The 412,902-nt window shown below is 72.9% G+C and carries 367 protein-coding genes, 1 tRNA gene, 1 other RNA gene, 3 pseudogenes and 4 riboswitches (1 of these 376 running past the window's edge); of the genes and pseudogenes, 202 read left to right on the forward strand and 170 right to left on the reverse strand.

The features are described from left to right. A protein-coding gene (locus AB0O11_RS03830) for an FtsX-like permease family protein (protein ID WP_363381425.1) crosses the window boundary here: on the forward strand, positions 1 to 418 show its 3' portion. 2,192 nt of this gene lie to the left of the window's left edge; the window shows 418 of its 2,610 coding nt (coding positions 2,193-2,610); its start codon lies off the left edge, out of view; the stop codon is at positions 416 to 418. A gap of 83 nt (positions 419 to 501) precedes the next feature. Here the strand turns inward: AB0O11_RS03830 and AB0O11_RS03835 are convergent, their stop codons facing one another. The 3 genes from AB0O11_RS03835 to AB0O11_RS03845 all read right to left on the reverse strand — a co-directional run bounded on the left by AB0O11_RS03835 (position 502) and on the right by AB0O11_RS03845 (position 2,200). Continuing rightward, positions 502 to 1,386 (reverse strand): metallophosphoesterase, encoded by an 885-nt coding sequence (locus AB0O11_RS03835; RefSeq protein WP_363381427.1) that lies wholly within the window; start codon positions 1,384 to 1,386, stop codon positions 502 to 504. A 262-nt stretch (positions 1,387 to 1,648) separates the two neighbouring features. Next, on the reverse strand, positions 1,649 to 1,987 hold the full coding sequence (locus tag AB0O11_RS03840; protein ID WP_363381428.1) for a DUF4190 domain-containing protein: 339 nt from the start codon (positions 1,985 to 1,987) through the stop codon (positions 1,649 to 1,651). 57 nt (positions 1,988 to 2,044) lie between these two features. Further along, entirely contained in the window at positions 2,045 to 2,200 is a 156-nt protein-coding gene (locus tag AB0O11_RS03845) for a hypothetical protein (protein ID WP_363381430.1), read from the reverse strand. A 120-nt stretch (positions 2,201 to 2,320) separates the two neighbouring features. Here AB0O11_RS03845 and AB0O11_RS03850 point away from each other — a divergent pair, with 120 nt between their 5' ends. From AB0O11_RS03850 to AB0O11_RS03875, 6 genes are all read left to right on the forward strand, one after another. Next, positions 2,321 to 2,950 (forward strand): TetR family transcriptional regulator, encoded by a 630-nt coding sequence (locus tag AB0O11_RS03850; protein WP_363381432.1) that lies wholly within the window; start codon positions 2,321 to 2,323, stop codon positions 2,948 to 2,950. 291 nt (positions 2,951 to 3,241) lie between these two features. After that, complete coding sequence (locus AB0O11_RS03855; protein WP_363381433.1) at positions 3,242 to 4,096, forward strand: serine protease; 855 nt, start codon at positions 3,242 to 3,244, stop codon at positions 4,094 to 4,096. Positions 4,097 to 4,359: 263 nt separating this feature from the next. Further along, on the forward strand, positions 4,360 to 5,889 hold the full coding sequence (locus AB0O11_RS03860) for a S28 family serine protease (protein ID WP_363381435.1): 1,530 nt from the start codon (positions 4,360 to 4,362) through the stop codon (positions 5,887 to 5,889). 200 nt (positions 5,890 to 6,089) lie between these two features. After that, positions 6,090 to 6,743, forward strand: coding sequence for a TetR/AcrR family transcriptional regulator (locus AB0O11_RS03865; protein ID WP_363381436.1), 654 nt, complete (start codon positions 6,090 to 6,092; stop codon positions 6,741 to 6,743). Beyond that, entirely contained in the window at positions 6,727 to 8,361 is a 1,635-nt protein-coding gene (locus AB0O11_RS03870; RefSeq protein ID WP_363381438.1) for an acyl-CoA dehydrogenase family protein, read from the forward strand. Before AB0O11_RS03865 ends, AB0O11_RS03870 begins: the two co-directional genes overlap by 17 nt. Before the next feature lie 119 nt (positions 8,362 to 8,480). Further along, positions 8,481 to 9,326 carry an amidohydrolase family protein gene (locus tag AB0O11_RS03875; protein ID WP_363381989.1) on the forward strand — a complete coding sequence of 282 codons (846 nt, stop codon included), beginning with the start codon at positions 8,481 to 8,483 and terminating at the stop codon, positions 9,324 to 9,326. 14 nt (positions 9,327 to 9,340) lie between these two features. On the opposite strand, the gene AB0O11_RS03880 is transcribed toward AB0O11_RS03875, so the two are convergent. Continuing rightward, entirely contained in the window at positions 9,341 to 10,144 is an 804-nt protein-coding gene (locus tag AB0O11_RS03880) for an inositol monophosphatase family protein (RefSeq protein ID WP_363381440.1), read from the reverse strand. Positions 10,145 to 10,258: 114 nt separating this feature from the next. Between AB0O11_RS03880 and AB0O11_RS03885 the strand changes: the two genes are divergently transcribed. Both AB0O11_RS03885 and AB0O11_RS03890 read left to right on the forward strand, forming a co-directional pair. Continuing rightward, positions 10,259 to 11,251, forward strand: coding sequence for an Lrp/AsnC family transcriptional regulator (locus AB0O11_RS03885; protein WP_363381441.1), 993 nt, complete (start codon positions 10,259 to 10,261; stop codon positions 11,249 to 11,251). 177 nt (positions 11,252 to 11,428) lie between these two features. Next, positions 11,429 to 11,863 (forward strand): hypothetical protein, encoded by a 435-nt coding sequence (locus AB0O11_RS03890; protein ID WP_363381443.1) that lies wholly within the window; start codon positions 11,429 to 11,431, stop codon positions 11,861 to 11,863. Here the strand turns inward: AB0O11_RS03890 and AB0O11_RS03895 are convergent. The 4 genes from AB0O11_RS03895 to AB0O11_RS03910 all read right to left on the reverse strand — a co-directional run bounded on the left by AB0O11_RS03895 (position 11,860) and on the right by AB0O11_RS03910 (position 14,950). Then, positions 11,860 to 12,708 carry a helix-turn-helix transcriptional regulator gene (locus tag AB0O11_RS03895; protein ID WP_363381445.1) on the reverse strand — a complete coding sequence of 283 codons (849 nt, stop codon included), beginning with the start codon at positions 12,706 to 12,708 and terminating at the stop codon, positions 11,860 to 11,862. The genes AB0O11_RS03890 and AB0O11_RS03895 overlap by 4 nt on opposite strands. Before the next feature lie 108 nt (positions 12,709 to 12,816). After that, positions 12,817 to 13,299, reverse strand: a complete 483-nt coding sequence (locus AB0O11_RS03900) for a hypothetical protein (RefSeq protein WP_363381447.1) — start codon at positions 13,297 to 13,299, stop codon at positions 12,817 to 12,819. 139 nt (positions 13,300 to 13,438) lie between these two features. Continuing rightward, positions 13,439 to 14,146, reverse strand: a complete 708-nt coding sequence (locus AB0O11_RS03905) for a 4'-phosphopantetheinyl transferase superfamily protein (protein ID WP_363381448.1) — start codon at positions 14,144 to 14,146, stop codon at positions 13,439 to 13,441. Positions 14,147 to 14,320: 174 nt separating this feature from the next. Further along, positions 14,321 to 14,950 carry a TetR family transcriptional regulator gene (locus tag AB0O11_RS03910; RefSeq protein WP_363381450.1) on the reverse strand — a complete coding sequence of 210 codons (630 nt, stop codon included), beginning with the start codon at positions 14,948 to 14,950 and terminating at the stop codon, positions 14,321 to 14,323. A gap of 76 nt (positions 14,951 to 15,026) precedes the next feature. Between AB0O11_RS03910 and AB0O11_RS03915 the strand changes: the two genes are divergently transcribed. Continuing rightward, positions 15,027 to 15,962 (forward strand): hypothetical protein, encoded by a 936-nt coding sequence (locus AB0O11_RS03915; RefSeq protein WP_363381451.1) that lies wholly within the window; start codon positions 15,027 to 15,029, stop codon positions 15,960 to 15,962. A 31-nt stretch (positions 15,963 to 15,993) separates the two neighbouring features. Here AB0O11_RS03915 and AB0O11_RS03920 read toward each other — a convergent pair whose 3' ends face one another. The 5 genes from AB0O11_RS03920 to AB0O11_RS03940 all read right to left on the reverse strand — a co-directional run bounded on the left by AB0O11_RS03920 (position 15,994) and on the right by AB0O11_RS03940 (position 20,383). Next, complete coding sequence (locus tag AB0O11_RS03920) at positions 15,994 to 16,491, reverse strand: hypothetical protein (protein WP_363381453.1); 498 nt, start codon at positions 16,489 to 16,491, stop codon at positions 15,994 to 15,996. 209 nt (positions 16,492 to 16,700) lie between these two features. Then, positions 16,701 to 17,465 carry a glucose 1-dehydrogenase gene (locus tag AB0O11_RS03925; protein WP_363381454.1) on the reverse strand — a complete coding sequence of 255 codons (765 nt, stop codon included), beginning with the start codon at positions 17,463 to 17,465 and terminating at the stop codon, positions 16,701 to 16,703. Further along, entirely contained in the window at positions 17,462 to 18,097 is a 636-nt protein-coding gene (locus AB0O11_RS03930; protein ID WP_363381456.1) for a TetR family transcriptional regulator, read from the reverse strand. The genes AB0O11_RS03925 and AB0O11_RS03930 overlap by 4 nt, the downstream gene beginning before the upstream one ends. A gap of 70 nt (positions 18,098 to 18,167) precedes the next feature. After that, a complete protein-coding gene (gene kynU, locus AB0O11_RS03935; RefSeq protein ID WP_363381458.1) occupies positions 18,168 to 19,394 on the reverse strand; it encodes a kynureninase in 1,227 nt (408 codons plus the stop codon). Positions 19,395 to 19,552: 158 nt separating this feature from the next. Beyond that, on the reverse strand, positions 19,553 to 20,383 hold the full coding sequence (locus AB0O11_RS03940; protein ID WP_363381460.1) for a tryptophan 2,3-dioxygenase family protein: 831 nt from the start codon (positions 20,381 to 20,383) through the stop codon (positions 19,553 to 19,555). 189 nt (positions 20,384 to 20,572) lie between these two features. Between AB0O11_RS03940 and AB0O11_RS03945 the strand changes: the two genes are divergently transcribed. Then, a complete protein-coding gene (locus AB0O11_RS03945; RefSeq protein ID WP_363381462.1) occupies positions 20,573 to 21,034 on the forward strand; it encodes an Lrp/AsnC family transcriptional regulator in 462 nt (153 codons plus the stop codon). Positions 21,035 to 21,100: 66 nt separating this feature from the next. Further along, entirely contained in the window at positions 21,101 to 21,640 is a 540-nt protein-coding gene (locus tag AB0O11_RS03950) for an NADPH-dependent FMN reductase (protein ID WP_363381463.1), read from the forward strand. A gap of 19 nt (positions 21,641 to 21,659) precedes the next feature. On the opposite strand, the gene AB0O11_RS03955 is transcribed toward AB0O11_RS03950, so the two are convergent. Beyond that, the gene (locus AB0O11_RS03955) at positions 21,660 to 22,292 is read right to left on the reverse strand and encodes a MarC family protein (protein ID WP_363381465.1); all 633 of its coding nucleotides are present in this window, start codon (positions 22,290 to 22,292) and stop codon (positions 21,660 to 21,662) included. Between the two features lie 212 nt (positions 22,293 to 22,504). On the opposite strand from AB0O11_RS03955, the gene AB0O11_RS03960 reads away from it, so the two are divergent. The 3 genes from AB0O11_RS03960 (at position 22,505) to AB0O11_RS03970 (ending at position 25,974) form a co-directional block, all read left to right on the forward strand. Then, positions 22,505 to 23,065, forward strand: coding sequence for a DoxX family protein (locus AB0O11_RS03960; RefSeq protein WP_363381467.1), 561 nt, complete (start codon positions 22,505 to 22,507; stop codon positions 23,063 to 23,065). 112 nt (positions 23,066 to 23,177) lie between these two features. Next, complete coding sequence (locus tag AB0O11_RS03965; RefSeq protein WP_363381469.1) at positions 23,178 to 23,801, forward strand: FxLYD domain-containing protein; 624 nt, start codon at positions 23,178 to 23,180, stop codon at positions 23,799 to 23,801. 418 nt (positions 23,802 to 24,219) lie between these two features. Further along, positions 24,220 to 25,974 carry a glycosyl hydrolase family 18 protein gene (locus AB0O11_RS03970; RefSeq protein ID WP_363381992.1) on the forward strand — a complete coding sequence of 585 codons (1,755 nt, stop codon included), beginning with the start codon at positions 24,220 to 24,222 and terminating at the stop codon, positions 25,972 to 25,974. Positions 25,975 to 26,106: 132 nt separating this feature from the next. Here AB0O11_RS03970 and AB0O11_RS03975 read toward each other — a convergent pair whose 3' ends face one another. After that, positions 26,107 to 26,688 (reverse strand): MarR family transcriptional regulator, encoded by a 582-nt coding sequence (locus AB0O11_RS03975; RefSeq protein WP_363381471.1) that lies wholly within the window; start codon positions 26,686 to 26,688, stop codon positions 26,107 to 26,109. 143 nt (positions 26,689 to 26,831) lie between these two features. Here AB0O11_RS03975 and AB0O11_RS03980 point away from each other — a divergent pair, with 143 nt between their 5' ends. The 4 genes from AB0O11_RS03980 to AB0O11_RS03995 all read left to right on the forward strand — a co-directional run bounded on the left by AB0O11_RS03980 (position 26,832) and on the right by AB0O11_RS03995 (position 31,697). Beyond that, complete coding sequence (locus tag AB0O11_RS03980; protein WP_363381473.1) at positions 26,832 to 28,136, forward strand: MFS transporter; 1,305 nt, start codon at positions 26,832 to 26,834, stop codon at positions 28,134 to 28,136. A 261-nt stretch (positions 28,137 to 28,397) separates the two neighbouring features. Beyond that, the gene (locus AB0O11_RS03985; protein ID WP_363381995.1) at positions 28,398 to 29,945 is read left to right on the forward strand and encodes a phospholipid carrier-dependent glycosyltransferase; all 1,548 of its coding nucleotides are present in this window, start codon (positions 28,398 to 28,400) and stop codon (positions 29,943 to 29,945) included. 43 nt (positions 29,946 to 29,988) lie between these two features. Next, on the forward strand, positions 29,989 to 30,825 hold the full coding sequence (locus tag AB0O11_RS03990; protein WP_363381475.1) for an ABC transporter permease: 837 nt from the start codon (positions 29,989 to 29,991) through the stop codon (positions 30,823 to 30,825). Between the two features lie 284 nt (positions 30,826 to 31,109). Further along, positions 31,110 to 31,697: a TMEM165/GDT1 family protein gene (locus AB0O11_RS03995; RefSeq protein WP_363381477.1), complete on the forward strand. Its 588-nt coding sequence runs from the start codon at positions 31,110 to 31,112 to the stop codon at positions 31,695 to 31,697. Between the two features lie 56 nt (positions 31,698 to 31,753). Here AB0O11_RS03995 and AB0O11_RS04000 read toward each other — a convergent pair whose 3' ends face one another. Further along, positions 31,754 to 32,917 (reverse strand): peptidoglycan-binding protein, encoded by a 1,164-nt coding sequence (locus AB0O11_RS04000; protein ID WP_363381479.1) that lies wholly within the window; start codon positions 32,915 to 32,917, stop codon positions 31,754 to 31,756. Between the two features lie 440 nt (positions 32,918 to 33,357). On the opposite strand from AB0O11_RS04000, the gene AB0O11_RS04005 reads away from it, so the two are divergent. Beyond that, positions 33,358 to 35,430, forward strand: coding sequence for an MDR family MFS transporter (locus AB0O11_RS04005; RefSeq protein ID WP_363381481.1), 2,073 nt, complete (start codon positions 33,358 to 33,360; stop codon positions 35,428 to 35,430). A 45-nt stretch (positions 35,431 to 35,475) separates the two neighbouring features. Then, complete coding sequence (locus AB0O11_RS04010) at positions 35,476 to 35,955, forward strand: adenylate cyclase (RefSeq protein WP_224278128.1); 480 nt, start codon at positions 35,476 to 35,478, stop codon at positions 35,953 to 35,955. A 22-nt stretch (positions 35,956 to 35,977) separates the two neighbouring features. On the opposite strand, the gene AB0O11_RS04015 is transcribed toward AB0O11_RS04010, so the two are convergent. After that, entirely contained in the window at positions 35,978 to 36,454 is a 477-nt protein-coding gene (locus tag AB0O11_RS04015; RefSeq protein ID WP_363381483.1) for a MarR family winged helix-turn-helix transcriptional regulator, read from the reverse strand. 35 nt (positions 36,455 to 36,489) lie between these two features. Between AB0O11_RS04015 and AB0O11_RS04020 the strand changes: the two genes are divergently transcribed. Continuing rightward, positions 36,490 to 36,927, forward strand: a complete 438-nt coding sequence (locus tag AB0O11_RS04020; protein ID WP_363381485.1) for a cupin domain-containing protein — start codon at positions 36,490 to 36,492, stop codon at positions 36,925 to 36,927. Between the two features lie 73 nt (positions 36,928 to 37,000). Here the strand turns inward: AB0O11_RS04020 and AB0O11_RS04025 are convergent, their stop codons facing one another. Continuing rightward, complete coding sequence (locus AB0O11_RS04025; RefSeq protein ID WP_363381487.1) at positions 37,001 to 37,180, reverse strand: hypothetical protein; 180 nt, start codon at positions 37,178 to 37,180, stop codon at positions 37,001 to 37,003. 205 nt (positions 37,181 to 37,385) lie between these two features. On the opposite strand from AB0O11_RS04025, the gene AB0O11_RS04030 reads away from it, so the two are divergent. Next, positions 37,386 to 37,712, forward strand: a complete 327-nt coding sequence (locus AB0O11_RS04030; protein ID WP_363381488.1) for an antibiotic biosynthesis monooxygenase — start codon at positions 37,386 to 37,388, stop codon at positions 37,710 to 37,712. Positions 37,713 to 37,767: 55 nt separating this feature from the next. Here AB0O11_RS04030 and AB0O11_RS04035 read toward each other — a convergent pair whose 3' ends face one another. Then, entirely contained in the window at positions 37,768 to 38,481 is a 714-nt protein-coding gene (locus tag AB0O11_RS04035; protein ID WP_363381489.1) for a creatininase family protein, read from the reverse strand. A 17-nt stretch (positions 38,482 to 38,498) separates the two neighbouring features. Further along, on the reverse strand, positions 38,499 to 39,782 hold the full coding sequence (locus AB0O11_RS04040) for a tetratricopeptide repeat protein (RefSeq protein WP_363381491.1): 1,284 nt from the start codon (positions 39,780 to 39,782) through the stop codon (positions 38,499 to 38,501). A gap of 131 nt (positions 39,783 to 39,913) precedes the next feature. Here AB0O11_RS04040 and AB0O11_RS04045 point away from each other — a divergent pair, with 131 nt between their 5' ends. The 4 genes from AB0O11_RS04045 to AB0O11_RS04060 all read left to right on the forward strand — a co-directional run bounded on the left by AB0O11_RS04045 (position 39,914) and on the right by AB0O11_RS04060 (position 43,471). Then, positions 39,914 to 40,417 carry an ATP-binding protein gene (locus AB0O11_RS04045; RefSeq protein ID WP_363381493.1) on the forward strand — a complete coding sequence of 168 codons (504 nt, stop codon included), beginning with the start codon at positions 39,914 to 39,916 and terminating at the stop codon, positions 40,415 to 40,417. Positions 40,418 to 40,565: 148 nt separating this feature from the next. Then, positions 40,566 to 40,922 (forward strand): hypothetical protein, encoded by a 357-nt coding sequence (locus AB0O11_RS04050; protein WP_363381495.1) that lies wholly within the window; start codon positions 40,566 to 40,568, stop codon positions 40,920 to 40,922. Continuing rightward, entirely contained in the window at positions 40,919 to 41,206 is a 288-nt protein-coding gene (locus AB0O11_RS04055; RefSeq protein ID WP_363381497.1) for a hypothetical protein, read from the forward strand. The genes AB0O11_RS04050 and AB0O11_RS04055 overlap by 4 nt, the downstream gene beginning before the upstream one ends. A 798-nt stretch (positions 41,207 to 42,004) precedes the next feature. Next, positions 42,005 to 43,471: a hypothetical protein gene (locus AB0O11_RS04060; protein WP_363381499.1), complete on the forward strand. Its 1,467-nt coding sequence runs from the start codon at positions 42,005 to 42,007 to the stop codon at positions 43,469 to 43,471. A gap of 236 nt (positions 43,472 to 43,707) precedes the next feature. Here AB0O11_RS04060 and AB0O11_RS04065 read toward each other — a convergent pair whose 3' ends face one another. After that, positions 43,708 to 44,034 (reverse strand): hypothetical protein, encoded by a 327-nt coding sequence (locus tag AB0O11_RS04065; RefSeq protein WP_363381500.1) that lies wholly within the window; start codon positions 44,032 to 44,034, stop codon positions 43,708 to 43,710. A 19-nt stretch (positions 44,035 to 44,053) separates the two neighbouring features. On the opposite strand from AB0O11_RS04065, the pseudogene AB0O11_RS04070 reads away from it, so the two are divergent. Beyond that, a pseudogene (locus AB0O11_RS04070) lies at positions 44,054 to 44,263 on the forward strand (antibiotic biosynthesis monooxygenase); the annotation flags it as partial. Between the two features lie 107 nt (positions 44,264 to 44,370). On the opposite strand, the gene AB0O11_RS04075 reads toward AB0O11_RS04070, so the two are convergent. The 3 genes from AB0O11_RS04075 to AB0O11_RS04085 form a co-directional block, all read right to left on the reverse strand. Then, entirely contained in the window at positions 44,371 to 45,249 is an 879-nt protein-coding gene (locus AB0O11_RS04075; RefSeq protein ID WP_363381502.1) for a LysR family transcriptional regulator, read from the reverse strand. Between the two features lie 91 nt (positions 45,250 to 45,340). Next, complete coding sequence (locus AB0O11_RS04080) at positions 45,341 to 45,631, reverse strand: hypothetical protein (protein ID WP_363381504.1); 291 nt, start codon at positions 45,629 to 45,631, stop codon at positions 45,341 to 45,343. A gap of 117 nt (positions 45,632 to 45,748) precedes the next feature. Continuing rightward, positions 45,749 to 47,071, reverse strand: coding sequence for a hypothetical protein (locus AB0O11_RS04085; protein WP_363381505.1), 1,323 nt, complete (start codon positions 47,069 to 47,071; stop codon positions 45,749 to 45,751). Positions 47,072 to 47,327: 256 nt separating this feature from the next. Here AB0O11_RS04085 and AB0O11_RS04090 point away from each other — a divergent pair, with 256 nt between their 5' ends. Then, entirely contained in the window at positions 47,328 to 47,810 is a 483-nt protein-coding gene (locus AB0O11_RS04090) for a hypothetical protein (protein WP_363381507.1), read from the forward strand. Between the two features lie 123 nt (positions 47,811 to 47,933). Here AB0O11_RS04090 and AB0O11_RS04095 read toward each other — a convergent pair whose 3' ends face one another. From AB0O11_RS04095 to AB0O11_RS04125, 7 genes are all read right to left on the reverse strand, one after another. Then, complete coding sequence (locus AB0O11_RS04095; protein ID WP_363381509.1) at positions 47,934 to 48,347, reverse strand: NUDIX hydrolase; 414 nt, start codon at positions 48,345 to 48,347, stop codon at positions 47,934 to 47,936. Between the two features lie 104 nt (positions 48,348 to 48,451). Further along, positions 48,452 to 49,102, reverse strand: coding sequence for a M15 family metallopeptidase (locus AB0O11_RS04100; RefSeq protein WP_363381511.1), 651 nt, complete (start codon positions 49,100 to 49,102; stop codon positions 48,452 to 48,454). A gap of 134 nt (positions 49,103 to 49,236) precedes the next feature. Further along, positions 49,237 to 49,926, reverse strand: a complete 690-nt coding sequence (locus AB0O11_RS04105; RefSeq protein ID WP_363381513.1) for a hypothetical protein — start codon at positions 49,924 to 49,926, stop codon at positions 49,237 to 49,239. Next, complete coding sequence (locus AB0O11_RS04110) at positions 49,923 to 50,621, reverse strand: pentapeptide repeat-containing protein (protein WP_363381515.1); 699 nt, start codon at positions 50,619 to 50,621, stop codon at positions 49,923 to 49,925. Before AB0O11_RS04110 ends, AB0O11_RS04105 begins: the two co-directional genes overlap by 4 nt. Before the next feature lie 59 nt (positions 50,622 to 50,680). Next, positions 50,681 to 50,851: a multiple cyclophane-containing RiPP AmcA gene (amcA, locus tag AB0O11_RS04115; RefSeq protein ID WP_363381517.1), complete on the reverse strand. Its 171-nt coding sequence runs from the start codon at positions 50,849 to 50,851 to the stop codon at positions 50,681 to 50,683. After that, complete coding sequence (gene amcB / locus AB0O11_RS04120) at positions 50,848 to 52,077, reverse strand: cyclophane-forming radical SAM peptide maturase AmcB (RefSeq protein WP_363381518.1); 1,230 nt, start codon at positions 52,075 to 52,077, stop codon at positions 50,848 to 50,850. The genes amcA and amcB overlap by 4 nt, the downstream gene beginning before the upstream one ends. After that, positions 52,022 to 52,426 (reverse strand): ATP-binding protein, encoded by a 405-nt coding sequence (locus AB0O11_RS04125; protein WP_363381997.1) that lies wholly within the window; start codon positions 52,424 to 52,426, stop codon positions 52,022 to 52,024. The genes amcB and AB0O11_RS04125 overlap by 56 nt, the downstream gene beginning before the upstream one ends. Before the next feature lie 431 nt (positions 52,427 to 52,857). Here AB0O11_RS04125 and AB0O11_RS04130 point away from each other — a divergent pair, with 431 nt between their 5' ends. Further along, a complete protein-coding gene (locus AB0O11_RS04130; protein WP_363381519.1) occupies positions 52,858 to 54,171 on the forward strand; it encodes an XRE family transcriptional regulator in 1,314 nt (437 codons plus the stop codon). Here AB0O11_RS04130 and AB0O11_RS04135 read toward each other — a convergent pair. Beyond that, positions 54,168 to 54,980: an alpha/beta fold hydrolase gene (locus AB0O11_RS04135; RefSeq protein ID WP_363381520.1), complete on the reverse strand. Its 813-nt coding sequence runs from the start codon at positions 54,978 to 54,980 to the stop codon at positions 54,168 to 54,170. The genes AB0O11_RS04130 and AB0O11_RS04135 overlap by 4 nt on opposite strands. Positions 54,981 to 55,233: 253 nt before the next feature. Between AB0O11_RS04135 and AB0O11_RS04140 the strand changes: the two genes are divergently transcribed. Next, positions 55,234 to 56,028: a helix-turn-helix domain-containing protein gene (locus AB0O11_RS04140; RefSeq protein ID WP_363381521.1), complete on the forward strand. Its 795-nt coding sequence runs from the start codon at positions 55,234 to 55,236 to the stop codon at positions 56,026 to 56,028. Here the strand turns inward: AB0O11_RS04140 and AB0O11_RS04145 are convergent. From AB0O11_RS04145 to AB0O11_RS04170, 6 genes are all read right to left on the reverse strand, one after another. Next, on the reverse strand, positions 56,025 to 56,861 hold the full coding sequence (locus tag AB0O11_RS04145) for an ECF transporter S component (protein ID WP_363381523.1): 837 nt from the start codon (positions 56,859 to 56,861) through the stop codon (positions 56,025 to 56,027). The genes AB0O11_RS04140 and AB0O11_RS04145 overlap by 4 nt on opposite strands. After that, positions 56,858 to 58,459 carry an ATP-binding cassette domain-containing protein gene (locus AB0O11_RS04150; protein ID WP_363381524.1) on the reverse strand — a complete coding sequence of 534 codons (1,602 nt, stop codon included), beginning with the start codon at positions 58,457 to 58,459 and terminating at the stop codon, positions 56,858 to 56,860. The genes AB0O11_RS04145 and AB0O11_RS04150 overlap by 4 nt, the downstream gene beginning before the upstream one ends. Next, on the reverse strand, positions 58,456 to 59,562 hold the full coding sequence (locus tag AB0O11_RS04155; RefSeq protein WP_363381525.1) for a CbiQ family ECF transporter T component: 1,107 nt from the start codon (positions 59,560 to 59,562) through the stop codon (positions 58,456 to 58,458). The genes AB0O11_RS04150 and AB0O11_RS04155 overlap by 4 nt, the downstream gene beginning before the upstream one ends. Before the next feature lie 24 nt (positions 59,563 to 59,586). After that, positions 59,587 to 60,360 carry an SCO2322 family protein gene (locus AB0O11_RS04160; RefSeq protein WP_363381526.1) on the reverse strand — a complete coding sequence of 258 codons (774 nt, stop codon included), beginning with the start codon at positions 60,358 to 60,360 and terminating at the stop codon, positions 59,587 to 59,589. After that, the gene (locus tag AB0O11_RS04165) at positions 60,360 to 61,604 is read right to left on the reverse strand and encodes a prenyltransferase/squalene oxidase repeat-containing protein (protein WP_363381528.1); all 1,245 of its coding nucleotides are present in this window, start codon (positions 61,602 to 61,604) and stop codon (positions 60,360 to 60,362) included. The genes AB0O11_RS04160 and AB0O11_RS04165 overlap by 1 nt, the downstream gene beginning before the upstream one ends. Positions 61,605 to 61,717: 113 nt before the next feature. Continuing rightward, positions 61,718 to 61,788, reverse strand: a riboswitch (cobalamin riboswitch). 131 nt (positions 61,789 to 61,919) lie between these two features. Beyond that, positions 61,920 to 62,516 (reverse strand): TetR family transcriptional regulator, encoded by a 597-nt coding sequence (locus AB0O11_RS04170; protein ID WP_363381999.1) that lies wholly within the window; start codon positions 62,514 to 62,516, stop codon positions 61,920 to 61,922. Between the two features lie 268 nt (positions 62,517 to 62,784). Here AB0O11_RS04170 and AB0O11_RS04175 point away from each other — a divergent pair, with 268 nt between their 5' ends. From AB0O11_RS04175 to AB0O11_RS04185, 3 genes are all read left to right on the forward strand, one after another. Next, entirely contained in the window at positions 62,785 to 64,095 is a 1,311-nt protein-coding gene (locus AB0O11_RS04175; RefSeq protein ID WP_363381530.1) for a glycosyltransferase family 4 protein, read from the forward strand. Between the two features lie 112 nt (positions 64,096 to 64,207). After that, a complete protein-coding gene (locus tag AB0O11_RS04180) occupies positions 64,208 to 64,957 on the forward strand; it encodes a class I SAM-dependent methyltransferase (RefSeq protein WP_224284201.1) in 750 nt (249 codons plus the stop codon). Then, positions 64,954 to 66,015: a prenyltransferase gene (locus AB0O11_RS04185; protein ID WP_363381531.1), complete on the forward strand. Its 1,062-nt coding sequence runs from the start codon at positions 64,954 to 64,956 to the stop codon at positions 66,013 to 66,015. Before AB0O11_RS04180 ends, AB0O11_RS04185 begins: the two co-directional genes overlap by 4 nt. A gap of 106 nt (positions 66,016 to 66,121) precedes the next feature. On the opposite strand, the gene AB0O11_RS04190 is transcribed toward AB0O11_RS04185, so the two are convergent. The 4 genes from AB0O11_RS04190 to AB0O11_RS04205 all read right to left on the reverse strand — a co-directional run bounded on the left by AB0O11_RS04190 (position 66,122) and on the right by AB0O11_RS04205 (position 70,274). Next, positions 66,122 to 67,054: a hypothetical protein gene (locus AB0O11_RS04190; RefSeq protein ID WP_363381532.1), complete on the reverse strand. Its 933-nt coding sequence runs from the start codon at positions 67,052 to 67,054 to the stop codon at positions 66,122 to 66,124. Between the two features lie 196 nt (positions 67,055 to 67,250). Beyond that, entirely contained in the window at positions 67,251 to 68,261 is a 1,011-nt protein-coding gene (locus tag AB0O11_RS04195; protein WP_363381534.1) for an N-acetylmuramoyl-L-alanine amidase, read from the reverse strand. A 7-nt stretch (positions 68,262 to 68,268) separates the two neighbouring features. After that, positions 68,269 to 69,489 (reverse strand): hypothetical protein, encoded by a 1,221-nt coding sequence (locus tag AB0O11_RS04200; protein WP_363381535.1) that lies wholly within the window; start codon positions 69,487 to 69,489, stop codon positions 68,269 to 68,271. Between the two features lie 131 nt (positions 69,490 to 69,620). Further along, positions 69,621 to 70,274, reverse strand: coding sequence for a class I SAM-dependent methyltransferase (locus tag AB0O11_RS04205; protein WP_363381537.1), 654 nt, complete (start codon positions 70,272 to 70,274; stop codon positions 69,621 to 69,623). 316 nt (positions 70,275 to 70,590) lie between these two features. On the opposite strand from AB0O11_RS04205, the gene AB0O11_RS04210 reads away from it, so the two are divergent. Next, the gene (locus AB0O11_RS04210; RefSeq protein ID WP_363381538.1) at positions 70,591 to 71,673 is read left to right on the forward strand and encodes an alcohol dehydrogenase catalytic domain-containing protein; all 1,083 of its coding nucleotides are present in this window, start codon (positions 70,591 to 70,593) and stop codon (positions 71,671 to 71,673) included. 139 nt (positions 71,674 to 71,812) lie between these two features. On the opposite strand, the gene AB0O11_RS04215 is transcribed toward AB0O11_RS04210, so the two are convergent. The 6 genes from AB0O11_RS04215 to lanL all read right to left on the reverse strand — a co-directional run bounded on the left by AB0O11_RS04215 (position 71,813) and on the right by lanL (position 81,329). Continuing rightward, a complete protein-coding gene (locus tag AB0O11_RS04215) occupies positions 71,813 to 71,986 on the reverse strand; it encodes a hypothetical protein (RefSeq protein WP_363381539.1) in 174 nt (57 codons plus the stop codon). Positions 71,987 to 72,152: 166 nt separating this feature from the next. Then, positions 72,153 to 73,943: an ABC transporter ATP-binding protein gene (locus AB0O11_RS04220; RefSeq protein ID WP_363382002.1), complete on the reverse strand. Its 1,791-nt coding sequence runs from the start codon at positions 73,941 to 73,943 to the stop codon at positions 72,153 to 72,155. Between the two features lie 397 nt (positions 73,944 to 74,340). Next, the gene (locus tag AB0O11_RS04225) at positions 74,341 to 75,999 is read right to left on the reverse strand and encodes an ABC transporter ATP-binding protein (RefSeq protein WP_363381541.1); all 1,659 of its coding nucleotides are present in this window, start codon (positions 75,997 to 75,999) and stop codon (positions 74,341 to 74,343) included. Between the two features lie 146 nt (positions 76,000 to 76,145). Continuing rightward, on the reverse strand, positions 76,146 to 76,289 hold the full coding sequence (locus AB0O11_RS04230) for a VenA family class IV lanthipeptide (protein ID WP_350630852.1): 144 nt from the start codon (positions 76,287 to 76,289) through the stop codon (positions 76,146 to 76,148). A 166-nt stretch (positions 76,290 to 76,455) separates the two neighbouring features. After that, positions 76,456 to 78,447 (reverse strand): alpha/beta fold hydrolase, encoded by a 1,992-nt coding sequence (locus tag AB0O11_RS04235; protein WP_363381542.1) that lies wholly within the window; start codon positions 78,445 to 78,447, stop codon positions 76,456 to 76,458. Beyond that, on the reverse strand, positions 78,444 to 81,329 hold the full coding sequence (lanL, locus tag AB0O11_RS04240) for a class IV lanthionine synthetase LanL (RefSeq protein WP_363381543.1): 2,886 nt from the start codon (positions 81,327 to 81,329) through the stop codon (positions 78,444 to 78,446). Before lanL ends, AB0O11_RS04235 begins: the two co-directional genes overlap by 4 nt. Positions 81,330 to 82,021: 692 nt before the next feature. Here lanL and AB0O11_RS04245 point away from each other — a divergent pair. From AB0O11_RS04245 to AB0O11_RS04255, 3 genes are read left to right on the forward strand one after another with little or no spacing between them, the layout of a single operon-like run. Next, a complete protein-coding gene (locus AB0O11_RS04245; protein WP_363381544.1) occupies positions 82,022 to 82,858 on the forward strand; it encodes a Nif3-like dinuclear metal center hexameric protein in 837 nt (278 codons plus the stop codon). Between the two features lie 23 nt (positions 82,859 to 82,881). Continuing rightward, positions 82,882 to 83,625 carry a C4-type zinc ribbon domain-containing protein gene (locus tag AB0O11_RS04250; RefSeq protein ID WP_363381546.1) on the forward strand — a complete coding sequence of 248 codons (744 nt, stop codon included), beginning with the start codon at positions 82,882 to 82,884 and terminating at the stop codon, positions 83,623 to 83,625. Positions 83,626 to 83,629: 4 nt separating this feature from the next. Continuing rightward, positions 83,630 to 84,760 carry a bifunctional RNase H/acid phosphatase gene (locus tag AB0O11_RS04255; RefSeq protein WP_363381547.1) on the forward strand — a complete coding sequence of 377 codons (1,131 nt, stop codon included), beginning with the start codon at positions 83,630 to 83,632 and terminating at the stop codon, positions 84,758 to 84,760. 21 nt (positions 84,761 to 84,781) lie between these two features. Here AB0O11_RS04255 and yaaA read toward each other — a convergent pair whose 3' ends face one another. Then, on the reverse strand, positions 84,782 to 85,567 hold the full coding sequence (gene yaaA / locus AB0O11_RS04260) for a peroxide stress protein YaaA (protein WP_363381548.1): 786 nt from the start codon (positions 85,565 to 85,567) through the stop codon (positions 84,782 to 84,784). Positions 85,568 to 85,610: 43 nt separating this feature from the next. Further along, the gene (locus AB0O11_RS04265; RefSeq protein WP_363381550.1) at positions 85,611 to 86,060 is read right to left on the reverse strand and encodes a DUF3995 domain-containing protein; all 450 of its coding nucleotides are present in this window, start codon (positions 86,058 to 86,060) and stop codon (positions 85,611 to 85,613) included. A gap of 487 nt (positions 86,061 to 86,547) precedes the next feature. On the opposite strand from AB0O11_RS04265, the gene AB0O11_RS04270 reads away from it, so the two are divergent. Together AB0O11_RS04270 and rnpB are read left to right on the forward strand one after the other, a co-directional pair. Further along, positions 86,548 to 87,990, forward strand: coding sequence for an MFS transporter (locus tag AB0O11_RS04270; RefSeq protein ID WP_363382004.1), 1,443 nt, complete (start codon positions 86,548 to 86,550; stop codon positions 87,988 to 87,990). Between the two features lie 13 nt (positions 87,991 to 88,003). Continuing rightward, positions 88,004 to 88,401: RNase P RNA component class A (gene rnpB / locus AB0O11_RS04275), an RNA gene on the forward strand. Between the two features lie 212 nt (positions 88,402 to 88,613). Here rnpB and AB0O11_RS04280 read toward each other — a convergent pair. Further along, on the reverse strand, positions 88,614 to 89,876 hold the full coding sequence (locus AB0O11_RS04280; RefSeq protein WP_363381552.1) for a transcriptional regulator: 1,263 nt from the start codon (positions 89,874 to 89,876) through the stop codon (positions 88,614 to 88,616). A gap of 267 nt (positions 89,877 to 90,143) precedes the next feature. On the opposite strand from AB0O11_RS04280, the gene AB0O11_RS04285 reads away from it, so the two are divergent. From AB0O11_RS04285 to AB0O11_RS04295, 3 genes are all read left to right on the forward strand, one after another. Beyond that, positions 90,144 to 90,545, forward strand: a complete 402-nt coding sequence (locus AB0O11_RS04285; protein ID WP_363381553.1) for an ATP-binding protein — start codon at positions 90,144 to 90,146, stop codon at positions 90,543 to 90,545. Positions 90,546 to 90,623: 78 nt separating this feature from the next. Continuing rightward, positions 90,624 to 91,943, forward strand: coding sequence for a radical SAM protein (locus AB0O11_RS04290; RefSeq protein WP_363381554.1), 1,320 nt, complete (start codon positions 90,624 to 90,626; stop codon positions 91,941 to 91,943). A 96-nt stretch (positions 91,944 to 92,039) separates the two neighbouring features. Then, positions 92,040 to 92,885, forward strand: a complete 846-nt coding sequence (locus AB0O11_RS04295) for a GNAT family N-acetyltransferase (protein ID WP_363381556.1) — start codon at positions 92,040 to 92,042, stop codon at positions 92,883 to 92,885. A 304-nt stretch (positions 92,886 to 93,189) separates the two neighbouring features. Here AB0O11_RS04295 and AB0O11_RS04300 read toward each other — a convergent pair whose 3' ends face one another. Both AB0O11_RS04300 and AB0O11_RS04305 read right to left on the reverse strand, forming a co-directional pair. Continuing rightward, positions 93,190 to 93,447 carry a Prokaryotic metallothionein gene (locus tag AB0O11_RS04300; RefSeq protein ID WP_359896907.1) on the reverse strand — a complete coding sequence of 86 codons (258 nt, stop codon included), beginning with the start codon at positions 93,445 to 93,447 and terminating at the stop codon, positions 93,190 to 93,192. A gap of 140 nt (positions 93,448 to 93,587) precedes the next feature. Next, positions 93,588 to 93,986 (reverse strand): ACT domain-containing protein, encoded by a 399-nt coding sequence (locus AB0O11_RS04305; RefSeq protein ID WP_363381557.1) that lies wholly within the window; start codon positions 93,984 to 93,986, stop codon positions 93,588 to 93,590. A gap of 243 nt (positions 93,987 to 94,229) precedes the next feature. Between AB0O11_RS04305 and AB0O11_RS04310 the strand changes: the two genes are divergently transcribed. After that, entirely contained in the window at positions 94,230 to 94,826 is a 597-nt protein-coding gene (locus AB0O11_RS04310; protein ID WP_363382007.1) for a PadR family transcriptional regulator, read from the forward strand. Between the two features lie 84 nt (positions 94,827 to 94,910). Here AB0O11_RS04310 and AB0O11_RS04315 read toward each other — a convergent pair whose 3' ends face one another. Further along, positions 94,911 to 95,108 (reverse strand): hypothetical protein, encoded by a 198-nt coding sequence (locus AB0O11_RS04315; RefSeq protein WP_363381558.1) that lies wholly within the window; start codon positions 95,106 to 95,108, stop codon positions 94,911 to 94,913. Positions 95,109 to 95,159: 51 nt separating this feature from the next. Then, positions 95,160 to 95,390, reverse strand: a complete 231-nt coding sequence (locus tag AB0O11_RS04320; protein WP_363381560.1) for a hypothetical protein — start codon at positions 95,388 to 95,390, stop codon at positions 95,160 to 95,162. Between the two features lie 501 nt (positions 95,391 to 95,891). Here AB0O11_RS04320 and AB0O11_RS04325 point away from each other — a divergent pair. Further along, positions 95,892 to 96,587, forward strand: coding sequence for a bifunctional DNA primase/polymerase (locus tag AB0O11_RS04325; protein WP_363381561.1), 696 nt, complete (start codon positions 95,892 to 95,894; stop codon positions 96,585 to 96,587). Between the two features lie 29 nt (positions 96,588 to 96,616). Here AB0O11_RS04325 and map read toward each other — a convergent pair whose 3' ends face one another. Beyond that, positions 96,617 to 97,462 (reverse strand): type I methionyl aminopeptidase, encoded by an 846-nt coding sequence (gene map, locus AB0O11_RS04330; protein WP_363381562.1) that lies wholly within the window; start codon positions 97,460 to 97,462, stop codon positions 96,617 to 96,619. A 104-nt stretch (positions 97,463 to 97,566) separates the two neighbouring features. On the opposite strand from map, the gene AB0O11_RS04335 reads away from it, so the two are divergent. Further along, on the forward strand, positions 97,567 to 97,800 hold the full coding sequence (locus AB0O11_RS04335; protein ID WP_363381563.1) for a hypothetical protein: 234 nt from the start codon (positions 97,567 to 97,569) through the stop codon (positions 97,798 to 97,800). Between the two features lie 52 nt (positions 97,801 to 97,852). Here AB0O11_RS04335 and AB0O11_RS04340 read toward each other — a convergent pair whose 3' ends face one another. Both AB0O11_RS04340 and AB0O11_RS04345 read right to left on the reverse strand, forming a co-directional pair. Beyond that, on the reverse strand, positions 97,853 to 99,190 hold the full coding sequence (locus AB0O11_RS04340; RefSeq protein WP_363381564.1) for an MFS transporter: 1,338 nt from the start codon (positions 99,188 to 99,190) through the stop codon (positions 97,853 to 97,855). 93 nt (positions 99,191 to 99,283) lie between these two features. Continuing rightward, positions 99,284 to 99,997 (reverse strand): hypothetical protein, encoded by a 714-nt coding sequence (locus tag AB0O11_RS04345; protein WP_363381566.1) that lies wholly within the window; start codon positions 99,995 to 99,997, stop codon positions 99,284 to 99,286. A gap of 47 nt (positions 99,998 to 100,044) precedes the next feature. Here AB0O11_RS04345 and npdG point away from each other — a divergent pair, with 47 nt between their 5' ends. Continuing rightward, positions 100,045 to 100,737 carry an NADPH-dependent F420 reductase gene (npdG, locus tag AB0O11_RS04350; RefSeq protein ID WP_363381567.1) on the forward strand — a complete coding sequence of 231 codons (693 nt, stop codon included), beginning with the start codon at positions 100,045 to 100,047 and terminating at the stop codon, positions 100,735 to 100,737. Positions 100,738 to 100,849: 112 nt separating this feature from the next. Continuing rightward, entirely contained in the window at positions 100,850 to 101,041 is a 192-nt protein-coding gene (locus AB0O11_RS04355) for a hypothetical protein (RefSeq protein ID WP_363381569.1), read from the forward strand. A gap of 14 nt (positions 101,042 to 101,055) precedes the next feature. Here the strand turns inward: AB0O11_RS04355 and AB0O11_RS04360 are convergent, their stop codons facing one another. Then, positions 101,056 to 101,871 carry a site-2 protease family protein gene (locus AB0O11_RS04360; protein WP_363381570.1) on the reverse strand — a complete coding sequence of 272 codons (816 nt, stop codon included), beginning with the start codon at positions 101,869 to 101,871 and terminating at the stop codon, positions 101,056 to 101,058. 197 nt (positions 101,872 to 102,068) lie between these two features. Between AB0O11_RS04360 and AB0O11_RS04365 the strand changes: the two genes are divergently transcribed. Then, positions 102,069 to 105,446 (forward strand): BTAD domain-containing putative transcriptional regulator, encoded by a 3,378-nt coding sequence (locus AB0O11_RS04365; RefSeq protein WP_363381572.1) that lies wholly within the window; start codon positions 102,069 to 102,071, stop codon positions 105,444 to 105,446. Between the two features lie 144 nt (positions 105,447 to 105,590). Here the strand turns inward: AB0O11_RS04365 and AB0O11_RS04370 are convergent, their stop codons facing one another. The 3 genes from AB0O11_RS04370 to panB form a co-directional block, all read right to left on the reverse strand. After that, a complete protein-coding gene (locus tag AB0O11_RS04370; protein WP_363381573.1) occupies positions 105,591 to 106,424 on the reverse strand; it encodes an ABC transporter permease in 834 nt (277 codons plus the stop codon). Next, positions 106,421 to 107,443, reverse strand: a complete 1,023-nt coding sequence (locus AB0O11_RS04375) for an ATP-binding cassette domain-containing protein (RefSeq protein WP_363381575.1) — start codon at positions 107,441 to 107,443, stop codon at positions 106,421 to 106,423. The genes AB0O11_RS04370 and AB0O11_RS04375 overlap by 4 nt, the downstream gene beginning before the upstream one ends. A gap of 146 nt (positions 107,444 to 107,589) precedes the next feature. Beyond that, on the reverse strand, positions 107,590 to 108,459 hold the full coding sequence (panB, locus tag AB0O11_RS04380; RefSeq protein WP_363381576.1) for a 3-methyl-2-oxobutanoate hydroxymethyltransferase: 870 nt from the start codon (positions 108,457 to 108,459) through the stop codon (positions 107,590 to 107,592). 301 nt (positions 108,460 to 108,760) lie between these two features. On the opposite strand from panB, the gene AB0O11_RS04385 reads away from it, so the two are divergent. From AB0O11_RS04385 to AB0O11_RS04395, 3 genes are all read left to right on the forward strand, one after another. Beyond that, entirely contained in the window at positions 108,761 to 110,368 is a 1,608-nt protein-coding gene (locus AB0O11_RS04385) for an MFS transporter (protein ID WP_363381578.1), read from the forward strand. 164 nt (positions 110,369 to 110,532) lie between these two features. After that, a complete protein-coding gene (locus AB0O11_RS04390; protein ID WP_363381580.1) occupies positions 110,533 to 111,162 on the forward strand; it encodes a TetR/AcrR family transcriptional regulator in 630 nt (209 codons plus the stop codon). A 146-nt stretch (positions 111,163 to 111,308) separates the two neighbouring features. Continuing rightward, on the forward strand, positions 111,309 to 112,370 hold the full coding sequence (locus AB0O11_RS04395; protein WP_363381582.1) for an endonuclease/exonuclease/phosphatase family protein: 1,062 nt from the start codon (positions 111,309 to 111,311) through the stop codon (positions 112,368 to 112,370). A gap of 10 nt (positions 112,371 to 112,380) precedes the next feature. Here the strand turns inward: AB0O11_RS04395 and AB0O11_RS04400 are convergent, their stop codons facing one another. Continuing rightward, a complete protein-coding gene (locus tag AB0O11_RS04400; protein WP_363381584.1) occupies positions 112,381 to 114,162 on the reverse strand; it encodes an NAD+ synthase in 1,782 nt (593 codons plus the stop codon). A gap of 175 nt (positions 114,163 to 114,337) precedes the next feature. Here AB0O11_RS04400 and glnA (AB0O11_RS04405) point away from each other — a divergent pair, with 175 nt between their 5' ends. Both glnA (AB0O11_RS04405) and AB0O11_RS04410 read left to right on the forward strand, forming a co-directional pair. Then, on the forward strand, positions 114,338 to 115,699 hold the full coding sequence (gene glnA, locus AB0O11_RS04405; protein ID WP_224280893.1) for a type I glutamate--ammonia ligase: 1,362 nt from the start codon (positions 114,338 to 114,340) through the stop codon (positions 115,697 to 115,699). A gap of 153 nt (positions 115,700 to 115,852) precedes the next feature. Then, positions 115,853 to 116,980 (forward strand): hypothetical protein, encoded by a 1,128-nt coding sequence (locus AB0O11_RS04410; RefSeq protein WP_363381587.1) that lies wholly within the window; start codon positions 115,853 to 115,855, stop codon positions 116,978 to 116,980. A 116-nt stretch (positions 116,981 to 117,096) separates the two neighbouring features. Here AB0O11_RS04410 and AB0O11_RS04415 read toward each other — a convergent pair whose 3' ends face one another. Then, positions 117,097 to 117,852, reverse strand: a complete 756-nt coding sequence (locus AB0O11_RS04415; protein WP_363381588.1) for a class E sortase — start codon at positions 117,850 to 117,852, stop codon at positions 117,097 to 117,099. Between the two features lie 258 nt (positions 117,853 to 118,110). Between AB0O11_RS04415 and AB0O11_RS04420 the strand changes: the two genes are divergently transcribed. Further along, a complete protein-coding gene (locus AB0O11_RS04420) occupies positions 118,111 to 121,137 on the forward strand; it encodes a bifunctional [glutamine synthetase] adenylyltransferase/[glutamine synthetase]-adenylyl-L-tyrosine phosphorylase (RefSeq protein ID WP_363381589.1) in 3,027 nt (1,008 codons plus the stop codon). 99 nt (positions 121,138 to 121,236) lie between these two features. Here AB0O11_RS04420 and AB0O11_RS04425 read toward each other — a convergent pair whose 3' ends face one another. Next, entirely contained in the window at positions 121,237 to 122,205 is a 969-nt protein-coding gene (locus tag AB0O11_RS04425) for a phosphatase PAP2 family protein (RefSeq protein ID WP_363381591.1), read from the reverse strand. Positions 122,206 to 122,522: 317 nt separating this feature from the next. Between AB0O11_RS04425 and pulA the strand changes: the two genes are divergently transcribed. The 3 genes from pulA (at position 122,523) to AB0O11_RS04440 (ending at position 132,988) form a co-directional block, all read left to right on the forward strand. Continuing rightward, positions 122,523 to 128,081: a pullulanase-type alpha-1,6-glucosidase gene (gene pulA / locus AB0O11_RS04430; protein WP_363381593.1), complete on the forward strand. Its 5,559-nt coding sequence runs from the start codon at positions 122,523 to 122,525 to the stop codon at positions 128,079 to 128,081. Positions 128,082 to 128,632: 551 nt separating this feature from the next. Further along, positions 128,633 to 130,960, forward strand: a complete 2,328-nt coding sequence (locus AB0O11_RS04435; protein WP_363381595.1) for a M4 family metallopeptidase — start codon at positions 128,633 to 128,635, stop codon at positions 130,958 to 130,960. 291 nt (positions 130,961 to 131,251) lie between these two features. After that, positions 131,252 to 132,988 carry a carbohydrate-binding module family 20 domain-containing protein gene (locus tag AB0O11_RS04440; RefSeq protein WP_363381597.1) on the forward strand — a complete coding sequence of 579 codons (1,737 nt, stop codon included), beginning with the start codon at positions 131,252 to 131,254 and terminating at the stop codon, positions 132,986 to 132,988. A 129-nt stretch (positions 132,989 to 133,117) separates the two neighbouring features. Here the strand turns inward: AB0O11_RS04440 and AB0O11_RS04445 are convergent, their stop codons facing one another. Beyond that, positions 133,118 to 133,861 carry an SDR family oxidoreductase gene (locus AB0O11_RS04445; RefSeq protein WP_363381599.1) on the reverse strand — a complete coding sequence of 248 codons (744 nt, stop codon included), beginning with the start codon at positions 133,859 to 133,861 and terminating at the stop codon, positions 133,118 to 133,120. 413 nt (positions 133,862 to 134,274) lie between these two features. Here AB0O11_RS04445 and AB0O11_RS04450 point away from each other — a divergent pair, with 413 nt between their 5' ends. The 3 genes from AB0O11_RS04450 (at position 134,275) to AB0O11_RS04460 (ending at position 137,044) form a co-directional block, all read left to right on the forward strand. Continuing rightward, positions 134,275 to 135,333 (forward strand): alpha/beta hydrolase-fold protein, encoded by a 1,059-nt coding sequence (locus tag AB0O11_RS04450; protein WP_363381600.1) that lies wholly within the window; start codon positions 134,275 to 134,277, stop codon positions 135,331 to 135,333. Positions 135,334 to 135,583: 250 nt separating this feature from the next. Beyond that, positions 135,584 to 136,402, forward strand: coding sequence for a hemerythrin domain-containing protein (locus tag AB0O11_RS04455; RefSeq protein WP_363381602.1), 819 nt, complete (start codon positions 135,584 to 135,586; stop codon positions 136,400 to 136,402). A gap of 240 nt (positions 136,403 to 136,642) precedes the next feature. Continuing rightward, positions 136,643 to 137,044: a hypothetical protein gene (locus AB0O11_RS04460; protein ID WP_363381604.1), complete on the forward strand. Its 402-nt coding sequence runs from the start codon at positions 136,643 to 136,645 to the stop codon at positions 137,042 to 137,044. A gap of 52 nt (positions 137,045 to 137,096) precedes the next feature. On the opposite strand, the gene AB0O11_RS04465 is transcribed toward AB0O11_RS04460, so the two are convergent. Continuing rightward, on the reverse strand, positions 137,097 to 137,690 hold the full coding sequence (locus tag AB0O11_RS04465; protein ID WP_363381606.1) for a hypothetical protein: 594 nt from the start codon (positions 137,688 to 137,690) through the stop codon (positions 137,097 to 137,099). Between the two features lie 207 nt (positions 137,691 to 137,897). Between AB0O11_RS04465 and AB0O11_RS04470 the strand changes: the two genes are divergently transcribed. Beyond that, positions 137,898 to 138,860, forward strand: a complete 963-nt coding sequence (locus AB0O11_RS04470) for a DUF1152 domain-containing protein (RefSeq protein ID WP_363381608.1) — start codon at positions 137,898 to 137,900, stop codon at positions 138,858 to 138,860. A 63-nt stretch (positions 138,861 to 138,923) separates the two neighbouring features. On the opposite strand, the gene AB0O11_RS04475 is transcribed toward AB0O11_RS04470, so the two are convergent. Further along, on the reverse strand, positions 138,924 to 139,487 hold the full coding sequence (locus AB0O11_RS04475) for a DUF1707 and FHA domain-containing protein (protein WP_363381610.1): 564 nt from the start codon (positions 139,485 to 139,487) through the stop codon (positions 138,924 to 138,926). A gap of 181 nt (positions 139,488 to 139,668) precedes the next feature. After that, a complete protein-coding gene (locus tag AB0O11_RS04480) occupies positions 139,669 to 140,217 on the reverse strand; it encodes a DUF1697 domain-containing protein (RefSeq protein WP_363381612.1) in 549 nt (182 codons plus the stop codon). Between the two features lie 136 nt (positions 140,218 to 140,353). On the opposite strand from AB0O11_RS04480, the gene AB0O11_RS04485 reads away from it, so the two are divergent. After that, positions 140,354 to 140,824 carry a pyridoxamine 5'-phosphate oxidase family protein gene (locus tag AB0O11_RS04485; protein WP_363381614.1) on the forward strand — a complete coding sequence of 157 codons (471 nt, stop codon included), beginning with the start codon at positions 140,354 to 140,356 and terminating at the stop codon, positions 140,822 to 140,824. Positions 140,825 to 140,847: 23 nt separating this feature from the next. Here AB0O11_RS04485 and AB0O11_RS04490 read toward each other — a convergent pair whose 3' ends face one another. Beyond that, on the reverse strand, positions 140,848 to 141,204 hold the full coding sequence (locus AB0O11_RS04490; RefSeq protein ID WP_363381616.1) for an arsenate reductase family protein: 357 nt from the start codon (positions 141,202 to 141,204) through the stop codon (positions 140,848 to 140,850). Positions 141,205 to 141,380: 176 nt separating this feature from the next. Here AB0O11_RS04490 and AB0O11_RS04495 point away from each other — a divergent pair, with 176 nt between their 5' ends. Then, positions 141,381 to 142,622, forward strand: a complete 1,242-nt coding sequence (locus tag AB0O11_RS04495) for a cytochrome P450 (RefSeq protein WP_363381618.1) — start codon at positions 141,381 to 141,383, stop codon at positions 142,620 to 142,622. Between the two features lie 156 nt (positions 142,623 to 142,778). Further along, positions 142,779 to 143,876 (forward strand): PP2C family protein-serine/threonine phosphatase, encoded by a 1,098-nt coding sequence (locus AB0O11_RS04500; protein ID WP_363381620.1) that lies wholly within the window; start codon positions 142,779 to 142,781, stop codon positions 143,874 to 143,876. Here the strand turns inward: AB0O11_RS04500 and AB0O11_RS04505 are convergent. Next, complete coding sequence (locus AB0O11_RS04505; RefSeq protein ID WP_363381622.1) at positions 143,857 to 144,480, reverse strand: exonuclease; 624 nt, start codon at positions 144,478 to 144,480, stop codon at positions 143,857 to 143,859. The two genes, AB0O11_RS04500 and AB0O11_RS04505, sit on opposite strands and share 20 nt — an antisense overlap. 608 nt (positions 144,481 to 145,088) lie before the next feature. On the opposite strand from AB0O11_RS04505, the gene AB0O11_RS04510 reads away from it, so the two are divergent. Further along, positions 145,089 to 145,637, forward strand: a complete 549-nt coding sequence (locus AB0O11_RS04510) for a phosphatase PAP2 family protein (RefSeq protein WP_363381624.1) — start codon at positions 145,089 to 145,091, stop codon at positions 145,635 to 145,637. A gap of 125 nt (positions 145,638 to 145,762) precedes the next feature. Here AB0O11_RS04510 and glnA (AB0O11_RS04515) read toward each other — a convergent pair whose 3' ends face one another. Further along, complete coding sequence (glnA, locus tag AB0O11_RS04515) at positions 145,763 to 147,175, reverse strand: type I glutamate--ammonia ligase (protein ID WP_363381626.1); 1,413 nt, start codon at positions 147,173 to 147,175, stop codon at positions 145,763 to 145,765. A gap of 275 nt (positions 147,176 to 147,450) precedes the next feature. Between glnA (AB0O11_RS04515) and AB0O11_RS04520 the strand changes: the two genes are divergently transcribed. Then, positions 147,451 to 147,918 carry an RDD family protein gene (locus tag AB0O11_RS04520; protein WP_363381628.1) on the forward strand — a complete coding sequence of 156 codons (468 nt, stop codon included), beginning with the start codon at positions 147,451 to 147,453 and terminating at the stop codon, positions 147,916 to 147,918. Between the two features lie 79 nt (positions 147,919 to 147,997). On the opposite strand, the gene AB0O11_RS04525 is transcribed toward AB0O11_RS04520, so the two are convergent. From AB0O11_RS04525 to AB0O11_RS04555, 7 genes are all read right to left on the reverse strand, one after another. Continuing rightward, positions 147,998 to 148,687: a DUF4191 domain-containing protein gene (locus tag AB0O11_RS04525; protein ID WP_097238199.1), complete on the reverse strand. Its 690-nt coding sequence runs from the start codon at positions 148,685 to 148,687 to the stop codon at positions 147,998 to 148,000. A 173-nt stretch (positions 148,688 to 148,860) separates the two neighbouring features. After that, entirely contained in the window at positions 148,861 to 149,064 is a 204-nt protein-coding gene (locus AB0O11_RS04530; protein ID WP_363381630.1) for a hypothetical protein, read from the reverse strand. A 174-nt stretch (positions 149,065 to 149,238) separates the two neighbouring features. Next, positions 149,239 to 150,192 carry a lipoyl synthase gene (gene lipA, locus AB0O11_RS04535; RefSeq protein ID WP_360349931.1) on the reverse strand — a complete coding sequence of 318 codons (954 nt, stop codon included), beginning with the start codon at positions 150,190 to 150,192 and terminating at the stop codon, positions 149,239 to 149,241. Between the two features lie 169 nt (positions 150,193 to 150,361). Next, positions 150,362 to 151,159, reverse strand: a complete 798-nt coding sequence (gene lipB, locus AB0O11_RS04540) for a lipoyl(octanoyl) transferase LipB (RefSeq protein WP_363381632.1) — start codon at positions 151,157 to 151,159, stop codon at positions 150,362 to 150,364. A 144-nt stretch (positions 151,160 to 151,303) separates the two neighbouring features. Then, positions 151,304 to 153,214: a helix-turn-helix domain-containing protein gene (locus AB0O11_RS04545; protein WP_363381633.1), complete on the reverse strand. Its 1,911-nt coding sequence runs from the start codon at positions 153,212 to 153,214 to the stop codon at positions 151,304 to 151,306. 67 nt (positions 153,215 to 153,281) lie between these two features. Next, entirely contained in the window at positions 153,282 to 154,664 is a 1,383-nt protein-coding gene (locus AB0O11_RS04550) for an MFS transporter (protein ID WP_363381635.1), read from the reverse strand. 152 nt (positions 154,665 to 154,816) lie between these two features. Further along, positions 154,817 to 155,578: a 3-hydroxybutyrate dehydrogenase gene (locus tag AB0O11_RS04555; protein ID WP_363381637.1), complete on the reverse strand. Its 762-nt coding sequence runs from the start codon at positions 155,576 to 155,578 to the stop codon at positions 154,817 to 154,819. 368 nt (positions 155,579 to 155,946) lie between these two features. On the opposite strand from AB0O11_RS04555, the gene AB0O11_RS04560 reads away from it, so the two are divergent. After that, complete coding sequence (locus AB0O11_RS04560; protein ID WP_363381639.1) at positions 155,947 to 157,803, forward strand: regulator; 1,857 nt, start codon at positions 155,947 to 155,949, stop codon at positions 157,801 to 157,803. A 369-nt stretch (positions 157,804 to 158,172) separates the two neighbouring features. Here the strand turns inward: AB0O11_RS04560 and AB0O11_RS04565 are convergent, their stop codons facing one another. Both AB0O11_RS04565 and AB0O11_RS04570 read right to left on the reverse strand, forming a co-directional pair. Further along, positions 158,173 to 159,504, reverse strand: a complete 1,332-nt coding sequence (locus AB0O11_RS04565) for an FAD-dependent oxidoreductase (protein ID WP_363381641.1) — start codon at positions 159,502 to 159,504, stop codon at positions 158,173 to 158,175. 469 nt (positions 159,505 to 159,973) lie between these two features. Continuing rightward, the gene (locus tag AB0O11_RS04570; RefSeq protein WP_363381643.1) at positions 159,974 to 160,879 is read right to left on the reverse strand and encodes a TIGR01777 family oxidoreductase; all 906 of its coding nucleotides are present in this window, start codon (positions 160,877 to 160,879) and stop codon (positions 159,974 to 159,976) included. A gap of 86 nt (positions 160,880 to 160,965) precedes the next feature. Between AB0O11_RS04570 and AB0O11_RS04575 the strand changes: the two genes are divergently transcribed. Both AB0O11_RS04575 and AB0O11_RS04580 read left to right on the forward strand, forming a co-directional pair. After that, positions 160,966 to 161,463, forward strand: coding sequence for a GNAT family N-acetyltransferase (locus AB0O11_RS04575; RefSeq protein WP_363381645.1), 498 nt, complete (start codon positions 160,966 to 160,968; stop codon positions 161,461 to 161,463). A gap of 141 nt (positions 161,464 to 161,604) precedes the next feature. Next, positions 161,605 to 162,675 (forward strand): DUF2510 domain-containing protein, encoded by a 1,071-nt coding sequence (locus AB0O11_RS04580; RefSeq protein ID WP_363381646.1) that lies wholly within the window; start codon positions 161,605 to 161,607, stop codon positions 162,673 to 162,675. A gap of 6 nt (positions 162,676 to 162,681) precedes the next feature. Here AB0O11_RS04580 and AB0O11_RS04585 read toward each other — a convergent pair whose 3' ends face one another. The 7 genes and pseudogenes from AB0O11_RS04585 to cobU all read right to left on the reverse strand — a co-directional run. Then, entirely contained in the window at positions 162,682 to 163,200 is a 519-nt protein-coding gene (locus AB0O11_RS04585) for a DUF4240 domain-containing protein (RefSeq protein ID WP_363381647.1), read from the reverse strand. A gap of 158 nt (positions 163,201 to 163,358) precedes the next feature. Then, positions 163,359 to 165,134, reverse strand: a complete 1,776-nt coding sequence (gene sucB, locus AB0O11_RS04590; protein WP_363381648.1) for a 2-oxoglutarate dehydrogenase, E2 component, dihydrolipoamide succinyltransferase — start codon at positions 165,132 to 165,134, stop codon at positions 163,359 to 163,361. A gap of 82 nt (positions 165,135 to 165,216) precedes the next feature. After that, on the reverse strand, positions 165,217 to 166,623 hold the full coding sequence (lpdA, locus tag AB0O11_RS04595) for a dihydrolipoyl dehydrogenase (protein WP_363381650.1): 1,407 nt from the start codon (positions 166,621 to 166,623) through the stop codon (positions 165,217 to 165,219). A gap of 423 nt (positions 166,624 to 167,046) precedes the next feature. Further along, complete coding sequence (locus AB0O11_RS04600; protein WP_363381651.1) at positions 167,047 to 168,549, reverse strand: leucyl aminopeptidase; 1,503 nt, start codon at positions 168,547 to 168,549, stop codon at positions 167,047 to 167,049. 257 nt (positions 168,550 to 168,806) lie between these two features. Next, the gene (locus tag AB0O11_RS04605) at positions 168,807 to 169,598 is read right to left on the reverse strand and encodes an adenosylcobinamide-GDP ribazoletransferase (protein ID WP_363381653.1); all 792 of its coding nucleotides are present in this window, start codon (positions 169,596 to 169,598) and stop codon (positions 168,807 to 168,809) included. 178 nt (positions 169,599 to 169,776) lie between these two features. After that, positions 169,777 to 170,901, reverse strand: a complete 1,125-nt coding sequence (locus AB0O11_RS04610) for a nicotinate-nucleotide--dimethylbenzimidazole phosphoribosyltransferase (RefSeq protein ID WP_363381655.1) — start codon at positions 170,899 to 170,901, stop codon at positions 169,777 to 169,779. Between the two features lie 151 nt (positions 170,902 to 171,052). Then, positions 171,053 to 171,607, reverse strand: a pseudogene (gene cobU / locus AB0O11_RS04615) (bifunctional adenosylcobinamide kinase/adenosylcobinamide-phosphate guanylyltransferase); the annotation flags it as partial. A gap of 129 nt (positions 171,608 to 171,736) precedes the next feature. Between cobU and AB0O11_RS04620 the strand changes: the two are divergent. Next, positions 171,737 to 171,937 (forward strand): hypothetical protein, encoded by a 201-nt coding sequence (locus AB0O11_RS04620; RefSeq protein WP_363381656.1) that lies wholly within the window; start codon positions 171,737 to 171,739, stop codon positions 171,935 to 171,937. Between the two features lie 30 nt (positions 171,938 to 171,967). Here AB0O11_RS04620 and AB0O11_RS04625 read toward each other — a convergent pair whose 3' ends face one another. Both AB0O11_RS04625 and AB0O11_RS04630 read right to left on the reverse strand, forming a co-directional pair. Next, entirely contained in the window at positions 171,968 to 172,708 is a 741-nt protein-coding gene (locus AB0O11_RS04625) for a methyltransferase domain-containing protein (protein WP_363382010.1), read from the reverse strand. Positions 172,709 to 172,866: 158 nt separating this feature from the next. Continuing rightward, positions 172,867 to 173,466, reverse strand: coding sequence for a DUF3043 domain-containing protein (locus tag AB0O11_RS04630; protein WP_363381658.1), 600 nt, complete (start codon positions 173,464 to 173,466; stop codon positions 172,867 to 172,869). Between the two features lie 301 nt (positions 173,467 to 173,767). Between AB0O11_RS04630 and AB0O11_RS04635 the strand changes: the two genes are divergently transcribed. Both AB0O11_RS04635 and AB0O11_RS04640 read left to right on the forward strand, forming a co-directional pair. Further along, the gene (locus tag AB0O11_RS04635; protein ID WP_224282294.1) at positions 173,768 to 174,574 is read left to right on the forward strand and encodes a PspA/IM30 family protein; all 807 of its coding nucleotides are present in this window, start codon (positions 173,768 to 173,770) and stop codon (positions 174,572 to 174,574) included. 37 nt (positions 174,575 to 174,611) lie between these two features. Then, complete coding sequence (locus AB0O11_RS04640; protein WP_224282293.1) at positions 174,612 to 174,905, forward strand: hypothetical protein; 294 nt, start codon at positions 174,612 to 174,614, stop codon at positions 174,903 to 174,905. A gap of 236 nt (positions 174,906 to 175,141) precedes the next feature. Here AB0O11_RS04640 and nadA read toward each other — a convergent pair whose 3' ends face one another. Beyond that, a complete protein-coding gene (gene nadA / locus AB0O11_RS04645; protein WP_224282292.1) occupies positions 175,142 to 176,326 on the reverse strand; it encodes a quinolinate synthase NadA in 1,185 nt (394 codons plus the stop codon). A 219-nt stretch (positions 176,327 to 176,545) separates the two neighbouring features. On the opposite strand from nadA, the gene AB0O11_RS04650 reads away from it, so the two are divergent. The 3 genes from AB0O11_RS04650 (at position 176,546) to AB0O11_RS04660 (ending at position 179,638) form a co-directional block, all read left to right on the forward strand. Then, positions 176,546 to 177,469: an NADP-dependent oxidoreductase gene (locus AB0O11_RS04650; RefSeq protein WP_363381660.1), complete on the forward strand. Its 924-nt coding sequence runs from the start codon at positions 176,546 to 176,548 to the stop codon at positions 177,467 to 177,469. A gap of 138 nt (positions 177,470 to 177,607) precedes the next feature. Next, positions 177,608 to 178,072 (forward strand): Lrp/AsnC family transcriptional regulator, encoded by a 465-nt coding sequence (locus AB0O11_RS04655; RefSeq protein WP_363381662.1) that lies wholly within the window; start codon positions 177,608 to 177,610, stop codon positions 178,070 to 178,072. 183 nt (positions 178,073 to 178,255) lie between these two features. Further along, positions 178,256 to 179,638, forward strand: a complete 1,383-nt coding sequence (locus tag AB0O11_RS04660; RefSeq protein ID WP_363381664.1) for a pyridoxal-dependent decarboxylase — start codon at positions 178,256 to 178,258, stop codon at positions 179,636 to 179,638. 66 nt (positions 179,639 to 179,704) lie between these two features. Here the strand turns inward: AB0O11_RS04660 and AB0O11_RS04665 are convergent, their stop codons facing one another. Then, positions 179,705 to 180,565: a GNAT family N-acetyltransferase gene (locus AB0O11_RS04665; protein ID WP_363381666.1), complete on the reverse strand. Its 861-nt coding sequence runs from the start codon at positions 180,563 to 180,565 to the stop codon at positions 179,705 to 179,707. 280 nt (positions 180,566 to 180,845) lie between these two features. On the opposite strand from AB0O11_RS04665, the gene erpA reads away from it, so the two are divergent. Further along, positions 180,846 to 181,199 (forward strand): iron-sulfur cluster insertion protein ErpA, encoded by a 354-nt coding sequence (erpA, locus tag AB0O11_RS04670; protein WP_153460426.1) that lies wholly within the window; start codon positions 180,846 to 180,848, stop codon positions 181,197 to 181,199. Between the two features lie 67 nt (positions 181,200 to 181,266). Here erpA and AB0O11_RS04675 read toward each other — a convergent pair whose 3' ends face one another. Together AB0O11_RS04675 and AB0O11_RS04680 are read right to left on the reverse strand one after the other, a co-directional pair. Beyond that, positions 181,267 to 181,950, reverse strand: a complete 684-nt coding sequence (locus AB0O11_RS04675; RefSeq protein ID WP_363381668.1) for a hypothetical protein — start codon at positions 181,948 to 181,950, stop codon at positions 181,267 to 181,269. Positions 181,951 to 182,054: 104 nt separating this feature from the next. Continuing rightward, positions 182,055 to 182,261, reverse strand: coding sequence for a hypothetical protein (locus AB0O11_RS04680; protein WP_363381670.1), 207 nt, complete (start codon positions 182,259 to 182,261; stop codon positions 182,055 to 182,057). Positions 182,262 to 182,564: 303 nt separating this feature from the next. On the opposite strand from AB0O11_RS04680, the gene AB0O11_RS04685 reads away from it, so the two are divergent. Further along, positions 182,565 to 183,542: a carbohydrate kinase family protein gene (locus AB0O11_RS04685; protein WP_363381672.1), complete on the forward strand. Its 978-nt coding sequence runs from the start codon at positions 182,565 to 182,567 to the stop codon at positions 183,540 to 183,542. A 10-nt stretch (positions 183,543 to 183,552) separates the two neighbouring features. Here the strand turns inward: AB0O11_RS04685 and AB0O11_RS04690 are convergent, their stop codons facing one another. Next, entirely contained in the window at positions 183,553 to 184,947 is a 1,395-nt protein-coding gene (locus tag AB0O11_RS04690) for an aminotransferase class V-fold PLP-dependent enzyme (RefSeq protein ID WP_363381673.1), read from the reverse strand. A 369-nt stretch (positions 184,948 to 185,316) separates the two neighbouring features. Here AB0O11_RS04690 and coxB point away from each other — a divergent pair, with 369 nt between their 5' ends. The 4 genes from coxB to AB0O11_RS04710 all read left to right on the forward strand — a co-directional run bounded on the left by coxB (position 185,317) and on the right by AB0O11_RS04710 (position 189,781). Further along, positions 185,317 to 186,171, forward strand: a complete 855-nt coding sequence (gene coxB, locus AB0O11_RS04695; RefSeq protein WP_363381675.1) for a cytochrome c oxidase subunit II — start codon at positions 185,317 to 185,319, stop codon at positions 186,169 to 186,171. Further along, complete coding sequence (gene ctaD / locus AB0O11_RS04700; protein WP_363381677.1) at positions 186,168 to 187,937, forward strand: cytochrome c oxidase subunit I; 1,770 nt, start codon at positions 186,168 to 186,170, stop codon at positions 187,935 to 187,937. The genes coxB and ctaD overlap by 4 nt, the downstream gene beginning before the upstream one ends. Continuing rightward, positions 187,937 to 188,353 carry a cytochrome c oxidase subunit 4 gene (locus AB0O11_RS04705; protein WP_363381679.1) on the forward strand — a complete coding sequence of 139 codons (417 nt, stop codon included), beginning with the start codon at positions 187,937 to 187,939 and terminating at the stop codon, positions 188,351 to 188,353. Before ctaD ends, AB0O11_RS04705 begins: the two co-directional genes overlap by 1 nt. A 171-nt stretch (positions 188,354 to 188,524) precedes the next feature. After that, entirely contained in the window at positions 188,525 to 189,781 is a 1,257-nt protein-coding gene (locus tag AB0O11_RS04710; RefSeq protein ID WP_363381681.1) for an Ig-like domain-containing protein, read from the forward strand. Between the two features lie 199 nt (positions 189,782 to 189,980). Here AB0O11_RS04710 and AB0O11_RS04715 read toward each other — a convergent pair whose 3' ends face one another. From AB0O11_RS04715 to AB0O11_RS04735, 5 genes are all read right to left on the reverse strand, one after another. Beyond that, the gene (locus tag AB0O11_RS04715; RefSeq protein WP_363381683.1) at positions 189,981 to 190,352 is read right to left on the reverse strand and encodes a GntR family transcriptional regulator; all 372 of its coding nucleotides are present in this window, start codon (positions 190,350 to 190,352) and stop codon (positions 189,981 to 189,983) included. A 103-nt stretch (positions 190,353 to 190,455) separates the two neighbouring features. Then, positions 190,456 to 192,117: a ubiquinol-cytochrome c reductase cytochrome b subunit gene (locus AB0O11_RS04720; protein ID WP_363381684.1), complete on the reverse strand. Its 1,662-nt coding sequence runs from the start codon at positions 192,115 to 192,117 to the stop codon at positions 190,456 to 190,458. After that, on the reverse strand, positions 192,114 to 193,166 hold the full coding sequence (locus AB0O11_RS04725; protein WP_363382013.1) for a Rieske 2Fe-2S domain-containing protein: 1,053 nt from the start codon (positions 193,164 to 193,166) through the stop codon (positions 192,114 to 192,116). Before AB0O11_RS04725 ends, AB0O11_RS04720 begins: the two co-directional genes overlap by 4 nt. A gap of 8 nt (positions 193,167 to 193,174) precedes the next feature. Continuing rightward, positions 193,175 to 193,984, reverse strand: a complete 810-nt coding sequence (locus tag AB0O11_RS04730; protein ID WP_363381685.1) for a c-type cytochrome — start codon at positions 193,982 to 193,984, stop codon at positions 193,175 to 193,177. Between the two features lie 187 nt (positions 193,985 to 194,171). Then, positions 194,172 to 194,792, reverse strand: coding sequence for a heme-copper oxidase subunit III (locus AB0O11_RS04735; protein ID WP_049651835.1), 621 nt, complete (start codon positions 194,790 to 194,792; stop codon positions 194,172 to 194,174). Between the two features lie 397 nt (positions 194,793 to 195,189). Here AB0O11_RS04735 and AB0O11_RS04740 point away from each other — a divergent pair, with 397 nt between their 5' ends. The 3 genes from AB0O11_RS04740 to AB0O11_RS04750 all read left to right on the forward strand — a co-directional run bounded on the left by AB0O11_RS04740 (position 195,190) and on the right by AB0O11_RS04750 (position 198,475). Beyond that, entirely contained in the window at positions 195,190 to 195,615 is a 426-nt protein-coding gene (locus AB0O11_RS04740; RefSeq protein ID WP_363381686.1) for a hypothetical protein, read from the forward strand. Positions 195,616 to 195,733: 118 nt separating this feature from the next. Continuing rightward, entirely contained in the window at positions 195,734 to 196,810 is a 1,077-nt protein-coding gene (trpD, locus tag AB0O11_RS04745; protein WP_363381687.1) for an anthranilate phosphoribosyltransferase, read from the forward strand. A gap of 111 nt (positions 196,811 to 196,921) precedes the next feature. After that, positions 196,922 to 197,040: riboswitch (SAM riboswitch) on the forward strand. Positions 197,041 to 197,092: 52 nt separating this feature from the next. Then, entirely contained in the window at positions 197,093 to 198,475 is a 1,383-nt protein-coding gene (locus AB0O11_RS04750) for an aminotransferase class V-fold PLP-dependent enzyme (protein ID WP_363381689.1), read from the forward strand. 3 nt (positions 198,476 to 198,478) lie between these two features. Here the strand turns inward: AB0O11_RS04750 and AB0O11_RS04755 are convergent, their stop codons facing one another. Beyond that, entirely contained in the window at positions 198,479 to 198,760 is a 282-nt protein-coding gene (locus tag AB0O11_RS04755) for an Lrp/AsnC ligand binding domain-containing protein (protein ID WP_224278336.1), read from the reverse strand. Further along, a complete protein-coding gene (locus AB0O11_RS04760) occupies positions 198,757 to 199,587 on the reverse strand; it encodes a rhomboid family intramembrane serine protease (RefSeq protein ID WP_363381691.1) in 831 nt (276 codons plus the stop codon). Before AB0O11_RS04760 ends, AB0O11_RS04755 begins: the two co-directional genes overlap by 4 nt. Positions 199,588 to 199,788: 201 nt before the next feature. Here AB0O11_RS04760 and AB0O11_RS04765 point away from each other — a divergent pair, with 201 nt between their 5' ends. From AB0O11_RS04765 to AB0O11_RS04790, 6 genes are all read left to right on the forward strand, one after another. Continuing rightward, on the forward strand, positions 199,789 to 200,052 hold the full coding sequence (locus AB0O11_RS04765; RefSeq protein ID WP_363381693.1) for a hypothetical protein: 264 nt from the start codon (positions 199,789 to 199,791) through the stop codon (positions 200,050 to 200,052). A 136-nt stretch (positions 200,053 to 200,188) separates the two neighbouring features. Beyond that, positions 200,189 to 201,619, forward strand: coding sequence for an NYN domain-containing protein (locus tag AB0O11_RS04770; protein WP_363381694.1), 1,431 nt, complete (start codon positions 200,189 to 200,191; stop codon positions 201,617 to 201,619). Positions 201,620 to 201,817: 198 nt separating this feature from the next. Next, positions 201,818 to 202,855 carry an NlpC/P60 family protein gene (locus AB0O11_RS04775; RefSeq protein ID WP_363381696.1) on the forward strand — a complete coding sequence of 346 codons (1,038 nt, stop codon included), beginning with the start codon at positions 201,818 to 201,820 and terminating at the stop codon, positions 202,853 to 202,855. 337 nt (positions 202,856 to 203,192) lie between these two features. After that, positions 203,193 to 203,346: riboswitch (cyclic di-AMP (ydaO/yuaA leader) on the forward strand. A gap of 10 nt (positions 203,347 to 203,356) precedes the next feature. Continuing rightward, complete coding sequence (locus AB0O11_RS04780; protein WP_363381697.1) at positions 203,357 to 204,481, forward strand: NlpC/P60 family protein; 1,125 nt, start codon at positions 203,357 to 203,359, stop codon at positions 204,479 to 204,481. Positions 204,482 to 204,709: 228 nt separating this feature from the next. Next, positions 204,710 to 205,756 carry an NlpC/P60 family protein gene (locus tag AB0O11_RS04785; RefSeq protein WP_363381699.1) on the forward strand — a complete coding sequence of 349 codons (1,047 nt, stop codon included), beginning with the start codon at positions 204,710 to 204,712 and terminating at the stop codon, positions 205,754 to 205,756. An 83-nt stretch (positions 205,757 to 205,839) separates the two neighbouring features. Continuing rightward, positions 205,840 to 206,979 (forward strand): hypothetical protein, encoded by a 1,140-nt coding sequence (locus AB0O11_RS04790; protein WP_363381701.1) that lies wholly within the window; start codon positions 205,840 to 205,842, stop codon positions 206,977 to 206,979. A 22-nt stretch (positions 206,980 to 207,001) separates the two neighbouring features. On the opposite strand, the gene AB0O11_RS04795 is transcribed toward AB0O11_RS04790, so the two are convergent. Beyond that, entirely contained in the window at positions 207,002 to 208,372 is a 1,371-nt protein-coding gene (locus AB0O11_RS04795) for a glycosyltransferase 87 family protein (protein WP_363381702.1), read from the reverse strand. Positions 208,373 to 208,585: 213 nt separating this feature from the next. Here AB0O11_RS04795 and AB0O11_RS04800 point away from each other — a divergent pair, with 213 nt between their 5' ends. Further along, positions 208,586 to 209,722 (forward strand): glycosyltransferase family 4 protein, encoded by a 1,137-nt coding sequence (locus tag AB0O11_RS04800; protein WP_363381704.1) that lies wholly within the window; start codon positions 208,586 to 208,588, stop codon positions 209,720 to 209,722. A 64-nt stretch (positions 209,723 to 209,786) separates the two neighbouring features. Here the strand turns inward: AB0O11_RS04800 and AB0O11_RS04805 are convergent, their stop codons facing one another. Then, the gene (locus AB0O11_RS04805; RefSeq protein ID WP_363381706.1) at positions 209,787 to 211,580 is read right to left on the reverse strand and encodes a long-chain fatty acid--CoA ligase; all 1,794 of its coding nucleotides are present in this window, start codon (positions 211,578 to 211,580) and stop codon (positions 209,787 to 209,789) included. A 334-nt stretch (positions 211,581 to 211,914) separates the two neighbouring features. Here AB0O11_RS04805 and AB0O11_RS04810 point away from each other — a divergent pair, with 334 nt between their 5' ends. From AB0O11_RS04810 to AB0O11_RS04830, 5 genes are all read left to right on the forward strand, one after another. Beyond that, complete coding sequence (locus AB0O11_RS04810) at positions 211,915 to 212,349, forward strand: SRPBCC family protein (RefSeq protein ID WP_224284715.1); 435 nt, start codon at positions 211,915 to 211,917, stop codon at positions 212,347 to 212,349. Between the two features lie 26 nt (positions 212,350 to 212,375). After that, a complete protein-coding gene (locus AB0O11_RS04815) occupies positions 212,376 to 213,548 on the forward strand; it encodes an ArsA-related P-loop ATPase (protein ID WP_363381708.1) in 1,173 nt (390 codons plus the stop codon). A gap of 104 nt (positions 213,549 to 213,652) precedes the next feature. Next, positions 213,653 to 214,123, forward strand: a complete 471-nt coding sequence (locus AB0O11_RS04820; RefSeq protein WP_363381709.1) for a DUF5304 family protein — start codon at positions 213,653 to 213,655, stop codon at positions 214,121 to 214,123. Between the two features lie 192 nt (positions 214,124 to 214,315). Continuing rightward, positions 214,316 to 215,260: an ROK family glucokinase gene (locus tag AB0O11_RS04825; RefSeq protein WP_363381711.1), complete on the forward strand. Its 945-nt coding sequence runs from the start codon at positions 214,316 to 214,318 to the stop codon at positions 215,258 to 215,260. A 128-nt stretch (positions 215,261 to 215,388) separates the two neighbouring features. Then, positions 215,389 to 216,198, forward strand: coding sequence for an endonuclease/exonuclease/phosphatase family protein (locus AB0O11_RS04830; protein WP_363381713.1), 810 nt, complete (start codon positions 215,389 to 215,391; stop codon positions 216,196 to 216,198). On the opposite strand, the gene AB0O11_RS04835 is transcribed toward AB0O11_RS04830, so the two are convergent. Together AB0O11_RS04835 and AB0O11_RS04840 are read right to left on the reverse strand one after the other, a co-directional pair. Then, a complete protein-coding gene (locus AB0O11_RS04835) occupies positions 216,195 to 216,932 on the reverse strand; it encodes a hypothetical protein (RefSeq protein ID WP_363381714.1) in 738 nt (245 codons plus the stop codon). The two genes, AB0O11_RS04830 and AB0O11_RS04835, sit on opposite strands and share 4 nt — an antisense overlap. A gap of 10 nt (positions 216,933 to 216,942) precedes the next feature. Beyond that, a complete protein-coding gene (locus tag AB0O11_RS04840; protein WP_363381716.1) occupies positions 216,943 to 217,737 on the reverse strand; it encodes an alpha/beta fold hydrolase in 795 nt (264 codons plus the stop codon). 211 nt (positions 217,738 to 217,948) lie between these two features. On the opposite strand from AB0O11_RS04840, the gene AB0O11_RS04845 reads away from it, so the two are divergent. From AB0O11_RS04845 to AB0O11_RS04855, 3 genes are all read left to right on the forward strand, one after another. Further along, positions 217,949 to 218,764, forward strand: coding sequence for a lysophospholipid acyltransferase family protein (locus tag AB0O11_RS04845; protein ID WP_363382016.1), 816 nt, complete (start codon positions 217,949 to 217,951; stop codon positions 218,762 to 218,764). Positions 218,765 to 218,876: 112 nt separating this feature from the next. Further along, entirely contained in the window at positions 218,877 to 220,043 is a 1,167-nt protein-coding gene (locus tag AB0O11_RS04850; RefSeq protein WP_363382019.1) for a DUF5931 domain-containing protein, read from the forward strand. Further along, positions 220,043 to 220,723: a response regulator transcription factor gene (locus AB0O11_RS04855; protein ID WP_363381718.1), complete on the forward strand. Its 681-nt coding sequence runs from the start codon at positions 220,043 to 220,045 to the stop codon at positions 220,721 to 220,723. The genes AB0O11_RS04850 and AB0O11_RS04855 overlap by 1 nt, the downstream gene beginning before the upstream one ends. 69 nt (positions 220,724 to 220,792) lie before the next feature. On the opposite strand, the gene AB0O11_RS04860 is transcribed toward AB0O11_RS04855, so the two are convergent. Next, entirely contained in the window at positions 220,793 to 222,754 is a 1,962-nt protein-coding gene (locus AB0O11_RS04860) for an anthranilate synthase family protein (RefSeq protein ID WP_363381719.1), read from the reverse strand. Positions 222,755 to 223,058: 304 nt separating this feature from the next. Between AB0O11_RS04860 and AB0O11_RS04865 the strand changes: the two genes are divergently transcribed. After that, positions 223,059 to 224,408 carry a class II 3-deoxy-7-phosphoheptulonate synthase gene (locus AB0O11_RS04865; protein WP_363381721.1) on the forward strand — a complete coding sequence of 450 codons (1,350 nt, stop codon included), beginning with the start codon at positions 223,059 to 223,061 and terminating at the stop codon, positions 224,406 to 224,408. A 160-nt stretch (positions 224,409 to 224,568) separates the two neighbouring features. After that, positions 224,569 to 224,841, forward strand: a complete 273-nt coding sequence (locus AB0O11_RS04870; RefSeq protein ID WP_363381723.1) for a (2Fe-2S)-binding protein — start codon at positions 224,569 to 224,571, stop codon at positions 224,839 to 224,841. Between the two features lie 4 nt (positions 224,842 to 224,845). On the opposite strand, the gene bfr is transcribed toward AB0O11_RS04870, so the two are convergent. After that, complete coding sequence (bfr, locus tag AB0O11_RS04875) at positions 224,846 to 225,325, reverse strand: bacterioferritin (protein ID WP_224281434.1); 480 nt, start codon at positions 225,323 to 225,325, stop codon at positions 224,846 to 224,848. A gap of 265 nt (positions 225,326 to 225,590) precedes the next feature. Here bfr and AB0O11_RS04880 point away from each other — a divergent pair, with 265 nt between their 5' ends. Next, positions 225,591 to 226,220, forward strand: coding sequence for a sulfite oxidase-like oxidoreductase (locus tag AB0O11_RS04880; RefSeq protein ID WP_224281435.1), 630 nt, complete (start codon positions 225,591 to 225,593; stop codon positions 226,218 to 226,220). Positions 226,221 to 226,252: 32 nt separating this feature from the next. Here AB0O11_RS04880 and pknB read toward each other — a convergent pair whose 3' ends face one another. From pknB to thiO, 4 genes are all read right to left on the reverse strand, one after another. Beyond that, positions 226,253 to 228,031, reverse strand: a complete 1,779-nt coding sequence (gene pknB / locus AB0O11_RS04885; protein ID WP_363382022.1) for a Stk1 family PASTA domain-containing Ser/Thr kinase — start codon at positions 228,029 to 228,031, stop codon at positions 226,253 to 226,255. A gap of 146 nt (positions 228,032 to 228,177) precedes the next feature. Then, complete coding sequence (locus AB0O11_RS04890) at positions 228,178 to 228,996, reverse strand: thiazole synthase (protein ID WP_363381725.1); 819 nt, start codon at positions 228,994 to 228,996, stop codon at positions 228,178 to 228,180. A gap of 3 nt (positions 228,997 to 228,999) precedes the next feature. Continuing rightward, a complete protein-coding gene (gene thiS / locus AB0O11_RS04895) occupies positions 229,000 to 229,224 on the reverse strand; it encodes a sulfur carrier protein ThiS (RefSeq protein WP_363381726.1) in 225 nt (74 codons plus the stop codon). Then, complete coding sequence (gene thiO, locus AB0O11_RS04900) at positions 229,221 to 230,396, reverse strand: glycine oxidase ThiO (protein WP_363381727.1); 1,176 nt, start codon at positions 230,394 to 230,396, stop codon at positions 229,221 to 229,223. Before thiO ends, thiS begins: the two co-directional genes overlap by 4 nt. A 3-nt stretch (positions 230,397 to 230,399) precedes the next feature. Beyond that, a riboswitch (TPP riboswitch) is annotated at positions 230,400 to 230,512 on the reverse strand. Between the two features lie 155 nt (positions 230,513 to 230,667). On the opposite strand from thiO, the gene AB0O11_RS04905 reads away from it, so the two are divergent. Genes AB0O11_RS04905 through thiE form a run of 3 tightly spaced genes read left to right on the forward strand, consistent with a single transcriptional unit; the run spans position 230,668 to position 232,928 of the window. Continuing rightward, a complete protein-coding gene (locus tag AB0O11_RS04905) occupies positions 230,668 to 231,873 on the forward strand; it encodes an FAD-dependent oxidoreductase (RefSeq protein ID WP_363381728.1) in 1,206 nt (401 codons plus the stop codon). Positions 231,874 to 231,915: 42 nt separating this feature from the next. Continuing rightward, positions 231,916 to 232,281, forward strand: coding sequence for an Rv2175c family DNA-binding protein (locus tag AB0O11_RS04910; protein ID WP_363381730.1), 366 nt, complete (start codon positions 231,916 to 231,918; stop codon positions 232,279 to 232,281). Further along, positions 232,281 to 232,928: a thiamine phosphate synthase gene (gene thiE / locus AB0O11_RS04915; RefSeq protein WP_363381732.1), complete on the forward strand. Its 648-nt coding sequence runs from the start codon at positions 232,281 to 232,283 to the stop codon at positions 232,926 to 232,928. Before AB0O11_RS04910 ends, thiE begins: the two co-directional genes overlap by 1 nt. 43 nt (positions 232,929 to 232,971) lie before the next feature. On the opposite strand, the gene AB0O11_RS04920 is transcribed toward thiE, so the two are convergent. Next, positions 232,972 to 234,087 (reverse strand): polyprenyl synthetase family protein, encoded by a 1,116-nt coding sequence (locus AB0O11_RS04920; RefSeq protein WP_363381734.1) that lies wholly within the window; start codon positions 234,085 to 234,087, stop codon positions 232,972 to 232,974. 194 nt (positions 234,088 to 234,281) lie between these two features. Between AB0O11_RS04920 and metF the strand changes: the two genes are divergently transcribed. Continuing rightward, the gene (gene metF / locus AB0O11_RS04925; protein ID WP_363381735.1) at positions 234,282 to 235,196 is read left to right on the forward strand and encodes a methylenetetrahydrofolate reductase [NAD(P)H]; all 915 of its coding nucleotides are present in this window, start codon (positions 234,282 to 234,284) and stop codon (positions 235,194 to 235,196) included. Positions 235,197 to 235,401: 205 nt separating this feature from the next. Further along, positions 235,402 to 236,262: a hypothetical protein gene (locus AB0O11_RS04930; protein WP_363381737.1), complete on the forward strand. Its 861-nt coding sequence runs from the start codon at positions 235,402 to 235,404 to the stop codon at positions 236,260 to 236,262. Between the two features lie 29 nt (positions 236,263 to 236,291). On the opposite strand, the gene AB0O11_RS04935 is transcribed toward AB0O11_RS04930, so the two are convergent. Together AB0O11_RS04935 and AB0O11_RS04940 are read right to left on the reverse strand one after the other, a co-directional pair. Beyond that, complete coding sequence (locus AB0O11_RS04935; protein WP_363381739.1) at positions 236,292 to 237,809, reverse strand: FAD-dependent oxidoreductase; 1,518 nt, start codon at positions 237,807 to 237,809, stop codon at positions 236,292 to 236,294. 11 nt (positions 237,810 to 237,820) lie between these two features. Beyond that, a complete protein-coding gene (locus tag AB0O11_RS04940) occupies positions 237,821 to 238,432 on the reverse strand; it encodes a DUF4126 domain-containing protein (protein ID WP_363381741.1) in 612 nt (203 codons plus the stop codon). 578 nt (positions 238,433 to 239,010) lie between these two features. Between AB0O11_RS04940 and AB0O11_RS04945 the strand changes: the two genes are divergently transcribed. The 3 genes from AB0O11_RS04945 to AB0O11_RS04955 all read left to right on the forward strand — a co-directional run bounded on the left by AB0O11_RS04945 (position 239,011) and on the right by AB0O11_RS04955 (position 241,261). Then, positions 239,011 to 239,589: an SAV_6107 family HEPN domain-containing protein gene (locus tag AB0O11_RS04945; protein WP_363381743.1), complete on the forward strand. Its 579-nt coding sequence runs from the start codon at positions 239,011 to 239,013 to the stop codon at positions 239,587 to 239,589. A gap of 45 nt (positions 239,590 to 239,634) precedes the next feature. Further along, entirely contained in the window at positions 239,635 to 240,387 is a 753-nt protein-coding gene (locus tag AB0O11_RS04950) for a methyltransferase domain-containing protein (protein ID WP_363381744.1), read from the forward strand. 484 nt (positions 240,388 to 240,871) lie between these two features. Beyond that, positions 240,872 to 241,261: a DUF3040 domain-containing protein gene (locus AB0O11_RS04955; protein ID WP_363381746.1), complete on the forward strand. Its 390-nt coding sequence runs from the start codon at positions 240,872 to 240,874 to the stop codon at positions 241,259 to 241,261. Positions 241,262 to 241,345: 84 nt separating this feature from the next. On the opposite strand, the gene AB0O11_RS04960 is transcribed toward AB0O11_RS04955, so the two are convergent. The 4 genes from AB0O11_RS04960 to AB0O11_RS04975 form a co-directional block, all read right to left on the reverse strand. Then, positions 241,346 to 243,775, reverse strand: coding sequence for a DUF3488 and transglutaminase-like domain-containing protein (locus AB0O11_RS04960; RefSeq protein WP_363381747.1), 2,430 nt, complete (start codon positions 243,773 to 243,775; stop codon positions 241,346 to 241,348). Then, the gene (locus AB0O11_RS04965; protein ID WP_363381750.1) at positions 243,772 to 245,094 is read right to left on the reverse strand and encodes a DUF58 domain-containing protein; all 1,323 of its coding nucleotides are present in this window, start codon (positions 245,092 to 245,094) and stop codon (positions 243,772 to 243,774) included. The genes AB0O11_RS04960 and AB0O11_RS04965 overlap by 4 nt, the downstream gene beginning before the upstream one ends. Before the next feature lies 1 nt (position 245,095). After that, positions 245,096 to 246,019 carry a MoxR family ATPase gene (locus AB0O11_RS04970; RefSeq protein ID WP_363382024.1) on the reverse strand — a complete coding sequence of 308 codons (924 nt, stop codon included), beginning with the start codon at positions 246,017 to 246,019 and terminating at the stop codon, positions 245,096 to 245,098. 416 nt (positions 246,020 to 246,435) lie between these two features. Then, positions 246,436 to 246,978, reverse strand: coding sequence for a carbonic anhydrase (locus AB0O11_RS04975; protein WP_363381751.1), 543 nt, complete (start codon positions 246,976 to 246,978; stop codon positions 246,436 to 246,438). A 538-nt stretch (positions 246,979 to 247,516) separates the two neighbouring features. On the opposite strand from AB0O11_RS04975, the gene rsmH reads away from it, so the two are divergent. The 16 genes from rsmH to AB0O11_RS05055 all read left to right on the forward strand — a co-directional run bounded on the left by rsmH (position 247,517) and on the right by AB0O11_RS05055 (position 266,088). After that, positions 247,517 to 248,491: a 16S rRNA (cytosine(1402)-N(4))-methyltransferase RsmH gene (gene rsmH / locus AB0O11_RS04980; RefSeq protein WP_363381752.1), complete on the forward strand. Its 975-nt coding sequence runs from the start codon at positions 247,517 to 247,519 to the stop codon at positions 248,489 to 248,491. Positions 248,492 to 248,648: 157 nt separating this feature from the next. Then, positions 248,649 to 249,161, forward strand: coding sequence for a hypothetical protein (locus AB0O11_RS04985; protein ID WP_363381753.1), 513 nt, complete (start codon positions 248,649 to 248,651; stop codon positions 249,159 to 249,161). Continuing rightward, complete coding sequence (locus tag AB0O11_RS04990; RefSeq protein ID WP_363381754.1) at positions 249,158 to 251,356, forward strand: penicillin-binding transpeptidase domain-containing protein; 2,199 nt, start codon at positions 249,158 to 249,160, stop codon at positions 251,354 to 251,356. The genes AB0O11_RS04985 and AB0O11_RS04990 overlap by 4 nt, the downstream gene beginning before the upstream one ends. 93 nt (positions 251,357 to 251,449) lie before the next feature. After that, positions 251,450 to 253,015, forward strand: coding sequence for a UDP-N-acetylmuramoyl-L-alanyl-D-glutamate--2,6-diaminopimelate ligase (locus AB0O11_RS04995; RefSeq protein WP_363381756.1), 1,566 nt, complete (start codon positions 251,450 to 251,452; stop codon positions 253,013 to 253,015). After that, a complete protein-coding gene (murF, locus tag AB0O11_RS05000; protein ID WP_363381757.1) occupies positions 253,012 to 254,415 on the forward strand; it encodes a UDP-N-acetylmuramoyl-tripeptide--D-alanyl-D-alanine ligase in 1,404 nt (467 codons plus the stop codon). The genes AB0O11_RS04995 and murF overlap by 4 nt, the downstream gene beginning before the upstream one ends. Beyond that, complete coding sequence (gene mraY, locus AB0O11_RS05005; protein ID WP_224281570.1) at positions 254,415 to 255,476, forward strand: phospho-N-acetylmuramoyl-pentapeptide-transferase; 1,062 nt, start codon at positions 254,415 to 254,417, stop codon at positions 255,474 to 255,476. The genes murF and mraY overlap by 1 nt, the downstream gene beginning before the upstream one ends. Beyond that, positions 255,473 to 256,921, forward strand: a complete 1,449-nt coding sequence (gene murD, locus AB0O11_RS05010) for a UDP-N-acetylmuramoyl-L-alanine--D-glutamate ligase (protein WP_363381758.1) — start codon at positions 255,473 to 255,475, stop codon at positions 256,919 to 256,921. Before mraY ends, murD begins: the two co-directional genes overlap by 4 nt. Positions 256,922 to 257,022: 101 nt before the next feature. Beyond that, the gene (ftsW, locus tag AB0O11_RS05015; protein WP_363381759.1) at positions 257,023 to 258,336 is read left to right on the forward strand and encodes a putative lipid II flippase FtsW; all 1,314 of its coding nucleotides are present in this window, start codon (positions 257,023 to 257,025) and stop codon (positions 258,334 to 258,336) included. Between the two features lie 6 nt (positions 258,337 to 258,342). Then, on the forward strand, positions 258,343 to 259,449 hold the full coding sequence (gene murG / locus AB0O11_RS05020) for an undecaprenyldiphospho-muramoylpentapeptide beta-N-acetylglucosaminyltransferase (protein WP_363381761.1): 1,107 nt from the start codon (positions 258,343 to 258,345) through the stop codon (positions 259,447 to 259,449). After that, positions 259,442 to 260,218, forward strand: a complete 777-nt coding sequence (locus tag AB0O11_RS05025) for an FtsQ-type POTRA domain-containing protein (protein ID WP_363381762.1) — start codon at positions 259,442 to 259,444, stop codon at positions 260,216 to 260,218. The genes murG and AB0O11_RS05025 overlap by 8 nt, the downstream gene beginning before the upstream one ends. 364 nt (positions 260,219 to 260,582) lie before the next feature. Then, complete coding sequence (ftsZ, locus tag AB0O11_RS05030) at positions 260,583 to 261,815, forward strand: cell division protein FtsZ (RefSeq protein ID WP_363381763.1); 1,233 nt, start codon at positions 260,583 to 260,585, stop codon at positions 261,813 to 261,815. Next, a complete protein-coding gene (pgeF, locus tag AB0O11_RS05035; RefSeq protein WP_363381764.1) occupies positions 261,812 to 262,543 on the forward strand; it encodes a peptidoglycan editing factor PgeF in 732 nt (243 codons plus the stop codon). The genes ftsZ and pgeF overlap by 4 nt, the downstream gene beginning before the upstream one ends. Further along, on the forward strand, positions 262,543 to 263,331 hold the full coding sequence (locus AB0O11_RS05040; RefSeq protein ID WP_363381766.1) for a YggS family pyridoxal phosphate-dependent enzyme: 789 nt from the start codon (positions 262,543 to 262,545) through the stop codon (positions 263,329 to 263,331). The genes pgeF and AB0O11_RS05040 overlap by 1 nt, the downstream gene beginning before the upstream one ends. A 295-nt stretch (positions 263,332 to 263,626) precedes the next feature. Beyond that, positions 263,627 to 264,244, forward strand: a complete 618-nt coding sequence (gene sepF, locus AB0O11_RS05045; protein WP_363381768.1) for a cell division protein SepF — start codon at positions 263,627 to 263,629, stop codon at positions 264,242 to 264,244. A 99-nt stretch (positions 264,245 to 264,343) separates the two neighbouring features. After that, positions 264,344 to 264,625 (forward strand): YggT family protein, encoded by a 282-nt coding sequence (locus tag AB0O11_RS05050; RefSeq protein WP_030060143.1) that lies wholly within the window; start codon positions 264,344 to 264,346, stop codon positions 264,623 to 264,625. 59 nt (positions 264,626 to 264,684) lie between these two features. Then, the gene (locus AB0O11_RS05055; protein WP_363381770.1) at positions 264,685 to 266,088 is read left to right on the forward strand and encodes a DivIVA domain-containing protein; all 1,404 of its coding nucleotides are present in this window, start codon (positions 264,685 to 264,687) and stop codon (positions 266,086 to 266,088) included. Positions 266,089 to 266,371: 283 nt separating this feature from the next. On the opposite strand, the gene ileS is transcribed toward AB0O11_RS05055, so the two are convergent. Continuing rightward, the gene (gene ileS / locus AB0O11_RS05060) at positions 266,372 to 269,503 is read right to left on the reverse strand and encodes an isoleucine--tRNA ligase (protein ID WP_363381772.1); all 3,132 of its coding nucleotides are present in this window, start codon (positions 269,501 to 269,503) and stop codon (positions 266,372 to 266,374) included. A gap of 633 nt (positions 269,504 to 270,136) precedes the next feature. Between ileS and AB0O11_RS05065 the strand changes: the two genes are divergently transcribed. The 4 genes from AB0O11_RS05065 to AB0O11_RS05080 all read left to right on the forward strand — a co-directional run bounded on the left by AB0O11_RS05065 (position 270,137) and on the right by AB0O11_RS05080 (position 272,866). Continuing rightward, positions 270,137 to 270,601 (forward strand): TraR/DksA family transcriptional regulator, encoded by a 465-nt coding sequence (locus AB0O11_RS05065; RefSeq protein ID WP_363381774.1) that lies wholly within the window; start codon positions 270,137 to 270,139, stop codon positions 270,599 to 270,601. Between the two features lie 215 nt (positions 270,602 to 270,816). Further along, complete coding sequence (lspA, locus tag AB0O11_RS05070) at positions 270,817 to 271,407, forward strand: signal peptidase II (RefSeq protein ID WP_363381776.1); 591 nt, start codon at positions 270,817 to 270,819, stop codon at positions 271,405 to 271,407. 54 nt (positions 271,408 to 271,461) lie between these two features. After that, on the forward strand, positions 271,462 to 272,400 hold the full coding sequence (locus AB0O11_RS05075) for an RluA family pseudouridine synthase (protein WP_363381778.1): 939 nt from the start codon (positions 271,462 to 271,464) through the stop codon (positions 272,398 to 272,400). A gap of 1 nt (position 272,401) precedes the next feature. Continuing rightward, entirely contained in the window at positions 272,402 to 272,866 is a 465-nt protein-coding gene (locus AB0O11_RS05080) for a GNAT family N-acetyltransferase (protein ID WP_363381780.1), read from the forward strand. A gap of 148 nt (positions 272,867 to 273,014) precedes the next feature. On the opposite strand, the gene AB0O11_RS05085 is transcribed toward AB0O11_RS05080, so the two are convergent. Then, positions 273,015 to 274,034: a mechanosensitive ion channel domain-containing protein gene (locus AB0O11_RS05085; protein ID WP_363381782.1), complete on the reverse strand. Its 1,020-nt coding sequence runs from the start codon at positions 274,032 to 274,034 to the stop codon at positions 273,015 to 273,017. Positions 274,035 to 274,131: 97 nt separating this feature from the next. Here AB0O11_RS05085 and AB0O11_RS05090 point away from each other — a divergent pair, with 97 nt between their 5' ends. The 5 genes from AB0O11_RS05090 to AB0O11_RS05110 all read left to right on the forward strand — a co-directional run bounded on the left by AB0O11_RS05090 (position 274,132) and on the right by AB0O11_RS05110 (position 280,805). After that, positions 274,132 to 276,903 (forward strand): alpha/beta fold hydrolase, encoded by a 2,772-nt coding sequence (locus AB0O11_RS05090; RefSeq protein ID WP_363381784.1) that lies wholly within the window; start codon positions 274,132 to 274,134, stop codon positions 276,901 to 276,903. 11 nt (positions 276,904 to 276,914) lie between these two features. Further along, positions 276,915 to 277,772 (forward strand): ABC transporter permease subunit, encoded by an 858-nt coding sequence (locus tag AB0O11_RS05095; protein ID WP_363382027.1) that lies wholly within the window; start codon positions 276,915 to 276,917, stop codon positions 277,770 to 277,772. Between the two features lie 80 nt (positions 277,773 to 277,852). Then, a complete protein-coding gene (locus AB0O11_RS05100) occupies positions 277,853 to 278,431 on the forward strand; it encodes a dienelactone hydrolase family protein (protein ID WP_363381785.1) in 579 nt (192 codons plus the stop codon). 190 nt (positions 278,432 to 278,621) lie between these two features. Continuing rightward, the gene (locus AB0O11_RS05105; RefSeq protein ID WP_363381787.1) at positions 278,622 to 279,881 is read left to right on the forward strand and encodes an MFS transporter; all 1,260 of its coding nucleotides are present in this window, start codon (positions 278,622 to 278,624) and stop codon (positions 279,879 to 279,881) included. Positions 279,882 to 279,989: 108 nt separating this feature from the next. Continuing rightward, the gene (locus tag AB0O11_RS05110) at positions 279,990 to 280,805 is read left to right on the forward strand and encodes a class I SAM-dependent methyltransferase (RefSeq protein ID WP_363381789.1); all 816 of its coding nucleotides are present in this window, start codon (positions 279,990 to 279,992) and stop codon (positions 280,803 to 280,805) included. Between the two features lie 75 nt (positions 280,806 to 280,880). On the opposite strand, the gene AB0O11_RS05115 is transcribed toward AB0O11_RS05110, so the two are convergent. The 4 genes from AB0O11_RS05115 to AB0O11_RS05130 form a co-directional block, all read right to left on the reverse strand. Then, complete coding sequence (locus tag AB0O11_RS05115) at positions 280,881 to 281,495, reverse strand: hypothetical protein (RefSeq protein ID WP_363381790.1); 615 nt, start codon at positions 281,493 to 281,495, stop codon at positions 280,881 to 280,883. Between the two features lie 322 nt (positions 281,496 to 281,817). Further along, a complete protein-coding gene (locus tag AB0O11_RS05120; RefSeq protein WP_363381792.1) occupies positions 281,818 to 282,597 on the reverse strand; it encodes a VOC family protein in 780 nt (259 codons plus the stop codon). A gap of 195 nt (positions 282,598 to 282,792) precedes the next feature. Beyond that, positions 282,793 to 283,116: a DUF6191 domain-containing protein gene (locus AB0O11_RS05125; protein WP_363381793.1), complete on the reverse strand. Its 324-nt coding sequence runs from the start codon at positions 283,114 to 283,116 to the stop codon at positions 282,793 to 282,795. Between the two features lie 164 nt (positions 283,117 to 283,280). Further along, a complete protein-coding gene (locus AB0O11_RS05130) occupies positions 283,281 to 283,700 on the reverse strand; it encodes an I66 family serine proteinase inhibitor (protein WP_363381795.1) in 420 nt (139 codons plus the stop codon). 221 nt (positions 283,701 to 283,921) lie between these two features. On the opposite strand from AB0O11_RS05130, the gene AB0O11_RS05135 reads away from it, so the two are divergent. Beyond that, positions 283,922 to 286,255: a hypothetical protein gene (locus AB0O11_RS05135; RefSeq protein ID WP_363381797.1), complete on the forward strand. Its 2,334-nt coding sequence runs from the start codon at positions 283,922 to 283,924 to the stop codon at positions 286,253 to 286,255. 133 nt (positions 286,256 to 286,388) lie between these two features. Beyond that, a complete protein-coding gene (gene dnaE, locus AB0O11_RS05140) occupies positions 286,389 to 289,922 on the forward strand; it encodes a DNA polymerase III subunit alpha (protein WP_363381799.1) in 3,534 nt (1,177 codons plus the stop codon). Positions 289,923 to 290,123: 201 nt separating this feature from the next. Here dnaE and AB0O11_RS05145 read toward each other — a convergent pair whose 3' ends face one another. Further along, positions 290,124 to 291,011, reverse strand: a complete 888-nt coding sequence (locus AB0O11_RS05145) for a LysR family transcriptional regulator (protein ID WP_363381801.1) — start codon at positions 291,009 to 291,011, stop codon at positions 290,124 to 290,126. A gap of 165 nt (positions 291,012 to 291,176) precedes the next feature. On the opposite strand from AB0O11_RS05145, the gene AB0O11_RS05150 reads away from it, so the two are divergent. The 6 genes from AB0O11_RS05150 (at position 291,177) to AB0O11_RS05175 (ending at position 297,566) form a co-directional block, all read left to right on the forward strand. Then, entirely contained in the window at positions 291,177 to 292,064 is an 888-nt protein-coding gene (locus AB0O11_RS05150) for a dihydrodipicolinate synthase family protein (protein ID WP_363381803.1), read from the forward strand. 103 nt (positions 292,065 to 292,167) lie between these two features. Further along, positions 292,168 to 293,196, forward strand: a complete 1,029-nt coding sequence (locus AB0O11_RS05155) for an aspartate-semialdehyde dehydrogenase (protein ID WP_363381804.1) — start codon at positions 292,168 to 292,170, stop codon at positions 293,194 to 293,196. Between the two features lie 302 nt (positions 293,197 to 293,498). Further along, complete coding sequence (locus tag AB0O11_RS05160; protein WP_363381805.1) at positions 293,499 to 294,800, forward strand: NYN domain-containing protein; 1,302 nt, start codon at positions 293,499 to 293,501, stop codon at positions 294,798 to 294,800. 79 nt (positions 294,801 to 294,879) lie between these two features. Then, positions 294,880 to 295,878, forward strand: coding sequence for an ABC transporter ATP-binding protein (locus AB0O11_RS05165; RefSeq protein WP_363381807.1), 999 nt, complete (start codon positions 294,880 to 294,882; stop codon positions 295,876 to 295,878). Beyond that, positions 295,875 to 296,684, forward strand: a complete 810-nt coding sequence (locus AB0O11_RS05170; RefSeq protein WP_363381808.1) for an ABC transporter permease — start codon at positions 295,875 to 295,877, stop codon at positions 296,682 to 296,684. Before AB0O11_RS05165 ends, AB0O11_RS05170 begins: the two co-directional genes overlap by 4 nt. A gap of 132 nt (positions 296,685 to 296,816) precedes the next feature. Then, a complete protein-coding gene (locus AB0O11_RS05175; protein WP_363381809.1) occupies positions 296,817 to 297,566 on the forward strand; it encodes a hypothetical protein in 750 nt (249 codons plus the stop codon). A gap of 78 nt (positions 297,567 to 297,644) precedes the next feature. On the opposite strand, the gene ybaK is transcribed toward AB0O11_RS05175, so the two are convergent. From ybaK to AB0O11_RS05190, 3 genes are read right to left on the reverse strand one after another with little or no spacing between them, the layout of a single operon-like run. After that, complete coding sequence (gene ybaK / locus AB0O11_RS05180) at positions 297,645 to 298,139, reverse strand: Cys-tRNA(Pro) deacylase (protein ID WP_363381811.1); 495 nt, start codon at positions 298,137 to 298,139, stop codon at positions 297,645 to 297,647. A gap of 23 nt (positions 298,140 to 298,162) precedes the next feature. Then, positions 298,163 to 298,891 (reverse strand): LON peptidase substrate-binding domain-containing protein, encoded by a 729-nt coding sequence (locus AB0O11_RS05185; protein ID WP_363381813.1) that lies wholly within the window; start codon positions 298,889 to 298,891, stop codon positions 298,163 to 298,165. Positions 298,892 to 298,940: 49 nt separating this feature from the next. Then, a complete protein-coding gene (locus AB0O11_RS05190) occupies positions 298,941 to 300,521 on the reverse strand; it encodes an oxidoreductase (RefSeq protein WP_363381815.1) in 1,581 nt (526 codons plus the stop codon). Between the two features lie 91 nt (positions 300,522 to 300,612). Between AB0O11_RS05190 and hisD the strand changes: the two genes are divergently transcribed. Genes hisD through hisF form a run of 8 tightly spaced genes read left to right on the forward strand, consistent with a single transcriptional unit; the run spans position 300,613 to position 306,413 of the window. Then, positions 300,613 to 301,947, forward strand: a complete 1,335-nt coding sequence (gene hisD / locus AB0O11_RS05195; protein WP_363381816.1) for a histidinol dehydrogenase — start codon at positions 300,613 to 300,615, stop codon at positions 301,945 to 301,947. Positions 301,948 to 301,952: 5 nt separating this feature from the next. Continuing rightward, the gene (locus AB0O11_RS05200) at positions 301,953 to 303,053 is read left to right on the forward strand and encodes a histidinol-phosphate transaminase (RefSeq protein WP_363382030.1); all 1,101 of its coding nucleotides are present in this window, start codon (positions 301,953 to 301,955) and stop codon (positions 303,051 to 303,053) included. Positions 303,054 to 303,059: 6 nt separating this feature from the next. After that, positions 303,060 to 303,653 carry an imidazoleglycerol-phosphate dehydratase HisB gene (gene hisB, locus AB0O11_RS05205; protein ID WP_049650368.1) on the forward strand — a complete coding sequence of 198 codons (594 nt, stop codon included), beginning with the start codon at positions 303,060 to 303,062 and terminating at the stop codon, positions 303,651 to 303,653. Further along, positions 303,650 to 303,802, forward strand: a complete 153-nt coding sequence (locus AB0O11_RS05210) for a hypothetical protein (protein ID WP_363381818.1) — start codon at positions 303,650 to 303,652, stop codon at positions 303,800 to 303,802. The genes hisB and AB0O11_RS05210 overlap by 4 nt, the downstream gene beginning before the upstream one ends. A gap of 37 nt (positions 303,803 to 303,839) precedes the next feature. Then, positions 303,840 to 304,475 (forward strand): imidazole glycerol phosphate synthase subunit HisH, encoded by a 636-nt coding sequence (gene hisH / locus AB0O11_RS05215; protein ID WP_363381820.1) that lies wholly within the window; start codon positions 303,840 to 303,842, stop codon positions 304,473 to 304,475. 17 nt (positions 304,476 to 304,492) lie between these two features. Then, complete coding sequence (gene priA / locus AB0O11_RS05220; protein ID WP_363382032.1) at positions 304,493 to 305,218, forward strand: bifunctional 1-(5-phosphoribosyl)-5-((5-phosphoribosylamino)methylideneamino)imidazole-4-carboxamide isomerase/phosphoribosylanthranilate isomerase PriA; 726 nt, start codon at positions 304,493 to 304,495, stop codon at positions 305,216 to 305,218. Then, complete coding sequence (locus tag AB0O11_RS05225; RefSeq protein WP_224280627.1) at positions 305,215 to 305,646, forward strand: RidA family protein; 432 nt, start codon at positions 305,215 to 305,217, stop codon at positions 305,644 to 305,646. The genes priA and AB0O11_RS05225 overlap by 4 nt, the downstream gene beginning before the upstream one ends. Continuing rightward, complete coding sequence (gene hisF / locus AB0O11_RS05230) at positions 305,643 to 306,413, forward strand: imidazole glycerol phosphate synthase subunit HisF (RefSeq protein WP_363381822.1); 771 nt, start codon at positions 305,643 to 305,645, stop codon at positions 306,411 to 306,413. Before AB0O11_RS05225 ends, hisF begins: the two co-directional genes overlap by 4 nt. 67 nt (positions 306,414 to 306,480) lie before the next feature. Here hisF and AB0O11_RS05235 read toward each other — a convergent pair whose 3' ends face one another. The 5 genes and pseudogenes from AB0O11_RS05235 to AB0O11_RS05255 all read right to left on the reverse strand — a co-directional run bounded on the left by AB0O11_RS05235 (position 306,481) and on the right by AB0O11_RS05255 (position 312,236). Then, positions 306,481 to 307,260: a VOC family protein gene (locus AB0O11_RS05235; protein WP_363381823.1), complete on the reverse strand. Its 780-nt coding sequence runs from the start codon at positions 307,258 to 307,260 to the stop codon at positions 306,481 to 306,483. A gap of 179 nt (positions 307,261 to 307,439) precedes the next feature. After that, positions 307,440 to 308,084, reverse strand: coding sequence for a TIGR03085 family metal-binding protein (locus AB0O11_RS05240; protein ID WP_363381825.1), 645 nt, complete (start codon positions 308,082 to 308,084; stop codon positions 307,440 to 307,442). Positions 308,085 to 308,146: 62 nt separating this feature from the next. Next, a pseudogene (locus AB0O11_RS05245) lies at positions 308,147 to 309,136 on the reverse strand (WYL domain-containing protein); the annotation flags it as partial. A 35-nt stretch (positions 309,137 to 309,171) separates the two neighbouring features. After that, positions 309,172 to 311,688, reverse strand: coding sequence for an excinuclease ABC subunit UvrA (locus AB0O11_RS05250; protein ID WP_363381827.1), 2,517 nt, complete (start codon positions 311,686 to 311,688; stop codon positions 309,172 to 309,174). Beyond that, positions 311,685 to 312,236, reverse strand: coding sequence for a pyridoxamine 5'-phosphate oxidase family protein (locus AB0O11_RS05255; RefSeq protein WP_363381828.1), 552 nt, complete (start codon positions 312,234 to 312,236; stop codon positions 311,685 to 311,687). The genes AB0O11_RS05250 and AB0O11_RS05255 overlap by 4 nt, the downstream gene beginning before the upstream one ends. A 290-nt stretch (positions 312,237 to 312,526) precedes the next feature. On the opposite strand from AB0O11_RS05255, the gene AB0O11_RS05260 reads away from it, so the two are divergent. The 18 genes from AB0O11_RS05260 (at position 312,527) to AB0O11_RS05345 (ending at position 333,847) form a co-directional block, all read left to right on the forward strand. Then, positions 312,527 to 313,102, forward strand: coding sequence for a hypothetical protein (locus AB0O11_RS05260; RefSeq protein WP_363381829.1), 576 nt, complete (start codon positions 312,527 to 312,529; stop codon positions 313,100 to 313,102). 34 nt (positions 313,103 to 313,136) lie between these two features. Beyond that, entirely contained in the window at positions 313,137 to 313,508 is a 372-nt protein-coding gene (gene hisI / locus AB0O11_RS05265; protein ID WP_363381831.1) for a phosphoribosyl-AMP cyclohydrolase, read from the forward strand. Positions 313,509 to 313,546: 38 nt separating this feature from the next. Next, positions 313,547 to 315,070, forward strand: a complete 1,524-nt coding sequence (locus AB0O11_RS05270; RefSeq protein ID WP_363381833.1) for an anthranilate synthase component I — start codon at positions 313,547 to 313,549, stop codon at positions 315,068 to 315,070. 52 nt (positions 315,071 to 315,122) lie between these two features. Beyond that, positions 315,123 to 315,665, forward strand: coding sequence for a Uma2 family endonuclease (locus AB0O11_RS05275; RefSeq protein ID WP_363381835.1), 543 nt, complete (start codon positions 315,123 to 315,125; stop codon positions 315,663 to 315,665). 53 nt (positions 315,666 to 315,718) lie between these two features. Continuing rightward, the gene (locus AB0O11_RS05280; protein WP_363382035.1) at positions 315,719 to 316,249 is read left to right on the forward strand and encodes a TIGR02234 family membrane protein; all 531 of its coding nucleotides are present in this window, start codon (positions 315,719 to 315,721) and stop codon (positions 316,247 to 316,249) included. Positions 316,250 to 316,385: 136 nt separating this feature from the next. Next, positions 316,386 to 316,649 (forward strand): HGxxPAAW family protein, encoded by a 264-nt coding sequence (locus AB0O11_RS05285; RefSeq protein ID WP_363381836.1) that lies wholly within the window; start codon positions 316,386 to 316,388, stop codon positions 316,647 to 316,649. Between the two features lie 102 nt (positions 316,650 to 316,751). Next, positions 316,752 to 317,192, forward strand: a complete 441-nt coding sequence (locus AB0O11_RS05290; RefSeq protein WP_363381838.1) for a DUF2752 domain-containing protein — start codon at positions 316,752 to 316,754, stop codon at positions 317,190 to 317,192. Between the two features lie 281 nt (positions 317,193 to 317,473). Beyond that, on the forward strand, positions 317,474 to 318,280 hold the full coding sequence (gene trpC / locus AB0O11_RS05295) for an indole-3-glycerol phosphate synthase TrpC (protein ID WP_363381839.1): 807 nt from the start codon (positions 317,474 to 317,476) through the stop codon (positions 318,278 to 318,280). Positions 318,281 to 318,518: 238 nt separating this feature from the next. Then, complete coding sequence (trpB, locus tag AB0O11_RS05300) at positions 318,519 to 319,781, forward strand: tryptophan synthase subunit beta (RefSeq protein ID WP_363381840.1); 1,263 nt, start codon at positions 318,519 to 318,521, stop codon at positions 319,779 to 319,781. A 2-nt stretch (positions 319,782 to 319,783) separates the two neighbouring features. Further along, positions 319,784 to 320,593: a tryptophan synthase subunit alpha gene (trpA, locus tag AB0O11_RS05305; protein WP_363381841.1), complete on the forward strand. Its 810-nt coding sequence runs from the start codon at positions 319,784 to 319,786 to the stop codon at positions 320,591 to 320,593. Positions 320,594 to 321,163: 570 nt separating this feature from the next. After that, complete coding sequence (locus AB0O11_RS05310; protein WP_363381843.1) at positions 321,164 to 321,673, forward strand: MauE/DoxX family redox-associated membrane protein; 510 nt, start codon at positions 321,164 to 321,166, stop codon at positions 321,671 to 321,673. A gap of 51 nt (positions 321,674 to 321,724) precedes the next feature. Beyond that, positions 321,725 to 322,588, forward strand: a complete 864-nt coding sequence (locus tag AB0O11_RS05315; protein WP_363381845.1) for a thioredoxin domain-containing protein — start codon at positions 321,725 to 321,727, stop codon at positions 322,586 to 322,588. Positions 322,589 to 322,709: 121 nt separating this feature from the next. Next, positions 322,710 to 323,681 (forward strand): prolipoprotein diacylglyceryl transferase, encoded by a 972-nt coding sequence (lgt, locus tag AB0O11_RS05320; RefSeq protein ID WP_363381847.1) that lies wholly within the window; start codon positions 322,710 to 322,712, stop codon positions 323,679 to 323,681. A 147-nt stretch (positions 323,682 to 323,828) separates the two neighbouring features. Then, the gene (locus AB0O11_RS05325) at positions 323,829 to 324,566 is read left to right on the forward strand and encodes a VIT1/CCC1 transporter family protein (RefSeq protein ID WP_363381849.1); all 738 of its coding nucleotides are present in this window, start codon (positions 323,829 to 323,831) and stop codon (positions 324,564 to 324,566) included. Positions 324,567 to 324,984: 418 nt separating this feature from the next. Then, entirely contained in the window at positions 324,985 to 329,613 is a 4,629-nt protein-coding gene (gltB, locus tag AB0O11_RS05330; protein ID WP_363382038.1) for a glutamate synthase large subunit, read from the forward strand. After that, the gene (locus AB0O11_RS05335) at positions 329,606 to 331,066 is read left to right on the forward strand and encodes a glutamate synthase subunit beta (protein WP_363381850.1); all 1,461 of its coding nucleotides are present in this window, start codon (positions 329,606 to 329,608) and stop codon (positions 331,064 to 331,066) included. Before gltB ends, AB0O11_RS05335 begins: the two co-directional genes overlap by 8 nt. A 407-nt stretch (positions 331,067 to 331,473) precedes the next feature. Further along, positions 331,474 to 332,340 carry a helix-turn-helix transcriptional regulator gene (locus AB0O11_RS05340; protein ID WP_363381852.1) on the forward strand — a complete coding sequence of 289 codons (867 nt, stop codon included), beginning with the start codon at positions 331,474 to 331,476 and terminating at the stop codon, positions 332,338 to 332,340. Positions 332,341 to 332,389: 49 nt separating this feature from the next. Continuing rightward, positions 332,390 to 333,847, forward strand: a complete 1,458-nt coding sequence (locus AB0O11_RS05345; RefSeq protein ID WP_363382041.1) for an aldehyde dehydrogenase family protein — start codon at positions 332,390 to 332,392, stop codon at positions 333,845 to 333,847. A gap of 239 nt (positions 333,848 to 334,086) precedes the next feature. On the opposite strand, the gene AB0O11_RS05350 is transcribed toward AB0O11_RS05345, so the two are convergent. From AB0O11_RS05350 to AB0O11_RS05365, 4 genes are all read right to left on the reverse strand, one after another. Beyond that, positions 334,087 to 335,919 carry a 5'-nucleotidase C-terminal domain-containing protein gene (locus AB0O11_RS05350; protein WP_363381853.1) on the reverse strand — a complete coding sequence of 611 codons (1,833 nt, stop codon included), beginning with the start codon at positions 335,917 to 335,919 and terminating at the stop codon, positions 334,087 to 334,089. Between the two features lie 229 nt (positions 335,920 to 336,148). Further along, positions 336,149 to 336,700, reverse strand: a complete 552-nt coding sequence (locus AB0O11_RS05355; RefSeq protein ID WP_363381854.1) for a hypothetical protein — start codon at positions 336,698 to 336,700, stop codon at positions 336,149 to 336,151. Further along, a complete protein-coding gene (locus AB0O11_RS05360; RefSeq protein ID WP_363381855.1) occupies positions 336,687 to 338,342 on the reverse strand; it encodes a VWA domain-containing protein in 1,656 nt (551 codons plus the stop codon). Before AB0O11_RS05360 ends, AB0O11_RS05355 begins: the two co-directional genes overlap by 14 nt. Continuing rightward, positions 338,339 to 339,433, reverse strand: coding sequence for a hypothetical protein (locus AB0O11_RS05365; protein WP_363381857.1), 1,095 nt, complete (start codon positions 339,431 to 339,433; stop codon positions 338,339 to 338,341). Before AB0O11_RS05365 ends, AB0O11_RS05360 begins: the two co-directional genes overlap by 4 nt. 313 nt (positions 339,434 to 339,746) lie before the next feature. On the opposite strand from AB0O11_RS05365, the gene pyk reads away from it, so the two are divergent. Further along, entirely contained in the window at positions 339,747 to 341,177 is a 1,431-nt protein-coding gene (gene pyk / locus AB0O11_RS05370; protein WP_363381859.1) for a pyruvate kinase, read from the forward strand. Positions 341,178 to 341,389: 212 nt separating this feature from the next. Here the strand turns inward: pyk and AB0O11_RS05375 are convergent, their stop codons facing one another. The 3 genes from AB0O11_RS05375 to AB0O11_RS05385 form a co-directional block, all read right to left on the reverse strand. Further along, a complete protein-coding gene (locus AB0O11_RS05375) occupies positions 341,390 to 342,163 on the reverse strand; it encodes a transcriptional regulator (RefSeq protein ID WP_363381860.1) in 774 nt (257 codons plus the stop codon). After that, the gene (locus tag AB0O11_RS05380) at positions 342,163 to 342,741 is read right to left on the reverse strand and encodes a hypothetical protein (protein ID WP_363381861.1); all 579 of its coding nucleotides are present in this window, start codon (positions 342,739 to 342,741) and stop codon (positions 342,163 to 342,165) included. The genes AB0O11_RS05375 and AB0O11_RS05380 overlap by 1 nt, the downstream gene beginning before the upstream one ends. Before the next feature lie 109 nt (positions 342,742 to 342,850). Continuing rightward, a tRNA-Leu gene (locus tag AB0O11_RS05385) sits at positions 342,851 to 342,923 on the reverse strand. Positions 342,924 to 343,021: 98 nt separating this feature from the next. Here AB0O11_RS05385 and AB0O11_RS05390 point away from each other — a divergent pair. Continuing rightward, the gene (locus AB0O11_RS05390) at positions 343,022 to 343,678 is read left to right on the forward strand and encodes a response regulator (RefSeq protein WP_363381863.1); all 657 of its coding nucleotides are present in this window, start codon (positions 343,022 to 343,024) and stop codon (positions 343,676 to 343,678) included. 51 nt (positions 343,679 to 343,729) lie between these two features. Here the strand turns inward: AB0O11_RS05390 and AB0O11_RS05395 are convergent, their stop codons facing one another. From AB0O11_RS05395 to AB0O11_RS05420, 6 genes are all read right to left on the reverse strand, one after another. Beyond that, positions 343,730 to 344,446 carry an ABC transporter ATP-binding protein gene (locus tag AB0O11_RS05395; protein ID WP_363381865.1) on the reverse strand — a complete coding sequence of 239 codons (717 nt, stop codon included), beginning with the start codon at positions 344,444 to 344,446 and terminating at the stop codon, positions 343,730 to 343,732. Next, on the reverse strand, positions 344,443 to 345,252 hold the full coding sequence (locus tag AB0O11_RS05400) for an ABC transporter ATP-binding protein (protein WP_363382043.1): 810 nt from the start codon (positions 345,250 to 345,252) through the stop codon (positions 344,443 to 344,445). The genes AB0O11_RS05395 and AB0O11_RS05400 overlap by 4 nt, the downstream gene beginning before the upstream one ends. 8 nt (positions 345,253 to 345,260) lie before the next feature. After that, positions 345,261 to 347,192, reverse strand: a complete 1,932-nt coding sequence (locus tag AB0O11_RS05405; RefSeq protein WP_363382046.1) for a branched-chain amino acid ABC transporter permease — start codon at positions 347,190 to 347,192, stop codon at positions 345,261 to 345,263. 5 nt (positions 347,193 to 347,197) lie between these two features. Further along, complete coding sequence (locus AB0O11_RS05410) at positions 347,198 to 348,127, reverse strand: branched-chain amino acid ABC transporter permease (protein ID WP_359819021.1); 930 nt, start codon at positions 348,125 to 348,127, stop codon at positions 347,198 to 347,200. 131 nt (positions 348,128 to 348,258) lie between these two features. Beyond that, complete coding sequence (locus tag AB0O11_RS05415; RefSeq protein ID WP_363381868.1) at positions 348,259 to 349,482, reverse strand: branched-chain amino acid ABC transporter substrate-binding protein; 1,224 nt, start codon at positions 349,480 to 349,482, stop codon at positions 348,259 to 348,261. Positions 349,483 to 350,079: 597 nt separating this feature from the next. Further along, entirely contained in the window at positions 350,080 to 350,544 is a 465-nt protein-coding gene (locus AB0O11_RS05420) for a hotdog fold thioesterase (protein ID WP_224275458.1), read from the reverse strand. Between the two features lie 224 nt (positions 350,545 to 350,768). Here AB0O11_RS05420 and polA point away from each other — a divergent pair, with 224 nt between their 5' ends. Then, a complete protein-coding gene (gene polA / locus AB0O11_RS05425) occupies positions 350,769 to 353,453 on the forward strand; it encodes a DNA polymerase I (RefSeq protein WP_363382049.1) in 2,685 nt (894 codons plus the stop codon). Between the two features lie 160 nt (positions 353,454 to 353,613). On the opposite strand, the gene AB0O11_RS05430 is transcribed toward polA, so the two are convergent. Beyond that, positions 353,614 to 353,943, reverse strand: coding sequence for a hypothetical protein (locus tag AB0O11_RS05430; protein WP_363381870.1), 330 nt, complete (start codon positions 353,941 to 353,943; stop codon positions 353,614 to 353,616). 58 nt (positions 353,944 to 354,001) lie between these two features. Here AB0O11_RS05430 and AB0O11_RS05435 point away from each other — a divergent pair, with 58 nt between their 5' ends. Together AB0O11_RS05435 and AB0O11_RS05440 are read left to right on the forward strand one after the other, a co-directional pair. After that, positions 354,002 to 354,187 (forward strand): hypothetical protein, encoded by a 186-nt coding sequence (locus AB0O11_RS05435; RefSeq protein ID WP_363381872.1) that lies wholly within the window; start codon positions 354,002 to 354,004, stop codon positions 354,185 to 354,187. Positions 354,188 to 354,497: 310 nt separating this feature from the next. Continuing rightward, positions 354,498 to 355,004 carry a SigE family RNA polymerase sigma factor gene (locus AB0O11_RS05440; protein ID WP_363381874.1) on the forward strand — a complete coding sequence of 169 codons (507 nt, stop codon included), beginning with the start codon at positions 354,498 to 354,500 and terminating at the stop codon, positions 355,002 to 355,004. Between the two features lie 592 nt (positions 355,005 to 355,596). On the opposite strand, the gene AB0O11_RS05445 is transcribed toward AB0O11_RS05440, so the two are convergent. From AB0O11_RS05445 to AB0O11_RS05455, 3 genes are all read right to left on the reverse strand, one after another. After that, on the reverse strand, positions 355,597 to 356,172 hold the full coding sequence (locus tag AB0O11_RS05445) for a GNAT family N-acetyltransferase (protein ID WP_363381876.1): 576 nt from the start codon (positions 356,170 to 356,172) through the stop codon (positions 355,597 to 355,599). Positions 356,173 to 356,512: 340 nt separating this feature from the next. Continuing rightward, the gene (locus AB0O11_RS05450) at positions 356,513 to 357,067 is read right to left on the reverse strand and encodes a hypothetical protein (protein WP_363381878.1); all 555 of its coding nucleotides are present in this window, start codon (positions 357,065 to 357,067) and stop codon (positions 356,513 to 356,515) included. A 14-nt stretch (positions 357,068 to 357,081) separates the two neighbouring features. Next, the gene (locus tag AB0O11_RS05455; RefSeq protein WP_363381880.1) at positions 357,082 to 357,504 is read right to left on the reverse strand and encodes an ATP-binding protein; all 423 of its coding nucleotides are present in this window, start codon (positions 357,502 to 357,504) and stop codon (positions 357,082 to 357,084) included. A gap of 427 nt (positions 357,505 to 357,931) precedes the next feature. Between AB0O11_RS05455 and AB0O11_RS05460 the strand changes: the two genes are divergently transcribed. Further along, on the forward strand, positions 357,932 to 358,783 hold the full coding sequence (locus AB0O11_RS05460) for a helix-turn-helix transcriptional regulator (RefSeq protein ID WP_224283142.1): 852 nt from the start codon (positions 357,932 to 357,934) through the stop codon (positions 358,781 to 358,783). A gap of 14 nt (positions 358,784 to 358,797) precedes the next feature. Then, on the forward strand, positions 358,798 to 359,361 hold the full coding sequence (gene cyaB, locus AB0O11_RS05465) for a class IV adenylate cyclase (RefSeq protein WP_363381882.1): 564 nt from the start codon (positions 358,798 to 358,800) through the stop codon (positions 359,359 to 359,361). A 137-nt stretch (positions 359,362 to 359,498) separates the two neighbouring features. Here the strand turns inward: cyaB and hrpB are convergent, their stop codons facing one another. Continuing rightward, the gene (hrpB, locus tag AB0O11_RS05470; protein ID WP_363381883.1) at positions 359,499 to 362,009 is read right to left on the reverse strand and encodes an ATP-dependent helicase HrpB; all 2,511 of its coding nucleotides are present in this window, start codon (positions 362,007 to 362,009) and stop codon (positions 359,499 to 359,501) included. 8 nt (positions 362,010 to 362,017) lie between these two features. After that, positions 362,018 to 362,893: a class I SAM-dependent methyltransferase gene (locus AB0O11_RS05475; protein ID WP_363381884.1), complete on the reverse strand. Its 876-nt coding sequence runs from the start codon at positions 362,891 to 362,893 to the stop codon at positions 362,018 to 362,020. Positions 362,894 to 363,306: 413 nt separating this feature from the next. On the opposite strand from AB0O11_RS05475, the gene rpsA reads away from it, so the two are divergent. Both rpsA and AB0O11_RS05485 read left to right on the forward strand, forming a co-directional pair. Continuing rightward, positions 363,307 to 364,797 (forward strand): 30S ribosomal protein S1, encoded by a 1,491-nt coding sequence (gene rpsA, locus AB0O11_RS05480; protein ID WP_030061640.1) that lies wholly within the window; start codon positions 363,307 to 363,309, stop codon positions 364,795 to 364,797. Between the two features lie 209 nt (positions 364,798 to 365,006). Continuing rightward, positions 365,007 to 367,280, forward strand: coding sequence for an MMPL family transporter (locus AB0O11_RS05485; protein ID WP_363381887.1), 2,274 nt, complete (start codon positions 365,007 to 365,009; stop codon positions 367,278 to 367,280). On the opposite strand, the gene AB0O11_RS05490 is transcribed toward AB0O11_RS05485, so the two are convergent. After that, positions 367,263 to 367,694 (reverse strand): MarR family transcriptional regulator, encoded by a 432-nt coding sequence (locus AB0O11_RS05490; RefSeq protein ID WP_363381889.1) that lies wholly within the window; start codon positions 367,692 to 367,694, stop codon positions 367,263 to 367,265. The genes AB0O11_RS05485 and AB0O11_RS05490 overlap by 18 nt on opposite strands. A gap of 62 nt (positions 367,695 to 367,756) precedes the next feature. On the opposite strand from AB0O11_RS05490, the gene AB0O11_RS05495 reads away from it, so the two are divergent. Together AB0O11_RS05495 and coaE are read left to right on the forward strand one after the other, a co-directional pair. Beyond that, on the forward strand, positions 367,757 to 368,398 hold the full coding sequence (locus AB0O11_RS05495; RefSeq protein WP_363381891.1) for an MBL fold metallo-hydrolase: 642 nt from the start codon (positions 367,757 to 367,759) through the stop codon (positions 368,396 to 368,398). A gap of 64 nt (positions 368,399 to 368,462) precedes the next feature. Continuing rightward, entirely contained in the window at positions 368,463 to 369,062 is a 600-nt protein-coding gene (gene coaE / locus AB0O11_RS05500; protein ID WP_363381892.1) for a dephospho-CoA kinase, read from the forward strand. A 50-nt stretch (positions 369,063 to 369,112) separates the two neighbouring features. On the opposite strand, the gene AB0O11_RS05505 is transcribed toward coaE, so the two are convergent. Continuing rightward, positions 369,113 to 370,336: a histidine kinase gene (locus AB0O11_RS05505; RefSeq protein WP_363381894.1), complete on the reverse strand. Its 1,224-nt coding sequence runs from the start codon at positions 370,334 to 370,336 to the stop codon at positions 369,113 to 369,115. Between the two features lie 102 nt (positions 370,337 to 370,438). Here AB0O11_RS05505 and AB0O11_RS05510 point away from each other — a divergent pair, with 102 nt between their 5' ends. Further along, positions 370,439 to 370,993, forward strand: a complete 555-nt coding sequence (locus AB0O11_RS05510) for a GNAT family N-acetyltransferase (RefSeq protein ID WP_363381895.1) — start codon at positions 370,439 to 370,441, stop codon at positions 370,991 to 370,993. A gap of 7 nt (positions 370,994 to 371,000) precedes the next feature. Here AB0O11_RS05510 and AB0O11_RS05515 read toward each other — a convergent pair whose 3' ends face one another. Next, positions 371,001 to 371,732, reverse strand: a complete 732-nt coding sequence (locus AB0O11_RS05515) for a hypothetical protein (protein ID WP_363381897.1) — start codon at positions 371,730 to 371,732, stop codon at positions 371,001 to 371,003. A 79-nt stretch (positions 371,733 to 371,811) separates the two neighbouring features. On the opposite strand from AB0O11_RS05515, the gene AB0O11_RS05520 reads away from it, so the two are divergent. The 3 genes from AB0O11_RS05520 (at position 371,812) to AB0O11_RS05530 (ending at position 374,052) form a co-directional block, all read left to right on the forward strand. Then, positions 371,812 to 372,771, forward strand: coding sequence for a LysR family transcriptional regulator (locus AB0O11_RS05520; RefSeq protein ID WP_363382052.1), 960 nt, complete (start codon positions 371,812 to 371,814; stop codon positions 372,769 to 372,771). Beyond that, on the forward strand, positions 372,768 to 373,331 hold the full coding sequence (locus AB0O11_RS05525; protein ID WP_363381899.1) for an N-acetyltransferase: 564 nt from the start codon (positions 372,768 to 372,770) through the stop codon (positions 373,329 to 373,331). The genes AB0O11_RS05520 and AB0O11_RS05525 overlap by 4 nt, the downstream gene beginning before the upstream one ends. Positions 373,332 to 373,494: 163 nt before the next feature. Beyond that, on the forward strand, positions 373,495 to 374,052 hold the full coding sequence (locus tag AB0O11_RS05530) for a hypothetical protein (RefSeq protein WP_363381900.1): 558 nt from the start codon (positions 373,495 to 373,497) through the stop codon (positions 374,050 to 374,052). Positions 374,053 to 374,296: 244 nt separating this feature from the next. On the opposite strand, the gene AB0O11_RS05535 is transcribed toward AB0O11_RS05530, so the two are convergent. The 3 genes from AB0O11_RS05535 to AB0O11_RS05545 all read right to left on the reverse strand — a co-directional run bounded on the left by AB0O11_RS05535 (position 374,297) and on the right by AB0O11_RS05545 (position 377,819). After that, the gene (locus AB0O11_RS05535; RefSeq protein WP_363381902.1) at positions 374,297 to 375,073 is read right to left on the reverse strand and encodes a hypothetical protein; all 777 of its coding nucleotides are present in this window, start codon (positions 375,071 to 375,073) and stop codon (positions 374,297 to 374,299) included. Positions 375,074 to 375,809: 736 nt separating this feature from the next. Then, positions 375,810 to 377,069 (reverse strand): alpha/beta hydrolase-fold protein, encoded by a 1,260-nt coding sequence (locus AB0O11_RS05540; RefSeq protein WP_363381904.1) that lies wholly within the window; start codon positions 377,067 to 377,069, stop codon positions 375,810 to 375,812. Between the two features lie 36 nt (positions 377,070 to 377,105). Beyond that, entirely contained in the window at positions 377,106 to 377,819 is a 714-nt protein-coding gene (locus tag AB0O11_RS05545) for a class I SAM-dependent methyltransferase (RefSeq protein ID WP_363381906.1), read from the reverse strand. A gap of 317 nt (positions 377,820 to 378,136) precedes the next feature. Between AB0O11_RS05545 and AB0O11_RS05550 the strand changes: the two genes are divergently transcribed. The 3 genes from AB0O11_RS05550 to AB0O11_RS05560 all read left to right on the forward strand — a co-directional run bounded on the left by AB0O11_RS05550 (position 378,137) and on the right by AB0O11_RS05560 (position 381,740). Then, positions 378,137 to 380,230 carry an AAA family ATPase gene (locus AB0O11_RS05550; protein WP_363381908.1) on the forward strand — a complete coding sequence of 698 codons (2,094 nt, stop codon included), beginning with the start codon at positions 378,137 to 378,139 and terminating at the stop codon, positions 380,228 to 380,230. Positions 380,231 to 380,482: 252 nt separating this feature from the next. Beyond that, positions 380,483 to 381,103, forward strand: coding sequence for a formylglycine-generating enzyme family protein (locus AB0O11_RS05555; RefSeq protein ID WP_363381910.1), 621 nt, complete (start codon positions 380,483 to 380,485; stop codon positions 381,101 to 381,103). Between the two features lie 115 nt (positions 381,104 to 381,218). Next, complete coding sequence (locus tag AB0O11_RS05560; protein WP_363381911.1) at positions 381,219 to 381,740, forward strand: GNAT family protein; 522 nt, start codon at positions 381,219 to 381,221, stop codon at positions 381,738 to 381,740. A gap of 149 nt (positions 381,741 to 381,889) precedes the next feature. Here the strand turns inward: AB0O11_RS05560 and soxR are convergent, their stop codons facing one another. Then, the gene (gene soxR, locus AB0O11_RS05565; RefSeq protein WP_363381914.1) at positions 381,890 to 382,438 is read right to left on the reverse strand and encodes a redox-sensitive transcriptional activator SoxR; all 549 of its coding nucleotides are present in this window, start codon (positions 382,436 to 382,438) and stop codon (positions 381,890 to 381,892) included. A 57-nt stretch (positions 382,439 to 382,495) separates the two neighbouring features. Between soxR and AB0O11_RS05570 the strand changes: the two genes are divergently transcribed. Beyond that, positions 382,496 to 383,212, forward strand: a complete 717-nt coding sequence (locus AB0O11_RS05570; protein ID WP_363381917.1) for a thiamine pyrophosphate-dependent enzyme — start codon at positions 382,496 to 382,498, stop codon at positions 383,210 to 383,212. Between the two features lie 132 nt (positions 383,213 to 383,344). Further along, entirely contained in the window at positions 383,345 to 384,238 is an 894-nt protein-coding gene (locus AB0O11_RS05575; protein ID WP_363381920.1) for a transketolase C-terminal domain-containing protein, read from the forward strand. A gap of 10 nt (positions 384,239 to 384,248) precedes the next feature. Here AB0O11_RS05575 and treZ read toward each other — a convergent pair whose 3' ends face one another. The 3 genes from treZ to glgX all read right to left on the reverse strand — a co-directional run bounded on the left by treZ (position 384,249) and on the right by glgX (position 390,689). Further along, positions 384,249 to 385,982, reverse strand: a complete 1,734-nt coding sequence (treZ, locus tag AB0O11_RS05580; RefSeq protein WP_363381922.1) for a malto-oligosyltrehalose trehalohydrolase — start codon at positions 385,980 to 385,982, stop codon at positions 384,249 to 384,251. Beyond that, positions 385,982 to 388,417, reverse strand: a complete 2,436-nt coding sequence (gene treY, locus AB0O11_RS05585) for a malto-oligosyltrehalose synthase (RefSeq protein ID WP_363381925.1) — start codon at positions 388,415 to 388,417, stop codon at positions 385,982 to 385,984. Before treY ends, treZ begins: the two co-directional genes overlap by 1 nt. Positions 388,418 to 388,511: 94 nt before the next feature. After that, entirely contained in the window at positions 388,512 to 390,689 is a 2,178-nt protein-coding gene (gene glgX / locus AB0O11_RS05590) for a glycogen debranching protein GlgX (RefSeq protein WP_363381928.1), read from the reverse strand. A 467-nt stretch (positions 390,690 to 391,156) separates the two neighbouring features. On the opposite strand from glgX, the gene AB0O11_RS05595 reads away from it, so the two are divergent. From AB0O11_RS05595 to AB0O11_RS05615, 5 genes are all read left to right on the forward strand, one after another. Beyond that, positions 391,157 to 392,347 carry an SAV2148 family HEPN domain-containing protein gene (locus AB0O11_RS05595; protein WP_363382055.1) on the forward strand — a complete coding sequence of 397 codons (1,191 nt, stop codon included), beginning with the start codon at positions 391,157 to 391,159 and terminating at the stop codon, positions 392,345 to 392,347. A gap of 60 nt (positions 392,348 to 392,407) precedes the next feature. Further along, entirely contained in the window at positions 392,408 to 393,355 is a 948-nt protein-coding gene (locus AB0O11_RS05600; protein WP_363381931.1) for a GNAT family N-acetyltransferase, read from the forward strand. 56 nt (positions 393,356 to 393,411) lie between these two features. After that, positions 393,412 to 394,161 carry an ABC transporter ATP-binding protein gene (locus AB0O11_RS05605; protein ID WP_363381934.1) on the forward strand — a complete coding sequence of 250 codons (750 nt, stop codon included), beginning with the start codon at positions 393,412 to 393,414 and terminating at the stop codon, positions 394,159 to 394,161. Then, a complete protein-coding gene (locus tag AB0O11_RS05610; protein ID WP_363381937.1) occupies positions 394,158 to 396,107 on the forward strand; it encodes an ABC transporter permease in 1,950 nt (649 codons plus the stop codon). Before AB0O11_RS05605 ends, AB0O11_RS05610 begins: the two co-directional genes overlap by 4 nt. A 141-nt stretch (positions 396,108 to 396,248) precedes the next feature. After that, on the forward strand, positions 396,249 to 396,950 hold the full coding sequence (locus AB0O11_RS05615) for an exonuclease domain-containing protein (RefSeq protein ID WP_363381940.1): 702 nt from the start codon (positions 396,249 to 396,251) through the stop codon (positions 396,948 to 396,950). 408 nt (positions 396,951 to 397,358) lie between these two features. Here AB0O11_RS05615 and AB0O11_RS05620 read toward each other — a convergent pair whose 3' ends face one another. From AB0O11_RS05620 to AB0O11_RS05630, 3 genes are all read right to left on the reverse strand, one after another. Further along, the gene (locus AB0O11_RS05620) at positions 397,359 to 398,402 is read right to left on the reverse strand and encodes a polysaccharide deacetylase family protein (protein ID WP_363381943.1); all 1,044 of its coding nucleotides are present in this window, start codon (positions 398,400 to 398,402) and stop codon (positions 397,359 to 397,361) included. A 173-nt stretch (positions 398,403 to 398,575) separates the two neighbouring features. Beyond that, entirely contained in the window at positions 398,576 to 399,469 is an 894-nt protein-coding gene (locus tag AB0O11_RS05625) for an aminoglycoside phosphotransferase family protein (protein WP_363381945.1), read from the reverse strand. 123 nt (positions 399,470 to 399,592) lie between these two features. Continuing rightward, positions 399,593 to 401,827, reverse strand: coding sequence for an MMPL family transporter (locus tag AB0O11_RS05630; RefSeq protein ID WP_363382058.1), 2,235 nt, complete (start codon positions 401,825 to 401,827; stop codon positions 399,593 to 399,595). 564 nt (positions 401,828 to 402,391) lie between these two features. Here AB0O11_RS05630 and AB0O11_RS05635 point away from each other — a divergent pair. From AB0O11_RS05635 to AB0O11_RS05650, 4 genes are all read left to right on the forward strand, one after another. Further along, the gene (locus AB0O11_RS05635; protein ID WP_363381948.1) at positions 402,392 to 404,578 is read left to right on the forward strand and encodes an MMPL family transporter; all 2,187 of its coding nucleotides are present in this window, start codon (positions 402,392 to 402,394) and stop codon (positions 404,576 to 404,578) included. Between the two features lie 294 nt (positions 404,579 to 404,872). Then, complete coding sequence (locus AB0O11_RS05640) at positions 404,873 to 405,079, forward strand: cold-shock protein (RefSeq protein WP_363381951.1); 207 nt, start codon at positions 404,873 to 404,875, stop codon at positions 405,077 to 405,079. Between the two features lie 319 nt (positions 405,080 to 405,398). Continuing rightward, a complete protein-coding gene (locus tag AB0O11_RS05645) occupies positions 405,399 to 406,916 on the forward strand; it encodes a DEAD/DEAH box helicase (protein ID WP_363382061.1) in 1,518 nt (505 codons plus the stop codon). Positions 406,917 to 407,212: 296 nt separating this feature from the next. Beyond that, positions 407,213 to 407,926: a ricin-type beta-trefoil lectin domain protein gene (locus AB0O11_RS05650; protein WP_363381954.1), complete on the forward strand. Its 714-nt coding sequence runs from the start codon at positions 407,213 to 407,215 to the stop codon at positions 407,924 to 407,926. 61 nt (positions 407,927 to 407,987) lie between these two features. Here AB0O11_RS05650 and AB0O11_RS05655 read toward each other — a convergent pair whose 3' ends face one another. Further along, entirely contained in the window at positions 407,988 to 408,869 is an 882-nt protein-coding gene (locus AB0O11_RS05655; protein WP_363381957.1) for a helix-turn-helix transcriptional regulator, read from the reverse strand. Between the two features lie 113 nt (positions 408,870 to 408,982). On the opposite strand from AB0O11_RS05655, the gene AB0O11_RS05660 reads away from it, so the two are divergent. The 3 genes from AB0O11_RS05660 (at position 408,983) to AB0O11_RS05670 (ending at position 410,720) form a co-directional block, all read left to right on the forward strand. Beyond that, entirely contained in the window at positions 408,983 to 409,999 is a 1,017-nt protein-coding gene (locus AB0O11_RS05660) for a hypothetical protein (protein ID WP_363381960.1), read from the forward strand. 124 nt (positions 410,000 to 410,123) lie between these two features. Further along, on the forward strand, positions 410,124 to 410,399 hold the full coding sequence (locus AB0O11_RS05665; protein ID WP_363381962.1) for a hypothetical protein: 276 nt from the start codon (positions 410,124 to 410,126) through the stop codon (positions 410,397 to 410,399). 9 nt (positions 410,400 to 410,408) lie between these two features. Beyond that, the gene (locus tag AB0O11_RS05670) at positions 410,409 to 410,720 is read left to right on the forward strand and encodes a hypothetical protein (RefSeq protein WP_363381965.1); all 312 of its coding nucleotides are present in this window, start codon (positions 410,409 to 410,411) and stop codon (positions 410,718 to 410,720) included. A 44-nt stretch (positions 410,721 to 410,764) separates the two neighbouring features. Here AB0O11_RS05670 and AB0O11_RS05675 read toward each other — a convergent pair whose 3' ends face one another. From AB0O11_RS05675 to AB0O11_RS05685, 3 genes are all read right to left on the reverse strand, one after another. Beyond that, positions 410,765 to 411,493 carry a sirohydrochlorin chelatase gene (locus AB0O11_RS05675; protein ID WP_363381968.1) on the reverse strand — a complete coding sequence of 243 codons (729 nt, stop codon included), beginning with the start codon at positions 411,491 to 411,493 and terminating at the stop codon, positions 410,765 to 410,767. 10 nt (positions 411,494 to 411,503) lie between these two features. Beyond that, entirely contained in the window at positions 411,504 to 412,433 is a 930-nt protein-coding gene (locus tag AB0O11_RS05680) for an ABC transporter permease (RefSeq protein ID WP_363381971.1), read from the reverse strand. Continuing rightward, a partial coding sequence (locus AB0O11_RS05685) for an ATP-binding cassette domain-containing protein (RefSeq protein ID WP_363381974.1) occupies positions 412,420 to 412,902 on the reverse strand: 483 nt, incomplete at its 5' end. The genes AB0O11_RS05680 and AB0O11_RS05685, both read right to left, overlap by 14 nt.

The raw sequence follows: 412,902 nt of genomic DNA on the forward strand, positions 1-412,902 counted from the left end.
CGCGGCCTCCGGCGTCGACATGATGCTCTCGGTGGTCTACGCGCTGCTGGCGCTGGCGGTGCTGATCGCGCTGCTGGGCATCGCGAACACCCTGACGCTGGCGGTGCACGAGCGGACCAGGGAGCTGGGGCTGCTGCGGGCGGTCGGCCAGACCAGTGGTCAGCTGCGGGGCATGGTGCGCTGGGAGTCGGTGCTGGTGGCGGCCTTCGGGACGGTCGGCGGGCTGGGCCTCGGAGCCTTCCTCGGCTGGGCCCTGGTGCGGGCCTCGGACAGCGCGGGGACGGGATCGTTCGCGATACCGCCCGTGCAGCTGGCCGTGGTCCTGGCGGCCGGGCTGCTGGCGGGCGCGGTGGCCGGACTCCGCCCGGCGGGGCGGGCGGCGCGGCTGGACGTCCTGCGGGCGATCGCGGCGGAGTAGGAGGCGATGGAAGGAGGTGGCGGAAGAGGAGGTGGCGGAGCGGGGCAGGAGCGCGGAGCAGGAGGAGCCGGTGAACCGGAGGGTCAGCCCATGGACTGCGGGAAGACCTCCCGCACCAGCGGGTCCGGCAGTCCGCGCTTGCGCCACTCGCGCGGGTAGCCGAGCGAGACCTCGGTGAACGGAACGCCGTCGTAGGTGGTGCGGCGGGGGATGTGGAGGTGGCCGTAGATCATTGCCGCGGTGTTGAACCGGGTGTGCCAGTCGGCGGTCAGCTCGGTTCCGCACCACTGGGCGAACTCGGGGTACCAGAGGATCTCGGTGGGCTGGCGGACCAGCGGGTAGTGGTTGACCAGGACGAGCGGGACGTCCGGGTCGCAGGCCGCCAGCCGCTTCTCGGTCAGCCGGACGCGCTCGCGGCACCAGGAGTCGCGGTCCGGGAACGGGTCCGGGTAGAGCATCCGCTCGTCGGCGCAGACGATGCCGCTCTCGTAGGCGGCCGCCAGGGAGGCTTCCTTGGTGGTCGTGCCCGGCGCACGGAAGGTGTAGTCGTAGAGGAGGAAGAGCGGGGCGATGCGGACCGGTCCGCCGGGGCCCTCCCAGAGCGGGTACGGGTCCTCGGGGGTCACGACGCCGAGCCGGCGGCAGCGTTCCACCAGATGCTCGTAGCGGGCCACTCCGCGCAGCTGGACCGGGTCCTCGGGGTGGGTCCACAGCTCGTGGTTGCCGGGCACCCAGACCACGCGGGCGAAGCGCTCGGCGAGCAGGCCGAGGGCCCACTCGATGCTGGTGGTGAGCTCGGCGACGTCACCGGCGACGAGCAGCCAGTCGCCGGGGTGGGAGGGCTGGAGCTTCTCCACCAGGTCGCGGTTCTCCTGGTAGGAGATGTGAAGGTCGCTCACGGCGAGCAGCCGTCCGCCTGACGGCGTGGGCCGTGCCGGCTGTGCGTCGCTGCGGTTCTCCGTAGTCACTCCTGCCCCCTGAGGTCGCCCGGCCGATGGGGCCCACCCTACGTGGCGGGCCGGGGGAGCGGGGCGGGTTGACGGGATCAGCCGTTCGAACCGCCGTTCCGAGAACCGAGGTCAGCCCGGCGAACCGAGGGCGGAACGGTGCTCAAGGGCGGAACGGTGCTCAAGGGCGGAACGGTGATCCATGGGTGTGATGGTGACTCAGGGGAGGCTCGGAGGGCGGTACAGGAGCAGGAGTCAGGAGTGGAAGGCGAGTTGGGCCGGCTCAGGAGCCGATGTCGATGAGCACCCCGTGGGAGGTGGCGATGGTGACGGCGAGGATCACCAGCGAGGTGATGCCGAGGGTCAGGCCGAGGAGGGCGCGGCCGCGCCGGCTGGTGCCGCGGAGCAGGGCCAGCGTGGCCAGGGTGATGGCGATCGGCCCGAGGACGATGTTGAACAGCAGCAGGCCGGGGAGGCCGAGGAGGAAGGAGGCGACGGCGAGGCCGTCCGCTTCGGCGGTGCCCTGACGGTCGCTCTCCTGGCTGCGGGCCTCCGGGCGGCCGGTGCTCTGGCGGCTGACGCTCCGACGGCCGATGGCCGGATGTTCGGTGACGGTGCTCATGGTGGTGCGGGTCCTCTCTGGGGAGTGGCCGCGGGTGCGGTCCGCGGAGCGGCCGGGTCAGCGGTGCCGGAGGCGGGCGATGCCCTCGCGGGCGCCGAAGGCCAGCAGCCAGGCGGTGATGCCCGCGGAGGCGGCGAGGAAGACCGGGAGCGAGGTGTGGGCGGCGGTGCCGATCAGGATGCCCATGGCGACCAGGGCGGAGAACAGGATCACGGCTGGCTCCTTCGGCTGTGGCTGGGACTGCGCCGATTTCGGTTGACAAGTGTTCACTGACTTCGGCCCCACTGTACGCTCGGCTGGCCAAGTTCAGCAAACGAATGTTTACTGAATGGTGTGAGTCACACCGTTGGGGCCCGACAGGCCCAGAAGCAGCAGAGTCGGCGGGCATTGCTGGACGCCGGGCTGCACCTGTTGGCCGATCAGAACCTGGCGAGCCTGGGCGTCCGTGAGGTCACCCGCGAGGCGGGGCTCTCCCCGGCCGCCTTCTACCGGCACTTCCCGGACCTCGCCGCCCTCGGGGTGGCGCTGGTCGAGGAGTCGCTGGCCAGTCTGCACGTCATGATCCGCTCGGTGCTCGCCGAGGCCGGCGGTGCCGAGGAGCTGATCGACCGTGCGGTGGACGTGATCGAGCGGCACGTCCGCGAGCACCGGGCGCACGTCCGCTTCCTGGCGCGTGAGCGGCACGGCGGAGTGCGGCAGGTGCGTGAGGCGATCGACGCCGAACTCGGCGGCTTCGCCGCCGAGGTGGGAGATGCCCTGGCGCTGCAGCCGGTGTCGCAGGGGTGGAGCGAGCGGGACCTGCGGATGCTCGCCGAGCTGTACGTCGACCACATGGTGTCCACGGCCGCCGCCTTCCTGGAGGCGCTGGAGACGGACCCGGCCCGGGGGCAACGGATCGCCGCGACCGCGCGCCTCCAGCTGCGCCTGATCAGCCTCGGCCGGGAACACTGGCCGGCGGGTTGACCGTCCCTGCACGGGAGTTGACGGCCCCGACGGCGGTGGACGGCCGGCCCGCGATCCGGGCCGCCGATCCGGGACCGTCGATCAGGGACGCGAGCTGAGGCCGCCGATCAGGGCCGCGGGCTGAGGCCGCCGAGTCGGACCACGAGCCCAGCGGTTGATCCGGGCGGCGGCGGTAACCGGCCATTGCGTCTTGGGCGGTTCTTGACGTTGCTTTGACTCTTGACAGTAGGTCATGTCCGGGACAGCTTTGGTGGACCCCCACTCGTGGACCCCCACACCGAGAGGTCTCTCATGAAGAAGCCGCTCATAGGCACGGTAGCCACGCTCCTGGTTGCCGGGGCCAGTGCCCTCGTCGGAGCCGTTCCGGCCCAGGCCGCGGCCCCTGCCGCCGAGTCCACCGCCAAGCCCGTCTCCGCCGTCACCTTCGCCGGGACGGTCGCACTCAGCAACTGCTCCGGCTCGCTGGTGCGGATGCCCGGCTCGGCCGCGAGCGACCCGGCCCTGGTGCTCTCCAACGGCCACTGCCTGGAGACCGGCATGCCCGGTCCGGGCGAGGTGGTCCTCAACCGCTCGTCCAGCCGGACCTTCACCCTGCTCAACTCCAGTGGCGGCAGCGCTGCCACGCTGCGTGCGACCAAGATCGTCTACGGTGCGATGACCGACACCGACGTGTCGATCTACCAGCTGAACACGACCTACGCCTCGATCCAGTCCCGGTACGGGATAGCCCCGTTGACCATCGCCGCCACCCACCCGGTCCAGGGCACCTCGATCCGGGTCGTCTCCGGCTACTGGAAGAAGATCTACTCCTGCTCGGTCGACGGCTTCGCCTACCGGCTGAAGGAAGCCGACTGGACCTTCAAGGACTCGGTCCGCTACACCTCCAGCTGCAACGTGATCGGTGGCACCTCCGGATCGCCGGTGGTCGACGCCTCGACCGGCCAGGTGGTCGCGGTCAACAACACGATCAACGAGAACGGCGAGACCTGCACCCTGGACAACCCCTGCGAGGTGGACCAGAACGGCGCGGTGACGGTCCGCCCGGGCATCGGTTACGCCCAGGAGACCTACGGGATCCCGGCCTGCTTCGCCGCCGGCAACCGTTTCGACCTCACCCTTCCCGGGTGCACCCTGCCCCGCCCGTAGGCGAGTAGCCACCCGGCTCGACGGGGAATGGTCGACCGGACGGAATCCTCAACCGGCAGCAGAGCAGGGAAACCCCACTGGCCAGCACTTCTTCCCCGATGGGCCATCCGTGAACGGCGGGTGGCCCATTCGGCCGTCCATCGGCCGGCCGCCGCACCACCCATGCCGTATTACCCACGCCGCATTACCCCACGCCGCACCACCCATGCCGCACGGCCGTACCGGCAGGCGGCATTCATGTCAGGTGAACAGAGGGAGAGTTGATGACCACCACCGTGAGAAGGCTGCTGGTGTCCGCCTTGCTGATACCGCTGCTCGCGTTCGGCGGCCTGGCGGGCCCGGCATCCGCCGCCGACGGCCAGGGCGTGCAGGGTGCACAGTCGGGGCAGGGCGACCAGGGCGACCAGGGCAACGGGTCCCGCCACGGCCGGAGCCCCGCCGACGACCCGAACGCCGACATCAAGGACCGCCTGGCGGCGATCCCCGGGGTGACCATCACCGAGGAGAAGCCGACCACCACCGGTCACCGGTACTTCATCGCCACCTACACCCAGCCGATCGACCACTTCCGGCCCTGGCTGGGCACCTTCCAGCAGCGCTTCAGCCTGCTGCACCGCGGCTACGACCGCCCGACCGTCTTCTACACCAACGGTTACACCCTGGGCACCAGCCCCTCGCGCACCGAGCCGACCCGGCTGGTGGACGGCAACCAGGTGTCCATCGAGTACCGGTTCTTCACCCCCTCCCGCCCGGACCCGGCGGACTGGTCGAAGGCCGGCATCCGCCAGGGCGCCGCGGACTCGCACCGGCTGGTGACCGCGCTCAAGCGGATCTACCAGGAGGAGTGGCTGTCCACCGGCGGCAGCAAGGGCGGCATGTCCTCCACCTACTTCCGCCGCTTCTACCCGGACGACGTGGCCGGCACGATCGCCTACGTCGCGCCGAACAACACGAACGTCAAAGACTCCGAGGCGTACAGCGAATTCTTCCGCACCGTCGGTACCCCCGAGTGCCGGGCCAGGCTGAACGCCGCCCAGCGCGAGCTGCTGGTGCGCCGCGACCGCCTGGAGGCCCGTTACGTCGCGGACAACAAGGCGGCCGGCTCCACCTTCGACACCCTCGGCACCCCGGACCGCGCGTACGAGGCCGGCGTGCTGGACGTGGTCTGGGCGTTCTGGCAGTACAGCCTGGAGTCCGACTGCGCCAAGGTCCCGGTGGCCGCCACCGCGACCGACGACGAGCTGTACGCCTGGTTCGACTCGCAGTCCGGCATCACCGGCAACAGCGACCAGTCGTTGGCGAAGTACACCGCGTACTACTATCAGGCCGCCACCGAGCTGGGCGCGCCGTTCTTCGACGTCTCGCACCTCAAGGGCGTGCTGCACTACGACTACAAGGAGCTCTACTCGGTCCGCAGCTACGTGCCGAAGGAGATCCCGACCGTCTTCAACCCGAACGCGATGCCCGACATCGACCGCTGGGTGAAGCGCGAGGGTGAGCGGATCATGTACGTCTACGGCGGCAACGACCCGTGGGGCGCCAAGCCGTTCCGTCTCGGCCGGGGCAGCGAGGACAGCTACGTCTACACCGTGCCCGGCGGCAACCACGGCTCCAGGATCGGGCAGCTGCCCGCCGCCCAGTCGGCGGAGGCCACCGCCAAGGTGCTGGAGTGGGCCGGTCTGGGCGAACCGGACGCAGCCCGCTCGCAGGCCAAGTCGCTGCAGCCGATCCCGGACTTCGGCCCGCTGGACGTCGAGGGCCAGCGGCTGGAGCAGGAGCGCCGCCCGCTGTAGTGCGGGCGCAGCAAGCCGCACCACGAAGCACGAGCAGGAGGCCGCCCCGGGTTCCGGGGCGGCCTCCTCGCGTCGTTCCGGGCCTCCTCGTGCATCCCGGAACCGCCGGACCCGGCCCGACCGGAAAGGCCCGGCTGGAAGGTCCGACCGGACCCGGCCACCCCCTCCCCGAAGCAGTGAATCAGTGCTTCAATGCTTCCATGGCCTACCGACGCACGCCCGCCGTACAAGCCCGCCTGGACGCCCAGCGCGAAGCGGTGCTCCAGTCGGCGGTCGGCCTGCTCGCCGAGCGTGGCTACGGCGGCTGCACGATGGCCGCCGTGGCGGACCGCGCCGGGATCGCCACCGGCAGCCTCTACCAGCACTTCGCCGGCAAGGCCGAGCTGTCGGTGGAGCTGTTCCGCCGGGTGGTCACTCACGAGATCGACGCGGTCAACGCCGCCGTCGCCCTCCGGGACACCCCGCGGCAGCGGATCGCCGCCGTGGTCGAGACCTTCGCCGCCCGCGCCCTGCGCGCCCCCCGGCTGGCGTACGCGCTGCTGGTGGAGCCGGCCGACGCGGTCGTGGACGTCGAGCGACTGGTGTTCCGGCGGGCGTTCCGGGACGTGATCGCCACCGAGATCGCCGCGGCCGTGGCGAGCGGCGAACTGCCCGAGCAGGACCCGGTGTTGACCGCCGCCGCCCTGGTCGGCGCGGTCGGCGAGGCCCTGGCCGGCCCGCTCGCCGCCGCACCGGCCGGAGCCGCCGGGCCCGAACACGGCGACAACACCCCGAGCGACAACACCACGGTGGTCCCCGCCCTGGTCTCCTTCACCCTGCGTGCCCTGGGAGGACGCGATGACAGCGACGCATGAGGTCACCAACCAGGTGCCCCTGCCGTACGGACACGACACCGCCGCCGACCCCACCCTGCTCGCCGCCCTCCAGCGGGCCGACGCCGGCTGGGCCGAGCCCGAGCTGCGCGAGCTGGGCCGGCTGGCCGGTTCCGAGCAGGCCGCCGAGTGGGGCCGGCTGGCCAACGAACACCCGCCGGTGCTGCGCACCCACGACCGCTTCGGCCACCGGATCGACGAGGTCGAGTTCCACCCGTCCTGGCACGAGCTGATGCGCACCGCCGTCTCGTACGGCCTGCACGCCGCGCCCTGGCGGGACGACCGGCCCGGCGCCCACTCCGCCCGCGCCGCCGGGTTCTACGTCTGGGGCCAGGTCGAGGCCGGCCACACCTGCCCGATCTCGATGACCTACGCCGCCGTCCCGGCGCTGCGCGCCAACCCCGCCCTCGCCGCCGAGCTGGAGCCGCTGCTGGCTGCGCGGGAGTACGACTTCGGGCTGCGCGAGCCGCGGACCAAGCGCGGGCTGATCGCCGGCATGTCGATGACCGAGAAGCAGGGCGGCTCGGACGTCCGCACCAACACCACCACTGCCGCGCCGCAGCCGGACGGCACCTACCGGCTCACCGGCCACAAGTGGTTCACCTCGGCGCCGATGTCCGACCTCTTCCTGACCCTCGCCCAGGCGCCCGGCGGTCTCAGCTGCTTCGTGCTGCCGCGCGTCCTCCCGGACGGCAGCCGCAACCGGCTGCAGCTGATGCGGCTGAAGGACAAGCTCGGCAACAAGTCCAACGCCTCCGCTGAGCTGGAGTACGACGGGGCGGTCGGCTGGCTGGTCGGCGAGGAGGGCCGGGGTGTCCCGACCATCATCGAGATGGTCAACATGACCCGCCTGGACTGCACCATCGGCGCGGCCTCCGGCATGCGCTACGGCGCCACCAGGGCGGTTCACCACGCCCTGCACCGGCGGGCGTTCGGCAAGGCGCTGGTCGACCAGCCGCTGATGCGCAACGTGCTCGCGGACCTGGTGGTGGAGTCCGAGGCGGCCACGATCGTCGCCATGCGGCTCGCCCAGGCCACCGACCGGACCCTCGCCGGGGACGGGAACGAGGCACTGGTGCGGCGGCTGGGCCTGGCGGTGGCCAAGTACTGGGTGTGCAAGCGCGGCCCGGCGCACTCCGCCGAGGCGCTGGAGTGCCTGGGCGGCAACGGCTACGTGGAGGAGTCCGGGATGCCCCGGCTCTACCGGGAGGCGCCGCTGGTGTCGATCTGGGAGGGCTCCGGCAACGTCGCCGCCCTGGACGCGCTGCGCGCCATGGCCAAGCGCCCGGAGAGCGTCGAGGCCTTCCTCGGCGAACTCGATGCCGCCGCCGGTGCGGACCGCCGGCTGGACGCGGCCGTCGCCGCGCTGCGCAAGGAGCTGACCGACCTGGGCGACCTGGAGTACCGCACCCGCCGGCTGGTCGAGTCGATGGCGCTGGCCTTCCAGGGCTCGCTGCTGGTCCGGTACGGCAGCCCGGCGGTGGCCGACGCGTTCTGCGCGAGCCGGCTGGGCGGCGACCACGGCGCCGCCTTCGGCACCCTGCCGGCCGGGGCCGACACCGGAGCGATCATCGACCGTGCCCGCCCGGTGCCCGCGTGAGCACCGGGGAGAGTGCCCACGAGACGAGCGTCCACGAGGCGAGTGCCCACGAGGCGAGCGTCCACCAGGGGGACGTTCAGGAAGCCGCTGTCGTCAGGCAGTTCTGGCAGGCCCTCGGCCTGCCCGGGCTGATCGACGTGCACACCCACTTCATGCCGAAGAACGTCCTCGACAAGGTGTGGGCGTACTTCGACGCGGCCGGCCCGCTGGTGAACCGCCCCTGGCCGATCACCTACCGCGAGGCCGAGGAGCAACGGGTCCGGCGGCTGCGGGACTTCGGCGTCCGGGCGTTCACGTCCATGCTCTACCCGCACAAGCCGGGCATGGCCGGCTGGCTGAACGCCTGGGCCGCCGACTTCGCCGCCCGCACCCCGGAGTGCCTGCACACCGCGACCTTCTTCCCCGAGCCCGAGGCACCCGGCTACGTGGCGCGGGCGATCGAGGACGGCGCCCGGGTGTTCAAGGCGCACCTCCAGGTCGGCGGCTACGACCCGGCGGACCCGCTGCTGGACGAGGTCTGGGGCCTGCTCGCCGAGACCGGCACCCCGGTGGTCACCCACTGCGGGTCCGGGCCGGTGCCGGGCAAGTTCACCGGCCCCGGCCCGATCGGCGCGGTGCTGGCGCGGCACCCCGGCCTGGTCCTGGTGGTCGCCCACCTCGGGATGCCCGAGTACCGCGACTTCCTCGACCTGGCCGAGCGCCACCCGGCCGTCCGGCTGGACACCACCATGGCGTTCACCGACTTCGCCGAGGGCGACGGCCCGTTCCCGCGCGAGGAACTGTCGCGCCTGCGCGGGCTCCGGGACCGCATCCTGCTCGGCAGCGACTTCCCCAACATCCCCTACCGGTACGTCCACCAGCTGGAGGCGCTGACCGGGCTGGGGCTGGGGGAGGAGTGGCTGCGGGCGGTCTGCCACGACAACGGGGCCGCCCTCTTCGGGCTGTCCGCCGGGACGGCCGGCTGACCGTCCCGGCATCGTCAGGCGACTGCCCGCAGCACCTTGAGCGCCTGCGCGTGCAGCCCGGGCGCGGCGGCGAGGATGCCGCCGGAGCCGGCCGTCCAGGCCGACCCGGTGGTGTCCGTCACCGCCGCGCCCGCCTCGCGCGCGATCAGCGCCCCGGGCAGCAGGTTGGCCGCGTCGAGGCCGTACTCCCAGAACAGCGCCAGGTGCCCGGAGCCGACCTGGGCCACCTGGAGTGCGGTCGGGCCGAGGTTGCGCACTGCCAGGACCGCCCCCGCCATCGCGGACAGCGACTCGCCCGCCCGGCGCAGCGCCACCGGATCGGCGGCCACCCGCGGCGGCTGGCTGGTGGCAGCGACGGTGACCGCCAACTCCCGCTCCAGGGGCGCGATCGGCCGCCCGTCCAGCTCGGCCCCGCCGCCGAGCACCGCCCGGTAGGTGCGCCCGTTCTGCTCCGGGGCGTGCACCACGGCCAGCACCGCCACACCGTCCCGCACCAGCGTGGCGGTCACCGCCCAGTGCGGCTGCCCGAGCAGGTACTGCACCGCGCCGTCGGTCGCGTCGCACAGCCACCACTCGCCCTCGGCGGGCACCGAGCCGTCCGGTTCTCCGGGCACCCAGCCGGCCTGCGGGCGCAGCGCCGTCAGCCGCTCCCGCAGTGCGGCGGCCGCGGGGCCGTCCAGCTCGGCGAAGCGGGCCGCCGCCTCCTCGACGGTCCGTGCCGTGATCGGGTCGGCGGACCGGCGTGCCGCCAGCCCCGTACCGACCTCGCGCACCGCGGCTTCCACGCTCTCCGCCAGCGTCCACAGCTCGTTCGTCACGGTGACTCCTCCTTGCTCCGGGCCGGTCTGCACTCCGGCCGATCGGGACAAGGAGTACCGTCGGGGCTGCCGAACAGGACGCAGAAGTCGCTGATACGACGGAGATCGGACATCATGGACCTCTCCACTGCCGATCCGGACACCGTGCTGGACACGCTCGACCGCCGCCTGGTGTGCGCGCTCCAGGTGGACGGACGGGCCGAACCCGGCCGGATCGCCGAGGTGCTGGGCGTCTCCGCCCGGACGGTCACCCGCCGCCTGGGGCGGATGGGGCAGGCCGGGGTGCTGCGGGTGGTCCGGCTGCCGGACGTCGAGGACGCCGCCGTGGGCGCGCTGCTGCTGCGGGTCCGGGTGCTGAGCGGCCGGGTGGACGCCATCGCGCAGGCCCTCGCCGACCGCCCCGACGTTCCGTTCGTCGACGTGATGCTCGGCGGCCACGAGGTCGGCGCCGTGATGCTCACCGACGCCGGCTCCCGCGACCGGCTGCTGTACGGGCAGCTGCCCGCGACCGGCGCCGTCACCGAGACCACCGTCCACGTCGTGCTGCACGCCTTCGCCGACGCCGGGCAGTGGCGGGCCGGGTACCTGACCGGGGAGGAGGCCGCCGGGCTCGCCCGGAGCGCCGTCCCGCGCCCCGCCGCACCGCCACCGTTGGACGGCCTCGACCGCGCGCTGTTGGAGCGGCTGGGCGAGGACGCCCGGCAGTCCCACGCCGTGCTGGCCGCGGCCGTCGGCGCGCCCGAGTCCACGGTGCGCCGCCGACTGCACCGGCTGGACGGGGCCGGGCTGCTGCGCACCCATGCCACCGTGGACCCGCGGCTGCTCGGCATGGCCGTGGACGCCAACCTCTGGCTGGACGTGCCGCCCGGCCGGCTCGCCGAGGTCGGCGCGGTGCTGGCCCGCCACCCGCAGGTGCACGGGGTGTTCGCCACCAGCGGCCCGGCCAACCTGCTGGCCACGGTGTTCTGCCCGGACCACGGCGAGCTGTACCGCTTCCTCACCGGCACCCTCGGCCCGCTCGGCGTCGCCCGGGCCGAGACCACCATCACCGCCCGGGCGGTGAAGCGGGCGGGCGTTCTGCTCCGGCAGCCGCCCCGGCGGCCGTGAGGCCCTTTGAACGATTCCCGCGGGGGAGTGCGGCGGAGAGCAGGCCGCCGGGGACCCGGCCGGGCGGCCGTTACCTGCGAGGTAATCGACGCCCGCCGCTCCACCGGGCAGGGTGGTGGCACCCGGCGACGCCGCCACGGCCCCGGGCTCTCACCCCCTGACAGGAGGCGATCCGCCATGTCCGCCCACGCGAACACCCTCACGCCCGCCCGGCCCGGTTCCGCCTTCTCGCTCCGGACGGTGCGCGGTGCCCTCGCCCTGGACGCCCTGGTCACCGGCGGCAACGGCCTGGCCTACCTGCTCTTCTCCGGCCCGCTCGGCGAGCTGCTCGGCGCCGGCCGCACCACCCTGGTCGACGTCGGGCTCTTCCTCCTCGGGTACGCGCTCGCGGTCGGTGCGCTGGCCGCCCGCCGACGGCCGCCGGTGTTCGGGGTACGGACCGTGATCGGCCTCAACCTGGCCTGGGTGGTGCTCAGCCTGGTCGCGACGGAGCTGTGGCTGGAGCCGACCACCGCCGGCTTCGTCTGGATCCCGGTGCAGGCCGCGGCGGTGGCCCTGTTCGCCGTCCTCCAGTTCACCGCCCTGCGGCGACAGGCCCGCGAGCAGCTCTAACGCTCCGGCCCGACCACGGACTGCAGGAACCGCACCGTCTGTGCGTCGGCCGGCAGGAAGGTCTCCATGGCCAGCTCGGAGACGGTGACGTCCAGCGGCGTGTTGAAGGTCGAGATGGTGGAGAGGAAGGAGAGCACCCGCCCCTCGTGCCGGATCCGCAGCGGCAGCGCGAACGGGAACCCGTCGGCAGCCGGACCGTCCGCCGGGTCCTCGGCCGGGCCGTCCGCCGGGTCGTGGGCCGGCTCGGGGTAGCCGCGGACCTCCTCGTACAGCCGGCGCAGGGGCTCGGCGCGGACCAGCTCCAGCTGCCGTTCCATCCGCTCCAGCAGGTGCCGCCGCCACTGGCGCAGGTTGACGATGCGCGGTGCCAGCCCGTCCGGGTGCAGGGTGACCCGGATCGCGTTGAACGGCGGCTCCAGCAGGTGCGGGGCGACGCCGTCCACGAGCAGCCCGAGCGAGCGGTTGGCCGCCAGTACCCGGAAGGACCCGTCGACCACGACCGCCGGGTACGGGTCGTGGGCGGCCAGCAGCCGTTCCAGCCCGCCGCGCAGCGCGGCCATCGACGGGTCGTCCAGCGGCGTCTCGGGGTAGTGCGGGGCGTAGCCGGCCGCCAGCAGCAGGGTGTTGCGTTCGCGCACCGGGACGTCCAGCTGCTCGGCCAGCCGTAGCACCAGCTCCCGGCTCGGCCGGGAACGGCCGTTCTCGACGAAGCTGAGGTGGCGGGCCGAGGAGTCCGCCCGCAGCGCCAGTTGCAGCTGGCTGAGCTGCCGTCGTTCCCGCCAGCCGCGCAGCAGCGGGCCGACGCCGGTTCCCGTCGGGCTGCCCATGCCCGCCATGATCGTCATGGCCAAGGACGGTACTCGAACGAGCCCGGTCGGCGGGAGAGGGCGGTCGGAAGGGCGTGGTCGCGGCAGGGTGGTCGCGGCGCGCCGAGCACGAACGGGCTACCGGGCTCAGACGCCGGTGCTCGACCCCGGGCGGATGACCATGAGCACCACGACCACGGCCCACAGCAGGTTGAACACCCCGGCGGTCATCGGCAGCATCTTCAGGCCGCTGACGGCCTTGGTGTGCCGCTCGTCCGACGGGTCGAGATCGAGTGCGTCCACGGCGGCCTGCTGGCCGGGCAGCACGAAGAGCAGCAGTGCGAGCGCGGCGATCGCGGTCAGCACCATCGAGACGATCACCCAGGACTGTCCGAGCACGTCCATCACCTGGGCCAGGCCGATGCCCAGCACCGGCACCGCGACCCCGAGCAGCGCGTAGACCTGGGTGATCCGGTGCAGCACGCGCAGCACGCCGGCGTCGGAGGCCCGGTCCGGCCCGCCGGCCAGCGCGGCCTTCGCCCGGCGCGGGAACATGCTGACGGCCACCGCGACCGGGCCTATGAACAGGACCGACACGAGGACGTGCAGGCTCAGCAGGAACTTGGCCATGGCGGGGCACCCTTTTGAATCCGGTGGGCAGCTGGTCGGTGGGCACGCGTGTTCGGCGCGCCCACGACCAGGCACGCTAACACCGCTTATCCACCGGCCCACCGCGCGGGTGGGCGCCGGGGCCCGCCCCGGCCTGCGGTCAGCCCGCCGCCGTGAGCTCCACGATCCGGGGCGGGGCGGTGCTGACAGCGGCGACGGCGGCCGCGTGCTCCGGGTCGCTCCAGTCGAGCAGGTGCAGGTCCTCGTACCGGCTGCGCAGCGGCGCGCCCGGCGGGACGGACAGCGGCAGGGCGGAGAGGTCGACCCGGCCGAGGGTGTCCAGGGTGGCCCGCCCGATCTTGATCAGCGACTCCTTGCGCACCCAGAGCCGCAGGAACGCCGCTTCCGGCTCCGGGTCGGCCTCGACCAGGGCGAGCTCGGCCTGGGTGAGCACCCGGCGGGCGACCGAGCCCAGCGAGCCGCCCCGGCTGGACAGCTCGACGTCCACCCCGACCGGCTGGAGCCCGGCGCCGGCCGCGACCACGCCCCGGGTGTGCGACAGGCTCACGTGCACCCCGGGGTGGTCCGGCAGGTAGGGCTTGCCGTGGTCGGCGAGCCCGCAGTCCGGGCACTGCTGGGCGAGGACGAGGCCGGCCACCGGCACGCCGAGCAGCCGGGCGGCGCAGAGCCGGACCAGCAGGTGGCCGGCGGTGAAGTCGATCCGCCCGGACTCGTGCCGGAAGCGCGCGGCGCGCTCCCGCTCCCTGGCGGTCAGCAGGTGCTCGCCCGCCTCGGGGTGCCGCAGCACGGCGTCGGCGGACGCGATGGCAACGAGCGGCGCGCTCTGTTCCTGGGCCTCGGTGGTCATGGTTCAAAACTAGGGCCTCGCCGTTCGTCAGCGACTGCCCGGGGGATGGCTGCTCCATATGTCTGAATTTCAGACCAGATCTGAGGATCTGTAAGGTGCGAACAGTCCGTTGGGGCTGGATCGGCCTGCGCCGTTTCCGTCTCCGTCCGCGCGCCGTTCGCCGGCTCCGGCCGCCTACCGCCCGGCGGGGTAGTGGGCGAGGCCCGAGGCGAGCAGGCCGAAGGACCGCTCCACCGCCGCCTCGACCCGGGTGCGCACCGCCTCGGCCGGCTCCCCGGCCACCACGGCCCGACGGACCTCGCCGAGCACCGCCCGGTGGGCCCCCGCGACGGCTCCGGCCACGATCCGGGGGAGCGGGTCCCGGGGCTCGGCCCCCGACTCCTCGGCCAGGGCGGCCGCCAGTGCCGCCTCGGCCCGTTCGCCGAGTTCCAGCAGCCGGGCCCGCAGCGCCGCGCTGTCCTCGACGATCCGCCAGAACGCCGCCATCCCCGGGTTCAGCCCGACCGTCGGCTCCCCGCTCGCGAAGGCCGCCAGCAGGTCGGCCCGGACGGCGTCCACGGCGGAGCCGCCCGCCGGGCGGCGCCGGACCACTTCGGCCAGGTGGGCGACCACCTCCTCCTGCCGGTCGAAGAACAGGTCCTCCTTGGTCGGGAAGTAGTTGAAGACCGTGTTCGGCGAGACCCCGGCGGCCCGGGCCACCTCGACCACCGTGACCCGGTCGAACCCGCGCTCGGCGAACAGGCCCATGGCGGTGTCGGCGAGCAGCTCCCGGGTCTGCTGCTTCTTGAGTTCGCGAAGTCCCATGGCCGGATCCTATCCGCAGATCATGGTGTCACTGCAAACTTGCAGTGACACCAAAAATATCCGCTACGGTGGCGGTATGACCTTCACCTTCGGCATCTACCCCGGCGGACCGGTCGGTGACGACACCGGCGTGATCATGCCCGCCCGCCCTGACGACCCGGCCCGGATCGCCGCCGCCCTGCGCGAACTCCAGGGCGGCGCGGCGGAGTTCCTGGTCCGCGCCTACCGCTCGTACCCGGGCGGCGAGCACACCCCCGAGCGGCCCGGACGGTACGCCGTCGAGGGCCGCCGGCTCGACCTGGTGGTCCAGTACCGGGAGCGCAGCGGGGAGCCGGCGGGCTGGCTGGACTTCGTCCGGCGGACGGTCCGGACCGAGGGGCGCCGCCTCGCCCTGCTCCAGATCTGCGAGGAGCCCAACCTCGACCTCCCGCCCGTGGACGGCAGCATCCCGAACGTCCGCCGGGCGCTGGTCGAGGGTGTGATCGCGGCCAAGGAGGAGGCGCTGGCCCGCGGATTCGACCGTCTGGCCGTCGGCTTCAACGCGGTGCCCTCCTTCGACCCCGCGGACACCTTCTGGTCCGAGCTCGGCCGGCTCGCAGACGAGCGCTTCCACCGTGCCCTGGACTACGTCGGCCTGGACTTCTTTCCGGATGTCTTCCGCCCCGTCCCGCCCGGTCAACTTGCCGACGCGGTACGGGCGGTGCTCACCGGCTTCCGTCGGGACACGCTGCCCCGGGCCGGGATCGGGCCCGGTGTTCCGCTGCGGATCTGCGAGAACGGCTGGCCCACCGGCCCCGGGCGGAGCGAGGCGCGGCAGGCCGAGGTGGTCCGGACGGTGGCCGGGCTCGCCGCCGAACTCAACGTCACCGGTTACGCGTTCTTCGCCCTGCGCGACGCGGACAGCGCGGGCGCCGGGCTGTTCCCGCACTTCGGCCTGCTGCGCGACGATTACACGCCCAAGCCGGCCTTCGCGGTCTACCGCGGACTGGTCGAAGAGCTGACGAAAAGCTGACGAAGCGCGGCGAACTGGCGGCCGGTGCGGGCTAGTTCGCCTCGAAGAAGCGCTCCACCGTGCGGCGCTGTTCGGCGACGGTGTGCACCGGCTCGCCGATCACCCGGCCGGCCAGCGCGACGGCCAGTTCGCCGACGTCCCGGCGCAGCAGGCGGGCCGCCTCGGCCCGGTCGGCGGCGATCCGCGCGCGGCCGGTGGCGAGCAGTTCGTCCCGGTCGCGGATGCCCTCCGCGCGGGCAGCGGCCATCGCCGCCGCGCCGCGCTCGGCGTACTCCTGCCGGATCCGGGCCGCCTCGTGCCGGGCCTCGGCCAGCTCCCGCAGGCGGGCCTCCCAGGTGGCCTCGGCCTCGGCGAGCAGGGCCTCGGCGCGTTCGGCGCGCCCCTCGGTGGCCTCCCAGCGTTCGGACTGCACTCGTTCGATCCGGGGGAGCAGATGGCGGCCGAGCGTCCACAGCAGCAGGAAGAACAGTGCCAGGCCGAGGATCAGCGGGGCCGGTTCGGGCTTGAGCGGGCCGATTTCGAGGTTCACGCACGACCTCCCCAGGGTGTGACGCTCCGTCAGTCCGAAGCTTCCCCAAGGGCGACGGCGATCGAACTCGGCGCGGAGATGAGCTGCGTCACGGTGGCCTCCGGGGCGGTGTCACCGCGCTCCGGAGGCCGCGGGGCGCACGGCGTGGGTCTCACCGGGCGGGTCTCACCGGGTGTGTCCCACTGCGCCGGGCTCGCCGTGTGGGGCTCTCATTGCCCCATGACGTACTTGACGGTCGGGCCGGTGGTCCAGCCGCCGTCCACCGCCAGCTCGGCGCCGGTGACGTAGGAGGAGTCGTCGGAGAGCAGGTAGACCACGGCGCCGGCGATCTCGGGCGCCTCGCCGACCCGGCCCATCGGGGTGTTGGGGTAGTTGCCCTCGCCGCGCCGGATGCCGACCGAGGCTGTCATCGGGGTGTAGGTCATGCCCGGGTGCACCGAGTTGACCCGGATCCGCTCGGTGCCCAGTTCGACTGCGCCGATCTTGCTCAGGCCGCGTACGCCCCACTTGGAGGCGCCGTAGCCGGCGGTCAGCGCCAGGCCCATCAGGCCCGCCGCCGAGGAGATGTTGACGATCGAGCCGCCGCCGGCCGCGCGGAGCGCCGGGACGACCGTCTTCATCCCGATGAACACGCCGGTCAGGTTGATGTCCAGGACCTTGCGGAAGTGCTCGACGCTCTCCTCCACGAGCAGCGTGCCGGTGGAGATCCCGGCGTTGTTGACCAGGCCGTGCACCGCGCCGAACTCCGCCACCGCGAAGTCCACCACGCGCTGCCAGTCCTCCTCCGAGGTCACGTCGTGCCGCACGAACCGTGCCTGCTCGCCGAGTTCGGCGGCGGCGGCCTTGCCGTCCTCCTCCAGGACGTCGGTGATCACCACCTGGGCGCCGGACGCGACGGCGAGCCGGGCGGCCTCGGCGCCCAGGCCGCGGGCTCCGCCAGTGATGATGACGGTCTTGCCGGTGAGGTCGTTCATGACCTGCTCCTTCGGGGGGTGGGGGAGGAGAGCATGGCGGCGGACATCGTCACCAGGTCGGCGAGGAAGGTCTCCTCGTCCGTCAGGGGGGTGGAGCCGGTCAGGTACTGCTGGGCCCGGTCGGCCAGGGCCGCGCCGATCAGGGTGAGGACCAGGTCGATCCGCTCCAGCCGGATCGGCTCCGGCAGGGCGGAGATCCGCTCCTCGACGAGCTCGATCAGCTGCCAGTAGCCGCCGCCGGCCAGCGTCGGGTGCGGGGTCCGGGTGCGGACCCCGCTGTTGTGGCTGACCTGCGCGGAGATCCGCAGGCAGTGCCGGCCCTGCTTGGTGCGCAGCTCGGTGGCCTCGGCCGCGACCAGGGCGCCGAGCAGTGCGGGCAGGTCCGCGTCCGCGAGTGCGGGCAGTCGCGGCGCGAGGGCCCGCTCGGTGCGCTCCTGGCGGCCGGCCATGATCGCGTCGAGCAGGCCCTCGCGGGAGCCGAAGTGGTACTGCACGGCGGACGGGTTGCTCTGTCCGGCCAGCCGGGTGATGTCCCTGGTCAGTGCGGCTTCCACGCCCCGGGCGGCGAAGAGTTCCTCCGCCGCCCGCAGCAGCCTCTCGCGGGTCTCGTGGCCCGCCGACGTCCTTGCCATGCCCGCAAGATTAATGCTGCGCATTATTAATGGCAAAGGGCGGCAACGGACCGAAGGCGCCGGGCCTCGGTTATGTCACCTCGCCCCGGCGGGAGAAGCGCTCCGCCCGCCACTCGCCGCTCTCCAGCACCTCGGCCAGCTGCCGGGCCGCGTCCCACACCTCGGTGTACGACAGGTAGAGCGGGGTGAAGCCGAAGCGCATCAGGTCCGGCGCGCGGAAGTCGCCGATCACCCCGCGCTCGATCAGCGCCTGCACCACCGGGTAGCCGTCGGCGTGCCGCAGCGCGACCTGGCTGCCGCGCCGGGCGTGCGCGCGCGGGGTCACCACTTCGACGCCGTCCAGGCCCTCGGTCAGCGACACGAACAGGTCGGTCAGCGCCAGGCTCTTCGCGCGCACCGCCGCCAGGTCGACCCGCTCCCAGACGTCCAGCGAGGCACCGAGGGCGGCCTGGCCGAGCAGCGAGGGCGAGCTGGTCAGGAACCGGCCGATGCCCGGCTTCGGGTCGTACCCGGACTCGAAGGCGAACGGCCGGGCGTGGCCGAACCAGCCGCTCAGCGGCTGGAGCGGGCCGGCCGCCAGGTGCCGCTCGGCGACGTACAGGAAGGCCGGTGAGCCGGGGCCGCCGTTCAGGTACTTGTAGGTGCAGCCGATCGCGAAGTCCGCGCCGGCGGCGTCGAGTCCGACCGGCAGCGCACCCACCGAGTGGCACACGTCCCAGATCATCAGGGCGCCCGCGGCCTGCACCCGGGCGGTGATCCCGGGCATGTCCAGCAGCTCGCCGGTGCGGTAGTCCACGTGCGAGAGGACGACCGCGGCGAGGTCCCCGTCCAGGTGCCGGTCCAGCTCCTCGGGGCGGATCAGCGCGCTGCGCGCGCCCTCGACCAGGCCGGTCACGCCCTCGGCGATGTACAGGTCGGTCGGGAAGGCCTCGGCGTCGCCGAGCACCGTGCGCCGGCCCGGGCGCAGCCGCAGCGCGGCCGACAGCACCTTGAAGAGGTTGACCGAGGTGGTGTCGCAGACGACCACTTCCTCCGGATCAGCCCCGACCAGAGGCGCGATCCGCCGTCCCAGCCGGTACGGCTGCTCGAACCAGCCGGCGTCGTTCCAGCTGCGGATCAGCTCCCGGCCCCACTCCTCCTCGACCACCTGGCGCACCCGCTCGGGCGTGCGCACCGGCAACGCGCCCAGCGAGTTGCCGTCCAGGTAGATCACCCCGTCCGGCAGGGCGAACTCCTTGCGGAACGCCGCCAGCGGGTCGACGGCGTCCAGCGCCGCGCAGTCCTCGCGCGTGGTCATGCCCATCCCCTCGGTCCCCTCGCTCACAGCCTGCTCCGTTCCTTCCCGCTCTGTTCCTTCCCGTCCCGCCACGGTTCGTCCCGCCACGGTTCGTCCCGCCATGGTCCGTCCGGCCGCGGTTCGTCCCGCCGTGGTCCGTCCCGCCGTGGTCCGTCCCGTCACAGTCCGTCCCGGATCGTCCACAGCTCGGGGAACACGTCCTGCTCGGCGGACCTGCGCAGCCAGGTCAGCCCGCTGGAGCCGCCCGAGCCGGGCTTGCCGCCCATGGTCCGCTTGACCGCGGAGAGGTGGCGCTGGCGCCACCGGGTGACCCGCTCGGCCACGTCCAGCAGGGCCTCGCCGAGCGGCTGGAGCGCGGCGAACTCCGGGTCGGTGTACACCCGCCGCCAGGCCGCCTCGACCTCCGCGGACGGCTGGTAGCGCTGCTCGGAGGGTGCCCGGTGCGGGGCCAGGCCGCGGCGCGCCAGGAGCGCCAGCGCCTCGTCGTACAGGCCGGGGGAGCGCAGCGCCTCGGTCAGTTCGGCCTGCGTGCCGGGCATCCCGTCGTACATCTTCAGCAGCGCGGCGTTCTTGTTGCCGAGCAGGAACTCCAGCCGCAGGAAGGCGGAGGACTGGAACCCGGAGGCCTCGCCGAACAGCGAGCGGAAGGAGTTGAACTCGTGCGGGGTCATGGTGGCCAGCAGGTCCCAGGACTCCACCAGCACGTCCTGCACGTGGGTGCCCCGGCGCAGCGCGGCCAACGCGGCGGTCAGGTCGTCCTCGCGCAGCGCCTGCCGGGCGAGCGTCCACTCGTGCCGCAGCAGGTCGAACAGCAGCTCCATCACCTGGGTGGTGACGATGAACGACAGCTCGGCAGGCTCCTCGCTGCGCGGGTGCTGGAGACCGTGCAGCTCCTCCAGACGCACGTACTGGGCGTACGGGGTGCCCCGGCCCGGCGCTCCGCCCCGACCGAACGACAGGTTGGGTGTCTCCACCGTGTCGTGCCCCATCCCGACTCCTCCTGATCCTTCCGGGCCCCGTCGCCCGGTCCGGTGAACCAGCCGGACTGCGGGGTTCCACCGGGTGCCCATTGTGCGGCGGAGGTGCCGCCCGCTTGAATGGTCGACGGGCATCGCAACCGCCTTTGGAGCTTTTGTTCGCGAGGCGTTCCGCCGGTTCGCTTTACGAATGGAAATCCCATGATCCCGACCACCCGGGAGGTCGCCTTGGACGCCGTCGACCGCCGCCTGCTCGCCGAGCTCCAGGCCGACGCCCGGCTCTCGTACAACGAACTCTCCCGCCGGGTGAGCCTGTCCGCACCCGCGGTGGCCGAACGGGTCCGCAGGCTGGAGTCCGAGGGGGTGATCAGCGGCTACCACGCCCACGTGGACCTCACCCGGGCCGGGCTGCCGATCACCGCGCTGGTCCAGATCCAGTGCTACGGCCCGCGCTGCGTGCTGCGCGACCCGGACGTGCCGACCTGGCCGGAGGTGGTCCAGCTGCACCGGGTCACGGGCGGGGCGTGCTGCGTGCTGCTGGTCGCGGTGTCGACGATGGCCGAGTTCGAGGCGGTGTGCGACCGGCTCGGCGGCTACGGCCAGCCGTCCAGCTCGATGATCCTCTCCAGCCCGGTGCCCTGGCGGCCGGTGGTTCCGCGTTGACCGCGGCGGGCGGCGGGCGGCGGGCGGCTGGCCTTGACGCGGGCGTCAAGCAGTAGGTTGCCCGGCATGCCGAACGAGCGCCACATCCTGCTGCTGCCCGGGAGCCTGCGGGCCGGCTCCACCAACGAGACCGTGCTGCGCACCGCGGCCGCGGTGGCCGCGGCCACCCCGGGCCTGCGGGCCACGTACTACGAGGGACTCGCCGGGCTGCCGCACTTCAACCCGGACCACGACACCGACCCGCTGCCGGAGCCGGTGGCCGCGCTGCGGACCGTGATCGAGGCGGCCGACGCGCTGCTGGTCTGCACCCCCGAGTACGCCGGGACGCTGCCGGGCGCGTTCAAGAACCTGCTGGACTGGACGGTCGGCGGGGTCGAGATCTCGGACAAGCCCACCGCCTGGATCAACGCCGCCGGCCCGGGCCGCGGCCTGGGCGCCGAGGCCACCCTGCGCACCGTGCTCGGCTACACCGGTGCGGCCGTGCTGGACGAGGCCTGCGTCCGGCTTCCGCTGGAGCGCGGCGCGGCCGGCCCGGACGGGCTGGTCGCCGACCCGCTGGTGCGCGAGCGGATCGGCGAGGTGCTGGCCCGACTCGCGGCGGGCTGACCGCCGCCCGGCCCCGGGCTCAGTGCGCCTCCGGCAGGTGCACTCCGAGCCCGGCCAGGCCCTCCAGGAACAGCTCGACGCCGACCGCCGCCAGGAGCAGTCCGAGCAGCCGGGACAGCACCTCCAGCGAGGTGCGGGGGGTGCGTCGCATCAGCGGTGCGAGCACCGCCACGCAGAGGTAGTTGATCACCGCGACGGCCACGTACGCCCCGGCGACGGTGGCCTTCCAGCCCCAGTTGTCCTGGTTGAGCGAGGCGACCAGGACGGCCGTGACGGCGAGCGGGCTGGCGATGTACGGCAGCAGCAGTTCGCGGATGCCGTCCATCAGCGGGTTCGCCAGGTGCTCGTCCTCGTCACCGTCCCTGCCGAGGTGGACGCCGAAGACGAGGGCGACGGCGTAGACGAAGAAGATCGTCCCGCCGGCGAGCTGGAGCGACTGGTCGTTGATGTGGAACAGGGTGGTCAGCTCGTCGGCCCCGAAGCCGAGCACCAGGCCGATCACCGCCGAGACGGCCGTGCTGAGCGCCGCCAGCCGTCGCAGCTCCTGGTTGCTCCTGGTCCCGGCCAGCCGGGCGAAGGACAGCAGGGTCTTCGGCGGGCCGACCACGGCGAAGAAGGTGATGAAGGCGCTGCTCAGGTTGAAGACGAACATGAGCCAAGCATGGCCGCGGGGCCCCGGGCAGCCGGTCCGCCACGCCCCGCGGCCGGGCGTGGCGTGAATCTCCTCGCCGGGCGGTTCATTCCTGGTCGTGGGCGAATTCGCCCGGATGGCGGTCCCGGCTCGAAGGGGCGGGCGCTCTCGGGTGCTATGGAGGCAGGGCTGCCACCGAGCAGGCCACTTTGCCGCGGAAGCGAGGATGCGACATGTGCCTGAACCGTAAGGACCTGGGCCTGCTGGCCCTGCGCAGCGCGGTCGGCGGTGTGCTGATCGCGCACGGCACCCAGAAGCTGTTCGGCTGGTTCGGGGGCGGCGGCCTGGAGGGCACCACCCAGGCCATGGAGCAGATGGGCTTCCGCCCGGCCCGGCAGAGCGCGCTCGCGGCCGGTCTCGGCGAGGCGGGCGGCGGCGCGCTGCTGGTGGCCGGGCTGGCCACCCCGGCGGCCGGCGCGGTGGTGGCCGGGACGATGGCGGGCGCGGTGTCGGTGCACGCGCCGGCCGGTTTCTTCGCGATGTCCGGCGGCTACGAGTACCCGGCCTTCCTCGGTGCGACCGGGCTGGCGATCGGCCTGGCCGGCGCGGGCCGGTACTCGCTGGACCACCTGACCGGCCACGTCTTCGACCGGCCGTGGATCGGCATGGTGTCCTTCGTGGCGAGCGTCGCCGGGGCGTACGGCGTGGTCTCGCGGCGCCGGCACCTGGTGCGGCTGCGCGAGGAGCGGGCCGCGGTGGACGCGGACGAGCAGGAGGGCTCGGGGCTCTCGTAGCAGCCGCTTCACCCGGAGGCAGCAGCCCTGCTGGCGGCGGTCCTCCGGCTCTCGGAGGGTGGACGGGGAGGTGTGCCGGACAGCCCGGCGCCGACCGGAAACGAGGGACCGCATGGACCGTCAGCCACTTGCCCGCACCGGCTCGCCGCGCCCGCCGAGGGCGACCGCACAGGACCTGGGCGCACCGCCGCTGCGCCACCAACGGCGTGCGGTGGCAGGGGCGTTGGCGTCGGTCGTGGTCGGCGTGGCGGTGCTCGGGGGCTGCTCCTCGGGCAAGAGCGCGCAGAGCGTGGCCTCCTCGGCGGCGGCCGCGGTGGAGAAGGGTGCGAGCGCCGCGGCCTCGGCCGCCTCGGCGCTGGCCTCGGTGGCCGGCGGGGCGGGTGCGGCGATCGCCTCGGCACAGGCGCAGGCCTCGGCGGCGGTGTCGGCGGCCTCCTCGGCCGTCGCCGGGATCAAGGGCGGGCTGGACGCCAAGGCGGACGTCACCGTCGGCGCGGTGAGCACCGGTTCGGACGGCAAGCCGCAGGTGTCGCTGACCGTCACCAACCACGGGCAGCAGACCTTCCGGTACGTGATCCAGCTGAACTTCACCGACGAGTCCGGCAAGGTGGTGGACGCGACGGCGGTGACCGTCCAGGACGTGGCCCCGGGGCAGAGCGCCCAGGCCACCGCGCACGCCAACCGGGACCTCTCCGGCACGGTCAAGGCCGAGGTGGCCAACGCCGTCCGCTACTGACCCGGACCCGGGGCCCGTCTTCGAACCCCCGTCCGCAGGGCGATGCCGGGGCCCAGGCGGCCCGGCTCGGCGCGGGGGCGGAACCTTAAGCGGGTCTCAAGGCCCGGCAGCACCTCTTGACGGGCGAGTTGGTCTAGTCCATTTTTATTGCCCAGGTGCAGGGAGCCCCTGAACCGGCGTCAGAAGCCTTGTGCTGCTGGCGCCGGTTCGGCACATCCCGGTAGTCCGTCATGGTCCGACCCGCTCGATTCCCCACCCATGCCTGTCATGTCCCGGTCGTCCGGCCCCACCCCGGACGCGTGCCCCCGGGGCGACGGGAACCCCCACAACCAGGAGTCACGCACCCATGCTGCGCTCACGCATTGAAAGGGCCGGGACCCCGGCTCCGCAGGGCGGCCGCCGACGCCGCCCCAAGAGCATGGCCGCCGTCGCGGCCGGCACCACCGCCTCCCTGCTGCTCGGCGCCGGCCTCGCGCTGTCCGGCGGCGGCGCGGCCAACGCCGCGACCACCAACTCCACCGGTGCGCCCGCCACCAGCGGCGGCATCAAGGTCGCCTACTACGACCAGTGGTCGGTCTACGCGAACGCGTACTACCCCAAGACGATCCAGGCCACCGGCGTCGCCGGGAAGCTGGACTACCTGATCTACGACTTCGCCAACATCCACCCGACCGACCTGGGTTGTTTCGAGGCCACCAAGGCCGCGGACACGAACGACAACAACCCCAACGCGGGTGACGGCGCGGCGGACGCGTTCGCCGACTACCAGAAGAGCTTCGGCGCGGACATCTCGGTCGACGGCGTCGGTGACGTCTGGAACCAGCCGATCGCGGGCAACTTCAACCAGCTGAAGAAGCTGAAGGCGAAGAACCCGAACCTCAAGGTCCTGCTCTCGCTGGGTGGCTGGACCTACTCCAAGTACTTCTCGCCGGCCTCCGCCACGGACGCCTCGCGCAAGCACCTGGTGTCGTCCTGCATCGACATGTTCATCAAGGGCAACCTGCCCTCCGACGCCGGCTTCGGCGGCCCGGGCTCGGCGGCGGGCGTCTTCGACGGCATCGACATCGACTGGGAGTACCCGGGCGGCGGCGGCCACACCGGCAACATCTCCAGCCCGGCCGACAAGCAGAACTTCACCGCGCTGCTGAAGGAGTTCCGCACCCAGCTGGACGCCCAGGGCGCGGCCGACAAGAAGACCTACGCCCTGTCGGCGGCGGTCGGCGCCGGCCAGGACAAGATCATGAACGTCGAGACCGACAAGATCGGTCAGTACCTGACCTTCCTCGACGTCATGACCTACGACATGCACGGCGGCTGGGACGCGCAGGGGCCGACCAACCACCAGGCCGCGCTCTACTCGACCCCGGACGACCCGTCGACCCCGGCCAAGCCGGGCAACGGCAAGTACTCGATCGACAACGCCATCAAGGCGTGGACGGTCGGCGACAAGGAGTACGGCATCCCCGGCGGCTTCCCCGCCAACAAGATCAACATGGGTGTGCCGTTCTACTACCGCGGCTGGACCGGCGTGAAGGACAACGGCAAGCACGGCCTGTTCCAGCCCGCCACCCAGCCGGCGGCCGGCGCGGCGATGTCCGGCAACGTCCCCGGCATCCAGATGTACAAGGAGCTCGCGGGCTTCGTCGACAACCCGTCCAAGACCTTCTGGGACGACGCGGCCCAGGCCACGTACTTCTACGACGGCAACACCTTCTGGAGCGGTGAGGACGCCAAGTCGATCCAGGCCAAGCTCGACTACGCGCACTGCAACGGCCTCGGCGGCTCCTTCGCGTTCTCGCTGTACGACCTGGGCACCAAGACCGCCCTGTTCGACAAGATGGTGAGCGCCACCAACGGCTCCGCGGCCTCCTGCCCGGCCCCGCCGACCGGCACGCCGACCCCGACCCCGACCCCGACCCCGACCCCGACCCCGACCGGTACCCCCACGGGCACGCCGACCGGTACCCCGACCGGTACCCCCACGGGCACCCCGACCGGCACCCCGGCCACCTGCCCGAACGCCCCGAGCTGGGACGCGAACACCACCTACGCGGCCGGCGGCACCAAGGTCTCGTGGAAGGGCCACTACTACACCAACAAGTGGTGGACCAAGGGCGACGACCCGAGCCTGAGCGGCCAGTGGGGCGTCTGGACCGACAACGGTCCCTGCTGACGGCCGATCGGACCGCCGAGGGCCTGACGGACCCTCGCAGCACCTGAAGTGACGAGTCCGGCCCGCCGGGAGGAGCCTCCTCCCGGCGGGCCGGACTCGTCTGCCTTCCCGGGGCCTCCAGGGCCTCCGGGGTCAGGCCGGGTCGGTGGTGCGTCCGGGCGCGTCCGGCCGGCTCTCCTCGATCCGCCGCAGCATCCGGCCCAGCATCGCGGAGAGCGCGGCGCGCTCCTCGCCCGCGATGTCCTGGAGCAGTTCCTCCTCGAACACCGCCGCCATCCGCATCGACTCCAGCCACTTGTCGCGGCCGGTCTCGGTCAGCTCGATGATCACCCGCACCCGGTTGGTCTCGTCCCGTTCCCGGGTGACGAGGCCATCGGCCACCATCCGGTCGATCCGGTGCGTCATCGCCGCCGGGGTGAGCCCGAGCCGCTTGGCCAGCTCGCCCGGCCCCAGCTGGTACGGGCTGCCGGAGACCACCAGGGCCTTGAGCACCTCCCACTCGGCGGAGGTGATTCCGAGCACAGTCAGCTGCCGGTCGTACGCCACGCCCATCCGCCGGGAGACCCGGTTGAGGGTCTGCACGATCGTCTCCACCTGGGGGTCGACGGTGGGGAACTCCCTCTGGTAGAGGGCCACCTGCTCGGCGATGCCGAACTCCAGGGGGGTGGCCGGGGCGGGCTTGCCGGCTGCCGGCCGCGGCTTGTCCGTAGTCATGCGGACAGTGTCGCACGAGCGTGCACCCCTTAAGCCTTTGACTCCGTACTCTTCTGGTGCTAAGACTTTACCTCGTCAAACTTTAGCTCTGAAATCTTCTGGACTTAAGAGTATCCAGTTGAAACCAGGAAGGGATGTGCACGGTGACCGGCACGGTGAAGCAGCAGAGGCAGCAGCGGCGTGGAGCGGGCAGCCCGCTGCGCCGCGTCCAGATCGGCAACGCGCTCAGCGCGTTCGGCAGCGGGTTCACGATGCCGTACATGTTCGTGTACGTGGACCAGGTGCGCGGGCTGGGCTCGCTGGCGGCCGGGATGGTGTTCACCGTCTTCGCGCTGGCGGCCCTCGCCGTCCTCCCGTTCATCGGCCGCGGCATCGACAAGTACGGTCCCCGCCCGGTGCTGCTGGCCGGTGCGGCCCTCGCCGCCACCGGCGCGTTCGCCTTCGGCCACGCCACCGGCACCCCGGCCCTGCTGGTCTCCTCCTTCCTGTTCGGCGCGGGTGTCACCACCTGCCAGCCGGCGCTCGCCACGATGATCGTCCGCTGCTCCACGGTGGCCGCCCGCTCGCACGCCTTCGCGCTCCAGTTCACCCTGGTCAACCTGGGCATGGGCATCGGTGCGCTGGTCGGCGGGCAGATCGTGAACGTGGCCGACCCGGCCAGCCTCACCCGGCTGTTCACCATCGAGGCGGTGACCTTCCTCGGCCTCGCCCTGGTCACCGGCACCGCCCGGATGCCCCAGGCCCAGCTGACCGTCGTCCAGGAGCGGACCGACGGCCCGACCGGGCTGCGCGCGCTGGTCGCCGACAAGGCGATGCTGCGGCTCTGCCTGCTCGCCGGGCTGATCTTCTTCACCTGCTACGGCCAGTTCGAGTCCGGCGTCGCGGCCTTCGCCACCGACACCGTCGGCACCGCGCCCTCCACCCTGGGCTTCGCGATCGGCGCCAACGCGCTGACCATCGTGGTGCTGCAGATGTTCGTCGTGCGGATCACCGCGCGCCGCCGCCGCACCACCGCGATGGCTGCGGCCGGCGTGGTCTGGCTCGGTGCCTGGGCGATGGCCCTGGTGGCCGGCCTGATCCGGACCGAGACCATGGCCGCCACGGTCGCCATCGTCTCGATCTACGCCCTCTTCGGTGTCGGCGAGTCGCTGCTCGCGCCCACCATGGGCCCGATCGTCGCGGACCTCGCCCCGGCCCGGCTGCTCGGCACCTACAACGCCGGGTACGCCCTGGTGAAGCAGATCGCGGTCGCGGTCGGCCCGGCCGTCGGCGTGCTGCTGGTCGGCTCCGGCACCTGGCCGCTCTACCTGGCGGCCATGGCGGGCTCCACGCTGCTGATCGTCGCCCTGGCGCTGCGGCTGCGCCCGCACCTCACGCCGGAGCAGGACAACGCGGCCCCGGTCGTGGTCCGCGCCCTCCCGGTCCGGGAGCTCCAGACCGCCGCGTAGCGGAAAGGCCCGCAAAGGTGTTCGAAACGGGCGTCGGCCAGGTCACCTGGTCGGCGCCCGTCGCGCTTGGCTTCGCGCGCACCGCCACATAGTGTCGGTGGCTGTTGACCGCCCGGCCCGGCCGGAGTGGCAGGACCCGGGCGGAGCCAGGACCCGGGCAGAACAGACAGGCGAATCGGCGAGGCTATGACGCAAGCGGCGCTCACGCACCCACCGGTGGCTCCGGCCCCCGCCGCCCCGGCACCGGCCCCGCGCGGGGGCCTGGTCCGCTGGGCGGCCGACCGCTCCGGGTGGCTCGGTCCGATCGCCGTCGCGCTCTTCGCCGGCCTGCTGCGGTTCTGGAACCTCGGCTACCCCAACGCGTTCGTCTTCGACGAGACGTACTACCCCAAGGACGCCTGGTCGCTGCTCCAGCAGGGCTACGAGGGCACCTGGCCCGACCACGCCAACGCCGACATCCTCTCCGTCCCGCAGTCGATCCCGCTGAGCTCCGCGCCCGAGTTCATCGCGCACCCGCCGCTCGGCAAATGGGTGATGGCGATCGGCGAGCAGCTGTTCGGGCTGAACCCCTTCGGCTGGCGGTTCATGACCGCCCTGCTCGGCACCGTCACCGTGCTGATGCTGGCCCGGATCGGCCGCCGCCTCTTCGGCTCCACCCTGATCGGCTGCACCGCCGCGCTGCTGATGTCGGTGGACGGCCTCCAGCTGGTGATGAGCCGGGTCGGCCTGCTCGACGGCATCCAGATGTTCTTCGTGCTCGCCTCCTTCGGCAGCCTGCTGATCGACCGCGACCACACCCGCGCCCGGCTCGCCGGGGCCGGCGCCGTCGGGAACGCCGACACGGTCCGGCTCGGGTGGCGCCCCTGGCGGATCGCCGCCGGGGTGTTCGTCGGCGCCGCCTGCGCGGTCAAGTGGAACGGCGCCCCGATCCTCGCCGCCTTCGGCATCCTGACCGTCCTGTGGGACCAGTCCGGCCGCCGCGGCGCCGGCGCCCGCCGCCCCTGGCGTTCCATGCTGCGCCGGGACGCCGTTCCCGCTTTCCTCGCCATGGTCGGCTCCGCCGTGGTGGTGTACGTCGGCGCCTGGAGCGGCTGGCTGGCCGCCGGCGGAAACGGCGGGGGCGGTTACGACCGGCACTGGGCCGACGGGCGCGCCGGGCTCTCCCCGGACAGCGTCCTCGGGATCCCGCTGCCGCAGGTCTCGATGAGCTGGGTGCCCGCGCCGCTGCGCAGCCTGTGGCACTACCACTCGCAGATGTACGACTTCAACACCGGTCTGAGCACCCCGCACACCTACCAGTCCAACCCCTTCGCCTGGCTGGTCGACGGCCGCCCGGTCTCGATGTACTGGGAGCAGGTCCCGTACGGGCAGCGCGGCTGCACCTCCTCGGGCGGCTGCGCGGCGCAGATCCTCGGCCTCGGCACGCCGTTCCTGTGGTGGACGGCCTGCTTCGCGCTGGTCTACCTGCTGTGGCGCTGGTTCTTCCGGCGGGACTGGCGCTCGGGCGCGGTGCTGTGCGCAGTGGCCGGGATCTACCTGCCCTGGTTCCAGTACCAGGAGCGGACGATCTTCTCCTTCTACATGGTCGTGCTGGTGCCGTTCCTGTGCCTGGCCGTCGCCCAGATGCTCGGGGCGATGCTCGGCCCGGCCGGGTGCAGCCCCGAGCGCCGCCGGATCGGGGCGATCGGGGCCGGGGCGATCGTGCTCGCGATCGTCGGCTGCTTCGCCTTCTTCTACCCGCTGTACACGGCGGAGGTGATCCCGATGTCGTCCTGGCAGGACCGGATGTGGTTCACCAGCTGGATCTGAAGGGCCGGATCTGATGGTCCCGGCGGACTTGGCCGTCCCAACGATGCCAGCCGACCTGGCGATCCCGGCGATCCCGGCGACCCCCGCGGACCTGGCCGTCCCCGCGGACCTGGCAGCCTCCGGTGGTCAGCTGCTGCCGGTCACCCCGGTGCTCGGGGTGGTCACCGCGGTGCTGCTGCTGGCCGCCGTCGCGGTGGCCGGGCGGGGCCTGCTCGGCCACGGGCACGCGGTGCTGCGGGCCGGTTTGCGTGCGGTGGTGCAGCTGGCGGCCGTTGCCGCGGTGATCACCTGGGTGGTCGGTTCGCTCTGGTGGTCGGCGCTGTTCGTGCTGCTGATGTTCTCGGTCGCGGTGCGCACCGCCGGGCGGCGGATGACCCCGGGCCCGGGCTGGGTCTGGGCGGCCGCCCCGATCGGCGCGGGCGTGCTGCCGATGCTCGCCCTGCTGCTGGGCGTCGGGCTGCTGCCGGCCGAGGGCCTGTCCGTCATCCCGGTCGCGGGCATCCTGATCGGCGGTGCGCTCAGCGCGACCTCGCTGGCGGGGCGGCGGGCCCTGGACGAGCTGCGGTTGCGGCGCGGCGAGGTGGAGGCCGCGCTGGCGCTCGGCTTCGAGGAGCGCGAGGCGCGGCTGGAGATCTGCCGGACGGCGGCGGCGACCTCGCTCGTCCCGGCGCTGGACCAGACCCGGACGGTGGGCCTGGTCACCCTGCCCGGGGCGTTCGTCGGGATGCTGCTGGGCGGGGCCTCGCCGGTCCAGGCGGGGGCGGTGCAGCTGTTCGTCCTGATCGCGTTGCTGGCGGTGGAGTCGGTGGCGATCGTGGTGGTGCTGGAACTGGTCGGGCGCGGGCTGGTCGCGGCCGAACCGGCCGGGGGCGCCCGGTAGGCGGGTCCGTCCCCGGGGCCGGGGCGATGCGGGTCCGGTGGGGCCGCCGACCTCGTCGGACGGGCCGGTCGACGACGTCCGGTAGGCTTGGAGCCGTTGAAGGGGAGTAGCCCTCCACCGGACCGTCGACATACTGGCCCCCAGGGGCCCGGCGCCCGGGGCACCGCTCGAAGAGCGTTGCCGGCGAGACCTTCGGCCGCAGTGCTGTGACCATGACCAGTGCTGTCGGGCCGAGGCGTCCCCTGACGGAGCTGCGGCGGCCAGGCAGCCCGACCGAGGAACCCTTGATGAGTCTGACCGTTGCCGCGTTGACCTTCGGCATCATCTTCCTGGCCGAACTGCCGGACAAGACCGCGCTGGCCAGCCTGGTGCTCGGCACCAAGTACCGTGCGAGCTACGTCTTCGCGGGCATCGCCGCCGCCTTCGCCCTCCAGGTGGGCCTCGCGCTCGCCGCCGGGCACCTGCTCTCGCTGCTGCCGCACCGCTGGGTGGAGGGCGTCACCGGCGTGCTGTTCCTGGTCGGCGCGGGGATGCTGCTGTTCCACGGAGGCGAGGACGGGGACGAGCACGCGGCCAAGGAGCCGTCCTCGAACAGCTTCTGGAAGGTGGCCGGGGCCAGCTTCGTGGTGGTCGCGGTCGCCGAGTTCGGCGACCTGACCCAGATCATGACCGCCAACCTGGCCGCCAAGTACGCCGACCCGCTGGCCGTCGGCCTCGGCTCCTGGCTGGCGCTGTGCGCGGTCGGCGGGATCGCCATCGTGGGCGGGCAGAAGCTGCTCAAGTACGTGCCGATGAAGCTGATCATCCGGGTGGCGGCGACGATCATGGTGGTGCTGGCGGGCATCAGCATCTTCGGCGCGATCACCGGCTGATCTCCGGGCCGACCGCCGGCCGGTCTTCGGGCCGATCGCCGGCCGACGCCCCGCCGTCAGCAGGTGGCGTGCTGCTCCAGGGCGGCGCGGGTGTTGGGCCCGAAGACGCCCCGCTTGTCGCCCTTGACGTTCCACTTCCACTGGACGTAGCCGACGGTGTTCACCGTGATGTCGTCGTACACCCCGGTCACCGGTATGGACGCGAAGCACTCGACGGCGCGGGCGAGTTTCTGCTGGAGGTCGGTGACGTCGGGGCCGCTCATCCCGTACTGCAGGACCCGCGGGGTCGGGGTGGCGGCGGGTGTCGGGACCGGGGCGGGGGGTGCGGGTGCGGTCGGCGTGGGGGCCGGGGCGGGGAGAGCGGCCGGGGCCTCGGCGGTCGGTGTGGCGGCCGGCGCGGAGGTGGCCGTCTTCGTCGGGCTCGGCTTGCGGGTGGGGGTGGGCGTCGGGCTCGGCACCTCGCCGGTCGGTGCCACCGTGCTCGGGGCGGGCGCCGCCAGGGTGGGCGGGTCCACCGGCGCGGGCGCCAGGGTGCTCGTCGGCAGCGGCTGCGCCTGCTTGACAGACGGCTCGCCGGAGGGCGTCACCGCGTACGCGACGCCGATGGTGAGCGCTACCAGGGCGGCGCCGATCCCGGCGAGCAGCCCCTTGCGCCGGGCGAGCGGGTGCCGGTCGGCCTGCTCGGCCGCCCGTCTGGCGGCCCGGCCGCCGCCGGCCTCCGGCCCGGGCGTGTCCGGGGCCTGCCCGAAGGGGAAGAGGCCGATCTCGTTCCCGTAGGGCCCTGTCGTCGGCCCTGTTGCCGGCGCCTGCGGCTGCGCGGCCGCCGGGTACCCGCCCGGCCCGGTGGGCGGCACCGGCGGCAGCACGGCGGTGGCGTAGGCGTCGGCGTCCGGCCCGAGCGGGGCCTGCCCCGGGGCGACGGGCGGCAGGACGGTGGTGGCGTAGGCGTCGGCGTCCGGCCCGAGTGGTGGAGCGGCCGGCGGCCCGGGCTGCCCCGGGGGGACCGGCGGCAGCACCGTGGTCGCGAACGGGTCCACCACCGGCGCGTCCGGGTGGGCCTCGTCGGCCACCTGACCGGCGGCCTGCGGGACGTACGGGCGGACCAGCGGCGGGCCTTCGAGGTGGGGCAGGACGGCGGTCTCGGTGAGGCCCGGGTCCGGGACGCAGCCGCACCCGGTGGAGCGTGCGGTGCCGCACGTCGGGCAGTGCTGGTCCGGCATCGGCCGGTCCTCCTCGGGGTCGCGTCGACTTCGCGGGCGGTCGTTCGGTTGTTCGGTCGTTCGGCGCACGTTCCGGGCGGGCCCGGGCGCACGATCGCGCCTGATTATGCAGGACCGCCCGAAGGGTGGACAGGGGCGTCCGTCCCCGGTCGGGAGTGTTGTGCCGGTTGGTGCCGGTTGGCTCCTCGGGGAACGCCCGGGGCGCGGCGGTTGTCCCCGGCGCTTACGCTCGGCTCAACCCGACGGAACAAATCGGGATGAACAGGCCAGCACTGTGAGCTGGGAGTGATCATCCGCACGGCCCGGCCGACGGGCCGGCCCGCGACCCCACGGAGACGCCATGCCCACGGAGACGTCGTGATGTCGACGGAGACGCCGTGCGTGCCCGTGGAGACGGCGTGCACCCCCGCGAAGACGCCGTGCACTCCCGCGGAGACGCCATGACCGATCCACACGCCGCGTCCGACCGCAGCCGCGCGGGCGAGCCCGGCCCGCCGGCGGTCACCGTCCCCAACCTCTGGGTGCCGATCGGCGCCCTGCTGCTGGCGATGCTGCTCGCCGCCCTCGACCAGACCATCGTCTCCACCGCGCTGCCGACCATCGTCAGCGACCTCGGCGGCCTCGAGCACCTCTCCTGGGTGGTCACCGCCTACCTGCTGGCCTCCACCGCCGCCACCCCGCTGTGGGGCAAGCTCGGCGACATGTACGGCCGGAAGCGCTTCTTCCAGGCCTCCATCGTGATCTTCCTGGTCGGCTCGGTGCTGTGCGGGATCGCCCAGAACATGGGCGAGCTGATCGCCTTCCGGGCGCTCCAGGGCCTGGGCGGCGGCGGGCTGATCGTGCTCTCCCAGGCGATCGTCGGCGACCTCGTCGCGCCCCGGGACCGCGGCCGCTACCAGGGCCTGTTCGGCGCCGTGTTCGGCGTCACGAGCGTGCTCGGGCCGCTGCTCGGCGGGCTGTTCGTCGACCACCTCAGCTGGCGCTGGGTCTTCTACATCAACCTGCCGGTCGGTGTCGTCGCCCTGGTGGTGATCGCGGCGGTGCTGCACGGGCTGGAGGTCCGGCGGGAGCACCGGATCGACTACCTGGGCACCGTCCTGATCGCCGCGGTCGCCACCTGCCTGGTGCTGATGACCTCGCTCGGCGGGACCACCTGGGCCTGGAGTTCCTGGCAGATCGTCGGCCTCGGGGTGCTCGGGCTGGTGCTGCTGCTCGCCTTCGCCCTGGTCGAGCGGACCGCGGTGGAGCCGGTGCTGCCGCTACGGCTGTTCCGCTCGCGGACGTTCAGCCTGGTCGCGGTGATCTCCTTCGTGGTCGGCTTCGCGATGTTCGGCGCGCTGACCTACCTGCCGACCTTCCTCCAGGTGGTCCATCGGGTCTCGCCCACCCTGTCCGGTATCCACATGCTGCCGATGGTGCTCGGCATGCTGCTCACCTCGATCGGTTCCGGCCAGATCGTCGCCCGTACCGGTCACTACCGGATCTTCCCGATCGCCGGCACGGCCGTGACCACCATCGGGCTGCTGCTGCTCTCCCGGCTGGACGAGCACAGCAGCACCGCCGAGATGAGCGTCTACTTCCTGGTCTTCGGTCTCGGACTGGGCCTGGTGATGCAGGTGCTGGTGCTGATCGTGCAGAACTCGGTCGGCTACGAGGACCTCGGCGTGGCCACCGCGGGCGCCACCTTCTTCCGCTCCATCGGGGCGTCCTTCGGCGTTTCCATCTTCGGGACGGTCTTCGCGAGCGGACTGCGCAGCCGGCTCGCCGACGCCCTGGCGGGCGTGCCACTGCCGCCCGGCTTCCGGCCGGAGGCCATCACCTCCGACCCGCGGGTCATCTCCCGGCTGCCGGCCGCCGTCCAGCAGGGGGTCTACCACGCGTACGCAGAGTCGATCACCCGGGTGTTCCTGTACGCGGTGCCGGTCGCGCTGGTCGCCTTCGTACTGTCGCTGTTCCTGCGCGAACAGAAGCTGCGTTCCACCGTCACCGCGCCGGACCTGAGCGAGTCCATCGGGCTCAACCCGGTCGAGCGCACCTCGCTGGACGAGATCGCCCGCGCGCTCTCGGTGCTGAACAGCCGCGAGGCCCGGCGCGACCTCTTCCGGCGGATCACCGAGACCGCCGGACTGGACCTGCTGCCCGCCTCCAGCTGGCTGCTCCTCCAGATGCACCAGCACGGCTCGGTCGAGCCGGCCGAACTGGCAGAGCGGCGGATCATCCCGGTCGCCGTCATCGAGGAGGCCGTCCGGGAGGTGGAGAGCCGGGGGCTCGCGGCGCGGACCGACAACCTGCCGCTGAGGCTCACCGAACCGGGGGAGGAGGTGGCGCTGCGACTGGTCGCCGCCCGGCGCACCCAACTCGCCGAACTCCTGGGGGACTGGGACGAGCAGCGGTACGCCGAGCTCGCCGGGCTGCTGAACCGGCTCAGCTCCTCACTGTGTGCGGGCCTGCGCGACCGGCCGGACTCGTCGGGGCCGGAGCCGCCGTACCGTGGGGAGGGGCGGTCGTTCTGACGGCCTGAAGGACTGCGGGCCCGTGACTGGGAAGGGTGGTGCGGCATGCCGCTCGAAATCGAGCGCAAGTTCCTGCTGGGCTCCTTCGAGCCGCCGGAGACGGCGGTGCGGCAGCACATCGAGCAGGGGTACATCGCCATCAAGGACGACGGGACGGAGGTGCGGCTGCGGCGGATCGGCGGCAGCGGCGTCCTCGGCGTCAAGCGCAAGGCGTCCTCGGCCGGCGCTCCCGTACGGATCGAGGTGGAACGCGCGCTCGGGGAGCAGGAGTTCACCGAGCTCTGGCCGGCCACCGAGGGCGCCCGGCTGGTCAAGGACCGGTACACCTTCGACTCGTCCGGCGTCACGGTCTACGTGGACGTCTACCAGGGGGAGTTGGCCGGGCTGCGCACCGTCGAGGTCGAGTTCGGCTCGGAGGCCGAGGCGGAGGCGTTCTCGGCGCCGGACTGGTTCGGCGCCGAGATCACCGGCGTGAAGGCGTACAAGAACCAGACCCTCGCGACCAGCGGGATGCCCAAGTCCTGACGCACCCAAGGGCGCTGATCGCCTACGGCGCGCCGAACCAGCGCGGGGTGTCGAGGCGGAACGGGTCGCCGGGCGCGAGCAGGCGCAGGCCGTCCTCCAGCTGTCGCAGCTGCTCCTCGCCTAGGGCTGCCGACCACTCCTCGCGCAGCTCGTCGAAGATCCGGGCCGAGCGGAGCAGGCAGTCCATGCCGCGCTCGGTGAGCCGGACCAGCTTGCGCCGGGTGTCGGCCGGGTCGGCGGCGCGCTCGACGTAGCCGAGCTGCTCCAGGTTGTCGATGGTCTTGCCCGCCGCCTGCTTGGTGACGCCGAGCCGACGCCCGAGTTCGGAGGCGGTGGTGCCGTGCGGGCCGATCGCCTGGAAGACGAATCCGTGCATCGGGCGCAGGTCGGGGTGGCCCTCGCGGGCGATGCGCTCGTGCAGTTCGTCGATGATCGTCCGGAAGGCGAGCAGTAGGCGCAGCGGCAGTTCGAAGCCCGGCCGGGGCGGTTCGCTTGACACGATAGACAACCTCATTGACCATATAGACAACTTCATTGTCCATCTTAGGGGGCTCCTTCGCCATGCCCGTCATCCGCCGGACCGACGCCCGCCGCACCGAGACCCCGAACGCCCGCATGACCACCTACGCCTCGCCCACCCAGGGCTCCACCTGGCTCGCCGTCTGGCACGTCGACATGACCGCCGGCGCCCAGGGCCCGCCGCACGCCATGGACACCGAGCAGGTCTGGACCCTGCTCACCGGCACCGCCCGGGTCGACCTGGCGGGGGAGGTCTTCACCCTCGCTGCCGGCGACACCGCCGTCCTCCCCGCCGACGCCGCCCGCCAGATCGCCACCGACACCGGCTTCACCGCCGTGGTCGCCTCCCCGTCCCCCGCCCACGCCTACAATCCCGACGCCTGGACCCCCGACGGTGCCTGTGCCCTTGCCCCGCGCGACGACCAGCGCGTTCTCCCGCCGTGGATCGCCTGAGCCTTACGGGGACGGAGATGGGGATAGGGACGGCCGAGGCTCGCCCGCGGCCGTCCCCGCTCGTCGGGCCTCGTTACTGCTCGTCCTCGAGGTCGTCCCGCAGGTCGTCCAGATTCTGCTGGCCCTGTTGCTGGGCCTGGGCGGCCTTCTGCTGAGCTTCGTCACTCTGTTGCGGTTTCTGCTGACCGAGGCGTTGCTTCGCTTCCTCCTCCGCCTGCTGGGCCTTGTCCCGGAACTTGTCGCCGATACCCATGACCACTGCTCCCCTGTCCGTCGGGTTCTGGGCTCTACCTCCAGGCTGGCACTCCGGCCCCGTCCTCGCACACGGGCGCTTCGCTACCAACCGTAACCATCGTGCCTGTGGACCGCCCGGCCGTGAGGTGTAGGAGACTGCTCCCCGTAGGCAGTCACCGGACCGGCGGCCGCACCAGCGACCCCGGCGGAGCAGAAGGAGCGCCATGTCCGTCGTCAAGATCAACGTCCTGACGGTACCGGCCGAGCAGCGCGAGGTGCTGGAGCAGCGCTTCGCCTCCCGGGCCGGCGCGGTGGAGAACTCGGACGGCTTCGAGTGGTTCGAACTCCTCCGCCCGGTCGAGGGCACCGACCAGTACCTCGTCTACACCCGCTGGCGCGACGAGGAGTCCTTCCAGGCCTGGATGGAGGGCCCCATGAAGGCGGCCCACCAGCACGGCGGTGAGGGCGACGCCCCCAAGCGCCCGGCCGCCTCCGGCTCCACCCTCTGGTCCTTCGAGGTCGTCCAGTCCGCGGGCCCCAAGAACGCCTGAACTGTCCCGCACCTTCGGGCCCTTCCCCTGAACGGGGCAGGGCCCGAAGTGTCTTTCAGCTGCCCGCGATGATCGAGAGGTGCGCGGCGGCAGATGTGGACAGGCTGTCGAGGAGGGCTCGGCCCTTGGCCGCCGTTCCGAGGGAAGGCTGTCCGATGATGCCGTTTTTGGTGTAGCCGGCCATGCCGAGCGTGAGCAGGTGCGGGCGCTCAGGTGCGGAGTGGTCGTCCTGCTCGATGCCCTCGCGGATGAGCTCCGGGGCACCGTGAAGGAGGAGGGACACCTCCAGTTCGCCGCCGTGCATGTCCTCGGCGCCGCTGCTCTCCAGCCCGGCGGCTTCGCGGGCCTGGTGCCAGTCCTCGCGGACGGGGAAGAGGGCGACGCGCGGGCCAGAGGTGTTCGCCTCCTGCACGACGTTGGAGAGGACGTAGTTGCCGCCGTGGCCGTTCACGATGAGCAGTCCGGGGACGCCGGACGCCTGGAGTGACTTCCAGATGTCGTTGACGACGGCGTAGAGCGTGGCGGCGCTGATGCTGACGGTGCCCGGCATGTGGGCGTGCTCGTGCGAGCAGGACACCGTAATGGGAGGTAGGAGGAACAGGTCGTAGTCGGCGGCGATCCGCTGGGCGATCAGGCTGGCGACAACGGTGTCCGTGGTGAGCGGCAGGTGGTCGCCGTGCTGCTCGAAGCTGCCGACTGGCAGCACAGCGACCTTGGCGCCGCGCCGGCGTTCGTCTGCGGAGGTGGCGGCCGTGATCAGTGCGTCCATGGCCCCACCTTCTCTCATCAGCTCGTCGCAGGTCGAGAGGAAGTCGTGCCGCTCATCAGCTTCAAGCGACCGGTGAAGGTGGCGACTTCGGTCACGGTGCTCCACCGCTGGAGGGCCTTGTCGGCGGCGGACAGCTCCGTCATCGTCCGGGCGGACTCGGTGTCGATGGCGATCGACAACGCGCGGTCCGCCGCCGCGGCGGCCTGCTCCGGCTTGCCAGACGCTGCATAGGCGCGTGCCAGTCGTGAGAGGTAAACGCCCTGGTCGTTGCGGTAGATCGGAGGCAGGATTCGAAGTTCGGCCTCGAACATGCCTACGGCCGTTCGCGGATCCCCGAGTTCGATCAGGCAGTTCGCGCGCTGCATCTCGATGTAGGTCGGGGTGCAGTACGCCAGATCAAGGGCGTCGTCCGCATGCGAGTCGTCCGGTTCGGCGGCGAGTTCGTGGGCCTCGTCGAACTTCGTCTCCGCGAAGCGCAGGTTGCCCATGAGAGCGTGGCCCTGTGCCTCCTGCTGGGCAGCGAGAGCACGGATGCGAAGCGTGGCGCCGGCCGACCGCTGGGCAGCGCGGGCAAGGCTGACGGCTTTCTGCGTGTTGCGTTGAGCGGTGGCCTGGTTGCTCTTCCGGAAGAGCACGTAGGCGGCCATGACGTCGTCGCCGGTCTCCTGCGCCCACTCCATGGCGCGGTCCGACCAGTAGAGGGCCTGGTCGAAGTCCCCGAGATCCTGGTTCAACCAGCCCAGGAACTCCGCGGTACGGGCGCCGATGGTGAGGAGTTCATCGCGGGCGCGGCCGCCTACGTTCTGCTGAAGGCGGTCGAGCAACTGGACGTGCCGGGTCACCGCGTCGAGCGCGTGGCGGGAGCCGAGAAGGTTCGCAGCTTTGTAGTGACCAGGCATGAGCCCGCGCAGATGGCTGACGAAGAAGTCGGGGTCGATCGGTGCGCTGAGCCCCTGCCCGCTGATGGAGGGCTCGATCGGTCGCTGCCGGGTCCGGGGGACTGGTACTTCCTGCTCCCATTCCCGAGAAGCCAACCCGAGCATGTGTCCAGGGATGTGCAGCCCGTCCGCGATGCGCTCGATGAGATCGATCTTCTCGATCTTGGGCTTGCCCGCCATGACTTCGCCGACGCGGCTCGGGGTCATGTCACAGGCGCGGGCGATGAGCGAGGGATAGATCCCGGCCAGCTTGAGCAGCCGGAAGACGGTGGCGAAGTCTCGTCTTCGGCAGGCGGTGATCATCTCCGGGTTGGACAGCAGGCCCGCGGGGAGCCGGTCCGGTACGCGCGCCTCGGTCACCACTGCCCCCGCTGTAGATCAGCACTCTCTGCAAGGAAGTTGATTACCTGTGAGTTTACCCACGTCGGGTAACCAGCTTGGGTACGAAGTCCGCATTCCCTCCCGGCACCCTGGCGTCAAAGGCCGGAACGTCCATGTTCGGGCCGCCCTTTGGGCATCGGGAGGCGGTGCACGTGATCAGCTCGGGGAACTCCCACGACGGCTCCGAACCCTACAAGCCGGCCGTCGGAATACCCGCGTTCGAGGCGAACCTCGCGTGGCACAGGCGGTCCGCCGCGGTGGCCAGGAACCACCTGCGCGATTTCCTGCAGAACATCCCGGGCGGTGCGGCCTTCATGGGTGACGGCCAACTGGTGCTCGGTGAACTGGTGGCCAACGCGGTGGTGCACGCGCGGGTGTCGCCCGGACGCGAGATCGCCGTCCGGTTCGAGGTGGTCTGCGACCACCTGCGGATCGAGGTGCACGACGCGAGCAGCGAGAAGCCCGCGATCCGACGCGCCACCGACCCGGACGACCTCTCGGGGCGCGGGATGCACCTGGTGGAAGTCCTCTCCCTGGAATGGGGCTTCGAGCCCCGGCCCGAAGGCATCGGAAAGATCGTTTGGGCCCTGGTGGGCCCGGAAGGCGGTGTGGAATGAGCAGGCAGGCACCTGGGGCGGTGGCGCGGTGCTTCTACTGCGGCGCGGGGCTGCGGAAGGCACTGACCCGGACCATCGTGGTGAACGGTCAGACGGTCGGCGTCCACAGGTGGCACCCGCGTCGCGTGGGGGAGGTGTCAGGGAAGTGATGACGCTTGGAGACCAGAGCGGACCGGGGACGGAACTGGTCCTGGTGGCCGGAGGTTCCGGGCCGGAGGTGGCCTCCCCGTACCCCTTCCCGGTGATCGCGGAGGTCCGAGGCGTCACCGCGTCCGCGCACTTCAGCAAGCTGCCGGACGCCATGGCCGCGCTCCTGAAGACGCTTGACGCGCTTCCGCTCAGCCCGGACCAGCGCGGCTACTTCGCCGAGTTGTTCGGACCGTCGCAGGTGCAGCCGATCGGCCACCGGCTCGCGACGCACGGTGAGGTGCGGGCCCTCGCCTTCCTCGACCTGACCCCGACCGTGGTCCGCCTGTACCCCGCAGGTCCCGAGGTACCCCAGTGAGCCGGCACCTGCGGGCCTGGTGGGACCGGGTCTCGACCTGGTGGCTGCTGCACGGCCAGTTCTCCTGGCCGGTGCGGGCTGTCTCGCCGAGTCGACGGGCTGCGCACCGTGACGCGGTGGCCTGGTATGCCGAGCCTGGATTCGCCGAAGACCAGCGGCTGCTGCTCATGCGGCAGATCTGGCGGGAGATGGCCGGCGTCGATGATCCGCTCCTCGACTTGACCGAGGCGGAGCTGTTCCGGCGGATCTCACGCTGCGAGGAGCCGACTTGGGATCGCACCTGACCTGATCAGGGACAACTGAAGACGTGCCGGACCACCCCGGAACCTTGGTGGGAGGGGGGTGGTCCGGCGGGTCGGAACCCGATGCCGATGGTATCGGGCTCCTCTGAATGTCTGCGTACGGACGGCCAGTCCGGTTCTTGACCACGGGAGTTGAAGGACAGTTGGACGGGGACGACGACCTCGGTGCGGAGTTGGCGGTGAGCCTCGACCTTGACACTTTGGCGTGGAGATCGGGGGTCGATTACGCGGCCAGCTGGAGAACTGCCCGGCGGACAGCGGACGAGCTGAACGGATTGCTTGCCTTGGCGGGGTGGATCCTCGACCCTCCGAGCTATCGCCGACACTGATACTCAGGGCGTACTGGTGGTCCGGCTTGAGGGCATCGCCGTAGGGTGGCTGAGCCTTGAAGAGCTGTTGTGCCTGGCCGCCCACACACCTGATGAGTTGGCTTAGCTGGATAGGGCGCCAACCTGCACCGGCCCCACCCGTTGGCCCCGAAGTAACTCGGACTCCCACCTGGCCCCGGCCGGTAGCTCCGCTGACCTGCCCGAACGGCCCCCGAGCTTACGTGGCTGTCTGCTGGAGTGCGCACCCCCGTTGTAGCTCAGTCAGACACTCAGCCGCTTGCGCAGCCGTCACGGTTGACTGTCTGCTGGTATCTACTGGCCGAGTGTCACCCACCGTGGCCAGACGGTCGAACCGGCCACGTAGGCGCTGATACGCAAACCTGCGGCAAATCGGCCGTGCCGCAGGTACCCTAACTCCGCTGGTCCCAGCTGCGGCCAAGAGTGGAGTGCGATGCTAAGCCTTTCCGAGGTTGAGAACTTTGGAGCCATTGACGCAGATGCAGATGAGCTGCTTCGCGAGTGCTTTCAGGACCACCCGGCGTATCTTGCCGCGAAGCGCAATAAGAAGTTCTTGATCCTCGGGAGGAAGGGTTCCGGAAAGACCGCAATATTTAAGCGGTTCCTGACCGAGCATGACTCCAATGAGTTCTCCTATGGTCATTCATTTGAGGACTATCCGTGGCAGCATCACGACCTCCAGGCGCAGACGGGTGTGCCGGAGGAGCGCAGGTATTTCCATAGCTGGAAGTACCTTATTCTAATCGGACTGGCGAAGATTCTCCTCAATCAGGATCAGAGTCAGCCCTGGAGCGAGGATTCGATGAAATCGCTCCAGGCTCTAGAGGATTTCGTTGTCGATTCTTATGGGTCTCGCGACCCGGATGTTCGGCAGCTTTTCAGCCCGGACAAGGAGCTTCGCCTGAAGGGGACTCTAAAGATCCCTTTCTTTGACGTGTCCGGCGAGCGAATTCGCGTCCGCGAGCTTGCGCCGCACATTCAGGAAGTTAACCGAGCAATCCAAGAGCACGTTTTGCGGTCGCTCAATCCGGAGAATTCATACTTCATTTGTTTTGATCAGCTGGACCTGGGCTTCACTAAGTCCGACCAGGCGTACGGTCAGCGCCTAATCGGCCTGATCCTTGCCGCTCGCGACCTCTTTATCGCCGGACGCGAGCGGGGCAAGAGGCTGAACATCGTCGTGTTCTTGCGTGACGATATCTATCAGGATCTGCAGTTCGAGGATAAGAACAAGATCACTGAGAATTTTTCAGAGCTCGTGGAGTGGAGCGAGACGGGGAGTGGTCTCACGTTGAAGCGCCTCATGGAGAGTCGCTTTAATGCCGTGCTAGAGGTGGAGGAAGACGCCCCAATCTCCTGGGGTGACGTCTTTGATGAGACACGGGAAATGCCGAGTCGGCAGACCAAGTACCGGCACATCTGCGACCGGACATTCCTTCGACCTCGCGATATGATCAAGTTTTGCAATGAGGTTCTTAAGCAGTACAAGTCCGCCCTCTTTGGCGAGCAGTTCGATAACGAGGCCGTCCATGAAGCTCGATCCGGATACTCCGACTATTTGCTGAATGAGCTCGACGACGAAATAGCGAAACATGTGCCGCAGTACAAGGAGTACCTGGAGGTAGTCAAGGAGATTGGCTCGACGCAGTTCTCTTTGTCGGAATTCCAGGAGGCATTTGCAAGGCGGTCAAATCTCTCCGAGGTCGATGCCGCCTCCGCTCTCGGCCAGTTGTTCGAGTTTTCAGTTGTTGGCTATCTGAAGCCTGGTGGGCGTGGTGGCGGCTCAGAATATGTCTGGCGATACCGCGACCCGCGTGCTCGGTTCAACGCGACATCTGAGGTGTTTCGCGTGCATGCCGGCTTCAAGGAGGCGCTTGACCTTACGAGGCAAGCGTCCTAGCGGGGATCCCACTCGATGCGGCCGTATTGGCGATGGGCGGCGGAGCGGTTTTGGCCGGTGTCCTGCTTGGTTTGGGGTCGAGCATGATCGGGGGGCCGTAAGCTGTTGCGACTCGGTCAGGGCTTCTTGGCCTGACCGCAATTTGGCCGAGTGGCCCCCGTTCTTGCTCGAATCGGGTCCCGAGCCTGGGAGGTGGGTAAAACCGTGGAGCCGCCCGACCCCAGCCACGACGGGCTCTAGCCTCGGCTACCCTCCCGGCCACGCGTTCGCGTGCGCGGCCGGCCGCCGCCGACGCGGGGCGAAGATAGGAGCGGTGGCGAGCGGCGTCCGCCGTGGCTCTCGACGAATTGCTGGGCGTCCTTCTCCTGTTCGTCGCGGCCCTTGATGTTCCTGCCCGTGAGGGGGACGAATCTCCGGCCCGGTGCCGCGTTGTCCGAGTCAGATTCCTTGATTGCCGCGGGAGTTGGGCTGGCGTCCACCTCGAAGGAGAGACGGACCAGCCCGGCCCAGTTCTGCCCTGTCAGATCGCCCCAATGGGCGCGAGCCACCAGGTCTTCGGCCATGGGCGCAAAGGTACATCTGATGATGCGTTGCCCGGTCGAGGGCACCGACCAGTACCTCGTCTACACCCGCTGGCGCGACGAGGAGTCCTTCAAGGCCTGGATGGAGGGCCCCATGAAGGCGGCCCACCAGCACGGCGGTGAGGGCGAGGCCCCCAAGCGCCCGGCCGCCTCCGGCTCCACCCTCTGGTCCTTCGAGGTCGTCCAGTCGGCCGGTCCCAAGAACGCCTGAACCGTCCCGCATCCTCGGGCCCTTCCCCTGAACGGGGCAGGGCCCGAAGTGTCTTCGGGGGCGGGCGCCGGCAGTGGCCGGCGGTCCGCGGGGGCCGGACGCGGTGGTCAGGCGGAGGCGGCGTGGAGGAGGGCGCGGAGGCCCGGGAGGGGGTCGCGGGCGGCGCGCCACAGGAGGCGCAGGCGCAGGGGCGGGAGGTCGAGAGACAGGCGGACGAGCGTGCCGGCGGCGAGGTGGTCCTGGACGGCGCAGGCGGGGAGGAGGGCGATGCCGAGGCTCTGTTCGGCGCAGGCGCGGGTGACGGGGAGGGCGCCGGTGCGGAGGCGTTGGACGTGGTGGCCGAGAAGGCGTTCGCCGGCGAGGTGGTAGGAGCAGTCGGGCGTGTCGACGAGGAGGCGGTGGCCGCGGAGGTGGTCGCGGGTGAGGGTGGCGGCGCGGGCGAGCGGGTGGGTGGGGGAGGCGACCAGGGCGAGGGGGACGTCCTGGAGGTCGAGGTGGTCGAGCGGGGCCGGCGGCAGGTAGAAGCCGAGTGCGCCGAGCGGGCCGGGGGAGTCGAGGACGAGGGCCGCTTCCAGGGCTCCGGCCGCGACGCCGCCGAGCAGGCCGTCGCGGGCGGTGTCGGTGTGCAGGGATATCTCCAGGCCGGGCCGGCGGTCGGCGAGGCGCGCGAGGACGGCCGGGAGGTGGCCGGCGGCGATGGCTGCCAGGACGCCGAGGCGGAGTCGGGCCCGGGTGGCGACGACGTCGCGGCGGGCCTGTTCGGCCTGGTCGAGGAGACGCCGGGACCAGGGCAGCAGCCGCTCCCCGGCCGAGGTGAGGGTCATGTCGCGCCTGGCCCGGTCGAACAGTTCGGTGCCGAGGCTGTGTTCGAGGGTGCGGACCTGTTCGGAGACGGAGGACGGGGCGAGGCCGAGCGCCACGGCCGCGCCGGTGACGGTGCGGTGGGCGACGACGGCCTCGAAGACGCGCAACTGACGTAGTTCCACTGGCTCCCCCGAACGCCCTCGTTCCCGGTGCTGCGGGACAGCGTACGGGGGCGGAAGGGGGCGTTCCCGGATTCCGGCCGGTTCGGCGGCTTCAGAGGCTCACTGCCGTCTCCCGTTCCAGGTGGGTCAGCTTCTCCGGGTTGCGCACCGAGTAGATGCCGGTGATCAGCCCGTCGTCGATCCGCATCGTCACCACCAGGTCGATCTCCCCGTCGACCCGCAGGATCAGCGCCGGGTGCCCGTTGACCTGGGCGGGCTCCGTCGTCCCCAGCGGTCCCCACACCGCCACGCCGGCGGCCAGCAGGCGGGCCACCGGCCCGGCGCCGACGGTGGGCCGGGGCATGGCCTGCTTGATGCCGCCGCCGTCGCTCAGCGCGACCACGTCGGGGGCGAGGAGGTCCAGCAGCTGTTGCAGGTCGCCGGTCTCGACGGCCCGGAACTGGCCTCCCGCGGCGGCAAGTTCGGCGCCGGCACGGGCATCGGCGGCTGACTGCCCCGTTCAGCCGGCGAGCGCGTGGGCCTCGTGCAGGGTGGCGGTCGCGTCGGCGTTGTCGCCGTGAACGAGTTGTGCCATCGCCAGGTCGGTGAGTGCCCTGACCAGGCGCCGGGTGCCGTTGGCGGGGTCCGTCGCGTGGAGGCGGCGTTCGATGTCGACGCTCCGCCGCAGCGGGGGGAGCGTGAGGCGGGCGTAGTAGGACGGATGGGCCTCCAGGACGGCCCGGCGCAGGTCGAGCCGCCGGGTGAGGGTGCCGAGGGTGACGAGCAGGTCACGGTCGTGCGGCAGGGGCGGCCGGCCGTCGGTGTGCTCGGGCGGGTCGTCCTCGTCCGGCAGGCGGTCGGTGCACTCGGGAACGCCCGTGATGGCCTCGACGGCCCGCGCGAGGGCGACCAGTCCGTCCTCGAAGGACGCGCGCAGGCTGAAGGACCAGTGGTGGAGGCTCAGACCCAGCACCGGCTGGAGGCGTCGGCTCGGGTCGACACCGAGCGCGAGCGGGTCCGGGGCGTCGGCCGCGGCCTGTTCGTCCCGTACGCCGGAGCGGGCGAACAAGGCGCTCCGCAGGGCTTCGTGGAAGCCGAAGTTGCCGGCGCTGCCGTGGGCGGGCAGACGCTCGCAGGAGCGGGTGGCCTCCGCGAGCAGGTGGTGGGTCTGCCCGGGATCGCCGAGGTCGGCGAACCACAGGGCGGCACCGGCGGTCCGCAGCGCTGTGACGGGGCTGCGGACCGGTTCCGCAGGGTCGTCGCGCAGCCAGGCGAGGGCCTCGTGTTCGACGGCCACGGCTTGCTCGGTGCGGTCCGCGAGGCGGAGCAGCAGCGTGAGGTCGAGCAGCCGCCACGTCAGGTCGCTTCCGCCCTTCTCGGTCACCGCCCGGGAGCGGTCGGCCACCGCGCGGGCGGCGTCCACGGCTTCGTCGAACCGCCCCGCCTCGGCGAGGGCGTGGGCGAGGTCGGCGCGCATGACGGCGGCCCGGCCGAGGTCCGGTACCGGCCGGGCCACTTCGGCACGCCGGGCCAGGTCGGCCGCCTCCTGCCGGGCGACGAGGGCGAGGTCGTCGGCGTGGGCCAGGGAGTGGTGCAGGGCGAGGGAGGACAGGGCGTGGGAGGCGGCGCCCAGGTGTTCGGTGCCGCCGTCGGCGACCAGGGCGCGGTAGATGCCGGCGGACTCCTCCAGGAACGGGACGGCGTCCTCGGGCCGGGGCTCGGGAAGGCCGTAGGCCCGGCCCCGCAGCGCCGCGGCCAGCGCGGGCAGGCCCGAGGCGGGGTCGGTGCGGGCCTGGACCCGGAGCCGGGCGACCGTCTCGTCGGTGACCGGGTCCCGCCTCATCGGTGCGCTCCTCGGGCGGCGCGGTCGGACGTGGCTCCGCAGGTGGTGGTCACACGTTTCCTTCCGGGGCAGGGCGCAGGGGTCTCCAACCCGAACGCCCGTCCGCCCGGGATGAGTTCCGGACATCGGCGACGCCGTTTCGCGGAGCGGCTCGCGAGAGGTTCCGGCAGGCGTGGGCACGGCCGCGGACTCCCGCGGCGGGAAAGCCGGTGGTGGAGCCATTGACGGCCGACGGCCCCGGTGCCACCATCACGCCGTGACCGATGGCTTCACCCTCCCGATCCGCATCCCGCTCAGCCTCTGGCAGCGCGTCGCCATGACCGTGGTCTTCACGGTCGTCCTCCTCGTCGCGGCCGCCGTCACGCAGGACCCCGGGGTCGGCAGGGCCATCGGCGCGGTGATGGGCGTCGTCTCGGCGGTGATGCTCTACCGGATCCTGCGGATGGGGCTGCTCATCGACGACTCCGGGATCACCAGCCGCACGATGGAGTGGACCCACCGGATCGCCTGGTGCGAGATCGCCTCGGTCGACCTGGCCGACGCCGGTTCCGTCGGCGGCCTCTCGAAGGCGCTGGCGCTCAGGACGCACAAGGGCCGAAGGATCGTCCTGCGCAGCCTCGCCGGCTACTCGACCCGGGGTACCGTCTCCCGGCTGGAGCAGACGAAGGCACAGCTCGAAGCGACGCTCGCCGGCCACCGGACGGGCTGCGCGACCTGCGCGCGCAGCGGTCGCGGGTAGCCGCGACCGGCGGGGAAGGCCTGGCGGGGAACGCCCGGCCTCGGCAGCTGCGCGGGGAGCTGCCACTGAGCGGGAAGCCGGACGGGCCGACGTCCCGCGCGGGTTCGTCTGCCGCCCCGCGCCCTACCCGGCGAGCGTGCCGTCCAGGTACTCCTGCACCGGCGGGAACATCGGGAACGGCACGTACTCGGCCAGCTCGGCGTGGGACGCCCACACCACCCGGTCCAGCTCGTCGGAGTCCATCACCATGGCGGTGCCGCCGACCACCTCGCAGGCCGTGTACGCCATCCGCCGCCCGCTCTGCGGATGCACCCGCTCGCCGAGCAGCCTGGCCGCGGCGACGTGGAGGCCGGTCTCCTCGGCGGTCTCGCGAACGGCCGCCGCCTCGGGGGACTCGTCGGGCTCGACCTCCCCGGCCGGGAACTGCCAGGACAGCTCACCCTCGGCGACCCGCCGCCGCACCATCAGCACCCGGCTGTCCTTGACCACGATCGCGACGGCGACGGCGGGGAGTTGCTCGGGGTTCTGCTCGGTCATCGCTCTGCTCCTCGGGCCTGCGCCGGTGTCGACGCCATCTTGGCCCGCGCCCTCGGCCCGGGGCGGGCAGGCCTCCGCCGGCCGCGTGTCGTGGCCGCTGCCGGCTACTGGTGCGCCGGTCCGTAGAGCGCGGACGGCGCGCCGGTGGCCAGCGCCCAGTAGCGGTCCCCGTACGACCAGTGCCACCACTCGGTGGGGTAGTTGACGAGCCCGGCGCCGGTCAGGACGTCGCTGAGCAGCCGCCGGTTGGCGCGGGCCTGCGCGCCGATGCCGTCGGCGTGGGTGTAGCAGGCCCCGGCGCTCTCCTCCGGGCTGGCGTTGACCCTGGTGCCGAGGTCGAGCTCACGGCCGTCGGCGTCGACGAGGGTGAGGTCGACGGCGGCCCCGGCACTGTGCGGCGCGATCTCCGGCGGCGAGACGTAGCGGCTCGTCGCCGCCCTGAGCCGCTCGTCCGGCCAGTCAGGGTTCGCGGTCCGCAACTCGGCGGCGTAGTCGTCGAAGTAGCGGCTCTGGAGGGCGGGGGGCCGGTAGCCCTCGACGAACAGCAGCCGCAGGCCGTCGGGCAACGCCGCCTGCGCGTCGAGCAACCGGTCCAGGACGCCGGTCCGCAGGCGCGCGAAGGCGCCGGTGCCGTCCTGCTTGCGCTCGTCGACGAGGAGCCCGCTACCGGCCCGTACGTCCAGCAGCTGCTCGTCGCGGTGCGCGACGGGGATCGCGGCGACCTTCGGGTCGGACATGAGAATGATCTCGCTCAACACGCCTCCTGGGGAAGGGAATCAACGCTACGGGAGGGGAGCGCCGTGCTCCAGGTAGAGGGTCTCGGTGCGGGCGCGGGGCCGGTCCCGGGCATGCGTCACCGAGCAGGGTCTGGTGATGATGCCGGACAGCGTCAGACCAGCGATCCCATGGCGCCGCATGCCCAACGGCCGAGCCAGAAGGCAGCGGTGGATTCTTGCTGGTCCTCTGTGGAGCCGTCATGGGGAAGGAACTCGGTGGGTGCGATGTAGCCCTCGCCCGGATCGAGGCGAATACGCAAGCACTGGAGGGGGAACCCGAGTGCAACGTAGGACCGGAGGTCATCGGTGTGCGGGTAGCAGGTGGCGTGATCGTCGCGGACCGTCCGGCAGATGGCCTGGATGTCGATGTCACCGAGCAGGATGTAGCGGGTGCCAGGCCCGAGGTTGACGCACAGCCGTCGCCGACCGGTTTGCTTGCGTGCGTAGCTGAGCTTGTCCCAGTTGTCGACGTGCAGGCCGATCAACCGACCATCTTGGTATTCGGGCGTCGTGGTCGGTGACTTGGCGGCACTGAAGGCCTTGCCGAGCATGTGGATTCCAGGACCGTTGAGGTGGTCGGGGCCGATGCTCTCGGCCCCGACCACCTCCACCACGATGTCGTCGGCCGTGGACCGATCGGGCCGGAGCCGGTTGGTCAAGTCGTGATCGAGGGAACGCCAAGGGCCGACGGGAATGACAGCACCTTCCTCGAACCGGGTGTCGCCGCGCACTGGGCCGACACTGGCGACTTGGGCGCGGGCTACGAGGGCGGTACGTGAGGTGTAGGCGATCTTGAGACTCACAGAGGCCTCCAGGAGTCGGGTTCGTCGAGGTCATCTCCGAAAGTGACCCCCAGCTCGGTCATGAGCGCCTGGGTGAGCTCGATCTGCTGGGGGCGGTCGATGATGACCTTCGTGAGGTTGCCGATGCCCCGAAGCGCGGAAAGGTCGTTGCCGCGTAGGTCGGTCGCCCGATAGGTGCCGCGGCCGAACTCGGTGTCTCGTAGCGTGCAGTCGTTGAAGACCGCGGCAGTGAGGTCGCACCCGCTGAAGGTCGACTCGGTGAGCGCACAGCCGGTGAAGGCGAGCGCGCCGGTGGCGCGGAGCTTCTCGAAGGTGGAGTAGTCCAGCTTGCAGTGGTCGAACAGTACGTTGTCGAGGGTGAGGTTGCTGTAATTCCCGCCCAAGATCTTGCAGTTCTTGAAGACGACGCGCGACAGCCTGCTGTCGACCCACTGGAGACTTCCCAGGTCACAGCCGTCGAATTCGACCGAGTCCACGCGTGCGTCGTCCAGGTGTACGCGGTAAGCGCGAAGGTTGGTGATGCGGCCGGTGATGAGGCGGGCATTGGCCAGGTCGAGGTCGCGCAGGTCGGCGTCGGCATAGGCGAACTCCTGGACGATACCCCGGCCGCTCTCCAAGGCCGAGACGTTGGAGAGGGAGCCGTCGGTGAGGTCGGGCAGCGTGATCCTGACACGGCCGAAGGTACGGCTGGGCATGTGAATGCTCGCTTTCAGTCGAGCCGGGCCCGTGCCGACTGGCACGGGCCCGGCGACGCTCACTTCTTGTTCCAGTTGTCCCAGGTCGGACGGTTGTCGAACTTGGGGCCGGCGTTGTCCCAGGTGGGGCGGTTGTCGAACTTTGCCACCGCGGGGCCGGTCATGCTTGGACCCACCAGGTCGTTGATCACGTCGGTCTCGACGGTCTTCAGCAGTTCGAGCCACGTCATGATGCGCTCTCCTCTCGGACGGTATCGGACAGGGCGGTGAGAAGGGCTTGCCGCGACACGCGGCAGTAGTTCGTCTCGGTGGAGTCGAAGCGGCCGTTCTCGAAGAACCTGTTGCCGGCCTGAGCGCCCCGGCAGAAGCCGAAGTACTCGCATTTGGCCTCACAGGCATCCAGGCCGGTCAGGAACTCGTCCACGTAGCGGAGTTGATGGGCGTTTGCCAGCATGTCGCGGATGGAGAGTTGCAGGACGTTCCCGGCCTGGAAGTCGTTGTACTCGGGGGCTTGGGTGCCCGCCAGCTCAGGGGAGAGAAGAACCACGTCCCCAGTCGAAGAGACGGTCGGGATGGGGTCGATCAGAACACCTTGCCAGCCGTCGCCTCCCCGCAAGGAGCGCAGGTAGGCGCCGAGGCGATCGATCTCGCGGACCGTCAGGCCGGAGTTCGCGCGGGTCCAAGCGATCGCTCGTTCCCAGAACTCGGCTGCTGCCTCGAACGTTGGTGCGGGCCGGTGGGTGTTGACCCCTTCGCGTTCTTCGATGTTGAGGCCTACGGTGTGGCAGCCTAGTTCGGCAAAGAAGTCCAGCAGTTCCTCCGGCCGACCGATGCTGCTTGTCGTGACCACGGCGATCACGGAGAAGCCGATCCCGTGTCGGCGAAGATGCGCAATGCCTCGAAGGGTCCGATCGAAGACCGGCCTTCCTCGGCGGTCGACGCGCTCCGCGTTGAACTCGGCGGGACCGTCGATGCTCACCCCTACGCGTACTTCACGCTCCGCGAAGAACTCGCACCAGCGGTCGCTGACCAAGGTGCCATTGGTCTGAACATAGTGATGCAGTCGGCCTTCGTACCGGAGGCTCTCAAACGGGTCGGTCAGCTCGGAGAATCGCGATGCCCCGAGCGTCAGCGGTTCACCCGCATGCCATACGAGATCCATCGGTTCCTCGACGGTTGCGAGCTCATGGATCGACTGGGCAATGGCTTCGGCTACCTCGAGCGTCATCGGCGTCCGACGGTCCTTCCCGGGAAGGTAGCAGTAGCTACACGCCACATTGCAGAAGCCATCCGGTTGCACGACAACCGATCGCGGCCGGCCGGCGATGCGTCGGTGGTATCGCTCGTGGGATGCGAGTGGAGGTGTGAGGGGCACGGTGTTCCTCTCTTGCGCCGGGCGGTCAACCGACGCGAAGGTCGGCGTGTACGGTCTTGCCGCGGGAATCCAGAGCTGCACCCCAGCGTCCGGCGGTGAGCTTGTGGACCAGGCCCAGACCTCGATGGCACTCCTCGTCCTCCCCGGCGCGGAGGAGAACGGGCAAGGCGCGGGAGCCGTCGCGCACCGAGATCCGAACCGTCTCAGCAGTGATCCAGCGGATCTCGACGACTATGGTTGTCGTGCAATCGGTCTTGCACGCGTTGCTGGCCAGTTCCGTGACGATCAGCTGGGCGTCATCCACCAGGTCGTCCAGCCCCCAGTCCTGAAGCTTGCAGCGGACCAGCCTTCGGGCAGTGCCAGCTGATTCGGGCTGGTACTTCAGTGTGGCTGTCGCCAGGCTGGAGATTCCAGTGAGTGATGGGGTCATGGAGGTCACGTAGCCCTCCCACTGAGACACCGGAGATCGTGCACAAGAAGGCGTCGGGCGGTGATGCGGAAGATGCCCGGAAGGTGGCGTATGCCCGGCGTGAATGTCCACGCGCTTGCGGCACTGACGATCTGCTGCTGTCGGATTCGACCACCGCCTGAGCGATGCACGGCAACCTCCTCGGATCTCGGTCTGGCGCAAACAGCTTGCTCGGACTTGTCAGTCGGCGGGCCGCCGCGTTCACCCACCCAGGAGTTCCCCAGCCGACGGCGGTTCCTTTCACAGGGCAGCTGATCATCAGTCAACAGTGCTTCTGCGGCTGAGGCGAGGTCATACTGGAGGACACATCGCCGGACACTTCGATGGGTACGTTGTGTCCTCGGCCGCCGGCCGATGCTCGTGGCTTAGCTCGTTTTCGCGGGGGTGCAGAGATGCCCGGACACACACCGAATGGAACCTTCGTCGCTGCGCGGGTCAAGCGTGGGTGGCGAACTCAGGAGGACTTCACCGAGGCGTACAACGCCATGGCTGCCATGTTGGAGTCGAAGGCCAGGATCTCGGTGCGCCAGGTCAGGCGATGGGAATCGGGACAGACCTTGTGGCCGAACCGGGATGCGCGTCAGGTTTTGACTCGGATGTTCGGTATGCCTCTGGAGCACCTCGGCTTCGTTCCGCCCGTCGGCAAGGCGATGGTGCGGGACGGCGCGGCTGATTATGAATCCGGTATGGAGGATCACGTGCTTCGCCGAACATTCGTAGGCGGTCTGCTTGCCGCGCCCTTGCTCGATCTTGCGGCACTGGATCACCTCGCAGCCGCAGCCCGAGATGCTTACCGACACGCCGACCAGGATCTTGTCGAGCACCTGCGCAACGCGCTGGACGAAACGGCTCAGGTTGATCTGCTCGACGGGCCGCATCGGGCAATGCCCGCTGCGCTTGGAATTCTCTCCGCGATCAACGATGCTGCTCGCGATGCCAAGCCCGGCATTCGTCAACAGTTGCTCGGCGTGGGGTCGCGTGCGGCCGAACTGGCAGCGTGGCTTCACCGGGATGCCGGATCATCTCACCGGACGATCACATACTGGCATAACCAGTCGAAGGAATGGGCCACCTTTACTGGCGACGGTGCCATGCATGCTTACGTTCTCCTGCGCCAGGCGCAGGCCATGGGGCGTCACGACCCGGCTCGGATACTCGCTCTGGCTGATGCGGCAACCAGCGGGCCGTGGGTCCTCCCGCCGCGTCCACGCGCTGAGGCGCTCCAGCAGAAGGCGCGGGGACTGGCGATGACCGGGGCCGCCGAGAAGCAGATCGAACGAGTCCTGGATGAGGCGCATGCCTCGTTGGATCAGGCGGCCGAGCCGTGTGGGACAGCGACCTGCACCGGACCTCTGGGCGATGGCTACACCCGTGATCGGCTGATGGTGCAGTCCGGGATCTGCTGGCGTGAGGCCAAGCGTCCAGACAGAGCCGTAGCGGTGTTTCGAGCGCATCTCTCAGGGAGTGTCTTCGGACCTCGCGACCATGCCCACTACAATGCGTTCCTGGCGGGCGCTCTCGCCGAGGCAGGTGAGCCAGATGAGGCGGCTGATGTGGCGCTCGGCGCCCTGGCTGTGGCCGCGCCTCCGCGTTACGGGCAGGTGATCACCGAACTCCACCGCACGGCGGAGATCCTGTTCCCGCACCGCGACCGTGCGGCGGTGCGGGAACTCCACGAACGCCTGCTGGTGATTGCGTCCGGTTAGGACGAGAGGAACTCCGTTACCTTGGCGATGACCTCGCGCTGCCAGGCCTGGGACTGCGGGTGGGCGTAGGCGGGGTCGTCATGGACGGCGAACCCGTGTTGTGCGCCGTCGAGTTCGTACAGCTCGGCTCCGGCGCCGAACAGTGTCGCGAACCGGCGGGACAGTTCGACGTCGACGAAGGTGTCCTTCGTGCCGTGAACGATGAGCACGGGCGACCGTACCTCGGCGCAGAGCCTTTCGGGGTTGAGGTGGAAGACCTCGTTCAGGAGGCCGCGGCCGGTCTCGAACGGCCGGCGGACGGAGAAGCCCCGCTCGTCCAGCTTCACGGCCCGCTCTGCGGACAGATGGTCCTCGCTCCATCCTGCCGCATCGGTGATGAAGCGGTTCTGGTAGTCCATGCGTGGGTTCAGCAGGACGAGCTTGTCGACCTCGTTGGGTCGGCTACCAGCATGCAGAGCTGCTGCACCGCCGGAGAACGAGGCGGCAATGACATGGACCGGGCCGGGGTGATTCGCGATCTCTGCCAGGTGTCCGGATGCTGCCCTGATGTCGTTGGCGATAGAGGCGATCGTGATGTCGGAGAAGCGCCCGGCGCTCGCGCCGTGGGCTCGCAGGTCGAAGCGAAGGCAGGTGATGCCGGTTGCGGCGAGGCCGGCTGCCAAGCGGCTGAAGAACCCGCCCTCTTCGCGGGTGACGCCGGCACCGTGTGCGAGAACGGCCAGAGCATCTCGGGGAGTTGGTGAGGGGGTGACCGTGCCGGACAGTGCAGTGCCGTCCAGCGACCGGAACGCGGTCTCGTAGTCAGTCATGTGGATCGACGGTAGCAACTCGTTGTTGAGGTGGGAGCGTCCAAGGAGCGGAGGTCTTGAGCGAGCGCTGGACTGCGCGCGCACGCGCCGCCCGAATGGGTGATGTGGGTGGAAGTTTGATGGAGTGTTACAGCACTACGGTGAATATTGCCGTGCCGGGTGCTCCAAGGGGCGCTCGGTGCGTGAGCAAAAAGTGATCCCCGGCGGTGCGCCAACACCCCGGGGTTTGGCACCAGGAGAAGGAAGCTCCACGATGCAGATCCATCGTATCCCCAAGCATGCTCCCGGATACACGATCCTCGACAACGGCCACGTCGTCCGCAAGCACTCGCTGAGTTGGGCCGCGCGCGGGCTCCTGAGCTACCTGCTCAGCCTGCCGGACGGCGCCCGCGAGGACGTCCGTACGCTCGCCGCCAAGAGCGTGGAGGGGCGGACGAGCGTGGCGCGGGCGCTCCGGGAGTTGGAGGCGGCGGGGCACTACGTCCGACGGACACAGCGCGATCCGCTGACCGGGCAGGTGCGGACGGCCGTCTCGGTGCACGAGGTGCCGGTGACGGGCAAAGCGGTGCACGCGGTGCCGCCGCTTCCCGCACCCCCGGCCGCCGGTGTCCCAGCTCCAGGCGTGCCAGGTGTCGGGAGGGCGGGAAGCCCGTCCAAGGAACTGGAAACCAAGGACGTGGAAGAGCCTTCCGTCCGTCCTTCCGAGAAGGTGACGGCGGGCATGGCGCTGCTGCTCGAACTCGGCCGCCGGGAGCCGAGGATGGCTCTGGCGGGGAAGCCGCTGTGCGACCAGGCGGCGCGGGTGGAGGGGCTGTTGGCGGGCGGGTGGACGCGGGAGGCGTTGACGGGGATTCTGTCCGCGCCCCTGCCGGAGAAGGTCACGCACAGCGTCGGGGCGATCGTGGCGGCGCGGATCGGGAGGGTGCCGGTCGTTCCGGTGGCACGGGGTACGGCAGACGGGCCGCGCCGACACGAGTGCCCCGGGCGGGGCGGGATGTGCGGGCGGCCCGTGGCGGCAGCCGGGCAGGTGTGCGGGGTGTGTCGTTAGCGCTCCGGCGGGCGGAAGGTGACCGGGGCGTCGAAGGCGGCGCGGCGGGTCGTCCGGCGCAGGGCGCGCAGGACGGAGGTGCCGAGGGTGAGGCACAGGACGACGGTCAGGGCGGCCCGGGGGAGGTCCCAACCGAGGGAGGTGGTCAGGCAGTAGGCGGCGAAGCGGACCAGGTTGGTGGATAGCGGGTCGCCGGGGACGAAGGAGATGGAGCCGGCCAGGCCGCCGATGTACGGCCAGCCCTGGAGGTTCATGATCGTGCCGTACAGCAGGGACGCGGTGGCCCCGTACCCCGCCAGCAGCACGAGTTCGCGGCGGCCGCGCAGCGTCGCGGCGCCCGGCAGCAGCCCGGCTCCCAGGCAGACCCAGCCCATGGCGAGCATCTGGAACGGCAGCCACGGTCCGACGCCGCCGGTCAGCAGCGCGGAGGCGAACATCGACAGTGAGCCGAGCACGAAGCCGAAGCCGGGGCCGAGCACCCGCCCGGACAGCACCATCAGGAAGAACATCGGCTCCAGCCCCGCCGTCCCCGCGCCGAGCGGCCGCAGCGCCGCGCCCGCCGCGGCCAGCACGCCCACCAGGGCCACGGACTTGGCATCCAGGCCCGGTGCGCCGCCGCCCGCCGAGCGGCCCTCGGAGATCTGGGCGATGACGACGGCGAGGAGAAGGGGCAGAAGGAGGGCGAACAGCCACGGCGCGTCCGTGGAGTGGCCGACCAGCGCCGACTTGGTGGAGGCGAGCAGCGGCCAGCCGAAGGCGGCGACGCCGACGAAGGAGACCGCCAGCAGCGCCGCTGTCGACCGGCGGCCCAGCGGGACGGGACGAGTGCTCATGCGCTCATCGCCTCCGCGACCTGGTGCACAGTGAGCCACGGCCCGGGCGCCAGTATCTTCGCGACCTGCGGGGCGAACGCCGGGGAGGAGACCACCACCTCCGCCGTCGGCCCGTCCGCGACGATCTCGCCCTCGGCCAGGATCACCGTGCGGTGGGCGAGTTCGGCAGCCAGCTCGACGTCGTGGGTGGCGAGCAGCACGGCGTGGTCCTCGGCCGCCAGGCCGCGCAGGATCTCCACCAGCCGGGCCTTGGCGGCGTAGTCGAGGCCGCGGGTCGGCTCGTCCAGGAGCAGCAGCGGGGGCCGGGCGGTGAGCACGACCGCGAGGGCGAGGGTGAGCCGCTGGCCCTCGGAGAGGTCGCGCGGGTGGGCGTCGTCGGCGATGCCGGGCAGCAGGCGCTCGACCAGCGCGCGACACGTACCGGCGGCGGCGCCCGCGTCGGTGTCGGCCGCGGCGCACTCGGCGGCGACCGACTCGCCGTACAGCAGGTCGCGAGGGTCCTGCGGGACGAGGCCGACCTCGCGGATCAGCTCGGCGGGCCGGGTGCGGTGCGGGGTGCGGCCGCCGACCCTGACGCTGCCGGAGGCGGGGGCGTGCAGGCCGACCAGGCTGCCCAGCAGGGTGGACTTGCCGGCGCCGTTGCGGCCCATCAGGGCGGTGATCTCGCCGGGGTGGAGCGCGAGGTCCACGCCGCGCAGCGCCGGGACCGGGCCGCGCCGGACGACGAGGCGGTCGGTGCCGGCGATCGGCTCGGCGGGCCTGGCAACGGCGGCGGACGGCGTCCGGCCGTCCAGTTCGGCGCGCAGCGGGGCGGCCTTGCGGCGCGCGTCGCGGACCGAGAGCGGCAGCGGCCGCCAGCCCGCGAGCCGGCCGAGGCCGACCACCGGCGGGTGCACCGGGGAGTGGGCCATCACCTCGGCGGGCTCGCCGAGGACGGGCGGGGCGTCGGGGGTGAGCAGCAGCACCTGGTCGGCGTACTGGACGACCCGCTCCAGCCGGTGCTCGGCCAGCAGCACGGTGGTGCCGAGGTCGTGCACCAGCCGCTGGAGGACGGCCAGCACCTCCTCGGCCGCGCCCGGGTCGAGCGCCGAGGTGGGCTCGTCCAGGACCAGCACCCGCGGGTGCACGGTGAGGACGGAGCCGATCGCGACGCGCTGCTGCTGGCCGCCGGAGAGGGAGGTCAGCGAACGGTCGCGCAGGTCGGCGAGGCCGAGCAGGTCGAGGGTCTCCTCGACCCGGCGGCGCATCACGTCGCCCGGCAGGCCCAGGGACTCCATGCCGTAGGCGAGTTCGTCCTCGACCGTGTCGGTGACGAAGTGTGCCAGCGGGTCCTGCCCCACCGTGCCGACCAGGTCGGCGAGTTCGCGCGGCCGGTGCTCGCGGGTGTCCCGGCCGCCGACGGTGACCCGGCCGTGCAGCACCCCGCCGGTGAAGTGCGGCACCAGGCCGCTGACCGTCCCCAGCAGGGTGGACTTGCCGGAGCCGGACGGGCCCACCAGCAGGCAGAGTTCGCCCTCGGGGACGGTGAGGTCGACGCCGTTCAGGACGGGCGCGGCGGCGTCCGCGTACCGGACGGAGACCTGCTCGAAGGTGATCACGATGCCCTCCGGGGCGGGGTCGGGGCGGCGAACGCCGGTACCAGGCCGAGCAGGACGGTCAGCACGGCGGCCAGCGGCAGCGCGGGGACGGTCGGCGGGACGACGGTGGGGGCGAAGGCGGCCGGGTCCTGCGCGGCCAGGTAGGTGGTGAGGGCCGCCACGGCCGCCCCGGAACCGGCGGTCAGCCACTCGGGGAGGGCCCAGGGGTCGGGCCGGTAGCGGCTCCTGACGGACCGTCTGTTGCCGAGCAGCAGACCGGCGGAGGCGGCGGCCAGGCCGAGCAGCAGGACGGGCAGCGCCCAGCCCGCGCCGCCGGCCGTCAGCAGTCCGTACGCGGCCAGGCAGACCCCGAGCAGTCCGGCCAGGGTGAGCGCGGCCGTCGCCCGGGCGAGCCGGTGCGGGACGTCGGCGGTGCGGCCGAAGCCCCGGGTGTCCATCGCGGCGGCCAGTGCGATGGACCGCTCCAACGCGCCCTCCAGTACCGGGAGTCCGACACTCAGCACGGCCGCGATGCCCTTGTCGGTGCGGCCGCGCAGGCGCCGTGCGGCGCGCAGCCGGCGGACGTCCGTGACCAGGTTCGGGGCGAAGGTCATCGCCACCACCACCGCCACGCCCGCCTCGTAGAGGGCGCCGGGCAGGGCGCGCAACAGGCGGGCCGGGCTGGCCAGGGAGTTGGCGGTGCCGACGCAGATCAGCAGGGTGGCCAGCCGCAGCCCGTCGTACAGTGCCGCGAGCAGCCCCTCGGCGGTGACCCGGCCGCCGATCCGCACGCCCTGCGCCCAGGCGGGCAGCGGGACTTCGGGCAGGGTGAACAGCACATGGGTGCCGGGGACGGGCGAGCCGAGGAACACCGCGAACACCAGCCGGATGCCGAGCGCCAGCAGGCCCAGCTGCAGGAACGCCCCGTACGAGCGCGACCAGGGCGCATCGCCGCGCCGGGCCGCGACCACGTACCCGGCGACGGCGACGAGCAGCAGCAGGATCGCCGGGTTGGTGGTGCGGGTGGCCGCCGCTCCGAGCCCGAGCGCCCACAACCACCAGGCCCCGGGATGCAGTTGGCGGGGGCCGACGGGCGGCCGGGTGCTACGGGCGGTGCTGCTCACGGTTGGCTGTCCAGGGGTGGGGGATCAGGAGTGACGGCGGCGGCGGGCCTGCCGGACGGCGCCGCCGGCGAGGACGGCGACGAGCGCGCCACCGGCGATCAGCCCGACGTCCGGGCCGCTGCCGTGGTCGTCCGACGCGGCACCGGTGTCCGGCTGGGCGGCGCCGGCCGCGGCGACCTGGTCGCCGCAGCCCGCCTTCGGGTATCCGGCGATGGCGCACAGCAGCCCGTTGGTGTCGTAGCGCAGCGGCGGGACGACGGCGGCCAGCACCTCGGCCGAGGTGGCGCGGGGCGTGACACCGGCACAGACGGTCCGCTGCCCGGGCACCGGGGCGGTGGACGAACCGGCGTCCTCGGCGGTCCCGAAGTCCAGCACGACGGCCACCCGCTTGCGCCCCTCCTGCGCGGGCGTGTCCGCGCAGATCTCGGCGAAGCTTCCGGCCGTCCGGGGCTTCGCGGCGTCCTGCCCGCCGTCCGGGCTCAGCACGAACCGCCACCCGTCCACCGCCCCGTCCGGCGGCACCGCGACGGTGGACCCCTGCTGCTGGTACGTCCAGCTCCCGTCCCCGGCGCCGCGCCAGAACGACCAGTACCGGTACCCGGCGGCCTGCGCCGGCGCGGCGGAGGCGAGTAGCAGCACCGTCCCGAGGAGGGGGAGGAGCAGTGCGGCGACGGCGGTCGAGGGCCGCCGGCCAGGAGGAACGGCGAGGGGCCTGGCGCCCCGGGTCCGGTCGGCCCGGGTGCGGCCGGCCGCGGCGGGGCCCGGGCCGCCGGGGGCGGGGTGGGGTGCGGGGCGCATCAGAGGCGCGCGTTGCGCTTGCGCTGGAAGCTGAGCAGGAGGCCGCCGCCGACGCCGATGAGCAGGCCGACGCCGATGAACCAGTACTGGCTGATGTCGCCGTCCTTCTTCTCCGCCTTCTCCGCCGGGGCGGACGTCTTGGCGGCGGGGGCCTCGGTGGCCTTGGGCGTCGGACCGAGGGCGGTGAGCTGCCCGGTCAGAGCGGCCGTGTCGCGGTGGGCGGCCTGGGAGACCAGCAGGAGGGTGGCGGTGGCGCCGGCGTCGGTGCCGCCCTTGGTCCAGGTGGCGCCCTCCTTGGCGAGCCAGTCGACGGCGCCGGCGGCCTGCTGGGGGTGGCCGCTCTGGGTGAGGGCGAGGGCGGCCCAGGCGGTGGCGGCGTAGTCGGGGGTGGGGGTGGCGCCCGGGGTGGTGAGGCTGAGGTGGTCGCCGCCCGCCGCGAGCTGGGCGGTGAGGTAGGCGCCGACGGCCTCGCCGGAGTCCGCGTGCGAGACCGGGGCCGGGGCGGCCGCGGCGTCGCAGGCGAGGGCCTTGGGCGCGGCGTCGGCGTGCACCGAGGTGGCGACCGGCAGGTGGCCGCCGCCGGCGGCGAGCGCGGCCTGGCCGCCGGCCAGGGCGTTCGGGGTGAGGGCGCCGCCGGCCGGGTCGGCCTGGTAGGCGAAGGCGCCGCGCTGGTCGGCGGGGGCGGCGCAGCCGAGCTGGAACAGGGCGAGCCCGTCGAAGGCGGACTTGCCGGCCTTGGCGACGCCCGCCGGGTCGGTCCTGGTGGCGAACAGCGCGTTGACAGCGAGGCCGGTGGAGTTGGCGTCGCCCGGGTTGCCCGGGTTGTAGGCCCAGCTGCCGTCGGCGTTCTGGTTGGCCTTGAGCCAGGCGACGCCCTTGTCGACGGCCTCCTGGTGCCCGCCGAGGGCGACCAGGGCCTGGATGGCGACGGCGGTGGCGTTGCTGTCCTCGAACGTGGCGTCGCAGGCGGCGCCGGCGGCCCGGTAGGAGGGCCAGCCGCCGTCCTCGCACTGTTGGCCGGTGAGCCAGCCGACCGCGGAGTCGGCCGGGGTGACCTTGCCTGCCGTCAGCGCGGTGAGCGCGAGGGACTGCCGCCAGACGCCGTCGTACGTCGGGTCGCTCTTGCCATACAGGCCGTCCGGGATGGTGGGCGCGGGGACGTCGGCGAGGGCCGGGCCGGCGGCGAGGCCGGTGAGCAGTGCGGCGGACAGGGCGGCGGCGCCCAGGCGGGCGGCGGTCAGCATGGTGCGGGTGTGCCTTTCGGTGAGCGGTGGTGGCCCGGGCGGGGGCCGTTCCGTAGTCCTCGACGGTGCCGGGCGCGTGCGTCCGGACTGGCCGCTCGCCCCTCCCCGGGCGCTCCGACTCGCCCGGCGGCCGGGTGCGGCGCCGGACTCACGGCTGCGGGGTCAGCGCCGGATTCGCACCGGCTTTCCCCGGGGGAGGAACGGGATGGAGTTGTGCTGCCCGTCGACTCTAGCCGTCGGAGCGCGCGGGGCGGCCCGGCCGTGGCAGGAACACGTTCCAGTCGGTGGCGCCCCGGGGCAGGGCGGACGGCCGGTTCACGGCAGGGTGAGCAGCCGGGCCGCGGTGTGCAGGTCGGCCCGGACCTCGGCGATCGAGGCGCGGCCGGAGAGCCAGGCGACGAGCGCCGAGTGCCAGGTGTGCTCGATCACCCGCACGGCCGCGCGCTGGCTCTCGGTGGGCGGTCCGGACTGGCCGATGGCGTCCAGGATGAGCTGTCCGGTGGCCGCGCTGACCTGGTCCACCTCGGCCCCGACCGAACGGTCCGCGAAGGACAGCGCCCGGACCATCGCCTCGGCCAGCAGCGGTTCGCGCTGCAGCGCGTGGAAGGCCCGGGTGAGGGTGTCGGCGACCCGCAGCGCCGGTTCGACGTCGGTCGGCGGGTGCCGCCGGATGTGCTCGTGGAGGCCCTGCAACTGCTCCAGCATCACCGCCACCAGCAGGTGCACCTTGGACGGGAAGTACCGGTAGAGCGTGCCGAGGGCGACCTGCGCGCTCTCCGCGACCTCCCGCATCTGCACCGCCTCGTACCCGCCCCGGGCCGCCAGCGCGGTGGCGGCCCGCAGGATGCGCCGGCGCCGCTCGGCCTGGCGCGCGGTCAGCGGCGGCTCGCCCGGAGGCGGAACCGGCGGCAGGGACGAGGGCGGGGGTGGCGGTGAGGGCGGCGGCAAGGGGGCTCCCGGGCGGGCGAGAGTGGCGGTGTGCTCCACGTGGTCGGCAGGATTCGGCGTGGCGGGAATCACCAGCCCTGGCTCCTGAGGAAAAGCTACGGGCCGGTATCTTCGAGGTCTCTCATTGTTCACGCGTTCGATGACGAGTTCCACAGCCACTGAAACCTGATCTACTTTAGCGACCGGCAGCACGACCGGCAGCACCGAGAGCAGCTAGAGAAGAGGGCCCAGGATGACCGCGCAGCCGCTGCGGATTGCCCTGCTGTCGTACCGCGGGGACCCCTTCTGCGGCGGTCAGGGCGTGTACGTACGACACCTCTCGCGCGAGCTGGCCAGGCTCGGCCACCACGTGGACGTGATCGGCGCCCAGCCCTACCCGGTGCTCGACGAGGTCGACGGCCCCGGTTCGGTGCGCCTGGTCGAGCTGCCCAGCCTGGACCTCTACCGCGCCGACGACCCCTTCCGCACCCCGGCCCGCGGCGAGTTCCGCGGCCCGGTGGACGTGCTGGAGTTCGCCACCATGCGCACCGGCGGCTTCCCCGAGCCGCTCACCTTCTCGCTGCGTGCCCGGCAGTACCTGGCCGCCCACAAGGGCCGCTACGACGTGGTGCACGACAACCAGACCCTCGGCTACGGCCTGCTCGGCCTGGCCCGGCACGGCTTCCCGCTGGTCACCACGATCCACCACCCGATCACCGTGGACCGGCAGCTGGAGCTGGACGCCGCCACCACCCGGGTCAAGCGGCTCTCGCTGCGCCGCTGGTACGCCTTCACCCGGATGCAGCGCCGGGTCGCCGCCCGGCTGGACCACGTGATCACCGTCTCCGGCACCTCGCGGCGCGAGATCGCCGGGCACCTGGGCGTCGCGCAGGGCGCGATCTCGGTGGTGCCGATCGGCGCCGACACCCGGCTCTGGTCGCCCTCGGAGGAGATCGAGCGGGTCCCCGGCCGGATCGTCACCACCTCCAGTGCGGACGTCCCGCTGAAGGGTCTGGTCTTCCTGGTCGAGGCGCTGGCCAAGGTCCGTACCGAGCGGGACGCCCACCTGGTGGTGGTCGGCAAGCCGCAGAAGGAGGACGGGCCGGTGGCCGAGGCGGTGCGCCGCTTCGGGCTGGCCGAGCACATCGAGTTCCGCAGCGGGCTGACCGACCGGGAGCTGGTCGACCTCTACCGCTCGGCCGAGGTGGCCTGCGTGCCCTCGCTGTACGAGGGCTTCTCGCTGCCCGCCGCCGAGGCGATGGCCACCGGCACCCCACTGGTCGCCACCACCGGCGGGGCGATCCCCGAGGTGGCCGGGCCCGACGGGGAGACCTGCCTGGCGGTGCCGCCGGGGGAGGCGGACACGCTGGCCGGCGCGCTCGGCCGGCTGCTGGACGACCCGGAGCTGCGGGCCGGACTCGGCGCGGCCGGACGGGAGCGGGTGCTGGCCCGGTTCACCTGGGAGCGGGCTGCCGAGCTGACCGCCGAGGCCTACCGCGCGGCGATCGCCACCGGCGCCGGCGCCCGGGCCCGCTCGGGGCCGGGCTGGCGGTACGTGGCCTGAGCGGGGCGCGCCTGAGCGGCACGCTCCCGGGCGGAAGCGCCCCGGGCAACGGACTGAGTGGCCTGACGAGGCGTCATGAATGCTTGGCAGCAATAGGAATGGGAGTCCAGCAGTGCTGACCGTCGATTTCTCGCGCTTCCCGCTCGCCCCCGGCGACCGGGTGCTCGACCTGGGCTGCGGCGGGGGCCGGCACGCGTTCGAGTGCTACCGCCGCGGCGCCAACGTGATCGCCCTCGACCAGAACGCCGAGGAGATCGCCGAGGTCGGGAAGTGGTTCGCGGCGATGGAGCAGGCCGGTGAGGCCCCCGAAGGCGCGTCGGCGGTCGCGATGGAGGGCAACGCGCTGGCGCTGCCGTTCGAGGACGAGTACTTCGACAAGATCATCATCTCCGAGGTGATGGAGCACATCCCGGACGACAAGGGCGTGCTCAACGAGATGTTCCGGGTCCTCAAGCCGGGCGGCCTGCTCGCCGTCACCGTGCCCCGGTGGCTGCCGGAGAAGATCTGCTGGGCACTGTCCGACGAGTACCACGAGGTCGAGGGCGGCCACATCCGGATCTACCGGGGCGACGAGCTGCTCGGCAAGCTCAAGGACGCCGGCCTGGAGCCGTACGGCACCCACCACGCGCACGCGCTGCACTCGCCGTACTGGTGGATCAAGTGCGCGGTCGGCGTCGACAACGACAAGGCGCTGCCGGTCAAGGCGTACCACCAGCTGCTGGTCTGGGACATCGTCGGCACCCCGGTGATCAGCCGCCTCACCAAGGCCGCCGAGCGCGCGCTCAACCCGGTGATCGGCAAGAGCTTCGTCGCGTACGCCTCCAAGCCCAACCGCGCCGAGCCGCAGCGGGCGCAGGCATGACCGCCGCCGTCCCCGAGGTGCTGCTGCTCGACGGGGTGCTCGACGCCGAGCAGGCCGCCGACACCGTGCGCAGCATCCTGGCCGAGCAGCGCCCCGACGGCTCCATACCCTGGTTCACCGGCCACCACCTCGACCCCTGGGACCACACCGAGGCCGCGATGGCCCTCGACACGGCCGGCGAGCACGCCGCTGCGGAGGCCGCCTACCGCTGGCTCGCCGCTGCCCAGAACCCGGACGGCTCCTGGTACGCCGGCTACACCGACGGCGTGGTCACCGACCGGGCCAAGGAGAGCAACTTCTGCGCGTACATCGCGGTCGGGGTCTGGCACCACCACCTCAGCACCGGCGACGACGCCTTCCTGGAGTGGATCTGGCCGGTCGCCCGGCGCGCCCTCGACTTCATCGTCGGCCTGCGGCTGCCCGGGGGCCCGATCGCCTGGCGCGTCGACGAGGACGGCACCGCCACCGACGAGGCGCTGCTCACCGGCTCGTCCAGCATCCTGCACGCGCTGCGCTGCGGCCTGGCCATCGCCGAGTACCTGGAGGAGCCGCAGCCCGACTGGGAGCTCGCGGCCGGGCAGCTGGGGCACGCCGTCGCCCACCACCCCGAGCGGTTCCTGGACAAGGACCGCTACTCGATGGACTGGTACTACCCGGTGCTCGGCACCGGCCTGCGCGGCGAGGCGGCGGTGGCCCGGATCGAGCGGGACTGGGAGCGCTTCGTCGTCCCCGGCCTCGGCGTGCGCTGCGTCAGCGACCGCCCGTGGGTGACCGGCGGGGAGAGCGCCGAGCTGGCGCTCGCGCTCTGGGCGATCGGCCAGTCCGACCGCGCGGTGGACATCCTGCGCTGGATCCAGAAGCACCTGCGGCACGAGGACGGCTCCTACTGGACCGGGTACGTCTTCGAGGACGACGCGATCTGGCCGGAGGAGCGCACCACCTGGACGGCCGGGGCGCTGCTGCTCGCGGTGGCCGCGCTCGGCGGGGACCCGGCGACGGTCTCGGTCTTCGGCGGGGAGCAGCTGCCCGCCGGCCTGGTGGTCCAGGACTGCTGCTGAGCGCAGTGCACATGCGGAAGGGGCGGGACCGGAGATCCGGTCCCGCCCCTTCCGCATGTGCGTCCGAGGACGGGTGCGTGCCCGACGTCGGTGTGTTCCGGGGGCGTCAGCCGCGCTGGATGCCCGTGGTGTCGGCCAGCACGCCCTGGTTGCCGTCCGGCAGCTGGGCGACCAGCGCGGTGCCGCGCTGCTCGACGGCCAGGTACCAGGTGCCCGGCACGACCTCGCCGACCGGGGCGCCGGCCGGGTTGTCCTTCGGGGCCAGCTGGCGCGGGGCCGGGACGGCGAACCAGAACGGCTGGAAGTCCGCCGCCGGGGCGGCCGCCTGCGGCTGCGCGGCCGGGGTCGGCTGCGGGGCCGGGGCGGCGTCGTGCGGCTGGGCGGCCGGGGCGGGCTGGCCGGGCTGGGGCTGGCCGGGCTGGGGCTGGCCGGCGCCCGGGTAGCCGTAGCCGCCCTGGCCGCCGAACGCCGGGTCCTGGCCCTGGGCCGGGTAGCCGTACTGACCGGGCTGGCCGGGGGCGCCCGGGTGGCCGGGCTGGCCCGGAACCGGGTAGCCGTACTGGCCGGGGACGGCCGCCGGACGGTCGGAGACCAGCGGGGCCTTCAGCGCGGGCACCAGGGGGCTCGCGGCGGCCGCGCCGGCCAGCACGATCAGCGAGAGGAAGCCGAGCCAGGCACCGAAGCCGTGGCTGACGATGGTGCTGGAGGTGCCGCCGCCGAGCGCCCAGACCGAGGTCCACAGCGCCGAGGCGGCGAAGCCGATGCCCCACTGGTCCAGCCGCAGGCCGAGCACCTGGCGGTTGGCCGCGGCCGCCCCCTGGAAGCGCTGCACCAGGATCAGCACCGCTGCGGCGATGCCGAGGAGGTAGATCGAGGGCAGGATGGGGAACAGGTCCGTGCTCCACGCGTTCTGCGACGAGGGGCAGTACCGGCTGCCGGCGCAGTCCACGGTCCAGTAGGGCAGGAAGGAGGCGATGAAGAGCAGGACGGCCGCGCCTGCGACGGCGGCGTCTCCCCTGGTGAGAGCGCGCAGATTCACTAACGTTCCCCTCGTTGACGTGTCGTGGACGGTGGTTCGTGCGGTCGGGCTGACCGGCCGAAACTCCCGAACGGACCAGAAGCCTAGGCCCAACCGTCCTGCTGGTGCACGGCGGGACCGGGAATGGGGCGAAGTCGTTGCAAACCGCGCGGTCCGGGCGGAGTGTCGTCACCCGCCGGTGCGCGACCCAACTTCCTTACCGCTCTTCGGTCTTCTCTTGGGTCGTCAGGAATGCGGTCAGGGCGTCGGCGATCCCCTGGGCCGCCTGCTGGCGCCACTGAGGGTCCGTCATCCGCTTCGCGTCCGTCGAGTTGCGCATGTTACCGCACTCGATGAACACCTTGGGGACCGTGGAGAGGTTGAGGCCGCCCAGGTCGGAGCGGGTGTCCAGGCCGTCCTTGGCGATGTAGTCCGCGTACGGCTCACCGGTCGCGGCGTGGAACCGCTCGCGCAGCAGCAGGCCGAGACGGTGCGAGGGGGCGACGATCGCGGAGTTGTCCGCCTTCCCGGCCACCACCCGGGCGGGCATGATCACGTGGAATCCGCTGCCGCTCGCCGGGCCGCCGTCCCCGTGCACCGAGACCGCGACGTCGGCGTGCGCGTCGGCGCCCGCGCGGGCGCGTTCGTCGATGCACGGGCCCCACGGGCGGTCGCCGTCCTGCACCAGCACCACCTTGGCGCCCCGGGCGGCCAGGATGGCGCGGGCCCGGCGGGAGACGTCCAGGGTGTACTCGGCCTCGGTGTAGCCGGCGTTGGTCTCGGTCCCGGTGGTGTCGCACTCCTTGCGGGTGTTGCCGATGTCCACCTGACGGTTGATCTCGGCGGTGTGGGCGGAGTTGCCGGGGTTGTGGCCGGGGTCGAGCAGGACGGTGCGGCCGGCCAGGCTGGTGGTGGCAGCGTCGGTGGGCGCAGGTGCGGGCGGGGGCGGTGTCGGGGTTTCGGTCGCAAGGGCGGTGGACGGCGGCTCGACCGGAGGGGTGAGAGGCGTCGCGGCCGCGGTCGCGGTGTCGGCGGGGCTCGGCTGCTCGGGGGCCGGGGCCGTGGTGGCTGCCGTGGCCGGGGCCGCCGTGGCGCCCGCCGGTCCGGAGTGATCGAGGGCCCGCCAGCCGAACCAGCCTGCCGTGCAGAGCGGAACGGCCACGGCCGCGGCCGTGGTGGCGCGCAGCAGGGCGGAGCGGCGGGGCGGGCGGGGGGTGGAACCGGTCACTGGTCGGTCAGATCCTGTCCTGGGTGCGCGGAGTCAGACCGTAGTTCTTCGCGATCGGGTTCCACTTGGTCATGAAGTCCGTCTTCGCCTGGGTGGCCTGCGGGTTGAGCTCGTCCGCGTGCTTCTTGTCCGGGGTGGTCGACGCCCTGCCGGTGCAGCCCTGGGCGGCGACGGCGCGCGCCCAGCTCGCGTACGCCTTGTCGATGTCGGCCGACAGCTGCCAGGCGGACTTCAGCGAGGTCAGCGCGTCCGCGCCGCCCGGCACGTCCGCGACGCTCAGCTGGGAGAGCTTGGTCAGCAGGGCGGCCCGCTGGCTCGCGCCGCTGTCGAAGGTCTGGGCGGCGCTCTCGATGTCGGCCTTCGACGGGCAGCTGGTCACCTTGGCGACGGCGCTGCCGATCGGGGCCTTCGCGTTCTCGCCCTCGCTGAGCAGGCTGTCCAGCGCCTCGGCCTGGGCCTTGGCGCCCGGACCGGGGCCGGTCGCGGTCGGGGACGGCGTGCCGGTGGGCGAGCCGGACGCGCTCGCGGCGGCGCTCGGCGCGCCGTCCGTACCCGTGGGTGCGGGGGCGGGCGGCAGGTTGTCCGAGCCGGTCGCCGGGGCCGAAACCGGGGCGGGCGCGGCCTGGCCGTCCTTGCCGCCGCCGCTCCGGGCGGCGAACAGCAGGCCGCCGCCGATCGCCAGCACCAGGAGCAGCGCGAAGCCGATCAGCAGCGGGGCCTTGCGGTTGGCCGGCCGGTCCTCGTCGTCCCCGCGGCCGGTCGGATAGTCGGGCTGGGTGCCGTACGGGGGCTGCGGGGGCGCGGCGGGCGGCTGCAGGAGGTAGTCGTGGCCGGGAGCCTGCTGCGGTGCCGGCGGCTGCGGGCCCGCGTGGGAGGGGAACGGGGAGGCGGCGGGCGGGGCGGCCGGGGGCGGCGGGGTGACGCCGGGGAACAGCCGGGCGGTCGGCGGGTCGTAGCCGGGCGAGGCGGCCAGGTACGGGCGGGCGCCCAGCGGCGGGCCCTGGTCGCCGACGGCGCCGGGCGCGGGCGGCGGGGCCATCGGGCCGGGGTGGGCGGCGGACTGCGGCGTCGCGGGCGGCTGCGGCGCGGTGGGCGGCTGGGGTGCGGTGGGTGCCACGGGGACGGGCTGCGGATCGGCCGGGCGCTGCGGGCCGCGCACCCAGCCGCCGGCGCCGCCGCGCGCGGTGGGGTCCCAGACCGCCGGAGCGCTGTTCTGCTGGTCCGTCATGTCGCTGCTGGCCCCCACCGTCCGCCGATGCTCTGCCTGGTGCTGCGCGGCCACCGTACCGTTCGAACCCCTGCCCGACAGCCCCGGCATGACGTTAGAGCATCGGCGCGGGGCGGGGGGGAACGAACGGGCTACCGGGCGGCGCGGCGCAGGACGCGCAGGGAGCCGGTCACCGAGACCTCCTCGAAACCCTCGGCCAGCGCCCGCAGGTACACCCGGTACGGGGCCTGGCCGCCGTCCGCCGGGTCCGGGAAGACATCGTGCACCACCAGCAGGCCCTCCGGCGCCAGGTGCGGCACCCAGCCCTCGTAGTCGCCGGTCGCGTGCTCGTCGGTGTGCCCGCCGTCGATGAACACCAGCCCCAGCGGGCGCCCCCACAGCGCGGCGATCCGCGGCGAGCGGCCGACCAGCGCCACCACGTGCTCCTCCAGCCCGGCGGCGTGCAGGGTGCGGCGGAACCGCGGCAGGGTGTCCATCAGCCCGACCTCGGGGTCGACCAGGGTCGGGTCGTGGTACTCCCAACCGGGCTGCTGCTCCTCCGAGCCGCGGTGGTGGTCGACGGTCAGCGCGACCGTCCCGGCCTCCCGGGCCGCCGCCGCGAGCAGGATCGCCGAGCGGCCGCAGTAGGTGCCGATCTCCAGCACCGGCAGCCCGGTGCTCCGCGCCGCCGCCACCGCCGCCGCGTACAGCGCGAGCCCCTCGTCCACCGGCATGAACCCGGTGGCCCCCTCGAACGCCGCCAGCACCTCGGGCGCCGGCTCGGCGCTCAGCAGCAGGTCGGACATGGGGGAGCTCCTCGGGGTCGGGACCGGGCGGACGTGCACGGACCCTACTCGACGGTAGCGGGGGCGATGGCGCCGGGTCGTCCGGTGCGGGCCGGGGTCGTCCGGCGCGGTCCGGGGCATCCGGTACCGCGGGGGTGTCCGTGTGGGGGTCGAGACGGCGGGGATCGCGGCGTGGTCCGGCGGCGGAAGGACAGTGGATTCGTACAGTCCTGCCGACCGACGGTTGCGGAACGCGTTCTCGTCGTGCTGCGCCGCCCGTGCCAGAATCGGCGCGACCGTCGATCCGAGGCACACCAGGCACCCCGGGAGCAGCACCATGCGCGCAGCCGTCCTGCACAAGACCGGCCAGGAGGTCCTCGACGTCCGGGAGGACGTGACGGCCGTGGGCTTCGGGCCGGGCACCGTACGGGTCCGGATGCGCGCCGCCAGCCTCTGCCACTCGGACCTCTCCGCGATGAGCGGCGTGCTGCCGCAGCCCGCGCCGTTCGTCCCCGGGCACGAGGGTGCCGGGGACGTGGTGGAGGTCGGCGAGGGCGTCACCGGCCTCGCCGCCGGCGACCGCGTGGTGCTCTGCTGGATGGCCCCGTGCGGCCGCTGCGACCACTGCCGGCAGGACCGCGGCCACCTGTGCATCGCCAGCCTGCGCAGCCTCGGCACCCCGGGATTCCGGATCGCCGAGGGCGGGCTGAGCGCCTCCGGCTTCTACGGCACCGGGGCCTTCGCCGAGGAGGTCGTGGTCGCGGCGAACGCCGTCATCAAGGTGCCCGCCGACCTCCCGTACGAGGCCGCGGCCCTGATCGGCTGCGGGGTCACCACGGGCATCGGCGCCGCGGTGAACACCGCCCGGGTCGAGCCCGGCGCCCGTGTCGCGGTGATCGGGGCGGGCGGGGTCGGCGTGGCCACCGTGCAGGGCGCCCGGGTCTGCGGCGCCGGCCGGATCACCGTCGTCGACCCGGTGGCCTCGCGCCGCGAGCGCGCCCTGGCCTTCGGCGCCACCGAGGCGATCGCGCCCGAGGACCTGAAGGCGGTGGCCAAGAAGCTGCCCGGCGGCGGCTTCGACTACGTCTTCGAGGCCGTCGGCCGCGCGGCCACCGTCCGGGCCGGCTACGAGGCCGCCCGGCGTGGCGGCGCGGTGGTGGTCATCGGCGCGGGCGCGCAGGACGACCTCGCGCAGTTCACCATGGGCGAGCTGTTCTTCAACGAGAAGCGCCTGCTGCCCTCGCTCTACGGCGGGGCGACCGTGGCGCGCACCATCGGGCTGGTCGTGGACCTCTGGCGGGCCGGGCGGATCGATCTCGACGGCATGCTCACCCACCGGGTGGGGCTCGCGGACGTCAACGAGGCGATCGCGCAGATGCGCAGCGGCGAGGCGCTGCGGACGGTCGTGACGATGGGCTGAGGCCCGGTCATGACGAGGGGCCGAGGGCCGGGCCGGGAGCGGACTGCGGGAAGAAGCGAGGGCCCGCCGGGGGAGTCCGTGCCCTCCCGGCGGGCCCTCGTACGAGGTGCTGCCGCGTGCTGCCCTGATGCTGGTGCGGTCAGCCCAGCGCACCGGCCGCGCGGTGGCGGCCGTGCGGGTCGGTCTCCGGGCTGTCGTCGGCGGCGGAGCCACCGCGGTGGCGGCCGTGCGACACGGTGTCCTTGGCCGTCTTCTCGTCGGCGTCGGTCCCGGTAACCGCGGGTCCGGTGGTGTCGGTGAGGGTGTCGGACATGAGAATCGTCTTTTCCGTGCGGAGGGTGCAGGTCATCGGCGCCCGGCCGGCGCCGGTGGCGCACGGTCGGGTCCCCGATCGGGCGCTCGGTACGCGCCCGTAGCCGGTGATCGCGGCCCGTGCCCCGGCCACCATAACGGCCGGGGCGGACGAGATCCTATCGAGATCACGACGCGAGTCCTGTGCTGGTCCGGGGCCTGGAACCGAGCCAGTGGCCGACCAGCTCGCGGTAGAGAGGGGACAGTACCTGGAGATCGCCGTGCCGGGCCAGCAGCCCGCGCCCGCCGTCCAGCAGCAGCACCCGGTCCGCCCGCAACGCGGAACTGATGCGGTGCGCAACGACCACCAGGGTTCCCGGGCGGGCCGCGAAGGCCCGCTCGACCCCCTCCTCCGCGGCGGCGTCCAGATGGCAGGTCGCCTCGTCCAGCACCACGACCGGGGCGGGGGACAGGTAGGTCCGCACCAAGGCCAACAACTGGCGCTCACCCGCGGAGAGTTCACTCGGATCGCCTAGCACGGCGTCCGGGCCGCCCAGGCGGGCCACCAGCCGCTCCGCGCCCAGCAGGGCCACGGCGCGGGCGAGGCGGGCGTCGGGGGCGTGCCCGGTGGGCCAGGTGAGGTTCTCGCGGACCGTGCCCGGGAACACGTACGCCTCCTGCGGCACCAGCGCCACCGGCCGGGCCCGCCCGGGCGGCGCACCACCGACCGTCACCCGGCCCGCCGTCGGCACCAGCACCCCGGCGAGCAACCCCGCCAGCGTCGACTTCCCCGCCCCGCTGGGCCCCACGACCGCCACGTGCTCCCCGGCCCCGACATCGGCATCAACCCCGTCCAGTACCGGCACGGCACCGCCACCGTGCCCGTACCGGACCCCCACCAGCCGTATCCCGGGGGCGGGGCGGGCGTGATCCGCTCCGCCCCCGGGCAACAGCGGCTCCGGCGTCCGAGGGCTGGGCGGTCGGCCCGCTCCGCCCGCGCCGCCGACTGCTCGGTGTCGGCCGCCCGGGGGCTCTGCGTCCGCGGCTCGGCCGGATGCGCCGCTGCTGTTCGGGGTGTCGGTGCCGGTCCACGTGGCAGGTCGGGTGTGCCCGGTGGTCGTGACCAGGCGGTCGAGGATGACGGCCAGGTTGAGCAGCCAGCCGCCGACCGTACCGGCCAGAGTCCTGACGGCCGGGTCCAACTGCTGGACGAGGTAGGTGGCGACGCCGAGCAGTTCGCCCGGGGTCAGGGCGCGGTGGGCGAGCAGCCAGGGTGCCGCCGCGACGACGGCCAGGACCGGCAGACGCCCGCCGAGCGCCACCACCAGTGCACGCAGGGCCGAGGCACGGCCCAGGGCGCGGGAGGCGGCGGCGCTCGCCCGGGCGGCCTCGGTCAGTGCGCGGGCGACCTCCTCCCCGGTGCCGCCGGCCTGGACGTCGCGCAACCCGTGCAGAGCCCGCCCGGCCTCGGCGGCCAGCCGCTCCTCGGCCAGGACCACCGCCCGCCGGCGGGTCACCATCGGGCGCAGCAGCCGCGCGAACAGCAGCCCGGCGGCCAGCAGCGGCAGCACGACCAGTGGCAGTACGGCGGGTGCGAGCAGCGCCAGCCCGACCAGCGCGGCGACCAGCGTGACCCCCACCCCGCGCAGCGTGCGGAGCAGGGTCGCGGTCAACTGCCGTGCGGACTCCACCTGCTCGGTGAGCCTGGCGACCTCGGCCGGATCAGCCGACGGCCGGGCGAGCGCACTGTGGACCACCCGCTCGGCCAGGGCGTCCCGCAGGGGCTCCACCACCCCCGCCAGGTACGGGAACCCGGCCCGCGTCGCGTACGCCCGGACGGCCATGGCCGCGCCGAACCCGCCCAGCCAGGCCATCCCGACCCCGGGCCGCCCGATCAGGAAGCCCTGGTCGACGGCGGCCGAGACGAGCAGCCCGGACACCAACGGCGGTAGCGCCTCCACTCCGGACCACAGGAGCATCCGCACCAACGGCCGCCGCGTGACCGCCAACTGCCGCAACAGCAACTCCCACCCGGGCGAATCGCCGACCGCGGGAAGTCGGCCGGGCCGACTTCCCGTGCGGGCGTGCAAGGGAGGCCGCGGCGCGGGGCCGTGTGTGCGGTGGCGTCGGTGCGGGGCGGAGGAGGGAGCTGGTGGCGTGAGAAGTCGATGCCGCCGACTTTTCGCGCGGCCGGGTGGGGTGAGGGGGCGGCGTGGTGGTGTGGGCTGCACGGTGGCTTGTCTCTCGGCTGTGGGCGGGCTCGGGCGTTGCGTGAGAAGTCGGGCCCGTCGACTTCTTGTGCGGGCTCACTGTGGGGGGACTCATCTCTCGGCCGCGGCACGAGAAGTCGGGCCGGCCGGCTTCCTGTGCGGGCCGTCACGCGGCGGCCGTCGCCTGGAGGGCGGTGTCCGCGAGGGCGGCGCGGTAGTCGGGGTCGGCGAGCAGGGTGTTGTGCGGGGCGAGGGCGCGGAGGAGCCCGGCGTCCAGCCAGGCGACCAGGTCGGCGCGGGCGGCGATGGTGGCGCGGTGGGCGATCACCAGGCGGGTGCGGCCGTGGGTGGCGTGGTCGAGGGCCTCGGTGACCTGGTACTCGGTGGCGAGGTCCAGACCCGAGGTGGCGTCGTCCAGGACGACCACCCGGGTGGGTCGGGCCAGCAGCCGGGCGAGCCCGAGGCGCTGCAACTCGCCGCCGGAGAGGTGGAGTTCGTCCAGCGGGGTGTCCCAGCCGTGTGGCAGCCGGCGCAGGAAGCCGTCCGCGCGGGCCGCCGCCGCCTCGGCCGGGCCGGCGCCCGCCAGCGCCTCGCGGACCGTACGGCCGACCAGTTCGGGCCGGGCGAAGGCGTAGCCGACCGCGTGCCGCAGTTCGGGCGGTGCCAGAGCGACCACCGGGACGCCGTCGATCAGCACGGCGCCCTCGTCGGCGTCGCGCAGCCGCCCCGGCAGTGCGGCCAGCAGGGACTTTCCGGAGCCGGAGCGGCCGACCAGCGCGACCGTACGGCCGCCGGGGACGGTGAGGTCGAGCGGGCCGAGCAGCACCCGGTCGCCGTCGCGCACCACCACGCCCCGGAACGAGACCTCCCCCGGCCCGCCCGGTGGAAGCCCGGCCGTGCCGCAGGGCGCGGCGGGGAGCGCCAGCAACTCGTCCACCCGGGCCTGCCCGGCGCGCGCGTGGGCGACTCCGACCAGCGCCTCGATCTGCTCGAACAGCCCCGCGCCCAGCGCCGCCCAGCCGGCCGCCGCGGCGAGCGCACCGGGGGCGAGGGCACCGTCCGCGAGCAGCGTGCCGGCGGTGGTGAGCACCGCGACCTCGACCAGGGCGATCAGCAGCGTCGCCTGCCAGGCGGTGCGCCGCTGCGCCGCCCACAGCGCGTGCCCGGCCGCCGACAGCTCCGGAAGCGGCGCCAGCACCCGTGCGGCCTCGCGCTGTTCGGCGCCGGCCGCGTGGATGCTGCGCAGCCCGCCGAGGGCGCCGCTCAGCAGCGCGGCCATCGAGGCCTGGACCTCCTGGTAGCGGGCGAACACCGGCCCGGCCTGCCGCAGGAAGAGGCGGATCAGCAGCACCCCGGGCACCACGCCCGCGAAGAAGGCGAGCGCCAGCCACGGCGACAGCACCGCCAGCCCGACGATCGCGCCCACCGAGGTGAGCAGCGCGGTGGCGGCGCCCAGGACGGCGGGCAGCCGCCCGCCCGCGTCCCCGGCCGAGCCGAGCAGCCGGGCGGCGAGGTCACCGGGCGGCGGTCCGCCGCGCAGCCGGCCGCCGGGCCCGAGGGCGAGCAGGTGGCGGACCAGGCGTCCGCGCAGGGCGGCGGTGGCCTCGGCGGCGCAGGCCGGTCCGGCCGCCGCGGCGGTGGCGTTGGCGGCGGCGGCCGCGCCCAGGAGGAGGGCGAGCAGCAGGAAGGCGCCGGGACCGGAGCGCCGGCCGAGGGCGGCGTCGACGGCCCCGGCGAGTACGCCGGGCAGGGCGAGGGTGGTGGCGGCCTCGACCGGCAGGGCGATGCCCAGCGCGAGGGGCCGGCCGGTGGCGCGGCGGGGCAACTGGAAGCTCCCGTCTGATAGTTCTGATAGTTCCGGTGGTTCCAAGGGCTCAGGAGTCCGGGTGGCCCGGGACGGTGTCCGGGAAGGCCGGTGCCGTCCCTGCCTGTCCGGACAGGCAGGGACGGCATCCGGTGGCTACCGCCTGGTCAGCTGACGGTGAAGAGCAGGCAGGTCAGGATGAGACAGGTGTACTGGCAGCCGTTGCCGTGGCCGGTCAGCTCGACCGACTCGGTCTCCGGCAGGTCCTGGAGCGCCGCGAGGTCGGTCTCGAAGTCCACCATGTTCTCCATGATTGTTTCCTCCCCTTGAGGTACCCGTTGAGGTATCCGCCCGCCGCGATCTGCGTGCGGGCGCCAGGTGTCGCACCCCGGGCGGCCTCCATCCACCGCGCCGGGGCTGATGCCCCGGGCCTCAGCGGGCCCGGGAGTCCGTGAACTGTGAAGTGCGGGCGGCGGATCAGCCCGGACGGCCGGTCCGCAGGAACGCGGCCAGCAGTTCGTGCAGCACGGCGGCGCCCTCGTCGGCGAGCACCTCGTGCCCGGAGCCGGCCGCCTCGACGTACCGGAAGTCCTGGCCCTCGACCCGGCCGATCCGCAGCAGCTCGTGCCGCAGTGACCGGGACTGGCTCACCGGCACGACCTCGTCCCGGTTTCCGTGCACGACCAGCAGTGGCGCGCTCAGCCGGTGCGCCAGTTGCAGCACGTCGCGCGGTCCGCGGGCGTCGGCGACCGGTTCGCCGCCGCCCAGGCGGGTGGTCAACGCCCGTACGGGGGGCGCCGCTTCGGCGAGGAGCCGGGCGCCGGACAGGAACGGCGCGACCACCGCGCAGCGGGCGACCTGCTCGGCCGGCGCGTGTGCGGCCGCCAGCAGCGCCAGGAAGGCGCCGTAGCTGACCCCGAAGAGGGCCGGCGGTTCCAGGCCGAGGGCGGCACGCTGGCCCGCGATGCCGTCCAGCAGGTACAGGACGTCGTCCAGGTCGGGCCCGCCCCAGGCGCCCCGGATGGCCAGTGCGTGCGCCACGCCGTAGCCGGTGGAGCCGCGCTGGTTCGGCGCGACGACGGCAAGGCCCTCGGCGGCCATCCGCTGCAGCGCCGGGTCGAACTCCAGCCGCCAGGCGTCGGCCGGGCCGCCGTGCAGCGCCAGCACCAGGTGCGGACTGCTCAGCCAGGCGTCCCCGCCGTACACCACGGCCTCCAACGGGCCTGCCGGGCCCGCGAGTTCGAGGCTCTGTGCGGGATGCCAGCGGCCACCGTCCCCGGGCGGGGTGCTGCCGTCCAGCTGCCAGCCGGGCGGCGCGGTCTTCACCGGGCGCACCCCGCAGGGCTGCCAGGGCAGTACGGTGTCCCGCCACGGGCCGGGCAGTCCCGAGGCCAGCGGCGCGAGTTGCAGCGGCAGCGGCATCGGGCCGGAGGCGGCCGGGAGGGGGCCGTGCGCCAGCAGTGCGTCCACGTCCAGGGTGGCCAGCGCCGCCGGGTGGTCGGGCGAGGAGTACGGCAGCCGCAGCCCCGCCGCACTCCAGTGCCCGACCGCGCCGAGCCGCCCGGGCGGAACCGGCAGCGGGTCCAGCCGCCCGGCCGAGGGCCGCCACAGCGCGAGCGCCGAACCCGCGCCGTGGTCGATCTGCACCGCGACCCGGGGGCCGTCGGCCGCCACCCGCAGTGCGACCGGCCGCAGGAACATGCCCGCGACGTGCAGGCATTCCGGGAACCGCAGCGGCTCGCCGGTGCCGAGGACGCCCCAGCCGAGCCGGTCGGTGCCGGGCGCGTCGCTGCGCACCATCGCGAACCGGCTGTCCGGGTCGAACAGCACCAGGCGGTCGTTGCTGTGCGGACCGATCTCCAGCAGTGGGGTGGTGCGGCCGTTGCGCAGGTCGAGCACCACGCTGCGGACCACGCCCGCGTTCACCCGGTCCAGCGCGAGCAGCGTGCCCGTGCGGTCCAGCCAGGTGCCGCCGCCGTGCAACCCCGGGATCTCGGCGACCTGTTCGGGCTCGCTGCCGTCCGTGCGCACCAGCCAGACGGTGGTCGCCGGGCGGGTGTCGCTGCCGAGCGCGACCGCCACCGGCGTCCGCGGGCCGGCCCCGGCCTGCGCCGGGAGCGGCAGCACCCGCAGTCCGGCCATCCGCAGTGAGCCCGACTGCTCTTCCAGGGTGCCGCTCTCGCCGAACGAGAGGCGGACGAGGTCGTGCCGATCGCCGTCGTGCCGGCAGGTCAGCACCGAGCCGTCGGGCAGCGCGACCAGCTGTGAGCGCAGGCTCTCCGAGCGGTTGCCGGGCAGCGGCAGCGCGGTCGGCGTGGCCGGCTCGCCGTCCTGCGGCAGTCGCCAGCTCTCCACGTACCAGCCGCTGTCGGCGGAGGATGCGAGGCAGGCGGCGTGGCTGCCGTCGGCGGCGAAGGTGAAGCTCAGCCGGCGCAGGGCCTGGGTGACGGTCCGGGTGGCCACGTTCATGCTCCGCTCACCCCGGTGGTGCCGGAGGGGGCCACGGCATCGGACGGGCCTGCGCTGCCGGACGGGCCCGTGGCGCCGGACGGGAGCCGGCGTACGGTCGGTGGCGCCGGATCCAGCCAGAGCCGGGGCCCGCCGTGGCGCAGCCGCAGCAGGAAGGCCAACGGGCCTGCCGTGCCGGTGCCGTAGCCGGCGGCGCAGCCGGTGCCGGTCTCGTCCGGGAGCACCTGGAGGCCGTCGCGCACGGCCGCCCGGGCGGCGATCAGCTGGGCCAACTCCTCGGCTCCTGTGCGGAATTCTGACTCTCCGGTGGTCTCGGCGAGGTCCAGCAGGTACTCCCCGTCGCCGGCCAGTCCGTGGCAGGCGCTCGCCCCGCCGTGCCAGCGGGCCGCCAGTACGGCGCGTCCGGCGGCGCGGGCGAGGTCGAGCGTGCCGGTGTCGCCGGTGACGCGGGCGAGCCGCAGCAGGAAGCTGCCCGCGCCGGAGGATCCGCTGCACCAGTGGGAGAGCCGAACGTGCTCCGGATCGCTCGCGCTCTGCGGCCACCATGCGGTGTCGCGCTCGCCGCCCCACCGTACGGTGGCGGCGAGCGTCCGCCCGGCCTGGGCGGCCCCGGCGAGCAGGGCCCGGTCGCCGGTCGCCCCGGCGGCGGCGAGGAGGAAGGCGCCCACGCCGGCGGCGCCGTGGGCGAAGCCGAGGTGGGTGATCCCGGCGAGCGCGGAGTCGAAGTCGGCGGGCACCGGCCAGACCGTCCCGTACGGTTCGCGGCGTGCGGCGGCGAGCAGGGTGCGGGCGCACCGGGCGGCCCGGCCGATGAACCCGGGTCCGTCGAACTCATCGACTGCGAAGCGGAGTTGGGTGAAGCCGGAGCCGGCAGCGCCATGGCACACGTCGGGGTTGGGCCACGCGACGGGGATCCGGCGGGCGAGCCCGGCGGCGCGGCCGGCCAGCGCGTCGTCGCCCAGGGCGCGGGCGGCGTCCAGCAGGGCCCAGGCCGTTCCGGACCGTCCGAAGTGCAGTCCGGGCAGCACCACCGGTTCGGCGGCGGCGCGCCGCTCGATCCAGTCCGCGGCGGTCCGGGCCGTCGCCGCGGCCTCCTCCCGTACCCGTTCCGGCAGCCCGTCGGCCGTCACCGCCCGGGCCAGTACGGCCAGCACCCCGGCGGCCCCGTGCTGCACATTGCACGGGTCGGTCCGCTCCCCGGCGGGCACCACCGGCCACAGCCGGTCCCGGCGCCCGGGCGTGGCGGTGACGGTGAGGTGGCGCAGGCCGTCGTGCAGGACGCGGTCGAGGGACGGGGCGGCGCACGAGGCCGCTCCCTGACGGGTGGGGGCGTGCCACAGCGGAGTGACGGCGGTGGTCCCGGCGCCGCCCGTGTCCGGATCGCCCTCGCGCAGTGCCGCCCGTACCCGGGCCGTCCCCCATCGCTGTTGCGGCTCCTCGGCCCGCAGCCCGAGGATCGCCGGCGCCAGCCGTCGCGCCGTCCCGCCGGTGCGGGCCGCGAGGGCGAGCCAGCGGCCGAGGCGGTCGGCGACCGGGCGGGCCTGCGGGAGGTCCTCCGGCAGCAGCGGGTCGTGGCCGGTGGCCAGCAGGAACAGCAGCCCGCCGAGGGCGTACAGGTCGACGGCCGGGTCGGCGACGCTGCTGCGGACGGCGGCGAGTCGGCCGGGCCCGTGCTCGGGGGCACGGTAGCCGGGGGTGCCGGCCGAGCCCGCGAGGCGTCCGGTCCGGGTGGCGAGTTCGAGGTCGACCAGCCGCAGCGTGCCGTCCGGGCGGACCATGACGTTGCCGGGGGAGAGGTCGCGCAGCACCAGCCCCTGGGCGTGCACCCGCTCGACCAGGTCGAGCAGGCCGTGCGCCACCGGCCCGGCCTCGGCCCAGTCGACGTCGGGGCTGCCGTCGCGCCGCAGGCGGGCGGACACCCAGCTGCCCAAGGGCTGCCCGGCGATTCGTTCCTGCACCAGGAAGACGGAGTCCTCCTGCTCGATCAGTTCGATGGCGCGCGGCGCCAGCCCCTGCCCCGCCAGCCGGGCGAGCAGCGCGGCCTCGTGCCGCAGCGCGTCGCGGGCATCGGTGCCGGCCCGGTCCACCTCCATGTGCGCCCGGGCCTGCTTGACCACGACCTCGGCGCCGCTCGACGCCTCCCGGCCGAGGAACACCCCGCCCTTCGCGCCGTGCCGGACGGCGGCCGTCACCGCGTACCGCCCGGCCAGCAGCACCCCGCCCCGGCGCCGGCCCTCAGCCGCACCCGAGCCCGTACCCGCGCCGGCCGAGGGGGTGGGGGCGAACGGGTCCCGCACCCACCCCGGCGCCCGGTACGACCCCCCGCGCACGTCCTCGGCCCGTTCCCCGCCCGGCCCGCGCAGCACCGAGCGGTACTCCCCGTCGTTGCCCAGCTCCGCCGGCAGCGCGAACGCGCCGTACCGGTAGTGCACGCGGCTCCCGGCCCGGTACGGCCGGTCGGAGAGCACCACCGGCCCCGGCAGCCCGGCGGTGGCCCGGTCGAGCTCGGCCGCCAGCCGCTGGAACTGCGCGTCGTCGGCCGGGTAGACGGTGATGAACTTGCCCGCCGAGCCGCGGTCGCTGTTACGGGAGTTGAGCTCGCTCAGGCGCTCCTGCGCGGCGGCGAACTTGAAGCTGCACGGGTCTTCGGCGAGCACCCGGACCACCGCCGAGAGCACCGCCTCGCCCGCCGCCGAGGCCGCGCTCACATGGAGCTTCCACCCCTGCTCCGGCAGCGGCGAGGACGCGGGCGGCCTGGCCGTGCACCAGAAGCCGCCGACGGTGACGTCCCAGTCCCCGCCGCCTCCCCGGCCTCCGGCACCGGCCAGTGCCGCCCGCGTCGTCTCCGGCCACGAACCCGCCGCACCCGGTCCACGCTCCACCGATCCCCTGCCCCCGGCCGTACGCAGCGATGTGCCCGCCCCCATTCGCCACCACATCCCTTCGTCGTGGCCGCCGCCCCGGGTGCCCACTGCTCGTGGCACCGGGGCGTACGGCCCGGCCTGATCGGTTCCCTCTTGTGGGCCACCCCGAGAGGGGTGGGAGCGCGGACCGTGCGGTCCGGCGGGCCCGCGGCCCGCTCCGGCGGAGTGCCCTTCCTCGGCGTCCCCGGTAGGGGCTACTGCCGGGGCAACTCCCGTTCGCAGGACTGAAGTTAGTTTCGAGAAAACCGGCAGCTCAACGCAGAGCCGGTCACTTCACTCTTAAGGGTGATCCAGCGACGGTTTCGAATTCGTACGAGCGCACTGATGTGAGCAGTGGGACCCCGGCGCACCGGTGTGCACGGTCCGCGCGGGGCGGTTCGAGCGCCCCCCTCCGCGGGTCGACTCCCGTCCGGCCGCAGGTTGACGCGCATCCGTACGCCCTCGGCACCCCCGTCCGAACACCCGGAGCGGCCGGGCGACGCGCAGGCGGCAAGCGATTCGAACGTCGTCCCCCACGCCGCCCGCCCCGCGCCCGGCCGGCATCCACCCCGCGCCCCGTTCGCCGCTCACCCCGCCACCCGCCCCCGCGCCCGGCCCGGACCCGAACGGCCGAGGCCCGACCGCCCCCGCGCGCACGGTAGTCTCGACAGGTGCCGAAACTGTCCGACGTCATCACCGCGCTCGAAGAGGTCTACCCGCCGCAGTGGGCGGAGTCCTGGGACGCCGTCGGCCTGGTCTGCGGAGACCCTCAGGCCGAGGTCAACCGCGTGCTGTTCGCCGTCGACCCCGTCCAGGCGGTCGTCGACGAGGCCGTGGAGTGGGGCGCCGACCTCGTCGTCACCCACCACCCCCTCTACCTGCGCGGCACCACCAGCGTCGCCGCCACCACCTTCAAGGGCCGGGTGGTGCACACGCTGATCACCAACGGCATCGCCCTGCACGTCGCCCACACCAACGCCGACCACGCCGACCCCGGCGTCTCGGACGCGCTCGCCGCGGCGGTGGGCCTGCGGGTGACCGGCCCGCTGGTGCCGGACCCGACCGACCCGCTGGGCCGCCGCGGCACCGGCCGGATCGGCCTGCTGGAACCCCCGCTGGCCCTCTCCGCCTTCGCCGCCCAGGTCGCCCGGGGCCTGCCCGCCACCGCCGCCGGCGTCCGCGTCTCCGGCGACCCGGACCGGCTGGTCAGCCGGGTCGCGGTGTGCGGCGGCTCGGGCGACAGCCTCTTCGCCGACGTCCGGTCGGCCGGCGTGGACGCCTACCTGACCGCCGACCTGCGTCACCACCCGGCCTCCGAGGCCACCGAGGCGGCGCCCGTCGCACTGCTCGACGCAGCCCACTGGGCCACCGAGTGGCCCTGGCTCACCCTGGCCGAGCGGGCCCTGCTGGCCGCCGCCGACGAGTGCGGCTGGGCCGTGGAGACCAAGGTCTCCCACCGGGTCACCGACCCGTGGACCGCGCACGCCCCCATGTCCTTCACCGCCTGACCCGATTCACAGGAGCCCTCCGCTTGAACGCCGCGCCCGCCGACCAGATCCGCCTGCTCGACCTCCAGGCCATCGACTCGAAGCTCGACCAGCTGGCCCACCGGCGCCGGAGCCTGCCCGAGCACGCCGAGATCGAGAAGGTCACCGCAGACCACACCGCGCTCAAGGACCTCGTCGTCGCCGCCGAGGCCCAGAAGGGCGACACCGCCCGCGAGCTGACCAAGGCCGAGCAGGACGTCGAGCAGGTCCGCGCCCGTGCCGCCCGCAACCAGCAGCGCCTGGACTCCGGCGCGATCACCTCGCCGAAGGACCTGGAGAACCTCCAGCACGAGATCGGCTCGCTCGGCAAGCGCCAGAGCGACCTGGAGGAGGTCGTGCTGGAGATCATGGAGCGCCAGGAGAGCGCCACCACCCGGGTCGAGGAGCTGTCCGCCCGCCTGGAGCACTCCACCGTCGTCCTCACCGAGGCCGAGGGCCGCCGCGACGCCTCCTTCGCCGAGATCGACGAGGAGGCCGGGAAGGTCAAGCGCGACCGCGAGACCGTCGCCGCCGTCATTCCGGCCGACCTGCTGAAGCTCTACACCAAGCTGCGCGACACCCAGGGCGGCGTCGGTGCGGCCCGCCTCTACCAGCGCCGCTGCGAGGGCTGCCGCACCGAGTTCTCGATCACCGAGCTGAACGCCATCAAGGCCGAGCCGGCCGACAAGGTGGTCCGCTGCGAGAACTGCTCGCGGATCCTGGTCCGCACCTCCGACTCGGGCGTCTGAGCCGGTGACGGCGCGCTTCATCGTCGAGGCTGACGGCGGGTCCCGGGGCAACCCGGGGCCGGCCGGCTACGGCGCGGTGGTCCGCGACGGGGACACCGGGCAGATCGTCGCCGAGGCCGCCGAGTTCATCGGCCACGCCACCAACAACGTGGCCGAGTACAAGGGTCTGATCGCCGGGCTCAGGGCGGCCCGCGAGCTCGACCCGGACGCCTCGGTGGACGTCCGGATGGACTCCAAGCTGGTCGTCGAGCAGATGTCGGGGCGCTGGAAGATCAAGCACCCCGACATGCAGCCGCTCGCCGCCGAGGCGCGCACCCTCTTCCCGCGCGGCCGGGTCACGTACACCTGGATCCCGCGTGAGCGGAACAAGGACGCCGACCGGCTGGCCAACGAGGCGATGGACGCCGGCAAGGCCGGGCGCCAGTGGGAGCCCAAGGCTTCACGGACCGCGGCGGAACCCCCGCTGGAGACCGTCGCCCCCAAGGCCGGCTGGACCGCCCCGGCCGACCTCGGCACCCCGACCACCTTCGTCCTGCTGCGCCACGGCGAGACCCCGCTCACCCCGGAGAAGCGCTTCTCCGGCAGCGGCGGCAGCGACCCGGAGCTCTCCGACAAGGGCCGCTGGCAGGCCGAGCGGGCCGCCGAGGCGTTGGCCGCGCGCGGCAGCGTCCAGGCGGTCGTCGCCTCCCCGATGCGCCGCACCCGGCAGACCGCCGAGACCGTCGCCGCCCGGCTCGGCCTGGAGGTCCGGTACGAGGACGGGCTGCGCGAGGTCGACTTCGGCGACTGGGAGGGCCTGACCTTCGCCGAAGTGCGGGAGCGGTACCCGGACGACCTGACCGCCTGGCTCGGCTCCGCCAAGGCCAGGCCGACCGGCAGCGGCGAGAGCTTCGCCACGCTCACCCACCGGGCCGGCATCGCCCGGGACAAGATCCTCGCCCGGTACGCGGGGAAGACCGTGCTGGTGGTCTCGCACGTCAGCCCGATCAAGACCCTGGTCCGGCTGGCGCTCGGCGCCCCGCCGGACTCGATGTACCGGATGGAGCTGTCCGCCGCCTCGATCTGCGCCGTCCAGTACTACGCGGACGGCAACGCCTCGCTGCGGCTGCTCAACGACACCTCGCACCTGCGGTAGGGGCGTCCGTCACCGGGGTGCTCAGTGCACCTCGGTGACCACCACGTCCAGCTGCCACGGCTTGCGCGCCGTGCCCTCCGCCGCCGGCTCGACCCGGTGGCCCAGCTCCAGCAGCGCGTCCATCAGCTCGCCCGGCGTCTTCGGCTCGGCGCCCGTGACCAGCAGGTCCCGGACGATCCGGCCCTTGGTCGCCTTGTTGAAGTGGCTGACCACCGTGCGCTTGCCGTTGCGCTCCTGCAACACCCGGACGGTGGCGGTCCGGGAGGCCACCTCGCCGGCCGGCTTCCAGGCCGCCGCGTACGCGGAGCTGCGCAGGTCCAGCACCAGCCCGTCCGCCACCTCGGGGAGCACGTCGGCCATCGCGCTCCGCCAGTACGCTCCGAGCGCCCCCGGACCGGGGAGTTTCACGCCCATCGAGCAGCGGTAGGACGGGATCCGGTCGGAGACCCGCACCGCGCCCCACAGGCCGGAGAACACCAGCAGCGAGCGCTCGGCCCGGCCGTACGCGGCGGCGTCCAGGGTGGCCAGGCCCAGGTTGTCGAACAGCACCCCGGTGTACACCTCGGCCGCCGGGCGGGCCCCGGCGGTGAGCAGACCGGCGTTCTTGGCGATCTCGCCCCGCAGGCCCGGGGTCAGGCCGAGCACCTCGGCGGCGGTGTCCTCGTCGCCCCGGCAGAGTCCGACCAGCGCCTCCAGCACCGCCCCGCGGGCGGCCGTCAGCCCGGGCAGCGACAGCCGGTCCAGCGCGACCGGCGAGCCGTCCCCGGACGCGGCCTTGCCCTCCGAGGGCGGCAACAGCACCAGCACAGCGGACTCCTTCAACACTTCGTGACGGACGAACCCGGCAACCCTACTGCGGCCGTCGCCCGACCCCCGCCCCCGCGACCACGGCCGCCCCGGCCCCCAACGCCGCACAAAGCGGCGAGTAGTACCGCACGTTCAGCCGCCGGAACCGGTCCGATCGCTCACTCACCCGTCCGAACAGCACCGGCCCGCCGAGCCCGCGCGCCAGCAGCACCCCGGCCACCGTCCGCACCCCGGCCCGCCGCAACCTCCGCGGCCCCACCGCGGGCAGCACCCCGGCCTCCGCCCCCACCAGGTATGCGGCCGTCCCCAGCAGCCCCGCCACCGCGACGCAGGACGCCGCCGGGGGCACCCCCTCGCCCGCCCCCACCACGGTGTCCGCGAACTCCTCCGGTGTCCGCAGCGGCCACGGCGTCACCGCCCACACCGCGTGCAGCGCCCCCACCGCCGCCAGTGTCGCCGACACCGCCGCCCCGGTCGCCCTGATCCCGCCCATCGCCCACGAACTCCCTCCGTCAACGGTCACCCGCTCCCCACCGTACGAGTGCTTACACCGCGCCCCGGAGGCTGCGGCAATTCGGTGGGCCGCTGCGGCGTTCACCACTACGGTGAGCGGCGAGGAGAGTGAACACGATGACCATGCGCCCCCTGGACCTGGTGCCCGGCGACGGCGACGCCGTGGAGGAGTCCCTGCTGGGGCGTTGAGCCTCCGGCCGGAACCACCCGATTCCGCTCCATCCTGGTGTTCGTGCCTCGCCGAAGACCGCGCGTCCAGGCCGCCGGCTCCGCCCGGATCAGCACCGAGCCGACCGGGCTCCGCACCCGTCCGGAGATCCGCACCGCCACCCGGACGCGCCGTCCACCTGCCCGGGCCCGCCCCGCGGTGGGAGGATCGGTCCGTGCCCGACCCCCAGCCCCGCGCCGCCGTACCCGCGCCCGCGCCCGCCCCCGGGCCCGGGCCCGCGCTCGGGCGCCGCCACCGCCTGCTCGTCCTGGCGATCTGCTGCCTGAGCCTGTTCATCGTCGGCCTCGACAACACCGTGGTGAACATCGCCCTGCCGGCGATCCAGCGGGACCTGGGCGCCCCGCCGTCCGGGCTGCAGTGGATCATCGACGCCTACACCCTGGTGCTGGCCTCGCTGCTGATGCTGTTCGGCTCGGTGGCCGACCGCTTCGGCCGCCGCCGGGTCTTCCAGACCGGCCTGGTCTGCTTCGCGCTCGGCTCCCTGCTGTGCAGCCAGGCGCCGAGCCTGGGCTGGCTGGTGGCGTTCCGGGCGCTCCAGGCGGTGGGCGGCTCGATGCTCAACCCGGTGGCGATGTCGATCATCACCAACACCTTCACCGACCCGAAGGAACGCGCCCGGGCGATCGGCGTCTGGGGCGGCGTGGTCGGCATCTCGATGGCGCTCGGCCCGCTGCTCGGCGGCCTCCTGGTGGACGGTGCGGGCTGGCCGTCGATCTTCCTGATCAACGTCCCGGTGGCGCTCGCCGCCATCGCGCTGACCGCCCGCTACGTCCCGGAGTCCCGCGCGCCCCGGCCGCGCAGGCTGGACCCGGTGGGGCAGCTGCTGATGATCGTGCTGCTCGGCTGCGGCACCGCCGCGATCATCGAGGGCCCGGCCAACGGCTGGACCTCCCCGTTGATCCTCACCCTGGCCGCGACCGCGCTGGCCGCGCTGATCGCCTTCCCGCTCTGGGAACGGCGGGTGGCCGATCCGCTGGTGGACCCGCGGTTCTTCGCCAGCGCGCCGTTCACCGGCGCCACCGTCACCGCGGTCTGCGCCTTCGCCGCGCTCGGCGGCTTCCTCTTCCTCAACACCCTCTACCTCCAGGAGGTCCGCCACTACAGGCCGGTCGAGGCCGGCCTGTGGACGCTGCCGATGGCCGGGATGATGCTGGTCTGCGCGCCGCTGTCCGGGCGGATCGTCGGCAGCCGGGGCCCGCGCCTGCCGCTGGTCGCGGCCGGGCTCGGCCTCGCCGCGAGCGGGCTGCTGCTCACCCGGCTCACCGCCGACTCCCCGCCGGCCCTGCTGCTGGTCGCGTACGCGCTGTTCGGCTTCGGCTTCGGCATGGTGAACGCGCCGATCACCAACGCCGCCGTCGCCGGCATGCCGCGCGCCCAGGCGGGCGTGGCGGCCGCGGTCGCCTCGACCAGCCGGCAGGTCGGCCAGTCGCTGGGCGTGGCGGTGATCGGCACGGTCGTCACCTCGGCCGTGGTCGGCCCGATCGCGACCGGTTTCGCCCCGGCCAGCCACGCCGGCTGGTGGATCCTGGTCGGCCTCGGCGGCGCCGTCCTCGTGCTCGGCCTGGTCACCACCACCGCCTGGGCGAGAGGGACGGCCGCGCGGGTGGCCGCCCGCCTCGGCGCCGAGGCACCGGCCGTCCGGTCCGGTGTGCGGGAGGCGCCGCCCGAGCGGCTACGATGACCACTACGGCGGAAGAGCCGGCCGGGCGGTCGCGACGGGTCCCAGACCCGCCGAGGAACGTCCGGGCTCCACAGAGCAGGGTGGTGGGTAACGCCCACCCGGGGTGACCCGCGGGACAGTGCCACAGAAAACAGACCGCCCACCGCTTTTCGTGGTGGGTAAGGGTGAAACGGTGGTGTAAGAGACCACCAGCGACCGGGGTGACCCGGCCGGCTAGGTAAACCCCACCTGGAGCAAGGTCAAGATCGGTGCCCTCGGGCGCCGTGCGCGGACGTTTGAAGGCTGCTCGCCCGAGTCCGCGGGTGGACCGCACGAGGCTGTCGGCAACGGCAGCCCTAGATGGATGGCCGCCTCCCCGGGCCGCGCAAGCAACCCGGGAGACAGAACCCGGCGTACAGGCCGACTCTTCCGTCGCCGACCTAGGGAAGGCCCCCTGACCTGCAACTTCGCAGGTCAGGGGGCCTTTGCCTGTCCGGCGAAACTGTATCTGATTGATCAGTTTTCGTTTCTGTTCCTGCCTGTTTCTGGGTGTGCTGTGGCGATCGCGTGGCGGTGAGAACTGTCGAAACAACCATCCGAGACCCATGCGCTGATCACGACAGCACTCGCTGTGCTCGCGCGACTCAGCTGGCCAGCGCCTCCCCGAGCAGCACGTATGGCCGACCGGTGAGCTGGCGATGCAGCGTCTCGGTGCGGGATCGGATCAGACCCTCACGGTAGGTGGCTGGCAGCCGCTCCCACACCCCGGACGCCATTTCGGCGGCACCGGTCGGGTCGCCGTCGACGTGCAGGCATGCGGCGGTGTCCACTGCCAGCAAGGCGCGCACCATCACCGACGGAGAATCCGTGAGCGCCAGGGCGTCCTCCTGCGCCTGGTAGGCGCTGCCCGTGTCCCCCAGCAGCGTGTACGCCTGCGACAGGTGCACGTGGTGCTTCTGCTCGGGGTAGCCGAACCAGGTGTCGGCCGCCTCGGCGCCATCCAGGCGCTCCGCGAGATTGCGTGCGTCGTCCAGTGCTCGCCGGGCCCCATCAAGGTCTCCTGAGGCCGCCTGAGCCCGCGCGGTGACGGCCGCAGCGAGTGCTCCTGCCGCCGTTGGGCTGCTCCCCGCCTCCCGCCGGGCCCGCTCGGCGATCCGAGCCGCAGCCCCAGGAGCGCCGTAGTTGAGCGGGACCATGGCATGCCGGGCCAGCACCCACGCGATCATCCGCTGATCACCGGACTCTCGCGCGGCCTGCTCGGCGGTGGCGAACCACCGGTAGGCGTCGCGCTGGTCGCCGCGATCGTGCTGGACGATCGCCACCAAGCCCGCAATGCCTGCCGCCGTCCGGGCGAGGTCTGCACGGGTACGCGCCGGGTGAGGGCGGTTCAGCACCTCGCCCAGCAGATCGAGATCACCCATCATCTCGGCGAGCACCGCCTCCGGTGCCCGGCCACGGTAGCCGCCCCGGTGCCGCTCGAACGCCGACTCCAGGTAGGCGAGATCGCCCTCTCCGGATGGCCTGAGCGCGGCGGCGATCCCCTCGCGGGCCTGCGCGATATCGGGCAGCACGACGATGCCGGCGGCTGCTCCTATCCCTGCTCCGATGAACTTCCGCCTGTCCACGCTGTAGCCCTTCGTGCTGCGTTCACTCCGGTACCGCCGCGAGGCGGCGGCGGCCTCGGCCACCTGGTCCACGGTCAGACCGTAGGCGTCGGCGATCCCCTGGTACGAGGGTTTCTGTGGAATTCGTTTCTCCGTTTCCCACCGCTTGATGGTCTCCCAGTCGCACCACTCACCACTTGCTGCGGCGACTAACTCTGCCTGCTCGGCGCGTGTCTTCTTCGGATGCGCCTCGCGGATCTCCCGCAGCAGTCGGCCGATCCCGTCCGGGCTGACACCGCTCACAAGTGGCCTCTCGATCGAAGTTGACAGCGCATCAATTCTGGCCCCGTTGGCGGCCCCCTGCTAGAAAATGCACCCCTTCGTGGCCCCTCTCCTACGGCATGCCCGCGCCGTTCAATGACTAACAGCCGCCCGGCGCGAGGAATCACCGATCCCCCTCGGCTCCATGGAAGAGCGCCGGGCGGCCCCTGACTACCGGAGGCCGCTGTGACGACCAGGACGACGCTGCCGCGTACAAAGCACGGCCCGATCCATGCCGACACTTCTTTGGTGGCCACCGCACTTGACGTGCCCACCACGCAGCGCCGCCGCTGCATGCGGCACATGCCCTGCGCCCCCGAGTCGGCGAGGAGTGCTCGGCACCTGGTCCAGGAGAAGCTGACCGAGTGGGGCCGCCTCGATCTACTGGAAGAAGCTCGGCTGATCGTCTCGGAACTGGTCGGCAACGCAGCCCGGCATACCGGTTGCACCCGGCTGTGTGTCGCACTCGGCCTGGACGGTGACCGGCTCCGACTGGCGGTCCGCGATTCGTCACGCACTCTGCCCGTGGTCATCAAGAGCGGGGTCACCGAGACGTCCGGGCGCGGCATGGGCCTCGTCGACAGCATCGCCAACCGCTGGGGCGTCGATGAAGCCCCATTCGGCAAATGGGTTTGGGCCGAGATCGTTTGACCCCACCAAACGCACTGCGGCAGGTGGGCCAGCACGGCATCACAGCTACCGAATACCGCTCAGCGAAGGAGGAAACACGTGCATGACCTGATCGCCAGCCCGTTCCTGGACGGATACCTGTTGGTGCGCCCCGGCGGCCGGGGTGGTCTCCGGCTCCCGTGGGCCAAGTACGAGGATCTGCGCGCCCTGGGCACCGCCGAGACCGCCCCCTCGTGGCTCGCGGATGCCGTGCGCGCCCAGTGGGCCGACCTGGACGTGACCGGCCGTCCTGCGAGTGACTTCCTGCTGGTCCGCCAGCCCTCCACCTGGGGTTATTCGCGGGCCAGTTGGGAGATCAACCTCGGCTGCAACTACAAGTGCAAGCACTGCTATCTCGGGCTCAAGGTCAACTCAGGTATGCCGCTCGCGGACAAGCTCACTTGCGTGGGCATCATGGCCGAGGCCGGTGTCCTCTGGCTCCAGATCACTGGGGGCGAGCCCACCGTGGACCGGGACTTCATGCCCTCGTATCGTCGCGCGTTCGAGCTGGGCATGATGATCACCGTCTCCACCAACGCCTCATTGCTGTGGCGGGAGAACCTGCTGGAGATGTTCCGCGAGTGCCCGCCCTACCGGGTCACGGTGTCGATGTACGGGGCGACCAAGGCCAGCTACGACGAGCTGACCCAGCGGCAGGGCGCCTGGGACCTGTTCATCCAGGGCATGAACGCCGCCCGCCGCGCCAGGCTCCCACTGCGGATGAGCATCATCGTCACCGAGGACAACGCCACCGAGGAACAGGCGATGATCGGCCTGTGCGAGGGCTGGGACCTGGAGTACAACGTCTTCACCAACATGACGCCGACCATCTATGGCGGCGCGGAGTCGCTGACCGCGCAGTCCAAGGAGCACCTGCGGATGCGCAGGCCGTTCGGTGGCTGCAACGCCGGACACACCTTTTCTTCCACGCCGACCCACACGGGCTGGTGTCCATCTGCAAGATCGGCCGTGACGACCAGATCAGTCTTCCCACCGAGGGGATCGACGGCCTCGCCCGGCTCGGCGCCATCGCCGATCGCCTCATGCTTCGCACCGGTGGCTGCTCCGGCTGCCAGCTCTCAGACTCGTGCACGGTCTGCCGACCGCTGGCCAAGCACTACCAGGAGGCGAAGGCACCACTCGCAAGTTACTGCCAGCACGGGATCAAGAAAGCAGGGTGACATGACCGCTGTAGCTGTCGAACTCTCTCCGAGGCGTCCGCTCCCGGACGACGGCCCGGCCCAGCGCCTGCCGTACCTCACGAGGCGGGGTCTGGCCCCCACCGAGCCGATCACCGAGATCGTCGGCGTCGCCGACCTGGACGACGTCATGGACAGCGTGAAGTGCTCGTGCAACGCGGGCGACGACAACCCCCACTGAACCACCCGCTGATCGCACCTGATCAGTAACGCTCAGGCCCCGGCGTTCTCCGCGTTGGGGCCTGAGCCGTGCGGGGCGGGCGAGTAGGGTGCGGGTATGGATCTGCGCTGGGACTTGCTGCGCCCCGTGATGTGCGTCCCCCATCTCCCGACGCTGGGGCCGCTCCATCCCGAAGCTGTCTCCGCTGCGCTTCTGGCCCAGGTGTTCGCCGTCGCTGGCACCGGAGAGTTCCTGCCGCACGACAAGGACCGCCGGTGGTCTAACCACAAGGATGAGCATGTCCTGGTGGACGCCATCGTCCAGGATCAGGCTCGAACTCTGATCCCCACCATCACTGGTCGAGGCGTCCTGAGTGCCCATCTTTACGGCGCCCGCGAGCACGTCCGCGAGGCCGAGGAACTGGCCGCCAAGCTCACGGCCGAGCACGACGTATCCAAAACCCGTGTGGTGTGGTTCCAGGACGCCGCCGACCCAGTGGCCGCTTCTACCCGCGTACAGCTCCGCACCTTCGACCAGGAAGTACCTGCCGTCGAGGGAATCGAGGCACTCAGCCAACAGCCCGAAGCTATTCGGACCACTTTCCCCGAGTTCGCCGAGAAGCTGGCCAGTGAGGGCTTCGTGTTCCTGCATTCCCGGATCGACAGCGTCGGCCCCGTGCTGGTCGCTGTCCAGGACGAGCGCGTAGTAGGCGCAATCGGCCCCATGGAGACCATGGCGGACCCCGTCGGTAAGCGCCGACTCCTCCCGCAGTACTTCGGTGTTCTGCCGGAATACCGAGGCCTCGGCCTCGGGCGGCTCCTGTGGCGCTCGGCGATGCACTGGGGCAAGGTGAACGGCGCTGGCTACCAGCTTCTGCAGACAGCTGCCGGGGGCGCATCTGACCGGCTGTGCCAGAGTGAGGGCCTGGCCGACCTTGGATTCGTCTGTACCGCCACCGTCTGAGCGACACCGCGCAAGGCATCCGGCCGCCACCGGAACCGCGACTGTCAGGGAAGTGCCGATTGCGGCCTGACAAGCGCCGGTCGAACTGCAACGAACCGAAGACCACGACCTCCACTCTGCGAGTCATGTGGCGCAGGTTGCCCTTCGGTAACTGAGTGGGGGCGCCGAGGGTGTGGCGATTGCGTGGCGATCGGAAGTCTCCCTGGGGCATTCGCCCAGCTCAGTGCCCCTAAGGAGACTATGCCCGGCGTACAGGCCGACTCTTCCGCCCCCTTTCCTTCCTGCCGTCCGGCGTGGGGCCCCGTCAGGCGGGGCGGGCGCCGACGGCGTCGCGGATCTGGTCGCCGAGGCCGCCGTTGACGCGGGCGCAGTTGGCGCAGCAGAAGAACATGCCCGCCACTTCGACGCCGTGGCCGACGATGCGGACGTCGCACTGCTCGCAGCGCGGGGCGAGCTTCTCCATCGCGCACTCGAAGCTGTCGAAGGTGTAGGTGTCGCCGGTGACCGTCTTGATCTCGAAGGCCAGCCAGTAGTCGTTGCCGCAGGTGACGCAGATGGCCATGGCGGCCGTCTCCTTCCGGTGGGGCCGCCCCGGGGCGGGGTGGCTCGTTTCCCAGTGTCGAAGGGCCGGTCGGTCACGGCCACCCGGAGGGACTGTCGGGCGGAGGAGCGCGGAGGAGCGCGGCAGGGGCGGGGGCGGGCTCAGACGGAGCGGGCGGCGAGGTCCTCCAGGGCGCGGACGGCGCGGTCGGCGTCGTCGGCGGCGACGAACAGGTGGTCGTGGTGGAAGCCGGCCACCACGTTGCAGCTGATGCCCTCCTCGGCGAGCCGGCCGGACACGGCGGCGGTCAGCCCGACGGCCTCCAGCGCCGAGTGGATCCGCAGGGTGATCCAGGCCGCCACGTACTCGTAGCGCAGCCCGAGCGCGTCCGCCTCCTCCTGGGCGACCACCATCGTCACCCCCTCGGGCTCGGCGACGGTCACCACCGGCCGCATGCCGGCGGGCACCCGAGCGGGGAGCGTGCAGTAGACGTACCGCCCCGGGTTGAGCTGCGGGCTCATTCCGCGCAGCAGCGTCGCAAGGTCTCGTTCTGCGGCCATGCCCGCCACCGTAGCGGCTGGACGGGGGATGCGGCGTGCTCCGCGGGCGTGTCGGAATCCGTTGACGAGCGACAGTCGCCGATATATCGTCGAAATATCGAGACAGTGACTCGACTGACTCGTTCAACTCGGAGATCCGAGGAGGTGGGCGCAATGCGCTCAGAACGTCAGGGAATGAGTTTCCGTTGGGAGGGTCCGCGCGGCGGCGGTCGACGCCGCGGCCCGGGCCCGGAGTTCCGGGGGATGCCCGGCGAGGGCGTCGAGGGCCGGGGGGCGTTCGGCGGCTTCGGCCCGCCGTTCGGTGGTGGCGGCCCCGGCCGGCCGATGGGTGGCCCGTACGGCCACGGCTTCGGCGGGCACGGTGGCCGGCGCGGTGGCCCGCACCCACGGCGCGGCGGGCGGGCCCGGCGCGGCGACGTCCGGGCCTCGCTGCTGGCGCTGCTCAAGGAGCGGCCGATGCACGGCTACGAGATGATCGCCGAGATCACCGAGCGGACCGGCGGGGCCTGGCGGCCCAGCCCAGGGTCGATCTACCCCAACCTCCAGCTGCTGGAGGAGGAGGGCCTGATCACCGCGGAGGAGGTCGGCGGCAAGCGGCTGGTGTCGCTCACCGAGGCGGGCCGGGCCGAGGCCGACGCCGGGCCGGCCGAGCCGTGGGCGGAGGCCGGCCGGGAGGTCGACTGGGAGGCCGTCCAGGAGGTCGGCCAGGCACTCGGCGCCGTCGACCAGGCGATCCGCCAGGTCATGGCCACCGGCACCGAGGCGCAACGCACCAAGGGCCTGTCGGTGCTGGTCGAGGCCCGGAAGAAGCTGTACCTCATCCTCGCCGAGGATGACTGACCGCCCCGGGGGGAGCGGCAAGGGGAGAGCCCGCGGGGGAGCGGGACGGGCGGTGCTGCTGCCCGGGTGGCCCGGGGGAGGGCCTCACGGCCGGACCACGAACAGCGCCACGCACACCAGCAGCAGCACCGCCCAGCCGAACCAGAGCCAGGCGTTCGGCTCGATGACCACGCTGTAGAGGCACACCACCAGGAGCAGCACCCCGGTGACACCGGCGACCTGCCGGTTGTGGTGCCCGACCGCCCGCGAGCGGTTCCTCGGGTGCCGTGCCGTCCTCGCCATGCCGACCTCCCCGGGAGACGGACGAAGGGCGACGACGAAGCGCGCGGCCCGTCAGCCGGAGGCGCGGACGGTGGCCGCCTCGTCGTACTCGTAGCGCCAGAACCAGCTCAGGCCCCGAACCTGCTTGCTCCGGACGTACACCAGTGTGCGCGCGGGGGCCTCGCCGTGCGCGGGGACCGGGACCTTGTACTTCTTGGGCACGCCGAGCATCGGCCCCAGTGGGATGGGGAGGATCCTCCCGTCCAGGGGGCCGCCGACGAATTCGGTGTCCGCGCTCTTCATCCCTCCAGGGTCTCACCTCCGCGGGTGACCGGGGACCGGCCCGATGCGGGAGGGGGAGCCGGGGCGACCGTGGGCTCCGGGGCGGGAGGGCGGGCGGGAGGCCGCGTGAGGGCGGCGTGCCGGGAGTGTGCCCGGGGTGCGCCCGCGGGCGTCACCGCCAGTGTGACCGGAGAGGCACTGCCCCCGGTCATCCGAAGGCTCTCCGCACCCTTATCCTTCCTGTTACGCCCTCGGGGTCCACCCGGGTCAGCGGGCCCGTACGGGCCGGGCGAGGCGCGAATTCGCGCGCCCTCCGGCCGATTTGGCGCGGACAGCGTGCTGCCGTGACTGCGTACCGTGACCCGGGCGTCGGCCGTCCGGTGACCCCGGGCCGCGGCCGGCGGGGCGCGGACGTCAGGGCCGAGCACCCCGGGAAGCAGCCGGGGGCGCCGTGCGTTGCGTCGGAGTGGAACGTCGAACGCTGTGTCGCACCGGGCACGGCAGTTGCGCGGAAGGGGCCCGATGGAAGCCGGCAGCAGGTGGACGACCTGGTGGCAGAAGCGTGATCGTCAGCGGGCGGGGGGCGCGGACGGCCCGGCCGCCGGACTCGATCAGCTGCTCGGCGCGGTGCGCGCCGGATTCCCGCTCGCGCCCGCCGCCCATCCGGCCGGCTACCGGTGTTCCTGTGACCGGGTGGCCTGTCCGGCCCCCGCCCAGCACCCGGTCTCCTTCGCCTGGCAGACCCAGGCCACCACCGACCCCGAGCAGCTCTCCCGCTGGCTCGCCCGGGACCCGCAGGCCAACTTCGTCACCGCCACCGGCCGGGTGCACGACGTGCTGGACGTCCCGGCGGAGGCCGGGCGGCTGGCGCTGGAGCGGCTGACCGCGCTGGGCGTCGACGGACCGGTCGCCGCCGTCGGCGAGGACCGCTACCTGTTCTTCACCGCCACCCGCGGCACCCCGCAGGACGAGGACGAGTGGTGGCCGAGCGCGCTCGACTCCACCCCGGACACCATGTCCGAGCACCCCGGGCTGCGCTGGCACTGCCGCGGCTCGTACACCCTGCTGCCGCCGGCGGCGCTGCCGGACGGCTCCCGGGTGCAGTGGCTGCGCGGGCCCGAGCAGCCGCTGCCGGACCCGCTGCGCGTCCTGGACGTGCTCACCGACGCCTGCACCGAGGTGGGCGCCGTCGCCGAGGAGCAGTGGCTGATCGGCTGACGACGCCCGGGCGGCACGGCGTCGCGGCGTTACGGCAGGGTGAGGACCTCCGCGCCGTCCGCCGTGACCACGAGGGTGTGCTCGAACTGGGCGGTGCGCTTGCGGTCCTTGGTGACGACCGTCCAGCCGTCCGCCCAGATCTCGTAGTCGTACGTGCCGAGGGTCAGCATCGGCTCGATGGTGAAGGTCATGCCCGGCTTGATCACCTCGGTGGCCCGCTCGCTGTCGTAGTGCGGGATGATCAGGCCGGAGTGGAACGACGTGTTGATGCCGTGTCCGGTGAAGTCCCGCACCACGCCGTAGTCGAAGCGCTTGGCGTAGGACTCGATGACCCGCCCGATGACGTTGATCTGACGACCCGGCTTGACCGCCTTGATCGCCCGGTTGAGGGACTCCCGGGTGCGCTCGACCAGCAGCCGGGACTCCTCGTCCACGTCGCCGACCAGGTAGGTGGCGTTGAGGTCGCCGTGCACCCCGTGGATGTACGCGGTGGCGTCGATGTTGACGATGTCGCCGTCCTGGAGCACGGTCGAGTCCGGGATGCCGTGGCAGATCACCTCGTTGATCGAGGTGCAGACGGACTTGGGGAAGCCCCGGTAGCCGAGGTCGGACGGGTAGGCGCCGTGGTCGCACATGTACTCGTGGGCGACGGCGTCCAGCGCGTCGGTGGTGACGCCGGGGGCGATCAGCCTGGCCGCCTCCTCCATCGCCCGGGCGGCGATCCCGCCCGCGATCCGCATCTTCTCGATCGTCTCGGCGGTCTGCACCTCGGGCCCGGTGTACGGCGTCGGCGCGGGCTTGCCGACGTATTCGGGGCGCGCGATGTGCGCCGGGACCTTGCGGGTGGGGGACTGGATGCCGGGTACGAGAGCCATGCCGCGAGTCTAGTCGTCGGCCCCCACCGCCCCGGGTGGTGTGCGGTCCCGCCCGGGGCGGGGAATGATCGGTACCGACCCATCCGTCTGAACAGGAGAGCGCCATGCCCCTGGGATTCCACCGCAAGCCGACCGGCCAGCCCGGCGAGTGGTTCTACTGCATCAAGCACGGCAAGGTCGAGGAGGGCCCCGAGTGCCCGGCCAAGGACCGCCTCGGGCCGTACGCCACCCCCGAGGAGGCCGCCCACGCGCTGCAGACCGCGGACGAGCGCAACCGGGAGTGGCAGAACGACCCGCGCTGGAAGGACGAGCCGTCGGGCGAGCCGAAGGGCGAGTAGCCCCCGGCCGGCGCGGCCGACGCGATCGGAACGCCGGAGCCGCCCGGTCCGGTCACGCCGCCGGGGCGGCTTCCCGTTCGGCGCGTTCGTGCTCGGCGCGGACGGCGGCGGCGTGCGGGTCGGTGCGGTCGTCGTAGGCGAGCAGCTTCGGCAGGGCGGCGGCGACCGCGAGCACGGCGACGACGCAGGCGGCGCCGCCGGCCCAGACGGCGGCCCGCACGCCGACCAGTCCGGCCATGGTGCCGGCCCGGACCTGGCCGAGCTGCGGGCCCACGGAGTAGCTGAGCAGTTCGACGCCGGCCATCCGGCCGCGCACCTCGTCCGGGATGGACTGGTTCCACATGGTCGAGCGGGCGAGCCCGCTGATCTCGTCGGCGCCGCCGGCCAGCGCCAGGCCGAACAGCACCAGCCAGATGTGCTCGGTCAGTCCGGCGAGCGCCATCGCCGCGCCCCAGCCGACGGCGGCGACCACCAGCAGCCGCCCGTGCCGGTGGACGCGGGAGGTCCAGCCGCTGGTCGCGCCGACCAGCAGGGCGCCCAGGGCCGAGGCCGCGTACATCGGGCCGAGCGCCCAGTCCGCCCCCAACTCCGAGGCCAGGAACGGGAAGACGGCCACCGGGTAGGCGAACAGCATGGCGCAGAGGTCGATCGCGTAGGTGCCGAGCAGGTCCTTGCGGCTCCACGCGTAGCGGACGCCGGTGAGCACCGCCCGGAGGGACGGCCGCTCGGCGCCGGTGAGCGGCGGCACGGCCTTGATCCGGACGAGCAGCAGCAGCGAGACGGTGAAGGAGAGGACGTCCAGCGCGTACGCGGTCTGCACCCCGGCGAAGGCCACCACGACCCCGGCCAGCGCCGGGCCGGCCACCGAAGCGGCGTTGTGGTACAGCGACTTGAGGGCGAACGCGGCGGTCAGGTGCTGGTGCGGGACGAGCCGGGGGAGGAGCGAGTCCAGCGCCGGGCGCTGGATGCCGTCGGCGGCCGCGACCAGCGCGGCGACCAGGTAGATCGGCCAGAGCAGCGGGTTCGGCAGCAGGGCGTTGAGCAGCAGCAGCCCGGCCAGCAGGCCGAGCGCGACCTCCGCCCGCAGCACCAGCTTCCGGCGGTCCAGGGCGTCGGCGAGGGCACCGCCCCACAGGCCGAAGACGATCAGCGGCACGAGTTCGACGGCGCCGATCAGGCCGACCGCGAAGGAGGACCCGGTGAGCTCCTTGATCTGCATCGGCACGGCGACGAGGGTCAGGAAGCCGCCGAAGCTGGTGACGCAGCCGGAGGTCCACAGGTAGCGGAAGTCGCGCGAGGCGCGCCAGGGGGACAGGTCGGGCGTCAGCGAGCGCAGCAGCGTCCGGGCGCGACCGGGCACGGGGGGATGCGGGGGTTCGTCGACGTCCACGGACCGTCATCCTCGGACGGCGGCCGCCGTTCCCGCAAAGGGTTTTCGACCGCCGGCGAACCGACCGTCCGGCGAGCCCGGGGCCGGCCCCGGCTACCAGCGGCTGATCGCGGGCGGCGAGGTGAGCCGCCCGGCGAGTTCGGCGAGCCGGTCCCGGACGGAGCGGCGGCCGGCCCGCTGCCCGGCGGCGGCGCTGACCAGGTGCTGGGCGAGGTCGAAGGGTTCCCCGGCGGCGGTGCCGACGGCCAGTCGCTCGTGCGCGAGCTCACGGAGGTCGCCGAGGTCGCCGAGGTCGCCGGAGCCGCCGAGGTCGCCGGAGCCGCCGAGGTTGCCGGAGCCACCGAGGCGGCCGGGATCGCCGGGGCCGCCGGGATCACCCGGCCCACCGGCCACGGCCGGGGCGCCCCCGTCCAGTGCGAGCACGGTCGCGCCGTGCCGCCGGGCGTCGTGCACCCGCTCCAGCAGCGGGGCGCCGACCGCCTCCGGGGCCACCACCAGCACGGTGGCGCCGCGCCCGGCCTCGGTGAGCCGCCGCAGGTCGTGCGTCAGGTGGGCGGGGGCGTCGGCCGGCGGGCGGTGCCGCACCAGGGTGGGCGCCAGCCGTGGAACGTCCGACCAGGCGGCCTCGTCGTCCAGGTGGGCGGCCAGGTGCCAGGGCTCGTACCCCTCGGTGCCGACCAGCAGCAGCCCGCTCGCCCCGCGCCGTTCCACCGAGCGGCGCAGCGACCCGGCGAAGCCGCCGATCGCCTCCAGCCAGCCCGTTCCCGTCAGCCGTTCCCGGAGTGCCGAAACTCTCACCGCGTCCATGCGGGCCAGAATGTCCCGCCGGGCCGGGGATTTGGCAGGATCGGCCCATGACTTCCCTCGATTCAGCGACAAACCCGGCCCACGAGGTGCCGGACGTCTCGCAGCTGGTGGTCGGTGTCCTCGGCGGCACCGGCGACCAGGGGCGGGGCCTGGCCCTGCGGCTGGCCAAGGCCGGTCAGCAGGTGATCATCGGCTCCCGCGACGCCGCCCGGGCCGAGGCCTCGGCGGCCGGGCTGGGCCTCGGCGTGCGCGGCGCCGACAACGCCACCGTCGCCCGGGAGAGTGACGTGGTGATCATCGCGGTGCCCTGGGACGGCCACGCCGCCACCCTGACCGCGCTGCGCGAGGAGCTCGCGGGCAAGATCGTCGTCGACTGCGTCAACCCGCTGGGCTTCGACAAGCAGGGCGCGTACGCGCTGAAGCCGGAGGAGGGCAGCGCCGCCGAGCAGGCCGCCGCACTGCTGCCGGACTCCCGGGTCACCGCTGCGTTCCACCACCTCTCGGCGGTCCTGCTCCAGGACGAGTCGGTGGAGACCATCGACACCGACGTCATGGTGCTCGGCGACGACCGGGACGCCACCGACGTCGTCCGGGGCCTGGCCGCCCGCATCCCCGGGATGCGCGGCATCTTCGCGGGCCGGCTGCGCAACGCTCACCAGGTGGAGGCGCTGGTCGCCAACCTGATCTCGGTCAACCGCCGCTACAAGGCCCACGCGGGCCTGCGGATCACCGACGTCTGACCATCGGATGCCGTGTCGACCTCACCCCGGACCTGCTCCGGAGGTGAGGTCGGCGACAATGGGTTCCGGCCGCACCCCGGCCGCCCGCACCCGGTCCTAGGAGTCCGCCGCCATGCCCCGCACGTCCCTGCTCGCCCTGATCGTCGTCGTCCTCGCGCTGGTCGCCGCCGTCTTCTCGCTGACCCAGGGCCTCTGGCTGGGCCTGATCTGGCTCCCGCTGGCCGGTGTGGCGAGCAACGTGCTGTGGATGAACCGCCGCCGGGAGAAGCTGACGCAGGCCGCCGCCGCGGCCGAGCAGGGCTGAGGCTTCCGGAAGGGCTAGTTCTTCCAGAAGGCGAACAGGTACCGGCCGAGCGCTGCGTAGTTCTGGTCCGCGCCGAACAGGTTCATCAGGCCGTGGACGATGCCGAAGAAGAACTGGTTCACCTGGGGCTGCCACAGCAGCGCGAACACGGCGAGCATCCCGTACGGCGCGAACGGCTCGACCGCACGCCGGGTCTTGTAGGACAGCCACGGCTCGACGATCCCGTAGCCGTCCAGGCCGGGCACCGGCAGCAGGTTCAGCACCGCCGCGCTCAGCTGGAGGGAGCCGAGGAATCCCAGCGCCCCGGAGAGCGGCGAGTACGGCAGCTCGTAGCCGTTCCAGAAGGTGTGCACGGTCGGGTCGTCCAGCCAGCCCGCGCCGATCGGGATCAGCAGCGCCGCGCCGATCACCAGGTTCACCAGCGGACCGGCCGCCGAGATCAGGCTGTGCTTCAGCCGGCCCTGGATCCGGTTCCGCTCGATCCAGACCGAGCCGCCGGGCAGGCCGATGTTGCCGAGGATCACGAAGACGATCGGCAGCACGAAGCTGAGCAGCACGTTGGCGTACTTCAGCGGGTTGAGCGTGAGGTAGCCCTTGGCGCCGACGGTGATGTCGCCGCCGTGCAGCGCGGTGCGCGCGTGGGCGTACTCGTGCAGGCAGAGCGAGACCATCCAGCCCGCGACCACGAACAGGAACACCCCGAAGGAGGCGTTGCCGTAGCCCTGGTACACCCCCCAGCCGGAGGTGCCGAGGACGGCGAGGAGCACCCAGAACACCGGGCTGATCCGGCGGTCCTCGCTGCGGGAGCGCGGCGTGGCGGCGAAGGTCATGGTGTGGGTGCTCCGTGGGCAGGGGGAAGAGGGGCGGGCGTGGGCCGGGGTCGATCATGCCGGGCGGGGCGGTGACCGGACAAGCCGCTCCGGGTGAACGTCCGGGCGCGCGGTGGCGTTCCGCCCCACGCGCCGGGGCCGGGACGGGCCAGCACAATTGTGCGGCCCTTGCCCCGCCGATCGACCAGAATGGCCCGGTGCACTACGGCATCCTCGGGACGACGACGGCCCACCACGACGACGGCACCCCGGTACCGATCGGCGGCGCCCGGCTGCGGGCCCTGCTCGCCGCCCTGGCCCTGCGGCAGGGCCGGCCGGTGCCGGCCGACGTGCTGGTGGACGAGGTGTGGGAGGCCGAGCCGCCGCAGGACTCCTCCGCCGCGCTCCAGACCCTGGTCGGCCGGCTGCGCCGCACCATCGGCCGGGACGAGGTCGGCTCCGGCCCGGCCGGGTACTGGCTGACCGGCCCGGCCACCGACCTCGCCGACTTCCAGCGGCTGACCGGCGAGGGCCGCCGCGCCCTCGACGCCGGGGACCACGCGCTCGCCGCCGGGAAGCTGGGCGCCGCCCTGGCGCTGTGGCGCGGCCCCGCGCTGGCCGACCTGCCGGACCGCACCGGCCCGGCCGCCCGGCTGGAGGCCCAGCGCGAGGAGGCCCGCCGCCACCGGATCACCGCCGACCTCGGCCTCGGCCGGGCCGCCGAGCTGGTCGCCGAGCTGGCCGAGCTGTGCGGCCGGCAGCCGCTGGACGAGCCGTTGCAGCTGCTGATGATCCGGGCGCTGCACGAGAGCGGGCGGACGGCCGAGGCGCTGCGCCACTACGAACGGACCAGGCGCGCGCTGGCCGAGGAGCTCGGCGTCGACCCGGGCCGCGGACTCCGGTCCCTGTACGCCGAGTTGCTCGCGCCGGACGCTCACGAGGCGCCGAAGCCGGAGCCCGTCCGCGCCCCGGTGCCGGTGCCGGTGCCCGCGCCCGCGCCCGCTGCCGCGCCCCAACTCCCGCGCTCCGGCGGCAATCTGCGCGGCCGGCTGACCAGCTTCGTCGGCCGCGAGGAGGATCTCGCCGGGCTGCGCGGCATGCTGACGGACCGCCGCCTGGTCACCCTGACCGGCCCCGGCGGCTCCGGCAAGACCAGCCTCTCGACGGAGGCCGGCCGCGCCGAGCAGTCCGCCGGAGGCTGGCCGGACGGCGTCTGGGTGGCCGAACTCGCCCCGCTGGAGAGCCCGGACGCGGTGCCCGCCGCCGTGGTCTCGGCGCTCGGCCTGCGCGAGATCGTGCTGCACGGCACCAGCATGGTCGCCGAGGTGATCGACAAGCGGGCCGAGGACCCGGTGCGCCGGCTGGTCGAGCACTGCCGCCACCGCCGGATGCTGCTCGTCCTGGACAACTGCGAGCACCTGATCCAGGCCGCCGCCGACCTGGCCGACGTCCTGCTCGCCGAGTGCCCCGGGCTGACCGTGCTCGCCACCAGCCGCGAGCCGCTCGGCGTGCCCGGGGAGACGGTGCTGCCGGTCGAGCCGCTGCCCGACCCGGTGGCGCTGCGGCTGTTCGCCGAGCGCGCCGCCGCCGCCCGTCCCGGCTTCGACCCGCAGAGCGATCCGGAGGCCTGCGCCGAGATCTGCCGCCGGCTGGACGGGCTGCCGCTGGCCATCGAGCTGGCCGCCGCCCGGCTGCGGGTGATGACGGCACGCCAGATAGCCGACCGGCTGGACGGCCGGTTCTCGCTGCTCACCGCGGGCAGCCGCACCCTGTTGCCGCGCCAGCAGACCCTGCGCGCGGTGGTCGACTGGAGCTGGGACCTGCTGGGCGAGCAGGAGCGGGCGGTGCTGCGCCGGCTCTCGGTGTTCGCGGGCGGCTGGCAGCTGGAGGACGCCGAGGCGGTCTGCGCCGACGGCGTCGAGGTGGCCCCCGGCGAGGTCGCCGACCTGCTGCTGTCCCTGGTCGACAAGTCCCTGCTGGTGGCGGATCTGGACGGGGCCAGCCTGCCGCGCTACCGGATGCTGGAGACCATCCACGAGTACGCGACCGAGCGCCTCGCCGGGTCCGCCGCCGAGCGCACCGCCACCGAGGCCCGTCACCTCGTGCACTTCCGCACCATGGTCTCCGTCTCGGACGGGCAGATCCACGGCCCCCGGCAGCTGCACTGGCTGGCCGTGCTGGAGCGGGAGCAGGACAACATCCGGACGGCGCTGCGCCGGGCGATCGACCTGCGGGACGAGGAGCAGGCGCTGCTCATCGCCGTCGGCATGAGCTGGTACTGGTCGCTGCGCGGCTACAGCCTGGAGGCGCGCACCTGGTACAACGCGGTCGCCGCGCTCGGCCCGGACCCGTTCGGCCCGGACGCCCCGCGGCCGGTGCCGCTGGAGTACAGCGTGTTCGCGTACGAGCTGCCGCTGTCCGCCGGGGTGGTCGAGGAGGCCCGCCGGCTGCTTGCGATGTACCGGCTGATCGGGCTGTTCGAGGGCAACCTGGACGTCCTCGGCGACCCGGAGGCGATCGAGGTCGCCCAGCGGCTGATGGACGCCTACACCCCGGAGCTGCCGCAGGCCTACCGCTTCCCGGGGCTGATGCGGGTGTTCGGGGCCTTCCTGGCCGGCCACCTGGAGGTGATGAAGGACCTGATCGACGACGCCGTGCGCGGCTGCGAGCAGTACGGCGGGGTGAGCGACCTGGCGTTCATCCTCCAGGTGCGGGCCAGGATGATGAACGACTGGCCGAGTGGCGCGGAGCAGAGCATCGAGGACGGCGAGCGCTCGCTGGAGCTGTACGAGCAGTCGGGCGACCTCTGGGGGATCTCCCAGGCACTGTCCGCGCACGGCGAGTCGCTGGCCAACCGGGGCGAGTCCGTGGCCGCCGCCGAGGCGTACGCGCGGGCGATCGAGCTGGTCGAGGAGCTGGGGGCACCGCAGGAGGTGCCGATCCTGCGGGTGAACCTGGGCAGCGCCCTGCTGGAGCACGACATGGACGGCGGCGAGCGGGTCATCCGCGAGGCGCTGGCCTCGATCGACACCCCGGGGCTCAACCAGTCCACCACCGGGGCACTGATGTTCGGCCACCTGACGCTCTGCGCCATCCACGCCCAGCGCGGCGAGTTCGAGCGGGCGCTGGCCGAGCTGGACGAGCTGGACACGGTCCGGGTCGGTGGCTTCGCGCCGAGCCTGGTGACCGGGATGCTGCTGAGTTCCCGCGGCTGGATCACCGCCTGGGCCGGGGACCCGGAGGCGGGGTTCGAGCTGCTGCGCGACGGCTGGCGGCAGCTGCGGGCGGTGACGGCCGCGAGCGGCTTCTTCGAACACATGACGGTCCTGGTGGTGCCGGCGGTGACGGCGGTGCTGTGCGCCTTCGCCCAGCGCGACGGCGACCTGGAACGGGCCCGGGCGGCGGCCGTGCTGACCGGCGCGCACGGTGGGCTGAACGGCCCCAAGGGCGGCTACCTGGACCGGGTCGAGCGCGCGCGTTCGGAGGCCGTCCTGCGGGAGCTGATGGGGGATGCCGGGTACGAGGAGGTCCGGGCCGACGGGGTCGGGATGACCCAGGAGCAGGCCTTCGAACTGCTGGACGGGCTGATCGGCTAGCCCGCGCGTGGGCCCGTGCGGCCGGTGCCCGTCCCCTGGTCACCGGCCGCACGGGCCCGTACTGCGGCCGGCGCCTGTCCCGGGCGGCCGGCCGTCCCGTCCGCCGGCCCTTCCCCCGACGGGGCCGGCGGTGGTCGCGGGGGGTCAGGTCCGCTTGCGGAACCGGGCGACCGCCAGCGGGGCGAAGACCGCGGTGACGGCGGCCGACCAGATCAGCACGATCATCACCGGGTGGGCCACCGGGCCCTCGCCGTTGAGCAGGGCACGGGAGGCGTCGGCCAGCGCCGAGAGCGGGTTGACCTTGGTGAAGGACTGCAGCCAGCCCGGCATGGTGTCGGTCCGGGCGAAGATCGAGCTGCCGAACTGCATCGGCATCAGGACCAGCATGGCAGCGCCCTGGACGGCCTGGGCGCTGCGCAGGGCCATGCCCAGCAGCATCGAGATCCAGACGATCGACATGCCGAACACCAGGCCCAGGCCGATCGTGGCCAGCACCTCCAGCGGTCCGGTCTTCACCTCGAAGCCGATGCACATCGCGAAGCCGATCAGGATCGCGAAGGAGAGCAGGCCGCGGAGGGTCTCGGCGACGATCTTGGAGAGCAGCACCGAGGCCCGGCCGATCGGCAGGGTGCGGAAGCGGTCCATCACGCCGGTCTGGAAATCGCTGTTGAGGCCGGTACCGACGGCCATCGCGAGGGTGAGGCCGGTCTGCCCGAGCAGGCCGGGGACCAGGTACTGCTTGTAGGTGTCCTGGTCGCCGGCCATCGCGCCGCCGAAGACGTAGACGAACAGCACGGTGAAGACGATCGGCATCAGCACGGCGTCGAACATCGACTCCGGGTCGGCCTTGATCCGCATCAGGTTGCGCCGGGTCAGCGCGCCGACGTGGCGCAGGGTGCCGGCCAGGCCGATCCGGGAGTCCTCCGCCGGTGGCCGGGTGTCCCGGGCCCCGGAGGGGGTGAGCGTGGCGGTGGTCATGCGACGGGCTCCTTGGCGAGGCTGGGGGCGGGCTCCGCGGCGGACGCGGGCTTGCCGGTGATGGCGAGGAAGACCTCGTCCAGACTGGGCACCTTGGTGTCGATGCCGGCGACGGCGAAGCCGCGGGTGCCGAGCACGCCGATCACCGTGGTCAGCTGCTCCTCGCCGGTGATCGGCACCGCGAGGAGCCCGGTGTCGGTGGAGACGGTGGCGTTGAGGATGCCGCTCTCGTGCAGGCAGCGGGCCATCTCGGGCAGCTCGGCCGGGTGGGCCGGGCGGACCTGGAGGGTCTGGCCGCCGACCTTGGCCTTGAGTTCGGAGACGGCGCCGTTGGCGATCACCCGGCCGCGGTCGATGACGGTCACCTCGTTCGCGAGCTGCTCCGCCTCCTCCATGTACTGGGTGGTCAGCAGCACGGTGCTGCCCTCGGCGACCATCCGCTGCACCTCGTCCCAGACCTCGTTGCGGGTGCGCGGGTCCAGGCCGGTGGTGGGCTCGTCCAGGTAGAGGACCCGGGGGCGGCCGATCATGCTGGCGGCCAGGTCGAGGCGACGGCGCATGCCGCCGGAGTAGGTCTTGGCGGGCCGCTTGGCGGCTTCGGTGAGGGAGAAGCGCTCCAGCAGCTCGGCGGCCCGGGCCTTGGCCTCCCGGCGGGGGAGGTCGAGCAGCCGGCCGATGAGGTAGAGGTTCTCGTACCCGGAGAGCAGCTCGTCCACGGAGGCGTACTGGCCGGTGAGGCCGATCGTGCGGCGCAGTTGCTTGGGCTGGCGCAGCACGTCGTAGCCGCCGACGAGCGCGGTGCCGGCGTCCGGCTTGATCAGGGTGGACAGGACGCGCACCAGGGTGGTCTTGCCCGCGCCGTTGGGGCCGAGCAGGGCGAGGACGGTGCCTTCCTCGACGGTGAGGTCGACCCCGTCGAGGGCCTTGGTGGTGCCGTAGTGCTTGACGATGCCGTGCACCTCCACGGCGTTCCCGGAGGTGGTTCCCCGGTCGTTCGGGGCCGTCGCGATTCGTGTCATGCCTCCAGGCTGTCCGCCCCGGCTGCCAGCTCCCTGTCGGCCCGGGCGGTGCGCTGTCGGCCCGCTGTCACGCCGCTGTCATCGGTCGCGCCGGGAACGGCAGCGGCCCCGCTCCCGGTGGGGGAGCGGGGCCGCGAGGGGGAGCGTCAGCGGAAGCTGTGCTCCGCCGCCGGGAAGGCGCCGGTGCGCACGTCCTCCGCGTACGCCCGGGCGGCGTCGCCGAGGACGGTCCGCAGGTCGGCGTACTGCTTGACGAACTTCGGCACCCGGCCGGCCGTCATGCCGGCCATGTCGGTCCAGACCAGCACCTGGGCGTCGGTGTCCGGCCCGCCGCCGATGCCGACGGTCGGGATCGCCAGCTGCTCGGTGACCTGGGCGGCCAGCTCGGCCGGGACGGCCTCCAGCACCACCGCGAAGGCCCCCGACTGCTGGACGGCCTTGGCGTCGCGCAGCAGCTGGTGCGCCGCCTCGTCGCCGCGGCCCTGGACCGGGTAGCCGCCGAGGGCGTGCACGGACTGCGGGGTGAGGCCGATGTGGGCCATCACCGGGACGCCGGCCTCGACCAGCAGCTCGATCGAGCGGGCGCTGCGCTCCCCGCCCTCCAGCTTGACCGCGCCGACCCCGGCCTCCTTCATCAGCCGGGCCGCGTTGTGCATGGCCTGGGCGGGGGACTCCTGGTACGAGCCGAACGGCAGGTCGGCGACGATCATGGCCCGCTTGGTGCCGCGGACGACGGCGGCGGAGAGCATCACCATCTGATCCATGGTCACCGGGACGGTGGTCTCGTAGCCGAGGTGGCAGTTGCCCGCCGAGTCGCCGACCAGCAGCACCGGGATGCCGGCCTCGTCGAACACACCCGCGGTGAGGGCGTCGTAGGCGGTGAGCATCGACCACTTCTCGCCGCGCTGCTTGGCGGCGGCGAGGTCGCGGACGGTGACCCGGCGGTTGGTGACCCCGCCGTAGAGGGTGGTGGTCGACGCCTGGTTCTGGGCAGGCGAAGGCGTAGAAGCGTTCATCGAACGGACTCCTGAAGGGTTGTCGTCTCGTGGCGCCGTACGGCGTCCCCGGATTCCCTCCATGCTTGCACGCCCCGGCGCGCGCGCAAAGAGGGGTGCGTGCGTCCCGGTGGGATCCACGACACCCCGGCGCGGGCGGCCCGCCCGCGCCGGGGTGCGCGGGAGGCCTCCGAATTTGCCTTCTCTTTACGAAACGGATTCGTCTCGTATCGTATGGGCCGCTACTCTGGTGCGGGGGGTTACGAGACGTATGCGGCTCGGAATGCCCGCCAGTGCAACGCCAACACGGACGGGAAGACCAATGACCACCGCAGCCGCGCCACCTCGCGTGCCGGAAGCCATCCACCGACGGCGCTGGGCGATCCTCGGCACCCTGCTGCTCGCCCTGCTCGTCGTCGTGCTCGACAACTCGATCCTCAACGTCGCGATGAAGACCATCGCGACCCCCGCGCCGGTCGGCCTCGGGGCCACCCAGAGCGACCTGGAATGGTCGATCAACTCCTACACCCTGGTCTTCGCCGGGCTGCTGTTCACCTCCGGCCTGCTCGGCGACCGGTTCGGCCGCAAGCGCGCGCTGCTGGCCGGCATGGCGGTCTTCGGCATCGCCTCGCTGCTGTCCGCGCTGGCCGCCTCGCCCGGTGAACTCATCGGCTACCGCGCCCTGATGGGCGTCGGCGGCGCGCTCGCGATGCCCGCCACGCTGGCGATCATCATGAACGTCTTCGAGCGCTCCGAACAGCCCAAGGCGATCGGGATCTGGGCCGGCGCCGTCGGCCTGGCCATCGCCATCGGCCCGATCACCGGCGGCCTGCTGATCGAGCACTTCTGGTGGGGCTCGGTCTTCCTGGTCAACGTCCCGATCGTGGTCGTCGCGGTGATCGCGATGGTGATCCTGGTCCCCGAGTCCAAGGACCCCAACCCGGGCCGGATGGACCCGGTCGGCGTGCTGCTGTCGATCGTCGGGCTGGTCGCGCTGATCTACGGCATCATCAAGGGCGGCGAGCTGGCCGACTTCACCGTGGCCGAGGCCTGGGCGCCGACCCTGGTCGGCGTGGTCGCGCTGGCCGCCTTCGTCTGGTTCGAGCGCCGCACGCCGTTCCCCGCGCTGGACGTCACCTGGTTCCGCGACAAGGTGTTCAGCGCCTCCGTGGTGGTCGTCGGCGTGATCTTCTTCGCGCTGATGGGCGTCTCCTTCTTCGGCGTCTTCTACATCCAGAGCGTGCGCGGCTACAGCGCCCTCCAGGCCGGCATGCTGATGCTGCCGATGGCCGCGGCCCAGCTGCTGTTCGCCCCGCGGGCCCGGCTGGTGGTCGACCGGCTGGGCGTCGCCGCCACCGCCGCCGGCGGCATGCTGCTGGTCGCGCTCGGCTTCGTCGGCTACGCCGTGCTGACCGCCACCAGCCCGATCTGGGTGCTGATCGTGCTCGGCCTGGTGATGGGCGCCGGCATGGCGCACGTCATGCCGCCGGTCACCGTCGCGATCATGGCCTCGCTGCCCCGGGAGAAGGCCGGCGCCGGCTCGGCCGTCAACAACACCTTCCGCCAGGTCGGCGGCTCGCTCGGGGTCGCCGTGCTCGGCGCGGTGCTCTCCACCACCTACCGCGACGGGATGGCCGACACCCTGACCCACCTGCCCGAGGGGCTGCGCGACAAGGCCGGCGAGTCGCTGGAGGCCACCCTGGCCATCGCCGACCGCCTCCCCGGCGGCCAGGCGCTCATCACCCCCGCGAAGGACTCCTTCATCCACGCCATGCACGTGGTGGCCTCGCTCTCGGTGGGCGTCTCGGTGATCGGCGCCGCGGTCGCCTGGTTCCTGCTGCCGCGCCGCTCGGCCGCCCCCGCGGGTCCGGGCGGCCAGGTCCCCGAGCAGCGCGGTCAGGAGCGGGAGGCGGCGGCCGCGGACGCCTGATCCGTGGCCGGGCCGCACCGCGGCTGAGTGACAATGGCCCTGTCGCCCGGGTGCGCCCCGGGTGGCAGGGCCCCGCGTCCAGGGCAGGCCCCCTGCCGCGGACCCATCGAGGGACACGCCACGGCGCCTGCGCGACCGGGGACAGCGAGGGAGAGACAGCGGGGATGAAGACGGACACGCCGACCGCCGGCACCGGGCAGCACTGCGCGGAGGTACGCCGTGGCCGGCCCCGCAGTGAGGCCGCCGAGCAGGCCATCTTCACGGCCGTCGAGGACCTGATGGCCGGCGGCACCGCGCTGTCCGAGCTCACCATCGAGGGCATCGCCACCGCCGCCGGCGTCGGCAAGGCCACCATCTACCGGCGCTGGCCCAACAAGGAGGCCCTGCTGGTCGACGTGGTCAGCCGGCTGGAGGAGCCACTGCCGGAGCCCACCGGCGCCGGCGCCCGGGCCGACCTGATCGCCCTGGTGGACCACGTCCGCCGGCGCGGCCTGGCCAAGCGCACCCGCTGGGTGCTCAAGGCCGCCATGGGCCAGATGCAGACCCTGCCCGAGCTGTACACCGCCTACCGGGAGCGGGTGATCAAGCCGCGCCGGGCGGTCGGGATCGGTCTGATCCGCCAGGCCGTCGCCGAGGGCGTGATCCGCGACGACCTCGACCTGGACCTGCTCAACGACCTGCTGATGGGGCCGATCCTCTACCGCAGCATCCTGTGGGACGACTCCGACCTGGAGGACCCGGACCTGGCCCGCAAGCTGGTCGACTCCATGCTCGAAGGCCTCGCGCCCCGCTGATCCGGCCGAACGTGGCCTCGCTCACCAAACCGGGCCACGCCGGAACCCGCTCCGGGGGACCGACGTCTGTCCCGGCATAGGCTGAGCCGGGTATCCGGTCGAACCGGCACCGGACCGGCGGCGGCACGAGCGACGGGAGCCACTTGATGGCGCAGGCGGACAGGACCGAGCGGATCGTGGCCCCCGGGAGCGGCGCCGACGATCCGGCCCCCGCGTCGCGTCGCGTCGGCTTCCTCGGCCTGCGCCACTGGGGCCGGGACGCCCGCGGCAGCAGCACCTGGCGGCGCGGCCTGGTGATCGCCGCGCTGGCCGTGCTCACGGCCGTGCTGTTCGCCTTCCACGCCGAGGTGCCCAACCAGGTCGGCAACCTCGGCAGCCTGCTGGAGACCTTCCTGCCCTGGCTGGGCCTGGCCGTCCCGGTGCTGCTGGTGCCCGCGCTGCTGCGCCGCTCCGCCACCGCGCTGCTCGCCCTGCTGCTGCCCGTCGTGCTCTGGGTCAACCTGTTCGGCGGCCTGCTGAGCGACAAGCGGGGCGGCCCGGGCGACTGGACGGTGGTCAGCCACAACGTCGCCGCCGCCAACACCGACGTGCCCGGCACCATCCGCACCCTGGTGGACTCCGGCGCCCAGATCGTCGCCCTGCAGGAGCTGGCCGGCAAGTCGCTGCGCTCGTACGAGACCGGGCTGGCCGGCGCCTACCCGTACCACGAGGTGCAGGGCACCGTCGGACTCTGGTCGAAGTACCCGATCAGTGACGTCTCCCCGGTGGACCTGAGGATGGGCTGGACCAGGGCCTTCCGCGCCCAGGTCGGCACCCCGCAGGGCCCGCTCGCGGTGTACGTGGCGCACCTGCCCTCGGTGCGGCTGAAGGCCGAGGGCGGCTTCACCGTCAACCAGCGGGACGTCAGCGCGCAGGCGCTGGGTGACGCGATCCAGGCCGAGCCGCTGAAGAAGGTCCTGCTGCTCGGCGACCTCAACGGCACCATGAACGACCGCAGCCTCGCGCCGGTCACCTCGCAGATGCGCTCGGCCCAGGGCGCCGCCGGTGACGGCTTCGGCTTCAGCTGGCCGGCCGCCTTCCCGATGGCCCGGATCGACCAGATCATGAGCAAGGGCGGGCTGGACCCGCTGGACTCCCGCACCCTGCCGCGGGACGGCAGCGACCACCTTCCGGTGGCCGCCACCTACCGGTACCAGCCGGTCCGCTAGGCCGTGCGCCTCAGCCGCGCCGCCAGCGGTTGGTGATCGGCAGACGGCGGTCCCGGCCGAAGTTCTTGACCGAGATCTTCGGGCCCGGCGGGTACTGGCGCCGCTTGTACTCGGCGGTGTCGACCAGCCGTACCACCCGGTCCACCACGGCCGGGTCGAAACCGGCCGCCACGATCGCGTCCCGGCCCTCGTCGTCCTCGATGTAGCGGGCCAGCACGCTGTCCAGCAGGTCGTAGTCGGGCAGCGAGTCGGTGTCCACCTGGTCCGGCCGCAGCTCGGCGGACGGCGGCTTGGTGATGGTGTGCTCCGGGATCGGCGGCACCTCGCCGCGCCGCTCGGCCTCCTCGTTGCGCCAGCGGGCCAGCCGGAAGACCAGCGACTTGTAGACGTCTTTGATGGGCCCGTAGGCGCCGACCGAGTCGCCGTACAGGGTCGAGTAGCCGACCGCCAGCTCGCTCTTGTTGCCGGGCGCGAGCACGATGTGCCCCTCCTGGTTGGAGATCGCCATCAGCAGGGTGCCGCGCAGCCGGGACTGGAGGTTCTCCTCGGCGAGGCCGGTCAGCTCGGTGGCCCCCAGGTAGGCGTCGAACATCGGGGCGATGGAGACGGTCCGGAAGTGCAGCCCGGTGCGGCGGGCCAGCTCGGCCGCGTCGTCCCGGGAGTGCCGGGAGGAGTAGCGGCTGGGCATCGAGACGCAGTGCACGTTCTCCGCGCCGACCGCGTCCACCGCGATCGCGGCCACCAGCGCCGAGTCGATGCCGCCGGAGAGGCCGATCAGCACCGACTCGAAGCCGTTCTTGGTCACGTACGCCCGGGTGCCGGAGACCAGCGCGGCCCAGATCTCGGCCTCGTCCGAGATCCGCGGCGCCACCTCGGCGGTGAGCCTCCCCCGGCCTTCGCCCGGGGGGATCCCCATGGCGGGCGCGGCCTGCGGCTCGCCGTCCAGCTCGGTGCGGACCAGGTGCAGCCCGTCGCTCAGCAGCAGGCCGTCGGTGTGGTCGCGGCCGGCGGCCGGCAGGTCCAGGTCCAGCACCAGCAGGTGCTCCTCGAACTGCGGGGAGCGGGCCAGGACCTCGCCGTCCGCGCCGACCACGATCGAGTCGCCGTCGAAGACCAGCTCGTCCTGGCCGCCGACCATGTTGACGTACGCCAGGGTGCAGCCCGCCTCGGCCGCCCGGCGCCGCACCAGCTCCAGCCGCTGGTCGTCCTTGTTCCGCTCGTACGGGGAGCCGTTGACCACCAGCAGCAGCCCGGCGCCGATCTCGCGGGCGGCGGTGACCCGGCCGCCGTCCTGCCAGATGTCCTCGCAGATGGCCAGCGCGACGTCCACCCCGTGCACCCGCAGCACCGGCAGCTGGTCGCCCGGGACGAACCAGCGGAACTCGTCGAACACGCCGTAGTTGGGCAGGTGGTGCTTGGCGAAGCGGGTCACCACCTCGCCCCGGTGCAGCACCGCGGCGCAGTTCTGCGGGGACCCGGCCGGGCGGTTGAAACGTGGCGAGGCGTGCTCGGAGCGCCCGAGGTAGCCGACCACCACCGGGACCTCGCCCAGCCCGTCCGCCGCCAGCCGGCCGGCCAGCTCGACCAGCGCGCCGCGGGAGCCCTCGACGAAGGAGCGGCGCAGGGCGAGGTCCTCCACCGGGTACCCGGTGAGGGCCATCTCGGGGAAGGCCACCAGCTGTGCGCCGGCCTCCACGGCCTGCCTGGTCCAGCGCACCACCTCATCGCTGTTGCGGGCGAGGTCACCGACCCAGGGGTCGATCTGGCTCAGGGCGAGACGGAGAGTGGGCATGCCCCCGAGTCTAATCGTCTAACTGACGCAATGTCCTGGGCGGGGCCCGACGGCGGGGGTCGGCACTGCGGCGCACGGTGCGGATCGGCCATGATGGGGGCATCCGCTCCACGAGGTCCTTCCGGGGACTCCGGGGCGTAACACGAGCGTAAAGAGCAGAGGTGAGACTGTCCCCATGGGCAAGCAGCAGCAGTTCGTGCTTCGGACGCTCGAAGAGCGTGACATCCGGTTCGTCCGGCTGTGGTTCACCGACGTGCTCGGGTTCCTGAAGTCGGTCGCGGTGGCACCGGCCGAGCTGGAGCAGGCCTTCGAGGAGGGCATCGGCTTCGACGGCTCGGCGATCGAGGGCTTCGCCCGGGTGTACGAGTCCGACATGATCGCCAAGCCGGACCCGACCACCTTCCAGATCCTGCCCTGGCGCTCGGAGACCCCGGGCACCGCCCGGATGTTCTGCGACATCCTGATGCCGGACGGCTCGCCCTCCTACGCCGACCCGCGGTTCGTGCTCAAGCGCACCCTGGAGAAGGCCTCCGAGCAGGGCTTCACCTTCTACACCCACCCGGAGATCGAGTTCTTCCTGCTGAAGAACCTCCCCGGCGACGGCACCCCGCCCATCCCCGCCGACCAGTCCGGCTACTTCGACCACACCCCACGCGGGGTGGGCCACGACTTCCGCCGCCAGGCGATCACCATGCTGGAGTCGATGGGCATCTCGGTCGAGTTCTCGCACCACGAGGGCGCCCCCGGTCAGCAGGAGATCGACCTGCGCTACGCCGACGCGCTGTCCACCGCCGACAACATCATGACCTTCCGGCTGGTCATGAAGGAGGTCGCGCTGGAGCAGGGCGTGCACGCGAGCTTCATGCCCAAGCCGTTCTCCGAGCACCCCGGCAGCGGCATGCACACCCACGTCTCGCTGTTCGAGGGCGACCGCAACGCCTTCCACGAGTCCGGCGCCGAGTACCAGCTGTCCAAGGTCGGCCGGTCCTTCATCGCCGGCCTGCTGAAGCACGCCGCCGAGACCGCCGCAGTCACCAACCAGTGGGTGAACTCCTACAAGCGGATCTGGGGCGGCTCCCAGCGCACCGCCGGGGCCGGCGGCGAGGCGCCGTCCTACATCTGCTGGGGCCACAACAACCGCTCGGCGCTGATCCGGGTGCCGATGTACAAGCCGGGCAAGCAGGGCTCCACCCGGATCGAGGTCCGCTCCCTGGACACCGGCTGCAACCCGTACCTCGCCTACGCCGTCACCCTCGCGGCCGGCCTGAAGGGCATCGAGGAGGGCTACGAGCTCCCGCCCGGCGCCGACGACGACGTGTGGGCGCTGTCCGACTCCGAGCGCCGGGCCCTCGGCATCCAGCCGATGCCGCAGAACCTCGGCGAGGCCATCGACCTGATGCAGCGCAGCGAACTCGTCGCCGAGACCCTCGGCGAACACGTCTTCGACTTCTTCCTGCGCAACAAGCGCCAGGAGTGGGAGGAGTACCGCTCCGAGGTGACGCCGTTCGAGCTACGGAAGAACCTCCAGGTTCTCTGACGGCCTGTCAGCTGGCGTAGGCCGTGCCGGCGGTGTACCCCACGCACGTTAATCCGTTGGGCCAATGCGGTTACTCTGCAGCGGTGCGAGCCGTGGCGGGGTGACGAAGAGGCGTATTCAGAAGATCCGTTTTGCGGATCATTCTGGAGTGTCATGCGTACTCGAATCACCATCCTGGCCTTGTCCGGACTGACCTCGGCCGCCCTAGTGTGGGGTGCCGGCTCCGCGGCCTACGCCTCGCCCTCCCCCGACCACCACGCAGCCGCCGAATCGGCGCACGCCCAGGGCGGCTGGGTCGACGGGCTCCTCCGTGCCGCGGAGGGCGCCGGCAACGCCACCCATGCCTGGACCTTCGGCAATCGTGACGCCATCCCGCCCAAGCTGGCGGCCCGTCAGCCCCACCGGGCGGACGACCCCGCCGAGGCGGGCGCCGGCACCGAGGCGGCCGTCGCCGCCGAGCCAGGCGCGGCGGCTCAGCCGGCCGAGGAAGGAACCGACCAGGCCGAAGCGGGTCAGCCGGGCGTGGACGACTCCGAGCGCGGTCGGCCCGCGGCCCGGCCGTCGACGCTCGGGTTCCTCGACAAGCTGGGCGGACTGGACGAACTGTCCTCCCGCACCGGCAAGCACTGCCACAAGGACCACAAGGACCACAAGGACCACCACGCCCCCGAATGCCCCTGTGACCACGAGGGTCACGAGGGCCACGGCGACCAGTCGAACAAGCCCGAGCACAAGCCCGAGCACAAGCCCGAGCACAAGCCTGAGCACAAGCCCGAGCACAAGCCCGAGAACCAGGCCCAGGAGCAGGCCCAGGACCAGGCCCAGGCCCAGAGCCAGGACCAGGCTCAGAACGGCCAGCAAAGCCAGGACCAGCAGGTCAACGTGACGGTCCTCATGCAGAACACCGTCCACAACGACCTCGACAACAGCGCGAACAACTCGGCGCAGAACACGGCCGTGAACAAGGTCAAGTTCAGCGTGGAGGAGCAGGCGCCGCACAAGCCGGTCCACCAGGGCCACGAGGAGCACAAGGGCCACCACGAGGAGCACAAGGGCCACCACGAGGAGCACAAGGGCCACCACGAGGAGCACAAGGGCCACCACCAGGGTGGCCACGAGGAGCACAAGGCTCACCAGGGCGGCCACGAGGAGCACAAGGGCCACCACTACGGGGAGCTGGCCGAGACGGGGAGCGGGGCGTCTCCGGCGCTGCTCGGTTTCTCGGCGGCGTTCCTCGCGGCGGGCGCTGTGGCCATGCGGGTCAGCCGACGCTCCGCATGACCGGGCCCGGCCCGAAGGGCGCCGGGTGAGCGCCGGCGGCGGCCGGAGCATTCAGTGACCGACGGGCGGTGCGCGCACGGCGCACCGCCCGTCGGTCGTGTGTTCGTCGGAGCGGCTCAGCGCAGCTCGGCGGGCGGCGTGCGGCCCGGGTCCATCGGTTCTTCCCGGACCAGACTGCCCCAGACGGCCATCCGGTACAGCGAGGTGTAGACCGGCGTGCAGGTCGTCAGGGTGATGTAGCGGCCCGGCTCGGTGTACGGAGAGCCGGTGGGCACCGGGGCGATGACACCGGTGTCGTACTTGGAGGTCTCCGGCAGCGTGGCGTCGACCCGGTAGACGTACCAGCGGTCGTGGGTCTCCACGACCAGAGGGTCGCCCGGCTTCAGCCGGTCCAGGTCGTGGAACTTCGCGCCGTGCCCGTCGCGGTGGGCGGCGAGGGCGAAGTTGCCCTGCGCGTCCCAGGGCATGGCCGACGGGTACGGCGCCGTGTAGACGCCGGCAACCCCGTCCGCGAGGGTGTCCTTGTCGGTACCGGCCTCGATCAGCACCTGGTAGCCGGCGCCCAGGCCCGGCACGTGGAGGAAGCCGATGCCGCCGCCCGCCTCGTACGGCGGCGGTGCGGCGGTGCTCGCGGCGCCGGTCGGCGAGGCCGTCGGGGCCGTCGGGGCCGCCGCCGACCAGGCCCGGCGCAGCCGCTCGGCGGAGCGGTCCGCGTGCCGGCCGGCCGTGAGGTTCGTCCACCACAGCGAGTAGACGACCAGCAGGGCCAGCAGCACACCGACGGTGAACAGCAGGTCGCCGAGCACGCCGGCCGCGACCTGGAGGGGGCGGCGGCGCGGGGTTCGCTCCTCGGCCGGATGCTCGGGCGCCATCGGTCGTCCCCTCGGACGGCGGCGGTGGCGGATCAGAGCAGGGCGGCACCTGGCAGGGGGGCCGCCACTGGGGGCGTCCTGGCTGGTCATGCGCGTACTCCACCGTGCCCGTGAGCCGGCGGGCAAGCCGACACGCCACGCCGTCACCCCGGCCCCCGCGCCCGGCCGCCCCGTGACCGGGCGGGCCCGGCCCGTGGGCCGTCCGGCGGCCGGCCCCGGAGGCGCGTAACCTGCTGGGGCGGGCGGACGGAGGGGCCGATGGCGATGGACGAGCAGCGGGCCGGGAGCCGGGTCAGCCGGCCGGAGAACCGGCTGGTCCGGCGCGGGTTCACCGACCCGGCACGGGCGGTGCGGCTGTTGGAGGGCCCCGGGCTGGAGGGCCTGGCCGACGACCCCCTGCTGCTGGACGCGCTCGGCGCCACCGCCGACCCCGACCTCGCGCTGCTCGGCCTGGCCCGGCTGCTGGAGGCCGCCGACGAGGCCGACCGGCACACCCTGCGCGACACCCTCACCACCTCCAAGCCGCTGCGCGACCGGTTGCTCGGCGTGCTCGGCGTCTCCACCGCGCTCGGTGACCACCTGGCCCGGCACCCGCACGACTGGCACGTGCTGGTCACCTTCGAACTGCGTGACATGCACCCCGGCCCGGAGGACTTCCGCCACGCCCTCGGCGAGGGCGTGCGCACCGGCGACCGCGGCCCGGCGGACGCGCTGCGCGTCGCCTACCGCCGCTGCCTGCTCGCCATCGCGGCCCGCGACCTCACCGGCACCACCGACCTCGCGCAGACCGCCGCCGAACTCGCCGACCTGGCCGGCGCCACCCTCCAGACCGCCCTGGACCTCGCCGCCGAGCACGATCCGGAGGCGGCCGCGGCCTGCCGGCTCGCGGTGATCGGCATGGGCAAGTGCGGCGGCCGCGAACTCAACTACGTCTCGGACGTGGACGTGGTGTTCGTCGCCGAGCCGCGCGAGGGCGTGGACGAGCAGGAGGCGCTCAAGGCCGCAACCCGGCTGGCCGCCGCCCTCACCCGGCTGTGCGCGGACACCACCGGCGAGGGCACCATCTGGCCGGTGGACGCCAACCTGCGCCCCGAGGGCCGCAACGGCCCGCTGGTGCGCACCCTGGCCAGCCACCTCGCCTACTACCAGCGCTGGGCCAAGACCTGGGAGTTCCAGGCGCTCCTCAAGGCCCGCCCGGTCGCCGGGGACGCGGAGCTCGGCGCCGCGTACGTCGAGGCGCTCGCCCCGATGGTCTGGCAGGCCGCAGCCCGGGAGAACTTCGTCACCGACGTGCAGCAGATGCGCCGCCGGGTGGTCGACTCCATCCCGGTCACCGAGCTGGACCGCCAGCTCAAGCTCGGCCCGGGCGGCCTGCGCGACGTCGAGTTCTCCGTGCAGCTGCTCCAGCTGGTGCACGGCCGCACCGACCCGGCGCTGCGCAGCGGCAACACCCTGGAGGCGCTGGCCGCGCTCTCCCGGGGCGGGTACGTGGGCCGGGCGGACGCCGCCTCGTTGGACGCCGCGTACCGCTTCCTGCGCTCGCTGGAGCACCGCATCCAGCTGTACCGGCTGCGCCGCACCCACCTGATGCCCACCGGGGCCGAGGACCTGCGCCGGCTGGCCCGCTCGCTGGCGGCGCTGATCAACGACGACACCCGCGCCGACCCGGTGGCCGCGCTGCACCGCGAGTGGAAGCGGCACGCGGTGGAGGTCCGGCGGCTGCACGAGAAGCTGTTCTACCGGCCGCTGCTCGACGCCGTCGCCGAACTGCCGCCGGGCGCCACCGGGCTGACCCCGGACGCGGCCCGGGCCCGGCTGGAGGCGCTGGGCTACGCGGACCCGGCGGCCGCGCTGCGGCACATCAGCGCGCTCGCCTCCGGGGTGAGCCGCAAGGCCGCGATCCAGCGCACCCTGCTGCCGGTGCTGCTCGGCTGGTTCGCCGAGTCCTCCGATCCGGACGCCGGGCTGCTCAACTTCCGCCAGGTCTCCGACGCGCTCGGCCGCACCCCCTGGTACCTGCGGCTGCTGCGGGACGAGAGCGCCGCCGCCGAACAGCTGGCCAGGGTGCTGTCGGCCGGCCGGCTCGCCCCCGACCTGCTGCTGCGCGCCCCCGAGGCGGTGGCCATGCTGGGGGACCCACAGGGTCTGGAACCGCGCGGTCGGGCCGCCCTGGAGGGGGAGATCCGGGCCGCCGTCGGCCGGGCCGGGTCCACCGCCGCCGCGGTGGCCGCCGCCCGGTCGGTGCGCCGTCGGGAGCTGTTCCGCACCGCCGCCGCGGACGTGCTCGGGCGGCTCGGGGAGGACCCTGCCGAGGCGCTGGACACCGCGGGGGAGGCGCTCACCGCGCTCAACGCCGCCACCATGGGCGGCGCGCTGCGCGCCTGCGTCGCCGGGTGGGAGGCCGAGCACGGGGACCTGCCGACCCGGATCGCGGTGATCGCGATGGGCCGCTTCGGCGGCCACGAACTGGGCTACGGCTCGGACGCGGACGTGCTCTTCGTCCACGAGCCGCTGCTCGGCTCGCTGGAGGAGGAGGCTGCCCGGGCCGCCCAGGCGGTCTGCCACGAGCTGCGCACCCAGTTGGGCGCGCCCTCCACGGAGCCGCCGCTGCTGGTCGACGCCGGCCTGCGGCCGGAGGGCCGCAGCGGCCCGCTGGTGCGCACCCTCGCCTCGTACGCGGCCTACTACCGGCGCTGGTCGCACGCCTGGGAGAGCCAGGCGCTGCTGCGGGCCGAGCCGGTGGCCGGGGACGAGGAGCTGGGCACGCGGTTCCGTCAGCTGATCGACCCGCTGCGCTACCCGGGCACCGGAGTGCCGGAGCGGGACCTGGTGGAGATCCGCCGGATCAAGGCGCGGATCGAGGCCGAACGGCTGCCGCGCGGGGCCGACCCGACCACCCACACGAAGATCGGCCGGGGTGGGCTGGCGGACGTCGAGTGGACGGTGCAGCTGCTCCAGCTCCAGTACGGGCACGGCGTGCCGGCCCTGCGCACCACCCGGACCAGGGCGGCACTGGCGGCCGCCGTCGAGGCCGGGCTGGTCAGGCCGGAGGACGCCGAGGTGCTGGACACGGCCTGGGTGCTGGCCTCCCGGGTGCGGGCGGCGGTGATGCTGGTGCGCGGGCGGCCCGGGGACAGCTTCCCGGGGGAGGCCCGGGAGCTGGCCGGGGTGGCCCGCTACCTCGGGTACGGCTCGGGGCACAGCGGCGAACTGCTGGACGACTACCGGCGGGTCACCCGGCGGGCCCGGGCGGTGGTGGTCCGGCTGTTCTACGGCTCCGACTGACCGGGCCGGCCCGCGGCTCCGACCGACCGGGTCGGTCCGCGGCTCCGGCGGGTACGCGAAAGGGGCCCCGTTTCGGGGCCCCTTCGGGAGGTCGGCCGGTCAGCGGCGCGCGGTGCTGACCGCGGGCTCGCTCCACTGCTCCGGGACGGTGATCGGCTGCTCGGCCACCGTCTCCCGGGCGGGCACCCTGGGCAGCTTGTAGACCCACTCGTGGTACATCCAGCGGGCGGTGAGGAAACCCAGCGCCAGGCAGAGCTCGCCGCCGACGGCGTCCATCCAGAAGTGGTTGGCGGTGGAGACGATGACCACCAGGGTGGCGGCCGGGTACATCAGGCCGAGCGCCCTGACCCACTTCCGGCGGGCCAGGAAGAAGATCGCCAGGCCGCACCACATCGACCAGCCGATGTGCATCGAGGGCATCGCCGCGTACTGGTTGGAGACGTGCGCGGCGGGGCCGGAGGCCATCGAGCCCCAGGTGCCGTGGGCCTTCACGGTGTCGATGAAGCCGCCGTCGGTCATCAGCCGGGGCGGGGCCAGCGGGAAGAAGTAGAAGCCGACCAGGGCGATCCCGGTGGTCACGAACAGCACCGAGCGGGCCGCGACGTAGCGGCCGGGGTGGCGGCGGTAGAGCCAGACCAGCACGCCGATCGTGACGACGAAGTGCAGGGTGGCGTAGTAGTAGTTCATGCCCGTGATGAGCCACCCGACGCTGTCCACGGCGTGGTTGATCGAGTGCTCGACGGCGATGCCGAGGTGCTGCTCCAGGTCCCAGATCCAGCGTGCGTGCTTCTGGGCTATCGCTTCCTGTTCGGGAACCGCGTTGCGCACGATCGAGTAGATCCAGTAGCTGATCCCGATCAGTGCCAGCTCGAACCAGATCCGCGGCCGGGCCGGCGATCGGCGCTGGGCGCTGATGCGGTCGCGCAGTGCGACGGTACGGGACTGGGCGGCACGGGTGGTTCCCTCGGGCAGGCGGCCGGGGACGGCCTTCGCTGCTTCGGAACCGCCACCACTGGCCGCGTCGGCGCGTCCGGCGTCGCCTCGCTGGATCTCGGTCGGTTCCCCCATGGACGGCAAGTCTGCCAGACCACTCGTAGCCGTCTGCTCATCCTCTGGCAGTGGATTCTTCACCGCCCGTCCCCCTTGAGGGGTACGGGCCGGCTCCCACCGGGGTAGGGGGTGCTCTGGGGTTCGGTGCGTACCGGTGGGACGGACATGGGTCCCATTGTCACGCCCGTCGCTCCGGAGGAGTAATCGGGGTGGTCGGAGACGGTCGCCCACCTGGAATTTCCCGGCACGAAACGGTTTCTGCATCTTGCTGAAACATATTGCAGGCCGCTAGCTTCCTGGGAAATCGATCGCCCCTTCCCCTAAGGGAGCCCTCAGTGGCCGATGTCCCGCTCCGCCCCCGACGGAGCACTGCCCGACGAACCACTGGCCGCCGCAGACCACCGGGCCGCACGGCCGTCCTGCTGGCCGCCGCACTGACCGCCGCCACCCTCGGCAGTGCCCCCGCGGCCCTCGCCGCCGCCCCGCCGGCCCCGCCCTCGGACGCCGCGCTGGCGGCCACCGCCGGGCGGCACGACCTCACCCGCGAGCAGTTCTACTTCGTCCTGCCCGACCGCTTCGCCAACGGTGACACCGCCAACGACACCGGGGGCATCACGGGCGGGCGGCTGGAGAACGGCTTCGACCCCGCCGACAAGGGCTTCTACCACGGCGGCGACCTGGCCGGCCTGATCCAGAAGCTCGACTACGTCCAGAACCTCGGCACCACCGCGATCTGGATGGCCCCGATCTTCAAGAACAAGCCGGTGCAGGGCAGCGGGGCCGACGCCTCGGCCGGCTACCACGGCTACTGGATCACCGACTTCACCCAGGTCGACCCGCACTTCGGCACCAACGAGCAGCTCAAGGAGCTGATAGCCAAGGCGCACGCCCGCGGCATCAAGGTCTTCTTCGACGTCATCACCAACCACACCGCCGACGTCATCGACCACGCCGAGAAGCAGTACGGCTACCGCTCGACCGGCGCGTACCCGACGCTGGACGCCGACGGGAACCCGGTCGACGAGACCGCGATCGCCGACGCCGGATCCCCCTGGCCGAAGATCACCAAGGACTCCTTCCCCTATACCCCGGTCTTCCGCAACCCGGCCGACGCCGGAGCCAAGACCCCGTCCTGGCTCAACGACCCGGCGCTGTACCACAACCGGGGCGACTCGACCTTCGCCGGCGAGTCCGCCACCGAGGGCGACTTCAGCGGCCTGGACGATCTCGACACCCAGAACCCCAAGGTGGTGAAGGGCTTCGAGAAGGTCTACCAGCAGTGGGTCAAGGACGCCGGCGTGGACGGCTTCCGGATCGACACCGTCAAGCACGTCGACATGGCGTTCTGGCAGCAGTGGGCGCCCGCGCTCAAGGACTTCGCGGCCAAGCAGGGCAACAGGAAGTTCTTCATGTTCGGCGAGGTCTACTCCGGGGACCCGGCGGTCACCTCGCCGTACGTCACGAAGGGCAGGCTCCAGGCCATCCTGGACTTCCCGTTCCAGGGCGCGGCCCGCTCCTACGTCTCGCAGGGCGGCTCGGCGCGCAACCTCGCCGACGTCTACGCCCAGGACTACCGCTACACCAGCGCCGACACCGACGCGTACGAGCTGCCGACCTTCCTCGGCAACCACGACATGGGCCGCTTCGGCTCCTTCCTGCTCGCCGACAACCCGGGCGCCGACGACGCGACCCTGCTGAAGAAGGACCGGCTCGGCAACGAGCTGCAGTTCCTCACCCGCGGCCAGCCCGTCGTCTACTACGGCGACGAGCAGGGCTTCACCGGCGCGGGCGGCGACAAGGACGCCCGGCAGGACCTGTTCGCCTCCAAGTCCGCCTCGTACAACGGTGACCGGGTGCTCGGCGGCCCCTCCGGCCCGGCCGACCGGTACGGGCAGGGCGGCGAGCTCTACCAGGGCATCGCCGGGCTGGCCAAGCTGCGCCGGGACAACCCGGCGCTGGCCGACGGCGCCCAGATCGAGCGCTACGCCGCCGACGGCGCGGGCGTGTACGCCTTCTCCCGGATCGACGCCGGGCAGCAGGTCGAGTACCTGGCCGCGGTCAACAACGCCACCGAGGCGAAGACCGTCACCCTGGACACCTTCTCGGCGGGGATGGGCTTCGACCGGATCTACCCCTCCGCAGGGGATCGGATCACCAGCGGCGGCGACCGCAAGGTGACGGTCACCGTGCCGGCCCTCTCCTCCGTGGTGTTCAAGGCGGGCGGCAGGCTCGCGGCCGTCGGTGCCGCGCCGCAGCTCGCGGTACAGCCGCCGGCGGACGGCTCGACCGGGCTGGTCACGGTCGGTGCCACGACGGGCGGCGGCTTCAACCGGGTGAGCTTCGCCGCCCAGATCGGCAGCGGGCCCTGGCAGACGCTGGGCACGGCCGACACCGGGAAGTCCGGCTCCGACAGCCAGAGGCTCTTCGCGGTCACCCAGGACCTGGCCGCCGTCGCCCCCGGCACGGTGGTCCGCTACAAGGCCGTCGTGCAGGACTCCAGTGGCCACCTGCGCTCCGCCACCGCGAGCTTCACCACCGGCACCCCCGCGCCCAAGCCGGTGCCCGCCGCCGGCTCCCGCCCGTACGCCGTCGTCCACTACAACCGGCCGGACGGCGACTACGACGGCTGGAACCTCTACGCCTGGGGCGACCTCGCCGACGGCGAGACCACCCAGTGGCCGGCCGGGCACGCCTTCACCGGGCGGGACGCGTACGGCGCCTTCGCGTACGTGCGGCTCAAGCCCGGCGCCTCGGACGTCGGGTTCATCGTCGAGAAGGACGGGGTCAAGGACGTCGACGCCGACCGGCACCTCGACGTCGGCAGCACCGGCGAGGTGTGGCTCAAGCAGGGCGACCCGGCCGTGCGCACCGCCAACCCCGGGCCGGCGAACGGCCAGCCCGCGAACACCGCCGTCATCCACTACAACCGGGCCGACGGCGACTACGACGGCTGGGGCCTGCACGACTGGACCGGCGCGGCCACCCCGACGGACTGGGGCAAGCCGCTGCTGCCCGCGCGCCGCGACGCCTTCGGCGCCGTCTTCGAGGTGCCGCTGGCCCCCGGGGCGACCAGCCTCAGCTACATCCTGCACAAGGGCAACGACAAGGACCTGCCCACCGACCAGTCGCTGGACTTCGCCGTCAACGGCAAGGAGGTGTGGATCCTCGGCGGCCGCGAGGGCTACCTGCTGCCGCAGAACCCGGCCGCCTCCTCGCAGATCGACCTCACCGGCGCCAAGGCCCAGTGGATCGACGCCAGGACCGTCGTCGTCCCGGCGAACTTCGGCGCGGGAGACGACGCCCTGGCCGGCGGCACCAGCGCCCAGCTGGTGTACGACCCCGAGGGCGGCATCCGGGCGGACCGGGGCACGCTGACCAAGCCCGGCAAGTGGCTGCGGCTCACCCCGGTCAAGGGCGGGCTGACCGACGCACAGAAGGCCAAGTACCCGCACCTGGCGGGCTACCGGGCCTTCACCGTGGACGCCCGGGACGCCGCCCGCGTCCCGGCCGCGCTGCGCGGCCAGCTGCTGTTCACCGAGCACCTGCCCAGCGGCGCCGTGCCGGCCGCCACCGGGGTGCAGATCCCGGGCGTGCTGGACGACCTGTACGCCGGGCGGACCGGCAAGGTGGACTTCGGACCGGCCTACTACAACGGCAAGGTGGCGCTGTCGCTGTGGGCGCCGACCGCGCAGGAGGTCTCCGTCCAGGTCTTCGACAGCGCCACCGGGGGCACCCCGAAGACGCTGCCGCTGAAGCTGGACGACGAGACCGGTGTGTGGGAACTCGTCCGTGACAAGCGCGAGTTGGACGGCAAGTACTACCTGTACCAGGTGAAGGTCTGGGCGCCCTCGACGCAGCAGCTGGTGGTCAACACCGTCACCGACCCGTACTCGGTGGCGCTCTCCACCGACTCCGGGCGCAGTCTGGTCGCCGACCTCGACGCCAAGGCGCTCAAGCCCGCGGGCTGGGACGACCACGCCCGCCCGCAGGCCGTCCCGCCCGCGCAGCAGCAGATCCAGGAGCTGCACGTCCGGGACTTCTCGGTCGAGGACCCCACCGTCCCGGTGGCCGAGCGCGGCACCTATCTGGCGTTCACCGAGTCGAACTCGGCCGGGATGCAGCACCTCCGGGAGCTCGCCAAGGCCGGGGTGACCACGGTGCACCTGCTGCCGACCTTCGACATCGCCACCATCCGGGAGAACCGGGCGGACCAGAAGCTGCCGGCCTGCGACCTCAAGTCCCTTCCGCCGGACGGCCCGAAGCAGCAGGAGTGCGTGGCGGCCGTGGCCGCCGACGACGCGTACAACTGGGGCTACGACCCGCTGCACTACAACGTGCCGGAGGGCTCCTACGCCACCGATCCGAACGGTGTGGCCCGCACCGTGCAGTTCCGGCAGATGGTGCAGGCGATGCACGCGGCCGGGCTGCGGGTGGTGCTGGACGTGGTCTACAACCACACCGCCGCCAGTGGCCAGGCCGAGCACTCGGTGCTGGACCGGGTGGTGCCCGGTTACTACCAGCGGCTGGACGCCAACGGCAAGGTGACGACGGACAGTTGCTGCTCCGACACCGCGCCCGAGCACGCCATGATGAACCGGCTGGTGGTCGACTCGGTGACGCTGTGGGCCCGTGAGTACAAGGTGGACGGCTTCCGCTTCGACCTGATGGGCCTGGACCCGAAGTCCACCATGCTGGACGTGCAGGCCGCGCTGCGGAAGATGACGCCGGACTCGGACGGCGTGGACGGCAGGAACGTCTTCCTGTACGGCGAGGGCTGGAACTTCGGCGTCGTCGCCGACAACGCCCGCTTCGAGCAGGCCACCCAGCAGAACATGGCCGGCACCGGCATCGCCACCTTCGACGACCGGATCCGGGACGCCGCCCGCGGCGGCAACTTCATGCTGAACTCCGCCCAGCAGCAGGGCTTCGCGTCGGGTCTGTACACCGACCCGAACGGCTCGGCCGCGAACGGCACCCCGGAGGAGCAGAAGGCCCGGCTGCTGCACCAGATGGACCAGCTGAAGGTCGGGCTGACCGGCAACCTGGCGGGCTACTCCTTCACCGACAGCTCCGGAAAGTCCGTCACCGGCGCCCAGGTCGACTACAACGGTGCCCCGACCGGGTACGCGGCCAAGCCCGGTGAGGCGGTGGAGTACGTGGACGCCCACGACAACACCGACCTCTTCGACGCGCTCGCGTACAAGCTGCCGACCGGCACCGCGCCCGCCGACCGGGCCCGGATGCAGGCGTTCGGGCTCTCGCTCACCGCGCTCACCCAGGGCGCGGGCTTCGCCCAGGCCGGCAGCGACCTGCTGCGCTCCAAGTCGCTCGACTCCAACTCCTACGACTCGGGGGACTGGTTCAACGCGATCCACTGGCCCGATCCCTCGACGGGGGCGGTGGACGGCAACGGCTGGGGGCGTGGCCTGCCGATGGCGAAGGACAACCAGGAGCAGTGGACGGCAGCCCGGTCCCTGCTGGCCGACCCGCGGCTGATGGTGGGGGCGGCCGACATCCGGGCGGCCTCGGCGCAGTACCAGGAGTTCCTGCGGATCAAGCAGTCCTCTCCGCTGTTCTCGCTGCCCACCCTGGCCGCCGTCCAGCAGCGGCTCTCCTACCCGCTCTCCGGCACCGCCGGCGAGACGCCCGGGGTGATCACCCTGCACCTGGACGGCACCGGGCTGCCGGGGGCGGAGAAGGGCGTCACGGTGGTCTTCAACGCCACGCCCACGGCGCAGGCGCAGACCGTGCCGGCGCTGGCGGGCACCGGCCAGGCGCTGCACCCCGTCCAGGCGGGCGGGACGGACCGGGTGGTGCAGCGGTCCGGCTTCGACGCCGCGACCGGCACCTTCACCGTGCCGGGCCGCACCGTGGCGGTGTTCGTCCAACACTGATTCGTGCACCCCGACAACTCCCGGGCCCCGTACCACTGTTCAGGTGGTGCGGGGCCCGGTTCCGTTCCGGACGCACATTGGCCGGAAACCTTCGGTGGCACGGCCGGAACTGTGACGTGCCGGGGCCGCCGGGCGCTGCCGGCCACCCGTCGGCGCCCGCCGCGGTTCTGAGTGCTGGTCACCGACCGCCGATAGTGATCGAACTTTGCCGGGGGCATGAAAACCGTGTTCACGAGTCCGTTGTGGGGTAACACAACTGACGAACCGGCCTGCATACGGTTTCGGTAATGAATCGGCCAATCCGTGGCATGCATCTGTCATTAAAGGCTCGTTTGCTGCCACGATTCCTCCGGCTGTAGTCGAGGGGGCCCCACCCCCCGGTGCAGCTGGTCCAGTTCAGGTGCAGCGCGTCCCGACCCTGCAAACGAGTTGTGAGCACCGCATCCGCACTCCCGTCGTACCCGGCGGGGGCCCCCACTGCGCCGCGACCCCGCGGCCCAGGTTTTCTCTCCACCGTGCGCGACCCCGCGCCGGTCGGAAAAGGAGTCCGCATGTCCCGTTACGCTCACGCCCGGAAGGCGGCGGTTGTCATGGCCGCCTCCACCGCGCTGCTGGTCACCGGCATACCGGTGATCGCCCAGGCGGCCACGCCGGATGCGCCGGCCGCCGTCGCGGCCCAGCAGGCGAACCGCGCCCAGCTGATCTCCGCCGCGAACCAGCAGACCACCTCCCTCGCCCAGAGCCTGGGCCTGAGCGGCTCGGAGAAGCTGGTCACCAAGGACGTCATCCAGGACGCGGACGGCACCCGCCACCTGCGGTACGAGCGCACCCTCAACGGACTGCCCGTCCTGGGTGGGGACCTGGTGGTGCACCAGGCGCCCACCGGTGCGACCAAGGGCGTCGACCGGGCCAGCACGGCCCCGCTGGGCGGTGTGAACACCACGCCGAAGCTGGCCGCGCCGGCCGCGCAGAGCGCCGCGCTCGCCGCCGAGTCGGGCACCGCGGTCGACACCGCGCCGCGCCTGGTCGTCTGGGCCGCCGACAACAGCCCCCGGCTGGCCTGGGAGACCGTCGTCTCCTCCACCAAGGCCGACGGCACCCCGAGCAAGATGCACGTCGTCACCGACGCCACCAGCGGCCAGGTCATCCAGCAGTGGGACGGCATCGAGACCGGCTCCGGCAAGGGCGTCTTCGTCGGCAACGTCACCATCGGTACGACCCAGTCGGGGTCGACCTACCAGATGAAGGACGGCGCCCGCGGTGGGATGTACACCACCAACCTGAACCACGGGACCTCGGGCACCGGCACGATGTACAGCAAGTCCACCGACACCTGGGGCGACGGCACCGTCAGCAACGGCGAGTCCGCCGCGGTCGACGCCCACTTCGGCGTCGCGGCCACCTGGGACTACTACAAGAACACCTTCGGCCGCAACGGCATCCGCAACGACGGTGTCGGCGCCTACAGCCGCGTCCACTACGGCAACAACTACGTGAACGCGTTCTGGGACGACTCCTGCTTCTGCATGACCTACGGCGACGGCAGCAACAACACCGCGCCGCTCACCGAGCTGGACGTCGCGGGCCACGAGATGAGCCACGGCGTCACCTCCGCCACCGCCAACCTGACCTACTCGGGTGAGTCCGGCGGCCTCAACGAGGCCACCTCGGACATCTTCGGCACGATGGTCGAGTTCTCCGCCAACATCCCGAGCGACAACCCCGACTACCTGATCGGTGAGTTGATCAACATCAACGGGGACGGCACCCCGCTGCGCTACATGGACAAGCCCTCCAAGGACGGCGCCTCGGCCGACTACTGGTCCTCCACCGTCGGCAACAAGGACGTCCACTACTCGTCCGGTGTCGCCAACCACTTCTTCTACCTGCTCGCCGAGGGCAGCGGCGCGAAGGTGATCAACGGCGTCAGCTACAACTCGCCGACCCAGGGCAACATCACGGTGACCGGCATCGGCCGGGACAAGGCCGCGGCCGTCTGGTACCGCGCGCTGACCACCTACATGACCTCCAGCACCAACTACGCCGCGGCGCGCACCGCGACGGAGAAGGCGGCCACCGACCTGTACGGTGCCGGCAGCGCCGAGCTGACCGCGGTCAGCACCGCCTGGGCGGGCGTCAACGTCGGCACGGCGCCCTCGGGCGGCGTCACCGTCACCAACCCGGGCAACCAGTCCACCGCCGTCGGCGGCGCGGTGAACCTCCAGATCAACGCCACCGGCGGCACCGCCCCGCTGACCTACAGCGCGACCGGCCTGCCCACCGGGCTGTCGATCTCCTCCTCCGGCGCGATCACCGGCACCGCCTCCACCGCGGGCACCTACAACGTGACCGTCACGGTGAAGGACTCGGCCGGCAAGACCGGCACGACCAGCTTCACCTGGACCGTCTCCGCCGGTGGCGGCAGCTGCACCCCGGCGCAGCTGCTGGGCAACGCGGGCTTCGAGACGGGTACGGCCACCCCGTGGACGGCGTCCAGCGGCGTGGTGGACAGCAGCACCTCGCAGGCGGCCCACAGCGGTTCGTGGAAGGCGTGGCTGAACGGCTACGGCTCCGCGCACTCGGACTCGCTGTCGCAGACGGTGAGCATCCCGGCGGGCTGCAAGGCGACGCTGAGCTTCTGGCTGCACATCGACACCGCCGAGTCGGGCAGCACCGCGTACGACAAGCTGACCGTGTCGGTGAACGGCACCACGCTGAAGACCTACTCCAACGTGGACGCCGCGGCCGGTTACCAGCAGCGCACCTTCGACCTGTCGGCCTACGCGGGCCAGACGGTCACCGTGAAGTTCGCCGGGACCGAGGACTCCTCGCTCCAGACCAGCTTCGTGATCGACGACACCGCCGTCCAGACCGGCTGAGCCCGGGCCGGCTCCTGAGGGGCCGGTGAACCAGGACAGGTGAGGGGCCCGGTGGCTACGGCTGCCGGGCCCTTGTCGTGTCCTCCGGAGCTGTGGCCACCCGGCTCTGACGGCATGAATGCAGAAGCGAATCTCCTGGGACTCGAGCCGCATCCTCTCGGTTTCGAGCAAGGTCTTGACGGCCTCTGCGGGCGCCCCTAGGTTCAGCGCTGCAAGTTTCCGGCAAGTTACAGAAACTTCCTGCATACCTCACCTCCGGCTGCCCCACCCCAGCCACCCCCAGGAGACGACGTGGTCACCCCCGCCCCCGCCCGCCGGCCCGCCCGCGCGGCCGGTGCGCTCGCCGCCTCGGCGGCGCTCGCGCTCTCGCTCGGCACCTCCCTCGGTGCCCCCGCCGCCCAGGCCGCCCCGCCCGCGAACAACGGCAAGGACGTCACCGCCACCCTCTTCGAGTGGCGCTTCGACTCCGTCGCCCAGGCCTGCACCTCCACCCTCGGCCCCAAGGGCTACGGCTTCGTCGAGGTCTCCCCGCCACAGGAACACATCCAGGGTCCGCAGTGGTGGACCTCCTACCAGCCGGTCAGCTACAAGATCGCCGGACGGCTCGGCGACCGCACGTCCTTCAAGAACATGGTCGCCGCCTGCCACGCGGCCGGGGTCAAGGTGATCGCCGACGCGGTGGTCAACCACATGTCGGCGGGCTCCGGCACCGGCACCGGCGGCACCGCGTACACCAAGTACGACTACCCCGGCACGTACCAGAGCCAGGACTTCCACTCCTGCCGCCAGCCGATCACCAACTACCAGGACCGCGCCAACGTCCAGAACTGCGAGCTGGAGGGCCTCTCCGACCTGGACACCGGCAGCACGTACGTCCAGACCACCATCGCGCACTACCTGGACGACCTGGCCTCGCTCGGCGTCGACGGCTACCGGATCGACGCCGCCAAGCACATCGCCGCCGCCGACCTCGCGGCGATCAAGGCCAAGATGGCCAACCCCAAGGCCTACTGGGTCCAGGAGGTCATCTACGGCGCCGGCGAGCCGATCCAGCCGACCGAGTACACCGGCACCGGCGACCTGGACGAGTTCCGGGTCGGCACCGACCTCAAGCGGATGTTCACCACCGACAAGCTCGCCAACCTCAGCGGCTGGGGCGCCTCCTGGGGCTACCTGCCGAGCGGCCAGGCGCGCGGCTTCGTCGACAACTGGGACACCGAGCGCAACGGCTCCACCCTCAACTACACCTACGGCAACACCTACACGCTGGCCAACGTCTTCCTGCTGGCCTCGCCGTACGGCGCCCCCAACGTCTACTCCGGCTACTCCTTCACCAACAAGGACGACGGCCCGCCGAACGGCGGCACCGTCAACGCCTGCTACCAGGACGGCTGGAACTGCACCCACGCCTGGCGGCAGGTCGCCAACATGGTCGGCTTCCGCAACGCGGTGGCGGGCACCGGGGTGACCGACTGGTGGTCCAACGGCAACAACGCGATCGCCTTCGGCCGCGGCAACAGGGGCTACGTCGCGATCAACCACGAGAGCGGCGCGATCACCCGGACCTTCCAGACCGGGCTGCCGGCCGGCACCTACTGCGACGTCCAGCACGGCGACCCGCAGCCGGGCGGCGGCTGCACCGGCCCGACGTACCAGGTGGGCGCCAACGGGCAGTTCACCGCGACGGTCGGCGCGGGCGACGCGGTCGCGCTGTACGTCCAGTCCGGCGCGAGCGTCTCCGGCGCCTCGTTCAACGTCAACGCCACCACCTCGTACGGCCAGAACCTCTACGTGGTCGGCGACGTCGCGGCGCTCGGCGGCTGGGACCCGGCGAAGGCGCTGCCGCTCTCCTCGGCCGGCTACCCGGTCTGGTCGCTGGCGCTGTCGCTGCCGGCCGGCACGTCCTTCCAGTACAAGTACGTCCGCAAGGATGCGAACGGTGCGGTGACCTGGGAGTCCGGCGCCAACCGGGCGGCGACGGTGCCCTCGGGCGGGACCGTCACGTTGAACGACACCTGGCGGCCGTGAGCCGTGAGCCGTGAGCCGTGGTCCCGGGTCCGGCCGGACCGCCCGGCCGGGCACCGGGTCCACCGGCCGGACGCGGGAGGCGGGGCGCTGCGCCACCGGCACTCGCACGAGGGGTGACGGAACCGTCCGTCACCCCCGGCCGATGTACGGCATGGCCGTCGCCATCACGGTGGCGAACTGCACGTTGGCCTCCAGCGGCAGCCCGGCCATGTGCCGCACGGTGCGTGCCACGTCGGCCACGTCCATGGTCGGCTCGGGGGCGATCCGGCCGTCCGCCTGCCGCACGCCCGTGCCCATCGCCGCCGTCATGTCGGTCGCCGCGTTGCCGATGTCGATCTGCCCGCAGGCGATCCGGTACGGGCGGCCGTCCAGCGACAGCGACTTGGTCAGGCCGGTGACGGCGTGCTTGGTCGCGGTGTAGGCGATCGAGTGCGGGCGCGGGACGTGCGCGGAGACCGAGCCGTTGTTGATGATCCGGCCGCCCTGCGGGTCCTGCGCCTTCATCTGCCGGAACGCGGCCCGGGCGCAGAGGAAGGCGCCGGTCAGGTTGAGGTCGACCACGGCCCGCCAGTCCTCGACGGCCAGCTCCTCCACCGGGACGGCCGGGCCGAAGGTGCCGGCGTTGTTGAACAGCAGGTCCACCCGGCCGTGGTGCTCGGTGGCCGCGGCGAACAGCGCGTCCACCGAGGCCGGGTCGGTGACGTCGGTCGGCACCGCGTCGGCCGGGGCGGCGCAGAGCCGGGCGGTCTCCCGCAGCGGCCCGGACCGCCGGCCGGCCAGCACCGTCCGCCAGCCGGCCGCGGCCAGTTCGACCGCCACGGCCCGGCCGACGCCGCTCCCGGCTCCGGTGACGACGGCGATCCGCTGGTTCATGGCACCCTCCTCGATGACTGTTCCGGCCTCGGTGACTGTTCCCGGCCGGACCTGGGCGTACCTCGTGATCGTCGCGGATCGGCGGGCCGCCGTCACTGGTCAAAACCCCGGAATCCGGACGGCTCGGCGGGAGTCCGGCAGCCACCCCCGCCATCCGGCCCCCGCCGTCCGGGGGGATCGGTGAAGGCCTTTACCGGATTGCGAACAAACATTGGATTTCCAGCGGTCACCGCGCAACCGGCCCACCCCGGCCCACGTCATAAGATCGCAGGAAGGCGCACCCCCGCGAGGGGCGGCGCGCCATCACTCCGGGGGACGCTTCATCGCTGTGCCCCCGGGCCTGTCCGGCCCCACCGGGGGGCCGCCGCCCGGTCAGACGGACCGGGCGCGACATCGGTCGGAGAGTCCTCACCGTGCTTAGGCAGTCGTCCCGTTCCCGTGCCGTCCTGTCCGGCGCCGCCGTGCTCGCCCTGGCCGCCTCGCTCGCGGCCTGCGGGAGTTCCGGCGGTGGGAAGGGGGACAGCGCCACGGCGAACGCCACCCCGGCCGGCAGCAGCAGCTCGGCGGGCAGCCCGAGCGCCACCGGCACCACCCCGGGTGCGACCGGCAGCGCGACCACGGCCCCCGCCGGAAAGGTGCTGATGCCCACCGGGCCCGCCGCCGGCCTCAACAAGGTCCGGGACACCGCCGCCGGCCCGATCATGATGACCAAGGTGACCGGCGCGAAGTCCGGCGTCACCGGCCAGGTCTGGGTCTGGCTGCCGCCCGAGTACAACGACCCCAAGTTCGCCAAGACCGGCTTCCCGGTGCTCACCCTCTTCGCCGGCGGCCAGAGCAACGGCTACAACACCTGGACCGACAACCAGCTGCCGATCCAGGAGGAGAACGAGCGGCTGGTCAAGGAGGGCAAGTCCCATCCGTTCATCATGATCATGCCCGTGCAGAACTTCAACAGCGACGAGAAGAACGCGCTGGACTGCTCCGACATCCCGGGTCAGCCCAAGATGGCCACCTGGATGGCCGAGGACCTCCCGGACTTCGTCCGCGCCAACTTCCGCACCGTGAAGGGCCGCGACGGCTGGGGCGTGATGGGCGCCTCCACCGGCGGCTTCTGCAGCGCCAAGCTCGCCCTCCAGTACCCGCAGGTCTACAAGGCCGCGGTGCCGATCGACGGCTACTTCATACCGGACTCGCTGCTGTGGAAGGGCCACGAGGCCGAGCGCGAGGCCAACAACCCGAACGTGCTGGTCACCCAGGGCAAGGCCGACGTGAGCATGCTGGTCACCGCGGGCGGCGCCAACCCGTACGAGACCAAGGTGGTCAAGGACTGGGTGGCCAAGGCGGTGCCGCCGGTGAGCCTCGAATACCACGAGCAGCCCGGCGGAAAGCACCTGACCTCGGACTTCAAGAAGATGATCCCGGACACCCTGGTGTGGCTCACCGCCCACCTGGCGGGGCCGGCGGCCGACTGAGGCCCCTGCTCCCACCCGCACCGCCGGTGCCGGGACGCGTTCGCGCTCCCGGCACCGGCGGTCCTGTTTTTCCGGCGCCCTTCCGGCGGGCGCCGGTGATCTCCACGCAGATCCGGTGCCCGTCCGCAGGCCCGTGACCTGCGCGTCAATCGGACATTGATTCGCTTCTGATGGGCTGTGAGCACCTTGGCTGGGGCGGTCCTCACCGGCCGCCACCACCCGCCGTGCCCCAAGCCTTGAAGAGAGTGCCATGCCGATCCACCTGGTGTCCCCGTCCACCCTCACCGTGCCCGCGCAGGGCCGGCCCGGAGCCGACCCGCTGGGCGCGGACGCGTACGGACGGGCCGCGGACGACGAGCCGGTCACCCTGCGGTTCGCCGGCCTGCGCCTGGTCCACGCCGCGATGCGCCGGGACCTCGCCCGGCTGCCCAACGCGCTGCGGCTGCTCCAGCCCGACGAGGACCACAAGGGCGAGGCGTTGCTGCGGCACTGGAACTTCATGACCGCGATGCTCACCTGCCACCACGAGCAGCAGGACACCCGGCTCTGGCCGATCGTGCGCCGCTTCGCGCCGGAGCTGCGGCTGCTGCTCAACTGGCTGGAGGACGACCACCACAACCTGGACCACTCCTTCACCCGGGTCACCACGCTGGTGCGGATCGCCAGCCGGGACACCGGCAGCGCCTGGCCGGTCGCGTACGCGATGGAGGACCTGGCGGCCCGGCTGGAGACCCACCTGCGGATCGAGGAGCGGCAGCTGCTGCCCCGGATGGAGCGGGTGATCGCCGAGGGCTCCCGGCTCGGCGGGCTGGGCGAGCTGCTGGACCTGCTGCGCCTGGCCGACGGCCCGGGCATGGCGGACGCGCTGGCCTGGCTGCTGGAGGGCGTGGAGCCCGCGCTGGTCGAGCGGCTGCTGGCCGAGTGCGACGACGACGTGGCCCGCAACTGGCCGCACTGGCACGCGACCTATCAGCGCTGCACCTCGCCGCTGTGGGGCCCGGCGGACGGTCCGGCCTCGGGCGCCGGAACGGGCCTCGGCTTCGGCGGCCTGGGGAGCATCGCCGACTGACTCCGGGGCACTTTTGCGGGCCGTGGATCTACGCGCGTGGCATGAGCCTCCGGCGCGGGCCTCCGGAATATGCCGGATCGCCCGCGAGTTCCAGACGGACAGTCAACTGGTCACATCCCCTAGGGGATTCGACCCATCGCCCTCAGGGTCGGGCCGCCCGGGCCGCTCCGGGCCGTACCAGGGGAGGCGTCACGCCGGCGGTTGATGACGGGCCGTTCCGGCCGCACTACCGTCGACGGCATGACCACAGCGCGCAGCACCCCCAACCCGCACCGCACCCGCCTCCGGACACGCTTCCGGCACGGACCGGCGCTCCTCGCCGCCGGCGCCGTCCTGATGCTCGGCGCCGGACTGACCGCTTGCGAGGGCACCGTGGCACTCTGCCTGGACGACCACAAGTGCACCGTCACCGTCACGACCGACGGTGACGACGACTCCAAGACCGTCAAGGTCTTCGGCGGCGACAAGGCGATGAACATGACCGTCGGCCACATCACCGACAACTCGGCCGAGGTGACCATCGGCGACAGCAAGAAGACCCTCACCAAGAACTCCGAAACCTCCGTCGGCGGCGTCAGGGTCACCCTGCGCGAGACGGAGAAGAAGCGCCACTACGTCGAGGCGCACGTCGAGCGGGACTGACCGTCCCCGGCGCCCCCGGCGGCCCCGACAGTGAGGACGCGCTCCCCGGCGCCTACTCCGGCAGGCGGTTGAGCCACTCCAACGGGGCGACCCGGATCGCCGTGTGCGGCGAGCCGTCCCACTCCGCCGCAAGCCCGACCGCCTCCAGCGCGGCGACCACCGCCCGCCCGACCTCCGCCGTCCGGCTCTCCGAGACCTCCGCCGACTCCTCCCCGGCGCGGAACCCTCCGTAGCGCAGCATCAGCCCCCGCCCGGCAGCCGCCGCCTCGGTGTCCTGCTGGTGGAAGAAGACGAAGCCGACCGAATCCTCCCCGGCCTCGCCGCCGATCTCCGCGTAGCCGCAGCCCGCGCAGCAGGTGAAGTCCATCGCCGCGACGATGCCCTGGTCCTCCAGCGCGTCGAAGGCGTCCGCCAGCCGGTCCACGTCGGTGGTCGCCGGCCAGGCCGCCTGCTCGGCCAGCCGCTCGGTCCACAGCGGAGCGACGATCCGCTCCGCCTCCTCCTGCGTCAGCCCCTGGCCGTCGAGGACCTCGACCAGGGACCCGGCTATCTCGTCCGGCTCCTGGAAGCCGCACCGAATCAACTCGCGGGCATGCTCCTGGGCTTCGCGCAGCACGTCGGGGGTGGGAACCGTCTCCTCGGTCATGCCCGCATCCTCGCACCCGCCACTGACACCGATACTGCTAACGGGTTCCCGGTGGTCGTGGCTCTGCCACTGACTGACGCCCTGCTGGGCTGTCCTCCGGCTGTTGTGTCCGGTTGCCGGGGCCCGTTCCCAAGGCCCCGGCCGGGCGGAGCAGCGGGAGTGGCAGCGGTCAGCGGGGGCCGGCCCGCCCGGTGCTACCGTCCGCCGGTGACTTCTCTGCTGCAACCACCGCTGATCACCCGGCTGCTGGCCGCCGAGCGCATCCTGGTCGCCGGGGCCGGCGGCGGCTTCGACGTGTACGCCGGGCTGCCGATCGCCCTCGCACTGCGGGCCGCGGGCAAGGAGGTGCACCTGGCCAACCTCTCCTTCTCCCACCTCTACGGCCTGCCCCTCGACGTCTGGGCGGAGCCCGACGTGGCCCGGATCGGACCGGACACCGCCGCCCCCGAGGGCTACTTCCCGGAGCGCACCCTGGCCCGCTGGCTGAACCGGCACGGGATGCCCGACACCGTGTGGGCCTTCCCGACGGTCGGCGTGCAGCCGCTGCGCGAGGCCTACCGTGCGCTGGTCGGCCGCCTGGGCGTGGACGCGATCCTGCTGGTGGACGGCGGCACCGACATCCTGATGCGCGGCGACGAGGTCGGGCTCGGAACCCCGGAGGAGGACATGGCGAGCCTGGGCGCGGTGGCCGGCCTGTCCGAGGTGCCCGAGCGGCTGGTCGCCTGCCTCGGCTTCGGCATCGACGCCCACCACGGCGTCAACCACTCCCTGGTGCTGGAGAACCTCGCCGCGCTCGACCGGGCCGGAGGCTACCTCGGGGCCTTCTCCATCCCACGCGACAGCCGGGAAGGGGTGCTCTACCTGGACGCCGTCGAGCACGCCCGGGCCGCCTTCCCGGAACACCCCAGCATCGTGAACGGCTCGGTGGCGGCGGCGCTGCGCGGCGAGTTCGGCGACGTCCGCTTCACCGAGCGGACCAAGGGCGAGCAGCTCTTCGTCAATCCGCTGATGGCGCTCTACTTCGGTGTCACGGTCGATGCGCTGGCCGCCGAGCACCGGTACCTGGACCGGCTGGAGCACACCGTGATGACCCGCCAGATCGCCACCGTCATAGCGGAGTTCCAGAACGAGCTGCCCCGCCAGCGGCCGCCCCGGCAGTTCCCGCACTGACCCGGGACACGGGACGCGGGGCACGGGACACGGGGCACCCGGGCCGGGCGGCGGCGGATCCGGTCAGAACGCGGCGAGCCGGAACTCCAGGTTCCCGAACCGCACCTGGTCGCCCGGCCGGACCCGTACGCCGCCCGCTATCCGGCGCCCGTTCACGTGCGTGCCGTTGGTCGAGCCGAGGTCGTACAGCACCCAGCCGTCCTGTTCGTGGCGCAGTTCGGCGTGGTGCCGGGACACCGAGGCGTCGTGCAGCCGCAGCCCCGAGCCGGGGAGCCGGCCGATCGTCAACTGCCCGGCCCCGGCCTGCGGCAGGCTCAGCCCCGGCAGCCGCTCGGTGCGCCAGGCCCGGCCCAGCCGGTCGCCGAAGGCGGAGACCCGGCCGACCGTGCGCAGCATGAAGCGCTCGACCGGTCCGCCGGTCGGCAGCCCGGCCACCGCCGCGTCCAACTCGCCGCGGCTGGTGGCGTGCAGGACGATGTCCATCCGTCCGAGGAAGGTGTCGTGCGAGAGCCTCCCGCTGCCCGCGCCGTCCCGCAGCACCCCGAGCGCCTGCTCCCGTTCGGCGTCGGAGGGCCGGACCGTGCCGGTCGGCCCGGCCGCGCCGGTGGGGAGCTCAGGAGGCGTCATGGCCGAATTGTCGGCGCGGCCGGCGCCGGCTGTCCAGATCACGCCGTGCGCGGGCTCGGGGTTCGTACGTCACGGCAGTCCAGACGCCCTTACCGGCCGGGCGGTTCCGCGCGTTCCGGCCGTGCGGCCCGGCCCGTTCCGGGGGTGCCGTCCGGCCCGTGCCGGAGTGCGGTACGGACCGTCAGGCCTTGCGGGCGGCAGCCAGGATCTTCTCCGTGGTGTGCAGGAACCGGGAGGTGACCGCGCCCCGGTAGGCCTTGCCGAACATGTCCTTGGTGACCCACTTGCCGTCCTGGAGGCGGATCACGACGTACGCCGCCCCCGGACCGGCGCCGAGCACCTCGACGTCGCCCTTCGGCGAGCGGTGGGGGAAGGTCAGCCCGGCCGGCAGCGGCTCGGAGAGGAAGGCGACGACGAGCCGGACGTCCGGCGTCACCTCGACGCCCCGGAACGGTTCGGCGGCGAGCAGGTCGGCCACCTCGTCCACCGTGCGCAGCAGCGCCGGCACCGGGTACCCGAGCGACTGGTCCAGGTGCTCCTCGATCCGCCGGGTCAGCGCCGCGCGGTCCGGCTCGTCGGTGGTGAAGAAGACGTTGCCGGTCTGGATGTAGGAGCGGACGTTCCCCAGCCCGAGCTCGGCGAAGAGCGCCCGCAGCCGCTCCATCTTCACCGTCCGGCCGCCGACGTTGATGGCCCGCAGGAAGGCGATGTACGTGGTCGTGGTGGTCACCCCGCCAGTGTGGCACCGGCCACCGACAGCGGTCCGGTGCTCCTCGTCCGCCCGGCCGCCCTGTTCGCCCCGCCCGGCCGCCCCGCTCGCCCGTCCGCGCAAGGCGGTTGTCGGTGCCGGGTGCCAGACTGGCGCCATGGCTACCTGGCAGGATTTCGAGCACGAGGCCCCCGATCTGGCGCCCCTGGTCCGGGCCCGGTTCGAGGCGAACAAGCACCACGTCCTGGCGACGCTGCGCAAGGACGGAGCGCCCCGGGTGAGCGGGACGGAGGTCGACTTCGTCGGTGCCGACCTCTGGATCGGGTCGATGTACGGTGCGGTCAAGGCGCGTGACCTCCGGCGCGACGCCCGCTTCGCCCTGCACGCGCACCCGGGGGACGAGACCATGGCCGGCGGGGACTCCAAGGTCTCCGGCCGGGCGGTGGAGATCACCGACGAGACCGAACTCGCCGCCTTCGCCGCCGATCTGCCCGAGCCGCCGCCCACCCCGTTCCACGCATTCCGGCTGGAGCTCGACCAGGTGGTGCACACCGCTCTGGAAGGCGACCACCTGCTCGTCCACAACTGGCACCCGGGCCGGCCGGTGGAGAAGATCCAGCTCCACTGACCGGCCCGAGCGGCTCGCCGGCCCTACGGCAGAACGGACTTGAGTGCCTCGGGGGTGCGGGCCACGACGGCGTGCCCGTCGTCCGCGGTGATGATCGGGCGCTGGATCAGGATCGGGTGCTCGGCCATCGCCGCGATCCAGCGCTCCCGCTCACCCGCCTCCCGGGGCCAGCCCTTCATCCCCAGGTCCTTCGCGGCCTGCTCGTCGGTGCGGGTGATGTCCCACGGCTCCAGGCCCAGGCGCTCCAGCACCTGGGTCAGCTCGGCCGCGGTCGGCGGGTCCTCCAGGTAGCGCCGCACGGTGTACTCGACCCCGGCGTCGTCCAGCTCGCCGAGCGCGGTCCGGCACTTGCTGCACCGCGGGTTGATCCAGATCTCCATGCCGGCAACCCTATCGAGCCGTCCCCGCCCGCCCCGGGACCCGCCGCGCCCGATCCGGACCGGATCCGCCCCCGCCCGGGATCCGGCGCCGCCCGGGATCCGCCCCCGCCCCGGCACGCGATCCGATCCGTCCGGGAACTCCGCCGCGCCCACCGGTGGTTGACCGAGCAGGAAGCGTGATCTCGGGAGGGGAGTGCCGGATGGACGGCGCGGCGATCATCGAACAGCTGATGACCACGGAGGTCAGGACCGATCCGTACCCGCTGTACGCCAGGGCCCGCGAGCTGGGCCCGGTGGCCCCGGCCGGCGAGGGCATGTTCGTGGTGAGCGGCTACGCGGCGGTCAACAAGGTGCTGCGCACGCCCGCCTTCGGCGTCGCGACCGCCGAGATGATGGCCGGTCTGGCCCCCGAGTACGCGGTGCACTCCTCGCTGGCCCTGTTCGGCCGCTCGATCCTCCAGCGCAACGCCCCCGACCAGCCCCGGGTCCGCTCGCTGATCGCCTCGGTGTTCACCGCCCGCCGGGTCGCCGCGCTGCGCCCGGCCGTGGAGACGGCGGTCGCCCGGCTGCTGGACGGGATGGCCGAGCAGGGCGCCGACGGATCGCCGGTGGACTTCATGGACGCCTTCGCCTTCCGGCTGCCGGTCGGGGTGATCTGCGAGCTGCTCGGTGTCCCCGAGCAGGACCGCTACCGCTTCCGCGACCTCGCCTCCGACCTGACCGTCGCGCTGGAGATCATCCAGGACCTGGACGAGCTGACCGCCGCCGACGAGGCCGCCGACGAGCTGGCCCGGTACTTCACCGAGCTGGCCGCCGAGCGCCTGGCCCGTCCGCAGGACGACCTGGTCAGCGACCTGGCCCGGATCGCCGCCGCGGACGACGAGCGGCTCTCCGCCCAGGAGCTGCTGGCCAACCTGGTGCTGCTGCTGGTGGCCGGCTTCGAGACCACCACCAACCTGCTCGGCAACGGCCTGGCCCTGCTGTTCCGCCACCCCGAGGTGGCCGCCGGGCTGCGCAGCGGAGCGGTCACCCCGGCCGGGTTCACCGACGAGGTGCTGCGCTTCGACTCCCCGGTCCAGGCCACCGGGCGGGTCGCGCTGGAGGAGGGCCTGGCCGTCGAGGGCCTGCCGATCCCGCCCGGCAGCGCGGTGACCCTGCTGATCGGCTCGGCCAACCACGACCCGGCCCGGTACGAGCGCCCCGAGGTGTTCGACCCGACCCGCACCGACAGCCAGCCGCTCAGCTTCGGCGGCGGCACACACTTCTGCCTGGGCTCCCAGCTGGCCCGGCTGGAGGCCGAGGTCGCGGTGCCCGCCCTGCTGGACCGCTTCCCCCGGCTCGCCCCCGGCGGCGTCCCCACCCGGCGCGACCGCCTGGTGCTGCGCGGCTACGAGACCCTGCCGGTGACCGTCCGCTGACGCTCCGTACCCGGGGCCGGGAACTGGCTCCTCCGGCCCAGGGGAGCAGGACGTTCGGCTGTTCGTGACCGGGCCGTCCGTGCGAGAACATGGAGGGACGAAACCGGCCAATCCAGGCTGATCGCCCGGAACGGCCGTCTGCCAGGAGGTCCCACCGTGCCCACCGCACCCCATCCGCCGCGCCCCGCGGCGCTGGAGCCCAAGGTGCCGCGGTGGGTGCCCTGGCTGCCGGTGCTCCTGCTGGTGCTGGACCTGGTCGCCGAGGCCGTCGTCCCGCACGCCGTCGCCGCCGGCTTCCTGCTGACCGCACTGCCGGTGGTGGCCGCGTTCAGCTACGGCCCGGTGCTGACCGCCGTCACCACGGCCGGCTCCCTGGCGCTCCAGCTCGCCCTGGCGCTGCGCGCGGGCCACGTGGACGAGCAGCACCACGTCTGGGTCTACATCGCCACCCTGCTCTCCGGCATCATGGGCACCGCGCTGTCCTGGCAGCGCACCCGGCAGAACCGCAACCTGCTCCAGGCCCGTACGGTCGCCGAGACCCTGCAACGCACCGTGCTGCGCCCGGTGCCCGAGCGGGCCGGCGGGCTGCGGGTGGCCGGCCTCTACCGCCCGGCCCGGGCCGACGTCCTGGTCGGCGGCGATCTGTACGAGGTGTGCGACACCCGCTTCGGCGTGCGGGTGCTGCTCGGCGACGTCCGGGGCAAGGGCCTGGGCGCGGTCCGCACCGTCGCCGACGTCCTCGGCGCGTTCCGGGCGGCCGCGCACGACACCCCAGGGCTGGTCGAACTCGCCGACCAGCTGGACCGCGCGGTGCTGCGCGACGCCGCCGACCGCGGCGACGACGAACTGTTCGTCACCGCCGTCCTGCTCCAGTACCGGCCTGGTTCGGACTGCGTGGAGATCGTCAACCGCGGCCACACCACCCCGCTGCTCCTCGGCGGCGGTGGCATAGCCCCGGTGTCCTGCGCCGACGAACTCCCGCTCGGCCTCGGCCACCTCGGCCCCGCCGACGAGCGCAGCAAGGCGATCGCCGTCGTGCTGCCCCCGGGCCACACCGTCCTGCTCTACACCGACGGCGTCAGCGAGGCCCGCGACACCACCGGCGCCTTCTACCCGCTGGCCCCCCGGCTCGCCGCCCTCGGCACCACCGCCCCCGACCGGGTGGTCTCCTTCCTGGCCCAGGACGTCCACCGGTACGCCGGCCTGCTCGCCGACGACCTCGCCGTCCTCGCCCTCACACCGGACGTCCCGTAGCCCCGCCCCACTCCCACAGGTTCGCGAACAGCTCCGCCTGCTCCCGGGCGTCGTCGAGCGAATGGTGCGTGTGCGGCAGGTCCGGCAGCAGCTCCGGCGGCATCGACCGCTTCCCGATCCCGGCGAACGGCACCCCGGCCCGCGCCGCGTACAGCGTCTTCAGGTCCAGGCAGCCGGAGTGTCCGAACGGGCTGGAGCCGGTGAACCGCACCAGGTACCAGTAGAGGAACTGCCAGTCGTACACGGCGGGGTAGCCCACCATCACCGGCCGGTACCGCTGCCCGCCCGGCCCGCTCCGCGCCCGCTCCACCCAGCGGCCGAACTCCCGCATCGCCGCCTCGGGATCGGTCCCGCCGGCCTCCAGCGCCGCCCGGTCCAGCCCCGACACCGCCAGCGCCTCCGGGTCGTACTGCGCGCTGATCGGCCGCAACTCCCGGTAGAACGCCGCCGCACCCGCGCCCGCCCGCCGGAACCCCTCCCCGTCGTGCCACCCGGCCACCACCGCCCCGAAGCTCACCATCGAGTACGGCCCCGGGATCGGGCCGTCCGCCTCCACGTCCACCGACACGTACACCGTCGGCGTGACCTTCACCTTGTGTGCCATGCACCCATCCAACCCGGCCCGGCAACCGCTTTTCCCCGGGTCAGCCGCCACTCGGACGGCCCCGTCGGAATGCCGTCGGATGCGGGAGTGCGCAGGCTGCTGGCAACGGCACCGGGCCCGGCCGGGCCCCGAGGGCGTGGTGCGGGAGGACGAGATCGACGGAACACGGACATCGGGCACCGACGGGGGAGCCGGAGCGCGGCTGCTCGCGCGCTGCGCCCTGTCGGCGGCGGCGGGGGCCGTGGGGGTGCTGCTGTTCGCGCTGGGGGAGGGCGGGCTGCTGGTGCTCGCGGCGGGGCTGTTCGGACTGGTCGTGTCGGCCGTCGGCGTCTGGTGGTTCCTGGCCCACCGGGGCGCGGTCCGGGTGTTCGGGCTGCTCGTCGCGATCGCGGCGCCGGCCGCGGTGCTGGTGCTCTTCGCCCACCACAGGCTGTGGCTGACGGCCCTGGTCCTCGTCCTGGTCTGGGGCGCCGCGTTGGCGCTCGCCCGCGCTGCGCTGCGCCGGGCCCGCCCGGAGCCGCCGATGCGGGCGACTGCCGTGCCCCGGCGACGGCCGCCGGTCCTGACCCCCGCCCGGCCCGGCGGCCCCGCCCTCGGCCGCCGGAGCCGTGCTCACCGACCTGCGGGCGATCGACCGGGCCGTCTACGCGGCCGTCGCCGCCACCCCCACCCCGGCGCTGGACTCCGCGCTGCGCCGGCTGTCCCGGGCCGCCGACCGCTCGAAGATCTCGCTGTCCGTCGCCGCGCTCCTCGCCCTGCGGCCCGGCCGCCCCCGGCGGGCGGCGGTGGCCGGGGTCGGCGCGGTGGCGCTGGCCTCGGTGGCGGCGAACCTGGTCGGCAAGCAGCTGGTCCACCGGCCCCGGCCCGACCGGGTGGAGGCCAGGGTGGTCGTGGGCCGGCAGGTGCCGATGCCGGAATCGGCCTCCTTCCCGTCCGGGCACACGGCCTCGGCGACGGCCTTCGCCACCGCGGTCGGCGTGCTGCTGCCGCCGCTGGCGGTGCCGCTCGGCGCGCTGGCGGTGGCGGTCGGCTACTCCCGGGTCCACACCGGGGTGCACTACCCGGGCGACATCGCGGCCGGCGCGCTGCTCGGCTTCGCGGCCGCGGTGGCCTCCCTGGCCGTCGTCCGGACCGTGCCGCAGAGCCTCCTGGCGTGAGCGGGCCGCGCACCGGCCCGGCCGAGACCGCCCGGAACCCCGCGCGCGGCCGCTCCCCGCAACCCGGCAGGGACCGGCACCGCCCGGCACCGGCCCCTGCCGTTCCCGCAGGTCAGCGGGGGTTTCTAGAGGTCGTAGTACAGCTCGAACTCGTGCGGGTGGGGGCGGAGGGCGATCGGGGCGATCTCGTTGGTGCGCTTGTAGTCGATCCAGGTCTCGATGAGGTCCGAGGTGAAGACGTTGCCGGCGAGGAGGTACTCGTGGTCGGCTTCCAGGGCCTCCAGGACGGCGGGGAGGGAGGAGGGCACCTGGGGGACGTTGGCGTGTTCCTCGGGGGCCAGCTCGTAGAGGTCCTTGTCGACCGGCTCCAGCGGCTCGATCTTGTTGCGGATGCCGTCGAGGCCGGCCATCAGCATGGCGGAGAAGGCCAGGTAGGGGTTGGAGGCCGGGTCGGGGGCGCGGAACTCGATGCGCTTGGCCTTGGCGTTGGAGCCGGTGATCGGGATGCGGATCGCGGCGGAGCGGTTGCGCTGCGAGTAGACCAGGTTGACCGGCGCCTCGAAGCCCGGCACCAGGCGGTGGTAGGAGTTCACCGAGGGGTTGGTGAAGGCCAGCAGCGAGGGGGCGTGCCGCAGCAGGCCGCCGATGTAGTAGCGGGCGGTGTCGGAGAGCCCGGCGTAGCCCTGCTCGTCGTAGAAGAGCGGCGTGCCCTCGCTCCACAGGGACTGGTGGACGTGCATGCCCGAGCCGTTGTCGCCGAAGATCGGCTTGGGCATGAAGGTGGCGGTCTTGCCGTTGCGCCAGGCGACGTTCTTGATGATGTACTTGAACAGCATCAGGTCGTCGGCGGCGTGCAGCAGGGTGTTGAACCTGTAGTTGATCTCGGCCTGGCCGGCGGTGCCGACCTCGTGGTGCTGGCGCTCGACCTCCAGCCCGGCCTTGGCGAGCTCCAGCGACATCTCGGCGCGCAGGTCGGCGAAGTGGTCGACCGGCGGGACGGGGAAGTACCCGCCCTTGTACTTGACCTTGTAGCCGCGCACGTCGCCCTCGGCGGCGCCGGTGTTCCAGGCGCCGGCCTCCGAGTCGATGTGGTAGAAGGACGCGTTGGCGCTGGTCTCGAAGCGGACCGAGTCGAAGACGTAGAACTCGGCCTCGGGCCCGAAGAACGCGGTGTCGGCGATGCCGGAGGAGGCGAGGTAGGCCTCGGCCTTCCTGGCGACGTTGCGCGGGTCGCGGCTGTACGCCTCGCCGGTGACCGGGTCCTGGATGAAGAAGTTGATGTTGAGGTGCTTCTCGGCCCGGAACGGGTCGAGGCGGGCCGTGGCGAGGTCCGGCACGAGGGCCATGTCGGACTCGTGGATGGCCTGGAAGCCGCGGATCGACGAGCCGTCGAACATCAGGATCTCGGACGGATCGAAGGTCGCCGCAGGTACGGAGAAGTGCTGCAAGACGCCCGGCAGGTCGCAGAAACGGACGTCGACGAACTTCACGTCGTTGTCCTGGATGAACTGCTTCACTTCGGCGGCGTTGTTGAACATCCATCCTCCTCGGCGTGCGAATTGGGCTCACCATAGGAATGGGTCGTTTCCAGTCGGTGACCCGCTCGTTTCCTAGATGTTAACCACGACCGCCGGACGGGTGGCAAAGACGTACGGGGCGGTACAAATCGCCCCGCCGGGCTGGGCACTCTTCCGCAAGTGGTCTGGACCACTTGGAAAGCCCCCGGAACGGCGATTCACCCGGTCGGGGGTGGCGCCCCGGCCGGAGGGGAGCCGGTGGCAGCGCACGCCGTCGGCCCGGTTAGTGTGGATTCGTGGACACCAGAGAAGCGTTGGGATCGTGGATCGACGGCCCCCGGGCGGCCGCCGAGAAGATGGGCGCCGACTTCGGCCATCGCGGCGAGCGCCTCGGGCTGCCCAAGGAGGGCCCCGGCTCGATCGCCGGCCCCGGCCGCCGGATCGGCGCCCTGTTCGTGGACGGCTGGCTCGTCGCCCTGATCTCGTACGGGCTGATCGCCCGCGGCGACCAGGCCGAGGCCAACCTGTGGAGCAGCCCGCTGTACTTCGTCGTCGCGGCCCTGCTGCTGTCCACCACCGGTACGACGGTCGGCAAGCGGCTGTTCGGCCTCCGGGTGGTCCGCCTGGACGGCCGCCGCGCGACCATCCCGCAGGTCCTGCTGCGCACCCTGCTGCTCTGCCTGGTGGTGCCGCCGCTGGTCTGGGACCGCGACACCCGCGGCCTGCACGACAAGGCGGTCGGTACCGTCGAGGTCCGGATCTAGCGCCGGTCCCGAGACGCCGAACGGCCCCGCCGCGGAAGCTCCGCGGCGGGGCCGTTCTCGTGTCGTCAGGGGAGGGGGGTCAGCGGACCTGGCCGCCCTTGGGCATCCGGGCGCCCTTCGGCATCGGGCCCTTGGGGATCGGCGCCTTGGAGAGCAGGTCGCCCAGCGCGCGCAGGCGGTCGTTGGTCTCGGTGACCTGGGCGGCGGTGATGGCGCGGGGCAGGCGCATCAGGTGGATCTGGAGCTTCTTCAGCGGGATCTCGCCCTCGCCGTTGCCCACCACGATGTCGTGCACCGGCACGTCGCCGACCACGCGGGCCATCTTCTTCTTCTCGGAGGCCAGCAGCTGGCGAACCCGGTTCGGGTTGCCCTCGCCGATCAGCGCGATGCCGGCCCGGCCCACGGCGCGGTAGACCGCGTCCTGGTTACGGGTGACCGCGACCGGGGTGGTGTTGGAGCTCCAGCCGCGCCGGATGTTGTTCAGCACCGCCGCGACGGCGCCCGGCTGCCCCTCCATCTGCCCGAACGCGGCGCGCTCGGCCCGGCGCCCGAAGACGATCGCCATGGCCAGCACGGCCACGATGAAGCCCAGGATGCCCAGGTAGACAGGGTGCTCGATCGCGAAGCCGATGGCGAGGAACACGCCGAAGGTCAGCAGGCCGACGCCGGCGATGATCAGGCCGATCTTGGTGTCGACCTTCTTGGTCATGGTGTACGCCAGACGGATCTGCTTCAGCCGTCCGGGGTTCTCGGATGTTTCCCTCGCCATAACGCTCATGGTACGTGGCACGGGTGCGGGATATCCAAGCCCGGGTACCCGTTCGCCCCAACCGTGACCCGTGCGCCCGCACGCCGTCGCGCACAGCGACGCCGGGGCCGTGCGGCCGTCGCGCAGAGCGACGCCGACGCCCCATCCCCGTCGTGCGGAGCGACGCCGACGCCTCAGCGCCGTACCGGTCGGCTCACCGGCCCCGCGGTCCCCGCCGCTCCCGCCGCCGCGTCGTCGTGCTGGCGGTCCGCCGCGTACCGGCGGTTCTCGCACACCGCCGCCCACGCGTTGCGACGGGCGTGCTGCTGGCCGGGGGCCAGCAGCACGCTCTCGGCGAACCGCAGGGCCACCCCCATCGACCGGATCCGCATCCGCATGCCGAACAGCTCCTCTCCTGGCTGAGATGGCTGAGAAGAATCGAACGCTCACCAGGCGTCCAGAGTCCCCACTCCGTGTTACCAGCCCGTGACCAGGCAGTCAAAGCGTGGTGAAGCCAAAAGGGCGGAGCCGAAGCTCCGCCCTTCCCATGGCTTGAACCGATCGGGGGACCGTCAGACCGCAGCCTGCTCGCGCCGCTCCAGCGCCTGCCGGTACAGCCGGCCGGCCCGGTACGAGGACCGCACCAGCGGGCCCGACATGACGCCCGCGAAGCCCAGCTCCTCGGCCTCCTCCTGGAGCTCGACGAACTCCTGCGGCTTCACCCAGCGCTCCACCGGGTGGTGGCGCAGCGAGGGGCGCAGGTACTGGGTGATGGTGATCAGCTCGCAGCCGGCGCCGACCAGGTCGGCCAGCGCCTGGCTGACCTCCTCGCGGGTCTCGCCCATGCCCAGGATCAGGTTGGACTTGGTCACCAGCCCGGCCGCGCGGGCCTGGGTGATGACGTCCAGCGAGCGCTCGTAGCGGAACGCCGGGCGGATCCGCTTGAAGATCCGCGGCACCGTCTCGACGTTGTGCGCGAGCACCTCGGGGCGGGAGGAGAAGACCTCGGCCAGCTGCTCGGGCACCGCGTTGAAGTCGGGGATGAGCAGCTCGACGCCGGTGCGGCCGGCCTCGCGGCCGGCGGTCATCGCGTGTACCTGGCGCACGGTCTCGGCGTACAGCCAGGCGCCGCCGTCCTCCAGATCGTCGCGGGCGACGCCGGTGATGGTGGCGTAGTTGAGGTCCATGGTGACGATGGACTCGGCGACCCGGCGCGGCTCGTCGCGGTCGAACTCGGCGGGCTTGCCGGTGTCGATCTGGCAGAAGTCGCAGCGGCGGGTGCACTGGTCACCGCCGATGAGGAAGGTCGCCTCGCGGTCCTCCCAGCACTCGAAGATGTTGGGGCAGCCGGCCTCCTGGCAGACCGTGTGCAGCCCCTCCTTCTTCACCAGCGACTGGAGGGCGTTGTACTCCGGGCCCATCTTCGCGCGGGTCTTGATCCACTCGGGCTTCCGCTCGATGGGGGTCTCGCTGTTGCGGACCTCCAGGCGGAGAAGCTTCCTGCCGTCGGGCGCGACAGCGGACACGTGCGACTCCTAGAACTAGACGGGGTACCCCCAGGGTACGCCCGTGGTTGTACGGCCTTCGCCGGGGCTGCCGCCCCGCAATCGCAGGGCAACACGGCTACCGGTCAGTAGATTCCCAGCGGCCGCCGGGACTTCCGGCGGCCGTCAAAGGGTAGGGGTTCGGCGATGTTCAGCGGCTCGGCGCCGGCTCCGGCAGTTCGGCCAGGACCTCCGCCAGGTGCCGCTCGACCACCGGCGCCGCCTCGGCGACCGGCAGTCCACGCTTCAGCTCGCCGGTGAGCGAGGCGACGCCCGCGTCCCGGATGCCGCACGGGACGATCTTGTCGAACCAGGTCATGTCCGGGTCGCAGTTGAGCGCGAAGCCGTGCATGGTCACCCCGCGGGCGACCCGCACGCCGATCGCGGCGAGCTTGCGGTCGTCCCCGCGCTGACCGGCGTTGGAGGGCGCGTACTCGGGGCCGGCCAGCCGCGGGTCGATGCCCAGGGGCAGGCCCATCCGCAGGGTCAGCTTGCCGATGTCCACCACCTGCGCCGGGTCCACCACGGCGTCCGGGATGGACTCGCCCAGCACCCAGACCCCGCTGCGGCCCTCGACCCGGGTGGACCCGATGCCGAACTCGTCGGCGGTGCGGATCAGCGCCTCCTCCAGCCGGCGGACGTAGGCGATGACGTCGATCGGGTCGGGCAGCTTGACGATCGGGTAGCCGACCAGCTGGCCGGGGCCGTGCCAGGTGATCTCGCCGCCCCGGTTGACCTCGACCACCGGGGTGCCGTCCAGCGGGAGGTCGGCGGGGTTGGTGCGCTTGCCCATGGTGTACACGGACTGGTGCTCCAGGAGCAGGACGGTGTCGGGGATCTCGTCCGCGACCCGCAGCGCGTGCAGCCGCTGCTGCTCCTCCCAGGCCTCCTGGTAGGGCACGGTCCGCTCACCTATGCCCATGCGAACAAAACGCACGTTCTCGCTCACCGTCTTGCACTCCTTGCCGGGCGTTCGAGACCAACCTCGCCACTGTACGCCCAGCCTGTCCGAACCCCTTCAGCCCGCCCGTGAGCAGCCGCCCGTGAGCAGCCGTCGCCGCCCCGCTCGGCTCCCCGCGGACCGCTGCCCCGCTCAGCTCCGCGCGAGCAGCTGCAACCGCAGCGCGAGCTGGAGCTCCAGCGACCGCTCCGGCTGGTTCCAGTCCCGTCCGAGCAGCGCCTCGACCCGGTCCAGCCGCTGGACCACGGTGTTCACGTGGACGTGCAGCTCGTCCTTGGCCCGGGTCAGGCTGCCGCCGCAGTCGAAGTAGGCGCGCAGGGTGCGGACCAGCTCGGTGCCGCGCCGGGCGTCGTACGCCAGCAGCGGGCCGAGCGTCGCGCCGACGAAGCCGTCCACGTCGTGGCCGTCGCCGAGCAGCACGCCGAGGAAGCCGAGCGCGCGGGCGGAGGCGCCCTCCCCGGTGCGGCCGAGCACCCGCAGCGCCCGGACGCAGCGCAGGCCCTCGCCGTAGGAGGCGGCCAGCGCGGACGGCCCGGCGGCCGGGCGGCCCGCGCCGACGGTGACCGGGAACCCGGCCAGCCGGGCCAGCCGCTCGGCGGCCTGCCGGGCGGTCCCCTCGGGGTCGTCGGTGCTGCCGGTCTCGACGGGTACCAGCAGCACCACTGCCTCGGCGTGCTCGGCGCTGACGCCCCGCGAGCCGAACAGGTAGCGCCGGGCCGCGCCGGCCAGCCGGCCCCGGTCGTCTCCCTTCCCGTCGGCCGGTTCCGCGACCAGCACCAGGTGCGGCCGGGCGAGGTCGACGCCGAGCCGGCGGCCGCGCGCGGTGAGCCCGGCCGGGTCGCGCTCGGGGGCGGTCAGCAGGTCGGTGAGCAGTTCGCCGCGGACCCGGTTCTCGGTCTCGGCGACCGAGCGGCGCAGCAGCAGGAGCAGCGCGGTGACCACACTGGCCCGCTCGAACAGCCGCCGGTCGGGGTCGTCGAGGTCGGGCCGGCCGCGCAGCACCATGGTGCCGAGCGCGTCGTGCCCGGCCAGCACCGCGCAGACCCACTGCTCGCCGTGCCGTACGGACCGGCCCTCGGCGCGGGAGGCGGCGACCGCCTCGGCCAGTTCGGCGGCGGGTGTGGAGCGTCCGGCCAGCGGCTCGCCCTCGGCGTCCAGGACCGCTATCTCCCCGCCCAGCAGGGCGGCGACGGCGGCGGCGACGTCCGGGACCTCGGCGCCGCGCAGCACCAGGTCGGTGAGCCGGTCGTGCGCCTGCTCGGCGCGCTGGACGGCGGCGGAGTGGGCCCGGACCAGCTCGTTGGCGGCGTTCAGCTCGGCGAGCGCGGCCCGGGTGTCGGCCAGGGACTTGGCGGTGTCCAGGGCGATCGCGGCGTGCGCGGCCAGCGAGCAGAGCAGCGCGACCTCGTCGGGGGAGAAGGCGCGCGGCGTGCGGTCGGCGGCGAACAGCACGCCGATGACCTGCCCGCCGAGCAGCAGAGGTACCCCGATGATCGCCACCAGGCCCTCGTCCAGCACGCCCGCGTCGATCGTGCCGGTGTGGTGGAAGCGCTCGTCGGTGCGGTAGTCGGGGGTGGCGTAGGGGCGGGCGGCCTGCGCGACCAGTCCGCCCAGGCCGTCACCGAGGCTCAGCCGCAGGGTCTGGAACAGGACGGAGACCGAGCCGTCGGTGACGCGCATGTAGGTGTCGCCGGCGGCCTCGTCCGGCAGGGTCAGGTAGGCGGTGTCGGTGCCGAGCAGCATCCGGGCCCGGCGGACGATCGCCTGGAGCACGGTGTCCAGGTCCCGGGAGGCGGCGAGGTCCCCGGCGGTGTCGAACAGTGCGGTCAACTCCGCTTCGCGGCGCCGGTGCTGACGCAGGGTGCGATGGACTCGCAGCGCCTGCCAGGTGGCGTCGTCGATCTCGGCGAGGACGGCGGCCGACGCCCCGCGGCGGCGGGCGTCGGCCAGCACGTCGGCGAAGTCCTCGGTGGCGGCGCCGGAGGCGAGCAGGTCGAGCAGCCGCCGCAGCGCGGGCGCGGCGCTTTCGTGAGGGTGGTTCATGGTGCGTGCTGCCAATCGGCGTCGGTTCCGTGGGTTCCGAGAAAGCGCGATCGTATCGGCTGGGCCCTCAGGCGACGGCGGGCTTTCCGGCCGCCGCGGCGTCCGCCTCCTGCCCGTCCCCTTCCGCGACCTCCGCGAGGTCCTGGCCCCTGGTCTCCCGGCCGCAGAGCACCGCCAGCACGGTGATCGCCGCCGCGATGGCGACGTACACCGCGATGGGGGTGGCGCTGCCGTAGTCCTTGAGCAGCGCGGTGGCGATCAGCGGCGCCGGGGCACCGGCCGCCACCGAGGAGAACTGGGCCCCGATCGAGGCGCCCGAGTACCGCATCCGGGTCGCGAACAGCTCGGAGAAGAAGGCGGCTTGGGGCGCGTACATGGCGCTGTGGAAGACCAGGCCGACGGTCACGGCGGTGACCAGCGAGCCGAAGGACCTGGTGTCGACCAGGCCGAAGAAGACGAAGGCCCAGGCGCCCACCCCGACCGCGCCCACCAGGTACACCGGCTTGCGCCCGACCCGGTCGGACAGTGCGCCGAACAGCGGGATCAGCGCGAACTGGATCGCGGAGGCGATCAGGACGGCGTTCAGCGCGGTCTGCTTGGAGAAGTGGGCGTGGGTGACGGCGTAGGTCAGGACGAAGGTGGTCATGACGTAGTACGAGATGTTCTCCGCCATCCGCGCGCCCATGGCCACCAGCACCTCCCGCCAGTGGTTCCGCAACACCTCCACCAGCGGCGGCCGTTCGGCCGTCCGCCGCTCCTTCTGCCGCTGCTGCTGCGCCGCCAGCGCCTGCTTGAACAGCGGCGACTCGTCCACCGCGAGCCGGATCCACATCCCGACCACGACCAGCACCGCCGACAGCAGGAACGGCACCCGCCAGCCCCACGCCAGGAACGCCTCGTCCGACTGCACCGCCGTCATCAGCGACAGCACCCCGGCCGCGAGCAGGTTCCCGGCCGGCGCCCCGCCCTGCGGCCAGGACGCCCAGAACCCCCGCCGCCGCCGGTCGCCGTGCTCCGACACCAGGAGCACGGCGCCGCCCCACTCACCGCCCAGCGCGAAGCCCTGCACCAGCCGCAGCACCGTCAGCAGGACCGGTGCCGCGACCCCGATCGAGTCGTACGTCGGCAGCAGCCCGATCGCCGTGGTCGACCCGCCCATCAGCAGCAGGCTCACCACCAGCAGCCTCTTGCGTCCGACCCGGTCCCCGAAGTGGCCGAACACCAGCGCCCCGAGCGGCCGCGCCGCGAACCCGATCGCGTAGGTGAGGAAGGACAGCAGCGTCCCGGTCAGCGGATCGCTGTGCGGGAAGAACAGCTTCCCGAACACCAGCGCCGCCGCCGTTCCGTACAGGAAGTAGTCGTACCACTCGATCGTCGTGCCGATCAGGCTCGCGGCCACCACTCTCGGGAGTGAGCTGGTCGCCGCCGAACCACGTGCAGGGGCGTTCATGGTCACCACTTCCAGAACCAGGGGGAGACGATGTCGCCACAAGGTAGGAAGCACCCGACCCCGGGACTATGTGGGTGGCCCATGCAGTCCCGGGGTCGAATGTGTCCGCCCGCCCTATGAGAGGGGCGGCTGGATCGCGGAGCGCTCTCCGCTCAGTGCGCCGTCCAGCCGCCGTCGACGGGAAGGCTGGCGCCGGTGATGTAGGAGGCGGCGGGGGAGCAGAGCCACAGGGCGAGCTGGGCGACCTCGTCGGGTTCGATGAGGCGCTTCACCGCGGTGCGGTCGAGCATGATCCGCTCGACCACCTCGTCCTCGGGTATGCCGTGGGCGAGCGCCTGGCCGGCGATCTGCTTCTCCACCAGCGGAGTCCGGACGTAGCCCGGGTTGATGCAGTTGCTGGTGACGCCGTGCGGCGCGCCCTCCAGGGCGACGGTCTTGCTCAGGCCCTCCAGCGCGTGCTTCGCGGTGACGTACGCGGACTTGAAGGCGCTGGCGCGCAGGCCGTGGACGGAGGAGATGTTGACGACCCGCCCCCACTCCTGCGCGTACATGTGCGGCAGGGTGCGGCGCAGGATGCGGAACGGGGCCTCGACCATGACGCGCTGGATGAGCGTGAAGCGGTCCGGCGGGAACTCGTGCACGGGCGCGACGTGCTGGAGGCCGGCGTTGTTGACGACGATGTCGGCGTCGTCCGGCAGGGCGTCCACGGCCCCGGGGTCGCCGAGGTCGGCGACGATCGCGCGGCCGCCGATCCGTTCGGCGAGCTCCTCGGCCGGGCCGGCCGCGAGGTCGACGACGTAGACCCGGGCGCCGGCCCCGGCGAAGGCCTCGGCGCAGGCCCGGCCGATGCCCGAGGCGGCCCCGGTGACCATGGCCGTGCGGCCGGCGAGCGGGCGGGCAGTAGAGGTGTCCATGGCCGAGAACGGTAGGAATCCGACGGCCCCACTCCCATGTGGCGGGCCGCCACAGCATCCAGCCGGGCTGTGGTGCTGTCCGCCATGACGCCGGAGCGAGGTCCGAACGGCGGATCGACCCTCGGAGGGGCCCTCGGAGGGACCCCCGGAACGGCCGACGGTTCGGCCCCGGAGGACCAAACCCAACCCGAGTCCGCTTCCCCACAATGGGCGCGGTTGCTTCACCCGTTCGGTGGATTGCTCGGTCAGATCCACCCATAGCGCCCGAATGCTCGCTACATTCACGCCGATTCCCGACAGGGGGCGCCGCCCCAGGCTGCCGAAGTGCTGGTGAAGCCCGGTGCGACGTCCGAGAGGTGTTGACAGACATGCCCCAACGGCCCGCAACCGACAGCCCGGCGTACGGACCGCTCGACCCGCTCGGCCAGCACCGAGGTCCGGTCGGCCGGACCCTTCCGGACGCCCCCGACGCCCCGACCGCCGAGACGCTGACCGCCGACGCCCCGGACGCCGACGACCTTCGGCTGCCGGTGCAGGCCACACCCGACCGGCACGAGAACCCCGTCGCGCCGGCGCCCGCCCCGGCCCGCAGCGGGCACTCCGGCCCGGCCCCGCAGAACGGCCAGCTCGCGGCGCTGATCGAGGAGGCCGGCTTCTCGCACGCGGGCCTCGCCCGCCGGGTCGACCAGCTCGGCCTGGAGCACGGCCTCGACCTGCGCTACGACAAGACCTCGGTCACCCGCTGGCTGCGCGGCCAGCAGCCGCGCGGGGCCACCCCGGCGCTGATCGCCGAGGTCTTCACCCGCCGGCTCGGCCGCCGTCTCACCGCCCAGGACCTCGGCCTGGACGCCTGCGCCCCGGTCTACGCAGGCCTGGAGTTCGCCGAGACGCCGCAGGAGGCGGTGGACATCGTGGCGAGCATGTGGCGTAAGGACAACGGCCCGCAGTCCGAGCTGCGGCGGATCGCCTTCACCCCGGCCGGCCTGGTCGTCCCCAGCCGGGACTGGCTGATCGGCCGCACCGACGAGCGGGTCGCCCGGGACGGTTCCACCCTGGCCCGGCCGGACGCCGCCACCGGCCCGCCGTCCGGCAGCGCCACCTCCGCGGCCATCACCGGTGCCCCGGCGCCGGGCGCGCCGGGCGCGTCCCCCGGGAGCCCGGTGCGCGGGCCGGCCGCCGGCGCTCCCACCGCCCGCAGCACCGCCGGGACCACCGGCACCGCCCCCACCATCGGCCGGGTGCCGATCCAGAGCCGCCGGCCGCCGGTCGCCGTCGAGCCGCCGTACACCGACCCGGCCCGCGAGTCCCGCCCCACCCTGCGGGTCGGCCGCGGCGACATCGCCGCCATCCGCGCCGTCGGCGACCTCTTCCGCGCGCTGGACCACGCCTACGGCGGCGGCCACGCCCGCCAGGCGCTGGTCCGCTACCTGGAGAGCGAGGCCGAGCCGATGCTGCGCGGCCGCTACGGCGAGCAGATCGGCCGGGCCCTGTTCGGCGCGGTCGCCGACCTCACCAGGCTGGCCGGCTGGACGTCCTTCGACATCGCCGCACACGGCCTCGCCCAGCGCTACTTCGTCCAGGCGCTGCGCCTGTCCCAGGCCGCCGGAGACCGGGCGCTCGGCGGCTACGTGCTGGTGACGATGAGCCAGCAGGCCGTCCACCTGGGCCACGGCCGGGAGGCGGTCCAGCTCGCCCGGGTCGCCCAGCAGGGCGTGGGCACCGCCGTGCCGCCGGTCGTCCAGTCACTGATGCACGCCGCCGAGGCGCGCGGGCACGGCCTGCTGGGCGACGTGCGGTCCTGCACCACCGCCCTGGTGCGTGCCGAGCGCTCCCTGGCGGCGGCCCGGACGGGCGATGAACTGCCCTCCTGGGCGCGGTACTTCGACGAGGCTCAGCTCTCCGACGAGTTCGCCCACTGCTACCGCGACCTCCAGCAGTGGCGGACCGCGGCGCAGCACGCCGAAAAGTCGCTGCGGCTGCGCTCGCCCGCCTACGCCCGCAGCCGGATCTTCTGCCGCCTGGTGCTGGCCACCGCCCGGCTCGGCATGGGGGACCTCGACGAGGCCTGCACCATGGCCACCGACGCGCTGCGGGCGGCGGGGGAGATGCGCTCGGCCCGCTCGCTGGAGTACGTCCGGGACTTCCACCGCCGCCTCACCCCCTACCGCGGCAGCCCGGTGGCCCGCGCCTTCGAGGAGACGGCCCGGCAGGCGGGAGTGATCTGACCCGGCGGGTGCGTGGGGAGCGGGCCCGCGGGCCCGGCGTGCGGAGGTCCGGGCCCACCGGCTCCCGGCGGCCCGGACCTCCGGCTGCTCCGCGTCGGCCGTCACCGGCGGCCGCACGCTGCCGCGCACCGGCTCGCCGGCGCGCCCGCGCCGAGCCCCACGGACACCGGGACCGGCCACGCGGCGCCCGCCCGTTGCGGCGGGCCGCCGCGCGGCTTGCCGGAGCCGATCTCGCCGCCGGCCGGGAACAGGGCCCGATGGCCGGTCGGGACAGGTGCCCCGGCACCCTGGCACGCCGTCGGTCTGTCACCCCGGCAGACCGCTGGTGTGTCCGGGTGCCTCGAAGGGCCGGGCGGCGGGCCCGGGTCGTCAGGCCGCCGCCTCGGCCTCCCGGGCGTCGGCAGGGAGGCCGAGGTCGCGCAGCACCGCCTGCGCCGCCCGCCGCCCGGAGACCAGCGCGCCCTGCACGGTGCTGGTGTCCCGGTGGTCTCCGGCGACGTACAGCCCGGCCAGCAGCCGCACCGGGCGGCGGGGGTTGTGCGGCGGCGGCATCGCGGGCAGCGCGTCCGGGACGTGCCGCACGCCGAGGAACTGCCAGCCCGACGTCGAGTGGTCGTACAGCTCGGCCAGCCGGGCCCGTACGGCCGGCTCCAGCCCGGCCGGGCCGCCCACGTCGAAGGCGCGGCGCCCGAGCACGGTGGTGGCGATCAGCGCCTGGCCGGCCGGGGCGTAGGACGGGTGCAGCTCGCTGAGCACCAGCGAGTGCGAGACCAGTGGCGGGTGCCCGTTCGGCCGGTCGCCGTCGAGCAGCAGGACGGCCTCGGCCAGCGGGGCGGCGTCGGCCGCGTGGTAGAAGGTCGTGACGGGGTGGAAGTCCGGCAGCCGCAGCCCGGGCAGCAGTTCGGCGGCGGAGCGGGCGTCGGTCGCGACGACGACGGCCTGGGCACCGATCCGCCCGTGTGCGAGGGTCTCCACGCCGTCCGCGGCGATCGAGGTGACCTGCACCCGGGTGCGGACGGTGTCGGCGGGCAGAGCGGCGGCCAGCTGGGCCGGTACCGCCGCGATCCCGCCGGCGGGCAGACAGGGCCGCCCGCGCGCGTACGAGCGCAGCACCAGGTCGGCGACCCGGCTGCTGGTGCCGAGTGCCGGATCGGAGAGCAGCGCGCTGAGCAGTGGGCGAAGGAAGCCGTCCACGGTGCGCTGGGCGAGGCCGTGCCCGGCCAGCGCGCGGGCGGTGGTGGTCTCCGGTCGGGTCTGGAGCCGGCCGACCTGGGTGGTGGCGAGCCGGCCGAGCCAGCCGGCCAGCCGGGCCTTGTCCAGCGGGCTGCCGAGCGGGGCACGGGTGGCGGCCTGCCGGGCGACGGCCAGTTGGGGGTCCCCGGCGCGGTAGCGGCGGCCGGCACTGTGCACCAGTACGCCGGGCGCGAGCGGGCGCAGGTCGAGGCGGTCGAGGTCGAGCGCGCGGCGCAGCTCGGGGAAGGCGGTGTTCAGCAGGTGGCTGCCGTCGTCGAGCCGGAATCCGTCCTGCTCGCGGGTGGCCATCCGGCCGCCGATCCGGTCGGTGGTCTCCAGGACCTGAACGGCGAGGCCGTGGCCGGTGAGCGCGCGGGCGGCGGCCAGGCCCGCGAGTCCGGCGCCGACCACGACGACGTCCGGGTCGGACGGCCGGCGGGCGCGGCGGGTGAAGTCGTACGTGGGCACTGGCGTGCTCCCTCCCTGGTCCCGGGGCTCCGGCCGACGCAGGCAGCGGGGTGCCGGGACACGGTCCGTGGAGGGTGATGCCCAGTCAGTGCGAGCATCAGACAAGCCCATCGGGCCGGATCCAGGGGTCGGGGAGGGTTGTGCGGCGCCAGGCGGGGGCGCGGTCACGGACAGTGCGTTGTGGCGGCCGGGTTCGGGGGTCGGCGGGCGCGTACGGTCACCGGGGGCGTGCGACGCGCCCGCCATGTGCTCCCGTGCGCCCCCTCCTCGGGCCCCCTCGGACCCCGCCCGGCATATGCCCCTGGCCAGGGCGGATGCCGTAGTCGGAGTACGTACGGGCTCCGCGCGACTTGCGCGCACACCCACCCGCCCGGCGCGCGCGGGTGCCTCGTGCGCCCCGCCGCCCAGCACCCGCCCCGGCCGGCGCACCCGTACCGCCGCCCAGCACCCGCCCCGGCCGGCGCACCCGTCACATGGCCGCGAGCACCGCCGAGTACACGTCCGGGTGGGTGAAGCGGAAGCCCGCGTCCAGCAGCCGCCGCGGCACCACCCGGTGGCTGCCGACCACCTCGATCGCCAGCTCGCCCAGCACCGCCTTGAGCACCGCCTCCGGCACCGGGAACGGCGTCGGCCGCCTCAGCGCCCGGCCGAGCGCGGTGGTCAGCTCGGCGTTGGTCACCGGGTTCGGCGCGGTGAGGTTGAAGGCGCCGGAGAGGTCGTCGTGGTCGATCAGGAACCGCAGCGCGGCCACCTCGTCGTGCAGCGAGATGAAGCTCCAGTACTGCCGCCCGCTGCCGAGCCGCCCGCCCAGGCCCAGCCTGAACAGCGGGAACAGCCGTGCGCCCGCCCCGCCGGCCGCGGACAGCACCAGCCCGGTGCGGGGATGGACGACCCGGATCCCGGCCCGCTCGGCCGGCCGGGCGGCGTCCTCCCACTCCCGGCAGACCTCGGCCAGGAAGTCGTCGCCGGCCGGGGAGTCCTCGTCGATCACCCGGTCACCGGTCTGCCCGTACCAGCCGACCGCGGAGGCGCTCACGAGGACCTGCGGCGGTTCCTTGAGCTCGGCCAGGGCGACGGCCAGCGTCTCGGTGCCGTACACCCGGCTCTCCCGGATCTCCCGCTTGTAGGAGTCCGTCCAGCGGTGGTCGCCGACCCCGGCGCCGGCCAGGTGCACCACGGCCTGGACTCCGGCCAGCCCGTCCCGCTCGACCTCGCCGAGCAGCGGGTTCCAGCCGATCGCGGTGCTGCCGTCCGGTCGTGGGCCCGTCCTCGACCGGTGCCGGACCAGCCGGACCACCTCGTGGCCGTCCGCCAGCAGGGAGCGGACGAGCGCCGAACCGATCAATCCCGTGGAACCCGTGACAGCGATGCGCATGCGCCCATCCTCGCAGCTCCCGCGTGCTCCTGCGCTGTTCCCCGATCGCCCGTCACGTTCGCATGCACCCCGTTAGCATGGCCCGCATGCCTGACGACGATCTGATCATCCGTACGGCGCGGAGCGAGGACGAGCGCGAGCTCGCCGTCCTCAACCACGCGGCCTGGTCGTTCCTGTCCGACGTCTCGCCTGAACCGCCCGCCGAGGACTCGGTCTTCGACGAGCGGCACACCCCCGAGCAGTTCCTGCTGGCCGTGCTGGAGGGCCGGATCGTCGGCTACATCCGTCAGGTCCCGCCCACCCCGCTGGCGTGCAACCGGCACGTGCGGCAGATCCAGGGCCTGGCCGTCGACGGCACCGTCCGCGGCCAGGGCATCGGCCGCCGGCTGGTCGAGGCGGCCTGCGCGGCGGCCCGGGCCGAGGGCGCCCGCAAGATGAGCCTGCGGGTGCTCGGCTGGAACGCCCCGGCCCGCCGGCTCTACGAGAGCTGCGGCTTCGTCGTCGAGGGCTCGCTGGCCGAGGAGTTCCTGATCGACGGCCGGTACGTGGACGACATCTGGATGGCCCGCCCACTGGCCGACTGAACCCCGCCGGGGCCACCGCGCCCACCCGCCGGCGGTCCGAACAGGCCTGCCGGAAAAGGTGGTTGGCCGCCTGCCGGGTGGTGCGGAGTCGTGACGATCCCGCCCTGTCCGGACCGCCTCCGCGCCGGGTACCGTACGCCCGTGAGCAACTCGACGCCTCCCGGGTGGTACCCGGTCCCGGGTGTGGACGGCACCCCCGGTCACGAGCGCTGGTGGGACGGCAACGCCTGGACCAACGAGGTCCGGCCGCTGGGCGGCGTCGCGGGCGGGCTCGCCGACGCACCCGCCCAGACCTGGCAGCCGTCCGACCAACGGCCCGGCTACGGCTACCCTGGCGGCCCCGCGGCCCCGGCCTACGGCTACCCGGGCCAGGACGGCTCCCCGGCACCCGGATACGGCTACCCCGGCCAGGACGCCTACAAGGGCCAGGCCCAGGGCGGCTACCCGGCCCAGGGCCCCGGTCACGGCTACCCGGGCTACCCGCCGCCGGCCCCGGCAGCCAAGCAGAAGACCGGCCTGATCATCGGCATCGCGGTCGCGGTGCTGGCCGTGGGCGGGATCGTCGCCGGGATCGCGTTCAGCGGCGGCGAGAACCCGAGGGCGGACCCGGCCCCGGATCCCACGGTCACCGGGACCCAGAGCAGCAGCCCCACGGCGAGCCCCAGCCCGACCGTGCCCACCAGCAGTCCCACGGTGCCCAAGCCCCTGCCGGTGGTCAAGAGCACCGTCCCCGACGCGCAGCACGCGATCACCGTGCCGGTCCTCGACGGCTGGGAGGTGTCGAGCAGCCCGCCGCACTCGACGGTCTACCTCGGCACCGGCCGCTACACCTGCCCGGACGGCAGCTCCTGCATCCGCGGCCAGTTCTCGGTCGAGAAGGACACCATCCAGGGCTCCTCGCCCAAGGCGGCCGCCGACGCCCAGATGCCCGTCTACGCCGGGCAGATCTTCTCCGGGGTCAGCTCGCACACCGACTCCGGCTCCGGGTACGTCAGCGTGGCCGGGGTGCGCGGCTACGCCACCCGCTGGCACATCCGCACCACGGACGGCGCCCAGGGCTACGTCCTGCTGGTCGCCCTCCCGGCCAAGGGCGGTGGCTACGTGGTGATGGAGGGCGGCGTGGACGACAACCCGGCCGCGCCGGACGTCTCGGTGCTGGACCAGATCCTCAGGGGCATCGAGCAGGACAGCTCCTCCGGCAGCAGCACCTGACACGCCTCAGTCCCCGTACCGCTCCCAGAGCTTGGGGAACCGCTTCGCCATGACGTCCGGGTCGTCGAAGTCCAGCGCCGGTCCGGACGGCCGCACGGTCTCCCGCCCCCCGCCCACCTCGGAGAGCGGCAGCCCGGTCAGCTGCTCGTACGCCTCGTCGGCGGCGTAGCCGAGGTCCTCGGCCTCGCCGTCCTCCTCCTCGTCGAACTCGGGCAGCAGGTCCGCCAGGTCGTCCGGTTCGGCCAGCGCGCCCTCGAAGACCTCCCGGCCCTGGCCGATCAGCCAGTACCGGAAGTAGTCGAAGGTGTCGTCGGAGGCGCCGTCGAGCAGCAGGTAGGCCGCGCCCCACAGGTCGTAGCGGTGGGCGCGCCGGAACCGCGCCTGGAACAGCCGGGCGAAGTCGATCACGTCGTCCGGGGTCAGCTGGAGGAGCCGTTCCACCAGCAGGTCGGCCTGCTCGTCGGGGTCGCCGTCGGCGGCGTCCCGGGTCTCGTCGATGATCTGCCAGAAGTCCGTCTCGTCCATCACCGCTCCAGCATCCCCGTTCGGCCGCGTCCGCGCATGCCGCGACTCGGTGCGGGCCCACGACTCGGTGCGGCCGGGGGCCGGGAACGGCGGAACCCCGCGCCGTCCGGGGACGACGCGGGGTTCCGTACGCGGGCTTCCGCGGGGACCTGGTGGGGTCAGAGGCCGAGCTCGACCTCGAACTCGCCGGCCTCCAGGATCTCCTTGACCGAGACCAGGTAGCGGGCGGCGTCGGCGCCGTCCACCAGGCGGTGGTCGTAGGAGAGCGACAGGTAGACCATGTCGCGGATGCCGATGGCGGTGCCGCCGTCGGCCTCGATGACCACCGGGCGCTTGACGGTGGCGCCGATGCCCAGGATGGCGACCTGGTTCGGCGGCACGATCACGGTGTCGAACAGCGCACCGCGCGAGCCGGTGTTGCTGATGGTGAAGGTGGCGCCGGACAGCTCGTCCGGGGTGATCTTGCTGTCGCGGACCTTGGTGGCCAGCTCGGCGGTCTTCTTCGAGATGCCGGCGATGTTGAGGTCGCCCGCACCCTTGATGACCGGGGTCATCAGACCCTTCTCGGAGTCCACCGCGATACCGATGTTCTCGGTGTCGAAGTAGGTGACCGTGCCCTCGGCGTCGTTGATCCGGGCGTTGACGACCGCGTGGACCTTCAGCGCCTGGGCCGCGGCCTTGACGAAGAACGGCATCGGGGAGAGCTTGACGCCCTCGCGGGCCAGGAAGCCCTCCTTGGCCTTGGCACGCAGCGACATGATCTTGGTGACGTCCACCTCGACCACGCTGGTCAGCTGCGCCTGCTCGTGCAGCGCCTTCAGCATGTTGTCGCCGATGACCTTGCGCATGCGGGTCATCTTGACGGTCTGGCCGCGCAGGGCGGACGGCGCGGCGGAGGTCTTCGGCGCGGCGGCCGGGGCGGCAGCGGCGACCGGGGCCGGAGCGGCCTTGGCGGCCTCCGCGGCGGCGATGACGTCCTGCTTGCGGATGCGGCCGCCGACGCCGGTGCCGGCGACGGAGGACAGCGCGACGCCGTGCTCGGCGGCGAGCTTGCGCACCAGCGGGGTGACGTAGGCGTCACCGCTGTCGGCCACCGGGGCGGCCGGAGCGGGAGCAGCGACCGGGGCCGGGGCGGCGACCGGAGCCGGAGCAACCGGGGCCGGAGCAGCGGCGACCGGAGCCGGAGCAACCGGGGCCGGAGCAGCGGCGACCGGAGCAGCGGCGACCGGAGCGGCCGGGGCCGGGGCAGCCGGAGCAACGGGGGCCGGAGCCGGAGCGGCAACCGGAGCCGGGGCGGCAACCGGGGCCGGGGCGGCGGCGACGGCACCGGCGGCGCCGATCAGCGCGAGCTGGGCGCCGACCTCGGCGGTCTCGTCCTCGCCGACCAGGATCTTCACCAGGGTGCCGGCGACCGGCGACGGGATCTCGGTGTCGACCTTGTCGGTGGAGACCTCGAGCAGCGGCTCGTCGACCTCGACGGTCTCACCCTCGGCCTTCAGCCAGCGGGTGACGGTGCCCTCGGTGACCGACTCGCCCAGCGCGGGCAGCAGCACCGGGGTGGCGTCGCCGGCCGGGGCGGCCGGGGCGGCAACCGGGGCCGGAGCGGCAGCCGGAGCAGCAGCCGGGGCCTCGGCGACCGGGGCGGCGGCGGGCGCGGCCTCGGCGGCCGGGGCCGGAGCGGCGGCCGGGGCGCCCGAGCCGTCGTCGATGACCGCCAGCTCGGCGCCGACCTCGACGGTCTCGTCCTCGCCGACCTTGATCGAGGTGAGGATGCCGGAGGCCGGGGCCGGGATCTCGGTGTCGACCTTGTCGGTCGACACCTCCAGCAGCGGCTCGTCGACCTCGACACGCTCACCCTCGGCCTTCAGCCAGCGGGTGACGGTGCCCTCGGAAACGCTCTCGCCCAGCGCGGGCAGTGTTACTGAGACCGCCATGGTTTCAGCGACTCCTATCAAGTCTTGCGTACGGGAAGTACTTGCGTACGGGAAGTACCGGGAAAGGGGGGGTGGGGCGCGATCAGTCGTGCGCGTGCAGCGGCTTGCCGGCCAGCGCCAGGTGCGCCTCGCCCAGGGCCTCGGACTGGGTCGGGTGCGCGTGGATGAGCTGCGCGACCTCGGCCGGCAGAGCCTCCCAGTTGTAGATCAGCTGGGCCTCGCCGACCTGCTCGCCCATGCGGGCGCCGACCATGTGGACGCCGACCACGGCGCCGTCCTTGACCTGGACGAGCTTGATCTCGCCGGCGGTCTTCAGGATCTTGCTCTTGCCGTTGCCGGCCAGGTTGTACTTCAGGGTGACGACCTTCTCCTTGCCGTACAGCTCGACGGCCTTGGCCTCGGAGATGCCGACGGAGGCCACCTCGGGGTTGGAGTAGGTCACGCGCGGGACGCCGTCGTAGTCGATCGGCATCGGCTTGAGGCCGGCCAGGCGCTCGGCGACCAGGATGCCCTCGGCGAAGCCGACGTGGGCCAGCTGGAGGGTCGGGACGAGGTCGCCGACGGCGGAGATGGTGGGCACGTTGGTGCGCATGTACTCGTCGACCAGGACGTAGCCGCGGTCCATCGCGACGCCGTTCTCCTCGTAGCCGAGGCCGGCCGAGACCGGGCCACGGCCGATGGCGACGAGCAGCAGGTCGGCGTCGATCTGCTTGCCGTTCTCGGTGGAGACCCGGACACCGGTCTCGGTGTACTCGACGCCCGAGAAGCGGGCCTTCAGCTCGAACTTGATGCCGCGCTTGCGGAACGCGCGCTCCAGCAGCTTGGAGGAGTTCTCGTCCTCGAGCGGGACGAGGTGCGGCAGCGCCTCGACGATGGTGACCTCGACGCCGAAGGACTTCCAGACCGAGGCGAACTCGACGCCGATCACGCCGCCGCCGAGGATGACGGCCGACTTCGGGATGCGGTCGAGCTTGAGGGCGTGGTCCGAGGAGATCACGCGGTTGCCGTCGATCTCCAGGCCCGGGATCGAGCGCGGCACGGAGCCGGTGGCCAGAACGATGTGGCGGCCTTCGATGCGCTGGCCGTTGACGTCCACCGAGGTCTGCGAGGAGAGCTTGCCCTCGCCCTGGATGAAGGTGACCTTGCGGGACGCCACCAGGCCCTGGAGGCCCTTGTACAGGCCGGCGATGACGTCGTCCTTGTACTTGTGGACGCCGTTGATGTCGATGCCCTGGAAGGTGGCCAGCACGCCGAACTCGGCGGCCTCCTTCGTCTCGTCCGCGATCTCCGCGGCGTGCAGCAGCGCCTTGGTCGGGATGCAGCCGCGGTGCAGGCAGGTGCCGCCCAGCTCACCCTTCTCGACCAGGGCAACGCTCAGGCCCAGCTGAGCGGCGCGGAGCGCCGCGGCGTAACCGCCGCTTCCGCCTCCGAGAATGACTACGTCGAAAACGGTGCTGGCGTCGTTCGCCACGTCACGTCCTCCATGCATGGGGTGGGTCGCCGGGCCGGTCGCGGTCCGGTGGGTCGGAAGCCTTTGTGGGGCGCCCAGTCGTGCCGGAAATACATCTTCGCACTTGTTCACGGTGGCTGATGTCCGGGTCCGGCCCGGGGGCGGCCCGCAGAGTGGTCACCAGGGCGGGAATGCCCCCAACGGAAGGGCATCATCGCAGCTCAGCGCGGTGTTGACAGCCGCCGGGCGGGCGTCGTCCGTGCCGCCCGCCGCGGCTTCTTCCGCAGTGTGGAACAAAGTTTCGCCCGCAGCGAACAGGGGTGCGCCGCGGCGCCCCGGCCTACCCGCAGGTAACCGGGCCGGAACGCCGACGGGGCCCGGCGCACGCGCGCCGGGCCCCGTCGCAGCGGGTCCCGGATCGGGGCGTCCCGGATCGGGAGCCCTCGATCAGGGGTGCCTGGGTCAGGCCTTGCCGTCCGCCTTCTGCTCGGCGAAGCGGACCAGGGTGCGCACCGCGCTCGCGGTGCCGCCCTTCGGGGTGTAGCCGAACGGCGCGCCCTCGTGGAACGCCGGACCGGCGATGTCCAGGTGCGCCCAGTCGGTGCCCTCGGCCACGAACTCCTTCAGGAACAGACCGGCCACCAGGCCGCCGCCCATCCGCTCGCCCATGTTGGCCAGGTCGGCGATGGTCGACTCGGTGAAGCCCTTGCGCAGCTCGGCCGGCAGCGGCATCGGCCAGGACTGCTCGCCCGCCTCGCCGGCCAGGGCGTGCAGGTTGTCGCGCAGCTCGTCGTCGTTGGCCATCACGCCGAAGGTGCGGGTGCCCAGGGCCAGCACCATGGCGCCGGTCAGGGTGGCCACGTCGACGATGACGTCCGGGTTCTCCTCGCCGGCCCGCACGATCGCGTCGGCCAGGACCAGACGGCCCTCGGCGTCCGTGTTCAGGACCTCGACGGTCTTGCCGCCGTACATCTTCAGCACGTCGCCCGGGCGGGTGGCGGAGCCGGACGGCATGTTCTCGGCCAGCGCCAGCCAGGCGGTCACGTTGACGACCAGGCCCAGGCGCTTGGCGGCCACCACGGCGGCGAACACGGCGGCGGCGCCGGCCATGTCGCACTTCATGGTCTCGTTGTGGCCGGCCGGCTTCAGCGAGATGCCGCCCGAGTCGTAGGTGATGCCCTTGCCGACGAACGCCACGGTGGCCTTGGCCTTCGGGTGGGTGTAGGCCACCTTCACCAGGCGGGGCGGGTTCGCCGAGCCGCCGCCGACGCCCAGCAGGCCGCCGAAGCCGCCCTTGGTCAGCGCCTTCTCGTCCAGCACCTCGACCTTGAGGCCGTGCTCCTTGCCGGCCGCCTGGGCGATCGCGGCGAAGCTCTTCGGGTTCAGGTCGTTCGGCGCGGTGTTGACCAGGTCGCGGGCCCGGTTCATCTCCTCGCCGATCGCGGTGGCGCGCTCCACGGCGGCCTTGGCGTCCTTGCTGCCCTTGCGGGCGGCCAGCAGGACCAGCTCGCCGACCGGCTCCTTGCCGTTGCCGTTGGCCTTGTACGTGCCGAAGGCGTACGAGCCGAGCAGACCGCCCAGCGCGACTGCCTCGATGTCCGCCGGGGACTCGGCCGGCAGCGCCAGCGCGGCTTTCTTGGCACCGGCCAGGGTGCGGGCGGCGACACCGGCGGCGCGGCGCAGCGCCTCCAGCTCGTAGCCCTCCTCGGCGGCCTCGCCCAGGCCGACCGCGAGCACGAACGCGGCCTTCAGGCCGGCGGGGGAGGGGACCTTGACGGCCTCGCCCTCGGCGCCGGTCGCGCCCAGGGTGCTGAGGACCTCGGTCAGCTTGCCCTCGAACGCCTCGTTCACGGCCTCGGAGCCGGGGGCCAGCACGATGCCCTTCGGGCCCTTCGCGACACCGACCACCAGGGCGTCCGCGCGCAGTGAGGCGGCGGAGGAGGTGCTCACAGACAATGCAGTCACGTAATGCGTCCTGTTCTTTCGCGGTCCACGGCCGGCCACGGCGAGGCTGCCGCACCGGCGCAGCCCGCCGTCGCAGGCCGTCCGCCGGCGGGCCTCCGGGTCCGGGCCCCCTGGCGCGCGCGTCCGCCGGAAGCGGCCGCGCACGCCAGAGGCCCCGGCTCCTCGGTACGCGCCGGGCGGGCAGGACCTGCGGCGGTGCAGGGCTGCGGTGCTTCACGCATGGTAGTCCGCATGGTGGGATCACGCGCCGCCCGGTGTCAGTCGAGCAACGCCAGGGCGAACAGCGAGGCGGCCGCGGCGGTCTCGGCCATCGCCCCGAGCACGTCCCCGGTGATCCCGCCGAACCTGCGGACACACCGTCCGAGCAGCAGTCGGGCGCATCCGGTGCCGAGCGCAACGGCCAGCGGGAGGCGGAGAGCTGACCATCCGTCGAGCAGTCCGGCCGCGGCCAGGGCGAGCGCCGCGGTGGCCGTCCCGGCGGCGGCCCCGGCGGGCGGTACGGTGCTCGCCACCATCGCTCCCAGCCCGCCCGGCCGGGCGGCCGGCACCGACCGCAGGCAGCCCCAGGCGAGCGCGCACCGGGCGGCCGTCGCCGAGGCGAGCACCGCGAGTGCGCCGCGCAGCGGGGAGTGACCGAACTGCCCGGCCAGCGCGGCGGCCTGGGCGAGCAGGACGAGGACCAGGGTCAGTACGCCGAACGGACCGATGTCGGACTGCTTCATGATGCGCAGCGCGTCCTCGGCCGGCTTCCCGCTGCCCAGCCCGTCGGCGACGTCCGCCAGGCCGTCCAGGTGCAGCCCCCGGGTCAGCCCGGCGAGCACCCCGAGCGCGGTCACCGCGCCGAGCAGCCCGCCCGCCCGCCAGGCCACCAGTGCCCCGGCCGAGGCCGCCATCGCCCCCAGCACCAGCCCGACCACCGGGGCCGTGACCATCGCCCGGGCCGCCGCGGCCCGGTCCCACCGCTCCACCCGCACCCGCAGCACGGACAGCGTCCCGAACCCGAACCGCAGGCCCTCGGCCCAGGTGGCCCGATCGCTGCCGCCGGCCATGACCACGTTCCTCTCAAAGCAAGAACGCCCCCGGTAGGGGCGTTCTTCGGATTGTCGGGCCGTCACCCGGGAGTGCGGGGAACCGCGCGAGGTGGAAGGGGCGGGCCCGAAACGACATCAGCGGCGTCGGCCGCCGGTGTTCGGCAAGCTCGTCCCCGGCAGCCGGCGCCCCGCCCCGCTACAGCTTCCGCAGCAGATCCGCCGCCGAGGGCAGCTTCGGCTGCTCCTTCGGCCCGCTCGGCGGCGCCGGCACGACCGGCTTCGGCGCCTCGTCCGCGAGCACGTCCCCCGCGGCCTGGAGCAGCGGCAGCGCCAGCAGCGCGCCGACGCCCTCGCCCATGGTGATGCCCTGGTCCTGCAGCGGCGTCAGGGTCAGCCGGTCGTACGCCTTCGCCTGGGCCGGCTCGCCGCTGGACTGCCCGGCCCGCCACCACTCGGGCGCCCGGAAGGCGATCCGCTGCGCGACCAGCGCGCAGGCCGCCGAGACCACGCCGTCCAGCACCACCGGCAGCCGCCGTACGGCCGCCTGGAGCAGGAAGCCGGTGATCGCCGCGAAGTCGGCCCCGCCGGTGGCGCCGAGCAGCGCCAGCTGGTCGCCGAGCACCGGCCGGGCCCGCCGCAGCGAGTCCCGGATGGTGGCGCACTTGACCATCCACACCCGGTCGTCGATCCCGGAGCCGCGCCCGGTCACCGCCGCCGCGTCCGTCCCGCAGAGCGCGCCGACCAGTACGCCGGCCACCGTGGTGGAGCCGACCCCGAGGTCGCCGAGCAGCACCAGGTCGGTGCCGGCGTCGGCCTCCTCGTCGGCGACGGCCATGCCGGCCCGGAACGCCCGGACGGTCTCCTGCGCGGTGAGCGCGTCCTCGACGTCGATCCGCCCGGAGCCGCGCCGGATCCGGTGGGCGACCACCTCGTCCGGGAAGCCGGCCGGGTCGGCGTCCACCGCGACGTCGACGACCCGCACCTGGGCGCCGTAGCGCGCGGCCAGCCGGGCCACCGGCGCGCTGCCGTCGAGCACGGCCCGGACCCGGGCCGCGGTGCCGCCCTCGGCGGGCATCCGGGAGACCCCGAGCGCCGCCACGCCGTGGTCGGCGGCGAACAGCAGCACCTTGGGAGCGGAGATCGGCAGCACCGGGGAACGCCCCTGTACCGAGGCCAGCCAGCTGCCCAGCTCCTCCAGCCTGCCGAGCCCGCCGCGCGGCCGGTCGGCCGCCTGCCAGCGCTCCTCGGCGGCCCGCCGGGCGCTCTCGTCAGGGCGCTCGACGAGCGAGGAGAACGCGTCGAGATCCACGGTCGTGTCCATATTTCCGTTTCTCGCTCACAGCGCGGGACGCGCAGAGTACATTCGAGGTCTGCCCCAGGCAGCGGTCAGGGCTTGGCCGTCATGAGACTGCGCAAGCGGTCGAGTGAGAAGCCGCCTCATCACTGAGGCGGAGGAGTCACCGTCCGGAAGGCTACACGCCAACGGATTTGATGGTCAGGACTTGTCCGGCCACCACCAGCAGGACCCGCTCCGAGGCGTCCGCCACGGCCATGTTGAGCCGGCCCAGGGTGTCGCGGAAGCGGCGGCCCGCGGCGGTGGCCGGGACGACGCCCATGCCGACCTCGTTGCTCACCGCGACGACCGTCCGCCCGGTGGCCGCCCAGGCCCGCGCCAGCGCCTCGCAGCGGCGCTGCACGGCGGCCTCGCCGCCGCCCGCCCAGACCTCGTCGTCCCAGGCGTCGCACTCGTCCATCACGGCGGTCAGCCACAGGGCGAGACAGTCGATCAGCACCGGTGCCGGGTCGGCGGGGTCGGCCAGCACGGCCTCCAAGTCGCAGGTCTCGGCGGTGCGCCAGCCCGCCGGCCGCCGGTCCCGGTGCAGCGCGACCCGCTGGGCCCACTCGGCGTCACCGTCCCGGGTGCCGCCGGTGGCCACGTACAGGACGTCCGGGTGGTCGGCGAGCAGCTGTTCGGCACGGGTGGACTTGCCGGAGCGGGCGCCGCCGAGCAGCAGCGTGCGGGGCAGCGTGGTACGGGTGGGCCGGGATGGGGTCGCCATGGCGCCCATCCTGCCGGACCAGGCATACGGAAGATCGGGCCGGGCAGGCTATGGTGCGCAGCAACACAGGCAGCGTGGTCAGTGGGAGGAGCCGGCATGGTCTGGACGTGGCGGTACGAGAAGGCGGACGGCAGTGCGGTGACGCCCGGCGGCGGCCAGGAGGAGTTCGCCGGCCAGGGCGACGCCGAGACCTGGATCGGGGAGACCTGGAAGCAGCTCGCGGAGGACGGTGTGGACACCGCGGTGCTGCTGGAGGACGACCGGGTCGTCTACGCGATGAGCCTGAGCGAGGAGTAGACCCGACGGGGTGGAGCGGCCGCGGAGCGGCTACTTCGCCCCGATCACGTGCAGGAGCGCGGCGACCTGCCGGTACGGGTCGGTGCGGCCGGCCCGGTCCTCGGCTTCCAGGAGCTGGGCCAGCTGCCGCCCGTCCACCGGCGGGGCCGCGTCGTCCGGGGCGTTGTCGGTGAAGACCCGCACGCCGTACCAGTGCCGCAGCGGCACCGACACCTCGGAGAGGGTGACGGTGAGGTCGGCGAGCCGGTCGGCCCGCGCGGCCAGTCCGAGCCGGTTGTAGTACCGGTCGCTCTCGAAGGCGTGCAGGGCGGCCCGCCAGTCCCCGGCGGCGGCATGCCGCAGGGCGAGCGCGTCGCGGTTGCGGACCAGCAGCGAGAGCAGCCCGCCGGGCGCCAGCAGCCGGGCCAGCGAGGCGATCATCGGGTCGGGGTCGGGCAGGTACATCAGCACGCCGTGGCAGACCACCACGTCGAAGCTGCGCGGGCCGAACCAGCGCCCGCACTGGTGGCCGTCGCCGCTGAGCAGCTGCATCCGGCCGCGGACCTCCGGCGGCTCCTTCGCGAGCGCCTCCTGGGCGACGCCGAGCGCGACCGGGTCCGAGTCGATCCCGGTGACGTAGTGGCCGGCCCGGGCCAGGCGCAGCGCCTGGGTGCCCTGGCCGCAGCCGATGTCGAGGACGCGCTGCGCGCTGCGCCCGGACAGCTGTTCGGCGAGCTGGCGGGCGACGAGCTCCTGGCGGACGAAGTTGCGCAGCCCGCCGAGCCGGTCCAGCCAGGCGCCGGTGCCGCCCGCGAAGGACCCGCTGCGGGAGGGCAGCCGGCGCTCCTGGGCCAGCCGGTCGTGGCCGCCGCCCCCCTGCCCCGGAAGCGCGTACAGGCCGGGCCCCTCCCAGGAGGGCGGGGCCCAGCCGGAGTCGACCGGTTCGGCGGTCAGGGCTTCTCCCCGCGCCGCACCTGCGGCTTGGGCAGGCGCAGCCGGCGCATCTGGAGGGTGCGCATGATGCCGTACGCGACGGCACCGCGGGTGTTCTGCCCGGCGAAGCGCTCGGCCAGCTGCTTGCGCAGGCCCAGGCCGAGGCGGACGAAGTCCAGGATCACGAACACGAAGAACAGCAGGAACAGCAGGGTGGAGAGCAGCTGGAGCATCGGCACCTTGATGATGCTGAGCACCAGGATGACCACGGCGGCCGGCAGGAAGAACTCGGCGAGCGACCAGCGGGAGTCCACGTAGTCGCGGGCGAACTTGCGCACCGGGCCCTTGTCGCGGGCCGGCAGGTGGCGCTCGTCGCCGTTCATCAGCGCCTGACGTTGCTTCTCGCGCTCGACGCGCATGCGCTCGCGCCCCTGGCGGGCGGCCTCCTTGCGGTCCTTGGGCACGGTCACCCGGGTGCGCCGGTTGGCCTCGGCCTCACTGCGCTTGGGGGTGGGGCGGCCCTTCTTGGCCTGCGGGTCGCGGGCCTGGGTCGTCTCGTCCTGCTTCTCCAGCACGGTGGCGGAGGCGGCGGCATCATCTGAACGGCGTCGGAACACACCACCAGCGTACGGGGTGCGACGCGGCTTCCACGGGTGCCCTCGGACCCAAACGCATATCGATACCACCAGGTCGCCGTCCGACCCGGGTTTCCCGGGGCCTTCCCGTAGGGGATCAGTCGGATGGACGATAGGGGGGATGAGTGGCGGATCCACCCGGGGGAGGAGGAAACGCCACTGGTCGCTGTAGCAGTCTTGTTGCAGGCAGGTGCACTGCGGCGACGGGCTCGCTGCACATACACTCGTCGTGTCTGGTAACGAGATAGAGACCGCAGGCCGGAGAAGGGGGCACCCGAGGCCCATGAGCGACGGAATCATGAAGCGTATGGGGCTGATCTTCCGCTCCAAGGCGAACAAGGCCTTGGATCGGGCGGAGGATCCGCGTGAGACGCTGGACTACTCCTACCAGAAGCAGCTTGAACTGCTGCAGAAGGTACGGCGTGGTGTCGCGGACGTCGCGACCTCGCGCAAGCGGCTCGAACTCCAGCTGACCCAGCTCCAGCAGCAGTCGGCGAAGTACGAGGACCAGGGCCGCAAGGCGCTGTCGCTCGGCCGCGAGGACCTCGCCCGCGAGGCGCTGACCCGCAAGGCCAACATGCAGTCGCAGATCAACGACCTGGAGACGCAGTACCAGCAGCTCCAGGCCGAGGAGGAGAAGCTGACGCTCGCCTCCCAGCGACTTCAGGCCAAGGTGGACGCCTTCCGCACCAAGAAGGAGACCATCAAGGCGACGTACACGGCTGCCCAGGCGCAGACCCGCATCGCCGAGTCCTTCTCCGGCATCTCGGAGGAGATGGGCGACGTCGGTCTGGCGATCCAGCGTGCCGAGGACAAGACTGCCCAGATGCAGGCCCGGGCCGGTGCCATCGACGAGCTGCTCGCCTCCGGCGCGCTCGACGACGCGAGCGGTCTCGGCCGCAAGGACGACATCGAGGCCGAGCTGGAGCGCGTGGCCGGCGGTTCCGACGTCGAGCTCGAACTGGCCCGGATGAAGGCCGAGCTGTCCGGTCCCTCCACCGCCGGCCCCGCCGCGATCGAGCAGGGCAAGCCGCAGGACGTCCAGCCGCAGCCGCAGCAGGACACCCCGCGCATCAACTACAACAAGTGATCTGAGCTCGACCCCACGAACCAGGGAGACGCACGGCATGATCATCAGGGTCATGGGTGAGGGGCAGTACGAGGTGGGCGAGGACCACCTGAACGAGCTGAACACGCTCGACGCTGATCTCGTCACCGCAGTGGAGTCGGGCGACGAGGAGCGCTTCCGCCTGACCTACGGCAAGCTGCTGGCCGCGGTGAAGGAGTCGGGTGCTCCGGTGCCGCTGGACTCGCTGGAGCCGTCGGAGCTGATCCTGCCGAACGCGGACGCGACGATCGCCGAGGTCCGCGAGCTGCTGATGGCCGACGGCGAGGGCGTGATCCCGGGCTTCCCCGAGTAGCGTTTGCGGCTGCTGCCAGACGAAAGGGCGGGCCCCCTCCGGTGGGAGGGGGCCCGCCCTTCGCTGTTGCTCGCCCGCCCGCCTCCGGGGCGCTCCGACCCGGTGCCGACGGTCGGCGCTCCGGCGCTCGTACCTCGCTGGTCGCTTCTCCCTTTCGGCACCGGCGCGCCCCTTCGGCTCGGGGCTGTTGCTCGCCCGCTCGCCCGCCTCCGGGGCGGGGCCGGGGCCGGGGCGGGCTACGGCAGGGCCAGCATCCGGTCCAGTGCCGCCTTGGCGTGCTTCTCGGTCTCCGGGTCGACGGTGATCACGTTCGGCACCCGGCCCTCGACCAGCGACTCCAGCGCCCAGACCAGGTGCGGCAGGTCGATCCGGTTCATGGTCGAGCAGAAGCAGACCGTGCGGTCCAGGAAGACGATCTCCTTGTCCGGGTGTGCCTTGGCCAGGCGGCGGACCAGGTTCAGCTCGGTGCCGATGGCCCACTTGGAGCCGGGCTCGGCGGCGTCCAGCGCCTTGATGATGTACTCGGTCGAGCCCACCATGTCGGCGGCCGCGACGACCTCGTGCTTGCACTCGGGGTGCACCAGGACGGTCACGCCGGGGACCCGCTCGCGGACGTCGTTCACCGAGTCCAGGCTGAACCGGCCGTGCACCGAGCAGTGGCCGCGCCAGAGGATCATCTTCGCGTCCCGCAGCTGCTCGGCGGTCAGGCCGCCGTTCGGCTTGTGCGGGTTGTAGACCACGCAGTCGTCCAGCGAGAAGCCCATGTCCCGCACCGCGGTGTTGCGGCCGAGGTGCTGGTCGGGCAGGAAGAGCACCTTCTGTCCCTGCTCGAACGCCCACTCCAGCGCGCGCTTGGCGTTGGAGGAGGTGCAGATGAGGCCGCCGTGCCGGCCGGTGAAGGCCTTGATGTCGGCGGAGGAGTTCATGTACGAGACCGGGACGGTCACGTCGGCTATGCCGGCGTCGGCCAGTACGTCCCAGCACTCGGCGACCTGCTCGGCGGTGGCCATGTCGGCCATCGAGCAGCCGGCCGCGAGGTCCGGCAGGACGACCTGCTGCCGCTCGCTGGTGAGGATGTCCGCGGACTCGGCCATGAAGTGCACACCGCAGAAGACGATGTACTCGGCCTCGGGGCGGGCCGCCGCGTCGCGGGCGAGCTTGAAGGAGTCACCGGTGACGTCGGCGAACTCGATCACCTCGTCGCGCTGGTAGTGGTGGCCGAGGATGAAGACGCGGTCGCCGAGCGCGGCCTTGGCCGCGCGGGCGCGTTCGACGAGGTTCGGGTCGGAGGCCGGGGGGAGGTCACCGGGGCATTCGACGCCGCGCTCGCTGTTCGGGTCGGCCTCGCGGCCGAGCAGCAGCAGAGCGAGCGGCGTCGGAGTGGGGTCGACGCCGTGGGTCTCGGTGATGGTGGTGGTCACGGGCGGGTGCCCTTCTGTGCGGCCGAGCTAGCGGTGGGGCCTTTTCGTCTATCTGACGCTATCTATTCTAACCGCTTAGCGTCAGAGTGACGACGGCCATCCTGTCGATGTGACGAGAACCGCTCGCCGGAATGGACCCTGGCGGAGCCGCATCGCCGATCGGGGGCAGTCCGGCGTGGCCGAATCGATGTCCCGGAGCCCGCGGGTATGGCTGAGCCCATGAAGGCAATCGCGATCAACCGCTACGGCGGCCCCGAGGTGGTCGAGTACACCGACCTGCCCGATCCCAAGGTCGGGCCCGACTCCGTCCTGGTCGAGGTCCGGGCCGCCGGGGTGAACCCGGTGGACTGGAAGATCCGGGAGGGCGCCCTGGACGGCATCCTCGACGCGCACTTCCCGCTGGTCATGGGCTGGGACCTGGCCGGCGTGGTCCGCGCGGTCGGCGGCGGGGTCACCGAGTTCGCCCCGGGCGACGAGGTGTACGGCTACGTCCGCAAGGACGCCGTCGAGCACGGCACCTACGCCGAGCTGGTCTCCGCCCCGGTCCGCACCCTGGCCCGCAAGCCGGCCGCGCTGGACTGGGCGCAGTCCGGCGGCCTGCCGCTGGCCGGGCTGACCGCCCTGCAGGGCCTGAGGGCGCTGCGCCTCGCCGAGGGGGAGACCGTCCTGGTGCACGCCGCCGCGGGCGGGGTCGGCCATCTGGCGGTGCAGCTGGCCCGGGCCTCCGGCGCCCGGGTGATCGGCACCGCGGCCGAGCGCAACCACGACTTCCTGCGCGGCCTCGGCGCCGAGCCGGTGCTGTACGGCGAGGGCCTGGCCGACCGGGTCCGCGGCCTCGCCCCCGACGGGGTGGACGCGGCCCTCGACCTGGTCGGCCACGGCGCCGTCCAGGTCTCGGCCGGCCTGGTGGCGGACCCGGGCCGGATCGCCTCGGTCGCCGACTTCGGGGTCAAGGCGCTCGGCGGCCGGTACGTCTGGGTCCGTCCGGACGCCGGCGGCCTCGCCGAGCTGGCCGCGCTCACCGACGACGGCCGGCTGACCGTCACCGTCGCCTCCACCTTCCCGCTGGCCCAGGCCGCCTCCGCCCAGGCGCTCAGCGCCGAGGGCCGCACCCGGGGGAAGATCGTGCTGCTCGTCCCGTGACGGCCTCCCGCCGGTCATCCGTCGGCGGTGAACTCGTCCAGGTCATCCGCCAGAATGGTGACGAACCGTTCCGGCGGCGGCAGCCCGCCGCCGGAGCACCCAGCCGAACCCCCGTACGACCCGTGGAGCCCCGCACCCATGACCAGCCAGCGAGCGCACGAGGTGGTCGGGGCCGACCTGGACGAGACCGACCGGCTCCTGCTCGCCCGGCTCGGCAGCGACGGCCGCGCCTCGTACGCCGAGATCGGCCTCCAGGTGAACCTCTCCGCCACCGCCGTGCGCCGGCGGATCGACCGGCTGCGGGCGCGCGGCGTGGTGCGGGGCTTCACCGTGGTGCTCGACCCGTCCGTGCTGGGCTGGCAGACCGAGGCCTTCGTCGAGGTCTACTGCCGCGAGCGCACCGCCCCCGAGGAGATCCTCGCCAGCCTGCGGCAGTTCCCCGAGGTGGTCGCCGCCTGGACGGTCACCGGCGACCCGGACGCCCTGGTCCACCTGCGGGCCGCCGACACGCGCCACCTGGAGGCCGTCATCGAGCGCATCCGGCGCGAGCCCGGCGTGCAGCGCAGCCGCTCCTCGGTGGTCCTCTCCCAGCTCATCGGCTGACCCGTCGGGCGTACGCAGGAATCCTGCGCGGACCGGCCCGAAGACGCTCGAAACCTGCCTGACCAGCCGCGTTCCGACGCGCGGTGAGGCACCCGCGCTGCCTACGCTGATCACGTCCGGTCGTCGCGGTGAGGCGTCCTGCCGATCGGACGCCCCCGACACCCCACGCCGAGAGGGACACCCGTGTCCGCAGCACCCGACCGCATGCACCGGCCCGACAACGAACTGGTCGACCTGGTTTTCGACTACATGCGGGAGCGGCTGCAGTACGACCCCGTTCCGCTCGACCACCCCGGTGACGGCGAGCACCTGCGCGCCCAGCTGTCCGGCCTGCTGAACCAGGACGGCAACAACCCGGTCGACGTGCTCAAGCTGTACGACCACGAGCTGTCCCGGGCGGTCATCTCCGCCGACAGCCCGCGCTACCTGTCCTTCATCCCGTGCGCCCCGACCAAGGCCGCGCTGCTGTTCGACATGGTCGTCTCCTGCGCCTCCCTGCAGGGCATCTCCTGGCTGGAGGCGGCCGGCGCGATCGCCGCCGAGAACCAGGTGCTGCGCCTGATCGCCGACCGCGCGGGCCTGCCCCAGTCGGCCGGCGGCACCTTCGTCTCCGGCGGCTCGGCGGGCAACCTCTCCGCCCTCGTGGTCGCCCGCGACACCGCCCGCCGCCGGCTCGCCGGTGAGGGCCGACCCAGTGGCCCGGAGGTGCGGCTGCGGATAGCCGTCGCCGACCAGGTGCACTCCTCGGTCAAGAACACCTTCAACATCATCGGCGTCGAGGCCTTCAAGGTTCCGACCGTCAACCGGCGGTTCACCGGCGAGGCGCTGCGCGCCGCCCTGGCCGCCGACCCCAACCCCGAGACGGTGATCGCCGTCGTCGGCACCGCCGGCACCACCAACGAGGGCATCGTCGACGACCTCAAGGGCCTGGCCGAGGTCGCCCGCGAGCGCGACCTGTGGTTCCACGTGGACGGCGCGTACGGCGGCGCGGGCCTGTTCGCCCCCTCGGTGCGCGAGCGCTACGAGGGCATCGAGCACGCCGACTCCTTCGTGGTCGACCCGCACAAGTGGCTGTTCGCCCCCTTCGACTGCGCCGCGCTGATCTACCGCAACCCGCAGCTCGCCCGCGCCGTGCACACCCAGGACGCCTCCTACCTGGACGTCCTGCACACCGAGGGCGACGAGTGGAACCCCACCGACTACGCCTACCACCTGACCCGGCGCGCCCGCGGCCTGCCGCTCTGGTTCTCGCTGGCCGTGCACGGCGTCCAGGCCTACACCGACGCCATCGAGGCCGGCCTCACCCTGGCCCGGGAGACCGCGCAGCTGATCCGGGAGTCCGAGCACCTGGAGCTGCTGTTCGACCCGCAGCTCTCGGCGGTCTGCTTCAAGCGCAAGGGCTGGACCAACGACGACTACTACCGCTGGTCGCAGCAGCTGCTCGCGGACCAGATCGGCTTCGTCACCCCCACCGGCTGGGACGGCGAGACGGTCGCCCGCTTCGCCTTCCTGCACCCGGGCACCACCATGGAGATGGTCAAGGAGATCCTGGACACCATGGTCTGAGCCTCCGACGTCCCGACGTCCTGACGCGCGGCCCCCACCGGCATTCGGCGGGGGCCGTACGCGTGCCTACAGGAACGCCCCGCTCGGCAGGTACGGCGTCGGCGGACGCATCCCGCGCACCCCGACGACACCGCCGGCCCGCGGCGTCAGCCCGACCTCCAGCCCGACGTCCAGCGCCCACTCCTGCTCCGCGGTCAGGTGCTCCACCCGCGCCTCGACCCCGTCCGGCACCCGGGCCAGCGCCTCGCGCAGCAGCCGGGCGGCGATCCGCTTGCTGGTCGCCGCGAGCAGCCGCACCACGCCGCCGTCCCGGTAGCAGTAGCCGCTGCCGGCCAGCGCGTCGGCGATCAGCAGCTCCTCGAAATGGCCCAGCATCAGCTCGTGGTCCGGCCCGTGCGCGGACCCGCGCAGCCGCCGGTCCACCGAGTCCAGCAGGTGCAGGTGGCTGGCGTTGCCGCGGTGCACCGGGATGTCCCCGGGGTCGAGCAGGCCGTCCCGGTCCACCCGCCCGGTCAGCCGCATCGTCGGGTGCAGGGTGAACCCGGCCAGCCGGTAGCGGCGGGCCGCCGCCGGGGAGCCCGCGGAGCAGACCATCCCGCGCAGGCAGCCCCGGGAGTGCGCCGCCGCCCGTTCCAGCAGCAGCCGTCCGACGCCCTGGCCCTGCGCGGACGGCCGGACGGCGTACAGGGAGGGCGCCCACAGGCCCTCCCGGCGGATCGACAGCACCGCCCCGACCGGCTCGCCGGCGCTCTCCGCCAGCCAGCAGCCCCCGGGGTCGGTGCGCGCCAGGTGCCTGGTCCGGGCCAGCCGCAAGGGCGTCGGCTCCGGACCCGCTCCGGCCGGGGAGACGTCGGCGAACGCGGCGTCGGCGAGCTCCCGGACGACCTCCGCGTCCGCGGCGGTGTCCCTGACCGGGCGAAGGATCATGAGGACCATCCTGGCGTCCGGCGGGCCGCCGCGGGGCCGGTTCACCCGGATCCGTGCCCGGGACTGTCCGGCGGATCCGGCCGGATCGGGCCCTCGGGCGGTGACCTGTCCTTCGAGGGTGTGCGAGCATGGTGAGCGTAGGGGACGCGGGTGGCACACCCGGTCCACGGATATCCAGCCGCGAACAGGCCGCAGAAATCCATCGCCGCCCGGGAAATGAAACCGGACGGCCGTTGGTTGGCACTGGCGGCAGATCATCGTCAAGACCGGGAGAAAGCAGATGACCGTCCAGGACGAGACCACCGTCGAGAGTGGCATCCTCCTCACCGATGCCGCCGCGGCCAAGGTCAAGGCCCTGCTGGAGCAGGAAGGCCGCGACGACCTCGCGCTGCGCGTCGCCGTCCAGCCCGGTGGCTGCTCCGGCCTGCGTTACCAGCTGTTCTTCGACGAGCGCTCGCTCGACGGCGACGTGATCAAGGACTTCAACGGTGTCAAGGTCGTCACCGACCGGATGAGCGCCCCGTACCTGGGCGGCGCCACCGTCGACTTCGTCGACACCATCGAGAAGCAGGGCTTCACCATCGACAACCCGAACGCCACCGGCTCCTGCGCCTGCGGCGACTCGTTCAGCTAAGCCCGCTGCGGAAGGCGGCCCCGGGGATCCCCCGGGGCCGCCTTCTCGTTTTCCGCGGGCAGGGCGCCTACTGCCCGGCGATGTCCGGGGTGACCGGGTCCGGCCCGATGTGCGGGTCGCCCTCCAGCGGCAGCTCCTGGCCGCTGGTCCTGTCGACCACGGTCCGCCCGGCCAGCGGCGAGCGCAGGTCGGCCGACACCGACTGCCGCTTGGCCAGCGCGTTGCACACCTGCCCCGGCTGGACCGTGGGCGGGCCCGGCACGACCAGCACGTCCACCCGGCCCGGCTGCGACTCGTCCGCCTTCAGCGCGTACTTGGTGCAGACCCCGCCGAAGAAGTAGACGGTCAGCTTGGTGGTGCCGTCCACCCGGTAGGCGACCGGCGGGCGGACGGGCGAGCCCGAACCGTTCGGGTCCGGCTCGCCCACCGCGATCCCGTTGCCCGGGGGAGTGGCAGGGGCCGGCTGCCCGGGCGCCGGCGAGGCCGGGGTGGGCGTGAAGCCGGTCGGCGGGGTCCGGGCCGGCTGCGCGGCACCGGAGGAACTCCCCGTCGGCGCAGCCGAGGACGGACTCGCGGCGTCCGCCGGGGCCTGCGGAGAGGCACTCGCCGAGGCGGCCGCGCCGCTCGCCGCCGAGTCCGAGGCGGGCTTGCCACCCCCGTCGCAGCCGGCCACCGTCATCACCGCGGCCAGCGCCAGACCCGCCAGGGCCGCCGCCCGCCGACCGCGCCGGGGCATCGTCTCCAGATCCATCTGCACATCCTCCCGAGGACTCAGCGGTGCCGCCTCCTCGGCCGCTCCGCGCGGATGTGACGTGCCCCGGTCGGATCCGGTTCCGATCCGCTGCGCCACGGGTCTCAGAAGTTGTACTCGGCCATCCCGGCGACCACCCGTTGCGCCCCGGAAGGGACCCGGAAACCGTCCGGCGAGGGGGTGGTGGGCTCCGGGCGGGCCGCGAGCTGCGGCCAGAACCGGCGCAGCCGCCGGGAGGAGTCCACCAGTGCGTCGAGCGTCTCGCCGTCCTCGCACCGCAGGGCGGGCGGGGCGGAGTGGTCGGTCATCATCGGGCATCGCTCCGATCCAGGGCCGTGGCCACGCTGCCACGGTCGACGACGGGCCCGCCCGCACGGCGGGCCTCCACGGGGCGCGTCAGACGGCACGCCCTCAAGGCCGACCCTAGGCACGGGCCCGGCCGCCCACCAGTGCTACCGGGAGGTAGTACACGTCGGAGGGCAACGGGTGTCACCATGGCGGTGCGGGCGGCAACTTGCGGCACTCTTGCCTGGGCGCTCCCCGGGGCCGGGTACCGTAGGTGGGTTCATCCCCGACTGCCCGCTGGCCCCGCAGCCACCCTGAGGAGACCTTCCGTGCGTATCGCCGTCGCCGGCTCGATCGCCACCGACCACCTGATGACGTTCCCCGGCCGGTTCGCCGACCAGCTCGTCGCCGAGCAGCTGCACACCGTGTCGCTGTCCTTCCTGGTCGACGCCCTGGACATCCGTCGCGGTGGCGTCGCGCCGAACATCGCCTTCGGCATGGGCGTCCTCGGCCTGCGCCCGGTCCTGGTCGGCGCCGCCGGTGCGGACTTCGCCGAGTACCGCAGCTGGCTGGAGCGCAACAACGTGGACTGCGACTCCGTCCACATCTCCGAGACCCGGCACACCGCGCGCTTCATGTGCACCACGGACGAGGACCACAACCAGATCGCCTCGTTCTACACCGGCGCCATGGCCGAGGCCCGCAACATCGAGCTGAAGCCGATCGCCGACCGCGTCGGCGGTCTGGACCTCGTCCTGATCGGCGCCGACGACCCGCAGGGCATGGTCCGCCACACCCAGGAGTGCCGCACCCGCGGCTACGCCTTCGCCGCCGACCCCTCCCAGCAGCTGGCCCGACTGGAGGGCGACGACATCCGCGAGATCGTGGACGGCGCCGCGTACCTCTTCACCAACGAGTACGAGGCCGCGCTGATCGAGAGCAAGACCGGCTGGGACGCCGACGAGCTGCTCACCCGCGTCGGCACCCGGGTCACCACCCTGGGCAGCAGGGGCGTCCGGATCGAGCGCAAGGGCGAGGCGCCGATCCTGGTCGGCTGCGCCAAGGAGGAGGCCAAGGTCGACCCGACCGGCGTCGGCGACGCCTTCCGCGCCGGCTTCCTGGCCGGCCTGTCCTGGGACCTCGACCTGGAGCGCTCCGCCCAGCTCGGCTGCATGCTCGCCACCCTGGTGATCGAGACCGTCGGCACCCAGGAGTACGCGCTGCGCCCGGCCGCCTTCCTGAAGCGCTTCGAGGACGCCTACGGCGCCGAGGCGGCCGCCGAGATCAGCGCGCACCTGGTCAAGTAGCCCGCCCCGCTCAGGAGCGACGCAGCACGAGGTAGGCCGAGCCCCGGTCGCCGCCGTACTCGGCGGCCGGGGTCTCGCCCGCGTACTCCTGGCCGCGCATCTCGCACCAGGCCGGGATGTCCAGCCGGGCCGCCTCGTCGTCCGACAGCACGGCCACCGTGCCGCCCTGCGGCACCTCGCCGATCCGCTTCGCCAGCTCGATCACCGGCAGCGGGCAGCGCTTGCCCAGGGCGTCGATGACCAGCAGCGACCCCCCGGCGGCCGGCTTCGGCGCCGGCAGGTCCAGTCCGAGCGGCGCCCGGACGCCCGCCACCAGGTCGGGCAGCACCGCGAGGAAGCGCTCCACGTCGGCCTCGGCCGTGCCGTACGGCAGCGAGACCCGGACGTTCCCCTCGGTGAGCACCCCCATCGCCGCCAGCACATGGCTGGGCGTCAGTGTGGACGAGGTGCAGGAGGAGCCGGAGGAGACCGCGAAGCCCGCCCGGTCCAGCTCGGTCAGCAGCACTTCCCCGTCCACGTACAGACAGGAGAAGGTGACGATGTGCGGCAGTCGTCGCACCGGGTCGCCGACCACCTCGACCTCGGGCACCAGCTGCGGCACCCGGGTGCGGATCCGCTCCACCAGCGCGTGCAGCCGGGCGTTCTCCTGCTCGGCCTCGGCCCGTACGGCGCGCAGCGAGGCGGCCGCGGCCACGATCGCCGGGACGTTGACGTAGCCGGGCACCCGGCCGCCCTCGCGCTCGTCGGCGGGCAGCGGCGAGGCGTACCGGACGCCCTTGCGCACCGCCAGCACCCCGACCCCGGGCGGGCCGCCCCACTTGTGGGCGCTCGCGGTCAGCAGCGACCAGCCCGCCGGGACGTCCACCCGCCCGGCGCTCTGCGCCGCGTCCACCAGCAGCGGGACGCCGGTTTCCGCGCACAGCGCGGCGACCTCGCCGACCGGCTGCACCGTCCCGACCTCGTGGTTGGCGCTCTGCACCGCGGCCAGCGCGGTGTCCGGGCGCAGCAGCGCGCCGAAGGCCGCCGGGTCGACCCTCCCGCCCCGGTCCACCGGAGCCACCGACACCTCGCCCCCGCCGCCCGTGTGCCGCTCGGCGACGTGCAGCACGCTGGAGTGCTCCACCGCGGAGTGCACGAAGTGGCTGCCGCGCCGCCGGTTCCCGGCCAGGGCTCCCAGCAGGCCGAGCTGGACGGCCTGGGTGCCGCTCGCGGTGAAGGCGATCTCGTCCGCCCGCGCGCCCAGCACCGCGGCCACCGTCTCGCGGGCGGCGTCCAGCAGCATCCGGGCCTGCCGGCCGGAGCGGTAGAGCCGGGCCGGGTCGGCCCAGCCCTCGTCCAGGGCGGCGGTCAGCGCCTGCCGCGCGACGGGGTGCAGGGGGGCCGTCGAGGCCACGTCGAAGTACACGGTCACATTTAACGACACACCCGGCCCGCGATCCGGTCCGGCCGTGCGGCTCACCCACCGTCAGTCGATCATCCCGAATGTCCGCTTCGTCCGCGCCCGACGGGCCGTCACAGGAGTCGTCCGAGGTCATCCCCCGATCGGGCGTACGGACCTCGAATGCCTGCGGTGACCTGCGGCGCAGCCCCTGCCGGGCCTGATCGGGCTAGCGGGCGGCGCGTTACCGGGGGCTGCCCGTCAGGAGCGCATAAGGCTGGAGTAGGGTTTGGCCCGCATAAGCATTCAAACCGTGCCCGTGGACGGGTCGCCGGGGAGGCTCACACTCCTCTCCGGGGCGACGCGAAGGCGGGCGAGACTTCGGGAAGGCGCTACGTGAGTCCCAACGGCTCCGACCGCTCGCCGCGGCGCACGATGCGGCGGAAGCTGCCTCAGGCGCTGGCACTGGGCCTCGTCATCGCGACCGCCACCGGCTGCTCGGCCAACGACCTCCCCAGGCTTGGCCTCCCGAGCCCCGTCACCAAGGAAGGACCCATGGTCCTCCAGATGTGGCAGGGCTCCTGGATCGCGGCGCTGGTGGTCGGCGTACTGATGTGGGGTCTGATCATCTGGAGCGTGATCTTCCACCGGCGCAAGCGCACCGGCGTGGAGATCCCCCCGCAGACCCGGTACAACGTGCCCATCGAGGCGCTCTACACCGCGGTCCCCATCATCATCGTCTCGGTCCTCTTCTACTTCGTCGCCCGCGACGAAGCGAAGCTGACGCAGGTCTCCGAGAAGCCGCAGCACTACGTCAACGTGGTCGGCTTCCAGTGGAGCTGGGCGTTCAACTACGAGAACACCGAGACCCCCGACCCGGCCAACAAGGACGCCGCGTACGAAGTCGGTACGCCCAAGGACGCTCCGACGCTCTGGCTGCCGGTCAACGAGACGGTGCAGTTCCGTCTCACCTCGCGTGACGTCATCCATGACTTCTGGCCCGTCAACTTCATGATGAAGATGGACGTCGTGCCGGGCGTGGTGAACAAGTTCGAGGTCACGCCGACCGTCAAGGGCGAGTACATGGGCAAGTGCGCCGAGCTCTGCGGCGTCGACCACTCGCGCATGCTGTTCAACGTCAAGGTCGTCGACCGCGCCGACTACGACAAGCACCTGGCCGAGCTTCGCGCCAAGGGCCAGAACGGTGCGGTGCCCTCCGGCCTGATCACCATGGGAAGTGAAGAGAAGTGACAATCCTCAACGAGCCCGCCGCGGCCGGCGGGGGCGCCGAGGCCGTCACGGTCGGGGCGCAGCGGACCCGGAAGCCGGGTTCGACCATCATCAAGTGGCTGACCACCACTGACCACAAGACGATCGGCACGCTGTACCTGGCCACGTCGTTCGCCTTCTTCCTGATCGGTGGCATCCTCGCCCTGGTCATGCGTGCCGAGCTGGCTCGTCCCGGGACCCAGATCCTGTCGAACGAGCAGTTCAACCAGGCGTTCACGATGCACGGCACGATCATGCTGCTGATGTTCGCGACGCCGCTCTTCTCCGGCTTCGCGAACTGGATCATGCCGCTCCAGATCGGCGCCCCGGACGTGGCGTTCCCGCGTCTGAACATGTTCGCGTACTGGCTGTACCTCTTCGGTTCGACCATCGCGGTGGGGGGCTTCCTGACCCCGAACGGCGCCGCCGACTTCGGTTGGTTCGCCTACTCCCCGCTGTCGGACGCGGTGCACTCGCCCGGCGTCGGCGGCGACATGTGGATCATGGGTCTGGCCTTCTCCGGCTTCGGCACGATCCTCGGTGCGGTCAACTTCATCACCACGATCATCTGCATGCGCGCTCCGGGCATGACGATGTTCCGGATGTCGATCTTCGTCTGGAACGTCCTGCTGACCTCGGTGCTGATCCTGCTGGCCTTCCCGGTGCTGGCCGCCGCGCTGTTCGCCCTGGAGGCGGACCGCAAGTTCGGTGCCCATGTCTTCGACCCGGCCAACGGCGGGGCGATGCTCTGGCAGCACCTGTTCTGGTTCTTCGGCCACCCCGAGGTGTACATCATCGCGCTGCCGTTCTTCGGCATCGTGTCGGAGATCATCCCGGTCTTCAGCCGCAAGCCGATGTTCGGTTACTCCGGTCTGATCGCGGCCACCATCGCGATCGCCGGTCTGTCCGTGACGGTGTGGGCGCACCACATGTACGTCACCGGACAAGTGCTGCTGCCGTTCTTCTCCTTCATGACCTTCCTTATCGCGGTCCCGACCGGTGTGAAGTTCTTCAACTGGGTCGGCACCATGTGGAAGGGCTCGCTGAGCTTCGAGACCCCGATGCTCTGGACGGTCGGCTTCCTGGTCACCTTCCTCTTCGGTGGTCTGACCGGTGTTCTGCTGGCCTCCCCGCCGATCGACTTCCACGTCTCGGACTCGTACTTCGTCGTCGCCCACTTCCACTACGTGGTCTTCGGCACCGTCGTGTTCGCGATGTTCGCCGGCTTCCACTTCTGGTGGCCGAAGATGACCGGCAAGATGCTGGACGAGCGCCTCGGCAAGATCACCTTCTGGACGCTGTTCTTCGGCTTCCACACCACCTTCCTGGTGCAGCACTGGCTCGGCGCGGAGGGCATGCCCCGCCGCTACGCCGACTACCTGGCGTCGGACGGCTTCACCGCCCTGAACACCGTCTCCACCATCGGCTCCTTCGTGCTCGGCCTGTCGATGCTGCCGTTCCTCTACAACGTGTGGAAGACCGCCAAGTACGGCGAGAAGGTCACCGTGGACGACCCGTGGGGCTTCGGCCGCTCGCTGGAGTGGGCGACCTCCTGCCCGCCGCCGCGGCACAACTTCCTCACCCTCCCGCGGATCCGCTCCGAATCCCCGGCCTTCGACCTCCACCACCCGGAGATCGCCGCGCTGGACTACCTGGAGAACCACGGTGAGCCGGCCAAGCACCTCGCCGGTGTGACCCCGGCGAAGTACGACGCCCCGAAGCTGGGCAAGAGCGAGGGTGACGCCTGATGAAGGAACAGGGAAAGATCTTCCTCGGCCTGTCGGTCTTCGTCCTGGCGATGGCCGTCACCTACGGCCTGTGGACGAACACCTCGGACCACGGCATCGAGGCCGCCGGCACCACCGCGCTGTTCCTGGCCTTCGGCCTGTGCGCCTTCATCGGGTACTACCTCGCCTTCACCGCCCGCCGGGTGGACAGTGGCGCGGGTGACAACCCCGAGGCCGAGGTGGCGGACGACTCCGGCGAGCTGGGCTTCTTCGCCCCGCACAGCTGGCAGCCGCTCTCGCTGGCGCTCGGTGGCGCGCTCGCCTTCATGGGCGTGATCTTCGGCTGGTGGCTGATGTTCTGGGCCGCCCCGATCATCGCGATCGGCATCTTCGGATGGGTCTTCGAGTTCTACCGGGGCGAGAACCAGAACCAGTAGGGTTCCCGCTGCCGACACCAGGGCCGGTCCTCCCGCACGGGGGGACCGGCCCTGCTGCGTCTCCGGGGTGACGACCTCACTCCGTCGGGTGAACGGCGGTTCCCTCGGATGTCGCTCCGCCAGCATGCGTTCCTACGATCTGATCAATCGCGCGACCCCTCGGAGGCGGTCATGGCCGACAGGCACGGAATCGCAGCTCTCGGCGGCATCTCGCTGTCCCTCGCAGTACTGGTCCCACTGGCCGCCTGCATGTCGGAGGACGAGGAACCAACCGGACCGCACCGGATCGACGCGGCCCGCCTGGTCCGCCTCTCGGCGGACGGCAAGGCCGACCCCTCCCAGCCGGTCACCGTGACCGCGGTCAAGGGCGGCCGGCTCACCGACGTCACCGTGGCCGACCCGGACGGCCGGGTGGTCGCCGGGAAGCTCGCCGAGGACCAGCGCAGCTGGCAGACCACCGGCCGGCTGAAGGCCGCCACCGCGTACACGGTGCGGATCTCCGCCGACGACGGCAAGGGCGGCCGCGGCGACACCACCGCGAGCTTCAGCACCATAGCCGCCGAGCACCTGCTCACCGCCAAGCTGGGCCCGGACTCCTCCGGCCGCGGCGTCTACGGCGTGGGCCAGCCGCTCACCGTGCAGCTCTCCGAGGCCGTGAAGAGCCCGCAGGCCCGCCAGGAGGTCGAGCGCGCCCTGACCGTCGGCTCCCAGCCCTCCGTCATCGGCGCGTGGTACTGGGTGGACGACAAGAACCTGCACTTCCGCCCGCAGGACTACTGGCCGGTCGGCACGACCGTCTCGCTGGCCTTCGACGGCACCGGCAGCCGGATCGCCGACGGGCTCTACGGCGGTGACCGCAGCTCGCTGAAGCTGCGGATCGGCGAGCGGGTGGAGTCGGTGATCGACGCGGCCGCCCACAAGCTCACCCTGAAGCGCGACGGAGAGGTGCTGCGGACCATCCCGGTCACCACCGGCAAGCCCGGCTTCGACACCCGCAACGGCGTCAAGGTGGTGCTCGGCCAGGAGCGCTCGGTCCGGATGAACGGCGAGACGATCGGGATAGCCGCCGGCAGCACGGATTCGTACGACCTGGACGTGAAGTGGGCCACCCGGGTGACCTGGAGCGGCGAGTACGTCCACGCGGCGCCCTGGTCGGTCAGCTCGCAGGGGGTGGAGAACGTCAGCCACGGCTGCACCGGCATGAGCAACGACAACGCCAAGTGGTTCTACGACCACACCCGGGTGGGGGACCTGGTGACGGTGGTGAACAGCCGCGGCGCCCGGATGGAGCCCTTCGGCAACGGCTTCGGGGACTGGAACGTCGACTGGACGGACTGGGTCAAGCACAGCGCCTCCGGAGAGACCGTCAGCACCACTGCACCGGCCTCCCAGGCCCCCGCCTCGGGGATGATCCGCCCCGAGCTCTGAAGCTCCTTCCCGGGCGACACGCCCTTCTGCGGGGCGACGCCGGGGCACGCACCTCGCCACGTTGTCGTCGGTCGCCAATGGCCCCCGGCCTTCGGCCGGGAGGTGCCCCCACCGCAGACCTCCTCCGCCTTGCGATGCACGCACCCCAACGCCGCCCCGCCCGCCCTCCGGGCGGACGACGGGAGTTCGGCGACACGCCCTAACCCTCCGGGTAGGCCAGCCGCAGCGCGGTGTCCACGGCGGCCAGGGCGTCCGCGTGGGAGACGCCCAGGCGGCTCGCCCGGGCGGCGTACTCGGCGGCGGCCTCGGCCGCCAGCCGGTGGGCCGCGTCCCCGGTGGCGGCGATCAGCGTGCCGCGCCGGCCGTGGGTCTCCACCACGCCGTCCGCCTCCAGCTCGCGGTAGGCCCGGGCGACGGTGCCGGCGGCCAGCCCCAGCTCCTCGGCCAGGGCCCGGACGGTAGGCAGCCGCAGTCCGGTCGGCAGCTCGCCGGAGCGGGCCCGCTCGGCGATCTGGGAGCGGATCTGCTCGTACGGGGGAGTGGCCGAGACGGGGTCGACGGAGAGCTGCACGGGGGCTCCTGGTGGCGCGGGCGGGTACGGGAAAGCCCGAGGGCCGCCGACCAGAAGAACTCTGGTCAGCGGCCCTCGGGGTGACGCGGCGGTGCCTACGGGATCAGTGGTGGCCGTGGCCGCTGGTGATCTCGTGGTGCTCCTCGGCGGTCGGCTTGGGGATCTGGCTGCCCTCGCCGTAGAAGCCGCGGGAGAGCTTGGCCCGGGTGCGGGTGAGGACGCCGGCCTTGCGGGCCACGCCGTTCTCGTCCGCCTGGGCCGGCAGCTCGACCGGCTGGTTCTGGTCGTGCGCGGTGAGCTTGTACAGGTCCTTCTGCGGGAGCTGGGCGTGCACCTCGATGAACTCGCCGTGCGGCAGGCGCTTGATGACACCCGTCTCGCGGCCGTGCAGCACCTTCTCCTTGTCACGGCGCTGGAGACCGAGGCACCAGCGCTTGGTGATGATGAAGACGACGACCGGGACGACGAAGAAGCCGACGCGGACGAAGTAGGTGACCGAGTTGATCGACAGGTGCAGGTGGGTGGCGAACAGGTCGTTGCCACCGGCCATCAGCAGGATCAGGTAGAGGCTGATCCAGGCGGCGCCCAGGGCGGTGCGGACCGGAGCGTTGCGCGGGCGGTCCAGGATGTGGTGCTCGCGCTTGTCGCCGGTGATCCAGCCCTCGATGAACGGGTAGGCCGCGATCGAGACCAGGACCAGCGGGAAGATCGCCAGCGGGACCATGACACCCAGGTTGAGGGTGTGGCCGCCCCAGACGCTGATCTCCCAGCCCGGCATGACACGGATCAGACCCTCGGAGAAGCCCATGTACCAGTCGGGCTGGGCGTCCGTGGAGACCTGGTCCGGGCGGTACGGGCCGTACGCCCAGATCGGGTTGATCGTGGCGATCGCCGAGATGACGGCGATGAGGCCGAACACCAGGAAGAAGAAGCCACCGGCCTTGGCCATGTAGACCGGCATCAGCGGCATGCCGACGACGTTCTTCTCGGTCTTGCCCGGGCCCGCCCACTGGGTGTGCTTGTGGTAGAAGACCAGGATCAGGTGCGCCACCAGCAGGCCGAGCATGATGCCCGGGATCAGCAGCACGTGGATGGTGAAGAACCGCGGCACGATGTCGTGGCCGGGGAACTCGCCCCCGAACAGGAACATCTGGACGTAGGTGCCGATCAGCGGGACGGCGAGGATCGCGCCTTCCATGAAGCGGATACCGGTGCCCGACAGCAGGTCGTCCGGCAGGGAGTAGCCGAAGAAGCCGTCGAACATGCCCAGGACCAGCAGCAGGAAGCCGAAGACCCAGTTGATCTCACGCGGCTTGCGGAACGCGCCGGTGAAGAACACGCGCATCATGTGCACGAGCATCGCGGCCACGAAGACCAGGGCGGCCCAGTGGTGGATCTGACGGATCAGCAGGCCGCCGCGGACCTCGAAGCTGATGTCGACGGTGGAGGCGTAGGCCTCCGACATCGGGATGCCCTTGAGCGGCACGTACGAGCCGTCGTAGACGACCTCGGCCATCGACGGCTTGAAGAACAGCGTCAGGTAGACACCGGTCAGGATGATGATGATGAACGTGTAGAGGCAGATCTCGCCCAGCATGAAGGACCAGTGGTCCGGGAAGATCTTCCGCAGGTTGGCCTTGGCGAGGGAGTAGATCCCCAGCCGGCCGTCAGTCCAGTCAGCCGCGGCCTCCCACTTGTTGGCGGGCTTGGCGCGCGTGCTGGAGGGCTTGGCGGCACCGGTGGTGGTGCTGCTCGCGCTACTCATCGAGCACGCTCCCAGTAGCTCGGGCCGACGGGCTCAGCGAAGTCGCCGGTGGCGACCAGGTTGCCCTTCTCGTCAGTGATGATCTTCAGCTGCGGCAGCGGGTGGCCGGCCGGGCCGAAGATGACGCGAGCGCCGTCCGCCAGGTCGAAGGTCGACTGGTGGCAGGGGCAGAGCGCGTGGTGGGTCTGCTGCTCGTACAGGCTGATCGGGCAGCCGACGTGGGTGCAGATCTTGGAGTAGGCGAGGATGCCCTCGAAGCCCAGCTCCTTGGACTTCTCGTCCTTGATGTCCTCGGGCGCGATGCGGACCAGCATCAGGGCGTCCTTGGCGATCCGCTGCTGGAAGTCCTCGCTGTGCGTGGACAGGCCCTCCGGCATGGCGAACGTGAGCGAGCCGACGATGATGTCCTCGGGCTTCATCGGCTGCATGGTGTTCATGTTGATGAGCTGCAGCGGCTTGGCCTCGGTCGCCTCCTTCCAACCGGTCTCCTTGAGCTTCTTCTCGGGAAGCGGGCCGAGGTCACGGAGCAGGACCACGCCGGAGAGCGGGACCAGCGCCATGGAGCCGATCAGGGTGTTGCGGATCATCTTGCGGCGACCGAAGCCGGACTCGGCGGCACCGGTCCTGAACTGCTCGATGACGTCGGCGCGGACCTCGTCGGAGGCCTCGATCGGGTGACGCTCGGACGGCATCTCGACGTCCGACATCAGGGTGCGGGCCCAGTGGACCGCGCCCGCGCCGATCATGAACAGCGCGACGCCCAGGGTCAGGCCGAGCGCGAAGTTCAGGGCGCTGACGTGACCGAGCGGGAAGATGTAGACGATCTGGTCCGGGTCGATGGCCACGTACGAGGCGATGAAGCCGACGGTGGCGAGCATCGAGATCACGAACATCAGCGAGACCTGGCGCTCGGCGCGCTTGGCGGCCCGCTCGTCGATGTCGGTGCGACGGGGCTCGTGGGCCGGCAGGCCCGGGTCGGCGAACGGGCTGCCGTGGTCGGCCACCTCGCCGGCGGAGCCGTGCGGCTCCGGGAGCTTCTCTTCTGACATGTCGTGGCTCATGACTTCTTGGCCTTGGTGGTGTGGGCGGCGACCCAGATCGCGACCGCGATGAGCGTGCCGAGGCCGAAGATCCAGCCGAACAGACCCTCGGTCACCGGACCGAGGCTGCCCAGGGTGAGACCGCCGGGGTTGGGCTCATCGTTGGTGGTGTGGCGGACGAAGGCCACGATCTGCTTCTTCTGCTCCTCGGGCATGGTGGTGTCCGGGAACGACGGCATGTTCTGCGGGCCGGTCTGCATGGCCTCGTAGATGTGCTTGGCGTCCACGCCCTCGAGCGACGGGGCGTACTTGCCCTTGGTCAGGGCACCACCCTGGCCGGCGAAGTTGTGGCACTGGGCGCAGTTGGTGCGGAACAGCTCGCCACCCTTGGAGATGTCCTCGGGGTTGGTCGAGGTGAACTGCTCCTCCTTCGGGATCACCGGGCCGGGACCGAGGGAGGCGACGTAGGCGGCGAGCTGGTCGATCTCGGCCTGCGAGTAGATGTTCTTCTTGCGCGGGACCTGGGCGCCGGGCTGCTGGGCCGGCATGCGGCCGGTGCCGACCTGGAAGTCGACAGCAGCGGAGCCGACGCCGACCAGGCTCGGACCGTCACTGCTGCCCTGGCCGTTCAGGCCGTGGCAGGAGGAGCAGCCCACGGCGAAGAGCTTCTTGCCCTCATCGATCGCGAGCGACTGCGCGGCGACGTCGGCCTGCGCCTTGTCGGCGGGCGCGAACGCGGCGTACAGCCCCCCGGTTGCCGCCAGGGCGAGAAGTAGGACGACCAGCGCCGCCAATGGGTGGCGCCGTCGTGCGGAGAGCTTTTTCACGGAATAACCCCGGTGTCAGGATCTGGTCGACTGGTGGGTGCACCCGGCGGCCGGTCTGGCCGGCACGAGGCTGCCCGTCTAGGGCTGCGCGCGCGGTCGGTCGGTGGGAGCGTCGGCACCGGCAGAAGCGGCCCGTCGCCGGTGAGGGCGGGGGCCGCTGCCGGTGGCCAGCGACCTGATCAGCTGGTTACTTGATCAGGTAGATGGTCGCGAACAGGCCGATCCACACGACGTCGACGAAGTGCCAGTAGTACGACACGACGATCGCGGCGGTGGCCTGCTCGTGCGTGAAGCGCTTGGCTGCGTACGTCCGTCCCAGGACCAGCAGGAAGGCGATCAGACCACCCGTCACGTGCAGCCCGTGGAAGCCGGTGGTCAGGTAGAACACCGTGCCGTACGGGTCGGAGGACAGCGAGAGGCCGTCCTTCTTGACCAGCTCGGTGTACTCGAAGACCTGGCCGCCGATGAAGACCGCGCCCATGGCGAACGTGAGGATGAACCACGCCCGGAGCTTCTTCACGTCACCGCGCTCGGCGGCGAACACACCGAGCTGGCAGGTGAGCGAGGAGAGCACCAGGATCGTGGTGTTGACCGAGGAGAAGGGCACGTTGAGGGCGTGGGCCTTCTCGGTCCAGAACTCCGGCCCCTTGACGGAGCGGAGCGTGAAGTACATCGCGAAGAGGGCCGCGAAGAACATCAACTCGGAACTGAGCCAGACGATCGTTCCGACGCTGACCATGTTCGGCCGGTTGACCGATCCGTGCGCGTGCCCGGTTTCTACTGCTGTTGCTGTCGCCACGACGGACATTATGTCGGTCCCTTATTCCGTCTTCACGCCGGGGGGTGTCCCTCGGAGTGTCCGGTGCGTGCGGTATGCCCGCTTGGGGGTCGACGGGGTGTCCGGACGGGGGCTGAGCAGCGGGGTGTCCCTTTTCTGATGGTTCCTCGGAGGGGCCCGCGACCCCCTTGCCCGGCGCGTCGTTGCACGGTCGGAGTAGCCGCGGGAGGTAGGGGAGAGGGCCTCGGGTCGGCCGTACGGGTGGACTGGGCGAGGTCGGGTGACGGGCCGTCCTCCGGGCGGGTGAGCCCGGGGCGCGGGGGCTCGGGAGAGGAACGTGCGCGAGGGGGACTCGGCGGAGGGTGATCGGGAGTAGCATCCGGATCAGGCGAACGTGGTCCGGATCACACTTGAGGGAGCAGGGCCCATGGCGTACACGACCGATGAGACGCTCACCGTCCTCGTCTACAGCGACGACCGCAACACCCGCGAGCAGGTGCTGACGGCGCTCGGCCGCCGGCCCGCCGAGGATCTTCCGGAACTGTCCTACCTGGAGTGCGCGACCACCCCCGCGGTGCTCAAGGCACTGGAGAAAGGGGGAGTGGACCTCTGCGTGCTGGACGGCGAGGCCGTTCCGGCAGGCGGGCTGGGTCTCGGGCGCCAGCTCAAGGACGAGATCTACGGCTGTCCGCCGGTGCTGGTGCTGATCGGGCGGCCGCAGGACTCCTGGCTCGCCGCCTGGAGCCGGGCCGACGCCGCCATCTCCCACCCGGTGGATCCGGTGGCGCTGGCCGAGGCGGTCGCCACCCTGCTGCGGACGCGGCTGGCGAAGCGGACTCCGGCAGTCCGCTGAAATCCGCGCAGGCAGTTGGGAAATACAGGGGTAGAAGCGGCCCCTTCGCTCGATAGGCTGGCTCCATCCGTACGGACGTCCCCCTGTGGTGGGGAACCGACAACAGCTGGAGTCAGCCATGGTGAACGTGAACCCTGCGAACGGCGGTAGCGACCCCGCGCAGGTGGTCCGCACCTGGCCGGACCTCCTGGCGGCACTGTTGAAGGGGGACGACCTCGACCGCTCGTCCACCGAGTGGGCGATGGACCGGATCATGAGCGGCGAGGCGTCCCCGGTGCAGGTGGCCGGGTTCATGATCGCGCTGCGGGCCAAGGGCGAGTCGGTCGAGGAGATCGCCGGTCTGGTCGACGCGATGTACGCGCACGCCGAGCCGCTGGAGATCCCCGGTCCGGCGGTGGACATCGTCGGCACCGGCGGGGACCGGGCGAAGACCGTCAACATCTCCACCATGTCGGCGATCGTCGCGGCGGCCGCCGGCGCCAAGGTGGTCAAGCACGGCAACCGGTCGGCCTCCTCCGCCAGCGGCTCCTCGGACGTGCTGGAGAAGCTCGGGGTGGCTCTGGACATCTCCTCCCGGCGGGTCGCCGAGGTGGCCGAGGAAGTCGGGCTCACCTTCTGCTTCGCGGCGAAGTTCCACCCCTCGATGCGGCACGCGGCCACCGCGCGGCGCGACCTCGGGGTGCCGACCGCCTTCAACATCCTCGGCCCGCTGACCAACCCGGCCAAGGTCACCGCGCACGCCATCGGCTGCTTCGACACCCGGCTGTCCGGGCTGATCGCCGGGGTGCTGGCCCGGCGGGGCGCGACGGCGCTGGTCTTCCGCGGCGACGACGGGCTCGACGAGCTGACCATCACCACCACCTCGCAGGTCTGGCTGGTGCGCGACGGAGAGGTCACCGAGAGCACCTTCGACCCGCGGGACGTCGGCATCGAGCTGGTCGGCATCGAGGCGCTGCGCGGGGCGGACGCCTCGTACAACGCCGAGGTCGCACGGCGGCTGCTGGCGGGGGAGCACGGGCCGGTGCGGGACGCCGTCCTGCTGAACACGGCGGCGGCACTGGTCGCGCTGGACCTGGGCGACGCACCGCTCACCGAGCAGCTGGCGGCCGGCATGGAGCGGGCCGCGAAGGCGATCGACTCCGGCGCCGCGCAGGACCTGCTGCGGCGCTGGTCGGAGGCCACCAGCCGGATCTGATGCGGCCGTTGGGGAGCCCGTGCCGGTACGCCGGCGCGGGCTCTTCTCGTGCTGTCCGGATGCTGGATGGCCGTTTGACCACCCGCTGGACGAGGCCTAGAGTCTTCGCCAGGTCATGAGTGACAGCGTCAAGCCCCAGCTGGCTGTCCGGCAACCCTCCGTCCGTGGCGGGGTGCCCTGGGTGAGGACCGGGTCGCCACGGCAAACCGTCCGTGCGACAAGCGCGGACGCCCGACGACTGGCACTCCCGGGGTCCCCATACCCCTGAAGGAGTGCATCCTCATGTCCGTCTCCACCGAAATCTGCGCCCCGCTCGCCGTCCTCGGCGCCGACGTCGAGGTCCCGCTCGCCAGCGGTGAGAGGGTCGGCTACGCGGCGCTCGACTACGCGGCCAGCTCGCCGGCGCTCCAGCGGGTGTGGGACGACGTCGCCGCCTACGCGCCGTACTACGGCAGCGTCCACCGCGGGGCCGGGTACCTCTCGCAGCTGTCCACCGACCTGTTCGAGCAGAGCCGCCGCACCGTCGGCGAGTTCCTCGACCTGCGCGAGGGCGATCAGGTGGTCTTCACCCGGGCCACCACCGACTCGCTCAACCTGCTGGCCGCCGCCGTTCCCGCCGGCACCCGGGTGTTCGCCTTCGAGACCGAGCACCACGCCTCGCTGCTGCCCTGGGCGCACGCCGGACTGGACGTGACCTACCTGCGGGCGCCGCGCTCGCGGGCCGAGGCGGTGGCCGCGCTGGACGCCGCGCTCGCCGAGGCGCCCGAGGGCCCCAAGCTGCTCTGCGTCACCGGCGCCTCCAACGTGACCGGCGAGCTGTGGCCCGTCGCCGAGCTCACCGGGACCGCCCACCGGCACGGCGCCCGGGTGGTGCTGGACGCGGCCCAGCTGGCCCCGCACCACCGGGTCTCGGTGCGCGAGCTGGACGTCGACTGGATCGCCTTCTCCGGCCACAAGATCTACGCGCCGTTCGGCGCCGGGGTGCTGGCCGGCCGGGCGGACTGGCTGGACGCGGCCGAGCCGTACCTCGCCGGCGGCGGGGCGACCCGCACGGTGGCCCGGGAGACCGACGGCTCGGTGGCCGTGCAGTGGCACACCGGCCCGGCCCGGCACGAGGCCGGCTCGCCGAACGTCATCGGCGCCTACGCGATCGCCTCGGCCTGCCGGGCGCTGACCGAGGCCGGCTTCGACGCGCTGGAGGCCCGCGAGCAGCAGCTGATCGCCCGCCTGACGGCCGGGCTGGCCGAGATCCCGCAGGTCAAGGTGCTGAACCTGTTCGGCGCGGACTCTCCGCGGGTGGGCGTGCTGTCCTTCGTCGTCCGGGGCTGGAACAGCTCGCACTTCTCGGCCGCGCTGTCCGCCGAGTACGGTATCGGGGTGCGCGACGGCCTGTTCTGCGCCCACCCGCTGGTGCGCACGCTGCTCGGGGACGAGGCCCCGGCTGTCGAATCGACGTGCGGCGCTCCCGATCCCTCCCTGCCGGGCGAGCGCAGCCTGAACGCGATCCGGGTGAGCTTCGGCGCCGGGACGCCGGACGAGCACGTGGACCGCTTCCTGACCGCCGTCCGGGAGCTGGTCACGGACGGCGCGGCCTGGAACTACCGCAACGAGGGCGGGCGCTGCGTCGCGACCGCGCAGATCGACCGGGGTCGGCGTGAGGGCTGATCGCTACTCGTCCAGGCCGAGGGCGAAGGCGGCTTCCAGGTCGTGCTGGGAGTAGGTGCGGAAGGCGATCTGGGTCTCGGTGTGGGCCACACCCGGGACCTTGTTGAGCCGGCCCGGGATGACCTCGGCCAGGTCGTCGTGCCGGCGCACCCGCACCATCGCCACCAGGTTGTAACCCCCGGTCACCGAGTAGACCTCGCTCACGCCCTCGATGGCGGCGATGGACTCGGCGATCTCCGGGATGCGGTCGACACTGGTCTTGATCAGGACGATGGCGGTGATCACAGTTCGAGCTCCTTTGTGGGGTGCCGCCAGCGTATCGGGCGTCGGCCCGGTCGTCGCGGGGGGTGGCGGACCACGGTGCAGGCGTAGAGGAACCCGGCCGAGAAGCCGATCACATGGACCAGGTAGGCCACTCCCGGGCCGGCCGAGTGCATCGACCACCACTGGAGGGCGAACCAGAGGCCGAGCACCAGCCAGGAGGGGAAGCGCAGCGGCAGGAAGAGCAGCAGCGGGACGAGGGTGGTCACCCGGGCCCGGGGGTGGAGGCGCAGGTAGGCGCCGAGGGCGGCGGAGATCGCCCCGGAGGCGCCGATGAGCACCCGGGTGGAGTTCGGCGAGTGCGCCTCGGCGAGTGCGAAGCCGTACGTGGTCAGGCTGCCGGCGGCCAGGTAGAAGACGGCGTACCGGGCCCGGCCCAGCCGCCGTTCGACGGTGGGGCCGAAGACCTGGAGGAAGAGCAGGTTCCCCAGCAGGTGCAGCCAGCCGGCGTGCAGGAAGAGCCCGGTGAGGACGGACAGGGCCGGGTGCTTGCCCGGGGTCGGGGTGGTCGGGCAGCCGGGGACCGGGTCGTGGGCCTCGGCGAGCTGTTCGGCGGTCAGCGGCCGCCCGGCCAGCACCTCGGCCGGGACGGCACCCCAGCGCTGCTCGTACCGCTGCTCCGCGCAGACCTGGGCCTGGCCGGTGCCGTACAGCGGGTTGAGCCCGGCGGCCGGGCCGAGCAGGAAGACCAGGGTGTTCAGCGCGATCAGGGCGTAGCTGACCGCCGGGACGGTCGCCGCCGCCGGGCGGCCGCCCGGGGCGGCGGTGTGGTCGGGGGCCGCGAGCGCCATGCGGCCAAGCATCCCTCCGGGCGCCGCGGGTGACACGGCGGTTTACGGCAGGTGGACTAGCTCGGGTGTTCGAGCGACCGGTGGTCGCGACGGTTGCCCCAGGCAATAGGCTTGGGGCGGGCATTCCCGCCTCCCGCCGCCGACGCCGGGGCTCCGGGGGGAGCGCCTAGCCCATGCAGGGACCACCCGAGAGGACCCCCGATGACCGTCCCCGCCCTGACTGCCGACACGCGCTGGCGCTGCACCCTGTGCGGCAACCTCACCCGCTTCGACGTGACCCGCACCGCGCGGGTGACCGAGTTCCTCCACTTCGACCTGGCCGGCGAGTCCAAGGTCGAGGAGACCGAGGTGCTGAGCGAGACCGTCGAGTCGGTGCGCTGCCGTTGGTGCAACGCGGTGGACCAGGTCGAGCTGGTGGCCCGGCCGGGCGCCGAGGGGGGCCAGGACCCCACCGAGCAGGGCTGATCCCCGCCGGTGCGACGGGTGGGTGCGCGGCGCACCCGCCCGTGCCGCACGGGACAATACAGAAACAAGACGCACGGAGCGTGACGACAGGGGCGGCAGCGGCCGTGCCCGCTGGACCAGGATCGGAGCCGAGGACGTGGTGGACGCAGCGAAGGAGCCCGGCGAAGCCCAGGGGCTTCAGCCCGCTGCGGCCGAGGCCTGGGCCGAGGCGGCGGGGGCGGCGAACGACCCCTCCGAGCCCACGGCGGAGCGCGCTGCCGAGAAGCTCGAACGGCCGCTGCCCGAGGGCGTGCGCCGGCGCGTGGTCGGGCTGGCCTCGGACGCGCTCGGCGGGCTGCCGTCGGCCGAGCTCCCCCAGGGCCTGCGCCAGTACGTCAAGTTCACCCCGGCGCGACGGGCCAAGTACGCGGCCACCGCGCTGGCGGCGGCGCTGGAGGCGGAACCGGCCTTCCGGGTGCGGATAGCGGAGCGGCTTCGCCTGGGACAGCCGGACCTGGTGAGGGCGCTGGAGTCGGGCACCGCCCCGGGTGCGGCCGATCCGATGGACGTCGCGGCCGCCGCCTACCTGGTGCGTTCGCCGGGCTGGAGCCGGCTGGTGACCGAGGCCGGTGAGGAGGCCGAGCGGGCCGGCGCCGAGGACGCGGCCGCGGAGGCGGCCCGGCTGGTGGAGAAGCTGCAGGCCGAGCTGGCCGAGGTGCGGGCCTCCGCGCGGGCGGACCTGGACCGGCAGCGGGCCGAGTCCGAGGGCGTCCGCAAGGAGGCCGAGTCGCTGCGCAAGAAGGTGCGGTCGCTGGAGAGCGACACCCGCCGGGCGCAGGCCGAGACGCGCCGGGTGACCGGCGAGCTGGAGGCCGTGAAGGCGCAGGCCGCGGCCGAGCGCGGCGCGGCCGAGACCGAGGCGCGCAGGCTCAGGCACCGGGTCGCCGAACTGGAGAACGCGGTCGAGCAGGGCCGCCGGTCGGCCCGCGAGGGGCGCAGTGTCGAGGACATGCGGCTGCGGCTGCTGCTGGACGCCGTGCTGCAGTCGGCCCAGGGGCTCCAGCGGGAGCTGGCGCTGCCGGTCTCCCAGATCCGCCCGGCGGACCTGGTGGAGGCGGTGGTGCCGGGGGCGGCCTCCCCGCACGACGTGGCCCGGCGTGGGCTGGCCGAGGACGATCCGGCGCTGTTGGACCAGCTGCTGGCGATTCCTCAGGTGCACCTGGTGGTGGACGGCTACAACGTGACCAAGACCGGTTATCCGACGCTGCCGCTGGAGCAGCAGCGGATCCGGCTGCTGGGCGGGTTGGCGATGCTGGCCCAGCGCACCCAGGCGGAGGTCACCTGCGTGTTCGACGGGCAGGACCTGGACGTCCCGGTGATCATGGCGCCGCCGCGCGGGGTCCGGGTGCGGTTCAGCCGGACGGGGGAGACGGCCGACGAGCTGATCCGCCGCCTGGTGCGGGCCGAGCCGCAGGGCCGCCCGGTGGTGGTGGTGTCCACCGACCGGGAGGTCGCGGAGGGCGTGCGGAAGGCGGGCGCGCGCCCCGTGGCGTCGGTGCTGCTGCTGAACCGGCTGGCCCGGCCCTGACCCCACCAAGCCGCGTGATGCCTGGTCAGGCGCGGTTCCGAGGCGGTGCGCGGCTTTCGTGAAGTCAGAGTGAAAGCCGGAGTTCACGCCTTCGGGGGAGTGGTAAAACGGATAGATCTTCACTAGGGTCTGGCGTCAAACCTATTTTTAGGAATCTCATCCCATCAGGTGAGTCCGAGGAAAGAAGGAGCCGGTCCCTTGGCCTCCCACCGCCGTCCCAAGCAGCCGAGCCGCGCGCGGATCTCCGTGCTCACCGCTGCCGCTGCGACCGCGGTCGCCCTCTCCGCCCAGGTGGCCGCGCACGCCGCACCGCAGCCGAACAAATCGGACGTCAAGGCGCAGATCGACCAGCTCCAGGAGGAGCAGGAGCAGGCGGCTGAGAAGTACAACGGCGCCAAGGAGCGGGCGGACCAGCTGCGCAAGCAGGCCGACCAGCTTCAGGACCAGGTGGCCCGCAGCCAGGAGCAGATGACCCAGCTCCAGGGTGGTCTCGCCGAGGTGGCGGGCGAGCAGTACCGCATGGGCGGCATCGACCCGTCCGTCCAGCTGATGCTCTCCTCCGACCCGTCCGGCTACCTGGAGAAGGCCTCCACCGTCCAGCAGGCCAGCACCAGCCAGGCCGAGGCGCTCAAGGGACTGCTGGACCAGCAGCGCCGGCTGGACCAGGAGAAGGCCGAGGCGGCCGCCGTGCTCGCCTCGCTGGACACCACCACCAAGGACCTGAACCAGGCCAAGGCGGACGTCAACACCAAGCTGAAGGCCGCCCAGGACCTGCTGAACTCGCTGAGCGCCGCCGACCGCGCCGCGCTGCGGGCCCAGCAGGCACAGGACGACCGCGCCTCGCGCGGCAGCGACCGGGTCGACCTCAGCAGTCTGCCGCCGGCCAGCGGCTACGCGGCCGTGGCGATGGCCAAGGCGATGAGCAAGCAGGGCTCGCCGTACGTGTGGGGCGCCACCGGGTCGACCACCTTCGACTGCTCGGGCCTGATGGTCTGGGCGTACGGGCAGGCCGGCGTCTCGCTGCCGCGCACCTCGCAGGAGCAGGGCCACTACGGCACCCGGGTGCCCTCGCTGGACCAGGCCCAGCCGGGCGACCTGGTGATCTACGGCAACGACATGCACCACGTCGGGATGTACATCGGCAACGGCATGGTGGTCCACGCGCCGCACACCGGTGACGTGGTGAAGGTGATGAAGGCCGACGCGATGTCGATCAACACCATCCGCCGGGTCTGACGGTCCGACACGCCCGAGGGGCTCCTCCGGGGCCTGTGAAAAGCGCCACCTCCGTGCGGGGGTGGCGTTCGGGTTTCCGGCTCCTTCGCGACCACATGCTGAGAACCGATCAGCCTTGCGTACGCCATTGGTTACCATCGGTCATTTTCACAAAGGAACTTGGGTAATCTTCCGTCTTTTTTCTGACAAGGATTTGAACGGATCACGGTTCAGTTACTAGGGTCGTGCCCCGAACCACCGCACTGTCGATCGCCCTGCCAGGGTGGCGGCGGTGGTTACCGCCGAGTTCGCGAGGCAGCGGGGCAGGTCGAAGCGACTGCCCGACAGGGGAGCCCAGTGGTCGGGGGCGCTGTGGAGCGGAGCCGGGGAACCACGTTCCTCCGGGGTGAATCGGCGCCAGGTCGGCCGATGGAACGGCCGTGAGGCGCCGTAGGGCATGCTTCCGGCCCGAACCCGTCAGCTCACCCGGTAGGCGGACGTAGGAAGAAGGAGTCCGCCTTCGTGGCGTCCCATCGTCGTCCCAAGCCCGCCGGTCGCGCCCGCGTCTCGATCCTCACCGGGGTCGCTGCCGCAGCCGTCGCCCTCTCCGCGCAGTCCGGTGCCCACGCCGACCCGCAGCCGACCAAGGAACAGGTCAAGGAGCAGGTCGACCAGCTCAACGAGCAGGCCGAGGTCGCGACCGAGAACTACAACGCCGCCCAGGCCAAGCAGCAGGAGCTGGAGAAGCAGGTCTCCGGCCTGCAGGACCAGGTGGCCCGTCAGCAGGCCCAGGTCACCGAGCTCCAGGGCGGCCTGGCCGAGATCGCCGGCGAGCAGTACCGCAACGGGGGCATATCCCCGACCGTCCAGCTGATGTTCTCCTCCAGCCCGGACAACTTCCTCAGCCAGGCCGGCACGCTGAACCAGGCCGGCAGCACCCAGAAGGGTCAGCTGAAGGAGCTCCAGGAGCAGCAGCGCAAGCTCGACCAGGACCGCAACGAGGCCCAGGGCAAGCTCGCCGAGCTGGAGTCGACCACCCAGCAGCTGAAGGCCTCCAAGGAGGAGGTCCAGGGCAAGCTGAAGGCGGCCCAGGACCTGCTCAACACGCTGACCGAGCAGGAGCGCCGGGCGCTCCAGCAGGCCGAGGAGAAGGCCGCCGCCGAGGCCCAGCTGAAGGCGGAGTCCGCGAAGCTCGACGCCGCGAAGGCCGCCGCCGACCGCGCCTCGCGCGACAACAGCCGCGGCGACCTCGCGGCCGGCACGACCACCGCTCCGGTGAAGGTGGCCGCCGGCAGCTCGCGCGGTGCCGCCGCGCTCTCGGCCGCCGCGTCCAAGGTCGGCAGCCCGTACGTCTGGGGCGCCACCGGCCCGGGCTCCTTCGACTGCTCCGGCCTGATGGTCTGGGCGTTCAACCAGGCCGGCGTGTCGTTGCCGCGCACCTCGCAGGCGCAGGCCTCGGCCGGCACCCGGATCGGTTCGGACATCTCCCAGGCCCAGCCCGGCGACCTGCTGATCTTCTACAGCGACGCCCACCACGTCGGCATCTACGCGGGCAACGGCCAGGTGCTGCACGCGCCCAAGCCGGGTGCGTCGGTGCGCTACGAGGCGGTCACCAACATGCCGCTGGCCTCCATCGTGCGGGTCTGATCCCGGCACGGACGCTTCCAGGCCCGGTCTTCCCCAGGGAAGGCCGGGCCTGCGGCTTTTCCGGCGGGGTCGACCTGATGTCCGATTAGGGGTCAAATATTCGAGTTGGGAGGGGTTTGGACTCGCTTGCCCGAACTCGCTAACGTCTGCCACCGGACTCCCGCTCGACGGCCGCCCGTCGTGGTGCGGCGGCGGGGGCCGCACCGCAGGATTGGAGCCGCTGCCGCCATGCCCGTGCACCGCCGTTCCCAACTGCTCACCCGGGCGCTGGTGCTGACCGCGGCCGCCGCCACCGCGCTGGGCGTGGCCGCCGGAGGCAGCGCCCAGGCCGCCCCCGGCAGCCCGGACCCGTCCGACCGCCAGGACGTCACGGCACAGGTGGAGCAGCTGTACGACGAGGCCGAGCAGGCGTCCGAGAAGGCCAACGCGGCGCAGGAGGCCCAGCGGCGGCTCCAGGGCGAGACCACGATCCTCCAGGGTGAGATCGCCGTCGCCCAGGACCAGCTCAACGAGCTGCGCGGCGACCTGGCGACGGTGGCCGGGGCCGAGTACCGCGGCGGCGGGATGACCCAGACCGCCCAGCTGATCCTCTCGCCCGACCCGGAGGGCTACCTGGCCCGCGCCCGCACCCTGGGCCAGGCCGCCGTGCGCCAGCAGGAGACCCTGCACGAGCTGGTCACCCGGCAGCGCCGGCTCGACCAGCGCCGCACCGAGGCGGCCGGCAAGCTCGCCGAGCTCGACCAGACCCGCCGCTCGCTCGCCGACAGCAAGCAGCAGATCCAGCAGCGGCTGGCCAAGGCGCAGAAGCTGTTGAACGGTCTGGGCGCCACCGAGCGGGCCCGGATGACGGCCCAGGACGCCCGGGACGCCGAGCAGCGCGCCACCCGGGGCACCGACCGGCTGGACCTCGGCACCGCCCCGCCCGCCTCCGAGCGCGGGGCCGCCGCGCTGGCGGCCGCGGTGCGGATGATCGGCTCCCCGTACGTCTACGGGGCCACCGGGCCGCACGCGTTCGACTGCTCCGGTCTGATGTACTACAGCTGGCGGCAGGCCGGAGTGACCCTGCCGCGCACCTCGCAGGCCCAGGCGTACGCCGGGCAGCGGATCAACCTGTCCGAAGCGCGACCGGGAGACCTGGTGATCTTCTACCGGGACATGCACCACGTCGGCATGTACGCCGGTGGTGGGGTGATCGTGCACGCCCCCCGTCCGGGTGCCAAGGTCCGCTACGAGAGCGTCTCCGCCATGCCGGTCTCCGGGGTGGTCCGGCTCTGAGCGCCCCGCTGTCCGGCCCTGCCGACCCCGCTGACCCCGCCGACCCCGCTGAGATAGCCCGGCCCCGGCCCCGCCCCCGCCGCGTGCTGTCCCGGCGGGGTGCGTTGCTGCTCGCGGCCGGCGGGCTGGTCCAGCTGTCGCTGCCGCCGGCCGTCCCGGCGGCGGCCCCGGCGCGGTCGGCGGACCGGTACGGCGAGGTGGCCGCCGCGCTCGCGGAGCGGGCGCGCTCGGCGGCGCCGTGGGCCGGGCTGCCGGTGGCCGAGACGGGGTACCGCAACCTGGTGCTCGCCGCCTCCGGCGGGCCGGAGCGGCTGACCGCCGCCGCCGACCTGGCGGTGCGGATCGCCGGGTACGACGAGTACCCGGTGGTGTACCCGCGCCGGATCGAGCTGGTCCGGGCCGGGGACGGCTGGCGGGTCGAGCGCGAGGAGAGCGCGGGCGGGCCGCCCGCGCCGTGGGACTTCGGGCCGCTCCGGTCGGCGCCGGGCGCCCACTGCCTGGTGCTCGGGCCGGTGGCCGGCCCCGACCCGGCCGAGCTGGTCGCGGTGGGGGACCGGGCGGTGCCCGCCGTCACCGAGGTCTGGGGCGGCGCCTGGCCGGGGCGGCTGCTGCTGGAGCGGCCCGCGACCGAGGAGCAGTTCGCCCGGCTGCTGGAGGGCGACCCGGACGGCTGGACGGGCATGGCGGCGGTCACCGTGGCCGCCCCCGGTGCGCCCTGGCACACCCCCTCGGACCGGGTGCTGGTCAACCCGGAGGCGTACGGGCGGCTCAGTGACTTCGGCCGCCAGGTGGTGATCACCCACGAGGCCACCCACGTCGCCACCAGGGCCGACACCCGGGCCTGGACCCCGCTGTGGCTCTCCGAGGGCGTCGCCGACTGGACCGCCTACCGGGACTCGGGCCGCAGCCCCCGGCAGATCGCCCCCGAGCTGGCCCGGGACGTCGCCGCGGGGAAGCCGCCGACCGCACTGCCCGCCGACCGGGACTTCGCCGCCGGGGCCACCGGCATCGCCCAGGCCTACGAGCAGTCCTGGCTGGCCTGCGAGCTGATCGCCCGCGTCCACGGCCCGCGGCGGCTGGTCGCCTTCTACCGGGCGATCGGCGCGGCCGACGGGCAGGGCGAGGAGCGCGAGCGCCGGACCGACCGGCTGATGCGCCGTGAGCTGGGCGTCGGCCTGGAGGAGTTCACCCGGCTCTGGCTGGAGCAGGTGGCGGCGCTGTGAGACGTGTCCGATCAGCGGCCGATCAGCGGCGCTGCTCGGCCGGGGTGCCCGGGTGGTCGATGCCGTCCAGCAGGTCCTGCTCGTAGGCGATGCCCGGACGCACCGGGTAGCCCGCGACGGGCAGCGCGGCGGGCTCGTGGTCCAGCACCACGGTCGGCGGCAGCGGCGCCTCGCCGCGGGTGGAGCGCCAGAGCCGGACGCAGGAGAGCACGGCCGCGGCCAGCAGCAGCAGGTTGCGCACGGCCAGCACGGTGACCGCCGCCGGGTCGCTGGCCAGGACCTGGGTGAACATGGTCGGGAACTCGACCAGGGTCAGCGGGCAGGCGAGCAGGATCAGCACCGCCACCGGCCGCTGGCTGCTGTTGCGCACGGTCAGGCAGACCGCCGCGACGCCGATCAGCCAGACCAGGTACTGCGGGCTGATCACCCGGCTGGTCACCACGAAGATCAGCAGCGCGCACAGCGCCGCGTCGTACATGGTGGCCGCGCTGCGGCGCTTGGAGGTGAAGCGCCACAGCAGCAGCCAGCCGAAGCCCAGCAGGGTGCCGGCCAACATCACCTTGCTGATCACGCTCACCCACGGCCCGAGCATCTCGGGGGAGCCGTAGTTCATGGTGACCTTGCCGTCCCAGGCCCCGGCGATCCGGGCGAAGTGCAGCGGCAGCGCGCCGAGCGATTCGACCTCGATGCCGCGGTCCTTCTGGAAGGCCAGGAAGTCGAAGGCGCCGTTCATCCCGGCCGCCAGCAGGAAGCCGATCGAGACGGCGGTGGACCCGGCCAGCGTCCAGGAGCGGCGGGTGCGGCGGCCGGAGGGAGTGCCGATCAGGCCGAGCAGCGGCCAGATCTTGACGATGCCGCCCAGGCCCAGCAGCAGCCCGCCGACCGCCGGGCGGCGGATCAGCGCCAGCAGGCCGGCCAGGGCGACCGCGGTGACGATGACGTCGAAGCGGTTGTAGATCATCGGGCCGAGCAGTGGGACGCCCACCACCCACAGCCAGGCGCCGGTCAGCGCCCGGCCCCGGCGCAGGCCGGTGCGCACCAGCAGCGCGGCCGCGGCCGCGTCGGCTATCCCGCAGATCACCCAGAACGAGACCAGGTACGACCAGGGCAGCAGGCCCGGCAGCAGGATCACCAGGGCGGCGCCCGGCGGGTACTGCCAGGTCACGTCGTCGAACGGGAAGGTGCCGGTCTGGAGCACGCCGTACCAGGCGTGGTAGATCATCCAGACGTCCGCCGTGACGTCCCCGCCGGGCGCCTTCAGCACGCCCGTCGCCAGCAGCACCAGCAGGGCGCGGGTGGCCACCCAGGTGGCTCCGAGCGCGGCGAGCGCCCCGAGCGGGCGGCCGAGGCGGCCGCGCGAAGAACCGGGCTCGGTGGCCGGGGCCAATTCCACTGCGCTCCCTCGTTCGTCTCGGACGTCCCCACCGGAGGCGTCGTATCGACGGACGCCCGGGCCGCCGCATCCGCGGCCTAGGTACTAGGACTGACCCGGGGGTCAAACGGTTGCCGTGCGCGGTTCCGTTCCCGGCGGGTCATGGTGTTGACCTATCGTACGGATCACCCAGCGGTACACCGCGCACCCCCCGACCGAACGAGCCGTGGCCTGATGCACAGAACCTTGATCGTCACCAACGACTTCCCGCCCCGCCCCGGTGGCATCCAGGCCTTCGTGCACAACATGGCCGTCCGTCAGCCCGCTGGCAGCGTCGTGGTGTACGCCTCGACCTGGCGGGACGGCAGCGAGGTGGCCCGCTTCGACGCCGAGCAGCCGTTCCCGGTGATCCGGGACCGGACGAAGGTGATGGTTCCCACACCCCGGGTCACCCGGCGGGCCGCCGAGATCCTGCGCGCGGAGCGGTGCGACTCGGTCTGGTTCGGCGCCGCCGCCCCGCTCGGGCTGATGGCGCCCACGCTGCGCCGGGCCGGGGCCGGGCGGCTGCTCGGCATGACCCACGGGCACGAGGCCGCCTGGGCCCAGCTGCCGGTCTCCCGGCAGCTGCTGCGCCGGATCGGTGCGGGCACCGACGTGCTGACCTACCTGGGCGAGTACACCCGCTCCCGGATCGCCGCGGCGGTCGGGCCGCAGGCCGCGGCCCGGATGGTCCAGCTGCCGCCGGGCGTGGACGAGACGACCTTCCACCCGGGCTCCGGGGGCGCCGAGGTGCGCCGTCGGCTGGGGCTGGCGGACCGGCCGGTGGTGGTCTGCGTCTCCCGGCTGGTGCCGCGCAAGGGCCAGGACACCCTGATCGAGGCGATGCCGCAGATCCTCGCCGACGTGCCGGACGCGGTGCTGCTGATCGTCGGCGGCGGCCCGTACCGGGCGGACCTGGAGAAGCTCGCGGACGCCACGGGCGTACGGGACTCGGTGCGGTTCACCGGTTCGGTGCCGTGGGGGGAGCTGCCCGCCCACTACGGGGCCGGGGACGTCTTCGCGATGCCGTGCCGCACCCGGCGCGGGGGGCTGGACGTCGAGGGTCTGGGCATCGTCTACCTGGAGGCCTCGGCGACCGGCCTGCCGGTGGTCGCGGGGGACTCCGGCGGGGCGCCGGACGCGGTGCTGGAGGGCGAGACCGGGTACGTGGTGCCCGGCGGCTCGGCCTCGGCGGCGGCCGAGCGGATCGTCCGGCTGCTGCACGACGAGGAGCTGCGGCGGCGGATGGGCGAGGCCGGGCGGCGTTGGGTGGAGCGTTCCTGGCGCTGGGACCTGCTGGCGGGGCGGCTGACCTCGCTGCTGGCCGGGTGACGTGGACGGGCCCCGCCTCCTTCCCGGGGAGGAGACGGGGCCCGTCCGGCGTCCGTGGGTCCGGCTACTTCTGGTAGATGGCCTCGATGTCGGCCGCGAAGTCTTTCAGCACGACGTTGCGCTTGAGCTTGAGCGAGGGCGTCAGGTGGCCGCTCTCCTCGGAGAACTCGGTGTCCAGCAGGCGGAACTTCTTGACCGCCTCGGCGTGCGAGACGGCCGCGTTGCCGTCGTCCACCGCGGACTGGAGGGCGGCCAGCAGGTCCGGGTCGGCGGCGAGGTCGGCGACGGTGGCGCCGGCGGGCTTGCCGTTCAGCTCCTTCCACTTCGGGAAGAACTCCGGGTCGACGGTGATCAGGCAGGCGACGAAGGGCTTGCGGTCGCCGACCACCATGACCTCGCCGACCAGGGCGTGCGCCCGGATCCGGTCCTCGATCACGGCCGGGGCGACGTTCTTGCCGCCGGCCGTGACGATGATCTCCTTCTTCCGGCCGGTGATGGTCAGGTAGCCCTCGGAGTCCAGCGAGCCGATGTCGCCGGTGGCGATCCAGCCGTCCTTGAGGGTGTCGGCGGTGGCCTGCGGGTTGTTCCAGTAGCCGGTGAAGACGTGCGGGCCCTTGAAGAAGACCTCGCCGTCCTCGGCGATCCGGACGGAGGCGCCGGGCACCGGCTGGCCGACCGTACCGATCTTCGCCTTGTCACACGTGTTGAAGGCGGTGGCCGCGCAGGTCTCCGTCAGGCCGTAGCCCTCCAGGACGGTGAAGCCGATGCCCCGGTAGAAGTGGCCCAGGCGCTCGCCGAGCGGGGCGCCGCCGGAGATGGCGTGGGTGGCCCGGCCGCCGAGGGCGGCGCGCAGCTTGCTGTAGACCAGCTTGTCGAAGACCGCGTGCTTGAGCCGCAGCACCAGGCCCGGGCCGCCGGTGTCCAGCGCCCGGCTGTAGGCGATCGCGGTTTCGGCGGCCTTGTCGAAGATCTTGCCCTTGCCGTCGGCCTGGGCCTTGGCACGGGCGGTGTTGTACACCTTCTCGAAGACCCTGGGCACGCCCAGGATCAGGGTCGGCTTGAAGGCGGCCAGCTCGGCGGTGACGTTCCGGACGTCGGAGACGTGGCCGAGCTTGATCGGGGCCATCGCCGGGGCGATCTCGACGATCCGGGCGAACACGTGGGCCAGCGGCAGGAAGAGCAGGACGGAGCTCTCGCCGAGGCGGAACAGCGGGGCCAGGCGCTCGACGACGTTGCCGCACTCGGCCAGGAAGTTGCCGTGGGTCAGCTGGCAGCCCTTCGGGCGGCCGGTGGTGCCCGAGGTGTAGACGATGGTGGCGAGGTCGTCGGGGCCGGCGATCCGGCGGCGCTCCTGGATCGTCGCGTCCGGGACGTTCTGCCCGGCCTCGGCCAGCGCGGCGATCGCCCCGCCCTCGATCTGCCAGGTGCGCTTCAGCTCCGGCAGCCGCTCGCGGATCCCGTCGACCACCCGGACGTGCTGGTCGGTCTCGGTGATCACCGCGACCGCGCCCGAGTCGCCGAGGATCCACTCGACCTGCTCGGCGGAGGAGGTCTCGTACACCGGCACGGTGATCGCGCCGGCCGTCCAGATCGCGAAGTCCAGCAGCGTCCACTCGTACCGGGTGCGGGACATGATGGCCACCCGGTCGCCCGGCTCGACGCCTGCGGCGATCAGGCCCTTCGCGGTGGCGTGCACCTCGGCCAGGAACTGGACCGAGGTCAACTCCTGCCACTGGCCGTCCACCTTCCGGCTGAGCACGGCGAGGTCCGGGTGCTCCTCGGCGTTCCGGTGCACCGGGTCGGCGAGGTTGCCACCGCTGGGAACCTGGTAGAGGGCCGGAAGGCTGAAGTCGAGCAAGACTGCTCCTCGTTCGCGACGCTGCGGGACGGCAGGACGTTACTGCCCAGTAGGCAGCTTCGACCAGGGGGTTGGCTCCGGTGTTCGAAGTGTCACACCCGGCCGGATCCGACCAGGCCGTGACCGGGTCGTTCGAATGGCACCCTATGGCAGCGCGCGGTAACCGGCCGGTAACATGCCCGGTCGCCCGGCGCCCGCCGCAGTGCACCCGGCCGTCGGGTGCGGCCCGCACCGCCGACTCGCTCGCCGGGCGCGATAGCCTGCTCCGGGCGGACCGGGCCGAGCGCGCCCCGGCCGGACCGGCAGTCAGAGGGACGAGGCGGAGGGCCATTCCATGGCGGAGCACACCAGGTCGAGCATCACCATCGACGCGACCCCGGCCACGGTCATGGCCGTGATCGCCGACTTCGCCGCCTATCCGGCCTGGACCGGCGAGGTCAAGGAGATCGAGGTCCTGGAGACCGGCGGGGACGGCCGCGCCGCCCAGGTCCGGCTGCTGCTCGACGCCGGCGCCATCCGTGACGAGCACGTCCTCGCCTACACCTGGGACGGCGACCGCGAGGTCTCCTGGACCCTCGTCCGCAGCCAGATGCTCCGCTCGCTGGACGGCTCCTACACCCTCGCCCCGCTGGCCGGCGGCCGCACCGAGGTGACCTACCAGCTCGCCGTGGACGTCAAGATCCCGATGCTCGGCATGATCAAGCGCAAGGCCGAGAAGGTCATCATCGACCGCGCCCTGGCCGGTCTGAAGAAGCGCGTCGAAGGCTGACTGCACCGAACGGGGGGCCGGACGGCATGACGGCGACACGCACCATCCTGGTCAGCGGCGACGCGGGCGCGCCCGTGGTGGCCGCCGCCACCGCCCTGCACGCCGCCCGGCGCGGCCACCGCACCTGGCTGCTGGCCGGCGACGACCCCCACCGCGCCCTGGACTCCGCCCTCGGCATCCGGCTGGAGCCCGAACCGCAGCACTGCGCACCGGGCCTGACCGTCTCCCGGATCGACGAGCAGGCCGCGTTCCGCTACGCCGTCGGCGAGCTCACCGGCCGGCTCAAGCCCGCCCTCGACCTGCTCGGCGCCGAACAGCTCGATCCCGAGGAACTCACCGCCCTCCCCGGCATCGCCCGGCTCGCCCTGCTGCGCGCCCTGCCCGCCGCCGACCAGGACGTCCTGGTCGTGCTCGCCCCGCCGCCCGCCGAACTGATCGCCACCCTCGCCCTGTCCGAGCAGCTCGCCCGCTACCTGGACCGGCTCGTCCCCGAGCAGCGGCAGGCCGCCCGGGCGCTGCGCCCGCTGCTGGCCGGGCTGGCCGGCGTCCCGATGCCCGCCGACTGGCTGTACGAGGGGCGCACCAAGGCCGCCGCGGCGCTGGCCGAGTCCCGCGCCGCGATCACCGGCCCCGGCACCAGCGTCCGGCTGGTCGTCCCGGCGGACGGCCACCCGTACCAGGAGCTGCGCCGGATCCGGGCCGGGCTCGCGCTGCACGGGCACCGGCCGGACGCCGTGGTGGTGCACGGCGCGCTGCCCGACGCCGCCGTCTCCTCGCCCGACCCCTGGCTGGCCGCGCTGGCCCGCCGCCGGCAGGAGGAGCTGACCGGGCTCGCCGCCGAGACCGACGCCCCGGTGCTGGTCACCGACCTGGCCGCCGCCACTCTGGAGGCCGTCGCCGACCGGCTCTACGGGGACGGGGAGGGGCCCGAGCGGCTCGCGCCCGCGCCCTGGCCGGTCGAGGACCGGCTTGCCGAGGAGGGTTTGCTGGTCTGGCACCTCGACCTGCCCGGCGCCGACCGGTCCGAGCTGGACCTGGTCCGCCGGGGCGACGAGCTGGTGGTCGGGCTCGGCACCCACCGCCGGGTGCTCACCCTGCCGTCCGCGCTGCGCCGGTGCACGGTGGCCGGGGCGGGGCTGCACGACGGGGTGCTCTCGGTGCGGTTCGCGCCCGACCCGGCGCTCTGGCCCCGGGGCTGACGGGGGTTCGGCGGGGTTCGGCGCCTTTTCTGGCTGCCCGGCCGGTCGGGTAGCGTCGGGCCGGAGGGCCGCGGGGTGCGGCCACGGCTGAGGAGGCGCCCGCGATGACCAGCACCGACGACCGCACCGAGCCCGTCGACGACCGTGCCGAGTCCGACCGTGCCGGGGCTGACGGCGACCGCACTGCGCCGGGCGACGGGCAGTCGAACCCGTTCGGGCCGGAGCTGGGCCCGCTGGTGGACGAGGTGCGCCGGTTCGCCGGTGCGCTCGGCGAGAAGGCCCAGGAGGCGAGCGCCACCACCCTGATCACCCTCTCCGGGCTGGCCGACCGGCTGCGCACCCAGCAGCCGGAGGTCTACTCCCACCTCGCCGCGGCCGGCACCGGGCTCGCCGCGGCGGGTGCCGAGCTGCTGGCCGCCTACCGCGCCGCCGTGGTCGGGCAGGAGCGCCGCTGGACCGCCGGGCAGGGCGCGCCGACCGAGAAGATCGACCTCGACGCAGACCGTGACGCCGGCCGTGACGCCGACCGCGACTCCGGCCTTGACGGGGCTGACAGGCCGTCCGCCAAGCAGTGAAACCGTGACTTCCGGAGGGTGATCGCGTTGCTCTCTTACGTCACGAAGAAGGAAATTAGATACGACTTTTGAAGCGTATCGGCTCGGTTGTTCCAGGATTGTCTTCGGATAATGTATGCGAGGCTGTGTACGGGGACAGGGTTGGGCGGTAGCGTTCCGTCCAGCGGGAACGAGTGAATAGCTGAGGGACACATGGCTCTGACCATCGGCGTCGATGTCGGCGGGACCAAGATCGCGGCAGGCGTGGTCGACGAGGCGGGCACGATCCTGGCCCGGACCAGGGTGCCCACCCCGGCCGACCCGCAGTGGGCGGTCGACGCCATCGCGCAGGCCGTGCGCGAGCTCAAGGATGAGCACCCCGGTGTCACGGCGGTGGGCGTCGGCGCCCCCGGCTTCGTGGACAGCAACCGCTCCACGGTGATCTTCGCCCCCAACATCGACTGGGAGAACGAGCCGCTGCGCGGGCGGATCGAGGAGCTCACCGGCCTGTCCGCCGTCATCGAGAACGACGCCAACTGCGCCGCCTGGGCCGAGTTCCGCTTCGGCGCGGCCGCCGACCACCAGGACATGGTGCTGATCACCGTCGGCACCGGCATCGGCGGCGGCATCGTCCTGGACGGCCGGCTGCACCGCGGCCGCTTCGGCGTGGCCGGCGAGATCGGCCACCTCAACATGGTCCCCGACGGCCTGCCCTGCGGCTGCGGCGGCAAGGGCTGCTGGGAGCAGTACGGCTCCGGGCGTGCGCTGCGCCGCTACGGCCGGGAGAACGCCGCGGCCGACCCGCAGCGCGGCCGCCGGATGCTGGAGCTCAACGACGGCGTGGCCGAGACCATCCGCGGCATCCACATCACCCAGGCCGCCGAGGAGGGCGACCCGCTCGCCCTGGAGTGCTACGCCGAGCTGTCCGACTGGCTGGGCCGCGGCATGGCCGACCTCGCCGCGCTGTTCGACCCGGGCGTCTTCGTGCTCGGCGGCGGCGTCTCCGACTCCGGCCGGCTGCTGCTCGACCCGGTCGCCAAGGCCTTCGAGCACTACCTGACCGGCGGGGTGCACCGCCCGCGCGCCGAGGTCGTCCTGGCCTCGATGGGCTCCGCCGCCGGCATCGTCGGCGCGGCGGACCTCGCCCGCACCGCCTGACACCCCTTCGAGCCCGCCGGCGGCGGTGCGACCGGGCCCCGACCGATCCCGGACGCACCGCCGCCGTCGCACGTCCCGGCCCGGCCGCGTACCGTCGGATCGATCCGGTGACCGCCCAGGGGAGGACCATGAGCGCCGCGACCACGACCGCCGCGAGCGAGACCGAAACCGCCGCGAACGTCGAACCGCTGCCGCCGCCCGGCCCGGGCCGGCTGCGCCTGCTCAGCTACAACATCCGCTCGCTGCGCGACGACCGGCGGGCGCTGGCCCGAGTGATCCGGGCCTGCGATCCGGACCTGGTCTGCATCCAGGAGTCCCCGCGCTACTGGCGGCCCGAGGGCCAGGCCGCCTGGCTGGCCCGGAGCACCGGGACGGCCGTGCTGGCGGGCGGCGGCCGCACCGCCGCCGGTCCGCTGCTGCTCGGCCGGCCCGGCGCGGTGGAACTGCTGGGAGTGCACGACCGGTTGCTGCCCAAGACCCGTGGCCTGCACGCCCGGGGCTTCGCCAGTGCGCTGCTGCGGCTGCCCGGGACGGCGCCGTTCACCGTCACCAGCTGCCACCTCAGCCTGGACCAGGAGGAGCGGTACGGGCAGTTCGAGCTGCTGCTCGACCAGCTCGGGATCGCCGAGCTCGGCGTCGTGGCCGGGGACTTCAACGAGCACCCGGACGGGCCGGGCTGGCGGCTGCTGGCCTCCCGGCTCCAGGACGGGTACCCGACCGCGCCCTGGGGAGGCGAGTTCACCTCCGTACCGGAGCACCCCCACCAGCGGATCGACGCCGTCTTCGCCACGCCCGGGATCACCGTCCTCGGCTGCGGGGTGCCGCACGGGCTCCCCGGCGTCACCGGGGCCGACCTGCGGGCCGCGACCGACCACCTGCCGGTGCTCGCCGTCCTCGAACTGCCGAGCGGTCAGCCGGGCGGCCGGCCGGGGGATTAGACGACGGCGCCGTGGTCCGGGTCCTCCGGCTCGTCCTCGTCGCGGTCCTTCATCCGCGCGACGAGGGTGACGAAGCCGCCGAGGAAGGCGGTGATGCCGACCCAGGCGGGCCAGCCGGAGATCTCCCGCCAGACCACCGCGTCGACCAGCAGCAGGGCCGGGCCGCCGAGCACCGCCAGCCAGGCGAACTTGGCGGTCACGTCGGCGGCCGGAAGGGGCGGGGGCTCCGGCGGGACGTAGTGGCCCTCGTCGGTCTCCTCGGCCAGCTCGAAGTCGCGTGGGCCCGCGCCGCCCGCCGGCATCACCGGCCGGCCGGAGCGGGGACGGGGCTGCGGGGCGAGGTCGGAGAGGTCGTCCTGCTCGCCGCGGCCGCCGCTGCCGTCCTTGTAGCCGCCCTTGAGCTCGTTCTGCGCCCGGAGGTTCTCGACCTCCGGCCAGTTCGGGTTGTTGAGGTCGACCGGGTCGTCGAACTGGGCCACCAGGGCGGCGAAGATCTCGTCCTGCTCGGCCTGGCTGCGCTCGGGCGCCCGGCGCGGACGGCGTTCGGCGGGGGCCTCCGGCCCGGCGGTGTCCCCGGCGGCGTCCTTGACCGGCGGGGGCGTCGCGGCGCCGTCCGTGCCGGTACGGTCCGTCGGCGCACCGCCCGGGGCGGCGGCGTTCGTCCCGCCGTCCTTCGTCGCGCCGTCCTCGCGGGGAGTCTCGTCCCCGCCGCCCGCCGTGCTGCTCTCGTGCACTTCCGGCCCTTCAGCCATGGTGATCGTCGGATTCGACCCGGGTGACGCCCGCCACGTGCGCGGGAGCCAGCCGTCGGATGAAGTCCTGGGAGGCCGCGAATATTTCCGCCGCGTCGTGGTCCAGCGTCGCGACGTGGAAGCTGCGCTGGCACAGCCGCTCCGTCACGTCCGTCGAGGATATCCGGGCCAGTACCAGTTCCGAGTTGGCCGGCGAGACGACGTGGTCCTGCGGGCTGTGGAAGAGCAGCACCGGCTGGGTCACCTCCGGCAGCAGCCGCTGGACCTCCCGCCACAGCCGGCTCAGCGACCAGGCGGCGTGCAGCGGGGTGCGGTCGTAGGCGACCTCGGCCGCACCGGCCCGGGCGATGTCGTCGGCGACTCCGGGCACGCTGGGAAGCAGGTGGCGCAGCACCGGCAGCAGCACACTCACGGGGGTGTCCGAGCGCACCGACGGGTTGACCAGCACCAGGCCGGAGACGGTCGGCCCGTGCAGCGCCGCGAGCCGCAGCGCCAGCGCGCCGCCCATCGACAGCGCGCAGACGAAGACCTGCTCGCACTCCCCGGCGAGGGCCAGCAGCTCGCGCTCGACCTCGGCGTACCAGTCCTCCCAGCGGGTGAGCTGCATGTCCTGCCAGCGGGTGCCGTGTCCGGGCAGCAGCGGCAGCGAGACGGTGAACCCGGCAGCCGCCAGGTCATCGGCCCACGGCCGCAGCGACTGCGGCGAGCCGGTGAAGCCGTGGCAGAGCAGCACCCCCACCGGTCCGCCATGGTGGCGGTACGGCTCGGCACCGGGCAGCAACGGCATGGCGGACTCCTTCGCGGGCGGGTGGCGCTGGGGGAGGAACGCTGGAGGTGGTGCTGCGGAACCGCATCGTCCCACGCTCCGCGCCGGGTCGTACACCCCCTACGAGCGGCCGGGCGCGGCCCCTACGGCGGGGCCGGGCACACCGGACGGCCGCGGGGCATTAGGATCGACCGGTCCGCATAACAGGAGGCCCGGGTTGTTCTACCGACTGATGAAGATGATCGTCGCGCCACTGCTTCGGATCTTCTTCCGGCCGTGGATCGAGGGCGAGGAGAACATCCCCGCCGAGGGTGCGGCGATCATCGCGAGCAACCACCTGTCCTTCTCGGACTCGTTCTTCTTCCCCGCGCTGATCAAGCGCCGGGTCACCTTCATCGCGAAGGCCGAGTACTTCAACACCCCGGGCCTCAAGGGGCGGCTGACCGCCGCGTTCTTCAAGGGCGTCGGCCAGCTGCCGGTGGACCGCTCGGGCGTGCGCGGTGCCGGCGAGGCCGCGATCCGCAGCGCCATCGCGGTGCTGGAACGCGGCGAGCTGTTCGGCGTCTATCCGGAGGGCACCCGTTCGCCCGACGGCAAGCTGTACCGCGGCAAGGTCGGCGGCCTGGCCCGCGTCGCGCTGGCCACCGGCGCCCCGGTGATCCCGGTCGCGATGATCGACACCGAGAAGGTGCAGCCGCCCGGCCAGGTGATCCCCAGCTTCGGCATCCGCCCCGGCATCCGGATCGGCCGCCCGCTGGACTTCTCCCGCTACCACGGCATGGAGAACGACCGCTTCATCCTCCGTTCGGTGACGGACGAGGTGATGTACGAGATCATGCGGCTCTCCGGCCAGGAGTACGTGGACATCTACGCGACCGCCGCCAAGCGGCAGATCACCGAGGACAAGAAGAAGGCCGACGCCGAGCGCCGGGCCGCGGCCAAGGCGGAGAAGGCGGAGGCGGCCGAGGCCGAGAAGGCGGAGAAGTCCGCCGAGGCGGAGAAGACGGAGAAGTCGCCCGAGCCGGGCACCTCGGAGAAGCCGGAGTAGGCGCCCGGGCGGCCGCACGGCCGGCCCGGACGGGCCCAGGGGAGGGGCGGGGAGGATGACGGACGACGGCGGCAGAGCCGGCGCGGTCGGCGGCACGGTGGCGGCCGGCGGCATGTCCGTCGAGCTCCCGCTGTGGAAGGCGATCTCCTACTTCCGGGTGCTGGCCCTGTGCTACGCCCTGCTGCGGTACTTCAACTCGTACCTGCACTTCCTGCACCCGGTGGCCGGCTGGATCTTCCTCGGCACGCTGACCCTGTGGACCCTGGCCAGCACCCGGGCCTTCGCCAATCCGCAGCGCTGCACCCGGTACGTCCTGGGCACCGACCTCACCCTCGCCGTCACCGGCATCGTGATGAGCGGCCTGACCGACTCCCCGGCCCGGATCAGCCACGGCGCGCCCACCCTGCCGACCATCTGGGCGGCCGGCACGGTGCTCGGCTTCGCCGCGAAGGGCGGCTGGCGCCCGGCGGCGGCCTCGGGCTCGGTGATCGGCGTCGCCAACATCCTCGGCCACGGCGGGCCGACCGGCGACAACATCCACAACATCGTGCTGCTGATGGTGGCCGGCTGCGCGATCGGCTACGTGATCGAGCTGGCCCGGGCCAGCGAGGCCACCCTCACCCGGGCGCTCCAGGTCGAGGCGGCCACCCGGGAGCGCGAGCGGCTCTCCCGGGACATCCACGACGGCGTGCTCCAGGTGCTCGCCCTGGTCCAGCGGCGCGGTGCGGAGCTGAGCGAGGGTCCGGGCTCCGGCGTGGACTTCGCGGAGCTCGGCCGGCTGGCCGGCGAACAGGAGCGTGCGCTGCGGGCCCTGATGACGGGCGGTCCGCTGCCGGCCCAGCGTGCGCCGCGGCCCGGCACCGCCGAGCCGCCGGACCCGGACGCGCCGCACGACCTCACCGCGCTGCTGCGCCCGTACGCGGACGAGCGGATCACGCTCTCCGCCCCCGGCACCCCGGTGCTGCTGCCCGGCCCGGCAGCGGGCGAGCTCGCGGCGGCGGTCGGCGCCGCCGTCGACAACGTGCGCAAGCACGCGGGGGAGCGGGCCCGGGCCTGGATCCTGGTCGAGGACGAGCCGGAGGCGGTCACGGTCAGCATCCGCGACGACGGCCCCGGCTTCGCCCCCGGCCGGCTCGGCGAGGCGGAGCAGGCCGGCCGGCTCGGCGTCTCCCAGTCCATCCGTGGCCGGCTGCTGGACCTCGGCGGCACGGCCGAGCTGTACTCGGTGCCCGGGGAGGGCGTCGAGGTCGAACTTCGCGTCCCGAGGGAGGGCTCTTGATGGCCGATCAGCCGACCACCGACCGGCCGGTGCGGGTGATGGTGGTGGACGACCACCCGATGTGGCGGGACGCCGTCTCGCGGGACCTCGCCGAGGCCGGGCTGGACGTGGTGGCCACCGCGGGCGACGGCGAGGAGGCCGTCCGCCGGGCCCGCGCCTGCACGCCGCAGGTGGTCGTGCTGGACCTCAACCTGCCCGTTCTGCCCGGCGCCGAGGTGTGCCGCCAGGTGGTCGCGCACGACCCGGCGGTACGGGTGCTGGTGCTGTCGGCCAGCGGCGAGCACCAGGACGTGCTGGAGGCGGTGAAGTCCGGTGCGACCGGCTACCTGGTGAAGTCGGCCGGGCGGGAGGAGCTGCTGGACGCGGTGCGTCGTACGGCCGTCGGCGACGCGGTGTTCACCCCGGGCCTGGCCGGCCTGGTGCTCGGCGAGTTCCGCCGCCTGGCCGCCGAGCCGGCCCCGGCCTCGGCGCCGGCCGCCCCGCAGCTGACGGCCCGGGAGACCGAGGTGCTGCGGCTGGTGGCCAAGGGGTTGTCCTACCGGCAGATCGCCGACCGACTGGTGCTGTCGCACCGGACGGTGCAGAACCACGTGCAGAACACGCTCGGGAAGCTCCAGCTGCACAACCGGGTCGAGCTGGTCCGGTACGCGATCGAGCAGGGCCTGGACGACGGGATCTGAGCGCCCTCCGGCCCCGCCCCACGGCGCGGCCCCGGGCGGGACACAGCCGCCCGGGGCCGCGCCGCCGGCTCAGCGCAGCGCGGCCGTCGCCTCGCGCAGCAGGCCCGCCACGATGCCGACCCCGTCGCGGGTGAGCACCGACTCCGGGTGGAACTGGAGCCCCGCGAAGCCGTGCCCGCGCAGCGCGTGCACGTCGCCGGTGACGGCGTCCCGGGAGACCTCGATGCCCTCGGCGGCGAGCCGCGCCGCGTCCGCCTCAGAGCAGCGCGCGATGAAGGTGTTGTAGAAGCCGACCGTGTGCTTGCTGCCGAACAGGTCGATGCGCTCCTGCGCTCCCTGGTACGGGACGGCCTTGCGGCCCAGCGGAAGCCCGAGTTCGGCGGCCAGCAGCTGGTGGCTCAGGCAGACCGCGAGCAGCGGCGAGGTGCGGGCGCCGGAGCGGACGGCGGCCAGCGCGTCCGCGACGATCGGCCGCAGCAGCATCATCTTGGGGTCGTCCGCGAGCGCCGGGTCGCCCGGGCCGGGGCCGAGCACCAGCGCGCCCGGGTGCGCCGCGACCCGCTCGCGCAGCCCCGGCTCGTCGTAGCGGGCCACCGTCACCCGGTGGCCGAGCGAGCTGAGCAGGTGGGAGAGCATCGAGGTGAAGGTGTCCTCGCCGTCCACGACCAGGGTCGGCTCGGCCTCGGTGATCTCGGCCGGCTCCTGCATCCGCAGCCAGAACGGCGCGAGGTCGGTCCGGCGGGAGTCCAGGGCGGCCTGCACCCGGTGGTCGTCGGCGAGCCGGGGGCCGACCGGGTGGGGCAGCCGGGCGGGCGCGGGCCGGGCGCCGATCGCGGTGAGCACCCCGGCGGCCTTGGCGTGGGTCTCGGCGACCTCGGACTCCGGGACGGAGTGGCGCACCAGGGTGGCGCCGACCCGGACGACCACCCGGCCGGTGGCCGGGTCGATGTCGGCGGTGCGGATGCAGATCGGCGAGTCCAGCAGCTGCCCGCCGCTGGCGGAGCGGCCGATCAGGGCGAGCGCGCCGGAGTAGTAGCCGCGCCCGGAGGGCTCGTAGCGCTTGATCACCCGGGTGGCGTTCTCGACCGGACTGCCCGTGACGGTCGCGGCGAACATCGTCTCGCGGAGCACCTCGCGGACGTCCAGCGAGGTGCGCCCGCGCAGCTCGTACTCGGTGTGGGCGAGGTGGGCCATCTCCTTGAGCCGGGGCCCGAGCACCTGGCCGCCGAGGTCGCCGACCGTGCACATCATCTTGAGCTCCTCGTCCACGACCATGGTGAGCTCCTCCAGCTCCTTGGGGTCGTGCAGGAACTGGAGCAGCGAGTCGAGGTCGGAGCCGCCGGCCGGGTAGCGGTAGGTGCCGGAGATCGGGTTCATCACGACGGTGCCGCCGCTCTGCCGGACGTGCACCTCGGGGGAGGCGCCGACCAGCACCCGCTCGCCGGTGTGCACCAGGAAGGTCCAGTACGCGCCGCGCTCCTGCTCCAGCAGCCGCCGGAACAGCGTCAGCGCGAGTTCCGGGGGGCAGTGTCCCTCACCGGTTCCGCCGGGGGCCTCCAGCGTCGCGTGGAAGTCGCGCCGGATCACGAAGTTGGCGCCCTCGCCGTTGCCGATCTCGTCCCGGATCACCCGGCGGACGATCGACGCGTACGCATCGTCGTCCACATCGAACCTGCCACCGGCAAGTGAGACCGGCAACTTCGGTAGGACGGAGGTGAATTCGGCCAACGGAAGGACGTGCTGCGCGGTCACCGAGAGGGCCTGCAGAGGGGTGCCGTCGTCGTGCGCCTCGAAGCCGCGCTCGCGGATCTGGCGGTACGGGACGAGTGCGAGCAGGTCGTGCACCGGGCCGCCGCCGGCCGGCGCGCCGCTGCGGACGGGCAGGTCGGCGAGGTGTTCGTAGCTGTCGACGGTGCCCAGCAGCACCTCGACGGTGTCCGGGCTGAGCCGGGGGGTGCGGCGGTGCAGGAGGGCGAACGCGGGGGCGTCGGGGCCGGTGAGACGGGTGAGCAAGTCGGCAGCGGTGGTCACGGGAACGGCTTCCTTCCGGGTGGACTGGCATGAGAGGCGGTGCAAGGTCCGCTCCCGGAGGGCCGTCTGCTCAGACGCCGACGGCCGCCCCGAGGGGCGGCCGTCGTGTTCGTCTAGGAACGCGCCATCTGTGGGCCACCCATGGGGGAGGCCCACCACCAGGAGTGGGTGTGGGGCGCGTGCATGGTCCGAGCGTAGCGGATGCGCCGGGACGCGTGAGGGGGATCACGTCTTTGTCCGAGATGCGTCTCACCCATCGGGCAATAGTCACGAGTCACTCCTGTCACCCCGTAGCCTTGGCGGTGTGACCGCTACGACTGAGACATCGAGGGCTGCCCACTCCTGGCAGTCCCTGCCCGCGGCGCAGCAGCCTGAATGGCCGGACCAAGAGGCTCTGCGCAAGACCCTTGCCGAGCTCGCCTCGTATCCGCCGCTCGTCTTCGCCGGCGAGTGCGACCAGCTGCGCGCCCGGCTCGGAGCCGTGGCGCGCGGGGAGGCCTTCCTCCTCCAGGGCGGTGACTGTGCCGAGGCCTTCGACGGCGTCTCGGCGGAGCACATCCGCAACAAGCTGAAGACGCTGCTCCAGATGGCCGCCGTACTGACGTACGCGGCCTCGGTGCCGGTGGTGAAGGTCGGCCGCATCGCCGGCCAGTACTCCAAGCCGCGCTCCAAGTCGACCGAGACCCGCGACGGCGTGACCCTGCCGGTCTACCGCGGCGACTCGGTGAACGGCTTCGAGTTCACCCCCGAGTCCCGCATCCCGGACCCGGAGCGCCTGAAGCGGATGTACAACGCGTCCGCCGCCACGCTCAACCTGGTGCGCGCGTTCACCACCGGTGGTTACGCGGACCTGCGCCAGGTGCACGCCTGGAACCAGGACTTCGTCCGCAACTCGCCGGCCGGCCAGCGCTACGAGCAGCTCGCCCGGGAGATCGACAACGCCCTGGCGTTCATGAGCGCCTGTGGCGTGGTGCCGGAGGAGTTCAAGGCCGTCGAGTTCTTCTCCTCGCACGAGGCGCTGATCCTCGACTACGAGACCGCGCTGACCCGTGTGGACTCGCGCACCGGCGAGCTGTACGACGTCTCCGGCCACATGGTGTGGATCGGCGAGCGCACCCGGCAGCTGGACCACGCGCACATCGAGTTCGCCTCGAAGATCCGCAACCCGATCGGCGTCAAGCTCGGCCCGACCACCTCGGTGGACGACGCGCTCGCCCTGATCGAGAAGCTGGACCCGGAGCGCGAGCCCGGCCGCCTGACCTTCATCACCCGGATGGGCGCGGGCAAGATCCGCGACCACCTGCCCAACCTGGTGGACAAGGTCACCGCCTCCGGCGCCAAGCCGGTGTGGATCTGCGACCCGATGCACGGCAACACCTTCGAGGCCTCCAGCGGGCACAAGACCCGCCGCTTCGACGACGTCCTGGACGAGGTCAAGGGCTTCTTCGAGGTGCACCGCGCGCTCGGCACCCACCCGGGCGGCATCCACGTGGAGCTGACCGGCGACGACGTCACCGAGTGCGTCGGCGGCGGCGACGAGGTCCTGGTGGACGACCTGCACCAGCGCTACGAGACGGCCTGCGACCCGCGCCTCAACCGCAGCCAGTCGCTGGACCTGGCGTTCCTGGTGGCGGAGATGTACCGCGGCCAGTAGGCCCGGCGTCCGTCGGATGTGACGAAGGCCCCTCCGGATTCGGGGTTCCCGAGCCCGGAGGGGCTTTTTCGCACCCGTTTCGGCAGGTAAGGTAAGCCTCAGTGAACTAAGGCAGACCTTAGTCAAGATCCACTCCACCTCACACCCGGGAGAGACCGCGATGTACGTGTGCATGTGCCATGCGGTCACCGAGGACCAGGTGAAGAAGGCGATCGACGGGGGCGCCGGCACCCCGCGCCAGATCGCGAGGGGCTGCAAGGCCGGCACCGACTGCGGGTCCTGCGTGCGCCGCATCCAGGCGCTGCTCGGCGAGCACGGTGCCCGCCCCTGTCCGACCGCCCGGCTGGCCGCGAAGCTCGGCCTCGCGGAACCGGAGACCCCGGCGGCCCCGGCCCCGGAGGCCGTCCCGGTGGCCCCGCTGCGGGTGGCCTGAGTCCTCAGGACTCCGGCTGCTCGATGACCTGGGCGATGTAGAGCGCCTCGCCGAGCTTCTCCAGCAGCTCCAGCTGGGTGTCGAGGTAGTCGATGTGGTGCTCCTCGTCGGCCAGGATGTCCTCGAAGATGTTCGCCGAGGTGACGTCGTTCTTGGCCCGCATCACCACGATCCCGCGCTTGAGCCGGTCGATCGCCTCGACCTCGATCTGGCGGTCCGCCTCGAACATCTCCTTGACCGTCTGGCCGATCCGGACGTGGAACAGCCGCTGGTAGTTGGGCAGCCCCTCCAGGAACAGGATCCGGTCGGTGAGGGTCTCGGCGTGCTTCATCTCGTCGAAGGACTCGTGCCGGGTGTACTTGGCGAGCTTCGTCCAGCCGAAGTTCTCCTGCATCTTGGCGTGCAGGAAGTACTGGTTGATCGCGGTCAGCTCGGCGGTGAGCTGCTCGTTGAGGAACTCGATGACCTCGGGATCGCCCTGCATGGTGGTGCCTCCTGCACTCGTGCTGCCGTGTGTCGTGCGCTGAGTCCTGTACTGGGTCCTGTGCTGGGTCCTGCGCTGCGCATCCTGGCACCGCTTTGGGAGGAAATTCCAGTAAGTTCACACTCACTAGGACATGTGTCGGAATATCCGATTCATGACGAAACGTGCTGGTGGTCGATCGGCCGCCGGCCCGTACGGGCGGGGGCGCGAATCCGCGGAAAGGGGCGCGCGGCGTGGCCCGCCCGCCGTCTGTCACCATGGATCCATGGGTCAGTCGAAACACGAACCGCTTCCGCCGTCTGACCCGAGGCTCCCCCCGGGACAGCGCGCGCAGCGCGGCTGGCCCGCCCTGCACTACGGGCCGGTGCCCCGCTTCAAGCCGCTGACCTGGGACCTCCAGGTGTTCGGCGCCACCGCCTCGGCGGAGAAGCACAGCTGGGACTTCGAGGCCTTCAACGCCCTGCCGCGCACCACCGTCGTCGCGGACCTGCACTGCGTGACGAAGTTCTCCGTCCTCGGCAACGAGTGGACGGGCGTGTCGGCCGCCGTGGTGCTCGACCTGGTGCCCCCGGCGCCCGGCGTCACCCACGTCATGGTCTGGGCCGAGTACGGCTACAGCGCCAACCTGCGGCTGGCCGACTTCGCCGACCCGCACACCCTGCTCGCCACCCATCGCAACGGCGAGGCGCTCACCGCCGAGCACGGCTTCCCGGTCCGGCTGGTGGTGCCGCGGCTGTACGCCTGGAAGGGCCCCAAGTGGGTGCGCGCGGTGGAGTACATGCGGGCCGACCGGCGCGGCTTCTGGGAGGAGCGCGGCTACCACAACCTCGCCGACCCCTGGCGCGAGCAGCGCTACTCCTACCAGGAGGAGCCCGGCGACGGGCCGCTGCGCTGATCCCGGCCGAAGGGCCGAAAGGCTGGAACGGGCTAGAACAGCGAGAACTTGACCGTCACCACGCTGCGCTGCGGGCGCCGCTCGCCCGCCGCCGGGCTCTGGCCGGACGACGTGACCGCGCCGAACACGTCCCAGCCGGAGGTCTGCATGGTGAAGCCCGCCGCCTGGAGCGCCTTCTGCGCCTCGTCCTTGCTCATCCCGGTGACGTCCGGGACCGGCACCATGCCCTTGCTGACCACCAGCGAGACCGCGGAGTTCTCCTGCAGCAGCTGTCCGGCCGCCGGCAAGCTGCTGATCACCGATCCCTCGGACACGGTGTCGTTGTAGGTCTCGGTCACGGTGCCCCTGGTCAGCTGGGCTCCGGTCAGGGCGGCGGCGGCGTCGGCGGCGCTCCTGCCGGCGAGGTCCGGCACCGCGATCCGCTTGGGGCCCTTGGAGACGGTGACGGTGACGCTGTCGCTCTTGCGGGTGCGCGCGCCCACCCCGGGCTCGGTGGAGATCACCTCTCCGGACGGGACGGACTCGCTGAACACCTCGACGAACCTCCCGTGCAGGCCCCCCTTGTCCAGGACCCGCTGCGCCTCGGCCCGGTCCTTGCCGAGCACGCCCGGCACCGAGCCGTACAGCCCCTCGGAGATCCCGTAGGTGGCGCCGCCGACCGCCAGTACCAGGGCGGTCAGCGCGGCCGTCCAGATCAGCGGCTTGCGGGGGAGACGGCGCAGCAGGCCCGGCCGGCGCAGGTGCACCGGGGTCGGCTCGTCGTACGGGCGCGGCTCGGCGAGCAGCTCGTCCATCAGCTCCGGCGGCATGTCCAGCACGCTGGTGCGCTCCGTCGGCGGGGCGTCGGCGGGCCGTGGCAGCGGCTGGATCACCGAGGTCGGCTCGCTGGTCGGGTAGCGCGGGCTGGGCCGGGTGGAGGCCGGCGGTTCGGCGTCCAGCTCGGCCGGGGTGAGGGTGCGGCGGACCCGCTGGAGGGCGGCGAGCAGCTCGACCGCGTCGTACGGGCGGGCGTCGGCGGACCGGGCACAGGCGCCGGCCACGATCGCGTCCAGCCCGGGGCCGACGGCGGGGGCGACCAGCGAGGGGGCCGGGACGTCCTCGTGCAGGTGCTTGTACATGACCTGGACGGGGTTGTCGCCGGTGTGGGGGCGGCGGCCGGTGAGCATCTCGTACAGCAGGATGCCGGCCGCGTAGACGTCCACCCGCTGGTCGGTGGGGGCGTCGGGGAGGATCTGCTCGGGGGCCAGGTAGGAGACGGTGCCCATGACCGTGCCGCCGGTGGCGGTGGTGGTCGAGGTGGGCGCGCCGTCGGCGGCGCCGAGCACCCGGACCAGGCCGAAGTCGGCGACCTTGACCAGACCGCCCTCGGTGATCAGCACGTTCTCGGGCTTGACGTCGCGGTGGACCAGCCCGGCCCGGTGGGCGGCGCCGAGCGCGGCCAGCACCGGCTCCAGCACGTCCAGCGCGGCCCGGACGGAGAGCGCGCCGCGGTCGCGCAGCAGGTCGCGCAGGGTGCGGCCGGGCACGTACTCCATGGCGAGGAAGACGTGGCCGCGGTCCGCACCCTGGTCGAAGACGTTGACCACGTTGGGGTGGGTGAGCTTGGCGACCGCCTTGGCCTCGCGGATGAAGCGGGCGGTGAAGCCCTCGTCGCCGGCCAGCGCGGGGTGCATCACCTTGAGCGCGACCACCCGGTCCAGACGGGTGTCGGTGCCCTTGTAGACGGTGGACATCCCGCCGGTCGCGATGCGCTGCTCGACCCGGTACCGGTTGTCGAGCAGGGTACCGATCAGGGGGTCGTGCAGTGCCATGTCCACCCGGGCGAGTCTAGTGCCGCCGCGGGTGGCCGGACCCGGAGGACGCCGCCTCGGGCCCGGCTGTGCCCGGCTTGTGACACGCCGCCTGTGCCACGGGGCACAGGCGGCGCGGGGCTCGTGACACGGGCCCACCGGCTCGGTCAGAACGCGGGGCGCTCGCGGGTGTCCAGGTCGGCCCGGCCGGCCATCGCGGAGGAGGCCTCGGCGTGGAAGCGGCGCGGGATGCGGCCGGCCCGGTGCGCGAGCCGGCCCGCCTCGGCGGCGTGCCGCATCGCCTCGGCCATCAGCACCGGGTCCTGAGCCCGGGTCACCGCGGAGGCGAGCATCACCGCGGCGCAGCCCAGCTCCATCGCCAGCGCCACGTCGGAGGCGGTGCCGGCGCCCGCGTCCAGGATCACCGGGACGCCCGCGCCCTCCACGATCAGCTGGAAGTTGTGCGGGTTGCGGATGCCCAGGCCCGAACCGATCGGCGAGCCCAGCGGCATGATGGCCGCGCAGCCGACGTCCTCCAGCTTGCGGGCCAGCACCGGGTCGTCGTTGGTGTAGGGCAGGACGGTGAAGCCGTCGTCGACCAGCGTCTCGGCGGCGTCCAGCAGCTCGATCGGGTCGGGCAGCAGGGTGCGCTCGTCGGCGATCACCTCCAGCTTGACCCAGTCGGTGCCGAGCGCCTCGCGGGCCAGCCGGGCGGTCAGCACGGCCTCGCCGGCGGTGAAGCAGCCGGCCGTGTTGGGCAGCACCCGGATGCCGTTGCGGGTCAGCACGTCCAGGACGGAGCCCTGGGTGGAGGCGTCGACCCGGCGCATGGCCACCGTGGTCAGCTCGGTGCCGGAGGCGAGCAGCGCGCGCTCCAGGACCTCCAGGCTGGGCGCGCCGCCGGTGCCCATGATGAGCCGGGAGGAGAAGGTCGTCCCGGCGATCGTGAGGCTGTCCTTGTCGTCGGAGAGACGGGCATCGGCCATGGCTCAGCCTCCCTGGACGGCGGTGAGGATCTCGACCCGGTCGCCGGTGCTCAGCGGCGTCTCGGACCACGAACTGCGGGGCACCACGGCCTCGTTGAGGGCGGCGGCGACGCCGGTGTTGGCCTTGCTGACGGAGGCCACCACCTCGGCGAGGGTGGTCGTGGCGGGCGCCCGGCGGGGCTCGCCGTTGACGGTCAGGGCGATCTCGTTCAGGGCGGTCTCGGTCATGCGGAGGCCTTCGTGGTGGAGTGGTCGGGGGAGAACCGGGCGGGTGTGAACGGCCTTGCGAGATCCGGGACTTCACCCGTGGCCAGGTACTCGGCGACCAGGTCGGCGGTCACCGGGGTGAGCAGCACGCCGTTGCGGTAGTGGCCGGTGGCGGCGACCAGCCCGGGCAGTGAAGTCGGGCCCAGCAGCGGGGCGTTGTCCGGCGAGCCGGGCCGCAGCCCGGCCGAGGTCTCCGCCAGCGGGAGTTCGGTGATCCCCGGGACCAACTCGTGGGCGTCGCGCAGGAGTTCGTACACCCCGCCGGCGGTGACGGTGGTGTCGTAGCCCTGTTCCTCGGTGGTCGCGCCGACCACCAGCTCGCCGTTCTCGCGCGGCACCAGGTACAGGTGCCGGCCGCGGACGACGGCGCGGACGTTGCGGGAGAGGAACGGCCGGTAGGCGTCCGGGACCCGGAGGCGGAGCACCTGCCCCTTCACCGGGCGGATCGCGGGCAGCGTCCCCTCGGGCAGGCCGGGCAACCGGTGGCTGTGCGGGCCGGCCGCGAGGACGACCTGCTCGGCGGTCACGGTCTCGTGGGTGCTCAGCCGGGCGCCGGTCGCGCGGCCGTTCTCGACCAGCAGCTCGACGGCCTCGGCCCGGTGGAGCAGGACCCCGGCGCGTTCGCAGGCGAAGACCAGGGCGTCGAGCAGCCGGCGGCCGTCCACCTGGTGGTCCTCGGCCACGTGCAGTCCGCCGCGCACGCCGGGGGCGAGCATCGGCTCCAGCTTGCGGGCCTCCCGGCCGGTCAGCCAGGTCGAGTCCAGGCCGAGCCGCTGGTGGAAGGCGTGCAGTTCGCGCAGTTCCTCGCGGTCGTCGGAGTCCAGCGCCACGGCGACGGTGCCGCACCGGCGGTAGCCGGTGTCCAGGCCGCCGCTCGCCTCGGTGAGCTCGGCGGCGAAGGCCGCGTACCGCTCGTTCGAGGCCATGCCGAGACGCAGCAGCGGCTCCTCGCCGTACTGGAGCTCGGTGACCGGGGCGAGCATTCCGGCCGCGACCCGGGCCGCGCCGCCACCGGGGGAGGGGTCGACCACGATCACGTTCCGCAGCCCGCGCTGGGCGGCGCGCCAGGCGACGGCGAGGCCGATGACGCCCCCGCCGATCACCAGCACGTCCGCGCGGGCGCCTGATGGCAAGCGTGACAAAGCTGCTCTTCTCCCTTCGCCGGTATGACCCGGATCAGGTTCGGACGGTCGCAGGCCGTGCCAGCCCGCCTCTCAGCCCGGTACGCCGGGCTCCCGTGTGGTGCCCCCACCTTAACGCCGGGGGTCGGCCCGGCCGAAGGCCCGTACGCAGGGTGGACCAGGGGGGATGGAGACGACCCGCGCCCGTCTCCGCGCTCCGTGTGGCCGGAGGGCCGGTACGACGGGAGGACGGCCCGCAGCTGCCGGCCGGCCGCTGAGTACAGTGACGGGCGTGGCAGAGCTGAGCGGAACGGATCAGGTGGTCGTCGTCGGAGCCGGGCTGGCCGGGGCGCAGGCCGCCCTCAAGCTGCGGCAGGGAGGCTGGCAGGGGCGGATCGCGCTGGTCGGTGAGGAGCCGCACGCGCCGTACGACCGGCCGCCGCTCTCCAAGGACGTGCTGCTCGGCAAGGCCGACTCCACCGCCCTGGACATCGACTACGGGCAGCTCGGCATCGAACTGTTCACCGGCCGCCGGGCCACCGGCCTCACCCCCGGCGTGCTGCACACCGACGGCGGCGACCTCCCGTACGGCTCGCTGGTGATCGCCACCGGCGCCGTCCCGCGCGCCCTGCCCGGCGCCGAGCGGGCGCACCTGCTGCACACCCTGGACGACGCCCTGGCGCTGCGCGCGCTGCTGCGCCCCGGGCTGCGGCTGGTGCTGGTCGGCGCGGGCTGGATCGGTGCCGAGGTGTCCGGCGCGGCCCGCGCGGCGGGCTGCGAGGTGACCGTGGTCGAGGCCGGCCCGGCGCCGCTGCCCGGCGCGCTGCCGACGGAGATCGGTTCGGCGATGGCCGCCTGGTACGCCGAGGCCGGGGTCGACCTGCGCTGCGGGGTCGGTGTGGCCGCCGTCGAGCCCGGCACGGTGCTGCTGGCGGACGGCTCGCACCTGCCCGCCGACGAGGTCGTGGTCGGTATCGGGGCGCGTCCCGCGACCGGCTGGCTGGCCGGCTCCGGGATCGAGCTGGACGCGACCGGTGCCGTCGTGGTGGACGGGCGGCTGCGCACCTCGGCGCCCGGTGTCTACGCGGCCGGCGACTGCGTCAGCTACCCCTCGGCCCGGGCCGGCGCCCGGCTGGCCGTCCAGCACTGGGACCACGCCCTGCAGTCCGGCGAGGCGGTGGCCGCCGCCGTCCTGGGCGCGGACGCGCCGGCCTACGACCCGGTGCCGTACTTCTGGTCCGAGCAGTTCGGGCGGATGGTCCAGTACGCCGGCCGGCACGCCGAGGGCGACGAGCTGCTCTGGCGCGGCGGCCCGCAGGATGCCGACTGGTCGGTGCTCTGGCTGCGCGACGGCGTGCCGAGCGCGCTGCTGACCGTGGACCGGCCGCGCGACCTCGCCCAGGGACGGAAGCTGATCGAGCGCGGCACCGCGCTGGACCCGGCCCGCGCGGCCGACCCTGCGGTGCCGCTGAAGGCGGCCACGGCGTAGGGCCGTGTGCGCGGTGGGCCGTCGAGGTGGCAGTCTGGTGCCGTGAGTGAGATCGATGCCAAGACTGAAGCCCTGGTCCCCGAGTGGCTGTACCTGCCCGACATCTCCGAGCGGTGGGGTGTGCTGGTCACGGAGGTCCGCAACATGGTCAAGAAGGGTGACCTGATCGCGGTCCGCCGCGGCCCCAACAAGTCCTTGCAGGTGCCGGCCGCCTTCATCGACGAGACCGGCCCGGTCAAGCACCTGGTCGGCCTGCTGACCGTGCTGCGGGACAGCGGCTTCTCCGACGACGAGATCATCGGATGGATGTTCACGGAGGACGAGTCGCTGCCCGGCACCCCGGTGCAGGCGCTGTGGGAGAACCGGGCGACCGAGGTCAAGCGCCGCGCCCAGGCCATGGCGCTGTGATGACGGACCTGCGCGCCAGGCTCGCCGACGCCCGGCTGTACCTGTGCACCGACGCCCGCCGCGAGCAGGGTGACCTCGCCGAGTTCCTGGACGCGGCGCTGGCGGGCGGGGTGGACATCGTCCAGCTGCGTGACAAGGGCCTGGAGGCCAGGCAGGAACTGGAGGCCCTGGAGGTCTTCGCCGACGCCTGTCGCCGGCACGGCAAGCTGCTGGCCGTCAACGACCGCGCCGACGTCGCCCACGCGGCCCGGCCGGACGTGCTGCACCTCGGCCAGGACGACCTGCCGGTGCCGGCCGCCCGGGCGATCCTCGGCGAGGACGTGCTGATCGGCCGCTCCTGCCACGCCGAGTCCGAGGTGGACGCGGCGATCGCCGAGCCGGGGGTGGACTACTTCTGCACCGGCCCGGTCTGGCCGACCCCGACCAAGCCGGGCCGCCCGGCCCCGGGCCTCGGCCTGGTCTCGTACGCGGCGAAGCAGGCCACCGACCGGCCGTGGTTCGCGATCGGCGGGATCGACCTCGGCAACCTGGACGAGGTGCTGGCCGCGGGTGCCCGCCGGATCGTCGTGGTGCGGGCCGTCACCGCCGCGGCGGACCCGCGGGCGGCCGCCGCCGAGCTGTCCCGCCGGGTGCGCGCCGCGCTCTGACCGGCCCGGATCCGCGGGCCCGGCTCAAGGCCGTCGCCGTCCGTCAGTACTTGCGGACGGTGGCGGCCTCGGCCAGTGCCAGCAGCACCGCACGGGCCTGCTCGTCGGCGAGCGGCGCCGCCTCCAGCGCGGCCAGCGACTGCCGCATCAGCTCCTCGATCCGGCGCTCCACCAGCTCGGGCGCGCCGCTGCGGGCGACCAGCTCGCGCAGCTCGGCGACCTCCGGGGCCGCCAGGTCCGGGGCGCCGAGCCGCTCGTCCAGGTACCGGGCGTCGGCGGCCGACAGGCCACGCATCGCGTGCGCGACCAGCAGGGTGCGCTTGCCCTCGCGCAGGTCGTCCCCGGCTGGCTTGCCGGTGACGGCCGGGTCCCCGAAGACGCCGAGCAGGTCGTCGCGCAGCTGGAAGGCCTCGCCCAGCGGCAGCCCGAACGCCCCGTACGCCTCGACCAGCTCCGGCCCGGCGCCGGCCAGCAGCGCTCCCACCTGGAGCGGCCGCTCGATGGTGTACTTCGCGGACTTGTAGTGCAGCACGGTCTGCGCCCGCTCCAGCGCGCCCTCGTCCGTCGAGTCGCCGGCCACCGGCTCCAGCACGTCCAGGTACTGGCCGAGCATGACCTCGGTGCGCATCAGGTCGAACACCGGCTTGGCGGCCAGGACGGCGGCCGGCTCCAGGCCGCAGCGCAGGAACAGCTCGTCGCACCAGATCAGCAGCAGGTCGCCGAGCAGCACCGCGGCCGAGGCGCCGTACTGCTCGCGGTCGCCGCGCCAGCCGCTGTCGCGGTGCAGCGCCTCGAAGCGGCGGTGGACCGAGGGCAGACCGCGGCGGGTGTCGCTGCGGTCCATCAGGTCGTCGTGCACCAGGGCGCTCGCCTGGAGCAGCTCCAGGGCGGCGGCCGCGTTGGCGATCGCGTCGCCGCCGGCGCTCCCGGCCGGGCCGCCGGCGCCGCGCCAGCCCCAGTAGCAGAAGGCCGGGCGCAGCCGCTTGCCGCCGTCCAGCAGGAAGTCGCGCAGTGCGTCGGCGGCGGGCACCAGCTGGGGCGAGATCTTGGCGAGCAGCACGGACTGGCCGTCCATGAACGTGGCGAGCGCTGCGTTGACGCGGGTGCGGACGTCCTCCGCGTCAATGGGGTTGGCCGGCCGGGTGCTGGTCGAGGTCACGATGGGGCTCCGCTGGTTCTCTGGGGTGCAGCAAGCGTAGCGGTGCCACGGGGAACGGGCGTGCGACCGGCCGGGCGGGGCGCGGGGAGGCTTCGCGCAACCGGGCCGGGGCGAACCGGAGCGCCATCCATCAGTTGTCTCAATTGGTGGACTTCGACTGTCCGGTCCCTCCGGACGCCCGATAACCTGCCAGCATGGCACTCGGTATCGCTTCCACGAGAACGGATCGCGCACTGACGGTGCGCGAACTCCTGGCGGCCGGCAAGCGCTCCTTCTCCTTCGAGTTCATGCCGCCGCGCAGCGAGGCCGGCGAGCAGAAGCTCTGGGACGCCATCCGCCGGCTCGAACCGCTCGACCCCAACTTCGTCTGCATGACGTACGGTGCCGGCGGCTCCTCGCGCGAGCGCACCGTCAACATGGTCGGCCGGATCGCCACCGAGACCACCCTGACCCCGGTCGCCCACCTCACCGCGGTGGACCACTCGATCGCGGAGCTGCGCAACATCATCGGCCAGTACGCCGACCAGGGCGTGCGGAACGTCCTCGCGGTCCGGGGCGACCCGCCCGGCGACCCGATGGGCGAGTGGGTCAAGCACCCCGAGGGCGTCACCTACGCGTACGAGCTGGTGGAGCTGATCAAGGGCATCGGCGACTTCTGCGTCGGCGTCGCGGCCTCGCCGAACATGCACCCGCGCTCGACCGACTGGGACGAGGACATCCGGCACTTCGTGGCGAAGATCCGCTCCGGGGCCGACTACGCGATCACCCAGATGTTCTTCGAGGTGGACGACTACCTGCGGCTGCGCGACCGGGTGACGGCCGCCGGCTGCGAGACGCCGATCATCCCGGAGATCATGCCGGTCACCAACGCCAAGCAGCTGGAGCGCTTCCCGCAGCTCAGCGGCTCGGCCTTCCCCGCCGACCTGGAGGCCCGCCTGCGGGCGGCCATCGACGACCCGGCGGCGCTGCGGGCCATCGGCATGGAGCACGCCACGGCGATGGCCGAGCGCCTCCTCGCCGAGGGCGCGCCCGGTCTGCACTTCATCACGCTGAACCACTCGACGGCGACGCTGGAGATCTACCAGAACCTGGGGCTGCACCAGCGCTGACGGACGGGGCCGGGCCCGCGTCTGCGCGGCGCCCACGCCGGGTGTTCACGAGCCCGTCACCGTGGCGACGGTGGCGGGCTCGGTCGTGCGCGGCCGGTGTTCGAAGTGGTGGGAACGCGATGCGGTACCCCGGCCGTTGAACCGGTACAGTCGCCGCACACGCGCGGCGCACACGCGCGGGTACGCGACTGGAGGTAGCGGGCGGATGGGCATCGGATACCTGCTGCTGTACGCCGCGTTGGCGGTGGTGGCGCTCTGGCTGGTCGCGGAGGTGCTGCTGCAGAACCGGGCGCCGCTGCACTGGCGGGTCCTGGCCCTGGCCGGCTTCCTGGGCGTGGCCGCCGGGATGAGCCTCGGCTCGGTCGTGGTGATCGGGGCCGGTGCCGTGCTGTTCGCGGTCGGCCAGACCTTCGTCACCCTCTCGGTCAAGCGCGGCTACCGGGCCGGCTGGTCCCTGCGGAAGTCCGACGGCAGCCTGCCCGGCCCGCTCGCCAAGGTGCCGCTGCTCGGCGCCCTCACCGGCGGCGCCGCCGCGGTGGCGGCCGTCGCCGTCGCCGAGGAGCGGGTCGGCGAGGTCGGCGCCGTCGAGGAGCCCCCGGCCGCCGTGCCGGTGCCCGACGAGGTGCCGGAGGTCGAGCAGACCGCCGCTTTCGAGATGCAGGAGCTCGCCCAGGACGGCGTCTACGCGCCCGGGTACTACGAGCAGCAGTCGCAGGTCCAGCAGCACCAGCAGGACCCGTACGCCGCCGCCTACCAGGCCGGCTACGACCAGCAGCAGTGGCAGACCCAGCAGCAGCCCGCCTTCGCCTACGACCAGCAGCCCTACGGCGGCTACCCCCAGCACCAGCAGGACCCGTACGGCGGCTACCCGCAGCAGCAGGACCAGCAGCAGGACCAGTACGCGGGCTACCAGCAGCCGCAGCACCAGCAGGCCTGGGATCCGAACGCCCAGTCCCAGCAGCAGTGGCAGCCCCAGTTCGAGCAGCACCCCCAGGGCATCCCGCAGCAGCCGACGTACGACCAGAACCACGGCTACCAGCAGCAGAACACCTGGCACCAGGGCTGACCCGACCGGGCCGGCCCACCGGCCGGGGCCTACGCCGGGCCGATCAGGCCGGCGGTGATGCAGGCCGACATGCCGACGCGGGCGAGGCCGCCGCCGGGGTGGGCGTTTCCGCCGACCAGGTAGAGGCCGGGGACGGGGGACTCGTTGGCGGCCTTCAGCCAGCAGCCCGCGGAGCCGGCCAGGACCGGGCGGGCGACCGCCCCGCCGAGGGCACCGGTCTCCCTGCGGGTGTCCTCCGGGGTGCGCACGACCCGCCACAGCACCCGCTCGCGCAGGCCCAGGCCGGCCGCGTCCACGTGGGCGAGCAGCCGGTCGGCGTAGCGGTCGGCGACGCCCGGGGCGGTCCAGTCGAACTCGCCCTGGGCCGGGACGGTCGCGGTCAGCACCACGCTCTCGTGCCCGTCGTCGGGGCGCAGCGCCGGGTCGTCCGGGCGCAGCACCTGGACGGTGGGGCGCTCGCAGGGCGGCACCGCGAGGGTCAGCGCGTTCGCCTCCTCGGCCGGATCGGCCGCGTGCACCACCGTGCGGTGCGCGGTGCCCTCCGGCCGGGGCCCGCGCAGGGCGAGCAGCACGCTGAACCGGCCGGGCACCTCCTGCGGCTCCCAGTGGTCGACCGGCAGCCCCGGCCACTCGGCGAGGCCGTGGCGGTAGAGGGCGTCGGTGTCCATCGCGGAGATCACCAGGTCCGCGTCGATCCGGCCGTCCGCCGTCTCGACCCCGCTCGCCCGGCCGCCCTCGACGACCACCCGGGTGACCGGGGTGTCGAAGCGGAACTCGACCCTGCGCAGTTCGCAGCGCCGGAACACCGCGTCCGCGAGGGCCCGCAGGCCGCCCCGGACGTACCAGACGCCGAAGGACTGCTCCATGTACGGCAGCACGGTGGCCCCGGCGGGCGCCCCGGCCGGGGTGAAGCCGTACCGGACGGCCGGCTCGAACAGCAGGGCGGTCAGGCCGGGGTGGCCGTCGAGCTCGCGCGCGGCCACGTGCTCCAGGGACCATGGCTGCGGGCGGCGCAGGCGGGCCAGGCCGGTGCGCGGCGGGACGGGGTACGGGTCGGTGCCCAGCAGAGCCCGGTCGGCCGGGGAGAGGACGCCGTGGTCGGCCGGGAGCGGCTCCTCCAGCAGCGGGCGGCGGGTGGCCTCCCAGACCGTCCGGCCGTGGTTCATCACCTCGCCCCAGCGGGCGCCGGAGCCCGCGCCGAAGGCGGCGTCCAGCGCCTGGCTGACGCCGCCGCGGGAGGCGTTCGGCAGGGTGACGACGGTGCCGTCCGCGAACAGGTGCCGGCTCTCCGGGTCGACCGGGGCCAGCTCGACCAGCTGTTCCAGCGGCTCCTTGCCGGTCTTCAGGGCGAGGTCGCGGTAGACCGCCGGGAGGGCGAGCAGGCCGGGCCCGGTGTCGAAGGCGAAGCCGTCGCGTTCGTACCGCCCGACCATGCCCCCGTAGGTGCCGCTCGCCTCGCAGACCGTCACCCGGTGGCCGAGGGTCCCCAGCCGGGAGGCCGCCGCGAGCCCGCTCATTCCTGCGCCGATGATGACGATCCGTGCCATGGCACCTGATCCTAGGACGAGGCCTGCGCGCTGCCCGCGGCCCGGGCGGTCCTGCGTTCGCGGCGGCGGGCCCGGAAGGCACGGATCCGGCTGATCGCCAGCCAGACCAGCAGCAGGCCGACGGCCAGCACCACGGCGGCGACCGTGGCGGCCGGCCAGGGGTGGAAGATCGCCAGGGTGATCAGGCCGGCCACCGAGAGGTCCTCCGCCATGCTCACCACGATGTTGCTGGCCGGCTCGGGGGAGGTGTTGACGGCCATCCGCAGCGAGGCCTTCACCAGGTGGCTGACCAGCGCCGAAGCGCCGCCCATCGCGCCGGCCGCGACCTCGCTGAGCGAGCCGGGGTCGTTGCTCGCGATCAGCACGCCGACGGTGGCACCGGCGATCGGCCGGATCACCGTGTGCACGACGTCCCAGACGCTGTCCACGTACGGGATCTTGTCGGCCACCGCCTCCAGCGCGAACAGCAGGCCGGCCACGATCAGCACGTCCGTGCGCTCCAGCGCCTGCGGCACCGAGTCCGCGCCGGCGAACCTGCCCAGCAGGCCGAGCAGCAGCACCACCGCGTAGGCGTTGATGCCGCTGGCCAGTCCGCTGGTGAAGATCAGCGGCAGGACCGTCATCTCGTCCCCCTCCTCGTCGTCGCGTCCCCTCGGGGGCCGGCTCCGCCCGGCCCGCCGTACCGTACCGGCACCCGGGACGCCGCGGACGCACGTCGCGGTTCCGGCGGCCGACGGACTGAGTACGGATACTCAGATCCACGGTTGAGTACGTCAGCGGATGGCCGCCGACCTGCGAAGACGGGAGAGTGGTGGCACCCGGGAGGGCGGCGCGTCGGGCGCCGGGCCCGCCCGGGCGGCGGATCCGTCCGTCTCCCGGCCGTGAACACCGGGGAGACGGCGGACGGTCCGCCACGGGGCTGGTCATGGTCCCCGCACCGCCGGCACGGGGCGGCGGAGCGGGGCGGGGGGAGACCGGCCACGGGGGGAGTGCGCCACCGCCGGCCGTGGGGAACGGGCGGAGCGACGGCACGGCGGCGGCACGGACCGGGGGAGGACCGCGCCGCCGCCGCTACGCCTTTTCCCGGCCCCTCTCCGGGTCGCGGCCGGCGCGGCCGGATTGCCGGATTGTCAGTGGTGCCGTTCACGATGGAAGGGCACGGACCACCCGGTCCGCGCGCTGCCTCGGAACGGGGGAGTCCATGACCGTCAGCCATCGGGAGCCCGTCACCGCCCGCCTCCACTCCGCCGCCCTTCCTCACCTCCCGGGTCCGTCCGTCCGTTCCGCCGCAGCGGACGTCCACCCCGTGCTGCGCCGGGTCGCCGCGCCGCCGGCCGGCCTCGACCTGCTCGCCGACGCCCACCGCACCCTCGCCCGGGCCCGCGCCCTGGAGGATCCGCTGGAGCGCTACGCCACCGCCCACCTGGCCGCGCTGCGCACGGTGGCGGCCGTCCTGGCGGTGCGCGGCCGCCCGGAGAAGAGCCCGCGCCGCCGCAAGGCCATCCGCAGCGCCTGGGAGGTGCTGCCCGAGGTGGCGCCGGAGCTCGCCGAGTGGGCGGTCTACTACGGGGCCGGCGCCCGCCGCCGGGCCGCCGCCGAGGCCGGGATCAAGGGTGCCGCCTCGGCCCGGGACGCCGACGACCTGATCCGCAACTCCGCCCTGTTCCTGCGCCTGGTCGAGCGGCTGCTCGGCCTGCACGCCGCCCCGCCCCCGCCCCGGCTGCCGCTGGACGGCGACGAGCCGCCGGGCGTGAGCGGGCTCCCCGCCGGGCCGGTCTAAGGTGGAGGCATCCTGATCGAACTGCACGTGCCAAGGAGCCCCGCCTTGTACCCGACGCGTCCCCGCAGCGCCCTGCGTACCGCCGTGGTGTGGGAGGTGGTCCGGACGGCCCTGGAGAAGCGGGCGGCCGAGCTGGACCAGCCGGTGCTCGACGTGGTCGACACCGGCGGCGGCACCGGGAACTTCGCCGTGCCGGTCGCCAAGCTCGGCCACCGCGTCACGGTGGTCGACCCGAGCCCGGACGCCCTGTTCGCCCTGGAGCGCCGGGCCGCCGAGGCCGGCGTGACGGACTTGGTGCGGGCCGTCCAGGGCGACACCCAGACCCTGCCCGAGCTCGTCACCCCCGGCAGCGTGGACGCGGTGCTCTGCCACGGCGTGCTGGAGGTCGTGGACGACCCGGCCGAGGCGCTCGGCAGCCTGGCCGGCATCCTGCGCAAGGGCGGCCTGGTCAGCCTGCTGGCGGCCAACCGCAACGGCGCCGTACTGGCCCGCGCGCTGGCCGGCCACTTCAACGAGGCCCGCACCGTGCTCTCCGCCGCCGACGGCCGCTGGGGCGAGCAGGACCCGATGCCGCGCCGCTTCACCGGGGAGGAGCTGGGCCGGCTGGCCGAGGCCGCGGGCCTGCGGGTGGAGTCGGTGCACGGCGTGCGGGTCTTCGCCGACCTCGTCCCCGGCGTGCTGGTGGACACCGAGCCGGGCGCGCTGGAGGCGCTGCTGAAGCTGGAGGAGGCCGCCGCCGCGCAGCCCGAGTTCCACGCCGTGGCGACCCAGCTGCACCTGCTGGCCACCCTGGCCTGAGGCGCACCTCCCGCCCCGCGCGCCCCTTCACGAACTCTTCCGCCGTCGTACGGTTTTTTCGCACACCGTACGGCGCCGGTTCGCGCTCCGGAGGCCGGCCCGTTCCCCGGCGGTTCGCCCGTCCGTGCCCGGGCCGTTCCGGGCCGTGCCACGCCGGCCGGCGGCAAACCTGCCCAGGTCCGGGACGATTCCATCCGATCGGGCACTTGTCCGGGGCGTGGCGCGTTGACACGGATGCGGCCGTCCCCGCTCGAAGTGGCCCGTCCCACGCGGGGCAGACCACCCCGTAACGGGCGCACGGACCGTATGATCTGGGTAAAGCCGGAAGCATGACAGCCGGACGCGTGGGGCATATGGACGACACGGGCCGGGTCCCCCGCACGGGCGTCCGACCCGACCGTGTGCCCCAAGGCTGATTGGACTTGCCTCCCCGACCGGGGTGGGCGGACCGGTCGCACCCGCGACCGACGAGTAGGAGGACTCCGTGCCGCTCTCGGAGCACGAGCAGCGACTGCTCGACCAGATGGAGCGAGCGCTGTATGCCGAAGATCCCAAATTCGCGTCGGCGCTCGAGGGAACCGGGCTGCGCACCCACACCCGTCGGCGGGTCTACCTGGCCGTCGCCGGCTTCGTGGTGGGCATCGGCCTGCTGATGGGCGGCATGGTCGTGCCGGACCAGATCTGGGTCAGCGTCGTGGGCTTCCTGGTGATGCTCGGGTGTGCGGTGTTCGCCGTGACCGGCTGGCGCCGCGGCCCCGCGGCCCAGAGCGCCGGGGCCCGCCCGGCCGCGGCCCCGCGCCGCAAGGCCGGGATGATGGACCGGGTGGAGCAGCGCTGGCAGCGCCGCCGGGACGAGCAGACCGGCGGCTTCTGAGCAGCTCGGCCGATACGTACGAAGCCGGGGCGGGCAGTCGATCGACTGCCCGCCCCGGCTTCGTGTCCGGATCAGGATTCCGGGTCAGGATCCCGGTGTGGACCGCTTGCGCCGGCCGAGGATCCGCCGCACCGGCGCGGAGACCGTCTCGACCGCCCGGCCGAGCCCGGTGCCGACCGCCGTCCGGGCCGCCCGCACCGTGTCGGAGATCCGCCACCACAGCTGGGCCGAGGACGGTGGCAGCAGCAGCGCCCTGGTCCGTCCGGCCCGGCCGGCGTGCGCCTGCAGCCCGCGCCGGACGGTGTGGACGTCGGCGGCCAGCGGCTCCGCGGTGAGCTGCCCGGGCGGGGCGTAGAGCACCCGCTCGGCGGCCAGCGCCAGCCGGCCGGTGGCGGCTGCCGAGTCGGCGTCCAGTTGAGCCTTCTCGGTGATCCGGCGGGCCGCCGAACGCGGGGTGCGTGACTCGTCCGGGGGAATTCCGAGGTCCCAGGCGGAGTCGATCAGCTCGTCCCAGGCGGCCAGCACCTGGGCGTCGGTCAGCTCCGCCGGTCCGCTCCCGCCGGGCCCGCGCCGGCCGCCGCCGCCCAGCCGGCGGCGGCGCACGGTGGCGCGCCAGACCATCGGGGCGAGCAGCAGTGCGATCAGCGCGAGCACCGCGGCCAGGGTGCCGAGCACCTGGCCGGAGAGCAGCCAGGACTCGCCGGCGGCCTTGGTGACGGCCTTGCCGTCGGTGCCGCACTCGCCCAGCTGGCGCTGCTTGGCGGTGCAGTCCGAGTCGGAGGTCGGCGCCGGGGCGGCCGGGGCGGTCTGCGGGGCGGCGGTGGCCTGCTGGGTCGGCGCGGTGGTCGGTGCGCTGGACGCCTCGGTGTAGCGGGTCGGGACGCCGCGGCTCGGGGTCGGCTCGAAACGCAGCCAGCCGTAGCCCGCGAAGTACAGCTCGGGCCAGGCGTGGTACATCCGGCCGGTCACCGAGTAGACGTCGCCGCCCTTGCTGTCGCCGGGGGTGAAGCCCACGGCCACCCGGGCCGGGATCTTCAGCACCCGGGCCATCGCCGCCATGGTGGAGGCGAAGTGCACGCAGAAGCCACGGCGGTCGCGCAGGAAGACGGCGATGGCGTTGCTGCCGGTGCCGCCGTTGACCGTGGTGTCGTACTTGAAACCCGGGCCGGTGAACCAGTTGACCAGCGCCGTCGCCCGGTCGTAGTCGTTCTGCGCGCCGGCGGTGACGGCCTTGGCCTGTTCGGCGACCACCGACGGCAGGTCGGACGGTACGGAGGTGTAGTGGTCCCTGATGTCCTGCGGCGAGGCGGCCGCGAGGCGCAGCTCGGTGGCGGTGGGCCGCAGGTCCAGGGAGCTGACGTGGTAGCGCAGGCCGCGGATCGCCTTGTCGTTGGCCGGCAGGACGGTGCGGGTCAGCGGGTCGAGCTTCCAGTCGCCGCGGTTGGGGACCTGGACGGACGCGGCCGGGTAGGGCATCGGCAGCCAGCTGCCCTCCAGCCGGTCGCTGATCTGGAAGTCGCCCTCGATCCGGGGGACCTGGGCGTTGCGCAGGCCCTCGGGCGAGGGCAGCGTCGCCGGGAGGTCGTTGACCGTGGTGCTGCCGAGCTTCCAGTTGGTGCCGTCGAACTGGTCGAGCGCGCCGGTCCGCAGGTAGATCTGGTCGGCCAGCGGACTGTCCAGGGTGTAGGTCAGCAGCTCCGCGTCGGTGGGCTTGGAGATCGCGGCCTCCAGGCTGACCAGCGGGTCGAGACTGGTCGACAGACTCCCGCCGGTGCCCTTGCCGTTCGATCCGCCGGAGCCGGAGTGCAGCAGCCCGAAGCTCCAGTGCGGCAGGGCCACCGGCAGCAGCAGTGCCACCGCCAGGGCCAGCACGCCGACCTGCCGCCCGCCCGGGCTGACCCGGCCGGACTCCACGGAGCCGCGGGCGCCGCCGTAGAACACGCGGCCCCAGCGGGAGACCCGGTCCTGGCCCTCGGCGAACAGCAGCAGCAGGTAGCCGGCCGCGGCGACGGCGAACCAGACCCAGCTGCTGTGCTCCTCGGCCAGGCCGTTGCCGACCGAGTACAGCGCCAGCAGCGGCAGCCCGGCCAGCGCCGAGCGCCGGTAGGTCACCGCGACGGTGTCCACCGCGACGGCGATCAGACCGACCGCCGAGACCAGGATCAGCCGCAGCCCGGCGGTGGGCGGAGCCGGGATGGCGTACTGCTGTATGTCGTCCAGACCGGAGGAGAAGACCTGGTCCAGGGCCCGCATCGTGGACGGCCCGGGCAGCACCCCTCCGGCGCCGGCGAAGCCGAGCAGCATCAGCAGGAGCAGCACCAGCAGCTGCCCGACCGGCACCGTCCAGCGGTACAGCGGGAAGCGGCGCAGGCCCGCGCCGACCGCGGCGATCACGGCGATCACCAGGAGGGCGTGGGTGAGCCAGCCGCTGGTGGTGAGCAGCGGCGTCAGGCACAGCGAGGCCAGGGCGGTGGCCAGCGCCGAGTACACGGTCAGTTTGGCCCGGGTGGTCACGCGCCGGCCTCTTCTCGGTAGGGGGCGGTCGTCCTGCTGCCGTCGGCGGCCCGCCACAGGTCCGGTACGGAGTCCCCGGCGCGCACCGGGATCACCGTCCAGCCGGCCTCGCGCAGCTGCCGGACCCGGGCCTGGAACTCGTCGCCGCCGGTGTCCGGGGCGAGCATCCGCAGGCCGGCCCAGGTGCCGGTGTCCAGCAGGAAGGCGATCGCCCCGCCGGTGCGGCTGCGCAGCCGGCCCAGCCGGGTGGCCTGGGTGTCGTCCAGCTCGCCGAGGACGGCGACCAGCAGGCCCTCGCCGCCGGTGCGCAGCGGGTCCTCGGCCCGGGAGAGGGTGCCTCCGTCGGACAGGTCGGCGACGGCGAGGGCGTCCAGGATCAGTCCGGAGGTCTCGGCGCTGCTCTGGTTGCCGCCCGCGCCCGGCCCGGGTACGGACTGCCCGGTGTCGGTGAGCATCCGGGTCCGGTAGCCGCGCTCCAGCAGGTGCACGGCGACGGAGGCGGCGCAGCTGACCGCCCACTCGAAGGAGGAGGCGGGGCCGCTGCCCCGGTGGGCGATCTCCCGGGTGTCCAGCACGATGGTGGCCCGGGCCTGCTGCGGCTGCTCCTCGCGGCGCATCATCAGCTCGCCGTACCGGGCGGTGGAGCGCCAGTGCACCCGGCGCAGGTCGTCGCCGGGGCGGTACTCGCGCAGGATCACGTCGTCGTCGCCGGCCAGCGCCAGGGTGTGGCTGTGGCTCTCGCCCTGGCCGATCCACTCGCCGCTGAGCCGTACGGAGGGCAGCGCCTGGACCTGGGGGACGACGGTGAGGACGTCGGAGGCCGTGAAGGCGCGGGTCACCTCGCACATCCCGAACGGGTCGGACAGCCGCAGCTGGAGCGGCCCGAGCGGGTAGCGGCCGCGCAGGTCGGAGCGGACCCGGTAGGAGACCTCGCGGTGGCCGCGCGGCTCGACCCGGTCCAGCACGAACCGCGGGCGCGGCCCGAGCACGTACGGGACCTTGTCCTCCAGCAGCAGCACCCCGGTGGGCACCCGGGAGACGTTGTCGACCCGCAGGTGGACCCGGGCCTCCTGGCCGGCGATCGCCCGGCGCGGGCTGAGCCGGCGTCCGCTGGCCACCCGGTAGCGGGTGTTGGCGACCACCACGACGGCGACCAGCGGCAGCGCGGCGAGCAGGACGCCGACGCGCCGCAGGGCGTCCTGGTCGAGCAGGTAGGAACAGACCACCGCGGTGACCCCGGCGGCGAGGAAGGAGCGCCCCCGGGTGGTGAGACCGCGGAACCCGGCCCGCAGTCCTGATGCGGAGTCGGACTGGGTCACCTCAGCCCCTCCGGACGGCCGGGCCGCCCTGCGGGCGCGGCAGCGGCAGCCGGGCGACCAGGTCGGCCACGATCTGCTCGGAGGTGCGGCGGCTGAGCTGGCTCTCGGCGGTCGGCATCAGACGGTGCGCCAGGACCGGGACGGCGAGGCGCTGGATGTCGTCCGGGGTGACGTAGTCGCGCCCGTCCAGCGCGGCGGCGGCGCGGGCGGCCCGGACCAGGTGCAGGGTCGCGCGCGGCGAGGCGCCCAGGCGCAGCTCGGGGGTGGTGCGGGTGGCGCCGACCAGGTCGACGGCGTAGCGGCGGACCGGGTCGGCGATGTGCACACCGCGGACCAGGTCGATCAGCTTGAGGATGTCGGAGGCGTGCGCGACCGGCTGGAGGTCCTCCAGGGGGTTGGCGCCGGCGTGCACGTCCAGCATCGCGAGCTCGGCCTCGGGGCTGGGGTAGCCGATCGAGATCCGGGCCATGAAGCGGTCGCGCTGGGCCTCCGGCAGCGCGTAGGTGCCCTCCATCTCGACCGGGTTCTGGGTGGCCACGACCATGAACGGCGAGGGCAGCTCGTAGCTGGTGCCGTCGATGGTGACCTGGCGCTCCTCCATGGACTCCAGCAGCGCGGACTGGGTCTTGGGCGAGGCGCGGTTGATCTCGTCGCCGACCACGATCTGGGCGAAGATCGCGCCCGGGCGGAACTCGAAGTCGTGCCGCTGCTGGTCGTAGATGTTGGTGCCGGTGACGTCCGAGGGCAGCAGGTCGGGCGTGAACTGGATGCGGCGCACGGTGCAGTCGAGCGAGCGCGCGAGCGCCTTGGCCAGCATGGTCTTGCCGACGCCGGGCACGTCCTCCAGCAGCAGGTGGCCCTCGGCGAGCAGGACGGTCAGGGCGATCCGGACGGCCTCCGGCTTGCCCTCGATCACGCTCTCGATGTTGGCGCGGACGCGGTCGACGACTGCGGCGAGCTCGGGGAGCCCGACCTGCCGGTACCCGTTCGCCCTCTGCTGCTCGCCCCCCGCAGGACTGCCGAGTCCGGCCTGATCGTTGTAGCTCGTCACCCGTTTACGCTCCCTGGCACCCTGTGCCCGCCCCGTCCCGAGGCCGGGCCCCACCCCATGCTTGACGCGGCCGTCCCGGGGGCGGTTCCGAAGGAGGATCCGGCGCCGGGAAGGCGGCCCGCGGCCTGGCCGCCCCAGGTGGTTCGGGGTCCGACCGGCAGGCGCATTCTCCCCTGTGCGATGGCCGGAAGTCACCATGAGGCGGTGCCCGAATGCCCGGACGGCCGGGACGTGCCGGCTCGCCTCCGGGCACTCGGGATCCGACGGCTCGGCGGGGCCGGGCCGGTCGCTCAGTCGATCTCGCGCAGCAGCCCGGTGTGGACGTCGAAGACGAAGCCGCGGACGTCGTCGGTGTGCAGCAGGAACGGAGAGGTGCGGACGCGCTGCATGGACTGGCGGACATCGCCGTCCAGGTCGACGAAGGCCTCCACCGCCCACTGCGGGCGCTGGCCGACCTCCAGCTCCAGCTCGCGGCGGAAGTCCTCGGTGAGCCCGAGCAGGCCGCAGCCGGTGTGGTGGATCAGCGCGATCGAGCGGGTGCCGAGGGCGCGCTGGCTGATGGTCAGGGACCGGATGGTGTCGTCGGTGACGACGCCGCCGGCGTTGCGGATGACGTGCGCGTCGCCGAGTTCGAGGCCGAGCGCGGCGAACAGGTCCAGGCGGGCGTCCATACAGGCCACCACGGCGATCTTCTGCACCGGGCGGGCGTCCATGCCGCCGTCCCGGAAGGTCACCGCGTAGGTGCGGTTGGCCGTGACGAAGCGGTCGATGACGGTGGGTCTGGCAGGGTCGGCAGCGGCGTTCGGCGAGGGCCGGTCGGGTGTCACTGTCATGGTGGCGACGTTAGTGCCGATCGGGCCCGCGCGGTGGGGCGAGGAGCTACAGAACAGGGCGCTGTGATCGAGTGCATAGCCACAACGGGAAGGTTTGTCCGGGCTGGTCCCGGAGTGGCCCGCACGCGTGGTGGGGAGGGGGCGCGCGGCCGCCGCCGAAGGCCCCCGATCCGTACCGTCGATGGGCCGCCCCGACGGCCGCGACCTGCGGTGATCCGTACCGCCGCCCGGGTGGTGCGCCGGAGCGGACCATTGACTGGCAGGGCCCGCGCGATAGAGTTTGCGGCGCAGTGGAGCACACCCGCCGGGGCCCGTCAACGGGGCCTTCCCGGCCGGTGCGGCCCGGTCGACGCGGTCCGTGGCCTCCACCCGCTCCGTGCCCACCTGGCGCACCTTCCCCGGCGCCGGGCGGTCACGACCTTCCCCTTGAGCGGGCGGGGACCACGGGCCGCTTCGTCGTGCCGGGGCGCGGTGGGCGAGAATGGTCGCAGCTCCCGGACGTCGGGCTGCTCCGCACCGAGGAAGGGCGCCACCGCGCATGACCACCAACGAACCGGGCCCCAAGCACGTTCCGGTGATGCTCCAGCGGTGCATGGACGCGCTGGCCCCTGCGATCTCGCGCCCCGGTGCCGTCGTGGTGGACGCCACCCTCGGTCTCGGCGGGCACAGCGAGGCGCTGCTGACGCAGTTCCCGGAGGTGCGGCTGGTCGCGGTGGACCGCGACCCGCAGGCGCTGAAGCTCTCCGGCGAGCGGCTGGCCCCGTTCGGCGACCGGGCCACCCTGGTGCACGCCGTCTACGACGAGATCCCCGAGGTGCTGGAGCGCCTGGGCATCGAGAAGGTGGACGGCGTCCTGTTCGACCTCGGCGTCTCCTCGATGCAGCTGGACGAGGCCGACCGCGGCTTCGCCTACGCCCAGGACGCGCCGCTGGACATGCGGATGGACCAGACCCGGGGGATCAGCGCGGCGGAGGTGCTGAACACCTACAGCCACGGCGACCTGGCCCGGATCCTCAAGGTGTACGGCGAGGAGCGGTTCGCCGGGAAGATCGCCTCGGTGATCCTGCGGGAGCGGGAGAAGGAACCGTTCACCAACAGCGCGCGTCTGGTCGAGTTGGTGCGCAACGCCATCCCGGCGGCGACCCGTCGGACCGGCGGGAACCCGGCCAAGCGGACGTTCCAGGCACTGCGGATCGAGGTCAACGGCGAGCTGGAGGTCCTGGACCGGGCGATCCCCGGGGCGCTGGACGTCCTCGCGGTCGGCGGCCGGATCGTGGTGATGTCCTACCAGTCGCTGGAAGACCGGCTGGTGAAGCAGTACTTCGCCGCCGGCGCGACCAGCACCGCCCCGCCGGGCCTGCCGTTCATCCCGGAGGAGCACCAGCCCTGGCTCAAACTGATCACTCGCGGTGCCGAGCTGGCCACCGAGGAGGAGATCGAGGAGAACCGGCGCGCCGCGCCCGTACGGCTGCGGGTGGCGGAGAGGATCAGGGACCGAAGCAAGCGGGGCTGACGAACCGGCCCCGGCGGGGTCCGAAGGGCGGAGGGAAGCAGTGGGGCCGGTGGCCGGTGAGGTCCGGGCGGGGCGGGGAGGACTCCCCGGGCAGGGCAGGGCGCGGATCACGGTCCGGCCGGGCAAGCGTCCGGTACGGGGGCGCACACCGTTCGCGGTGCTCATCGTGGTGTTGCTGGCGGCCGGGCTGCTCGGCCTGCTCGCCCTGAACACCGCGCTCAACGAGGGCTCCTTCGAGCTCTCCCGACTGCAGAAGCAGACCACCGTGGCGACCGACGAGCAGCAGAGCCTCCAGCACGAGATCGACCAGAGCTCGGCCCCGGACGCGCTGGCCAGGCGCGCCGCCGAGCTGGGCATGGTCCCGGCCGGCGGGATGGCCTTCCTGGACGTCCCGAACGGCGGCAAGGTGATCGGCACCCCGGGCCCGGCCCAGGACAGCCCGCCGGTCAAGCGCTCCACGGTCGAACCGTGGCCGACCAAGGCCCAGCCCAGCGCGGCTCAGCCCGCTGCCGGGCCGTCGCCGGCCGCGCCGCAGCAGGGCGGTGCCCCGTCGCCGGCCGCCCCGCCGCCGGTGCCGACCCCGGCGGCGTCCGCCGGTGACTCGGTGATCCAGCTCAACCCGGTCCCGCCCACCGCGGCCGCGAAGCCGAGCGGGGGTGCGGGCCGATGAGCACGCCACGCTCCGGCGGGTCCGGCGCTTCCGGTGGCGGCAACGGCCGCCGTCCGGTGCCCCGGGGCAGCGCGCCGCGCGCGCAGTCCGCCTCCGGCCGCAGTCAGCCCGCGAAGCCCCAGCCCGCGAAGGGCCAGCCCACCAAGGGGCAGCCCGCCCGCAGCCAGTCGGCCAAGGCCCAGCCCGCCAAGTCGGCCTCCGCCGGCCGTACCCCGCGGACACCGCAGCAGCGCAGCCCCGAGGGGCGCCCGCCGGCTCGCAGCCAGGCGGCGGTGCGCCCGAAGAGCCGTCCGCCGCTGCGCCCCAAGGCGCTCAAGCTGGCCGAGCCGAAGCGGCGGCTGCGGGTGATCACCGTGGTGCTGTCGCTGGTGTTCTCCGTCTTCGCGGGCCGCCTGGTACAGCTCCAGCTGGTGGACGCCGACGCACTGGCCGCCGACGCCAACACCAACCGCTACCTGAACATCCCGATCACCGCCGAACGCGGCTCGATAACGTCCTCCGACGGGGTCGCACTGGCGGCCACCGTGGACGCGTACGACATCACCGCCGACCCGGCGATGTTCACCCCGGAGGCGACCGGCATCCCGGACGCGCCGGAGCAGGCGGCCGCGCTGCTGTCGCCGATCCTCGGCGTGCCCAAGGAGAAGATCGCCGCCGACCTGCACACCCCCAAGAGCCGCTACAAGCGGCTCGCGGCCCAGCAGACCCCGGCCGCCAAGAAGCAGATCAGCGACCTCAAGTCGGGCCTGGAGAAGCAGGCCGGCTCGCGGGCCTGCCAGGCCCAGAAGAAGCTGCTCGGCAAGCCCGCCGACCAGGGCGGGCGCACCCGGGTGGACAACGAGTGCGCCAATCCACTGGCCGGGGTGTTCAACCGGGAGACCCAGAAGCGGATCTACCCGGCGGGCGGGCTGGCCGCCAACCTGGTCGGCTTCGTCAACGCCGAGGGCGAGGGCGCCGGCGGCCTGGAGCTCCAGTACCAGAAGCTGCTGGCCGGCAAGGACGGCCACAGCAGTTACGCCCAGTCGGGCGGGCGGCTGGTGCCCACCGCCGGGGGCTCGATGGAGCCGGCCGTGCCGGGCAGCGACGTGAAGCTGACCATCAACCGGGACATCCAGTGGGCCGCCCAGCGGGCGATCACCGACCAGGTGGCCAACTCCGGCGCGGAGAAGGGCTACGTGGTGGTCCAGGACGTGAAGACCGGCCAGGTCCTCGCGATGGCCACCGCACCCGGCTTCAACCCGAACGACCTGAGCCTGTCCAAGCAGGCCCAGCTGGGCAACCCGGCCCTGGCGGACGCGTACGAGCCGGGCAGCACCGCCAAGCTGATGAGCCTGGCCGCGGTGCTGGACACCGGCAAGGCCACCTGGGACACCAAGGTCACCGTGCCGTACCCGCTGGTCCGGGCCGGGCAGCAGTTCAAGGACGACATCGAGCACAACACCTGGTACCTGACCCTGGCCGGGGTGCTCGCCAAGTCCTCCAACATCGGCACCATCGAGGCCGTCGAGACGCTCGGCGACGGCGACCAGCTGAAGGCCAACCAGGTCCTGGACGGCTACATGCGCAAGTTCGGCGTGGCCCAGCCGACCGGCCTGGGCTTCCCCGGGGAGACCGCCGGAAAGCTCAAGAAGCCGGAGGACCTGGTCGCCTCGGAGAAGTACAACATCTCCTTCGGCCAGGGCCCGATGCAGATGAACGCGCTCCAGACCACCTCGGTCTACTCGACCATCGCCAACGGCGGGGTGCGGGTCGCGCCCAGCATCGTCCAGGGCGTCACCGACCCGAACGGCAAGTACACGCCGAGCACGCCGGGGGAGCAGACCCGGGTGGTCAGCCCGGAGACGGCCAAGACCCTCACCTCGATGCTGGAGTCGGTCGTCGACGACGAGCAGGGCACCGGCGGCAGGGCCGCCATCCCCGGCTACCGGGTCGCGGGCAAGACCGGCACCGCCAACCGGGGCGCAGCCAACGGCGTCGGCTACGACGGCTACACCGCCTCCTTCATCGGCTTCGCCCCCGCCGACGCCCCCCGCTACACCGTCTCCTGCACTCTCCAGGGCCCGGTCAACGGCCACTTCGGCGGCCAGCTGTGCGGCCCGGTGTTCAAGCAGGTGATGGAGTTCACCCTGAAGACCATGCAGGTCCCGCCGAGCGGCAGCCCGGCGCCCAACCTGCCCGTCGAGTGGAAGCCGTGAGCACGCATGAGCAACGAACCGGCCGGGCCGGAGCACGGCGCGGCGGAGGGCCGGTTTGGCCCTGGACACCCTTCGGCGGATAGCCTTCCCGCCGTGCCGAAACCCGATCAAACCACCGTGAGTCCGCCCCGCCCGACCGGGACCACCGCCCTGCCACTCGCCGAGCTGGCCGCCGCACTGGGCCTGGCGCCCGTCGAGGGCGGCGCCGTCAGCGGCGTCACCCACGACTCCCGCGCGGTCCGCCCGGGCGACGTGTACGTGGCCTTCCCGGGCGCCAACCACCACGGCGCGGCCTTCGCCGCCAAGGCCGCGGAGTGCGGCGCGGTGGCGGTGCTCACCGACCCGGCCGGTGCCGAGCTGGCGGCCCCCACCGGCCTGCCGCTGCTGGTCGTCGACCGGCCGCGGGCCGTCATGGGCGAGCTCGCCGCGATCGTCTACGGCCGCCCCTCCCAGCGGATGCTGATGATCGGGCTGACCGGCACCAACGGCAAGACCACCACCTCGTACCTGGTCGAGGGCGGCCTGCGCGGCGCCGGGCGCAGCCCGGGCGTGATCGGCACCGTCGAGATGCGGGTCGGCGAGGAGCGGATCAAGAGCGAGCGCACCACCCCCGAGGCCACCGACCTGCACGCGATCCTCGGTGTGATGGCCGAGCGCGGCGCCGACGCGGTGACCATGGAGGTCTCCAGCCACGCCCTGGTCTTCGGCCGCACCGACGGGGTCGCGTACGACGTCGCGCTGTTCAACAACCTGACCCCCGAGCACCTCGACTTCCACCCGGACATGGAGGACTACTTCCAGGCGAAGGCCCGGCTCTTCCAGCCCGGCAAGTCCCGCCACGGCGTGGTCAACCTGGACGACGAGTACGGCCGCCGGCTCGCCGCCGAGGCCAAGATCCCGGTGACGACCTTCTCCGCCGCCGGCGCCGCCGAGGCCGACTGGCGGGCCGTGGACGTCCGGCTCGGGCCGGTCGGCTCGACCTTCCGGGTGCTGGGCCCGGACGGCGCCGAGGCCGAGGCCTCCGTCCCGCTGCCCGGTCCGTTCAACGTCGCCAACGCGCTCGCCGCGATCACCACGCTGGTCGCCGCCGGGCTGCCGCTGGAGCGGGCCGTGGCCGGCGTGGCCGCCGTCCCCGGCGTGCCGGGCCGGCTGGAGCGGGTGGACGCCGGACAGCCGTTCGTCGCCGTCGTCGACTACGCGCACAAGCCGGACGCCCTCAAGGCCGTCCTCGCCTCGCTGCGCGAGGTCACCGAGGGCCGGCTGCACGTCGTGGTCGGCTGCGGCGGAGACCGCGACCCGCACAAGCGCGGCCCGATGGGCGCCATCGCCGCCCGCCTCGCCGACACCGCCCTGCTGACCAGCGACAACCCGCGCAGCGAGGACCCGCTGGCGATCCTCGCCACCATGCTGACCGGCGCCGCCGCGGTGCCCGAGGCCGAGCGCGGGGCCGTCCTGGTCGTCCCCGACCGGGCCGAGGCGATCAGGACCGCCGTCGCCCGCGCCCAGGCGGGGGACACCGTGCTGGTGGCCGGCAAGGGCCACGAGCTCGGCCAGTACGTACGAGACGAGATCCGCCCCTTCGACGACCGGGAGGTGCTGCGCGAATCCATCACGCAGACCCCGGCCGCACGGGGCGACCGAGGAGTAGAGCAGCAGTGATCGCACTGACCCTCGCCGAGGTGGCCGCCGCCGTCGGAGGCACGCTGGACGGCGCCGACCCGGACGCCCTGGTCACCGGCCCGGTCGAGGTCGACTCGCGGAAGGTGAGCTCCGGCGGCCTGTTCGCGGCCTTCGTCGGCGAGCACGCGGACGGCCACGACTACGCGGCCAAGGCGGTCGAGGACGGTGCCGTCGCGGTGCTGGCCTCCCGCCCGGTCGGCGTGCCCGCCGTCCTGGTCGACAGCGTGGTGGAGGCGCTCGGCCGGCTGGCCCGCGCCGTGGTCGCCCGCGCCGAGGGCACCGCCGTGGTCGCGCTGACCGGCTCGGCCGGCAAGACCAGCACCAAGGACCTGATCGCCCAGCTGCTCCAGCGCCACGGCGAGACCGTCTACCCGCCCGGCTCGCTCAACAACGAGATCGGCCACCCGATGACCGCGCTGCGGGTCGAGGCCGGCACCCGGCACCTGGTCATGGAGATGGGCGCCCGGCACAAGGGCGACATCGAGTACCTCACCTCGATCACCCCGCCCCGGATCGGCCTGGTCCTCAACGTCGGCACCGCCCACGTCGGCGAGTTCGGCTCCCAGGAGGCGATCGCCGAGGCCAAGGGCGAGCTGGTCGAGTCGCTGCCCGCCGACGGCGCCGCGATCCTCAACGCGGACGACCGGCTGGTGCGCGCGATGGCCTCCCGCACCAAGGCGAAGGTGGTCCTGTTCGGGGAATCACCGGACGCCCACGTACGGGCCACGGACGTTCGCCTGGACGCCACCGGGCGGCCATCGTTCACGCTCACCACCCCGGCCGGTTCCGCGCCCGTGCAGCTGCGCCTGTACGGTGAGCACCACGTCTCGAACGCCCTCGCCGCCGCCGCGGTGGCGGTGGAGCTCGGGATGTCCGTCGACGACACCGCGGCAGCCCTGGGCGAAGCGGGTGCGCTGTCCCGCTGGCGCATGGAGGTCGTCGACCGGGCCGATGGTGTCACCGTCGTGAACGACGCCTACAACGCGAACCCCGACTCGATGCGGGCCGCGCTGCGGGCGCTGGTCTCGATCGGGGGCCGGGGCCCGGAGCGCCGCCGCACCTGGGCGGTGCTCGGCGAGATGCGGGAGCTCGGCGAGGAGAGCCTGGCCGAGCACGACGCCATCGGGCGGCTCGCCGTCCGACTGGACGTCACCAAGCTGGTGGCGGTCGGCGGACGCGAGGCGGCCTGCATGGAACTCGGCGCGAGGAACGAAGGTTCGTGGGGTGAGGAGTCGGTGCTGGTGTCCGACGCGGACGCGGCGGTCGAGCTGCTGCGCAGTCAGCTGCGGCCGGGGGATGTGGTCCTGGTGAAGGCTTCCCGTTCGGTGGGGCTGGAGAAGGTGGCCGAGGCCCTCCTGGCGGACGGTGTGGCCGAATAATGAAGCAGATCCTTTTCTCCGGGATGATCGGCCTCGTCCTGTCGCTGCTCGGCACCCCGGCCCTGATCAAGCTGCTCGCGAAGCACGGCTACGGCCAGTACATCCGCGACGACGGCCCCAAGGCGCACCACAGCAAGAAGGGCACGCCCACCATGGGCGGCATCGCCTTCATCCTGGCGACCCTGATCGCGTACTTCGCGACGAAGGCGATAACGGGCGAGAGCCCGACCGCCTCCGGGCTGCTGGTGCTCTTCCTGACCGCGGGCCTCGGCCTGGTCGGCTTCCTGGACGACTACATCAAGGTGGTCAAGCGCCGTTCGCTGGGCCTGCGGGCCAAGGCGAAGCTGGCCGGCCAGTCGATCGTCGGCCTCGGGTTCGCCGTCCTGGCGATGCAGTTCCCGGACGACCGCGGGCTCAACCCGGCGTCCCAGAGCCTGTCCTTCGTCCGGGACTTCAAGTGGGCGATCGGCCCCGTCCTGTTCGTCATCTTCGCGTACTTCATGATCGCCGCGATGTCGAACGGCGTGAACCTGACGGACGGTCTGGACGGCCTCGCCACCGGCGCCTCGGTGATGGTCTTCGGCGCCTACACCTTCATCGGCATCTGGGAGCACACCCAGAGCTGCGCCTACGCCATCACCGCGACCGCCAACTGCTACGACATCCGCGATCCGCTGGACCTCGCCGTCGTGGCCTCCGCCCTGATGGGCTCCTGCTTCGGCTTCCTGTGGTGGAACACCTCGCCCGCCAAGATCTTCATGGGTGACACCGGCTCGCTCGCCCTCGGCGGCGCCCTGGCCGGTCTGGCGATCTGCTCCCGCACCGAGCTGCTGCTCGCCCTGCTCGGCGGCCTCTACGTGATCATCACCCTCTCGGTGATCATCCAGGTCGGCTCCTTCCGGATGACCGGCAAGCGCGTCTTCAAGATGGCGCCGTTGCAGCACCACTTCGAACTCAAGGGCTGGACCGAGGTCCTGATCGTGGTCCGGTTCTGGATCATCCAGGGCCTGTGCGTCGCCGTCGGCCTCGGCCTGTTCTACGCGGGATGGGTGACCGGATGACCAACCCCGACCAGGCCAACCCCGATTTCGGCGGCCTGCCGGTCGCCGTCGCCGGGCTCGGCGTCTCGGGCATCAGCGCCGCGCGCGTCCTGCACGGCCTCGGCGCCCGGGTGACCGTGGTGGACGGCGGCAGCGGGCCCGGCCTGGCCGCCCGGGCCGCCGAGCTGGAGGCGCTGGGCGTCACCGTGCGGCTCGGCGACGGCGCGAGCCTGCCCGAGGGCACCGAGCTGATCGTCACCTCGCCCGGCTGGGCGCCGGACAGCCCGCTGTTCGCCGCCGCCGAGGCGGCCGGGGTGCCGGTCTGGGGCGACGTCGAGCTGGCCTGGCGGCTGCGCAAGCCGCTGCCCGGCACCGGCGAGCCCGCCCCCTGGCTGGCCGTCACGGGCACCAACGGCAAGACCACCACCGTCCAGATGCTCGCCTCGATCCTCACCGCCGCCGGCAAGCGCACCGCCGCGGTCGGCAACGTCGGGGTCTCGGTGCTGGACGCGGTGCTCGCCGAGGAGCCGTACGACGTGCTCGCCGTCGAGCTGTCCAGCTACCAGCTGCACTGGGCGCCCTCGCTGCGCCCGCACTCGGCGGCGGTGCTCAACCTGGCGCCCGACCACCTCGACTGGCACGGCTCGATGGAGGCGTACGCCGCCGACAAGGGCCGGATCTACGAGGGCAACGTGGTCGCCTGCGTGTACAACCTGGCCGACCCGGCCACCGAGGCGCTGGTCCGCGAGGCCGACGTCGAGGAGGGCTGCCGGGCGATCGGCTTCGGCCTCGGCGCGCCCGGCCCGTCGAACTTCGGCGTGGTGGACGGGCTGCTGGTGGACCGCGCCTTCGTCGAGGACCGGGCCAAGAACGCGGCCGAGCTGGGCGCCGTCGAGGACGTCAACCCGCCGGCCCCGCACAACATCGCCAACGCGCTCGCCGCGGCGGCGCTGGCCCGGGCGTACGGGGTCGAGCCGAAGGCCGTCCGGGAGGGCCTGCGGGCCTTCCGGCCGGACGCCCACCGGATCGCCGAGGTCGGCGTGGTCGGCGAGGTCACGTACATCGACGACTCCAAGGCCACCAACACCCACGCGGCGGCCGCCTCGCTGTCCGCCTACCGGCCGATCGTCTGGATCGCCGGGGGCCTGGCCAAGGGCGCGACCTTCGACGACCTGGTGCAGGGCGCGGCCGAGCGGCTGCGCGCGGTGGTGCTGATCGGCCAGGACCGGGCGGTGATCCGGGAGGCGCTGGAGCGACACGCTCCGGATGTGCCGGTGATCGAGGCGGCCGAGGGCCAGACTGGCGCGGTGGCGATGACCGAGGTCGTTCGAACGGCCGCATCGCTCGCCCGATCGGGTGACACGGTGCTGCTGGCACCGGCCTGCGCCTCGATGGACATGTTCACCAACTACGGCGAGCGCGGCGACCTCTTCGCGGCGGCCGTCCGGGAGCTGGCGGGCGAGTAGACGGGCCGGCGAGGGCGTCGGACGGGACAAGTGAGCGGGGAGCGGTGGCGGGGCAGGGCAGAGCGGGTTCCGGCGTTGTGAAGCGGGATGCCGCCGAGCCGATGAGAGTGATCTCCGCCACCACGACCAAGTACAAGTCGGCCGGTCCGCTGGCCCGGGTCCAGGCCTTCCGGGCCCGGGTCCGGTACTGGCTGGACCGGCCGCTCACCCCGTACCTGCTGGTCCTCGGCAGCACCCTGCTGCTGGTCGTGCTCGGCCTGATGATGGTCTTCTCGGCCTCGCAGATCCTGGCCCTGAACCAGCACCACGCGGCGCAGTACTACTTCCTCAAGCAGCTGATCGCGGCCATCCTCGGCCTGGTCCTGCTGATCGGCTTCGCCTCCGTCCCGCTGGCGGTGCTGCGGGTGATCGTCTACCCGGTGATGATCGGGGTGATCTGCGCCCTCACGCTGGTCGCCATCCCCGGCATCGGGGTGCGGATCAACGGCAACCAGAACTGGCTGGATTTCGGCTTCTTCCAGTTCCAGCCCTCGGAGTTCGCCAAGCTCGCGCTGGTGCTCTGGGGCGCCGACCTGCTCGCCCGCAAGCAGAAGGCCGGTACCCTCAACTCGTGGAAGCACCTGCTGGTGCCGCTGGTGCCGGGGGCCCTGCTGCTGCTCGCGCTGATCATGTTCGGCGGCGACATGGGCACCTCGATGATCCTGGTGGCCATGGTGTTCGCGCTGCTCTGGATGGTCGGCGCTCCGCTGCGGCTGTTCGTGGCCACCCTCGGGGTCGCGGCGGTGGTCTGCACCGCCCTGGTGGTCACCGTCCCGCACCGGGCGGAGCGGCTGAGCTGCATCGGCGTCACCAAGATCGATCCGGAGGGCAGCTGCTTCCAGGCCCTGCACGGCGTCTTCGCGTTCGCCAACGGCGGCGGCTTCGGCACCGGCCTGGGCGCCGGCGTGGAGAAATGGGGCCAGCTGCCCGAGGCGCACACCGACTTCATCTTCGCCGCGACCGGTGAGGAACTCGGTCTGGTGGGGACGCTGTCGGTCCTCGGTCTCTTCGCGGCACTAGGCTACGCGGGTATCCGTGTGGCCATCGGTACGAAGGATCCCTTCGTCAGGTACGCCGCGGGAGCCGCCACCACCTGGATCATGGCGCAGGCTGTGATCAACCTGGGGTCGGCGCTGGGACTGCTGCCCATCGCGGGTGTCCCGCTCCCGCTGTTCTCCTACGGCGGTTCCGCCATGCTGTCGGCCATGTCCGCGATCGGAGTGCTGCTGTGCCTGGCGCGCAGCTCCTCGGGCGCGAAGGCGGCCCTGGCCGCCCGGAGCAAGAACTCCCGGATCAGGAGACAACTGGCCCGGGTGCTGCCACGACGACGAACCACAGCGCGCCCGGCCCCGGGGCCGGCACGCAGGGAGCGGTGAATTTCGGTGCATGTCGTACTCGCCGGCGGGGGGACCGCCGGTCACATCGAGCCGGCCATGGCCCTCGCGGATGCCCTCCGCAGGCACGACCCGTCCGTCGGGATCACCGCCCTGGGCACCGAGCGCGGACTGGAGACCCGGCTGGTACCCGAGCGCGGCTACCAGCTGGAGCTCATCCCGGCCGTCCCGCTGCCCCGCAAGCCCACCCCGGAGCTGATCACCGTCCCCGGCCGGCTGCGCGGCACCGTCCGGGCCGCCCAGGAGATCATCGAGCGGGTCAACGCGGACGCCGTGGTCGGCTTCGGCGGCTACGTCGCGATGCCCGCCTACCTGGCCGCCAAGCGCGCCGGGGTGCCGATCGTGGTGCACGAGGCGAACGCCCGCCCGGGCCTGGCCAACAAGATCGGTGCCCGCTACAGCGACTTCGTGGCGGTCTCCACGCCGGACAGCAAGCTGCGGGACTCCCGGTACATCGGCATCCCGCTGCGCCGGACCATCGCCACCCTGGACCGCAACGCGGCCCGCCCGGAGGCCCGCCACTACTTCGGCCTCGACCAGCGGCTGCCCACCCTGCTGGTCTCCGGCGGCTCCCAGGGCGCGCGCCGGCTCAACGAGACGATCACCGCGATCGCCCCGCGGCTCCAGCAGTACGGCGTGCAGATCCTGCACGCGGTCGGCCCGAAGAACGAGCTGCCGCAGGTGGCGGACGTCCCCGGGATGCCGCCGTACCGCCCGGTGCCGTACCTGGACCGGATGGACCTCGCCTACGCGGCCGCCGACATGATGCTCTGCCGGGCCGGCGCCATGACGGTGGCCGAGCTGGCGGCCGTCGGCCTGCCCGCCGCCTTCGTCCCGCTGCCGATCGGCAACGGCGAGCAGCGGCTGAACGCCCAGCCCATGGTCAAGGCCGGCGGCGGTCTGCTGGTGGACGACGCCGAGCTGACCCCGGAGTGGGTGCTCCAGAACGTGCTGCCGGTGCTGACCGACCCGCAGCGGCTCTGGGACATGAGCAGGGCGGCCGCCGAGTTCGGCCGCCGGGACGCCGACGACCTGCTGGTCGGCATGGTCTACGAGGCGATCCAGGCCCACCGCGGCGGTCGCCGCCGTGGCTGACGGCCGGCTCGCCGACCCGCTGGAGGAGGAGCTGGAGGTGGAGGAGTCCGCTCCCCGCCTCCGGCTCTCCCGGCGGGGCATCGTGGTGCTGGGCGCGCTCGGCGCCACGGTGCTCGGCGTGCTGGCCTGGCTGGTGTTCTTCTCCTCGGTCCTGGACGTGCGCAGCGTCGCCGTCCAGGGGACGAGCGACGACAAGCTGACGGCGGACCAGATCCGTGAGGCGGTCGGCAGGCTCGGTGACGGCCCGCTGGCGCGCGTGGACCTGGACGACGCCCGGCACCGGGTGGAGGCGATCCCCCGGGTGGCCAAGGCCGAGGTGTGGCGGGGCTGGCCGCACACCCTGCGGGTGAAGGTCGTCCAGCGCAAGGCGGTGGCCGCCGTCAAGGGGGAGGACGGCCAGTTCACCCAGGTGGATGCCGGGGGCGTGAGCTTCGCCACCGAGCCGGCCCCTCCGGACGGTGTTCCGGTGGTGGAGCTGCGCCTCAGTCAGCAGGCGAACGACGTGGACGGGGTGATCTCCCGTCCGCAGTTGGTCCAGGGCGCGGTGGCGGTGGCCGCCGGGCTGCCGCCGGAGGTCGCCAAGCGGGCCGGCTCGGTGCTGGTGCACTCGTACGACGACGTCGAGTTGCAGCTCAGCGGGGGTGTGACGGTGCGCTGGGGGAGCCCGGAGCAGATCGACCGGAAGGCCCGGGTACTGGTCGCGCTGATGAACCAGAAGGGCACGAACTTCGACGTGACGGCGCCGGAGGCGCCGGCGGTGTCGGGATGATCCGGTAGGTTCTCTGCCTGAGGGAGGGGTTGACGCCTCGGAGTGTCGGCCCGACTCTTGGTGGTCACCCCCGGTTTCCTATGCCGGCCGATGATCACATAGGCTCAAAAGAAAAAGGGAAGCTCGGCGTGTTCGTTGAAACACGTGCCTGGAGCCACCTAGTGTCCTGTGTCACCAGACTGTGTTTCCTGGTGATGTGACGGAGGCACAGAACTAACCCTAAAGGTCAAGTTTAGGGTTGGGGTCGGCGGTCGGCATTTCGGACATTCAGTCAGAAACCAGGCTCCCTCCCCATCGACATCCGTCGGTACGGCCCCGCTCCGGGTCGGGCCGACCCGGAAATTCGAGGCGAGAGGCCTTCGACGTGGCAGCACCGCAGAACTACCTCGCAGTCATCAAGGTCGTCGGAATCGGCGGCGGTGGTGTCAACGCCATCAACCGGATGATCGAGGTCGGTCTCAAGGGCGTCGAGTTCATCGCGATCAACACCGATGCGCAGGCCCTCCTGATGAGCGACGCCGACGTCAAGCTCGATGTGGGCCGTGAACTCACCCGGGGCCTCGGCGCCGGCGCCAACCCCGAGGTCGGCCGCAAGGCCGCCGAGGACCACCGCGAGGAGATCGAGGAGGTCCTCAAGGGGGCCGACATGGTCTTCGTGACCGCCGGCGAGGGCGGTGGCACGGGCACGGGCGGCGCGCCCGTCGTCGCCAACATCGCGCGCTCGCTGGGCGCCCTGACCATCGGCGTGGTCACCCGCCCGTTCACCTTCGAGGGCCGGCGCCGGGCCAACCAGGCCGAGGACGGCATCGCCGCCCTGCGCGAAGAGGTCGACACCCTCATCGTGATCCCCAACGACCGGCTGCTGTCCATCTCGGACCGCCAGGTCAGCGTGCTCGACGCGTTCCGCTCGGCCGACCAGGTCCTGCTCTCCGGTGTCCAGGGCATCACCGACCTGATCACCACCCCGGGTCTGATCAACCTCGACTTCGCCGACGTCAAGTCCGTCATGTCGGACGCCGGCTCGGCGCTCATGGGCATCGGCTCGGCCCGCGGCGAGGACCGCGCCAAGGCCGCCGCCGTGATGGCGATCTCCTCGCCGCTGCTGGAGGCCTCGATCGACGGCGCCCGCGGCGTGCTGCTGTCCATCTCGGGCGGCTCCGACCTCGGCCTGTTCGAGATCAACGAGTCGGCCCAGCTGGTCAGCGAGGCGGCGCACCCCGAGGCGAACATCATCTTCGGTGCGGTCATCGACGACGCGCTCGGCGACGAGGTCCGGGTCACCGTCATCGCGGCCGGCTTCGACGGCGGGCAGCCGCCGGCGATCGTCCGCGACCCGGTGGTCAAGTCCACCACCCCGGAGCGCCCGGCCACCCCGCCGGCCGCCCCGGAGCGCCCGGCCGGCCGGCCGTACGGGAGCATCGGCTCGGTGACCTCCCGCTCGGAGGGCGAGTCCTCGACCGCCGCGCCGAGCCGGACCGCCGAGACCCCGGCGAGCACGACCGCCTCCGCCCCGGTGCCGCCGCAGGTGCAGCCGGCCCGGCAGCCGTTCGTGGAGAGCCCGGCCGAGGAACTCGACGTTCCGGACTTCCTTAAGTGATCGATCACGCGATCCGCGCGGGTGCTCACTTCGCCTTCACCTCCCGGTGGGGCGGGGTGAGCACTTCGCCGTACGGGGAGCTCAACCTCGGCGGCGCGGTGGGGGACGACCCGGGGGCCGTGCGGGAGAACCGGGCGCTGGCCGCCCGGCAGCTGGGGCTCGACCCGGCCGACGTGGTGTGGATGAACCAGGTGCACGGCGCCGAGGTCGCCGTGGTGACCGAGCGCCAGCCGCTCGGGGAGGCCCCGACGGTGGACGCGGTGGTCACCGACCGGCCGCTCGCGCTGGCGGTGCTGACCGCCGACTGCACCCCGGTGCTGCTGGCCGATCCGGTGGCGGGCGTGGTGGGCGCGGCCCATGCGGGCCGGCCCGGGCTGGCGGCCGGGGTGGTGCCCGCGGTCGTCCGGGCGATGGTCGAACTGGGCGCGGAGCCCGGGCGGATCACCGCCGCCACGGGGCCCGCGGTCTGCGGCCGCTGCTACGAGGTGCCGGCTGAACTGCGGGCCGAGGTCGCCGCGGTGGTGCCGGAGGCCTTCGCCGAGACCTCCTGGGGGACTCCGGCCCTGGACGTGCCGGAAGGGGTCGCGGCCCAGCTGGCCGTGGCCGGGGTCAAGGAGCTGGTGCGGTCACCGGTCTGCACCCTCGAATCCGCCGATCACTACTCCTATCGCCGCGAGAAGCGCACCGGCCGGCTCGCGAGCTACGTCTGGTTGGGCTCTGATCACTGATGACGAACGACATCTACGGACCGTTCCCGGGAAGCACCGAGTTCGTCTCGGCGCTGACGGAGGGCCAGCGGGCCCGCTACGAGGAACTCGGCACCAACCTCGACGTGGTCGAGCGCCGGATCGCGGACGCGTGCGCGGCCGCCGGGCGCGCACGGGACGAGGTCACCCTGGTCGTCGTCACCAAGACCTACCCCGCCGAGGACACCGCGCTGCTGGCCGGACTCGGTGTGACGGACGTCGCGGAGAACCGCGACCAGGACGCCGCTCCCAAGGCGGAGCAGTGCAGAAACCTTCCTCTTGCCTGGCACTTCGTCGGCCAGCTGCAGACCAACAAGGTCCGCTCGGTCGTCCGGTACGCGAACCACGTGCACTCGGTGGACCGGCTGCGGCTGGTCGGGTCGCTCTCCGCGGCGGTGCTCAAGGCGGAACGCCCGGAGCTGGGCTGCCTGGTGCAGGTGGCACTGGACAAGGAGCACGGGGAGGGTGAGCACCGGGCGGGGGTCGCGCCGGAGGACGTCGCGCAACTGGCCGACGCGATCGCCGACACGCCCGGGCTGCGTCTGGACGGTGTGATGACCGTCGCTCCGCTGGCCGGCCCGCTGGCCGGGGACCCGGCCCGCGCCTTCGATCGGCTGGCGGAAATCGCAACCGCCGTACGGGCGGACCATCCGGCTGCCACCATGGTCTCCGCAGGGATGAGCGGTGACCTTGAGCAGGCGATTGCCGCCGGGGCGACACATGTGCGCGTCGGAACGGCGGTACTCGGAGTGAGGTCACCCCTCAGGTAACGTCACCGGGTAAGTAGATCAGACAGCAGGACAAAATAGGACAGAATCTAGCAGCTCTTCGGAGCGCTAGCGAACCGTGGATCGCAGCTCCGCGGCCCCCACTCCATGAATCTGACCGGCCGTCGGGCTGACGCGCCGTCGTGGAGGGACCGCGGAATCCGCAGGCGGGGCCGTACGGCCCGGGCCGGAGCCGGTCCGCACGGAGCGAGCGAGCGAGCGACCATCAGAAGGTGCGCGTTTCGCGAAGCTGCCACCGAGCGTCAGCGAGGTGGCTATGAGCGGAGGAGACAGGAGCATGGCCGGCGCAATGCGCAAGATGGCGGTCTACCTCGGCCTCGTGGAGGACGAGACGTACGACGGCCAGGGGTACGACCCCGATGACGACTACGACGCGGACCCCGAACCGATCCGGACGGGCCAGCGGACCGAGGACATCCCCCGGCCGGCCTCGGCTCCCGCGGCCGCCGCGCCCGCCCCGGTCTCCTCGATCACCCCGCAGCCGGTGCCCGCGGCGGTGCCGATCCGGCAGGAGACTCCGAGGATGGCCCCCGTGTCGTCCATCACACCCGAACGCCGCCACAACCTGGAGAAGAGCGCACCGGTGATCATGCCCAAGGTCGTCAACGAACGAGAGCCCTACCGCATCACCACGCTGCACCCCCGAACCTACAACGAGGCCCGTACCATCGGGGAACAGTTCCGCGGCGGGACTCCCGTGATCATGAATCTGACCGAGATGGACGACACCGACGCGAAGCGGCTCGTAGACTTCGCCGCTGGACTCGTCTTCGGTCTGCACGGCAGTATCGAGCGCGTGACACAGAAGGTGTTCCTGCTGTCGCCTGCTAACGTCGATGTCACGGCGGAGGACAAGGCTCGGATCGCCGAGGGTGGGTTCTTCAACCAGAGCTGACCCGGCCACGACTTTACGTGTGGATCTGATCAACAGTGGGTTAGCGACAGGTGACGAGCGGCAGGCCCGAGGGATCGGGACCGGGGAGAGGGATACGCGATGGACATCGTGTGGGCGGTGCTCTACTACGCCCTGACCGTCTTCCTGGTGTTCCTGCTCGTGCGGCTGGTCATGGACTGGGTCTTCCAGTTCGCGCGTTCGTGGCGGCCCGGCAAGGCCATGGTCCTGGTCCTGGAGGCCACGTACACTGTCACGGATCCGCCGCTCAAGCTTCTTCGGCGGCTCATTCCGCCGTTGCGTTTCGGGGGCGTGGCGCTCGACCTGTCCTTCTTCGTACTGATGATCATTGTGTATGTCCTGATCTCGCTTGTGCACCCCTAGTCGTAGGTGAGCGATGCGACAGGATGCCGGTGTGCCGACGATCACGTTGAGGTGAAGAGATGCCATTGACCCCCGAGGACGTTCGGAACAAGCAGTTCACGACCGTCCGCCTGCGTGAAGGCTATGACGAGGACGAGGTCGATGCCTTCCTCGACGAGGTCGAGGCGGAGCTGACCCGCCTCCTCCGGGAGAACGAGGACCTGCGCGCCAAGCTGGCCGCCGCGACTCGTGCCGCCGCGCAGAACCAGGCCAACCTGCGCAAGGAGCCGCAGCAGGACGCGCCCCGCCAGGGCGGCGCCCCGGTGCCCGCCGCCATATCCGGCCCGCCGGTCCCCGGCCAGCAGGGTCCGGGCGGCCCGCAGCAGATGGGCCCCGGTGGTCCGCAGCAGATGGGTCCGGGCGGTCCGCAGCAGATGGGCCCCGGTGGTCCGCAGCAGATGGGTCCGGGTGGTCCGCAGCAGATGGGCCCCGGTGGTCCGCAGCAGATGGGCCCCGGCGGCCCCCAGCAGCAGATGGGCAACCAGCCCCTCGGCCTGCCCGCCGGCTCCGCGCCGCAGCTTCCGGCTGCCGCCGGCCCGCAGCAGCAGATGAACCAGACCATGGGCGGCCAGCAGCAGCTGGTCCAGCCGATGGGCGGCCAGATGCTCCAGCCCATGGGCGGTCCCGGTGGCCCGCAGCAGATGGGCAACCCGATGGGCCAGGGCATGGGCCAGCAGCAGATGCAGCCGATGGGCGGCCCCATGGGCGGCCCGCAGCAGATGGGCGGCCCCATGGGCGCCCCGATGCAGCAGCAGGGCCCCGGTGGCGACAGCGCCGCCCGCGTGCTCGCGCTCGCTCAGCAGACCGCCGACCAGGCGATCTCCGAGGCCCGCTCCGAGGCCAACAAGATCGTCGGCGAGGCGCGCAGCCGGGCCGAGGGCCTGGAGCGCGACGCCCGTGCGAAGGCCGACGCGCTGGAGCGGGACGCGCAGGAGAAGCACCGCGTCGCGATGGGCTCGCTGGAGTCGGCGCGGGCCACGCTGGAGCGCAAGGTCGAGGACCTGCGGGCGTTCGAGCGTGAGTACCGCACGCGTCTGAAGTCGTACCTGGAGACCCAGCTGCGCCAGCTGGAGTCGCAGGCCGACGACTCGCTCGCCCCGCCGCGGATCCCCGCCACCGCGTCGCTGCCGCCGGCGGCCTCGTCGATGGCTCCGGCCGGTGCCGGCGCGTCGAGCTTCGGCGGCAGCCAGCCGTCCTTCGGGGGCAACTCGCCGTCCTTCGGCGGGAACGGCTCCTTCGGCGGCGGCTCCTCGGCGCCGAGCTTCGGCGGGCAGTCGACCGGTGGCAACAGCGGTGCTCCGCAGATGCAGCCGGCCGGCATGACCCAGCCGATGGCGGCCGTCCGTCCGCAGCCGCCGCAGCCGATGCAGCAGGCTCCGGCACCGATGCGGGGCTTCCTGATCGACGAGGACGGCGACAACTGAGGTTGTAGCAGGGCCTTTCGAGGGCGCCCCCTTTCCGACCTGCGGGTCGGGAAGGGGGCGCCCTTCTGTGCGCTCGGAGGCTGTGCCGGATCGGGGAACCGGAGGGCACTCTCTTGTCCTGCGACAGGGGCGCGCGGAGAGGGGAGGGGCGCACGTCCTTGGACGGAGCGCGGGCGTGGAGAAGTGGGAGGGGGCGTGCGGGAGTTGGGGAGGGTGTGGGGCGTGGGCAGGTGCGGCGAAGCCGCCGTGACCCTGGGGGTGACGGCGGCTTCGTGGTGGGGCGTCAGGCCTTGCGCAGCTGGAAGGCGAGGCCGAGGGAGTCGTCGGTGAAGGTCTCGGAGTCCCAGTCGGCTGCGCCGGCGGCGAAGTCGGTGGCGAGGACCTCGTCGGCGACGAGGGGGCCGTGCTCGGCGATGGCCTCGGCGGTCTCCTCCGAGGTGGCGCGCCAGCGCAGGACGATGCGGTCGGCGACGTCCAGACCGGAGTTCTTGCGGGCCTCCTGGATCTGGCGGATCGCGTCGCGGGCGATGCCGAGGCGCTTGAGCTCCGGGGTGATGGCCAGGTCGAGGGCGACGGTGGCGCCGGACTCGTTGGCGACGGCCCAGCCCTCGCGCGGGGTCTCGGTGATGATCACCTCGTCCGGAGAGAGGGTGACCGTCTCACCGCCGAGCTCGACCGAGGTCTCGCCGTTGGCGCGCAGCTCGGCGGCCAGGCGGGCGGCGTCGGTGGCGGCGACCGCCTTGGCGACGTCCTGGACGCCCTTGCCGAAGCGCTTGCCCAGCGCGCGGAAGTTGGCCTTGGCGCTGGTGTCGACCAGCGAGCCGCCGACCTCGGTGAGCGACTCCAGGGTGGAGACGTTGAGCTCCTCGGCGATCTGCGCGCGCAGGTCGGCGGGCAGTTCCTCCCAGCCCTGGGCTGCGACCAGCGCGCGGGAGAGCGGCTGACGGGTCTTCACACCGGACTCGGCGCGGGTGGCCCGGCCCAGCTCGACCAGACGGCGGACCAGCGCCATGTGCCGGGAGAGCTCGGTGTCGATCAGCGACTCGTCGGCCTCCGGCCAGGTGGCCAGGTGCACCGAGGCCGGGGCGTCCGGGGCGACCGGGACGACCAGGTCCTGCCAGACCCGCTCGGTGATGAACGGGGTGAGCGGGGCCATCAGGCGGGTGACCGTCTCCAGCGCCTCGTGCAGGGTGGCGAGCGCGGCGGCGTCGCCCTGCCAGAAGCGGCGGCGGCCGCGGCGGACGTACCAGTTGGACAGGTCGTCGACGAAGCCGGAGAGCAGCTTGCCGGCGCGCTGGGTGTCGTACGCCTCGTAGGCCGCGTCGACCTCGCGGACCAGGGTGTTCAGCTCGGACAGCACCCAGCGGTCCAGCTGCGGACGGTCGGCCGGGGCCGGGTCGTTCGCCGAGGGCGCCCAGTTCGAGGTGCGGGCGTACAGGGCCTGGAAGGCGACGGTGTTCCAGTAGGTGAGGAGGGTCTTGCGGACCACCTCCTGGATGGTGCCGTGGCCGACCCGGCGGGCCGACCAGGGCGAGCCGCCGGCCGCCATGAACCAGCGGACGGCGTCGGCGCCGTGCTGGTCCATCAGCGGGATCGGCTGGAGGATGTTGCCCAGGTGCTTGGACATCTTGCGGCCGTCCTCGGCCAGGATGTGGCCCAGGCAGACGACGTTCTCGTAGCTGTTCTTGCCGAACACCAGGGTGCCGACCGCCATCAGCGTGTAGAACCAGCCGCGGGTCTGGTCGATCGCCTCGGAGATGAACTGCGCCGGGTAGCGCTTCTCGAACAGCTCCTTGTTCCGGTACGGGTAGCCGTACTGGGCGAAGGGCATCGAGCCCGAGTCGTACCAGGCGTCGATGACCTCGGGCACGCGGGTGGCGGTGCCGCCGCAGTCACGGCAGGCGAAGGTCACCGCGTCGATGTACGGGCGGTGCGGGTCGAGGCCGCTCTGGTCGGTGCCGGTGAGCTCGGTGAGCTCGGCCAGCGAGCCGACGCAGGTGAGGTGGCCCTCCTCGCAGCGCCAGATCGGCAGCGGGGTGCCCCAGTAGCGGTTGCGGCTGAGCGCCCAGTCGATGTTGTTGTTCAGCCAGTCGCCGAAGCGGCCGTGCTTGACCGTTTCCGGGAACCAGTTGGTGGCCTCGTTCTCGCGGATCATCGCGTCCTTGACGGCGGTGGTCCGGATGTACCAGGACGGCTGCGCGTAGTAGAGCAGCGCGGTGTGGCAGCGCCAGCAGTGCGGGTAGCTGTGCTCGTACGGCAGGTGGCGGAAGAGCAGGTCGCGCTCCTTGAGGTCCGCGACCAGGGCCTCGTCGGCCTTCTTGAAGAACTGGCCGCCGACCAGCGGGACCTCGGGGGCGAAGGTGCCGTCGCCGAGCACCGGGTTGACCACCGGCAGGCCGTACCTGCGGCAGGTCGCGAGGTCGTCCGCGCCGAAGGCGGGGGACTGGTGGACGACGCCGGTGCCGTCCTCGGTGGTGACGTAGTCGGCGGTGACGACGTAGTGCGCGTTCTCGATCTCGACCAGGTCGAAGGGGCGGCGGTAGGCCCAGCGCTCCATCTCGGCGCCGGTGAAGGACTCGCCGGTGGTCTCCCAGCCCTCGCCGAGCGCCTTGGCGACCAGCGGCTCGGCGACGACGAGCTTCTCGTCGCCGTCGGTGGCCACCACGTAGGTGACCTCCGGGTGGACGGCGGCGGCGGTGTTGGAGACCAGGGTCCACGGGGTGGTGGTCCAGACCAGCAGGGCGGCCTGACCGGCCAGCGGGCCGCTGGTCAGCGGGAAGCGGACGAAGACCGAGGGGTCGACCACGGTCTCGTAGCCCTGGGCCAGCTCGTGGTCCGAGAGGCCGGTGCCGCAGCGCGGGCACCAGGGTGCGACGCGGTGGTCCTGGACCAGCAGGCCCTTGTCGAAGATCTGCTTGAGCGACCACCAGACGGACTGGACGTACGACGGGTCCATCGTCCGGTAGGCCTCGTCGAGGTCGACCCAGTACCCCATGCGGGTGGTCAGCTCGACGAAGGCGTCGGTGTAGCGGGTCACCGACTCGCGGCACTTGGCGTTGAACTCGGCGATGCCGTACGCCTCGATGTCCTGCTTGCCGGAGAAGCCCAGCTCCTTCTCGACGGCGAGCTCGACCGGCAGGCCGTGGCAGTCCCAGCCGGCCTTGCGGGCCACGTGGTAGCCCTTCATGGTCCGGTAGCGCGGGAAGACGTCCTTGAAGACGCGGGCCTCGATGTGGTGGGCGCCGGGCATGCCGTTGGCGGTGGGCGGGCCCTCGTAGAACACCCACTCGGGGCGGCCCTCGGACTGCTCCACGCTGCGCTGGAAGATCTTGTTGTCCTGCCAGAAGGACAGGATCTGGTGCTCCAGGGCAGGCAGATCCACCTGCGCGGGGACGGGGTTGTAGGTCATGGCCATCGCGGGCGTCTACCTCCGGTGGATGCTGGGACTGGATCCTCCGGAGGGACGAGACGGCACGGCCGCCCCGCGGTACCACCCTCCTTGGCCGCGGTGCTGCGTTCGCGGCCCTCTTGTTTGGGCTTGCTGCCGGGTCTAGTGGGCCCCCGCGCTCGGTGTGCGGTGGCCGTTCTTCCGGCGGCTCCGGGGTGATCTTCCCGCCGTGCACACCCCCGGGCTCGCACCGTCCCCGGGTCGCTGGTGGCTGCGTACGTCGGTACTCGTCCCATCTGCGCCTTGCAGGGCCAGTGTATCGGCCGGGCGAGTCGGTTTGTCCAAACCGTTTCCGGACGGGTGCTCCGGGGCGTTCGGCGGCAGAGGTTAGCCGGAGTCGATCTGGGCACAAATCCCTGAGCGCAACGGGGCGTGACGATTGGGGCGGCTGCCTGGGTGGGATCGTTATGAGGCGCCGGTATGTCATGTTGTGACCGGTTTTGATCGGGATTATCGTTCCGGCACTGGAAGCCGCCGGGAACCGGCGGCTCGATTCGTTCGTAGATGGGGTCGAAAGCCATGGCTGAGAAGGGAACCGGCGCGGGTACCGCCACCAAGCGGGCACGCAAGGCCGTGGCGGTCGACCCAGGGGAGGGGACCGTGACCACTACCGCACCGAAGAGCAGCACCGACACCGTCACCGCACCGCGCGGCGCCGAGTCCGTGGACCCGGCCACGCTGCCGATCCGGCCCGGTGAGGACCCGTGGACCACCGAGGAGGTCCACGAGCTGCACGACGAGCTGATCAGTGAGCTGGAGCGGCTCCGCAACGAGATCGGCGCCGCCGAGGCGGCCATCTCCGGCCTGATGCGCGACTCCAACGACGGAGCCGGTGACGACCAGGTGGACGCCGGTACGAAGAACATCTCGCGGGAGAGCGAGCTGGCGCTGGCCAACAACGCGCGGGACAGCCTGGCCCAGACCGAGCGCGCGCTGGAGCGGCTGGAGGGCGTCGGCTTCGGCATCTGCGAGTCCTGCGGGCAGGCCATCGGCAAGGCCCGGATGCAGGCCTTCCCCCGGGCGACGCTCTGCGTGCAGTGCAAGGCCAAGCAGGAGCGCCGCTGAACCGGGCGACCGGAGCGACGTGGGGGGTCGGGCTTGCCGTACGCTCGACCCCGTAACGTCGCCTGACGCGTTCGCGAACGCGGGCAGGTCGTCACCGGCCCACCACCCTCCCCCTCCTGCGGACCGGGGGAACTCCATCGGCAGCGGAGCGGATCATCAGTACGCAAGGTTCCCCCCAGACCCGGGACGACGCCGTCCCGTCCCCCGCCGATGCCGTGGAGGTGCCTGTGGCCGATCCGAGTGGGGCGACGTCCGTGGGCGACACGACGGCGGAGCGGCCCAAGGGCCCGCGCCGGGTCGGTGTGCTGCTGGTCGTTGCGGTGCTCGCCTTCCTGATCGACCTCGGCAGCAAGCTGCTGGTCGTCGCCCGGCTGGAGAACCACGCCCCGATCAAGGTGATCGGGGACGTGGTCACCTTCCAGGTGATCCGCAACTCCGGCGCCGCCTTCGGGATGGGGCAGGCGCTGACCGTCGTCTTCACGATGATCGCCTCCGCCGTCATCGTGGTGATCTGGCGGATCGCCCGCCGGCTGTACAGCCTGCCCTGGGCGATCGCGCTCGGGCTGCTGCTCGGCGGGGCGCTCGGCAACCTCACCGACCGGCTGTTCCGCGCGCCGGGCGTCTTCCGCGGGCACGTGGTGGACTTCATCTCCGTCCAGCACTTCGCCGTCTTCAACCTTGCGGACTCGGCGATCGTCTGCGGCGGGATCCTGGTGGTGCTGCTCTCCTTCCGGGGCAGCAACCCGGACGGGACCGTCCACCAGCAGGCCGAGAAGGCCGAGAAGACGGAGCGGGCCGGGAAGTAGCGCCCGGGCCACCGGCGCGCAGGGGCGTGTCGTGTTTCCGGCATACTCGTACGGGTGAGTACCGCAGCGCAGATCCGCAGCCTCCCCGTACCCGACGGCCTGGAGGGTGAGCGCCTCGACGCCGCCCTGGCCCGGATGTTCGGTTTCTCCCGGACCAAGGCCGCCGAGCTGGCCGCCGACGGCAAGGTGACGCTCGACGGCGCCGTGGCCGGCAAGTCGGACCGGGTCACCGCCGGTTCCTGGCTGGAGGTCGAGATCCCGGCCCCGGCCGCCCCGGTGCGGATCGTCGCCGAGCCGGTCGAGGGCATGCGGATCGTGCACGACGACGAGGACATCGTGCTGGTCGACAAGCCGATCGGCGTCGCCGCGCACCCCAGCCCGGGCTGGACCGGCCCCACCGTGATCGGCGGACTGGCCGCGGCCGGGTACCGGATCTCCACGTCGGGCGCCGCCGAGCGCCAGGGCATCGTGCACCGGCTGGACGTCGGCACCTCGGGGCTGATGGTGGTCGCCAAGTCCGAGCGCGCATACACCGACCTCAAGCGGCAGTTCCACGACCGGATCACCGAGAAGCGGTACCACACGCTGGTGCAGGGCCACCCGGACCCGATGAGCGGGACGGTGGACGCGCCGATCGGGCGGCACCCCAGCTCGGACTGGAAGTGGGCCGTGACCCGGGACGGCAAGCCGTCCGTCACCCACTACGACCTGATCGAGGCGTACCGGGCCGCGTCGCTGCTGGCGATCAAGCTGGAGACCGGGCGCACCCACCAGATCCGCGTCCACATGTCCGCGCTGCGGCACCCCTGCGTGGGCGACCTGACGTACGGCGCCGACCCGACGCTGGCCAAGCGGCTGGGGCTGACCCGGCAGTGGCTGCACGCGGTGTCGCTCGGGTTCGAGCACCCGTCGGACGGGCAGTGGGTCGAGTTCTCCAGCGAGTACCCGGAGGACCTCAAGAAGGCGCTGGACATCATCGCGGCGGAGAGCTGAGGTGCCGGCCGCTGACATCCGGGTCGCCGAGGGCGAGGCGGACCTGGAGCTGGTGCGGGCCGTCCGGCGTGAGGTGTTCATCGTCGAGCAGGACGTGCCGGAGGAGCTGGAGTACGACGAGTACGACGCGACCTCGGTCCACCTGCTGGCCGTCGCGGCGGACGGCGCCGCCCTGGGGACGGCGCGGCTGATCTTCGGCGAGCAGGCGCGGAAGCTGACGGGCGGCATCGACGGACGGGTGCTGCTCGGGCGGCTCGCGGTCGTCGCGGCGGCCCGGGGGACGGGGCTGGGCGCGGAGCTCGTCCGGGCGATCGAGGCCGCCGGCGCCGAGCGCGGGGGCGTGGAGGTCGAGCTGCACGCGCAGGTGCAGGCGCTCGGGTTCTACGAGCGGATGGGCTACGCGGCGGAGGGGCCGGTGTACGACGACGCGGGGATTCCGCATCGGACGATGACGCGGGTGCTGTAGGCGTTCGGGGCGGGCGGGGCCGGACCTTCGGGACGGGTTTCCGGCGGTCGCCTCCCGCGTCGCGCGGTTGTGCCCCCGGCCTTCGGCCGGACTACCCCCAGTGCCCCTTCCGGGGTGCTGGGGCTTTCGTCTTCCGGGCGGGCGCGGGTCAGCTGTCGGTGGTGCGCAGGCGGGGGAGGGCGTGGGGGTGCTCGTCGCGCAGGTGGGCGATGAGCTGTTCGCGGATGTCGTTGCGGAGCCGGGCGGCGTCGTCGGGGTTGCGGGCGGTCATGGTGGCGCGGACGACGATGGTGCTGGGCGTGGTGTCGGTGACCTGGAGGGCCCATTCCGCGCCGTCCCAGAGCGGGTGCCGGTCGAGGCGGGCGCGCAGGGCGGTGCGCAGCTCGTCCACCGGGGTGGTGTGGTCGAGGTGGAGCAGGACGGCGGCGAGCAGGCCGGGGTCGCGGCGGGTCCAGTTCTCGAACGGCCGGCTGACGAAGTACGAGACCGGGACGATCAGCCGGCGCTGGTCCCAGAGCCGGACCACCAGGTAGGTGAGGGTGATCTCCTCGACGGTGCCCTGCTGGCCGTCCACCACCACGGTGTCGCCGATCCGGACGGTGTCGCCGAAGGCGATCTGGAGGCCGGCGAAGAAGTTGCCCAGGAGGCTCTGGGCGGCGATGCCGGCCACGATGCCGATGATGCCCGCCGAGGCGAGCAGGCTGGCGCCGATGGCGCGCATGGCGGAGAAGGTCAGCAGCATCACGGCCACCGTGACCACGGCGATCAGCGCGCTGACCGCCCGGCGCAGCATGCTGATCTGGGTGTGCACCCGCTGGACGCGCGCCGGGTCGCCGATGCGGGTCTCGTAGCGGCGGAGCAGTGCCTCCAGGACCGCGGCCACCACGCGGACGGTGAGCCAGCCCAGGGAGGCGAGCAGGAACAGCAGGAGCAGGTGCTGCGCGCCGTCGCCGCGCTTCAGGTGGAAGACCCGCTGGAGCGGCTTGGCGGTGATCAACAGGGCTGACACGACGGCGAGTTGGAGCGGGATCCGGCAGCGGCGGAGCAGCGGCCAGACCGGCGCCGAGGGGTGGCGGGCGGCGGTCCGTTGGAGGGCCTGGTCGACGATCCAGCCGATCGCCAGGGTGGCGGCGACGGCGGCGAGCAGTGAGATCAGCAGCCAGGGCATGCGCCGTACGATACCCGGGCAGAGTGGGGTGAAACGGACGAAATGGTGTGGTGGCTTTATCGGACGCCTACCCGGACGGCGGATACGATCAGCGCCCATGGAGTTCGGTGGGGTAAGGCGTCGCTGGCGCGCCCGGGGAACAACGGTCAGACGCAGGCTGCTCGCCGGGGCGGTGGCGCTGGCGGCGGTGGCCGGAGCCGGTACCGCGACGGTGGCGTCCGGCGGTGAGCAGGCGGTCCATCAGGAGGACCGTTTCCTCAGCATGCCGGAGACGCCCGGCAGCGCCCAGCAGATCCAGCTGGACACCTCGTTCTTCACCGCCGGCGGCGGCGGTCGGCGCCCGGCGGTGCTGCTGGCGCACGGCTTCGGCGGCTCCAAGGAGGGCGAGCGCGAGCGCGCCGAGCAGCTGGCCCGGCAGGGGTACGCGGTGCTGACCTGGTCGGCGCGCGGCTTCGGGCACTCGGGCGGCAGGATCGGGCTGAACGCGCCCGACCGCGAGGTCGAGGACGTCAAGCACCTGGTGGACTGGCTGGCCCAGCGGCCCGAGGTGCAGCTGGACGCGGTCGGCGACCCGAAGGTCGGCATCACCGGCGCCTCGTACGGCGGGGCGGTCTCGCTGCTGGCCTCCGCGTACGACCACCGGATCGACGCGGTGGCCACCCAGATCACCTGGTGGAACCTGGCCGACGCGCTGTTCCCGCAGGGCGTGCAGGGCTCGGGCGCGGCGGACGGCGTGTTCAAGAAGCTGTGGGCCGGAATCTTCTTCACCACCGGCTCGGCCGGGGACCTCGGCCCCTCGGGCGGGGCGCCACGGGAGAACGGCGGGCCGAAGGCGGACGGGCCGGTCGGCTGCGGACGTTTCCTGGAGTCGCTCTGCCAGATGTACGACCGGGTCGCCACCGCCGGGCACGCCGATCCGGAGGCCCTCGCGCTGCTGGAGCGCTCCAGCCCGTCCTCGGTGGCGGCGCAGCTCAAGGCGCCCACGCTGGTGGTGCAGGGGCAGCAGGACTCGCTGTTCCCGCTGGACCAGGGAGACAGGATCGCCAAGGCGGTGGCCGCCAACGGCGCGCCGGTGGCGGTGGACTGGTTCGCCGGCGGTCACGACGGCGGGACGGACACCAGTGCGCGGGTCGACGACCGGGTGACGGCCTGGTTCGACCACTACCTGAAGGGGCTCGGCAACGACACCGGCGCCGCGTTCCGGGTCACCCGCACCGGCGGGGTCGACTCGACCGGCTTCCAGGCGGTGCTGCGCGGGGCCACCGCCGACCGGTACCCGGGGCTGGGCGGGACCGGCTCGCGGACCGTCGAACTGACGGGCGGTGAGCAGACCCTCGCCAATCCGCCCGGCGGCGCGCCGCCCGGGATCTCGACGCTGCCGGGCGTCGGTGCGCTCAGCCAGGCGGCCTCCCTGGGCGCCGGGCTGTCGCTGGACTTCCCCGGGCAGAACGCCGCCTTCGACTCGGCGCCGCTGGACTCGCCGCTGCACCTGACCGGGCAGCCGACCGTGCCGGTGCGGGTCACGGCGGACCGGCCGGACGCGGTGCTGTTCGCGAAGCTGTACGACGTCGGGCCGGACGGCAAGGCGGTGCTGCCGCAGCAGCTCGCCGCCCCGCTGCGGGTCACCGGCGCGGACGCCGGGCAGACGGTCACCGTGGCGCTGCCGACCGTGGACCACACCTTCCCGGCCGGGCACCGGGTGCGGCTGGTGCTGGCGAGCACCGACCTCGCGTACGCCTCGCCGGCCGAGCCGGCCACCTACCGGGTGGCACCGGCCGGGGCGCTCACCGCGCCGACCGTCGAGGAGCTGGTCACCGAGGCGGCGCCGCTGCCCTCGCGCACCTGGGTGCTGCCGGTCATCGCCGTACTGGCGGCCGCGGCCCTGGTGCTGGCGCCGCGGCTGCGGCGCCGGCGGGGCGCCGCCGGGCCCGGCTTCGACCCGGAGCTGGCCGCGGTGCCGCTGCAGATCAGCGGGCTGAGCAAGCGCTACAAGGGCGCCCAGGACCGCTACGCCGTACGGGAGCTGGGTTTCCGCGTGGAGCAGGGCCAGGTGCTCGGACTGCTCGGGCCGAACGGCGCGGGCAAGACCACCACGCTGCGGATGCTGATGGGCCTGATCCGGCCGGACGCCGGGGAGATCCGGATCTTCGGGCACCTGGTGCGGCCCGGCGCGCCGGTGCTGTCGCGGGTCGGCGCGTTCGTGGAGGGCGCCGGCTTCCTGCCGCACCTCACCGGGCGGGCCAACCTGCGGCTGTACTGGCAGGCGACCGGACGGCCGGAGGCCGACGCGCGCTTCGACGAGGCGCTGGCCATCGCCGGGCTCGGCGAGGCGCTGGACCGCGCGGTGCGGACGTACTCGCAGGGCATGCGGCAGCGGCTGGCGATCGCGCAGGCGATGCTGGGGATGCCGGACCTGCTGATCCTGGACGAGCCGACCAACGGGCTGGACCCGCCGCAGATCCGCGAGATGCGCGAGGTGATGATCCGGTACGCGGCCGGCGGGCGGACCGTGATCGTGTCGAGCCACCTGCTGTCCGAGGTCGAGCAGAGCTGCACGGACCTGGTGATGATGGACCACGGGCAGCTGGTCACGGCCGGCCCGGTCGGGGACATCGTGGGCGCCGGCGAGCTGCTGATGATCGGCATCGCCGGCCCGTACGACCCGGTGCCCGTGGTCGAGAAGGTGGCCGCGCTGGCCGGGGTCGGCTCGGCGGAGGCCGTCGAGGGCGGACTGCTGGTGCGCCTGGACGGACTGACGGCCAGCGGGCTGCTGGCCGAACTGGTGCGGCTGGAGGTGCCGGTGGAGAGTGCCGGCCCGCAGCGGCGGCTGGAGGACGCGTTCCTGTCGTTGATCGGAGGTGGAGCGTGAGCGTCGTCCCGATGGACCACGCGGAGTCGACGGACCATGCCCAGGGGTACCGGGCGAGCCGGACGCTGCCGCTGCGGGTGGAGGCGATGCGGCAGCTGCGTCGGCGCCGCACGCTGGTGATCGGCGCGGTGCTGGCCGCCATGCCGTTCGTCATCCTGGCCGCGTTCCAGATCGGCGGCACCCCGGGCCGTCCGAACCGGACCACCTTCATCGAGCTGGCCACCGCCTCGGGGGCCAACTTCGCGGTCACCATGCTGTTCGTCGGCACCGGCTTCATGCTCGTCATCCCGGTCGCGCTGTTCTGCGGGGACACCGTCGCCTCCGAGGCCAGCTGGTCCTCGCTGCGCTACCTGCTGGCCGCACCGGTGCCCCGGGCCCGGCTGCTGGCCCGCAAGTTCGCGGTCGGGCTGGCGTTCTCGGCGGTGGCGGTGGTGATGCTGCCCGCGATCGGGCTGGTCGTCGGCACGGCGGCGTACGGCTGGGGGGACCTCAAGCTGCCCGCCGGGGTCAGCCTGCCCGCCGGGCAGGCGCTGCCCCGGATCGCCATCGCGGTGGCCTTCGTGTTCCTCGGCGAGATCGTGATCGCGGCGCTGGCGTTCTGGCTCTCCACGGCGACGGACGCGCCGCTGGGCGCGGTCGGCGGTGCGGTGTTCGCCTCGATCATCACCGGCGTGCTGGACGCCGTCACCGCGCTGGGCGACCTGCGGGAGTGGCTGCCGGCGCACTGGCAGTACTCCTGGGCGGACGCTCTGCAGCCGCAGCTGGAGTGGGGCGGCATGGTGCAGGGCGTCTCGCTGTCGCTCTCGTACGCGGTGGTGCTGCTGGCGCTGGCGTTCCGGGGGTTCGCACGCAAGGACGTGGTGTCGTAGCCGGACGTGGGTCACAGGGCCCGGCGGGGCATGCGGGATCATGGGTGGGTAGCTGACCTCCCTGGTGAAGGACCCGAACCGTGGCCCAGATCGTCCTCTTCCACTCCGCCTACGGGCTGCGCCCCGCCGTGCACGCCGCCGCCGAGCGGCTGCGCGCCGCCGGGCACACCGTGCACACGCCGGACCTGTTCGACGGGCGGACCTTCGAGTCCGTCGAGGAGGCGCAGGAGTTCCAGGAGGAACTCGGCGGCCGCGACGAGCTGCTGCGGCGGGCTGTGGCGGCGGCCGCGCCGGTGTCCGAGGGCGGGCTGGTGTACGCCGGCTTCTCGCTCGGCGGCGCGGTGGCGCAGAACCTGGCGCTGGCCGACGAGAAGGCACGCGGGCTGCTGCTCCTGCACGGCACCTCGGACCTGCGGGAGGACGCCGCCACCGAGATCCCGGTGCAGCTGCACATCGCGGAGCCGGACCCGTTCGAGCCGGAGGACTGGCTGAACGCCTGGTACCTGCGGATGCGGCGGGCCGGGGCGGAGGTCGAGGTGCACCGTTACCGGGGCGCCGGGCACCTGTTCACCGACCCGGAGCTGCCGGACTACGACGAGGAGGCGGCCGAGCGGGCCTGGGCGGCGTCGCTGGACTTCCTCGCGGAACTGGACGCCTGACGCGGGGCCGGACGCCTGACGCGGGGCCGGACGGTCGGCGCCGGGCCGGGGCCGGGGCGGCAGGAGCGGCGGGCGCGGCAGGTGCGGCCGGGGCCGATCTCGATAATCCATGGAATTATGGAGGATGTCCCGGGCGGAAAGCGCCCGGGACCGCCCGTCCGCACCGCCCACCGCTGCCCCGGAGAGAGACATGGCCGGCACCGCCCCCGCCGAGACGACCACCGGCATACCCGACGATCCCGGCGAGGCGCAGCGCCGCATCCTGCGGGTGCTGGTCGCCTCCCAGGTGCTCAGCGGTGCGGGGCTCGCGGCGGGGGTGACGGTCGGTGCCCTGCTGGCGCAGCAGATGCTCGGCTCCACCAGCCTGGCCGGGCTGCCGAGCGCGCTGTTCACCGCCGGATCGGCGCTGGCCGCCGTGGTCGTGGGCCGGATCTCGCAGAGCCGGGGCCGCCGCCCGGGGCTGGCCGCCGGGTACCTGACCGGGGCGGTCGGCTCGGCGGGCGTGATCGCGGCGGCCGTGCTGGACAACCCGCTGCTGCTGTTCGTCGCGCTGTTCGTGTACGGGGCGGGGACGGCGACCAACCTACAGGCGCGGTACGCCGGGGCCGACCTGGCGAGTCCGGACCGGCGGGCGCGGGCAGTGTCCACCGTCCTGGTCGCCACCACGCTCGGCGGCGTGGCCGGGCCCAACCTGGCCGCACCTGCCGGGCGTCTCGCCGAGGGGCTGGGGATTCCGGCGCTGGCCGGCCCGTTCATCCTGTCCGGCCTCGCCTACGGGCTGGCGGGGCTCGTCCTCGCGCGGTGGCTGCGGCCGGACCCGCTGCTGCTGGCCCGAACGCTCGCCGGGGCCGAGCCTGCGGGCGGCAGCGGGCAGACGGACGCGGCCGACGGGCGGGCGGGGCTCGGGGGTGTGGCGCTCGGGGGGCTGGTCATGGTGCTCACCCAGCTGGTGATGGTGGCGATCATGACGATGACGCCGGTCCACATGCACGACCACGGGCACGGACCGGCCGCCTCCGGGCTGGTCATCGCGATCCACATCGGCGCGATGTACCTGCCGTCGCCGGTCACCGGGTGGCTGGTCGACCGGTACGGGCGGCCGGCGGTCGCGGCGTCGTCCGGGGTGATGCTGCTGGCGGCGGGGATGCTGGCCGCCGCGGCGCCCGGGGACTCGGTGGCGCTGCTGGCGCTCGCGCTGGCGCTGCTGGGGATCGGATGGAACCTCGGCCTGGTCTCGGGCACGGCGATCATCACCGACACGGTGCCGCTGGCCACCCGGGCCAGGACGCAGGGCCTGGTGGACGTCTCGATCGCGATCGCGGGCGCCACCGGCGGGATGGCCTCCGGGATCATGGTCGCGGCCACGAGCTACCCGCTCCTGGCCCTGGCGGGCGGGCTGGTGGCGCTCGGGCTGGTGCCGGCGGTCGCGGTGAGCGCCTACCGGCGGTGAGGGCCCTTCGGGGCTCCCGAGCCGGTCGGACGGTAATCCGATGGCCCCGCCGGGGCGCGGTCGGTACGGTGTCCGCCGACCGGTGTCGGGGTGGACGGGGGAGTGCCGATGGGCGCGGCGGAGCAGGTGGATCGGACGCGGGCGCGGGTGTTCGGCGAGGCGGCGGAGCTGTACGACGCCGCCCGGCCGGGGTACGCGGACGCGCTGGTGACGGACGTGCTGGCGTACGCGGAGCTGGGCGGGCGCCCGGCGGTCGAGGTCGGTGCGGGCACGGGCAAGGCCAGCGTGCTGTTCGCCGGGCGCGGGGTGCCGCTGGTCTGCGTCGAGCCGGACCCGCGGATGGCCGAGGTGCTGCGGCGCAACACCGGGGGGTATCCGCAGGTCCGGGTCGAGAGCGGCGGCTTCGAGGAATGGGCGGCGGACGGGCGGGAGTTCGGGCTGCTGTTCGCCGCCACGTCCTGGCACTGGCTGGACCCGGCGCGCCGCTGGGACCTGGTGCACGACTCGCTCGGACCGGGCGGCGCGGTGGCGCTGTTCTGGAACCCGCACGGGGTCCTGGACGACGGACCGTACGACGAACTCGCCGAGGTGGACCGGAAGTTCGGGATGGCGAACGCGCCGCACGGGCAGCGGGCCCCGTTCTACGGCCCGGAGGCGGGCAGCGGGCACCCGGGCTGGCCGGAGCCCGAGTGCCGGCAGGACGGCCGGTTCACCGATCTGCGGGCCGTCCGGTACCGGGAGGAGGTCTGGTACGAGACCGGGCGCTACCTCGACTTCCTGGCGTCCATCTCCACCTACCGGGTGCTGCCGCAGGAGCGGCGGGAGGGATTGCTGGCGGAGACGGCCCGGGTGCTCGACGCGCGGGGCGGCGGGATCGGGATGCTGCGCGTCAACGATCTGTTCCTGGCGCGGCGGGGCGCTTAGGACGTGGGGCGCGTGGGAGGTCGGCCGGGCCGACCTCCCACGCGGGCGGGCGGGGTGGCGCGGGCCGGGGGCCGGTCAGGGGCGGCGGAAGCGGCCGTGGACGAAGAGCCCGAGGAGGATGGCGGCGCCGAGGCCGCAGGCCGCGATGCCGAGGCCGAGCAGCATGATCGTGGTGTCGTCGGCGCCCCGGACGAACTCGTGGGCGGTGTGGCCGGAGGCGTCGACGGTGACCCGCTCGCCGTCCGGGTGGTCGGAGATGTAGCGGACCATGGCGAGGACGCCGCCGACGCAGAGCGCCGCGCCCAGCAGCAGCCGGCCGCCGGCCCGGCGGGTCCACGCCTCGGGGTCGAGCATTCGGGCGTCGGGGCGGTGGTCGATCACCGCGTTGCCGAGGGCGGAGGCGCCGGCGGCCAGGCCGTCGATCCGGACGCGTCCGCCGCCGGTCAGGCCGAGGACGCAGCGGTAGTCGTTGCCGAACCGGTGGGCGTAGGCGCCGGCCGCGCCGCTGCGGGCCGGGACGGTGATGGTGGCGATCCGCGCCCAGGTCCAACTCCCCTTGAGCCCGCGGGCGTTGCCGTGGGCCAGGCCGTACGCCCGGACCTCGAAGTACTCGCCGGCGCCTCCGCGCAGGGCCCGTAAGGCTTGGGAGGTGCCGAGGGCGAGCCCGCAGATGCCGAGGCCGAGGGCCACGCCGAGCACCTGGCCGCCGCCCGGGTCGCCACCGGAGCCGCCGTCCTGAAGGAGGGCCCACAGGCCCAGCCAGGAGGCGAGGATGCCGATCGCCAGAGCCCAGACGGCGTTGATCCACCGGGTGCGGGTGGCGACCGGGTGGCGGCTGACGAGGGCGCCGAGGGCGTCGGGGGTGGCGGTGGTGTCGGTCGCGGCGGCCAGTCAAGCAGGGGTGAAAGGCCCTGCTCAAGGGTGGTGATGTGCAAGAGGACTGACGGTCGGTCGGAATCCGGTCCGCCCGCCCGGGTGGAGGCCCGGGCGGGCGGAGCGGAGAAGAGCGGGGTCAGCGCGGCGTGGGCCTGATCACGGCGAAGGGGGCGCCCTGCGGGTCGGCGACCACGCTCATCCGGCCGGCCACCATGTCGAAGGGCGGGGCGAAGACGGTGCCGTTGCGCTTGACCAGGGCGTCCACGGTGGAGTCGACGTCGTCGACCGCGAAGTAGGTCAGCCAGTGGGCCGGAGTGCCGGGCGGGTCGTTGGCGAGCAGGGTGGCGCCGCCCACGGCGCGGCCGCCGACCCGCAGCTCCCAGTACGTGTCCGCGCCCTCCAGCGGCTCGAACTCGATGCCGAACGCCTCGCCGTAGAAGGCGGTGGCGGCCGGGACGTCGCTGGTGTGCAGCTCGTTCCAGATCAGCGCGCCGGCCTCGTTGACGACCTTGGCGCCGAAGAACTCGCCCGGCTGCCAGGCGCCGAACACCGCGCCCTGCGGGTCGGCGGCGATCAGCATCCGGCCCAGGTTGCCGACGTCCACGACCGGGACGAGCAGGGTGCCGCCGGCGGCGACGATCGCGTCCTGGGTGGCCTGGGCGTCGGTGGTGGCCAGGTAGCTGGTCCAGACGGTCGGCGGCTCCGGCATCCCGTCGGGAGACGTCGCCGCGCCGATGCCGGCCACGGCCCTGCCGTCGAGCTCGCAGACGGCGTAGCCGCCGAACTCCGCCTTGCCGACTTGTCCCTGCCAGCCGAACAGGTCGCGGTAGAAGTCCAGTGCGGCCTGCTGGTCCTTGGCCATCAGATCGACCCAGCACGGGGTGCCGGTCGCGTACGGGGTGGTGACCTCGGGCATTTTGACCCTTTCTGGTGGGTTTTGCTGCCGGTCACGATTTCGTCGCGGGAGGTGAATCGCCACTCGACACGCCGCCGTGGCCACCGGGTCGGCGACGCTGCTGCCGGGGGAGGAGCGGGCGGGTCGGATCGCCCTGGGGGTTCTCGACACGTGGGTGGGGGCGGATGGTGCAGTCGGCAGGGAGCCGCTGCGGGGCTACCGGCGGGGCCGGATGAGCGCAGTGCCACCGTCGAGGTCGATGCCCGTGCGGGGCGGGGCGCCGGCGTGGTCGTCGTCCCGCAGGGTGAGCCGGGCCTGGCGCTGCTCGATCTGGACGCGCTTGTTGGCGTTGAGGAAGGCGTGCAACTCCTCGGTGGCGGTCGCGCCGAGGCCGAGCTCGCCGGTTCGGGTGCGGGCGGAGAGCCGTCGGGAGAGCCATCCGGGGCGGCCCGAGCGCACGATGACGTGCCGGGCGGACGCGAGCGTGAAGGGCGCGATCACCAGCACCGCCATGAAGAGCAGACTCGCCATCATCACCATGTCAGCCCCAACGTGCCGTGGTGGCAGGCCAGTTCCCTGGAGGAGGAGAAGGGGCATGCGTGTGCGGGAAGCCGGTTTGGTCGACTTCCGCGTGGTGGGGGGCGGGGCGGGAAGCGGGGTGCGGCCCCTCGCGGGGGTGGGGGCGAGGGGCCGCGGCTCGGGGGTCAGACGTCGATCTTCTCGAAGGTGAAGGCGGTGGAGCCTTCGAGGACGGGGATGACCTCGATCTGGCTCTGCCTGCCGGTTTCGAGGACCGTCCACGAGGAGCCCTGGGGGGACTTGATCCGGTAGGTGTCCGGGGCGCCGTCGACGGGGATCAGTTCCCACTCCGGGGCGTCGCCCTGGTCGAGGAGGAGGGAGACCAGCGGGCCGGCGGGCTTGAGGTCCTCCACTGCGGTCGGGGCGCCCTTGGCGTAGAGCCGGTAGTGGTTGTTCGGGTAGGCCTCGACGACCCAGACGGCGTCCTGGTCGTCGGTGTCGGCGAAGACGGGTTTGGGGGAGAGGTCCAGGGCTTCGTGGCGGGCTCGGCCGATCTTGGCGTCGCCGTTCTGGATGGTGTAGAGGCCGGACTCCAGCTGGGCCATGGCCGTCGTTCCTTCCGTGTCCGGGTGAGGTGCACGACAGTTGTACGTGTCCGAAGGGGCCGGGGCGCTGGGCTCAACTCGCCTTCACCCGAAGGAGTTAGGCGAGGAGTGGGAGGCCCCGGGGTGTCGTCACCGCCCTCCGCGCGGCCCCGTCCGGCGAGGACGCCTGACCGCCGACCCCGCGCCGCCCGCGTGCCGGGGGCTGGGGCACGATGGCCCCCATGCACACCGACCGCTACGCACCGGCGACCACCCTCCCCGGCCTCCTCCAGCGCGGCCGAGGCCAGGGCGCGCTGATAGCCGCCGAGGACCGGGCCTCGGCCGCCGACCTGGTCCACGGCTGCATCCGCTGGGACTGGCGGTGGGACTCGCAGGTCGACGACCGGCACCTCTACCTCGCCCGGCTGATCCGGGACTTGGAACTTCCGCTCGCGCCGGTGGTGGAGCTCCTGTCCGGTGACGAGGACACCCGGTACCGAGCCACCGGCGTTCTGGAGCTGCTCGTGCTCGGAGGCTCGGAGGAAGCCCGGGCGGCACTGCCGGACGTCGTTCCGGAGGAGGACGAGCCGACCACGCGTCACCGCATGACGGATCCGCACCCGGACCGCGACAACGCGAGCCTGCTCGCCCTGCTGCGCGATCCGGAAGAATCCGAACGCGCCAAGGGGGCCGCTCTGCGCGCACTGTCGCTCCGCCCGCCGGAGCCCGCACTGATCCCGCTGGCACCCCGGCTCGGCGCCGCCGACGGTACCCGGCAACTGCCGTATCTGGGGAGGGCCGTCGAGCAGCTCGGCGAACAAGCGGTACCGGCGGCCCGGGAGTGGACGGCCTCGGAGCAGGGCTGGCTTTCCGGGCTCGGCTTCGCGGTGCTGGCAGGCCACGGCGACGAGAGCGACATACCGGCCCTCGTCGCCGAGCTGGAGCGGTGCTGGGCGGTCCAGACCTGGTGCGGCCCGGACACCCTCGCGCGCGGCCTGGCGCGCTTCGGCCCGAAGGCCGCCGGCGCCGTCTCCCTGCTGCGCCGCTTCTGGCTCTCGACCCCGCACTCGTACGAGCGCCCCGCCTACCTGGAGGCGCTGGCGGCGATGGGGGCCGCCGGCACGGCCGAGGCGTACATCGAGTCACTCTGGGACTGTGAAGTGGGAGCCCGGCTCCTCGGAGTCGAGCACGCCCCCGACCGGGCCGACGTGAGGGCCCGCTTGACGTACCTGCGGGACGATCCGATGGAGGAACCCGAGGTCCGCGAGGCCGCCGGGGCACGACTCGCCGGGCTGGTGCAGCGCATGCCGGAGCAGACGGACCCGTACGCCTACGCGCCGGTGGACACCCTCCTCGGCCTGCTGCAACGCGGCCGGGGCCTGGGCGCGCTACTGGCCGCCGAGGACCCCACCGCCGCCGACGCCGTCTACGCCTGCATCCGTACGGACTGGCGCTGGGACTGGCTGGTCGACGAGCGCCGCGTCTACCTCGCCCGGCTCCTCCGGGACCTGGCCCTCCCGCTCGCCCCGGTCGCCGAGGCACTGGCCACGGCGGACGACCACGACGCCGAGGAGGTCGCCCGCATCCTCGAGCGGCTGGCGCTCGCCGGCTCCGGCGAGGCGCGGGACCTCCTGCGGGCGTACATCCGCGAGGGCGAGCAGTGGCTGTCCGTCCTGGAGTCCGTGTCCGAACGCTGGCCGGTGGAGTGGTGGGAGGACCTGGGCGACGTCGCGCGGGCACGCCTCGGCGGCGACGACGACCCGACGCCCTGGGCGAAGGCCTGGGAGCACTGGGGCGTCTCCATCCCCACCCCGGAACGCAAACCCCCGAAGCCCGACCCGCTGGCCGAGCTGACGAACGCGGAACTCCTGGAGATCATCGCCGCCCCCGGCTCGTCGGAGGACCGCAGGACGGACGCCATGTACGTCCTCTACCACCACCGTGATCCGGAGCCCGGCCTGGTCCCGCTCATCCCCTCGCTCGGCTCGGCGAACGGCCGGCACTCGTTGCCCCTGGTGACGGGCCTCCTGGCGAGGCTCGGCGTCCACGCCATGCCCGCCGCCCGCGACTGGGCCGCCTCGGACACCCGCTGGCTGGCCCGGGAGGGCCTGAGGGTGCTGGCCGAGCACGGGGAGCCGCAGGACGTCCCGGTGCTCCTCGCCGAGCTGGAGAAGGACTGGGCGCACCGCACCTGGTGCGGCCCGATGTTCATGGCGCGGGGCCTGGCCCGCCTCGGGCCCGAGGCCGCCGGAGCCGTCCCCCTCCTCCGCCGTTTCTGGGTGCGCACCCCGCACTCGTACGAGCGCCCCGCCTACCTCAGGGCGCTGGCCGCCATCGACCCCGCCGGACTGGACGAGGCGTACGTCGAGTCGCTCTGGGACTCCCAGGCCGAAGCCCGGCTGCTGGGGGTCGAGCGGGCCCCCGACCGCCCCGGTGTCCGGGAGCGCCTGGCCCACCTGCGGGACGATCCGATGGAGGAACCCGAGGTCCGCGAGGCCGCCGGGGCGCGACTCGCCGGGCCGGCCTGGGCGCCCCTCCCGGCGGACGGGGGAGCCGTGCGAAGGGGGCTAGAGTAGACGCGTGAACGTGTGAGTGATGGTCCGGACCCCGCGAGGTGCTCCGGGCCACATCCATTTCCAGGGGTAACCCCTGTGACCTGCACGTTCGCCGGCCCACCAGACCAGCACCAGAGCCTCCGGAGGCCCCGCCTTGAGCGACCAGCCGTTCGCGCATCTGCACGTCCACACCGAGTACTCGATGCTGGACGGTGCCGCCCGGCTGAAGCAGATGTTCAAGGAGGTCGAGCGCCTCGGTCAGACCCACGTGGCCATGACCGACCACGGCAACATGTACGGCGCCGCCGAGTTCCACAAGCAGGCCACCGCCGCCGGGATCACCCCCGTCATCGGCATCGAGGCGTACGTCGCCCCGGAGTCCCGCTCCAACACCAAGCGCATCCTGTGGGGCCAGCCGCACCAGAAGAAGGACGACGTCTCCGCGTCCGGCGCCTACACCCACAAGACCATCTGGGCCCGCAACAAGGAGGGCCTGCACAACCTCTTCAAGCTGACCTCGCGCTCCTACGCCGAGGGCTGGCTCGTGAAGTGGCCCCGGATGGACAAGGAGCTGATCTCCGACCTCTCCGACGGCCTGATGGCCACCACCGGCTGCCCCTCCGGCGAGGTGCAGACCCGGCTGCGCCTCGGCCAGTTCGACGAGGCCCTGAAGTCCGCCGCCGACTACCAGGACATCTTCGGCAAGGAGAACTACTTCCTGGAGCTGATGGACCACGGCCTCGACATCGAGAAGCGGGTCCGCGACGGGCTGCTGGAGATCAGCAAGAAGCTGAACATCCCCCCGGTCGTCACCAACGACTCGCACTACACCACCGAGGCCGACGCCGGCGCGCACGACCTCCTCCTCTGCGTCCAGACCGGCAAGAACCTGTCCGACCCGGACCGCTTCCGCTTCGACGGCACCGGCTACTACATCAAGTCCGCCGCCGAGATGTACGCCCTGGACTCCTCGGACGCCTGGCAGGAGGGCTGCCGCAACAGCCAGCTCCTCGTCGCCTCCCGGGTCGACACCGAGGGCATGTTCAAGTTCAAGAACCTGATGCCCCGCTTCCCCATCCCGGAGGGCTTCGAGTCCGAGGCGGACTTCTTCAAGTCCAAGGTCTGGGAGGGGATGGACTGGCGCTTCCCGGGCGGGTACGACGAGGAGCACAAGAAGCTCGCCGAGTACGAGATGGACACCATCATCCAGATGGGGTTCCCGGCGTACTTCCTCGTGGTCGCCGACTTCATCATGTGGGCCAAGAGCCAGGGCATCGCGGTGGGCCCCGGCCGTGGTTCGGCGGCCGGCTCGCTGGTCGCCTACGCGATGGGCATCACCGACCTCGACCCCATCCCGCACGGCCTGATCTTCGAGCGCTTCCTCAACCCCGAGCGCATCTCCATGCCCGATGTCGACATCGACTTCGACGAGCGCCGGCGCGGTGACGTGATCCGCTACGTGACCGAGAAGTGGGGATCCGACAAGGTCGCCATGATCGTCACGTACGGCACCATCAAGGCGAAGGCCGCCATCAAGGACTCCTCGCGGGTCCTCGGCTACCCGTACGCGATGGGCGACCGGATCACCAAGGCGATGCCGCCGGACGTCATGGGCAAGGGCATCCCGCTCTCCGGCATCACCGACTCCTCGCACCCCCGCTACAGCGAGGCCGGCGAGATCCGCGGGCTGTACGAGACCGACCCGGACGTCAGGAAGGTCATCGACACCGCGCGCGGCATCGAGGGCCTGATCCGCCAGCCCGGCGTGCACGCCGCAGGCGTCATCATGTCCGCCGAGCCGCTGACCGACCACATCCCGGTCTGGACCCGGCACACCGACGGCGTCACCATCACGCAGTTCGACTACCCGACCTGTGAGGGCCTCGGCCTTCTCAAGATGGACTTCCTCGGCCTGCGCAACCTGACGATCATGGACGACGCCGTCAAGGCGATCGAGAAGAACAAGGGCATCAAGATCAACCTTCTTGAGCTGCCCCTCGACGACAAGCCAGCCTACGAACTCCTGGCCCGCGGCGACACGCTCGGCGTCTTCCAGCTCGACGGCGGCCCCATGCGCTCGCTGCTGCGTCTGATGAAGCCCGACAACTTCGAGGACATCTCCGCCGTTCTGGCCCTGTACCGCCCGGGCCCGATGGGCGTCAACTCCCACACGAACTACGCGCTGCGCAAGAACGGGCAGCAGGAGATCACCCCGATCCACCCGGAGCTGGAGAAGCCCCTGGAGGAGGTGCTCCGGCCCACCTACGGCCTGATCGTCTACCAGGAGCAGGTGCAGAAGGCCGCGCAGATCCTGGCCGGCTACTCGCTCGGCCAGGCAGACCTGCTGCGCCGAGCGATGGGCAAGAAGAAGAAGGAGATCCTGGAGGCGGAGTTCGTCCCCTTCCAGAAGGGCTGCCGCGAACGCGGTTACTCCGACGCGGCCATCCAGGCGGTGTGGGACGTCCTCGTCCCCTTCTCCGGCTACGCGTTCAACAAAGCGCACACCGCCGGCTACGGGCTGGTCTCGTACTGGACGGCCTACCTCAAGGCCAACTACCCGGCCGAGTACATGTCCGGCCTGCTCACCTCCGTCAAGGACGACAAGGACAAGTCCGCGGTCTACCTCAACGAGTGCCGCAAGATGGGCATCCAGGTGCTGCCGCCGGACGTCAACGAGTCGGACTCGGACTTCACCCCGCACGGTGACACCACGGTCCGCTTCGGCCTCACCGCCATCCGCAACGTCGGCGGGCCGGTGGTCGATTCGATGATCCGGACCCGGAAGGCCAAGGGGAAGTTCGCGTCGTTCCCCGACTTCCTGGACAAGGTGGAGTCGGTGGTCTGCAACAAGCGGACCGTCGAATCGCTGATCAAGGCCGGTGCCTTCGACTCGCTCGGGCACACCCGCAAGGGCCTGAGCGCGCAGTTCGAGCCGATGATCGACAACGTGGTCGGTGTGAAGCGCAAGGAGGCCGAGGGGCAGTTCGACCTCTTCGGGGGCGACGCCACCACGGACGAGCCGGGCTTCGGGCTGGACGTCGTGTTCTCCGAGGAGGAGTGGGAGAAGTCCTTCCTGCTCACCCAGGAACGGGAGATGCTCGGCCTGTACGTCTCCTCGCACCCGCTGCACGGCATCGAGCACGTGCTCGCCGACAAGGCGGACTGCGCGGTGGCCGACCTCGCGGAGCGGCCGGACGGGACGATCGTCACCATCGGCGGCATCATCTCGGGCCTCCAGCGAAAGATGACCAAGCAGGGCAACGCCTGGGCCATCGCGACGGTCGAGGACCTGGCGGGCTCGATCGACTGCATGTTCTTCCCGGCCAGCTACCAGCTGGTGTCCTCGCAACTGGTCGAGGACGCCGTCGTCTTCGTGCGCGGCAAGCTGGACAAGCGGGAGGACGTGCCGCGACTGATGGGCATGGAACTGTCCGTCCCGGACCTGTCGAACGCCCACGCCGAGGCGCCGATCATCATCAACATCCCGAGCGGGAAGGTCACCCCGCCGCTGGTGGCCCGGCTCGGCGAGGTGCTCGGGAGCCACCGCGGCACCACCGAGGTGCGGGTGCGGCTGGAGAGCCGCAACAAGACCACGGTGCTGCGGCTCGACCGGCACCGGGTGAAGTCGGACCCGGCGCTGTTCGGCGACCTGAAGCAGTTGCTCGGGCCGAGCTGTCTGGCGGGATGACACCGGACGGATGACACCGGACGGATGACACCGGACGGATGACACCGGACGGGTGAGACCGGGCGGTTGCTGCCGGCTGCCGGTGCATGAGCGCGGGTAGTGGCCTTCCGCTTCACGCAGTTCCCCGCGCCCCTTCGGGCGCGGGGAACTTCCGTTTCGGGGAGGGGGAAGGACATGTGGGGGGAGGGGCGGGCGGGGGCCTCAGGCGCCGCTGCCGAGCCCCGGCGGGACGGCCGTGTGCAGGGCCGAGACGAAGGCCGAGACGGCCGGGTGGGAGCCGGCGCCGGCACGGAACGCGGCGCGGGTGCGGCGGTACATCGGCAGGCGGGTGAGGACGACCCCGGGCGGTGGCCCGGCCGTGCCCAGGTGGGGGACCAGGGCGACGCCCTGGCCGGCCGCCACCAGGGCCAGCACGGTGGTGAAGTCGTCGATCTGGTGCCGGATCCGGGGCGCGAAGCCCGCCGCCTCGCAGGCGCGGACGGCCATGGTGTGGCAGAGCGTGTCCGGCGGGGACATGATCCACGGCGCGCCGCGCTGCTCGGCGACGGTGCTCGGGGTGCGGGCGGCCAGGTACATGGGCTCGGTGAAGACCGGGCGGGTCACCGCGAGGCCCGGCTCCGGGTCGGTCGGGACGAGGTCGTACTCGTGCACCAGCGCCACGTCCAGCTCGCCCGCCCGCAGCGCCGCGCCGACGGCCGCCGGGTCCACCTCGGTGACCATCGGCTCCAGCCCGGGGTGCCAGCCGGCCAGTTCGGCGAGCACCGCCGGGATGATCGCCCGGGCCGCCGAGGGGTAGGTGCCGATCCGCAGTGGACCGGCCAACCCCCGTTTGGCGTGGGCGAGTTCGGCGCCTGCCTGCTCCAGCAGGGCGAGTACCGCCTCGGCGTGCCGGACCAGGTTGCGCCCGGCCGGGGTGAGGGTGACCCGCCGCCCGGTGCGCTCCAGCAGCGGGATGCCCGCCTCCTTCTCCAGGACGGACAGCTGCTGGGACACCGCCGAGGGGCTGAAGGAGAGTGCCTCGGCGACGGCCGCGATGGTGCCGAGGTGGGCGAGTTCGCGCAGCAGGCGCAGGCGTCGGACATCCAGCATCGGGCCAGCCTAGGGCCTGTTCCGAGGCCTGCCCCGGGACCTGCCCCGAGACCCGGTTCCGAGGTCGTTCGTGGCCCTTCGCGCACCGAGCATCGGCTCAGCTTACGAGAAGCGTCGGAAATGTGAACTGGACCTGGGCGATCGGCGGGCCGCAGGATCGTGGGTATGGAACTCAAGGGCATCCACATCCCCCTGATCACCCCCTTCGCCGCGGACGGCTCCGTCGCCCTCGACGCGCTGGAGAAGCTCGCGCACGAGGTCCTGGACGCCGGGGCGGCCGGACTGGTCGCGCTCGGCACCACCGGCGAGCCGGCCGCGCTGACCGCCGAGGAGCGGGACGCGGTGGTGGACGTCGCCGCGGCCGCCTGCGCCGCGCGCGGGGCGCAGCTGACCGTCGGCGCCTCCGGCGGCGACACCCGGGCCGTCGGCGAGGCGCTGGCCGCGCTCGGTGCGCGGGTGCCGCAGGCGGCGGCACTGGTCACCACGCCGTCCTTCGTCCGGGCCGGCGAGGCCGGGACGGTCGCGCACTTCCGGGCGCTGGCCGCGAGCAGCCCGCTGCCGCTGCTCGTCTACCACATCCCGTACCGCACCGGGCAGCAGCTCTCCACCGCCGCGCTGCGCGAACTCGCCGCGATCGAGGGCGTGGTGGGCGTCAAGTACGCGACCGGCGGGCTGGACCAGACGGCCGCCGAGCTGCTGGCGGACACCCCCGAGGGATTCGCCTTCCTCACGGGCGAGGACGCCTACCTCTCGCCGATGCTGGCGCTCGGCGCGGCCGGCGGCATCCTCGCCTCCGCCCACCTGGCGACCGCCCGGTTCGTCGAGCTGGCCGAGGCCTGGCAGGCCGGGGACGTGGAGCGGGCGCGGGCACTCGGGCACCGGCTGACCGGGCTGGCGCTGTCCGCCTTCACGGCGCCGAACCCGACGGTGACCAAGGGCGTGCTGCACGCCCAGGGCCGCATCCCGACCCCGGACGTGCGGCTGCCGCTGCTGCCGGCCGGGGAGGCGGAGGTCCGCGCCGCGCTGACCCTCGCCAGTGGTCTGGACCAGTAGGCGCGCTCTCACACCGTGGAACACCAGGCCGTCCCACCCGCGTGACAAGGCATGATGGGCAGAGTGCGGCTGTGAACAGCACCATTCAGAGGAGTAGTCGGAGATGAAGATCGGCATTGTCGGTGCCACCGGCCAGGTCGGCGGCGTGGTCCGCGAGATCCTGGCGGAGCGCAACTTTCCGGTGGAGCAGCTGCGGCTGTTCGCCTCGGCCCGCTCGGCCGGGCGCACGCTGCCCTGGCAGGGCACCGAGGTCACCGTCGAGGACGCGGCCACGGCCGACTACACCGGCCTGGACATCGTGATCTTCTCGGCCGGCGGTTCGACCTCCAAGGCCCTGGCCCCCAAGGTCGCCGCGGCCGGTGCCGTGGTGATCGACAACTCCTCCGCCTGGCGCCGCGACCCCGAGGTCCCGCTGGTCGTCTCCGAGGTCAACCCCGAGGCCGTCGCGGACCGCCCCAAGGGCATCATCGCCAACCCGAACTGCACCACCATGGCCGCCATGCCCGTGCTGCGCCCGCTGCACGAGGAGGCCGGCCTGGCCGCGCTCGTCGTCTCCACCTACCAGGCCGTGTCCGGCAGCGGTGTGGCCGGCGTCGCCGAGCTCCAGGACCAGGCCGCCAAGGTCGTGGACGGCGCCGCCGCGCTCGCCCACGACGGCGGTGCCGTCGAGTTCCCCGAGCCCAAGGTCTACCAGCGGCCGATCGCCTTCAACGTGGTCCCGCTGGCCGGCTCCCTCGTGGACGACGGCTCCAACGAGACCGACGAGGAGCAGAAGCTCCGCCACGAGAGCCGCAAGATCCTCGGCATTCCCGCCCTGAAGGTCGCCGGCACCTGCGTGCGCGTCCCGGTCTTCTCCGGCCACTCGCTGCAGATCAACGCCCGCTTCGAGCGCCCGATCAGCCCCGAGCGCGCCGTCGAGCTGCTCAGCGGCGCCCCCGGCGTCGAGCTGTCCGACATCCCCACCCCGCTCCAGGCCGCCGGCCAGGACCCGAGCTACGTCGGCCGCATCCGGGTGGACGAGACGGTGGACAACGGCCTGTCGCTGTTCGTCTCGAACGACAACCTGCGCAAGGGCGCCGCCCTGAACGCCGTCCAGCTGGCCGAGCTGGTCGCCGCCGAGCTCAAGGGCTGAGCCCCGCCGGCCGACCACCGGCGTCCGCCGGTCGGACCACTGCTGCGTGACCTCTGGCGGGCCTCGTCGTTGAACGGGGCCCGCCTTCCTGTCCGCCGCGTCGCCCGTCGCTCCACGTCGGGCCGGCTGTTGCCGGACCGGGACAACCGGCGAGGTTCGGCAGACGAACCGCGGGTAAAAGGTGACCCAACGATCGGGCGGCGACGGGATCCCCTCATCTCGGCACGCCCGGACGGCGGGACCGCCCATTCCCGAATCGACCCACCCGACTGATTCCGAGGGCGAGCGAGAAGAGGTGCGCGATGGACCGCTGTGTCGTCCTGGTGGACGCCGGATATCTGCTGGGTGCCGCCGCCAGCCTGCTCGCGGGGGATCCGTCCCGCTCCAAGGTCACCGTGAACCACACGGCCCTGATCACCGCGCTGCGCGAGCGCGCCGAGGCCGAGACCGGGCTGCCCCTGCTGCGGATCTACTGGTTCGACGCCGCGCCCGACCGGCGCCCGATGCCCGAGCACCGGCGGCTGCGGGTACTGCCCCGGGTCACCGTACGGCTCGGCGCGCTCACCCGGGCCGAGGGACGCTGGGTGCAGAAGGGCGTGGACGCCGCGATGCACGCCGAACTCTCCGAACTCGCCCGCAACCGGGCCTGCGCCGACGTCGTGCTGATCACCGGCGACGGGGACCTGCTGCCCGGCATGATGACCGCCAAGGAACACGGGGTGGCCGTCCACCTGTGGGCCCTCCAGGCCGCCGACGGCGACTTCAACCAGTCCGAGGACCTGGTCGGCGAGGCGGACGAGCGGCGGGTGCTGGACCGGGAGTGGATCGAGGGGTCCTTCTCGCTGCGCGAGCACTCCAGCGTGTTCCCGGCCCAGGGGGCCCGGCAGGAGATCGCCAAGATCCTCGCCGCCCCGCCCGCCGTGCTGCCCACCGTGGTGCCGTCGGTGGTCCGCCCAGCGGCCGCGCCCGAGGCCCCGGCGAGCGCCGCACCCGCCGCCGACGGGGGGCCGCAGCCGGCCGTGGCCGCGCTCAAGGTCGTACCGACGCCGAAGGACCTGGCCGGGCGGGCCTCCTCGGTCACCCCGATCACCCCGGTGGCGAACGGCGGCAACGGCCACGGCACCAACGGGCACGGCACGAACGGGCACGCCACCAACGGGCACGGGGCCGTCGCGCAGACCGGTCCGGTGCTGCGGTGGTCCTCCGACCGGGGCTGGGTGGACCGGCCCGCCCCGGAGCCCGCCGTCACCGCCGGCGACAGCCTGCCCACCCTCGCCCAGCTCACCACCGCCGAGCAGCGCTGGGCCGACCGCGAGGAGGACATCACCTCCATCGGCGGCGACGCCCACGAAGTCGGGCAGGTCTTCGCCCGCCGCTGGAGCGAACGCGTCGGCGACGCCGAAAGACTCACCACGCTCTGGCCCGACTACCCGCGCATCCCGCACCGGGTGGACGGCGAGCTGCTGCGCTACGCCGCCCGCTTCGGGCTGCTGGCGCACAAGGACGACCAGATCGACGAGCACGACCGCTACGCCATCCGGGCGGGGTTCTGGAAGGAGCTGGCGGCGCGGGTGCCGGGCGGGTCGATGGTCGTCGACGACTGAGCCGGCCGATCCGCCGGCCGGGGTCGGAGCCGGGCCCCGTTGTCCGGTTCGCCCGTATGAGCGCGTAGAGTCTTCGGTCGTGAACGAGACGGCCGGGCGAGCACCCGAGGAACCCCTGCCGTGCGTGGCCGTGCGCGACCTGGTCAGGACCTACCGCAGCGGGCGCGGCGCGGCCGCCGGCGAGATCCGGGCCAACGACGGGATCAGCCTCACCGTACGGCCGGGCGAGATCTTCGGGCTGCTCGGGCCCAACGGAGCCGGGAAGTCGACGCTGGTGCGCCAGCTCACCGGGCTGCTGCGCCCCGACTCGGGATCCGTCGAACTCTTCGGCCACGACATCGTGCGGCACCCCGAGCGGGCCGCGCGGCTGCTCGGCTACCTCGGGCAGGAATCCACCGCGCTGGACGAACTGACGGTGGCGCTCGCCGCCGAGACCACCGGGCGGCTGCGCGGACTCACCCGGGCCCAGGCCCGGAGCGCGGCCGCGGACGTCCTGGCCGAACTCGGGCTGGAGCCGCTCGCCACCCGGCCGCTCGCCAAGCTGTCCGGCGGACAGCGGCGGCTCGCCTGCTTCGCGGCCACCCTGGTGGGGGAGCGGCCGCTGCTCGTCCTGGACGAGCCCACCACCGGGATGGACCCCGTCGCCCGGCGGGCCGTGTGGAGCGCCGTGGACCGGCGCCGCGCGGAGCACGGGACGACGGTGCTGCTGGTCACCCACAACGTGATCGAGGCGGAGACGGTGCTCGACCGGGTCGCCGTGGTGGACGACGGCCGGGTGATCGCCTGCGACACGCCCGGCGGGCTCAAGGCACTGGTGGACGGCGACGTCCGGCTCGACCTGGTCTGGCGGGACGAGGCGCCGCTCGGCGTGCCCGCCGTCGCCGCGCTGCGCGAACGGGCCGAGTGCACCGGGCGCCGCTGGACCATCCGCACCACCCCCGAGCAGGCGCGCGAACTGGTCGCCGCCGTCACCACCGGCCCGGCCTTCGCCGCGCTCGACGACTTCACCCTCGCCACCCCGAGCCTTGAGGACGCCTACCTCAAGCTGGGCGGCCGCCACGGAGGACTGGCCAAGTGACGCTGCTCTCGGTGCCCCCGCGGACCGGCCGGTCCACGGCCGCCCCCGCCCCGCTCGCCCCCGCGGCCAGGCTGCTGCCGGCGCTCGCGGCCGTCTACCGGGCGCAGCTCGCCCGGGCGCGGGTGGCGCGCATCCCGCTGCTGTTCGTGGCCACCTTCCAGTCCGTGGGCATCCTGGTGATGATGCGGGGCGTGGTGGACGCCGGGCAGTCCTCGGAGGCACGGTCGGTGGTCGCCGGGTCGAGCGTGCTGGTGGTGGCGTTCGTCGCGCTGAACCTGCTCGCCCAGTACTTCGGGAAACTGCGGGCCACCGGCGGGCTCGACCACTACGCGACCCTGCCGGTACCGGCCGCCTCGGTGGTCCTGGGGGCGGCCGCCGCGTACGCCTCCTTCACGCTGCCGGGGACGGTCGCCACGGCGGCGATCGGGGCGGTGATGTTCGGGCTGCCGCTCGGGCAGCTGTGGGTGCTGCTGGCGGTCGTGCCGCTGGCCGGGGCCGCGCTGTCGGGGCTGGGAGCGGCCTGCGGGCTGCTGGCACCGCGGCAGGAGATCGCGACGATGCTCGGACAGCTCGGGATGTCGGCCGCCCTGCTGCTGGGCGTGCTGCCGGTGGCCCACCTGCCGCAGCCGGTGCAGTGGCTGCGGGACCTGCTGCCGTCCACGTACGGGGTGGACGCCTTCGCGCGGACCTTCACGCCGGATCCGGACTGGGCGCTGGTCCTCGGGGACCTGGCGGTCTGCGCCGGGGTGGGCGTGGTGTCGCTGGCCGTCGCCACGTGGGCGTACCGGCGCGCGGTCTCGCGGTAGGCCGTTTCCCGGTCGGGCCGTTTCGTGCCGGGCCGTTTCGTGGCGTGGCGTTTCCGGGCAGGCCGTTTCGTGGCAGGGCGCCGAGTGGGTGTGGTGGGTCGTTCGAGTGGCCGTCGTGAAACGATGGGGCCTGTGACCGTACCGAACACACCTCCGGATCCCGCGCCCGCCGACGTGCAGGCGGTGCCGGACGCAGCGTCCGACCCGTTCGCGCCTCCGCAGGGGGTCACCGCCCTCGGGCACGGGACGACCCCGCTGGGGCAGCGGCTGCTGCCGGAGGTCCGGGTCGGGGCGGGGGTCGTGATCGCCTGCCTGGTGGCCGGCCTGGTGGTGGCCGGGCTGTGGGCCTGGCTGGCGCCGAAGGTGCCGCTGGTGGTGGACGGGGACCGCATCCTCTACGCAGACCCCGAAGGGGAGCAGCGGGCCGGGGCCGACGCGCTGTTCGTGCTCATCGGCCTGGGGGCCGGGATCGTGACCGCGCTCGGGGCCTTCCTGGTCACCCGGCGGCGCGGCGGAGGCATCTCCGTCGCGCTGGGGCTGACCATCGGCGGGCTGCTCGGATCGATCGGGGCCTGGCGGATCGGGCGGTGGCTCGGGCCGAGCAGCGACCTGATCGGTGAGGCCCGGAGGGTCGGTGACGGCGGGCACTTCGACGCGAGCATCGACCTGGGGGCGCTGGGGGCGCTGCTGGTGTGGCCGATGACGGCGATGGTGGTGCTGCTCATGCTCTCGGCCGCGTTCGGGAAGCGGGAGGAGGACCCGCCGCCGTACTGGGGGGCTCCCGCGGGGGCGTCTCCGGCGGGGGCTCCGGCGGGGCCGTGGGACGGGCCCGGTACGGAGACGGGCAGCGGTACGGAGACGGGCAGCGGTCCGGGGCACTGAGCGTCGCCGGGTGCGGGGCGGTGCCTTCCGCCCCGCACGGCGGCTCCCGCGCCCCTGCGGTGAGGGCGCGGGGTGTTCTCAGCGGGCGATGGGGGCGGTGCGGGCCCCGGTGAGGGAGACGAGGTCGGCGGGGGCGAGTTCGACTTCGAGGCCGCGGCGGCCCGCCGAGACGTAGATGGTGGGGTGGCCGAGCGCGCTGGCGTCGACGACGGTGCGCAGCGGGCGGCGCTGGCCCAGCGGTGAGATGCCGCCGCGGACGTAACCGCTGCTGCGCTCGGCGGCGGCCGGGTCGGCCATGGCGGCGCGCTTGCCGCCGACGGCCGCCGCCAGGGCCTTGAGGTCGAGCTGGCCGGCGACCGGGACCACGCCGACCGTGAGGGTGCCGTCCACGTCGGCGACGAGGGTCTTGAAGACCCGCTCGGGGGCGATGCCGAGCACCTCGGCGGCCTCGCCGCCGTAGGAGGCGGCGGCCGGGTCGTGGTCGTAGGCGTGCACGGTGAACGGGACGGCGGCGGCTTCCAGGGCGACGGTGGCGGGTGTGCCCTGGCCGCCCTTCCTGGTCTTCTTGGCCATGCGGGGTCCTCGGGGGTCCTCGGTCAGTTGGGGCTGAAGGACTGGCGGGTGAGGTCGACGGCGGGCAGCGAGGGCAGCCAGCTGAGGACGGCGGTCTCGCGGCGCAGCAGGTCGAGTTCGGCGCGCAGCCGCTGGGCGGTGTCCGGGCAGGCGAGCAGCTGCTGCTTGACCGGCGTCTCGAACACCGAGGCGGCGGCGACCAGGTAGGAGAGCACCTGGGGGTCGTCCGGGAGGTCCTGGTGACCGACGGTGCTGGCCTCGCGGGCACCGGCCAGGCGCTTCTGGTAGACCCGGAACGCCCGCTCGACCTCGGAGGCCAGCGCGCCGGAACCCTCGCCGGGTCGCTCCTCGATCGGCTCGATCTCGCCGGTCAGGTACGGGCCGGAGGCGTCCACCGAGCCCAGCCGGAACCGGGTGGTGCCGGTGACCAGCAGCTCGTAGCGGCCGTCCGGCTGGTGCTGGACGGAGGCGACGTCGGCGACGCAGCCGATGTGGAAGATCGCCTCCAGCGGGTCCCCGGTGACGGTGCCGAGGCCGTCCAGCGGACCGGCCGGGCCCTCCGCGGGCCTGACCGGAGCGACCCCCCGGCCGTCCCTGATCGCGAGCACGCCGAACCGCCGGGGGGTGTCCTCGGACTGTTCGAGCAGGTCGGCGACGAGACGGCGGTAGCGCTCCTCGAAGACGTTCAGGGGCAGCACCAGGCCCGGGTAGAGCACGGTGTTCATCGGGAAGAGCGGCAGCCGTTCTGTCACGGCGGACAGCGTAGTTCCCCGGACGGGGGCCTTGTCGCGCGGTTGACGGTCAACCGCGCTGGAGCATCCGGGTGGCGCCGGCGACGACGGTGGAGGCGAGCAGCCAGCCGATGACGACCAGCCCGGCGGAGATCCACTGGGTGAGGCCGCCGGGGTTCCAGCCGCCCTGGTTGAGGTCCACGATCGGCAGCAGCTGGTTGAGGGTGTAGAGCACCGGGCTCCAGTGCGGGCGCTCGTCGGCCTTGAGCGGCTCCAGCGGGTGGGTGGCGAACCAGATGCTGCCGAGGACCCAGGCGAGCAGCAGCCACAGGCCGGCCCGGCCCGGACGGTAGCCGTAGCCGACGGTGGCGTCCTGGACCGCGCCCCAGACCCGGGCGGGCAGCGGCAGGGTCCGGCGGCGCCGGCGCTGCTTGGCGTAGAGCACCTCGCGGGCGTCGTCGTCGGCGCCGTCGCGCCGCAGGGCGGCGGCGAGCTGCTCGTAGGACTCGGGCTGGAAGTCCACCGAGGAGCCCTCCAGCCAGGCGATCCGCTGCTGGATGGTGAAGGGCTTGATCGGGCGCAGGTTCTCGTACACGAAGCCGGTGAGGCCCAGGTGCCTGCCCAGCGGCCAGGCCTGCGGGTCGTCGACCAGGTTGCCGACCCGGGCGCGGGAGAGCGAGACCTTGCCGGTGGGACGGGACTTGCAGGAGAAGCGCAGTTCGGGGGTCTGGATGCGGCGCAGGGAGAGTTCGTCGTCACCCTCCAGGTGGAACTCGCCGGAGATCAGGCAGGCGCTGTCGAAGCGGGAGTCGGAGAGGCGGACCTGGCCCCAGGCGCGGAACGGGGTGATGGGACCGTCGGGCGCCGGGACCCGGCCATAGCCGGAGCCGTAGTAGCCGCGGGAGTCGGCCCAGCCGCCGTCGGCGGAGCCGGTCAGGTAGAGGGTGTGGCCGACGTTGACGCGCACGGCGTTGAGGCAGACGCGGTTCTTCTGCGGGACGGCGCGCAGCTGGGCGCCGCGCAGCGAGAGCCGGCCGCCTATGCGGGCCGTGCGTATGCTCAACTCGCCGTTCGTCTCCAGGCGTTCGGCCTCGAAGTCCTGGTTGACGGTGATCCCGTCGGCGGAGATGGCGCGGGCGTAGCGGTCGCCGCCGACCACGGTCTGGTTGAGCAGCAGGTCGGTGCCGATCTTGGAGTCGGTGAGCCGGATGCCCTCGGGGACGCGGCAGCGGGCCAGGTGGAGGTCGCCGGTGGTGGAGAGCCGGGAGGCCTCCAGCCGGGGTATCAGGCAGCTCACGAAGCGCAGCGTCGAGGCCGCGGCCTCGGAGATGAGGATCTTCTGCTCGAAGCGGCAGCCCTGGAGCTCGACGTAGCGGTCGATGGTGGCGCCGGCCAGCGTGAGCGGGCCGGTGACCAGAACACCGCTGAGCCGCAGCGAGGCGACCCGCCCGGGAGCGGGCTTCGGGCCGGCCAGCAGCAGGTGGGCGAGCACCTCGGCGCGGACGGTGCGCTCGGGGCCCCAGAGGGCGTCGCCGAAGGGGTCGTCGGTGTCCGCCTCGCCGGTCCGCAGGTCCAGGATTTCGCCCTGGCGGTAGGCCTCCCAGAGCCTCTGCTCGACCCCGTCCCAGCCCTCCGGAGCGCGCTCCGCCATGGTTTCCCCCGTCCCCCCGGTCGTCTCGCCCTTCGTATCACGGACTGAAATGCGGGACCAGCGGTTCCGGCCACTCCTTACACTGGGTGGCGTGATCTCTCGAATCGACCTCCGCGGCTCGCTGGACGACCCGCGTGACCTGCTGCCCCGTGCCGAGTTCGACGTCGCGGCCGCCCTGGAGAAGGTGCGGCCGATCGCCGAGGACGTACGCCATCGCGGGGTCGCGGCGCTGATCGAGATCACCGAGCGCTTCGACGGCGTCCGGCTGGAGTCGACCAGGGTTCCGGCCGCGCAGCTGACCGCGGCGCTGGAGACGCTGGACCCGAAGGTGCGGGCCGCACTGGAGGAGTCGATCCGCCGGGCCCGCGCCGTGCACGCCGACCAGCGCCGCACCGGGCACACCACCCAGGTGGTGCCGGGCGGCACGGTCACCCAGCGCTGGGTGCCGGTCGAGCGGGTCGGCCTGTACGTGCCGGGCGGGCTGGCGGTCTACCCGTCCTCCGTGGTGATGAACGTGGTGCCGGCCCAGGAGGCGGGCGTGAAGGGCATCGCGGTCACCTCGCCGCCGCAGAAGGCGTTCGGAGGCCGGGTCCACCCGACCGTCCTGGCGGCCTGCGCCCTGCTTGGTGTGGACGAGGTCTACGCCGTCGGCGGCGCCCAGGCGGTCGCGATGTTCGCCCTCGGCACCGAGGAGTGCGAGCCGGTGAACATGGTCACCGGCCCCGGCAACATCTACGTGGCCGCCGCCAAGCGCTACTTCGCCGGCCGGATCGGCATCGACTCGGAGGCCGGCCCGACCGAGATCGCCGTCCTCGCCGACGACAGCGCGCTGCCGAGCGACGTCGCCGCCGACCTGATCAGCCAGGCCGAGCACGGCCCGACCTCCGGCTCGGTGCTGGTCACCGACTCCCCGGCGCTGGCCGACGCCGTCGAGGCCGAGCTGGCCGTGCAGGTCGCGAAGACCAAGCACGGCGAGCGGGTGGCCGAGGCGCTGGGCGGCAAGCAGTCCGGCATCATCCTGGTCGACGGCCTGGAGCAGGGCCTCGCCGTGGTCAACGCGTACGCGGCCGAGCACCTGGAGATCCAGACCCGCGACCCGCACGCGGTGGCGGCCCGGGTGGTCAACGCCGGCGCGATCTTCATCGGCCGTTGGACCCCGGTCTCGCTGGGCGACTACGCGGCCGGCTCCAACCACGTGCTGCCGACCGGCGGCTGCGCCTGCCACTCCTCCGGGCTGTCGGTGCAGACCTTCCTGCGCGGCGTCCAGGTCGTCGAGTACGACCGGGACGCGCTCGCGGGCGTCGCCGCGCACGTGGTCACCCTGGCGAACGCGGAAGACCTGCCGGGGCACGGGGACGCGATCAAGGCACGGTTCGTCGGAGACGAACGGAACTGGCACAGCGACTGGACGGTGTCGGGCTCGTGACTCCTGTGACTCGCATCGACGACCTGCCCATCCGGGACGAGCTGCGCGGCCAGTCCCCGTACGGCGCGCCGCAGCTGGACGTGCCCGTCCAGCTGAACACCAACGAGAACCCGTACCCGCTGCCCGAGGAGCTGGTGGCCCGGATCGCCGAGCGCGTCGCCGAGGCCGCCCGCGGGCTGAACCGCTACCCCGACCGGGACGCGGTCGAGCTGCGCGAGGGCCTCGCCGCGTACCTCGGGAAGACCACCGGCTTCCCGGTCCGGCGTGAGCAGGTGTGGGCCGCCAACGGCTCCAACGAGGTGCTCCAGCAGCTGCTGCAGACCTTCGGCGGCCCCGGCCGCAGCGCGCTCGGCTTCGAGCCCTCGTACTCGATGCACGCGCTGATCTCCCGGGGCACCGGCACCGCCTGGATCTCCGGCCCGCGCAACGAGGACTTCACCATCGACGTGGACGCCGCTGTCGCCGCCATCGCGGAGCACCGGCCGAACGTGGTCTTCATCTGCTCGCCGAACAACCCGACCGGCACCGCCGTGGACGCCGACACCGTGCTGCGGCTGTACGAGGCCGCGCAGGCCGCCCGGCCCAGCCTGGTGGTGGTGGACGAGGCGTACGTCGAGTTCTCGCACCGCGCCTCGCTGCTGCCGCTGATCGAGGGCCGCCCCGACCTGGTGGTCAGCCGCACCATGTCCAAGGCCTTCGGCGCGGCCGGGCTGCGCCTGGGCTACCTGGCCGCCGACCCGGCCGTGGTGGACGCGGTGCAGCTGGTGCGCCTGCCGTACCACCTGTCGGCCGTCACCCAGGCCACCGCGCTGGCCTGCCTGGAGCACACCGACACCCTGCTCGGGTACGTCGGGCGGCTCAAGGAGGAGCGCGACCGGCTGGTCGACGCGCTGCGCGGGATGGGCCTGGAGGTCACCGACTCGGACGCCAACTTCGTCCAGTTCGGCCGTTTCTCCGACACCCGCGCGGTGTGGCAGGCCATCCTCGACCAGGGCGTCCTGGTCCGCGACAACGGCGTCCCCGGGTGGCTGCGGGTCACCGCCGGCACGCCGGCCGAGAACGACGCCTTCCTGGACGCCGTCCGCACCGTGATCAAGGAGCTGTAACCCCCCATGTCCCGCATCGGACGCGTCGAGCGCACCACCAAGGAGACCTCGGTCCTGGTCGAGATAGACCTCGACGGCACCGGGAGGACCGACATCTCCACGGGCGTCGGCTTCTACGACCACATGCTCGACCAGCTCGGCCGGCACGGCCTGTTCGACCTCACCGTCAAGACCGACGGCGACCTGCACATCGACACCCACCACACCATCGAGGACACCGCCCTCGCGCTCGGCGCCGCCTTCAAGCAGGCGCTCGGCGACAAGGTGGGCATCTACCGCTTCGGCAACTGCACGGTGCCGCTGGACGAGTCGCTCGCCCAGGTCACCGTGGACCTCTCCGGCCGGCCGTACCTGGTGCACACCGAGCCCGAAGGCATCGCGCCGATGATCGGCTCGTACGACACCACGATGACCCGGCACATCCTGGAGTCCTTCGTGGCCCAGGCCCAGATCGCGCTGCACGTCCACGTGCCGTACGGGCGCAACGCGCACCACATCGTGGAGTGCCAGTTCAAGGCGCTGGCCCGGGCGCTGCGCTACGCCGCCGAGCGCGACCCGCGCGCGGCCGGAATCCTCCCGTCGACCAAGGGTGCGCTGTGAGCAATACTGCGATGATCCTCATCTTCGTCGGCCTCTTCCTGGCCGGCGGAGTCATCTCCTTCTGGAAGCAGAAGCAGTCGAAGAGCGTCATCCTGGTGCTCGCCTTCGGCTCCGTGATGTGCCTGGCCTCCGGCCTCATGCGCCTGTAGACCCGCCGCCCGCCGCATAGAGACTGGACACCTGAACATGGGCAAGAACGTCGTCGTCCTCGACTACGGCTCCGGCAACCTCCGCTCGGCGCAGCGCGCCCTGGAGCGGACCGGAGCGGACGTCACCGTCAGCTCCGACTACGACACCGCGATGGCCGCGGACGGCCTGCTCGTCCCCGGCGTGGGCGCCTTCGAGGCCTGCATGCGCGGGCTCAAGTCCGTCCGCGGGGACTGGATCATCGGCCGCCGGCTCGCCGGGGGCCGGCCGGTCATGGGCATCTGCGTCGGCATGCAGATCCTCTTCGAGAAGGGGGTCGAGCACGGCGTGGAGACCGCCGGCTGCGACGAGTGGCCGGGCACCGTGGAGCCGCTGGAGGCCCCGGTCGTCCCGCACATGGGCTGGAACACCGTGGACGCGCCCGAGGAGAGCCGGATGTTCGCCGGCCTCGACCCGCAGACCCGCTTCTACTTCGTGCACTCCTACGGCGTGCGGCACTGGGAGCTGGAGACCCACAGCGCGCGGATCAACCCGCCGCTGGTCACCTGGGCCACCCACGGGCACCCGTTCGTCGCGGCCGTCGAGAACGGCCCGCTGTGGGCCACCCAGTTCCACCCCGAGAAGTCCGGCGACGCCGGCGCCGCCCTGCTGACCAACTGGGTCAACACCCTCTGACTGTCTGAGAGTTGGATCTGATGAGCCTCGAACTGCTGCCCGCCGTCGACGTCCGGGACGGTCAGGCCGTCCGCCTGGTCAAGGGCGCCTCCGGCACCGAGACCTCCTTCGGCGAGCCGCTGGCCGCCGCCCTCGCCTGGCAGAACGCCGGCGCCGAGTGGCTGCACCTGGTCGACCTGGACGCTGCTTTCGGGACAGGCAGCAACTACGAGCTGCTGCGCGAGGTCACCGGACAGCTGGACATCAAGGTCGAGCTGTCCGGCGGCATCCGCGACGACGAGTCGCTGGCCCGCGCGCTCGCCACCGGCTGCACCCGGGTCAACCTCGGCACCGCCGCCCTGGAGGCCCCGGAGTGGGTCGCCAGGGCCATCGCCGAGCACGGCGACAAGATCGCCGTCGGCCTGGACGTGGTCGGCACCACCCTGCGCGGCCGCGGCTGGACCCGCGACGGCGGCCAGCTCTTCGACGTGCTGGAGCGCCTCGACCAGGAGGGCTGCGCCCGCTACGTCGTCACCGACGTCAACCGGGACGGCACGCTGACCGGCCCCAACCTCCAGCTGCTGCGCGACGTCTGCGCCGCGACGGACAAGCCCGTGGTCGCCTCCGGCGGCGTCTCCTCGCTGGACGACCTGCGCGCCATCGCCTCGCTCGTCGGTGAGGGTGTCGAGGGCGCCATCGTGGGCAAGGCACTCTACGAGCAGAAGTTCACCCTCGAAGAGGCCCTGGAGGCGGTTTCAGGATGACGGACGGTCCGATCGTACGCGGCAGGGTCGGCGGGTTCTCGCCCTGGGAGGACGAGTTCGGCTACTCCCGGGCGGTCGCCGCGGGCGACCACGTGCACGTGGCCGGCTCCACCGCCTGGGTGGACGGCCGGATCGAGCACGAGGGCGACCCGTACCGGCAGGCCCTCGCCGCGTTCGGCGTCGGGCTCCAGGCCCTGGCCGCGTACGGTCTGACCGTGGACGACGTGGTCCGCACCCGGATGTACATCACCCATGTCCGCGACGCCGAGGAGGTGGGCCGAGCCCACCGCGAACTCTTCGACGCCGCACGCCCGGTGGCCACCATGGTGGTGGTCGAGGGCCTGATCGACTCCCGGATGATGGTCGAGGTCGAGCTCGACGCCTACCGATCCGGGCTGGCAAAGACCCTGGAAGGCAAACAGCCGTGACCCTCGCAGTACGTGTCATCCCCTGCCTGGACGTGGACGCCGGGCGGGTGGTCAAGGGCGTGAACTTCCAGAACCTGCGCGACGCCGGCGACCCGGTCGAGATGGCCAAGCTCTACGACGCCGAAGGCGCCGACGAGCTGACCTTCCTCGACATCACCGCCTCCTCCGGCGACCGGGAGACCACCTACGACGTGGTCCGCCGCACTGCCGAACAGGTCTTCATCCCGCTGACGGTGGGCGGCGGCATCCGCGCCGTCGACGACGTCGACAAGCTGCTGCGGGCCGGCGCCGACAAGGTGGGCGTCAACACGGCCGCCATCGCGCGGCCGGAGCTGATCCGCGAGATCGCCAAGCGGTTCGGGCGGCAGGTGCTGGTCCTCTCGGTGGACGCCCGGCGCTGCCCGCCCGGCACCGAGACCGGTTCGGGCTACGAGGTCACCACGCACGGCGGCCGCCAGGGCACCGGCCTCGACGCCGTCGAATGGGCGGGCCGCGCCGCCGAGTTGGGGGCCGGCGAGATCCTGCTCAACTCGATGGACGCGGACGGCACCAAGGACGGCTACGACCTGGACATGATCCGGGCCGTGCGCAGGACCGTCTCCGTGCCGGTGATCGCCTCCGGCGGCGCGGGCAAGCTCGCGGACTTCGCGCCCGCCGTCGACGCGGGCGCGGACGCGGTGCTCGCCGCCAGCGTGTTCCACTTCGGGGACCTGCGGATCGGCGAGGTCAAGAGCGCGCTGCGGGAGGCCGGGCACCCGGTGCGGTGACCGCTGCGTACGGTTCGAGGGCCCGCTGCGCCGGTGCGTGGCGGGCCCTCCCGTGTTCGCACGGTTCTCACGACTCCCGCGGTTCGCCGTGGATCAGGGCGAACGGGGCGCCGTTCGGGTCCGCCAGCCAGGCGAGCCGGCCGACGTTCTCCACGTCCGAGGCCGGCATCAGCACCGAGCCGCCGGCCGCCGTCGCCCTGGCCACCCGCGCGTCCACGTCCTCGGTCGCGAAGTACGGCGTCCAGGCGGAGGGCTGCTCCGGGGACATGGTCGGGGCGATGCCGCCGAAACCGGTGGCCCGCTGGTCGCCCTCGGCGGTGGAGACCACCCGGTAGGTCATGCCCGGCGACGGCTCGAAGTTCTCCGCCCGCCAGCCGAACAGCTGCCGGTAGAAGGTGAAGGCGCCGTCCTGGTCGGAGGTGTGCAGCTCCGCCCAGACCAGGGAGCCCTCCTCGGAGACGGTGTCCAGCCCCTTGGTGTCGCCGGCCTGCCAGACGGCGAACCGGGCGCCCTGCGGGTCCGCGAACTGGGCCAGCCGGCCCTCCTGCATGACCTCCATCGGCTCGACCAGGACCTGGCCGCCGGCCTGCCGGGCGGCGTTGGCGGTGGCGTCCGCGTCGGCGCTGCGGAAGTACGTCGTCCAGGAGGACCGGTCACCCTCGTTGAGCGCGCCGATCGCGCCGACCGTCCTCCCGTTCAGCTGGACGAAGCCGTAGCCCATGGCATCGGGGATCTCCTGGAAGGTCCAGCCGAAGACCTGGCCGTAGAACCGGGCGGTGGCGGGGATGTCCGGGCTGCCCAGGTCGAGCCAGCAGGGCGAGCCGATGGGGAAGGCGGTGGTGAGCATGGAGGGCGCCCTTCGACGGAGAGTGACCGGGACGGTTCCGTCGGGCGTGCACACGCCCCCGCCCGGCCACCTGCGAGTCTGCACCCGGGCGCCGACGACCGCACCCGGGCACCGGCGACCGCAGCGGGGCGGCGGCCCGAGGAGGGGGCAGCGGTGTCTCTTCCGTATCTCTCGGCGCCCTACTTCGGGGGCAGTGGCAGGACGTGACGGAGGGCCTCGACGGCGTCCGGGGCGCCGTCGACAGTGAGGGTGGTGCGGGCGCCGCGGCCGTAGGTGAAGAGGACCAGTTCGCCCGGGTCGCCGGTGATGCGGACGGTGGGGGCGCCGGCGGAGCCGACGGTGAGGGACTGGCCGTCAGGGCGGGTGAGGACCAGGCGGACGGGGGAGCGGCGGCCGGCCTCGAAGCGGGCGATCATGGGGAGGCGGCGCCACAGGGCCTCGGCGCGGCCGGGCGGGACGGGCTGGGGGGCCCAGTCCTCGACCGCGCGCAGGACGTCCTCGGCGTGCACGAAGTACTCGACGGTGTTGGCCGCCTCGTCCGCACCGGGCAGGGCGAAGGGGGAGTAGACCGGCGGGCCGGAGCGGAAGAGACGGATCAGTTCCTCGTACGGCCGCGCGGCGTAGTCGTCCTGCACCCGCCGGGTCCGGGCAGCCAGGGCGGTGATCCTGATGCCCGCCGCCGCGTCGGGGCGACGCTCCCGGATCACCAGGTGGGCGGCGAGGTCCCGGGTGGTCCAGCCGGCGCAGAGGGTGGGGGCGTCCGGGCCTGCGGCGGTGAGGAGTTGGGCGAGGCGGTGGCGTTCGGCGAGGGCGTGGTTCGACATGGCACCAGCCTAGGGCCCGTCGCTTGTGGGGCCGGTCGGATGTAGAGGGCGGCGGCGCGGCGGGTCGCCTCGGCCAGGCGGGCGCGGAGCTCGGGCGGGTGGAGGACCTCGGCCTCCGGGCCGAGGCGGAGCAGCTCGAAGTAGCCGATGTCCCAGGTCTCGACCGGCAGGCTCACGGTGACCCAGCCGTCGGTGTCCGGGGGGCCCGCGGTAGCGAGGGCGTCGTCGGCGGCGGTCGGCTCCAGCAGGACGGCCAGGTTGTCGACGGCGGCCGGGCTCAGCCGCACCACCGCCCGCTCGCGCAGCATGGCGCGGGTGAACTCCCGCGCCGCCGCGGCCCAGTAGCCCGCGAGGTCGAACTCCGGGTCGCGCTCGAACCGTTCGTCGCCGGCCTCGGCGGTCTCGAAGCGGTCGACCCGGTACGAGCCGACCCGGCCGGACGGGCCGCGCGCCGCGACGTACCACTGCCCGGCCTTCAGCACCAGGCCGTACGGCTCCAGCCGCCGCTTCCGGGTGCCGCCGCGCGCCGTGTAGCGGGCGTGGAGCACCCGGTCCTCCCACACGGCGCGCGACACCTCGGCGAGCAGCGGCGGGGGCTCGGCCTCGCGGAACCAGGCCGGTGCGTCCAGGTGGAACCGCTGGACGGCGACCGCGGGGGCGTCGCCCACGGCGGCGGCGACCTTCAGCCGTGCGGCGAGGGCGTGCCCCGCCAGGCCCATGTCGCGCAGCGGACCGGGGAGCCCGGCCAGGTGCAGCACCTCGGCCTCGGCGCGTTCGAGGCCGGTGAGGCGGGTGCGGTAGCCGTCGACGAGCCGGTAGCCCCCGCCGCGGCCGCGTTCGGCGTACACCGGCACGCCGGCCTCGACCAGGGCGGCGACGTCCCGTTGCACGGTGCGCTCGGAGACCTCCAGCTCGGCCGCGAGCTCCGGGGCGGTCATCGTCCGCCGGGCCTGGAGGAGGAGCAGCAGCGCGATGGTCCGGCTCGCCCGCACGTCGCTCCCTCCCGGTCGTCCGCTCTGGTCGTGGGTCCGGTGGTCCGGGCCCCGCACCATTGTCGCCGGGAGCGGTGGCCGTCGCCGCCTGTCCGTCAGCGCTGGGCGTCCTGCGCGGCGTCCAGGAGCGGCAGGCCGGCCGCGTACCGGCGCAGGTAGCCGGCGGTGGGGGTGTCGGCGGCGGCGACGGTGTCCGGGGTGCCCTGCGCGACCACCGCGCCGCCGTCCGGGCCGGCCCCCGGCCCGAGGTCGATCACCCAGTCCGCGGAGGCGGCGACCGGGATGTCGTGCTCGGCCACGACGACGGTGTTGCCGGAGTCGAGCAGCAGGTCGAGCGCGTCGACGACCCGCTGGACGTCGGACGGGTGCAGGCCCGAGACGGGCTCGTCGAGGACGACCAGGCCGGCTCTGCGGCTGGTCGCCCCGCGCTGGACCGCGGACGCGAGCCTGAGGCGCTGGGCCTCGCCGCCGGACAGCTCGGTGGCGCTCTGGCCGAGCCGGAGGTAGCCGAGCCCGACCTGGTCGAGCGCGGTGAGGGTCTCCGCGAGCTGCCGGGGTCCGGTGAAGACCTCCAGGGCCTCGGCGACGGTCAGGTCCAGCACCCGGTCGACGGTCAGCCCCTGGTACGTGACCGCCAGGGCCTCGGGCGCGTAGCGTCGGCCGTCACAGGTGTCGCACACCACCCAGATGTCCGGGAGGAAGTGCATGTCGACGAGCCTGCGGCCGTGGCCGGCGCAGGCCTCGCAGCGGCCGCCCGGGGTGTTGAAGCTGAACCAGGAGGCGTCGGCGCCGCGCGCGCGGGCCGCTTCGGTGGCGGCGAACAGCTTGCGGACGAGGTCGAACGCCTTGCTGTACGTGGCCGGGTTGGACCGCGGCGTGCGCCCGATCGGCTCCTGGTCGACCACGGCGACCCAGCCGAAGCCGTCGAGCCCGGTCACCTCGCGCACCGTGCCGGCGTGAGTTGTGTCCTCGACCGCCGTGCCCCTGGGCGCCGTGTCCTTGAGAGCGGCCGCCACGCCCGCGCCGAGCGCGCCCAAGACGCTGCTCTTGCCGCTGCCGCTGACCCCGGTCAGGCAGGTGAGCCGTCCGATGGGCAGGCACAGCGACTCCGCGGCCGCGTTGTGGGCGCGCACCCCGCGAAGCTCCAGCCAGCCGGAGCCCGCGTGGACCGGGCGCGGGGTGCGGCGCAGCCGCGGCCCCCGCCCGGCCAGGTGGCGGCCGGTGGCCGAGGCGGGGTCGGCGGCGACCAGCGCGGGCGGGCCGCAGACCAGGACCTCGCCGCCCAGCCGGCCCGCACCCGGCCCCATGTCGACGACCCAGTCGGCGCGGGCGATCAGCTCGGGGTCGTGCTCGACGAGTAGGACGGTGTTGCCGGCGTCGCGCAGTTCCAGGGCGATGTCGAGCAGGTGCCGCTTGTCCGCTGGGTGCAGCCCGGCGCCGGGCTCGTCCAGGACGAAGACGATGTCGCTCAGCTCGGTGCCGAGCTGGGCGGACAGCCGGGTGCGCTGCAGCTCGCCGCCGGACAGTGTGGCGGCGCCGCGGGACAGTTGCAGGTGGGCCAGGCCGAGCCGGTCCAGGAGGCGCAGCCGGCGCCCGAGGTCCTGCAGCAGGGGCTCGCCGACGGCGCGCTGCCGGTCGTCGAGGGTTTCGGCGAGGTGCCCGGCCCAGCGGCGGACCTCCCGGACGTCCACCTCCAGCAGCTCGGGGTAGGACAGGCCGCCGAGGCGTACGGACCGGGCGACCCGGTCGAATCCGCTGCCACGGCAGGTGCCGCAGGGCTCCTCGCGCAGGTACGGCAGGTACCGCTGCTTGGCGTCGGCCGTTCGGGCGTTGGCAAACACCCGCTCCACCTCGGCGAGCGCGCCGCGCAGCGGCTGGCTGGAGGTGTACGTCATCCGGGCCGTCTCGTTCCGGTTCGGGATGTCGACCGTGGCCTCGACGGCCTCGTCGCCGGTGCCGTACAGGACGTCGTGCCGGAACGCTGCGGGCAGCGACCGCCAGGGCAGGCCGAGGTCCACGCCGCGGGCGGCGGCGAGCGCGGGGACGAACAGGTGCTCTCCGGAGCGCCACTTGGCGAACCAGGGGGAGGCGCCGTCGAACAGCGGGAGGTCCGGGCGGGTGATGACGAGGTCCTCCGCCGCCTGTCGGCGTCCGCCGGCGCCGTGGCAGTCCGGGCAGCCGCCTTCGGGGGTGCGGCGGTCGAAGTGCGCGGTGGTCAGGGGGCCTTCGGCGGTGTACGGGCCCGGGCCGACCCCTGGAAGGCGGGAGAAGAGCAGGCCGAGGTGCCCGTCGATCCCCGTGATGGTTGCGACGGTGGAGCGCGGGTTGCGGTTCAGACGGCGCTGGTCGACCGCGAGGGTGGCGCCGAGGCCGAGGATGCGGTCGACCTGGGGACGGTTGCGCTGGCTGATGTACTGGCGGACGAACGGCGAAAGGCCTTCCAGGTACCGCAGTTGGGCCTCGCTGTGCAGGGTGTCAACCGCCAGCGACGTCTTTCCGCTGCCGCTGACGCCGGTGAAGGCGACAAGCCGGCCCTTGGGGATGCTGACGGACACGTCGCGCAGGTTGTTGGTCCGGGCGCCGACGACCTCGATGGTGCCGCGCGGGTTCACGCCCCGTCCGCCTTCTCTGCCGTTTCCGCCTTCTTCGTGAGCTTGGCCAGGTCGGGGGCGAACGCGGTCATCCACTGCGGGTGCAGCCGGTAGTAGACGACGTCGTTGTCCCAGTCGAAGGTGTCGTCGCCGTAGAACCCCTGGAAGTACGCGAGCAGCTCCGGCCAGTCGGCGGCCGGCTCGCCGCCGTACGGGTTGATGACCTCCACGCTCCCGTGCGTGAACACGCCCAGGTCCTCCCCGCGCAGGTGCGCGGCACTGACCGCGGGCCGGGCGGCGAGGTGCCGGGCCTTGGCGGCACCCCGAGCGGTGCCGAAGTGCCACTTCCCGTGCAGGAAGTGCCCGTCCACGCCGCTGATCCGCGGCTCCCCCTTCGCCGTCACCGTGGACAGCGCGAGCGTGCACATCCCGGTCAGCACACCGGTGAGCTGCCCGGCGGTCAGCGTGCGCTCACTGCTGATGATCGACCGCAGGTGCGCCGTCGACCGGGAGAGCGAGGAATCGAGAAGGGCCTGGAGCCGCCGGAGCTCCTCGGGTGTTTCACGCATCAGGTTCCTCTGTCCATCCGTCCGTCGTCCCGGCCCGGCACCACCACGGCCCGACCGGCAACCCCCACCCTCCCCGGAAAACCCGACACCTCCTGTCGCCTTTCCCACGACATCCCCCGGCACACCGACAGTGGTCACCCAGACATCGGAGGTCCGACGGGAGCGGGGCTGTCGAAGGTCCTGGTGGCGATGTTCTGCGGCGCCGCCACAGGCCGGGTGGCTGCCCCCGTACGGGGCGAGTTCGGTGAAGCGGCTGTCAGGCGGGGGTCGGGTGGGCCATCCTCGTGGCCATGACCTCCGAGCAGCCGTCGTCCGCAGCCGGCTCCCGTCCGACCCGCGGCCTGGTCCTCACCGTTGCCGCCGTGCTGGTCGTCCTGCTCGCGGTGGTGGCCACCGCGGTGCTCTGGCCGGACGACAAGAAGCCGGCCGCCGCGCCGCCGCCCACCCCGACGGCCACGCCGACGCCCACGCCGACGGCCACTCCGACGCCCACGCCGACCAAGCCGCAGCCGCCGTACGCGCACTTCCCGGTCGGCGCCTGCTTCGACCACCCGCAGCTGAGCCCGGTGATCACCAAGCCCGAGGAGCGGCCCTGCGCGGGCGACCACGACGGCGAGGTGATCGCCGACCCGGTGCTCCCCGACGGCATCACCGGTGACATCCCGCTGGCCCTCGCGATGCGGGACGGCTGCAAGGACGCCGAGACCGCCGCCAAGGCCCGCCAGGGCGACGGGAAGACCTACTACGGCCGCCAGTTCGGCCCGTCGATGGCCACCTACCAACAGGGCTGGCGGGACTACACCTGCACCCTGGCCGCGAGCAACAAGCAGGGCGGCCCCAAGCTCACCGCGCCGCTGCACCCGTAGCGGGCGGCGCGGGGCGGGCTGACACAATGGCCCCATGTCCACCACACCCGCCACTCCCGGCAGCACCGCCCTCGCCCCCGAGATCGCCGCCCGACTCAAGCGCACCGAGGACGGCCTGATCCCGGCCGTCGCCCAGCAGTACGACACCGGCGAGGTGCTGATGCTCGGCTGGATGGACGACGAGGCGCTGCACCGCACCCTGACCACGGGCCGCTGCACCTACTGGAGCCGCAGCCGCCGTGAGTACTGGGTGAAGGGCGACACCTCGGGCCACGTCCAGGCGGTCAAGTCGGTGGCCCTGGACTGCGACGGCGACACCCTGCTGGTCAAGGTCGACCAGACCGGCGCGGCCTGCCACACCGGCGACCGCACCTGCTTCGACGCCGACGTGCTCCCGCTGTCCTGACCCCACTCCGTCCACAACTCCAGAAGGTGCCGCCCGTCATGGATCTCGAAGCCTTCCGCAAGCTCGCCGTCGACACCCGGGTCATCCCGGTCACCCGCAGGCTCCTCGCGGACGGTCTCACCCCGATCGGCCTCTACCGCAGCCTCGCCGAGGAGCGGCCCGGCACCTTCCTGCTGGAGTCCGCCGAGCAGGGCCGCAGCTGGTCGCGCTACTCCTTCGTCGGGGTGCGCAGCGCCGCCGCGCTCACCGTCGGCCCGGACGGCGGGGCCCGCTGGCTCGGCACCCCGCCGGTGGGCATCCCCACGGCCGGTGACCCGCTGGAGGTGCTGCGCGCCACCCTGCAGGCGCTGCACACCCCGCGCCAGGAGGACGACGGCCTGCCCCCGCTCACCGGCGGCCTGGTCGGCTACCTCGGCTACGACATCGTCCGTCGGCTGGAGAAGCTGCCCGACCTCAACCCGGACGACCTGGGCCTTCCCGAGCTGACCATGCTGCTTGCGACCGACCTCGCGGTGCTCGACCACGTCGACGGCACGGTGCTGCTGATCGCCAACGCCGTCAACCGCAACGACCTGGCCAGCGGCGTGGACGAGGCCTGGGCGGACGCGGTGGCCCGGCTGGACGCGATGGAGGCCGAGCTGTTCAAGCCGGTCGACCCGGGTCTGGCCACCTTCACCCCGGTCGGCCCCGGCGAGGTGCACTCGCCGTTCGGCGGCGCGCCGTACCGGGCCGCGGTGGAGGAGATCAAGGAGCGGATCCGGGCCGGCGAGGCCTTCCAGGTGGTGCCCTCGCAGCGCTTCGAGGCGCCCTGCCCGGCCTCCGCGCTGGACGTCTACCGCGTGCTGCGGACCACCAACCCCAGCCCGTACATGTACCTGTTCCGCTTCCCCGGACCGGACGGCGGGGCCGAGGGCGGCTTCGACGTGGTCGGCTCCAGCCCGGAGGCGCTGGTCAAGGTCACCGACGGCGAGGCGATGCTGCACCCGATCGCCGGCACCCGGCACCGCGGCGCCACCCCGCACGAGGACGCGGAGCTGGCCGCCGAGCTGCTCGCCGACCCCAAGGAGCGGGCCGAGCACCTGATGCTGGTGGACCTCGGCCGCAACGACCTCGGCCGGGTCTGCGAGCCGGGCAGCGTCGAGGTGGTCGACTTCATGCAGGTCGAGCGCTACAGCCACGTGATGCACATCGTGTCGACGGTGACCGGCAAGGTCGCCCCGGGGCTGACCGCCTTCGACGTGCTGACCGCCTGCTTCCCGGCCGGGACCCTCTCCGGCGCGCCCAAGCCGCGGGCGATGCGGATCATCGAGGAGCTGGAGCCCACCCGCCGCGGCCTGTACGGCGGCTGCGTCGGCTACCTGGACTTCGCCGGGGACTCGGACACCGCGATCGCGATCCGCACCGCGGTGCTGCGCGACGGCACCGCGTTCGTGCAGGCCGGCGCGGGCGTGGTCGCCGACTCCGACCCGCACGGTGAGGACACCGAGTGCCGCAACAAGGCGGCCGCCGTGCTGCGGGCCGTCGCCACCGCCAATACGCTGCGGACGCCGGAACTGTCGTAGAGGTCGTGGAACCGGTGTCGTGACTGCCGGAGCGTGCGAGGAGGCGGCCGGGATGCCCGAGGTACCCGAGGTGCCGTACGACGAGCTGCGCTGGGCTGTCGTGCTCGGCGCCGCCGGACAGCTGGGCGAGCAGCCGGCCGGCCACGGCCGGGTGCTGTCCGGGGTGGCGATCGACTTCCCGGCGGCGCCCGGCGGCCCCGGCCGGGACCGGCCCGACCCGGGCGCGGCGCTCGCCCCGGACCTGGCCGTGCTCGCCCGGGACGCGGTGCGGGGCGGGCGGGGCCGGTTCGGCGCGGCCGGGGTCGAGGCGGTGCTGGAGGTGGCCCGGCCCGGCCTGGCGCAGGCGGCGAGGGCGTACGCGCGCAACGGCGTGCCGCTGTACCTGGTGGTCGATCCGGCGGCGGCGGTCTGCACCGTGCACACCGCGCCGTCCCCCGAGGGGGTGTACCGGGAGGCCGAGCGGGTGCCCTTCGGCAACGACCTCTTCCTGCCGCTCGGCGGCCGCACGGTGGTGCTGCGGACGGACGAGTTCCCCACCCCGTCCCCCACCCCGGGTGCGGACCCCGGCGTCGGCCGGGGGATAGTGGACGGGTGACCGCTGAGCAGACCCCCGCCCCCGCCGCCCCCAGCCGCCGCACCCTCGGCGTGATGCTGCTGCTGACCGTGCTGAGCGCCGTGCTGGTGCTGACCGCGGCCGGGCGGACCTGGGCCGAGGGCCGGGCCGGCACCCTGGACGTCTCCGTCACCGGCGGCAGGATCTCCGAACTGCCCGGCGGGCTGGCCCTGGTGGGCCTCGCCGCGGCCGTCGCGGTGTTCGCGGTGCGCGGCGTCGGCCGGCTGGCGGTCGGCGCGCTGACCCTGCTGGCCGGGCTCGGCGCGGCCGCCGCCTCGGTGGCCGGGGCGGGCGACACCGCCGCGCTGGACGCCGAGGCCGCCCGCAAGCTGGCGCTGACCGGTTCGGCGGCCACCGAGGTCTCGCACACCGGGTGGCCCTGGGTCGCGCTGGTCGGCGGGGTGCTGCTGGCCCTCGCCGGACTGCTCACCCTGCGCTACGGCCGGGGCTGGCCGGCCATGGGCAGCCGCTACGAGGCCCCGACCCGCAGGACCCCGGCGAAGACCGACACCCCGGGCGACCTGTGGAAGGCGCTGGACCGCGGCGAGGATCCGACCGCCGTGTGAGCTGCGCGCATGTGACGCGATAGACCCGCCACCCGCTTTGGGTCACCGATGTGTGGCCCGGCACAATGGAACCCGTCAACCCGCCGGCGGCCCCGCAGGCCCGGCCGGGCCCCGAGAGCCAAGGAGCACCATTCAGATGGCAGCAGCAGCACACGGCCACACCCCCGCCGCCTGGACCGGCGTCGTCATCTCCTTCGTCGGCTTCGGCGTCGCGGGCGTCGCGATGATCCTGCCGTCGGTGCTGCTGGTGTGGGTCGGCCTGGCGGTCGTCCTGGCCGGTGGCGTGGTCGGCAAGGCCATGTCCATGGCCGGCATGGGCAAGCAGGCCAGCGCCAACGTCTACAAGTCGACCGAGGAGCAGCTCGCGGCCCGTGAGGCCCGCGCCGCCGTCGCCGCCTGACGACCGGCTCGTCGCACCACACGTTTGTCGTACATCGGAACGGCGGGCGCGCCACGCCCGCCGTTTCGTCGTGTCCGGGCCCGACCCGGGCAGAATCGGGGCGTGAACGCCGCCCCCACCGCCTCCGCCCTGCCGCCCGTGCTGCGCCGGCTGAGCCCGCCGCTGACCGCGCTGGCGGCGGTGGCCGTCCCCGCCGCGTACGTCGCCGTGGTGGACCCGAACACTCCCGGGCACTACCCCGACTGCCCGTTCCTGACCGCCACCGGCTGGTGGTGTCCCGGCTGCGGGGGGTTGCGCTGCGTCCACGCGTTGACCCACGGGGACCTCACCGGCGCCCTGCACGACAACGCCGTCGCCGTCCTGCTGTTCGGCGTGCTGGCGGTGCTCTGGCTGCGCTGGGGCTGGGCCGCGCTGACCGGCGGGCCGCCGCCCCGGATCACCGTCGGGGGCCGGCGCTGGGCGCTGATCGCCTTGCTGGTGCTGGTGTTCACGGTGGTGCGGAACTCGCCGGTCGGTGCGGGGCTGGCGCCGCCGCTGGTCTGAGCCGGCCGCCGAACCGCCGTTCCCAGCCGTCGAACCGCCGTTCCCGGCCACCGAACCGCGCTTCCCGGCCACCGGCCGCACCCGGCCCCAAGTCCGTCCGAAAACCGGTGCGGGGCCGGTGAAAGCGCAGCTGAGGACCGCCGGAACGGGCGTCCGGTCCGCGAGACGCGGCTCGAACCGATGCGCCCCCCGCCCCCGGGTGCCGATACCATCGAAGGGCTGGTGGGCTGTCGCCCGCCGGCTCGTGTTGGCCAACTGGCAGAAAAGATGGGGGCTCCTGAGTGAGTGTGCTCGACTCGATCATCGAAGGGGTCCGCGAGGACCTCGCCGAGCGGCAGGCCCGGGTCTCCCTGGACGAGCTCAAGGCGCTCGCCGCCAAGGCACCGGAGGCCAAGGACGGCGTCGCCGCCCTCAAGGGCGACGGGGTCCGGGTGATCTGCGAGGTGAAGCGCTCCAGCCCGTCCAAGGGCGCCCTGGCCTCGATCGCGGATCCGGCCGCCCTGGCGGTCGACTACGCGGCCGGCGGTGCCGCCGCGATCAGCGTGCTGACCGAACAGCGCCGCTTCGGCGGTTCGCTGGCCGACCTGGACGCCGTCCGCGCCGCGGTGGACACCCCGCTGCTGCGCAAGGACTTCATCGTCACCGCCTACCAGCTGTGGGAGGCCCGCGCGCACGGCGCCGACCTCGCGCTGCTGATCGTCGCGGCCCTCGACCAGTCGGCCCTGGTGTCGCTGATCGAGCGCGCCGAGTCGATCGGCCTCACCCCGCTGGTCGAGGTGCACGACGAGGAGGAGATCAGGCGCGCGGTGGACGCCGGCGCCCGGATCATCGGCGTCAACGCCCGCAACCTCAAGACGCTCGAAGTGGACCGCAACACCTTCGAGAACGTCGCCCACGCCATCCCGGACGGCATCGTCAAGATCGCCGAGTCCGGCGTGCGCGGCCCGCTGGACGTGATCAACTACGCCAACCTCGGCGCCGACGCGGTGCTGGTCGGCGAATCCCTGGTGACCGGCAAGGACCCGCGGGCGGCGGTCGCCGACCTGGTCGCCGCCGGGGCCCACCCCGCCGTCCGGCACAAGGACTGACACCACCCGATGAAGATCGCCACCCGACTCGCCCCCGGCTGCCGCCCGCGCGGCTGCCGCGCACCCGCACGCCGGGTGCTGGGGCGTCGGGTGCGGTACGTCATCGGGTGCGAGCCCGGGCAGGTGCCGGGGCGGCGATGGCGCGTGACGTCCGGCTGAGGAACCAGCCGATCGGCCGGATCCTCGGCCGGTCAGACGTCATCGTCGTTCATCTCCGTCTTCGTCAAGGGAAAACACCATGTCCGAAAAGGACTACCTGCCCGGTGCCCAGGTGCCGGACGCGCGCGGCTACTTCGGCGCGTACGGCGGCCGCTTCATCCCCGAGGCGCTGGTCGCCGCGGTCGAGCAGGTCGCCGAGGAGTACGAGAAGGCCAAGGCCGACCCGGCCTTCGCCGCCGAGCTCGACGCGCTGCTCAAGGACTACACCGGGCGCCCGAGCCCGCTGACCGACGTGCACCGCTTCTCCGCCGAGGCGGGCGGCGCGCGCATCCTGCTCAAGCGCGAGGACCTCAACCACACCGGCTCGCACAAGATCAACAACGTGCTGGGCCAGGCGCTGCTCACCAAGCGGATGGGCAAGACCCGGATCATCGCCGAGACCGGCGCCGGCCAGCACGGCGTGGCCACCGCGACCGCCTGTGCGCTGTTCGGCTTCGACTGCACCATCTACATGGGTGAGGTCGACACCGAGCGCCAGGCGCTCAACGTCGCCCGGATGCGGATGCTCGGCGCCGAGGTGGTGGCCGTCAAGTCCGGCAGCCGGACGCTCAAGGACGCCATCAACGAGGCGTTCCGGGACTGGGTCGCCAACGTCGACTCCACCCACTACCTGTTCGGCACGGTCGCCGGGCCGCACCCGTTCCCGATGATGGTCCGGGACTTCCACCGGATCATCGGGGTCGAGGCGCGGCAGCAGGTGCTCGACCGGACCGGGCGGCTGCCCGACGCGGTCGTGGCCTGTGTGGGCGGCGGCTCCAACGCGATGGGGATCTTCCACGAGTTCATCCCGGACGCCGGGGTGCGGCTGATCGGCTGCGAGGCCGCCGGCGAGGGGGCCGAGACGCCCCGGCACGCGGCCACCCTCACCAAGGGGGACCCGGGGGTGCTGCACGGCTCCCGGACGTACGTCCTCCAGGACGAGGACGGGCAGACCATCGAGTCGCACTCGATCTCGGCGGGGCTGGACTACCCGGGGGTCGGGCCGGAGCACGCCTGGCTGAAGGACACCGGGCGGGCGGAGTACCGGCCGGTCACGGACGCCGCCGCGATGCAGGCACTGCGGCTGCTGTCCCGTACCGAGGGGATCATCCCGGCCATCGAGAGCGCCCACGCGCTCGCCGGGGCGCTGGAGCTGGGGCGCGAGCTCGGGCCGGAGGCGACCATCCTGGTCTCGCTGTCGGGGCGCGGGGACAAGGACATGCACACCGCGGCCGAGTACTTCGGGTTGTACGACGAGAAGAGCGACGGCTCGGGCAACGGCTCTGCCGAGGGGGGTAAGTGATCATGACTTCCAAGCTGAGCGGCGTCCTGGCCGCCGCCAAGGCGGAGGACCGGGCCGCGCTGATCGGGTACCTGCCGGCCGGGTTCCCGACCGTGGACGGCGGCATCCGGGCGATCAAGGCGCTGATCGAGGGCGGCTGCGACGTGGTCGAGGTCGGGCTGCCGCACTCCGACCCGGTGCTCGACGGTTCGGTCATCCAGACCGCCGACGACATCGCGCTGCGGGGCGGCGTGCGGATCAAGGACGTGCTGCGGACCGTCCAGGAGGTCGCCGCGGCGCACCCCGAGGCGGCGGTGCTCGTGATGACGTACTGGAACCCCGTCGACCGCTACGGCGTGGCGCGGTTCGCGGCGGACCTGGCGGCCGCGGGTGGGGCCGGATGCATCCTGCCGGACCTGCCGGTCGAGGAGTCCGAGGAGTGGCGCAAGGCGGCGGACGAGCACGGACTGGACACCGTGTTCGTGGTCGCCCCCAGCAGCAAGGACGCGCGGCTGGCGGAGGTCACGGCGGCGGGGAGCGGGTTCGTGTACGCGGCCGCGGTGATGGGTGTGACCGGGACCCGGACCGCGGTCGGCTCCATGGCCGAGGACCTGGTCGCCCGGACCAGGGCGACGACCGACCTGCCGGTCTGTGTCGGGCTCGGGGTCTCGGACGCGGTGCAGGCGGCGGAGGTCGCCCGGTTCGCGGACGGGGTGATCGTGGGGTCGGCGTTCGTGAAGCGGATCCTGGCCGCGGGCCAGGACGAGGCGGCGGCGCTGGATGCCGTGCGGGAGCTGGCGGGGGAGCTGGCTTCGGGCGTGCGGAGGCGCTGACGCGCGGTGGAGACGTCGGACCGGCGGCCCCTCACTCCTTCGGGAGTGGGGGGCCGCCGGGGTTCGGGGGCTGGGGCGGGGCTTTCGGGGGGTGGGGGCGGGTGGGGGAGACGGGGTGGGGGTGCGGACCCGAACGGGTGAACAAAGGGAGGGGACACGCATCAGCCGGGGTTGACCGACGTTGAGAGGAGGGACGAGTACACGAACGGTTGTGGGGGTGAGCGGAAGGGGTAAGCCGGTGCGGGGTCTCCAGCGGGCCGTTCTGCTGCGGGCGGCGGCCGCCGTGTTGGTGCTGGGTGGTGCGGTCGGGGTGCATGCCCAGGTGGGGCACGCGCTGGCCAAGCGGGGGGCCGAGCGGGCGGAGCGGGAGGCGGTGGCGTGTGCGGAGGCGGCCCGGCATCCGGATCTGTTCGAGGCGGGGTGGCCGGCGGGGTGTCGCTGACGCGCGGGTGTTCGGCTTGTTCGGACAGAACGTCACCCATCCGGCTTAATTCCTGAATGTGGAGGAACCACCCTTCATCCCTGACGGTTCATCAGGGAGTGAACGAGTTTCCCGAGGGGGGTTCCCTGATGGTCGCGCAGCCCGACGGCTCCGCGCCCACGTCGACGGCGGGCCGGCCGGTGCCGGTCCGGAGCGAGTGGCTCGGCACGGTCGTCCGGCTCGGCCTCGCGGTGGTCTGGGGGTGGGCCGGGCTGGCGAAGATCTCCGACCCGGCGGAGGCCGCGCAGGCCGTCCGGGCCTACGAGATCCTGCCCGAGGGCCTGGTCAAGCCGATCGGTTACGGCCTGCCGTTTCTGGAACTGGCGCTGGCACTGCTGCTGCTGGTGGGCCTCGGTGTCCGGCTGGTGGCCGGGGTCTCCGCGCTGCTGCTGCTGGCCTTCATCGCCGGGATCGCCTCCGCCTGGGCGCGCGGCATCTCGATCGACTGCGGCTGCTTCGGCGGCGGCGGGCACGTCGACGAGTCCCAGACGAAGTACCTCCAGGAGATCCTGCGCGACACCGGATTCCTGCTGCTGGCCGGCTGGCTGCTGTGGCGGCCCCGTACCCGGCTGTCGGTGGACCGCTGGCTGGCGAGCTGACCCCCACATCCCTGCACCCGACGAAGGCCCCCGACCGTGGATGTCAAGGCAATGAGCGAGAAGAACCGAGAAGGCAAGCGCACCGCCCGCGAGCGGATGCTGGAGCAGCGGGCGGCCGAGGAGACGTCCTCCCGGCGCAGGAAGAAGCTGATCGTGGGCGGTTCCGTGCTCACGGTGATCGCCGCCGCGGTGATCGTCGGCGTCGTGGTGCAGAACCAGCGCTCCAAGCCGGAGACGCCGGCCGCCGCCCCGGCCGGGACGATCGGCGACAAGAACCTGGTCATTCCGGTCGGCGCGGGCAACGCGCCCTCCGTCCTGACGGTCTACGAGGACCCGCGCTGCCCCGCCTGCGGCATCTTCGAACGCGAGTTCTCGTCGACCGTCGACCAGCTGGAGGACGCCGGGAAGATCTACACGAACTACCACATCGTGTCGTTCATCGACCGGGCCGCGGGCGGCAAGGGCTCCAGGACGGCCGCCAACGCGCTGGGCTGCGCCCAGGACGCCGGGCACTTCCGCGACTACCACGACGTGCTGTACCGCAACCAGCCGGACGAGACCAACGACGCCTTCGCTGACAAGGCCGTCCTGATCAGCCTGGCCAAGCAGGTCAACGGCCTGGACACGCCCGAGTTCCACTCCTGCGTCAACGGCAACAAGTTCGGTGGGTGGGTGTCCGCGGTTCAGCAGGACTTCGACAAGTCCAGCTTCAAGTCCACTCCCACGGTGCTGCTCAACGGCCAGCCGATCTACCCGAAGAACGGCAGCGAGGAAATCACCCCGGCGAACCTGGTGAAGTGGGTGGACGCCGCGAACCAGGGCAAACAGCTGGGCACGGCGGGCTCGCACGGGCAGACCCCGGCGCCGACCAGCACCGCGTCGGAGGCCAACAACCCGTCGCCGACGGCCGGCTGAGCCCGTTCCGCCGCGCCGCCCTCCTCCCCGTCCGGAGGGGGGCGGCGCCGCCCGTTGTTCGATTTCTGTGACCCCAAGGGTGTCCGAGCGGGCCGTCGGACCCTGTAGCGTCGGAACTGCCATGGATATCGCCTACATTCCCAGCCCGTCGCGGGGCGTCCTGTACCTCGGACCGATCCCGCTGCGCGCCTACGCGTTCTGCATCATCCTCGGTGTCGTCGTCGCCGTCTGGCTCGGCAGCAAGCGCTGGGTCGCCCGGGGCGGTGCCAAGCACACCGTCGGCGACATCGCCGTGTGGGCCGTGCCGTTCGGCCTGGTCGGCGGCCGCCTGTACCACGTGATCACCGACGGCGGCCGACTGTACTTCGCCGAGGGGAAGAACCCCTGGGACGCACTCAAGATCTGGGAGGGCGGCCTCGGCATCTGGGGTGCGATCGCGCTGGGCGCGGTCGGTGCCTGGATCGGCGCCCGACGCCGGGGCGTGCCGCTGCCCGCGTACGCCGACGCCATCGCGCCGGGCATCGCGCTCGCGCAGGCGCTGGGCCGCTGGGGCAACTACTTCAACCAGGAGCTGTACGGCCGGTCGACCACCCTGCCGTGGGGCCTGGAGATCAACAAGACGCTGCCCGACGGCGAGGTCGTGAAGGGCGTCTACCACCCGACCTTCCTGTACGAGTCGCTGTGGTGCGTCGGGGTCGCGCTGCTGGTGATCTGGGCGGACCGCCGGTTCAAGCTGGGCCACGGCCGGGTGTTCGCGCTGTACGTGGCCGCGTACACGGCGGGCCGGTTCTGGACCGAGTGGCTGCGGATCGACGAGGCGCACGTCTACCTCGGCCTGCGGCTGAACGACTGGGTGTCCATCGGGGTGTTCGTCGCCGCCGTGACGTACTTCGTGATCATGGGGAAGAAGCGGCCCGGGCGGGAGGATCCGGCGAGCATCGATCCGGCCGCGCACCTGGCGGAGGACGCCCCGGCCGAGGCCAAGAGCGACGAGAAGGGCAAGGAGACGCCGGTGCTGCGGAAGCCGGCGGAGCCCGCGGACGAGAAGGTGGCCGTCGAAACGGTCGGCGAGGACGCCAAGAACCCGATCTGACCTGGGACTTCCCCCGGCTGAGGCCACCCTTCGCGAGGTTTGCGAAGGGTGGCCTCAGTGGTGTTCGGACAGCCTTACTTTGCTGGAAATGCCCAGGTCAGACGGGCTACGTTCGGGGCTGACGAACGACGACGGAGGGGAACGACGATGAGTGCGATCACTGTGGAAGCCGACGCCGGACACCAGCCCCGGATACCCGCGGCCGACCACCACCGGGATGTCAACGGCGGTTGGCTGCGGCCGGCCGTGTTCGGCGCGGTGGACGGCCTGGTGTCCAACTTCGCGCTGATGACCGGGGTGGTCGGCGGTGCGGCGTCCAACGGGACGGTGATCCTGACCGGACTGGCGGGCCTGGCGGCCGGCGCCTGCTCGATGGCGGCGGGGGAGTACACCTCGGTGGCCTCGCAGCGGGAGCTGGTGCAGGCCGAGATCGAGGCCGAGCGGCTGGAGCTGAGCCGCAACCCGCACGGCGAGCTGGCCGAGCTGGCCCAGCTGTACGTCTCGCGCGGAGTGGACCCGGAACTGGCCCACGAGGTGGCCCGGCAGCTGTCCGCGGACCCGGAGCTGGCCCTGGAGGTGCACGCCCGCGAGGAGCTGGGCATCGACCCGACCGAGCTGCCCTCGCCGCTGGTGGCGGCCGGCTCGTCGTTCCTGTTCTTCGCGCTCGGTGCGCTGCTGCCGCTGCTGCCGTACCTGCTGGGGGCGACCTCGCTGCTGCCCGCACTGCTCCTGGCGGGGGCCGGGCTGTTCCTGTGCGGCGCGGTGGTGGCCCGGGTGACGGCGCGCACCTGGTGGTTCAGCGGGCTGCGGCAGCTGGTGCTGGGCAGCGCGGCGGCCGGCGTGACCTACCTGCTCGGGTGGCTGATCGGCGGCCACGTGGGGTGACCCGCAGCCGTGCATGGTTATGCTGGCCAGTGAGTGACGTTTCACACATGGGTGTCGGGCAACGCCTGGCCTAGTCTCATCATTCGGGCCCCCGTGCCGCGGATTCGCAACCGCGGACGGGCTCCCGAGATGGATTCACAGGTGTCCATGATCGGCTCCTGTGGCGATCCGGTTTCGCCCCTGTTTCAGGCCGCGGACGGTTGGGCACAATCGTCGGGACGTGCACTGTGGCACGTCCTCCTCACACAGCCCCTGACCAGCGCATCATCCCGCCATGTGGACGGGATATTCCGCTTCTCGGGATCACGGGCATCATGGAACTTGCACGACACCGCACCATCGCATCAGGGCCAACGTCGTCCCTACTTGCACCACTTGCCGAAAGACGACGACGGGAGAGCCGATGCTGTCTGCATCCATGCACTCCGCCAACGAGCCCCAGGCCGGCGCCGCCCGCCGGCCGTACGCGCTCGTGCCGGATGCGCGACCTGCTGCTCAGGGCCTGTACGACCCGCGGAACGAGCACGACGCCTGTGGCGTCGGTTTCGTCGCCACACTGACCGGCATCGCCGACCACACCATCGTCGAGCAGGCGTTGAACGTCCTGCGCAACCTGGAGCACCGCGGCGCCACCGGCGCCGAGCCGGACTCCGGTGACGGTGCGGGGATCCTGACCCAGATCCCGGACGCCTTCCTGCGCGGGAAGGTCCCCTTCGAGCTCCCGGCGGCCGGGTCCTACGCCGTCGGCATCGCCTTCCTGCCGGACGCGGACGCCGCCGACGCCGCCGCCGTCGCGCGGATCGAGGGCATCGCCGCCGAAGAGGGGCTGACCGTCCTCGGCTGGCGCGACGTGCCGGTCACCCCGGACCTGCTCGGTGCCACCGCGCGCAGCGTGATGCCGCGCTTCCGCCAGCTCTTCCTCGCGTCGGCGCCCGCCGGACAGGGCCCGGCCGGTGCCGGCAGGGCCGGCACCGAGCTGGACCGGGTCGCCTTCGTGGTCCGCAAGCGCGCCGAGCGCGAGGCCGGGGTGTACTTCCCGTCGCTGTCCGCACGCACCATCGTCTACAAGGGCATGCTGACCACCGGCCAGCTGGAACCCTTCTTCCCCGACCTGTCGGACCGCACCTACGCCTCCGCCATCGGCCTGGTGCACTCGCGGTTCTCCACCAACACCTTCCCGAGCTGGCCGCTCGCCCACCCGTACCGCTTCGTCGCGCACAACGGCGAGATCAACACGGTCAAGGGCAACCGCAACTGGATGCGGGCCCGGGAGTCGCAGCTGGCCACCGACCTCATTCCCGGCAACAGGAACGGGCAGGGTCTGGAGCGGATCTTCCCGATCTGCACCCCGGAGCACTCCGACTCCGCCTCCTTCGACGAGGTCCTGGAACTGCTCCACCTCGGCGGCCGCTCGCTGCCGCACTCGGTGCTGATGATGATCCCGGAGGCGTGGGAGAACCACGCCACCATGAACCCGGCCCGCCGCGCGTTCTACCAGTACCACTCCAACCTGATGGAGCCCTGGGACGGCCCGGCCTGCGTCACCTTCACCGACGGCACCCAGATCGGCGCCGTGCTCGACCGCAACGGCCTGCGCCCGGCCCGGTACTGGATCACCGAGGACGGCCTGGTCGTCCTCTCCTCCGAGGTCGGCGTGCTCGACATCGACCAGGAGAAGGTCGCCAGGAAGGGCCGCCTCCAGCCCGGCCGGATGTTCCTGGTGGACACCGCCGAGGGCCGGATCGTCGAGGACGAGGAGATCAAGTCCGCCCTCGCCACCGAGCACCCGTACGAGGAGTGGGTCGGCGCCGGGCAGATCCAGCTCGCCAAGCTGCCCGAGCGCGAGCACATCGCGCACACCCACGCCTCCGTCACCCGCCGCCAGCAGACCTTCGGGTACACCGAGGAGGAGCTGCGGGTCATCCTCGCGCCGATGGCGCGCACCGGCGCCGAGGCACTCGGCTCGATGGGCACCGACTCGCCGATCGCCGCGCTGAGCGAGCGGCCGCGCCTGCTGTTCGACTACTTCGTGCAGCTCTTCGCGCAGGTCACCAACCCGCCGCTGGACGCCATCCGCGAGGAGCTCGTCACCTCGCTGCTGTCCAACCTCGGCCCCGAGGGCAACCTGCTGGCCGCCGAGTCCGCTTCCTGCCGCTCGGTCGGCATCACCTTCCCGGTGATCGACAACGACGAGCTGGCCAAGCTCGTCCACATCAACGCCGACGGCGACCAGCCCGGCCTCAAGGCCGTCACGCTCTCCGGCCTCTACAAGGTCGCCTCCGGCGGCGAGGGCCTGGCCGCCCGGCTGGCCGCGATCGCCGCCGAGGCCGACGCCGCGATCGCCGACGGCGCCCGGATCATCGTGCTCTCCGACCGGCACTCGGACGCCGAGCACGCGCCGATCCCCTCGCTGCTGCTCACCTCGGCCGTTCACCACCACCTGATCCGCACCAAGCAGCGCACCCAGGTGTCGCTGCTGGTCGAGGCGGGCGACGTCCGCGAGGTGCACCACGTCGCGCTGCTGATCGGCTACGGCGCCGGCGCGGTCAACCCGTACCTGGCCATGGAGTCCGTCGAGGACCTCGTCGCCCAGAACGTGTTCATCCAGGGCGTCGAGGCCGACAAGGCCATCCGGAACCTGATCAAGGCGCTCGGCAAGGGCGTGCTCAAGGTCATGTCCAAGATGGGCATCTCCACCGTCGCCTCCTACCGCGGCGCCCAGGTCTTCGAGGCCATCGGCCTCTCCCAGGACCTGGTCGACGGCTACTTCGCCGGCACCACCACCAAGCTCGGCGGCATCGGCCTGGAGGAGATCGCCCGCGAGACGGCCGCCCGGCACGCCAAGGCGTACCCGGCCTCCGGCATCCCGGCCGCGCACCGCGCGCTGGAGATCGGCGGCGAGTACCAGTGGCGCCGCGAGGGCGAGCCGCACCTGTTCGACCCGGACACCGTCTTCCGGCTCCAGCACTCCACCCGCAACCGCCGGTACGACATCTTCAAGCAGTACACGGACCGGGTGAACGAGCAGTCCGAGCGACTGATGACGCTGCGCGGCCTGTTCCAGCTGGACGGCCTCGGCCGGGAGCCGGTCCCGGTCGAGGAGGTCGAACCGGTCTCCGAGATCGTCAAGCGCTTCTCCACCGGCGCCATGTCGTACGGCTCGATCTCCCGCGAGGCGCACGAGACCCTGGCCATCGCGATGAACCGCCTCGGCGGCAAGTCCAACACCGGCGAGGGCGGCGAGGACCCGGAGCGGCTGTACGACCCGGAGCGCCGCTCGGCGATCAAGCAGGTCGCCTCCGGCCGGTTCGGCGTCACCTCCGAGTACCTGGTCAACGCGGACGACATCCAGATCAAGATGGCCCAGGGCGCCAAGCCCGGCGAGGGCGGCCAGCTGCCCGGCCACAAGGTGTACCCGTGGGTCGCCAGGACCCGGCACTCCACCCCGGGCGTCGGCCTGATCTCGCCGCCGCCGCACCACGACATCTACTCCATCGAGGACTTGGCGCAGCTGATCCACGACCTCAAGAACGCCAACCCGGCGGCCCGCATCCATGTGAAGCTGGTGTCCGAGGTCGGCGTCGGGACGGTCGCCGCGGGTGTGTCCAAGGCGCACGCGGACGTCGTCCTGGTGTCGGGGCACGACGGCGGGACGGGCGCCTCGCCGCTCACCTCGCTGAAGCACGCGGGCGGGCCCTGGGAGCTCGGGCTCGCGGAGACCCAGCAGACGCTGCTGCTCAACGGTCTGCGCGACCGCATCGTCGTCCAGACCGACGGCCAGCTGAAGACCGGCCGCGACGTGGTGATCGCCGCGCTGCTCGGCGCCGAGGAGTTCGGCTTCGCGACCGCCCCGCTGGTGGTCTCCGGCTGCATCATGATGCGCGTCTGTCACCTGGACACCTGCCCGGTCGGCGTCGCCACCCAGAACCCCGTGCTGCGCGAGCGGTTCTCCGGCAAGCCCGAATTCGTGGTCAACTTCTTCGAGTTCATCGCCGAGGAGGTCCGGGAGCTCCTGGCCTCGCTGGGCTTCCGCTCCATCGAGGAGGCCGTCGGCCACGCCGAGCACATCGACGCCCGCGCCGCGATCGACCACTGGAAGGCGGCCGGGCTGGACCTCGCCCCGCTGTTCCACGTGCCGGCGCTGCCCGAGGGCGCCGCCCGGCACCGCACCACCACCCAGGACCACGCGCTGGACAAGGCCCTCGACAACCAGCTGATCGCGCTGGCCGAGGACGCCCTGGAGCGCGGCGAGACCGTCCGCATCCAGCTGCCGATCCGCAACGTCAACCGCACGGTCGGCACCATGCTCGGCCACGAGGTGACCAAGCGGTACCGGGGCGAGGGCCTGCCGGAGGGGACCATCGACGTCACCTTCACCGGCTCCGCCGGGCAGTCCTTCGGCGCGTTCCTGCCGCGCGGCGTGACGCTGCGCCTGGAGGGCGACGCCAACGACTACGTCGGCAAGGGCCTCTCGGGCGGCGTGATCGTCGTCCGCCCGGCCCGCGAGGCGGCGGCCATCGGCAACGACGCGCAGAACCACGTCATCGCCGGCAACACCATCGGCTACGGCGCCACCTCGGGCCGCGTCCACCTGCGCGGCAAGGCCGGCGAGCGCTTCGCCGTCCGCAACTCCGGGGCCACCCTGGTGGTCGAAGGCGTGGGCGACCACGGCCTGGAGTACATGACCGGCGGCCGGGTCGTCGTCCTCGGCGAGACCGGACGCAACCTCGCGGCGGGCATGTCCGGCGGCATCGCGTACGTCCTGGACCTGCGCCCCGCGAACGTCAACGACGGGATGGTGGGCATCGAGGCCCCCGCCGCCGCCGACCGCGACTGGCTGCGCGAGACCGTGCAGCAGCACTACGAGGAGACCGGTTCCACCGTCGCCGCCGAACTCCTGGCGGACTGGGGCAGCGGGGTCTCCCGCTTCTCCAAGATCATGCCGACCGACTACAAGGCAGTGCTCGCCGCCAAGGACGCCGCTGAGCGCGATGGCCTCTCCGAGGCCGAGACCACTCGCAAGATGATGGAGGCGGCTAATGGCTGACCCCAAGGGCTTCCTGACCACGCCCAAGCAGCAGGCGGAGCGCCGGCCGGTCGACGTCCGGATCAAGGACTGGAACGAGGTCTACGTCGAGCGCAGCCTCCTGCCGATCATCACCAAGCAGGCCGGCCGCTGCATGGACTGCGGCATCCCGTTCTGCCACAACGGCTGCCCGCTCGGAAACCTCATCCCCGAGTGGAACGACCTGGCCTACCGGGACGACTTCGTCGGCGCGATCGAGCGGCTGCACGCCACCAACAACTTCCCGGAGTTCACGGGCCGCCTGTGCCCGGCCCCGTGCGAGTCCGCGTGCGTCCTCGGCATCAACCAGGACGCGGTGACCATCAAGAACGTCGAGGTCACCGTCATCGACAAGGCCTGGGACCGGGGAGGGGTCACCCCGCAGGTGCCCGAGCGGCTGTCCGGCAAGACCGTCGCCGTGGTGGGCTCCGGCCCGGCCGGCCTCGCCGCCGCCCAGCAGCTCACCCGGGCCGGGCACACCGTGGTGGTGTACGAGCGGGCCGACCGGATCGGCGGACTGCTGCGCTACGGCATCCCCGAGTTCAAGATGGAGAAGCGCCACATCAACCGCCGCATCGAACAGATGCGGGCAGAGGGCACCCGGTTCCGCACCGGCGTGCACGTCGGCGAGGACATCACCGGGCAGCAGCTGCGCGAGCGCTTCGACGCCGTGGTGGTCGCGGCCGGCGCCACGACCGCCCGCGACCTGTCGGTGCCCGGGCGCGAGCTCAAGGGCGTCCACCAGGCCATGGAGTACCTGCCGCTGGCCAACAAGGTGCAGGAGGGCGACTTCGTCGAGTCGCCGATCAGCGCCAAGGGCAAGCACGTGGTCGTGATCGGCGGCGGCGACACCGGCGCGGACTGCGTCGGCACCGCGCACCGGCAGGGGGCGGCCTCCGTCACCCAGCTGGAGATCATGCCGCGGCCCGGCGAGGAGCGGCCCGGGCACCAGCCGTGGCCGACCATGCCGATGACGTACAAGGTCACCTCCGCGCACGAGGAGGGCGGCGAGCGGATCTACTCCGTCAGCACCACCCGCTTCAGCGGCGACGAGGACGGCAACGTCCAGGAACTGCACCTGGTCGAGGTGGAGTTCAAGGACGGCCGGTTCGAGCCGGTGCCGGGCACCGAGCGGGCCGTCCCGGCACAGCTGGTCACCCTGGCCATGGGCTTCACCGGGACGGACGCGAGGAACGGGCTGGTCGAGCAGCTGGGAGTGGACCTCGACGCGCGCGGTAACATTGCCCGCGATGGCCGGTTCGCCACCAATGTCGATGGCGTGTACGTCTGCGGAGACGCCGGCCGTGGCCAGTCGCTGATCGTCTGGGCCATCGCGGAGGGCCGTTCGGCCGCCGCCGCGGTGGACGGGTACCTGGGCGGCAGGACCCCGCTTCCCGCCCCGATCCGGCCCACGGACCGCCCCCTGGTGGTCTGACGGACGGACGGTCCCGACCGGCCCCCACCGAACGCCCGGCGCCGCATCGCCGGGAGCTCAACCCGCTGCCCCCGCCAGTGTCGCCGGGCCAACGCGGTCTCCTGGCGCCTGCCCTCTTCCCCGACCAGTTGGAGGGCGGGCGCCGTCGCGTTCTCCGGGAGGTTCCGCCCGGCTCCTCCGGAAGCGCCGCTCCACGCGGAAGACGGCCCTTCCCGGCCGCTCGGTCCTCCGGCAGCCGACGGAGCCGGCCGGCGGCAGGGTACGGGGTCGCGGCAACCATCGGACAAACGAGCTAAGTTGTCCGCAGTCCCGGCGGGATCCCGGGCAACGGGCTGTTGTTCGTCGGTGCCAGGTGGCAGACTGCCGCCGACGGCCGGGGGGCTGGGCTAGTGCGGAGGTTGACTTCGATGGGCACGACTCAGGCAGGCGGGGGCGCCACCGTACGGCGGCTACTGCTCGGCACCCAGCTGCGCAAGCTCCGCGAGGCCAGAGGCGTCAGCCGGGAGGAGGCCGGGTACTCGATCCGGGCCTCCGAGTCCAAGATCAGCCGGATGGAGCTCGGCCGGGTCGGCTTCAAGGAGCGCGACGTGGCCGACCTGCTGACCCTGTACGGGGTCGAGGCCGAGCAGGAGCGCGCCACCGTCCTCGGGCTGCTGCACGACGCCAACGGCAGCTCCTGGTGGCACGAGTACGGGGACGTGCTGCCCGGCTGGTTCCAGAACTACCTGGGGCTGGAGGAGGCCGCGGCCGAGATCCGCAGCTACGAGGTCCAGTTCGTCCACGGGCTGCTCCAGACCGCCGACTACGCCCGGGCCGTGGTCACCGCCGGCGGCCACGCCAACGGGGCGGAGGAGATCGAGCGCCGGGTCGACGTACGGCTCAGGCGGCAGGCGGTGCTGACCGGCGAGCGGGCGCCGCAGCTGGTCGCGGTGCTGGACGAGGCCGCGCTGCGCCGGCCCTGGGGCGGGCCGGAGCAGATGCGCGGCCAGCTGGACCGGCTGCTGGAGCTCAGCGAGCTGCCCAACGTCCGGCTCCAGGTGCTGCCGCTGGGCAACGCCGGGCTGAGCGCGGAGAGCGGCGCCTTCACCGTCCTGGGCTTCGCCGAGGCCGAGCTGGCGGACGTGGTGTACCTGGAGCAGTTCACCACCGCGCTCTACCTCGACAAACCCGCCGAGGTGGCCGAGTACCGGCAGGCGATGGACGACCTGGTCGCCGACAGCCTGAGCCCGGAACGGACCCGTGATCTTCTGCAAGTGGTGCGCCAGGAGTTGTAGTACGTCAGTACGATGACCTTCCATCAGGTCGGTGTATGAGAGGGATCAGATGTCGTACTTCTCCGAGTTGGCGCTGCAGTACATCGATGGTGAGTGGCGCACTGGCAACGGCTCCTGGGACATCGTGGATGTCGACCCCTACACCGGCGACAAGCTCGCCAGCATCACCGTCGCCACCGTCGCCGAGGTCGATCTGGCCTACCGCGCCGCCGAGCGCGCCCAGAAGGAGTGGGCCGCCACCAACCCGTACCAGCGGCGGCTGGTCTTCGAACGCGCGCTGCGGCTGCTGGAGGACCGCGAGCCGGAGATCGTCCGGGCGATCATGATCGAGCTCGGCGGCACCGCCCTGAAGGCGGGCTTCGAGCTGTCCCTGGTCAAGGACGTGCTGCGGGAGTGCCTGCACCTGTCGGTGGCCTCCGAGGGCCGGCTGCTGGCCTCGCCCGCCCCGGGCCGGGAGAACCGGCTCTACCGGCTGCCGGTCGGCGTGGTCGGCGTGATCAGCCCGTTCAACTTCCCGCTGTTCCTGGCGCTCAAGGCCGTCGGCCCGGCGCTCGCGCTCGGCAACGGCGTCGTCCTCAAGCCGCACCAGGAGACCCCGGTGGTCGGCGGCGGGCTCATCGCGAAGCTCTTCGAGGACGCGGGGCTGCCGCCCGGCCTGCTGAACGTGGTGGTCACCGACATCGCCGAGATCGGCGACAGCTTCATCGAGCACCCGGTGCCCAAGGTGATCTCCTTCACCGGCTCCGACAAGGTCGGCCGGCACGTCGCCACCGTCGCCGCCGCGCACTTCAAGCGGACGGTCCTGGAGCTCGGCGGCAACAGCGCGCTGATCGTGCTGGACGACGCCGACGTGGACCACGCCGTGGACGCCGCGGTGTTCAGCCGCTTCGTCCACCAGGGGCAGGTCTGCATGGCCGCCAACCGGGTGCTGGTGGACCGCGGCATCGAGGCCGAGTTCACCGAGAAGTTCGTCGCCAAGGTCGCCTCGCTCACCGTCGGCGACCCGAAGGACCCGGCCACCCACATCGGCCCGCTGATCAACTCCGTCCAGGCCGACGTCCTCTCCGCCCAGGTCGACCAGGCGGTCGCGGCCGGCGCCACCGCGCTGCTGCGCGGCAGCACGGTCGGCAGCCTGATGGCGCCGACGGTGCTCACCGGCCTGGCGGAGGACGCGCCGATCCTGCGGAACGAGCTCTTCGGCCCGGTCGCGCTGCTGGTGCCCTTCGAGGGCGAGGACGAGGCCGTGCGGCTCGCCAACAACACGCCGTTCGGGCTCAGCGGCGCGGTGCACACCGCGAACGTCGAGCGCGGGGTGAGGCTCGCCCAGCGGATCGAGACCGGCATGATCCACGTCAACGGCGGCACCATCGCCGACGAGCCGGGCGTGCCCTTCGGCGGCGAGAAGAACTCCGGCGTCGGCCGCCTCAACGGCGAGTCCACGGTGGACGCCTTCACCACCCTGAAGTGGATCTCCGTCCAGCACGAGCGCGCGGTCTTCCCCTTCTGATCCGAGGGTGCCGAACGCACGGGTCTCCCGGCAGCAGCCGCCGGGAGACCCGCGCTGCCCGACCGTTCAGGCCGGGTGGCGGACCTTCCGGCCGGCCGGAGACGTCAGACTCTGCGCGTAGGCCGGCAGTTGGGCATGCCGTTCCGGCGCCTGGAACTCGCTCATGGCGCCGTTCTCCCACCGGACAGGCCGAAAGGCCGTCGCCGGCGGGGCGACGGCCTTTCGGCGAGGACCGTCGGTCAGAAGACCGGCTGGCCGGCGCGGACGAGGCGCCAGGAGTCGGTGAAGAAGTCGGCGGGGTCGATGGTGCCCTTGGCCTTCACCCAGGCGATCATGGTGTTGCGGATCTCGTCGGAGTTCGACCAGACCATCTTGGCCTTGGCGACGTGCGGGAAGTTGCCGCCGCCGTTGGCGCGGTAGTTGTTGACGGCGAGGACGAACTCGGCGGCCGGGTCGATCGGCTTGCCCTGGAAGGACAGGTTGACGATCCGCGAGCCCTTCGGCTGGGCGATGTCGATGTCGTAGCTCAGGCCGTAGACCGAGTCGTAGTTGTAGTCCGGGGTGGCCTCGGCGCCGGTCAGGGCCTCCTTGTCGACCGGGGCGCCCGGGGCGAGCTGGTTGTAGTACTTGACCGAGTACTCCAGGTAGTCCTTGAGCTGGGCGCCCGTCAGGATGCGGGCCTCCAGGGTGTTCTCGTAGATGTAGAGGCCCGCGGCGTCGCGCAGCTTGACCTGGCCGGACGGGATCAGGGCGGTGCGGTTGAACGGGGCGGCCTGGGCCAGCACCGGGAGGTTGGCGTACTGCCCGCCCGCCAGTGCGGCCTTGACGGCGTCGGCCTGGACCTTGCCGATCAGGTCGATGATCGGGGTGGCCTTGAAGCGGGCGTCGGCGATCGACAGCTCGATCTTGCTGGTGCCGATGTTCTGGTTGACGTACGCGACGACCTTCTTGTGCTGCTTGGTGATCGCGTTGGTGATCTCCGGGTTCTCCGGCACGGTGTTGGAGTTCAGCAGCCGGGAGGAGGCCGAGGTGACCTTCCAGACGCCGCCCGCGAACTCGACCTCGAAGTCGAAGCAGGTCAGCCGCTGGCCGTAGCAGAGCGGCTCGGAGAGCACGACCGTCCTGCCGGTCTTCTTGTTGACGACCAGACGCTGCGCGATCTCCTTGTGGGCGTGGCCCACCAGCACCGCGTCGATGTCCGGGACGGTCTCGGCCAGGGCCACCGAGGCGTTCTCGGCCCAGGGCAGCTGGTCGCCCCAGGTGGTCGCCTCGTCGCAGCCGGAGTGCGAGGAGACCACGATGACGTCCGCGCCCGCCGCCTTCATCTTCGGCACCCAGGTGGCGGCGGTCTCGACGATGCCCGGGAAGACCATCTTGCCGCTGACGTTGGCCTTGTCCCAGATCGCGATGCCCGGGTTGGTGAGGCCGAGGATGCCGACCTTCACCGGGCGGCCCCCGCCCAGGCGCAGCTCCTTGATCACGTACGGCTTGAAGGCCGGCTTCTCGTTCTTCGCGTTCAGCGCGTTGGCACCCAGCAGCGGGAACTCCAGCTGGTCCTGGTAGGCCTTCAGGAGCGGGATGCCGTAGTTGAACTCGTGGTTGCCGAGCGCGGCGGCGTCGTACTCCATGAGGTTCATGGCGACGGCCATCGGGTGGTCCGGCACGGTGTTGGCCTCGGTGTCGATCGACTCGATCCGGGCGTAGTAGTAGGACAGCTGGGTGCCCTGGATGGTGTCGCCGGCGTCGATCAGCAGGCAGCGGTCCCAGCCCTTCTCCTCGCGCACCTGGTTGGCCAGGGTGGAGATCTTGGCGAGGCCGACCGCGTTGTGGGCCTTGTCGGTGTACTCGGCGTCGGTGAAGTAGTCCCAGTTGAGCACCCGGCCGTGCAGATCGGTGGTGCCCATGACGGTGAAGGCCTGCTTGTGCGGGTTGCGCTGCTGGCCCTTGGCGGCCGCCGTGTCCGGCTGGGCGGCCGCGGCGGAGGGGGCAGCGGCCAGGGCGGCACCACCGGCCAGGGCGGCACCGGCGGTGGCGGCGGACCGGGTGACGAAGTCACGGCGGTTCAGGGGCATGGACGACTCTCCCGAGTGGGAACGACGGCGGATGGACCGTCAACTGGCATTCGTTGGCAAGTGTGCGTGTACGCGTCGACGCGCGTAGAAGGACGCGCGTAGCAGTGTGCCGTGCGGGCCGGGGTGCTGGATAGCCCCCGGACCTGTCCAGGAGGTGAGATCTTGGCGACTCGTTCGTGACGGGAGTGGGGGAGGCGTGGGGTGATATGACGGGCCGGCGGACGGCGGGTCAGGACAGTTCGCCCGCCAGCCGGTCGACCTCGTGGCCCAGCTGGACCGCCGGGTCCGGATCGTCCGGGCCCGCCCAGGGCTGCCAGGTCCGCGCCCGCAGGTAGCCCGCCACCGCGACCGGCAGCCGGTGCCGGACGATCCGCTCCGCCACCGGGCCCGGCCCGGCCTCGCGCAGCGCCGCCAGCAGGCCGTCCACCCCGGCCGAGGGCGGCAGCGGCACGGTGTCCAGGTACGCGGCCAGCGCCACCAGCTCCGGGTCGGGTACGGGGTCCTGCTCCGGCTCGGGCAGGGCAGGCGGCGGCTCCCCGTGCTCCGGCACGTGCGACCCGGAGAACTCCGCCTGCCCTTGGCATGTCGGGCGGGGCTTCGGGGCGGGCGTCAGCAGCGCGCCCACCCCGTACAGCCCGGCCACGACCCCCGGCCACCAGGCCCCGCCCAGCCCGGCGAAGTGCAGCCCCAGGCCGACCGCGCCGCCCGCGCAGCCGACCAGGTTCCGGGCCGACTCCAGGTAGCGCAGCACCCGGGGGCCGAACCCGTCACTGGTAGCCACGGATCTCCTCGAACACCCCGTCCAGCGAGCCCGTCCCGTCGAACAGCTTGCCGCCGCTCAGGTCCGCGATCCCCTGGAGCTGGTTCACCGCCGCCTCCCCGAACTTGATCGGGAACACCGGGATCGACTTCTCCCCGGCCGGCAGCGCGTCGTGGAAGCGCTTGAAGTCGCCGTCCGTCGCGCCGGCGTTGCTCTCCCCGTCGGTCATCAGCACGATCGAGGTGAACCGGTCGTCGCCGGCCGCTGCCTGCTGACGCTCGATCACCCGGTACGCCTCCTCCAGCGAGGAGTACACCGCCGTGCCGCCCGAGGCGGCAAGCGACTGCACGTCCGCGTCGATCGACGCCAGCTCCGCCTGCGGGCCCGGCTGACTGCCGGTGGCCGGCACCACGTGGGTCTTGGTCCACTTCACCGAGGAGGCGAAGGAGAGCAGCGTGATCTCCTCGCGGTCGCGGAAGCGGCGCACCCCGCGGGTGTCGTCCGCCCCGGTCAGCCGGCCCAGCGCGGTCTTCAGCGCGGCGATCCGCGGGCCCTCCATCGAGCCCGAGGTGTCCAGCACGTACACCGTCCGGGACGGGCGGCGCAGCTCGTTCTGGTACGCGGCCAGCAGGCCGTCCGCGACCGCCCTGGTGCCCGGGAACGGCAGCTCCTTGCGGCGGTCCGTGGGCAGCCCGGCCGCCGGGGCCACGCCCGCCGTCACCGGACGGCGCAGCGTCACCTCGGAGATGCGTTTCTGCACGTCCTCCTTGAGCAGGTACGCGGTCAGCCGCTGGAAGGAGTCGCGCTGCTCCGGCGCGGCGGAGGACATCAGCGAGAGCGGGTAGTCCGCCGACACCACGCCGTCCACCGGCCGCACCACGGTCAGCTGCTGCTGCGGCGGCAGCGTCCTGTTCATCGACAGCAGCACCGACTCGTAGTTCACCAGCGCGCCCACCACGCCCGACTCGGCCCGGGTGTACGCCTGCGCCAGCCAGCCGGAGGAACCGGAGGTCAGCTTCTGGCCCTTGAAGAACTCCTTCAGCTGCGGGCTCGCCTTCTGCACGTCCGCGTCGGTCAGCGCCGCGCCCGCGCCGGAGAAGGCCGAGGCCACCGAGACGAGGGTGGAGAAGCCCGAGTTGGAGCGGGACGGGTCGGCCATCCCGTACGGCAGCTTGCCGGCCGCGGCCGCGTCGCCGACCTGCGCCCAGGTGACCTTCGAGCCGTCGCCCCAGCCGAGTTCGCCGAGCGCCGAGGAACGCACCCCGATCGCCACCGGCGAGACCATCACCGGGGTCTCGGAGACCACCTTGGACTTGCCGGCCGGATCGAGTCGCAGGTACTGGTTGGACGGGAACCACACGGCGTCGTACTTGCCGTCGGCCCGGCCCGAGGAGACGGTGTCCGCGCCGTCCAGGGAGCCCGTCCAGGAGAACTGCACGGTCACCCCGGTGGCCTTCCGCGCATCCTCCAGGATCGGTGCCAGGTCCTGGAGTTCACTGCCGGCCAGGACGCGCAGCACCCCGGGACGGGCCGTTTCGGCGGGCGGGTCGGAGGGCTTGGGGCCGGGGCCGGGGCCGCCGGAGGAGGTGCAGGCGGTGGCCGCGGCGAGCACGGCCGCCAGCGCGGCCACGAGCCGGCCGCGGCGTTTCGTCGGGATGGTCACTTGGTCCCCTTCGCCGCGGCGGTCAGCTTGATCAGGTTGTCCAGCGAGGGCAGGGTCGCCTGCTTGACCTTGGCGGCGGTCAGATCGGGTGCGAAGGTGGGTTTCCTGTCCCGCATCAGGTCCGCGAAGGCCTCCGGCCTGGCCTGCGGGCGGAGCCCGAACCGGGCCTCCAGGCCGCGCAGCACGTCGTCGTTCTGGAGGACGTCGGCGAGCTTGCGGCCGTTGTCGGTGTGGGCCACGACGGTGTGGTCCGAGTAGACCGTGGTGTCCGGGTACAGCACCACCATGTCGCCGGTGGGCTTGCCCTGCAGCGACAGGGCGGCGGCCTGCGACTCGTACGCGAAGATCAGCGGGCTGCCGATCCCCGCGCCGAAGTCCCGGAACGGCTCGTCGCTGCTGCTCTTCTGAATGCCCTGCAGCGCGTTCGCGGTGTGCAGGACGTCCTTGACGGCGGCGAGGCCGGTGTCGTCCGACACCACCTGGTGGTTGTTCGCGATGTAGGAGAGCAGCGCGAGGTACATCGCGCCGGAGGACGAGCTCTCCGGATCGGTGGTGGTCACGAAGAGCTGGCCGGACAGCTCGGGGTGCTCTCGGGCGCCGGCCAGGTCCTCCCATCTGCGGCCGCTCTTCAGGGCGTTGACGTACTCGTCCATCCGGAACGTCCAGACGCCGGTGGCGGTGTCCACGTCGGCCAGCTTGTTGTTCTTCAGGACCTGGGCCACCGGATCGTGGGCCACGATCACCAGCGGCGAGTAGAACGGCACCATCGGGGAGTCCTGCAGCTTCCAGATGCGCTGGATCTCCCGCGCGGGCGCGGCGCTCGCCGGGAAGGCGAAGTCCAGCCCCGGGGTCCTGCCCGCCTGGTCGCTCATCGTCCAGGAGCCGGTCGAGTCGGTCCGGACGTCCAGTCCCTGCTTCGCCAACTCGGCCTTGACATCGGGGTTGTCGAAGAAGGCGCGCTTCTCCGAGCCGATCAGGCCGGTGACGGTGACCGTCTTGACGGTGTCCTTCTTCGGGTCGTCGGGGATCAGCGCGAAGGCGACCCCGCCCAGCAGGGCCAGGGCCGCAACCACCCCCAGTGCGCGTCGCATGCCGAACGCCTCCCCCTCGTCCGCTACTTCGTCCGGGTGGTCACCCGGGGCGCCCGGGCAGCCGCCCGGGGGTGACGAGCGTCCCGCCGGGCGGGGAGCAGCGGCGGAAGCGGCGGTGAACCACGGGTGAACACCCCTTCACGGAATCGCATCGACGGGTGGCTCGCCGGGCGTGCGGGAGGGGCGTGGGGAGGGGCGCTCGCACAGCGGTCCGAGGATGTGTCAGATTGTTCAACTGGCCTTACGGCAAAGGTCATCCAGCAGTCCGGACCCGCGTCGTGGTTACGCGCCGGTAATGCCTAGTCTCAGCACTATGCGCCGAGCAAAAATCGTCTGTACCCTCGGGCCCGCCACCGACTCGTACGACCAGATCAAGTCCCTGGTCGACGCCGGGATGGACATCGCCCGACTGAACCTCAGCCACGGCACGCACGCCGAGCACGAGGAACGCTACCGCCGCGTCCGCAAGGCCGCCGACGAGACCGGCCGCAGCGTCGGCATCCTCGTCGACCTTCAAGGCCCGAAGATCCGGCTCGACACCTTCGCCCACGGGCCGGTACTTCTCGAACGCGGCGACGAGTTCACCATCTCCACCGACAAGGGCGTCGTGGGGGACAAGGACCGCTGCGGCACCACCTATTCCGGGCTCGCCGGGGACGTCGGCCGCGGTGAGCGCATCCTGGTCGACGACGGCCGGGTCACCCTGGAGGTCGTCGCCGTCGACGGGCCGCACGTGCGGTGCCTGGTCATCGAGGGCGGTTTGGTCTCCGACCACAAGGGCCTCAACCTCCCCGGCGTCGCCGTCTCCGTCCCCGCACTCGGCGACAAGGACGTCGCCGACCTGCGGTGGGCGCTGCGGACCGGGGCCGACCTCATCGCGCTCTCGTTCGTCCGCAGCGGGCGGGACATCGAGGACGTCCACCGGATCATGGCGGAGGAGGGGCGCCACGTCCCGGTGATCGCCAAGATCGAGAAGCCGCAGGCGGTGGAGAACCTGGAGTCCGTCGTCGACGCCTTCGACGGGATCATGGTGGCCCGCGGCGACCTGGGCGTGGAGATGCCCCTCGAACAGGTCCCGCTGGTCCAGAAGCGCGCCATCAAGCTGGCCCGCCGCAACGCCAAGCCGGTCATCGTGGCGACCCAGATGCTCGACTCGATGATCAACGCCTCCCGGCCGACCCGTGCGGAGGCCTCCGACGTCGCCAACGCCGTCCTGGACGGTACGGACGCGGTGATGCTCTCCGGGGAGACCTCGGTGGGCAAGTACCCGGTCGAGACGGTCAAGACCATGGCCCGGATCGTCGAGGCCGCCGAGACCGACATCCTCGCCGCGGGCCTCCCGCCGCTCACCACCGGCAGCAAGCCGCGGACCCAGGGCGGCGCCGTCGCCCGCGCGGCCGCCGAGATCGGCGACTTCCTGCACGCCAAGTACCTCGTCGCCTTCACCCAGTCCGGCGACACCGCCCGCCGGCTGACCCGCTACCGCTCGCCGATTCCGGTACTCGCCTTCACCTACGAACCGGCCGTGCGCAGCCAACTCGCCCTCACCTGGGGCGTGGAGACCTTCCTCGGCCCGTTCGCCCCGACGACGGACCAGATGGTCGAACAGGTCGACGCGGCACTGCTCTCGCTCGGCCGCTGCCAGAAGGGCGACATCGTCGTCATCACGGCGGGCTCCCCGCCCGGCCTGGCCGGCTCCACCAACCTCGTCCGCGTCCACCACGTGGGGACGTTGGACGCCTGAGGGGGATCCCACCGGGCGGCATCCCTCGTGTGAGGGATGCCGCCCGCGCGCTGGTCCGGGTGAGAATCAGCAGGATGAGCGACCACCACCACGCACTCTGGCGCGACCTCCGCGAGGAGGTGCTCAGCCGCCCCGGTGCCGGCGCGGCCTACGACGCCGCCAGGGCCCGCTTCGAACGCGAGGAGCAGAGGAGCCCGAGGACGCCTGAGCCGTCAGTACTTGGGCCCGATGTGGGCGTCCATGAGGGCGACGGAGTCCTTGCGGGCGATGGAGATGTTGAAGCCGCCGTTGGATCGGGAGGCGTGCTTCCACTGGACGCCGACGGCGTCGAGAGCGGCGGTGAAGAGACCGACGATGTCGGTCGAGGTGTTGGTGAAGAAGTAACGCGGGTACTCGTAGCGCTTCTTGACGCCGTCGACCGTGCGGGTCGTCCAGTTGGTGATGCGGCAGCCGTCGGAGTGGATCAGGCCGCGCAGGAACTCCCAGGGGTGGGCGTCGACGATCTCCTGCTGCCAGGGCGCGAGGGCGATCTGCCGCAAGTGCTTCGGGCCGGGGCCGTGCTGGGGGAAGAGGCAGGGCCAGTGCTTGCTGGTGCTGACGACGCTCGTGCAGCCTGGGGCCTGGACCCGGTTGACCTTGTTGTGCGGCATGACGGTGGAGACTGCTCGCTCGCACTCGTCGATGAGGCCGGGCCATGTGTCGCAGCAGGCGATGCGGAGGGCGTGGACCTGGCGGCGGCCCTCGCTGATGCAACCGTCGCCGAGGTAGAGGCCGAGCAGGTAGGCGTAGTCGGCAGAGGGGCGCGAGGGATCGAGCCGGTTATCGCGGATCGGGCATTCGGCCGTCATGCGTGGGCTGGGTACGGCGCCGGACGCCCACTCGCGGATCGCGAATCGGGAGATACCGGTCGCGCGACTGACCTGGCTGAAGGTCAGCCCGGATGCGTGGAGGTCGAGTGCGCGCTGGCGCGTGGCGAGGTCGTACATCAGTATTTCGGGCCGATGTAGGTATCCATAAGGGCGACAGAGTTCTTGCGGGCGATGGAGACGTTGACCGCGCCGCTGGGGCTGGTGGCGGCTGTCCACTGCACACCGACGGCGTCGAGTGCTCCAGTGAGAATGCGGATGATGTCTGTCGACTTGTTGGTGAAGAGGCAGAGCCAGTGCTTGCTGGTGCTTTGGACGCAGGTGCAGCCCTGTCGCTGATACCGCTTTACGGGTTTCGAGGGCAGGACCACCGACATGGCTTCCGCGCATCGGTCTATCGGTCCTGGCCACATGTCACCGCAGTAGATTCGCAACTCGGGCCGTCGACCGCTCGTGGAGGGATGCCCGTCGCCAAGATAGAGGCCGAGCAGGTAGGCGTACTCGTGATGAGGGACGCCTGGCTGAAGTGCGCCACCGGAAACCGGGCAGGAGTGTCTCACCCTGGCTTTCGGAGCTGATTGCCGCGCCCAACGTGCAATCGTGCCGATGGATGCCCCTGTGGCCGAGCTGACCTCTTTGAGAGTGAACCCGGATTGGTGAAGAGCGACCGCGCGCTGCCGAATGGCCGTGCTGTACATGGCACGATCGTTCGTTTGCGGTGCGATCCGTGGGGGTCGAACGTGAGATCGTTCACTCGAAAAGGTGAAGATCTACGTATTGCGACCCGCCCTTTGATTTGCAGGAAAGTACCCCGGGTGGGATTCGAACCCACGCTATATGGTGTTTGAGACCATTGCCTCTACCGCTGGGCTACCGGGGCATCCGCAGTTTCGAAGGTTGCCCCCGACCCTGCGACACCAAACATACCGTGTCTAGGTACCCTCGTGCATGCAGTACCCCGCCGGAACTAGGAGCCCCGTGAGCACCGCCGACGAGCAGGCGCAGCCGCTTGAGACCGATACGCCCCAGATCACCCGGATTGTGATTGCCGAGGACGAGGCGCTGATCCGTCTCGATCTGAAGGAGATGCTGGAGGAGGAGGGGTACACCGTCGTCGGTGAGGCCGGGGACGGGGCGACGGCGGTGCGGCTCGTGGAGGAGCTGAAGCCGGACCTGGCGATCTTCGACGTGAAGATGCCGGTGCTGGACGGGCTCTCGGCCGCCGAGCAGATCCACGAGAAGCACCTGGCCCCGGTCCTGATGCTGACGGCCTTCTCGCAGCGGGAGCTGGTGGACCGGGCCCGCGACGCCGGGGCGATGGCGTACATCGTCAAGCCGTTCTCGAAGTCGGATCTGGTGCCGGCGATCGAGATGGCGGTCTCCCGGTACGCGGAGATGCGGGCGCTGGAGAAGGAGATCGGGGACCTCAGCCAGCGGCTGGAGACCCGGAAGCTGGTGGACCGGGCGAAGGGCGTGCTCCAGACCAAGTTCGGGCTGAACGAGCCGGCGGCCTTCCGGTGGATCCAGAAGACCTCGATGGACCGTCGGATGACGATGGCGGCGGTGGCCGAGGCGGTCATCGAGGAGGGCGAGGCCCAGGACCGCAAGAAGGCGGAAGAGGGCAAGTCCGAATAAGGCACGCGCGAAGGGCCCGGCAGTTTCTGCCGGGCCCTTCGCGTACAGGCGTCAGTCCTCGCCGAGGTAGGCCTTGCGGACGGACTCGTCGTGCAGGAGGTCGGCTCCCGTCCCGGAGAGGACGATGCGGCCGGTCTCCATGACGTAGCCGCGGTCGGAGAGCGACAGCGCCGCCTGGGCGTTCTGCTCGACCAGCAGGATGGTCGTCCCGGACGCCTTCAGCTCGACGATGGTGGACATGATCTTCTGCATCATCAGCGGGGACAGGCCCATCGAGGGCTCGTCCAGCATGAGCAGCTTGGGCTGGGACATCAGCGCCCGTCCCATCGCGAGCATCTGCTGCTCGCCGCCGGAGAGCGTCCCGGCGGCCTGCCGGCGGCGTTCGCCGAGGATCGGGAACAGCCCGTAGGCCCGCTCGACGTCCGCGGTGATGCCGGCCGCGTCGGTGCGCAGGAAGGCGCCGAGGAGGAGGTTCTCCTCGATGGTCATCCGGGGGAAGATGTGCCGTCCCTCGGGGGAGTGGGCGAGACCGAGCGCGACGATCTTGTGGGCGGGGACGGTCGAGAGGTCCTGGCCGTCGAAGGCGATCCGTCCGGCGGTGGGCTTGAGCAGGCCGGACAGGGTGCGCAGGGTGGTGGTCTTGCCGGCGCCGTTGGTGCCGATGAGGGTGGTGACCTCGCCCTGTTCGACGGTGAAGCTGATGCCCTTGACGGCCTCGATCTTGCCGTAGGCGACGCGGAGGTCCTGGACTTCGAGAAGTGCGGTCACTGGTCGGACTCCGTAACAGCCGGGTTGGTGCCTTCGAGCGGGGCGCCCAGGTAGGCGGTGATGACGCGTTCGTCGTTCTGGACGGTCTCGCGGTCGCCCTCGACGATCTTCTGGCCCTGGACGAGCACCGCGGTGCGGTCGCAGAGGTTGAAGATGAAGCGCATGTCGTGCTCGATGACGAGGACGGAGATCCCCTTGTCGCGGATCGCGAAGACGAGTTCCTCGGCGGCCCGGGTCTCCTGGGGGTTCATGCCGGCGGTGGGTTCGTCGAGCAGCAGCAGGCCGGGTTCGGAGGCGAGGGCGCGGGCGATCTCCAGCTTGCGCTGCTCGCCGTACGGGAGGTTGCGGGCGAGGTGGTCGGCCTTGTCGGCGAGTCCGGTGAACTCCAGGAGTTCCATGGCCTTCTCGCGGCTCTGTGCCTCGGCGCGGTGGTAGCCGGGGCCGCGCAGGATGGCGGAGAAGATGCCCTCCTTGGTGCGGGTGTGCCGGCCGACCAGGACGTTCTCCAGGACGGTCATGTTGGCGAACAGCCGGATGTTCTGGAAGGTGCGGGCGATGCCGGCCTGGGTGACCAGGTGGGGCTTGGGCGGCAGCAGGGTGTCGCGGAAGCGGACGGCGCCCTCGGTGGGGACGTACAGGCCTGTGAGGCAGTTGAAGAAGGTGGTCTTGCCGGCGCCGTTGGGGCCGATCAGACCGATGATCTCGCCCTCGCCGACGGTCAGCGAGACGTCGTTGACCGCGGTGAGGCCGCCGAAGCGCATGGTGACGCCGGTGACTTCGAGCAGGGGTGCGGCGGTGGTGGTCATCGGGTCGGTCACGCCCCTGCCTTGGTGAGTGCGGTCGGCTCGTCGGTGGCCTGGGCCGGGACGGCGGCCTCGTGGAACTCCAGCTGCCGGCGCCGGTTGGGGATGAGGCCCTCGGGGCGCACCCGCATGAGCACGATGAGGGCGGCGCCGAAGGCGAGGAGCTGGTAGTCGGCGAGGAATTCGAGCTTCTTCGGGATGAGGAAGAGCAGAGTGGCGCCGGCCAGCGGGCCGCTGATGGTGCCCATGCCGCCGAGGATGACCGCGGCGAGCAGGAAGGCGGAGTTCGGCGGGAGGGCCTCGGCGAAGGTGTACTGGTCGGGGGTGACGGTGTAGCTGACGTGGGCCTGGACGGTGCCGGCCAGGCCGGCCAGCAGGGCGCCGAGGGCGAAGGCGAGCAGCTTGAGCCGGAAGCCGTTGATGCCCATGGCCTCGGCGGCGGTCTCGTCCTCGCGGATGGCGACCCAGGCGCGGCCGATGCGGGAGTTGCCGACCCGGGCGAAGACCAGCACGACCAGGGCGGTGACCAGCAGCATCAGCAGGTAGTAGTTGGAGAAGCGGCCGAGTTCGACGCCGAGGACGGTGTGCGGGTTGCCGAGGTCGAAGCCGAAGATCTGGAGGTCCGGGATGCGGGGGATGCCGTTGGAGCCGTTGGTGACCTTGGGGCCGGTGGTGCCGTTGAGGTTGAGCATGGTGATGCGGAAGATCTCGCCGAACCCGAGGGTGACGATGGCGAGGTAGTCGCCTCGCAGCCGCAGGGTGGGGGCGCCGATCAGTACGCCGAAGACCATCGAGACGACGGCGCCGGTGAGCATCGCGGCCCAGAACGGGAACTGGACGTGGATGGGGGAGGCGGGGGAGCCGGAGACCAGGGCGGCGGCGTAGGCGCCGACGCCGAGGAAGGCGACGTACCCGAGGTCGAGCAGGCCGGCCAGGCCGACGACGATGTTGAGGCCGAGGGCGACGGTGGCGAAGATCAGGATGTTGGTGGCGACCGAGGTGTACTGGTCGCTGGTCTGGGTGAACGGGAAGCTGGCGGCGGCGGCGAAGGCGGCGCCGGTGGTGACCGGGCGGTGCTTGACGGTCAGCGCGCGCAGCCGGGCGAGCAGGCCGGACTTGGCCAGGGCGGGGACGGCGAGGGCGACGAACAGCAGGTAGCCGGTGAAGAGTTCGCCGTACTCGGTGTCGATGCCGAAGGTGATGGCGAACAGTCCGAGTCCGAAGACGAGGACGATCAGCAGCACCTCGGCCCAGGAGGGGAGCGCGCGCGGCGCGGTCAGCGGGCGGTCGATCCGGCCGAGCCGCAGTCCGCTGTTGGCGAGGTGGCCGAGCTGGAGCAGCAGGACGGCGCCGGCCGCGATGGCGAGGCCGCCGGCCAGGGCGGTCATGACCGGGGCCACCGGCTTGTCCTCGGGGATGGCGTGGGCGCCGAACCAGGCGGCGGGGGCGACCGGGACGAGCAGGAAGAGGCGCTTGTCGAGGATCCGCAGCGGGACGGCGGTGCGGCGGTCGAGCGGCAGGCCGAGGGCGCCGAGGACGGCGATCAGGCCGCCCGCGGTGAGCACCCAGCCGCCGGGTTCGAGGTTGGCGAGGCCGCCGAGTTCGGCGGAGATGGAGGCGACCGCGTAGACGGCGACGGCGAGGGCGCCGGTGGCGGCGTACAGGACGGCGTTGTTGCTGCGGGCGGGGGCGGCCCAGCGCAGGCCGGGGACGCCCTGGCCGGCGAGCAGCAGGACGAGGGTGAGCAGGCCGGCGGCGAGGGCGAGCCACTGGAGGCCGGCCGGGGAGCCGTAGTACGTGAGGTCGCCGGGGAATTCGGAGGTCCAGGTCCAGGACATGGCGGCGGAGGCGGCGGTGGCGAGGGCGCCGAGTCCGGTGGCGGCCGCGGCGGCGCGGGCCGGCAGCGGGATGACCGGGGTCGTCTCGGTGTGGGTGGTGGTCATGGTGGTCACGCCCTGTCCGCGACGCGCTCGCCGAGCAGGCCCTGGGGCCGGATCAGGAGTACGAGGATGAGGAGAACGAAGGCCCAGACGTCCTTCCAGGCGCCGCCCCCGAAGAGGTGCATGCCGGGCAGGTGCTGGATGTAGCCGGTGGCGAGGGCTTCGGCGAGGCCGAGGGCGAGGCCGCCGAGCATGGCGCCGTAGATGTTGCCGATGCCGCCGAGGACGGCGGCGGTGAAGGCCTTGAGGCCGAGGATGAAGCCCATCCGGAAGTCGACCTGGCCGCTGCGCAGCCCGTAGGCGACGGCGGCGACGGCGGCGAACGCGGCGCCGATGGCGAAGGCCATGACGATGATGCGGTCGGTGTCGATGCCCATCAGCTTGGCGGTGTCCGGGTCCTGGCTGGTGGCCTGCATGGCGCGGCCGGAGCGGGTGCGGGTGACGAACCAGCCGAGGGCGAGCATGCACAGCGGGGCGGCGATGATCAGGAAGAGGTCGCTGCGCTGGATGGTGACGGAGCCGAGGCTGAACGGGTCGCCGGGGAGCTTGGGGAAGACCCGGGCCTTCTTGGCGTCGGGGTAGAAGGAGAAGACGAGCTGCTGGAGGAAGATGGACAGCCCGATCGCGGTGATCAGCGGGGCCAGCCGGGGGGCGTTGCGCAGGGGGCGGTAGGCGAAGCGCTCGGCGGCGACGGCGGTGAGGGTGGAGACCAGGATGCCGGCGATCAGCATGAGCGGCAGGGCCAGCCACAGGGTGGTGCCGCCGGGGAGGGCGAGGTAGGCGGTCAGGGCGCCGAAGCCGCCGACCATGACGATCTCGCCGTGGGCGAAGTTGATGAGCTGGACGATGCCGTAGACCATCGTGTAGCCGATCGCGACGAGTCCGTAGAGGGCGCCGAGGATCAGGCCGTTGGCCAGCTGCTGCGGTAGGTCGTGCACCGCTGGGCCTCCGTAGTGCGTTCGGGGGTGTCCGCGTGGGTGGTGGATGTGGGTGCGCGCGGGGGCACTCGTGGCGCCCCCGCGCGCGGTGGTGGAGAAGTGGCGCTGGTGGTGCTGTTGGTGACTTGGCGTCAGCCCTTGAAGGTGCCGGACTTCTCCACGGCCCACTTGCCGTCCTTGACGGTGTAGACGGTGAGCTGCTTGTTGGTGGTGTCGCCGAACTCGTCGAAGGAGACCTTGCCGGTCACGCCGTCGAAGGTGACGTTCTGGACGGCGTCGCGGACGGCCTTGCGGTCGAGGGCCTTGCCGCTGGCCTTCGCGGCCTTGACGCCCTGGATGATGGCCCAGGCGCTGTCGTAGGAGTAGCCGCCGTAGGTCTCGTAGGCGTCCTTGTAGCCGGCGGTCTTGTAGTCGGCGATGAACTTCTTGGCGGTGTCGAGGCTCTCGACCGGCAGGCCGACGGCGGTGGCGTAGTCGCCCTGGCTCTTGGGGTTGAGCTTGATGAAGTCGCCGCTCTGGATGCCGTCGCCGCCCATCAGCGGGATGTTGACGCCGGCCTCCTTGAGCTGGAGGGAGAGCGGGCCGGCCGCGGGGTACTCGCCGCCGTAGTAGACGGCCTCGGCGCCGGAGCTCCTGACCTTGGTGACGATGGCGGCGAAGTCGCGGTCGTCGGGGTTGACGTGCTCCTCGCCGACCAGGGTGCCGCCGAGCTTGGTGAACTCGCCCTTGAAGGTGCCGGCCAGGCCCGCGCCGTAGGTCTTCTGGTCGTCGATCAGGAAGACCTTGGTCTTCTTGGCGTCGTTGTAGAGGAACTGGGCGGCGAACGGGCCCTGGACGGCGTCGGTGGTGGCGGTGCGGAAGTAGGACTTGAACGGGCGCTTCTTCTCGCCGCTGGCCCACTTCTCGCCCTGGCTGAGGGCGACGCCGGTGTTGGCGGGGGAGACCTCGACCAGGTTCGCGTCGTCGAAGATCTGCTGCATCGACTGCGCCACGCTGGAGTTGAGCGGGCCGACGACGCCGAGGACCTTGGAGTCGGCGACCAGCTGGGTGGCGTTCTGCTGGCCGGGGGCGGGCTTGCCGGTGTCGTCGAGGGCCTTGATCTCGAACTTGACGCCGGGGACCTCGTTGGTCTCGTTGGCCTTCTTGACCGCGAGGTCGACGGAGTTGCGGATGCCGAGGCCGAGGGCGGAGAGGTCGCCGGTGAGCGGGGCGTCGACACCGATGACGACGGTGGTGGAGCCGGAGTCGGCGTTGCCGCCGTCGCCGCTCTTCTTCTCTCCGCGGGAGCCGCAGGCGCTGAGGCTGAGGGCGCCGATCACGGCAATGCTCACGACAACTGCTGAACGGTGACGCACGAGGGTCCCCTTCGGTTCAGGAGGCGCCCGCGCCTGAGTGGCGGGAGCCGAAATGCGCGGAGGGCCTGGCCCAATCGAATGGCGCGGTGACTGGCCGTGACTCTAGATGCCGTTGGGCGGCTCGGGCAGTGCTGCGAGCAGGCTGTGATTCTCTTGTTATGAGCACACGGAGCATTTGTCTCACCATGTGGTCGTTCTGGCTCGATCGATCCCGCGATGTCGGGCGTTTAGGTGCTGATGGGGCGATGTAAGGGCCAGAAATGGGGGTTGCAGCTGGCAGTGCCGACTATCGGACACTGGTGTCCGATGCCCTGGTTCCGGCCTTGAGCGTCCGCATTGCGGACACCGAGGGCGCGACCGAGCGGCCCCGGGGCCTCTGAGGGCCTCGGAACCGGCAATTGATCGGATTTCCTGCTTGTTACGCAGCGTTACAGGTGCGGGTTTCGCGCCGCCTGCGCCCGGACATGCGAACGCCCCCTTGTCCAGACCAACGCCTGCCCAGGGTGGCGGAAGGTCAAACAAGGGGGCGGAAAAGGGACTTGATGTCGTCCGAAGTGAACTCGCCGATGCCCGACGGACGTTGTCGGGCTTCGGGCGTCAGAGGTCGCGCAGCATGCAGGTCAGCCGGCAGCTGGTGATCCGTCGGCCGGTGTCGTCGGTGATCGCGATCTCGTAGGTGGCGGCGGTGCGGCCCTTGAACACGGCCGTCGCGACCCCGGTCACCAGCCCGGAGGTGGCCGAGCGGTGGTGGGTGGCGTTGAGGTCCACGCCGACCGCGTACCGGCCGGGGCCGGCGTGCAGCATCGCCCCGATCGACCCCAGGGTCTCGGCCAGCGCCGCCGACGCGCCGCCGTGCAGCAGCCCGTACGGCTGCTGGTTGCCCTCCACGGGCATGGTGCCGACCACGCGGTCGCCGGAGGCCTCGACGACCCGGATGCCGAGCTTCTCGCCGAGGTGGCCGCCGGAGAAGGTCTCCGGGTTCACGCCGAGCTTGGCGAAGTGGTCCAGCACGTCCTGCGGGACGTGCAGGACGGGGGCGGTGTCGGGGGCCGCATCGGTCATGGGGGAGCTCCTGCCGCTCGGGGGTGTGCCGCCTGCGATCGTACGACCGTCCTACTCGTAGGTAGCAGGTGCGGTCGGACCGGCGCGGCGTCCTTTTTGTCGGTGCCGGGCCATAGGATCGGTGGCCGGTAGTGGAATCGGCAGGAACGGACGTTGACGTGGCTACGCAGAGTACGGACAAGGGCGCGACGGGTGGCGGCGGGGCCGGCCCGCGGCCCCGGCTGATGCTGCTCGACGGGCACTCGATGGCCTACCGGGCCTTCTACGCCCTGCCCGTGGAGAACTTCAACACCTCCACCGGTCAGCCCACCAACGCGGTCTACGGCTTCGCCTCGATGCTCGCCAACACCGTCCGGGACGAGCAGCCCACCCACCTCGCCGTCGCCTTCGACCTCTCCCGGCAGACCTTCCGTTCCGTCGAGTTCCCCGACTACAAGGCCAACCGCGCCAAGACACCGGACGAGTTCCGCAGCCAGGTCGGCCTGATCGGCGAACTGCTCGACGCCATGAACGTCCCCCGGCTGACGGCCGAGGGCTTCGAGGCCGACGACATCATCGCCACCCTGGCCACCGCCGCCGAGGCGGCCGGCTACGACGTCGACATCGTCACCGGCGACCGTGACTCGCTCCAGCTGGTCACCGACCACATCACCGTGCTCTACCCGACCAAGGGCGTCTCCGAGCTCACCCGCTTCACCCCGGAGAAGGTCACCGAGAAGTACGGCGTCACCCCGCGCCAGTACCCGGACCTCGCCGCGCTGCGCGGGGACCCGTCCGACAACCTGCCCGGCATCCCCGGCGTCGGCGAGAAGACCGCTGCCAAGTGGGTCAACCAGTTCGGCTCCTTCGACGAACTCGTCGCCCGCGCCGACGAGGTCAAGGGCAAGATCGGCGAGAAGCTGCGCGACCACCTCGACTCGGTCAGGCGCAACCGGGTGCTCACCGAGCTGGTGCGCGACGTCGAACTCCCCCTCGGCGTCGCCGACCTGGACCGCAAGCCGTTCGACAAGGGCGCCGTCGGCACCCTGATGGAGTCGCTGGAGTTCCGCAACGCCAACTTCCGCGACCGGGTCTTCGGCATCGACCCGTCCGCCGGCGAGGAGGAAGCCGCCGAGCTCGCCCCCGGCGTCGAGGTGGACGGCGAACTCCTCACCGACCCGGGCACCCTGGCCGCCTGGCTGGCCGAGCACGCCTCCGACGGCAAGACCACCGTCGCGCTCGCCGCCGTCTACCAGTGGGCGCTCGGCGCCGGCGAGGTCACCGAAGTGGCCCTCGCCGCCGGGGAGGCCGCCGCCTGGTTCGACCCGGCGCTGCTCGCCGAGGAGGACGAGCGGGCCTTCGCCGGCTGGCTCGCCGACGCCACCGCACCCAAGGCCCTGCACATCGCCAAGCAGGTCATGCGCGCCTTCGCCGAGCGCGGCTGGACGATCCAGGGCGTCGTCGCCGACACCGCGCTCGCCGCCTACCTGGAGAAGCCCGGCCGCCGCACCTTCACCCTGGAGGTGCTCTCCGAGGAGTACCTGGCCCGCTCGCTCAGCCCGGCCCCCGCCGCCGAGAGCGGCCAACTCGCCTTCGACGCACCGGAGGAGGACCCGACCGCGCACGCCCAGTCGCTGATGCTCCAGGCCCGCGCCGTGCTCGACCTCGCCGTGCTCTTCGACACCCGCCTCGCCGAGGTCGGCGCTGCCGGGCTGATGCACGACATGGAACTGCCCATCGCCGCCCTGCTGGCCCGGATGGAGCGCTACGGCATCGCCGCCGACCGCGAGTGGCTCACCGGCCTGGAGGCCCAGTTCGCTGCCGAGATCCAGCGCGTGGTGGAGGAGGCGCACGCCGCCGCCGGGCACGAGTTCAACCTCGGCTCGCCCAAGCAGCTCCAGGAGATCCTCTTCGGCGAGCTCGCGCTCCCCAAGACCAAGAAGATCAAGACCGGCTACACCACCGACGCCGATGCGCTCACCTGGCTGGCCACCCAGACCGACAACGAACTGCCGGTCATCCTGCTGCGCCACCGCGACCAGGCCAAGTTGCGCACCACCGTCGAGGGCCTGCTCAAGACCGTCTCGCCCAAGGGCCGCATCCACACCACCTTCAACCAGATGGTCGCCGCCACCGGCCGGCTCTCCTCGCAGGACCCGAACCTGCAGAACATCCCGGTCCGCACGGAGGAGGGCCGGGCGATCCGCCGCGCCTTCGTCGTCGGCGAGGGCTACGAGTCGCTGCTCACCGCCGACTACTCGCAGATCGAGCTGCGGATCATGGCGCACCTGTCCGAGGACGAGGCGCTGATCGAGGCCTTCGCCTCCGGCGAGGACCTGCACACCACCGTCGCCTCCCAGGTCTTCGAGGTCCCGGGCGCCGCGGTGGACGCCGAGATGCGCCGCAAGATCAAGGCGATGTCCTACGGCCTGGCGTACGGGCTGTCCGCGTACGGGCTCTCGCAGCAGCTCGGCATCAAGCCGGCCGAGGCCCAGGGCCTGATGGACACCTACTTCGAGCGCTTCGGCGGCGTGCGGGACTACCTGCGCCGGGTCGTCGACGAGGCCCGGGCGACGGGCTACACCGAGACGCTGCTCGGCCGCCGCCGCTACCTGCCGGACCTCAACAGCGACAACCGCCAGCGCCGCGAGATGGCCGAGCGGATGGCCCTGAACGCCCCGATCCAGGGCTCGGCCGCCGACATCGTCAAGATCGCCATGCTCCGGGTGGACGAAGCGCTGCGCACGGCCGGTCTCAGCTCCCGGATGCTGCTCCAGGTGCACGACGAAATCGTGCTGGAGCTGGCCCCGGGCGAGCGCGAGCAGGTCGAGGCCCTCGTCCGCGAGCAGATGGCGGGCGCCTACCCGCTGTGCGCCCCGCTGGACGTCTCCGTCGGCGTCGGCCCGAACTGGGAGGCGGCCGCGCACTGACGGATTCCTGCCGAACGGGCCCGGGCGCGCGAGTGTCCGGGCCCGTCGCTACGATCCTGCCGGTCCGCCGCGCAGTGGGCGCGGCTGTGAGCGGGGGAGCGGCGATGGCGGAATCGGCGATGGCGGAAACGGACGAGGGAACGCGGCGGCGGAGGTTCCTTCAGCCCCGGCTGGTGGTGCCGGCCGGGCTGGCGGCGCTGGTGCTGGTGGGCGGATCGATCTGGGCGGCCTCCGGCGGCGAGGGCGGGCCGAGGGCGCCGGTCGGGGCGGGCGCGGCCACACCGAGCGTGACGGCGACCCCCGAGCCGTCGATGACGCCGATTCCCACGCCGACCGAGGCGCAGCCCTCACCGAGCCCGTCCGTGGTACCGGAGCCCGCTCCGGCCCCGGCTTCCGCTTCTGTCGGGCCCGAGGCGGAGGAGCCCGGGAACGGCGCCCCGACCGCCGCCCGGAAGCCGACCGCGAAGGCCGAGTCCACCCCTGCGTCCAAGCCGCAAGGGGCGTCCACCGGGAAGCCCAAGGCGCCGGCGGCGCAGGACCCGCACGACATGGCGCCGGTGCCCTGCACCGACTGCCAGACCAAGCCGCAGCAACCCGACTCGCAGGCCACGTGCATCCACGACGCGGCCGGCAGGCTCCTCACGTGCAGCCCCGTCCAGACCGGCATCCCGATCCTGCGCCCGGGGCAGTCGATGGGCACCCCCACCCCGGGCTGGCCCGACCACACCCACTGACGCGGGACCTCCGACGGATTCGGACGGACACGACAGCTTGCGACCGGGATGCGACGGGCCGGGGCGGTCAGCGGAGCGCCCCGGCCCGGTGGCGTAGCGCACGAATCCGTCGGCTGCTCCGGTACGGGTGAACCTCGCCGAGAGGCCGCGCTGGTCATGGGCGAGGGCAAGAGAGCCATGGGTGCCGCGATACGCACCGGGACCCGCGCCTCGCACGTGATCCAGTTCACAGGCCGAAGGTGCATAGCGGGCCGGGTGCCAGTGCCTTTCAACAGGTACAGGCGTTCGGAGGCTGGAGAGGCGGTGCTGGGTGAGGCAGTCGCGAGCGGATGGTTTCGATGAGTTCGTCGCGGCTCGCTGGTCGGCGCTGTTCCACCTCGCACGCCTGCTCACCGGCGGAGACCGGCACCGGGCCGAGGACCTGCTTCAGGACGGGCTCCTCAAGCTGTGGTCCGCCTGGCCGAAGGTCGCCGGGCAAGCCCCCGAGGCGTACGTGCGTCAGGTTCTGGTGCGTGCGGCGGCCCGCTCGGCCCGTCGGCGCTGGTGGGGCGAACGTCCCACCGAGGAACTGCCCGAGACGGCTGACTGCCAGGACCTGGCCGCCGTCGTGGAGGACCGCACCCGGCTGGAGGTCGCACTTGCCCTCCTGCCGGCCCGGCAGCGGGCCGCGGTCGTCCTGCGCTACTACCAGGACCTGCCGGAGCGGCAGGTCGCCGAGGTGATGGGCTGCCCAGTGGGCACCGCTCGCTCCCTGGTATCGCGTGGGGTGGCGAAACTGCGGCAGGCTTTGACCGAGGTCAGCGAGCCGGTGGGGTGAGGGAGAGACACATGGATCATTTCGAACAGGAGCTGGCACGCATGATGCGCGACACCCAGGAGCACACCCCCTTCGAACCCCGGCACCGCGAGCGCCTCCAGGCCGGCGTGCGAGCACGCCGCCGCACCCGGGCAGCCCTCATGGCCGGCGGCTCCCTCCTGCTCGTCACCGGAGTCGGTCTGGGACTTCCTGCGGCCTTCGCCCAGGACCACCACGCCACCATCCCGGCCTCCACCACCACGTCCACCCCTGCGCCCGTTCCGACGGCGACCCCGACGCCTTCCGGTGGGCCTGTTCCGACGGCGACTCCGACGCCTTCCGGTGGGCCTGTTCCGACGGCGACTCCGACGCCCTCCGGTGGGCCTGTTCCGACGGCGACCCCGACGGTGCCCCAGTCCCGGTAGGAGAAGGCCTGACCAGCTGCGGCCCGGACGGCCGAATTGACGGGCCGCAGCTCGATGCCGGACATTTCGTCCGGCATCGTTTCGTGCCCGATGCGCCGATCAGCTGGTCGTTGATGAACGTGCCCTTCGGTGGCGCCCGGCGGGGGTTTCGGCAGTCGGCTGATGCCAGGTCTTGGGGCCGCCGCCTCCTACAGTCCATGCCCGGACATGAGATCCGGCAGTTCCGGCACGCGCTCGGCCCGGCGCTGGAGGAGGTGAACCTCCGTCCCGGGGAGCTCGGCGATGCGCAGCAGCTGCCAGCCCTGGTCGTGCTGGTAGTAGCGCGACAACTGCTCCTGGGCGGTGCCACGACGCACCCATCGGATGCCGTTCACGGCAGCGTGGTCAAGGGCCCACCAGGCGAGCAGGCGCCCGAGGCGATACGGGTTCGGCCGGGTGAAGCTGGTCGTGAGGAAGAGGCTGGGCTCGGCACGTTCCTCGTCCGTGAAGCCCCACCGGGGGAGGGCGTTCTCCCGCATGATCGTCGTGCAGCCGACGACACCGCGCTCCCGGTGCTCCAGGACCCACACGGGAATGTCGGGATCCGTGGCCTGGGCCCCGAACTCGTCGGCTGCGGCCTCGCACTCGCCGAGCCCGCGTTCCGACAGCCAATGCGACCGCTCGCGGATCACGTCGGCGATCGCGGCAGCATCCGCTTCGGTCGCCTCGCGCATCCGAAACACCGGCGCCTCCCCTCCTGTGTGATGGTTCTTCGGATCGGTCAACGCATTGTCACTGCCGAATCGGCGAGCAGAGCGAACGCCACTTCCCGGTCGGCGCGTTGGGCCTTTCCGGCGCCAAGACGTTCGGCGACCGCACGCAGGGCCGGCGGGTCGAGAAGTCCGGCGTCCAGGCGATCTCCGGTGCCATCCCGCGACGGTCGATGCGCGCCCGGAGAAGTCGCTTGCCCTCGCGCCACTCCACGGGTGCCCATTCGCGCAGTCGCACCAAGGTCGGAGCCGTGAGCGGATGCACCGGCCTTTGGTGGTGGACGCGCTCGGCTGATTCGGCCGGGGCGAGCGTGCTGCGCAGGAAGTCGGTGGGGCCGACTTTCTGTGCGCGGGTTCAGGGGTGGGTGGCTGCTCGGGCGCGGCAGTGGGCGAGGGCGAGTTTGATGCGGGTGTCGGGGTTGGGGGTGGTGGTGAGGAGTTCGCCTGCGGTGGTGAGGGCGGTCCAGTAGGTGGTGGGGTTCCCGGTGCGGGGGAGGGGTTGGGCGGCGGCGAGGGAGAGGTAGGCGGCGGTGAGGTTGCCGGTGGTGAACCAGCGCTGGAGGCCGTGGTGGTGGCCGGGGCGGATGCCGCCCATGGCGTCGACGGCGTTCAGGAAGAGGTCGACGATGGCGAGTTCGGTGTCGGTGAGGGACTTGGGGATGTCGAAGACGCCGAGGGCTTCGAGGAGTTCGCCGGTGTCGGTCTCGGAGCCCGGGCGGGGGTTGGCGAGGAGGGCGTCGTAGCAGTCGTTGAGGCGGCGGGTGGTTTCGGCGAGGGGGATGGTGAGGGCGAGGCAGACGGCGCGGGCGGAGGGGAAGGGGCGGCGGGTGCGGCGGGCGAGGAGGGCGTAGGTCGCGGCGGGGGTGCGGCCGCGGGAGAGGGCGTGGCGGGCGAGGGTGGCGAGGTGCATGGGTGGGGTGGCTTTCAGGCGAAGGTGGTGGCGGGGGCGATGTGGGCCCAGACGAACTTGCCGATGCCGCAGGGGCGGGAGGTGCAGCCCCAGCGCTCGGCGAGCTCGTTGACGAGGAACATCCCGCGGCCGTGCTCGTCGTCGGCGCTCGGGGTGTGGAGGGTCGGCCGTCCGGAGCCGGCGTCGTGGACTTCGAGACGCAGGCGGGAGTTGACGAGGGCGAAGCGGACTTCGATGTGCCGGTCATCGGGCGCGTCGCAGTGCTGGACGGCGTTGGCGAACAGCTCACCCAGCAGCAGCTCTGCGGTATCGCGGTAGCGGTCCCCGGAGGGCAGCCCGGAGAGATAGGCCCGGAGCAAGTAGCGGGCCAGGGGCGTGGATTCGTTCCGCGAGTCGAGGCGCGCGACGAATGTGCAGGGACGGTGGGTTTTGAGCATGAAGGCCTCGTCGAGAGCAGAGGGGGACGAACGAAGGGAGCGCGATTGTCGGTGAGACGTCGCTGTGCCGGGCTGGCAGTTCGCGAATACGTACCCGCCACCTCTGCGGGCCTTGAGTTCGATAACGATGCTGTCCGCGGCGGGGCCGCTTCTGATGACGGTCACGATCCACCTCCGAGGCGCGAGGGGTGTGCAACGACCGCCAACCGAACGAGATCGAGTAAGGCCTGGCGGGCGTAGGGACAGGGTTGGTCGGTCCCTGCTCACCATCCTCGCCATCGAAATGGACGCAGGGCCTGGTCCGGAGTCGGGCGTGGGTGCAGATGGCAGGTGTCACGTATTCAGCGTCGCCTGGCGGATCGTCACTTTCGATACCCTGCCGGTAATCTCACCGTGAGATGCATTGTTGAACGACTGGGAGCGACCTGTGGGAACCGCCCTGGAGCCGATCAAACTGCCGGATCTCGCATGGCAGAACGCCGAGGTCCGCGACGCGCTCCGGCGCAGGGACGTGGCTGCGTTGTTCCGCTACGTCCAGCACCACAGCGGCGCGAGCCAGGCTCGGCTCGCGGTCCAGGTAGGAATGACTCAGAGCCGCGTGAACGAGATCATCAACGGTCGGCGAGAGGTCGTTCGCCTCGACGTGTTCGAGCGAATCGCGGACGGCCTTCAGATGCCCGACCCCGCACGCCGCCTACTCGGGCTGGCGTCACGAACTTCGGGGCAACGCACAGCTGGATCCGCGTTCGATCTTTCTGCGTTCCCCGAAGTGGTCAGGGTCTACAACGACCAGGCTGCCGCAACCGCCGAAATCCAGCGCGCGGCACGGTCCGCAGTTGAGCTGGACGTGCTGGCTGTACGTGGCCTGGGCCTCCTCGCCCTCCGCGACTCCCTGCTGCGTCAGCACCTCGATCGCAACGGTGACCCGGCGCCGCGCCTGCGTGTCCTTCTCCTCGATCCGGATTCGCCTGCGGCCGGGCAGCGCGCGGCTGAGATCGGAGAGTCGGCCGAGTCCCTCGCCAGTGGCATTCTCCTCGCCGAGGCCCGGCTCCGGGAGCTCGCCGATGTGGGCCACGTCGAGGTCTACCGGTACACCGCGGTGCCGGTCTGGCGGATCATCCGACTGGACAGCACTCTCTACGTGGGGGCATTCGATGCGGGCTGGGAGGGTCACGAGTCGGCAACGTATAAGGTGCTGCCCACTCCGTCCGGCCCGCTCTATCGGGGCTGGCAGAGGCAGTTCGAGGTGTTGCTGGACGGCGCTCAACGCGTGGTCTGAAGGAGGAACCGGCAATGGCGATCGAGGCGGAGCTCAAGGCCGTCGTACGCGACCCCGAACACGTCCTCGCGCGATTGGAGGAGTCGTACGGCGCCGGCCGCGCTGAGGTGTACCGCGACACGTACTATGACGCCCCGGACGGCAGCCTGATGGGCGCCGACCGCGAGCTGCGGATCCGCACCGTTCACGGGCCCGACGACACCCGCACCGTGCTCACGTACAAGGGTGCCCGGGTGGACGAGGCGTCCGGGTCGAAGTGGGAGGCCGAGACCCGGGTGGAGGACGCCGAGGCGGCCCACGAGATCATCCGCGGCCTCGGCTTCACCCCGCGTATCCGGTTCGAGAAGCGGTGCCGCAACTATGCCTTCGAAAGCGACGGCCGGCGGTTCCTCGCCACGCTCGTCCGCGTCCCGGAGCTCGACGCGACATTCATCGAGGTCGAGACCGCTACGGTCGCCCAGGACGGCCTCGGAGCGGCGCTCGACGCCGTGCGGGCCGTACTGGCCGACCTCGGGGTCAACGAGGACGACCTGACAGCGGAGCTGTACACGGACGCGGTGGCCGCAGCTCGGGCCTGATCCTGCGGAGAGCGGCTGGGCGGTGTGGTGCCACGCCCGCGAGGGAGTGAGCACCCTCCTCACGTTCCCGGCCAATCTCCGCGATCCGGCCGAACCGATGCGACTGATGCCGCCGGGCGGCGGCATCAGTCGGTCAGCTACTTCCGGGCGTTGGTGCGGCGGGTGGGTTCTGCCGTCGTCGGGTCTTCGGGCCAGGGGTGGCGGGGATAGCGGCCTCTGAGATCGGCGCGGACGGCGCGGTAGCCCTCGCGCCAGAAGGACGCCAGGTCGCTGGTGACGGCGGCGGGGCGGCCCGCGGGGGAGAGCAGGTGGACGGTCAGCGGTATGCGGCCGCCGGCCAGGGAAGGGGTTGCCGTCCAGCTGAAGAGTTCCTGCAACTTGACGGCCAGGACCGGGCGTTCGGTGCTGTAGTCGACTCGTATCTTCGAGCCTGACGGCACGGTGATGCGCTCGGGGGCGAGTTCGTCCAGGCGGCCGGCTTCGCCGCTCGCCCACGGCAACAGTCGTTGCAGGGCAGCCGTCGTATCGATCCGCGCGAGGTCGGTGCGGCGGCGGGCGCGGGAGAGTTCGGGCTCCAGCCATTCGTCGGCGCGTTCCAGCAAGGCGCCATCGCTGACGTCGGGCCAGGGGGTGCCGATGGCGGTGTGGAGGAAGGCCAGGCGTTCGCGGAGGTTGGACGGGAAGGCCAACAGGGTGCTCACTCCGTCGCGGTCCAGGCCCTCCAACAGGGCGGCGCGGACGAGGGCCGGGTCGGGGCGGTCGAGGGGCTTCTCCGCGAGTTCGATCGCGCCCAGCGACTCGACCCGGCGGGAGACGACCTCGCTGCGGCGGGTGTCCCAGTGCACCTCCTCGCGGGCGGTGAGCAGCGCTGCTCCGGCGTCCAGGGCGGTGGCCTCGTCCAGCGCCGCAGCGTGCAGCACCCGGGCGGAGTGCGAGCCGGCCGGGCGGTCGGCGACCGCGACGGCGAGCCAGGGCAGGGCGCCGAGCGTGGTGCCGGGGGCGAGTTCGGCAGCGGTGCCGGAGGCCATCAGGTACGGGCTGCGCTCGCCGGGGGCGGGACGTTCCACCCGGGCGCGGGCGATGCGTTCGGGGAAGGCGAGCGCGACGACGAGGCCGACGGCGGTGGCGTCGGGGAGGTCGGTGGCGGGCTCGTCGGAGGTGGCGCGCAGCAGGCGGCGCACCTCCTCGCGCCAGCGGCCGGCGTAGGGGTCGCGGGAGCTCCGTACGGTCCGCCAGACCGCGCCGAGGTCGTCGCCGAGCGCCCGCGGCGGTTCCTCGGAGAGCAGCGCGACCACCTCGGCCGCCCGGCGGGCGCCGACCGCTGGGGCGCCGTCGACGAGGGCGCGGGCAAGTCGGGGGTGCAGCCCGGTGCGGGCGAGGCGGACGCCGCGCGCGGTGGCCCGCCCGTCCGAGGAGACGGCCCCGAGGGCCTGGAGGGTCTGCCGGGCGGCGGCCATCGCCCCGGCGGGCGGGGCGTCGGGCAGGGCGAGGCCGGTGGCGTCCGGGTCTCCCCAGCAGGCGGCCTGGAGGGCGAACGGGGTGAGGTCGGCGAGTGCGATCTCGGGGGTGGGGAAGCGGGCGGCGCGGGCGTCCTCGGCCTCGTGCCAGCAGCGGTAGACGGTGCCGGGGGCCTCGCGTCCGGCGCGTCCGGCGCGCTGGCGGGCGGCGGCGAGCGAGGCGCGGACGGTGACCAGCCCGGCGAGCCCCCGGGCGTGGTCGGTGCGCGGTTCCCGGGCGAGCCCGGCGTCCACCACGACCCGTACGCCCGGCACGGTGAGCGAGGACTCGGCGACGGCGGTGGCCAGTACCACCCGCCGCCGGGAGGAGGGGGTGAGGGCAGCGTCCTGGACGGCCTGCGGGGCGCGGCCGTGCAGGTGCAGCACCTCGGCCGCGACGCCGCCCAGCTGTCCGGCGACGCGCGCGATCTCGCCGACGCCGGGCAGGAAGCAGAGCACGTCGCCGTGCCCCTCGGCGAGCGCCCGGCGGATCACCGCGGCGACGTGGTCGAGCAGCGCCGGGTCGACCCGGGTGCCGTGGGCGGGCCGGACGGCGCGCGGCGGCGGCGCCCAGACCACCTCGACCGGGTGGGAGGTCCCGTGCGCCTCCACGACCGGGGCGCCGCCGAGCAGGGCGGCCCAGGCCTCGGTGTCGGAGGTGGCCGAGGCGCAGACCAGCCCGAGTTCGGGCCGCAGTGCCGCCCGGACGTCCAGCAGGAAGGCGAGTGCGGTGTCGGCGTCCAGATGCCGTTCGTGGCACTCGTCCAGGACGACGACGTCCACGCCGGGCAGTTCCTGGTCGCGCTGGAGCCGTTGCAGCAGCACGCCGGTGGTGACCACCTCGACCACCGTCTGCGGCCCGACGCGACGCTCACCGCGCACGGTGTACCCGACCCGGCCGCCGACGGCCTCGCCGAGCAGCCAGGCCATCCGCCGGGCCGCCGCCCGTACCGCGAGCCGGCGCGGCTCGGCGACCAGCACCCGGCGCACCGGACCTTCCGGATCGAGCAGTCCGGCCAGGGCCAGCGGCACCAGCGTGGTCTTGCCGGTGCCGGGCGGCGCGGCGAGGACGGCGGTGCCGTGCCCGTCGAGGGCCTCGTGCAGGGCGGGCAGGGCGGTGCGGACGGGCAGTTCGCGCCACGCGGGATGCATCGAGGCGCTCAGCCCCGCTCGGTGACGAAGATCGCGGTACCGGGAATCAGCCGTCCGCGCAGCGGGGACCAGCCGCCCCACTCCTGCTCCAGGCCGGCCGGCCACTCGGGCTCGACCAGGTCCACCAGCCGGAATCCGGCGGCGACGAGTTCGCGGACCCGGTCGCCGAGGGTGCGGTGGTGCTCGACGTAGGTGGCCCGGCCCTGCTCGTCCTGTTCGACGTACGGGGTGCGGTCGAAGTAGGAGGAGGTTGCGGTGAGGCCCTCGACGCCCGGCTCGTCCGGGAAGGCCCAGCGGATCGGGTGGGTCACCGAGAACACCCAGCGCCCGCCGGGCCGCAGCACCCGGTGCACCTCGCGCATCAGGGCGGCGGTGTCGGCGCTGAACGGGACGGCGCCGTAGGCGGAGCAGGCGAGGTCGAAGGAGGCGCCGGCGAAGGGCAGCACGGCGGCGTCGGCCTGGACGACGGGGACGGGGGCGTTGCCGCGGCCGAGGTCGATCCGGCGGGAGTGCTGGAGCTGGCGGTAGGAGATGTCCAGGGCGACGGGCCGGGCGCCCCGGGCGGCCAGCCAGCGGGAGCACTGGGCGGCGCCGGCCCCGATCTCCAGCACGTCCTTGCCGGCGACCTCGCCGAGCAGCCGGGCGTCGGCCTCGTCCAGGCCCTCGGGGCACCAGGTGAAGCGGTCGTCGCCGAGGAACTCGCCGTGTTCGTCCTGGTACTCGTCGGCGTTGCGGTCCCACCAGTGGCGGCTGGCCCGGCTGCTCTCCCCGGTGCCGGCCGCGCGGCGCACCGCGTCGTCGCCGTCCTCCTCGATCTGCGCGGGGGTGGTGTCAAGATCGTGCAGGTCTGACTGGGGGGTGGTGGCCACGGTGACAATGCCCATCGCGTAGGGTATGGAGTGCGGAAGCGCCGCTGCCGCGAACCGGCCCGTGAGGGTCCGGATCCTGGCGGTGGCATCCGGGGACAGGGCCCCTTCGGGCGCCGCCGCGAGGTGCGCATTCGGAGGATATGGCCTGATCCGTACTGGGCTCCACCGTCTTGCCGTCCTTCGGCATTGACCGTGCCTGGCCGTCCCCGTATGCTACAAGTTGCGCTGCGGGCCTGCGCGCCTCGGACGGAGCAGGTCGCGCTCGCATCTGTCGAAGACCCCACGGTCGCAAGACGGACGCCGGTTCTCGTTGGACGGGAATCCCGGTGTGCCGTGTACTTGGCTGTCCGGCTTTCGGTGGGAGCGATACGGGCCCTCCGCGTGGCATTACCTACGACTTTCATGTCCGTACCGGAGCCCTTTTCCTAATGACGAGCCCCACCGACTCCTCCCTCAGCACCACCCCGCAGGTCGCGGTCAACGACATCGGCGACGCGGAGGCCTTCCTCGCCGCCATCGACGAGACCATCAAGTACTTCAACGATGGCGACATCGTCGAGGGCGTCATCGTGAAGGTCGACCGTGACGAGGTCCTCCTCGACATCGGTTACAAGACCGAGGGCGTCATCCCGTCCCGCGAGCTCTCGATCAAGCACGACGTTGACCCGCACGAGGTCGTCGCCGTCGGTGACAACATCGAGGCCCTGGTTCTCCAGAAGGAGGACAAGGAGGGTCGTCTCATCCTGTCCAAGAAGCGCGCTCAGTACGAGCGTGCCTGGGGCACGATCGAGAAGATCAAGGAAGAGGACGGCATCGTCACCGGTACCGTCATCGAGGTCGTCAAGGGTGGTCTCATCCTCGACATCGGCCTCCGTGGCTTCCTCCCCGCCTCGCTGGTCGAGATGCGTCGCGTCCGCGACCTCCAGCCCTACGTGGGCAAGGAGCTCGAGGCCAAGATCATCGAGCTGGACAAGAACCGCAACAACGTGGTCCTGTCCCGCCGTGCCTGGCTGGAGCAGACCCAGAGCGAGGTCCGCCAGACCTTCCTCACCACCCTCCAGAAGGGCCAGGTGCGCTCCGGCGTCGTCTCCTCGATCGTCAACTTCGGTGCCTTCGTGGACCTGGGTGGCGTCGACGGCCTGGTGCACGTCTCCGAGCTGTCCTGGAAGCACATCGACCACCCGTCCGAGGTTGTCGAGGTCGGCCAGGAGGTCACCGTCGAGGTTCTCGACGTGGACATGGACCGCGAGCGCGTCTCCCTGTCGCTGAAGGCGACCCAGGAGGACCCGTGGCAGCAGTTCGCCCGTACCCACCAGATCGGCCAGGTCGTTCCGGGTAAGGTCACCAAGCTGGTTCCGTTCGGTGCGTTCGTCCGCGTGGACGAGGGCATCGAGGGTCTGGTCCACATCTCCGAGCTGGCCGAGCGCCACGTCGAGATCCCGGAGCAGGTCGTCCAGGTCGGCGACGAGATCTTCGTCAAGGTCATCGACATCGACCTCGAGCGTCGTCGCATCAGCCTGTCGCTGAAGCAGGCCAACGAGGCCCTGGGTGCCAACCCGGCCGAGGTCGAGTTCGACCCGACCCTGTACGGCATGGCCGCCTCGTACGACGACCAGGGCAACTACATCTACCCGGAGGGCTTCGACCCCGAGGCGAACGACTGGCTGCCCGGCTTCGAGAAGCAGCGCGAGGAGTGGGAGCGCCAGTACGCCGAGGCGCAGGCCCGCTTCGAGCAGCACCAGGCTCAGGTCATCAAGAGCCGCGAGGCCGACGCCCAGGCTGCCGAGGAGGGTGGCGACGCCGTCGCCGCTGCCGCCGGTGGCTCCTACTCGTCCAGCAGCGACGAGGGCTCGGGCGCCCTGGCCTCCGACGAGGCCCTGGCCGCCCTGCGCGAGAAGCTGGCCGGCGGCCAGAGCTGAGGCTCTCGCTTCCCGCTAGCCGATAGCTAGACGGTGGGCCCCATCCGGAATTTCCGGATGGGGCCCATTTCGTTTTTCGCCTTGGCTTATACGGGCCCGACTTATGTGTGTTTTATGTGAAGGAAAGTGTGAGATGGGGCTCATTGCCCATCTATAGGCCGTAGTTCGGGTTGCACCTAGATTGAGAGGAGCTGCCCGAAAGGCTCCTCATGCGAAACCCCTCTTCCGCCGCCCCCACCGCCGTGATCGGCGGCCGACTCGCGGCCGTCGGCCGGTTCTGCTTCCGCCACCGCCGCTGGGTGCTCGGCCTGTGGGCCGTCGTCCTGGTGGTCGGCGTCCTGATCGGGGGCCGGGTCTTCGAGGGCTCGGTGGCCGGGGCCTCCTCCGCGAGTGCCGAGGCCGACCGGGGCAACGCGGTGGTCGCCGCGGCCGACCCGGCCAAGGGCACCGTCACCGCCGTGGTGGACGGCAGGCCGGTGGACGATCCGGCGGTGAAGGCCGCCGTCGAGCAGGCCACCGCCGAGATCAGCGGACTGCCCGGGGTCTCCTCGGCGCTCGACGCGTACGGCCCCGGCCCGGCGTCGGCCGCGCTGCACTCCGCCGACGGGACGGCGAGCCTGGTCACGGTGCGGATGGCCGACACCGCGAGCACCGCTCAGACCGATGCCGTCACCCAGCGGCTCACCGCGCTGAACGGGGCGGGCGGTGCCCACGTCACGGTCGGCGGGGACCTGGTGCTCCAGCAGGAGGTCAAGCAGCAGACCGAGAAGGACACCCGGTTCGGCGAGCTGGTGACGCTGCCGCTCACGCTGATCGTCATGGTGCTGGTCTTCGGCGGGCTGGCGGCGGCCTCGCTGCCGGTGATCGGGGCGGTCGCCTCGGTGGGCGGAGCGCTGCTGGCCATGTTCGGCTTCAGCCGGATCATGGACATCGACACCAGCGTGCTGCCGATCGCCACGGTGCTGGGGCTCGGGCTCTCGATCGACTACGCGCTGCTCATGGTGAATCGTTTCCGGGAGGAACGCGGCCACGGTGCGGACATCGCCGCCGCCGTCGAGAGGACCGCGGCGACCGCCGGCCGTACCGTGGCCTTCTCCGGGCTGACCGTGGCCGTCGCACTGTCGGGCCTGTTCGTCTTCACCAGCCCGGTGCTGGGCGCGGTGGCCGCGGCCGGGGTGAGCGTCGTGGTGATCGCCGTCGCCGCGGCGCTGACCCTGATCCCCGCGCTGCTCGGCTTCGCCGGCGCGCGGATCAAGGCACCGTCCGCGCCCGTGGCGGACGAGGGGCTCTTCAGCCGGATCGTGCGCCGGGTTCGCAAGCGGGCGGTGGCGGTCACGCTCGCCTCGGTGGCGCTGCTGATGGCGGCCGGGGCGCCGTTCCTCCACGCCGACATGCGCAGCTCCGGTGCCGCGGTGCTGCCCGCCTCCTCGGCCGGGCGGCAGGTCGCCGACACGGTCGACCAGCGCTTCCCGCTGGCCGCGGCCGCGCCGGTCACGGTGGTGGTCGAGGGCGGGGTGCCGGTGGCGCAGGCGTACGCGGACGAGGTGGTCGCCAAGCTGCCCGGGGTGAGCGGGGTGCGGGCGGTGAGCCCGGTGAGCGACACGGTCTCCACGATCGACGTGCTGGTGCCCGGGGACTCGCAGGGCGGGCCGGCCAAGCAGGTGGTGCAGGAGCTGCGGGACGACCGCGGCGGACTGACCACCTACGTCACCGGCGGCGCGGCCTCGGTGGTGGACTTCCAGGACGAGCTGCTCTCGCGCGGACCGTGGGCGCTCGGCCTGGTCGCGGCCGGGACGCTGGTGCTGCTCTTCCTGATGACCGGCTCGGTGGTGATGCCGGTCAAGGCGCTGCTGATGAACCTGCTCTCGCTGGGCGCCTCGCTCGGCGCGCTCACCCTGGTGTTCCAGGACGGCTGGTTCAGCGGGCTGCTCGGATTCAGCCCGACCGGCGGGCTGGAGACCTTCATCCCGGTGCTGGTCTTCGCCTTCGCCTTCGGACTGTCGATGGACTACGAGGTGTTCCTGCTCTCCCGGATCAGGGAGCTGACCCTGCGCGGGCACGACTGCGTCCGGGCGGTGGAGCTGGGCGTGCAGCGCAGCGGTCGGATCATCACCTCGGCGGCGCTGCTGATGGTGATCGTCTTCGCCGGGTTCGCGCTCGGGGACATGCTGATGGTCAAGCAGATGGGCATCGCGCTGGCCGTCGCCGTGGCGGTGGACGCCACCCTGGTGCGGTGCCTGCTGGTGCCCGCCGCGATGAGCCTGTTCGGCGAGTTCAACTGGTGGGCGCCCGCCCCGCTGCGGCGGCTGCACCGGCGGTTCGGGCTGAGCGAGCACGTGGACCTGCCGGAGATCGAGCCGGCGGCGGTCCCGGCGGCGCGCGCCGAGTCCGAGGGTGTCGAGTCCGAGGGTGCTGTGCCCGAGGGCGCCGAGCCCCAGGAAGCCGTGTCCCAGAGCCTGGTGGGCTCAGCCCAGCCGGCGTAGCAGGTCGACCGCGGCACGGAGCCGGTCCTGTTCGGCGGGGCTGAGGCGGGACTCGATGGCGGTGGCTATCCGGTGTTCGCAGCGGGCGCGCTGGTCGAGCAGGGCGGTGCGCCCGGCCTCGGTGGCGGCGATGAGCAGCTTGCGGCCGTCGGTGGGGTGGGGCTGCTGGGTGACCAGTCCGGCCTCGGTCATCAGCGCGACGGTGCGGGCCATCGACTGGTGGCGGACCCGCTGGAGTGCGGCGAGTTCGGCGACCGTGCAGGAGCGCTCGTCGCGGACCAGCAGGCCGAGGACGGCGGCCTGGTTCTGCGGCAGTTCGTCGCCGCCGCGCAGGGAGCGGACCAGGCTGCCGAGGGCGGCGCGCAGGTCGGCGGCGAGTTCCAGGGTGTCCGGGTGCGGGGCTTCGCTGGGCATGGGACGAGTCTATCGCCAAGATATGCAGCCTTGCTGTACAGCCTTGCTGTATGGTTTTCGGCATGCGAATCACCAAGTTCGGACATGCCTGCGTACGCGTCGAGCACGGCGGCACCACCGTCGTCGTCGACCCCGGGAGCTTCACCGACCCCGCCGCACTGGCCGGGGCGGACGCCGTCCTGATCACCCACGAGCACATGGACCACTTCGAGGAGTCCCGGCTGCGCGCCGCGCTGGCGGCCGACCCGGCGCTGCGGGTGTGGACCAACCGGGCCGTCGCGGACCGGTTGGAGGGCGTGGCGCAGCGGGTCGGCGTGGTCGGCGAGGGCGACGCCTTCGAGATCGGCGGGCTCGGCGTCTCGGTGCACGGCGAGTGGCACGCGGAGATCCACCCGGACATCCCGCGGGTGCGGAACATCGGCTTCCTCTTCGACGGCCGGCTGTTCCACCCCGGTGACGCGTTCACCGTGCCGCCGCACGCCGTGGACACCCTGCTGCTGCCGCTCGCGGCGCCCTGGAGCAAGGCTTCCGAGGTGATCGACTACGTCCGGGAGGCCGGGCCGCGTCGGGCGGTGCCGGTCCACGAAGCGGTGCTCAGCCCGATCGGGTTCGCCGTGCAGACCCGGCTGGTCGGGCCGGAGGGGCCGGGCACGGGGGCGGAGCTGGCGGTGCTGGGCGAGGGCGAGAGCCTGGAGCTGGGCTGACGGGGGCGCATTTGCCGGCGGCCCCGCACTGACGTCCCCGGTGCCGCGCCGGTAGCCTGACGCCATGCTGAAGATCGGACTGACGGGCGGCATCGGTGCGGGCAAGAGCGAGGTGTCCCGGCTGTTCGCCGCGCGCGGCGCGGTGATCGTGGACTCCGACGTGATCGCCCGCGAGGTGGTCGCCCCCGGGACGGACGGTCTGGCGGCGGTGGTCGCCGAGTTCGGACCGCAGGTGCTGCGGGAGGACGGCACGCTGGACCGTCCGGCGCTCGGGGCGGTCGTGTTCGCCGACCCGGAGCGGCTGAAGGCGCTGAACGCGATCGTCCACCCGCTGGTACGGGCCCGCTCCGCCGCGCTGGAGGCGGCGGCCGCACCGGACGCGGTCGTGGTGCACGACGTGCCGCTGCTGGCCGAGAACGGCCTGGCGCCGCTGTTCGACCTGGTCGTGGTGGTGGACGCGGCCGACGGGGTGCGGCTGGACCGGCTGGTGCGGCTGCGCGGGATGGCCGAGGAGGAGGCCCGGGCCCGGATGGCCGCGCAGGCCTCCCGGGAGGACCGGCTGGCGATCGCGAACCTGGTGATCGACAACGGAGGCGGCCTGGCGGAGCTGGAAGCGCGGGTGGCCGAGGTCTGGGCGGAGCTGGCGCGGCGCGCGGCGGCCTGACGGCGGTTCGGGCCGCTGCTCGGCCGGCGCCTGCGTTCGGGAGGTGCCGTTCAGGCGGTGCCGAGCGGCAGCCGGGCCCGGACGGCGAAGCCGCCCTCGGGGGTCGGCCCGGCGTGCAGGGTGCCGCCGAGGTCGCCGGCCCGGGTGTGCATGCCGCGCAGGCCGTGGCCGCCGGAGGGCAGTTCGGGGCCGGTGACCGCCGTCCCGTCCCCGGCCGGAGCGGGGTCCGGCGGACCGGTGGGGGAGTTGACCACCGCCAGGCGCAGTCCGTCCGGTGCGACCTCGACGGTGACGGCCACCTCGGTGGCCGGGGCGTGCTTGTGCGCGTTCGTCAGCGCCTCCTGGACGATCCGGTAGGCCGCGTACTGCACGGCGGGCCCGGGATCGGGCAGCCCGTCGGCCGGGCCGCTGACGGTCAGCCCGACCGCCAGCCCGGCCTGCCGGGACTCCTCGACCAGGGCGGGCAGCCCGTGCAGTGACGGCGCCTGGTCGGCGGAGGTGGTCAGCACGCCCAGCAGGACGCGCAGTTCGGTGAGCGCCTGGAGGCCGAGGGTGCGGATCAGGCCGAGCGTCTCCCGGACGGCGGCCGGGTCCCCGGCCCGGGCGACCTGCCCGGCACCCGCGTGCAGGGTGATCAGCGAGACCCGGTTGGACACCACGTCGTGCATCTCCCGGGCGAGCCGGGCGCGTTCGGCGGCCACCGCGCGCTCCTCGGCATGCCGGCGGGCCTCCTCCAGCAGCCGGTTGCGCTCGCCGAGCAGCCGGTTGCGTTCGGCCAGCACGGCGACGGTGCGGGCGCGCTGGTGGGCGGTCAGCCCGAGGGCGAGCGGTACGGCGCCGAAGACCAACGGGTCCTCGATCAGGTTGGCGAGTTCGGACGGGGTGCCGACGTCCCCGAGGTCGAACGGGACGAACAGCCGCAGCTGGGCCAGGGCCGCCAGGACGTACACCGGCGCGGTGCCGCCGCGCCGCGCGGCCAGCCCGTGGAGTGCGACGGCCAGCGGGAGTTGGCCGCTCACCAGGGTGACCGCGGTCGTCGCGGCCGGGTGGCGGCGCCGCAGGACCAGGGCGAGCGCGCCGACGGCGATCAGGCCCGCGTTGGTCTCCGGCGAGGCGGTCGGCCCGAAGTCCGGGTCGTTGGCGGCGAGCGGGACGAGGACGAGCAGCACCAGGGCCGTCGGCGCGATGGCCCGGAGCGGACGGGGCAGGCGCAGCGGCGGGCCGGGCAGCGGTGCGGCGAGGTCGGCGGCCGACTGGTCGGTGGGCTGCTGCATGAGGGGCATGCTTCCACACCGGCGCGGTGCCGGGACGGTCGTCGGACCGAGTGGCCGGGAAGGGACTGGTTGAAGGCACTGGTGGGAGGAGAGCATGGCGGAATGGATGATCGTTTCTCGCCCGAGCCGCACCTCGCCGGGGCGCCGGTGGTCGAACGGCTCGCGCAGTACAGCCGCGCCGAGCAGGATGAGATCCTCGGCCCCGGGGACGACCCGTACGGCGTCGCGTACACCGGGCTGGCCTTCCTGCCCAAGGAGGTCCACTTCGGTGTCCGGGCCGCCGACGGCCGGCTCGTCGCCCACACCGGACTGCTGCCGCTGCCGCTCACCGCGGGCGGCATCGACCTGACCGTGATGGGCGTCGGCGGAGTCTGCGTCGCGCCCGACCGGCGCCACGGCGGCCTCGCGCGGGCCGTGGTCGGGGCCGGCCTCGACCACGCGCGCACGCTCGGCCACCGGTACGCGCTGCTGTTCTGCCGCCCGCCGCTGACCGCGTTCTACCGGGGGCTCGGCTTCCGGGAGGTGGCGGAGGAGGTGACGGTGGAACAGCCCGAGGGGCGGCTGGCGGAGATGCCGCTGCGCACCATGTGGGCGCCGCTGGTGGCGGGGGCCGGGTGGCCGGAGGGGCCGGTGCGGCTGCGGTCGCTGCCGATGTGAGGCGCGTTCAGGCCGTCGCGGCCGGGGTGCTCGCGTCCGCGTGGGCCACGGCGGCGCCGGCCAGGGCGCGGACCATGGGGTGCGCCCGGGTGCCGTCGCCGGACAGCTCGGGCTGGAACAGCGAGGCCAGGAAGAACGGGTGGCCCGGCAGCTCCAGGACGCGCACCTCGCCCGACCCGTCGGCGCCGCTGAACCGCAGGCCGTGCGCGGACAGCCGGTCCAGGTAGGCGCCGTTGAGGCCGTACGCGCAGTGGTAGCGCTCCTGGGTGCGGGTGGCGCCGAGGACCCGTTCGGCGAGGCTCCCGGGGGCGACCGTGACGGCCCCCTCGTGGCCGACCAGGGAGCAGGCCAGCGGGGCGATCACCTGCTGCTCCCCGTCGGGGTGCTCCTCGCCGTGGACGGCCCCGGCCAGGCCGCAGACGTTCCGGGCGTACTCCAGCACCGCGTGCTGGAAGCCGGCGCAGGTGCCGAGGAAGGGGATGCCGCGCTCGCGGGCGGTCCGGACGGCGGCCAGGGCGCCCGCCTCGCTGCGGTACGGGCTGCCCGGCAGCAGCCAGACCGCGTCGAAGCCGTCCAGGGCGCCGGGCCCGGCGGCGTCCCCGGTCGGGATCCAGTAGGCGTCCAGGACGAGGTGGTCGTGCTCGGCGAGGGCGTCCAGCAGGCCCGGGATCCGGGCGTGCGAGCGGACGGCGGGGGAGCGGTCGCCGACCAGGGCGACCCGCGGGGTCAGGTAGGTCATGCGGCTATCCTGACCCCGCACCCGAGATCAGCGCCAACGATGATTCCTTAAGCTTCGATCAGATCGGTTGATGACCGCCGTGGACCCGCAGCAGCTGCGCACCTTCGTCACCGTCGCCCGCCTCGCCTCCTTCTCGGAGGCGGCTCGGGAGCTCGGCTACACCCAGTCCGCGGTCTCCCAGCAGATCGCGGCGCTGGAGGCGGACCTCGGGACCGCTCTGCTGGTCCGCCGCCCGGTCGGCCCGACCGGGGCCGGGCAGCGGCTGCTGGAGCACGCCGCGCCGCTGCTGGTCCGACTGGAGGCGGCGCGCGCCGACGTCGCACGCCTGGCCGGTGCCCTGAGCGCCCGGCTGGTGCTCGGGGTCACCCCGCTGGCGGTCGGAGCGACCCTGGGGCGTGCGCTCGGCGAGGTGCGCCGGGCCTATCCGCGGGCGGAGCTGGTGGTCCGGGTGCTCGCCCAGGACGTGCTGCCCGCCCGGCTCGCCACCGGCGAGGTCGACCTCGCCCTGATCGACGGGCTGGCCGCGCCCAGCGACCCGCTGCCGCTGCCCGACGTCGGCCCGCTGCGCACCGTCGCGGTGGCCGAGCGGCCGGTCGCCGTCGCCCTGCCCGCCGGCCATCCGCTGGCCGGGCGCGGCGGCCTCGCGCTCGCCGACCTGTCCGCCGCCCGCTGGCTGGACGCCCCCGACCTCACCCCGACGGCGGCCCGGCTGCGTGCGGCCGCGGGCGTCGACGGCTTCCGGCCCGCCACCCGCTACCAGGGCACCGACCTGCACGGACTGCTCGTGCTGGTGGCGGCCGGGCACGGGCTCACCCTGCTGCCCGAGCCGGTGCTCGCGGCGGCGCCCGGGCTCGGGCGCGCGCCGATCGCCGTGCCCAGGCTGGTGCACCGCACCGAACTGGTCCACGGCAGCCTGCCGGAGGGGCCGGCGGCGCTGCTGGCGCGACTGCTGGAGGCGTCCCAGGTCGATCCGGTCGGACCGGTGGTGCCGAATTCGGTTGCGGGGGCTGTCGGTGCCGATGAAATGATCACGCGATGAACACCAGTGCCACCATCATCAGGCGGGTACGGGCCGAGGACTGGCCGCAGGCCAGGGACATCCGCCTGGAAGCGCTGCTGGACCCGGTCGCGGCCGTGGCCTTCCTGGAGACGCACGAGCAGGCCGCCGCCAGGCCCGACGAGTTCTGGCAGGACCGCATCGCCCGGGCCGCTACGGGCCCGCACGTGGCGCAGTTCGTCGCGGAGGCCGAGGACGGGCGCTGGCTCGGCACGATGACCGCGCTGGTCGAGCGGCCCGGCGGGGACGGGGCCCTGGAGGGTGACGTCATCGCGGTCGACCAGGTGCACGTGGTCGGGGTCTACGTCCGGCCGCAGGCACGGGGCACCGGGCTGGCGCAGGACCTGATCCGGGCCGTCCAGGAGTGGGCGTGGTCGCTCACCGAGCCCCGGATCGAGCGGGTGCGGCTGTTCGTCCACGAGGACAACGCCCGGGCCGAGGCGATGTACCGGAAGGCCGGCTTCGAGCCCTCCGGGGTGGTGCTGCCGGTGCCCGGCGACCGGACCGGCCGGGAGATCGAACTGGCGGTCCTGCGGGGCTGACCGCTCGGCGCGGGGCCCGGGCGTGGCGTCCGGGACGGCGGAGGTTGTGGAGGCGCGGTCACCAGGCGTTCACGTCCCGGGCCTGACGGTGGTCGGCCGGTCGGTGCTGTCATGAACACAGTCGCCCGGCGAGGGGCCGGGCCGGCCCGGGAGTGCTTCCCCCATGATGCTCCGTCACCGTCTCACCGTCACCGCCTCGGCGGCCGCCCTCGCCGCCGCCGGGCTCGCCGCCGGCACCGCGCAGGCCGCCGCACCGGCCCACGGTGCCACCGCCGAGCCCCGTACGTTCGCGGCGAGCTGTTCGCAGGCGTACCTGCCGCTGCCCGACCCGTACTGCACCCCCGGCGCGTACAACCCGGACGTCACCCAGGCGACCATCGGGCAGACCATCTGCGTCTCGGGCTGGACCGCCACCGTCCGCCCGCCGACCAGCTACACCAACCCGCTGAAGGTGCAGCAGATCGCCGCCTACGGCTACGCGGACACCAGCACGGCGGACTACGAGGAGGACCACCTCGTCCCGCTGGAGCTCGGCGGTGCCCCGCGCGACCCGGCCAACCTGTGGCCCGAGCCGCGCTACGGCAACCAGCCGGCGCAGAGCAAGGACTCCGTCGAGACCAAGCTCAAGAACGCGGTGTGCAACGGCCGGGTGGGCCTCGACGACGCCCGCAGCGCGATCGCGAGCGACTGGACCACCGCGCTGAGCGTCCTGGGGCTGTGAGACCGGCTCCCCGGGAGCGGGCGTGACCGTGCCGCCCGGGCCGTCCGGTCCCCTGTGCCGGACGGGCCGGGCGGCCGTCTGTGGGGGCGGGCACCCCGCCGTGCGGGCGCCCCTTGTCCGGGCGCCCCTTGTCCGGGCGTCCCTTGTCCGGGCGTCCCTTGTCCGGGCGCCCCTTGTCCGGGCGTCCCTTGTCCGGGCGCCCGCAGGGTGTCGGTGCCCGCAGGGTGTCGGTGCCCGCCGGGGGTCAGTGCCCGTCGCAGCCCGGGAGGGCCTCGCACATCGGCGCCGTCATGCCGGTGCCGACGAACTTGTCCTCGGGGGCCTTCCAGGCGTCCTTGGGCTGGGCGCCGGCCTTGGTGGTGGCCCAGACGGCCAGCTCGCTGACCGCACCGCCGTCGCTGACCACGTACTCGTGCAGGGTGACGGTGCCGCCGTCGGCCTGCGGGACGGTCAGCACGGCGGCGAAGTAGGGGGCGTCCGGGGCGCTGTCGACCTTCACGGTGGCGCCGGGCGCGGTCTTGGCGCAGGACTTGAGCGCCTCCGTCAGGCGGCCCGCGGCCAGGTTGGTGGTCTGCTTGGCGCCGCTGCTGCGGGTCGGGTCACCGTGGAACAGCAGGGTCTGCTGGGCCGCCCAGCGGTCCCCGTCGAAGCCGACCGAGGACTTCGCGGCGGCGGCGCCGGTGAACAGCGGCTCGTCGTCCTTGGCGATCGTGGCGTGGCACAGCTCCATGCCCTTGAACTGGGCCGGGCCGGAGACCGGCTTGGCGTTGGCCGCCAGTGGCGTGTAGTGGTAACTCTCGTCCATCGGGATGCTCTTGGTGTCCATCCACGCCTTGTCCGGGATGCCCTTGTCGGAGCCGGCCGGCTTGGTGGGGTTGGTGCTGGGCGTGGTGCTGGCGGCCCCGGCCGGTGCGGCGGTCTTCCCGGCGTCCTGGCTCCCGTTGTCCGGGCCGCAGGCGCTGAGCGCGCCCAGGCAGACGAGGGCTGCGGCGGTGGCGGTGACGAGTCTGGTGGTGCGCAACTGACGGTTCCTCGGGTGTCCGGTGGCGTTGGTCGGGGTCGGGCGCGCACCGGCCGTGGGCCGCTGGTGCGCGGCGCCGTCCGTCCGTCCTCGCCGCCCGGTCGACCCGTGGTCGCGGGCATGCGGCATGGCAGCTCCTCCCCACTCTGCGTACGGCCGTCGTGCTCCTCGCCCGGCCGCCCGCCCCGGGATTGAGGGGTGGTCAGGGTCGATGGTGTGCCGACGGCGGTCGAAACTTATGCCACCGGAGCGCCGGTCGCCAAGCCGGGTTCCGGCCGGAGGCCCGGATTCCCTTTGGGGCCGATGGGGCTTGTGGGGGATTCCTGGAGCGTGCATTCGCGTCCGTGTGCGGGGTGGGGCGGCGCATCCGGGCTGGTGGGGGAGGGTGCGCCGGGCTCGTGCGACGTTCTCGGACGTGCGGGAGGGCGGGGTGCGGAAGGCCCTCGGTGTCCAGGGTTTCCCCGTCCGGGGCTGGTGCCGGCGGCCGGTCGGAACGGATGCGGTCGGCCGACCCGGCCGACCAGGCCGGAGCGGCCCGCCGGAACGCCGTCGAGGGTGACCACGGTCTGCTGTCCGACGGCCTCGCCGAGCACGCCGGAGACCGCCCCGGGGGCCGCCCCTGGCGCACGGTCCTCGGGCCGCTCGGCGCGGCGCAGCGGCGCCTGGTGGTGGACACGCTGCCGGCGTACGAGGAGGCCGTGGGGCGGGAACGGGACCGACCTCTCGGGGAGCGCGGCTACGCGTGGGTGCCCGGGACGCCGAGCTGCTGGGCGAGCCAGGGGAGGGCCTGGGCGAAGGACGCCGAACCGGTCTGCCAGGTGTGCCCGCCGGAACCGACCGCGTTCACGGTCCGGATGCCGTCCTTCCTGGCCGCCGCCTCCAGGGCCCGGGCGGACTCGATCTGGCCGTGCTCCTGGTCTCCCTGGGCGAAGTAGCCGGAGACGCCCTGGTATCTGGGGTGGTGGGCGAGCACGGTCAGTGGGTCGTGGGCGGCCCAGGCGGCCGCGTCGCCGCCGTACAGCTCCTGGACGGTGCGGTCCCGGTCACCGATGGACGGGCCCTTGTCGCCGGAGAAGTCGGCGAAGTGGGTGAAGACGTCCGGGTGCTCGACGGTGAGGTCGAACGCGCAGGTGCCGCCCATCGACCAGCCGGCCACGCCCCACCTGCGCGGGTCGGTGGCGGCGTTGAAGGTCTTCTGGACGAACGGCGGGACGTCCCTGAGCAGATGGCTCTCGGCGTGGCCGTGCGGGCCGTCCACGCACTCGGTGTCCACCCGGAAGCCGCCGGTGGCGTCCACGAACACCAGGATCGGCGCGAAGCCGTTGTGCCGGGCGGCGAAGGCGTCGGCGGTCTTCACGGCGTTGCCCGAGCGGATCCAGTTGTCGGGCGCCGCGAACTCGCCGCCGATCATCTCCAGCACCGGCAGCCTGGGCCGGCTCTGGCTGCGGAACCAGGCGGGCGGCAGGTAGACCAGCTCCTGGCGGTGGGCGAAGCCGCTGGAGGTGTCCGGTACGTCGACCTGGACGATGCGGCCGGTGCTGGTCCTGCCGTGGATCGACCCGAGCTCGGCCAGGGTGATCTGGTCCGGCAGCGGTTGCCCGCCGAGCTCACCGATCGCGTCGTCCAGGGTCGGGTAGTAGCCGGTCGCGATGTTCACGCTGTTCGCCGCGCAGAACAGCGCCAGCAGCACGGTCGGCGCCACCAGTGCCCGCCGCCACCACCGCGCGCCGCGCCAGCCGAACCCGAGCACGCACAGCGCCGCGACCGCCACCCCGCTCCACAGCCACACCCCGAACGGGATCGGGTCGGTGATCCCGCTCAGCGCCGGCACGGCGACGGCGCCGGCCGCGGTGGCCGCCAGCGCCGTCCCGAGCGCGAGCGGCCCCCGCTTCCGCCGCCACGCCCGGTCCCGCAGACCCACGGCGGCCAGGAACAGCGCGAGGGCCGCGGCCCGGACCGTCCACGGGAACCAGCCGTCGAGCAGTGAGACGTTCATGTGGCCGCAGGCTAGGGGTGGCGGATGAGAGGCTGGTTAAAAGCTGGCGGTTCGCTGGAAGAGTGCTGTGAGCAGGAAGGGGACACCGAACAGTGTCGAGTCGGGGGCCTGGGCGGCCATCGGGCGGATCTCCAGCGGGGTGAACTCGCGGAACAGCGACCGGAGTTCGTCCGCCGAGTAGGCCAGGCCGCCCTCCAGCGCGCCGAGCCGGTAGAGCTCCTCGTCGGGCCGCTCGGAGCCCATCGCGCCGGCCGCGAAGGCGGTGACGGCGAAGTGCCCGCCCGGCGCCAGGACCCGGTCGAGCAGCGCCAGGTAGCTGACCCGGCGGTGCGGCGGGAGATGGTGCAGGCAGCCGGAGTCGTAGACCAGGTCGTAGTGGTCATACGGGAGTTCGGCGTCGAAGATGCTCGCCCGGTGGAACCGCAGCCCGGTGCCCGTACCCGCCTCGCGGGCACGCTCCTGGGCCCAGGCGATGGCGGTGGCGGAGAGGTCGACGGCATCCACCTCGAAGCCGAGGGAGGCCAGGTGGATCGCATTGCGGCCGGCGCCGCAGCCGAGGTCGAGCGCCCGGCCGGGGGCGAGCAGACCACGGTCGAGACAGGAGGCCAGGTTCTCGTCCGGCTCGGGCGCGAAGAACGGGCGCTCGGCGGACCGGTCCGCGTAGAACCGGTCCCAGAACGGTTCGGCCGGTGGGAAGAGGCCGTCGAGGAGGGCGAGGACGTCCTCGGTGGTGCGGATCGTACGGTTCATGCGGCCGATCCTAGGCGGGTCGGCCGGTGGCCGCGCGGACGGCAAAAACCGGTGTGTGGCGGCCTGTTGGGGCTATCCGGGGCATGAGCCGGGCGGGTGCTTCGGCCTCGGGCCGCCGTACGACAGCGCCCCCGCCGGGAGCCGGGAAAGGCCGTTTCCGCAGGGCGAGGAGGGGCACCCCGGGAGGCCGTTCCGGAATTCCGCCGAGAGAATTCCACGCGAGGAATCGAAGGCCACATTCAGGCCGGACAAGTCAACGTTTACTTCCCCGGATTCCCTCTGCATAGTGGCGGGTCGAACCGAGAGGGGGCTCATCCGTGTCGCAGATCAATGACACCGCCGCACAGCAGCTGGAGCTGGAGCAGGTGCAGGTGTCCGTCATCGGCGAGCTGTTCGATGAGCGGCTCGCCGGGGCGCGGGCGCAGTTGGGGCGGGTGCTCGCGTCGGCGGCGGGCAGCGCGGGCGAGGTGTACGAGCGGGAGGTGGCGGCCGGGCGGCTGGCGGGCGAGGTGCGCCGGCTGGAGGGGGCCGAGGGCGGGCTGGTCTTCGGCCGGATCGACCTGGCGGACGGGACCGCGCTGCGGATCGGGCGGCTGGGCCTGCAACGGGACGAGGACGAGCTGCCGTTGCTGGTGGACTGGCGGGCGGAGGCGGCGCGGCCCTTCTACGAGGCGACGCCGGTCCATCCGCTGGGGCTGCGGCGCCGCCGTCATCTGAGCCTGACGGGCCGTACCGTGGTCGGGGTCAGTGACGAGCTGCTGGACGGCTCGGAGCCGACCGCCGGGGACGCCGTCGGAGACGGGCCGTTGGCGGCGGCGCTCCAGGAGCGGCGTACGGGGCGGATGGGGGCGGCGGTCGCGACGCTCCAGGTGGAACAGGACGCGATCGTCCGCTCCTCGCACCGCGGGGTGACGGTGGTGCAGGGCGGCCCGGGCACCGGAAAGACGGTGGTGGCGCTGCACCGCGCCGCGTACGTGCTGTACGCGTTCCCGAAGGCGGCCGAGCGCGGTGTGCTGGTGCTGGGGCCGAACGCGCGGTTCCTCGACTACATCTCCCAGGTGCTGCCCTCGCTCGGGGAGAACGACGTCGTCCTGGCGACGTGTGAGGAACTGGCCGGCGTCGTGCCGGGTGCCGTGGACCCGTTCGAGGCGGCGCGGCTCAAGGGCGGTGCCGAACTGGCCGAAGCGCTGGCCTCGTCGGTCCGGTCGCGACAGGCCCCGGACGGGGACTTCACCGTCCGGGTCGGACAGGAGTGGGTCCGCCTGGCGGAGGAGGAGGTCGCCGGGGCGCGGCAGGCGGCGCGGGCGAGCGGGCTCGCGCACAACCGGGCGCGCCGGCTGTTCCTGGAACTGCTGGTCGACGCCCTGACCAACACGCTGGCCCGCGGCACGGCCGAGGCGCTGGAGCGCATCGACGCCGAGGTCGCGCAGCTCACCGGGGTCGACTTCGACCGGATGGCGGCCCGGGACCTGCGCAGCCTCGGCATCGACGACGTGCCCGCCACGGGGGCCGACACGTTCGACGCCGACGCCGTCCGCGCCGACCTCCTGGAGGACCCGCACCTCGACCGGGCGGTCGAGGAGATCTGGCCGCGGCTCGTGCCCGGAGACGTCGTCGGCGCCCTGCTGGCCGACGCCGATGCGCTGACCGCACACCTTCCGCAACTCGGCGAAGGCGAGCTGGCGTTGCTGCTGCGCACGCCCGGCGCGCCGTGGGCCGACGCGGACGTGCCGCTCCTCGACGAGGCGGCGAGCCTGGTCGACGGGCCGCCCGAGCAGACCTTCGGGCACGTCGTCGTCGACGAGGCGCAGGAGCTGACCGCCATGCAGTGGCGGATGATCCTGCGCCGGTGCCCGGGCAGGTCGATGACGCTGGTCGGCGACTTCGCGCAGGCGAGCCCGGCGACAGTGGCGCGGGACTGGAACGAGGTGCTCGACCCCCACGTCGGCCGCCGCTTCGACCTGCGGACGCTGACCGTCAGCTACCGGACCACGCAGGAAATCCTGGCCACCACCGCGGAGTTGCTCAGCCGCATCGCCCCTGACCAGCTGCCGGTCCGGTCGATCCGGCACGGGGACGAGCCGCGTGCCGTCGCGGTGGCCCCGCAGGGGCTGGTGGCCGATCTCGTCCGTGAGCTGCGGGCGCAGGCCGCTGCGCACCCGGGTGAGCTGCTCGGCGTGATCTGCGCGGACGGCAGGGTGGCGGAACTGGCGGCCGCGGGGGTCGAGGAGTACGCCCGGCTGGTCCCGGCCTCCGAGGCGCGCGGCCTGGAATTCGACGAGGCCGTCGTGGTCGACCCGGACGGGATCGCGGCGGCCCGACCCGCCGGCGAACGCGACCTGTACGTCGCCCTCACCCGCGCCACCAAGCGCCTGTGCACGGTCACCGTGCGGTCGGCCACCGGCGGGTAGGTGATGCGCCGCCGCGCGGGAGCCACCGGGCGGCCGTGGTCGCCTGGGTGGTCGCGGCGCTCGCGGTGATCGGCTGGGGGTGCCTCACCGTGTGGGCGTTGACCTGGTAGCGGCCCCTCGCCCCGCGAAGCGCCCCCGCGGGGCGGCGAGGCCCGACGTGAACACTCCGTGCACCCGGTCCGCGGCCTGCTCGCGGCGTTCGGCCTCGACCTCGTACGTCGCCCTGCTGCTGGCTCCGCTTAGGATCGGTGGATGATCACCGTTCCGTCCGGCCGGGTCACCCTCTCCGACCGTCGCACCCAGCGCAGTTGGGACGTCGACGTCGCCTCGTACCGGCTGGCGGCCTGTCCGGTGACCCGTGAGCAGTACGAGGGCGCGACCGGCGACCGCCGCCCCGCGCACAGCGTCTCCTGGCTCGACGCCGTCCGTCACTGCAACGAGCTGTCCCGGCGCGAAGGCCTCGCCCCCGCCTACCGGGTGGACGGCGAGGAGGTCTCCTGGGACCGCGCCGCCGACGGCTACCGGCTGCCCACCGAGGCCGAGTGGGAGCACGCCTGCCGCGCCGGAACGGACGGCCCGCGCTACGGCCCGCTGGACGAGATCGCCTGGTACCGCGGCAACTCGGGCGAGCGGCCGCACGAGGTGGGCGGGCTGCGCCCGAACGCCTACGGGCTGTACGACCTGCTCGGCAACGTGTGGGAGTGGTGCTGGGACCGCTACGACCCCGAGGTGTACGGCGGCTACCGCGTCCTGCGCGGCGGCGGCTGGTTCGACGAGCACTGGAGCTGCCGCGCCTCCGTCCGCCGCCGCAGCCACCCGACCCTGCGGATCGACGACGTGGGATTCCGGCTCGCCCGCTCGATCGTCGGATGAAGGCGTTCGCAGTGAAGGAGGGCCCTGCGCAGGAGGGGAACAGCCTGCTGCGCACCGATCCCCGCCCGCCGCTCGGCCGAGGAACCGTCACGACCGCCCGGCCGTTGGCGCCTGCGTGAGTGACGAATCAGTGTCCCTGCGCCCGATCGCCGAGGCCGACCTCTCCGCGATCGAGGAACTGCTGAACGACCCCGAGGCGCTGGGCGAGTTCCAGTGGTACGGCTGGCGGGACCCGCAGCGGTTCCGCCGCCGGTGGCTGGAGGACGGAATGCTCGGGGAGGAGCACGTGATGCTCGCGGTCGTCGCCGGGGGCGAGTTCGGCGGCTTCGTCGCCGCCAACCGCACCGGGGTGAGACCGTCCGCCCCGTACTGGAGCATCGGCGTGCAGCTGCTGCCGCAGGCGCGCGGGCGCGGAATCGGCACCCGGGCCCAACGGCTGCTGGTGGACTACCTGTTCGCGCATTCGCCGGCGATGCGGCTGGAGGCGGACACCGAGGCGGGCAACCTGGCCGAGCAGCGCGTCCTGGAGAAGCTCGGCTTCACCCGGGAGGGCGTGCAGCGCTCGGTGACCTTCCGCGCCGGCGAGTGGCGCGACGTCGTCCGATACAGCCTGCTGCGCACCGACCCGCGACTCTAGACGACCCCGAACCACTCCTCGGCGAGGGCGTCCAGGGTCCGCGCCGAGGGCTTCGACTCCCGCAGGCACCACGGCAGGTTGCTGTACGCCTGGAGCAGGGCGCACGCCACCGGCAGGCGCGGGCCGACGGCTGCGGCGCAAAGGGGTCTTCAGTGTTCGCCCCGGCGGGTTCCGCAGGGGTCGGCGGCCGGGGGCAGCGGCTCGGGTCCGTCGTCCGGGTCGCGGGTGAGCAGGTAGCGGGCGCCGGGTCCGGCTTCCGCGGCGCGGTCGGCGGCGTTGTAGAGGGCGCAGCGGGAGAGCGAGAGGCAGCCGCAGCCGATGCAGCCGGTGAGCTTCTCCTTGAGCCGTTGCAGTTCGGCGATCTGGTCGTCGATCCGGCTCTGCCAGGACTCGGCCACCTGGTCCCACTCGGCGCGGCTGGGGGCCGGGCGTTCGGGGAGGCGGTCGAGGGCGACCTTCGCCTCGTCCAGGGAGAGGCCGACCCGCTGCGCGGCGCGGATGAAGGCGATCCGGCGCAGCGTGCCGCGGGTGTAGCGGCGCTGGCCGCCGGAGGTGCGGGTGGCGTGGATCAGGCCGAGGCTCTCGTAGTAGCGCAGCGCGGAGGCGGCGAGGCCGCTGCGGTGGGCGAGTTGGCCGATGGTGAGCAGGTCGCTGTGGTGCGGGCCGGGGTCGCGGCGGCCGTCGGGGCGGGCGGTCATGGAAACCCACTGTAGCCGCTTGACTTCAAGTCGGCTTTAAGTTGCACGATCGTGGTCATGACGACGAACGCGACCGCCACGACCACGACGGGCACCCGCTTCGAGGACCTGCCCGCCCTGATGAGCCTGATGACCGGCGACGAGAAGCACGGCCCCGCCGCCACCTCCACCCTGGACGCGCTCTGGGTGCTGTACGACCGGGTGCTGCGGGTGACCCCGGGCACCGCCGACGCGCAGGACCGCGACCGCTTCCTGCTCTCCAAGGGCCACGGACCGATGGCGTACTACGCCGTGCTGGCGGCCAAGGGCTTCCTCGACCCGGCGGTGCTGCCGAGCTTCGGCGGCTACGACTCGCCGCTCGGCCACCACCCGGACCGCACGCTGGTCCCGGGCGTGGAGATCGCCTCCGGTTCTCTCGGCCACGGCCTGCCGCTGGCCGTCGGCACCGCGCTCGGGCTGCGGGCGCAGGGCCTGGCCGACCCGGCGGTGTGGGTGCTGGTCGGCGACGCGGAGTTCGACGAGGGCTCCAACGCCGAGGCGGTGGCCTTCGCCGGGGCCTACGGACTGGACCGGCTGCACGTGGTGGTGATCGACAACTCCTCGGCCACGCACGGCTGGCAGGGCGGCATCGCCCAGCGGTTCGCGGCCGAGGGCTGGTCGACCGCGACGGTGGACGGCCGCGACCACGAGGCGCTGTACCGCGCCTACGCCACGGAGCACCCGGGCCGCCCGCACGTGGTGGTCGCCCGCGTCGAGCCCAAGGACCAGCACTGAGCACCCGGCCCCAGCCCGCGCCCACGGACCGGCACTGAGCCTCCGGCCCCAGCCCGCGCCCACGGACCGGCACTGAGCCTCCGGCCGCAGCCCGAGCACGCCAAGACCGAGCCCCTGAGAGGAACTTCACCGATGGACACCATGCGTGACCGCTTCGTGGACGTGACCACCCGACTGCTGGACGAGGACCCCCGGCTGGCCCTGGTGCTCGCCGACATCACCGCGGCCGCCTTCGCCCCGGCCCAGGAGCGCCATCCCGACCGGGTGGTCAACGTCGGCATCCGCGAACAGCTGCTGATCGGCGCGGCCGGCGGCCTGGCGCTCACCGGGATGCGTCCGATCGCCCACACCTTCGCCAGCTTCCTGATCGAGCGGCCCTTCGAGCAGGTCAAGCTGGACCTCGTCCACCAGGGCGTCGGCGCCGTGCTGGTGAGCGCGGCGGGCTCGTACGACTGGCCGGCCGGCGGCCGCACCCACATGTCCCCGGGCGACGTCGCCCTGCTGGACACCCTGCCGGACTGGACGGTCCACGTCCCCGGCCACCCGGACGAGGCCGAGCAGCTGCTGCGCCACGCCTACGCGGACGGTGACCGCAACGTCTACGTCCGGCTCTCGGCGCACCAGAACGCGGCCCCGGTGCCGGTCGAGCCGGGCCGCTTCACCACCGTCCGCACGGGCTCGCGCGGCGCGGTGCTCGCCGTCGGGCCGATGCTGGACGCGGTGCTCGCGGCCACCGAGGGCCTGGACGTCACCGTGCTGTACGCGGCGACGGTGCGCCCCTTCGACGCGGCCGGGCTGCGCGCGGCACTCGGCGACCGGGCGGACGTGGTGCTGGTCGAGCCGTACCTGGCGGGCACCTCCGCCAACGAGGCGCACGCGGCGCTCGCCGACCGCCCGCACCGGATGCTGGGCCTGGGCGTGCCGCGCGAGGAGCACCGGCACTACGGGTCGATGCCGGAGCACCTGGCCGCCTACGGCCTGGACGCCCCGTCGCTCCGGGAACGGATCGGCACCTTCCTCCGGTGAGCCCGCCGGGTCAGCCGGTCAGCACGATCGCCACCGCGTCCGGCGCCGTGCGCACCGCCGTCCCCTCCAGCGCCGCCGAGCCGAAGGCCGCCACCACCTCGCGGCCGACGGCCCCCAGCGGCAGCGCGGCCTCGTCCGGCCCGAGGTTGACCGCGATCCGGTACGGACCCCGGTGCACCACCAGCCGGCCCGCCGCCTCGTCGAACGTCACCCGCACCGCGCCGAGGTCCGGGTCGGACAGCTCCGGCCGCTCGTGCCGCAGCCGGATCAGCCGCCGGTACCACGTGAGCAGTTCGGCGTGCGGGGCGCGCCGGGGCTCGGTCCAGTCGAGGACCGAGCGCAGCACGGTGGCGGGCTCCTGCGGGTCGGGGACGGCCTCGGCGGCCCAGCCGTGAGCGGCGAACTCCCGTCGCCGGCCCTGCCGGACGGCCTCGGCGAGGCCCGGGTCGGTGTGGTCGGTGAAGTACTGCCAGGGGGTGGCGGCGCCCCACTCCTCGCCCATGAAGAGCATCGGGGTGAACGGCGAGGTGAGCACCAGTGCCGCACCGCAGGCGAGCCGGCCGGGGGAGAGGCTGGTGGAGACGCGGTCCCCGAGCGCCCGGTTGCCGACCTGGTCGTGGGTCTGGAGGTAGCCGAGCAGCCGGTGGCCGTCGGCGGGCGGGAAGGGCCGCCCGTGGCTGCGGCCGCGGAAGGAGGACCGGGTGCCGTCGTGGAAGAACCCCCGGGTGAGCGTCTTGGCGAGGGCGGTGAGCGGCTGGTCCGCGAAATCCCGGTAGTACCCCTGGGATTCGCCGGTGAGTGCGCAGTGCAGGGCGTGGTGGAAGTCGTCGCTCCACTGGGCGGTGAGGCCCTGCCCGCCCGCCTCGCGCGGGGCGGTGGTGGCCGGGGTGTTGCGGTCGGACTCGGCGATCAGGAACAGCGGCCGGTTGGTGGCGACCGCCAACTTCTCCACCTCGTGGGAGAGTTCCTCCAGGAAGTGGACCGCCCGGTCGTCCGCGAGGGCGTGCACGGCGTCCAGGCGCAGCCCGTCGATCCGGTAGTCGCGCAGCCAGGCCAGGGCGCTGCCGATCAGGTAGGCGCGCACCTCGTCCGAGCCGGGCGCGTCCAGGTTGACCGCCGAACCCCAGGGGGTGTGGTGCCGGTCGGTGAAGTACGGCCCGTACGCGGGAAGGTGGTTGCCGGACGGCCCGAGGTGGTTGTGCACCACGTCCAGCACCACCCCGAGGCCCTTGTGGTGGGCGGCGTCCACGAAGCGCTTGAGCCCCTCGGGCCCGCCGTAGGGCTCGTGGACGGCCCAGAGCGAGACCCCGTCGTAGCCCCAGCCGTGCTTGCCGGGGAACGGGCAGACCGGCATCAGCTCGACGAAGTCCACGCCCAACTCGACCAGGTGGTCCAGGCGTTCGGCGGCGGCGTCGAAGGTGCCGCGGGGGGTGAAGGTGCCCACGTGCAGCTCGTACAGCACCGCGCCGGGCAGCGCCCGGCCGCGCCGGCCGGTGTGCGACCAGCGGAACGCGGCGTGGTCCACGGCGCGGCTGGGCCCGTCCGGGCCGTGCGGCTGCCGGGCCGAGCGCGGGTCGGGCAGCGGCGGGCCGTCGTCGAGCCGGAAGGCGTAGTCGCCCGCCGGGGCCTCGCCGGACCACCAGCCGTCCCGGTCCGGGCAGCGGGCCAACTCGTGGGCCGCGCCGTCGACGTCGACCCGGACCCGGGAGGCGGCGTTGGGCGCCCACACCTCGTAGACCGGCATCAGGCCCTCCTCGTCAGCAGCGCGACCGGCAGGGCCGCCAGCAGCTCCGCCACCGCCACCGTGCCCGCCGGGACGTTCCGTCCGGTCAGCTCGTCCGTCCACGGCCCGCCCGCCGGCAGCTCCAGCACCGTGTCGCGCCAGCCGCCCGCCCGCTCCAGCCCGTACGGCAGCCGGGTGACGGCGGTGACCACGTCGTCCCCCCGGGCGAAGGCCAGCAGGTGGTCGCCGGAGAGGTCCGCGGCGTGCAACGGCCGGTAGGCGCCGAGCGGGCGGGCGCGGCGCAGGTGCAGCGCGGTGGCGGTGAGGTGCAGCTTCTCGCGGGCGAGGTCGCCGGGGCGCGGCGTGGCCGCGTCGGTGAGCCGCACGGCGAGCGCGCCGAGGTCCACCACGCCCCGGTTGTCCGGGTCCACCAGGGTGTACAGCGGCTCCTCGCTGCCCTGGTAGAGGTCCGGCACGCCCGGCACGGTGAGGTGCAGCAGGGCGGCGGCCAGGGTGTTGGCGCGGGCGTACGGGGCGAGGGCGTGCACGGCGCCCTCGATCCGGGGGAGCAGCCCCGGGTTGCCGTAGACCGAGCGGGCGCGCTGCTCCAGGGCCTGCTCGTAGCGCGGGTCGGGGGTGGTCCAGGAGGTGCGCAGCTTGGCCTCGCGGGCGGCCTTGAGCAGGGCGGCGACCAGCCGGTCCGGGTCGACCGGCCAGGCGGCGACCAGGGTGTGCCAGAGCAGCCAGTCGGCGTCCCGGTCGAAGCCGGGGCCCGCGGCGGTGGACCAGGAGGCGGCCTCGGCGGCCCAGGCGTCCGGCCGCTCGGCGAGCACGGCGAGCCGGGCCCGGGCGTCGGCGCTGCGCTTGGTGTCGTGGGTGGAGAGCACCGTCATGCTGTGCGGCCAGGTGCGCTCCAGGTAGCGGCACCAGTCGTGGAACTCCTCCGGGTGCAGTCCGGGCCGGGCGGGCTCGCCGCCGACCTCGTTGAGGCCGGGCAGCGCGTTCCAGCGGTAGAAGGCGGTGTCCTCGACGCCCTTGGCGGCCACCGCGGCGGCGGTCTGGGCGAAGCGCGCGCAGAACTCGTCCTTGTCCGCACCGCGGCCCAGCTCGCCGAGCGCGAGCGCGGCCACCAGTCGGTCGGTCGCGTCGGCGGAACCGTCCAGGGCCGCCCGCAGCTGCTCCACGGTCGCCGTCGAGGGCGCCTCGCCGGGCCGGGCGTACGGCCGGTACGCCGGGTAGCCGGTGAGCAGCCGGCCGAGCGACGCGCGCAGCTGCCCGGGCGAGTGGTCGGCGTGCGCGGGCTCGGCGGCGCCGATCCGCAGCGCGATCCGCACCAGTCGCTCGACCTCGGCGGCGAGTTCGCCGTCCGGCCCGGTCATGTCGGCCCGGCCGCGCCGGGCGGCGGCGATCGCGGGGTGCGGGTCCTCGCAGAGGTCCCGGACCGGGCCGCCGTGCCGGAAGGACTCGTAGGCCCCGGCCAGCCGGCAGGCGCCCGCGTGGTCGGTGAGCACGCCGTCGATCCGGCGCAGCGCGTCGTAGCCGGTGGTGCCGGCCACCGGCCAGTCCTCGGGCAGCCGCTCGTGGCCGGTGAGGATCTTCTCGACCACGACGTACGCCCCGCCGGTGGCCGCTGCCAGGCGCCGCAGGTAGCCGCGCGGGTCGGCGAGCCCGTCCGGGTGGTCGATCCGGAAGCCGTCCAGGACGCCGTCGGCGTGCAGCCCGAGCAGGACGGCGTGGGTGGCGGCGAACACCTCCGGGTCCTCGGCCCGCAGCGCGATCAGCTCGTTGACGGTGAAGAAGCGCCGGTAGTTGAGCTCGGTGCGGGCCAGCCGCCACCAGGCCAGTCGGTACCACTGGCGGGCGAGCAGCTCGGGCAGCGGCAGCTCCTCGGTGCCGGGGCGCAGCGGCAGTTCGTGCTCGTGGTAGCGCAGTGTGCCGGCGTCCACGGTGAGCTGGTCCAGTACGGCGCCGAGCCGGTCGCCGAGCAACGGCAGCAGCACCCGTCCGCGCCCGGGCGCGTCGACGGGGCCCGCCTGGGCGGTCCAGTCGATGTCGAACCAGTGCGCGTACGGCGAGTCGGGCCCGTCGCGCAGCACCTGCCACAGCGGCCGGTTGAGCCGTTCGGGGGCGGGCACGGCCATGTGGTTGGGCACCACGTCGGCGATCAGCCGCAGGCCGTGGCGGTGCGCGGCGGCAGCCAGCTCGCGCAGCGCCGGCTCGCCGCCGAGCTGCTCGCTGATCCGGGCGTGGTCGACGGTGTCGTAGCCGTGGGTGGAGCCGGGGACGGCCTCCAGCAGCGGGGACAGGTGCAGGTGGGAGACGCCGAGTGCGGCCAGGTAGGGGACGGCGGCGGTGGCGTCGCGGAGGGTGAAGCCGGGCTGGAGCTGGAGACGGTACGACGACGAGGGGACGGTGGCGGCCGGGCGGGGCTGCGCGGGCTCGGCGGCGGGGGTCATAGCTCCATAGGTACCCGGGGGAGCCCGCCGCCAAGACCCGCTGTTGATCCGAACAGGTGACCGACCCTGGCGGTCCGAAGGTCCCGCGCGCTCCCTAGGCGGGCCGTTGCAGCACCATCAGCGAGCGGTCGGTGAGCCACAGGGCGTCCCCGGCCTTGACCCGGGCGCCCGTGCCCGGGGCGGGCAGCCGGGGCTGTGCGGTGTCGACCACGACCTGCCACTCCTGCCCGTGGTCGGCGGGCACGGTGAACTCCAGTGGTTCGAAGTGGGCGTTGAACATCAGCAGGAAGGAGTCGTCGACGATCCGGCCGCCGCGCCGGTCCGGTTCGGAGATCGCGTAGCCGTTGAGGAAGACGCTCAGCGACTTGGCGTAGCTGGCGCCCCAGTTGCGCTTGGTCATCTCCTCCCCGGCCGGGGTGAACCAGGCGATGTCGGTCAGGTCGTCGAACCCGCCGGCGGACGGGGCGGCAGCGCCCCGCGTGCCCGGACGGTGGGTACCCGCACCCGGCCGCCCGGACACCGGCCGGCCGTGGAAGAACCGCCGCCGCCGGAACACCGGGTGGTCGCGGCGCAGCCAGATCATCCCCTGGGTGAACTCCAGCAGCCGCGACTGAGGCCCGTCGCCCTCGGGCCAGTGCATCCAGGTGAGCTCGTTGTCCTGGCAGTAGGCGTTGTTGTTGCCCAGCTGGGTGCGGCCGAGCTCGTCGCCGTGCGAGAGCATCGGCACGCCCTGGGAGAGCATCAGGGTGGCGATGAAGTTGCGCTGCTGGCGCTCCCGCAGCTCCTCGACGGCCGGGTCGGCGGCGGGGCCCTCGACACCGCAGTTCCAGGAGCGGTTGAAGGACTCGCCGTCCCGGTTGTCCTCGCCGTTGGCCTGGTTGTGCTTCTCGTTGTACGAGACCAGGTCGCGCAGGGTGAAACCGTCGTGGCAGGTCACGAAGTTGATCGAGGCGATCGGGCGGCGGCCGTCGTCCTGGTAGAGGTCGGAGGAACCGGTGAGCCGGGAGCCGAACTCGGCGAGGGCCGCGTTCTCGCCGCGCCACAGGTCGCGCACGGTGTCCCGGTACATGCCGTTCCACTCCGTCCACAGCGGCGGGAAGTTGCCCACCTGGTAGCCGCCCTCGCCGAGGTCCCAGGGCTCGGCGATCAGCTTGGCCTGGGAGACCACCGGGTCCTGCTGGACCAGGTCGAAGAAGGAGGAGAGCCGGTCCACCTCGTGGAACTGCCGGGCGAGGGTGGCGGCGAGGTCGAAGCGGAAGCCGTCCACGCGCATCTCGGTGACCCAGTAGCGCAGCGAGTCCATGATCAGCTGGAGCACGTGCGGGCTGCGCATCAGCAGGCTGTTGCCGGTGCCGGTGGTGTCCTCGTAGAAGCGCTGGTCCTGGGCGAGGCGGTAGTAGGAGACGTTGTCCAGGCCGCGCAGCGACAGCGTCGGCCCCAGGTGGTTGCCCTCGGCGGTGTGGTTGTAGACGACGTCCAGGATCACCTCGATCCCGGCCGCGTGCAGTGCCTTGACCATGGACTTGAACTCCTGCACCTGCTGGCCGCGGTCGCCGGTGGAGGAGTAGGAGGAGTGCGGGGCGAAGAAGCCGACGGTGTTGTAACCCCAGTAGTTGGCCAGGCCCAGGTCCCGCAGCCGGTGGTCGCGGACGAACTGGTGCACCGGCATCAGCTCGATCGCGGTGACGCCGAGTTTGGCCAGGTGCTCGATCACCGCCGGGTGGGCCAGGCCCGCGTAGCTGCCGCGGATCTCCTCGGGGATGCCCGGGTGCAGCCGGGTGAGGCCCTTGACGTGGGCCTCGTAGATGACGGTGCGGTGGTAGTCGGTGCGCGGCGGTCGGTCGGTGCCCCAGTCGAAGTACGGGTTGATCACCACGGAGTGCATGGTGTGCGGGGCGGAGTCCAGGTCGTTGCGGCGCTCGGGGGCGCCGAAGTGGTAGCCGTAGACCGACTCGTCCCAGTCGATGTGCCCGCTCATCGCCTTGGCGTACGGGTCCAGCAGCAGCTTGGCGCTGTTGTGCCGCTGCCCCAGGCCCGGGTTGTACGGGCCGTGCACCCGGAAGCCGTAGCGCTGGCCGGGCTGGACGCCCGGGAGGTAGGCGTGCCGGACGAAGGCGTCCGTCTCGCGCAGTTCGACGGCCGTCTCGGAGCCGTCCTCGGCGATCAGGCACAGCTCGATCCGGTCGGCGCTCTCCGAGAACACCGCGAAGTTGGTGCCGGCCCCGTCGTAGGTGGCGCCGAGCGGGTAGGGCGTACCGGGCCAGACCTGCATGACTCCTCAACTTCCTTACTGCCGACGAGAACTGACATTAAGTCCGACAACGGCCCGACCACCTGCCCGGACCCGGACGCTCTCTTCCCGGCCGGGCGGCCGGGCATGTGCGTGACCGTGCTCCGTGACGCACGGCACAGCGCATACTCCCCGAGCCCGTCCCCGGCGGCCGGGAGATCCGGCCCGGGTTGGGCCGAATGAGCGCCCGTCGGGCATTCGTGTGAAGAACGCGGCGGGTGGTGCGGGAGACCCCCGGGCATCCGGCTGCGAGCGGCTCGCGGCGGGCAGTACCCTTGATCGTCCCGCCGCCCGGGCGGGCCGCCAGGAATTCGACGGTCCCCGCGCCCGTGGGGGTCAGCCGCAGCAACCAGATGAGGTGGCGCATGGTGTTCCCCGCCGGCGGCCGTGGCTCCGGGCCCGGCGGCCCCGACCGGGGCGCGGCCCGCAGCGAGGCGCCCACGGTGGTCATGCGTCCCACCCTGACCGGCCGGGCCCTGGTGCCCGCCCAGAGCGGCCCGGTCGAGATACCCGCACTGGCCTGGTCGGTCGGCGAGTGGGAGGACGCCTACCAGCGGGTCCGGCTGTCCGGCCGCGCCTACGTCTGGCTCAACCTGGTCGAACAGCGGCTGCGCGCCCTGGTCGACGAGGTGCTGCACCCGATCTACGCCCCCGCCCACGGCGAGGACTGGGTCACCGCCGCCGCCGGGCCGGCCGGCGAGGAGTGGGCCCACCGCGCCGGGGCCGTGCGCGAGGTCAGCCGCCGCAAGGGTTACCTGCTCGACCCGGCCGACGACGACCCGCTGGTCTTCCTCACCCTGCCCCAGCTGCGCGAGCTGATGGTGCAGCACTGGCCCTGCTTCGAGCCGTACCTGGCCGACCGGCGCGAGATCGAGCTGGCGCTCGACGAACTGGAAGTGGCCCGGCACGTGGTCTCCCGCAACCGGGTGCTCACCCAGACCGTGCTGGCCCAGACCGAGCGGGCCGCCGCCCGGCTGCTGGCCGTGCTGGACGGCGGCGCCGGCGGTGTGCCCGCCGACGTGGTCGAGTCCCTGGTGGCCGGCCGGTACGCGGACGTCGTCGCGGTGCACGCCGACCGCGTCCGGCTCCAGCGCGACCTGCCGGTGGAGGACCTGCTGGACGGCGCCCGGCGCCTCGACGCGCTCGGCATCGGCCTCGGCATGCTCTGCCAGAACTACACCGGCAAACGCCTCGTGCGCCTCGCCGGCGAGGGCTGCCGGGTGCGGCTGCTCTTCCTCAACCCGGCGAGCAGCGCGGTGCGCCGCCGCGAACGCGAACTCGGCCTCGGACGCAGCGAGCTGTCGCGCTCCATCGAGATGAACATCATGCACGTGCGGCGGGTCCGGGCCCGGCTGCGGGACCAGGGCGGCTTCGAGATCCGGGTCTTCGACGAGACCCCGCGCTTCACCGCCTACCTGGTCGAGGGCCCCCGCACGACCGGCCAGGCGGGCGGCCGCCGGCAGGGCCGCGACCTCGGCGTCATCCAGCCCTACCTGCGCCGCGCCCGCGGCATGGAGTCCCCGGCCCTGGTGCTGCGCGGCGGCGCCGGCCAGCAGCCCGGCGGCACCGAGCCGGGACTGCTGGAGGTCTACCGCGAGGAGTTCGAGGGCGTCTGGGCCGACTCCCGGCCCGTGTCCTGAGGCCCGTACCGGGAGAAACCTGCTGGTCGGCGGGGTACGGCTGCTGCCAGACTGCGGGCCGTGAGCAGCCTTCCCGCCTGGACCCTGGTACCCGCCGCGTTCGACGACCTCGAACGCATCACCGACCTCAAGGACCAGGTCATGCGCGCCGACCTGGAACGCCTCGGCCGCTGGGACCCGGACCGGTCCCGTCGGCGGGTGGCGGACTCCTTCTCCACCAGGTGGACGTCCGTACTGCTGGTCGAGGGGGCCTTCGCGGGCTCCGTCACCGTCCGCCCCGACGAGCAGGGCGGGCGCCACCTGGAGCTGTTCTACCTGGCCCCGCGGCTCCAGGGGCGCGGCCTCGGCACCGCAGTGCTGCGCCGCCTCCTCGCCGAGGCCGACGCCGCCGGGGAGCCGGTGCGCCTCGTCGTCCTGCGGGGCAGCGCCGCCCAGCGGCTGTACGAGCGGCACGGCTTCACCGTCGTCCACGAGGACCCGATCGACGTCCACATGCACCGCCCGGCCCCCGAGCCCACCCCCGCGACCACGCCGGAGCAGGCGCGCACCCGGCTCCAGGACCGGGCCGCCCTGTGGAGCACCGACGCGGCCGCCGGCCGGACGGTGATCGACGCGGCCTGCGAGGCACTGGTCGCCGGGCTCGACGGCCCGGCGCTGCGCGAACTGGCCGCCTGCCCGTACGGCGAGGCCGCCACCGAACTGCACGCGCTGCTGCCGCCCGCACTGGCCGAACAGGGCCTGGTCTTCCACCCCTCCGGGAGCACCTCCGCCACCGAGGCCGTCCTGCGGGCGCTCGCCGCGCGCTTCCTGGACGAGGAGCTGACGCCCCGGGAGCTGACCCGCGCCGTGCACCAGCGCTTCGGGCACCGGCTGGAAGCGGCCGATCCGCTCTCGTGCCTCGACGACGAGTACGACATCCTGGACCACGGCACGCGCACCCGCGAGGAGGTCGACGCCGACGTCCTCGCCGAGGCCCGCCTCCTGACGGAGGTTCACCCGGGGCCGTAACGATTCGTCCAAGTCCGCTGGCCTGGGCCGATGCCCGCGTGGTAGGTGTAGCCCCCGTGAAGATCACGGGGGAGAACGAGGCCGTGCTGCGCCTCGACGACGTACACCGCACCTACGGAACCGGGCCGGAGGCCGTACGGGCGCTCAGGGGGGTGGACGTCGAGTTCGCGCGCGGCGGCTTCACCGCCGTCATGGGGCCCTCCGGCTCCGGCAAGAGCACCCTGCTGCAGTGCTGCGCCGGCCTCGACCGGCCCGACAGCGGCCGGGTCACCCTGGACGGGACCGACCTCGCCGGGCTCGGCGAGACCGAGCTGACGGTGCTGCGCCGGCAGCGGATCGGCTTCGTCTTCCAGGCCTTCAACCTGGTCGGCTCGCTCACCGCCGAACAGAACGTCGGCCTGCCGCTGCGACTGGCCGGCCGCCGCCCCGACCGCGCCGAAGTGCACCGCGCCCTCGCCCAGGTCGGCCTCGGCGAGCGCGCCCGGCACCTGCCCTCCCAGCTCTCCGGCGGCCAGCAGCAGCGCGTCGCGATCGCCCGCGCACTGATCACCCGGCCGCGGATGCTGTTCGCCGACGAGCCGACCGGCGCCCTCGACTCCACCAGCAGCCGGGACGTCCTCGCCCTGCTGCGCGAGCTCGTCGACCGCGAGGGCCAGAGCACGATCATGGTCACCCACGACCCGGTCGCCGCCGCCCACGCCGACCGCGTGCTCTTCCTCGCCGACGGCCGGATCGTCGACGACCTGCCCCACCCCACCGCCCAGCAGGTCGCCGAGCGGATGACCGCCCTGGAGACGGCGGCATGACCTCGCTCGCCACCCTGCTGCCGGTCGCCGCCGCGAGCCTGCGGCGGCGCAAGGCCGCCTTCGCCGGCTCCTACGTCGCCCTCACCCTCGGCGTCCTGCTCGTCGCCACCACCGGCAGCCTGCTGAACGACACCGCCGGCGACGACTCCCCGCTCGGCGCGCCCTCGCTGCACAAGGTGCTCCAGTTCACCGCCGCGATGGCCGCCTTCGTCGCCGTCTTCGTCGTCGCCGGGACCTTCGCCTTCGCCGTCGCCCAGCGCCGCCAGGAGATCGCGATGCTGCGCGCCGTCGGCGCCACACCCCGGCAGATCGTCTGGCTGATCACCGGCGAGGCCACCGTCGTCGCCCTCGCCGCCGCCGTCAGCGGCTGCCTGCTCGCACTGCCCGGCGCACCCGCGCTCGCCGCCTGGCTGGTCGCCCGCGGCGCCGCCCCCGACGGCTTCACCGCGCACCCCGCCGCCGGGCCGATGCTGCCGGCCGTCGCCGTCGGCCTCCTCGTCGCCCTGCTCGGCGCCGTCACCGCCGCCCTACGGGCCGGCCGGGTGCGCGCCGTCGAGGCGCTCGGCGACGCCGCCGCCGACCGCAGGGTCATGACCCCGCTGCGCTGGACCTGCGCCCTGCTCGGACTGCTCGCCCTGGCCGCCGCCGTCGGCTACTACCTGGCCGCGCCCGCCATGCCCCCCGCTCCCGGCGACCAGCCCGGCGACCCGCAGCTCGCCTCCCAGTGGGTGCTCGGCGCCGACCTGCTCACCATCACCGCGCTCGCCCTGTTCGCACCCGTCCTCGTCCCGCCGCTGGTCCGGCTGCTCAGCGCCCCGCTCACCCGGGCCGTCGCCGTCGCCCCGCTGCTCGCCCGGCAGAACGCCCTCACCGCCGTGCGCCGCACCGTCTCCACCGCCACCCCGGCCTTCCTCACCATCGCGCTCACCGGCACCGTGGTCGGCTCCACCGCCGCCTTCGCCGACGCCATGACCGCCCAGAACCGGGCCACCACCGCCGCCCGGTACGTGCTGCGCCCCGGCGCCGCCCCGCTGCCCGCCGACGCCGCCCACCGGCTCACCGCCACCCGGCCCGGCCTGCACGCCACCGCCACCACCGCCACCGTGGTCACCGGCCTCGGCGCTGCCGTCCCCGACTTCGACGACCACGGCGAGGACTCGCCCGCCGGCGTGCCGTCCGCCGCCACCGTCGTCGACGGCGACCTCGCCACCGCCTGGACCCTGCCCGCCGTCGGCGGCAGTGCCGCCGACCTGCGCGGCGCCACCCTCGCCGCCTCCACCGACCAGGTCCGCGGCCACGGCTGGAAGCTCGGCGACCAGGTCAACCTGCGCCTCGCCGACGGCACCGTCACCAGCCTGCGGCTCGTCCTGGTCTACCGCACCCAGCTCGGCCTGGACGAGGTCCTGCTCAGCGGCGAGGCCGCCGCCGGCCACCTGGCAGGCGCCCGCCCCACCGCCGTCCACCTCGACGGCGAACCGGCCGACCGGCTCGGCGGCACCCTCACCGACGCCCGCGACCCCGGGCCCGACCCCGGCGCCCACTACGCCTGGATCGCCACCACCACGATCCTCGGGCCCGCGCTGCTCTACGCGCTGATCGCGATCGTCAACACCATGGTGATGAGCACCGCCGACCGCCGGGGCGACTTCGACGTGCTGCGGCTGGCCGGGACGGTGCGCCGCCAGGTGACGTGGATGGTCGCGCTGGAGGCCGTCCTGGTCGTCACCACCGCCGCCCTGCTCGCCCTCGCCGTCACCGCGCTCACCCAGTTCGGTACCACCGCACTGCTCAACCACCGCATCCTGGCCGGTCAGACCACCGTCGCCCTGCGGCTGCCCTGGGCGCCCCTCGGCGCGAGCGCCGCCCTGTGCCTGCTGCTCGCCGTCGCGGCGAGCGTCCTGCCCAGCCGCCTCGCCCTCGCCCGCCCGGCCGGCCGGGCGGGCTGACCGGGCCGGTGCCCCGGCCGCACCGAGCGGCCCGGGCACGAGGCGCGGCGACGAGGACGATCGGGCTCCCCCGGCCGGGTTGTCGGTGGGGCGGGTGATGATAGGGGCTGTTTCGAGAGGCAGGACGGAAGGACACACCTGATGAGCTGGTGGCAGCAGCCACTGGTCGGCTTCGACCTGGAGACCACGGGCACCGACCCGGCCGTGGACCGCATCGTCACGGCCGCGCTCGTGGACACGGTCGGGGCCGCCCGGGTGGGGGCCGCGCACTGGCTGCTCGACCCCGGGGTGCCGATACCCGCCGAGGCGGAGGCGATCCACGGGATCGGGGACGAGGTAGCGCGGAGCAAGGGCAGGCCGGCCAAGGAAGCGGTGGAGGAGATAGCCGCCGCACTGTGCGAGCGGATCACCGCCGGACGGCCGGTGGTGGCGTTCAACGCGCCGTTCGACCTGTCGCTGCTCGACGCCGAGCTGCGCCGGTACGGGCTGGCGACGCTCGCCGAGCGCCTGGGCCGGCCGGTCGGACCGGTGCTGGACGCGCTGGTGATCGACCGGGCCGTGGACAAGTACCGCAAGGGCTCGCGCACCCTGCAGCGGGTCTGCGAGCTGTACGGGGTGGAGCTGACGGACGCCCACGAGGCGGGCAGCGACGCGCTGGCCGCCGTCCGGGTCGCCGTCGCGCTGGCCGGGCGCTACCCGGCCGAGGTGGGAGCGGTGCCGCCCGCCGAACTGCACCGGCGGCAGATCGACTGGTACCGGCAGTGGGCCGAGGGCCTCCAGGCCTGGCTGCGCCGCGGCAAGGACCCGCAGGCCGTGGTCGACCCGCGCTGGCCCGCCCGGTGACGGTACGCCCGGCCCGCCCCGCGGACCTGCCCGGCTTCCTCGCCCTCGCCGCCGAGGTCGAGCGCCGGTTAGGCCCGATGGTCGCCGAGCCGGGCTTCCACCGCGCGGTGCGCAGCAGCACCGACCGGGGCCCGGCGACCGCCGCCGAGGACGACCGGGGGCTGCTCGGCGGCCTGCTGTTCGGCGCCGGGAACGCGGGGCCCGGGGCGGCTGGGCTTCACCCCGGCCGAGGCCGCCGGCCCGGGCCGAAGCCCAGGCGCCGTTCCAGGTGCGGAAGTCGGCGGCTCGAAGGAGTGCCGGAAGTCAGCCCGGAGGCTGGTACGAGGGCTGCGGCGGGCGGCAGGTGCGCCCTCGTCCACCGGCCGAACGAGGGGAAGGCCCCGGGGCGACCGCCGACCGCCGACCGCGCTACGCGGCCGGGAAGTCGAAGGTGTACCCCTCGGCGACCATCCAGGGCAGCAGCTGCTTGAGCGCGGCCACCGTCTGGCTGCGGTCGCCGCCGCCGTCGTGCATCAGGACCACGCCGCCGGGCTTGAGCTGCTTCTGCACGGCCGAGACGATGGCCGGCGTCCCCGGACGCGACCAGTCGCGCGGGTCGACGGACCAGCCGAGCGAGGACATCCCGAGGCCCGCGGTGATGTGCTCGTTGTCGCTGTTGAAGCCGCCGCCCGGGGCACGGAACCAGTTGACCTCGGTGCCGGGGCCGCCCGCCTGGACGATCATGTCCCGGGCGGCGGTGATCTCGTACACGGCCTTGTCGTGCGGGAGCTTCGCGAACGGCTGCGGGTGGTGGACGCTGTGGTCGCAGAGCCGGTGCCCGGCGGCCAGGATGCGCTTGACCATGGCGGGGTTGGCGGCGGCGTTCTGGCCGATCTCGCAGAAGGTGGCCTTGGCGTGGTACTGGGCCAGCAGGTCGAGGATCTGGCCGGTGGCCGGGCCGGGGCCGTCGTCGAAGGTGAGCGCGACGGTGCGGCCGCCGGAGGCGGTGGAGCCGATCACGGTGCCCGCCCCGGTGTGCGGGGGCGGCGCGGCGGGCGAGGACGGCCCGGCAGCCGGTGCAGCCGGTGCGGCCGGTGCGCTCGGAGTGGCCGGCGCGGTCGGGGCGGCCGGTGCGGTGGAGGCCGTAGGGGAGCCCGTGGCCGCGGGCGGGTCCGACTTCGGCGCAGCCGCCGGGGCGGAGGAGGGAACGGCCGGGGCCGGGGAAGCCGGCGGTACGGCGTCCGGGCCGGGGGCCGGCGCGATGGTGGCCGCCGCCGTCCCGCTCGGCTGGGCGGTGGCCGGGGACTGCGTCCCGGACGGCGCCGCCGCACTCGGCGGCTGGAGCGCCCCGCTGGCGGTCCCGCACGCGGTCAGCCCCAGGGCGGCGGCCACCGTGACGCAGCCCGCGAACAGCCGGCGCCGGGAGCGGGACGGTCGGGTCAGGGCGGAGGGGCGGTGGGCGGTCCGGTGCATGGCGGCGGCTCCTGAGGTGCGAGTACGGTGCCGGTCTCTCGGGTCAGGACGACTGTCCGACAGGACGCCGATCGTACGTTCCCCGGTTCCGGGCCGGACCGAACCGCCGTAAGAGTCTTCTCACACCCGCCCCGGTGGCGTCTTCGCGCCGACGCGGGTAACGGAGAGGGCCGTCAGAACGGGTACCAGCGCACCTCGGTGGCCCCGTCCCGCAGCGAGTCGACCCGGCGCCGGAACTCCTTCAGCGCGGCCGGGTTGCTGGCCGCCTGCTGCGCCACCCAGGAGGCGCTGGCCGTCTCCCGGGCACCGCGCAGCACCGTGAAGCCGGGCCACTCGCGCACGTCCCAGCCGTACGCCGCGGTGAACGCCCGGTACTCCTCGGCGGGCACGCCGTACCGGTCCTGGCTGAGCGCGAGGACCACCAGGTCGTGCTCGCGCAGGTCGTTCGCCATGAACTCCAGGTCGAGCAGCACCGGCCCGTCCGGGCCGACCTGGACGTTGCGCGGCAGCGCGTCGCCGTGGATCACCCCGGGGTGCAGCTGCGGGACGAGGTCGGGCAGGGCGGCCTCGAAGGCGTCCCGGCGGTGGCGCAGGAAGGCGACGTCGGCCGGGTCGACGTGGCCCTCGGCGGAGGCCAGCCAGCGCTCGACCGGGGCCAGCAGGTCGCGCCGGCCGAGCGTGAAGGGCGGCGGCGGCAGCCGGTGCAGGGCGCGCAGCAGCGGGGCGAGGTCGACCGGACGGGCGGGCCGGACGGCGGGCGCGAGCCGGTGCCAGAAGGTGACCGGGTGGCCGTCGGCCAGCTGCGGTTCGGGCGCGACCGCGTCGTACGGGCGGACCACGGGCACATCCTGTCCGGCCAGCCAGTGGGCGAGCGCCAGCTCGCGGTGCGCCCGGTCGTACAGCTCGGGGCCGCGGCCGACCTTGGCGACCACGGCCGGGTCGCCGAGGTCGAAGACGGCGTTCTCGCCGAGCGCGAGCAGCGTGGCCCCGGCGGGGGCGGTCAGCCCGGCCGACTCGCAGGCCCGGGCGAGCAGCAGCCGGGCACGGCCCTCGTCGAAGGGGATCATGACTGGGTTCCGTTCCGCCGACACCGTCCGGGGGATCCCGGACGGTGATCATCATGACGCACGGACGCCGGGCCCCGCGCGCTGCGGGGCCCGGCGCCGGACGCGTCGGAGGTGCCGGGAGGCTCAGACCTCGGCCCTGCGGTGGCGCGCCCCCTCCGCCGGGGCGGCCGGCTGGGCGTGCAGGGCCCGGCCGGCGCCGGGCGGCGGGACGGATTCGCCGTGCGAGAGGTCCGGCAGCCAGTTCAGCCAGCGCGGCAGGTACCAGTTGCGGTCGCCCAGCAGGGTCATCACCGAGGGCAGCAGCACCCCGCGGATCACCGTGGCGTCGATCAGCACCGCGACCGCCAGGCCCACGCCCATCTGCTTCATCACCTGCATGGACAGCGAGCCGAAGACGGCGAACACCGCCACCATGATCACCGCGGCGCTGGTGACCACCCCGGCCGTGGAACGGATGCCGTGGGCGATCGCGGCCCGGGTCGGCAGGCCGCGGTCGTGGCCCTCCTTGATCCGGGAGACCACGAAGACGTGGTAGTCCATCGAGAGTCCGAAGAGGATCACGAAGAGGAACAGCGGCACCCAGGACTCCACCGCGCCGACCCCGGCGGTGCCCAGCAGCGAGGCGCCCACGCCGTGCTGGAAGACCAGCGTCAGCACCCCGTACGCGGCGCCCACCGAGAGCAGGTTGAGCACCACGGCGGTGACGGCGACGGCCAGCGAGCGGAACGAGGTGAGCATCAGCAGGAAGGCGAAGGTGATCACGAAGGCGAAGACCAGCGGCATCGAGCCGGTCATCTTGTGGTTGAAGTCGTACGACCCGGCGGTGCGGCCGGTGACCGGGGCCTCGGTGCCGGGCACCTTGAGGACGGTGGCGGGCACCAGGTCCTCGCGCAGGCTCTTCAGGGCGTCGTTGCTGGTGGCGTCGTTGCCGGTGCCGTTGAGCGGGATGTCGACGGTGGCGACGTTCCGGTCGGCGTGCACGGCGACCTCCACCGGGCCGTGCATCAGCGTGCTGGCCAGGGCCTTCGCCTTGAGGTCGGCGATCGCGGCGGTCATCGCGGGGGAGTCGATGTCGGCGGCCTTGATCACGACGGTGGCGGGGCCGGGACTGCCGGGGAAGGCGGCCTCGATCTTCTGCGAGGCGGCGACCAGCGCGTTGCCCCTGGGCAGCTGCTGCTGGAAGGTCAGGTTGGCGGTGTGCATGGTGAGCATCGGCGCGGCCAGGGCCAGCAGGAAGGCGCCGGCGAGCACGGTGGCGGCCAGCGGGCGGCGCAGCACCGGGGTCAGCACCGCGTTCCAGAACCGTCCGCCGGTCTGCGCGGCGTCCGGCCGGCGCAGCCTGGCGAGGAACGGCACCCGGCCCTTCTCCACCCGGTCGCCGAGCATCGACAGCAGCGCGGGCAGCACGGTGAGCGAGCCGAGCACGGCGGTGATCACGACCACGATGGTGGCGTAGGCCATCGAGCGGAAGGTGGCGATCCCGGTGAGGAACATCCCGGCCATGGCGACCACCACGGTGACGCCGGAGACCAGCACCGCGCGGCCGCTGGTGGCGGCGGCCACGGCCAGCGCGGTGGCCGCGTCCCGCCCGGCGGCCCGCTCCTCGCGTTCGCGGCGCAGGTAGAAGAGGCAGTAGTCGACACCGACGGCGAGGCCGACCAGCAGCATCACCGAGCTGGCGTCGTTGCTGGTGTGCAGGAACCCGCTGCTGAGCGCGACCAGTCCGGCGGCCGCGACGAAGGCGGTGAGCGCGAGCACCACCGGCAGCACGGCGGCGACCAGCGCGCCGAAGGCGACCAGCAGGATGCCGAGGGCGAGCGGCACGGCCGTCCACTCGGCGCGGGCGAAGTCGTTCTTGAACTGGTCCTGCATCCACTTGCCGGAGCTGGCGTCGCCGAGCTGGACCACGGTCAGGTCCGGGTTCTGCTCCTGTACGCCGGCCACCGCGTCCAGCACGGACCGGACGTGCTCCACCGCCTCGGTGGGGTCGCCCTTGAGCGTCACCATCACGAGCGCGGAGTGGCCGTCCGCGGAGACCGCCTTGGTGTCGTACGGCGAACGGACCTCGGCGGCCTGGCCGGTGCCGTTCACGGCGGCGATCACCTGGCCGACGGCGGCGCGGAACTCCGGTTCGTCGGCGCTGCGGGTGGAGCTCTGGACCAGGACGGTCTCGCCGGCCGGGCTCTTCAGCCCCGCCTCGTCGAGGATCCGTGCGGCCCGGGAGACCTGTCCGGGGATCGACTCGGCGTCGGTCACCTTGGTGCTGCCGTGCACGGTGCCGAGTGCGGCGGCCAGGACGACGAAGAGCAGCCAGCCGAACACGGCGGTCTTCCGGTGCCGGGCGCTCCAGGCACCCATCGCGGCCGCCAGGCCGAGTCTGGACTTCACGGGCTTCATGGTGGTTCCCCCCTGGGAGAGCGGCGGTCGTCGCCGGACGGGAGCGGCGGCGGCCCTGGGTCGGGGAACCGCCGGTCGGGGTGTGCCGGGTGCGGTCCGGCGTCCCGGTCGACAGTAGGGAAGCGGGGGTTGGCGGGTAATCCGGCTGACGGGTGGCCGTTTCCTGGTGCTCTCCTCGGGGTCGGGGTGGGGTTTTCCCTACCCCGGGACCCCGAGATCTCCTCCTGGGGGGTAGGGGGTGCGCCTCCACCCTGAGGGGGAGAAGTCTCCACCCGGAGCACGAGGTCAACGGGGTTGCGCCCGGGAGAAACTGGAGCGGGGCCGCTTCGGGGCGGCCACGGGGGTTTGAAGACGACGGGGGCTCCTTGCCGGGCGGCAAGCAAGTACTCGTAGGATGATGACCCAGACCTACTTACCTGCCGACCGGCAAGAGAGTGTCCACAGCACTCCGCGCGCCGGTCCTGCCGTCGCCCAGCGTCCCGTCCCCCAAGGGCTGCGGTGAACCATGCCCAGGAGGCATCGAGCATGTTCCACCGGCTAGGACAATTCGTCGTTCGCCGCCCGTGGTGGGTGATCGGCGCATGGCTGATCGCCGCGGTCGCGATCATCGCGACCGCCCCGCCGCTGAAGGCCAACTCCGATGAAGCGGCCTTCCTGCCCAAGCACTACGAGTCCATCCAGGCCGCGGAGGTCCAGCAGAAGGCCTTCCCGTCCGCCATATCGCCCTCGGCGCTGCTGCTCTTCGAGCGCACCGACGGCGGCAAGCTGGACGACGGCGACGCGGCGGCCATGACCAAGGTCACCCAGGGCCTGGCCGACAAGAAGATCCCGCTGGTCGAGACGGTCGTCCCGGTGGGCCCGGCGTCCTACTCCCAGGACCACAAGTACGCGATGTCGATGGTCTCCATCGACAAGACCAAGATGCAGACGGACGAGTTCACCGACGCCGCCAAGAAGCTCCGCGACGAAGGCACCGCGCTCGCCTCCGGCAGCAACCTGAAGTTCCAGGTCGGCGGCCCGGCCGCGATGAACCTGGACCAGAAGGACGCCGGCAAGACGGCCGGCATGCTGATCGGCCTCGGCACGATCGGGATCATCCTGCTCACGCTCGGGATCATCTTCCGCAGCCCGATCATCGCGCTGCTGCCGATCCTCTCGGTGGTCATCTACTCGATGGTCGCCAACGGCCTGATCTCGGACGCCAGCAAGGTGTTCGGGCTCAAGGCCGACAACTCGATGGAACAGATCCTCACCGTCGTGCTCTACGGAGTCGGCACCGACTACTTCCTGTTCCTGATGTTCCGCTACCGCGAGCGGCTGCGAGCCGGGGACGACCGCAAGCAGGCCGTCGCCAACGCGGTCGGCCGGGTCGGCGAGGCCATCGCCTCCGCCGCCGGTGCCGTCGTGGTCGCCTTCGCCGTGCTCGTCCTGTCCAGCCTCGGCATGTTCAAGGCGCTCGGCCCCTCGCTGGCGATCGCGGTGGCCGTCACGGCGATCGCCTCGGTCACCCTGGTGCCCGCGATCCTCTGCCTGATCCCGGAGAAGGTCCTGTTCTGGCCCTCCAAGGCCTGGCAGCGCGAGCCGTCCAACGCCCGCTTCGCCGCGATGGGCCGCGGTGTCGGCCGCCGTCCGGCCGCCGCAGCCCTGCTCTCCGGCCTGGTGATGGTCGGCCTCGCGGTCGCCGCGCTCGGCTACCAGGGCACCTTCGACATGGCCGGCAGCTCGATGCCGAAGTCCAAGGAGTCGATGGTCGTCCAGGACACCATGATCAAGGCCTACTCGGCCGGTGCCGCCGACCCCGCCCACATCTACCTGACCAGCCAGAACGGCAACAGGATCGACGTCGCCGGCCTCAAGGGCTACGTGGAGGACCTGGGCAAGGTGAGCGGGGTGTCCAGCGCCGCCATGCCGGACCCCGACCACGGCGTCAGCAAGGACGGACTCACCGCCGACATCACCGTCGTCCTCAAGGACCAGGCAGCCAGCAACAAGGCCATCGACACCATCGGCGAGGTCCGCAAGGTCGCCCACGACCACGCGCCCGCCGGCACCAAGGCCTACGTCGCCGGCACCACCTCCGTGTACAAGGACATCAACACGGCGATGGCCCACGACTACAGCCTGGTCTTCCCGATCGCCGCGTTGCTGATCATGGTGATCCTCGGCCTGCTGCTGCGCAGCGTGGTCGCCCCCTGGTACCTGATGGCCTCGGTCGGCCTCGGGTTCGGCGCCACGCTCGGTGCCACCACCCTGGTGTTCCAGAACATCAAGGGCGAGCAGGGCCTGATGTTCATGCTGCCGATCCTGATCTACCTGTTCGTGGTCGCGCTCGGCACCGACTACAACATCCTGATGATCGCCCGACTGCGCGAGGAGGCCCGCGAGGGCCGCAGCCCCCGCGAGGCGGCGAGCCAGGCGATCCGCCACGGCGGCCCGACGGTGGCCGCGGCCGGCTTCATCCTGGCCGCGACCTTCGGCACCATGCTGCTGGCCGGAAACACCATGATGAGCGAGATGGGCTTCTCGATCGCCATCGGCATCCTCATCGCGGCCTTCGTGATGGCGATGTTCTTCACCCCGGCGCTCACCGCGCTGCTCGGCCACCGCGCCTGGTGGCCCGGCCACGCGGACGCCCCGGACCACGGCCACGGCGAGGGCCCGGCCCCGCTGACCGGTGCCCACGGGGTGCCGGAGCCGGCCGGCCGGCGCTGACCCGCCCGGTGCGTACAGGCGGCGTCCCGCTTCGGCGGGGCGTCGCCTGCCCCTTTTGCGGAGCCACCAAACGTGATCTGTAGGGCGGGAAAATCCCCGGTCAACCAGGGTGGCGCCGTGCTACAGTCGAGGCAGTTGCAGTTTTGGTTCCCATGAACGTGGTGTGCGCCTGCTGGTTCCAACCGACAGGCGCATTTGTTTTGTCCGGTGTTTCAGTCTCCGGATGGGGATCGCGGCTACTCCGGGATTCACGAGGTGTGGGTCCCTGATGCCCCAGATTTAGAGGAGACGGTTATGGCTACCGGCACCGTGAAGTGGTTCAACAGCGAAAAGGGCTTCGGCTTCATCGAGCAGGCCGAGGGCGGCCCGGACGTGTTCGCCCACTACTCGAACATTTCGGCCCAGGGCTTCCGTGAGCTGTTCGAGGGCCAGCAGGTCGAGTTCGACGTGACCCAGGGCCAGAAGGGCCCGCAGGCCGAGAACATCCGCATCATCGGCTGACGTCAGCCTCCACGCTGACTCGCGATCTGCGAAGCGAGGGCCCGCACCTCACCGGTGCGGGCCCTCGCCCATGCCGCCGTACGGCCGGGGCGGCGCACCTCCCTTTCCGACGGCCGACCCAGCCCGCACTGCGGGCTGCCGACCGACGGACGGAGATCCCGTGACCACCCCTGCCCGCTCGCCGCGCGACCGCGGCCCCCGCACCACCGACCAGGCCCGCCGCAGCGCCGGCGGCAACCGCGCGCGCAAGCCGCGCAGCCGCGGCGGCGCCCCCAAGCAGGGCCGGCCCGCCGTCGCGCCCGAGGCCACCGAGTTCACCGTGGTCCAGGGCACCCCGGCCCGGCCCCCGGCGGCGTCCTTCGCCGAGCTGGAGCTGCCCAAGGCGATCCTCGCCGCGCTCGCCCGCGAGGGCGTCACCGAGCCGTTCCCGATCCAGGCCGCCACGCTGCCCGACTCGATCGCCGGGCGCGACGTGCTCGGCCGCGGCCGCACCGGCTCCGGCAAGACCCTGGCCTTCGGCCTGCCGCTGCTCGCCCGCACCGCCGGGCGCCGCGCCGACGCCCGGCACCCGCTGGCGCTCGTCCTGGTGCCCACCCGCGAGCTGGCCCAGCAGGTCACCGAGGCGCTCACCCCCTACGCGACCGCCGTCAACCTGCGGATCACCACGGTCGTCGGCGGCATGTCGATCAACCGGCAGGCCAACGCGGTGCGCCGCGGCACCGAGGTGCTGGTGGCCACCCCGGGCCGGCTGGACGACCTGATCGGGCGCGGCGACGTCAACCTCTCCGACGTCGCGATCACGGTCCTCGACGAGGCCGACCAGATGGCCGACATGGGCTTCCTGCCACAGGTCAGCAAGCTGCTGGAGCAGGTTGCCGCGGGCGGGCAGCGGATGCTGTTCTCCGCCACCCTGGACCGCAACGTCGACCGGCTGGTCAAGCGCTTCCTGGCCGACCCGGTGACCCACTCGGTCGACCCCTCGGCCGGCGCGGTCACCACCATGGACCACCACGTGCTCCAGCTGGAGCCGACCGACAAGGCCTCCGCCACCGCGCACATCGCCTCCCGCGACGGCCGCGTGATCATGTTCGTGCACACCAAGCACGGCGCCGACCGGCTGGCCAAGCAGCTGCTCGCCAACGGCGTGAAGGCCGCCGCCCTGCACGGCGGCAAGTCCCAGCCGCAGCGCAACCGGGTCCTGGACCAGTTCCGGGACGGCCACGTCACCGCGCTGATCGCCACCAACGTCGCCGCCCGCGGCATCCACATCGACGGCCTGGACCTGGTCGTCAACGTCGACCCGCCGGTCGACCACAAGGACTACCTGCACCGTGGCGGCCGCACCGCCCGGGCCGGCGAGTCCGGGACGGTCGTCACCCTGGTGCTGCCCGAGCAGCGCCGCGAGGTCAACCGGCTGATGACGGTGGCCGGCATCCGCCCGACCGTCACCAAGATCCGCCCGGGCGACGCCGACCTGGCCCGGATCACCGGCGCCCGCACGCCCAGCGGCGTCCCGGTGACGCTGGCCGTGCCGGTCGTCGCGGACCGGAGCGCGTCCGGCGGGGCGGCCCAGACCGGCACCGACAAGCCCGCCGGGGCCAAGTCCGGCGCCCCGCGCCGCCGGCCCGGCAAGCGCTCCGCGCTGCCCACCGACGTCGACATGAACGGCAACCCGCGTCGTCCCCGTCCCAAGCAGCGCCTCGGCGCCGCCGCCCAGGGCGACCGCCCGCAGGCGGCCGGCTTCATCGGCCGCTCCGCCGGCCGCGCCAAGCCCGGCAGCGGCTCCAAGTCCGGCTCCAACTACGGCACCGGCCGCCAGCGCCGCAAGCTCGACTGACGGTCGTCCGGACCGCGCCGAACGGGCCCCGCACCTCCCCGCACCAGGGGGCGTGCGGGGCCCGTTCGGCTTTCCCGGACCGGCCCGCCGGGGCATTTCCTCCGGTCCCGGTGAAACTGCCGCCCGGGACAGCGGTGCTGCTCAGCCCGACCGCACCCGGCAGTTGCCGGTGGACTGCCGGTTGACGGCCGGCCGCGCACCCCCGAGTCTTTCACGCGGCCCACACATCCGACGCTCCGTCACCACGGTTGCGCGGGTGGTGAGTCGACGTGTCCCACGACCCGGAAGGACCTTCCATGCGCCGTACCTCCGCCCTGCTGACCACCGCCCTGCTCGCCGGGGCCGCCTCCCTGGCCGTACCGGCCACCGCCGCCCAGGCCGCCCCCGCCTGCGCCGCCTGGGCCTCCGCCTGGAACGCCGTCGGCAGCTGTAGCGGCCTCGACCCGATGCAGACCTGGACCGTCACCGCCAACTGCCTCTACTGGAACTCCACCCACACCGTGCAGTTCTCCCGCCCCGCCATCGGCGGCCTGGCGATGGGCGACGGCACCGCGTCCGCCTCCTGCATGATCGGCGACTCCGTGATGTTCCCGCGCGTCATCCTCGGCGCCGCGCCGCCGGCCGGCCCGACCGGCCAGATCTCCGGCTACGCGAGCAAGTGCGTCGACGTGAAGGGCGCCAACGTCGGCAACGGCACCCCCGTCCAGATCTACGACTGCAACGGCACGGTCGCGCAGAAGTGGCGGATCGGCGTCGACGGCACGATCCGCGCCCTCGGCAAGTGCATGGACGTCTCGGGTGGCGGCACCGGCAACGGCACCAAGGTCCAGATCTACGACTGCAACGGCAGCGGTGCCCAGCAGTGGCAGGCCCGCCCCGACGGCTCGCTGCTCAACCCGCAGTCCGGCCGCTGCCTGGACGACCTGGGCTTCTCCACCGACAACGGCAACCAGCTCGGCATCTGGGACTGCAACGGCGCCGCCAACCAGAAGTGGAACCTCCCGGCCTGACGGCCGGCCCGGTCCGCCACCCCCGCGCCGTGCCGGGGGCGGCGGACCGCCTTCTTCTGCGCTACACCACCGGTGCCGGTGCCGGCCGTGCCGGGGCTGGGGCTGGGGCGAGGAGGCGCAGCCGCTCCTCGGTGTCGGCGTCGCGCGGGGACAGCACGATCAGATGCAGGCCCTCGGCGGCCAGCAGCACGTGCTGGTCGATCCGCAGCAGGCCCACCCGCTCGTGCCGGATGACCTTCTGGGCGCCGGAGCGCTCCGCGACCTGGTGCTCGTCCAGCCAGCGGTCCGCCTCCGGGTACTCGGCGCGCACCTGGCGGATCATCCGGGCCAGATGGCGCCCCACGGCCGTCGCCTCGCCGCCGCGCTCCGCGTAGGCGGAGCGCAGCTGGGCCAGGAAGCGCCGGGCGTGCTCCTCCCAGTGCTCGACCCGGGCCCGGTGCACCGGGTTGCCGAACACCATCCAGGCCAGGTTGCGTTCCTGCGGCGGACGGCCGGTCAGGCCGAACAGCGCGTCCGTGCCCTTGTTCCAGGCCCGGATGTCCCAGTTGGCGTCCATCACGAAGGACGGCGCCGGCCACTGCGCGTGCATCAGCCGCAGCAGGGGGGCCGGCACGTCCCCCGGCGCGGCCACCTCACCGTCCAGCCGGTGGCCGCCGGCCAGCCGGAACAGGTACGCCGTCTCCGCCCGGTCCAGCCGCAGCGTACGGGCGAGGCTCCCCAGCACCTCCGGCGACGGGTGGATGTCCCGCCCCTGCTCCAGCCACGTGTACCAGGTCACCCCCACCCCGGCGAGCAGCGCCAGCTCCTCGCGGCGCAGCCCCGGGGTGCGCCGCCGAACCCCGGGCGCCAGCCCGACCTCCTGCGGCGTCAGCCGTGCGCGGCGACTGCGCAGAAAGCTCGACAGCGCCGAGCGGCGCTCCTGGGCGTCCTCCACGTCCACCATGTCCCCCGTCCTTCCCGGTAGTCGGACTACCAGTATTCCCACGCACTGCTGCGGGCCGGCCGGCCGGGCGAGGCTGGATCACGTCAACGGACCGCACACGCAAGGGAACACCGATGAGTCACCGCCAGAACCGCACTGCCCGAAGGGCTTTGGCCACCGTCGTCGCCGCGGCCGCCCTCCTCGGCACGGCCGGCGCGCTGCCCGCCGCGGCCGCCGGCCGCCCGGCACCGGCCGTGATCTCCGGCCACGCGCCCACCCTGGTACCCGAGTCGGGCGACTGGGACGCCGCCCACCACCGCTTCCTGCTCGGCTCGCTGCGGCACGGCACCGTCTCCGCCGTCGGCACCGACGGCAGGGTGCGCACCCTGGTGGACGACCCCGGCACGCTGATCGAGATCGCCGGCCTGCGGATCGACCCGGTCCACCGCCGCGTCCTGGTCACCAACCTCGACAACGGCCTCGGCGAGCGCAGCGGCGCCGCCACCCAGGGGAAGCTCGCCGGGATCGGCGCCTACGACCTGGACACCGGGCGGCGGATCTTCTACACCGACCTCGCTGCCGTCGCCGCCGACGGCGGCAACCACCTCGCCAACGACATCGCGCTCGGCCCCGACGGCACCGCGTACGTCACCGACTCCTTCGCCCCCGTCGTCTACCGGGTGACGCCGGACGGCACGGCCTCCGTCCTGCTGCGTGACCCGCGACTGGCTGCCGCGCCCGGCTCGTACGGCCTCAACGGCATCGTCCACCGGGACGGCCGGCTGGTCCTCGGCAAGTGGGACGACGGCACGCTGTGGCAGGTGCCGGTCCGTGACCCGGCCGCCCTGCGGCAGGTCGAGGTGGCCGACGGTGGAGCCCTGCTCCACCTGGACGGCCTGCTGGGCCGCCCGGACGGCTCCATCGCGGGCGTCACCAACGCCTTCTCGGGATCCGGCCGCGACGCCGAGGTCGAACTGCGCTCGGAGGACCACTGGCGCACCGCCCGCCTCATCGCCGTCCGTCCCTCCGCCGACCCCACCCCCACCGCGGTGGTCGCGGGCCCGGCCGGCCGGCTGTACCAGCTGGCCGGCGGCCTCGCCGCCGCCTACGCCGGCCACCCGGCGGACACCTTCACCCTGCGGCGGGTCTGAGCGCGTCCCGGCTCGGCGGCGTGCGCGGTCCTGGCCATGCGCGCCGCCAGTGCTTCCACGCGCCGTCACTCTGAAGGGCGAGGAGGATTGGCTCACGCAATGCGTTTGCAACACGCTGCTGGTCGTGCATAGTGAGATCTACTGGACCCAGCGGTCCGAGGAACACATTGCCAGGCACAGCGTGACTCCGGACGAGGTGGAGGACGTCGTGTTCGTCCGTCCGCACTGGTTCGCTTCCGGGCGGAACGGTTCGGTGCTTTGCCTGGGCGTGACGGGAGCCGGGCGGTACCTGTTGGTGGTTCTGGCGACGAGCACGGCGAAACCATCCGCGTGGTACTGCGCCACCGCGCGGGACATGACGGTCGCCGAGCGGCGCCTGTTCCTCAAGCGGACGAGTTGAAGGTGACGGATGACTGACAACGGTGCGGGCCTCGAAGCGGCCGCGGAGTACTACGACACGCACGAGCTGACCGAAGACGAGATCATGGGTGCCGAGCCGGGCGAGCCGGTGGCGGCGGATTCGGTGATGATCACTACCTCGCTGCGACTGCCCAAGCCGGTGATGGACGAGGTGCGGCGCCGGGCGCGGGAGCGGGGGTTGAAGCCCACAGCCATCATGCGGGAGTGGATCGAGTCCGCCATTGCGGACCTGGACGAGCCGGTGCCACTCAGCGTGATCACCGCCGCGGTGGCCGAGTACCAGCACCGCAAGGCCTCCTGACGGCTCAGGCGGTGAGTCCTCGACCACGCCTGAGCAGCCCGCGCTCAGGCCGTGAGGGCCGGGACGGACTCCTGCGCCCGGCGCGCCTCGTCGTAGCGCCGTAGCAGGAGGGCGGCCAGCTCCGGGGCGGGGCCGAGGACGTCCGCCAGGACGTCCGCCCCCTCGGCGGCCGCCGCGATGCGGTCCGGCAGCAGGCCCGGGGCCAGCAGGTAGGGGGCGACGGCGGTGCGCTCGGCGCCCGCGGCACGCAGGGCGGCGAGGGCGTCGGGGACACGCGGGCCCGCGGCGGAGGCGTAGGCGACCTCGACGGCGGCCCAGCCTCGGGTGCGGCGCCACTCGTCGGCGACCGCGCGGGTCGCGGCGTCGGCGGCCGGGTCGGAGGAGCCGGCCGCCGCCAGCACGACGCCGGTACGGGCCCGCACGGCGGGCGAGCCGACCGCGAGGCCGGCCTCGGCGAGGCGGCGGTCCAGGGCGGCGAGCAGCAGGGGAGAGGGGCCGAGCACGTCCGCGACCGGCAGCCGGGAGCCGGCGGCGCGCAGCGCGGCCGGGATGTCGTGCTTGGCGTGGAACGCCCGGTTGAGCAGCAGCGGCACGGCCACCGCGTCCGCCGTCCGTCCGGCCACCTGCGGGATCCGCGGCGCGCAGTGGTCCAGGTAGGCGGTGGCGACCTCGATGCCGGGCCGCTGTGCCCGCACCTCCTCCACGAGCGCGGCCACCGTCGCGGCGTGGCGCGGGTCGCGGCTGCCGTGGGCGATCAGGAGGAGGGCGGGCATCAGCGGTGCCTCACTTGCCCGCGGCCAGCAGACCGCGGTTGCGCAGCACCCGGCGCTCGACCGGGGTGAACACCAGCAGCTCGATGGCGATGCCGACGAAGAGGATGAGGACGATGCCGAGCAGCACGCCGGACATGTCGGAGAACTCGCGCTGGTCCTCGAGGAAGCGGCCGAGGCCGCGGCCCAGGTCGGGGGAGGAGGCGACGAGTTCGGCGGCCATCAGGGAGCGCCAGGAGAAGGCCCAGCCCTGCTTGAGGCCGGCGAGGTAGCCGGGCAGGGCGGCGGGGATGAGGACGTGGCGGGCGCCGGTGAGGCCGGTGGCGCCGATGGTGCGTCCGGCCCGCAGGAACAGCGGCGGGACCTGGTCGATGCCGGCGACCAGCCCGTTGGCGATGGAGGGGACGGCACCGAGCAGGATGACGGCGTACATCATCGAGTCGTTGATGCCGAGCCAGATGACGGCGGCGGGCACCCAGGCGACCGAGGGCAGGGACTGAAGCCCCTGAAGGACCGGTCCGATCGCGGTGCGCACCGGCTTGATCCGGGCGACCACCAGCCCGATCGGGGTGCCGATCACCACGGCGAGCAGGAAGCCGGACAGGCCGCGCCAGACGCTGGTCCAGATGATCGAGAACAGCGTGCCCTGGTACCAGAGGTCCTCGGCGGAGCGCCACACGTCCGCCGGGCTGGGCAGCTTGTACGAGGAGGTGACGTGCAGGCTGTAGGCGCCCTGCCAGAGCGCGAGCACCACGAGCACGCCGATCAGCGGCGGCAGCGCCTTGCGGCGCAGCGCCTCGCCGAGCGATCCGCGCTGCGCGGCGACGGCGTCCAGGGCGTCCAGGCCCGCACCCACGTCGGCGGTGTCGCTCGCGCCCTGCGCGGCCTCGTCGTTCCTGTCCACGTTCTTGTCCAGGACGGGGGTGGTGTCAGTGCTGGCCATGGCGACGGATCTCCCCACGCAGTTCTTCGGTGATCTCGATGGACAGGTCGGCGACGCCGGAGGATTCGATGCGGCGCGGCTGCGGCAGGTCGATCCGCCACTCACGGGCGACCCGGCCGGGGCGGGAGGAGAGCAGGACGACCCGCTGGGCGAGGCGGACGGCCTCGCGGACGTTGTGGGTGACGAAGAGGACGGACAACTGCTGCTCGGCCCAGATCCGGGTGATCTCGTCGTGCAGGACGTCCCGGGTGATGGCGTCGAGGGCGGCGAACGGCTCGTCCATCAGCAGCACCTGGCTGCCCTGGGCGAGGGCGCGGGCCATCGCCACGCGCTGGCGCATGCCGCCGGACAGCTCGTGCACCCGCTTGCCGTACGCGCCGTTCAGGCGGACGAGTTCGAGGAGGCGCTCGGCCTCGGCGCGGCGTTCGGGGCGCGGGACGCCGGCCAGCTTGAGGGCGAGCTCGATGTT

Origin of the sequence: Kitasatospora sp. NPDC093102 (assembly GCF_040683915.1) — a bacterium.
Classification (GTDB): domain Bacteria; phylum Actinomycetota; class Actinomycetes; order Streptomycetales; family Streptomycetaceae; genus Kitasatospora.

What these genes read in the sequence shown, in the direction of transcription:
- AB0O11_RS03840 (WP_363381428.1), bottom strand. Translation starts at nt 1,987, where the DNA reads ATGAGCACCGTCACCGAACATCCGGCCATCGGCCGTCGGAGCGTCAGC.
- AB0O11_RS03855 (WP_363381433.1), top strand. Translation starts at nt 3,242, where the DNA reads ATGAAGAAGCCGCTCATAGGCACGGTAGCCACGCTCCTGGTTGCCGGG.
- AB0O11_RS03860 (WP_363381435.1), top strand. Translation starts at nt 4,360, where the DNA reads ATGACCACCACCGTGAGAAGGCTGCTGGTGTCCGCCTTGCTGATACCG.
- AB0O11_RS03865 (WP_363381436.1), top strand. Translation starts at nt 6,090, where the DNA reads ATGGCCTACCGACGCACGCCCGCCGTACAAGCCCGCCTGGACGCCCAG.
- AB0O11_RS03870 (WP_363381438.1), top strand. Translation starts at nt 6,727, where the DNA reads ATGACAGCGACGCATGAGGTCACCAACCAGGTGCCCCTGCCGTACGGA.
- AB0O11_RS03885 (WP_363381441.1), top strand. Translation starts at nt 10,259, where the DNA reads ATGGACCTCTCCACTGCCGATCCGGACACCGTGCTGGACACGCTCGAC.
- AB0O11_RS03890 (WP_363381443.1), top strand. Translation starts at nt 11,429, where the DNA reads ATGTCCGCCCACGCGAACACCCTCACGCCCGCCCGGCCCGGTTCCGCC.
- AB0O11_RS03895 (WP_363381445.1), bottom strand. Translation starts at nt 12,708, where the DNA reads ATGACGATCATGGCGGGCATGGGCAGCCCGACGGGAACCGGCGTCGGC.
- AB0O11_RS03900 (WP_363381447.1), bottom strand. Translation starts at nt 13,299, where the DNA reads ATGGCCAAGTTCCTGCTGAGCCTGCACGTCCTCGTGTCGGTCCTGTTC.
- AB0O11_RS03905 (WP_363381448.1), bottom strand. Translation starts at nt 14,146, where the DNA reads ATGACCACCGAGGCCCAGGAACAGAGCGCGCCGCTCGTTGCCATCGCG.
- AB0O11_RS03910 (WP_363381450.1), bottom strand. Translation starts at nt 14,950, where the DNA reads ATGGGACTTCGCGAACTCAAGAAGCAGCAGACCCGGGAGCTGCTCGCC.
- AB0O11_RS03915 (WP_363381451.1), top strand. Translation starts at nt 15,027, where the DNA reads ATGACCTTCACCTTCGGCATCTACCCCGGCGGACCGGTCGGTGACGAC.
- AB0O11_RS03925 (WP_363381454.1), bottom strand. Translation starts at nt 17,465, where the DNA reads ATGAACGACCTCACCGGCAAGACCGTCATCATCACTGGCGGAGCCCGC.
- AB0O11_RS03930 (WP_363381456.1), bottom strand. Translation starts at nt 18,097, where the DNA reads ATGGCAAGGACGTCGGCGGGCCACGAGACCCGCGAGAGGCTGCTGCGG.
- kynU (WP_363381458.1), bottom strand. Translation starts at nt 19,394, where the DNA reads ATGACCACGCGCGAGGACTGCGCGGCGCTGGACGCCGTCGACCCGCTG.
- AB0O11_RS03940 (WP_363381460.1), bottom strand. Translation starts at nt 20,383, where the DNA reads ATGGGGCACGACACGGTGGAGACACCCAACCTGTCGTTCGGTCGGGGC.
- AB0O11_RS03945 (WP_363381462.1), top strand. Translation starts at nt 20,573, where the DNA reads ATGATCCCGACCACCCGGGAGGTCGCCTTGGACGCCGTCGACCGCCGC.
- AB0O11_RS03950 (WP_363381463.1), top strand. Translation starts at nt 21,101, where the DNA reads ATGCCGAACGAGCGCCACATCCTGCTGCTGCCCGGGAGCCTGCGGGCC.
- AB0O11_RS03955 (WP_363381465.1), bottom strand. Translation starts at nt 22,292, where the DNA reads ATGTTCGTCTTCAACCTGAGCAGCGCCTTCATCACCTTCTTCGCCGTG.
- AB0O11_RS03960 (WP_363381467.1), top strand. Translation starts at nt 22,505, where the DNA reads ATGTGCCTGAACCGTAAGGACCTGGGCCTGCTGGCCCTGCGCAGCGCG.
- AB0O11_RS03965 (WP_363381469.1), top strand. Translation starts at nt 23,178, where the DNA reads ATGGACCGTCAGCCACTTGCCCGCACCGGCTCGCCGCGCCCGCCGAGG.
- AB0O11_RS03970 (WP_363381992.1), top strand. Translation starts at nt 24,220, where the DNA reads ATGGCCGCCGTCGCGGCCGGCACCACCGCCTCCCTGCTGCTCGGCGCC.
- AB0O11_RS03975 (WP_363381471.1), bottom strand. Translation starts at nt 26,688, where the DNA reads ATGACTACGGACAAGCCGCGGCCGGCAGCCGGCAAGCCCGCCCCGGCC.
- AB0O11_RS03990 (WP_363381475.1), top strand. Translation starts at nt 29,989, where the DNA reads ATGCCAGCCGACCTGGCGATCCCGGCGATCCCGGCGACCCCCGCGGAC.
- AB0O11_RS04000 (WP_363381479.1), bottom strand. Translation starts at nt 32,917, where the DNA reads ATGCCGGACCAGCACTGCCCGACGTGCGGCACCGCACGCTCCACCGGG.
- AB0O11_RS04005 (WP_363381481.1), top strand. Translation starts at nt 33,358, where the DNA reads ATGACCGATCCACACGCCGCGTCCGACCGCAGCCGCGCGGGCGAGCCC.
- AB0O11_RS04010 (WP_224278128.1), top strand. Translation starts at nt 35,476, where the DNA reads ATGCCGCTCGAAATCGAGCGCAAGTTCCTGCTGGGCTCCTTCGAGCCG.
- AB0O11_RS04025 (WP_363381487.1), bottom strand. Translation starts at nt 37,180, where the DNA reads ATGGGTATCGGCGACAAGTTCCGGGACAAGGCCCAGCAGGCGGAGGAG.
- AB0O11_RS04030 (WP_363381488.1), top strand. Translation starts at nt 37,386, where the DNA reads ATGTCCGTCGTCAAGATCAACGTCCTGACGGTACCGGCCGAGCAGCGC.
- AB0O11_RS04035 (WP_363381489.1), bottom strand. Translation starts at nt 38,481, where the DNA reads ATGGACGCACTGATCACGGCCGCCACCTCCGCAGACGAACGCCGGCGC.
- AB0O11_RS04045 (WP_363381493.1), top strand. Translation starts at nt 39,914, where the DNA reads ATGTTCGGGCCGCCCTTTGGGCATCGGGAGGCGGTGCACGTGATCAGC.
- AB0O11_RS04050 (WP_363381495.1), top strand. Translation starts at nt 40,566, where the DNA reads ATGACGCTTGGAGACCAGAGCGGACCGGGGACGGAACTGGTCCTGGTG.
- AB0O11_RS04060 (WP_363381499.1), top strand. Translation starts at nt 42,005, where the DNA reads ATGCTAAGCCTTTCCGAGGTTGAGAACTTTGGAGCCATTGACGCAGAT.
- AB0O11_RS04065 (WP_363381500.1), bottom strand. Translation starts at nt 44,034, where the DNA reads ATGGCCGAAGACCTGGTGGCTCGCGCCCATTGGGGCGATCTGACAGGG.
- AB0O11_RS04085 (WP_363381505.1), bottom strand. Translation starts at nt 47,071, where the DNA reads ATGAGGCGGGACCCGGTCACCGACGAGACGGTCGCCCGGCTCCGGGTC.
- AB0O11_RS04095 (WP_363381509.1), bottom strand. Translation starts at nt 48,347, where the DNA reads ATGACCGAGCAGAACCCCGAGCAACTCCCCGCCGTCGCCGTCGCGATC.
- AB0O11_RS04110 (WP_363381515.1), bottom strand. Translation starts at nt 50,621, where the DNA reads ATGCCCAGCCGTACCTTCGGCCGTGTCAGGATCACGCTGCCCGACCTC.
- amcA (WP_363381517.1), bottom strand. Translation starts at nt 50,851, where the DNA reads ATGACGTGGCTCGAACTGCTGAAGACCGTCGAGACCGACGTGATCAAC.
- AB0O11_RS04125 (WP_363381997.1), bottom strand. Translation starts at nt 52,426, where the DNA reads ATGACCCCATCACTCACTGGAATCTCCAGCCTGGCGACAGCCACACTG.
- AB0O11_RS04130 (WP_363381519.1), top strand. Translation starts at nt 52,858, where the DNA reads ATGCCCGGACACACACCGAATGGAACCTTCGTCGCTGCGCGGGTCAAG.
- AB0O11_RS04135 (WP_363381520.1), bottom strand. Translation starts at nt 54,980, where the DNA reads ATGACTGACTACGAGACCGCGTTCCGGTCGCTGGACGGCACTGCACTG.
- AB0O11_RS04140 (WP_363381521.1), top strand. Translation starts at nt 55,234, where the DNA reads ATGCAGATCCATCGTATCCCCAAGCATGCTCCCGGATACACGATCCTC.
- AB0O11_RS04145 (WP_363381523.1), bottom strand. Translation starts at nt 56,861, where the DNA reads ATGAGCACTCGTCCCGTCCCGCTGGGCCGCCGGTCGACAGCGGCGCTG.
- AB0O11_RS04160 (WP_363381526.1), bottom strand. Translation starts at nt 60,360, where the DNA reads ATGCGCCCCGCACCCCACCCCGCCCCCGGCGGCCCGGGCCCCGCCGCG.
- AB0O11_RS04165 (WP_363381528.1), bottom strand. Translation starts at nt 61,604, where the DNA reads ATGCTGACCGCCGCCCGCCTGGGCGCCGCCGCCCTGTCCGCCGCACTG.
- AB0O11_RS04175 (WP_363381530.1), top strand. Translation starts at nt 62,785, where the DNA reads ATGACCGCGCAGCCGCTGCGGATTGCCCTGCTGTCGTACCGCGGGGAC.
- AB0O11_RS04185 (WP_363381531.1), top strand. Translation starts at nt 64,954, where the DNA reads ATGACCGCCGCCGTCCCCGAGGTGCTGCTGCTCGACGGGGTGCTCGAC.
- AB0O11_RS04200 (WP_363381535.1), bottom strand. Translation starts at nt 69,489, where the DNA reads ATGACGGACCAGCAGAACAGCGCTCCGGCGGTCTGGGACCCCACCGCG.
- AB0O11_RS04205 (WP_363381537.1), bottom strand. Translation starts at nt 70,274, where the DNA reads ATGTCCGACCTGCTGCTGAGCGCCGAGCCGGCGCCCGAGGTGCTGGCG.
- AB0O11_RS04210 (WP_363381538.1), top strand. Translation starts at nt 70,591, where the DNA reads ATGCGCGCAGCCGTCCTGCACAAGACCGGCCAGGAGGTCCTCGACGTC.
- AB0O11_RS04215 (WP_363381539.1), bottom strand. Translation starts at nt 71,986, where the DNA reads ATGTCCGACACCCTCACCGACACCACCGGACCCGCGGTTACCGGGACC.
- AB0O11_RS04220 (WP_363382002.1), bottom strand. Translation starts at nt 73,943, where the DNA reads ATGCTCCTGTGGTCCGGAGTGGAGGCGCTACCGCCGTTGGTGTCCGGG.
- AB0O11_RS04230 (WP_350630852.1), bottom strand. Translation starts at nt 76,289, where the DNA reads ATGGAGAACATGGTGGACTTCGAGACCGACCTCGCGGCGCTCCAGGAC.
- AB0O11_RS04235 (WP_363381542.1), bottom strand. Translation starts at nt 78,447, where the DNA reads ATGAACGTGGCCACCCGGACCGTCACCCAGGCCCTGCGCCGGCTGAGC.
- AB0O11_RS04265 (WP_363381550.1), bottom strand. Translation starts at nt 86,060, where the DNA reads ATGGGCGGGATCAGGGCGACCGGGGCGGCGGTGTCGGCGACACTGGCG.
- AB0O11_RS04295 (WP_363381556.1), top strand. Translation starts at nt 92,040, where the DNA reads ATGGATCTGCGCTGGGACTTGCTGCGCCCCGTGATGTGCGTCCCCCAT.
- AB0O11_RS04300 (WP_359896907.1), bottom strand. Translation starts at nt 93,447, where the DNA reads ATGGCCATCTGCGTCACCTGCGGCAACGACTACTGGCTGGCCTTCGAG.
- AB0O11_RS04305 (WP_363381557.1), bottom strand. Translation starts at nt 93,986, where the DNA reads ATGGCCGCAGAACGAGACCTTGCGACGCTGCTGCGCGGAATGAGCCCG.
- AB0O11_RS04310 (WP_363382007.1), top strand. Translation starts at nt 94,230, where the DNA reads ATGCCCGGCGAGGGCGTCGAGGGCCGGGGGGCGTTCGGCGGCTTCGGC.
- AB0O11_RS04315 (WP_363381558.1), bottom strand. Translation starts at nt 95,108, where the DNA reads ATGGCGAGGACGGCACGGCACCCGAGGAACCGCTCGCGGGCGGTCGGG.
- AB0O11_RS04320 (WP_363381560.1), bottom strand. Translation starts at nt 95,390, where the DNA reads ATGAAGAGCGCGGACACCGAATTCGTCGGCGGCCCCCTGGACGGGAGG.
- AB0O11_RS04325 (WP_363381561.1), top strand. Translation starts at nt 95,892, where the DNA reads ATGGAAGCCGGCAGCAGGTGGACGACCTGGTGGCAGAAGCGTGATCGT.
- map (WP_363381562.1), bottom strand. Translation starts at nt 97,462, where the DNA reads ATGGCTCTCGTACCCGGCATCCAGTCCCCCACCCGCAAGGTCCCGGCG.
- AB0O11_RS04335 (WP_363381563.1), top strand. Translation starts at nt 97,567, where the DNA reads ATGCCCCTGGGATTCCACCGCAAGCCGACCGGCCAGCCCGGCGAGTGG.
- AB0O11_RS04345 (WP_363381566.1), bottom strand. Translation starts at nt 99,997, where the DNA reads ATGGACGCGGTGAGAGTTTCGGCACTCCGGGAACGGCTGACGGGAACG.
- npdG (WP_363381567.1), top strand. Translation starts at nt 100,045, where the DNA reads ATGACTTCCCTCGATTCAGCGACAAACCCGGCCCACGAGGTGCCGGAC.
- AB0O11_RS04355 (WP_363381569.1), top strand. Translation starts at nt 100,850, where the DNA reads ATGCCCCGCACGTCCCTGCTCGCCCTGATCGTCGTCGTCCTCGCGCTG.
- AB0O11_RS04360 (WP_363381570.1), bottom strand. Translation starts at nt 101,871, where the DNA reads ATGACCTTCGCCGCCACGCCGCGCTCCCGCAGCGAGGACCGCCGGATC.
- AB0O11_RS04370 (WP_363381573.1), bottom strand. Translation starts at nt 106,424, where the DNA reads ATGACCACCGCCACGCTCACCCCCTCCGGGGCCCGGGACACCCGGCCA.
- AB0O11_RS04375 (WP_363381575.1), bottom strand. Translation starts at nt 107,443, where the DNA reads ATGACACGAATCGCGACGGCCCCGAACGACCGGGGAACCACCTCCGGG.
- panB (WP_363381576.1), bottom strand. Translation starts at nt 108,459, where the DNA reads ATGAACGCTTCTACGCCTTCGCCTGCCCAGAACCAGGCGTCGACCACC.
- AB0O11_RS04385 (WP_363381578.1), top strand. Translation starts at nt 108,761, where the DNA reads ATGACCACCGCAGCCGCGCCACCTCGCGTGCCGGAAGCCATCCACCGA.
- AB0O11_RS04390 (WP_363381580.1), top strand. Translation starts at nt 110,533, where the DNA reads ATGAAGACGGACACGCCGACCGCCGGCACCGGGCAGCACTGCGCGGAG.
- AB0O11_RS04395 (WP_363381582.1), top strand. Translation starts at nt 111,309, where the DNA reads ATGGCGCAGGCGGACAGGACCGAGCGGATCGTGGCCCCCGGGAGCGGC.
- AB0O11_RS04400 (WP_363381584.1), bottom strand. Translation starts at nt 114,162, where the DNA reads ATGCCCACTCTCCGTCTCGCCCTGAGCCAGATCGACCCCTGGGTCGGT.
- glnA (WP_224280893.1), top strand. Translation starts at nt 114,338, where the DNA reads ATGGGCAAGCAGCAGCAGTTCGTGCTTCGGACGCTCGAAGAGCGTGAC.
- AB0O11_RS04410 (WP_363381587.1), top strand. Translation starts at nt 115,853, where the DNA reads ATGCGTACTCGAATCACCATCCTGGCCTTGTCCGGACTGACCTCGGCC.
- AB0O11_RS04415 (WP_363381588.1), bottom strand. Translation starts at nt 117,852, where the DNA reads ATGGCGCCCGAGCATCCGGCCGAGGAGCGAACCCCGCGCCGCCGCCCC.
- AB0O11_RS04420 (WP_363381589.1), top strand. Translation starts at nt 118,111, where the DNA reads ATGGCGATGGACGAGCAGCGGGCCGGGAGCCGGGTCAGCCGGCCGGAG.
- AB0O11_RS04425 (WP_363381591.1), bottom strand. Translation starts at nt 122,205, where the DNA reads ATGGGGGAACCGACCGAGATCCAGCGAGGCGACGCCGGACGCGCCGAC.
- AB0O11_RS04435 (WP_363381595.1), top strand. Translation starts at nt 128,633, where the DNA reads ATGTCCCGTTACGCTCACGCCCGGAAGGCGGCGGTTGTCATGGCCGCC.
- AB0O11_RS04445 (WP_363381599.1), bottom strand. Translation starts at nt 133,861, where the DNA reads ATGAACCAGCGGATCGCCGTCGTCACCGGAGCCGGGAGCGGCGTCGGC.
- AB0O11_RS04455 (WP_363381602.1), top strand. Translation starts at nt 135,584, where the DNA reads ATGCCGATCCACCTGGTGTCCCCGTCCACCCTCACCGTGCCCGCGCAG.
- AB0O11_RS04460 (WP_363381604.1), top strand. Translation starts at nt 136,643, where the DNA reads ATGACCACAGCGCGCAGCACCCCCAACCCGCACCGCACCCGCCTCCGG.
- AB0O11_RS04465 (WP_363381606.1), bottom strand. Translation starts at nt 137,690, where the DNA reads ATGACCGAGGAGACGGTTCCCACCCCCGACGTGCTGCGCGAAGCCCAG.
- AB0O11_RS04475 (WP_363381610.1), bottom strand. Translation starts at nt 139,487, where the DNA reads ATGACGCCTCCTGAGCTCCCCACCGGCGCGGCCGGGCCGACCGGCACG.
- AB0O11_RS04485 (WP_363381614.1), top strand. Translation starts at nt 140,354, where the DNA reads ATGGCTACCTGGCAGGATTTCGAGCACGAGGCCCCCGATCTGGCGCCC.
- AB0O11_RS04490 (WP_363381616.1), bottom strand. Translation starts at nt 141,204, where the DNA reads ATGGAGATCTGGATCAACCCGCGGTGCAGCAAGTGCCGGACCGCGCTC.
- AB0O11_RS04505 (WP_363381622.1), bottom strand. Translation starts at nt 144,480, where the DNA reads ATGGCACACAAGGTGAAGGTCACGCCGACGGTGTACGTGTCGGTGGAC.
- glnA (WP_363381626.1), bottom strand. Translation starts at nt 147,175, where the DNA reads ATGTTCAACAACGCCGCCGAAGTGAAGCAGTTCATCCAGGACAACGAC.
- AB0O11_RS04525 (WP_097238199.1), bottom strand. Translation starts at nt 148,687, where the DNA reads ATGGCGAGGGAAACATCCGAGAACCCCGGACGGCTGAAGCAGATCCGT.
- AB0O11_RS04530 (WP_363381630.1), bottom strand. Translation starts at nt 149,064, where the DNA reads ATGCGGATGCGGATCCGGTCGATGGGGGTGGCCCTGCGGTTCGCCGAG.
- AB0O11_RS04545 (WP_363381633.1), bottom strand. Translation starts at nt 153,214, where the DNA reads ATGAACCACCCTCACGAAAGCGCCGCGCCCGCGCTGCGGCGGCTGCTC.
- AB0O11_RS04550 (WP_363381635.1), bottom strand. Translation starts at nt 154,664, where the DNA reads ATGAACGCCCCTGCACGTGGTTCGGCGGCGACCAGCTCACTCCCGAGA.
- AB0O11_RS04555 (WP_363381637.1), bottom strand. Translation starts at nt 155,578, where the DNA reads ATGGACACCTCTACTGCCCGCCCGCTCGCCGGCCGCACGGCCATGGTC.
- AB0O11_RS04560 (WP_363381639.1), top strand. Translation starts at nt 155,947, where the DNA reads ATGCCCCAACGGCCCGCAACCGACAGCCCGGCGTACGGACCGCTCGAC.
- AB0O11_RS04570 (WP_363381643.1), bottom strand. Translation starts at nt 160,879, where the DNA reads ATGCGCATCGCTGTCACGGGTTCCACGGGATTGATCGGTTCGGCGCTC.
- AB0O11_RS04575 (WP_363381645.1), top strand. Translation starts at nt 160,966, where the DNA reads ATGCCTGACGACGATCTGATCATCCGTACGGCGCGGAGCGAGGACGAG.
- AB0O11_RS04585 (WP_363381647.1), bottom strand. Translation starts at nt 163,200, where the DNA reads ATGGACGAGACGGACTTCTGGCAGATCATCGACGAGACCCGGGACGCC.
- sucB (WP_363381648.1), bottom strand. Translation starts at nt 165,134, where the DNA reads ATGGCGGTCTCAGTAACACTGCCCGCGCTGGGCGAGAGCGTTTCCGAG.
- lpdA (WP_363381650.1), bottom strand. Translation starts at nt 166,623, where the DNA reads ATGCATGGAGGACGTGACGTGGCGAACGACGCCAGCACCGTTTTCGAC.
- AB0O11_RS04605 (WP_363381653.1), bottom strand. Translation starts at nt 169,598, where the DNA reads ATGGCCGGCGGCAGCGATCGGGCCACCTGGGCCGAGGGCCTGCGGTTC.
- AB0O11_RS04610 (WP_363381655.1), bottom strand. Translation starts at nt 170,901, where the DNA reads ATGGACACGACCGTGGATCTCGACGCGTTCTCCTCGCTCGTCGAGCGC.
- AB0O11_RS04620 (WP_363381656.1), top strand. Translation starts at nt 171,737, where the DNA reads ATGGTCTGGACGTGGCGGTACGAGAAGGCGGACGGCAGTGCGGTGACG.
- AB0O11_RS04635 (WP_224282294.1), top strand. Translation starts at nt 173,768, where the DNA reads ATGAGCGACGGAATCATGAAGCGTATGGGGCTGATCTTCCGCTCCAAG.
- AB0O11_RS04640 (WP_224282293.1), top strand. Translation starts at nt 174,612, where the DNA reads ATGATCATCAGGGTCATGGGTGAGGGGCAGTACGAGGTGGGCGAGGAC.
- AB0O11_RS04650 (WP_363381660.1), top strand. Translation starts at nt 176,546, where the DNA reads ATGAAGGCAATCGCGATCAACCGCTACGGCGGCCCCGAGGTGGTCGAG.
- AB0O11_RS04655 (WP_363381662.1), top strand. Translation starts at nt 177,608, where the DNA reads ATGACCAGCCAGCGAGCGCACGAGGTGGTCGGGGCCGACCTGGACGAG.
- AB0O11_RS04665 (WP_363381666.1), bottom strand. Translation starts at nt 180,565, where the DNA reads ATGATCCTTCGCCCGGTCAGGGACACCGCCGCGGACGCGGAGGTCGTC.
- erpA (WP_153460426.1), top strand. Translation starts at nt 180,846, where the DNA reads ATGACCGTCCAGGACGAGACCACCGTCGAGAGTGGCATCCTCCTCACC.
- AB0O11_RS04675 (WP_363381668.1), bottom strand. Translation starts at nt 181,950, where the DNA reads ATGGATCTGGAGACGATGCCCCGGCGCGGTCGGCGGGCGGCGGCCCTG.
- AB0O11_RS04680 (WP_363381670.1), bottom strand. Translation starts at nt 182,261, where the DNA reads ATGATGACCGACCACTCCGCCCCGCCCGCCCTGCGGTGCGAGGACGGC.
- AB0O11_RS04705 (WP_363381679.1), top strand. Translation starts at nt 187,937, where the DNA reads ATGAAGGAACAGGGAAAGATCTTCCTCGGCCTGTCGGTCTTCGTCCTG.
- AB0O11_RS04710 (WP_363381681.1), top strand. Translation starts at nt 188,525, where the DNA reads ATGGCCGACAGGCACGGAATCGCAGCTCTCGGCGGCATCTCGCTGTCC.
- AB0O11_RS04720 (WP_363381684.1), bottom strand. Translation starts at nt 192,117, where the DNA reads ATGAGTAGCGCGAGCAGCACCACCACCGGTGCCGCCAAGCCCTCCAGC.
- AB0O11_RS04725 (WP_363382013.1), bottom strand. Translation starts at nt 193,166, where the DNA reads ATGTCAGAAGAGAAGCTCCCGGAGCCGCACGGCTCCGCCGGCGAGGTG.
- AB0O11_RS04735 (WP_049651835.1), bottom strand. Translation starts at nt 194,792, where the DNA reads ATGTCCGTCGTGGCGACAGCAACAGCAGTAGAAACCGGGCACGCGCAC.
- AB0O11_RS04740 (WP_363381686.1), top strand. Translation starts at nt 195,190, where the DNA reads ATGGCGTACACGACCGATGAGACGCTCACCGTCCTCGTCTACAGCGAC.
- trpD (WP_363381687.1), top strand. Translation starts at nt 195,734, where the DNA reads ATGGTGAACGTGAACCCTGCGAACGGCGGTAGCGACCCCGCGCAGGTG.
- AB0O11_RS04750 (WP_363381689.1), top strand. Translation starts at nt 197,093, where the DNA reads ATGTCCGTCTCCACCGAAATCTGCGCCCCGCTCGCCGTCCTCGGCGCC.
- AB0O11_RS04760 (WP_363381691.1), bottom strand. Translation starts at nt 199,587, where the DNA reads ATGGCGCTCGCGGCCCCCGACCACACCGCCGCCCCGGGCGGCCGCCCG.
- AB0O11_RS04765 (WP_363381693.1), top strand. Translation starts at nt 199,789, where the DNA reads ATGACCGTCCCCGCCCTGACTGCCGACACGCGCTGGCGCTGCACCCTG.
- AB0O11_RS04785 (WP_363381699.1), top strand. Translation starts at nt 204,710, where the DNA reads ATGCCCGTGCACCGCCGTTCCCAACTGCTCACCCGGGCGCTGGTGCTG.
- AB0O11_RS04800 (WP_363381704.1), top strand. Translation starts at nt 208,586, where the DNA reads ATGCACAGAACCTTGATCGTCACCAACGACTTCCCGCCCCGCCCCGGT.
- AB0O11_RS04810 (WP_224284715.1), top strand. Translation starts at nt 211,915, where the DNA reads ATGGCGGAGCACACCAGGTCGAGCATCACCATCGACGCGACCCCGGCC.
- AB0O11_RS04815 (WP_363381708.1), top strand. Translation starts at nt 212,376, where the DNA reads ATGACGGCGACACGCACCATCCTGGTCAGCGGCGACGCGGGCGCGCCC.
- AB0O11_RS04820 (WP_363381709.1), top strand. Translation starts at nt 213,653, where the DNA reads ATGACCAGCACCGACGACCGCACCGAGCCCGTCGACGACCGTGCCGAG.
- AB0O11_RS04825 (WP_363381711.1), top strand. Translation starts at nt 214,316, where the DNA reads ATGGCTCTGACCATCGGCGTCGATGTCGGCGGGACCAAGATCGCGGCA.
- AB0O11_RS04830 (WP_363381713.1), top strand. Translation starts at nt 215,389, where the DNA reads ATGAGCGCCGCGACCACGACCGCCGCGAGCGAGACCGAAACCGCCGCG.
- AB0O11_RS04840 (WP_363381716.1), bottom strand. Translation starts at nt 217,737, where the DNA reads ATGCCGTTGCTGCCCGGTGCCGAGCCGTACCGCCACCATGGCGGACCG.
- AB0O11_RS04845 (WP_363382016.1), top strand. Translation starts at nt 217,949, where the DNA reads ATGAAGATGATCGTCGCGCCACTGCTTCGGATCTTCTTCCGGCCGTGG.
- AB0O11_RS04850 (WP_363382019.1), top strand. Translation starts at nt 218,877, where the DNA reads ATGTCCGTCGAGCTCCCGCTGTGGAAGGCGATCTCCTACTTCCGGGTG.
- AB0O11_RS04855 (WP_363381718.1), top strand. Translation starts at nt 220,043, where the DNA reads ATGGCCGATCAGCCGACCACCGACCGGCCGGTGCGGGTGATGGTGGTG.
- AB0O11_RS04870 (WP_363381723.1), top strand. Translation starts at nt 224,569, where the DNA reads ATGTACGTGTGCATGTGCCATGCGGTCACCGAGGACCAGGTGAAGAAG.
- bfr (WP_224281434.1), bottom strand. Translation starts at nt 225,325, where the DNA reads ATGCAGGGCGATCCCGAGGTCATCGAGTTCCTCAACGAGCAGCTCACC.
- AB0O11_RS04880 (WP_224281435.1), top strand. Translation starts at nt 225,591, where the DNA reads ATGGGTCAGTCGAAACACGAACCGCTTCCGCCGTCTGACCCGAGGCTC.
- pknB (WP_363382022.1), bottom strand. Translation starts at nt 228,031, where the DNA reads ATGGCACTGCACGACCCCCTGATCGGTACCCTGCTCGACAACCGGTAC.
- AB0O11_RS04890 (WP_363381725.1), bottom strand. Translation starts at nt 228,996, where the DNA reads ATGGCCGATGCCCGTCTCTCCGACGACAAGGACAGCCTCACGATCGCC.
- thiS (WP_363381726.1), bottom strand. Translation starts at nt 229,224, where the DNA reads ATGACCGAGACCGCCCTGAACGAGATCGCCCTGACCGTCAACGGCGAG.
- thiE (WP_363381732.1), top strand. Translation starts at nt 232,281, where the DNA reads ATGACGGACCTGCGCGCCAGGCTCGCCGACGCCCGGCTGTACCTGTGC.
- metF (WP_363381735.1), top strand. Translation starts at nt 234,282, where the DNA reads ATGGCACTCGGTATCGCTTCCACGAGAACGGATCGCGCACTGACGGTG.
- AB0O11_RS04930 (WP_363381737.1), top strand. Translation starts at nt 235,402, where the DNA reads ATGGGCATCGGATACCTGCTGCTGTACGCCGCGTTGGCGGTGGTGGCG.
- AB0O11_RS04935 (WP_363381739.1), bottom strand. Translation starts at nt 237,809, where the DNA reads ATGGCACGGATCGTCATCATCGGCGCAGGAATGAGCGGGCTCGCGGCG.
- AB0O11_RS04940 (WP_363381741.1), bottom strand. Translation starts at nt 238,432, where the DNA reads ATGACGGTCCTGCCGCTGATCTTCACCAGCGGACTGGCCAGCGGCATC.
- AB0O11_RS04945 (WP_363381743.1), top strand. Translation starts at nt 239,011, where the DNA reads ATGACCGTCAGCCATCGGGAGCCCGTCACCGCCCGCCTCCACTCCGCC.
- AB0O11_RS04975 (WP_363381751.1), bottom strand. Translation starts at nt 246,978, where the DNA reads ATGACAGTGACACCCGACCGGCCCTCGCCGAACGCCGCTGCCGACCCT.
- rsmH (WP_363381752.1), top strand. Translation starts at nt 247,517, where the DNA reads ATGACCACCAACGAACCGGGCCCCAAGCACGTTCCGGTGATGCTCCAG.
- AB0O11_RS04990 (WP_363381754.1), top strand. Translation starts at nt 249,158, where the DNA reads ATGAGCACGCCACGCTCCGGCGGGTCCGGCGCTTCCGGTGGCGGCAAC.
- mraY (WP_224281570.1), top strand. Translation starts at nt 254,415, where the DNA reads ATGAAGCAGATCCTTTTCTCCGGGATGATCGGCCTCGTCCTGTCGCTG.
- murD (WP_363381758.1), top strand. Translation starts at nt 255,473, where the DNA reads ATGACCAACCCCGACCAGGCCAACCCCGATTTCGGCGGCCTGCCGGTC.
- ftsW (WP_363381759.1), top strand. Translation starts at nt 257,023, where the DNA reads ATGAGAGTGATCTCCGCCACCACGACCAAGTACAAGTCGGCCGGTCCG.
- AB0O11_RS05040 (WP_363381766.1), top strand. Translation starts at nt 262,543, where the DNA reads ATGACGAACGACATCTACGGACCGTTCCCGGGAAGCACCGAGTTCGTC.
- sepF (WP_363381768.1), top strand. Translation starts at nt 263,627, where the DNA reads ATGGCCGGCGCAATGCGCAAGATGGCGGTCTACCTCGGCCTCGTGGAG.
- AB0O11_RS05050 (WP_030060143.1), top strand. Translation starts at nt 264,344, where the DNA reads ATGGACATCGTGTGGGCGGTGCTCTACTACGCCCTGACCGTCTTCCTG.
- AB0O11_RS05055 (WP_363381770.1), top strand. Translation starts at nt 264,685, where the DNA reads ATGCCATTGACCCCCGAGGACGTTCGGAACAAGCAGTTCACGACCGTC.
- ileS (WP_363381772.1), bottom strand. Translation starts at nt 269,503, where the DNA reads ATGGCCATGACCTACAACCCCGTCCCCGCGCAGGTGGATCTGCCTGCC.
- AB0O11_RS05085 (WP_363381782.1), bottom strand. Translation starts at nt 274,034, where the DNA reads ATGCCCTGGCTGCTGATCTCACTGCTCGCCGCCGTCGCCGCCACCCTG.
- AB0O11_RS05090 (WP_363381784.1), top strand. Translation starts at nt 274,132, where the DNA reads ATGGAGTTCGGTGGGGTAAGGCGTCGCTGGCGCGCCCGGGGAACAACG.
- AB0O11_RS05095 (WP_363382027.1), top strand. Translation starts at nt 276,915, where the DNA reads ATGGACCACGCGGAGTCGACGGACCATGCCCAGGGGTACCGGGCGAGC.
- AB0O11_RS05105 (WP_363381787.1), top strand. Translation starts at nt 278,622, where the DNA reads ATGGCCGGCACCGCCCCCGCCGAGACGACCACCGGCATACCCGACGAT.
- AB0O11_RS05110 (WP_363381789.1), top strand. Translation starts at nt 279,990, where the DNA reads ATGGGCGCGGCGGAGCAGGTGGATCGGACGCGGGCGCGGGTGTTCGGC.
- AB0O11_RS05120 (WP_363381792.1), bottom strand. Translation starts at nt 282,597, where the DNA reads ATGCCCGAGGTCACCACCCCGTACGCGACCGGCACCCCGTGCTGGGTC.
- AB0O11_RS05125 (WP_363381793.1), bottom strand. Translation starts at nt 283,116, where the DNA reads ATGGTGATGATGGCGAGTCTGCTCTTCATGGCGGTGCTGGTGATCGCG.
- AB0O11_RS05130 (WP_363381795.1), bottom strand. Translation starts at nt 283,700, where the DNA reads ATGGCCCAGCTGGAGTCCGGCCTCTACACCATCCAGAACGGCGACGCC.
- AB0O11_RS05135 (WP_363381797.1), top strand. Translation starts at nt 283,922, where the DNA reads ATGCACACCGACCGCTACGCACCGGCGACCACCCTCCCCGGCCTCCTC.
- AB0O11_RS05145 (WP_363381801.1), bottom strand. Translation starts at nt 291,011, where the DNA reads ATGCTGGATGTCCGACGCCTGCGCCTGCTGCGCGAACTCGCCCACCTC.
- AB0O11_RS05150 (WP_363381803.1), top strand. Translation starts at nt 291,177, where the DNA reads ATGGAACTCAAGGGCATCCACATCCCCCTGATCACCCCCTTCGCCGCG.
- AB0O11_RS05155 (WP_363381804.1), top strand. Translation starts at nt 292,168, where the DNA reads ATGAAGATCGGCATTGTCGGTGCCACCGGCCAGGTCGGCGGCGTGGTC.
- AB0O11_RS05160 (WP_363381805.1), top strand. Translation starts at nt 293,499, where the DNA reads ATGGACCGCTGTGTCGTCCTGGTGGACGCCGGATATCTGCTGGGTGCC.
- ybaK (WP_363381811.1), bottom strand. Translation starts at nt 298,139, where the DNA reads ATGGCCAAGAAGACCAGGAAGGGCGGCCAGGGCACACCCGCCACCGTC.
- AB0O11_RS05190 (WP_363381815.1), bottom strand. Translation starts at nt 300,521, where the DNA reads ATGGCGGAGCGCGCTCCGGAGGGCTGGGACGGGGTCGAGCAGAGGCTC.
- hisB (WP_049650368.1), top strand. Translation starts at nt 303,060, where the DNA reads ATGTCCCGCATCGGACGCGTCGAGCGCACCACCAAGGAGACCTCGGTC.
- hisH (WP_363381820.1), top strand. Translation starts at nt 303,840, where the DNA reads ATGGGCAAGAACGTCGTCGTCCTCGACTACGGCTCCGGCAACCTCCGC.
- AB0O11_RS05225 (WP_224280627.1), top strand. Translation starts at nt 305,215, where the DNA reads ATGACGGACGGTCCGATCGTACGCGGCAGGGTCGGCGGGTTCTCGCCC.
- AB0O11_RS05235 (WP_363381823.1), bottom strand. Translation starts at nt 307,260, where the DNA reads ATGCTCACCACCGCCTTCCCCATCGGCTCGCCCTGCTGGCTCGACCTG.
- AB0O11_RS05240 (WP_363381825.1), bottom strand. Translation starts at nt 308,084, where the DNA reads ATGTCGAACCACGCCCTCGCCGAACGCCACCGCCTCGCCCAACTCCTC.
- AB0O11_RS05255 (WP_363381828.1), bottom strand. Translation starts at nt 312,236, where the DNA reads ATGCGTGAAACACCCGAGGAGCTCCGGCGGCTCCAGGCCCTTCTCGAT.
- AB0O11_RS05260 (WP_363381829.1), top strand. Translation starts at nt 312,527, where the DNA reads ATGACCTCCGAGCAGCCGTCGTCCGCAGCCGGCTCCCGTCCGACCCGC.
- hisI (WP_363381831.1), top strand. Translation starts at nt 313,137, where the DNA reads ATGTCCACCACACCCGCCACTCCCGGCAGCACCGCCCTCGCCCCCGAG.
- AB0O11_RS05270 (WP_363381833.1), top strand. Translation starts at nt 313,547, where the DNA reads ATGGATCTCGAAGCCTTCCGCAAGCTCGCCGTCGACACCCGGGTCATC.
- AB0O11_RS05275 (WP_363381835.1), top strand. Translation starts at nt 315,123, where the DNA reads ATGCCCGAGGTACCCGAGGTGCCGTACGACGAGCTGCGCTGGGCTGTC.
- AB0O11_RS05280 (WP_363382035.1), top strand. Translation starts at nt 315,719, where the DNA reads ATGCTGCTGCTGACCGTGCTGAGCGCCGTGCTGGTGCTGACCGCGGCC.
- AB0O11_RS05285 (WP_363381836.1), top strand. Translation starts at nt 316,386, where the DNA reads ATGGCAGCAGCAGCACACGGCCACACCCCCGCCGCCTGGACCGGCGTC.
- trpB (WP_363381840.1), top strand. Translation starts at nt 318,519, where the DNA reads ATGTCCGAAAAGGACTACCTGCCCGGTGCCCAGGTGCCGGACGCGCGC.
- trpA (WP_363381841.1), top strand. Translation starts at nt 319,784, where the DNA reads ATGACTTCCAAGCTGAGCGGCGTCCTGGCCGCCGCCAAGGCGGAGGAC.
- AB0O11_RS05310 (WP_363381843.1), top strand. Translation starts at nt 321,164, where the DNA reads ATGGTCGCGCAGCCCGACGGCTCCGCGCCCACGTCGACGGCGGGCCGG.
- AB0O11_RS05315 (WP_363381845.1), top strand. Translation starts at nt 321,725, where the DNA reads ATGAGCGAGAAGAACCGAGAAGGCAAGCGCACCGCCCGCGAGCGGATG.
- lgt (WP_363381847.1), top strand. Translation starts at nt 322,710, where the DNA reads ATGGATATCGCCTACATTCCCAGCCCGTCGCGGGGCGTCCTGTACCTC.
- AB0O11_RS05325 (WP_363381849.1), top strand. Translation starts at nt 323,829, where the DNA reads ATGAGTGCGATCACTGTGGAAGCCGACGCCGGACACCAGCCCCGGATA.
- gltB (WP_363382038.1), top strand. Translation starts at nt 324,985, where the DNA reads ATGCACTCCGCCAACGAGCCCCAGGCCGGCGCCGCCCGCCGGCCGTAC.
- AB0O11_RS05335 (WP_363381850.1), top strand. Translation starts at nt 329,606, where the DNA reads ATGGCTGACCCCAAGGGCTTCCTGACCACGCCCAAGCAGCAGGCGGAG.
- AB0O11_RS05340 (WP_363381852.1), top strand. Translation starts at nt 331,474, where the DNA reads ATGGGCACGACTCAGGCAGGCGGGGGCGCCACCGTACGGCGGCTACTG.
- AB0O11_RS05345 (WP_363382041.1), top strand. Translation starts at nt 332,390, where the DNA reads ATGTCGTACTTCTCCGAGTTGGCGCTGCAGTACATCGATGGTGAGTGG.
- AB0O11_RS05350 (WP_363381853.1), bottom strand. Translation starts at nt 335,919, where the DNA reads ATGCCCCTGAACCGCCGTGACTTCGTCACCCGGTCCGCCGCCACCGCC.
- AB0O11_RS05365 (WP_363381857.1), bottom strand. Translation starts at nt 339,433, where the DNA reads ATGCGACGCGCACTGGGGGTGGTTGCGGCCCTGGCCCTGCTGGGCGGG.
- pyk (WP_363381859.1), top strand. Translation starts at nt 339,747, where the DNA reads ATGCGCCGAGCAAAAATCGTCTGTACCCTCGGGCCCGCCACCGACTCG.
- AB0O11_RS05375 (WP_363381860.1), bottom strand. Translation starts at nt 342,163, where the DNA reads ATGTACGACCTCGCCACGCGCCAGCGCGCACTCGACCTCCACGCATCC.
- AB0O11_RS05380 (WP_363381861.1), bottom strand. Translation starts at nt 342,741, where the DNA reads ATGTACAGCACGGCCATTCGGCAGCGCGCGGTCGCTCTTCACCAATCC.
- AB0O11_RS05400 (WP_363382043.1), bottom strand. Translation starts at nt 345,252, where the DNA reads ATGACCACCACCGCCGCACCCCTGCTCGAAGTCACCGGCGTCACCATG.
- AB0O11_RS05405 (WP_363382046.1), bottom strand. Translation starts at nt 347,192, where the DNA reads ATGACCACCACCCACACCGAGACGACCCCGGTCATCCCGCTGCCGGCC.
- AB0O11_RS05420 (WP_224275458.1), bottom strand. Translation starts at nt 350,544, where the DNA reads ATGACCGATGCGGCCCCCGACACCGCCCCCGTCCTGCACGTCCCGCAG.
- polA (WP_363382049.1), top strand. Translation starts at nt 350,769, where the DNA reads ATGCTGCTCGACGGGCACTCGATGGCCTACCGGGCCTTCTACGCCCTG.
- AB0O11_RS05435 (WP_363381872.1), top strand. Translation starts at nt 354,002, where the DNA reads ATGGCGCCGGTGCCCTGCACCGACTGCCAGACCAAGCCGCAGCAACCC.
- AB0O11_RS05450 (WP_363381878.1), bottom strand. Translation starts at nt 357,067, where the DNA reads ATGCACCTCGCCACCCTCGCCCGCCACGCCCTCTCCCGCGGCCGCACC.
- AB0O11_RS05455 (WP_363381880.1), bottom strand. Translation starts at nt 357,504, where the DNA reads ATGCTCAAAACCCACCGTCCCTGCACATTCGTCGCGCGCCTCGACTCG.
- cyaB (WP_363381882.1), top strand. Translation starts at nt 358,798, where the DNA reads ATGGCGATCGAGGCGGAGCTCAAGGCCGTCGTACGCGACCCCGAACAC.
- hrpB (WP_363381883.1), bottom strand. Translation starts at nt 362,009, where the DNA reads ATGCATCCCGCGTGGCGCGAACTGCCCGTCCGCACCGCCCTGCCCGCC.
- AB0O11_RS05475 (WP_363381884.1), bottom strand. Translation starts at nt 362,893, where the DNA reads ATGGGCATTGTCACCGTGGCCACCACCCCCCAGTCAGACCTGCACGAT.
- rpsA (WP_030061640.1), top strand. Translation starts at nt 363,307, where the DNA reads ATGACGAGCCCCACCGACTCCTCCCTCAGCACCACCCCGCAGGTCGCG.
- AB0O11_RS05485 (WP_363381887.1), top strand. Translation starts at nt 365,007, where the DNA reads ATGCGAAACCCCTCTTCCGCCGCCCCCACCGCCGTGATCGGCGGCCGA.
- AB0O11_RS05490 (WP_363381889.1), bottom strand. Translation starts at nt 367,694, where the DNA reads ATGCCCAGCGAAGCCCCGCACCCGGACACCCTGGAACTCGCCGCCGAC.
- AB0O11_RS05495 (WP_363381891.1), top strand. Translation starts at nt 367,757, where the DNA reads ATGCGAATCACCAAGTTCGGACATGCCTGCGTACGCGTCGAGCACGGC.
- coaE (WP_363381892.1), top strand. Translation starts at nt 368,463, where the DNA reads ATGCTGAAGATCGGACTGACGGGCGGCATCGGTGCGGGCAAGAGCGAG.
- AB0O11_RS05505 (WP_363381894.1), bottom strand. Translation starts at nt 370,336, where the DNA reads ATGCAGCAGCCCACCGACCAGTCGGCCGCCGACCTCGCCGCACCGCTG.
- AB0O11_RS05510 (WP_363381895.1), top strand. Translation starts at nt 370,439, where the DNA reads ATGGATGATCGTTTCTCGCCCGAGCCGCACCTCGCCGGGGCGCCGGTG.
- AB0O11_RS05515 (WP_363381897.1), bottom strand. Translation starts at nt 371,732, where the DNA reads ATGACCTACCTGACCCCGCGGGTCGCCCTGGTCGGCGACCGCTCCCCC.
- AB0O11_RS05525 (WP_363381899.1), top strand. Translation starts at nt 372,768, where the DNA reads ATGAACACCAGTGCCACCATCATCAGGCGGGTACGGGCCGAGGACTGG.
- AB0O11_RS05530 (WP_363381900.1), top strand. Translation starts at nt 373,495, where the DNA reads ATGATGCTCCGTCACCGTCTCACCGTCACCGCCTCGGCGGCCGCCCTC.
- AB0O11_RS05540 (WP_363381904.1), bottom strand. Translation starts at nt 377,069, where the DNA reads ATGAACGTCTCACTGCTCGACGGCTGGTTCCCGTGGACGGTCCGGGCC.
- AB0O11_RS05545 (WP_363381906.1), bottom strand. Translation starts at nt 377,819, where the DNA reads ATGAACCGTACGATCCGCACCACCGAGGACGTCCTCGCCCTCCTCGAC.
- AB0O11_RS05555 (WP_363381910.1), top strand. Translation starts at nt 380,483, where the DNA reads ATGATCACCGTTCCGTCCGGCCGGGTCACCCTCTCCGACCGTCGCACC.
- soxR (WP_363381914.1), bottom strand. Translation starts at nt 382,438, where the DNA reads ATGACCGCCCGCCCCGACGGCCGCCGCGACCCCGGCCCGCACCACAGC.
- AB0O11_RS05570 (WP_363381917.1), top strand. Translation starts at nt 382,496, where the DNA reads ATGACGACGAACGCGACCGCCACGACCACGACGGGCACCCGCTTCGAG.
- AB0O11_RS05575 (WP_363381920.1), top strand. Translation starts at nt 383,345, where the DNA reads ATGGACACCATGCGTGACCGCTTCGTGGACGTGACCACCCGACTGCTG.
- treZ (WP_363381922.1), bottom strand. Translation starts at nt 385,982, where the DNA reads ATGCCGGTCTACGAGGTGTGGGCGCCCAACGCCGCCTCCCGGGTCCGG.
- treY (WP_363381925.1), bottom strand. Translation starts at nt 388,417, where the DNA reads ATGACCCCCGCCGCCGAGCCCGCGCAGCCCCGCCCGGCCGCCACCGTC.
- glgX (WP_363381928.1), bottom strand. Translation starts at nt 390,689, where the DNA reads ATGCAGGTCTGGCCCGGTACGCCCTACCCGCTCGGCGCCACCTACGAC.
- AB0O11_RS05595 (WP_363382055.1), top strand. Translation starts at nt 391,157, where the DNA reads ATGCGTCCCACCCTGACCGGCCGGGCCCTGGTGCCCGCCCAGAGCGGC.
- AB0O11_RS05610 (WP_363381937.1), top strand. Translation starts at nt 394,158, where the DNA reads ATGACCTCGCTCGCCACCCTGCTGCCGGTCGCCGCCGCGAGCCTGCGG.
- AB0O11_RS05615 (WP_363381940.1), top strand. Translation starts at nt 396,249, where the DNA reads ATGAGCTGGTGGCAGCAGCCACTGGTCGGCTTCGACCTGGAGACCACG.
- AB0O11_RS05620 (WP_363381943.1), bottom strand. Translation starts at nt 398,402, where the DNA reads ATGCACCGGACCGCCCACCGCCCCTCCGCCCTGACCCGACCGTCCCGC.
- AB0O11_RS05625 (WP_363381945.1), bottom strand. Translation starts at nt 399,469, where the DNA reads ATGATCCCCTTCGACGAGGGCCGTGCCCGGCTGCTGCTCGCCCGGGCC.
- AB0O11_RS05630 (WP_363382058.1), bottom strand. Translation starts at nt 401,827, where the DNA reads ATGGGTGCCTGGAGCGCCCGGCACCGGAAGACCGCCGTGTTCGGCTGG.
- AB0O11_RS05635 (WP_363381948.1), top strand. Translation starts at nt 402,392, where the DNA reads ATGTTCCACCGGCTAGGACAATTCGTCGTTCGCCGCCCGTGGTGGGTG.
- AB0O11_RS05640 (WP_363381951.1), top strand. Translation starts at nt 404,873, where the DNA reads ATGGCTACCGGCACCGTGAAGTGGTTCAACAGCGAAAAGGGCTTCGGC.
- AB0O11_RS05650 (WP_363381954.1), top strand. Translation starts at nt 407,213, where the DNA reads ATGCGCCGTACCTCCGCCCTGCTGACCACCGCCCTGCTCGCCGGGGCC.
- AB0O11_RS05655 (WP_363381957.1), bottom strand. Translation starts at nt 408,869, where the DNA reads ATGGTGGACGTGGAGGACGCCCAGGAGCGCCGCTCGGCGCTGTCGAGC.
- AB0O11_RS05660 (WP_363381960.1), top strand. Translation starts at nt 408,983, where the DNA reads ATGAGTCACCGCCAGAACCGCACTGCCCGAAGGGCTTTGGCCACCGTC.
- AB0O11_RS05670 (WP_363381965.1), top strand. Translation starts at nt 410,409, where the DNA reads ATGACTGACAACGGTGCGGGCCTCGAAGCGGCCGCGGAGTACTACGAC.
- AB0O11_RS05675 (WP_363381968.1), bottom strand. Translation starts at nt 411,493, where the DNA reads ATGCCCGCCCTCCTCCTGATCGCCCACGGCAGCCGCGACCCGCGCCAC.
- AB0O11_RS05680 (WP_363381971.1), bottom strand. Translation starts at nt 412,433, where the DNA reads ATGGCCAGCACTGACACCACCCCCGTCCTGGACAAGAACGTGGACAGG.